The sequence below is a fragment of the Pelagicoccus enzymogenes genome, assembly GCF_014803405.1.
GTDB classification, from domain to species: Bacteria; Verrucomicrobiota; Verrucomicrobiia; order Opitutales; family Opitutaceae; genus Pelagicoccus; species Pelagicoccus enzymogenes.
In genome coordinates this window covers 1-461,373 of sequence record NZ_JACYFG010000051.1, presented here as the reverse complement: position 1 = coordinate 461,373, position 461,373 = coordinate 1, and the positions used below count along the sequence as shown (strand labels likewise).

The 461,373-nt window shown below is 56.8% G+C and carries 365 protein-coding genes, 5 tRNA genes, 1 other RNA gene and 4 pseudogenes; 188 read left to right on the top strand and 187 right to left on the bottom strand.

The annotated features are described in order from the left end of the window. Window positions 1-106: 106 nt before the first annotated feature. Window positions 107-343, bottom strand: a complete 237-nt coding sequence (locus IEN85_RS20770) for a ferredoxin (protein WP_191619021.1) — start codon at window positions 341-343, stop codon at window positions 107-109. 47 nt (window positions 344-390) lie between these two features. Then, entirely contained in the window at window positions 391-1,632 is a 1,242-nt protein-coding gene (locus IEN85_RS20765; protein ID WP_191619020.1) for a 3-deoxy-D-manno-octulosonic acid transferase, read from the bottom strand. Between the two features lie 235 nt (window positions 1,633-1,867). On the opposite strand from IEN85_RS20765, the gene IEN85_RS20760 reads away from it, so the two are divergent. Genes IEN85_RS20760 through ybeY form a run of 4 tightly spaced genes read left to right on the top strand, consistent with a single transcriptional unit; the run spans window position 1,868 to window position 6,246 of the window. Beyond that, window positions 1,868-2,359 (top strand): HIT family protein, encoded by a 492-nt coding sequence (locus tag IEN85_RS20760; RefSeq protein ID WP_191619019.1) that lies wholly within the window; start codon window positions 1,868-1,870, stop codon window positions 2,357-2,359. Window positions 2,360-2,417: 58 nt separating this feature from the next. After that, window positions 2,418-3,380, top strand: a complete 963-nt coding sequence (locus IEN85_RS20755; RefSeq protein WP_191619018.1) for a PhoH family protein — start codon at window positions 2,418-2,420, stop codon at window positions 3,378-3,380. A 57-nt stretch (window positions 3,381-3,437) separates the two neighbouring features. Next, window positions 3,438-5,810, top strand: a complete 2,373-nt coding sequence (locus IEN85_RS20750; RefSeq protein ID WP_191619017.1) for an HD family phosphohydrolase — start codon at window positions 3,438-3,440, stop codon at window positions 5,808-5,810. After that, window positions 5,767-6,246 carry an rRNA maturation RNase YbeY gene (ybeY, locus tag IEN85_RS20745; protein WP_191619016.1) on the top strand — a complete coding sequence of 160 codons (480 nt, stop codon included), beginning with the start codon at window positions 5,767-5,769 and terminating at the stop codon, window positions 6,244-6,246. Before IEN85_RS20750 ends, ybeY begins: the two co-directional genes overlap by 44 nt. A 24-nt stretch (window positions 6,247-6,270) precedes the next feature. Here the strand turns inward: ybeY and IEN85_RS20740 are convergent, their stop codons facing one another. From IEN85_RS20740 to gluQRS, 4 genes are all read right to left on the bottom strand, one after another. Further along, window positions 6,271-7,455 carry a hypothetical protein gene (locus IEN85_RS20740; RefSeq protein ID WP_224772754.1) on the bottom strand — a complete coding sequence of 395 codons (1,185 nt, stop codon included), beginning with the start codon at window positions 7,453-7,455 and terminating at the stop codon, window positions 6,271-6,273. A gap of 140 nt (window positions 7,456-7,595) precedes the next feature. Beyond that, entirely contained in the window at window positions 7,596-9,587 is a 1,992-nt protein-coding gene (locus IEN85_RS20735; protein WP_191619015.1) for a BCCT family transporter, read from the bottom strand. Window positions 9,588-9,625: 38 nt separating this feature from the next. Next, complete coding sequence (locus tag IEN85_RS20730) at window positions 9,626-10,285, bottom strand: MarC family protein (protein WP_191619014.1); 660 nt, start codon at window positions 10,283-10,285, stop codon at window positions 9,626-9,628. Between the two features lie 36 nt (window positions 10,286-10,321). Further along, window positions 10,322-11,152 (bottom strand): tRNA glutamyl-Q(34) synthetase GluQRS, encoded by an 831-nt coding sequence (gene gluQRS, locus IEN85_RS20725; protein ID WP_191619013.1) that lies wholly within the window; start codon window positions 11,150-11,152, stop codon window positions 10,322-10,324. 372 nt (window positions 11,153-11,524) lie between these two features. Here gluQRS and IEN85_RS20720 point away from each other — a divergent pair, with 372 nt between their 5' ends. After that, window positions 11,525-13,411 carry an ABC transporter ATP-binding protein gene (locus IEN85_RS20720; protein ID WP_191619012.1) on the top strand — a complete coding sequence of 629 codons (1,887 nt, stop codon included), beginning with the start codon at window positions 11,525-11,527 and terminating at the stop codon, window positions 13,409-13,411. Between the two features lie 58 nt (window positions 13,412-13,469). After that, window positions 13,470-15,320 (top strand): ABC transporter ATP-binding protein, encoded by a 1,851-nt coding sequence (locus tag IEN85_RS20715; protein WP_191619011.1) that lies wholly within the window; start codon window positions 13,470-13,472, stop codon window positions 15,318-15,320. Window positions 15,321-15,484: 164 nt separating this feature from the next. On the opposite strand, the gene IEN85_RS20710 is transcribed toward IEN85_RS20715, so the two are convergent. The 12 genes from IEN85_RS20710 to pduL all read right to left on the bottom strand — a co-directional run bounded on the left by IEN85_RS20710 (window position 15,485) and on the right by pduL (window position 24,184). Further along, window positions 15,485-16,576, bottom strand: coding sequence for a zinc-dependent alcohol dehydrogenase (locus IEN85_RS20710; RefSeq protein ID WP_309025916.1), 1,092 nt, complete (start codon window positions 16,574-16,576; stop codon window positions 15,485-15,487). 139 nt (window positions 16,577-16,715) lie between these two features. Beyond that, window positions 16,716-17,729 (bottom strand): malate dehydrogenase, encoded by a 1,014-nt coding sequence (locus tag IEN85_RS20705; protein WP_191619009.1) that lies wholly within the window; start codon window positions 17,727-17,729, stop codon window positions 16,716-16,718. Between the two features lie 55 nt (window positions 17,730-17,784). Further along, complete coding sequence (locus IEN85_RS20700; RefSeq protein ID WP_191619008.1) at window positions 17,785-18,924, bottom strand: class II aldolase/adducin family protein; 1,140 nt, start codon at window positions 18,922-18,924, stop codon at window positions 17,785-17,787. Window positions 18,925-18,960: 36 nt separating this feature from the next. Next, a complete protein-coding gene (locus IEN85_RS20695) occupies window positions 18,961-19,257 on the bottom strand; it encodes a EutN/CcmL family microcompartment protein (protein WP_191619007.1) in 297 nt (98 codons plus the stop codon). Then, a complete protein-coding gene (locus IEN85_RS20690; protein WP_191619006.1) occupies window positions 19,254-19,529 on the bottom strand; it encodes a EutN/CcmL family microcompartment protein in 276 nt (91 codons plus the stop codon). The genes IEN85_RS20695 and IEN85_RS20690 overlap by 4 nt, the downstream gene beginning before the upstream one ends. Beyond that, on the bottom strand, window positions 19,526-20,968 hold the full coding sequence (locus IEN85_RS20685) for an aldehyde dehydrogenase family protein (protein ID WP_191619005.1): 1,443 nt from the start codon (window positions 20,966-20,968) through the stop codon (window positions 19,526-19,528). Before IEN85_RS20685 ends, IEN85_RS20690 begins: the two co-directional genes overlap by 4 nt. Continuing rightward, window positions 20,968-21,282 carry a EutN/CcmL family microcompartment protein gene (locus IEN85_RS20680; protein WP_191619004.1) on the bottom strand — a complete coding sequence of 105 codons (315 nt, stop codon included), beginning with the start codon at window positions 21,280-21,282 and terminating at the stop codon, window positions 20,968-20,970. The genes IEN85_RS20685 and IEN85_RS20680 overlap by 1 nt, the downstream gene beginning before the upstream one ends. Window positions 21,283-21,294: 12 nt before the next feature. Continuing rightward, entirely contained in the window at window positions 21,295-21,597 is a 303-nt protein-coding gene (locus IEN85_RS20675; RefSeq protein WP_191619003.1) for a BMC domain-containing protein, read from the bottom strand. Window positions 21,598-21,639: 42 nt separating this feature from the next. Then, on the bottom strand, window positions 21,640-22,824 hold the full coding sequence (locus tag IEN85_RS20670; protein WP_191619002.1) for an acetate/propionate family kinase: 1,185 nt from the start codon (window positions 22,822-22,824) through the stop codon (window positions 21,640-21,642). 43 nt (window positions 22,825-22,867) lie between these two features. After that, window positions 22,868-23,146 (bottom strand): BMC domain-containing protein, encoded by a 279-nt coding sequence (locus tag IEN85_RS20665; RefSeq protein WP_191619001.1) that lies wholly within the window; start codon window positions 23,144-23,146, stop codon window positions 22,868-22,870. 52 nt (window positions 23,147-23,198) lie between these two features. Continuing rightward, entirely contained in the window at window positions 23,199-23,468 is a 270-nt protein-coding gene (locus tag IEN85_RS20660; protein ID WP_191619000.1) for a BMC domain-containing protein, read from the bottom strand. A 41-nt stretch (window positions 23,469-23,509) separates the two neighbouring features. Then, a complete protein-coding gene (pduL, locus tag IEN85_RS20655) occupies window positions 23,510-24,184 on the bottom strand; it encodes a phosphate propanoyltransferase (RefSeq protein WP_191618999.1) in 675 nt (224 codons plus the stop codon). Window positions 24,185-24,305: 121 nt separating this feature from the next. Here pduL and IEN85_RS20650 point away from each other — a divergent pair, with 121 nt between their 5' ends. The 4 genes from IEN85_RS20650 to IEN85_RS20635 are packed head-to-tail and all read left to right on the top strand — an operon-like array spanning window position 24,306 to window position 27,970. Continuing rightward, window positions 24,306-25,070 (top strand): DeoR/GlpR family DNA-binding transcription regulator, encoded by a 765-nt coding sequence (locus IEN85_RS20650; RefSeq protein WP_191618998.1) that lies wholly within the window; start codon window positions 24,306-24,308, stop codon window positions 25,068-25,070. Window positions 25,071-25,115: 45 nt separating this feature from the next. Next, window positions 25,116-25,877: a (Fe-S)-binding protein gene (locus IEN85_RS20645; protein ID WP_191618997.1), complete on the top strand. Its 762-nt coding sequence runs from the start codon at window positions 25,116-25,118 to the stop codon at window positions 25,875-25,877. A gap of 28 nt (window positions 25,878-25,905) precedes the next feature. Continuing rightward, window positions 25,906-27,315: a LutB/LldF family L-lactate oxidation iron-sulfur protein gene (locus IEN85_RS20640; protein ID WP_191618996.1), complete on the top strand. Its 1,410-nt coding sequence runs from the start codon at window positions 25,906-25,908 to the stop codon at window positions 27,313-27,315. Window positions 27,316-27,343: 28 nt separating this feature from the next. Continuing rightward, window positions 27,344-27,970, top strand: coding sequence for a LutC/YkgG family protein (locus IEN85_RS20635; protein WP_224772752.1), 627 nt, complete (start codon window positions 27,344-27,346; stop codon window positions 27,968-27,970). 229 nt (window positions 27,971-28,199) lie between these two features. Here IEN85_RS20635 and IEN85_RS20630 read toward each other — a convergent pair. Next, window positions 28,200-28,276: transfer RNA gene (locus tag IEN85_RS20630), tRNA-Asp, on the bottom strand. Between the two features lie 329 nt (window positions 28,277-28,605). Continuing rightward, window positions 28,606-28,682, bottom strand: a tRNA-Asp gene (locus IEN85_RS20625). Window positions 28,683-28,946: 264 nt separating this feature from the next. Between IEN85_RS20625 and IEN85_RS20620 the strand changes: the two genes are divergently transcribed. Continuing rightward, a complete protein-coding gene (locus tag IEN85_RS20620) occupies window positions 28,947-29,537 on the top strand; it encodes a response regulator (RefSeq protein ID WP_191618995.1) in 591 nt (196 codons plus the stop codon). 259 nt (window positions 29,538-29,796) lie between these two features. Here the strand turns inward: IEN85_RS20620 and tpiA are convergent, their stop codons facing one another. The 5 genes from tpiA to IEN85_RS20595 form a co-directional block, all read right to left on the bottom strand. Further along, the gene (gene tpiA / locus IEN85_RS20615) at window positions 29,797-30,564 is read right to left on the bottom strand and encodes a triose-phosphate isomerase (RefSeq protein WP_191618994.1); all 768 of its coding nucleotides are present in this window, start codon (window positions 30,562-30,564) and stop codon (window positions 29,797-29,799) included. Window positions 30,565-30,617: 53 nt separating this feature from the next. After that, window positions 30,618-31,820, bottom strand: a complete 1,203-nt coding sequence (locus IEN85_RS20610; protein WP_191618993.1) for a phosphoglycerate kinase — start codon at window positions 31,818-31,820, stop codon at window positions 30,618-30,620. Window positions 31,821-32,106: 286 nt separating this feature from the next. Beyond that, window positions 32,107-33,126 (bottom strand): type I glyceraldehyde-3-phosphate dehydrogenase, encoded by a 1,020-nt coding sequence (gene gap, locus IEN85_RS20605; protein WP_191618992.1) that lies wholly within the window; start codon window positions 33,124-33,126, stop codon window positions 32,107-32,109. Between the two features lie 146 nt (window positions 33,127-33,272). Next, the gene (locus tag IEN85_RS20600) at window positions 33,273-35,717 is read right to left on the bottom strand and encodes an alpha-amylase family glycosyl hydrolase (RefSeq protein ID WP_191618991.1); all 2,445 of its coding nucleotides are present in this window, start codon (window positions 35,715-35,717) and stop codon (window positions 33,273-33,275) included. 125 nt (window positions 35,718-35,842) lie between these two features. Next, window positions 35,843-36,571 (bottom strand): hypothetical protein, encoded by a 729-nt coding sequence (locus tag IEN85_RS20595; RefSeq protein WP_191618990.1) that lies wholly within the window; start codon window positions 36,569-36,571, stop codon window positions 35,843-35,845. Window positions 36,572-36,762: 191 nt separating this feature from the next. On the opposite strand from IEN85_RS20595, the gene mnmA reads away from it, so the two are divergent. Then, a complete protein-coding gene (gene mnmA / locus IEN85_RS20590) occupies window positions 36,763-37,851 on the top strand; it encodes a tRNA 2-thiouridine(34) synthase MnmA (RefSeq protein WP_191618989.1) in 1,089 nt (362 codons plus the stop codon). A 95-nt stretch (window positions 37,852-37,946) separates the two neighbouring features. Here mnmA and IEN85_RS24720 read toward each other — a convergent pair whose 3' ends face one another. Beyond that, window positions 37,947-38,216: a hypothetical protein gene (locus IEN85_RS24720; protein WP_263597562.1), complete on the bottom strand. Its 270-nt coding sequence runs from the start codon at window positions 38,214-38,216 to the stop codon at window positions 37,947-37,949. Between IEN85_RS24720 and IEN85_RS20585 the strand changes: the two genes are divergently transcribed. Both IEN85_RS20585 and IEN85_RS24825 read left to right on the top strand, forming a co-directional pair. Then, window positions 38,109-38,792: a M90 family metallopeptidase gene (locus IEN85_RS20585; protein ID WP_309026095.1), complete on the top strand. Its 684-nt coding sequence runs from the start codon at window positions 38,109-38,111 to the stop codon at window positions 38,790-38,792. The genes IEN85_RS24720 and IEN85_RS20585 overlap by 108 nt on opposite strands. 77 nt (window positions 38,793-38,869) lie before the next feature. After that, window positions 38,870-40,579, top strand: a complete 1,710-nt coding sequence (locus tag IEN85_RS24825) for a sensor histidine kinase (RefSeq protein WP_191618988.1) — start codon at window positions 38,870-38,872, stop codon at window positions 40,577-40,579. Between the two features lie 53 nt (window positions 40,580-40,632). Here IEN85_RS24825 and IEN85_RS20575 read toward each other — a convergent pair whose 3' ends face one another. The 4 genes from IEN85_RS20575 to IEN85_RS20560 are packed head-to-tail and all read right to left on the bottom strand — an operon-like array spanning window position 40,633 to window position 44,219. Further along, window positions 40,633-41,145 carry a DsrE/DsrF/DrsH-like family protein gene (locus tag IEN85_RS20575; protein ID WP_191618987.1) on the bottom strand — a complete coding sequence of 171 codons (513 nt, stop codon included), beginning with the start codon at window positions 41,143-41,145 and terminating at the stop codon, window positions 40,633-40,635. Window positions 41,146-41,173: 28 nt separating this feature from the next. Beyond that, entirely contained in the window at window positions 41,174-41,491 is a 318-nt protein-coding gene (locus IEN85_RS20570; protein WP_191618986.1) for a TusE/DsrC/DsvC family sulfur relay protein, read from the bottom strand. Window positions 41,492-41,532: 41 nt separating this feature from the next. Continuing rightward, window positions 41,533-42,798: a type III sulfide quinone reductase, selenoprotein subtype gene (gene sqr, locus IEN85_RS20565; protein ID WP_191618985.1), complete on the bottom strand. Its 1,266-nt coding sequence runs from the start codon at window positions 42,796-42,798 to the stop codon at window positions 41,533-41,535. A gap of 41 nt (window positions 42,799-42,839) precedes the next feature. Further along, window positions 42,840-44,219, bottom strand: coding sequence for an OmpP1/FadL family transporter (locus IEN85_RS20560; protein WP_191618984.1), 1,380 nt, complete (start codon window positions 44,217-44,219; stop codon window positions 42,840-42,842). 106 nt (window positions 44,220-44,325) lie between these two features. Here IEN85_RS20560 and IEN85_RS20555 point away from each other — a divergent pair, with 106 nt between their 5' ends. The 4 genes from IEN85_RS20555 (at window position 44,326) to IEN85_RS20540 (ending at window position 49,335) form a co-directional block, all read left to right on the top strand. Next, a complete protein-coding gene (locus IEN85_RS20555) occupies window positions 44,326-45,330 on the top strand; it encodes a helix-turn-helix domain-containing protein (RefSeq protein ID WP_191618983.1) in 1,005 nt (334 codons plus the stop codon). A gap of 187 nt (window positions 45,331-45,517) precedes the next feature. Beyond that, on the top strand, window positions 45,518-47,197 hold the full coding sequence (locus IEN85_RS20550; RefSeq protein WP_191618982.1) for a divalent metal cation transporter: 1,680 nt from the start codon (window positions 45,518-45,520) through the stop codon (window positions 47,195-47,197). 150 nt (window positions 47,198-47,347) lie between these two features. Next, window positions 47,348-48,421 (top strand): Gfo/Idh/MocA family protein, encoded by a 1,074-nt coding sequence (locus IEN85_RS20545; RefSeq protein WP_318186706.1) that lies wholly within the window; start codon window positions 47,348-47,350, stop codon window positions 48,419-48,421. Between the two features lie 242 nt (window positions 48,422-48,663). Continuing rightward, the gene (locus IEN85_RS20540) at window positions 48,664-49,335 is read left to right on the top strand and encodes a spermidine synthase (protein ID WP_191618981.1); all 672 of its coding nucleotides are present in this window, start codon (window positions 48,664-48,666) and stop codon (window positions 49,333-49,335) included. A 131-nt stretch (window positions 49,336-49,466) separates the two neighbouring features. On the opposite strand, the gene IEN85_RS20535 is transcribed toward IEN85_RS20540, so the two are convergent. The 3 genes from IEN85_RS20535 to IEN85_RS20525 form a co-directional block, all read right to left on the bottom strand. After that, window positions 49,467-52,916, bottom strand: a complete 3,450-nt coding sequence (locus IEN85_RS20535; RefSeq protein WP_191618980.1) for a DNA polymerase III subunit alpha — start codon at window positions 52,914-52,916, stop codon at window positions 49,467-49,469. Between the two features lie 114 nt (window positions 52,917-53,030). Then, on the bottom strand, window positions 53,031-54,551 hold the full coding sequence (locus IEN85_RS20530; RefSeq protein WP_191618979.1) for a DNA polymerase Y family protein: 1,521 nt from the start codon (window positions 54,549-54,551) through the stop codon (window positions 53,031-53,033). Between the two features lie 159 nt (window positions 54,552-54,710). Then, window positions 54,711-55,460, bottom strand: coding sequence for a RecA family protein (locus IEN85_RS20525; protein WP_191618978.1), 750 nt, complete (start codon window positions 55,458-55,460; stop codon window positions 54,711-54,713). 338 nt (window positions 55,461-55,798) lie between these two features. On the opposite strand from IEN85_RS20525, the gene IEN85_RS20520 reads away from it, so the two are divergent. The 7 genes from IEN85_RS20520 to IEN85_RS20490 all read left to right on the top strand — a co-directional run bounded on the left by IEN85_RS20520 (window position 55,799) and on the right by IEN85_RS20490 (window position 60,475). Then, entirely contained in the window at window positions 55,799-56,266 is a 468-nt protein-coding gene (locus IEN85_RS20520) for a hypothetical protein (RefSeq protein ID WP_191618977.1), read from the top strand. A gap of 69 nt (window positions 56,267-56,335) precedes the next feature. Beyond that, window positions 56,336-56,695 (top strand): hypothetical protein, encoded by a 360-nt coding sequence (locus tag IEN85_RS20515; RefSeq protein WP_191618976.1) that lies wholly within the window; start codon window positions 56,336-56,338, stop codon window positions 56,693-56,695. A gap of 112 nt (window positions 56,696-56,807) precedes the next feature. After that, window positions 56,808-57,362: a hypothetical protein gene (locus IEN85_RS20510; RefSeq protein ID WP_191618975.1), complete on the top strand. Its 555-nt coding sequence runs from the start codon at window positions 56,808-56,810 to the stop codon at window positions 57,360-57,362. A 92-nt stretch (window positions 57,363-57,454) separates the two neighbouring features. Further along, window positions 57,455-57,850, top strand: coding sequence for a hypothetical protein (locus IEN85_RS20505; RefSeq protein WP_191618974.1), 396 nt, complete (start codon window positions 57,455-57,457; stop codon window positions 57,848-57,850). Window positions 57,851-57,909: 59 nt separating this feature from the next. Continuing rightward, window positions 57,910-58,311, top strand: coding sequence for a hypothetical protein (locus tag IEN85_RS20500; RefSeq protein ID WP_191618973.1), 402 nt, complete (start codon window positions 57,910-57,912; stop codon window positions 58,309-58,311). A 164-nt stretch (window positions 58,312-58,475) separates the two neighbouring features. Next, the gene (locus tag IEN85_RS20495) at window positions 58,476-59,987 is read left to right on the top strand and encodes a hypothetical protein (protein ID WP_191618972.1); all 1,512 of its coding nucleotides are present in this window, start codon (window positions 58,476-58,478) and stop codon (window positions 59,985-59,987) included. A 182-nt stretch (window positions 59,988-60,169) separates the two neighbouring features. Beyond that, window positions 60,170-60,475, top strand: a complete 306-nt coding sequence (locus IEN85_RS20490; RefSeq protein WP_191618971.1) for a hypothetical protein — start codon at window positions 60,170-60,172, stop codon at window positions 60,473-60,475. A gap of 247 nt (window positions 60,476-60,722) precedes the next feature. Here IEN85_RS20490 and IEN85_RS20485 read toward each other — a convergent pair whose 3' ends face one another. From IEN85_RS20485 to IEN85_RS20475, 3 genes are all read right to left on the bottom strand, one after another. Further along, window positions 60,723-61,277 (bottom strand): glutathione peroxidase, encoded by a 555-nt coding sequence (locus tag IEN85_RS20485; RefSeq protein WP_191618970.1) that lies wholly within the window; start codon window positions 61,275-61,277, stop codon window positions 60,723-60,725. Between the two features lie 107 nt (window positions 61,278-61,384). Beyond that, window positions 61,385-62,929: a cryptochrome/photolyase family protein gene (locus tag IEN85_RS20480; RefSeq protein ID WP_191618969.1), complete on the bottom strand. Its 1,545-nt coding sequence runs from the start codon at window positions 62,927-62,929 to the stop codon at window positions 61,385-61,387. Between the two features lie 124 nt (window positions 62,930-63,053). Next, window positions 63,054-64,271, bottom strand: coding sequence for a methyl-accepting chemotaxis protein (locus tag IEN85_RS20475; RefSeq protein ID WP_191618968.1), 1,218 nt, complete (start codon window positions 64,269-64,271; stop codon window positions 63,054-63,056). Between the two features lie 325 nt (window positions 64,272-64,596). Between IEN85_RS20475 and IEN85_RS20470 the strand changes: the two genes are divergently transcribed. From IEN85_RS20470 to IEN85_RS20445, 6 genes and pseudogenes are all read left to right on the top strand, one after another. After that, complete coding sequence (locus tag IEN85_RS20470; RefSeq protein WP_191618967.1) at window positions 64,597-65,109, top strand: CHRD domain-containing protein; 513 nt, start codon at window positions 64,597-64,599, stop codon at window positions 65,107-65,109. A gap of 295 nt (window positions 65,110-65,404) precedes the next feature. Then, window positions 65,405-65,962, top strand: a complete 558-nt coding sequence (locus IEN85_RS20465; protein WP_191618966.1) for a peroxiredoxin-like family protein — start codon at window positions 65,405-65,407, stop codon at window positions 65,960-65,962. 78 nt (window positions 65,963-66,040) lie between these two features. Beyond that, window positions 66,041-67,219 (top strand): pyridoxal phosphate-dependent aminotransferase, encoded by a 1,179-nt coding sequence (locus IEN85_RS20460; RefSeq protein ID WP_191618965.1) that lies wholly within the window; start codon window positions 66,041-66,043, stop codon window positions 67,217-67,219. 398 nt (window positions 67,220-67,617) lie between these two features. After that, window positions 67,618-67,869: pseudogene (locus IEN85_RS25040) on the top strand (fibronectin type III domain-containing protein); the annotation flags it as partial. Between the two features lie 631 nt (window positions 67,870-68,500). Further along, window positions 68,501-70,519 carry a TonB-dependent receptor plug domain-containing protein gene (locus tag IEN85_RS20450; RefSeq protein WP_191618963.1) on the top strand — a complete coding sequence of 673 codons (2,019 nt, stop codon included), beginning with the start codon at window positions 68,501-68,503 and terminating at the stop codon, window positions 70,517-70,519. Window positions 70,520-71,172: 653 nt separating this feature from the next. Continuing rightward, window positions 71,173-71,919, top strand: a complete 747-nt coding sequence (locus IEN85_RS20445; protein WP_191618962.1) for an FkbM family methyltransferase — start codon at window positions 71,173-71,175, stop codon at window positions 71,917-71,919. A 34-nt stretch (window positions 71,920-71,953) separates the two neighbouring features. Here IEN85_RS20445 and IEN85_RS20440 read toward each other — a convergent pair whose 3' ends face one another. Then, window positions 71,954-72,430, bottom strand: a complete 477-nt coding sequence (locus IEN85_RS20440) for a NanQ anomerase/TabA/YiaL family protein (protein ID WP_191618961.1) — start codon at window positions 72,428-72,430, stop codon at window positions 71,954-71,956. 241 nt (window positions 72,431-72,671) lie between these two features. Then, a complete protein-coding gene (locus IEN85_RS20435) occupies window positions 72,672-74,024 on the bottom strand; it encodes a replication-associated recombination protein A (RefSeq protein WP_191618960.1) in 1,353 nt (450 codons plus the stop codon). 175 nt (window positions 74,025-74,199) lie between these two features. Between IEN85_RS20435 and IEN85_RS20430 the strand changes: the two genes are divergently transcribed. The 4 genes from IEN85_RS20430 to IEN85_RS20415 all read left to right on the top strand — a co-directional run bounded on the left by IEN85_RS20430 (window position 74,200) and on the right by IEN85_RS20415 (window position 78,130). Further along, on the top strand, window positions 74,200-74,574 hold the full coding sequence (locus IEN85_RS20430) for a hypothetical protein (RefSeq protein ID WP_191618959.1): 375 nt from the start codon (window positions 74,200-74,202) through the stop codon (window positions 74,572-74,574). Window positions 74,575-74,619: 45 nt separating this feature from the next. Then, on the top strand, window positions 74,620-76,158 hold the full coding sequence (locus tag IEN85_RS20425; RefSeq protein WP_318186695.1) for a Gfo/Idh/MocA family protein: 1,539 nt from the start codon (window positions 74,620-74,622) through the stop codon (window positions 76,156-76,158). Window positions 76,159-76,300: 142 nt separating this feature from the next. Then, on the top strand, window positions 76,301-77,833 hold the full coding sequence (locus IEN85_RS20420) for a YifB family Mg chelatase-like AAA ATPase (RefSeq protein ID WP_191618957.1): 1,533 nt from the start codon (window positions 76,301-76,303) through the stop codon (window positions 77,831-77,833). A gap of 63 nt (window positions 77,834-77,896) precedes the next feature. Then, entirely contained in the window at window positions 77,897-78,130 is a 234-nt protein-coding gene (locus IEN85_RS20415; protein ID WP_191618956.1) for a DUF2164 domain-containing protein, read from the top strand. 5 nt (window positions 78,131-78,135) lie between these two features. On the opposite strand, the gene IEN85_RS20410 is transcribed toward IEN85_RS20415, so the two are convergent. After that, window positions 78,136-78,375 (bottom strand): hypothetical protein, encoded by a 240-nt coding sequence (locus IEN85_RS20410; protein ID WP_191618955.1) that lies wholly within the window; start codon window positions 78,373-78,375, stop codon window positions 78,136-78,138. Between the two features lie 192 nt (window positions 78,376-78,567). Between IEN85_RS20410 and IEN85_RS20405 the strand changes: the two genes are divergently transcribed. The 4 genes from IEN85_RS20405 to IEN85_RS20390 all read left to right on the top strand — a co-directional run bounded on the left by IEN85_RS20405 (window position 78,568) and on the right by IEN85_RS20390 (window position 81,526). Beyond that, window positions 78,568-79,026 (top strand): DUF5069 domain-containing protein, encoded by a 459-nt coding sequence (locus IEN85_RS20405; protein ID WP_191618954.1) that lies wholly within the window; start codon window positions 78,568-78,570, stop codon window positions 79,024-79,026. Between the two features lie 90 nt (window positions 79,027-79,116). Next, the gene (locus IEN85_RS20400; RefSeq protein WP_191618953.1) at window positions 79,117-79,281 is read left to right on the top strand and encodes a hypothetical protein; all 165 of its coding nucleotides are present in this window, start codon (window positions 79,117-79,119) and stop codon (window positions 79,279-79,281) included. Window positions 79,282-79,364: 83 nt separating this feature from the next. Next, window positions 79,365-80,231, top strand: a complete 867-nt coding sequence (locus IEN85_RS20395; protein ID WP_191618952.1) for an NAD-dependent epimerase/dehydratase family protein — start codon at window positions 79,365-79,367, stop codon at window positions 80,229-80,231. Between the two features lie 371 nt (window positions 80,232-80,602). Further along, the gene (locus IEN85_RS20390; protein WP_191618951.1) at window positions 80,603-81,526 is read left to right on the top strand and encodes a bile acid:sodium symporter family protein; all 924 of its coding nucleotides are present in this window, start codon (window positions 80,603-80,605) and stop codon (window positions 81,524-81,526) included. Window positions 81,527-81,675: 149 nt separating this feature from the next. On the opposite strand, the gene hflC is transcribed toward IEN85_RS20390, so the two are convergent. After that, window positions 81,676-82,629 (bottom strand): protease modulator HflC, encoded by a 954-nt coding sequence (gene hflC, locus IEN85_RS20385; RefSeq protein WP_191618950.1) that lies wholly within the window; start codon window positions 82,627-82,629, stop codon window positions 81,676-81,678. A gap of 23 nt (window positions 82,630-82,652) precedes the next feature. After that, window positions 82,653-83,633, bottom strand: coding sequence for an FtsH protease activity modulator HflK (hflK, locus tag IEN85_RS20380; RefSeq protein ID WP_191618949.1), 981 nt, complete (start codon window positions 83,631-83,633; stop codon window positions 82,653-82,655). A gap of 146 nt (window positions 83,634-83,779) precedes the next feature. On the opposite strand from hflK, the gene IEN85_RS20375 reads away from it, so the two are divergent. Then, complete coding sequence (locus IEN85_RS20375; protein ID WP_191618948.1) at window positions 83,780-87,067, top strand: 3-keto-alpha-glucoside-1,2-lyase-like domain-containing protein; 3,288 nt, start codon at window positions 83,780-83,782, stop codon at window positions 87,065-87,067. A 9-nt stretch (window positions 87,068-87,076) separates the two neighbouring features. Here IEN85_RS20375 and mdoH read toward each other — a convergent pair whose 3' ends face one another. The 3 genes from mdoH to IEN85_RS20360 are packed head-to-tail and all read right to left on the bottom strand — an operon-like array spanning window position 87,077 to window position 91,261. Beyond that, window positions 87,077-89,182: a glucans biosynthesis glucosyltransferase MdoH gene (mdoH, locus tag IEN85_RS20370; protein ID WP_191618947.1), complete on the bottom strand. Its 2,106-nt coding sequence runs from the start codon at window positions 89,180-89,182 to the stop codon at window positions 87,077-87,079. Window position 89,183: 1 nt separating this feature from the next. Further along, window positions 89,184-89,756: a hypothetical protein gene (locus IEN85_RS20365; RefSeq protein ID WP_191618946.1), complete on the bottom strand. Its 573-nt coding sequence runs from the start codon at window positions 89,754-89,756 to the stop codon at window positions 89,184-89,186. Then, window positions 89,744-91,261: a glucan biosynthesis protein G gene (locus IEN85_RS20360; RefSeq protein ID WP_191618945.1), complete on the bottom strand. Its 1,518-nt coding sequence runs from the start codon at window positions 91,259-91,261 to the stop codon at window positions 89,744-89,746. The genes IEN85_RS20365 and IEN85_RS20360 overlap by 13 nt, the downstream gene beginning before the upstream one ends. A 391-nt stretch (window positions 91,262-91,652) precedes the next feature. Between IEN85_RS20360 and IEN85_RS20355 the strand changes: the two genes are divergently transcribed. Continuing rightward, window positions 91,653-91,729, top strand: a tRNA-Pro gene (locus IEN85_RS20355). Between the two features lie 361 nt (window positions 91,730-92,090). Then, the gene (locus tag IEN85_RS20350; protein ID WP_191618944.1) at window positions 92,091-94,694 is read left to right on the top strand and encodes a U32 family peptidase; all 2,604 of its coding nucleotides are present in this window, start codon (window positions 92,091-92,093) and stop codon (window positions 94,692-94,694) included. Between the two features lie 71 nt (window positions 94,695-94,765). Here IEN85_RS20350 and IEN85_RS20345 read toward each other — a convergent pair whose 3' ends face one another. After that, complete coding sequence (locus IEN85_RS20345) at window positions 94,766-95,434, bottom strand: hypothetical protein (RefSeq protein WP_191618943.1); 669 nt, start codon at window positions 95,432-95,434, stop codon at window positions 94,766-94,768. 145 nt (window positions 95,435-95,579) lie between these two features. Next, window positions 95,580-96,764: a XylR family transcriptional regulator gene (locus IEN85_RS20340; RefSeq protein ID WP_191618942.1), complete on the bottom strand. Its 1,185-nt coding sequence runs from the start codon at window positions 96,762-96,764 to the stop codon at window positions 95,580-95,582. A 181-nt stretch (window positions 96,765-96,945) separates the two neighbouring features. Here IEN85_RS20340 and IEN85_RS20335 point away from each other — a divergent pair, with 181 nt between their 5' ends. The 3 genes from IEN85_RS20335 to IEN85_RS20325 all read left to right on the top strand — a co-directional run bounded on the left by IEN85_RS20335 (window position 96,946) and on the right by IEN85_RS20325 (window position 101,358). After that, complete coding sequence (locus IEN85_RS20335) at window positions 96,946-98,151, top strand: AGE family epimerase/isomerase (protein ID WP_191618941.1); 1,206 nt, start codon at window positions 96,946-96,948, stop codon at window positions 98,149-98,151. A gap of 76 nt (window positions 98,152-98,227) precedes the next feature. Further along, the gene (locus tag IEN85_RS20330; protein WP_191618940.1) at window positions 98,228-99,451 is read left to right on the top strand and encodes a glycoside hydrolase family 130 protein; all 1,224 of its coding nucleotides are present in this window, start codon (window positions 98,228-98,230) and stop codon (window positions 99,449-99,451) included. A gap of 506 nt (window positions 99,452-99,957) precedes the next feature. Continuing rightward, complete coding sequence (locus tag IEN85_RS20325; RefSeq protein ID WP_191618939.1) at window positions 99,958-101,358, top strand: MFS transporter; 1,401 nt, start codon at window positions 99,958-99,960, stop codon at window positions 101,356-101,358. Window positions 101,359-101,718: 360 nt separating this feature from the next. On the opposite strand, the gene IEN85_RS20320 is transcribed toward IEN85_RS20325, so the two are convergent. The 4 genes from IEN85_RS20320 to IEN85_RS20305 form a co-directional block, all read right to left on the bottom strand. Further along, complete coding sequence (locus tag IEN85_RS20320) at window positions 101,719-103,164, bottom strand: MFS transporter (RefSeq protein ID WP_191618938.1); 1,446 nt, start codon at window positions 103,162-103,164, stop codon at window positions 101,719-101,721. Window positions 103,165-103,357: 193 nt separating this feature from the next. Then, complete coding sequence (locus tag IEN85_RS20315; RefSeq protein WP_191618937.1) at window positions 103,358-105,748, bottom strand: hypothetical protein; 2,391 nt, start codon at window positions 105,746-105,748, stop codon at window positions 103,358-103,360. Between the two features lie 253 nt (window positions 105,749-106,001). Beyond that, entirely contained in the window at window positions 106,002-109,451 is a 3,450-nt protein-coding gene (locus IEN85_RS20310) for a TonB-dependent receptor plug domain-containing protein (RefSeq protein WP_191618936.1), read from the bottom strand. 389 nt (window positions 109,452-109,840) lie between these two features. Beyond that, window positions 109,841-114,115, bottom strand: a complete 4,275-nt coding sequence (locus tag IEN85_RS20305; RefSeq protein WP_191618935.1) for an FG-GAP-like repeat-containing protein — start codon at window positions 114,113-114,115, stop codon at window positions 109,841-109,843. A gap of 166 nt (window positions 114,116-114,281) precedes the next feature. Between IEN85_RS20305 and modA the strand changes: the two genes are divergently transcribed. From modA to IEN85_RS20275, 6 genes are all read left to right on the top strand, one after another. Next, the gene (gene modA / locus IEN85_RS20300) at window positions 114,282-114,995 is read left to right on the top strand and encodes a molybdate ABC transporter substrate-binding protein (RefSeq protein ID WP_191618934.1); all 714 of its coding nucleotides are present in this window, start codon (window positions 114,282-114,284) and stop codon (window positions 114,993-114,995) included. Beyond that, window positions 114,992-115,672 (top strand): molybdate ABC transporter permease subunit, encoded by a 681-nt coding sequence (gene modB / locus IEN85_RS20295; RefSeq protein WP_191618933.1) that lies wholly within the window; start codon window positions 114,992-114,994, stop codon window positions 115,670-115,672. The genes modA and modB overlap by 4 nt, the downstream gene beginning before the upstream one ends. Beyond that, window positions 115,669-116,733 (top strand): molybdenum ABC transporter ATP-binding protein, encoded by a 1,065-nt coding sequence (modC, locus tag IEN85_RS20290; RefSeq protein ID WP_191618932.1) that lies wholly within the window; start codon window positions 115,669-115,671, stop codon window positions 116,731-116,733. The genes modB and modC overlap by 4 nt, the downstream gene beginning before the upstream one ends. 139 nt (window positions 116,734-116,872) lie before the next feature. Continuing rightward, window positions 116,873-117,547, top strand: a complete 675-nt coding sequence (locus IEN85_RS20285; protein ID WP_191618931.1) for a hypothetical protein — start codon at window positions 116,873-116,875, stop codon at window positions 117,545-117,547. A 72-nt stretch (window positions 117,548-117,619) separates the two neighbouring features. Continuing rightward, window positions 117,620-118,390, top strand: coding sequence for a CPBP family intramembrane glutamic endopeptidase (locus tag IEN85_RS20280; protein WP_191618930.1), 771 nt, complete (start codon window positions 117,620-117,622; stop codon window positions 118,388-118,390). An 89-nt stretch (window positions 118,391-118,479) separates the two neighbouring features. Continuing rightward, a complete protein-coding gene (locus IEN85_RS20275) occupies window positions 118,480-119,232 on the top strand; it encodes a hypothetical protein (RefSeq protein ID WP_191618929.1) in 753 nt (250 codons plus the stop codon). A gap of 53 nt (window positions 119,233-119,285) precedes the next feature. Here the strand turns inward: IEN85_RS20275 and IEN85_RS24820 are convergent, their stop codons facing one another. Next, window positions 119,286-120,038 (bottom strand): class I SAM-dependent methyltransferase, encoded by a 753-nt coding sequence (locus IEN85_RS24820; RefSeq protein ID WP_191618928.1) that lies wholly within the window; start codon window positions 120,036-120,038, stop codon window positions 119,286-119,288. Window positions 120,039-120,054: 16 nt separating this feature from the next. Further along, a complete protein-coding gene (locus tag IEN85_RS20265; protein ID WP_191618927.1) occupies window positions 120,055-121,008 on the bottom strand; it encodes a TrmH family RNA methyltransferase in 954 nt (317 codons plus the stop codon). A 199-nt stretch (window positions 121,009-121,207) separates the two neighbouring features. Here IEN85_RS20265 and IEN85_RS20260 point away from each other — a divergent pair, with 199 nt between their 5' ends. The 7 genes from IEN85_RS20260 (at window position 121,208) to IEN85_RS20230 (ending at window position 128,774) form a co-directional block, all read left to right on the top strand. Then, window positions 121,208-121,939 carry a BON domain-containing protein gene (locus tag IEN85_RS20260; protein ID WP_191618926.1) on the top strand — a complete coding sequence of 244 codons (732 nt, stop codon included), beginning with the start codon at window positions 121,208-121,210 and terminating at the stop codon, window positions 121,937-121,939. Between the two features lie 9 nt (window positions 121,940-121,948). After that, on the top strand, window positions 121,949-123,154 hold the full coding sequence (locus IEN85_RS20255) for a glycerate kinase family protein (RefSeq protein ID WP_191618925.1): 1,206 nt from the start codon (window positions 121,949-121,951) through the stop codon (window positions 123,152-123,154). Between the two features lie 143 nt (window positions 123,155-123,297). Further along, window positions 123,298-123,906, top strand: coding sequence for a DUF2062 domain-containing protein (locus tag IEN85_RS20250; RefSeq protein WP_191618924.1), 609 nt, complete (start codon window positions 123,298-123,300; stop codon window positions 123,904-123,906). A gap of 2 nt (window positions 123,907-123,908) precedes the next feature. Beyond that, window positions 123,909-125,243 carry a DUF1343 domain-containing protein gene (locus IEN85_RS20245; protein ID WP_191618923.1) on the top strand — a complete coding sequence of 445 codons (1,335 nt, stop codon included), beginning with the start codon at window positions 123,909-123,911 and terminating at the stop codon, window positions 125,241-125,243. Window positions 125,244-125,357: 114 nt separating this feature from the next. Further along, window positions 125,358-126,401 (top strand): sugar phosphate isomerase/epimerase family protein, encoded by a 1,044-nt coding sequence (locus tag IEN85_RS20240; RefSeq protein ID WP_191618922.1) that lies wholly within the window; start codon window positions 125,358-125,360, stop codon window positions 126,399-126,401. Between the two features lie 105 nt (window positions 126,402-126,506). After that, the gene (locus tag IEN85_RS20235; RefSeq protein ID WP_191618921.1) at window positions 126,507-127,586 is read left to right on the top strand and encodes a Gfo/Idh/MocA family protein; all 1,080 of its coding nucleotides are present in this window, start codon (window positions 126,507-126,509) and stop codon (window positions 127,584-127,586) included. Window positions 127,587-127,613: 27 nt separating this feature from the next. After that, entirely contained in the window at window positions 127,614-128,774 is a 1,161-nt protein-coding gene (locus IEN85_RS20230; RefSeq protein WP_224772750.1) for a Gfo/Idh/MocA family protein, read from the top strand. Between the two features lie 116 nt (window positions 128,775-128,890). Here the strand turns inward: IEN85_RS20230 and IEN85_RS20225 are convergent, their stop codons facing one another. Beyond that, complete coding sequence (locus IEN85_RS20225; RefSeq protein WP_191618920.1) at window positions 128,891-129,790, bottom strand: LysR family transcriptional regulator; 900 nt, start codon at window positions 129,788-129,790, stop codon at window positions 128,891-128,893. Window positions 129,791-129,883: 93 nt separating this feature from the next. Here IEN85_RS20225 and IEN85_RS20220 point away from each other — a divergent pair, with 93 nt between their 5' ends. Together IEN85_RS20220 and IEN85_RS20215 are read left to right on the top strand one after the other, a co-directional pair. Next, the gene (locus IEN85_RS20220; RefSeq protein ID WP_191618919.1) at window positions 129,884-130,096 is read left to right on the top strand and encodes a hypothetical protein; all 213 of its coding nucleotides are present in this window, start codon (window positions 129,884-129,886) and stop codon (window positions 130,094-130,096) included. A 184-nt stretch (window positions 130,097-130,280) separates the two neighbouring features. Continuing rightward, on the top strand, window positions 130,281-130,997 hold the full coding sequence (locus IEN85_RS20215) for a putative metalloprotease CJM1_0395 family protein (RefSeq protein WP_191618918.1): 717 nt from the start codon (window positions 130,281-130,283) through the stop codon (window positions 130,995-130,997). Window positions 130,998-131,089: 92 nt separating this feature from the next. On the opposite strand, the gene IEN85_RS20210 is transcribed toward IEN85_RS20215, so the two are convergent. From IEN85_RS20210 to rapA, 4 genes are all read right to left on the bottom strand, one after another. Then, complete coding sequence (locus IEN85_RS20210) at window positions 131,090-132,307, bottom strand: hypothetical protein (RefSeq protein WP_191618917.1); 1,218 nt, start codon at window positions 132,305-132,307, stop codon at window positions 131,090-131,092. Window positions 132,308-132,358: 51 nt separating this feature from the next. Next, a complete protein-coding gene (locus IEN85_RS20205; protein ID WP_191618916.1) occupies window positions 132,359-132,625 on the bottom strand; it encodes a hypothetical protein in 267 nt (88 codons plus the stop codon). 231 nt (window positions 132,626-132,856) lie between these two features. After that, on the bottom strand, window positions 132,857-133,438 hold the full coding sequence (locus IEN85_RS20200; RefSeq protein ID WP_191618915.1) for an SGNH/GDSL hydrolase family protein: 582 nt from the start codon (window positions 133,436-133,438) through the stop codon (window positions 132,857-132,859). A 54-nt stretch (window positions 133,439-133,492) separates the two neighbouring features. Then, on the bottom strand, window positions 133,493-136,354 hold the full coding sequence (rapA, locus tag IEN85_RS20195) for an RNA polymerase-associated protein RapA (protein ID WP_191618914.1): 2,862 nt from the start codon (window positions 136,352-136,354) through the stop codon (window positions 133,493-133,495). Between the two features lie 226 nt (window positions 136,355-136,580). Between rapA and IEN85_RS20190 the strand changes: the two genes are divergently transcribed. After that, window positions 136,581-137,546, top strand: a complete 966-nt coding sequence (locus IEN85_RS20190) for a chemotaxis protein CheV (protein WP_191618913.1) — start codon at window positions 136,581-136,583, stop codon at window positions 137,544-137,546. Between the two features lie 100 nt (window positions 137,547-137,646). Here IEN85_RS20190 and IEN85_RS20185 read toward each other — a convergent pair whose 3' ends face one another. Both IEN85_RS20185 and IEN85_RS20180 read right to left on the bottom strand, forming a co-directional pair. Next, window positions 137,647-138,639 (bottom strand): hypothetical protein, encoded by a 993-nt coding sequence (locus tag IEN85_RS20185; protein ID WP_191618912.1) that lies wholly within the window; start codon window positions 138,637-138,639, stop codon window positions 137,647-137,649. A 119-nt stretch (window positions 138,640-138,758) separates the two neighbouring features. Further along, window positions 138,759-139,280 carry a chemotaxis protein CheX gene (locus tag IEN85_RS20180; RefSeq protein ID WP_191618911.1) on the bottom strand — a complete coding sequence of 174 codons (522 nt, stop codon included), beginning with the start codon at window positions 139,278-139,280 and terminating at the stop codon, window positions 138,759-138,761. A gap of 299 nt (window positions 139,281-139,579) precedes the next feature. Between IEN85_RS20180 and IEN85_RS20175 the strand changes: the two genes are divergently transcribed. The 3 genes from IEN85_RS20175 (at window position 139,580) to IEN85_RS20165 (ending at window position 142,712) form a co-directional block, all read left to right on the top strand. Next, on the top strand, window positions 139,580-140,440 hold the full coding sequence (locus IEN85_RS20175; RefSeq protein ID WP_191618910.1) for an HDOD domain-containing protein: 861 nt from the start codon (window positions 139,580-139,582) through the stop codon (window positions 140,438-140,440). Further along, on the top strand, window positions 140,437-141,891 hold the full coding sequence (sthA, locus tag IEN85_RS20170; RefSeq protein ID WP_191618909.1) for a Si-specific NAD(P)(+) transhydrogenase: 1,455 nt from the start codon (window positions 140,437-140,439) through the stop codon (window positions 141,889-141,891). Before IEN85_RS20175 ends, sthA begins: the two co-directional genes overlap by 4 nt. 86 nt (window positions 141,892-141,977) lie before the next feature. Continuing rightward, the gene (locus IEN85_RS20165) at window positions 141,978-142,712 is read left to right on the top strand and encodes an SOS response-associated peptidase (protein WP_224772749.1); all 735 of its coding nucleotides are present in this window, start codon (window positions 141,978-141,980) and stop codon (window positions 142,710-142,712) included. 60 nt (window positions 142,713-142,772) lie between these two features. On the opposite strand, the gene IEN85_RS20160 is transcribed toward IEN85_RS20165, so the two are convergent. Continuing rightward, window positions 142,773-143,744: a YheT family hydrolase gene (locus IEN85_RS20160; protein ID WP_191618907.1), complete on the bottom strand. Its 972-nt coding sequence runs from the start codon at window positions 143,742-143,744 to the stop codon at window positions 142,773-142,775. 127 nt (window positions 143,745-143,871) lie between these two features. Between IEN85_RS20160 and mgtE the strand changes: the two genes are divergently transcribed. Together mgtE and IEN85_RS20150 are read left to right on the top strand one after the other, a co-directional pair. After that, the gene (mgtE, locus tag IEN85_RS20155) at window positions 143,872-145,212 is read left to right on the top strand and encodes a magnesium transporter (protein ID WP_191618906.1); all 1,341 of its coding nucleotides are present in this window, start codon (window positions 143,872-143,874) and stop codon (window positions 145,210-145,212) included. Window positions 145,213-145,425: 213 nt separating this feature from the next. Further along, complete coding sequence (locus tag IEN85_RS20150; RefSeq protein ID WP_191618905.1) at window positions 145,426-145,947, top strand: chemotaxis protein CheX; 522 nt, start codon at window positions 145,426-145,428, stop codon at window positions 145,945-145,947. A 10-nt stretch (window positions 145,948-145,957) separates the two neighbouring features. Here the strand turns inward: IEN85_RS20150 and IEN85_RS20145 are convergent, their stop codons facing one another. Further along, entirely contained in the window at window positions 145,958-146,623 is a 666-nt protein-coding gene (locus tag IEN85_RS20145; RefSeq protein WP_191618904.1) for a helix-turn-helix transcriptional regulator, read from the bottom strand. A gap of 185 nt (window positions 146,624-146,808) precedes the next feature. On the opposite strand from IEN85_RS20145, the gene IEN85_RS20140 reads away from it, so the two are divergent. After that, window positions 146,809-147,120, top strand: coding sequence for a hypothetical protein (locus IEN85_RS20140; RefSeq protein WP_191618903.1), 312 nt, complete (start codon window positions 146,809-146,811; stop codon window positions 147,118-147,120). Between the two features lie 8 nt (window positions 147,121-147,128). On the opposite strand, the gene IEN85_RS20135 is transcribed toward IEN85_RS20140, so the two are convergent. Next, window positions 147,129-147,884: an exodeoxyribonuclease III gene (locus tag IEN85_RS20135; RefSeq protein WP_191618902.1), complete on the bottom strand. Its 756-nt coding sequence runs from the start codon at window positions 147,882-147,884 to the stop codon at window positions 147,129-147,131. 118 nt (window positions 147,885-148,002) lie between these two features. On the opposite strand from IEN85_RS20135, the gene IEN85_RS20130 reads away from it, so the two are divergent. The 5 genes from IEN85_RS20130 to IEN85_RS20110 all read left to right on the top strand — a co-directional run bounded on the left by IEN85_RS20130 (window position 148,003) and on the right by IEN85_RS20110 (window position 152,659). Next, a complete protein-coding gene (locus IEN85_RS20130) occupies window positions 148,003-149,505 on the top strand; it encodes an aminotransferase class I/II-fold pyridoxal phosphate-dependent enzyme (RefSeq protein WP_191618901.1) in 1,503 nt (500 codons plus the stop codon). A 23-nt stretch (window positions 149,506-149,528) separates the two neighbouring features. Then, window positions 149,529-149,969, top strand: a complete 441-nt coding sequence (locus tag IEN85_RS20125) for a DUF5069 domain-containing protein (RefSeq protein ID WP_191618900.1) — start codon at window positions 149,529-149,531, stop codon at window positions 149,967-149,969. Window positions 149,970-150,030: 61 nt separating this feature from the next. Further along, entirely contained in the window at window positions 150,031-151,602 is a 1,572-nt protein-coding gene (locus IEN85_RS20120; RefSeq protein WP_191618899.1) for a DUF4038 domain-containing protein, read from the top strand. Between the two features lie 92 nt (window positions 151,603-151,694). Then, a complete protein-coding gene (locus IEN85_RS20115) occupies window positions 151,695-152,162 on the top strand; it encodes a YiiD C-terminal domain-containing protein (RefSeq protein WP_191618898.1) in 468 nt (155 codons plus the stop codon). Between the two features lie 41 nt (window positions 152,163-152,203). Continuing rightward, window positions 152,204-152,659, top strand: a complete 456-nt coding sequence (locus IEN85_RS20110; RefSeq protein WP_191618897.1) for a transcription elongation factor GreAB — start codon at window positions 152,204-152,206, stop codon at window positions 152,657-152,659. Between the two features lie 33 nt (window positions 152,660-152,692). Here IEN85_RS20110 and IEN85_RS20105 read toward each other — a convergent pair whose 3' ends face one another. Further along, window positions 152,693-153,463, bottom strand: a complete 771-nt coding sequence (locus IEN85_RS20105) for a LysM peptidoglycan-binding domain-containing protein (protein ID WP_191618896.1) — start codon at window positions 153,461-153,463, stop codon at window positions 152,693-152,695. 125 nt (window positions 153,464-153,588) lie between these two features. Between IEN85_RS20105 and IEN85_RS20100 the strand changes: the two genes are divergently transcribed. The 6 genes from IEN85_RS20100 (at window position 153,589) to IEN85_RS20075 (ending at window position 158,437) form a co-directional block, all read left to right on the top strand. Beyond that, window positions 153,589-154,569 (top strand): KpsF/GutQ family sugar-phosphate isomerase, encoded by a 981-nt coding sequence (locus IEN85_RS20100; RefSeq protein WP_191618895.1) that lies wholly within the window; start codon window positions 153,589-153,591, stop codon window positions 154,567-154,569. Between the two features lie 111 nt (window positions 154,570-154,680). Further along, entirely contained in the window at window positions 154,681-155,697 is a 1,017-nt protein-coding gene (locus IEN85_RS20095; RefSeq protein WP_224772748.1) for a polyprenyl synthetase family protein, read from the top strand. A 95-nt stretch (window positions 155,698-155,792) separates the two neighbouring features. Beyond that, on the top strand, window positions 155,793-156,422 hold the full coding sequence (locus tag IEN85_RS20090; protein WP_191618894.1) for a sigma-70 family RNA polymerase sigma factor: 630 nt from the start codon (window positions 155,793-155,795) through the stop codon (window positions 156,420-156,422). A gap of 10 nt (window positions 156,423-156,432) precedes the next feature. Further along, window positions 156,433-156,993, top strand: coding sequence for a hypothetical protein (locus tag IEN85_RS20085; protein WP_191618893.1), 561 nt, complete (start codon window positions 156,433-156,435; stop codon window positions 156,991-156,993). A gap of 4 nt (window positions 156,994-156,997) precedes the next feature. Continuing rightward, complete coding sequence (locus IEN85_RS20080; protein WP_191618892.1) at window positions 156,998-157,999, top strand: S1C family serine protease; 1,002 nt, start codon at window positions 156,998-157,000, stop codon at window positions 157,997-157,999. 18 nt (window positions 158,000-158,017) lie between these two features. After that, a complete protein-coding gene (locus IEN85_RS20075) occupies window positions 158,018-158,437 on the top strand; it encodes a secondary thiamine-phosphate synthase enzyme YjbQ (RefSeq protein WP_191618891.1) in 420 nt (139 codons plus the stop codon). Window positions 158,438-158,512: 75 nt separating this feature from the next. Here the strand turns inward: IEN85_RS20075 and IEN85_RS20070 are convergent, their stop codons facing one another. The 14 genes from IEN85_RS20070 to IEN85_RS20005 all read right to left on the bottom strand — a co-directional run bounded on the left by IEN85_RS20070 (window position 158,513) and on the right by IEN85_RS20005 (window position 169,061). Further along, a complete protein-coding gene (locus tag IEN85_RS20070; RefSeq protein ID WP_191618890.1) occupies window positions 158,513-160,249 on the bottom strand; it encodes a type II secretion system protein GspD in 1,737 nt (578 codons plus the stop codon). A gap of 9 nt (window positions 160,250-160,258) precedes the next feature. Beyond that, window positions 160,259-160,648, bottom strand: coding sequence for a hypothetical protein (locus IEN85_RS20065; protein ID WP_191618889.1), 390 nt, complete (start codon window positions 160,646-160,648; stop codon window positions 160,259-160,261). Window positions 160,649-160,722: 74 nt separating this feature from the next. After that, window positions 160,723-161,313 (bottom strand): hypothetical protein, encoded by a 591-nt coding sequence (locus IEN85_RS20060; protein ID WP_191618888.1) that lies wholly within the window; start codon window positions 161,311-161,313, stop codon window positions 160,723-160,725. Continuing rightward, complete coding sequence (locus IEN85_RS20055; protein ID WP_191618887.1) at window positions 161,310-161,918, bottom strand: hypothetical protein; 609 nt, start codon at window positions 161,916-161,918, stop codon at window positions 161,310-161,312. The genes IEN85_RS20060 and IEN85_RS20055 overlap by 4 nt, the downstream gene beginning before the upstream one ends. Beyond that, the gene (locus IEN85_RS20050; protein ID WP_191618886.1) at window positions 161,915-162,943 is read right to left on the bottom strand and encodes a hypothetical protein; all 1,029 of its coding nucleotides are present in this window, start codon (window positions 162,941-162,943) and stop codon (window positions 161,915-161,917) included. Before IEN85_RS20050 ends, IEN85_RS20055 begins: the two co-directional genes overlap by 4 nt. Before the next feature lie 472 nt (window positions 162,944-163,415). Further along, entirely contained in the window at window positions 163,416-163,511 is a 96-nt protein-coding gene (locus IEN85_RS24920) for an AURKAIP1/COX24 domain-containing protein (RefSeq protein ID WP_191618885.1), read from the bottom strand. A gap of 88 nt (window positions 163,512-163,599) precedes the next feature. Then, on the bottom strand, window positions 163,600-164,412 hold the full coding sequence (locus IEN85_RS20040; RefSeq protein ID WP_191618884.1) for a pseudouridine synthase: 813 nt from the start codon (window positions 164,410-164,412) through the stop codon (window positions 163,600-163,602). An 82-nt stretch (window positions 164,413-164,494) separates the two neighbouring features. Continuing rightward, a complete protein-coding gene (gene rpsT, locus IEN85_RS20035) occupies window positions 164,495-164,755 on the bottom strand; it encodes a 30S ribosomal protein S20 (RefSeq protein WP_191618883.1) in 261 nt (86 codons plus the stop codon). A gap of 80 nt (window positions 164,756-164,835) precedes the next feature. Further along, on the bottom strand, window positions 164,836-166,224 hold the full coding sequence (locus IEN85_RS20030) for a pilus assembly PilX N-terminal domain-containing protein (RefSeq protein WP_191618882.1): 1,389 nt from the start codon (window positions 166,222-166,224) through the stop codon (window positions 164,836-164,838). Window positions 166,225-166,226: 2 nt separating this feature from the next. Continuing rightward, entirely contained in the window at window positions 166,227-166,826 is a 600-nt protein-coding gene (locus IEN85_RS20025; RefSeq protein ID WP_191618881.1) for a prepilin-type N-terminal cleavage/methylation domain-containing protein, read from the bottom strand. Beyond that, entirely contained in the window at window positions 166,801-167,265 is a 465-nt protein-coding gene (locus IEN85_RS20020) for a type IV pilus modification PilV family protein (protein WP_191618880.1), read from the bottom strand. Before IEN85_RS20020 ends, IEN85_RS20025 begins: the two co-directional genes overlap by 26 nt. A gap of 179 nt (window positions 167,266-167,444) precedes the next feature. Continuing rightward, an RNA gene (gene rnpB / locus IEN85_RS20015) (RNase P RNA component class A) lies at window positions 167,445-167,842 on the bottom strand. After that, window positions 167,843-168,550, bottom strand: coding sequence for a zinc ribbon domain-containing protein (locus IEN85_RS20010; protein ID WP_191618879.1), 708 nt, complete (start codon window positions 168,548-168,550; stop codon window positions 167,843-167,845). A gap of 97 nt (window positions 168,551-168,647) precedes the next feature. Continuing rightward, on the bottom strand, window positions 168,648-169,061 hold the full coding sequence (locus IEN85_RS20005) for an RrF2 family transcriptional regulator (protein ID WP_191618878.1): 414 nt from the start codon (window positions 169,059-169,061) through the stop codon (window positions 168,648-168,650). 231 nt (window positions 169,062-169,292) lie between these two features. On the opposite strand from IEN85_RS20005, the gene gyrB reads away from it, so the two are divergent. The 4 genes from gyrB to IEN85_RS19985 all read left to right on the top strand — a co-directional run bounded on the left by gyrB (window position 169,293) and on the right by IEN85_RS19985 (window position 177,099). Beyond that, window positions 169,293-171,812 carry a DNA topoisomerase (ATP-hydrolyzing) subunit B gene (gyrB, locus tag IEN85_RS20000; RefSeq protein WP_191618877.1) on the top strand — a complete coding sequence of 840 codons (2,520 nt, stop codon included), beginning with the start codon at window positions 169,293-169,295 and terminating at the stop codon, window positions 171,810-171,812. 66 nt (window positions 171,813-171,878) lie between these two features. Then, entirely contained in the window at window positions 171,879-174,389 is a 2,511-nt protein-coding gene (gyrA, locus tag IEN85_RS19995) for a DNA gyrase subunit A (RefSeq protein ID WP_191618876.1), read from the top strand. Between the two features lie 334 nt (window positions 174,390-174,723). Next, window positions 174,724-175,701 (top strand): porin, encoded by a 978-nt coding sequence (locus IEN85_RS19990; RefSeq protein WP_191618875.1) that lies wholly within the window; start codon window positions 174,724-174,726, stop codon window positions 175,699-175,701. A 453-nt stretch (window positions 175,702-176,154) separates the two neighbouring features. Beyond that, complete coding sequence (locus IEN85_RS19985; protein WP_191618874.1) at window positions 176,155-177,099, top strand: outer membrane beta-barrel protein; 945 nt, start codon at window positions 176,155-176,157, stop codon at window positions 177,097-177,099. A 149-nt stretch (window positions 177,100-177,248) separates the two neighbouring features. Here IEN85_RS19985 and IEN85_RS19980 read toward each other — a convergent pair whose 3' ends face one another. From IEN85_RS19980 to IEN85_RS19960, 5 genes are all read right to left on the bottom strand, one after another. Next, complete coding sequence (locus IEN85_RS19980; RefSeq protein ID WP_191618873.1) at window positions 177,249-178,304, bottom strand: hypothetical protein; 1,056 nt, start codon at window positions 178,302-178,304, stop codon at window positions 177,249-177,251. A 66-nt stretch (window positions 178,305-178,370) separates the two neighbouring features. Next, the gene (locus IEN85_RS19975; RefSeq protein WP_191618872.1) at window positions 178,371-179,813 is read right to left on the bottom strand and encodes a PP2C family protein-serine/threonine phosphatase; all 1,443 of its coding nucleotides are present in this window, start codon (window positions 179,811-179,813) and stop codon (window positions 178,371-178,373) included. Between the two features lie 121 nt (window positions 179,814-179,934). Continuing rightward, window positions 179,935-180,447 (bottom strand): STAS domain-containing protein, encoded by a 513-nt coding sequence (locus IEN85_RS19970; protein WP_191618871.1) that lies wholly within the window; start codon window positions 180,445-180,447, stop codon window positions 179,935-179,937. Between the two features lie 50 nt (window positions 180,448-180,497). Then, a complete protein-coding gene (gene acnA / locus IEN85_RS19965) occupies window positions 180,498-183,224 on the bottom strand; it encodes an aconitate hydratase AcnA (RefSeq protein WP_191618870.1) in 2,727 nt (908 codons plus the stop codon). Window positions 183,225-183,332: 108 nt separating this feature from the next. Continuing rightward, window positions 183,333-183,803 carry a redoxin domain-containing protein gene (locus tag IEN85_RS19960; RefSeq protein ID WP_191618869.1) on the bottom strand — a complete coding sequence of 157 codons (471 nt, stop codon included), beginning with the start codon at window positions 183,801-183,803 and terminating at the stop codon, window positions 183,333-183,335. Between the two features lie 407 nt (window positions 183,804-184,210). Between IEN85_RS19960 and IEN85_RS25035 the strand changes: the two are divergent. From IEN85_RS25035 to IEN85_RS19895, 14 genes and pseudogenes are all read left to right on the top strand, one after another. Further along, window positions 184,211-184,480, top strand: a pseudogene (locus IEN85_RS25035) (alpha/beta hydrolase); the annotation flags it as partial. 27 nt (window positions 184,481-184,507) lie between these two features. Then, window positions 184,508-184,675 (top strand): hypothetical protein, encoded by a 168-nt coding sequence (locus IEN85_RS24710; protein ID WP_263597557.1) that lies wholly within the window; start codon window positions 184,508-184,510, stop codon window positions 184,673-184,675. A gap of 169 nt (window positions 184,676-184,844) precedes the next feature. Then, window positions 184,845-187,001, top strand: a complete 2,157-nt coding sequence (locus IEN85_RS19950) for a TonB-dependent receptor plug domain-containing protein (protein ID WP_191618868.1) — start codon at window positions 184,845-184,847, stop codon at window positions 186,999-187,001. A gap of 161 nt (window positions 187,002-187,162) precedes the next feature. Then, window positions 187,163-189,313: a TonB-dependent receptor gene (locus IEN85_RS19945; RefSeq protein WP_191618867.1), complete on the top strand. Its 2,151-nt coding sequence runs from the start codon at window positions 187,163-187,165 to the stop codon at window positions 189,311-189,313. Window positions 189,314-189,410: 97 nt separating this feature from the next. Next, window positions 189,411-190,091 carry a Fe2+-dependent dioxygenase gene (locus tag IEN85_RS19940; protein ID WP_191618866.1) on the top strand — a complete coding sequence of 227 codons (681 nt, stop codon included), beginning with the start codon at window positions 189,411-189,413 and terminating at the stop codon, window positions 190,089-190,091. After that, window positions 190,076-191,017 carry a tetratricopeptide repeat protein gene (locus IEN85_RS19935; RefSeq protein ID WP_191618865.1) on the top strand — a complete coding sequence of 314 codons (942 nt, stop codon included), beginning with the start codon at window positions 190,076-190,078 and terminating at the stop codon, window positions 191,015-191,017. Before IEN85_RS19940 ends, IEN85_RS19935 begins: the two co-directional genes overlap by 16 nt. A 224-nt stretch (window positions 191,018-191,241) precedes the next feature. After that, entirely contained in the window at window positions 191,242-193,404 is a 2,163-nt protein-coding gene (locus IEN85_RS19930; RefSeq protein ID WP_191618864.1) for a TonB-dependent siderophore receptor, read from the top strand. Between the two features lie 128 nt (window positions 193,405-193,532). Further along, on the top strand, window positions 193,533-194,663 hold the full coding sequence (locus tag IEN85_RS19925) for a PepSY-associated TM helix domain-containing protein (protein WP_191618863.1): 1,131 nt from the start codon (window positions 193,533-193,535) through the stop codon (window positions 194,661-194,663). A gap of 263 nt (window positions 194,664-194,926) precedes the next feature. Further along, entirely contained in the window at window positions 194,927-195,559 is a 633-nt protein-coding gene (locus IEN85_RS19920; protein WP_191618862.1) for a hypothetical protein, read from the top strand. Then, entirely contained in the window at window positions 195,560-198,328 is a 2,769-nt protein-coding gene (locus IEN85_RS19915) for a hybrid sensor histidine kinase/response regulator (RefSeq protein ID WP_191618861.1), read from the top strand. A gap of 80 nt (window positions 198,329-198,408) precedes the next feature. Continuing rightward, window positions 198,409-198,729: a hypothetical protein gene (locus tag IEN85_RS19910; protein WP_191618860.1), complete on the top strand. Its 321-nt coding sequence runs from the start codon at window positions 198,409-198,411 to the stop codon at window positions 198,727-198,729. A 167-nt stretch (window positions 198,730-198,896) separates the two neighbouring features. Continuing rightward, complete coding sequence (locus IEN85_RS19905; RefSeq protein WP_191618859.1) at window positions 198,897-199,547, top strand: nitroreductase family protein; 651 nt, start codon at window positions 198,897-198,899, stop codon at window positions 199,545-199,547. 132 nt (window positions 199,548-199,679) lie between these two features. Beyond that, complete coding sequence (locus IEN85_RS19900) at window positions 199,680-201,698, top strand: TonB-dependent receptor domain-containing protein (protein WP_191618858.1); 2,019 nt, start codon at window positions 199,680-199,682, stop codon at window positions 201,696-201,698. A 107-nt stretch (window positions 201,699-201,805) separates the two neighbouring features. Beyond that, the gene (locus IEN85_RS19895) at window positions 201,806-202,942 is read left to right on the top strand and encodes a PepSY-associated TM helix domain-containing protein (RefSeq protein ID WP_191618857.1); all 1,137 of its coding nucleotides are present in this window, start codon (window positions 201,806-201,808) and stop codon (window positions 202,940-202,942) included. A gap of 54 nt (window positions 202,943-202,996) precedes the next feature. On the opposite strand, the gene metE is transcribed toward IEN85_RS19895, so the two are convergent. Beyond that, window positions 202,997-205,318: a 5-methyltetrahydropteroyltriglutamate--homocysteine S-methyltransferase gene (metE, locus tag IEN85_RS19890; protein ID WP_191618856.1), complete on the bottom strand. Its 2,322-nt coding sequence runs from the start codon at window positions 205,316-205,318 to the stop codon at window positions 202,997-202,999. A 99-nt stretch (window positions 205,319-205,417) separates the two neighbouring features. Between metE and IEN85_RS19885 the strand changes: the two genes are divergently transcribed. The 5 genes from IEN85_RS19885 (at window position 205,418) to IEN85_RS19865 (ending at window position 213,423) form a co-directional block, all read left to right on the top strand. Beyond that, window positions 205,418-206,329 (top strand): LysR family transcriptional regulator, encoded by a 912-nt coding sequence (locus IEN85_RS19885; protein WP_191618855.1) that lies wholly within the window; start codon window positions 205,418-205,420, stop codon window positions 206,327-206,329. A gap of 260 nt (window positions 206,330-206,589) precedes the next feature. Further along, window positions 206,590-208,647 carry a TonB-dependent receptor domain-containing protein gene (locus tag IEN85_RS19880; protein ID WP_191618854.1) on the top strand — a complete coding sequence of 686 codons (2,058 nt, stop codon included), beginning with the start codon at window positions 206,590-206,592 and terminating at the stop codon, window positions 208,645-208,647. Between the two features lie 77 nt (window positions 208,648-208,724). After that, window positions 208,725-210,062 carry a PepSY-associated TM helix domain-containing protein gene (locus IEN85_RS19875; protein ID WP_191618853.1) on the top strand — a complete coding sequence of 446 codons (1,338 nt, stop codon included), beginning with the start codon at window positions 208,725-208,727 and terminating at the stop codon, window positions 210,060-210,062. A 76-nt stretch (window positions 210,063-210,138) separates the two neighbouring features. Further along, window positions 210,139-212,166, top strand: coding sequence for a TonB-dependent receptor domain-containing protein (locus IEN85_RS19870; RefSeq protein ID WP_191618852.1), 2,028 nt, complete (start codon window positions 210,139-210,141; stop codon window positions 212,164-212,166). Window positions 212,167-212,283: 117 nt separating this feature from the next. After that, complete coding sequence (locus tag IEN85_RS19865; protein WP_191618851.1) at window positions 212,284-213,423, top strand: PepSY-associated TM helix domain-containing protein; 1,140 nt, start codon at window positions 212,284-212,286, stop codon at window positions 213,421-213,423. A gap of 208 nt (window positions 213,424-213,631) precedes the next feature. Here the strand turns inward: IEN85_RS19865 and IEN85_RS19860 are convergent, their stop codons facing one another. Next, a complete protein-coding gene (locus IEN85_RS19860; protein ID WP_191618850.1) occupies window positions 213,632-216,400 on the bottom strand; it encodes a bifunctional aconitate hydratase 2/2-methylisocitrate dehydratase in 2,769 nt (922 codons plus the stop codon). 296 nt (window positions 216,401-216,696) lie between these two features. On the opposite strand from IEN85_RS19860, the gene IEN85_RS19855 reads away from it, so the two are divergent. The 3 genes from IEN85_RS19855 to IEN85_RS19845 all read left to right on the top strand — a co-directional run bounded on the left by IEN85_RS19855 (window position 216,697) and on the right by IEN85_RS19845 (window position 218,531). Next, complete coding sequence (locus IEN85_RS19855; protein WP_191618849.1) at window positions 216,697-217,629, top strand: AraC family transcriptional regulator; 933 nt, start codon at window positions 216,697-216,699, stop codon at window positions 217,627-217,629. Between the two features lie 170 nt (window positions 217,630-217,799). Further along, entirely contained in the window at window positions 217,800-217,967 is a 168-nt protein-coding gene (locus IEN85_RS19850; protein WP_191618848.1) for a hypothetical protein, read from the top strand. A 60-nt stretch (window positions 217,968-218,027) separates the two neighbouring features. Then, the gene (locus IEN85_RS19845) at window positions 218,028-218,531 is read left to right on the top strand and encodes a ferritin (RefSeq protein WP_191618847.1); all 504 of its coding nucleotides are present in this window, start codon (window positions 218,028-218,030) and stop codon (window positions 218,529-218,531) included. A gap of 24 nt (window positions 218,532-218,555) precedes the next feature. On the opposite strand, the gene IEN85_RS19840 is transcribed toward IEN85_RS19845, so the two are convergent. The 3 genes from IEN85_RS19840 to IEN85_RS19830 form a co-directional block, all read right to left on the bottom strand. Next, window positions 218,556-219,362, bottom strand: coding sequence for a hypothetical protein (locus tag IEN85_RS19840; RefSeq protein WP_191618846.1), 807 nt, complete (start codon window positions 219,360-219,362; stop codon window positions 218,556-218,558). A 74-nt stretch (window positions 219,363-219,436) separates the two neighbouring features. After that, window positions 219,437-220,594, bottom strand: coding sequence for an HD domain-containing phosphohydrolase (locus tag IEN85_RS19835; RefSeq protein ID WP_191618845.1), 1,158 nt, complete (start codon window positions 220,592-220,594; stop codon window positions 219,437-219,439). Between the two features lie 24 nt (window positions 220,595-220,618). After that, the gene (locus tag IEN85_RS19830; RefSeq protein WP_191618844.1) at window positions 220,619-222,316 is read right to left on the bottom strand and encodes a PAS domain-containing sensor histidine kinase; all 1,698 of its coding nucleotides are present in this window, start codon (window positions 222,314-222,316) and stop codon (window positions 220,619-220,621) included. Window positions 222,317-222,578: 262 nt separating this feature from the next. Here IEN85_RS19830 and dmeF point away from each other — a divergent pair, with 262 nt between their 5' ends. Both dmeF and IEN85_RS19820 read left to right on the top strand, forming a co-directional pair. After that, a complete protein-coding gene (dmeF, locus tag IEN85_RS19825; protein WP_191618843.1) occupies window positions 222,579-223,529 on the top strand; it encodes a CDF family Co(II)/Ni(II) efflux transporter DmeF in 951 nt (316 codons plus the stop codon). Window positions 223,530-223,654: 125 nt separating this feature from the next. After that, on the top strand, window positions 223,655-224,989 hold the full coding sequence (locus IEN85_RS19820) for a tetratricopeptide repeat protein (protein WP_191618842.1): 1,335 nt from the start codon (window positions 223,655-223,657) through the stop codon (window positions 224,987-224,989). A gap of 103 nt (window positions 224,990-225,092) precedes the next feature. Here IEN85_RS19820 and IEN85_RS19815 read toward each other — a convergent pair whose 3' ends face one another. Continuing rightward, window positions 225,093-226,256, bottom strand: a complete 1,164-nt coding sequence (locus tag IEN85_RS19815) for an MFS transporter (protein ID WP_191618841.1) — start codon at window positions 226,254-226,256, stop codon at window positions 225,093-225,095. Window positions 226,257-226,502: 246 nt separating this feature from the next. Next, window positions 226,503-227,324 (bottom strand): sugar phosphate isomerase/epimerase family protein, encoded by an 822-nt coding sequence (locus tag IEN85_RS19810; RefSeq protein ID WP_191618840.1) that lies wholly within the window; start codon window positions 227,322-227,324, stop codon window positions 226,503-226,505. 297 nt (window positions 227,325-227,621) lie between these two features. On the opposite strand from IEN85_RS19810, the gene IEN85_RS19805 reads away from it, so the two are divergent. From IEN85_RS19805 to IEN85_RS19795, 3 genes are all read left to right on the top strand, one after another. Further along, window positions 227,622-228,992, top strand: a complete 1,371-nt coding sequence (locus IEN85_RS19805; protein ID WP_191618839.1) for a sigma-54-dependent transcriptional regulator — start codon at window positions 227,622-227,624, stop codon at window positions 228,990-228,992. Between the two features lie 91 nt (window positions 228,993-229,083). Continuing rightward, entirely contained in the window at window positions 229,084-230,451 is a 1,368-nt protein-coding gene (locus IEN85_RS19800; protein WP_191618838.1) for a sensor histidine kinase, read from the top strand. Between the two features lie 254 nt (window positions 230,452-230,705). Continuing rightward, a complete protein-coding gene (locus IEN85_RS19795; protein ID WP_191618837.1) occupies window positions 230,706-233,099 on the top strand; it encodes an ABC transporter permease in 2,394 nt (797 codons plus the stop codon). A 158-nt stretch (window positions 233,100-233,257) separates the two neighbouring features. Here IEN85_RS19795 and IEN85_RS19790 read toward each other — a convergent pair whose 3' ends face one another. Continuing rightward, window positions 233,258-233,830, bottom strand: a complete 573-nt coding sequence (locus IEN85_RS19790; RefSeq protein WP_191618836.1) for an OmpW/AlkL family protein — start codon at window positions 233,828-233,830, stop codon at window positions 233,258-233,260. A 365-nt stretch (window positions 233,831-234,195) separates the two neighbouring features. Between IEN85_RS19790 and IEN85_RS19785 the strand changes: the two genes are divergently transcribed. The 4 genes from IEN85_RS19785 to IEN85_RS19770 all read left to right on the top strand — a co-directional run bounded on the left by IEN85_RS19785 (window position 234,196) and on the right by IEN85_RS19770 (window position 240,476). After that, window positions 234,196-235,449, top strand: a complete 1,254-nt coding sequence (locus tag IEN85_RS19785) for an HlyD family secretion protein (RefSeq protein ID WP_191618835.1) — start codon at window positions 234,196-234,198, stop codon at window positions 235,447-235,449. A 181-nt stretch (window positions 235,450-235,630) separates the two neighbouring features. Continuing rightward, complete coding sequence (locus tag IEN85_RS19780) at window positions 235,631-236,338, top strand: ABC transporter ATP-binding protein (protein WP_191618834.1); 708 nt, start codon at window positions 235,631-235,633, stop codon at window positions 236,336-236,338. A gap of 110 nt (window positions 236,339-236,448) precedes the next feature. Beyond that, entirely contained in the window at window positions 236,449-238,905 is a 2,457-nt protein-coding gene (locus IEN85_RS19775) for an ABC transporter permease (RefSeq protein ID WP_191618833.1), read from the top strand. A 107-nt stretch (window positions 238,906-239,012) separates the two neighbouring features. Next, window positions 239,013-240,476 (top strand): TolC family protein, encoded by a 1,464-nt coding sequence (locus IEN85_RS19770; RefSeq protein WP_191618832.1) that lies wholly within the window; start codon window positions 239,013-239,015, stop codon window positions 240,474-240,476. Between the two features lie 103 nt (window positions 240,477-240,579). Here the strand turns inward: IEN85_RS19770 and urtE are convergent, their stop codons facing one another. The 5 genes from urtE to urtA all read right to left on the bottom strand — a co-directional run bounded on the left by urtE (window position 240,580) and on the right by urtA (window position 246,280). Further along, on the bottom strand, window positions 240,580-241,335 hold the full coding sequence (urtE, locus tag IEN85_RS19765; protein ID WP_224772747.1) for an urea ABC transporter ATP-binding subunit UrtE: 756 nt from the start codon (window positions 241,333-241,335) through the stop codon (window positions 240,580-240,582). A 12-nt stretch (window positions 241,336-241,347) separates the two neighbouring features. Next, window positions 241,348-242,139 (bottom strand): urea ABC transporter ATP-binding protein UrtD, encoded by a 792-nt coding sequence (urtD, locus tag IEN85_RS19760; protein ID WP_191618831.1) that lies wholly within the window; start codon window positions 242,137-242,139, stop codon window positions 241,348-241,350. Beyond that, window positions 242,139-243,284 (bottom strand): urea ABC transporter permease subunit UrtC, encoded by a 1,146-nt coding sequence (urtC, locus tag IEN85_RS19755; RefSeq protein WP_191618830.1) that lies wholly within the window; start codon window positions 243,282-243,284, stop codon window positions 242,139-242,141. Before urtC ends, urtD begins: the two co-directional genes overlap by 1 nt. A 13-nt stretch (window positions 243,285-243,297) precedes the next feature. Further along, window positions 243,298-244,929 carry an urea ABC transporter permease subunit UrtB gene (gene urtB / locus IEN85_RS19750; RefSeq protein ID WP_191618829.1) on the bottom strand — a complete coding sequence of 544 codons (1,632 nt, stop codon included), beginning with the start codon at window positions 244,927-244,929 and terminating at the stop codon, window positions 243,298-243,300. 100 nt (window positions 244,930-245,029) lie between these two features. Beyond that, window positions 245,030-246,280, bottom strand: coding sequence for an urea ABC transporter substrate-binding protein (gene urtA / locus IEN85_RS19745; RefSeq protein WP_191618828.1), 1,251 nt, complete (start codon window positions 246,278-246,280; stop codon window positions 245,030-245,032). Window positions 246,281-246,617: 337 nt separating this feature from the next. On the opposite strand from urtA, the gene IEN85_RS19740 reads away from it, so the two are divergent. The 5 genes from IEN85_RS19740 (at window position 246,618) to IEN85_RS19720 (ending at window position 250,027) form a co-directional block, all read left to right on the top strand. Then, window positions 246,618-246,920 carry an urease subunit gamma gene (locus IEN85_RS19740; protein WP_191618827.1) on the top strand — a complete coding sequence of 101 codons (303 nt, stop codon included), beginning with the start codon at window positions 246,618-246,620 and terminating at the stop codon, window positions 246,918-246,920. Continuing rightward, window positions 246,917-247,225 (top strand): urease subunit beta, encoded by a 309-nt coding sequence (locus IEN85_RS19735; protein WP_191618826.1) that lies wholly within the window; start codon window positions 246,917-246,919, stop codon window positions 247,223-247,225. The genes IEN85_RS19740 and IEN85_RS19735 overlap by 4 nt, the downstream gene beginning before the upstream one ends. Window positions 247,226-247,236: 11 nt before the next feature. Continuing rightward, window positions 247,237-247,728, top strand: a complete 492-nt coding sequence (locus IEN85_RS19730; protein WP_191618825.1) for a GAF domain-containing protein — start codon at window positions 247,237-247,239, stop codon at window positions 247,726-247,728. A 60-nt stretch (window positions 247,729-247,788) separates the two neighbouring features. Next, on the top strand, window positions 247,789-249,522 hold the full coding sequence (gene ureC, locus IEN85_RS19725) for an urease subunit alpha (protein ID WP_191618824.1): 1,734 nt from the start codon (window positions 247,789-247,791) through the stop codon (window positions 249,520-249,522). Between the two features lie 73 nt (window positions 249,523-249,595). Then, window positions 249,596-250,027, top strand: coding sequence for an urease accessory protein UreE (locus IEN85_RS19720; protein ID WP_191618823.1), 432 nt, complete (start codon window positions 249,596-249,598; stop codon window positions 250,025-250,027). 153 nt (window positions 250,028-250,180) lie between these two features. Here IEN85_RS19720 and IEN85_RS19715 read toward each other — a convergent pair whose 3' ends face one another. Next, window positions 250,181-251,878: a PQQ-dependent sugar dehydrogenase gene (locus IEN85_RS19715; RefSeq protein WP_191618822.1), complete on the bottom strand. Its 1,698-nt coding sequence runs from the start codon at window positions 251,876-251,878 to the stop codon at window positions 250,181-250,183. A gap of 185 nt (window positions 251,879-252,063) precedes the next feature. Between IEN85_RS19715 and IEN85_RS19710 the strand changes: the two genes are divergently transcribed. The 5 genes from IEN85_RS19710 (at window position 252,064) to IEN85_RS19690 (ending at window position 255,974) form a co-directional block, all read left to right on the top strand. Beyond that, a complete protein-coding gene (locus IEN85_RS19710) occupies window positions 252,064-252,753 on the top strand; it encodes an urease accessory protein UreF (RefSeq protein ID WP_191618821.1) in 690 nt (229 codons plus the stop codon). Window positions 252,754-252,786: 33 nt separating this feature from the next. Beyond that, entirely contained in the window at window positions 252,787-253,395 is a 609-nt protein-coding gene (ureG, locus tag IEN85_RS19705; RefSeq protein ID WP_191618820.1) for an urease accessory protein UreG, read from the top strand. A 51-nt stretch (window positions 253,396-253,446) separates the two neighbouring features. Beyond that, window positions 253,447-254,277: an urease accessory protein UreD gene (locus IEN85_RS19700; RefSeq protein ID WP_191618819.1), complete on the top strand. Its 831-nt coding sequence runs from the start codon at window positions 253,447-253,449 to the stop codon at window positions 254,275-254,277. 103 nt (window positions 254,278-254,380) lie between these two features. Beyond that, window positions 254,381-255,319 (top strand): hypothetical protein, encoded by a 939-nt coding sequence (locus IEN85_RS19695; RefSeq protein WP_191618818.1) that lies wholly within the window; start codon window positions 254,381-254,383, stop codon window positions 255,317-255,319. Window positions 255,320-255,437: 118 nt separating this feature from the next. Further along, complete coding sequence (locus IEN85_RS19690) at window positions 255,438-255,974, top strand: response regulator (RefSeq protein WP_191618817.1); 537 nt, start codon at window positions 255,438-255,440, stop codon at window positions 255,972-255,974. Window positions 255,975-256,024: 50 nt separating this feature from the next. Here IEN85_RS19690 and IEN85_RS19685 read toward each other — a convergent pair whose 3' ends face one another. Beyond that, on the bottom strand, window positions 256,025-257,224 hold the full coding sequence (locus IEN85_RS19685) for a DEAD/DEAH box helicase (protein ID WP_191618816.1): 1,200 nt from the start codon (window positions 257,222-257,224) through the stop codon (window positions 256,025-256,027). A gap of 117 nt (window positions 257,225-257,341) precedes the next feature. Between IEN85_RS19685 and IEN85_RS19680 the strand changes: the two genes are divergently transcribed. From IEN85_RS19680 to IEN85_RS19670, 3 genes are all read left to right on the top strand, one after another. Further along, complete coding sequence (locus IEN85_RS19680; RefSeq protein WP_191618815.1) at window positions 257,342-258,598, top strand: cysteine desulfurase; 1,257 nt, start codon at window positions 257,342-257,344, stop codon at window positions 258,596-258,598. Between the two features lie 86 nt (window positions 258,599-258,684). Next, on the top strand, window positions 258,685-259,167 hold the full coding sequence (gene sufU / locus IEN85_RS19675; protein ID WP_191618814.1) for a Fe-S cluster assembly sulfur transfer protein SufU: 483 nt from the start codon (window positions 258,685-258,687) through the stop codon (window positions 259,165-259,167). Next, window positions 259,164-261,107 (top strand): ABC-F family ATP-binding cassette domain-containing protein, encoded by a 1,944-nt coding sequence (locus IEN85_RS19670; protein WP_191618813.1) that lies wholly within the window; start codon window positions 259,164-259,166, stop codon window positions 261,105-261,107. The genes sufU and IEN85_RS19670 overlap by 4 nt, the downstream gene beginning before the upstream one ends. 88 nt (window positions 261,108-261,195) lie before the next feature. Here the strand turns inward: IEN85_RS19670 and IEN85_RS19665 are convergent, their stop codons facing one another. The 11 genes from IEN85_RS19665 to IEN85_RS19615 all read right to left on the bottom strand — a co-directional run bounded on the left by IEN85_RS19665 (window position 261,196) and on the right by IEN85_RS19615 (window position 278,429). Continuing rightward, entirely contained in the window at window positions 261,196-261,642 is a 447-nt protein-coding gene (locus tag IEN85_RS19665; RefSeq protein WP_191618812.1) for a DUF2383 domain-containing protein, read from the bottom strand. A gap of 226 nt (window positions 261,643-261,868) precedes the next feature. Beyond that, window positions 261,869-262,270, bottom strand: a complete 402-nt coding sequence (locus IEN85_RS19660; RefSeq protein ID WP_191618811.1) for a hypothetical protein — start codon at window positions 262,268-262,270, stop codon at window positions 261,869-261,871. A gap of 57 nt (window positions 262,271-262,327) precedes the next feature. Then, window positions 262,328-265,828: an adenosylcobalamin-dependent ribonucleoside-diphosphate reductase gene (locus IEN85_RS19655; RefSeq protein ID WP_191618810.1), complete on the bottom strand. Its 3,501-nt coding sequence runs from the start codon at window positions 265,826-265,828 to the stop codon at window positions 262,328-262,330. A 506-nt stretch (window positions 265,829-266,334) separates the two neighbouring features. Next, window positions 266,335-268,317 carry an NAD-dependent DNA ligase LigA gene (ligA, locus tag IEN85_RS19650; RefSeq protein ID WP_224772746.1) on the bottom strand — a complete coding sequence of 661 codons (1,983 nt, stop codon included), beginning with the start codon at window positions 268,315-268,317 and terminating at the stop codon, window positions 266,335-266,337. A gap of 174 nt (window positions 268,318-268,491) precedes the next feature. Beyond that, window positions 268,492-270,030, bottom strand: coding sequence for an outer membrane protein assembly factor BamB (locus IEN85_RS19645; protein WP_191618808.1), 1,539 nt, complete (start codon window positions 270,028-270,030; stop codon window positions 268,492-268,494). 15 nt (window positions 270,031-270,045) lie between these two features. Further along, window positions 270,046-271,464, bottom strand: coding sequence for a sensor histidine kinase (locus IEN85_RS19640; protein WP_191618807.1), 1,419 nt, complete (start codon window positions 271,462-271,464; stop codon window positions 270,046-270,048). Window positions 271,465-271,483: 19 nt separating this feature from the next. Continuing rightward, window positions 271,484-272,749, bottom strand: coding sequence for a hypothetical protein (locus IEN85_RS19635; protein ID WP_191618806.1), 1,266 nt, complete (start codon window positions 272,747-272,749; stop codon window positions 271,484-271,486). Between the two features lie 134 nt (window positions 272,750-272,883). After that, entirely contained in the window at window positions 272,884-273,825 is a 942-nt protein-coding gene (locus tag IEN85_RS19630) for a coiled-coil domain-containing protein (RefSeq protein ID WP_191618805.1), read from the bottom strand. A gap of 203 nt (window positions 273,826-274,028) precedes the next feature. Continuing rightward, window positions 274,029-275,444 carry a sigma-54-dependent transcriptional regulator gene (locus IEN85_RS19625; protein ID WP_191618804.1) on the bottom strand — a complete coding sequence of 472 codons (1,416 nt, stop codon included), beginning with the start codon at window positions 275,442-275,444 and terminating at the stop codon, window positions 274,029-274,031. Window positions 275,445-275,514: 70 nt separating this feature from the next. Continuing rightward, window positions 275,515-276,639, bottom strand: coding sequence for a ribosome small subunit-dependent GTPase A (gene rsgA / locus IEN85_RS19620; RefSeq protein ID WP_191618803.1), 1,125 nt, complete (start codon window positions 276,637-276,639; stop codon window positions 275,515-275,517). Between the two features lie 98 nt (window positions 276,640-276,737). Beyond that, a complete protein-coding gene (locus tag IEN85_RS19615; protein ID WP_191618802.1) occupies window positions 276,738-278,429 on the bottom strand; it encodes a sodium:solute symporter in 1,692 nt (563 codons plus the stop codon). Between the two features lie 236 nt (window positions 278,430-278,665). Here IEN85_RS19615 and IEN85_RS24815 point away from each other — a divergent pair, with 236 nt between their 5' ends. Both IEN85_RS24815 and IEN85_RS19605 read left to right on the top strand, forming a co-directional pair. Beyond that, window positions 278,666-279,400 (top strand): DUF2293 domain-containing protein, encoded by a 735-nt coding sequence (locus tag IEN85_RS24815; protein WP_191618801.1) that lies wholly within the window; start codon window positions 278,666-278,668, stop codon window positions 279,398-279,400. A gap of 12 nt (window positions 279,401-279,412) precedes the next feature. Then, window positions 279,413-279,985, top strand: a complete 573-nt coding sequence (locus IEN85_RS19605) for a P-loop NTPase family protein (RefSeq protein WP_191618800.1) — start codon at window positions 279,413-279,415, stop codon at window positions 279,983-279,985. A 29-nt stretch (window positions 279,986-280,014) separates the two neighbouring features. Here the strand turns inward: IEN85_RS19605 and IEN85_RS19600 are convergent, their stop codons facing one another. After that, complete coding sequence (locus IEN85_RS19600; protein ID WP_191618799.1) at window positions 280,015-281,346, bottom strand: hemolysin family protein; 1,332 nt, start codon at window positions 281,344-281,346, stop codon at window positions 280,015-280,017. A 91-nt stretch (window positions 281,347-281,437) separates the two neighbouring features. After that, complete coding sequence (gene hisC / locus IEN85_RS19595) at window positions 281,438-282,538, bottom strand: histidinol-phosphate transaminase (RefSeq protein ID WP_191618798.1); 1,101 nt, start codon at window positions 282,536-282,538, stop codon at window positions 281,438-281,440. Between the two features lie 417 nt (window positions 282,539-282,955). On the opposite strand from hisC, the gene IEN85_RS19590 reads away from it, so the two are divergent. Continuing rightward, the gene (locus IEN85_RS19590; RefSeq protein WP_224772745.1) at window positions 282,956-284,011 is read left to right on the top strand and encodes an AI-2E family transporter; all 1,056 of its coding nucleotides are present in this window, start codon (window positions 282,956-282,958) and stop codon (window positions 284,009-284,011) included. A 47-nt stretch (window positions 284,012-284,058) separates the two neighbouring features. Here IEN85_RS19590 and IEN85_RS19585 read toward each other — a convergent pair whose 3' ends face one another. Beyond that, window positions 284,059-284,757, bottom strand: a complete 699-nt coding sequence (locus IEN85_RS19585; RefSeq protein WP_191618797.1) for a hypothetical protein — start codon at window positions 284,755-284,757, stop codon at window positions 284,059-284,061. Window positions 284,758-285,148: 391 nt separating this feature from the next. Here IEN85_RS19585 and IEN85_RS19580 point away from each other — a divergent pair, with 391 nt between their 5' ends. Next, a complete protein-coding gene (locus IEN85_RS19580) occupies window positions 285,149-286,060 on the top strand; it encodes a porin family protein (protein WP_191618796.1) in 912 nt (303 codons plus the stop codon). On the opposite strand, the gene IEN85_RS19575 is transcribed toward IEN85_RS19580, so the two are convergent. The 8 genes from IEN85_RS19575 to priA form a co-directional block, all read right to left on the bottom strand. After that, complete coding sequence (locus IEN85_RS19575) at window positions 286,057-286,587, bottom strand: FmdB family zinc ribbon protein (RefSeq protein WP_191618795.1); 531 nt, start codon at window positions 286,585-286,587, stop codon at window positions 286,057-286,059. The two genes, IEN85_RS19580 and IEN85_RS19575, sit on opposite strands and share 4 nt — an antisense overlap. A gap of 96 nt (window positions 286,588-286,683) precedes the next feature. After that, window positions 286,684-288,300 carry an aspartate:alanine exchanger family transporter gene (locus IEN85_RS19570; protein ID WP_191618794.1) on the bottom strand — a complete coding sequence of 539 codons (1,617 nt, stop codon included), beginning with the start codon at window positions 288,298-288,300 and terminating at the stop codon, window positions 286,684-286,686. 143 nt (window positions 288,301-288,443) lie between these two features. Then, window positions 288,444-289,883: an ATP-binding protein gene (locus IEN85_RS19565; protein WP_191618793.1), complete on the bottom strand. Its 1,440-nt coding sequence runs from the start codon at window positions 289,881-289,883 to the stop codon at window positions 288,444-288,446. Window positions 289,884-289,893: 10 nt separating this feature from the next. Beyond that, complete coding sequence (locus IEN85_RS19560; RefSeq protein ID WP_191618792.1) at window positions 289,894-290,391, bottom strand: response regulator; 498 nt, start codon at window positions 290,389-290,391, stop codon at window positions 289,894-289,896. A 21-nt stretch (window positions 290,392-290,412) separates the two neighbouring features. Beyond that, a complete protein-coding gene (locus tag IEN85_RS19555) occupies window positions 290,413-292,026 on the bottom strand; it encodes an SLC13 family permease (protein ID WP_191618791.1) in 1,614 nt (537 codons plus the stop codon). Window positions 292,027-292,290: 264 nt separating this feature from the next. Further along, window positions 292,291-293,934 (bottom strand): fumarate hydratase, encoded by a 1,644-nt coding sequence (locus IEN85_RS19550; RefSeq protein WP_191618790.1) that lies wholly within the window; start codon window positions 293,932-293,934, stop codon window positions 292,291-292,293. A 135-nt stretch (window positions 293,935-294,069) separates the two neighbouring features. Continuing rightward, window positions 294,070-295,476, bottom strand: a complete 1,407-nt coding sequence (locus tag IEN85_RS19545; RefSeq protein ID WP_191618789.1) for a UDP-N-acetylmuramate--L-alanine ligase — start codon at window positions 295,474-295,476, stop codon at window positions 294,070-294,072. 359 nt (window positions 295,477-295,835) lie between these two features. Beyond that, window positions 295,836-298,085 (bottom strand): replication restart helicase PriA, encoded by a 2,250-nt coding sequence (gene priA / locus IEN85_RS19540; protein WP_191618788.1) that lies wholly within the window; start codon window positions 298,083-298,085, stop codon window positions 295,836-295,838. A 50-nt stretch (window positions 298,086-298,135) separates the two neighbouring features. Between priA and IEN85_RS19535 the strand changes: the two genes are divergently transcribed. Both IEN85_RS19535 and IEN85_RS19530 read left to right on the top strand, forming a co-directional pair. Beyond that, window positions 298,136-298,627, top strand: a complete 492-nt coding sequence (locus IEN85_RS19535) for a Fur family transcriptional regulator (RefSeq protein WP_224772744.1) — start codon at window positions 298,136-298,138, stop codon at window positions 298,625-298,627. Window positions 298,628-298,758: 131 nt separating this feature from the next. Beyond that, window positions 298,759-299,709, top strand: a complete 951-nt coding sequence (locus tag IEN85_RS19530) for a hypothetical protein (protein WP_191618787.1) — start codon at window positions 298,759-298,761, stop codon at window positions 299,707-299,709. Between the two features lie 139 nt (window positions 299,710-299,848). Here IEN85_RS19530 and IEN85_RS19525 read toward each other — a convergent pair whose 3' ends face one another. Beyond that, window positions 299,849-301,204, bottom strand: coding sequence for a tetratricopeptide repeat protein (locus IEN85_RS19525; RefSeq protein WP_191618786.1), 1,356 nt, complete (start codon window positions 301,202-301,204; stop codon window positions 299,849-299,851). A gap of 335 nt (window positions 301,205-301,539) precedes the next feature. On the opposite strand from IEN85_RS19525, the gene IEN85_RS19520 reads away from it, so the two are divergent. Both IEN85_RS19520 and IEN85_RS19515 read left to right on the top strand, forming a co-directional pair. Beyond that, complete coding sequence (locus IEN85_RS19520) at window positions 301,540-302,916, top strand: glutamate--tRNA ligase (protein WP_191618785.1); 1,377 nt, start codon at window positions 301,540-301,542, stop codon at window positions 302,914-302,916. A 21-nt stretch (window positions 302,917-302,937) separates the two neighbouring features. Continuing rightward, complete coding sequence (locus tag IEN85_RS19515; protein WP_191618784.1) at window positions 302,938-304,605, top strand: glutamine--tRNA ligase/YqeY domain fusion protein; 1,668 nt, start codon at window positions 302,938-302,940, stop codon at window positions 304,603-304,605. A 180-nt stretch (window positions 304,606-304,785) separates the two neighbouring features. Here the strand turns inward: IEN85_RS19515 and IEN85_RS19510 are convergent, their stop codons facing one another. From IEN85_RS19510 to IEN85_RS24810, 3 genes are all read right to left on the bottom strand, one after another. After that, window positions 304,786-305,907 carry a response regulator gene (locus tag IEN85_RS19510; protein ID WP_191618783.1) on the bottom strand — a complete coding sequence of 374 codons (1,122 nt, stop codon included), beginning with the start codon at window positions 305,905-305,907 and terminating at the stop codon, window positions 304,786-304,788. 9 nt (window positions 305,908-305,916) lie between these two features. Continuing rightward, a complete protein-coding gene (locus IEN85_RS19505) occupies window positions 305,917-306,450 on the bottom strand; it encodes a chemotaxis protein CheX (RefSeq protein ID WP_191618782.1) in 534 nt (177 codons plus the stop codon). A gap of 370 nt (window positions 306,451-306,820) precedes the next feature. After that, complete coding sequence (locus IEN85_RS24810; protein WP_191618781.1) at window positions 306,821-308,383, bottom strand: sigma-54-dependent transcriptional regulator; 1,563 nt, start codon at window positions 308,381-308,383, stop codon at window positions 306,821-306,823. 220 nt (window positions 308,384-308,603) lie between these two features. Between IEN85_RS24810 and pseB the strand changes: the two genes are divergently transcribed. After that, complete coding sequence (pseB, locus tag IEN85_RS19495; protein ID WP_191618780.1) at window positions 308,604-309,602, top strand: UDP-N-acetylglucosamine 4,6-dehydratase (inverting); 999 nt, start codon at window positions 308,604-308,606, stop codon at window positions 309,600-309,602. 4 nt (window positions 309,603-309,606) lie between these two features. Further along, window positions 309,607-310,644: a pseudaminic acid synthase gene (gene pseI / locus IEN85_RS19490; protein WP_191618779.1), complete on the top strand. Its 1,038-nt coding sequence runs from the start codon at window positions 309,607-309,609 to the stop codon at window positions 310,642-310,644. Here pseI and IEN85_RS19485 read toward each other — a convergent pair. The 11 genes from IEN85_RS19485 to IEN85_RS19435 form a co-directional block, all read right to left on the bottom strand. Beyond that, window positions 310,609-311,589 carry a hypothetical protein gene (locus tag IEN85_RS19485; RefSeq protein ID WP_191618778.1) on the bottom strand — a complete coding sequence of 327 codons (981 nt, stop codon included), beginning with the start codon at window positions 311,587-311,589 and terminating at the stop codon, window positions 310,609-310,611. The genes pseI and IEN85_RS19485 overlap by 36 nt on opposite strands. Then, window positions 311,586-312,722 (bottom strand): UDP-4-amino-4,6-dideoxy-N-acetyl-beta-L-altrosamine transaminase, encoded by a 1,137-nt coding sequence (gene pseC / locus IEN85_RS19480; RefSeq protein WP_191618777.1) that lies wholly within the window; start codon window positions 312,720-312,722, stop codon window positions 311,586-311,588. Before pseC ends, IEN85_RS19485 begins: the two co-directional genes overlap by 4 nt. Before the next feature lie 23 nt (window positions 312,723-312,745). Next, on the bottom strand, window positions 312,746-313,126 hold the full coding sequence (locus tag IEN85_RS19475) for a flagellar protein FliT (protein ID WP_191618776.1): 381 nt from the start codon (window positions 313,124-313,126) through the stop codon (window positions 312,746-312,748). A gap of 192 nt (window positions 313,127-313,318) precedes the next feature. Then, on the bottom strand, window positions 313,319-313,771 hold the full coding sequence (gene fliS / locus IEN85_RS19470; RefSeq protein ID WP_191618775.1) for a flagellar export chaperone FliS: 453 nt from the start codon (window positions 313,769-313,771) through the stop codon (window positions 313,319-313,321). Between the two features lie 70 nt (window positions 313,772-313,841). Beyond that, the gene (locus IEN85_RS19465; RefSeq protein ID WP_191618774.1) at window positions 313,842-314,129 is read right to left on the bottom strand and encodes a hypothetical protein; all 288 of its coding nucleotides are present in this window, start codon (window positions 314,127-314,129) and stop codon (window positions 313,842-313,844) included. A 110-nt stretch (window positions 314,130-314,239) separates the two neighbouring features. Then, on the bottom strand, window positions 314,240-314,917 hold the full coding sequence (locus tag IEN85_RS19460) for a hypothetical protein (RefSeq protein ID WP_191618773.1): 678 nt from the start codon (window positions 314,915-314,917) through the stop codon (window positions 314,240-314,242). A gap of 46 nt (window positions 314,918-314,963) precedes the next feature. Further along, entirely contained in the window at window positions 314,964-316,670 is a 1,707-nt protein-coding gene (gene fliD, locus IEN85_RS19455) for a flagellar filament capping protein FliD (RefSeq protein ID WP_191618772.1), read from the bottom strand. A gap of 176 nt (window positions 316,671-316,846) precedes the next feature. Continuing rightward, complete coding sequence (gene mobA, locus IEN85_RS19450) at window positions 316,847-317,476, bottom strand: molybdenum cofactor guanylyltransferase (RefSeq protein WP_191618771.1); 630 nt, start codon at window positions 317,474-317,476, stop codon at window positions 316,847-316,849. A 14-nt stretch (window positions 317,477-317,490) separates the two neighbouring features. Beyond that, on the bottom strand, window positions 317,491-319,278 hold the full coding sequence (locus IEN85_RS19445) for a motility associated factor glycosyltransferase family protein (RefSeq protein ID WP_191618770.1): 1,788 nt from the start codon (window positions 319,276-319,278) through the stop codon (window positions 317,491-317,493). Continuing rightward, the gene (locus IEN85_RS19440; protein WP_191618769.1) at window positions 319,275-319,883 is read right to left on the bottom strand and encodes a hypothetical protein; all 609 of its coding nucleotides are present in this window, start codon (window positions 319,881-319,883) and stop codon (window positions 319,275-319,277) included. The genes IEN85_RS19445 and IEN85_RS19440 overlap by 4 nt, the downstream gene beginning before the upstream one ends. A gap of 2 nt (window positions 319,884-319,885) precedes the next feature. Continuing rightward, window positions 319,886-320,380, bottom strand: coding sequence for an MOSC domain-containing protein (locus tag IEN85_RS19435; RefSeq protein WP_191618768.1), 495 nt, complete (start codon window positions 320,378-320,380; stop codon window positions 319,886-319,888). Window positions 320,381-320,682: 302 nt separating this feature from the next. Here IEN85_RS19435 and IEN85_RS19430 point away from each other — a divergent pair, with 302 nt between their 5' ends. The 6 genes from IEN85_RS19430 to dcd all read left to right on the top strand — a co-directional run bounded on the left by IEN85_RS19430 (window position 320,683) and on the right by dcd (window position 328,478). Then, entirely contained in the window at window positions 320,683-321,498 is an 816-nt protein-coding gene (locus IEN85_RS19430) for a flagellin (RefSeq protein WP_191618767.1), read from the top strand. Between the two features lie 845 nt (window positions 321,499-322,343). Continuing rightward, window positions 322,344-323,171 carry a flagellin gene (locus tag IEN85_RS19425; protein WP_191618766.1) on the top strand — a complete coding sequence of 276 codons (828 nt, stop codon included), beginning with the start codon at window positions 322,344-322,346 and terminating at the stop codon, window positions 323,169-323,171. Window positions 323,172-323,360: 189 nt separating this feature from the next. Beyond that, window positions 323,361-324,368: an ATP-grasp domain-containing protein gene (locus tag IEN85_RS19420; protein WP_191618765.1), complete on the top strand. Its 1,008-nt coding sequence runs from the start codon at window positions 323,361-323,363 to the stop codon at window positions 324,366-324,368. A gap of 80 nt (window positions 324,369-324,448) precedes the next feature. After that, entirely contained in the window at window positions 324,449-326,287 is a 1,839-nt protein-coding gene (locus IEN85_RS19415; RefSeq protein ID WP_191618764.1) for an ATP-binding protein, read from the top strand. Window positions 326,288-326,332: 45 nt separating this feature from the next. After that, window positions 326,333-327,898, top strand: a complete 1,566-nt coding sequence (locus IEN85_RS19410; protein WP_191618763.1) for a bifunctional GNAT family N-acetyltransferase/carbon-nitrogen hydrolase family protein — start codon at window positions 326,333-326,335, stop codon at window positions 327,896-327,898. 43 nt (window positions 327,899-327,941) lie between these two features. Continuing rightward, window positions 327,942-328,478 carry a dCTP deaminase gene (gene dcd, locus IEN85_RS19405; protein ID WP_191618762.1) on the top strand — a complete coding sequence of 179 codons (537 nt, stop codon included), beginning with the start codon at window positions 327,942-327,944 and terminating at the stop codon, window positions 328,476-328,478. 33 nt (window positions 328,479-328,511) lie between these two features. Here the strand turns inward: dcd and yidD are convergent, their stop codons facing one another. The 3 genes from yidD to IEN85_RS19390 all read right to left on the bottom strand — a co-directional run bounded on the left by yidD (window position 328,512) and on the right by IEN85_RS19390 (window position 329,825). Further along, window positions 328,512-328,844, bottom strand: coding sequence for a membrane protein insertion efficiency factor YidD (gene yidD / locus IEN85_RS19400; protein ID WP_191618761.1), 333 nt, complete (start codon window positions 328,842-328,844; stop codon window positions 328,512-328,514). A gap of 3 nt (window positions 328,845-328,847) precedes the next feature. Continuing rightward, window positions 328,848-329,330, bottom strand: coding sequence for a bifunctional diaminohydroxyphosphoribosylaminopyrimidine deaminase/5-amino-6-(5-phosphoribosylamino)uracil reductase RibD (locus IEN85_RS19395; RefSeq protein ID WP_191618760.1), 483 nt, complete (start codon window positions 329,328-329,330; stop codon window positions 328,848-328,850). A gap of 66 nt (window positions 329,331-329,396) precedes the next feature. Beyond that, complete coding sequence (locus IEN85_RS19390; protein ID WP_191618759.1) at window positions 329,397-329,825, bottom strand: SufE family protein; 429 nt, start codon at window positions 329,823-329,825, stop codon at window positions 329,397-329,399. Window positions 329,826-329,949: 124 nt separating this feature from the next. Here IEN85_RS19390 and IEN85_RS19385 point away from each other — a divergent pair, with 124 nt between their 5' ends. Further along, complete coding sequence (locus tag IEN85_RS19385; protein ID WP_191618758.1) at window positions 329,950-331,194, top strand: class I SAM-dependent RNA methyltransferase; 1,245 nt, start codon at window positions 329,950-329,952, stop codon at window positions 331,192-331,194. Window positions 331,195-331,284: 90 nt separating this feature from the next. Here IEN85_RS19385 and IEN85_RS19380 read toward each other — a convergent pair whose 3' ends face one another. Beyond that, window positions 331,285-331,680 (bottom strand): response regulator, encoded by a 396-nt coding sequence (locus IEN85_RS19380; protein ID WP_191618757.1) that lies wholly within the window; start codon window positions 331,678-331,680, stop codon window positions 331,285-331,287. A 119-nt stretch (window positions 331,681-331,799) separates the two neighbouring features. Then, entirely contained in the window at window positions 331,800-332,285 is a 486-nt protein-coding gene (locus IEN85_RS19375) for a UvrB/UvrC motif-containing protein (protein WP_191618756.1), read from the bottom strand. A gap of 111 nt (window positions 332,286-332,396) precedes the next feature. Here IEN85_RS19375 and IEN85_RS19370 point away from each other — a divergent pair, with 111 nt between their 5' ends. Both IEN85_RS19370 and IEN85_RS19365 read left to right on the top strand, forming a co-directional pair. After that, window positions 332,397-332,852, top strand: coding sequence for an OsmC family protein (locus IEN85_RS19370; RefSeq protein ID WP_191618755.1), 456 nt, complete (start codon window positions 332,397-332,399; stop codon window positions 332,850-332,852). A gap of 47 nt (window positions 332,853-332,899) precedes the next feature. Further along, a complete protein-coding gene (locus IEN85_RS19365; protein WP_191618754.1) occupies window positions 332,900-334,327 on the top strand; it encodes an alanine/glycine:cation symporter family protein in 1,428 nt (475 codons plus the stop codon). A 177-nt stretch (window positions 334,328-334,504) separates the two neighbouring features. On the opposite strand, the gene IEN85_RS19360 is transcribed toward IEN85_RS19365, so the two are convergent. Further along, window positions 334,505-334,786, bottom strand: a complete 282-nt coding sequence (locus tag IEN85_RS19360; RefSeq protein WP_191618753.1) for a hypothetical protein — start codon at window positions 334,784-334,786, stop codon at window positions 334,505-334,507. A gap of 67 nt (window positions 334,787-334,853) precedes the next feature. Continuing rightward, window positions 334,854-335,825: an aldo/keto reductase gene (locus IEN85_RS19355; RefSeq protein ID WP_191618752.1), complete on the bottom strand. Its 972-nt coding sequence runs from the start codon at window positions 335,823-335,825 to the stop codon at window positions 334,854-334,856. Between the two features lie 182 nt (window positions 335,826-336,007). Between IEN85_RS19355 and IEN85_RS19350 the strand changes: the two genes are divergently transcribed. Next, window positions 336,008-337,060, top strand: coding sequence for a lipid A deacylase LpxR family protein (locus IEN85_RS19350; RefSeq protein ID WP_191618751.1), 1,053 nt, complete (start codon window positions 336,008-336,010; stop codon window positions 337,058-337,060). Window positions 337,061-337,392: 332 nt separating this feature from the next. Next, window positions 337,393-338,385 carry a transglutaminase-like domain-containing protein gene (locus IEN85_RS19345; RefSeq protein WP_191618750.1) on the top strand — a complete coding sequence of 331 codons (993 nt, stop codon included), beginning with the start codon at window positions 337,393-337,395 and terminating at the stop codon, window positions 338,383-338,385. 119 nt (window positions 338,386-338,504) lie between these two features. Here IEN85_RS19345 and IEN85_RS19340 read toward each other — a convergent pair whose 3' ends face one another. Continuing rightward, window positions 338,505-338,915, bottom strand: coding sequence for an ACT domain-containing protein (locus tag IEN85_RS19340; RefSeq protein WP_191618749.1), 411 nt, complete (start codon window positions 338,913-338,915; stop codon window positions 338,505-338,507). Between the two features lie 290 nt (window positions 338,916-339,205). On the opposite strand from IEN85_RS19340, the gene IEN85_RS19335 reads away from it, so the two are divergent. Next, window positions 339,206-339,282 (top strand) — tRNA-Ile (locus IEN85_RS19335). 412 nt (window positions 339,283-339,694) lie between these two features. Here IEN85_RS19335 and IEN85_RS19330 read toward each other — a convergent pair. Then, window positions 339,695-340,510: a hypothetical protein gene (locus IEN85_RS19330; protein ID WP_191618748.1), complete on the bottom strand. Its 816-nt coding sequence runs from the start codon at window positions 340,508-340,510 to the stop codon at window positions 339,695-339,697. Between the two features lie 1,112 nt (window positions 340,511-341,622). Between IEN85_RS19330 and IEN85_RS19325 the strand changes: the two genes are divergently transcribed. Beyond that, entirely contained in the window at window positions 341,623-341,973 is a 351-nt protein-coding gene (locus IEN85_RS19325; protein ID WP_191618747.1) for a hypothetical protein, read from the top strand. Between the two features lie 84 nt (window positions 341,974-342,057). After that, window positions 342,058-342,864 (top strand): hypothetical protein, encoded by an 807-nt coding sequence (locus tag IEN85_RS19320; RefSeq protein WP_191618746.1) that lies wholly within the window; start codon window positions 342,058-342,060, stop codon window positions 342,862-342,864. Between the two features lie 190 nt (window positions 342,865-343,054). Here IEN85_RS19320 and IEN85_RS19315 read toward each other — a convergent pair whose 3' ends face one another. From IEN85_RS19315 to IEN85_RS19305, 3 genes are all read right to left on the bottom strand, one after another. Next, window positions 343,055-344,089, bottom strand: a complete 1,035-nt coding sequence (locus tag IEN85_RS19315; protein WP_191618745.1) for a LysR family transcriptional regulator — start codon at window positions 344,087-344,089, stop codon at window positions 343,055-343,057. Window positions 344,090-344,835: 746 nt separating this feature from the next. Then, the gene (locus tag IEN85_RS19310) at window positions 344,836-346,341 is read right to left on the bottom strand and encodes a relaxase/mobilization nuclease domain-containing protein (protein ID WP_191618744.1); all 1,506 of its coding nucleotides are present in this window, start codon (window positions 346,339-346,341) and stop codon (window positions 344,836-344,838) included. Further along, on the bottom strand, window positions 346,338-346,643 hold the full coding sequence (locus IEN85_RS19305) for a hypothetical protein (RefSeq protein ID WP_191618743.1): 306 nt from the start codon (window positions 346,641-346,643) through the stop codon (window positions 346,338-346,340). The genes IEN85_RS19310 and IEN85_RS19305 overlap by 4 nt, the downstream gene beginning before the upstream one ends. 607 nt (window positions 346,644-347,250) lie before the next feature. Between IEN85_RS19305 and IEN85_RS19300 the strand changes: the two genes are divergently transcribed. The 7 genes from IEN85_RS19300 (at window position 347,251) to IEN85_RS25030 (ending at window position 356,700) form a co-directional block, all read left to right on the top strand. After that, complete coding sequence (locus IEN85_RS19300; RefSeq protein ID WP_191618742.1) at window positions 347,251-347,979, top strand: ion transporter; 729 nt, start codon at window positions 347,251-347,253, stop codon at window positions 347,977-347,979. A 15-nt stretch (window positions 347,980-347,994) separates the two neighbouring features. Continuing rightward, a complete protein-coding gene (locus IEN85_RS19295) occupies window positions 347,995-349,530 on the top strand; it encodes a hypothetical protein (RefSeq protein WP_191618741.1) in 1,536 nt (511 codons plus the stop codon). A gap of 64 nt (window positions 349,531-349,594) precedes the next feature. Beyond that, window positions 349,595-350,710: a metallophosphoesterase family protein gene (locus IEN85_RS19290; RefSeq protein WP_191618740.1), complete on the top strand. Its 1,116-nt coding sequence runs from the start codon at window positions 349,595-349,597 to the stop codon at window positions 350,708-350,710. Then, window positions 350,707-353,397: an AAA family ATPase gene (locus tag IEN85_RS19285; protein WP_191618739.1), complete on the top strand. Its 2,691-nt coding sequence runs from the start codon at window positions 350,707-350,709 to the stop codon at window positions 353,395-353,397. Before IEN85_RS19290 ends, IEN85_RS19285 begins: the two co-directional genes overlap by 4 nt. A 130-nt stretch (window positions 353,398-353,527) precedes the next feature. After that, window positions 353,528-354,721: a DUF4297 family anti-phage-associated protein gene (locus tag IEN85_RS19280; protein WP_191618738.1), complete on the top strand. Its 1,194-nt coding sequence runs from the start codon at window positions 353,528-353,530 to the stop codon at window positions 354,719-354,721. Window positions 354,722-354,728: 7 nt separating this feature from the next. Continuing rightward, window positions 354,729-356,441 carry an anti-phage-associated helicase HerA gene (herA, locus tag IEN85_RS19275; RefSeq protein WP_191618737.1) on the top strand — a complete coding sequence of 571 codons (1,713 nt, stop codon included), beginning with the start codon at window positions 354,729-354,731 and terminating at the stop codon, window positions 356,439-356,441. 1 nt (window position 356,442) lies between these two features. After that, window positions 356,443-356,700, top strand: a complete 258-nt coding sequence (locus IEN85_RS25030) for a DUF4365 domain-containing protein (RefSeq protein WP_191618736.1) — start codon at window positions 356,443-356,445, stop codon at window positions 356,698-356,700. A gap of 147 nt (window positions 356,701-356,847) precedes the next feature. On the opposite strand, the gene IEN85_RS19265 is transcribed toward IEN85_RS25030, so the two are convergent. From IEN85_RS19265 to IEN85_RS19255, 3 genes are all read right to left on the bottom strand, one after another. Then, a complete protein-coding gene (locus IEN85_RS19265) occupies window positions 356,848-357,798 on the bottom strand; it encodes a hypothetical protein (protein WP_191618735.1) in 951 nt (316 codons plus the stop codon). A gap of 66 nt (window positions 357,799-357,864) precedes the next feature. After that, window positions 357,865-358,764 (bottom strand): three-Cys-motif partner protein TcmP, encoded by a 900-nt coding sequence (gene tcmP / locus IEN85_RS19260; RefSeq protein ID WP_191618734.1) that lies wholly within the window; start codon window positions 358,762-358,764, stop codon window positions 357,865-357,867. A gap of 4 nt (window positions 358,765-358,768) precedes the next feature. Then, complete coding sequence (locus IEN85_RS19255) at window positions 358,769-359,605, bottom strand: DUF5131 family protein (RefSeq protein WP_191618733.1); 837 nt, start codon at window positions 359,603-359,605, stop codon at window positions 358,769-358,771. A gap of 401 nt (window positions 359,606-360,006) precedes the next feature. Between IEN85_RS19255 and IEN85_RS19250 the strand changes: the two genes are divergently transcribed. The 3 genes from IEN85_RS19250 to IEN85_RS19240 are packed head-to-tail and all read left to right on the top strand — an operon-like array spanning window position 360,007 to window position 361,458. Next, entirely contained in the window at window positions 360,007-360,627 is a 621-nt protein-coding gene (locus IEN85_RS19250; protein WP_191618732.1) for a type IV toxin-antitoxin system AbiEi family antitoxin domain-containing protein, read from the top strand. Next, window positions 360,624-360,764 carry a hypothetical protein gene (locus tag IEN85_RS19245; RefSeq protein ID WP_191618731.1) on the top strand — a complete coding sequence of 47 codons (141 nt, stop codon included), beginning with the start codon at window positions 360,624-360,626 and terminating at the stop codon, window positions 360,762-360,764. Before IEN85_RS19250 ends, IEN85_RS19245 begins: the two co-directional genes overlap by 4 nt. A gap of 22 nt (window positions 360,765-360,786) precedes the next feature. Continuing rightward, on the top strand, window positions 360,787-361,458 hold the full coding sequence (locus tag IEN85_RS19240; RefSeq protein ID WP_224772743.1) for a nucleotidyl transferase AbiEii/AbiGii toxin family protein: 672 nt from the start codon (window positions 360,787-360,789) through the stop codon (window positions 361,456-361,458). A 129-nt stretch (window positions 361,459-361,587) separates the two neighbouring features. On the opposite strand, the gene IEN85_RS19235 is transcribed toward IEN85_RS19240, so the two are convergent. The 3 genes from IEN85_RS19235 to IEN85_RS19225 all read right to left on the bottom strand — a co-directional run bounded on the left by IEN85_RS19235 (window position 361,588) and on the right by IEN85_RS19225 (window position 363,057). Next, window positions 361,588-361,905, bottom strand: coding sequence for a hypothetical protein (locus IEN85_RS19235; protein WP_191618730.1), 318 nt, complete (start codon window positions 361,903-361,905; stop codon window positions 361,588-361,590). A 390-nt stretch (window positions 361,906-362,295) separates the two neighbouring features. Further along, window positions 362,296-362,559, bottom strand: a complete 264-nt coding sequence (locus IEN85_RS19230; RefSeq protein ID WP_191618729.1) for a hypothetical protein — start codon at window positions 362,557-362,559, stop codon at window positions 362,296-362,298. 93 nt (window positions 362,560-362,652) lie between these two features. Further along, entirely contained in the window at window positions 362,653-363,057 is a 405-nt protein-coding gene (locus tag IEN85_RS19225) for a CHC2 zinc finger domain-containing protein (protein WP_191618728.1), read from the bottom strand. Window positions 363,058-363,262: 205 nt separating this feature from the next. On the opposite strand from IEN85_RS19225, the gene IEN85_RS19220 reads away from it, so the two are divergent. Then, window positions 363,263-363,802, top strand: coding sequence for a hypothetical protein (locus IEN85_RS19220; protein ID WP_191618727.1), 540 nt, complete (start codon window positions 363,263-363,265; stop codon window positions 363,800-363,802). On the opposite strand, the gene IEN85_RS19215 is transcribed toward IEN85_RS19220, so the two are convergent. The 6 genes from IEN85_RS19215 to IEN85_RS19195 all read right to left on the bottom strand — a co-directional run bounded on the left by IEN85_RS19215 (window position 363,799) and on the right by IEN85_RS19195 (window position 375,229). Further along, window positions 363,799-364,092: a hypothetical protein gene (locus tag IEN85_RS19215; RefSeq protein WP_191618726.1), complete on the bottom strand. Its 294-nt coding sequence runs from the start codon at window positions 364,090-364,092 to the stop codon at window positions 363,799-363,801. The genes IEN85_RS19220 and IEN85_RS19215 overlap by 4 nt on opposite strands. 545 nt (window positions 364,093-364,637) lie before the next feature. Beyond that, entirely contained in the window at window positions 364,638-364,766 is a 129-nt protein-coding gene (locus IEN85_RS24705; protein WP_263597556.1) for a hypothetical protein, read from the bottom strand. Between the two features lie 834 nt (window positions 364,767-365,600). Further along, the gene (locus IEN85_RS19210) at window positions 365,601-369,050 is read right to left on the bottom strand and encodes a DUF5722 domain-containing protein (protein WP_191618725.1); all 3,450 of its coding nucleotides are present in this window, start codon (window positions 369,048-369,050) and stop codon (window positions 365,601-365,603) included. Between the two features lie 286 nt (window positions 369,051-369,336). Then, on the bottom strand, window positions 369,337-372,357 hold the full coding sequence (locus IEN85_RS19205; RefSeq protein WP_191618724.1) for a TonB-dependent receptor plug domain-containing protein: 3,021 nt from the start codon (window positions 372,355-372,357) through the stop codon (window positions 369,337-369,339). 152 nt (window positions 372,358-372,509) lie between these two features. After that, window positions 372,510-373,154, bottom strand: coding sequence for a response regulator (locus IEN85_RS19200; protein WP_191618723.1), 645 nt, complete (start codon window positions 373,152-373,154; stop codon window positions 372,510-372,512). After that, window positions 373,139-375,229, bottom strand: coding sequence for a sensor histidine kinase (locus IEN85_RS19195; RefSeq protein ID WP_191618722.1), 2,091 nt, complete (start codon window positions 375,227-375,229; stop codon window positions 373,139-373,141). The genes IEN85_RS19200 and IEN85_RS19195 overlap by 16 nt, the downstream gene beginning before the upstream one ends. Window positions 375,230-375,411: 182 nt before the next feature. Between IEN85_RS19195 and IEN85_RS19190 the strand changes: the two genes are divergently transcribed. From IEN85_RS19190 to IEN85_RS19150, 9 genes are all read left to right on the top strand, one after another. Then, the gene (locus tag IEN85_RS19190) at window positions 375,412-377,232 is read left to right on the top strand and encodes a sulfatase (protein ID WP_191618721.1); all 1,821 of its coding nucleotides are present in this window, start codon (window positions 375,412-375,414) and stop codon (window positions 377,230-377,232) included. A gap of 39 nt (window positions 377,233-377,271) precedes the next feature. Further along, a complete protein-coding gene (locus IEN85_RS19185) occupies window positions 377,272-378,831 on the top strand; it encodes a sulfatase-like hydrolase/transferase (protein WP_191618720.1) in 1,560 nt (519 codons plus the stop codon). Between the two features lie 52 nt (window positions 378,832-378,883). Continuing rightward, entirely contained in the window at window positions 378,884-380,443 is a 1,560-nt protein-coding gene (locus IEN85_RS19180; RefSeq protein ID WP_191618719.1) for an arylsulfatase, read from the top strand. A gap of 8 nt (window positions 380,444-380,451) precedes the next feature. Next, window positions 380,452-382,056: an arylsulfatase gene (locus tag IEN85_RS19175; protein WP_191618718.1), complete on the top strand. Its 1,605-nt coding sequence runs from the start codon at window positions 380,452-380,454 to the stop codon at window positions 382,054-382,056. A 33-nt stretch (window positions 382,057-382,089) separates the two neighbouring features. Continuing rightward, window positions 382,090-384,795, top strand: a complete 2,706-nt coding sequence (locus tag IEN85_RS19170) for an alpha-L-rhamnosidase (RefSeq protein WP_191618717.1) — start codon at window positions 382,090-382,092, stop codon at window positions 384,793-384,795. Between the two features lie 11 nt (window positions 384,796-384,806). Further along, window positions 384,807-386,240: an MFS transporter gene (locus IEN85_RS19165; RefSeq protein ID WP_191618716.1), complete on the top strand. Its 1,434-nt coding sequence runs from the start codon at window positions 384,807-384,809 to the stop codon at window positions 386,238-386,240. After that, entirely contained in the window at window positions 386,237-388,285 is a 2,049-nt protein-coding gene (locus tag IEN85_RS19160; protein WP_191618715.1) for a DUF5722 domain-containing protein, read from the top strand. Before IEN85_RS19165 ends, IEN85_RS19160 begins: the two co-directional genes overlap by 4 nt. A 1,000-nt stretch (window positions 388,286-389,285) precedes the next feature. Continuing rightward, window positions 389,286-389,867: a nuclear transport factor 2 family protein gene (locus IEN85_RS19155; RefSeq protein ID WP_191618714.1), complete on the top strand. Its 582-nt coding sequence runs from the start codon at window positions 389,286-389,288 to the stop codon at window positions 389,865-389,867. Beyond that, window positions 389,864-390,853 carry a hypothetical protein gene (locus IEN85_RS19150; RefSeq protein ID WP_224772742.1) on the top strand — a complete coding sequence of 330 codons (990 nt, stop codon included), beginning with the start codon at window positions 389,864-389,866 and terminating at the stop codon, window positions 390,851-390,853. The genes IEN85_RS19155 and IEN85_RS19150 overlap by 4 nt, the downstream gene beginning before the upstream one ends. Window positions 390,854-390,931: 78 nt before the next feature. On the opposite strand, the gene IEN85_RS19145 is transcribed toward IEN85_RS19150, so the two are convergent. Further along, entirely contained in the window at window positions 390,932-391,972 is a 1,041-nt protein-coding gene (locus IEN85_RS19145; protein ID WP_191618713.1) for a LacI family DNA-binding transcriptional regulator, read from the bottom strand. Window positions 391,973-392,148: 176 nt separating this feature from the next. Here IEN85_RS19145 and IEN85_RS19140 point away from each other — a divergent pair, with 176 nt between their 5' ends. The 6 genes from IEN85_RS19140 (at window position 392,149) to IEN85_RS19115 (ending at window position 400,245) form a co-directional block, all read left to right on the top strand. Beyond that, window positions 392,149-393,930 (top strand): sulfatase, encoded by a 1,782-nt coding sequence (locus IEN85_RS19140; protein ID WP_191618712.1) that lies wholly within the window; start codon window positions 392,149-392,151, stop codon window positions 393,928-393,930. An 86-nt stretch (window positions 393,931-394,016) separates the two neighbouring features. Further along, on the top strand, window positions 394,017-396,548 hold the full coding sequence (locus IEN85_RS19135; protein WP_191618711.1) for an extracellular solute-binding protein: 2,532 nt from the start codon (window positions 394,017-394,019) through the stop codon (window positions 396,546-396,548). A gap of 59 nt (window positions 396,549-396,607) precedes the next feature. Then, a complete protein-coding gene (locus tag IEN85_RS19130; RefSeq protein ID WP_191618710.1) occupies window positions 396,608-397,414 on the top strand; it encodes a carbohydrate ABC transporter permease in 807 nt (268 codons plus the stop codon). Window positions 397,415-397,544: 130 nt separating this feature from the next. Then, entirely contained in the window at window positions 397,545-398,942 is a 1,398-nt protein-coding gene (locus IEN85_RS19125; protein ID WP_191618709.1) for a purine-cytosine permease family protein, read from the top strand. 11 nt (window positions 398,943-398,953) lie between these two features. Next, window positions 398,954-399,145: a hypothetical protein gene (locus IEN85_RS19120; protein ID WP_191618708.1), complete on the top strand. Its 192-nt coding sequence runs from the start codon at window positions 398,954-398,956 to the stop codon at window positions 399,143-399,145. Window positions 399,146-399,150: 5 nt separating this feature from the next. Beyond that, window positions 399,151-400,245, top strand: a complete 1,095-nt coding sequence (locus IEN85_RS19115; protein ID WP_191618707.1) for a PKD domain-containing protein — start codon at window positions 399,151-399,153, stop codon at window positions 400,243-400,245. Between the two features lie 18 nt (window positions 400,246-400,263). Here the strand turns inward: IEN85_RS19115 and IEN85_RS19110 are convergent, their stop codons facing one another. The 9 genes from IEN85_RS19110 to IEN85_RS19070 form a co-directional block, all read right to left on the bottom strand. Continuing rightward, window positions 400,264-402,822 carry a DUF6797 domain-containing protein gene (locus IEN85_RS19110; RefSeq protein ID WP_191618706.1) on the bottom strand — a complete coding sequence of 853 codons (2,559 nt, stop codon included), beginning with the start codon at window positions 402,820-402,822 and terminating at the stop codon, window positions 400,264-400,266. Window positions 402,823-402,869: 47 nt separating this feature from the next. After that, complete coding sequence (locus tag IEN85_RS19105; protein WP_191618705.1) at window positions 402,870-405,770, bottom strand: glycoside hydrolase family 78 protein; 2,901 nt, start codon at window positions 405,768-405,770, stop codon at window positions 402,870-402,872. A gap of 386 nt (window positions 405,771-406,156) precedes the next feature. After that, window positions 406,157-409,567: a TonB-dependent receptor plug domain-containing protein gene (locus tag IEN85_RS19100; RefSeq protein WP_191618704.1), complete on the bottom strand. Its 3,411-nt coding sequence runs from the start codon at window positions 409,565-409,567 to the stop codon at window positions 406,157-406,159. Window positions 409,568-410,239: 672 nt separating this feature from the next. Beyond that, complete coding sequence (locus tag IEN85_RS19095) at window positions 410,240-411,337, bottom strand: FecR family protein (protein ID WP_191618703.1); 1,098 nt, start codon at window positions 411,335-411,337, stop codon at window positions 410,240-410,242. Beyond that, window positions 411,337-411,876 (bottom strand): RNA polymerase sigma factor, encoded by a 540-nt coding sequence (locus IEN85_RS19090; protein WP_191618702.1) that lies wholly within the window; start codon window positions 411,874-411,876, stop codon window positions 411,337-411,339. Before IEN85_RS19090 ends, IEN85_RS19095 begins: the two co-directional genes overlap by 1 nt. Before the next feature lie 341 nt (window positions 411,877-412,217). Beyond that, the gene (locus tag IEN85_RS19085) at window positions 412,218-413,366 is read right to left on the bottom strand and encodes a hypothetical protein (RefSeq protein WP_191618701.1); all 1,149 of its coding nucleotides are present in this window, start codon (window positions 413,364-413,366) and stop codon (window positions 412,218-412,220) included. A gap of 227 nt (window positions 413,367-413,593) precedes the next feature. Further along, window positions 413,594-414,736 (bottom strand): hypothetical protein, encoded by a 1,143-nt coding sequence (locus IEN85_RS19080; RefSeq protein WP_191618700.1) that lies wholly within the window; start codon window positions 414,734-414,736, stop codon window positions 413,594-413,596. Between the two features lie 291 nt (window positions 414,737-415,027). Beyond that, on the bottom strand, window positions 415,028-418,000 hold the full coding sequence (locus IEN85_RS19075; protein ID WP_191618699.1) for a TonB-dependent receptor: 2,973 nt from the start codon (window positions 417,998-418,000) through the stop codon (window positions 415,028-415,030). 359 nt (window positions 418,001-418,359) lie between these two features. After that, window positions 418,360-421,233: a hypothetical protein gene (locus IEN85_RS19070; protein WP_191618698.1), complete on the bottom strand. Its 2,874-nt coding sequence runs from the start codon at window positions 421,231-421,233 to the stop codon at window positions 418,360-418,362. 695 nt (window positions 421,234-421,928) lie between these two features. Here IEN85_RS19070 and IEN85_RS19065 point away from each other — a divergent pair. Beyond that, entirely contained in the window at window positions 421,929-424,205 is a 2,277-nt protein-coding gene (locus IEN85_RS19065; protein WP_191618697.1) for a glycoside hydrolase family 88 protein, read from the top strand. 24 nt (window positions 424,206-424,229) lie between these two features. Continuing rightward, complete coding sequence (locus tag IEN85_RS19060; RefSeq protein WP_191618696.1) at window positions 424,230-427,025, top strand: family 78 glycoside hydrolase catalytic domain; 2,796 nt, start codon at window positions 424,230-424,232, stop codon at window positions 427,023-427,025. A 315-nt stretch (window positions 427,026-427,340) separates the two neighbouring features. On the opposite strand, the gene IEN85_RS19055 is transcribed toward IEN85_RS19060, so the two are convergent. The 7 genes from IEN85_RS19055 to IEN85_RS19025 form a co-directional block, all read right to left on the bottom strand. Further along, the gene (locus tag IEN85_RS19055) at window positions 427,341-430,682 is read right to left on the bottom strand and encodes a hypothetical protein (protein WP_191618695.1); all 3,342 of its coding nucleotides are present in this window, start codon (window positions 430,680-430,682) and stop codon (window positions 427,341-427,343) included. 407 nt (window positions 430,683-431,089) lie between these two features. Continuing rightward, the gene (locus tag IEN85_RS19050) at window positions 431,090-432,622 is read right to left on the bottom strand and encodes a sulfatase (RefSeq protein ID WP_191618694.1); all 1,533 of its coding nucleotides are present in this window, start codon (window positions 432,620-432,622) and stop codon (window positions 431,090-431,092) included. A gap of 12 nt (window positions 432,623-432,634) precedes the next feature. After that, complete coding sequence (locus tag IEN85_RS19045) at window positions 432,635-435,655, bottom strand: alpha-L-rhamnosidase (protein ID WP_191618693.1); 3,021 nt, start codon at window positions 435,653-435,655, stop codon at window positions 432,635-432,637. Window positions 435,656-435,685: 30 nt separating this feature from the next. Continuing rightward, window positions 435,686-437,074 carry a sulfatase family protein gene (locus IEN85_RS19040; protein ID WP_191618692.1) on the bottom strand — a complete coding sequence of 463 codons (1,389 nt, stop codon included), beginning with the start codon at window positions 437,072-437,074 and terminating at the stop codon, window positions 435,686-435,688. A gap of 26 nt (window positions 437,075-437,100) precedes the next feature. Further along, a complete protein-coding gene (locus IEN85_RS19035; RefSeq protein ID WP_224772741.1) occupies window positions 437,101-438,546 on the bottom strand; it encodes a sulfatase in 1,446 nt (481 codons plus the stop codon). Window positions 438,547-438,621: 75 nt separating this feature from the next. Further along, window positions 438,622-440,361: a sulfatase gene (locus IEN85_RS19030; RefSeq protein ID WP_191618690.1), complete on the bottom strand. Its 1,740-nt coding sequence runs from the start codon at window positions 440,359-440,361 to the stop codon at window positions 438,622-438,624. Between the two features lie 729 nt (window positions 440,362-441,090). Continuing rightward, complete coding sequence (locus IEN85_RS19025) at window positions 441,091-442,326, bottom strand: tyrosine-type recombinase/integrase (RefSeq protein ID WP_191618689.1); 1,236 nt, start codon at window positions 442,324-442,326, stop codon at window positions 441,091-441,093. Window positions 442,327-442,534: 208 nt separating this feature from the next. Here IEN85_RS19025 and IEN85_RS19020 point away from each other — a divergent pair. Then, a tRNA-Ile gene (locus IEN85_RS19020) sits at window positions 442,535-442,622 on the top strand. 180 nt (window positions 442,623-442,802) lie between these two features. On the opposite strand, the gene IEN85_RS19015 is transcribed toward IEN85_RS19020, so the two are convergent. The 3 genes and pseudogenes from IEN85_RS19015 to IEN85_RS19005 all read right to left on the bottom strand — a co-directional run bounded on the left by IEN85_RS19015 (window position 442,803) and on the right by IEN85_RS19005 (window position 444,972). Continuing rightward, complete coding sequence (locus IEN85_RS19015; RefSeq protein ID WP_191618688.1) at window positions 442,803-443,144, bottom strand: hypothetical protein; 342 nt, start codon at window positions 443,142-443,144, stop codon at window positions 442,803-442,805. Window positions 443,145-443,425: 281 nt separating this feature from the next. Continuing rightward, a pseudogene (locus IEN85_RS19010) lies at window positions 443,426-444,175 on the bottom strand (SMP-30/gluconolactonase/LRE family protein); the annotation flags it as partial. Window positions 444,176-444,282: 107 nt separating this feature from the next. Further along, window positions 444,283-444,972, bottom strand: a complete 690-nt coding sequence (locus tag IEN85_RS19005) for a 3'-5' exonuclease (RefSeq protein WP_191618686.1) — start codon at window positions 444,970-444,972, stop codon at window positions 444,283-444,285. 96 nt (window positions 444,973-445,068) lie between these two features. On the opposite strand from IEN85_RS19005, the gene IEN85_RS19000 reads away from it, so the two are divergent. Then, window positions 445,069-445,833, top strand: a complete 765-nt coding sequence (locus IEN85_RS19000; protein WP_191618685.1) for an inositol monophosphatase family protein — start codon at window positions 445,069-445,071, stop codon at window positions 445,831-445,833. A gap of 9 nt (window positions 445,834-445,842) precedes the next feature. Next, window positions 445,843-446,271, top strand: a complete 429-nt coding sequence (locus IEN85_RS18995; RefSeq protein ID WP_191618684.1) for a hypothetical protein — start codon at window positions 445,843-445,845, stop codon at window positions 446,269-446,271. A 51-nt stretch (window positions 446,272-446,322) separates the two neighbouring features. Here the strand turns inward: IEN85_RS18995 and rny are convergent, their stop codons facing one another. Beyond that, complete coding sequence (rny, locus tag IEN85_RS18990; protein ID WP_191618683.1) at window positions 446,323-447,858, bottom strand: ribonuclease Y; 1,536 nt, start codon at window positions 447,856-447,858, stop codon at window positions 446,323-446,325. A gap of 252 nt (window positions 447,859-448,110) precedes the next feature. Here rny and IEN85_RS18985 point away from each other — a divergent pair, with 252 nt between their 5' ends. Both IEN85_RS18985 and IEN85_RS18980 read left to right on the top strand, forming a co-directional pair. Then, window positions 448,111-449,682: an HDOD domain-containing protein gene (locus IEN85_RS18985; protein WP_191618682.1), complete on the top strand. Its 1,572-nt coding sequence runs from the start codon at window positions 448,111-448,113 to the stop codon at window positions 449,680-449,682. Window positions 449,683-449,866: 184 nt separating this feature from the next. Next, a complete protein-coding gene (locus IEN85_RS18980; RefSeq protein WP_191618681.1) occupies window positions 449,867-450,685 on the top strand; it encodes an HDOD domain-containing protein in 819 nt (272 codons plus the stop codon). A 43-nt stretch (window positions 450,686-450,728) separates the two neighbouring features. Here the strand turns inward: IEN85_RS18980 and IEN85_RS18975 are convergent, their stop codons facing one another. Further along, the gene (locus tag IEN85_RS18975) at window positions 450,729-451,223 is read right to left on the bottom strand and encodes a hypothetical protein (RefSeq protein WP_191618680.1); all 495 of its coding nucleotides are present in this window, start codon (window positions 451,221-451,223) and stop codon (window positions 450,729-450,731) included. A gap of 74 nt (window positions 451,224-451,297) precedes the next feature. On the opposite strand from IEN85_RS18975, the gene IEN85_RS18970 reads away from it, so the two are divergent. Genes IEN85_RS18970 through IEN85_RS18960 form a run of 3 tightly spaced genes read left to right on the top strand, consistent with a single transcriptional unit; the run spans window position 451,298 to window position 453,266 of the window. Continuing rightward, window positions 451,298-451,582, top strand: a complete 285-nt coding sequence (locus IEN85_RS18970) for a DUF167 domain-containing protein (protein WP_191618679.1) — start codon at window positions 451,298-451,300, stop codon at window positions 451,580-451,582. A 20-nt stretch (window positions 451,583-451,602) separates the two neighbouring features. After that, on the top strand, window positions 451,603-452,178 hold the full coding sequence (locus IEN85_RS18965; protein WP_191618678.1) for an SET domain-containing protein: 576 nt from the start codon (window positions 451,603-451,605) through the stop codon (window positions 452,176-452,178). A gap of 11 nt (window positions 452,179-452,189) precedes the next feature. Next, window positions 452,190-453,266, top strand: coding sequence for a LysM peptidoglycan-binding domain-containing protein (locus IEN85_RS18960; protein WP_191618677.1), 1,077 nt, complete (start codon window positions 452,190-452,192; stop codon window positions 453,264-453,266). Between the two features lie 103 nt (window positions 453,267-453,369). Here the strand turns inward: IEN85_RS18960 and IEN85_RS18955 are convergent, their stop codons facing one another. Continuing rightward, window positions 453,370-453,864, bottom strand: coding sequence for a hypothetical protein (locus tag IEN85_RS18955; protein WP_191618676.1), 495 nt, complete (start codon window positions 453,862-453,864; stop codon window positions 453,370-453,372). Window positions 453,865-454,011: 147 nt separating this feature from the next. On the opposite strand from IEN85_RS18955, the gene IEN85_RS18950 reads away from it, so the two are divergent. Next, window positions 454,012-454,941: a bile acid:sodium symporter family protein gene (locus IEN85_RS18950; RefSeq protein ID WP_191618675.1), complete on the top strand. Its 930-nt coding sequence runs from the start codon at window positions 454,012-454,014 to the stop codon at window positions 454,939-454,941. A 102-nt stretch (window positions 454,942-455,043) separates the two neighbouring features. Next, window positions 455,044-455,511, top strand: coding sequence for a DoxX family membrane protein (locus IEN85_RS18945; RefSeq protein ID WP_191618674.1), 468 nt, complete (start codon window positions 455,044-455,046; stop codon window positions 455,509-455,511). Window positions 455,512-455,694: 183 nt separating this feature from the next. On the opposite strand, the gene IEN85_RS18940 is transcribed toward IEN85_RS18945, so the two are convergent. From IEN85_RS18940 to IEN85_RS18915, 6 genes and pseudogenes are all read right to left on the bottom strand, one after another. Then, window positions 455,695-456,414, bottom strand: a complete 720-nt coding sequence (locus tag IEN85_RS18940) for a glycosyltransferase (protein ID WP_224772740.1) — start codon at window positions 456,412-456,414, stop codon at window positions 455,695-455,697. Between the two features lies 1 nt (window position 456,415). After that, complete coding sequence (locus tag IEN85_RS18935; protein ID WP_191618672.1) at window positions 456,416-457,300, bottom strand: FAD:protein FMN transferase; 885 nt, start codon at window positions 457,298-457,300, stop codon at window positions 456,416-456,418. Continuing rightward, a complete protein-coding gene (locus IEN85_RS18930) occupies window positions 457,287-458,822 on the bottom strand; it encodes a flippase activity-associated protein Agl23 (RefSeq protein WP_191618671.1) in 1,536 nt (511 codons plus the stop codon). The genes IEN85_RS18935 and IEN85_RS18930 overlap by 14 nt, the downstream gene beginning before the upstream one ends. Next, window positions 458,809-459,564, bottom strand: a complete 756-nt coding sequence (locus tag IEN85_RS18925; protein ID WP_224772724.1) for a discoidin domain-containing protein — start codon at window positions 459,562-459,564, stop codon at window positions 458,809-458,811. Before IEN85_RS18925 ends, IEN85_RS18930 begins: the two co-directional genes overlap by 14 nt. Window positions 459,565-459,572: 8 nt before the next feature. Further along, window positions 459,573-460,916, bottom strand: a complete 1,344-nt coding sequence (locus IEN85_RS18920; protein ID WP_191618541.1) for a Gfo/Idh/MocA family protein — start codon at window positions 460,914-460,916, stop codon at window positions 459,573-459,575. 22 nt (window positions 460,917-460,938) lie between these two features. Continuing rightward, window positions 460,939-461,373 (bottom strand): annotated as a pseudogene (locus IEN85_RS18915) (hypothetical protein); the annotation flags it as partial.

The window sequence follows — 461,373 nt, the reverse complement described above, 5'->3', positions numbered from 1 at the left end:
TTCACATAATACAAAACATTCCGGTTGTGCACCCATTTTGGGCACAAAAAAACGCGCTCCCTTGCGGGAACGCGTTCTGGAAAGTCTTGGCGTATCAGCAGGCGGACTACTCGTCGCCGTCGTCACCGATCGCTTCTACGGGACAGCCTTCGAGCGCTTCCATGCAGAGGTCGATGCCATCCTGGTCTTCCGGCTGCTTGTAGACGAAGGAGTAGGCCTCGTCGTCGTTGCGGGTAAAGAAGTCTGGGGCGGTTTCACGGCAGAGGTCGCAGTCGATGCACTGCTCATCTACGTAAAACTTGCCGGCTGCGTTGTCTGACCACTTATCGGATTTGTCTGCCATATCTGCGTTTAAACCTAAATTTCCCCCGCCCTGTCAAGATACGAGCGCTAACGATCCAACCAGCTAAGCACCCCCTTGGCAGTACGCTCCACCGCCCCGCGGCTCCCGGCATGCCAAGCCAATCCTCCGGCGCTCATTTTAGCTCGCGCTTCCAGGTCTTGGCTTAGGCTTACAATCGTCTGGATGGCCTCGCCCTCGTCCCTCACTTCCCGGGCCGCCCCGCGCTGCAGCAGCCCCTCCCGGATGCTGCGGAAGTTGGACATACCCGTACCAAAAACCATAGGTTTTCCCAATACGCCGCACTCCACCGGCGTTTGCCCCTCAGTATGAGGCGGCAAGGACTTGCCCACGAAAGCCAAGTCGGACAACTGGGTGAGAGCTCTCAACTCCCCATGCGTATCGGCCACCAGAATATCGAGTTCATCCTCCGGCGCTCCACGGCTCTTGAAATGAAAACGAAGGTCGCTGGCGCGCTGGCGCAGCATGGCTTCGATCTCGTGACGACGCTCCGCGTGGCGCGGCACGATCAATAGACGCGCCTTGGAATCGCGCTCGCGAATCGCCCGCAAGGCATCGACCAGCATCTCTTCCTCCCCGGGCCAGGTGGACGAGCCCAAAAGCAAGAACCCATCGCTCAAGCCCATCTCCGCCCGCATCGAGGCGCAGGTGACCGCGTCGAGGATGGGCTCGATGGTCACGTCCACCTTGATGTTCCCCGTCGTCGTCACCCGATCCTCTGGAGCCCCGAGGGCGAGGTAACGCTCTCGATCCAAGTCCGAACAAGCGAAAACTTGGCTTGTATTCGAAAGTACAGTACGAAAAAAGCCACGCAACTTCATGGCTCGCTTGAAGGAGCGATCCGAGAGGCGGCCATTGACCAGAAGAAATGGCACCCCTCGCTTCACGGCTTGATGCGTGTGCTCTGGCCAGAGCTCCGTCTCCGCGCAGATAGCCAAATCTGGATCAATCTGATCCCAAACGCAGGAGCTGAACGGACAAAAGTCGATCGGGAAGTAAGAGATCCCCACCGCTAACTCGCTGTATTTTTCCAGCGCCAAGGCGTAGCCGGTACTCGTCGTAACCGTAAGATAAATCTCGATACGCTCGTCAGCGGCCAAAGCCTTCAGCAAGGGCTCGATCGCCAGCATCTCCCCTAGGCTCACCGCCTGTATCCAAATGCGCTTGGAACCGGCTTTCTTTTGCGGGACCTGTAAACCGAGACCAAAACGCGTTCCAAAGCGCTCCCGATACCCGCCCCGCTTGCGGATATGCAGCAGATACCCCGGCAAGGTCAGCAGCCAAAGCGGCAGAAAAAGGACTCTATAAATCCAAATAAACACCCGCCCTCAAAACCAAGTCTACCGACGCAAGGCAAGCCTCCCTCTCGCCATAATCACAATCCGAACCACTGCCGCCACCTCTCGCCCGCCCCAGCTTTCCAGCCCTGTCCGGGGCCCCTTCACCCCCAGAAGCCCTCATTGACAAGCCACCCCTCGAACCTATTCTGCGCCTTTCTAAATCAAGATGGATCACCTTCACGCATACTGGAGAATGGAATACGTGAAGCAGGAAAAGACACCTGCTCAACGGCGCCCCTTTGTCGACTTGCCCAAGATGGACAACGACAAGGAAACCCTGATCCTCTCTCGCGAGGAGCACAGCTTCATCCTCATGAACCGCTACCCCTACAACGCCGGGCACCTACTGATTCTCCCTTACCGAGAAGTGCCTGACCTAGAGGATCTTAGCGACGAGGAGCTGCTCTGCTTCACCAAGACCACCCTCAAGGCCAAGAACCTGCTAGCCAAGGCCCTCAATCCCAACGGCTTCAATATCGGAATCAACCTCGGCGAGGCTGCCGGAGCCGGAGTGCCCAAGCACCTGCACCAACACGTCGTCCCCCGCTGGAGCGGCGACACCAACTTCATGCCGGTCCTCGGTTCTACACGAGTCCTCCCCCAGTCGCTGGAAGCCATGTGGGAGCACCTCAAGGAAGTGCTGAAGAAAGAGTTCTAGACGGAAGCGCCCTGCCCGACGCCTCCAAAAACTCACTCCTCGTCACTCACTATTTGAAATGCCCAACCGCAAGATTCACTTCCAAAGCCCGCGACAGCTGAGCGAGCTCTACTGCGGCGACCAGGACAACCTGGATTTGCTGGAGTCCACCTTCCACGCCACCGTCGTCTCTCGCGACAACTGGGTCCAAATCGACGCCGTCAAGGAGTCCTCTATCGACGCCGTAGCCGACGTTTTCGAGCTGCTGCTGGAAGGGCGCGAGCAAGGGCTATCCGTCAAGAAGGCAGACTTCCAGAAGACCGTAGCCGGCGTCTCCGCAGGCAAGCAAGACGAGCTGCGCTCCCTTTTCGAACGTGGCACCGTCATCAAGACCAAACGCAAGAGCATCGTTCCCAAGACCTTAGGCCAAAAGCAATACCTGAGGTCCGTTTTTGAAAACGACATCGTATTCGGCATAGGACCTGCAGGTACGGGTAAAACGTATCTCGCTATGGCCGCCGCCGTCTCCCTGCTCATCGAAGGCAAAGTCGAACGCATCGTCCTCAGCCGCCCCGCGGTCGAGGCGGGCGAGACCTTGGGCTTCCTCCCCGGAGACCTCCAGGAAAAGATCCTGCCCTACCTTCGCCCGCTCTACGATGCCCTCAACGACATGCTCAGCCCGTCCGACATCGAAAAGCTCACCGAACGCGGCATCATCGAAATCGCCCCGCTCGCCTACATGCGCGGCCGTACCCTAAGCAATTCCTTCGTAATTCTCGACGAAGCCCAGAACACCACCTCCGAGCAAATGATGATGTTTCTTACCCGCCTGGGCGAAGGCAGCCGCATGGTCATTACAGGCGACCTCACTCAGGTCGATATTCCTAAGCATCGCTCCTCCGGTCTCCTCGAGGTCAAAAACATACTCAAAGGCTTGAAAGGCATAAACTTCCACTTTTTCGAAGCAGGCGACGTCGTGCGCCACCACCTGGTGCAGAAGATCATCCAAGCCTACGATCGCTACCGCGACACGCACCAGTGAGGGGGGCAAAGCTTGCCCGAATTTGAATCATTTGATCACTAGAGAGTCTCTCATCGTATGCCCGTTTCCGAGCAACTAAAGGCATGGTTCCAGAAGACGTTCCCCAAGAAGAGGAAACGGCGCACTGAGACGCCTTCGACCCTGCCTCGTTTCCTTGAGGAAAGCTCCCTCGTGGGCGCCTTGGTCTTTCTGACGACCGTGGCCCTCATCGTGGTGACCAGCTTCGTCGGCATCAAGCCCAGCGGATTCCAAATCCTGCCCAACCAGGTCGCGTCCATCCGCATCGTCGCAGCGGACTCCTTCTCCTACAGCTCGCCCATCCTGACCGAGCGCCGACGCCAGCAACTGCTCAAGGAGGCCCCCCACGTCTACCGCATAGACATGGCGCCCTACAACGCCTTCAAGACGCACGTTAAGCAGCTCGTGAGAGACATCGCGGCGTTCCGCGAAATCAAGGACGACCTGATTGTCGGCCAAGCGAAAAACCGCATCGCGGCCATCACCAGCGACTTCAACGCCAAGGGAAACTACCGCCTCACCCCCGAGAGCCTGTCCCAAATCGTCGAAAACACCGACCAAAAGACCTTCGAAAACCTCATCGAGACCGGACTGATCAGCATTGAGGAAAGCTTCAAGCTCGGCATCTACGACGAAAACGATCCCACCTTCAAGTTCAGCAAGGGGGCCGTCGCCATCTTCCACATCGCCAATCAAGACAGCAACATTGGGCAAAAGCGGGTCGAATCCATCGAGGACGCCCTGCGCTCCGTGCGCATCAATTTGCGCGCCTCCAACGTCCAACCGCAGACGGCCGACGCCGTCATCCGCATTTTCCGCGACGCCATCAAGCCCAACCTCCGCAAAAGCGAGGCCGAGATGGAAATCCGCCGGCAGGAACTGCTGGCTTCCCTGAAGCCGGTCATCGTCAACGTGCAAGAGGGCGCCTCCATCATCGAGCCGGGGCAACCGGTCACCCAGGAGCAACACGAACAGCTCAAGGAATACCAACGCCATATCGCCGACAAGAACGCGGGGACCGTAGACAACCAGCTCATGGGCCGCATCCTCCTGGTGCTCGCCATGGTGATCGCCGCCACCTTCTACATCCGCCTCGAGCACCGGCGCACTTTCCAGTCAAACGGACGACTCGCCCTCCTCTCCTTGGTCGTTTTCGTGAACCTGCTGCTGGTGCGCACCTGCTTCGAGCTCGGAAACATCGAAACCTTCCTCTACGACAACCAGCTCTCGGCCATCCTGCCCTACATCACGCCGACCGTGCTCGCGCCCATGCTGGTCGCCATCCTTATCGGCACCGGCCCCGGCCTGCTCATGGCCCTCATGATCAGCCTTTTCACCGCGGTCATGTTCGGTAACCGACTCGACCTGCTGGTCATGTCTTTCCTCGCCTCCACCGTGGCCATCTACGTTTCCCGCAACCTGCGCAAGCGCGGGCGCGTGGTCACCGCCGGCTTCTTCGCCGGAGCCAGCGTCGCCGCCTTCACCCTGCTTTTCAACTGGGTGGACGGCATGCCTTGGTCCACCTTGATCTACCAAATGGTAGGCGGCCTAGCCACCGGCCTCGTCGAAGGCGTCGTAGTGGTCGGCGTGCTCCCCATCCTAGAAGGGCTCTTCAAGCGTACCACGGACATTACCTTGCTGGAGCTCTCCGACTACAATCACCCCTTGCTGCGCCGCATGCAACTGGAGGCCCCCGGCACCTGGCACCACTCCCTCATGGTCGCCAACCTCGCCGAAAACGCTTCCAACGCCATCGAAGCAAACGGACTGCTCGCCCGCGTAGCCTGCATGTTCCACGATATCGGAAAGCTCGTAAAACCGGAGTATTTCACCGAAAACCAGCTCGACGGATATAACCCGCACAACGAAAAGACTCCCTCCTTCTCCGCCCTCGTCATCAAGTCCCACGTCAAGGAAGGCGTCGACCTCGGTCTTACCTACAAGCTGCCGCGGCCCATCATCGACGTAATCCGCCAACACCACGGCACCAACCTGATCCGCTTCTTTCACCATAAGGCGAAACAGCAGGCCGAAGACCCTTCGCACGTGCAGGAGTCGACCTATCGCTACGACGGTCCCAAGCCACAGTTCAAGGAAAGCGCCGTCATCCTCCTAGCCGACTCCGTTGAAGCCGCTTCCCGCTCTCTCGCCAAGGTGACTCCCCAGAACGTGGAGGAACTGGTCGACCGTATTTTTGCCGCAAACATCGAGGACGGGCAGTTGAATAACTGCCCTATCACTATCGCCGAAGTTGCCAAGGTCCGCGAATCGTTCATCTTCACCTTGCTCAATTCGCTCCACACCCGCATCGCCTACCCCGGACAAGCGAGCGGCGAAAAAGCTTCCAAGAAAACCTCGACCAAGTCGGATGACCGAAAAACAGAACGCGCCAGCGCGAGTACAAGTAAATAGTCTGTGCCCAAGACTCGAATACGAAGAGTCCGAAATAGAACGCCTCATCAACGTCCTCGATAAAGCAGGAGCATTCGACGCCCCTCCCGGCGAACTGTCTATCGCCTTCGTCGAAAAAGACTACATCGCCCAACTGCACGACCAGTTCATGGGCGACCCCTCGCCCACGGACGTCATCACCTTTCCGCCCGATCCCGACACCGACCAAGCAGGCGAGATAATCGTCTGCCCCCAAGTCGCCCGCGAATTCGCGAAAAAGGAAAACCTCTCTTTCAGCGACGAACTCTCCCTCTACCTCATCCATGGCTACCTGCACCTCTGCGGCTTCGACGACATCGACGACGCAGACCGCGCCCTCATGCGCCGCGCCGAGCAACAAGCCCTCGAAGTTGTCCGCAAAGCCAAAGCCATGCCTTCCTTCAATCTCGCTCCCTAAAGATTAACCTCCCACCGGTAAGGCTCAGTAGTAGAGCCCGAAGTTCAGATTGATCCGCTGCTGCCAATCGTCGAACGGATTTCTCCCCATGCGTTGCCCGTAAGGAACCTCTCCTCCCACAAATTCGTTTCCATTGGAGAAGACCCAGTCCAAATAAACATACCACGGGCCGCGGGCGAAGGCCGTTCCAAAGGTAACGAACTCGCTGTCGTTTAGCCCATCGTCAGGCTTAACGACCGAGCTGTATTCAAAATACGGGCGCAGCGAATCGAGCCATTCCAGGTTCTGAGTATCGACAAGATAACTCACCGATACGGCAGGTACATAGGCCCGAGCGGCCGTCTCGACTGGAAAATCATAAGCGCCGAAAGTCGTGACGTCACCCACCCCGTCCAGCTCGTAGTAACTCAACTGAGTACCCAACTTCCAGTTCCCGATATCGGTGACCGCATGAGCAGATGCAGCCCAATGGCTACCGTCTTCCAAGCCTCCCATTCCATCGAGCTCGCCCAATTGTAGCGACACGCCATAGGTACCAGACATACCCTCGTTTGACTCCCACGCACGCAGAGCCCTGAAGTTAACTTGGTTGCGCTCCTCGAAGCCAACTCCCCCCTCCGCGACGACATCATAGGAATAGCGAGCGCTCCGTCGGGTCGCTCCCCGCCAATTTCCTTCTGCTCGAGCGAAATAAGCGAAGTCGTAAGTCCAGTCTCCGCGCCGCGTGTGATACTTGACGCCGAGATCCATATCGTCGGCCAAGCCAACATAATAATGCTGGTCGAAAAACCAACTTTGAGAAACGCCATACGGGCCAGCGCCAAACGGCGCCCGCGTCATGCCCACTTCGATATGGCTCGTGTCGTCGGTGCGATACCCCAGCCAGCCGGTATGCAAAAAATTGTATCCGCTGTAGAAGCGATACTCTCCCTTCGCCAGCCACGGCCCGTTCTCATAGTCTACGTTGAAGCGAAACGTATCCAGCTCAGCGACACCTCCGTGCCCTCCACGCGAGGGAGCATCGCCCCCGCCAGGGTAATCTCCTAAAACGAAGTTTACCCGAACCGCTCCGCCGATCTGCAGCACACCTCCGCTCGCATCTTCGACTGTTATCCCGCTCCCTAATCCTTCGGTTCCCGAAGAATCCTCAGCCGCTCGCTCATCCACAGCCGCTAGAGCAGCCTTCGCTTCCGCTAGTTCAGTTTCCAATTGAGCGATCCGCTGCTCCAGCTCAACACGGGATTGAGCGCTTGATGTCGCATGCAATGCGACAACCACGCAACCCAGTATCAGCTTTCTCGATACCGTACAAAAACCCTTAACTCTCATAATGACTTCTCCTTTGCGGGCTAGCGAATCGCCTCCATGAAATTCAAGTGACGCTCATACTGGTCAAGTACGTCATGTATAATTTCATCCTTGCTCCAATTCATCACTTGGTAGCCCTGCCCTCCCTCGATCAGATAAACCTCGGGCCGACAGTACCGAAGTTCCTCGAGGCGTTTACCTTTTGTATCCACCATAGCAAACGCAGGAGCTTCATAGGGCACGACACGTATGCTGTAATAAAAGTCGGGTTCCTCGCCATGCCCGACCTCAAACCAACAACGCCCGTCTTCTCCACGAGCCACCCGGCCCTCCACCGACTTCTCCGCAAACGCCCTCTTTACATCTTCGAACGCCGGCTCCACCACTTGGTCGATGAAACGCAGAACCTCCTGCTCTTTCGGATGAAAAAGCAACTGCCCCAATCGGTGCTGCCAAGCGACCCCTTTACCTTCACCCGACAAGATCGGTCGTCCCACTGGCCGAGCCCCCATCTTAGCAGACTCAACTCGCAGGGAACGCATCAGTCCCCAACACATGAATACCATAACCAAGGCGAAAGGTAAGGCGCTCGCAATGGTCGCTGCTTGCAAAGCGCCCAAGCCGCCCGCCAGCAGCAAAGTGATCGCCACCACGCCCTCGGCCGAGGCCCAGAAGAGCCGCTGCCAAAGAGGCGACTCCGCCTTGCCACCCGAAGTCAACATATCGACCACCAAGGAACCGGAGTCCGAAGAAGTGACGAAGAAGGTGATCACCAGCAGAGTTGCGACAAAAGACGTTATACTCGAAAATGGCAGGTGTTCGAAAAACTTGAACAAGGCGACCGAGGTGTCGGCCGACACTGCCGTCGCCAGCTCCGCGATTCCCTGTTCCAGAATCATGTGCAAGGCCGTATCTCCAAACACGGTCAGCCAAAGAAAGGTAAAGCCCACCGGCACGAACAAAACGCCAATCACGAACTGCCGGATCGTCCGCCCGCGCGAAACCCGAGCGATGAACATGCCCACAAACGGCGACCACGCGATCCACCAGCCCCAGTAGAATAATGTCCAACCGCCAATCCAGCCGCGGGGCTCATACGCATACAAGTTGAAGGTACTCTCGAAGAGGTTCGAAAGGTAGTTGCCCGTGTTCTGAACAAAGGTCTCCGCGATAAAAAATGTCGGTCCCGTAACCAGGACAAACAACAGCAGAGAAAGGGCGAGCACCACGTTCAGCTCAGATATGCGACGAATTCCAGAGTCCAGGCCCAAGCCCACCGACAACGAAGCAAAGCCAGTGATGACCACGATCAGCACGACCTGCATTGTCGGCGAAACCGGCATGCCAAACAAGTAGTTCAACCCGGAATTCACTTGGATCACGCCGAAACCAAGGGAAGTCGCCACGCCAAACAAAGTACCCAAGACCGCGAAGATGTCAGCTGCGTGGCCAATCGGTCCATAGATTCGATCCCCAATCAACGGATAGAATGCCGACCTTATAGTCAGAGGCAAATTGTGGCGGAACGCGAAATACGCCAATGACAAGGCCACCACCGCATAGATCGCCCAAGCATGCATGCCCCAGTGGAAAAACGTGATTCGCATCGCATCGCGAGCCGCTTCCACCGTTTCTGCCGAAGCCTCCGGCGGAGCCGCAAAGTGCATCACCGGCTCTGCCACTCCGAAAAACATAAGCCCGATTCCCATGCCCGCCGAGAATAGCATCGCGAACCAAGAGGTATAGCTGTAGTCAGGCTCGCTGTGATCCGGCCCTAGCTTAATATCTCCATATCGAGAGACGGCGACCAGAAGCACAAAAACGAGGAAGCCCGCCACCGCCAAAACATAGAACCAGCCAAACTTCTCCGTGACCAGATCCTGCATACCGCCAAAAACGGATTGGGCCTGCTCCGGTAAAACTGCCCCAAAAAGTACGAAGACCAGGATGAGCAGAGCCGATCCATAAAACACCGGCGGGTTGATTTCCATGCGGAAAAACCGCTTTTGTTGTCCCTTTTCATTCTCTTCCATAAGCCGGTCGTTCCTCTAGAGGATTCAACGAAATGCGGTCATCCACTCGGCGCCGCGGTCGAGAGCGCTTTCAACAGAGGAAGCTTCTCAACACCGTTCACAACAAACTGAACCGCGATCACCGCAAAAAGCAACCCCATCACCCGACGCAAAATCCGCAGCAAAATCGGATTAAGCCAGTTTCCCCCTTGAGCAGAGGCGCTGAGCACCAGGTAGCTCACGAAATAAACTGCAGGAATACTCAGCAAAAGCATCCCGCTGTCCCAAAATGACGTCGCTTGGCTCTTGAGGATAATCACCGTGGACACCGCCCCAGGCCCGCAAAGCAAGGGCACCGCAAGCGGCGTCACCCCCACATCCTCCTTGTCGCGAGCGACCGCACGCTCCTTCTCATTCAAACGCTTCGGAGCATCCGGAGCCCTCACCATCTCAAAGCCGATAGAAAACAAGATGATTCCCCCCGCGATCTGCAGAGCGGGCAAGGTGATCCCCAACAGACTGAAGACGAACTCGCCCGCCAGAGCGGTCAGGATCAACAAGCAGGTGCCGATCGTGCACGCCATTCGAGCCGCCGCGCGACGCTCCTGCAGAGTATCTCCCGGAGTGATCGCCAAAAAAGCAGGCACTACCGAAAAAGGGTTCACGATCGTGAACAAGGAGACCGCAGACAGGAGCAGGAACTCGATGGAAAACGCCATCCACCAATCCTCACCCCTCCCCCCGGAAAAAATCAACTAAGTTCTGCCCGCAAGCGAAAGCAAGTCCTCTGGCTTCGTCCCTCGAGCCCTCAATTCACGCAACCCCAGCGAGCCAGCCCGCTTAGCAAGGCGCCTTCCCTCTGTATCCAATATTAAAGGACAATGAAAAAAGTCCGGTGCCTTTTCTCCTAATGCGCGGTATAACAAAAGCTGCCGCGCCGTGGACGCCAGCAAGTCCTCGCCTCGCACCACCTCCGTGACGCCTTGCGCCAAGTCGTCCGCCACCACCGCCAGCTCGTAGGACGGGAAGCCATCCTTTCGCCATACGAGGAAATCGCCAAAGTCCTCCCCCGCCACGAAACGCTGCTCTCCCATACGCCCGTCCACGAAGGCGATCGCCTCGCCATCCGGCACCCGAAAGCGCCAGTTGATAGCCAAGGCGTCCGCTTCAGTCCCGAAGACGAAGCGACGCTCCCGACAGGTTCCCGGGTAGACAGGCTCCTGCCCTTCCACATGGGGAGCCCGAATCGCCTCCGCTACGTCCTTACGCGAGCAGGAACAAGGATACACTGCCCCCGCCTCGCGCAAGCGACCGAGCGCCTCCCGAAACCAAGACAAGCGCTCGCTCTGGCGCAGCACCTCGGGCTCCCAACGCAACCCCGCCCAGGCCAAGTCCTCCTCCAAGGCGTCCACGAACTCCGCCTTGCAACGAGCCTGATCCAAATCCTCGATACGCAAGAGCAACTTGCCCCCCGCTGCCCGAGCCCGCCGTTGAGCCTCCAAGAAAGTACAAGCATGCCCCAAATGCATATAACCCGTCGGAGTCGGCGCTACCCTTCCCACATATTGTCCAAACTCACTCTTCATTTTCCTTCAACCATTCACCATTCGTCCACCTGTCATACCCTGAGCACTACAAGTGTAGTTTAAACAAACTTTTTCTTGCCTGAACAGATTCACGTAGCTTTATTCGCCTAACTTAACTTTTTCAGACACCTGATCAAACTTAAGACTATGAAGCTCACGGTAATTATTAACAACCCACTCCTCTCCATGAGGAACGAGCGCTTCTAGGACTTAGCAGATCAGAAGGCTCGTCACAAAATTCGCGGGCCAAGCATACAATTTCCCTCCCATCCCCTTGGCCCGCCTCACGGCGGGCCTCTTTTTTTGTCCGCGTTTGAAGCCGGAGGACACCGTTCCTCGTTCAAAACAACTCTTCCAACTCCTCGCGGACACATGACTCTAAAACTTCACGACGCCTCCGGCAAAACCTTGTCTGGCCCCAAGCTCGTCTGGACCCTCATCTCCGGGTTCCGCAGCATGTACCTCTGGGCAGCCCTCGCCCTGTTCGTAGCCACCGCCTTCCAGTTCGTCATCCCCCTCATCGGCAGCGCCACCATCGACTACGTCCTGATGGACCAACCCAAGCATGACGAGCCGCTGCTCCAATCCGTCATCACCCTCATCGGCGGTCCCCAACGCGTCGGGCAAAACCTCTGGATCCCCGCCGTGGCTATGCTGGCCTTAGCAGCTCTCGGCGGTCTCTTCAACTACTACCAAAAGCTGGCCGCCGCCAAGGCCTCCGACGGCATTTGCAAACGCCTCAAGGATCAGCTCTACGACCACATCCAACGCATGAGCAACCGCCACCTTGACCAGACCCAGACCGGCGACCTCGTGCAACGCTGCACCTCCGACGTGGAGACGACCCGCATCTTCCTAGCGGCTCACATCGTGGAAATCGGCCGCGGGCTCATCCTCATCGCCACCGTGCTGCCCATCATGCTCTCCATGCACGTCGGCCTTACCATCGCATCGATGGCCCTCATCCCGGTCATCATCCTCTACAGCTACCTCTACATCAAGAAGGTGAAACACCTCTTCACCGAGGTGGACGAAGCGGAAGGGCGCCTCACTTCCGTGGTGCAGGAAAACATAACCGGCATCCGCGTCGTACGGGCGTTCGGGCGACACGACTTCGAGATCGCGAAATTCGAAAAGCCCAACGCCGAATACCGCGACTCTAGCATCAAGCTCATCAACATCATGTCTTGGTTCTGGTCGGTCGCCGACATCGCCAGCCTCACACAAATCGGTATCGCCCTCATCGCCAGCAGCTACCTCGCCATGCAAGGCAGCGTAACGATCGGAACGATCTTCGCCTTCCTCGCCTTGCTCAATATGGTGCTCTGGCCCGTGCGCATGATCGGCCGTATCCTTACCGACTTCGGAAAAACCGCCGTCGCCCTGCAACGCATCAACGAAATCCTCACCCAGCCCTTCGAAACAGAGGGCGACCAAGTCACGCTCACTCCCGATCGCCCCGTGAGCGGGCGCATCGAATTTGACAAGGTCACCTTCGCCCACAACGAAACCGAGCCCACCGTGCAAGACATCAGCCTGCAGGTCGAGCCCGGCGAAACGCTGGCCATCCTCGGCCCCTCCGGTTCGGGCAAGACCACCCTCATGCACTTGCTGCTTCGCTTCTACGACTGCGACAGCGGAAGCATCAAACTTGACGGCATGGACGTGAAGGAGCTCGACCGAGCCTATCTTCGAGCCCAATTCGGAGTCGTGCTGCAAGAGCCCTTCCTCTATTCGCGCAGCATTCGCAACAACATCCAATTCGGCGTCAGCGATGCCCAGCAATCCGACATCGAAGCCGCTGCAAATATGGCCTGTATCCACGAAACCATACAAAATTTTTCCGATGGATACGATACTGAGATCGGCGAAAAGGGAATCACCCTCTCCGGTGGACAACGCCAGCGAGTCGCCCTCTCCCGAGCCATATTGAGGAACCCGCCCATCCTTCTGCTCGACGACGCCCTCAGCGCCGTCGACAACGAAACCGAGTCCTCCATCATCGACGCCCTGCAAAACCGCCACGGTAAGCAAACCACGGTCGTCATCGCCCATCGCCTCTCCACCCTTGCCCACGCCGACAAAATCGTGGTGCTCGAAAACGGCAAGATCACCCAATTCGGCACCCACCAAAGTCTCACCGCAGAGGACGGCCTCTACCGTCGCCTTTGGGCTATTCAAACCCAACTCGAAGCCACCCTAGCAAAAGAAACGGAAGGCAGGGGCGACCATGGTCGCGAAACCACAACCTCCGCCTAGCACCAACCCATCGTGGGAAGCGGCCTTGTGCCGCGATCTCCTCGGAACCTAACAAACCATGACTCACCCACCCGACAACGAAGCCATTGCCACCAAGATCGATATCGATCTCTGGAAACGCATCTTCCGCTTCGCCCTCAACCACAAGCGGCTCCTCTATCCACTTATGGCCAGCGCCTTCGTGCTCAGCCTCATCGACGCCGCCTATCCCATCGTCACCATGAAAGCGATCGACATCGTACAAGGAGGAGGCGTAGCCAAAGACTTGATACCGGTTGCGGCTTGGTATCTCGGACTCTCCCTAACCCTTGCGACCCTAGTCTACGTCTTCATTCGCTGCGCTGGCAGCATCTCCCATCATATCGCCTTCGACATCAAGCGTGACTGCTTCAAACGGCTGCAAGAGCTCGAATTCTCGTTCTACGACAAGCAACCCACCGGCTGGCTCATCTCGCGCCTCACCGCAGATTGCGACCGCCTCTCCCGCATCCTAGCGTGGGGCTTTCTCGACGTGCTTTGGGGCAGCTTCTTCGTGGCTGCCATGTCGATCATGATGTTCATCTACCACTGGAAGCTCGCCTTGGTCGTGCTCGCCACCCTGCCGCCCCTCATCGTCCTCAGCATCTACTTCCAAAAGAAGATGCTCGTCGCTTCGCGTCAGATCCGAAAGCACAACGCCCGCATCACCGCCTCCTACAACGAAGGCATCGCCGGCGTGAAAACGACCAAGACCCTTGGCCGCGAAACGGAAAACCTCAACGAGTTCGAAGGCATGTCTACCGACATGTACTCCGCTTCGGTGCGTCGCGCCTTCTTCAGCGCCATCTACCTGCCGCTCGTCATGCTCATCGGCAGCCTCGGTTCCGGCCTCGCGCTCTGGTACGGCGGCCTCAACGTCCTTAGTGGAAGCATCACCCTCGGCATCCTCGTCGCCTTCATCAGCTACGCCGGCAACTTCTTTCACCCAATCAACCAAGTGGCTCAAATCCTGGCTGAAATCCAAGGAGCCCAAGCCGCCGGCGAGCGGGTCATGGGTCTGCTCTCTACCGAGCCAAAAATCAAAGACTCCGAGGAAGTCCTGCAAAAAATAGCAGGCAGGAACGACCTTGGCCACGATCCCCTCCTCGCCATCGACGGCCACCCCAAGCACATCGACGAGATCCAGTTCGCCGACGTGTCTTTCTCCTATAACGAGAAGGAGCAAGTGCTCAAACGCTTCAACCTCACCGTGAAGCGCGGTCAAACCATCGCCCTTGTCGGACCTTCGGGCGGAGGCAAGAGTACCATCGTCAGTCTCGTATCCAGATTCTACGAACCGACATCCGGGGAAATCCGCTTTAACGGGATCGACTACCGGCAGCGCAGCCTCGACTGGCTGCAAGGCCAGCTGGGCATCGTGCTGCAGACGCCTCACCTCTTCAACGGTAGCGTCATCGAGAACATCCGCTACGGACGCCTCGACGCCACCGACAAAGAAATCCGGGAAGCAGCCACTCTGGTTAATGCTCACGACTTCATCATGAAGTTGGAAAACGGATACGATACTGTAATCGGCGAAGGCGGAGCTCGGCTCTCCACCGGGGAGCGACAACTCATATCCTTCGCCCGAGCCCTGCTGGCGGATCCGCAAATATTCGTGATGGACGAGGCCACCTCGTCCATAGATACCGAAACGGAAAAGCTCATCCAAGACGGCATGCAACGCGTCTTCGACGGTCGCATCAGCTTCGTAATCGCCCATCGGCTCTCCACTATTCGTTCAGCCGACCAGATCCTAGTTATTCAGAAAGGCGAAATCGAAGAGCAAGGCACCCACGAAGAGCTGCTCGCCCAACGCGGTCACTACTACGAACTCTACGTCAACCAGTTCCGCCGCGAGGGCGAAGAACAAGCCCTGGAGGCCGGATGAAAATCGTAGCGCTGCCGCTTGCGGCAAGCCGCATTGACTTAATCATCTGCAATGCGGCGTGGCGCAAGCGCCAGCCCTACAATCCAAAAACGAAAGGGTGCCTGGACGACCCACATCCAAGCACCCCCATATCGCAATGTACGACCTAAACAAATTCTAGAAAGTCACACCTCTACCAAGACTTTGACGCCTTCCTGACGAAGGTTTACCTGAAACGCTTCCTCAATGCGTTCGAGGGGAAACTTATGCGTAATCAACGAAGTCACCGGCAGGCCGATACGCTCCGCTCGTTGCAAGAAATGGTAAGCGTTCGGGTATTCAAAACTGTTATACACCCAACTCCCGACGAGCGTTATTTCCTTGGCGCAAATATCGCGGTGAGGATTGATCGCGCACTCACCGCCATCCACAAAGTGCCCTACCTCGCAAATACCGCCGCCACGACGAATCAACTTGTACAAATTAGCGTGAGCTACCGGGACGCCCGTAACCTGAAAGCCCCAATGAGCGCCCAAGCCTTTCGTTAAGAGCTTCACCTTGTCGGCAATCTCGTCGATCCCAGAATACTCCTTGTAGTTGATCAACTCGTCCGCCCCTAGAGAGCGAGCCAGCTCAAGGCGATCTGAATTCCCATCGAGCGCGATGATGTTGTTCACCCCTTGGGTTCTCAACACGGCAATCATGAGCAGACCGATTGGACCGCAGCCCTGAACCACGACTCGGGAACGGAAGTTCAACTTGTTCCCACCGCAACTCTTGGCCCGCTCCAAGGCATGGCAAACCACCGCAGCAGGTTCGATCAAGCAGCGCAGCTCCACGCTCATGTCGTTCACTACGAAAAACGAAGATCCCGGACGAATGATGAGGTACTCGCCAAAATAGCCATTGAAGTGGTTGTTCGGCTCGTCAGGAAGTAAGCCATAAACCTTCAAATCGTCGCTCAAGTTCGCCTTGGCCGGGTTGTACTTGGCAATCAGGCAATCTGGCGAGGTTTCCATCAAACTGGTAACGACCTTGTCGCCTACCTTCACAGGCTTCCCCACGCTGTCCATCTTCACCTCGGCGCCCACTTGCAGCACCTCGCCGGTGCCCTCATGGCCGAGCACATTCGGGGTCAGCCCAAACGGATCCGACTTGTAGCAGTGCACATCGGTGCCGCAAACACCGCAGGCTTCCACTCTCACGAGAATTTCCTTGGGACCGATCTCGCGCAGCGGAAACTCTCGAATCTCTAGCTTCCTCGGTTCAGCGAGCACAGCTGCTCGCCCCGTTTTTCCGGAGACGTGAGCAACCTCCGCAGAAGGAATCGCTGGAGCCGAGCCCACAAGGCCCCTGCTGGCCAGTACCTCGTGAACGATACGAGATATTTCAGAAGACTCCACCGCAGCCAACTCCCTAGGAGATGCTCAGACCTAGCTGACCAAAGGCAACTTCACGCTCTTCGAGAAGCTCCTTGTTCGAAGCAGCAATCTTTTCCTTCGCGTATTCAGAAAGCTTTACACCTTCCATCACGCGCCACTGCCCCGCGCCATCTACGCGGATGGGAAGCGAAGTGATGATGCCCTCCGGCGTTCCGTATTCGCCGCGAGAGACAACGCACACGCTGTGGATCTCGCCATGGCTTGGAGAAGAAAGATCGCGAACCGTGTCCACCACCGCATTTGCTGCAGAGGCCGCGGAAGAAGCGCCACGGGCGTCGATAATCGCCTTGCCGCGCTGGCCGACAACCGGGACGAAGGTGTCGCGAAGCCACGCTTGATCTTGAATCACATCCGTAACTTTCTGGCGGCCAATCTTCGCGTTCTCGAAATCTGGATACATGGAAGGACTATGATTACCCCATACGCAAAGCTGGGAAACTTCCTTCACTGGCACGCCCGCCTTCTGAGCAAGTTGAGTCTTGGCACGGTTTTCATCGAGACGCGTCATCGCAAAGAATTGCTCGTTCGGGATATCCGGAGCGCTCTTCATCGCGATCAAGGCATTCGTATTACACGGATTTCCGACCACGAGTACGCGCACGCTGGGCTTGGCGTTGTCGTTGATCGCCTTGCCCTGACCTACGAAGACCTTGCCGTTGATTCCCAGCAAATCCGCACGCTCCATCCCCGCCTTGCGAGGTACGGAACCGACCAAAAGAGCCCAATCGACATCCTTGAATCCGACGCTCAAGTCGTCGGTTTGCACGATTTCAGTAACAAGAGGAAACGCGCAGTCGTCCAATTCCATGGCAACCCCAGCCAGAGCCTTCATGCCAGGCTCGATTTCGATGAGGTTCAAAGCGACAGGCTGGTCCGGACCGAACATAGCTCCCGAAGCGATTCGGAAGAGCAATGCGTATCCAATATTTCCTGCGGCTCCGGTAACAGCTACACGGATCGGTTCTTTCTTAGAAGAGAAGGTATTCATCGTTTCAATCTGTTTTGATTCTAGGGGGCGCGGCTCCTCCTGAGTCGCTCTTTTCTTACCGTCCCAGCTGGCTTTGGATCTCAGCTGTAATCGTCTTCACCAGCTCTTCCGCATCAGCGATGCTAGCGCCAGATTTGCTATCGCCATTGCAACCGCAGGCGATTTCGCAAGCGCCACCGTCACGATCCGTGAAAAAGCCCGGGCGGAAGTCCGAGTTGTCGCAAAGCTCACATTCCTTCCAACCTTCACGCTTGTCATCCATACCAAGGGACTTGCGGAGCTCGATCAGCGTCTTGGCTTCGGAAGCCTTGATCGGATCGAGCTTCTTGCCGAGCATCGAGGCCACCCAAACCGTCTTACAATACGACTCGGTGTTTTCCATCTTCCAGTAAGCGTCTTCGATGTCCTTGCCCCAAGTGATCACACCGTGGTTGATCATGAGAACGGACATGTGATCGATAGCGACAGTACCAACTTCTTCCGCGTTCTCAGGAGAACCGGGCGTGCGGTATTCGGCAACACCGATCTGGCCGAGGAACACCTCCGCTTCTGGAATCAAGCATGTAGGCGGCTGGACCTTGGCCACCGCATATGCAGTCGCGTGAGGCGGGTGAGCGTGGCAGCAAGCCTTGGCCTTGGGCTGGCGCTTCATGATCGCAAGGTGCGTCATGGCTTCGCTGGTACGCTTGAGACGACCGGCGATCTGGTTGCCGTCGAGGTCGATCAAGGCCATATCGTCCGCCTTCATGAAGCCCTTGCAAATCAAGGTTGGCGTACAGAGAGCGAGGTTGTCGCCGACGCGAACGGTCAGGTTACCACCGTTTCCGTCGGTGTACTCACGATCCCACATGCGCTTGCCCATGTCAGCCATACGCTGGCGAATGGCAGTGATCTCAGGCGAAAAATAGAAAGCGCGAATCTCGTCGCGGCTTTGCGGATCCTTGCCAGGCGTCCACTTGAATTCGTAGTCCGGCACCACAGGAACTCCGAAGAGTTCGTGGTCGGTCATAGTCACGTTACCCGCGGGAGCAGCCGACGACTTCGAAGCGATTGAGCGAGGCTTGGCCGAACCACCGGCTTGCTTGAGGCGATCCTTAGCGGTAGGGGTAAGAATGGTGCCAGCTGGGATTGAGTCCGCACCTTTGCCTTGAGCCAAAAGAGCTTCGATATCGCTTTCTGTGAGTACTTTTTTCATGACAGATTCGTGTGAAATGTTCGTTTTTCTTTAATTCTATTTCGTACCAAAAAAATTGATACGATCGACGATGAGAGCGCAGTAGGCATCGACAGGGGTGCCCCTAGGAAGGGGAAGCATCGCCTCTCCCCCTTCTGTAAATCCAACAACATCTCCTAGTCCAGCGCCTAGCTTGTCGTAAACGACCAGCGATGGCTCTGTGGAGGATTCCTTGCTTTCCGTATCCTTGAACTGGGCACGGCTCAACGGCTTCACCATAAGCCAACGCGCCCCAGCCAAAGACTGCAGTGTTTGCCCAAGCACTACGCGACCAATCACCTTGCCAAACCTCATGCTCCTTTTTCCTCCAAGTCGTCCACAATCCCCATCACGACATTGCGCAATGGAGCCTGCGGATCTTTTGCATAGGTTTGCACGGCATCGCCGTCCGCGTTGATCAAGACAGTATCTCCGTCGCCAGCGCCAATCCAGTCGGCCGAACCAATGATACGCCCAGAGCCCTCGCCTTGGGGATCCAAGACTTCGCACAGGAGCATACGGATGCCATCCAAACCTGGGTGGCATACCGCAGAGGTTACGTTTCCGACTACTTTGGCGAGGATCACCGGATGATATTGAGGCTATCAACCATCACGCAACGACGCTTGCGGGTGAAGGTTTGAGTCGTGACAATCCCTTCGCCGGTAGTCGTAGCGATAGAGAAGTTCGCGTATCCATGGCCGCCCATTCCGAGACCGGCGATGCTGGCGCCGTTCTTCACGAAAAGCGTACAGTCCATCTTCTGCCCCATCTTGGTCAGGTTGTCCAAGTTCTTGGAGTGCATGATAGCGGAGTGGCGGTAACCGTGCTCGGACTGGTAGGCGAGCTCGATTGCTTCGTCTACATTCTTGGCACGTACAACCGGGATGACCGGCATCATCTGCTCTTCCTCAACAAAAGGACAGTCGCCTGGACAATCGCCGAACAGAACCTCCGTACCAGCAGGCGCGCTGGTACCCGCTACTTGAGCAAGCTTGGTCGCGTCCGCGCCCACGTAGTCGCGATTCAATACAGGATGCGAACAACCACCGCCGTCTTCCTTGTAAGTGAAAACTTCGCCAGCCAGCTTCTTCATGTTTTCGCGAGGCAAGAAATGAGCGCCTGCTCGCTTGAAAGCGTCCATGAATTGACTGTGCACCGAGTCGACCACAAAAACTTGCTTCTCGCCGATGCAAAGCAGGTTGTTGTCGAAACCGCCGCCCAAGATGATGGAGCGAGCTGCGTGGTCGAGATCCGCCGTTTCGTCGACAACCACAGGAGGGTTGCCCGGTCCGGCGCAAATCGCGCGCTTGCCGCTTTGCATCGCTGCATTCACAACCGCAGGTCCACCGGTAACGCACATCAAGTCGACATAGGACGACTTGCAGAGGTCGTTGAAGGAATCGAGGGATGGCTTCTCGATGATCGTCACCAAATTCTCGATACCTGTCTTGTTGTAGATGGCTTGGTTAAAGAATGCGATTGCGTCCGCAGCGCATCCGGCTCCGCCCGGGTGAGCATTGAAGACGACGCCGTTCCCGGCCGCCACCATGCTCACGATATTGCCGGAGATGGTTGGGACAGAGTGCGTCACCGGGGTGATGGCAGCGATCACTCCGAAAGGAGCATACTCTTCCATCATGATTCCGTTGTCGCCGCTCAGGCTATACGGATTGAGCCACTCGATTCCGGGAATGTCCTTGATGCCGGTAAGCTTGGCAATCTTGTGGTCGAGGCGGCCGATCTTGGTTTCCGCAAACTCGAGCTTGCCCCACTCTTCCGCCTTCTCGGTACAGATGCTCTTAACCAAGTTGATGATTTCGACGCGGGTCGCGATGCCCTTCTTGCGAAGTTGCTCCTGTCCCTTGCGGGCCGCTTGAGCTGCCGCTTCGGCCGTATCGAAAACGCCCATACGCTTGGACGGACGCGAGACAACTGCCGGGGCAGCAACGCTTCCACCGAGGTTCTCTTGCTTGATCTTGGCAAGCACTTCGCTCACCACTGCTGAAATAATTTGCTGATTCATTACTTACTTCCGCTTTGGTAGGTTGCTTCGCCCAGCACGCTGACCGAATCTACAATGCCCACGATCGAGGCATCCACGGGGGCCGACTTCAGGCCATCCACTTGCCTGGCAGAGCTGCCCTGCACGAAGAGGACAACCTCTCCGGTACCCGCCCCTAGCGTGTCGATCGCCACAATCGTATTACTCCCCTCGAGGAATTTCTTCGGATTGTCGGGATCCGCTAGCAAAGGGCGGAGCATGGCGAGCCGGCGACCACGAAGGGTTTCCTCCTTCTTGGTCGAAACGACTTGGCCTATAACCTTGGCAACAAACATGGCCCGAGGTCCCTATTTAGAGGCGCGGCTTTTTGCTGCTGGAGCCTGTGGAATAACGGAAGCGAGGCTTTCGCTAGGACGAGCGATGACGTGGGCGCTCAACACTTCGCCTACGGCTTGAGCGGCTTCTACGCCAGACTCGATGGCTGCCTTAACAGCTGCCACATTACCTTCAACGGTGACGCTTACCATGGCGCTACCAACATTCTTTACAGGACCCGTGATCTGCACGTCTGCGGACTTGAGCATGGCGTCAGTGCCAGTGATGAGAGCGGTGAGACCTTTGGTTTCGAGAATTCCGATTGCCTGTTTCATACTAATAATAGATTTGTTTTTAGAGTTTTTCGTGAGTTTTGATCACTTGTTGTGAGATAGAAAACGACTGGTCTCGCGAGCGATCACGAGTTCCTCGTTGGCGGGGATCACAAAGATTTTGATCCGGCTGTTCGCGGCGCTGATGCAAGTTTCCTCGCCTCGCGTAACCGCATTCTTATCGAGATCGAGCTCTAGACCGAGATCCTCGAGCCCTTGGCAAACACGTTCGCGGACGCGCGTGTCATTTTCGCCGATGCCTGCTGTGAAGACGAGAGCGTCGAGGCCACCAAGCTGCAGCATGTACGAACCGACGTATTGACGGATAGAATACACGAGCGAATCGATTGCGAGCTTCGCGTCATCGTCGCCAGCATCCACAGCCGCCCAAATATCGCGAACGTCGTTGCTCTTGCCTGAGAGACCGAGAAGACCGGACTCCTTGGTGAGCTGACGCTCCACTTCCTCGATGCTCAGGCCGAGCTTTTTCATGACGTAAGTCACGGCCATGGAGTCGAGGTCGCCGACGCGATTGTTTTGCGGAAGACCGCTTTGCGGGCTGAGCCCCATACTGGTATCGATGGCGACGCCGTTGCGAATACCTGTTACCGAACTGCTTCCGCCGAGGTGGCAGGAGACAACCCGGAGCGGCTTGCCTGGGAGCTCGGATTGATCCTTCTGGTAGAGAAAACGGACTTGCTGAGCCACGTCCTCTCGCCCGAGCAATTCAGCCGAACGCTCGGCTACGAACTTGTGGCTCGCACCGTGGAAACCGTTGCGACGCACTCCCGCTTCGTACCAAGCCTTGGGCACCGCGTATCGGCGACTCGGCTTGGAGGCCCACTGGTAGAAAGCCGTTTCGTAGAGGGCAACCAACTGAGCGTTGGGCATCTCCTTGGCAAACTGCTCGATACCGTTGGCGTAAGCTGGATTGTGGGCTGGCGCCAGTTCCGCTGAAGCGCGAAGGTCGGCGACCACCGAATCGTCAGCAGCAACGCATCCCGTCTTTTCGAAACCGAGCACGGTCTTGAAACCAACCGCATCGATCGAGTCTACCGAATCGATATGCCCGTCCTTCTTCATGGAAGAAATGGCATCGCGAATGGTTTCCCCATAGTCGCTCACGCGTTCGTAACCGCCGCGGGCCAAAAGCGTCAGAGCAGAGTCATCTCCCTCGTACAATGAGTACTTGAAGGATGTCGAACCGAGGTTGGCTACCAGAATTTTCACGCTGCGTTCGCTGTGAAGCTTTCGTATCTACCGATTGGGTACATTACCCGATAAAGCTGCCAAGCTTGCTGAGGTCGTCATGCGGACGAGCAATCACTTGGACCGCTGTCACTTCGCCAACGCGAGAAGCCGCTTCCGCACCCGCGTCAACGGCTGCCTTGATGGATGCGACGTCGCCGGTGAAGATAGCGCATACCAGACCGCTACCTACCTTTTCCCAACCCGTCATAGTTACGTCGGCCGACTTGAGAGCAGCGTCGCTCGCTTCGATGAGAGCTACGAGGCCCTTCGTTTCGATCATTCCTAATGCTTGTGAAGCCATGTGTATAATTCTCTTTTAAAGTGTTCTAGATAAAGCGTGCCGGTCCCTTGGACTAGAAGCCGAACTGCTTGAGCAGATCGCTGTGCGGACGCGCGATAATGTTGGAGCTGACGAGCTCGCCGACTCGGTTGGCCGCTTCCGCGCCCGCCTCTACCGCAGCCTTAACGCTGCCGACATCGCCCTTGACGATGACCGTTAGGAAACCGCCGCCGATCTGGACTTGCTTAACGATTTCCACGCCAGCCGCCTTGCTCATTGCGTCACTTGCTTCGACGCTACCGACGAAGCCCTTGGTTTCGATTGTTCCGATTGATTCACTCATGACTTATATGGGTTAATTTTGTACTTAAATTTTGGTTACGGTTATTTAATTTTCTTCAACTCGCAGACAGTGTTTTCTCCGAGGCCACATGCATTGCCTTCGTCCGTGTCAAGGTGCACCTCCAGCTTGAAGTCTGGATTTACACGCACGAACACCTTGTCGAAAGTCAGGCCACACTCGCCGTGCACCTTGAGCTGCATGAAATCCTTGTCCTTCACCCCGTAGTGTGCGGCGTCTTCCGGCGACATGTGCACGTGGATGGCGGCCCGAATCACTCCCTTGTCCATCTTGAAGTAGCCCTTGGGCCCCATCAGCATGCAACCGGGCGTGCCTTCGATGTCGCCAGACTGGCGAACAGGGACGTCAAAGCCCAAAGCCCGAGCGTCCGTATAAGCGATCTCAACCTGATTGATGTCGCGGCAAGGACCGAGAATACGGAGGTTAGAAATGATGCGACTGCGCGGACCAATCAGAGTGACCGCCTCTTCGGCGGCATATTGGCCATCCTGGTAAAGCCACTTCTTGGGCGTTAGCTGATGCCCCTCGCCAAACAGGATCTCAACGGCTTCTTGCGTGAGGTGACAGTGACGGGCGCTGATGTTTACCAAAAGCTTGTTCGGAGCAGTCGCAGCGGTCGATTTGTCCAAACCAAGCTGGCGATAGACGCTTTGGCGAACGAGCTCCTCGAGTGCGTTTAAGTTTTGAGTACCTTGCATACCGGAAAAGTTGGGGAAAGAGAGAGACCAAATGTGGTTTAATTTTGGTTTTGTTGCTTTTTCTTTGACCTATCAACCCTAAAATCCAAAATTCCCAACATAATCACAGATTTTCCCACAAATGATCGCGGCTAATAGACACCAAGTAATCATCGATCTTCTAGAAAAGGAGGGCAGCGTCCGCACCGTTGACCTCGCCCAGCAACTGGACGTCACCGATGAAACCATCCGCCGAGACTTGGAGAAACTGGAGAAGGAGGACCGCCTGCAACGCACCCATGGCGGGGCGGTAGCAAGCCAGCATCTGAACAAGGACCGCTCCTTCGAGGAACGCAGCATCCAGAACATAGAGCCCAAGCGTCGCATCTCCAAGGCAGCCTCCGAACTCATCCAAGCGGGCGATCGCATATTCATAGACGCGAGCTCGACCGCCCTCCAACTCACCAGCCACCCCAGCAAGTTCGCTGGCACCACCGTCATCACCAACTCCGCCCTCGTGCTTGCGGAGCTCGCCCCCTACCCCGAAATCGAAGTCATCATCGCGGGCGGCGTGCTCGATCGCCAATCCCACTCCTTCATCGGACCCGCCACCATCGCCACCCTTCGACGCTACCGAGTTGATAAAGCCTTCTTTTCCGGCAATGGTGTCGACGAGATCCGAGGCATCAGCGAAGTGAACGAGGCCCAAGCCCACATCAAAGACTTCGTCATCCCCCGCTGCGCCAACGCCATCCTACTGGCAGACCCCACCAAACTCGGAGCGTCTTCCACCTACTTCTTCGCCCAGTGCGAGCAGATCAACACCTTCGTCACCACACGCGACGCCACGCATCCGCTGCTGTCTACCCTCGAACAAAGCGGAACCCAAATCGTTTACGCGGACTGACCTCGCAAACCTAAACCCTTTCCAGCAAAGCAAACATTTCCCAACATGTCCCAGACCGAACGAACCACCGGCACTCAAGTGCAGCTCATGATGACCTGCCTTTGCGACACTTTCTTCGACAGCGTTGCCCAAGCCACCGTAGAGGTGCTCGAGCACGTTGGCTGCAACGTAGAAGTTCCCGAAGCCCAAACCTGCTGCGGCCAACCTGCCTTCAACTCAGGCGACTGGGATTCTACCCGCAAGGTCGTTCGCCACACCTGCAAGACCTTTGACGCTCGCAAGCCCACCATCCTTCCTTCCGGCTCCTGCGCTCACATGGTCGCCCACGGCTACGACCTCGCCTTCGAAAAGGAGGACGACCTCGGCGAAGTGCAAACCTTCAGCAAGAGTGTCTGGGAACTCTGCGACTTCCTCGTCAACGGCCTTGGCGTAGAGCGCTGGCCCGGACGCTTCGACGCAAAGATATCGCTGCACCGCTCCTGCCATACACGCGGCACCCAAACCTACCAATCCGCCGTAAAGCTCCTCTCCTCCATAGAAGGAGTCGAGCTGGTCGAATTCGACGAGAGCGAACAATGCTGCGGCTTCGGAGGCACCTTTTCCGTGGCTTACCCAAATACCTCCGTCTCTATGGGCAAGCTGAAGATCGAAATGCTCACCGCCAGCAAGCCCGACATCGTCGGCGCCGTCGACATGGCCTGCATGATGCATCTTTCCGGCATCGCCCAGAAACAAGGACGCCCCCTCAACAAGCTTCACGTTGCCGAGATCCTAATGAAAGCCCTGCGTAACGGGCAAAAGCAGTAACCCTGGACCCCGCCACCAAATTTCGACCATGAAGACGAAACAACCTATCGACGCCTTCGCCCGCGACCTGCCCCGCGAGGTTCGCGAATCAGTCTACGTTTCCAGCAAGGCCAAGTACGACAAGCGCCTGGACTCACTCAACCAGAGCTACACCGCGCCCGACTCCATTCGCAAGCTGGCCGGCCAAATCAAGCAACACACCCTCGAAAACCTGCCGACCTATCTCGGCAGCGCCGTAGAACAGCTCGAGAAAAACGGAGCCAAAGTTCACTTCGCCAAGGACGGCCAAGAAGCCAACGAAACCATTCTCGAAATCATGCGCGGAGTAGGCGCCACCAAGCTCATCAAGTCCAAGAGCATGGTCAGCGAGGAAATCCACCTCAACCCCTTCCTGGAAAAGCATGGCTGCGAAAGCATAGAAAGCGACCTCGGCGAATTCATCGTCCAGCTCGACAACGATATGCCCTCGCACATCGTCACTCCGATCGTCCACAAAAACCGTAAGCAAATCGCCACTACATTCCAGAAGGCCGGCATTGGCGAGGATTACAACGACGATCCGCAAACCATCACCCGCCGAGCCCGCTCCTTCTTGCGCCAGAAATACATCGAGGCCGAGGTCGGACTCACCGGCGGCAACTTCGTATCCGCCGAGTCAGGACGCATCGCTCTTGTAACCAACGAAGGCAACGCGCGATTCTCCATTTCCGCCAACAAGACCCACATCGCCCTGATAGGGATCGAAAAAGTCGTTCCGAGCGACAAGGACATGGCAGTTCTGCTCAACCTGCTCGCACGCTCCGCCACCGGACAGCAACTGACCGTCTACACGCAGTTCATCAACGGCCCCAAGGCAGCCAAGCAGCCAGACGGTCCCGAGAACATGCACGTCATCTTCCTGGACAACGAGCGCAGCAACATCCTCGGCAGCGAGTTCAAGGAAATCCTCCGCTGCATCCGCTGCGGCGCCTGCCTCAACGTTTGCCCCATCTACCGCCAGTCCAGCGGACACGCCTACCGAGCCGTCTACCCCGGTCCCGTGGGAGCCGTGCTTAGCCCGCTACTTGCCGGCAAAAAGTATCCAGATTATGCGGACCTGCCCAAAGCCTCCAGCCTGTGCGGAGCTTGCAACGAAGTCTGTCCGGTCGACATTCCCCTTCCCGAACTCCTCCTTCGCCACCGCAACAAGGCCAAGCAGGAAGGCATCAAAAAAGCCAGTGCCGGCACCCCATCTATGGCTGGCTGGTCCGTACTCTGCAGTTCGCCCGCCATGTGGAAAACCTCGCTGAGAGCCGGCAAGGCCATGGACTACATCTCGCTCAACCTCATCCCCGTGCCTGCCGTGCAAGCCTGGGCCAAGGAACGCACCCTACCGCCCTTCCGCGGAGGGAAGTTCCGCCAATGGTTCAAGGAGCACAAACGAAACAAGGAAGCGTAATCCCGAAAGCTGCAACGCACCTCCACAGATGAAAAAAGAAGACTTTTTCAAGCCCATCGAAGACGCGGTCAACCTGATCGACGACGCCAAGCGCACGCCGCTTCCCGACTGGGACTTGTCCACCATCCGCTCCAGCCAAATGCCCAGCGACACTTCGCCCGAAGGACTCTGGAACGCCTTTAAAACCCGCTTCGACCTCGTGCACGGGACTTGCGCCGAAGGAGCGTCCGAACTGCTGGCAGCCCTGAAAAGCCAGTCGGTAAAAGCTGGATACGTCGATCCCGAGCTCAAATCCAAGCTTCGCCCTTGGCTGCAAGAGGCCGGCATAGAAATTCACACCGAAATCGACGCATCCCAGATAGACACCTACCAATTCGGCATCACTCAAGCAGCTGGAATCATAGCCGAGACAGGCACCATAATCCTCTCCGACAAATCGACATCCAGTCGCCTCGGAGCCCTTTCGCCATGGCTGCACATCGCGGTCCTTCCTGAGCAGGCTCCCATCTATCCTACCCTCTACGACGCCATGCTAGACCTTGGCGACGATCCCTACATCGTCTTCGTAACAGGACCTTCCAAGACCGCAGACGTCGAGGGCATCCTCATCGAAGGCGTCCACGGCCCCGGCATCCAAATCTGCTGCAAGCTGTAAGCAGCCCCAAAGGTAGGGTCCGCTGTCCCAGCGGACCGCTCTTAGCTCCTTCCAAACACAAAAAAGCCGTCCACGAAGGGACGGCTTTTTTCACAGCGGTGGGATAGATACGTCTTCGCAATGCGGCAGCACGCGCAGCGAGCGAAAGCCGAGGGTCCGAGGCCCGAACAAGAAGAGCATTCAAACACAAAAAAACCGTCCCCCGAAGGAACGGTCTTTTTTATCACGGTGGCGGGATAGACGGGACTCGAACCCGCGGCCTCCTGCGTGACAGGCAGGCGCTCTAACCAACTGAGCTACTACCCCGTAGCGTGAAAGAGACGGCGAAGCTAGGTTTCCACTTAGGCAAGTCAAGCTCCACGCGCAAGTTGCGCAAAATTTATGGTGCAACTCCACACCACATCAAACCTGCGAGAAGCCGCTGCCACCCAAACACAAAAAAGCCGCCCCAAATGGAACGGCTTTTTTACCACAGTGGCGGGATAGACGGGACTCGTTCAGGGCGAAGCCCGGCGCAACGCGACCACCTGCGGCAGCACGCGCAGCGAGCGAAAGCCGCGGGTCCGAGGCCCGATCAAGAAAGGCATTCGAACACAAAAAAACCGTCCCCGGAGGAACGGTCTTTTTTATCACAGTGGCGGGATAGACGGGACTCGAACCCGCGGCCTCCTGCGTGACAGGCAGGCGCTCTAACCAACTGAGCTACTACCCCGTGGTGTGAAAGAGACGCTGAAAGTAGGAACCCGACTTTCCAAGTCAAGTGCGGTTTCGAACTTTTTTCGGGCTCATTTTCGAGCCCTCGAAACCGCCCTAAATCCTCCCATTCCCGGGAAAACCAGCCGCGATCCACCGCTCCCTTTCGAAAAAACCTCGGGGCGAACCAGCCTGACGGCAAAAACTCCTGATCCTTAAGCTCGCGTCAGTAAAACTTGCAAAAAAAAGTTTTTTTGACACCTTTCGTTGCTTGAACACCCGAATGCGCAAACGCACCACGCCAGGACAGCTCGAATTTTGGACCAGTGCACCTCCCGCGACGACCACCACGCAGGAGCTTCTATTCACTGGCGACCAACTCGAAGCCCTCTCCTCCCAGCGCCCACGGATGAACACGAGCAGCCCGCGAACTCCTGCTCCCGCCAGCAAAACGCTTGACGAAAATTTCGCGGAGCGACGCCCCTTGAAAATCCTTGTCGCCGACGACAACGAGATCAACCGGAAGATCATCCGCATCATCCTGCAAAAGCTCGGTTACTCCTGCGTGGAAGCGGAAAACGGAGAAGACGCCTTGAAGATGTATCAGGGCGGCGACTACGATTACATCTTCATGGATCTCGACATGCCCTATATGGACGGAATCGAGGCGACCCAAGCGATTCGCGAGGCGGAAACAGACAGTGAACGAAAGACGGAAATCATCGCCGTCACCGCTAACGTTTCCCCAGAGACCCGTCTCAAGTGCCGCCGCGTCGGCATGAACGGCTACTTGGAAAAACCGATCACCGCTTCCATCATCAAGGACCAGCTCCTGCGCAGCTGGCCACGCGTTCGTACGCGACGCCAAGGCTAGAGCATTCCAAACGAATTCATCGGCCACGAACTAAGACAGCTCGTGGCCTTTTTGTCTCTCAGGTAGATCAGACGCTCCGCGTGCGACAATTCGTTATATCAATCGAACATACGCCCGCGGAGCGACCGTAGCAACTTCCGCCTCGCCCCGCAGTGTATCCAAAATCGCGGCACAAGGCCGCATCCCACAAGCAAAAAAAACGCTCCCGGCCAGCGACCGAGAGCGTTTCCACCAAATATTTCCGTTAATCCGAAATCGACTAGTCTGCCTTGCGGGCGGACTCGATGAGGTCGGAGAAAGACTTTGCGTCGAGAGCAGCGCCACCGATGAGGCCACCGTCGATGTCCTTCTGAGCCAGTAGCTCGTCAGCATTGGCTGGCTTCATGGAACCTCCGTAAAGGATGCGAACCTTTTCCGCAACCGCTTGGCCGTACTTGGCCGCGAGCTCGGAACGAATCGCCGCGTGAACTTCCTGAGCCATTTCCGGAGTGGCAGTCTTGCCAGTTCCGATCGCCCAAACGGGTTCGTAGGCGATCACAACCTTTGGCATATCTTCGGCGGATACGCCTTCGAGGCCGCCGAGCAACTGGGTCTTGTTCACTTCAAGAGTCTCGTCCGCTTCGCGCTGCTCCAGCGTTTCGCCGATGCAAAGGATTGGGTTGAGGTTGTTCTCGAGGGAGAACTTCACCTTCTCGTTAACGAAAGCGTCCGTCTCCTTGAAGTACTCGCGACGTTCGCTGTGACCGAGGATGACGTACTTGCCAAAAACGGCGCGGATCATCTCGGCCGAGATTTCGCCGGTGTAAGCGCCACTTGCTTTTGGATACAAATTCTGGGCGCCGAGCTTTACAGCAGAACCTTCGATTACAGAGGAAACGCGGTCGAGAGCGACTGCCGTCGGGCAGATTACGACTTCAACAGACTCGTCCTTGGAAACGAATGCCGCGATTTCCTTCGCGAGATCCGCGCCATCGGCCGGCGTCTTGTTCATTTTCCAGTTACCTGCGATGAGATATTTGCGGGACATGATAATTTTAGATCTTAAATTTTATTACTTTCAATCGGAGCGAAGCCACTCGACTACTTCTTGTCGAGCGCGTCAACGCCAGGGAGGATCTTGCCTTCAAGGAACTCGAGGCTCGCGCCTCCGCCGGTGCTCTTGAAGGAAACCTTGTCGCCGTAGCCGGACATGTTGATCGCGGTTACGGAATCGCCACCACCGATGATGGTCGTCGCCTCTTGGTTGTCGGCGATCGCCTTGGCGACGGCGAAAGTACCCTTGTTGCAGTCGTCGCTCTCGAAGATGCCCATCGGACCGTTCCAGAGAACGGTCTTGGACTTGGCAACTTCCGCGCAGTAGAGCTCGACGGTCTTGGGACCGATGTCGACGCCTTCCCAACCGTCTGGGATGTTGCCTTCCGCGTCCGAAGTTCCGAGGTTCCCCGCCTTCATGGCACCGAAGTCAAAGGAATCGACCGTGATGTTGTCGACAGGCAGCAAGAGCTTCACGCCCTTGGCCGCGGCCTTCTTCTGCAGTTCGGCAGTCATTTCGACCATGGAGTCTTCCTTCAAGCTGTCACCCACGGTCTTGCCGTTGGCGAGAGCGAAGGTGTAGGCCATGGCGCCACCAATGAGGATGGTGTCCGCCTTTTCGAGCAGGGCGTCGATGACCTTCAACTTGTCGGAAACCTTGGCTCCGCCGAGGATAACGGTGAAGGGACGCTCCGCGTTGGCCGTCTTGTCGCCGAGGAACTCGAGCTCCTTCTGGATGAGGAAACCGCAAACCGCTGGCTTGAGGAACTCCGCGATTCCAGCCGTGGAGGAGTGAGCGCGGTGAGCGGTGCCAAAGGCGTCGTTGATGTAGACGTCGCCAAGCTTGGCGAAAGCCTTGGAAAGCTCAGGGTCGTTCTTCTCTTCGCCCGCGTGGAATCGGACGTTTTCCAGCAGGGCTACGGAGCCAGGCTCGAGAGCGGCCACTGCCTTTTCTGCGACTTCACCGATGGACTCGGGAACGAACACGACTGCTTGGCCGAGCTCTGCGGAAAGGGCCTTGGCGACCGGCTCAAGGGAGAACTTTGGATTTACCTCACCCTTGGGGCGACCCAGGTGGCTGAGAAGCACAGCGGTACCGCCGTTGGCGATCACGTGCTTGATAGTCGGCAAGGCGCCGAGGATACGGGTCTTGTCGGTTACTTCGCCGTCCTTGAGCGGTACGTTGAAGTCCACGCGGATGAGCGCTTTCTTACCCTTGAGGTCAATGTCTTCGATGGTCTTTGTAGCCATAGCTTTTAATAAAAAGGAGGTGGGACGACTTCGGGCGCTTCGCCTTGTGTCAAGTTCGGCGCCGAAGGCGTCCATTGTTTGTATTGTAGGGCTGGCGCTTGCGCCACGCCGATATTCCAAAAAACAAGGCTCGGCTGAGGCCGCTGCGGCATGCCGCAAGCGGCAGCCCTACGCTCTGAAAATGGGAGTTGTTGGCAATCGCGATCGCCACAAACTCGCATAAAAAAGCCCTTTGCCCGCGCAAACGGGCGCAAGCAAAGGGCTGAAAAACTAAACCTTCACTCGATTAGAGAGCAGCAACCTTCTTGAGAAGGTCTACGACGCGATTGGAGTAACCCCATTCGTTGTCGTACCAGCTAACGAGCTTGAAGAAAGTGTCCGTCAGACCCATACCGGAACCTGCGTCGAAGATAGAGGACGCTGGGCAGTGGATGAAGTCAGAAGAAGCAACTTCGTCTTCGGTGTACTCGAGGATACCCTTGAGCGGACCTTCGGCAGCTTCCTTCATCTTTTGGCAGATTTCTGCGTAAGAAGTTGGCTTGCTGACCTTAACGGTGAGGTCGACTACGGAAACGGTTGGAGTCGGTACGCGGAAAGCCATACCAGTGAGCTTGCCGTTTACTTCTGGGAGCACGAGGCCAACAGCCTTGGCAGCGCCAGTAGTCGATGGGATGATGTTCATCGCGGCAGCGCGTCCACCCTTCATGTCCTTAGGCGATGGGCCATCAACAGTCTTCTGCGTAGCAGTGTAGCTGTGGACAGTTGTCATCAGACCTTCTTCGATGCCGAAGTTGTCGAGGACGACCTTGGTGATCGGAGCCAAGCAGTTAGTGGTGCAAGACGCGTTGGAGATCAGCGTGTCCTCAGCAGTGAGGGTGTCGTCGTTGACGCCGAGTACGACGGTCTTGACGTTGCCCTTGCCTGGAGCGGAGATGATAACCTTCTTGGCGCCGGCGTCGATGTGGCCTTGAGCCTTTTCGTCCTGTACCCAGAGACCAGTGGACTCGATAACAATGTCGATGTTGTTCTCTGCCCAAGGGAGGTTGGCTGGGATTTCGCGAAGTGCGAGACACTTGATCTTGTGGCCGTTAACGACGAGCGTGTCTTCACCTTCCGCTTCAACCGTACCGTTGAAACGACCTTGGGTGGAGTCGTACTTGAGCAGGTACGCGAGGTTGGACGCAGGAACGAGGTCGTTTACAGCGACGACGTCGACTTCAGTGCCAAGAAGGCCCTGGTCCACGAGCGCGCGGAATACTAGGCGGCCGATGCGGCCGAAACCATTGATAGCTACTTTTACAGCCATGGTAATCTATGTGTTGCGATATTGACGTATTGAGTGATTTCACGCGGCAAAACTGCCACGCGAGGCGGGAGTACATGACACCCCTATGAGAAAATCAAGAAGTTATGGTATCTGATTTTAGGTCGCGCTATCAGAGGCGCTGATCGTTAAGTAAGCTCCCACAGGCCGCAGGCCAAGCGAGGCAAAAAGAGGGACTTATCCGGTTGATTAGCCCAAGCGCGGTCCTTCGGATCGAGAAAGCGTTCGTGGTCGGCCAATTGCCGCCAAGCCTTTTCGCCCCACTCGCCGAGCGGTATGCGGACCGGCCCCAGTCCGGGGTTGGCCCCGAACAGCAGCTTGCGGCTGCCCCACTCGCCAGACGCGTTGTAAACGCAGGCGAAGGCGTTGCCGCTCTCTGCTGGCAAAAAGTGGAAAAACCCCTCTGGAGCCCGATTGTAGTGACGGAGAATGCCGCCTTTCTCCGAAAGACGAAAGGCAATCCACTCGGAGAAGTACTTCGAGCAAGCGGAGTACTCGAGAGCGCGGTCGTAGTTGAGAGCGTTGCGCGGCCCGTCTTGGTAGGTGTTGCGGACTCCGTTCTTGCTGCCGAGAAAATCCATCCCGGCATGCAGCATGGGCATGCCAACCGACATCATCAGCATCGCCACCATCATGCGGGTCCGGGCAATGTCCCTTTGCGTGGGAACGGTCCCGTCGAAGTTCCCGTTCTCCGTGATGTCGTCTATCCAAACCCGGTCGTCGTGCGACTCCACGTAATTGACGGTCTGGGCAGGCCAGGTCGCATAATGCCCAACTGATCCTTGCATGAAGTACCGGGCCGTATCCACACTGGCCTCACAACGGACGTAGCCCTTCAAGAATTCCCTGTACCCATCATTCCATGACGCGTAACCTGTGTCCCTCAGTTCCGGGCCGATGTGACCGCGGAAACTCCAAGGCTCCGCGATGAGGATGACATCCGAACGCACTTTCTTGAGCTCTCTCTCCACTTCCTTGAGCACTGGCTTCCCCACCAAGTCAGCAAGGTCGAAACGGAAGCCATCGACTCCATAGAATTCCATCAAGTGCTTCAGGCTTTCGATGATCAGCCGCTTGGCCATCGGAGCCTCGCAGCGCAGGTCGTTGCCGCAACCGCTCCAATTGGTGAGCTCTCCCTCAGCCGACATGTGGAAGTAGTAGCGCTTGTCGACGAACATCAAGTGGGCCGGCTCGCCCACGTGGTTGTAGACCACGTCAAGTATGACCGCGAAGCCTTCCTCGTGCAGCGTATCGACCAGCTCGCGAAATTCCTCAACCTGCGAACCTTTGGTCGGATCGCTCGCGTATCCAGAATGCGGAGCGAAATAATTAGCCGTCATGTACCCCCAATGGTACTCGCCATAGCTACGGCTGTCGTTTTCCTGGATTGGCTGCAGCTCGATCGCGTTAACCCCCAGACGCTTCGGGTAAAAATCCTTTCGACGAGCGTACTTTGCCAAGTCCGAGAACCCGAGCGGACGATCCCCTTCGCGTGGCAGGCCGGGAAGCTTCTGCACAAAATCTCGCACGTGCCCCTCCAGCACCACCAAGTTTTGCCACTGCGGCGGAGTGAAGGTTCGAACGGGCCTCTTGTAGGCATCGAGATCGACGATGATCCCCGGTCCTTCGCGACCAACCGTCGCCTTGGCGTAAGGGTCAAGCACATTGAAATCCGGATCGAACAAGCTGTCGTGCTCGTCCGGCCCGTCGATACGGAACCAATAGTAGTAACCGACCAGGTCCTCGTCTACCGTAGCTTCCCAGACGAAGTCCTTGTCCCGCTTCATGAGCAACCAATTTGCCTTCTTGGGATCCTTCAGGTCATTGAAGAAGCCGACCTTGACCCACTTCGCTCTCGGGGCAAACAAGCGGAAGGTCACCGACCCCTCGCCCACGACCGCACCCAACTCCTTGTCGGACTTAAGATTGAGGAAAAAGCTCCCGAGGCTTAGCTCGGTGCGCTCCACTCCCTTGCGAGTGTGGTAGAGCAACACGTTGCAATTGGAAAACTCGATCGGCTTCTTCAGCTTGAATCCCAAACGGTGCCGCCCCGAGCGCTTGGGCTGGTAAACGTAATTCGCGTTGCCCATCCCGTCCCAGGCAAGGTTCGGAGCCTCCTCGTCCGGCACGAACCAGTGGTGCTTGTCGGTGACGAACTTGAACTGGTAGGCTTGATCGCTGCTGAAGATCTCCAACTCCTTGCGCAAGATCAGCACTCGCTTCCCTCCGATACTTTCGGGCTTCAACTCCCAGTCCTCGTCGCCGATGGCCTCCTGCCAGCCATTAAAGCTACCCGCAACGTATACCGATACGCCCGTGTACTCGATTTTCGAATACTTCTGTGGAACGAAAACAAAAACGACCTTGCCGCTCTTGCTCACGTAGTAGCCACTGCGCTTGGCGTAGTCGATCGGCGGCAGGGCGTGCAAAGCCATATGGGCATGGACCTGCCCCTCCAAGCTGATTGGCGGCAGGCGCAGCGCCCGCCAATCCCGGTTCAGCTCAACGACCCCCTCCGTAAGCGAGGTCAGGTAAGCTTTGCGTATGTGTCTACTTTCTAGAGTCGGTGACATTCCAATAGGTGACGTGACAATCAACCAATCACGATCCGTGCCAAAGCAAGAAAATCGCGGCCTGTAGCTCGAGTTTTAACCGATTTGCAATATCAAGCCACCCAAACGACCGAAAAGAAGCGATCCTAATCTCGCCGACTCAGAGCCGCGATCAAGTCCGCCGAACGTTCAATCGCCTCCAAGTACCTCTCGAACAAATCCTTAGCCGCCTCCCGGCTAAATGGCGGCAAGGCAGTACCGTCCTTGATACCCTGCAGCTCCTCGAACACCGAAAGGTCGTACATCACGTGTCGCGACAGTTCGCTCACCGCCTCCCGCTTCTTCGCCGGCACGCTTACCGAATAGAACCTCAGGGCCGCCTTGAGCATGATCTGAAAATTGGAAAGCGATCGCAGCATGAGGTTGACCAGCGTCTCGCCATCCTCCACCGCCAGCATGTAGCCTTCGCGCAGCTGGATAAGCTTCCCTTTCAATTCGTGCTCCAGCTGGAACCGCAGGTTCGCCTGGCTGATCGGCAAGTCCCGCAACACGTCGCGACCATGAAGCACCCGGTGGTTCTCCTTGATATCCAGCAGCTCGATCGGGAAAACGTGCGACGAATTCATCAAACGCTCCAAAGCGAACATCAGGGGCGGCGGATTTCCCAACTTGTTCCAGTCCCGCGAGAGGCGAGCAATCGCGTCCAGCTCCTCAATGCCCAGCTGGGTGCACACGACCATGATGTTCACGTCCGAATAACGCTCCGCCGTGTCGCCCACGGCCGCCGACCCAAAAAGGGCCACCATCGTCAAACGGTCGCCCAATGCCTCTTTCAGTCCGTCCGTAAATGCCTCTGGAGTCATCAAGCTCTTCATAGAGAATAGATTGGGAAAACCCTTACTCGCGCTTTCACGCGCAAAACGCCAGCCCGAAATAGCCCGTCCCCGCCAATCGACCATTCTCACTTCACTTTTCAATATTCAATCTTCACTTTCCCCCTCGCCTGCCTATCGGCAGCCTCCGCCCTCCCGGCGGACAAGCGCACCGCAACTTTCAAATCAAGCAAATGAAAAAGATCCTAGTCGCCATGTCCGGAGGCGTCGACTCCGCCGTCGCCGCCCTGCGCCTCAAGCAGCAAGGTTACGCCATCGAAGGCGCCTACATGAAAAACTGGATCAACGAAGACGAAATCCTCGGCGACTGCCCCTGGCAACAGGACATCGAGGACGCATCCGCTGTGGCCGACTCCCTCGGCATCCCCTTTCGCGTGGTCAACCTCATGCACGAGTACCGCACCCGCATCGTCGACTACCTGCTCTCTGGATACCAAAGCGGCATCACCCCCAACCCCGACGTCATGTGTAACCGCGAAATCAAGTTCGGAGTCTTCCTCGACTACGCGCTCGAGAACGGATTCGACGAGGTCGCCACCGGACACTACGCCCAACTTCGCGAAGCCACCGACGACGCCCCCCGCGCCATCATCGAAGGAGCCGACCCCAACAAGGACCAAACCTACTTCCTCGCCATGATGCGCCCCGAGCAAGTCGCCCGTGCCCGCTTCCCCGTCGGGCACCTCCTCAAGCCCCAGCTCCGCGAGCTCGCCCAAAAGCACGCCCTTCCCAACGCCACCAAAAAGGACAGCCAAGGCATCTGCTTCATCGGCAACATCAAGATGTCCGACTTCCTCCGCGAATACGTGCCCGACCGCCCTGGCCCCATCCTGCGGGCCGAAGACGACAAGCCGCTCGGCGAGCACCGCGGCCTCCACTACTTCACCATCGGCCAACGCCGCGGCATCGGCGTCCCCTCAAACTCCGACAACGACTTCTACGTCGTAGTCGGAAAAGACATACAACGCAACGCCCTGCTCGTATCCTTCGAAGCCCCCACCGCTCCCGGCCTCTACTCCAGTCGCTGCGAGGTATCCGAGCTCAGCTTCACCGGCGAGGCCCCCGCCGACGACTGCCGCCTCGAGGTCAAAGTCCGCTACCGAGACCCCCGGGTCCCCGTCCGCTACAAACGCCTCAACGACAAGACCGTCGAAATCACATTCGACCAGCCCCAGCGCGCCCTCGCCCTCGGACAAATCATCGCCCTCTACGACGGCCCCCAGCTCCTCGGCGGCGGCATCTACACCAAAATCGAAACGTAATCTCCTTCTTGATCTCCTTCTTCATCTCCTTCTTCTTCTTCATCCAAAATTATAGAAGCAGATAAAGATGAAGAAGCAGAGGAAGATCTCTTAAGTCACCTCAAGCCTTCACCGCCATTAACCCCATCCACATCCTCCTCTTCGTCTTCCTCGGTATCCCCGTCCTCCTCTTTGGCGGACAGTTCCTCTTCGCCCGCCACTACCGAGCCAAGAAACAAAAGGTCATTTCCGCCGACTTCCCCGAAGCTTGGAACGCTATCCTTCTCAAGAACGTTCCCCTCGTATCCAAACTTCCGGCGCGCTTCCGCGAGCGGCTCGAAACCAATATCAAGCTCTTCATAGCGGAAGTGGGCTTCGAAGGACAAGGCGGCGTTCAAGTCACCGACGAAATCCGCGTCACCGTAGCCGCCCAAGCCTGCCTGCTCACCGTGGGTCGCGAGAACAAACGATACCCACGCCTGAAAAACGTCATCATCTACCCCAGCGCCTTCACCGACTCCCAGCGCTCGCCCCACTACAATTCCGAAAAGCCCATCTATCGTCTCGGCGAGTCCTGGACCACCGGCACCGTCATCCTCGCCTGGGACTCCACTCGACGCGGGGCCCTCAACATGCACGACGGCCAAAACGTAGCCCTGCACGAATTCGCCCATCAGCTCGACCAAGAAGACGGAGTTGGCGACGGCGTACCCATCTTCGAAACCCAATCTGCGTTCGCCGCCTGGGCGGCCGTATTCACAAAAGAGTACGAGATCCAAGTAAAGAAAGCCACCAAGGGACACCGCAGCGTGCTCGATCATTACGGAGCGACCAACTACGCCGAGTTCTTCGCCGTCTCTACCGAAGCCTTCTTCGAAAAACCCAAGCAACTCAAACGCAAGCGTCCCGAAATCTACAAGATCCTCAAGAACTACTACCACCTCGACCCAATCACCTGGTAGGAGCGAGCTTGCTCGCGAATCCCATATTCCTATTCCCAGTGCCGATCTCTTTCACCATTTAATCGTCTCCAGCCGCCGTGACACCGCTTACCGAACAACCCGAAACCCTCCTTTCCCTCTACCGCATCAGCCAGGCAGCTAGCTCGGCCGATTCGCCACGCGACGCTTATATCGTAGTGATCGGAGAACTACAACGTCTTTACGCTCCACGAGCTGCAGCCATTAGCCTCATCAATCCCAACACGTCGCTGCTGGAAATCGAATACTCGCTTGGCTACCCCACCGAAACCAAAGACCTCTCGATCCACCCAGGCAAAGGGCTCGTTGGCCGAGTCGCCTTCAACGGCGAACCCCTTCTGTCCAACGACGTGGAAGCCGACCCCCGCTACGTCAAGCTTATCGAAGGCGTGCGTTCCCAAATAATCGCTCCCATGGTATCCGGTGGACATATCATCGGCGTGCTGAGCGTGTCGCGGGAGGAAAAAGACGCTTTCGAGCAGGCCGACTTGGACAAGCTCATCCTGCTCGCCAACGAATCCTCCGAAGTGCTGCAGTCCGTTTGGCATCGCCGCCAACTCGCCAACCAATCGGAGCAACTAAAGGCCCTCATCGAAGTCGGCCAAAACATCGTATCCAACTTCGAAACACATTCGCTCTGGGAAACCGTTACCGAAGCCGCGATGGAGCTCACCCGAGCCCGACTCTGCACCCTCCAGCTCTTCGACTCCAAAACCAAAAAGGTCAAGCTACTCACCGCCCGCCCCCTCAACAGCGAATACACCCAGCAAGTAGGAGAGCTCGCACTATCCGAAAGCCTCGCAGGTTCCGCGATCCGTACCAAAAGACAGGTCGAGTTCTCCAACATTACGACACCTGACTACCTCGACCTCAAGGACGTACCTGTCGACTCCGAGGTCACCTCCTGCCTTTCCACTCCCATGATCTACGAAGGCAAGGTAACAGGCATTCTCAACGTATTCACAAAAGTGCGACACCGCTTCCCCAACAGCGAACGCCGCCTCTTGCAGGCCTTCGCCGACCTCGCCGCCGTCGCCGCCCAAAACGCCGAACTCTACACCCGCGTCTTCAATTCCGAGGAACGCCTGCGCAAGTCCGAGCGCCTCACCACCCTCGGCCTGCTCTCAGCCGAGATCGCCCACGAGATACGCAATCCGCTCACCGTGATAAAACTCCTCTTCGGCTCCCTAGGACTCGATTACCCAGAGAGCGATCCGCGCCACAAAGACAAGCAGGTCATCAAGGAAAAGTTCAACCAGCTCGAGGAGATCGTTTCCAAGGTGCTCTCCTTCGGCAAAGCCCCCGAGGGCATCTTTACCATTTGGGACATCGACGAGCTCGTATCCGACACCTGCCTGCTGGTCCGCCACAAGATGCGACAGCTAAAGATCGAGCTCGAGCACCAAAACGCCGACCAACGGCTCAAAGTAAACGGCAACAAAGGCCAGCTCCAGCAAGTGTTGCTCAATCTCATCATCAACGCCTCCGACGCCATGCCGGACGGCGGACGGCTCACCATTTCGACCCGCTGCGAAACCAACGAAAAAGGCAAGCAAGCCGTCCTCTACATCGAGGACACCGGCTCTGGAATTCCCGAAAACCTGGTGGAGCGCGTCTTCGACTCCTTCCTGACCGACAAACCCGAAGGCACCGGACTCGGCCTCTCTATCGTGAAGCGCATCCTGCGCAGCCACCACGGCGACATCTCGGTTTCCAAAACCGGCCCCACCGGCACCACCATGCGCATCGAGCTGCCGGTGCACCGGTAAACGCAGCAGGGCTGGCGCAAACGAAAGCGCTGAGCGCCACAAGCTGAAAAACGTCAGGTGAAAATGATCTGCGAGCCAGCGCTCTTCTCGTAGAAGTCTCCCACCGTGATGATCTCCTTTACCTGCGGGCAAAGGTCCTCCTCCTTCAGGTGGAACATTTCGAAGGCTGCCTTGCAGGCATAGATCTCTCCCCCCGCGTCCTCGATCATTTCTAGGAATTCACTGACGGGCGGGATATCCAGCTTGTCCATTTCCTTCTTCATCATGTGAGAGGCAAAGGAAGACATGCCGGGAATCGCTCCCAGCAAGGTAGGCATCCCCATTGCCGGGTTCCCCACCGTTGCCACCTTGAGCTTGTCCATCTTCTTCTTCAGTATGGCGTTCATGCCGAAGAACGTGAAAAAGAGGGTTGCCTCAATACCTTCCATGCGGGCGCCATTGGCCATGATCAATCCTGGATAAACGCCATCGAGCGTTCCCTTGGATACGATTATGGATACACGCTTGATTGGCTCTGGAGCCTTGACGGTCTCCACTTTTTCTTCCTCGAGAATTGCTGTGCTCATCAATCTAATCTCCGATTGCTTGTTAACGCTATATGCATCCCTTGGGCTTGGGAATCCCTGCTATACGAGCTGCCTTCTTCGCGGGAGCTCCCGGGAAGAGGGCATAGAGTTCCTTGGTCGGAACGCCACTTTCCTTGGTTAAGCGACGAATCGTCGGGCCGGTCCCCTTCTCCTCGTAAGTCTTGCGCAAGAACTCCAAAACGGTCAGGTGCCTGTCGTTGAGAGATGGCAAGCCCTCTTCCTGAGCCAAAGCTGTCGCCACATCGAGGTCCCAGTCCTTGTAGTTTACCATGAAGTTTTCATCGTCGAAGGAGACGATCTTACCTGCTACTTCTCTATCTTTCATTGTCATTCCTTGTTTGTAATTAGATATTAAATACATAAAAATCATCCGACCTGAACCACAGCGGGCTGCCTTATCAGGTCCGTTCGCTTTCCTTTCAGCGACATGGCTGGCCCAATGCCCAAAGGCCATCCCTTGAGCAGCGCATTCCAATAAACGTGGCGGAACATGAGCTTGCCCCAGTGATTCACGCGCGACTCCTCGAGCAGCGGCATCGGCCCCAGTTTAGCGAAAGGAAAAGTGCCGGGAAGCGGTTCGGTCTCGTAGTTGAAATCGATTAACATCCCCTTGCCGTAGCCCGTCTCCACAAAACAGTTCGAGTGACCGTCGAACTTGGCTTCGAGCTCTTTGCCTGCGGCCGCGGAAAGCAGGTTCTCCTCCAATATTTCCGCTTCAAAATGGGCTACCGATCCTGCCTTGGAAGCTGGCACATCGGTTGCGTCGCCGATCACGAAGATGTTCTCATACCCGTCCGCCTGCAGGGTTTCCTTGTTGGTAGGAACGAAATTTAGCTCGTCGCCGAGCCCTGATCTCTCGATCGCATCGCTTCCCATGTTGGTGGGGACCGTGACCAGCAAGTCATAGTCCACGGTCCGCTCGTCCCAAGAGACGATCTGCTTCTTGGAATTGTCGACGGAACCAATCGCAAAATCCGTTTCCACGTGAATGCGACGGTCTGACAACATATGCTGTAGTCGTTCGGTGGCGACAGGTTTGGTAAATGCTCCAGACAGAGGCGTGACGTACTGGATCTCCGTCTTGTCTCTCAACCCGTTCTTCGTCAGCCACCAGTCTGCCAGGAATGCGAACTCGAGGGGAGCCACTGGACACTTGATCGGCATCTCCGCTACGTTGATGACCAAGCGCCCCCCTTGCCAGTCCTTCAAGCGCCGGGCCAGCTTGCCCGCGCCTTCAAAGGTGTAGAACTCGTGAACGTTACGCCCCCAATCGTCCCCCTCCATGCCTTCCGTCTCTTCAGGCCGAGGTGTGGTACCGGTGGCGACTACCAGCAAGTCGTAGTCGAGCTTAGTTCCGTCCTCCAAAAGCACGCGCTTGGAGTCTGGCTCGATTCGGTCGATAGCGCCCATCACCAAGTCGACTCTCTTCGACAGAAACCTGGACTTCGGCTTGACCACATCCTTTTCCCCATAGACCCCAAAAGGCATAAAGAGAAAACCTGGTTGGTAGTAGTGAAGCGGATCTTGATCCACAATCTGAATACTCCAATCCCTAGCAGGCAACTTGCGGATCATCTTGTTCGCCACAATCGTGCCCGCTGTGCCAGCGCCCAGTATTAAAAGCTTTTTCATCTAGAATTCTCCTCCTATTCAAATTTCAGATAAACGCCTCACTACTCGCCCCAAAACCGCGAGTACATGATTTGAAAGTTCAGTTGCTTGTGCCGCGATTCCACTCCGAACGCTTCATTTCGCACCGTATTCTCGAGCCCCAACGCAGCAGACCAGCTAACGGTCCCCTTGCGACCCGCCTTATGCTCAGCGCCAAATGTAAAGTGGTCTTCGACCGTTGCGGGAAAGAGAGGATTAAGGTAGCGGGTCGGAATCGGGCTGCTCGCATGGTTGAAGCCGATCCGGTAGGCTCCATACTCTTTCGGGGCGTATTCCAATCCGATGGAGAAAACCGTTTGGTCATGCCAATCCTGATACAACTCCGCTCGCAAATCCATGCCTCCCATGGACCCGTTGCTTGCGGCATCGCTCGCCACGAAACGCATGCGGAAGGAATCCATCACCTCCGACCATTCCACCTGCTTCACATCGGCAACCACTCGCCAACTGCTAGCCGGTCGATACATCATGCCTAGCGCATAGGTAGCTGGCCATTGAAAGTCGTTGACCGCGACGTCACCCACCAAGCCCATCTCCATGTATCCCATGGGACTCGTCGCTCCTACCGTTACCCTCGCATCGCTCGACATGAGGTCGCTCAACTTCGTCGCGGAGTGGTAAACCGCTCCAAACCTTAGCTCCGGATTCACCTCGTACAAGACTCCTAGGTTTGCAGCGTATCCCTCTCCCTTCGCTTCGCCGAAATAGGGATTTCCGTTGGCAAAGTCGAAGTAGGCAAATTCTGGGACGGCGCCGTCCAAGGCCTGCAGCAAAGAACCGGACGCCTTGCCCGACACTTGGCTCATCGGGTTCGCTAAATCCATCAGCTGCTGGCCCGACATCGCCATGCAGAGGTCCATGCCGCCCCACACATAGTCCACCGAGCCTCCAACGCCCCAATGCTCGTTGAGCTGATAGGCGTAGGGGAGCATAAGACGCCCGACGGACACTTCCGTCATGTTTCCCAAGCCACGCCCCAAGCCCATGAACGAGTTGCCCGAATACTCGGTCCCCATTCCTCCTTGGCCGAACAACGCTACCCCATACACCTGCTTTCCACTACGACGCGTATAGCCGAAGGCCGGCATGTAGAACGCATCCGCAGCCGAATCCACCGATCCGAAGCCGGGCACTTCCGCCGATACGTCCGGCCCAAGCCTACCCAATGCAAAATCCATGCGAGCATCTCGCTTCTGCAACAGCAGAGTCGCCGGATTGTTCACCGGAGCCGCGGTCCCCGTATCGATTGCCGTACCCGCCCCTCCTAAGGCAGTGGCTCTCGAGCCATACCCTTCCATGTTCATGCCGTTCGTGCCGAAAAGGGTTCCCGCCGAAGCAAATAGCCCTAAGGTAAGTAAGATGAGGTATGGGGACGTTTTCATAACGCTTGCTAATATATAAACTTTCTAACATAAGTTCTCCTCGATCATTGCGAAGTCCCTCTCACTAATTGCGAAACGCCTCGTTTTCCCTAATCCTTTCGCTCGAATGCCCCTCGCCCACGACAAAGCAGCCTACTTCGACAACCTGATCGCCAAGCTGCAGGCCACCGATGACTATCAGGAGTACGAGAGCGCTTTCCGCGACGCTACGGGATTGCCCCTTACGCTCGAACCTGCCAGCCGCCTCACCCTCGCCCTCTGCTCCAAGCATCAGAGCCGCACCAGCTTTTGCTCGCTCATGAATCAGGCAGGACACAGCTGCAAAACCTGCCAAGCCCTGCACCGCGGCATCGAAAAGGAAATGGGCATCGAAAAATCCGACTCCCATGAGCAGAGCGCCGCCGCAGGAACGACCTTTACCGAAAAGTCGCCGCAAAGCGTCGATGCGGTCAATACCGCCTTCGGCGACGCCCCACGTACCTTCGAATGCTTCGCGGGCTTGTGCGAGACCATGGTTCCCGTGAAAGCGGGCAAACAGCTCTTCGCTTTCCTCAAGACCGGACAAGTCATGGTGAAGGAACCCACGCGCGACGCCTTCCGCAGCGCCATGGGAAAGCTGGAAAGGAAACTGAGTGACCAAGAGGTGAAAACCCTGGAAAAAGCCTATTTCGCTACACCTATCGTGCCGCCCGCCAAATACCGGGCCATGACCACCTTGCTCAAAACCTACGCTCGCCAACTATCCCTCGCCAGCCAGCGCATCCTCACCGAGCTCGACAACCAAGAGCCAAACTCCATTCGCAAAGCCAAGGCTTACCTGGCGAAAAATTACCGCAATCCCCTCACTCTCAGCGAGGTCGCCAACGCTGCCGGAATCAGCCCCTTTCACTTCAGCAAGCGCTTCAAGGAAACCGTCGGTATCGGATTCGCGGAATACTTGTCTCGCCTGCGCGTGCAAGAATGCAAGAAGCTCCTCTGGAACCCCAACCTCTCCATCACCGAGGCCGCCTTCGAGTGCGGCTTCCAGTCCATGGCCTCCTTCAGTCGCGCCTGGAACCGGCTCGAAGAGCAATCCCCCAAGCAATACCGCAAATCCCTCACTCCCCAATAGCCCTGCCCCCCTCCGCCAAGCGACTCCAGAACCCGCAAGGCCAACCTCCTGAACATAATAAGTATAGAAACTAAACAAACAGTTGCCAAGCGCTGGAGCATTCCCTTTTTTTAACCCCACCTGACACCAAGACCTGGACCGTCCCTCAAAGTCTGAGCGAACGGTCGAACCCCTGTACCGAGTCCCCATGTCCCTAGATCCTGACAATACCGCCCAACGCATCACCGAAGCCCAAGCCCAAGGCACCGCCGCCACCCTCAAAACCTACGTCAGCCTCTCCGGCCCGGGTTGGCTGCAAAGCGCCATCACCCTAGGCGGCGGCTCCCTCGCCGGCGCCCTCTTCCTCGGCGTCGTCGGCGGCTACTCCATGCTCTGGGTGCAAATGTGCGCCCTCTTCATGGGCGTCATCATGCTCGCCGCCATCAGCTACGTGTCCCTCTCCATCAAGGAAAGCGTCTTCCACGGCATGCGCACCCAGATCAACCCCGTGCTCGCCTGGGGCTGGATCCTCGCCACCCTCGCCGCCAACATGACCTGGGCCCTGCCCCAATTCTCCCTCGCCTACGGAGCCATCACCGAAAACATCGCCCCCGGCCTCATCGGCAACGCCGACGCCACCAGCACCAAGCTCATCACCTCCATCGCCATCCTCATACCCGTGGTCGGCATCACCTTCCTCTACGGCGGAAAAGGCATCGGAATCCGCATCTACGAGACCATCCTGAAAATCATCGTCGGCGTCATCGTCTTCTCCTTCATCGGCGTCGCCATCAAGCTCGCCCTCACAGACTCCGGCCTCCCCTTCGGCGAAATCCTCGTCGGTTTCATCCCCAACCCCTCCCTCATCTTCAAGCCCAGCGCCGGCTACCGCGAATTCCTCGACAGCATCAACAACCCCGCCGCCCAGCAATTCTGGACCGACACCGTACTCTCCAAGCAACGCGACGTCATCGTGGCCGCCGCCTCCGCCGCCGTCGGCATCAACATGACCTTCCTCCTGCCCTTCTCCATGCGAGCCAAGGGCTGGGGCAAGACCCACCGTGGCCTCGCCATCTTCGACCTCTCCACCGGCATGGTGGTCCCCTTCCTCATCGCCACCGCCTGTATCGTCATCGCCTCCGGCTACCTCTTCCACGCTCAACCCTACGACGGCGTGCTCGTCGAAGAAAACGGCCAGCTCGCCATCACCCAAGACGCGTCCCTCTCCGCCCAAGCCGGCCAGATCCAAGGCATGCTCGCCGCCCGCTCCACCGGAGAGCTCGCCGCCGCCCCCGTCGAAAACGGCGAGCTGCAAGTCGCCGCCATGCTGCTCAACCGCAGCAACATGCAATTCGCCACCTCCCTCGAGCCCCTCGTCGGCCCCACCATGGCCCACATCGTCTTCGGCTTCGGCGTCTTCGCCATGGCCCTCTCCACCATCTCCATCCTCATGCTCATCTCCGGCTTCGTGATCTGCGAGATGTTCAAGTTCCCCCACGGCGGCATCCACCACAAGCTCGGCACCCTCGCCGGCGCCGTCGGCATCCTCTGGCCCTTCCTCTGGAGCGGCTCCTCAAAAGCCTACCTCGCGGTGCCGACCTCAGTCTTTGGATACACCCTGCTCCCCGTCGCCTTCCTTGCCTTCTTCCTCATGATGAACTCCAAGAAGCTGCTCGGCGACGCCCGTCCCACCGGCCGCGCCCGCGTCATCTGGAACGTCCTCATGGGCACCAGCCTCCTCATCACCGGCGCCGCCTCCGTGGCCACCGCCTGGAGCAAAACCATCGGCGACTTCGCCATCGGCAAAACCTTCCTCATCACCTTCGGCATCGCCATCGTCATCGGCCACTTCTACCTAAAAAGCAAAAACGCCAAACTCGAAAGGTAGCGTCCGCTGTCCCAGCGGACACCACAACCCGATCCGTAGGGCTGGCGCTCGCGCCACGCCGCATCAACCAAATCACAACCAGATCCCGTAGCGCTGAGCTTCAGCCAGCGACCACACAACCCGATCAAAACCTCAAAACCCGAGCAACCCGTGGCCAAGCAAAACGCATCCAAACCCTACGGAATAGGAATCGTCGGACTCGGCATGATCGCCCAGTTCCACGCCAAAGCCATCGCCGACATGGCCGACGCCAAACTCGTCGCCTGCTACAGCCGCTCCCAAGAAAAAGCCGACAAATTCGCCTCCCAGCACCCCTGCAAGGCGTATTCAGATTACAACGACTTTCTCGCCGACCCCGAGCTCGACATCGTCGCCATCGCCACCCCCAGCGGCTACCACCTCGAACCCATCGAAGCCGCCGCTGCCGCCGGCAAGCACATCCTCTGCGAGAAACCCATCGAGGCCACCGTCGCTCGCACCGACGCCGCCCTCGCCGCCTGCCAAAAGCACGGCGTCAAGATCTGCGGCATCTTCCCCCGCCGCTTCACGCCGGCAGTTGAAGAAACCAAAAAAGCCGTCGACGCCGGACGCCTCGGCCAGCTCACCCTCGCCTCCGCCTACATCAAATGGTTCCGTACCCAAGAGTATTACGACGCCGACATCTGGCGACGCATCTGGTCCCTCTCCGGCGGCGGCGCCCTCATGAACCAGTCGATCCACACCATCGACATGCTGCTCCATTTCGCCGGCGACGTCGAATCCGTCTCCGCCTACATGAAGACCGCCACCCATGAAGGCATCGAAGTCGAAGACCTCGCCGTCGCCACCCTCAAATTCAAGAACGGAGCCCTCGGTACCATCGAAGGCACAACCACCGCGTATTCAAAAACCGGACACCCCGCCCAAGTGCAGCTCTGCGGCTCCACCGGATCCATCTTCCTCACCGACGAAACCCTCTCCGTCTGGGACTTCCAAACAGAACAACCCGAAGACCAAGCGATCCTCGCCAAATACGGAGCCAACGCCCCCAAAGGCGGAGCCGGCGCCGCCGACCCCGGCTCCATCGACTACCGCCAACACCTCAGAAATTTCCAAGAGTTCACCACAGCCCTCACAGAGGGACGCGAACCCACCCTCGACGGCCCCGAATCCCGCCGCGCCATCGCCCTGATAGAGGCCATCTACACCTCCGCCCGCCAAGACGGCCACCCCGTCACCCTATAAACAGGAGGGACGGGTTCCACCCCGTCCGCACAACACCACCCACCGGAATCCGGTCCGCCCCCAGGTAGGGTCCGCTGTCCCAGCGGACCGAACAACCGCCACTAGGGCTGGCGTCGCGACCTCGCCACCTTGTGCGCCCCCCATCATCCCCAAAACAAACCCTCGCCAAATCCCCCCTCATCTGCGTCCATCCCGGTTTCAAACCTACAGCCTAAACAGCTAGCACCTAACCAAGCTTCTCCTTGAAACCACGCATCAAACTCGCCGAAACCCGTCCCGCCACCGGAGGCGTGCTCGCCCTTTACGAGCAAGACGGAGCCTATTCCATCAACTTCAGCGGCCAAGAGCTCATGCACTCCAAGGCCGCCGCTTCCGAAAAGCTGCTCGGCAAGCTCGGCGGCGAATCGCTCCCCAAAGACCAGCCCAGCCGCCTGCTCATCGGCGGACTCGGACTCGGCTTCACCCTCGCCACCGCCCTCGAAGCCGCAGGCCCCGACGCCAGCATCGAAGTCCTCGAGCTCGCCCCCGAAGTCATCGACTGGAACCGCGAGCACCTACGAGAGCTCAACGGCAAATGCCTCGACGACCCCCGCGTGCAACTCCAAGTCGCCGACGCCACCGCCGTTATCCGCAAAGCCGAACCCGAAAGCTACGACTGCCTCCTGCTCGACATCGACAACGGCCCCGTCGCCATGGTGCAAAAAGGCAATGCCAACCTGTATTCAAAATCCGGAGTCCGCACCATCAAGTCCGTGCTCAAGCCCGGTGGCTGCGCCATCTTCTGGTCCGCCGGTCCCGACGAAAAATTCGCCGCCCGCCTCAAGCAAGCCGGTTTCCAAGTCAAAGCCATCCCCGCCAAAGTCCACGAAGGAGCCAAACGCGCCGCCTACCTCCTCTACCAAGCCACCAAGTAGCACATTGTAGGAGCGACCTTGGTCGCGATCACGTGGGAAGCGGCCTTATGCCGCGATAAACGCAATCCCACCCGTGGGAGCGTGCTTGTCACGCGATAAGCAACCGGATCCACCTTCATCTCTTCGTCCCCTCAGTGAAAATCATAACTCCGCGCCGCCGGCACGCCCCCCGTCACCAAGGCCTCGATACGATCCGCCTTCACATGCGTCACCCCCTTCTGACGCTGTAGCACGCCAGAGATCACTAGAAACTTCTCCTGCGTAATCGTCAGCCGACACTTCTCGAAAAGCTGCGGCAAAACAATCGTATTGGAAATTCCCGTCTCGTCCTCCATCGAGATGAACACAAAGCCCTTCGCCGTGCCCGGCCGCTGACGGCAAATCACCTGCCCCGCAATCTTCACCCGAGCCCCATTCGGCGTCGTATCCAAATCGCACGCGCGCCAAACGCCTCCTAACTCGCTTCGCAGCGACGCCATCGGATGCGTGCCCACCGTCACGCCCACCCCCGCGTAGTCCGCCTGCAAACGCTCCAGGTGTGTCATCACCTCCAAGGGGCTCAAGCCCTCCCCCTCCGGCTCCTCCACCCGAGCAAACAAGTCATCCTCGTCCAACAGCGACTCCACCTCCCAAAGCGCCCTGCGCCGATCCCCGCAAAAGCAATTCAAGGCCCCGATCGAAGCCAGCTGCCGCAGCTCCTCCTTATTGAACCGCGTGCGAAAGCGAAAATCCTTCAACGAACGAAACGTCAAGCGATCCCGCTCCGCCACCATCGCCTTCCCCTTCTCCCGCGAAAGCCCCTTCACCATCACCAAACCCAAACGAATCTCCCCAGGTAGGAGCGACCTTGGTCGCGATCCCTCAACCAAAGCACCAACCCCATCCCCGTAGGGCTGGCGCTCGCGCCACGCCGCATCATCCCGACCCCGTGGGAAGCGGCCTTGTGCCGCGATCTCTTCCACATCCCGATCCTGTGGGAGCGTGCTTGTCACGCGATCTCCCCGAGCATCCCGATCCCCATCCGCGCCCATCCGCGTCCATCCGTGGTTCCCCTCACTCTCAACCCTTACACCTTCACCCTTCCACTGCGCAACACACTCCCACCGCGACTCCATCACGCAAACCGCTCTCACCCGGATCCCCCGCCGCTTCGCGTCCTGGATCAAAGTCGCCGGCGAATAAAAGCCCATCGGCTGATTGTTCAGCAGCCCCACAAAAAACTCCTCCGGGTAGTGACACTTCAAATACGTGCTCACATAAGCCAACAAGCCAAACGAGATCGCATGGCTCTCCGGAAAGCCGTAATGCGCAAAACTCGAGACCGACTGCACCACGCTCTTCACCTTCTCCTCTTCTACGCCCCGATCCCGCATCGCCTTCACCAGCTTGCCCAGCACCTTGTTCATCCGCTTCTCGTTGGTACTAAAGGTGCTAACCGCCCGCCGCAGCTCCTCCGCTTCCCCGCCGCTAAAGTCCGCCATCACCATGGCCACCTTCAAGATCTGCTCCTGAAACAAAGCCACCCCCAGCGTCCGCTCCAGCACCTCCACCAAGCGCTCGTCAATATACTCAATCTTGCTCGGATCCTCCCGCCGCTCCAGATACGGATGCACCATCTTACCCTGGATCGGCCCCGGCCGAATAATCCCCACTTCCACCACCACGTCATAAAAACACTTCGGCTTCATGCGCGGCAAAGTCGCAATCTGAGCCCGGCTCTCGATCTGGAAGACACCCACCGTGTCCGCCCGCTGCATCATCTCGAACGTCGCCGTATCATCCTTCGGGATACGAGCCATATCGATATCCACGCCCTTACGATTCAGCGTCTCAATCGTGTCCTGCATCACCGCCATCATCCCCAAACCCAGCAAGTCCACCTTCACGATTCCCAAATCCTCGCAGTCATTCTTGTCCCACTGGCACACGGAACGCCCCGGCATCGACGCCGGCTCCAAAGGCACCACCGTATCCAAAGCCCCCTGACAAATCACCATCCCGCCGGAATGCTGCCCCAAGTGCCGCGGCAAGCCCAGCACCTGCACGCACAAGGCCGACAATGCCTTCGCTCGCGGATGCTCCTTCGCGATACCCGACTTCTCCAGCTGCTCCTCGAAACCCACCCCATGCTCGTAGTTGTGGCTGCCAAAAAGCGACGAAAACCGCCCCAAAAACTCCTCCTCGAAGCCCAACACCTTGCCCACCTCACGCGTCGCGCTCTTGCGCCGATACGTGATCACGTTCGCCGTCATCGCCGCCCCATGGCGCCCATACCTCCGATACACCTCCTGGATCACCTGTTCGCGCCGCTCCCCGCTCGGCAAGTCGATATCAATATCCGGCCAGCTCCGCCGTTCCTCATTCAAAAAACGCTCAAACAACAAGCCCGCCCCCACCGGATCCACCGGCGTGATCTCCAAGCAAAAGCACACCACGCTATTCGCCGCACTGCCCCGCCCCTGAGCCATGATGCCATTGTCCCGACAAAAGTTCACCAAATCCCAAACGATCAAAAAATAGCCCGAAAACCCCAGCTTCGCGATCACCGCCAACTCATGCTCCATCTGCCGCCGCGTCTTCTCGTTCGGCTCCCCGCGAAACCGCTTCCGCGCCCCCGCAAACACCACCTTGCGCAAAAACGTATCCATCGACTCACCACGCGGCACCTCATAGCTCGGAAACTGATAGCCCAAATTCTCCAAGCCAAATTCCACCCGCTCCGCAATGCGCAAGGTATTCTCCACCGCCTCCGGAATATCGCGAAACAGATAACGCATCGCCTCCGGAGCCTTCACGAACCGCTGCCCGTTCCGGCTCAACAAGCCCCCTGCCTCGTCCAACTTCACCTTCTCCCGCAAACAGGTAAACACATCCATCAAAGCCCGTCCCTGCGGCCGCGCATAGCTCACCCCATTCGTCGCCACCAGCGGCAAGCCCTCCGCCGCCGCCAAGTCACGTAGCCCCGACACCAGTCGCTCCTCGCCCCTCTCATGCCGCCGCTGCAACTCCACAAAAACATTTCCCTCGCCAAACACATCCCGCAAAGAACTCACCCGCTCCCGCATCCCATCCTTGTCACCACGCTCCCAATACGGACGCAACACCCCCTCCTCGTCCCCCGTCAAAGCCAACAGCCCCTCGACCCGCCCCGCCAAGTCCTCCCAAGCCACACGCCCCTCCCCCTTCTTCAACTCCTTGTGGGAAGCGGCCTTGTGCCGCGATAGTCCAACCCGATCCGTAGGAGCGACCTTGGTCGCGAAACCACCACCCCGATCATCCCCCAAACCCAAGTGCGTATCCGTCAGCAAACGACAAAGATTCTGATACCCCACCCGCGACTTAACGATAACCGGCAGCGCCGTACCATCCGCCATCGGCAGCTCGCAGCCCACGATCCCCTTCAGTCCCAACTCGCGGCACGCCGTATGAAAGCGAGCCGAACCATAAACGCCGCCCCGATCGCAAAGAGCCATCGCCCCCACGCCCCGATCCGCGCAAGCCTCCGCCAACTCGTCCGGCTGCGACGCCCCCCGCAAAAACGAAAACGCCGACCGCCCATGCAACTCAACATAACTACCCAATCTTCTTCTCCTTCTTCATCTTAATCTTCATCTCCACAACCCTCTCCTACTCGCTTCCCATCTCTTCCGTTCCATTTTAGAAGGAGATTAAGATGAAGAAGCAGAAGAAGAGTTTTAATAATTCCCCTCCACCTTCCACCCATCCGCGTCCTTGCAAATCCGATACACGCCCCCCTTATTCAGCTCCACATCCCACTCCACGCAGTTCCAGCTCCCCGTTTCTTCCCACCAATGCCCCGAATTCAGCCACGGGCCACGCACCGCCTTCACGAAGCCGGAAACCGTTTCGCACTGTATCCAAATCGGCTGACGCCCCTGGAACTCCACCGACGCCGCCAAGCCCGGCCGATACCGCCGCAGCGGCATGCCAAACATCCGCCCCAAATCCAGCTCGCCCACCGGCGGCACCGCAGCCGGCAGCTCCTCCATCCTCACCCCATCCGGACGTCCATCCTCTTCCAACACCGGACGCCCCACTCGATCCTCACCCACGATCCCCGCCACCCGAGACAAGGTCTGCGTGAAGCGATACGGATTCTTCAAGCTACTCTCGAACAAGCCCAACTGCCGCTGCTTGAAGTCAACAACCTCCAGCCAAAGAGAAATCCTCGCCACCGGCGAATCCGTCTCCACCTCCTCCAGCCGAGCCGCCAGCAGCGAAAACAAAGCCCCCTCGTCCGCCGTGGCCTCCGGCAACTTCTGCTCCACCACGAGCGGCTCCCCATACGCCAAGCCCAGCTCCACCCGAGCAAAGGCCGCCACCTTGTGAGCCACCCGCATCCGCAGGCACAGCGTGTCCAAAAAGCGCCTCAGCAAAAACAAAAGCGGATCCACCGAATCCACGTCGTATTCAAATTCCCACGACTCCTCAAACTCCGCCGGCAGCTCCGCCACCGCCACCACCCGCTGTTCCTTGCCCGTCACCCGATCCCAAAGCCGCAGCCCCTCCACGCCCAGCCGCGCCCCCACCGCCGCCCGCTTCAACTTCGCAAAAGCCGACACCGTACGCACCCCCCACTTGCTCAATACATCCAACAATCGAGCCCGCGACGCGGGATCCGCTCCAAACGGCACATCCCCAATCGGCAAACCCTCCACAAACTCCGCCAAGCCCACATAGTGGATCGGCCGCTCCGCGGGCGATTTGTCTTTCTGTAGGAGCGTGCTCGTCACGCGATTCTCCCCTCCCACCAACAACACTCTGCCCGCAAGGGCATCCTGAGCCCAGTCGAAGGACTTCGCCGCCAACGCCGCCACCACGCAACTCTCCGCCACGCCAATCCCCACGCAAATGCCCATTGCCGACAGCTCCGCCACGATCTGCCCGCAACGCTGCAGCGCCTCCTCCAGCTTTGCCCCCTTCAGGTCCACCAGCACTTCCCCCGCGCCATCCCGTTCCACCCGCGGCGACAAAGAATAGGCCAAGGCAAACAACAGCTCCTCCAGCGAGGCTTCCGCCTGCCGCGAGCGATGCCGCACCACCAGCTCCGGACAACGGGCCAAAGCCTGCGGCACCGAAAGCCCCGCATGCACGCCCTCCCGCTCCGCCTCCGCCGTCGCCTCTAGCACTACCGGCTTCCGCGCCTCCGCATCCACCACCACAACAGGTAGGAGCGACCTTGGTCGCGATCCCACAACCCGATCCGTAGGAAGCGGCCTCGCGCCGCGACTCCCAGCAACCCGATCCACGTCCCCTCTCAAAACCGATTGCAAGGCCAGCCTAGGAATCTGCAATACAGCGAACACCTTGCATCCTCCTCGTATCCAAATTCAAAACACACAAATAGAAAAGCTTCATCCCACAGCCCTTCTCACCAACTGAGCAAACCCGCCCCGTTCCCGCGTCCGCTTGCGCAAAACCTCGAACTCCAACTCACAACCCAGCTCCCGCACACTCATATCCATATTTCCGATACACAACCGCCCATCCAAACGCACCCGAACCTGAGCGCTCGGGATCATCGCCTGCGGCGTAAACACGCATACGAAGGCCCCCGACCGTTCCGCTAGGCGCTGCAGGCGGTACCAGTCCGCCGCCTTCACCCGTCGCAGCTCCCGCTCCCCGCAGCCCCGCAGGTCCACCAGCACCATACCTAGGTTCTCGTCCCGCAGCAAAGCGTCCGCCACCTTCATGGTCTCCCCCGCGCTGCGACAGCGAGCCCACAGCAAATGCTCCAGCAACTCCGGCGGCGACGACTGCGGATCGAAGCCATCCGCCCCATCCACCAAAGCCACAAAACGCTGAGCCCGCCGCATGGCCGCCAACAAGTGCAGCAAGAGCACCTGCCCGCCCGAGCTGGCCCCGCTCTCCGCCAGCTCCGTGAGCAGCCCCGAGCGCAAGCCCCCTTCCAGGGCTTCGTCCAACGAGTCGACACCAGTCCCTAGAGTTTCCGATTCAGCCGGCGCCACGCGCTCAACTCCCAGCCCATCAAAGGCTTGCTCCAGACTGGCCGACTCAGCATCTGCACGAGCGGTCGCCATGCCATCATTCCACTGCATTCCCGCAGCCGCGTCAACGCCGCCAAAGGCCTGCGAATCCGCCAAATTCCTAGGCTCTTCATCCCCAAGAATTTGCCCCTCAAAAAAACTTACCTCGCCCGCTTCGACCGTCACCCACCCAAGCTACACCACCCCCTCGGACATCCGCCGTCCAAGGCCTTTTTAGCGAGTCGCAAAAGGTGGCGCGGGTTCTCCGAAGACGCCTCTCCCGTGCGCCGCAGAACAAGGCTCAACCCGACGCGGACGGCAACAAGCGCCGCCCCTGGCCTTTAAACCGTTCCGATCATCTAACAAAGGAGGGCTAAACCCTAAGAAGAAAGACTCACTTGCCAACTCCCACCGCTTTCCTAACCTTCAGCTCAAAGGATCCAAATACTCTCCCAATGACCCTCCATAACCCTATTACCGGATTCCTCGGGACTTCCGCGACCAAGGCCATCATCCCCGGCCTTGCTCTCTCCATCCCTTTTTTCCTCGCTTCCATCGTCTTCCTCCAGCTCAGCCCCTACGCCCAGCTTGCCAACGGTGCAGCCTTCAAGGGCATCGTCTTCGGAGCCATCCTGCTCGGTTTGCTCACAGCATACCTTTTCGTATTCACGAAAAGCCTACTAAGCTATCCGAGCACCATCCACTTCAATGGCCAAACAATTCGCATAAGCTACCGATTCGCTCCAAAAGTTGAATACGCAAGCCAAGATATAGTAGGCGTCAGCCGCGATGCAACCCCTGGGCGGCATGTCACCCTCCGCTTCGAGATGCGAAATGGAAAATCGTTTCCCGCGATGATAAACCTCTACCAGTCAAAAGCCCTTTACTCCTATCTCAGCAATCTTGGCCTGACCGTCTTCTGAACGAATTTCCTAGGAAACCAAAATAGGGAGGCCTCACGTATCATACGACGGCAAAGCAACCCACACCCCATGAAAATCCAACTCCTGCTGACAGCGCTGCTCTGCGCAATCTCTGCAACCACCAGCAGAGCTGCTCCCACCACCCCTCAATTCAAAGTACCGCCACCCCGGACAGGATACAGCCAACTTGAAACAGGAGTCTACCACATCGAGGTCGATTCACGCTCAACAAACACCTCTGACGACAGGGACGCGAAGCTACTCTGCGAAGCGCTGGTTGCTCAAATAGCCAAAGAGGGCGACTACGAAGTTTTGGCTTGGCGAGAGGCCCAATACGAAGCCGCCGAAGGAAGCCATTTCACTGGAACGTCCCACTCTATCGTCATCTGGACTTCAGGGAGCAAAAAACCTACGAAGAAGCCTTCTTAAAATATACTGGCAGGGCTGCACCGGACCGACCCCGCAAATAATACGGTAGCTTTTCATCAAAGCGAAAAACAGTACAGCTTCCCTCCTCCAACCAATATCCCCTAAAAAAGCCATGCCTCGGATCCTCCTCATCCTCGCATTCCTCGCAATCCCCATCGCCCAAGGAATTGAACTTCCGAATCCACCCGATGGATACAGGTGGAAACAAATTCTCGACGAGCAATCCGCCCTCCTCGTCCCCATCGGATGGCATTTCAAATCCCAACACGGGAAGAACACAGACGGATTCTTCGTATCCAAAGAAAACATTGAAGCAGAGGGCAAGTTCGACACCGGCCTTTCCTTGAACGTCATCAAGCAGGTCAAGCAGAGCACCGGACTCGCCCCCAGCAAGTACTCCCTGGCCATGATCGAGCAGATGCAAAAGAGCAAAAAGGTGCTGCTCGCCGATTCCCGCAACGCCGGTGCCTTCAAAGCCTTCACCCTCAGGTTCCTAGATAGCCAGCCAAACGTCCCTGACGTCGTCGTGCACAACCTCTTCATCGCCAACGACGAAACCGGTACCCTCTGGTACTACATCTTCGAAGCTCCCCAGAGCGAATGGGAATCCGCTTGGCAAACGGGCGACACCCTCCTCAGCCACCTTCTGCTGGAAACGGAAATCTAGCTCCCAGGCGGCGCGGCTTCTCCGAAGTCGCTTCAAGTGGAACCAACAACACGAACGCCAAACCTCTTCTCACTCAATCTCACCTACAACCCATGCCCTCCACCCTTCTCGCAATCGCCCTCCTCGCCGTCACCTTCACCCAAGGCGGAATCCTCGATCCCTCCAAGCTCCACGGGGAATGGTACCACGCCTACGAACTTCCCGACGGCAGGACTTACGAAGGCTATACCATCTACCGAGAGGACGGCACCTTCTCCGACAATTCCACCATCTTCTACGACGGAGAGGCGATCGACAGCATCAGGATCGAGGGCACCTGGAAGTTGGAAGGCCGGCAAATGACCTATAAAGGAAAAGTCATCGGACACCCCAGCATCCCGGAAGAGCAGCCCGACGTCACCTGCGAGATCACCGAAATCACCGACGAACGCTACTCCTTCAAATCCCCCATCGACGGCAGCATCCAACACGAAACAAGGGTGAAGTAAAAGCGCAGGCCCTGGTGGCACAGAAATAGCATATCCGTTTCCAACAGATTCCACTACCCATGGGCAGACTCACCGACAAAAATCAGCGGAGACGACTGGGCAAGCTGCACAGCGAAAGCAAGTCTTCCGCCTTCGACTCCAAGGGGTTCGCGGCAGGGATCTTCTTTGGCGTCGCCCTGCTATTCGCAGTTTCCAGTCAATACGCCCCCATGGACATCTTCATCAGGTTCATGTTAGGCGCCCTCGTTATTCTCTTCGTTGCCGTATCCGTGATGATTGTCCTAGAAAAGCGAAACGCCACCAAGACCGGACTTGTCGCCATTGGACTCTTTTGCGTCCTGTTCATCTATAATCTCGTCACCACCGGGCGAGTGGGCTTCGGCTTCCTCTGGCTCGTGGCCGTGCTTTTCGCCACGAAGAAGCTCCTTGAATTCGATGCCTACCTCCGCGCTAAGAAGTAGCCCACACGCAGCGGTTCAACCATCAACGAGCCTCTTGACCCATTCTCAGGAGCACCTAGCCTGCTCCCAGAATCTCGACCCTCGTAGCTTCGAAGCGTTGCCATAGTCTGCCCGTCCAGAACTCGCTCGAGCAAGAGTGATCAACATCCACCGGAATCCCCCCAATGAAATCCACTTTTGGTTACCTCGCTGCCGTCCTTATCATCGGCCTCCTCAGCGCCTTGCCCTACGTTTACAAGCGTGGCTTTGCCGCTGGAGCGGAGAGCGCGCAAGCGTCACTGCCACACGAAGAAAAGCCTCTCGCAGGGTCTTCCGCTCCCGACAGCTTTGCCGACCTCAGCATCCCGCACCCCGAGCGCAACACCTCGGCGTCTCAGCCTACGCCAACCCCAGACAGGTCTCCGGAGTCGCTAGCAATCGACCGCAAGATCGCCCAGTTCGCTCCCTCCACTCCAATCGACCAAGCCTTGCTGCTTTGGACCGAAATCGAAGCCCTGCCCGATGGACCAGCCAAGCGGGAACAACGCGAGACCTTCCTCAAGGCCTTCGGAGAATACCACGGAGAAGCTGGCTTCATCGCCCTGCTCTCCGACGAAGGTCCCAATGCCTTGCGAAGCCTCGGCCCTCTCGCCGCCGGCTGGGCCAGGAACGAACCCGACGCCGCCTGGGCCGCCCTGCTCGCAGCTTCCAACAAGGGAGCCATCCGTGGCATCGACCTCCGCTCCGTCATCGCCGAGGTTTCCCAAACCGATCTCGGAAGCGCCCTTGACATGATCAACGACCTGCAAGGCAACCGCCGCGACCGGGAATTCCGCAGCCTTGCCAACAGCCAGCAGTCCACCGAAGCCTTCCAAGCCATGCTGGAAATGTCGCTGCAGATTCCCGACGACACGTTCCGCGAACGCAGCATGGCTTCCCTCTTCGACGCCTGGTCCGACTTCGACTTCAACAGCTCGCTCGACGCCATCAACACCCTACCCGATCCCAGTCTCGCCAAAAGCTCCATGCACGGCCTGCTGCGCAGCTGGGCCCAACGAGACGGAGCCGAAGCCTTCGCCTATGCTCTCGAAAACCAAGGCGACCCCAACGTAGAAGGCTCCCTTACCAGCGTCGCCAGAAGTTGGTTACGCTCGTCTTCAGCTTTCGAAGTCGACGAAGTCTTCGATGCCTTGGCCTACGCTCCTGAAAGAGACAAGACCCTCTTCGACCTCACCGCCGACCTGATCGCCGCTGATCCAGAGACCACCATGGCCATGGTGCAAGAAATGGAAGATTCCTCCCTTCGCCAACGCACCTTCTCCAAGGCCATCCACTACTGGAGCCGCAATGACCTCGATGGAGCGGAAACCTTCGCCTTTAGCCAAGGGGACCCAACCGCTCAGGCCTCCATGATCTCAACCCTTTCCCGCAGCCGCATGCAAGAGGGCGGCAGCCTCGATCCCTACGCCCAAGCCATCGGAGCGCTCGAGGAGCAAAAGGATCGGCGACGCGCCTTGATCGGACTTAAACGCAACCTCGACAGCCTCGGCACCCAAGCTAGCCAGGAACAAGCCGCTGCCGTCGACCACATCCTCTCCCAATACGCCGCCGACATGGAAGGCGTCACCTTCATGCCAGATGGCCGGGTCCGTATCCGCAATCCACGTACGGAACGCATCAAGGTCAAGACCCCCTAGCCCTGCCTCGGCAAGACTGTCGCAATCGCTGCGATCTCCATGCGAACATCAGCAGTGGGAGAGCGCTTGTCACACGAGGGCGAAGCAACTTCGCGCCTCCTTTTTCGCGTGACAAGCAGGCTCCCACAACCTCCGATACAATCTCAGTCTCCTATCCGCCTCGTCATCCAACTATCCAACTCATGAGCAAGAAGATCGTTTCCATCACCCAAGCCGACAACTGGTTCTTTTGCCAAGAAAGCAAAAGCCGAGATACGCCTCACAGCTACACCCGCCTCAGCGTCTGGGTCGCGTACGAAGATGGCAGCGCAAGCGGACTCCTCTCGAGCCATAGCGGTCAGAGCTTCGAGCTTTCCCATCCCCCTGCCCAAGGCGATGGATTCTACATCCACTGGGACGAACTCAATCCCGAGCAACGGAACGAAGCGCTCATGCAAGGCAAAATCCCGGGTTCTGCTCACCCAGGATTCCAACAAAGCGAAAGCTGAACGAAAGGCGGGCCTAGTGAATTTTTCGCTTATCCCGTCGCATACTCGTCACAACAAGCTCATGTGGGAGCATGCTTGTCACGCGATTTTCCGCTTCAAATCATACGAAAAACGCTCGAGTGTCCTGTCACGGATCGAATGTCGCCTGCAACGTAGCGCTGTGATTCAGCCAGGGGCCGCAGAGAGTAGATCCTTCTATGCGGTCGCCGGCTGAATCTCGGCGCTACGTTTGACACATGACATGTCACTAGCCTTCCGACTCCGCCAGCGACTTCTCGATGGCCGCAACCAGCTTGTCTGACTTGGGAGCAACAGCGGAGCTGAATCGATTGATGATCTCCCCTTCGCCGTTCACGAGAAACTTGCTGAAGTTCCAACCGATGCGACCTGGAAATGGCGACGTCTCCCCTGCCAGCTTTTCGTAGAGCGGGTGACGGTCGGGCCCATTCACCTCGATCTTGGAAAACATGGGAAAACTGACCCCGTAGGTCAGCGAGCAAAACTCCTTGATGTCCTCTTCCGTTCCCGGCTCCTGCCCGCCGAACTGGTTGCAAGGAAAGCCGAGCACCACCAAACCTTTGTCTGCGTATTTGGCGTTGAGCGCCTCCAGCCCCTTGTACTGCTTGGTGTAACCACATTTGGAGGCGACATTCACGATTAACAGCGTCTTCCCCTTATACTTCGCCAGCGTGGTCTCGTTCCCGTCGATGTCGACCAAGGGAATATCGTAAATCGAAGGAGCGGCATACAAATGGGCAGTCATAGCGAAAAAGACGGCAAGGAAGACAGGTGCAAGTTTCATAAAAAAGCAGAACAATGGTTTGAATTGGCTCTACCTTGAGAACGGTCGCATCCGCGTACGATTGCGAACAAGAAACGGGAAATGCGTGCGACCCCTAAACCGAGCCCTCAACTTCCGCCCGCAGCCCGGTTCGCCTCCCTGATACCCTTGGCGGCCTTGCGAATCTCGTTTACATCATCGGTCGACAAACGCTTCAAGTTGCGAAGCTGCATGCTCATGCGCGGATTGCCGCTCAAGCTTTCTTCATGGCGAGCGAGAAAGTCCCAATACAAGACCGTAAACGGGCAAGCACCTTCCCCGCTCCGCTTGTCCGGATCGAAGCGACACTTTTCGCAGTAGTTGCTCATCCTTTTGATGTACTTTCCCGACGCCACGTATGGCTTGGACCCCATCACCCCGCCATCCGCGTACTGCGACATTCCTAGGGTGTTCGGCAACTCCACCCATTCAACCGCGTCCACATAAACGGAAAGGTACCAATCATGCATTGCCTTGGGATCCACTCCGAGCAGCAATCCATAAAGGCCCGTGACCATCAGCCGCTGGATGTGGTGAGCATATCCGTGCTTCATCGTTTGCGTAACCACGTCCCGGATACATGACATCTCCGTGTCTCCGCTCCAATAAAACTCCGGCAAAGGCTCCTGGGCCTCCAGCTCGTTGCGCTGCAAATAGCCTGGCATGTACTCCCAGTAGATTCCGCGCACGTACTCCCTCCAGCCGAGTATTTGTCGGATGAATCCCTCCGCCGACTCGATCGGAACCTTGCCGTCTCGATAGGCTTGCTCGGCCGCCGCTACCACTTCCTTGGGGTCGAGCAGCTTCAGGTTGATCGACGAAGACAGCAAAGAGTGGTTCAAGTAAGGCTCTCCCATCCACATCGCGTCTTGGTGAGCCCCAAACTGAGCCAACTCGCCCTGGATGAAGCTCTCGAGTGCCCGCAGGGCGTCAGCTCGCGTCACCGGCCAGTCGAAGTGTTCAAGATCTCCGGGATGCTCGGAAAATTTCGTATCCACCATTTGGATCACCTCGCGCGTGATCTCGCCTGGCTCGAAACGCTGCCGCGGAAAAAGTCGCTCCGGTCCCTCCTTTCCAAAGGCCTTGCGATTGCTGGCATCGAAATTCCACTTTCCTCCAACCGGCTCTCCATCCTCCATCAACACCCCATGCGTCTTTCGCATCTCGCGATAGAAGTACTCCATGCGCAACTGCTTGCGGCCCTCCGCATGCTGGGAAAATTCCTCGAGAGTCGCGTAGAAGGAATCGTCCTCAACCACCTCCAAGTCTCGCCCCGCCGCCTCGCATGCCGCCTTCAGCTCTTCCAGCACCCGCCAATCCCCCGGTTGCGTCACGCGGACCGACTCAAAGTCGCTCTCTTCGAGAAAAGCCTGCAAGGCTTCCCCCAGGGTTTCGCAGCGCGGCTCGTCGTCGAGGCGACGATAGTGGAGCTCCACCTTCCGCTTCCTCAGGTCTTCTGCGAAGTGGCGCATGGCCGATAAGAACAGGGCGATGCGAATCTTGGAGGACCAGACATGGGTGGACTCAGCCGTGACCTCAGCCATCCATATGGCGTCGAAGGATGAGAAGGCTTTCAAGCGATCAGAGAGCTGATCGCCCAAGACAACGAGGAGGCTCCGTTTTTTCGAGGACATCGGAAAAGGCGAACGAGCCGCGTCGCCTAACAAATGCAGGCTGCAGCCGGATCGATTCCAACCTCAGCGTCTCCTCGATGAAGCGCTCCAACCCTCTCGGCTAAGGCCTTTCGCAAATGCGCCCTTAAGCCAGCTGCACGAGGCTGGAGAGCTCGCCCGTAAACGCCGAGCGGCTGGAACGGGAACGAGTGCTTGTCTTGGACTTTGCGTTGTTTCGCTCCGGCCGCTCCTGGATAATGATCGAGTGCCACCCGGTGCTATAGGTCTCGTAACCGGGGGCCGCAGCATGGGCCACAACCGAAGCTTTTCCGCTGGTATTGATCATCGAGTAGTTTCGCTCTTCGGAAAACAGAGAAGTTATTTCCGTATCCAATGTTTCGTTACCATTCGAGTTCTTCGTATCCGCAAGAACCTTACCGCTTTGATCAACGATGCAAACGCGGGAACGGCTCCACTCCTCTTGCGGAAGCGGCGTACGCTCCACGATGACCTGAGCCAGCTCGTCCCAATTGAACAATATTCCCAATACGCCCAAGGGTCGCCCGGTCGATTCTCCTCCCTCACGCACCACGCACGAGTAGGCCAGGACTCGCTCGCCGTTGACAAGGGAAGAGCGGTGACAGGTCTCGAAGCCGTATTCGTCCCCGTTGGACGTCGCTCTGGCCGAGCGGAACCATTGGCTCTCGGACACGTCAGCCCCGACGCTTCGGTAGCGATCTGGCCTTCCGTTGGCTACCACCTTCCCGTCCAAATCAGTGAGAACGAGATCGTAGTAGACAGTGTAGGCAGAAAGGATGATTCCCATACGCCGCGAGGCGAAGTCCATGCCCTCTCGACTCCGATGGCTAAGAGCGTCCACCAGAGAAGAGTCAGTGGCCCACCAACGCACGTCGCAGGTACGCTCGTATAGGTTGCGGTCGATCAAGTCTATGTTGTTGAGAGCCAAGTCCCGCAGGCGAGTACCCAACATCCGGTAAGCCATCACTTCCGAAATATGATCCACTTCCTTGATAGTGCCCTGCGTCTCCTCGTTCATGTCCTTCGCGACTTTGGATGTACGGTCGGAGAGCTCTTGTATTGCTTGGGCAACTACAGCGAAAGCAGCTCCCGAGGAACCTCCTGCTCGAGCCGCTTCTATCTGAGCGTTAAAGGACAGCAGACGCGTTTGCACGTTCACGTTGGTGATCAAATCGATCGCCTGGCCGATGCTGCTGTTCAAGTCTCGGGCGAGGTCCGAAATACGGTCCAAACTCATGTCCGAGTCGTTCTGGTCTGGAGACAGCCCATGGGCGGGACCAACTGTATCCAAAGAATGGCTTTCTGCGATTTTGTAAGAATCCATAACTACGCCTGAAAGCTACGTCAGACGAATAGGCAGCTTTAAGCGTTTTTCATGGTTTTCCACGATTGTGTAAATTTGAACGCTAACTGCTTAAGATAGTGCACTTTACAGATTCTAATCTGCTCATCTTTGAGCGCTAAAAGGGGCATCCAATGAATATTATTCATAGAAACACACAGATCCCATCAGTCATGCGAATAAAGGCGGAACCAGAGCTCCTGGAGGTAAAAAGATTCTGAAAAGCTGGGATCCACTTCCCTTGCTCGTGCGAAGGTCCCTGTAAGTCGCCCAAGTGGCATAAACGACAACGACAACCAACGCAGACATGAAAAAGTACATCACAACCCTTCTCGCCCTGGCAGCTTTCACTGTTGCCCAAACCGCAAGCGCCCTACACTACACCGAATTCTACGTGGAGCTCGATGGAGCCAGCGAAGTTGGAAGCCCGGGCGACCCAGACGGCACCGCCTGGGGCACCTTGAAGATAGACCAAGCCACCAACGAGATCGTCTGGAGCTTCTGGGCCGACAACATTCTGGTGCCCATCATCGGCTTCCACATCCACAACGCGCCCGCCGGCCAAAACGGCCCCGTCGTATTCAACTTCGACGGCATGCTCTGGGGCAGCGCCATCGATCCCGTGGCTGCCAACATCCTAGCGGCCCCGCAAGACTATTACCTGAATATCCACACCCAAGAATACCCCGCTGGCGCCGTCCGCGGTCAGGTAGCCAATGCGGTTCCCGACACCTCCGCCGCAGCGGTCGGCGGTCTCGCTATCGGCCTCTGCATGATTGCCGCCCGTCGCCTCCGCAAAAAGGAGGCCGAAGCAGCTTAGTACCAACCGATATCCGCCTCCGGTCCGCAGCAATGGCTCGGGCCGGAGGAGACTTTTTTTTGGAATGAAGATCGTCGGAGCAAGCTCTCGACTTCGTCGACTGCCGGAGCGGCTGCGAGGTGTTTAAAAACAGGTGGCGCGGCTTCCCCGAAGACGCCAACGCTAAATCGTCTTCGGTACCGAGGCTTGCCGACAAAGCGAAGCGCCCAAAGCCGATCCACCTCAAAAGTCGAAGCAAGATTCGAAGTATTAAACCCAAAGGGAATAAAAGGGATACCGGTCTGCTCTCGCAGGCATGCCCAAGTTTGCCCCCGGTACCCAACTCAAAAACCTGCAACTCGAAACCATTGACGGCGCAACAACCCACGTTCCCTCGCCGCACCATCGCTTCACCCACTTGCAGTTCCGACGTTTCGCAGGCTGCCCTATCTGCAACCTCCATCTCCAAAGCTTCGCCTCAGCGAACGATCGCCTGCAACGATCAGGCATCCAGGAAATCGTCTTCTTCCACTCGAGCGTAGAATCCCTCCTAAAATTCAATTCCCAGCTACCCTTTCCCGTAATCGCCGACCCCAGCAAGAAACGCTACCGCGACTTCGGCGTGGAGAGCTCACTTCTCAGCGTGCTCCACCCCCAAGCCATGCTCCAAGGGATTCGCGGCGTTCTCCGTCAAGGACTCGGCTTTTCATTGCGAAACGGCCCCCTTGGATTGCCGGCCGACTTCCTGATCGACCGCTCGGGAATCCTCCTTGCCGCCAAGTACGGTACCCACGCCTACGACCAGTGGAGCCTCGAGGAACTCCTCGCTATCGCCCAGGGGGTGGACGCGGCAAGCGTCCAGGAACGCGGATGACCTCGGGCTAGCCTGTCCTCCCGAAAGAGGAAACTTATCCCTTCCCTCGAAAGGAGCGACTCCCTATATCCCTCCTTCATGCCATCTCCCGCCGACCGCCTCTCCCAGTTTTCCGAATCCGTCATCCGCGGAATGACCCGCCTCGCCAACAGCTGCGGCGCCATCAATCTCTCACAAGGCTTTCCCGATTTCGACCCACCCGAGGAAGTGCTCTGCGCCCTCGAGCAAGCCACCCGCGGGCCCTACCACCAATACGCCGTCACCTGGGGCGCTCCACGATTCCGGCAAGCGCTTGCTCAAAAGATCACCCGCAACACGGGCCTTGAGGTAGATCCCGACCAGCATTTGGTCGTCACCTGCGGCAGCACCGAGGCCATGATGGTCGCCATGATGACCGCCTGCAACCCGGGCGACAAGGTCATCGTCTTTTCTCCCTTCTACGAAAACTACGCCGCCGACGCGATCCTCTCCGGGGCGGAGCCGATCTACGTCACCCTGAATGCTCCGGATTTTGGATACCTTCGCGACGAACTTGTCGCAGCCTTCGAGCAAAAACCCAAGGCCATCATCGTCTGCAACCCATCCAACCCCACCGGCAAAGTCTTCACCCGCGAAGAACTCTCCGAAATCCTCGACCTCGCCACCCAGCACGACGCCTACGTCATCACCGACGAACCTTACGAGCACATCGTCTACGAACCTCACGTCCACACCTACGCCTGCTCGCTGCCCGGAGCCTTCGAACGCGTCATCACTTGCAACTCCCTATCCAAGACCTACTCCATCACCGGCTGGCGGCTCGGCTACGTGCTAGCCTCCCCGGAGGTCATCGCCCAAGCGAGAAAAGTGCACGACTTCCTAACCGTTGGAGCGGCCGCGCCCCTACAGGAAGCAGCCGTTGCTGGACTCGAGTTGCCCGACTCCTACTACGAGGAGCTCCAAGCCCTCTACGCTCGCAAGAAAGAGCTTTTCCTCAGCTACCTCCGAAGAACCGGCCTTCCCTTTACCGAGCCACAAGGAGCCTACTACGTCATGGTCGATATCTCTTCTCTCGGTTTTCCTAACGACACAGAAGCTGCAAAGTGGTTCGCAAGAGAGCTAGGCGTAGCCGGAGTTCCCGGTTCCAGCTTTTTTCGGGAGCCTGAACATCGCTTCATACGCTTCCACTTCGCCAAAAAGGAGGAAACCCTCATCGCTGCTGGCGAACGGCTCCTCCGACTCGCAGACTCCGATTGGATGCAGCGGTCAAAGCGCTGAAGCACCAAAATCCGGATACAAATCCTTGAAACCGATCCTGAGCCTTTCGAGCGGGAAGCGAGAAGAGGCAGCTTCGTACCCATTCTCCAATTACAGCGCCGCGACTCAGCTCAACGAAAAAAGTTCCCAAAAAAATAACTACAGAAACCTCTCGCTCTGGATAGTAAAACCGCTGCTGTCAAAATCTCCTAGGGCCCTACACGTAGTTAAAAATAAATTACAAATAATCCGCGAATCTGGACACTTTGAGATGGACCTGAGCAGCCGTAGCAATACCCCTCCTCCAGCCTGCAACCTCAGGCATTCCACTACGTTACTAGATCCTCCAGTTTACCAGATCGCCGATAAAGACGATATCCTCAAGTCCCTGCCGCATTCGCTGCGGCAAAGACATCGTGATGCTGTTGCTCCTCCTGGGAGCTCTAACCGCTATCACCACTCCGAGCTGGGCCAGCGCCAGCTTGAGTTGGAAAGACAACTCGGACAACGAGGATGGCTTCCACATCGAACGTTCGGAAAACGGATCTCCATTCCGCCGTATCGCATCGCTCCCCCGCGATACCACCTCCTTCAAGGACACGGATACCGTCTCGGGAGTGGAATACCGCTACCGCGTCCAAGCCTATAACGCTTTCGGCGTTTCGGGCTACACCAACACCTCGCGATTCGAGTTGCCTGTCCTCATCAGCTACGAGGAATGGATCTCCAGCTTCCTCGCCAACCAAACGGCCTCCTCCTCACCGCCTCCCCCCGAGCCCCAAATGAGCGCGGAAATCCGCGTCACCGGTACGACCTCTGCCCTTTTGTCCAGCATCGAAGGGGAGCCTAGCAGTTCACTCAACGGCGCCCAAATTTCCAACCTTCTCTGCTACGTCCACGGAATCAACCCCTACTCACCGGACTTTACCCTCCTTGCCACCCCCTCCACGAGACTCCTCGACGGAATCGAGACCCACACTATAGAGCGAGCGGTCTTCAAATATTCCACCGGCATCGAGACCGTTCTCCAAGGCTCTGCCGACATGCAACACTGGTTCGACCTACCGCTGCGCAAAAGGATCACGAGCGAAACCGACCTGCACCGCTGGGAGAGCATCCAGCTCCCACGCGACGAAGGAATTCGCTTCTTCCGACTGAAACTCTCGCTGGCCAGCAGACATAGCTTCTAGCCGCCCCGCAGCAACACTTCACTCCGGGCATTGAAATAATCAACAGCGTACGTATTCTTTTCCGAGAGACGTTACCCCTTTGCCTTGCTTTCGCCTAAACTCACAAACGCCTGTGCTGAAACGCTTTCTAATCCTAGCGCTTTTATCACTCTCCCCCGCCGCGAGCCAGGGCGAGGAATCGACCGACCTCATGGAGCTCTCCTTGGAGGAGCTCTTGGACATGGAAGTCGTCTCCGCTACGATTTCGCCCAAGAAACTGAATACCGTCCCTGCTTCCGTCACCATCTTCAACTCCCAAGAAATCAACAACATGGGCCTGAGCACCCTCGAGGAGTTGCTCAACTTCGCCCCCGGCTACCAATCCGCCAAGCGCGGAGACAGCTCCCTCGCCACCCCCTACTCGGCCCGAGGACGCGCCATCGGCACCTCCACCTCCGAGGTCATCGTCCTGCTCGACGGGCGCCGCATCGACAACGCAACCTCTGGCGGCCAGTCTAGCAGCATCCCCGGCCTCTCCCTCGCCAATATCGAGACAGTCGAATTCCTGCGTGGCCCTGCCTCCTCCCTCTACGGCTCCAACGCCTTCCTCGGAGTCATCAACCTGACCAGCAGCCGCGAGCGGAACGATCTCAGCGTTTCCATCGGCTCTCACCGGACCGTCAGCGCCCAAGCTAACTTTTCCCAAAGCAACGCCCAAGGGCTCACCGTCAGCTTGCACGCCAACCTGTCCGACAGCGACGGCGAATCCTTCCGCCTCTTCAACAACTTCACCGGCCAGCAGCAGCTCGCGCGGACTCCCCACCAGACAGTCGACGTAGACCTGCACTTCTCCCTGGGGGCCACCTCCCTCTCCCTGCTGCACGCCGAGCGTAAAAACGACTCCTTCCTCATCGCCGGAAACCTCAGCCCTGAGATCAACCGCAACAGTCGAGACTTTTCCATGCTCTCCTTCGAGCACGCCCTCGCCAGCGAGCTCTTCGACTCCCTCAAGCTCTCGGCCGGCTTAAAGGCACAAGAAACCTTCACCCAAACCCAGACCACTCCCTTCGGCGCCCTCGCCTCGATTAGCCAGCCCAGCAGCGATCAACCCGTCATACTGAAGGCCAAAGTCGAGGAGTACGAACCCTGGTTCCGGCTCGACGGCAGCTACGCTTCAAACTCGAACCAAAGCATCGTATTCGGAATCGAGTACCGAAACCCTCAGCTGGAACCCAACGGCATCCTCGGGAACTACGACATCGCCGCCCTCTCCCAATCCGATTTCCCGGTCGACTACTACCAAGGGGAGTTCCTCTCCATCTCCGATAGCGACAAGCGCAGCGACGACATCTTCGGCACTTACTTCCAGTTCGAGAACACCTTCGCCAACTCCAACACCCTCACCCTCGGATTTCGCTACGACGACTTCTCCTACGCCTCCGCCCGACTCAGCCCCCGCGTCGCATACGTCCATCCCTTCCTCGACAGCGCCTTCCTGAAGCTCGTTTGGGGCGAAGCCTACCGAACCCCAAAACTTTCGGAACGAGTGGAGTCGACCAACAACGTGCAAACCGGAAACAGCGCCCTCAAGCCCGAGACCGTCACCACCACCGAGCTCATCCTCGGCGGCAACTGGAGAAACGCTTACGCGAGCGTCAGCCTCTTTGAAAACACCTTTCGGGACGCCATCGTGCAAACCTTCGTCGACGACATCCGCACCTTTCGCAACGCCCACCAGGAAGGCAGCAGCGGGATCGAGGCAGAGACCTTTCTTCAGCTCGGCGAACACTCCACCCTCCGCCTGAGCGCCACCCACTTCTTCGACCTTCCCCAAAGCAGCTTCCGCGATTCCCGAAACCTGGCGTCCCTTTCCTACAACCGAAGCGCCGAAAACTGGAACATCAACCTCGGAGCCGTCTACCACTCCAGCCAACGCAACCCCAGCCCAGTCGCAGGCCAACACGAGAAGCTGCCCGGATACGCCACCGTCAACGCCACATTCAGCTATCGTATCCGCAACAGCGATACGATCAGCCTCAAAGCGCACAACGCCTTCGACAAGACCTACTACACCGCCAGCCAATCAATCCTGCCCGGAGGAGCCCCCAACCCCGGACGCTCCATCACCGCCACCTACACAATCCGCTGGTAGCAGGCAATTCCTCAGGACGCTCGGAAAAGAACAAGGTACGCGCCTCCGCGTCGTTCATCTTGCGACGCGCTTGGCTCGCCTGGATTACCCGCTCGGGCCTTTAGTCCACTCCAATGACATGCGCCCCGACAAGTCCACTCGCCCGCATGCGATATCCGTCAAATGGGATTGCTCGGAACGAGGGAAAAAACTCAACGGAGACCCTGGAAGCCTGAGGTGAGCCGCGAACGGCATAGGAGCTGAAAATTTCGTATTCATAAGTCAGTTACAAAAGAGAATTTTTAAGGTCCGATTTGGAGTAGCCCTACCCTAGCAAAGCCAACCTTAAGCCAGCCTTAAGATGGCCGCTTACACAGTTTTTTACAATGTTCGGACCCGCTGCCATGCCCGCGTCCCCCCAAAAACGCAAAGAACCCGCAGCCTCTCGGCTGCGGGTCCCACTGTTGCTTGGAGAAATTTTCTTCTTCGAAAGAACAGCGACGAAGTCCTGCGTCACTGTGCCGCGAAGATTAGCGCAATCGGGCCTCCCTGTAAATCGGGCGTAAACGCGATCCACCCCTGCTCCATTCCCCTAGAGCGCAGATCCTAGCGAAAAAACCTCCCGATAGGCGCTTTTCCTCGAATCCGGCTTAACCAATGCTGCATTCAGTCGAATGACCAATCAAGCGTACAACTCAACCGTGGCAACTCAGCAACAGACTCAGAAAAAAGGATTTCTCGCCCGCGCCTATCACAAGGCGTTCACTTTGGGAGCCCTGCGTCCTCACGCCCACAGCATCCTGCCTCACCTCGACTCGCCCGGCGGCAAATTTGTCGAGGTCGGAGCTCGGGACGGCTTAAAAGGCTCGCTCACGCCCTACCTCGAGAAAGCGCTCGGTTGGAAAGGCCTGCTCATCGAACCTTGGCCGCACCTCTTCCAGCGTTGCCGCAAGAACCGCAAAAGCTCCGTCACCCTAAATGTGGCAGCCTCCGAATCGCTGCTGCGAGACTCCTACATCGAGATCGTCGGCAAACCGCCCGCCACTTCCGTACGCAGAAAGCTGATCGAGGAGGCGCAAGCCCGCATTCAAGGACGCCCCATCGAACCGCCCATCCCCGGACAAGCCAAGCCGAAAAGAGTGCAGTACGTCAGCACCAACTCCATCGCTGGAATCCTTGACCGGGCCAACTTCGACAAGGAATTCGAGCTGATCATCTTTAACCTCACCGGCTACGAGGACCGAGCTCTCGATGGCATGGACTTCGATCGCTACAAACCCACCTTCCTGCTCGTACGCACCCAATCGACCAACGTCAACTTGCCCGGCCTGCCGCACTACTACCAAAAGATCTGCTCCAGCAAGCACGACGCGCGGTCCCACCTTCACCTCTTCCGCTACTCCGACTTCGGAGTGAACTAAAGGTGGGAAGCGGCCTTGTGCCGCGATGTATCAGCTACAGCTTCAAACGCTCCAGCAAGATCTTCACCACGACCTTTTTCACCTTCGCCCCCTCCGCTTCAGTGAACAGGCCCGGCATGTGGGCATCCTGCGGCAAAAGCAAAGCGAAGGTTCCCGGCGTCATCGACAGCTGCAGCTTAGCCGGGGCCTTGTATTCGAAAAACTCCACGTCACGATCCTCCGCATACGGACCTTTGCTTGCCAACGAATGGGTGGGATAAACCGCGATCCGTTCGGAATCGATCAAGGCCATCTGGATATCCGCATACTTCCGATGTGCTTCCAAGATCTTGCCCGGCTTGGTTTCCCGCTCCGTCTGGTAGCTCATCACGCGAGCAAAAATCGCGTCACCATCAATTGGATACTCCTTTTCCTCCGCCTCAGGACTTAGGTCCTGCAAAAAACGGAAAGCCTTTTCCCAAGCTTCACCCAACGAGTACTGATTCCAATTCTGAATGTGGTCTACGATCATGGCCGCACAAGCTCTCCCATCCCCGCCCAAATTCCAATCCCGAAATCTCGCGCAACCTTCATTGTGGGAAGCGGCCTTGTGCCGCGATCAAACACCTCTTTTGTGGGAACGTGCTTGTCACGCGATTCCCCCAACCCCCAATCTCGACCCCTCTCACAATTAAACAAAAAAAACCACTTGGTGAATCTTCGTGTCCTTCGTGGGCAAAAAAGAACAACATCGGCTGTTACTCGTTCGACGATTACTCCCCCTTCTTCTGCCGCTCCGCCTTCAGCTTCTCCCAACGAGCCAGCCGCTTGGCGATCTCCGTCTCCGCTCCCACATGCTTGAACTCCAAGAAGCGCAATGGCTTCTCCATGAACTCCTGCCCGGAAATGTTCTCCGGAAAGCTGTGACTGTATTCGTAGTCCTGGGAATTGCCCAGCTGCTTGGAAGCCTTCCCTCCGCTGTCTCGCAGCCATAGCGGCACCTCCTGCAGCGGCCCTTGCTTGATCGACGCCAGAGCCGCATTGATCGCCGCGTAAGCCGAATTGCTCTTGGGCGCCGCGGCCATGTAGCTGACGCAATGTCCGAGATTGATGCGACACTCCGGCATCCCCACAAACTCGCACGCTTGCTGAGTCGCCACCGCTAGAGGCAACGCCTGCGAATCGGCCAAGCCCACGTCCTCCGAAGCGAAAATGACCAGACGCCGGGCAATAAACCGCGGGTCTTCGCCCCCCGCCAGCATCTTGGCCAGCCAGTAAAGCGCCGCGTCGGGATTCCCTCCCCGCATGCTCTTGATGAAGGCGGAAATCGTGTCGTAATGCTCGTCCTCGTCCGCGTCGTAGCGGATCTGGCGCTCCGCAGCGAACACGCTCACCGCTTCCTCCGTGATCGCTCCCCCCTCGTCCAAGCCCATGGCAATCACTTCCAAGGCGTTCAAGGCCCGCCTCAAGTCACCGTCGCACAACTTGGCCAACCCACGCAACACACTCTCCTCCGCCACGTGCTTGCGTTCCCCCAAGCCCCGTTCCTCGTCCGCCAAAGCCCGAGACAAAGTCGCCGCGACCGTATCCACAGTATGGGGATTCAGTCGAAACAAATGGCTGCGGCTCAACAGCGGAGCATTCACGTAAAAGCCCGGATTGTGAGTGGTGGCCCCGATCAAACGGATATTACCCGCCTCTACGTCAGGCAAAAGCAAGTCCTGCTGCGACTTGTTGAAGCGATGGATCTCGTCGATGAAAAGCACCGTATCCTTATCCTCCATACGGCGAGCGATGGACAAAATCTCGCGCAGTTCCGCTACGTTGGACATCACCGCGTTGATACGCACGAAACGGCTCTTCGTCTCCCCCGCGATCGCCTCCGCCATGCTCGTCTTCCCGCAGCCCGGCGGACCATAAAACAGCAAGCTGCCAAAAGTGTTCGACTCCACCAGGCGCGGCAGCAGCTTGCCCGGAGCCAAGATATGCTCCTGCCCGACGACCTCCTTCAAGGAGCGGGGGCGCAAACGCGCCGCTAAAGGCTGACGCTTGCCCGCTGGAGCCTCCCGGTCTTCACGCAGCGCCACCTCTTCCTCCGCCCCAAACAAACTCGCCTGATCGTCCATCCCCGAACGTTGAGCGACGCCTCCCCGCTCGTCAAAACCAAGATCGCAGGAGGGACAGCTTCTTGCTCAAGGATGAGCAGGTCCAATCCCACGCCGTCCGCATCGCAAGACGCCTCCACGAAAAGACGTTGCCCCCCACGCCTATTCGAACAAGGTCCTTTCCATCCTCCTCTCAGTGAACCCGGTACCCCGACATGCTCTCCTCAATCCGGTCGCTTGGCTATTCGGCCTGGCCGCCATCGGACTCTTATTCGATCTCATCCTCGTTTCGACAACCGGCTCTCCCTACACCCCCGGCTTTTACGCTTTCAATTCAGTGGTCGGCTACATCGCGGTCTGCTGGCTCTCCAGAGATTCCTATCGCCGAAAGATCTACTTCCCCGCCGACATCGCCCTGCTCGTTTTCTGGATCGGCTTTCCCGCCTACCTCTACGAGGCAAGAGGCTTCAAGGGACTTTTCCTTTTTGTGGGAGCTATCGTTCTGTATCTGGCTTTCGTCTACTTGCATCTGGCATTCACCGACATGGTTTATCTGTCACAATTCGATTAACTCGCAGTTTCCGAGGCGCCACACTCACAAGAAACAATCGACCCGATGACATTTCGAAACGCGGCAGCCAAACCGGTCGTTCGAAAAAAAGACCTCGAAGCAAGGAGCGATAAGATTCATAGTAGAGGAATGCATACCCCAGCCCCCTATTCTCGCAGAACGTTCATTCAAAGCTCAGCGCTGCTCGCTGGGGCCTTCGCAATCGGCTCCGCCCTTGGACAGAGTCCAAACGGCGATGTCAGACTCGCTATTGTGGGCATACGGTCTCGCGGGATGCAGCTAGCCAGGGACGCGCACAGGACCAAAGGCTGCGTTATCGTCGCCATCTGCGACGCTGATACGGCGATTTTGGAAAGACGAGCAGCCGAGATAGAATCGGAGCTCGGCGTCGCTCCCGAGAAGGTATCGAACTACCGCAAGCTGCTGGAACGCCCCGACATCGACGCCGTCGTACTTGCCACCCCAAACCATTTGCACGCGATCCAAACCATCTGGGCATGCCAAGCCGGGAAAGACGTCTATGTAGAAAAGCCCGTTTGCCACAACGTTTGGGAAGGCCAGCAGATGGTCGCCGCCGCTCGAGAGTACAATCGGATCGTACAGCCCGGTCTTCAAAACCGCTCCGACGTTGGCCTTAAGGAGGCTTTCGCATGGATCAAGCAAGGCAATATCGGAAAGATAAAACAAGTTCGGGGCCTCTGCTACCGAAATCGTGCCAGTATCGGTAAATCCGATACACCAATCAAACCTCCCTCGACGCTCGATTACGACGAGTGGCTCGGTCCCGCTGCGGACCTCCCCATGTTCCGCGAACGGGTTCACTACGACTGGCACTGGGTATGGAACACCGGAAACGGCGATTTCGGCAACCAAGGCCCACACGAGTTGGACCTTATGCGCTGGATTCTTGACGACCCTGATCACCCTAAGGCCATCGAAAGCTACGGCGGGCGATTCGCTTGGGGCGACGGAGGAGAGACTCCCAACATGCAGATAACAAAGCTAGACTGGGGTACCGTTCCGGCCTATTTCGAGGTGCGTAACCTTTGGGTGACACCGGAGACCAACGCGGCTCCTAATTTCAAGGGATACCGTGTCGGCGTCGTCGTGACCTGCGAAGGTGGAGAGTTCCGCGGTGGCCGGGGTGGAGGCATTGTCTATCACGAAGGCAACAAGAAGGGCGAACGCTTCCAAGGAAAGGGCGGGTTCGATCACTTCCCCTCTTTCATTCGCGCCATAAACAGTCGAAAGGAGTCGGATCTCGCTTGTACGCTCGAAACTGGATACAAGTCGGCTTGCTTGTCTCACTTCGGGAATATCTCGATACAGGTGGGCAAGGAAGCGGCTACGCGCAAGACAACCCAGGCCATGTCCCGCGATAGCCAGCTCAAAGAAGCCTACGACCGCTTCTCCGAACAGCTCGACGCTTGGAAAATCGATCGCAGCACCGACCGCTGGACCATTGGCCGCCCACTCAAGATAGATACAGCCAAGGAACGTTTCGTCGGTTCCGGTTCAGGCCCTGCCAACAAATTGATCAAGCGCGAGGACCGCAAAGGGTTCGAAGTTCCGAAATACGCCTGACCTTCGGCAATCCGGAGAAAGGCCCATTTCTTCCCCCACGGGATCGCTTCCAGCCTCCAATTGTCACTTGCCCTTGCCGCTCCTCGCAGCAAGCTGGCCTCTTTCACTGTTACCCAAACTCTTAACCCCTCTTCCCAACTCTATGCTAGCCATCGTTTCTAGCGCGGCCCTGCAAGGAATCCAGGCCGTGCCCGTACTCGTGGAAGTCAACTCCGGCGAGAGCGGCGACCCGCGCCTCGTTTTGGTCGGCTTGCCCGATGCCGCCGTGAAGGAATCCGACGACCGCGTCTTCTCCGCCCTTGCCAACTCTGGCTTCCGCAAGCCGCAAACCCGCACCACCATCAACCTGGCACCGGGCGACCTCCGCAAAGAAGGCCCCATGTACGACCTGCCCATCGCCCTCGGGATCCTAGCCGCCACCAACCAGCTCTCCGGGGAGCAACGCCTCAAGGACTTCCTCATCGGCGGCGAGCTATCCCTCTCCGGCGCGACTCGCCCGATCCGTGGTGGATTGGCCTTCGCCCTCCTGGCAAAGGCCACCGAAAAGCGAGGCGTCATCCTGCCCCTCGCCTCCGCCCGCGAAGCCGCCTTGGTCGAGGGCATCGAAGTCTACGGAGTGGAGTCGCTCAGCCAAGCCCGCCGCTTCATCGAAGGCGAACTGGAGCTGTCCAACCTCTCCGGCAAAACCGTATTCGACCCTCAACTACAAGACAGCGACCTCGATTTCGCAGAGGTCAAAGGCCAAGCCACCGTCAAGCGGGCCATCGAGATCGCCGTTAGCGGCGCCCATAACATACTTTTGCTCGGCCCACCTGGCTCCGGAAAGTCCATGATCGCCAAGCGTGTTCCGAGCGTCATGCCCGAGCCGAGCCTCGAAGAGTTTCTGGAAATCTTGCAAATCGAGTCCGCCGCTGGCATCACCCGCACCAAACAAATAGCCAAACACCGTCCCTTTCGGGCGCCCCATCATACCATCTCGGACGTCGGCCTCATCGGAGGCGGCAGCGTTCCGGGTCCTGGCGAAATTTCCCTCGCCCACAACGGCGTGCTTTTCATGGACGAATTTCCAGAGTTCAAGCGCTCCGCCTTGGAGGTCATGCGTCAGCCCTTGGAGGACGCCCAGGTCACCATCTCCCGCTCCGCAGGCAAGGTTACGCTACCCTGCAACTTCATGCTGGTGGCGGCGATGAACCCCTGCCCTTGCGGATACCTCGGCTCCCAGCAAAAGGAGTGCATCTGCTCGCCCCATCAAGTGCAAAAGTACCGCCAACGCATCAGCGGTCCCTTGCTCGACCGTATCGATCTGCACGTGGAAGCCCCCGCCCTCTCGATCGGGCAACTCCGCCAGGCGAAGCCGGGAGAAAGCTCCCAAGCCATACGCGAACGGGTCGAAAAAGCCCGAAAGGTGCAGCGTAGTCGTTTTAAGAATACCGCTATTCGCTCGAACGCCGACATGGGACACAAGTCCATCCAAGAACACTGCGCCATCGCATCCGAGCTGGGAGACCTCCTCCAACAAGCCATGGAGCGGCTCTCCCTTTCGGCCCGCGCCTACGATCGCATCCTTAAAGTGAGCCGCACCATCGCGGACCTCGCAGACTCAGAAGAGATCCAAATGCCTCACCTCATGGAAGCCATCCAGTTTCGTTCCCTCGACCGCATGGCCAGCAGCTAGGCCTTCCTCGCCCGGCTCCTTTCAAGAAAACGCGAGCCTGAGCCTTCAACATCCCCCGAGCCTATGCCCATTACCCTAAGCAAAGAGCAACTGACCGAAGCCATTCTCGCCACCCAGCAATACATGGAAGACGAGTTCGACCTGGAAATCGGCGAACTCAAGGCACGCTTCCTCATAGAATTCTTGCTCAAGGAAATCGGTCCCCACGCCTACAACCAAGGCGTCGACGACGCCGATGCCTACTTCCGGGCCAAGCTGGAGGACCTCAAAGGAAGCTGCTTCGAACCGAGGAGCTAAATGATTCAGTTCGACTCCGGCCCGCGGGAGTAAAAAGGGACGAGCTCGTTGAGATGCCCTTGAACGATCTTGGCGATGTGAGCCGGAGCCAGCTCCCGTTTGTGCAGCTCGAAGAGGGCAACCAAAAGGGCCAGCTCGATATCCGTCTTCTTGGCCGAGGTCGCCTGCATGTCCTTCACGATCTGCAGCGCCTTCGCCTCTGCACGCTTGTAGTCTTCGAAATTCTTCTCGCTTGGTGTCGCCATGGTTTCGCAAACAGCCAAGCCTCCGCAGGGAGGTCAAACAACAAAATCCAGTCCCACCGCTTGCCCACCCTTCAGGCTAGCACGCGGCAACTCCAAGCCAAGTGCATCGGTGCAGCGAACACCCGCGCCTGTCATCACGTAACTTTACGCCGCGCCTCAATCAGAAGCCTTCCCTTTTCGTACCCTCATACCATGAGCAAGCAAAGCAACACCCTGCAACTTTCAGCCAAAAACTTGGAAACCGAGTTTCCACGCAGCCCCCGGGAGACCCTCGGTGGCTTCGTCGTCGCCGCCCGCGCCCTCGACAAGTGTCGCGCCGTGCTGGCAGGAACCAATGGCGAGTACCACTTCAACTGTCCGCTCGACAACACCTTCTTCGACTTTGTCGGAATCTCAGGCGACGCCTTCAAAGACTTCGTCGCCACCGGAGCGGATGACGAAGCCGTAGGAAAGTGGATACAGGAAAACTCTCAGGTTAAGGAAAAGCGCGAGATTATCGCCTGGAACAACAAGATGCGCTACATGCGACCGGTCGACATGCCGATCGAACTCCAGGAATTCCTCGAAGGCTACATTCCCGAATACTTGCCCAGCAACAAGATCGTACGCGTCTGGTTCGACGTATACGACATCGAAGAAGGACGTATCTAGAACGGCCGGTGAGTAGCGTCCGCTGCCCCCCACCGGACGCATCACCTCAAAAAACTTTACTCGCCGCGGAGCGAGGACGAATGCAGAGCAATGCAAAAGCTCTGCATTTTCGTTTCCATGACTCTCTTCAGCTACCTCGGTTGGTACTTGGGAAGCCTAGTCGGCGAGTTCATGACGGCATTCCTCGTAAGTGGCACCTTTTCCCTGCTTGGAGTCTGGGTTGGCTGGAAGGTCCATCACAGCTACCTAACCTGAACCAAGCTCAGGCTACATTGTAAGAGCGCCACAAAGTAAGCAGTCCGCTTGAATCCACCCTCAGCGAGGGCATTAGTGACTGCATGCCCAAAAAAAGAATCATCGTCACCGGAGGATCCGGTAAAGCCGGACACTGGATCGTTAAGCACCTCCTCGAAGAGGGATACGACGTCGTGAACGTCGACACGAGAGCTCCAGCCGCAGCGCTCTGCCACACAATCAACGCCGACCTCACCGACCTCGGCCAAGTGGTCAACGCCTTCTCGCCCTACAATACGGGTTCCCGAAATCCCTACGTCGGAGTCATCCACATGGCTGCCATTCCCCGCGCCCACGAGTTTCCCAACGAAGAAGTCTTCCGCGTCAACACGCTCTCCACTTACAACGTGCTGGAAGCCTGTTCCTTGCTCGGTATCCAAAAAGTGGTGATCGCATCTTCCGAATCCTCCTACGGCATCTGCTTCGCGACCGACTTCTTCGAGCCGCAGTACCTTCCGGTAGACGAAGCGCACCCGCAACTCCCGGAAGATTCCTACGGATTGTCCAAAATCGTAAACGAAGCCTGCGCGGACACCTTCCATCGGAGAACGGGGATGCAAATTATCTCTCTGCGACTCGGCAACGTGCTCTGCCCGGAAGACCATGCTCCCACGATCGCCCGCTTCGACCATCCCGAAGACCGCCAACGGATTCTCTGGTCCTACATCGACTCCCGCGACATCGCCATCGCCTGCCAGTTGGCCATCGAAAAAGACGGCCTCGGGTGCGAGGCAATCAACCTCGCCGCTGACGACGTCTCCTCGAACCTCGATGCCATGCAGCTGGCCAAACGCTTTCTTCCCGGAGTGACCGAATTCAAGAAGGAACTGCCAGGCCGCACCAGCCTCATGGACAGCTCCCGAGCCAAAGAACTCCTGGGCTGGCAGCAAAAGTACTACCTGGAATTCTAGAGTATTAGTCCGTCGGGTGGGACGGCTGCTCCGCGGGCGTCTTCCAAACTCCTGAATCAAGCAACCTCCGTATCCAAACTTTTGGACACATAAAAGCCGCGGCACGAGTGCCGCGGCTTCGTCATTGCTGAAATCAATACTAATCAGCTACGCGCCTCCGCCTTTACAACATCTGACGCATAAAAGTAATGAGAGTCGCAAGGAATAGCTACGCCTCTGAAAGGCCCTTTCTTAAGCCATACCCCAGAAGTCGAGTTAATCACCTCATGACCCATGAACTCTCGACTCTAAGCGCCTCCTGCAAGCGAGGCCCGCATTAGCCTTGCCCTTTTGCTGGCGAATGGGAAAACCTCCTGCAACCCCTCCCCTCCATGTCCCGTTTCTTCAATATCCTTTCCAATCTCTTCCCCCTATGGGTCGCGGCCGCTTGCGTCTGGTCCTTGCTCGCCCCCCAAACCTTCACTTGGTTCATTCCCTACATCATTCCCGGCCTCTCCGTCATCATGCTGGGCATGGGAATCACGCTCAGCGTGGAAGACTTCAAGCGAGTCGCTACCATGCCCAAGGCCGTTGCTGCAGGGGTTGTCGCCCAGTTCGTCTTGATGCCTTTCTGGGGCTGGGCTATCGGCAAAGCCTTAAACCTGCCCACCGACTTCGCAGTCGGACTGATCCTCGTCGCCTGCTGTCCGGGAGGCACCGCGTCCAACGTGGTCGTGTTCATCGCTCGGGCGAACGTCGCCCTGTCCGTGCTCATGACGATGTGCTCGACCGCCGTCGCTATTGGCTTAACCCCTCTTTTCACTTCGTATTTGGCAGGCCAATACGTACCGGTTGATGCAGCTGGCCTCTTCATTAGCATGGTCAAGATCGTGCTCGCCCCCGTCGCGATCGGAGTCCTGCTGCATCACGCTTTCCCCAAGCTGGCCAAAGCAGTGCTGCCCGTCGGCCCCCTCGTATCCGTTATCGTCATCGCTCTCATTTGCGCTGCGATCCTTGGAGCCCGAGCCGAAGCGGTGATGGAGTCAGGACTTTCACTCCTCGGAGCAGTCATCCTGCTGCATTCCGCAGCGTTTGCCTCAGGCTACTTTTTCGCTCGTATCCTCGGATACGATACACTGGTTCGCCGGACGATTTCAATCGAAGTCGGCATGCAAAACTCGGGACTCGCCACCGCTCTTGCCACGAAACACTTCGCAGCGACACCGCTTACCGCTGTGCCCGGCGCTATCTCAGCTGTCATGCACTCCGTCATCGGCAGCGCCTTGGCCGGCTATTGGCGCCTCAAAGGAAAGTAGCATTATTCTGGAAGGACGGGTGCCACCCCGTCCGCGTTGCAAGATCCGTTTTCCGCGGCCGCTGCTAAATCCCAGCACGACAAACAAAAAAAGGAGCCCGCCTTACAGCGAGCTCCAGTAAACTTCAGTATCCGTTATCCGATTACCGACTAGTCAATATTCTTCAGGTACTTGAACAGTTCGCTCTCGGTAGTAAGGATCAAGGTAGTATCTCCTTTGAGGACCGACTCGTAAGCTTCGAGCGACTTGATGAACTCGTAGAATTTGATAGCTTCCTGAGATTGGTTGTAGGCATCCGCGTAGATTTGCGTCGCCTTTGCATCCGCATCACCCCGGATTTCCAGCACCCGGCGATAGGCCACCGACTCGATCTCCTGTAGGTCGCGTCCCCGCTTACCATTGATCTTGGCCGCCTCCCCCGCGCCCTCGGAACGGAATCGCTCCGCGATCTGCTGGCGCTCTGAAATCATGCGCTGGTAGATGCTTCGTTCGACGCTGTCGTGGTAGTTCACCCGCTTGAATCGCACATCCAAAAGCTCGATTCCCAGCTCCGTCAGCTTTTTGGCTGCCTCCTGGAAAATCTCCTCTTCGACCGCTACACGGCCCTTCACGATATCTGGCAAAACGCCAAGGCTGCTCGACTCCGCGTTCAAGCTGGCATCCACCTGTGGCTCGCGGCCCTTTGTGGACCGTACGACCTCCACCAACTCGTGCTTGGCGATCGCTTCCTTCGTTGCGGAACCAAGAATGCCGTCCAGTCGGGAAATCGCGCTACGCTCGTCACGGAGACGAAGGAAAAACTGCTTCGGATCGACGATCCGCCAACGACCAAAGGTATCCACCTCGATGAAAGTCTTATCCTTGGTGGTCATTTCTGTCGTGCGACCATCCCAGTCCAGAATTCGCTTCTCCATGTAATTTGGCTTTTGCACAAAAGGCATCTTGAAGTGCAAGCCGGACTCCAGCACGGGGTCGCCCACCACCTCACCAAATTGGGTCAATATCACCTGCTCGGTCTCGCGAACGGTGTAGATGGAATTGTAGCCCACGATGACGAGAGCCAACACTAGGATAATCGAGAAAAACTGCGCTATCTGCTTCATGCTAATAGTCTCCGTGTCTGGGTTTAGTTTTGGTTCAGCTGCAAGAGCGGCAGCACGGAGCTGGCTTCGTCGTCCAGCACGATCTTCTTGTCGATTTGGGAGACCACTTGCTGCATGGTTTCCAAATAGATGCGTCGCTTGGTCACCTCGGGCGCCTTGACGTACTCCGTGAGCATTGCCTCGAAGCGAGCCACGTCACCTTCCGCCTCGTTCACGCGCTTGAGGGCATAGCCTTCGGCTTCTTGGATGGACTGATTCGCCAATCCCCGAGCGCGCGGGATCACCTTGTTGTATTCGCCGTTGGCGACATTGATCATGCTTTCACGCTCCTGCTGAGCCTGGTTGACCTCGTTGAAGGAAGGTCGCACCTGCTCGGGCGGATTTACGTTTTGCAGCTCCACCAAATCGATCCGAAGGCCGAGCTCGTACTTGTCGACCAGTGCTTGCATCTGCTCCAGCGCGACAACCGAGATCTCCTGACGACCGATGGTGATCACTTCATCCACCGTGCGATCCCCCACTACCGTACGCATCACTGACTCCGAGATGTCGCGCAACGTCTCCTCGGGATCCCGCACCTTGAACAGGAAGAGCTTCGGTTCCTCGATACGGTACTGCAAATTCCATTCGACCGAGGCAGCGTTCAGATCGCCTGTCACCATGCTACGTTCCGCCATCTGCTCGGCTCGATTAGCCGAGTACTGGGTACGGTTCGTCGCACCGGAGGTGCCGAAGCCAAACTCCTGCTTCATTTGGCGCTGCACCGCAACGATCTCGACCTGGTCTATGTTGAAAGGAAACTTGAACTGCAGCCCTGGGTCCACCGTGTCCTTGTACTTGCCAAAGCGCAAAACCACGCCCTGCGATTCCGCAGGCACTGTGTACACGCTGGAGAAGCCAGCCCAGATCAACACCACGATGATCACGAGACCGAAGATACCTCCAAACTGGCCCTTTAAATTCCTAAAACCGTCTGGTACGTTGATTTCTATTCTATCCGCCATCCCCCCATACTCGGACAGACCCCAGCCGGCGCAACGTATTTCGGATACTCTTATGAATGTCCTTTTTTCACCCTGCCGCCTCGCTACTTGCATTTGAAGAATTCGCCCGCCCCAACAACGTACCCCATAATTCACTACACACACCAATGAATCGCTATCGCTTCCCTCTCCTGATGGCAGCCTGCTTAACCGCAGCCCTGAGCCCTCTCATTTCTCAACCGCTGGATACCTTCTTCAATCCCTCGGACGCTTGGCAACGAGCCGATTCCGTAAGCCTCTCCAACGCCCCAGACCGACTCGAGGCCAGCCCTGCCGCCGACGGCCAAATCCTCTACACCAACGGCAGCGAAAACGGCGACGGCTACCTGCTGACCCGGACGAACTACTCCGACCAAATCGTCTCCTTCGAATACTTGGTGCCGCCAGCTTCCCAAGCTGGCGTCTACCTGCAGGGGCGGTACGAGGTGAAGCTCGGTTCCGACTCCGCTGGCACGCTCGCCGGCGGCTACAACGCTGAAAGCGGAGACAGCTTCCCCGCAACCCCACCGCTCGCCAACGCCAGCAAGCCCGCCGGCGAATGGAATCAAGTCTCCATCCGCTTCCGCACCTTCCGGCGGGACGAGACCTTCAACAAGCTCGCCAACTCCACCTTCCTGGAAATCACCCTGAACGGCGAAACGGTACAGAGCGACGCCCAGATCCTCTACTTCACTCCCGGCTCCATAAAGCAGTGGGAACAGTACGACGGCCCACTTGCCTTCCGAGCTGCCAACGGCCCCATCGCCATACGCAACTTCCAGATCGACCACGCCGACTACGATGGCGTCAACGTGCCTGCTCCTGGACAAAAAACCGACGCCGCCGAGCTCGTAGACCAAGTCGCCCTCGGCAAAGAGACCTTCACCGCCCTCGGTTGCATCGAGTGCCATACCACCAAGAAAGGCGACACCTCCTTCAAGACTGGCCCCAACTTGTACGGGCTCTTTCAACGCGTTCCCAAGCAGCACGAGATCTTTGAGCCCGCCTCCGACGCGCGCTTCTCCATAGAAGCCGACCTCTCCTACGCCAAGCGAGCCATCCGCAACCCAGCAGCCGAGTTGGCCATCGCGACTTCCGGCCCCACCGCTGGCCAAGCATACCTGCCCGTGATGGTTCCCTACAGCGAGGAAATCCTGCCCAACGCCAAAGTAGACGCCATCTACCGCTATCTCGCCACCCTCAACGACCACCCGCAACGCGGTCCCATCGAGGTACTGGTCACCAAGAACGGCCCCACCGAATACGATCCTCTACAGGACAAAAACGAGATCCTCGTTAGCGATCGTACCCGCGTTCAACGCGGTTCGATGAAAGGCGTATCCGGACGTTCTATACACGTTGGACTCCCCATTGGTCTCAACTACAGCTTTGACCCGAGAACCCTCGCCATCGAAAAGATTTGGCAAGGCGGCTTCATAAACGCTGCCGGCGAGTGGGAAAACCGCGGCGGCAACGGCTTCGCCCCTGGATATGACAACAAGGAAATCAAACTCGCGGGCGGCGGACTGTTAGCGCCTCTTGACGCCAAGGGAGAAGGTATCGACTTTTCGTTCAAGGAGGCGATTTTTCGCGAATTCGATACCATCAACGCCTCACTCCACAGCGAAAAAGATCATCTCGAGATGCTCGACGAAGTCGACGCTCAGTTCCTCGGCTACACTCTCGCGTCCTCCCCTCAAGACGCGTCTCCAATCTTCCACTACCGCGTCGGAGAAAACGAGATTTCAGTTCACACTGCAATCGCAGCCGACGGGACCACTCAAATCAAGATCACCGGATCGCTCAGTACCCAACAAGCGTTTACCCTTGATACTGGGGCGCTCAAATCGGCTGCCGTCGACTACGGCTCGCTCGACGCCTCCGGACACTGGAATCTACCTGCGACCAAAGACTTAAATGCGACCCTGACCGGACAACTCGGCCTCGCCGCAAACGTTTGGCGTCCCGAACCTACGGATACGCCCTATTTGCAACAACCGCTCGAAAAGCAAGCGACTGAGGCTGTGCTTCCGGCGGGTTATCGCTCCGAACAATACCTGCCACCTCACGACAACTTCGGACGAGACCTGCTCTTCGAAGCCACAGCCATCGACGTGGCTTCGGACGGCACTATCGTGGTCGGCACGCGAACCTCCGGCATCTGGCGCATCGTCGACGGAGAGTGGAAGCTCTTTGCCGAGGGGCTTTTCGATTGCCTCGGCCTCGTTGTGGAAGACGAAAAGGGCCTTCGCATCGTCGCCGGCCAAAAGCCGGAGCTCACCCGTATCTCTGACACCGACGGAGACGGCATCGCCGACTCCTTCCAAACCCTTTCCGACCAATTCAGCTTCCACAGCAACTACCACTCCTACCTACACGGTCCGGTACGCGACAAAGAGGGCAACTACTACTACAACCTAAACTTGCTGCACACAGACAAGGCCATCTTCAAAGGCGAGGGCCTCTACATGGGCACCTCCGGCGGCTTCAGCGGCTGGACCATAAAAGTCCCGCCCGAGGGCGGCTTCACCCCTTGGGCCTACGGTCTCCGCAGCCCCGCCAGCCTGGGAATCGATCCACAAGGCACCTTGTGGTACGCCGACAATCAAGGCGAATACGTCAGCACCTCCAAACTCTTCATCCTCGAAGAAAACAAATACTACGGACACCCTTCAGGCCTCGTCGACCTACCGGGCGTTAGCCCCGAAAATCCAGAACTGAAGTGGCCCGCCGCCGGCGCCAACCGCGAAACCGCCGTCGCCCTCTTCCCTCATAACAAGGTTGCGAACTCCCCCGGGCACATGACCTGGGATACTACGGGAGGCGCCTTCGGCCCCTACAGTGGACAAATGTTCATCGGCGACCAAACCCAGTCCAAGCTCCTTCGCGTATCCACATATAGCATACAAGGTGAGACGCGAGCTGCCGTTATTCCCTTCGGCGAGAAACTGCAGTCAGGGATCATGCGTCCCGTTTTCCTCGCGGACGGCAGCTTGCTGCTCGGCCAAACCGGTCGCGGCTGGCAAGCCCATGGCGGGAAACTCGCGAGCCTGCAACGCATCGTCTGGGATGGCAAAACAGAGGAGCAAGCCATTCACTCCGCTCGACTGGAAACCGATCGAAGCCTAGTCGTCAGCCTCACCCAGCCACTTCCGAACGACCTGAGGGCAGAGCAACTCAAGACCATTGCACGCCTCGCATCCTGGACGTACCGCGATGCGCCCGACTACGGCTCCCCCGAATTGGATACCATCCAGCACAGCATCCTCGCTGCCGAGATCTCCCCCGACCGCAAAGAGCTGACTCTCAAAATAGCGCCGGAGACCTTCGCAACCGAGGCCTTCCAAACCAGCAGAGTCTACCACCTAAAGCTCCAGCTCGGGGCATCCCACGAAGCCTACATCACTGGCAAGTAGACTCGCAGCTCAGCCAACCCGCTGCAGCTGCACCCAGCTGTAGCGGCGAAACAACGGCCCCCAAGACGGATGCAAATCCTCGGGGTCTAAGGTCCAGACTTGGCGATGCAAAGAGCTCATCAATTCCGCATCGCCCAGCACCAGCTTGCATTCGGAAGAACTCAGCCCATTCACGCCCCGATAAAGCAAGGCCTTGCCCATGCGCTCGGCGCTCCCAGCATCTAAGCTCGACTTCGATTCGCCCGCCAGCGTCACTCGGATCGCATTAAGATAGGGGTCGACCACCGCATTCATCAATCCAGCGACGGAGTCCGTGTCTTCAAAGATCCAGTTCTTGCGCTTCCACTCAGACTCGTTTTCACGGACCGCGACCAACTCCTCCTCGACCTTGTGCTCTACAGGAGTCACCAAAATCCCGATACGCTTCAACCACCCTCCAATCGAGGGCTTGCTTAAAATCCAGGAAACGAATGGCGCCAGCACCATCGCCCCGCTCACCGGCAGCGTCCAGTAAAGGAACGATTCGCTGACTTGGCGGGCGAGCAAGGTGAAAGCCACGCCGACTATCGCATGTCCGCGGTGAGACACGAAAGCATCGTAGAGGCTCAAGCCATCTCCCGCCAAACGATTTTGCGTGCTCCAGCCAACCCCTTTACCCAGCGCCGTGAAGACGACAAATTGCCCATGGTAGAGCATCATTATGGGAGCGACCAAAGCGGAGCTTACGATTTCGAACAATACGCTTAGGGTGCAACGTATTCCACCTCCGAATACACGCGTTCTCCCTTCGCTCAAGAATGCATCGAGAAGGGCAAGCAGCTTCGGCAGGAAGAGAAGGCTGAAAGTGACGCCCGCCACCAGCAGCCCATGGTCCGAAAGCGGGATCTGAAACCAGTCCCCCACCCCCGAAGTCGGCAACAACGACAAGTTGCTGCGCACTCGGTTGTACATGAGGATTCCACTCAAAACGAGGAAGAGCGCCCACAAAAGCGATGACGCGTATCCCATGATGCCGTTGGCTAGATGCAAGCGGCTCGCAAAGGTCAGTCCACGGGAAAACAATAGCCAGAAATGCTGCATATTTCCCTGACACCAACGGCGATCGCGCTTGGCGTGCTCGACCATGTCCTGAGGGCACTCTTCGTAGCTTTGCTCCAAATCCTCCGCCAAGCGCACTTCGAATCCAGCCCGCTGCATCAAAGCTGCTTCCACGAAGTCGTGACTCAAAATCTTTCCGCCAAAAGGTTCCCGTCCCGGCAAGTCCGGAAGAGCGCAGTGTTCCATAAAAGGTGCCATTCGGATGATCGCGTTGTGGCCCCAATAGTTCCCTTGCCCACCTTGCCAGAAGTTCAATCCCGCGATGAATACCGGACCGTAGAAATGATTCGAAAATTGCTGCAAGCGGCCCCAGAAGCTCTCGGAATAAACGATCTTCGGGGCTGTCTGCAAAATCCCGATACGCGTGTCCGCCTCCATCCTGCGGTAGAGTGTCATCAATGTCTCGCCACTCATCACGCTGTCCGCATCGAGCGTCACCATGTAGCGATAACGCATCCCCCAACTTTCGCAGAACTCCAGCAAGTTGCCCGCCTTCTTGTCCGTATTCACGGAACGGCGACGGTAGTTGATTCGCCCAAACGCCTTGAGATCGCGACACAAGGTCGCCCAGCTCTGCTCCTCCTCCAACCAGCGCTCCGGCTTCGTAGAGTCGCTGAGGATGTAGAAGTCGAAAACCTCCGCCCCTTCTTGCTTTTGCAGCGACTCGTACATCGCCTTGAGGCCCGCGAACACGCGGCGCGGATCCTCGTTGTAAACCGGCAGCACCACCGCCACGCTGCCGGGGTGCTCTTGCTCCAGCGAAACGTCAACCGGACGTCTCAACGGACGACGGCGTTTGAAGAAACCGACCAAGGAGTGGGTGGCTCCCCAAGAAATATTCCAGGTTAGGATGGCGAACAGCAAGCTGACTGGCCATAAGCCCTCTTCAATCCCTACCCGCCAGAGCAAGTTTCCAAACAATACCGTAGGAAACACGGTGAACAGCAAGGCCGTCACAAAGAAAAACAACCGTTGCCAGTCAAAAAACTGCCCGATGCTTACGATTCCGCGTTTCATATCAATGCAGCAAATACACGAGTAAGCCGACGCCACCCAAATAGAGCGTCCACACGAAGAGGGCTCCGAGAATAGGCCAGCGGTCGATCACCCGCCAAGTCTCGTCCGCCACGGCTGAAACGGGTCCTAGGTCGATCTCGCGAGGCGTCATGCGTGCCTTGCTGAACTCCGGTCCGGTGCTCAAGTAGGTCGCTTTCATCGCTTCCAAAAATTCCGCAGGCCAAGGGCCAGGATGCAAAAACTCCCCCTGCCAACGCGCAGGCATGTCCGCCAAGAACAAGGCGAGGCGTCCTTGAGGTCCTAGCTTCCCGTGGTCCACTCCCGCAGCATCTAGGACTTGAGCAAACCAAGTCCCCACCACTTCCTTCGCTTCCTCCATCGCCAGCTCCGAAGCCGATTTCGAGCTTCCCTCGAAACGCTCGGAAGCGCGGGACAAGATCTGCGCGACCAGTTGACTCAACAACAAGCGGTCACGGATCTGCAGGGCGCAAAAGTAGCTTTCCACGCGCTCGTACGCTTCGCTCCAATCGACGAAGGTTTCGCCGCGCGGAACGATCTTCTTCAACGAGTCCATTGATACGCCCAGACTTCGGAATTGCTGCCGTCCGGAAAGAGTAGCTGGCAGCGAGCCTCGGCGGTACCGCCCTCTCCCAATCCTTCCATTCTCATCAGCACGCGCCAAGAATTTGAATACGGATTCCAAACCACTTGCTTGTCCACCATGCGAGCAGCGCCCTCCACCACCGCAACAAGTTCCGGTAGCTCCGCGCCCTCTATTCCGGAGAAGTCAACGACGAAGACCTCGGTTCCCGGGTAGGAAGGGTCTTCCCCGGTTCGCGTAGCGGTGACAACCGAACTCGGGTAGCGAGCAGGCACCCCATTCGGTGTCCAGTGAATCGTGTATTCGAAGTCCAATACGGCTCCCTTCTCTGGAAGTACAGCCGGTTCCCAGAACGCGATAACGTTGTCCTCGAATTCCGTCTTGGTTGGCAGCTCCACCAACTTGATGAAGCCTTTGCCCCAATCGCCGCGAGGCTCCACCCAAACGGAAGGACGTTTATGGTATTCAGCTTCCAAATCCTGGTAGCTCGAAAAGTTACGGTCGCGCTGCATCAAGCCAAAGCCTTCGACCTGATTCACGCTAAAATAGGAAAGCCGCGTCTTGTCCGCCAGATCCAAAGCGCGCCAGATCGGCTCGTTCTCCTTCTCCACAACGATCAACCCATCCGCATCATGCACCTCAGGCCGATAGTCCCGCTCGCTTCCGCTACGGTTCTCGCCTCGCCAATACATGCTGGTTAAAGGAGCGATGCCCAAGCTATCCACCGTATCCCTGAAGAAGAGCTTCGCCTTCACGTCCATCACCGTGCTCTCGCCGGGGCGGATCACAAACTCGTAAGCGCCCGTCACGCTCGGACCGTCAAGCAAGGCATACATCACGACCGCATCCGAATCCAACTTTGGCTTGCCCAGCCAAACCTCCGTGAACTTGGGAAACTCCTCCGGCTGCCCGAGGCCGGAATCGATGGCGATCCCTCTTGCTGAAGTCCCGTAGCGTGTATCCAAACCAGTACCACGAAAGTAGCTGGCGCCGAGAAAAGAGGTTACCTCGCGGTAATCGTTTTTTCCATCCACCGCATAGGACAGGCGTATTCCCGCATAATCGAGCGAAGATGGAATGGCCTCCTTCAAGCTCTGGTCCTCAAACTCGAAAAACTCGTTTAGATAGCGAATGTGCTGCTCGTGGGTGGGGGTGAATTCATGCACCTTCATCCGATCCTTGTGCAAGAATCCCGGATGAAAAAATCCGAGGCTGAAGGGCAAGCCCTCCGTCTTCCACATGTACTTGTCCGCATTGTAACGAATCTTTCGATACGCGTCGTAGTCCAGCTCCGCCAAAACCTTGGGAAGCGGAGCGGGAGCTTCGTACTCCTCTTCCGCCAAATCCGCAGCCAAGTCCGCCACGTAGGTGAAATCCACTTCGACTCGCCGCATAGCATCGAGGGAAGCGCAACCGGATAGGAGGACAGCCATCGCTGCGACCAGAGGAGTACGTCCTAAATAGTCAGGTAAAACCATGATAGAAAAGGTCTTCGAGGAAGGAATGAGTTGGATCAAGGAATGGAAAATACTACGCCCCCAATAACCGGATCGAGCCTGAAATGTTCCCGCTAGAAGGAGAGCCAAGGCAGGAGCCTGGTTGACTGGAGCGTTCCGCATACATGCCGCGCCCCTTCGCAAATCCTGAACCAATTGACTGGGTTCAGCTGAAAAACTCCTAGAAAACGACCGCCCCCTCAGAAAAAGTTCGGGCCGAGATAAACGGTCGCCTTCCCAGGACAGGCAAAACGCCCGTCCCGCCAATGCAAAACGCATCACGCCCTTTCGCCACCCGAATTCAGATTCCGTGGAAATTTCGATTGATTCCGACGTAAAAAAGTAGATTCAATCCGAGTAAGTCCACTCAAGTCGGGGCGTAGCTTAGTCTGGTAAAGCGCTACGTTCGGGACGTAGAGACCGGAGGTTCGAATCCTCTCGCCCCGACCACTTTTGAACAGGGAAATAACCGAACATGACGAACACCGATTCCCGCGCGCTCACGCCACGTGCGAGAGAACGAGAACCGAAGGGGGTTCGACGGAGCGAAGCGTAGAATGGACATGCGCAGCATGGGTCCAACGGACTTCGAGTGAAACGAGAACCAATCCTCTCGCCCCGACCACTTTTGAACAGGGCAAACCCGCATTCCCAGCGCCAGCACCTAACGTAGCGCTGAGCTTCAGCCAGCGACAGCGCTGCAGGATCCCACCACCCCACGTAGGACCAGCGCTCGCGACGCTCCGCAATTCCCTCTCGCCGCCAACGCTTGCCATTCAGAGCCTTTGACGCGTAATTGCCGCTCCGAACCATGCCGAAACTCATTCCCAAGCGCCTATCTTCCCACGAGGAAAACACCCGCCAAGTCGCCAAACCCGAACTGCTCTCCCCTGCAGGGACTTGGGACTGCGCCCGCGCCGCCGTGGAAAACGGAGCCGATGCCATCTTCTTCGGCCTCGAACGCTTCAACGCTCGCATGCGCGGCAAAAACTTCACCGTCGCCGACCTGCCAGAACTGATGGCCTACCTCCACAGCCGCGGAGTAAAAGGCTACGTCACCTTCAACATCCTCGTCTTCTCCGACGAGATGGCGGACGCCGAAGACTTCCTCCGCTCCATAATCGCCGCTGGAGTCGACGCCGCCATCGTGCAGGACGTCGGCATCTGCCGCCTCATTCGCCGCATCTCGCCGGACTTCCCCATCCACGCCTCCACTCAAATGTCCGTTACCTCCGAGGCGGGAATCGAGTTCGCCCGCGAACTCGGGTCCTCCGTCGTCGTGCTCGCCCGCGAAACTTCCCTCAAGGAAGTCGGCGCCATCCGCGAAAAAACCATCGCCGCCGGTACCGAAGTCCCCATCGAGCTCTTCGTGCACGGAGCCCTCTGCGTCGCCTACTCCGGCCAATGCCTCACCTCCGAGTCCCTCGGCGGCCGCTCCGCCAACCGCGGCGAATGCGCCCAAGCCTGTCGCCTTCCCTACGAGCTCTATTCCAACGGCAAGCAAGTCGACCTCGGCGACCGACGCTACCTGCTCAGCCCCCAAGACCTTTCCGGGCTCGACGCTATGCCTGAGATCATCAAAAACGGGGTCGCTACCCTCAAGATAGAAGGCCGCCTCAAAGCTCCCGAATACGTCGCCGCCGTCACTCAAGTCTACCGCAAAGCTCTCGACGACGCCTGGAACGAATATGTAGGAGCGACTTCGGACGCGACTGCCCAATCCTCCTCTGTTGGAGGGACGAGTTCCACCTCGTCCGCCACGCATCCAGACCCCAAATACCAGCTGGAAATGACTTTCAGCCGCGGCCTCTCCGACGGTTGGCTAAACGGCATAGACAACCAAAAACTTGTGCATGCCCGCTTCGGAAAAAAGCGGGGACTGCGCCTTGGAATCGTCAAATCCATCGAGAAAGACGGAGTCCTCCTCGAGCTTGAAGCCCCTCTCAAAGCCGGCGACGGCGTAGTCTTCGATCGCGGGCGTCCCGACGAGCAGGAGGAAGGAGGACGTATCACTTCCGTCGATACAAGAGGACGCGACAGTTTCGTTCGCTTTCTAAACGATTCCATAAACTGGAAACGCGTAAACGTGGGCGATACGCTGTTCAAAACCTCCGACCCCGCCCTCGACAAGGCGCTTCGCCAATCCTACGAAGTCGAGCAACCAAACTACACGCGGCCCATCACCGCCACCGTGCATGGCGAACCGGGCAAGCTCTTAACGCTCGAGCTCCGCGACGAAGTAGGCCGCGTCGCCCGCTCCGAATCCACGGAACCGCTGCAAGAAGCTGCGAAACGAGCTCTCGACGACGAGACCCTGACCAAGCAACTGTCCCGCCTCGGAGCGACCCCTTTTCACCTGGCCTCGCTCGACAATCGACTCGTCGGCAACTGTCACTTCCCCGTTTCCCAAATCAACCAGCTTCGTCGCGACGCCGTGGATACGCTCACCGCTCTCCGCCGCGAGCCGCTCCGCTGGACCCTCAATCATCCTCGCTCATCTTCATCTACTTCTTCATCTTCATCTGCTTCTACTTCTTCATCTGCGTACCCATCGTCCACCCTCGACTCCAAAGCATCCACCATCATTCCCTACCTCCGCTCCTTCGAGCAACTCGAGGCCGCCCTCACGCTCCCTTATCGAGAACTCTACCTCGAACTAGAAAACCCGAAACACTACAAGAAAGCCGTCGAGCTCGTGCATGCCGCACCCGGCGACAAGAAGATTTGGGTCGCCCCGCCGCGCATGTTCAAAACGGGCGAAGACTGGGTCGTCAAGCAGCTCACCGAATGCGGCGCAGACGGATTCCTCGCCCGCAACCACGAACACCTAAAGTCCTTATCCAAATTTCCACTACGCGGCGACTTTTCCCTCAACGTAGCCAACCACCTCACCGCCGAATACCTCATGGAGCGCTACCAGCTCCAGCGGCTCACCGCGTCCTACGACCTGAACGCCACCCAACTGGCAGCCCTCTTGGAAAACGCGCCCGCCAACTGGTTCGAAATTACGCTGCACCAGCACATGCCCATGTTTCACATGGAGCACTGCGTCTTTTGCGCCTTCCTCTCCGACGGGAAAGATTTCCGCGATTGCGGACGGCCCTGCGACAAGCACTCCGTATCCATAAAGGACCGCACAGGAATGCTGCATCCACTGAAAGCCGACGCCGGATGCCGCAACACGGTATTCAACGCCAAAGCCCAAACCGGCGCCGAGTTCGCTCAAGACCTCCTGAATTTCGGCGTCCGCCACTTCCGCGTCGAATTTCTCAACGAAAGCCCGGAGGAAGTTCGCGATACCCTCGACCGCTATGAACGACTCCTCGCCGGCAAGCTAAGCGGCCAATCCCTCTGGCGAGAGCTCAAGCTCATCAATCAACTCGGCGTAACACGCGGCACCCTGCGCGAGAAGTAGAATCTGGCTCAACCGCAGCGCTGTGCTTGTCACGCGATTAGGCATCAAGGTAGCAGTCGTTCTCCCGGCGGTCACGAACGCCGCTTCATCCTCGTCACCTCAGGCCGCTTTGGCTGGTAAGGCAGCGTCGCCTTCTCAGCGTCCTCCACTGCCAGATATCCCTTGAGCGAGGCGATCAAAACCGGAATCACCCTGTCTAGCCTTTCATTCGGCACATGGCTTGTAATCCCAGCTGACCAGACCGGCATCACCTGAGCCTGTGCCTCCCATTCTTCACTTCCGAAAGCCACCACACGAAGTCTCACGACGTAATAACGCAGTTCCCAGTCCAGCTGAACGTTGCGATCCATCACTTTCCCGCCAATTTGCTCGCCCGTTACTGGGTCAAACACCGGTTGAAATTCCCCAGCGACTCTCTGCTCGATGCTCTCGTGGTGCTTCTTTAATGGCCCCGCATCGTACCCCATCTGGATTACATAGTCGGCTCGCTCCCCTCGCTCGGCGAGATACAAGCCCTTGTCCGATAGCATATAGGCCAGATAACGCTTGTACTCTTCCCAGTCAGGATCCGCCTCCGCATAGCTCCCTTTAATCGGCTCCACCCGAAAAGAACCAGCACTGTGCGGCAATTTCGACTCCGCATTCATCTCGAGTCGATAGAACGAAGGAAGCGTGCTTTCGCAAGAGGCCAGCAAGCCCAAACTCAAAATGCTCGCCGCAATCGATAGTAGCTTAATCATAAGGGTAACCCCCTCTGCATAGGACTCGCAACAACACGTACAAGCCCAAAACTTCGCGTTTACGGGCGTAGAGTCGACTTAGCATTGCTGATAGCAAAGACGGCGAAAATACCGATCCCCTAAAAATTCGATTCAACCCGATAGTTCACAGCCCCACTGAGGCCAGCTCCTTGCTCTTCCTTCGGTAGGCGCTCGGCGTCGTGTGTGTCAGCCTTTTGAATACGACGCTCATGTACTCGGGATGTTCGAACCCTGCCATCTCGGCGATATGGGCCAGCGAGTATTCAGTCTCCACCAGCATCTGCTTGATCTGGATCACCTGAGCTTGGCGAATCTCCACCTGCGGAGAACGGCCCACGTACTGGCGAAAGCGTTTTTCCAACAAGCTGCGCGAAATGTGAACCGCCTTCGCCACCTCCTCAACGGTGATCCCCTTGCAAGCCCGCTCCCGAATCAAGTTCAAGGCTTGGGCCACCGCCTGGTCCTCCACCGCCATGATGCTGGTGGAACGGCGCGTCACCACCTCCAACGGATCGATCAAGGTGAGTTCCTTGAAGTCTTTTGGCTCCGCACCCTTCATGAGAGCCTCCAAAGTGGCCCCGGCCGCTCGGGCGTATTCGGAAACGTCCACCGGAATGCTGGACACAGACGGAGCGCTGAGCTCACAACGGGCGCTGTCATTGTTGACGCCCAAAATCGCCACTTCCTCCGGCACGCGAAAGTCCGCTTGCTGGCAAGCGTTCACCACATGCACCGCGCGCAGGTCGTTGCAGGCAAAAACCGCCACTGGCTTCGGCAAGGTTTTCAGCCAGCGGGCCATCTCGTCCTCTTCCGCGAATTCCCAGGCAGGTTGGCTCACTCCAGGGTAAACCGTCTCGAAAGTGGTGCACTTCTTGCCCGCTAAGGCCAAGCCTTCCACGAAACCGTCGCGCCGCTCTTCAGACCAAAGGTCCCCCTTGAAGCCGCAAAAGGCGAAGTGCCGAAAGCCTTTCTCCACGAAGTGCTCCGCTCCGAGATGCCCAGCCGCCACATTGTTGGGACGAAACTTGGGGCAGTCCGCTCGCAAGACGCCCGAGTCGGACAGGTCCACGCAAGCGATGCCACGCTCGCGGGCCTTGCGAAAGAGCTCGTCCGAATTCTCCTTGCAGATGATGCCGTCCCAGCCTTGGTCCAGCAACCAGTCGGGATCCTCCGCTCCACGGGCCAGATCGTCCACGAAGACGTGCCAATTCGCGTTGAAGCGTTTGAATTTGGCGAGGCTGTGCAGAAGGTTGAGGTTTTCCTCCAGCCAACCCCTTAAAACGATAGCCACACGGGGACGGTCGATCATAGTTACAGCAGGTTCAGTTTGTTACAGAGCACCCCTATTCCATAAATGGGTGAATTGAGCAAAGGAATTTTACTCTATTTCTCATTACAATTTAGATTAATTACGGCTATAACCATGAGACGGATTCACTCCATTTCTCCGAATCGCCACATTTATCAGCTCAGAACCCCACTCTCCCCACGTGAAAACCCAATCCCTGCCGCCGCTCAGAACCTTCCGCCAGGAGCTGAAGACAGAATTGTTCGAAAACATACTTCCCTACTGGGACCGCCTGCGCACGACCCACAGTTTCATTTCCGCCCTCGATTCCGCCAACCAGCCGATGCCTGAAACGCCACTTGGCCTGATCATGGTCTCCCGCCTGCTCTGGACCTACAGCCGAGCCTACTCGCTGCACGGAAAAAGGCAGTATCGGGAGCTCGCCGACCACGCCAAGCACGTGCTTCGCATGCGCTTCTGCGATACGGAAAACGGCGGTTACTACTGGAGCCTCCAGCACGACGGACAGCCCTGGGAGAGCAAAAAGCAATGCTACGGACAAGCCTTCTGCATCTACGCTTTCTCCGAACACTTCGCGGCCACCGGCGACGTGGACAGTCTCGATCGAGCTCGCTCGCTCTTTGCCCTGCTCGAGACCAAAGCTTGGGACAGCAAGGAAGGCGGCTACCTCGAAACCTTCGAGCCCGACTGGACGCCCATGCAGAAGATGCGGCTGGGCGACGGCGACTTGGAAGCGCCCAAGACGATGAACAACCACCTGCACATCATCGAAGCCTTCGCCAACCTGCAAAAGATTTCGCCCTCGCCCGAGGTCGAGGCCGCCCTCCGGAGCGTGCTCAGGCTTACCGCCGATCGTATCATCCTTCCGGATACTGCACGCTTCGGACTCTTCTACGACATGGATTGGAAGCTTCTCGATTCGGTCATCTCCCCTGGACACGACATCGAAGGAAGCTGGCTTCTCTTCGAAGCGGCCGAGATCCTAGGCGACTCGGAGCTGGAAAAGGAGTTCAAACAACGAGCCCTCGACATGGCAGATTGCGTTTTGCAGACAGGGATCGACCCTGACGATCATGCAGTCCGCGACGAGTTTCACGAGGGGCAAGGCTACGCAGACACCAAGTGCTGGTGGCCTCAAGCCGAAGGGATGGTCGGCTTCTTCAACGCGTATCAACTTTCCGGAGACGTCCGCTACCTCGAGGCTAGCCAAAAGATTTGGGACTACATCAAAGGCAATCTGATCGACCGAGTGAACGGCGAGTGGCTCTGGGGCCGCCATGCCGACGGTCGCCCCATGAACAACGAAAAAGCGGGTCCTTGGAAATCCTCTTACCACAATGCTCGGGCCTGTTTCGAGCTAATGGAGCGGATTCAACGGGTTAAATAGGAAGCGCGCTGCCGCACCTTGCGAACCGGCCTAGGCTAAGCGTCCCTTTTTCAAATTCTCCCCTCTACACTTAACCATGAGCACATACGAAACCCGCCTCACTCAACTCATAGAAGCCCAGGAAGCTCTCCTCGCCCAGCCAAACGCTCCAGTCGAGCCGGGCAACGGCATCTTCCATCGCTACCAAAATCCGGTCCTCACCGAGAAGCATGCTCCGCTCTTCTGGTCCTACGACCTCGATCCAGAGAGCAATCCCCACTTGATGGAGCGCATCGGCGTACACTGCGCCTTCAACGCTGGAGCCATCCAGCTCGACGGCAAATTCTACGTCGTCGCCCGCGTCGAAGGCAACGACCGCAAGTCCTTCTTCGCCATCGCCGAAAGCCCCAACGGAGTCGATAACTTCCGCTTCTGGGACCACCCCGTCACCATGCCAGAGACGGAAGTGCCCGACACCAACGTCTACGACATGCGCCTCACCCAGCACGAAGACGGCTGGATCTACGGCCTCTTCTGCACCGAACGCAAGGACCCCAACGCCAAACCCTTCGACCTCTCATCCGCCGTCGCCCAATGCGGCATCGCCCGCACCAAGGACCTTAAGACTTGGGAGCGCCTACCGGACCTCAAGACCCCCTCCGCCCAGCAACGAAACGTCGTGCTGCATCCTGAATTCGTAGGCGGAAAATACGCCCTCTACACCCGACCCCAAGACGGCTTCATCGACGCCGGATCCGGCGGCGGCATCGGCTGGGGCTTGTGCGACGACATGACAAACGCGGTCGTCGAGAAGGAGTCCATCATCGATTCCCGCGCTTACCACACCATCAAGGAGGTCAAAAACGGCCAAGGCGACGCCCCCATCAAAACGCCTCAAGGCTGGCTGCACATCGCCCATGGAGTGCGCGGCTGCGCCAGCGGCCTGCGCTACGTCATCTACGCCTTCATGACCTCGCTGGAAGACCCCAGCAAGCTTACCCACTCACCTGGCGGCTTCCTCATCGCCCCGGAAGGCGACGAGCTGGTGGGCGACGTCATGAACGTTGCCTTCACCAACGGCACCATCGTGACCGAGTCCGGAGAAGTGTTTATCTACTATGCCTCCAGCGATACACGGTTGCACGTAGCCACCTCCACCATCGAAAAACTCGTCGACTACGTCACCCACACGCCCGCAGACCCGCTTTTCAGCGCCAAGTGCGTTGCCCAGCGCAACGAGCTCATCGACAAGAACCTCGCCTACATGGCTAAGACTCAGGGACCGCTGATCGACCGCATTAACTCCCTCCGCGTCAAGTAGGGCGGAACCGGATTACTCTGACGAGTAAGCGTCCGCAGTTGGCGGACGCTCACCCGTTTCGGCTCTCCCAAGGCAAGGACTCCTTTTTTGAAGGGATACCCGCCGCAGGCTTGTTCTCCTAGCGCGGCGACCCACGGCGGATCTCGCCTAGCCACTTCCGCGCCCTCCTGCACCATGGAACAAAACTTTCAACGATTCCCCTCTTTATCGCCGTTCATGACCTCACCATGATCTTCAGCCAAGTTATGGCAATTAGCGGCAAACGCCCCGTTTTAAGCTTACACGCGTCGCAGAGTCCGCTTAATCAGCGAGAATTCCCGCGTAGCTGTCATGACTTTTCGAATACTATTTTCCAAAGAACCCCCACAGCTAGCACGATACGCTCAACTTTTACCGTCCCACCCCGGCGCCACGCACTTTCCCGTTGAAGTTTAACCTTAAACCTAGAAGCTCACAGCGACGCACCAAGCCCCTTTCCCCTTCCCCATCCCTTACGACAAAAGACTATGCAGACCACCCCTGAAACGAAACACGCGACTCCGCCCCTGAAGATGTCGGAGAAACTGGGCTACGCCGCCGGAGACTTGGCTTCCTGTCTCTATTTCGGCGTGTTCATGAACTACCTCGCCATTTTCTATACCGACGTATTCGGCATATCGGCCGGCGCCCTCGCTTTCATGATTTTGGTCACCCGCACCTGGGACTGGATCAACGACCCGATCATGGGAATCGTGGCCGACCGCACCAAAAGCAAGTTCGGCAAATTCCGCCCCTGGCTCATCTGGATTCTTCCCTTCTGGGTCGTGCTAGGCGTCCTGACCTTCACCACCTTCGACCTCGGCGAATCGCACAAGCTGATCTACGCCTACGTCACCTACACCTTCCTCATGATGGCCTACACCGCCATCAACGTTCCGTACTCTGCCTTGATGGGTGTCATGACGCCGCGTTCCGACCAGAGAACGCTCCTCAATTCCTTCCGCTTTCTCGGGGCTTTCCTCGGCACCACTACAGTCAGCTTCAGCATGCTGTATTTGGTCAAATTCTTCGGCAACGGCAACGACCAGACCGGCTACGCCATGACCATGGGACTCTTCGGCGTCATTTCCGCCGGCCTCTTCCTCACCACCTTTTTCACCACCAAGGAACGCATCGAGCCACCTAAGGGCCAGAAGACAGATATCGGCAAAGACCTGGCCATGGCCGCCAAGAACGGGCCCTGGAGAGCGATCATCTTCATCAGCATTCTCACCATACTCTGGATTTCCATCCGCTCGGGAACCACTGCTCACTTCTTCAAATACGTTTCCGGCAACGAACTGTGGGCCGGTACCTACCTCGGCGTCGGCGGAGCCATCCAGGCCGGCGGCGTGTTGCTGACCAAGCAAATCACCCAAATTTTCGGCGGAAAAAAGAACGCCTACTTCGCCCTCACCGCTATCAACGTCGCCTTGCTTGTAGTCTTCTATTGGCTGCCCTACGACAACCTGACCATTTTGCTGGTACACCAAATCATCAGCTCCTTCCTCACGGCTCCGCTGATGGCTCTCTTCTGGTCCATGCTCGCCGACACCGCTGACTACGGACAGTGGAAGCTCGGCCACCGCGCCACTGGCCTTCTTCTCTCCACCGGCACTTCCTCCATGAAGATCGGCTGGTCCCTCGGCCCCGCCATCGCGTTCTGGATGCTCGAGTACACTTTCGGATTCGTGGCCAACCAAGCTCAAACGCCCGCAACCATCGAAGGCATGAGACTGCTCATGAGCTTGATCCCAGCCGGCGTCGGCGTACTAGCTGCCGCTGCCGTCTTCCTCTATCGCATCGACAGCAAAACGGAACTCGAGATGGAAGCCGCGATTGCGAAGCAAAGAGACGACGAGGAGAAGCTCGCTTCCACCTGCCCGTAAGCGAACAGACAGCAGCGACTCTTTGAGCAAATTTTAAGGGCCCTCTCCTAAGGCGAGAGGGTCTTTTTGTATCCAAAAATCCAATCGCAGCGATATTCACTGCAGCACGGGGCCTCCTAAACAAAAAGCTTCATCCGCAAATCCAGAGGGATTCCGGGGGCATTCTTCGAAAAGGCTCCTGCAGCGCTGACGGCGCGGAGGTCGTCCCTCCAATACGATTGTTCTGGAGGGACCGGTTCCACCCGGTCCGCAGTACAGGAGAGAGCTCTTCGCTAGCGAATGCCTCGCTCGATCGGATCCGCACATCAAAAAGGCGTCCGCACGATGCGAACGCCTTTGAAATATCCCCAATGAGCTCTCCTAGCTCTCCACCGTTCCTTCCGCTTCCTTACGGGCGAGCAGCTCTTCTTCCATCTGGACTTCCATCTTCCGATTGATGCCGTAGCTGAGCACCACGACTGCGGCGATTGCCGCCAGAGCAGCCGGGAAGAACGACATCATCAAGCGGAGGCCTTCGATGGTACGCGCCGACTGCAGGACATTGTCCTCGTAGCCGTAGTAGCTTAGCGAATACGCGGCCAAAGCTGGTCCCACTGCCCAACCTAGCTTCATGGAGAAGGTGCCGGCCGAAAAGGTCAGCCCCGTGAAGCGGCGACCGAACTTCCACTCGGAGTAGTCAGCCGTATCCGCAATCATTGACCAGAACAGGGGCATCAAGGGACCCGTGATAATCGAGAGGCCTATGCCAATCGTGAACATCAGCAAGATGTCTCCAGGGCCGCAAAGGAAGAAGCCCGTGCCTAAAATCGCGCTCAAAACCGTCAACGAGAAAAAGGCGTTCTTCTTGCCTCGGAACAAGTCCGTGAAGTGCTTCGTGAAATAAACACCTGCGATCGTTCCCAGCGACCCCAGCACGTTGTACCACGTCATCAACTTGGTGAAACGAGCAGCGCTTTCCATGTCCGCCACCACGTAGTACTTGAAGTAATACAGCTGGGCCGCGTCGCGCATGGCGATCCACATCACCGTGCCGATGCCCACAAAAATGAGCGAAACCCAAGGCTTGTTCTTGAACAGCTGAGCCAAGTCCTTCTTGACGTTCATTTCCTGCCCCTTCGGAGGCTGCACGCGCTCCTTGGTTCCGTAAAAAGTACCCAAGAACAGGAACCCCGCGCAGATTCCATAGATGCTCATGGTCAAGATATATCCTTGCTGCGTGTAGGAACCGTCTTCGGCGCCCCCGAGCCCGGCAACCATGTAGAGGATCGTGGCTTGCACCACCAAGTTTGCCGAAAACGATCCATAGAAACGGAAGGAGGAAAGCACTGTGCGTTCCGCCGAGTGAGGCGTCATCACACCCATCAAAGCACCATAGGGAATGTTGATCGCCGTGTAGGCCAGCATCGCAAGCGAGTAAGTCGCATAGACGTAAACGATGGTCCAAGTGTCGTCCAACTCCGGAACCGTGAAAATCAGTACCCCACTCACCGCAAAAGGCAGGATCATCCAGCGCAGCCAGGGGCGGAACTTGCCCTCCGGCGTATCCGTGCGGTCGCAAATGACCCCCATCATGGGATCGGTGAAGGCGTCAAACACGCGGGTGACCCAAAGCATGGTCCCGATGATCGCCGCCTCGATTCCGATGATGTCCGTGTAAAAGAACATCAGGAACGAGGAAAACACCTTGAAGTAGAAAACCGACGCCATGTCCCCCGCCGCGTAGGCAAAGTTCTCCTTCATGGTGATGATCTTGTCAGGGACATGCACCGTTCCTGCCTTGTCGGCAGCAGTTTCGTTCGAGCTCATAGTGGTATCAAAAGCAGTCGCAGCCGCCAAGGGCTGCGTACTCTAAGTAGGGTAAGTTTTGGGTTAGAGACAGAGAGAAAAGGGGCTATCGTCCCGCTGAAATTCCCGCGCACCCTCTCAGAGCAAGAGCTGCAAGGCAAGACAGCTTCGCTGACAGTATTCGAAAAACGGCTACAATTATATAAGAGTAGGCCTATTTTCCCGCTTGGCGAAGGCGGCTGGGCAGCAAAGCGATCGAATAAGTCCTCAAATCTGCCTCGTAAGCGTCCAGTTCCAAAGCATCGGCCAAATCCCACAAGTGGCGGATTGTCTCCGCATTGAGCTCCCGCAAAGCCTCACGATCGAGGCGCGATAAGGCATGCTCTAGGTGCCTCTTTGCCTCAGCCGCTCGAGACGCGATCAACAGCACTCCCGCCAAGCGAATTTCATCCTCCAACAGCAAGTCCGCCTCCGGCTGAACAACCGCTTCACGCAGCTTGTCTAAGCGCACCCTGAACTCGTTCCCTCGCTGCTGCAGGGCCAAGAGCCTGCAGAGGGAAACTTGAGCCGAGAGATCATCCTGGTCTTTCAAGCTTGCTTCGAGGGCGTGGGCCGCCCTCCCCAGCCCCATCTCCAGCAAGTACTCGAAGCGACGCGACGCTAACTGCCCCGGCGACATCTCGGGCACAACTTGATAGATCACCGCCATTCCTTTCGCCTCTTTGGGCAACTGAAACGGTATGGGCCGCAACCATTGCGGGATCTCTTGGTCCTCCATTAGCCTCATCAAAAAAGCTTTCCCGTCCACAGCTTCCTCGGAGAAGTCTCGATGGAGATCGAGATACTCCTTCTCGAATCCACCCCAAGAATAGACAAGCAAGTGTGTCACGCCAGCCGCCGACAAGCGCTCCCTCGCGATCTCCAAACTGGGAGCCGCAAACATGGACGCAGCCCGCTTCAAGCCCTCGTTGTTCTCCCAGTAAAACGTACCGATCCCCTTGGCTCCCCCATAGTAGATCAAGTTGGTGGTGGCATCGGGCGAGGCGAGAGCAACGATCTCCTCGTCTGCTGCCCGCGCCCTCAAATAGTGGGCAATGCTTCTCTCGTAAACGCGAGCATCCTCTCGCGGCGTGGGTGTCCCGTAGGTAAACGCTCCCATGCCAAAAACGATCAGCCCCGGCAACAGACACGCTCCCGCAAAGAGTTGAATCGAACGATTCGTGTAACGCTTCGCTCCCCCCGCAAAAGCCAAGGCCAAGGGAAGCATCGTCAAAGCTGCCAGAGCGGACCACCATCGAGCTTGAAACAAGGTAAGGACGAAAAGGATACAAGCTGGCCCCATCGCTAGTAGCATTCCTGCAAATTCGGGCGAAGCGCGCTTCATCCTAAAGAGAAGCCAAGTCAGAGCCGGCAGCAGCAAGAGCGGCAACACCATTGCGAGCAGGCGCAACTTCGACCCCATGACTAGGACGTTTGCCCAGAGCCCCTGAAACTCCATGATGTAGCGCTCATGCACCGCCATCAAAAATGGATCAGCCACTTGAAAGACCGTACCGCGAAACAAGACAATCGCCAGCGGCAGCTGCAGCGCTAGCACGCACGCGAACGCCCCTCGAATCCATCGCCTCCGCGTTTTTGGCTTCGAAGCGAAGAGCAGTCCCAGCAACTCGCCCGTTCCAAGCAACGCCAAACTGTACAAAGGGTGATTCACCTCTAGCCGCCACGCAAACTTCGAAGGGGCGTATTCGATTAAATAAGCAAGCAGCGAAAGCCCCGCTGTGCAGCGGCACCAAAGCCGAAAGTAATTCCCCAGACCTACACTGTCACTTGAACGTACCCAAATCCTGATACAAATAGCAGCGACTCCGATCCCCAGAAACACAGGCAGTACGCTCACCACATTGATCCACATCGCCAAGGCTCCGAAAGCAGCTGAGGCGCCCGCAAGCAAACGAGCGTCACGCCCCTCCACTGCCCTCGTCAGCCCCACGAGCAGAAAGGATACCATGAGCATAACCGCGAAGATTGCGGCAGCATGATGATCTCCCATTCCCACCTTGAAAACGTCACGCAGAGGAATGAACCCAGAGAAACAAAGGCAAACCACAACTCCTGAACTCCCTCCAAAATTCCGTTGAAAAAGCAGCGCCACAACCACGAGAGCCAGCGCCCCGAGCAAGGCGTTGGCAACGAGCATGCTCCACTCCATGCGAGACGGCTCTCCCCAGGCAAGTAGCCGTATCCACCAAGAATATACAGATGACCAGTGCGACTCCCGCCCATCCGGAGCATTGTCATAGTCTACCTCTCGCAATCGAAAGTCGTTTCGTTCTGCAGCCTGTTGGGAATTTATCACCCAATGCAGGTCGTCATTGCGGTCGGATCCGATCAGGTTGCGAACACCGTGAGCGTATCCAGTTCTTGAACTTTTATCGGGGGTCACGAAGCTGAAACCTCCCTCTCGGGAACTGAGCGCCTCGATGCGCTTCACATTCTGCAGACTCTCGAGAGCGAACAACCCGAGCGCTGCGGCGAGCGCTAAGAGGCATTGGTATCGAGAAAGGAAGGACATGGAATCGAAAAAGTCGTGGGTGGCTGGAAACATAGAGGAAGCGACCCGGCTTTCGAGCGTAATTCTCAACAAGTATGAGGGATCTCCAAGCTCTGTATCAAAGCCCTTCGATACTCCCGATTTACGGAGGGACGGCTTCCACCCTGTCCGCGCTGCAGGATATTCGATCCACTACTCGCCTTCCATCGAACAACAGCCCTCATTCTATGACATTGGCAACGAACAAAAAAACGCCCCCGACGCGAATCGGGGACGTTGAGAATCCGGTAATCAAATCTAGATTACGCTAGAACATGAAGGAGTTCGATATTGACCAAACTTGACCTTCCGCGATACGCGATGTCGCCGCGTCGCCGTTAGGCTGCGTCGTGATTCCAATCAAACGTTCATCCTCGAAGGCGTTCCGTACGTTAACTTGGATACGCCAGGTCACGTTGTCGTTAAGCTCCTTAGTGTAACCAGCCCACAGGTCGATGTTCGACTCGGAACCACCCTTGTAAGGATTCGCCACATCGAAGGTATAACCGTATTGGTTGCTGTTGTCGGCCAGCACGGGGTAACCGACAACCACTTCGTCCTGCCAACGCCACGCTCCGCCAATATTCAAGCCAGCGAGCTTGCCATCGCGGAATTGGTAGTTGGATACGACGTTCCAGCGCCAGGGGCGAAGCTCAGCTACGTTGGAGTTGTTGAGCAGACGGAAAAGCGTGTAGTTGGAGAAGAACTCCGAGTTCCACTTGCCGCGAAGGGTTTCCGTGCTGTTGCTTGGACCCCAGAGGCGAACGTCGCCGTACGCTGTATCGTAGAGAACCTTGCGGTCCTCTACGAAGGACGCGTAGGAGTCTGCGATATTGAGTCGCTTGGCTTCGGTCTTGGAGGCGTTGACCGTGATGTTCCAGTTGTCGGTGGGCTGGAAGAATAGTTCGTATTCATATCCCTCTGACACGGTATCACCCGTAACTGCGAACTGACCTGGCTCGCCTGCCCAAGCAGCGCCGCCGCCGGCCCAGCCTGGAGTCGCCGCAACCGCATCCCAGTCTTGGTTCCAGAAGTTGAGGAACTGCTGAAACTTCGGATCGTCAAGGTTGTTGGCGGTATTGAAGAGAGCGGAAAGCGCTGCTTCCTGCTCAGCCAAGGCGTCAGCTATGGACTGGCCTTCCTTGGGCTGGTAGCGCAAGTCGCCGATGTTTGGATCGATGCGGGCGCTGTCCGGATCCTCCGGATCTACCAGAGCGTAGTTGAAGCGGAAATCTTCGATTCCCGCCTGGGCCATGTGACCGAAGAGGTAAGCCCAACCTTCACCGGCCCCAATCATGTAGGAGTTGCCGATCGACGAACCGCTGAGGGTGTCTTGGTAGACCTTGGTATCGAACTTATTGACCTTGAAGATAAAGCGATCGTCAGGGCTGCTGATCACGATACCCTTTTCGGTTGTCTCACCCGTGGTAGGGGCGATCGGATCGCCGATCAAGTCGCGGCGACTCGCGTCGGGGCGGAAGTTTTCCGAGTCCGAGTACGTCAGGCTAACGTTCCATCCCCCGAGGGCATCCTTGACGGCTTGCGGCGAGTGGATGACCAAACCTTCAGTACGGTTGATACCGGATGCGGTGGTGTAGGTCTTGTTGTTGGCAGGATCCGCATCGCTTGGGCTGCTAGGCAACTGCCAGCTGGAGTCGAAGGGTAGGCGAGCTCCAGAGATGGATGGATGGGCTGGCACGTTCCCCGCATTCGTAGCGACGTCCGTGTCTTCGCGGTATCCAAACATTGGAACAACGACACCGTCGAACATCTTGCCTTGCCAGACAACCGCCTTGGATTCGGTCTTGTTGCGAGCGAGGTTACCATTTCGGTAGAGGTTGTCGATGTCGCCACCGGGTACGCTCCAAACGCGAACAGGAGTATTGCCGTCGTTCAGGTCGAACTCGCCATCGGTCGGAATCAATTCCGTCTGCAAGGCATTCAAGTTCGCGCCGGACGCGGAGCTGGCGTTGAGCAAGCTTGGCCCGATGTAGACGAGGTTCGCGATGTAACGGTTCGCCTGGGTAATGGAAGAGCCGCTGTTGATGTTCTCGGAAGCTGCCCGTATCCAGCTAGCGGAGCGTTGCGTGTACTTGGAATCGCTGAACACCGCGGTGAAGTTGTGCTGGCCCAAGATATTCCCCAACTGCTCGTTGCCGGACTCCTTGAAGTCATGGCTGTAGTACGCGGTCACGCGAAAGTTTTCGCGCTCGCGGAAGTGCTGGTTGTTGTTCTGAGCATCTCCTCCGATGAAGGGGCGTCCGAAGTTCGGGTTGGGCTGGCCAACATCCGTGCCATTCGGCAGGGTCTGCATGATATCCACGGTGATCGACTGGCCAGCGTTGTCCAGAACGTTGGTCTGTCCGTCTTCGTAGTCCTGCTTGTCGAGGTCCACTTTGAAGCCGAGCTTGTTGTCGAACATGTTGTGGGAAATGGATACATTGTAAGCATCCCACTTTTGCCATTCGCTCTTGTTCGGCCCGTCGATCAACTTGCCGTAGAAGTCGAAAATGGTCGGATCTTCGATCGTAGTCGTCTTGTAGACACCGATTCCTGACGCGGGAAGGCCTGCTCCGTCGTTCGCTCGCTTCGCATACGCGTCGTAAGACGTTACCCCCTGGTACGCGCCTGTGGTAAGCGTACCTGAGGGCATGAAGTAGTAAGACTGCGTCTGGTGGTTCACGTTGTCGAACACAGCGACCGGTCCGTCGAAGATACGGCCAAGCGCCGGCGTGATCCAGGGCGAGTAGCTGCCGGATCCTACGGTGAGAGCCGTGTCCTGCAGGGTGATCGCGTCGTAGCCCGCCTTGCCCATCTCGTCGAACCAAGGCGTAATGCGGTCGATGGGAGGGATGATGCGAGGACGATTAGCTTCGATGTCGCCAGACTCGTAGCTCGCTTCGAATGTGGTATTCGAGCTTTCGGTCTGCAGGCCCTTGGGCTGGTACTTGAGGGCGAAGAAGTAACGTTCATCGTCTTCGAACGCCCCGTCTTGCTTAAAGTTTTGGCTGTCGTTGAGAGCGGATACGCGAACCGCCAACTCGTCTTCCAAAATCACCTTGTTGTAATCGACCGAGAGGCGAAGGCTATCGTACTCGTCGATTCGAATCTCAGCGCGACCGCCGTCTTCGTAGTTGGCTGAATTCGTGGTCGCTTCGATGACACCGGCCGGAGATCCAAGACCAAATAGAATGGAGTTCGGACCGCGCTGAATGTCGATGCGGTTGACGTTGTAGGAATCCCAAGGGATATCCGTCACGAAGAAGTTGCGAGTGTTGTCCGCCGCCGCCAAGCCACGCACGCGTGTGGAAGCGTTAGGACGAAGACGTTGCGAATCGGAATCGACACGGCCACCATCACCGCCGCCGGCGAAGTTACCACCTACGCCCGCTACTTCCGTGCTAGGGGTGTAGACGAGGAGCGATTCGTTGTCGGTGGCTCCCGTGTCGCGAAGGAACTCTTCCGTAACAACGGAGATGGCCGAGCCGACGTCCTTGAGGTCAGTACGGATGCGAGTACCGGCCAAGGTCGAGGTCGCGCGGTAGCCAGAATTCGTCTCGCCCTCGACCGTGAAGGGAGAGAGCTCATAGACGTCTTCGTCCTCGGCATCCTGGGCGAATCCGAGAGGGGCAACTAGAAGCGCAGCACCGAGAGCGAGGGCTCCAGATGCGGATCTAGGGCATGCATATCTGCTTATTAGTTTGATCGATTTATTCATTGGGTAGCGTGAATACCAATTCACGATTTGGGTTTTGTTCGTTGGCCCCAAACAGGGGCCTACAAAGTTTCAAAGTCCGATGCTTTGTCGTTTTGTATCCGGGCAATCGCTACGGCGATCGTTCCGGTTGGGTTCGTCAAAAAGCGTTCGACTGGGCAATCGATCGCCGTGGGGTATATTACAAGAGCCAATCGCTGGGCTCGGAGAAAGTCACAGGGGCGTTGATAAGTGATTCAGTCTGCAAAGTTGAATAGAAACAAGAACGGCTTCGAACAGCCGTACTGGGAGGGCAATAGTGAGGGTTCGACAGAGGAGGACCCCACTCCCCCATTTCCCCCTTCACATTTTTTTCATCTAATCTCTACCGGTAAAAAGTCGGGGAAATATTCTCAAAACGGATGACGCCAAGCTTGGCCCCGCACCCCTAATACAACGGTTCCTTCGCCCGAAACGGCCTCCAGCACAAACCGATATAATCCCGCCTCCAGAGCAACTGAAGTCGCCGCATCCTTTTCGTGTAGTCCCTTATCCGAAGACTCCCTGAGCAACAGCACCTCCGCCTGCGATGATGTATCATTAAATCTCCAATTATCATTCGATGCGACTTTCGTAGCGACACCATCGGCAGCGATAGAGAACACGGTGACGCGGGTATCCAATATTCCAGCACCCAAGCCGGCTCCTTCAGCGTAGGCCAACACCAATTCCGGTTCAAGAGCTTCGATCTCCACGTCCACTGCAAGGCTCTCCCCTTCTTTTAGCTGAGCCTCGAAATCCGCGCCTTTCAAGGGGCCAATTCCAGAGATCGCCATCGTGCCCGCTTCGAAGCCTTCTGCTCCTGGGTCGCCGGAAAACCTAAAGTAGATTCCGTCTCGATCCCGAAAGCTCTGGTCGCTCAAGCTGAACACTGACCTCTGAGGCAAACGCGTACCCTCAGAGTCGATACGCACCAAAGGACTTGTCTCTCCTAGACCGAGCTTTCCGACGTGGTGAATTTCTTTAATCAGCCCCGTTGCCTTCTGATTCGCGTTCCTCTGCTCATGGGCCCGCAAAAAGGATTCCACCCCAACGCGAGCCCCTAGAGTGCGACCAATGAAATCGTCCGCCCGCACGTGGATTCCCCCATACAACCTAGAAATGCCCGCTTGATCAGCAGCGTCGTAATAAGTCGCCCACTGCAAAGTCACATCTTCACTGGGCCCGTATTCAAATTCCAAGAACTCGCCCTGCGGGAAATGAAACTCGCCGATCCCCCCCGGAAAGAAGGGGCTGCCGGTCAAGAGTGTCATCACTTCCGCTCCGCTGCGGCTAAAGGTGCTGTGCCCTGATACGTAGGCGGCAAAGGCAGGCGTCACGAAGGTGCTGCGTTGGTAGGGAAACCAATCTGCTGCCAGAATCCAATCAACGCCGCCCACTTCGCTGTGGGAATCCTCCGGCTCTCCCGCCCAAGCGAGGATCGCAATCTCTCCCACATGATCGGCCAGGCGCTCGTGCCTCTGGTCCGCCGCAGCGGTATCAGCAGTGACCAACTCGATCAAGCCGGGCACCAGCTTGATCCCTTGCGAATGGTAGCGCGGAGCATCTGGATCGGAAGCCTGCCCCAAACCGGCAAGCCCGCGAATCATGGAAATGGGGCGCGAATAGTCGTACTGAGCCTTCAAGCCCCAAGCGCCCACCGCAGCGTCGTGCATGCCTCCGTTGAGAGCGAGGTAAGCCCGCACGTCCCACTCCAAGGCGGAAAGCTCCTCCCCTTGTCCCATGTAACGACGTTCAAAGTCAGGAAAGTCGCTTATCTCGTTGTGCAAAGTATTCCAATGCCCTGGCGGAGTTTCAGACGCAGGTCCATCCGCCCAGTACTCGGCTAAGATACGACCGTAGTCAGCACGCTTCACCGAATTGCTAGCGTAGGCTTCGCCCGTCACGGGATTGATCGGTCGCCCGACTCCCTCGTTCGTTGCCAGAGGATTGTTCAGGCGCGCCCCAGGGGAGATGTCGATTCGCGTGCTGTCATGAGGATCCAAATACGAAGAAAAGCGGATCACCTCGATCGCCGCATCCACAAAATCCTCGTGCGTATCCGTTCCCCAAAGCGGAGGAGGACCGGGATCGAACGCAATGGTATTGTGAGTCGGCTTGCCCATGGCAAAGGTTGCCACCTCTCGCCAGTTCACCCCCAGAAACGTTTGTACCAAGGCTCCGAGCGGAATTCCGTTTTGCGAAACCGCGTAGTCAAACGCGAGCGGTTGCCAGCGGTTCAAATCGTTCATGTCAGTCCCCGAGAGCTCCAAGACGAGCGATCCGTTGACGGGCTTGTATCCACTCGTATCTGCGTAACCATTCAGTTCATTGGAGCCATCATCGTAGTTGCCCTCCAATACACCGGCTCCAATCCGATTGCCTACCGCCGCCGGCGACATGCCTTCCATCGAATCATCTTCCGGATCGAACCCGTATTGCTCCATCAACCAACGAAATCCTGCCAACGAACGCTCCGAACCGGGGCTGTTCTGGTAGCGATGGCGAAGCACCGCGTAGGCCGCATGGCTGATCGCCTCCCGTTGGGCGGACAATCGATCCGCGCCCCACTCAGATTGATCCACGTCCTCTTGATGAAACATCGGCACCGCTCGCGACCAGGCCTCTTCCTCGTACGCCCAATAGGCATCCCACATGGCAGCCGAAACATGATACAAGTTGCGGCTGTGCTTGGTCGGATCCGGGAAGTCCTTGCGGATCGCTTCCAGCATGAATTCGTTCCACCAGCGGGCAACCGAGTGAGAGGACAGGTCAATATCTAGCCGCACCTCTACCTCCGCGCTGTAAACGCTGCCGCCGGCATTGATCGCCTTCACTCGATAGGTCCCCGCATCGAACGGCGCCAAGCGCTTGAGACGCAGACGCGAAGCGCTCTCACCCTCTATCGTTTCCCCGTCTTTCTCCCAGACGAACAAGGGAGTCGGCGAACCGGTAGCCTCCACTGACAAGTCCAACGGCGAGCCGAAGCGGTAGCTGTCCTCCGCTACCGGCTGACTACTAATGCGTGGAGGCAAAGGAGCGTTCGACGGCTCCACCAATTCCAGTACTTGATTAGCGGATACGTTCTCGATCGTCTGCCTCAAGCCCGTCGGCCAGCTGATCGTGATCGAATCGACCACCCCGTCGCTCGCCCCTAGACCAAAATGCAATGCCGCTTCGCGTTGGCCAATATAGGCATTGCTCGGATTGTAGCTAAGGGTGCGGGACATGCCTCCATCCGTCACGACGACCGTTGCCCCAATCGCGTCGGCATTCGAGACCTGTCCTTTCAAGGTTAGCCGTATCCAGTCGTTGCCGTTTTCGGAGGCGTCGCTTTCGTAGAACACGGGGTCGGAGTGGGAATTCACTACGACCAAATCCTCGTCTCCATCCGAGTCCCAATCCAGCACCAGCAGGGCCTTCCCGTAGCGCTTGTCCGCAATGCCGGAAGGAACTGTCGCGTTCTGAAAAGTGCCGTCCCCGAGATTGCGAAACAGGGTCGTCGGGTCGTCGTCCGCATCCGCGTAAGGAGTGGTGTTGCGGTCGGCGCCCTCCGCGATCGGCATACCATTGGTCACCACCAAATCGAACCACCCGTCGTTATCGTATTCGAAAAACGCCGCTCCCCAGCCCCAACCCGTGCGGCTCACGCCCGCAGGCACCGAAACCTCTTGGAAGTTCCGCCCGCCCATGTTCTTGTAGAGCTTGTTCCCCGTATGGCTTCCCTTTTTCTCGTTGGAAAACTCGTCGTAGATGGAGCTCACATAAAAATCGAGCAAGCCGTCCCCATCGTAGTCCGCCACCGCAACGCCCATTCCGTTCTCGTCGAAGCCCACTCCCGAAGACTTCGTGCTCTGAGTGAAGGTTCCGTCTCCATCGTTCCAATACATTTGACTCTTGCCGTAGTCGGCGACCAACGCCAAGTCCGGCCAACCGTCCCCGTCGAAGTCAGACCACGCGGTAGAAAAACCGTTTTGCCGCGTCGTCTTCACAGGTTGCAGGAGACCTGCTTGTTCGGTGACGACTTCGAAATGGCCAGGCGCCTCCGTTCCCCGATTCCGCAGCAAGGCAGAGTGCAGGGCGCGCTCCCCGTCGACCTCGATTCCCCATTCGCTCACGTAGAGGTCAAGAAAACCGTCCAAATCGTAGTCGACGAGTCCAACGCTGTAAGCCTGGTGATCGCTCTCGCTGACTGCGAGGTCGGCTCCGCGAGCGACTGCTTCTTCGGTGAAATTCCCGGTTCCGTCATTGATATAGAGGAAGAATCGACTGCCCCGGTGCACCGAAAGGTAGAGATCCTGATCCCCGTCATTATCGAAATCTCCCGCTCCAAAACCTGCTGCATCCAGAGCGCCGCCCAGACCGCGAGCCGCCGCTTCCTCCGAAAAGCTTCCCGTCCCGTCGTTAACGTAGAGAAGCGGAGCCTTGCCATAACGGGCAAATATCAAGTCCGAGTGCCCGTCCCCATTCACGTCGACCACCGCGGCGCCCCCATGATTGTTGACCGGATCGGTTTTGCGGGAATGCAAATACGAAATCCCCATCTGTCCGCTCACGTCGGAGAAAGCGCTAAACGCATCGCGGGATGCAAGAGCGAGAAAGGAAACGGCGAGCGAGATGCAGCCGCACGATCGGAAAAAAGAGAACATCAGGGAACGGGTCTCGTTGAAGGCAGGGGGATGGATGGACAAAACAGAAGCGACTGGCGCTCCAGAAGGGCTCCCAGCTCAACACCAATAGCTCGGCATTCCCTGAACAAAAATCGCCTCGATCTTAAACTTGCCCAAGCCCCTACCCCACAACAGCCTAGCTAGCATGACCCGCCACCTTCTCGCCATCGCCGCCGCACTGGCGATCAGCGCACCGCTGATCGGAGAAGCGTCGCTGCGAATCGCGGTCGCCTCAAATTTCCACCAAACGCTGTCGAAAATCGCCGCTGCCTACCAAGGCGAGCACCCCGAGGCCGAGCTCGTCCTCATCCCCGGATCTAGCGGCAAGCTCTATGCCCAGATCGCCAAGGGAGCTGCCTTCGACGCCTTTTTCTCCGCCGACGTCGAACGCCCCAAAAAGTTGGAGGAATTGAAAATCGCCCCTCCTGAAACCCGTTTCACCTTCGCCCTCGGCGTCCTCGCCTTTTGGCAGCCTGGATCCCAAGCAGCCGCCTTCTCCCAAACCCAGACCCTCGCCCGAGCCAATGCTCAACTTGCCCCCTTCGGAGCCGCGGCTGCTGAAGCCACCGAGCGCCTTCCCTTCCCTCCTCACCGCACCGTTACCGCTGTCAGCGTTGCCCAAGCCTTCACCTTCGCGCAAAGCGGCGCGGCCGACTCCGCCTTCGTATCCTACTCCCAACTACGACAGCTTGGGATCGCCGAAAGGGAATACATCCTCGTAGCCCCCGACTTGCACGCTCCTATCGCCCAGCAAGCGATTGCCCTGAACACGCGAGCGGAAACCCTGGCCTTTCTGAAATTCTGCCAAAGCCCACACGCCCAGGCTATCATTGTCGCCGACGGCTATCGCACCCCATGAACGTATCCGAAATCTGGATTCCGCTAGCCCTCACCCTCAAGCTAGCCGCCGTCACCACCGCTCTGCTGCTTTTACTCTGCGCCCCGCTTGCATGGTGGCTGGCCCACACCCGCTCTCGCTTCAAACCCTTCCTGGAAGCGATCGTCGCCCTCCCTCTCGTGCTACCTCCCAGCGTGCTGGGCTTCTACCTGCTGGTCTGCCTGGCTCCTAGCGGCCCCATCGGGCAGCTCTCGGCCGCCTTGGGGGGCCCCGCCCTCGTCTTCTCCTTTCCCGGCCTCGTCATCGGTTCCTTACTCTACTCCCTTCCCTTCGTGGCTCAACCCCTGCAAAACGCCTTCGCGTCCCTCAGTTCCGAGCAGCGAGAGGCCGCAGCCACCCTCGGAGCCTCACCGCTGGACCGCTTTTTCAGCATAGCCCTTCCCCAAGCCAAGGGCGGCATCCTGACCGCGACCGTCCTCGGCTTCGCCCACACCCTCGGAGAATTTGGAGTCGTGCTCATGATCGGCGGCAGCATCCCCGGCGAAACCCGAACCCTCTCCATCGCTATCTACGAAAGCGTGGAAATGCTGGAGTACGGGAAAGCCCACCTCCTCGCTGGCACCGTACTGGCCCTCAGCTTCCTCCTGCTCGTTCCCATCTACGCCCTCAACCGAAGCAACCGCTTCTTCCAACGATGAAGATCAGCTTCGACCTCCAGTTGAGAAAAGGGGACTTCTACCTCGCTGCCAAGGCCGACCTCCCTGCCGACTCGGTCACCGCCATCGTGGGACACTCGGGAGCCGGCAAATCCACCTTGCTCCGTTGCTTGGCCGGTCTGGAGAAGACGGCCCTCGGCTCCATCCAAGTCGGCGAAGAGGCATGGCTCAAGGAGGGTCACAGCCTCGCCCCTCACTTCCGCCGCATTGGCTACGTTTTTCAGCATGCCGCCCTCTTCCACCACCTCAGCGTAGCCCAAAACCTCAACTACGCTCGCAAGCGATCCCTCGACGGAGAACTCTTCCCGCTCGAGGAAATCGCCCAAGTCACCCGCATCCAGCACCTGCTGGAACGCAATCCGCAAAGCCTCTCCGGCGGCGAGCGCCAACGGGTAGCCATCGCTCGGGCCATCGCCTCCAACCCTCAAATCCTCTTCCTCGACGAGCCGCTGTCCGCCGTCGACGAAACCGCTCGTTCCCAATTGCTCGACGAGCTGGAACGCATCTTTCGCAGTTTCCAAATCCCCGCCCTCTACGTCACCCACAACCTCGTGGAAGCAGCCCGCCTGAGCAGCCACGCGCTCCGCTTGGAAAACGGACGCATCACCTCCAATGCCGTAACCCGCCAGGTCCTCACACCTACCCAGATCGCCGACGGCAGCGACCCCTTCTCCATCGTAGAGATTCGCTCTCGTCGCGACTTGCCGGAAGAGGGTTTGGCCGAGCTTGATACCGCGATCGGCCCGCTACTCGTATCAGCCGCCAACCTGCCGCGCGAGCTTCCAAAATGCATCCTCATCCGCGGAAGGGATGTCGGCCTTAGCCTCTCGCTCCTCCCTGAGACCAGCATCCTGAACCAGATTTCCGCCACCGTGCGATCCGTGCACGAGCACTCGGCCAGCCAGGTTCTGGTCCAGCTTTCATGCCAAGGCGGAACCCTCTACGCCCTCGTCACCCGCCGTTCCGCCCAAAGGCTCCTGCTCGCTCCCCAGCGTCCCGTTTACGCCCTCGTCAAAAGCGTGACCCTGCAAGCAGAAGCTTGAAGCGTCCTCCTCTATTTGCAAAAGTCGCCGATTCAGGGAACCATTCCCCCAAGCGTCGCACTTCTAAATGCAGAAGCGCTATCGACTTTTTGAATCCTCCCCCCACACTCACACCTAAATCACACCCAGTAACAAGGTTATGAAACTAAGTATCACTCTCGCTACACTCTCAATCGCCGGAATTTTGGCGCTCGGCGGCTGTTCGAAAGGCCCCGATCCTGAAATGCTCGCGGAATTGGAAGCCGCCAAAGCCGCAGCTGCAGAAAGCCAAGCCCGCGCCGAAGCCGAAGCAAAGCGCGCCGCCGAGCTCGCCGAAGCCAACGCCCTCGCCAAGCAAGCCGCCGAGAAAGCGGCCGAGGCCGAAGCCGCTCGCCGAGCCGAACTGGCCGCCCAAGTCGAGCGCGACAAGGCAGAGAAGGCTCGTCTGACCGGACTCGTCGAAAACCTGAATTCCCAAACGGAAGCCATCTCTAAAACCAAGGCTGAGCTCGAGGCCGAACTCGCCAAGGCCCGCATGGAGCGGGAAGCCGCCGCCAAGGCTGCCGAAGCGAAGGTCAAGGCCGCCCAAGCTAAAGTCGCGGCCGTGGAAGCTCAAAAGGCCGCGGAAATCCAAGCTGCCCGCGAGGCGGCAATCGCCGAAGCCACCGCTCAAATGGAAGCGCGCGCCCAAGCGAGCGGACGCACCGCTCCAACCGAGCTGGTCACCGACCGCCGCACGGAAAGCATCAGTGCCTTCATTGCGGTCGACATTCCAGAGCGCAACTTCCGCAACAACACTCGCCGCGCCACCCAACGTCGCGAAGCGGGCGAATAGCCTTCCTCCAAATCCTAACTTTCCTTGATACGCGGGCTGCGGCCCGCGTATTTTTTGCTCAATTTGCAACCGATGAAAGAGCCGCTCGAACTGAGCCGACCCTGGCGTCGCCTTTTCCCCTCTCCCCTCGTCCTCGTCCTCCTGTTGTTCGTCGCTCTCACCGCCTTAAGGGCCTACGGCTACTTCGGCAGCGACATTCTCCATGGCCCGCCCATCATGCTCGGATTCGTGCTCATGTGGTTCGTGCCCCTCGTTTTCCTCACGCGCTACGGACGCAAGCAGATCGGCTTCGGCCGCAAGCTATCTTGGAAGTGGAACGCCATCGGCATATTGCTAGGAGCGGCGGCAGCCGGCTTCTGCTACCTGCTAGGGCTCTTGCTCTACGGAAAAAGCGACCAAAACTGGTTCGTCAGCGTGGCCTACGCGTTCCAGACCGACGAACGAATCGCCCTGCTCCCCCGCCACATCGCCTACATCGCCTTCACCGTACCCGCCATCGTGGCCAGTCCGGTAGGGGAAGAAATCTTCTTTCGCGGCGTCACCGAGCAAGCCAACCGCGACCGCATGAGCCCGCGAGCCGCCGCCTGCTTCGCCGCCGCCCTCTTCGCCCTCGCCCACCTCATCCACCACGGAATCTACCGCGGATTCGAAGGGATCGAGGTCATGCCCGTTTCCGGGGCGATTTGGTTCGTCCTGATGTTCGCCACCAGTCTCGTATTCAGTTTCGTGAGACAAAAAGGCAGCTCGATCTGGACGGCGATCTTCGCCCACGCAGCCTTCAATCTGGTCATGAACACCACCATCTTCTACTCCCTGATGGTCACCCATCCACAAACCAGCTAAGGGCCAGCCTTTTCCCGTTCGCCAAGCTGTTTGATTGAAAAAAGGGCGTTCATACGTACACTCTCCAGAACCTAACGGAAAGGAACGCCATGAATAAACAAATACCCTTAATCGGTTTGATCCTGTGTCTCGCCGCCACCCTCGCGGCCGCCCCAGTTTCCAAAAGGTTTCAAACCAAGATCGTCGTCAATGCCATCGCCGCCGACAGATACGTCACCAACGCTCCCGCAATCGTCATTTATCCAGAGGGAGAAGGCCTAGAAACCCTGAGGGAGTCGGGAGCGATCGAAAAACTGGAAAGATCCTTGAAGAAAATGGGCTACTCCTTGGTCGAGAAGGAGTCCGAAGCCGCCGTCTACATCAGAGTCGCCTTCGAGGAGTTCGAACCCTACGCGACCGATATCGAGTACCGTAACCGCCCTCAGATCGACTATTCGAATTCTCCCTCCGCCACGAACTACGCCGCCATTATAAATGGAGGGCGCTACAAGAAATTGGCCAATCCCAGACAGAACCGCGAACAAAACAACGCGGAGTCCATCCTCGGTCCCACCGGAGAAATCATAAACTTGGGAGAACAAAAAGATCGGGAAACCCAGATCATCCAAGCCGAGGAGAAAACGCTGGCAGCTACCATTTATCCGATCTCTCTGGAGGTCTCTGCTTGGGTGTTCGACCAGGACAAGCGGGATGCGCCCCCCAGCCAGCTATGGGCCGTGCTGGCCTTTTACAACAATCTGCGGGACGAAGAAACCCAACCCCAGCTGCTCGACCTAAGCGAAACCGCCAGCCGCTTTCTCGGAAAGAATCTCAAAAAAGAGAAGCTCGTCAGCCGCAAATAGGGGCTGACGCCAAAGAAAGGGTAATTCACCTGCAGGACTTCTCCGAGGACGCCCTAACCCAAGCGAAGGCTCATGCTGATCCCACCTCGCAGCCCTGCAGGCAGATAGCGGGAGATCCGGTCGCAAACCCGGTCGAATCGCTTGCCGTCCACAAGCTTGCTGTCCATCCAAACGCCCTCCACCTGCAAGCCGCAGCGCTTCGCGTAGCCACGCAAGTCCGCCACGGTGAGCTCCCGAAAATGCCCGGGATTGCCGCGATCCAAGCGAATCAGCTCGTAGGGATTTTTTCCACACAACAACCGCAAGCGCTTCTTCAAGGCAGCCGCGTTCGGCGTCTGGACTAAGATTCGTCCCGACGGACGCAGCAGCGTCTTCAGGAAGTGGAACACCTGCTCTGGCGAGGTGTAGAGGTGCTCGATGACCTCCGCGAACACGATCAAGTCGTAAGCGGCATCCTCGCTCTCCAAACGCGGCCACTTTTCCTCCAAGTACGCGTCGTTGAGATCCATCTCGAAATGGCGCGAGCCTTCGCCCGCCGAAAAACGGTAATCGTAAAACCCCAATGTATCCACTTGTGAATACGGGAGCGCGGCCTTCAGCAAAACGGTTTGAAAGGAGTTCCCCACGTCAAGCAAACGGTAGTCGCCGCTCTCCGGAGCATGGTGGCAAGCGAAATCCGCGACCCATTCGAAACGCTTGCGATGCAGCATCCAATATCGTTTGGCCTCCGCGTCCATGGTCGCGGCAAAGCGGTCGACTTCGGCTAACGCCTCGCCCAAACCGCCCTCTCCTCGCCGCCCGCTCACCGTATTCCCATTTCTGCTACGCTTCCACCAAATACTTCTGCAAAAGCAAAGCCGCTTCCGTAGCCACGTCCAGCCGGTCGATCGCGCCGCTGCCCGGAATGCCAACCAAAACCGAACACTCCTGCTTGGTGGAATCCAGCAAACCTGACTCCTCATTGCCGATGACGATAGCGACTGGCTTGTCGATTTCCTCCTCCGGACAAATGGCCAGGTGCTCGGGCAAGCCGGGCCCTTCCAAATCGACTCCGATCACGAAGTGCGTCTTGCGAACGCCTTTGAGGAAGCTCGGCACATTGTCCACCAGACGCAGGTCCACCATGTCCAGTCCGCCACGAGCCGCCCGATAGGCCACTTCGTTCGGTCGGGCCTGCTTGCGCGAGTCGGCGATCAAAAATTTCTCCACCCCAAAGTAGGCGGAAGTGCGGGCCAGGCGTCCCAGGTTCTCCGGATTGCTCACGCCATCAAGAATCAACAGCGGCATGCCTTCCTTCGCCCAAAACTCCGCCGCCTTGGTCGTCGCCATCTCTGGCTGGCGACGCCGGACGATCGCAACCACCCCGCCGTGATGCGGCGTTCCCGCTTGGCGAGCGAGCTCGTCGAACTCGACTTGGTTGTAAGGCTTCTTCTCCTTGGCCAAGAACTTGCAGATTTCGCCAAACATCGGAGCCAGCTCCGCGTCGAAATAGAGACGCTCCACGATGAACGGCTTGCAGTGGAAGACGCTGCCAACCGCGTGCACGCCGCAAACCGGTTCCAGCCATTGCTCGCCCTGGGCCGTGCGAATCACCTCCGGCTTGACCCCGTCACGCTTGGCAGGAGGCCGGCCTCCGCGCTGCGGGCGGTCCTTGAAACGCCCTCCGGCACGCCCGTCCGGACGACGGCTTTTCTTGAAGTCGCGACGCTCCTGCGGCTCTCGCTTTTCGCTCGAACGCTTACGTCCCCATGGTGAATCTGACTGCTCGTTTTTCAACGGGCTAAAAACACACGAGCCCGCCGCCTCTTAGCAAGGCGAAAGAAAGGCCTCGACCGTACTCAATCCGTGCCGGCTGCCCCGATTTCCCACAGGGAACCGCCCCACAAATATCGGGACTCACACAGGTAGGGATTGAAACGAGAAGCCCGGCGCCCGATTCTATCCTAAAAGCGTTGGCCCAACCGCGTTACCTTTAATGAAAACTTTCTTCCTCGCTCTCATCCTCGGCATCTTCATCGGCTCCATCGTGACCCACTACTTCGCCGACCCGCAAGCCTACCAAAACCTGCAGGAGGCCAAAGCGAGCCTCTTCGGTGAAGAACCGGAGGAAACCGAAACCAGCGAGCCTAGCGCATCCAACGACGAATCAGAACCTGCCCGCTTCGAAGTCGGCAGCGGGGATCTCCAAGACGAGCAAGGCCCCACGGACTCCAGCCCTCACCCCATTCCCCTTCCCAAACCGGCGACAAAACCGGAGGCGGCCGCTCCTTCCGAGAACGAGCCCCCCGCTCCCTCCGAGGAAACAGAGCCGAGCCCCACGCCGGACGCAGCGGAGGCGGTTGCTCCCGAAGCGGAGAACAAGGCGCCAGAAAAGCCCAAGTCACGCTCCGAGGAGCTGATCGAGGAAGGCGTCAAGAAGACCGAGGAGATCGCCAAAACCGTCAGCGAAAAAGCCAAGGAAGTCGCCGAAGAAGCCAAGCCGCTCATCGAGGACGGCATCGACCTGACTATCGCCGCGGGGATCCGAGCCCAGTACAAGCTGGAGCGACGCCTCGACTCCGACGCCATCAAGATTTCCGTGAAGGACCAGATCGTGACCCTGTCCGGAAACGTCAAATCGGAGGACGCCAAAAAGTTGGCCATCGAGATCGCCGTCTTCACCAAAGGGGTGAACGGAGTGGAGGAGACTTTGAGCATCGTGGAGTAATTTCGGAACTTGGAACGCGCCCTGCTCGCCAAGCTCGCTCCCGTTTCCATGAAAAACGCCCTCATCGCCTTCGACAAATTTAAAGACGCCCTCACTGCCCACCAGGCCTGCCAAGCCGCGGCGGAGGCCTTGGCAGCAAGCCAGCCAAGCTGGAACATCGACATCTCTCCGTTGGCCGACGGAGGCGACGGTTTTTGCGACACCCTCACCCGCATTTCCCAAGGTCGCTTTCTGGAGTGCCAAGTCACCGGTCCCCTCGGCTCCGAAACCACCGCCCGCTACGGGCTGGTCCAGACCGCCAAGATTTCGGCAGCCGCAAGGGACCGCCTCGCCCTTCCCGCCGACGTGGAAACCTTGGCCATCGTGGAATTCGCCCAGTCCAGCGGCATCGCCCTCGTCACCCAAGAGCAGCGCTCCCCCTGGACCACCACCAGCTACGGACTCGGCCAGACCATCGCCCACGCCCAATCCCGCGGCGCCGACGCCATCCTCATCGGACTCGGAGGCTCCGCCACCAACGACCTCGCTCTCGGCGCCCTGCAAGCCCTCGGCTACCAATTTTTTGCAGGCCAAAGCCAAAGGCTCGAGACCCTAGCCACTCCCCAACATTGGAGACGGGTCACCGAAATACGTTCGCCAAAAGAAAAACTTCAACTACCGATCCGCATCGCCTGCGACGTGGAAAACCCGCTTCTCGGGAAAAACGGGGCCACCGCCGTGTTCGGACCGCAAAAAGGGCTGCAGCCCGAAGACTTCGAAGCCTTGGAGGGCGAAATGAAACGCCTCGCCACCCTGCTTTGCCAGGCAAGCGCCGCTGAGGCTTCCCTCATGGACGTTCCGGGCAGTGGGGCTGCTGGAGGCGCCGCCTTCGGCTTGATGCTGGGCCTTGGCGGAAAGCTGGTCCAGGGGGCCGAATTGGTTTTCGATTGGTCGAATCTACGGGCAAAGTTGGAAAGAGCCGATCTCGTGATAACTGGCGAAGGCCGCTTCGACGCCTCTTCCCTGCAGGGAAAAGGCCCGGGCTCCCTCGCAAGCCTCTGCCTGGGCCAAAACAAGGAACTCCTCGTGCTCGCCGGCAGTCTAGGGGAACTGGGCGATCCGATTCTCTCGTCAAAAGCCAAGGCGATTTCCCCGCCCGAACTCCCCTTGCCGGAAGCGCTCGCGCGAACCGATCGCAATATCCGAGCAACGATAGAGAGAGAATTCGCTCGGTAGAATGCCAGAAAAGCGTCAATATTCAGCAAAAGCGTTATCCCCCAATCAAGGCCCTTTCCCAAACGTCGAATCTACTAGTGGGTAACCTGCGGATCCGGCTTTGTCGGCCTCCGGTAAATTCCGGGAAACAATCGCAGATTTCCTTGAACGAACCCCGAGCCTCCCGCATTACCATCCCCTCCCACATGAAGAACAACGTCGAGACCGAGACACGCCAAGATGAAGAGCATCGCTCTCGCGTGCACTCTCGCATTCGACGCACCAAGAGGTTTCTGCGTCCCCTGCCGCGCCGGGCCAACCTGCACCGCTGGCCGGTAATCAAGTGGTTCGCCAAGGCAGCTCGCAAGACCCCTCACCTTTGGAGGTTCGGAGAACGGGAAGTTCGCATGGCGATCTACATGGGGAGCATCATTGCCTTCCTGCCGATTTTCGGTGCCCAGTTCGCAGTCGCTTTCCTTGTCGCCCTTGCCCTACGAGCCAACTTGCTCGTCATCATGTCCGTGCAACTAGTGACGAATCCCATCACTTTCGCTCCCATTTACCTGCTCACAAAAATGTTCGGAGCCTGGCTGGTCGACATCTGGGGGCTGCCCTCCTTGCATTCCGGCATTTCCAAGGGAGCCTACGAAATGATTATCGGCGGACTGGTAGTCGGCATCATCTTCGGATTCATCGTCGACCTCGTCTTCCGCTTCTTCGTGTTCCGACGCCTAAATAAGAGCGTAAACGTTAAGCGGATGCTTAAAAGTTAGGTTTGCCCAAACCGCAACGGCGCTACAATTTCGCCACCTTCATGCGGAGCGAACCAACGAACAAACTGGGAGCCGCGCCTCTCCCCCACGCCCTTCTCGCCATGCTGGCACTGCTTTTCCTGCCTTTCGCAGCGACTGCCCAGCATATCCAACATTCCAATACCGGAACCAAAACGCAGCTTGGGATCGACGTCTTGGAGGCGAATCGATTCGCCGAGCTGAGAGGAAAACGTGTCGGACTGCTCACCCATCCGGCCGGCGTGAATCAAAACGGGATCAGCACCATCCACATTCTCCACTCCGCCCGCTCCGTCAACCTGACCACTCTCTTCGGCCCCGAGCACGGCATCTACGGCGACGAAAAAGCGGACGTGCCCGTACTCGACAAAGTCGACGCTCGCACCGGTCTGCCCGTCTACTCGCTCTACGGCAAGTACCGCAAGCCCACCCCCGAAATGCTCGCCGGCATCGACACCCTCGTCATCGACCTGCAAGACGTAGGCACCCGCAGCTACACCTTCGTCAGCTGCATGAAACTTGCCCTGGAAGCCTGCTTTCAAAACGGCAAGGAAGTCATTATCCTCGACCGTCCCAACCCACTCGGAGGCCTCAAGGTCGACGGCCCCCCGCTCGAGCAGCAATGGCAAAGCTACGTCGGAGCCTTCCAAGTCCCCTATGTGCACGGCCTGACGATCGGCGAACTCGCCCGCATGGCTGTATCCAAACCAGGAATACTCAATATCACCGACACCCAGCGGCTTTCCGGCACCCTCAAGGTCATCACGATGGAAAACTGGAACCGCTATATGAGCTGGCCGCAGACCGGGCTCAAGTGGGTGCCAACCTCTCCCTACATTCCCGACTTCGAGTCCGTGGTCGGCTACCCCATGACCGGACTCGGAGCCCAACTCGGCGGGTTTAAGCACGGCATCGGCTCCGAATACCCATTTCGCTGCCTGCGCTACGAAGGCGTCGACATCGACACCCTGCTCGCCGAGCTCGAAGCCTGCCGCATCCCAGGCATCGCTTTCAGCAAAAAGAAGACCAACCAAGGCACCGGACTCTACGTGCGCGTGACCGACTGGCAAAAGTGGCGTCCCACCGAATTGAGCTTCTACATGATGCAGCTCACCTCCAAGTTCGAAAGCAGCAACCCCTTCGCCTCGGCCACCGAATCCCAAGCCAGCCTCTTCAACAAGCACACCGGCTCCACCAGTTGGTGGAACGAACTCGCCGCCAAAGGCGAGCGAGCCAACGTCAGCGGATACATCACCCTTTGGCAACGGCAAGCCAAGCAATTCCAAATCGAAAGCCGTCGCTTCTGGCTCTACGACTAGTCGATCTGCTAGGTGACACGTATCCGTTTTTCGGATAAGCTACACCTCCCGCCGACAAAAGTCCCCCCTCTCAACTTACTCCAAAATTCAGAACCCAAAAAAACAAAACAAGAGATGCCAAGACCCGTTACACTCTTCACCGGCCAGTGGGCCGACCTTTCACTAGCGGAACTCGCCCCGCTCGCAAAAAAAATGGGCTACGACGGCCTCGAGCTCGCCTGCTGGGGCGACCACTTCGACGTGGGAGAAGCCGTCAAGAGCAAGAAGTACTGCCAGGACAAGTGGGCGCTGCTGGAGGAAAACGGGCTCACTTGCTTCTCCATCTCCAACCACCTCGTCGGCCAAGCCGTTTGCGACAATATCGACGAACGCCACAAGGCCATCCTCTCACCCGAAATCTGGGGCGACGGGAAACCGGAAGGCGTACGCAAGCGCGCCGCCAAGGAAATGATCCGCACCGCCAAGGCCGCCCGCAAGTTTTTCGACTGCAAGCCAGGTCGCGGCAAGACCGACGACTTCCCCGTCTGCGTCAACGGCTTCACCGGCTCCTCCATCTGGCACGCCCTCTACGCTTTCCCACCCACTGACCAAGCCTTCCTCGACAAGGGCTTCGACGACTTTGCCAAGCGCTGGATCCCCATCCTCAACGCCTTCGACAAGGTCAACGTCAACTTCGGCCTCGAAGTGCACCCCACCGAAATCGCCTTCGACACCGCTTCAGCCCGCCGCGCCATCAAAGCCGTCAAGGGACACAAGCGCTTCGGCTTCAACTACGACCCCTCCCACCTCGGCTACCAAGGCGTAGACTACGTCCGCTTCATCCGCGAGTTCTCCGACCGCATCTACCACGTCCATATGAAGGACGCTTGGTGGGGACACGGCGACGGCTCCGTAGGCGTCTTCGGCGGACACACCAACTTCGGCGACCCCAAACGCTACTGGGATTTCCGTTCCCTTGGCCACGGCGACATCAACTTCGAGGAAATCATCGTCGCCCTCAACGACATCGGCTACGCCGGCCCGCTCTCCGTAGAATGGGAAGACATCCGCATGGACCGCGTGCACGGCGGCTCGGAAGCCTCCGACTTCGTCCGCGCCGTCGACTTCCCTCCCAGCAACGTCGCCTTCGACGCTGCCTTCGACAAGGAGAAGCAGTAGTAGCTTAAATCCGAAGCCCGTCGCGAATCCGGCGGGCTTTCGCATCCCCCCACCTTTTTTTCTTTCAACCACCGGAAGCTGAACCCCGGAACCCAAAAAACGAGAATGTCTATTAAAGTAGGAGTCATCGGAGCGGGCGGCATGGCCCAATACCACATCGCAGGATTCAAGCAGGCGGGCGCGCAAATCGTCGCCATCGCCGACCTCAACGAAGCCGCTGCCCAAGCCGCCGCCCAAAAGTACGGCGTAGCAAAGGCGTACGGCAGCATCGAAACCATGTTCGCGGAGCTGCCAGACCTCGACGCCGTCACCATCATCGTGCCCAACAAATTCCACGCGCCCCTCGCCATCCAGGCGCTGGAGGCCGGCAAGCACGTCTTTTGCGAAAAGCCGCCAGCGATCGACGCCGCCGGCGTGCAGCAAATGAAGGACGCCGCCGAAAAAGCGGGCAAGACGCTGATGTTCAACTTCAACAACCGCGCACGTCCCGAATCCTTCGCCATGAAGGCTTACGCCGAAGACGGCACCATCGGCCGCATCAATTCCGCCCAAGCAAAATGGATACGCCGTACCGGCATCCCCGGCTTCGGCGGCTGGTTCACCAACAAGGACCTAGCCGGCGGCGGCCCGCTCATCGACCTGCTCCACATGGTCGACCTCGCCATGTACCTGATGGACTACCCGGAGCCGGCATACGTTCTTGGACAAACCTTCTCCGACTTCATCGACGACAAAAACTTCAAAGGCCCCTGGGGCATCCCCGACGCAGGAGGGCCTACCAACGTAGAAGCCGCCGCCCACGGATTCGTCACCTTCAAGTCCGGCCAAACGCTCAACCTCCAAGTCTCCTGGGCAGAGCTGGTGAAGCGCGAGGAAGTCTCCGTGGTCTTCCAAGGCACCGGCGCCGGCGGAAAAATCGAACGCCTCTTCGGCACCGACGGTCTCGACGAAACCTCCATCGACAGCTGCGAACTGTATACTCAGGAAGGCGGAAACTCCGTCAACCGCAGCATCGTCACCGAACCGTGCGAAGACATGGGACGCTCCCGCTCCGCCGCTAACTTTATCTATACCATCACAGGCGAGGAGAAACCGCTCAATACCCCCGACCAAGCGCTTTCGCTCATGAAGGTAATCGACGCCCTCTACGAATCCGCCAAGTCCGGCAAGCCTGTCGCCTGCTAACCCCAACCACAAAACAGAATCAAACTTATGAAACGAAAACTCAGAATGGGAATGGTCGGCGGCGGCCGCGGCGCGTTTATCGGCGCCGTTCACCGCATGGCTGCCAACCTGGACGGAAAAATCGAACTGGTCGCCGGAGCCTTCTCCGCAGATCCCAAGAAGTCCAAGCTCTCTGGCCAAGACTTCCACCTCGACCCCAACCGCGTCTACGCCTCCTACGAGGAAATGGCAAAGGCCGAAGCGGCCCTGCCCGCCGACGAACGCATCGACTTCGTCAGTATCGTCGTTCGCAACAACATGCACTACGCCGTCGCCAAGTGCTTCCTCGAACACGGCTTCAACGTAATCTGCGACAAGCCCATGACCTTCACCCTCAAGGAAGGCAAGCAACTCAAGAAGATCGTGGAAAAGTCCGGAAAAGTGTTCGCCCTCACGCACAACTACACCGGCTATCCCATGGTTAAGGAAGCCCGCGACATGGTCCAGAAAGGCAAGCTCGGGCGTATCCTTAAAATCGTTACAGAGTACCCTCAAGGTTACGCAGTGGGCGATATCACCGCCAAGGCGAGCGGAGCAATTGACTCGTGGCGGGCCGACCCCGCAGTCGCTGGCATCTCCAACTGTATCGGAGATATCGGTACACACGCCGAAAACCTCGGACGCTACATCACGGGACTGGAAATCGAGGAGCTCTGCGCAGAGCTCACCGCATTTATTCCGGGTCGTGAGCTCGACGACGACGGCAACGTACTCATCCGCTACAAGGGCGGAGCCAAGGGCATCCTCTACGCTTCCCAGATATCCGGAGGCGACGAGAACAACCTCAATATCCGCATCTACGGAGAAAAGGCGTCACTCGAGTGGCATCAGGAGCATCCCAACGAGCTCATCGTCAAGTACGCCGACAAGCCACGCCAAATCTATCGCCGCGGTAACGACTACCTCTGCAAGGCTGCCCAAGAAAACACCCGTACGCCCTTCGGCCACCCGGAAGCCTTTATCGAAGCCTTCGCCAACGTCTACCTCGCAGCCGCCAAGGCGATCGCCGCCGAAGTCGAAGGCAAGAAGATGCCAAAGAACTTGGACTTCCCCAACGTAGACGACGGCCTCGAAGGCATGGCCTTCATCGAAAGCGTGGTCAAGTCCTCCAAGGCCAAGGCCAAGTGGACCAAGTTCATTAAAGCGTAGAAGCGACCTTGCTCGCGATATCAACTTCCCAAACTCAAAAGGACGCCTCCAAGAGGCGTCCTTTTTCGTAGCGCAAATAGCGAGGGACGAGTTTCAACTCGTCCGCAGCGCCGATTCTACTTCGAGTCAATCGAGTAGGCCACCTCGCGTATCAGATCCACAAATACGCGGGCTCCCGGCGACAGGTAACGACGCGAATGCGTCAAGGCAAAGAGCAAGCGCGTCATCCGCTCCGAGACGAGCGAACGGTACACGATGTCGAACGGCAGGTGCTCCTCCTTAGCCATGGCCGGCAAGATCGCCACCCCCATGCCCAAGTTCACCATCTCCTTCACCGAACGCACCTGCGAGCACAAGCCCACCACCTTGGGCTGGATGTTCATGCGATCGAAAAAATCGAAAACCTTGTCACCCAAGGTCGCCGACTCCCCCAGCATCACCAAAGGCTCGTCCTTGAAATCGTCTATCGAAACCTTCGACTGCTGCGTGGCCAAACGATGCTTCTTGGAAACCGCCAACACCAGGTCCTCCCGCAAAATCGGCTCCGCATCAATCGTTGGCGTATCCCCCGTGTAAGACGATATCGCCACCTCGATCAAGCCACCCGAAACATCGTCGATCAAACGTCGACGCAAACTCTCCTGCACATGCACCTCCAAGTTCGGGTAACGCTCGCGGCACATCCGAATCAAAGGCGGAATAAAATAGGGAGTCACCGAGGGCGTCACTCCGACTTTTACCACGCCAGAAATATCCTCTTCGTTCTCCTTGATCTGACGCTCGGCGTTTTCCACCTCCATCAAGATGTTGCGAGCCCGCGTCTCGAGAAACTCGCCCGCCCGCGTCAGTTCGGCTCGTCGCCCCAAGCGATTGAAGAGCTTTTGACCGAGTTCTCCCTCCAACTTGATGATCTGAGCGCTCAGCGACGGCTGAGACACGAAGCATTTCTCCGCCGCTCGCGTGAAGTTCCCCTCCTCCGCTACCGCCAAAAAGTACCTGAGCTGATGCAATTCCATAGTCGAATCCTATGGATTGCATAATTTATTAGTATTTCAACTTATAAATGAAATCCGATATAGTACCCACGCTGGCAACACCAGCATCCAACAATGAACACACACTACACCAGACACATAATCGTAGCTTCCCTGATCGCCTTTGTGGCAGGTCTGGGGATTCTGAACCTCTACCGAGGAGCAGAAATGCTAACTGCGAGTACTGCGGTCATCGTAGCACTCGGATTCCTAGGAGCGCTCGAGCTGCGCCGGGGGACTGGCTCCCGTTTGAAGACACGCCAGATGAAGAAACGCTCGCACGCCTAAGATAGCCTGTCTCGAATTAAATAAAAAAAAGGGACCACAATCCCGACAAAGAACCAAAGCCCTCAGCCTCAACAGCTGGGGGCTTTGCAATTCCAGCCAAAGCCATCGCCCGGCTTTGAGCTAAAATTCTCATTCCATAGGTCGATTTATCCCCCCAAGGCCACGCGCCTTACCTATTTTGCAAATGATCGGCCCCGTCAGCAGCGCCAGCTTCGCCTCCTACGGCACCCAACGCCACCACTCTCACGGTGAGCGCCCACCCTCCGCGACCGACTTACAAGAGGACGCTTTCGATCCCCAGAACACCCTGCGGAGCAACGAATCGAAAGAGCAGGAGGGGAAAAAAACCTCCAATCCTCAAGAGCTCGACGCCGCGGAAAAAGAACAGGTCGAAAAGCTTAAGCAACGCGACGCCGAGGTTCGGGCCCACGAGCAAGCTCACATGGCCGCCGCCGGAAGCCTCGCCATGGGTGGTCCCAACTACGTGTACCAAACCGGTCCGGACGGACGCCAATACGCCATCGGCGGCAACGTCAAAATCGACACTTCCCCGGGGCGTACCCCCGAGGAAACCGAACGCAAGGCCCAACAAATCCGGGCCGCCGCCCTCGCCCCTTCCGACCCTTCGCCCCAAGACCTGAAGGTCGCCGCAGCCGCTTCCAGCATGGAAATGGAAGCCGCCGCCAAGGAAGCCGGAAAAACCGAAAAGGAGGCTGGACGATTCGCTTCGAAAGCAGACGCGTCGAACGACAGCGACAGAGGCGAAATCACCTCTTCCCGCCAAGTCTTCGCCGCTTCACCCAGCGACAGCGAAGAAGACGCATCCGGCGAGGAAAACTCCGAGCCGCGCCCCAATCCCTACCTCGCCCTAGCCAGCCAGATCTACGGCAAGCAACAGTGAGGTGGGTCGGTCGCTCCGCGGGCGACAAAACAGCTTGGCATGCGAGTCGCGCCCGCGGAGCGGCCGCGCCACCTAGGAAAAGCTGACTCCCCCTAGATCAGCCCCTTCTTCTTCAGGCCCGACCGAAATGCGTTACGGTACATCCAATGGTTTATCAATGCCATGAGAGGGACCGCGAAGATACCGAAGCCCACGATTTGCAGGGCTGCCAGCAACAGCAGCACCAAGCGAACCAGCCACTTGGTCAAAAACCCTTTGCTCCACGGCAAATAGCGACGGTATGGGGCCACCAGCTGAAGGCGGTAATAGATCACACCCGCGATCAAACCAAGAATCGGTACGAAACCAAGCGCGGCCGAGACGATCAGCACCTTGGGCAAGCGAGCGTCGACCGTCTTGAAATACTGCTCGTTAACTTCCTTGTCGCCGAACACCGCGACACTGTCTTCTTGGCAGGTGATGTCCGCGCCACGCCCCTTCACTTTCTCGCCGGATTTCGGCGAACGCTTCAGCTCGATCAGGCGTACCTTCTGAGCCATCACGTCGCGCTGCTTTTCCTCCAGCATCCCACCTAAGAAGCCGAGCGCCACCGGATTTTCGTTGGGAGTGTCGCAGCTCAAGCAAGCGGTAGCGAAACAGTGAATCTTGGTCTGGCACTTCGGGCATTCGATGCGGGCCGCTTCCATCTTGCCCTCGTGCCGCTTGCGGATCAGGTAGAGCACGCCAAACACGATCCCGTTGAGCAACAGCACCGCCGCCGGAATCGCCAAAAGCACCCAAACCCCAAAGGTCGCCCAAATCTCCTCGCACCAGCTGATGAACTTGCGCATGCCCAAGGAGTCGTCCTCGTCCGCCTCGCTCAAAATTCCCACCACCCCATTGCGGGTCATGGTGAGGAAAAAAGTCAGCCCCCCAGAGATGGCTGCCGGAATGGAATCGAGAAAACCGGCCTGCGAGACGAGATCTCCCACGACTTCCGCGTCCGCAGCGCTCAGCAGACCGTAGCTGGTCGCCGCCGACAAACCGGTCTTGGCATAGACCAAGCCCTCGTCCAGCAGCTCCCGAATTTCAGGAGAGCGCTCGGCCAGCATTTCCGCGACCGCCAAGGCCCCAAGCCCCCAGACCACCGCAGGATGCGTAAACCAAGTCGGGGCGTCCGCCATCTTCTGCACGAACTCGATGCTGCCAAGCCAAGGCACCAAATGCCCGTACTTCATGGCAAAGGCAGCGGCAAATGCGGGCAGAAACGCTCGGGATGCGAAGAACCCAGAAAGTCCAGTCGCGTAGAGGAGGCTGTTGATAAATTCCATCGAGGCAAAAGCTGTCCGCTTCGAAGGCTTTTGCCAATGCGAATTTACTCGCTAAGCCTTGGTAGACAAGAGGCTGCCGACGGTTGGCTCTCCAGCGAGCAAGCCGTGCTGGTTGTAGCCGCGACGCGCGTCCACCATGCGCCCCAGCTTGGCCCGAGCCACCTTCAGTAAAGTGTCTTGGGAAATGTTCACAGTCTGTCGACTGCCTGAGCGCTCCTCCTTAGACTCGTAAGCGCTGCGCCCACGGGACTCATGGCCGAAACTCTCGTTTCGCCCATAGGCAATGCGGTTCACAGGTATGGCGCTATCGAATGACATTTACCCATTTGTTTTAGCAGATCCGCTCAGCAAAACAATAGAGTATAGCGCTCAATTTACTCAATTTTCTTAGGTTCCGCCCACTAGGAGGGCAAAAAACCTAAGGAAAACCCTGAGCGAAGCGGGACCAAATCAGCAATGTACCGAATTGGAGGCACGCCCCGCTCTCGCTCGCTAGATTACAAGGCCGGCGCTCGCAGTCTCTAAGAATTGGCTTAACAAAGACGAGATTTACGCCTTGGCGCAAATCTCGCGGAGGCGTACCGCGATGGCGTTGGCGTTGTAGTCGCTGCCCCGGCCATCGAATCGAACTCCCTCCGGTCGGTAGGAATCCGCCCGCGAGGCCGCTTTCACGATACCGTAGAGATCGATCACCGCAACTCCTAGCATGCGAGCCACCGCTTTGGCCTCCTCGTTGTAGAGGGATATGGTCTCGTTGTCGTAGCCAAACTCCGACTCGCTCTTCACATGCCGGACGTCTACCGGAGGCATGGTAATCCAAACCGGTGTCGAGGTGCTCTGCTCCAGGACCATCTTGAGAATGCAGCGAACGTTGCGAGCGAAGGCGGTCAAGGGAACCAAACGCTCGTTTTCGCCAAAGCATATTTTTCGGGTGTCCAAGATTCCGGAAGCGAATACCGCGACCTCCGGTTGACGCGGCAACACCCATTCGCCAACACCCACAAGGTGATCCACCGAGGTGGCGACCGGCTTAGGAGCGAGCCACAGCTCAGCGTCCTCTTTGAGAAGAGCGGCCAGCACCGGACAGTAGTCGGAGCAAACCTCGTCACCCATCATCACAATTCTTTTCATGAAGTATCGATTAGAAAGAAAACGCTAGCGCGGCGGCAGCAAACTCGCAACTCATCAGGTGGGCTGCAAGCCGTCGACTTCGCCCTCGACCACGAGACGAAGCGAGTCCAATCGCAAGCGAGCCTCATCAATCGCCTCCCGCACGCCCGACAACTCTGCCTTGGCGATGGCGATCTCTTCTTCGCTCACATTGTCGTTGATCTTCTGCAGGTCCAACAGGCGCTCGATTTCCGCTTCCAGCACTTTCTTGGCTTTCGACTTGGCAGCAGTCTTCACGCTCTTGGCTCGCTTGCTAGCAAGCTCTTCCGCGCCGCCAATCATGGCATCGAGAAACTCCCGATTGAATCCTGGACGCTCGAGGAAACGGTTGATGTCTCCCGGCTCCAGGTTTTCCGCCGCCCACTCCAAAGGACGTTCCTCCGAGAGATCGCTCCCGCGAATATCCACCACCACTCGAATGGGCGTAGGCGAAAGGAAACGATCCACGTGCAGGTGAGAAAGCGCCACCGTCTCTAGCACGAAAACCACTTCCACGCTCAAGCCCGGGTCATCGCTCTCATGTAACGAAAAGGCGGATACGCCCTTCTCGGAATTGACGAGCAGGTCGATCGAATCGCCTACCAAGGAATGGTCGGGCGTAACGAACATCATGTCCTCGCGCGTTATCGCTCGCTGGCGTTCAAAGGTAGCCAAGGCTCCTTCCGGCGGAAGCGAGGGGAAGGACTCCACGTACGCATGCGAGGGATCCAATATCACGTCGCCGTCCTCCTGCTCGTCGACTCGCACTCCGTAGAAGTCCAAAAGATCGTACAAGAAAGCCTTCAAGTTAGAGTCTTTCTCCGCAGCTCGCACCTTGCGAACGACTTCGTCAGCCACCGCTGCGTCAAAAGAATTCAGCTCCAACAAACGGTCGCGCCCCTTGGCGAGGCGAGCCGATATTTCCTCGCGGAAGGCTTGGGTCTCTTCGATGAAAGCCTCCAGCTTGTCGCGATTCGTCTTCTTGCTCGAACCGTATTCAACTGCCAAGGACACCAGCGATTCCCCAAATTTCGCCAAGTACTCCGCTCCTCCATGTACGCAGCTTTCGAAACCGTCGATTCCCTGGTGGCACCATTCGGCGATGCACTCCTGCGGCGAGCCCACCACATAAGGAACGTGAATCTGAATCGTACTTGTTTGACCAATACGATCGAGACGGCCGATACGCTGCTCCAGCAGTCCTGGGTTGATCGGCAAATCGAAGAGCACCAAATGATGGGCGAACTGGAAGTTACGCCCTTCGCTGCCAATCTCCGAGCAAATGAGCAGCTGGGCGCCCTCTTCTTCCGCGAACCAAGCGGCATTGCGGTCACGCTGCACCAGCTGCAATTCCTCGTGGAAGAGCCCCACGTTGATGTTGAGCACTTCCTTCAAGGCCGCGTCGAGGGCGATCGCCTTCTGGCGAGACTTGCAGATAAGCAACGTCTTGGCTCCCTTGCGGGCCTTGAGGAAAGAGACGAGCCAATCCAAACGCGGGTCGCCTTTGAAATTGTAGCGGATATCGGACTCGCTGTCGGAAGACTCCGCCTGAAGTTCGCGAACCAACTTGGCCAACAGAACCTTGTCCCCTCCGCTCTTGAGCGGGGCGGGACAATACATGCGCTTGGGAAAACCCTTCATGTTCGCTCGCGTATTGCGGAAAACCACGCGTCCCGTTCCATGCTCGTCGAGCAGAGCTTTGAGCAATGACTCCCGAGCTCCCTTCTTCTTCTTTGCGAGATCTTGGAGACGCTTTTTGAGCCCGGCTTGGTCTCGATGGAAGATCTCTTGCAAGGCCTTTTCGTCGGAAGCTTCCAGCGTTTCCTGGTCAATGATCTTGCCCGCGATTTCCGCCACGCGACCGAAGTCCGCCATCTCCTCTTGGAACGTATCCAAATCTGAATACCGGTCAGGGTCGAGCAAACGCAAGCGAGCGAAGTGACCGGCTAAACCGAGTTGGGTCGGTGTCGCCGTGAGCAAAAGCAGTCCCGGACTCTTTTGCCCGAGCGCTTCAACCAACTGGTATTCGTCGCTGGCTTCCTCCGGCGACCACTCCAAGTGGTGGGCCTCGTCTACGATTACGATGTCCCAGCCTGCATCGATGGCCTGAGCCCGCCTCACTTCGCTATGGGCCAAGTAGTCCACGCTGCAAAGCACCAGCTGCTCGTCCAAGAAGGGATTCTCCCCACCGTTACTTGCCTCCAAGGCTCGGCAACGAGCTTCGTCGAATATCCCAAACCACAAGCCGAAGCGCCGCAGCAGTTCCACGAACCACTGGTGCACCAGCGGTTCCGGCACCAAGATGAGGGCTCGTTCCGCGCGGCCGACCGCGCGCAATCGCTGCAGGATCAAACAAGCCTCGATGGTCTTCCCCAAGCCGACCTCGTCGGACAGCAAGACGCGCGGCAGCTGACGCGAAGAAACTTCCTTCAGGATGTAGTATTGATGAGGGATCAGGTCGAGACGCCCCCCGAAGAATCCCCGCAGCTCCGAGCTGCGCAGCTCGTTCTGCAGCAGCAATGCCCGCTGTCGCAGGTCGAAGACTTCGTTGTCGTCCACCTGGCCCGCCATCAAACGATCCTGCGGGTGATTGAAGCTGCCCGCAGCAACCAGCTCCGCTTCGCAGAGCGTTTGGCCCTCGCCTTGGTAGGTGATCAAGCCGTCCACGTCGACTAGCGCTTCCACGGTGAAGGACACGCCCGACTTGGAATTGACCCGCTCCCCTTCCCGAAAAAGCACGCGTTTGAGCACGCTCGCGCCGGCAGCATAAATGCGGCGTTCGCCCGAGGCGGGAAATCCCAAGGTGACGCGAAAACCGTCGACCTCCTCTACTATTCCCAAACCGAGCTCCGGCTCCGGTTCGCTCACAAATCGCTGACCTACTACGTACTTGTTCATTCGGCGGGGTAGCTTGCGTGAAACATCGCAAAAATCTACGAGAAATCCTACAAGTTTCGAATTCTTCGTGCTCCATGGCCGCAAATACGCAAGACGAGCAGGGACATCACCCTAGATTGGGGATTTTATCGCTTAAAACTGCCCGCCGAAAGTCGATTACCCAAGGGAGGTTTCCCAACTCGCCCCACCTTACACGACCTCAAAACCTCCCCAAAGGCTCTCTTAAATGGCAACTCTCAACAGCTCACGCGATTCGATACTCCTCGAATCTGGCACCAACGAGGTCGAATTCATCGAGTTTTACCTCGGTTCGGTCAGCTACGGCATCAACGTTTCCAAGGTGCAGAGAGTTCTCGCACGCTCCAGCGTATCGGTCACTGGGGTCGCTCAAGCCCCCTACGGCGCGGTCGGTATGATCCATATCCAGGAGCAGCCCATCATGCTTATGGACCTCAAGATGTCGCTGGGCATCCCCTTCGATCCCGAGTCCATAGATCTCGAGCGCCAGCTCATCCTCGTAACCACCTTCAACAAGCAAACCACCGCCTTCCTTATCGACGGCATCTCCAAGATCCACCGCACTTCCTGGGAAAACTTCGAGCCGCTCAACGAAAACGTCACCAGCGAGGGCGCGGGCGGCTACTCGACAGGGACCGTCACTTTCGACGAGAACATCATCGTCATCTTGGATCTCGAGCGCCTCATGCTCGCCCTCTTCCCTTCGTCACATGGAAACCTCGGCGTGCTCGAGTCCGTAGAATGCCGGCCCGAACGCGAAGCGGTTCGCATCCTCTACGCCGAAGACTCCAAGATGGTGCGGGGCATCACCGAGGACATCCTGCACAGCTCCGGCTACGTGCAAGTCGACGCCTTCGAAAATGGCGAGGACGCCTACAACTTCCTGCAAAAGCGGATCCGCGAGAAGGATTTCGACGGGCTCGGTCCCTACGACTTGGTTCTCACCGATATCGAAATGCCCAAAATGGACGGGCTCACCCTTTGCCGACGCGTCAAGACGGAAGCCTGCTCCGCGAATCCTCCCAAGGTTATCGTCTACTCCTCGCTGATCAACAAGGAGATGGCCCTCAAGTGCGTCTCCGTGGGAGCAGACGCTCAACTTGCCAAGCCCGACGTGAGACAAATCGTCGACCTGATCGACTCGCTCTGCCTGGAGGCCGTTCGCAATTCCTGACGCGGCCGCTCGGCCTACAGGTGGAGACAAAGTGGATTTCGGCTTAGCTGGAGCGCCCGTCTCCCCCCAGTCCGCCTCGCAAGAGCGGTCAGCCAGACGCTCAAACGCGAGCTGCGCCCACGATTTTGCGGGACGCGTAGTCCCAAAAGACGCCCGATTCCGCGTCGATCTTGAAGCCGCCCAGCCAACGCTCGGGGAAGGAGCTGCCCAAGTAATTGCCCCGACCAGCAAGAAGGGCTTCGCCGCGCTCCGTCAGTTCTAGATTTTGAGCGTCAAAGGCTTCGAAGGCGAGATCTCGGGGAGGACACAAAAAGGGGTCGCCCGATGCCGTCCTCAAGAGCGGATCGCTGCCCGAACAAAGTCCGTCGACCACCGCCCAAAATTCCCAGTTGATGCGAAACGGAGTCGCCTCGGTCGCTTGCACCGCAGCGAACAAATCGCGCGGAGACCTGATCCCCAGACGCACCGCGTCTAAGGTTTGAAGCTGCGTGATGGAGAGCCCGTTTTCCTGGCTCGGCAGCTCCTGCAGCCAGCGGGCAAGTCCCGCCGCCAAGGAGGCAAGCCCTTCGCTGGCCGCCCGCTCCATCGCCGCTTCGACCGCGAACGGATCGGCGCCGGAAACAGCGTCCCAAGCGATCGCGTAGATCGCGTGGATTCCCGCGGGGATGGTTTCGGCAACCTTCGCTATTTCAAGCAAGGCGCCGTCGCCAAAAACGGAGAGCGGACCGTCGACCTGCATGAGCTTGGCCTTGGCTTGCTCGGGAATCGGACGCTCGCTCAACCAGCCGAGGATTTGGGAAAGCTGCAGCTGGTCAGTCAGGCTGCCGCCAAAGAGCAGGCACACGTCTTCACCGGACTCGAAAGCGGAGGTCAGCTCCATGTTGCGAAGCTTGAAGTCCTCCTCAACCACGTTGTCTTCGTCCCAGTGAGCCCCAGCGTAGGCGAACGAGCGGGCATTGGCAAAAGCTTCCAAATCGTTGCCGGCAACCAAGCGGCCGAAAGCCAAGGGGTCCTGCCAGGCAAAGGCGTCAATCCGGCTGTCCGCCCGTTCCAAGGCATTCACCGTGGCCACTTCATTTGTAAAAATCCGCATCGATCACGAAATAGGTGTGCCGAATTTCGCCCATCGTCAAATCCGATTTCCTTTCGGGCGCTAGAGCTTCCGCCGACGCTGGAGCCCTAGTTCCGCTCAACCGAGAGCGCGGATGCAGCTCACTCGCAGCAAAAGTCGATCATCAGCTCGCTTCCAAAGCCCTCGAAGGTATATTGGCGACGGAAGCTCATGGCTGCGGTATCCACCTTCATGCGACGGTTCTTCAGCACCTTGGGGGTGGTCAACGCCAGGTTCGGGTACCACTTGGTGAGCCCGCCTTTGACGAGCCCCACCATCATGTTTCCCAACTCGCCCAAAGTGTCTTGCAAGGCTTCCTCGCTGTCCCCTTCCAGCCAGTCTAGGCTGGGCAGGTCGAAGAGCTTCAGGGCGAAGCGCTCAGCCGCTGCTTTGGGGAGCACCAGCATGACCTTGCCATTCGCGTCCCCCACCCAACTCACTACGATCGCGTAGAGACCTTCCGCGATCGGCAGCTTGGTCAGCAGGTCGCCTGCCGCGTTTTCGATCAAGCAGGAGCTGTCTTTCCAAGTCACGGTCTCGCCAACCATCGAATCGAAAACGGTCACGACCGCCTCCCTCGCTAAATTGTCCAAACGCTCGGTCGGTATGTTCTGAGTAGGCATGATTTGATTCATTGATGGGGTGCTTTGCTCGTTGGATTGAGGCGGTTGAGGGCGAGTAAGCTCTAATCGGCCTCTGTAGAAAGTTCTGAACATTTTCACCGAACATGCTGCGTAAAAGCACTCAAGCGGCAGATAAACACCCGACAAACTAGAACATTCACCCCAGCTCCCAATCGTGCGCTTCATGGAGGGGAAAAGAGGATTTTACTTAATAAGCCCCTTGGTTGCGCCGAAAAGAAAGGGAGGTCTATTCACTAAATCCCCAACCGCTTTCACCAAACGCAGCAGCAGCTCCGCAAATGCCGAACCAGCCAGACACAACTTCCCCCGTGCAGACAGTGGCCAGCGCCATCGTGCAAGGAATCAAGTCCGGAAAGCTCGAACTCCCCGTAATGCCGGCGGTAGCCAGCAAGATTCTAGCCCTCACCAACGACCCAAACGCGGATATGGCAGAGCTCTCCAAGCTCATCCATAGCGACCAGTCTATCGCGTCCCAAACCCTCCGCATCGCCAACTCCGCGGGCTACGCCAGCGGCGAGCCCATCGTATCCCTCCAGCAAGCCGTCACCCGGCTCGGCATGAAACTGCTCGGAGAAATCGCGATCGCCGTCTCTATCCAAAGCGACATCTTCAAGGCCCCAGGCTTCGAGAAACAGATCAGAAGTCTCCTGCGCCACGCTCTCGCAGCCGGAGCCTACGGAAGGGAAATCGCCCGCAAACGGCGCCGCAACGTCGAGGGCCAATTCCTCTGCGGATTGCTCCACTCCGTCGGTCGCCCCATCGCCCTGCAACTGGTAGCGAAAGTTCAAGACCGGCTCGGGATCACGCTCGAAGACCAGGAGCTCAAGCAAATCGTCGCCGGGCTCAGCCCCAAGGTCGCCACCAAGGTCGCCATCGACTGGAAGTTGCCCAAGCAGCTCCAAATCACCACCGTCTACTACAACAACTACGCCGCCGCGCCCACCTTCAAAGACGAGTGCGCCGCTACCTACCTCTCCCAACGGTTCGCCAATTGGATCGTGAATCCGGTCGGCACCAATATCATCGAACTCGGACGGGACCCCGTCGTCGAATACCTCAACTTCTACCAAGACGACTTCCAGGAACTCCTCACTAAAAAAGAAGATGTCAAAGCGGTGGTGTCCGCCATGGAACTATGACCCCTGACGAAACCTTCGACCTCATCGTCATCGGCTCCGGCCCCGGCGGCCAAAAAGCCGCCGACCAAGCCACAAAGTCCGGCCTGAAAGTCGCCATCGTCGAGCGGGAGCGAGCCGTGGGCGGAACCTGCGTGCACCTCGGTACCATTCCCAGCAAGACCCTGAGAGAAGCCGCCCTCACCATCACGACGCTCAAGCGAAACGCCGACGTCTTCGACTTCAAGCTCAAGGACGACATGGAAGTTTCGACCTTGATGAAGCGCCTGGACTCCGTCCTGCAATCCTACACCTCCTTCATCTCCAGCCACATCGGCTCCACCGGCGGAAAAGTCTTCCTCGGCCGCGCCAGTTTCGTGGACTCCCATACCGTGCTTGTCACCTCCGTGAAGGGGACTAAGACTGTGCTTCGCGGAGAAAACATCGTCATCGCCTCCGGGTCCCGCCCTCGTACGCCTCCCGAAATACCAGTCGACCACGAACATATCCTCGATAGCGATTCCATACTCAGCATGATCTACCTTCCCCGGTCGCTCACCGTGATCGGCGCCGGGGTCATCGCCTCCGAGTACGCATCCATTTTTTCACTACTCGGCGTCGAAGTCACCATGATCGATCGCACCCCGCGGCCTCTGATGTTCATGGAGCCCGAGCTCACCGCCAAGTTCCTCGACAACTTTACCCGCAACGGAGGCAACTACATCGGCAACGTCAAAGCCACGAGCGTCGAGTGGAACGGCATGCAAGTGCGCACCGTTCTGGACAACGGACAAGAGCTCCTCAGCGACAAGATGCTCGTAGCGCAAGGCAGACTCGCTAACGTCGAACCGCTCAACCTGGGCGCCATTCAGCTCGCCCAAGGCCGCAACAACGTTATCTCCGTCGACGAAAACTACCAAACGTCCGTACCCAACATTTATGCGGTGGGTGACGTGATCGGCCCTCCGTCTCTCGCCTCCGTATCCATGGAGCAAGGACGTCGCGCCGTGCACCACATCCTCGGCAAAGACTCCCACCACGCCATCGAACTCGTGCCTATCGGCATCTATTCCGTTCCGGAGCTTTCCTCGGTCGGACTTTCCGAAGAGCAGGCCCGGGAAAAATACGGCGACCACATCATTATCGGCAGAGCCAACTTCGAAGAAGTCGCCCGCGGCCAGATCGCCGGCATCCAAGACGGCATGCTCAAGATGATCGCCGATCCGCAGGGCAAGAAACTGCTCGGCGTGCACATCGTCGCCGAGGGAGCCACCGATCTCGTGCATGTTGGCGAGATGGCAATCCTCAACGGCAACGACATCGATATCTTCCTGGAGAACATCCTCAACTTCCCCACCCTCGGCGAGGCCTACCGCATCGCCGCCCTCGATATCGCGGCCAAACGCAGCAAGCGCCACAGCAAACGCCACCAGCCACGCATCCAAAAGCTGATCGACGAAGCGGAACTCAACTAAGGCCACGGAGCGTCGACATTTTTTACAGATATTGGCTAATTACGCATTGTAAACGACTTGCGTAAGCTGCACTCTGTTTTCCGAACATGTGCGGTCGTTACACTCTGAGAAAAGGTTTGAGCAATGTTGCCGAAAAGTTGGGCGACTACCTGCTCGAGGCTGCTCCGGAGTCAGTCAGCAGCATCGGTCCGCGCTACAACATCGCCCCCACTCAGAACAACTTGGTGCTGCGCCAGTCCTTCGACAATCCCGATCGCTTGCAGGCAGCTTACCTGCGCTGGGGTCTCGTGCCCAGCTGGTCCAAAACCCCGCAAACGCAGGCTCCCATGATCAATGCCAGATCCGAGACGGTAGCCGAAAAGCCCTCTTTCCGGGCAGCCTTCCAAAGGCGCCGCTGCCTAGTGCCGGCCGACGGGTTCTACGAATGGAAAAAGACCAAAGGCCTCAACCAGCCCTACTTTTTCAGCATGGCCGACGATTCGGTCTTTCTCATGGCCGGCATTTGGGAAACCTGGCAAGGCGACCACAACCAACGCTTCGACAGCTACACCATTCTCACCACCCACGCCAATTCGCTCATGGCCAAGTACCACGAGCGCATGCCCGTGATCCTTTCCGGAGAAAGCCTAAAAACATGGCTGGAGCCCAGCGTCACCCAGCTGGGAGCCACCGAGCGCCACGAGCTCTTCGCCCCTATCGACGCCGCTCTCATGAGCTGCCGACCAGCAAATCCAGCCGTGAACAACAATCGCAGCGAGGGTCCCAAATGCCTCGAAGCGCCCGAGGAAAAACCCATTCCACAGCTCGACTTGGATATTTGACCGGCTTCCGCCCGAAAGCGGAGCACCAGATCGCCAGATCCAATCTTCCGTGGCCCATCGCTAAAGTCCTGCCAAAAATTCCAGAGCCACCTCCTCATGCCAGGCGCAGCCTAGCCTTCGCTTCCCCGGAAAGCCGAGATGCCCGCCCCTGTCGGGAAATACCGAATACAAAGCTGGGCTTGTCCGAGCGATTTCCTTCGGGAAGCAGGCATCCGACAAAAACGGGTCATTGCGTGCATTGATCAACAATGAAGGAACCGCAATGTCTTGCAGCCAGTTCAAGGCGCTGCACTTCCGCCAGTAATCTTGGGCGCTGGCGAAGCCGTTGAGAGGAGCCGTGTAGCGCCCGTCAAATTCTTGAAAGCTCTTCAATTCACGTACGCCCGTCGCGTCCAATTCTTCTGGATACACCTGAGCCTTCGCTTCCACTTTCTGACTTAGCAAGCGGATAAACCGCTTCATGTAAAAACGGTTCCCAGGTCCGCCAATTTGCAAAGCAGACCCCTGAAGCTCCACCGGAGCCGATACCGCGACCGCCCCTGCCACCGCGGAGCTAACAGCCCCTAGGTTCTCCCCCATATACTTGAGGACCACGTTCCCTCCCAAGCTGAAGCCAAAGAGAAAGATGCGCCGATACCGCGTCGCCAAAAACAGCAGGACCTCACGCAAATCTCCCGTCTCGCCACTGTGATAAAAACGCAAAGCCCGATTCAGCTCGTGGCTGCAGCCCCTCATGTTCATCGCCACAAAATCCCATTCCCTCCGCCGCAATGCTTTCGCCAAGCTCTTCACGTACGGCGCCGTGGAAGATCCCTCCAAGCCGTGCAAGGCCAATAGGCATGTATCGAAACTTTCCTTACCCTCGTAAATCGCAGTATCTAAGTCGACGAAATCGCCATCCGCCAACTCCACGCGTTCCCGGCGATAAGGAACCGAAAACCGGCGGCGACTCAGGTTTGGCACGATGGTTTCCATGTGCTCGCCTCTCAGCAGGACGGGGCAACGGTAGGGACGGCAATCAAGCAATGGCATGCGATTTCGGATACAATCCCACTGGGCCCGCCACTCAAGGCTACAACGCCCCACGTCACCGCTTTTTTGCGCCGCCACGCTATAGCGTACTTGCTGACCGCCCTACTATTTGTCTTAACAAGCAGCCATGGAGGAACGGGACGAACAGACTCAGCCTGTTAGCAGCGCCTTCGACCGCGACATCAGCCGGTTGAAGGAAATGCACCCGAGCGATATCGCAGAGGCGATCGAAGACCGCGAGCTGAGCGAAATTCGTAGCGTCCTGCGCGAATTCAGCGACGAGTACGTCGCGGAGATCCTGACCGAACTGCCACAGGAGATACAAACCGACCTCATGGAAAATATGAGGCTCGATCGCGTGTCAGAGATCATCCCGGAGATGTATTCCGACGACGCGGCCGACGCACTCGGACAAGTCTCTCCCGAGCGACTGAAATCCATCATGGACCAGCTTCCCGACGCGGACGTCGAGGAGATCACCACCTTGCTGGAATACCCCGAGGATACCGCTGGCGGTATCATGAGAAAGGAGGTGCACACCGTGCTCACCTCCATGGCCCTTTCCGAAGCCCGCGAAGCCATTCGCCGCGGTGAGGAGGAAGATCAAGATAATGCCCTCTACGTGTACGCCGTAGACGAAAACGGGCGTCTGCAAGGCGTGCTTCGTTTGCGCGACCTCCTTTTCCGCGACCTGCGGCTGAAGGTCTCTTCAGTTATGATCACCGACGTGCGATCCATCAGCGTCAACGCCGACCAGGAGGAGATCGCCAACATTTTCCAGAAGTACAACTACCTCGCCCTCCCCGTCGTCGACGACTTCGGCAAATTGGTCGGGCTCGTGACCTCGGACGACGTCATCGACGTAATCCAAGAAGAAGCCACCGAAGACATGCAGCGCATGGTCGGTTTGAGCGGCGAGGAAATGGTCACCACCCACTGGAGCCGCTCCGCCAAAAACCGCATTCCCTGGCTGCTGGTGAACCTCGGAACCGCCTTTCTGGCCGCTTGGGTGGTTTCCATGTTCGAGGATACCCTCGTCAAGTACGCCATGCTCGCCGCATTCCTGCCCATCGTCGGCGGCATGGGAGGGAACGCCGGAGCCCAAACCCTCACTATCGTCGTCCGCTCCCTTGCCCTCGGCGAAATCGAGGACAACGAATGGCGACGCGTTCTCATCAAAGAAATCCTAATCGGCTCAGTGTCCGGCGTGGTCATCGGGGCGACCGTGGGCCTCATCTCTTGGCTTTGGATGGGGAGCTGGGTACTCGGAGGCGTCGTCTGCCTCGCGATGCAGCTCAACCTGCTTGCCGCCGCCCTTGCGGGCGTTATGGTTCCCATCGGCCTAAGAGCCGTGAAAGTCGATCCCGCGCTCGCATCCTCCATCATGGTCACCACCGTGACGGACGTGATGGGCTTCTTCCTCTTCCTTAGCCTCGCGAGCATTGCCCTAAAATTTCTCGCCCTGTAAAGCGGCGAATTCCGCCTCGCTGAGCGACCCAGTAAATTTCCCGCTAATCAGACTCGCAAATGGCTCAGTTACAGCGAATTGTTCCGATTAACCGAAAGGCGACACTTCGCCGTAACGCACACTCCTCACACGCTTAGCTCCTGGTAAACTCCAAGACCACACCCAAACACCCAGTAGGAGCAACGAGCCGCCCGCATCAAGAATCCCACAAAAATGTCCGTTTCTGTACCCGTCGGAAAAATCCACGAATTCCTAAGTTCATCACTGATCAAGGTGATCGGTACCATGGCCAGCATGGAGTGCAGCTGCCTCGGCCATGAATCGTATTCCGGCAAACAAGCTTTCAGCCCGAAAATCGACCCCGCGAGGGACGACTCGAAGAGAATGTTCGCGTCCTCCGTCGGGTTCGCAGGCGAAATCAACGGCGTCTGCTACCTCTTCATGACGGAGAATTTCGCCTACGGAGCCGGAGCGAAGATCACCGGGCTGGACCGCGAGGACCTCGACGACGATGTCGTGCGCGACGTCTGCGGCGAGCTGACCAACATGTTCGCTGGCACCTTCAAGAACAAGCTGGCCGACCTCGGACTCCCTTCCACCTTGACCCTCCCAACCGTCGTGCAAGGCAAGCGCATGGCCATCAGCACTGCCGGCACTGCCGAACAGTACCGCTTCACCTTCGAGGTCAACGGGCTGAACATCTACGCCGACCTGCTCCTGCGCAACCGCACCTGAACGCGCACGGTTAATCCTGTCCGTTTTTCGGACGAATCTGGTAAGCGCAACGCCTCGCCCCCGACAGCAGGTGCTCCACGCGCTCAACCGTGCAACCCGGCCCCAGCACCCTCTCGAACACCGAAAGCTCCCGATCGCACAAGCCCTTGCAAGCGCTGGCCGCCGCGCAAATGGGGCAGTGGTTTTCCACCAGCGTAAAGACGCCATCCTGCTCGCTCGCCTCCGCCATGTAGCCTTCCTCGCTCCGCAAACGAGCCAAGGCCTGCACCCGCGCGCTCAGCGACTCGCAGTCGGCGACCTGCCGACCGTAGTTGCGAGCTTGCTCGTCGCCCCGCTCATCAAGCAAGCGATCCATCGCATCGTCACCCAATACGTTTTGCACATTGCTCAGCAGGTCCAGCATCAAGTCCCGGTGCCGGTCCGGAAAGTGACGAGCCGCTGCCGGAGCGAGCGACCAAAACTTGCTGGGGCGCCCCTTTCCTCTAGCCCGATCGATCGAATTTACGTCGCCGGCCGCCTCAAGCTCCTGCATGTGCTGGCGAATCGCCATCGGCGAGACTCCCAGAGCCTCCGCCATCTGCAAGCTGGTGAGTTCGCCCTGCAGCTTGAGCATGTCTAGCAAGGCGCGGCGGGTCGCCCAAGTGGCCCCTTTGTAACTCCCATTCTTCAAAGGCATGCCATTAACCAAGCTTATTCTTTCTTAAAGATCGAGCCCAAAGCTGACTGCCGGGAGCAGACGCGGATAAGCCCTTTCCTCCAACTAGTTTCCCTGAGCCAGCGATAATCGTCCGCCCTATCGACAAACGCATGCCAAGCGCTATAGTAAAAAAACGGTAAACGCCGTTTTCACTGTAAGATAGCATGGACGACCTACTGATAGTCAGAGCCTCGGATCGCGTAAGAGTTCGCCCGAGCCGCCGCCGGGCCCAAACACCCATGGGAGCGAATCTCGGCCTAGTACTGGGCGCCTCCTTCGCCGCTATCGGGGCAACTGGCTTCGCCCAAAATCCAGCCATCGGCGGAGCCTTCGGCCTCGCGGTGGGCCTCGCCTTAGGAGGCATCCTCGGAAACCTGCTGAAGCCGCGTTCCCGCAGATCAAGCGTTTACCCGAAATCGCATTACAATGGATTCCCTTCCACCGACGTGGAAGAGGAAAATGGCAAGGACGCTTAGCGCCGCGGCTAGGCCAACGTCATCTCCACCGGGCAATGGTCCGAGCCCATGACATCCGGCAGGATCCGGGCCGCTTTCAGTTGCGGGCGAAGCGCCTGCGAAATCAAGAAGTAGTCGATGCGCCACCCCACGTTCCGAGCCCGAGCTCCTGCCCGGTAGCTCCACCATGAATAGTGCCCCTTCCCCTGAGTGAACTCACGGAAGGTGTCCACAAATCCGGCAGCTACGATGTTGTCGAACCCGGCCCGTTCCTCGTCGCTGAATCCTGCGTTCTTGCGATTCGTCTTGGGATTCGCCAGGTCGTCCTCCGTATGGGCTACGTTTAGGTCTCCGCAGAAAATCACCGGCTTGTTCGCTTCTAGATTTTTCACGTACGCAAGGAAGTCGCGGTCCCACTCCATGCGATAGTCGAGACGCTTCAGCTCGTTTTGGGCGTTCGGGGTGTAGACCGTCACCAAATAAAAGTCCGGATACTCGGCCGTCACCACGCGACCTTCGCCATCGTGCTGCTCCAACCCCATCCCATAGAAAACTGACTCAGGTTCCTCGCGAGCGATGATCGCCGTGCCGGAGTACCCCTTCTTCTCCGCTTCGTTCGCCAGCACCGTCACGCCGCTTCCCCAGTCGAAATCCTTCACGATATCGGCCGTCGCCTTCGTTTCCTGCAGGCAGATAAAGTCAGCCCCGCTTGCCTCAAAAAAATCCATCGCGCCCTTCTTTACCGCGGCGCGGATACCATTCACATTCCAAGAAACGAACTTCATTCGCTTGGTCATACCCCCGAACCGACTCGCTTCAAACCGAAAGAAAGAGAAAACCGGCGACGGCATCTAGCGCTGGACAAGCAAAGGCCTCCCCCTAAAGTGCCAGCCTACCTATCCAATGAGCGCCGGACAACACATCCCTTTGGGGCAAGCCATTCCCGACTCCCTGCACGCCGTGTCAGTGAGCATTCCCACCATGGCTGACGTGATCGGCTACGAGGAAAAACGCCCTGCGACCATCCAGAAGCTCAAGGCGGGCTACCCTCGCTTCGTTTTGCACACTTGCCTGCGCGAAATCGAGGCCCACTGGAAACGGCTCTTCGATACACCCGAGCATTCCATCTGGCTCACCTCCTCGGAAAGCATGGCCAAGCGCCTGCAGAACCACCTAGCCCCGGCCCCTAGCAAGCTTGTCAAACATAGAGGCGTATCCGGCTTGCGAATACCTACCGACGCCGATCTCGACCAGAAGGCGAAAAGCTACCTGCAGCACGTCGGCGGCTTCCTCTCTGGGCGCCAAGCCGAGGACTACCTAGTCGCCGAAGGCCTACGAGACGCGGCGGAACCAGAGCCCTTGTTCGCCGGGGAAGATGCTGCTGCCGCGATCCTAGAAACGCTCTCCCCGCTTCTGGGCACCGAAACAAGCTCCATCGTTCTTTCCAATACCGGCATGAACGCGTTCTTCGCTGCCTTCGAAGCGGTGCGCTCCATCCAGTCCCCTAGAGGCCGCTCCTCTTGGATCAAGATCGGCTGGCTCTACACCGATACCATGCACATCCTCGACAAGCTTAGCGGACACGATGCAGCGAATGTTGAGCTACTCGATATTTTCGACCTCGACCAGCTCGAGCAAGCGCTTCTCGAGCGAGGAGACCGCATCGCCGGCATCGTTACGGAAGCGCCCACCAATCCCCTGATTCAAACCATGGATTTGGAGCGTATCCGCAAATTGGCGACCCAACACGGAGTCTACCTCCTGGTCGATCCCACGGTTGCCTCTCCCGCGAACGTCAATGTGGAGCCTTACTCCGACATCATAATCAACAGCCTCACCAAGTACGCCGGCAACGAAGGCGACGTCATGCTGGGGGCCGTCGCGGTCACCGACCAGTGCCCCGACAAAGACGCCATCCTCGACTTCATAAAAAATGACGTCGAGCCCCCCTACGCGCGCGACCTCGCCCGCATCGCCTATCAACTGCCCGCCTATGCGGAGCTCGTCGGAACAGTAAACCAAAACACGGCCGAAGTAGTCGCGTTTCTCAAATCACATCCGAAAGTCAAAGCCGTTCACTGGGCTAAGGAGAAACGTTCGCGCTCGAACTTCCAAAAAATCGCGCGCCACCCGGACGCCATCGGCGGGCTCATCTCCTTCGAAGTGAAAGCCGACTTCGGCGCGTTCTACGACGCGACTCCACTTCCCAAAGGGCCCAGCTTCGGCATGAAGTCCACCTTGCTCTGCCCGTACATCTTTCTCGCCCACTACTCCTTGGTCAACACGGAAGAGGGTCTAAAAACACTCGAGAAAGCAGGCATCACTCCAGAGCTCATGCGACTCGCGGTCGGAGACGAGCCCGTTTCAGAAATTATTTCCGCCCTCAAACAGGGGCTAGATTCGTAAGCCTTCCACCCATCGAAAATCGCATGTCACGACCAGATACCGGCGTCGTCCACTACGACCTCCCATCTCCCTACATCCCTCACCCGTGCGGCCTGCTGCACCTTCCTCGCTTCATCGCCAAGGCCAAGAAGGCCGTCAAAGGCGAACTCGGGAAGTCCTACCAACGCAACTACAAGAAAGGCTTCGACCGCTTTCTTTGCCTCCACCTCGGCATCGATCCTGACGATGTGGAAAACATTGTCCGCGAGAGCGCCGACGACGAGGAAATCGAACGCCGCCTTGCAGCAATCCTTCCCGAGGACCTCAAAGTCGCCAAATGGAACCGTGAAGTCGTGCAAAAAGGACTCAGCCCCATGGGCCGCGAAGCCCTCGACGCCGCGAAAAAGAAAATGGGAATCGAGGACCGCGAAGACCTCATGACCTTCGCCGACATGATCGAGTTTGACGAGGAGAGGATCCCCTAGCATACACAACAAACGGGAGCGACTCTCCAACCAACTCCTCCACCCCTCGCCTCTTGTATTCATGCCAGCAAACTCCGAAAAGGACCTACTAAGCATCGGCAGCCAAAACGCAAAACGCGGAGGCTGCCACCAACTGGAATTCGCAGGAGATCACGTGGTCACCGCCCGCGTTCCCGTCCTCCCTCTCCACCTCACCTTCACCCTTCCGTCCGGGGCCCGCATCTCCGCAAAAGCCTTCGCCACAAGCGACGGCAAAGCCGTGGCTCGCTGCTACCTGCCCGAGGCCGGCGAATGGAAATGGGAGGCCAAGAGCTCCGCAGGCAAAGGCGTCGCCAGCGGACACATACAAGTCGACGAAACCGACCTGCCAGGCAAGCTCCGCGCTTCCCAACAAGACCCGCGCCAATTCGTCTACGACAACGGCAGCTACTTTCTCCACAGCGGCGACATCGCGGAAACGCTCCTCCAAGCCGGCGAAGAAAATTGGCGAGCCTACATCGACCAAGCCGCTCAAGCCGGCTTTACCAAGCTGCGTGTCCGGCTCGCAGCAGCCGCGGACTCAGCCGCAAACTTCTACGACACTCATCGCAAACAGCTGAACCTGCCCTTCTGGGACGAGGTCGAAAAGAGACTGCTCTACGCCCTCAACCGCTACCCACGCATGCAGTTCCAGCTCGACCTCTTCGCCGAGGATCGCGACGAGCTGGACCGCTTCGAGGAGGGCGACCCGCTCACGCATCTCGCCGTGAGCTACATCACCGAACGTTACAGTTCGCTGGCAAACGTCCACTGGAACTTGGCCTCGAAAATCGACCCCGCGAAGGACAGCGCCGTCACCCTGCAAGCCCTCTCCCGCTTGGGCAAAACGATCTACGAGCAATCGCCTTGGCACTCGCTCATCACCTGCGGACAACCTCGGTACGCCAACTTCCTCTTCGACAGGGAAAAGTGGTGCGCCTACGCCTCCCTTTCCTCTCTGGGACAAGTGGATGGCTCCTACGTCGCCCAAAACGCCAGCCTCACCCGCAAGCCACTCGTCCTCGACCAGGACAGAGCCGAGTACCAGCTCGCCCCACTGCAACCACGCTACTACTTTCGCCGCCTATTCTGGGGCGTGCTGCTTTCCGGCGGACACCCCACCTACCAAGGTCTCGACACCAGCGGCCAAGGGCGCGGCCACCACGCCGGCATCGTCGGCTACTACGACGCCTGCCACTCCGCTCGCCTCAAATCCGGAGCGCACGACCTCCTGCACATCCAAACTTTCATCCGCGAAACCTGCGGCTCCCTCGTCGGCTGGATCCCCGACGATGCCCTCGGCGGCAACAAGCCCCTGCTCGCCAAAGGCATGCGCTCGCCCAACAGCGACCAGTGCATCATATACATCTCCAACCCCGACGCCCACGAGGGGCACTCCGGCAAAAAGGGCGAAGGCTTCTATTCCGACCAAAATGCGGGCGCCAGCGACATCTTCACCACGTTCAATTTGGAGCTCCCCTTCGCAAACGGAACCGCTCGCTGGTTCTCGCCCACGACAGGCGAATGGAACGGACAGGTGGAGATCACCAAGGCGTCCACCATATTTCTCACGCCCGAGCCGGGTGACTGGGTTCTGTGGATACAACGCGATTAGCGCATAAAGCTCCGGCTGACTGGCATTTCCATCAGCAAATATCGCTTTAGCCATTCGACAACTTACGCAGCCTGCGCCATTATTTACCTTCAATGGAACTGCCTTTAAAACGCGTCGAAGAATTTCTCCATACCCGAGTCCCACTCTCCAAAGCGATCAATTGCCAAGTCGTCGAAGCTACCGACAAAGCGCTAAAACTATCCGCACCCAAATTCGTAAACACCGTCACCGACGACGGATTCTCGGACACTAGCGTGCTCAACCTTTGCAATCTCGCCAGCTGGGCTTTCCTGCAAATCTCCCTGCAACGACTCAACTACAAGCCCTTCACCAGCCTGACCCAAGCCAATCTCTCCAAAAACCGGGAAATCGACTCGAACTCAGGAAACATATACGCCACCTGCACCTTGCCCGGAGACAAGGAATGGCAGCAGTTCCTTCGCATGCTCTCCCGCAAGGCGCGAGCAAAGGTCAGTCTCGTCACCACCCTAAGCGACGAACTAGGCGAGACCTCGAAGTTGACTTGCGAATACGACACGCGCGACTTGGATCCCGCATAGCTCCCAGCTCCACGCTCGGACTCCCCACCCAAACTGCGTCCATGCAAAAGCAAGAAATAGTCGACCTCATTATCAAGACCATCGCGCAAGAGCTCGATTCCGCCTCCAAAGCAGCTCTCGAAAGCGCCCACGAAGCGACCGACGAAGAATCGCGCCCAGAAAACAAATACGATACCCGAGCCCTCGAAACGTCCTATGTCGCCAGCGCTCAAGCCGGATACGCCAAGGACCTCAAGGCCGCTCTCCAAGCCTACCGAAACCTCAGCCTTCCCAAGGAACCCCACAGCGGACCCGCCGCGATCGGTTCGCTGGTTACCACGCTGGGCAACGCCGGCCGCGAGCAGTTCTTCATTGGCCCCGCTCGCGGCGGACTCGAAATCGCGACCGAGGCCGGCTCCATCACCGTACTGACGCCCAAGTCGCCGCTCGGCCATCAGCTCATCGGCAAGTCACTGGGCGGCAGCGCCGGGGACCGACGCATCCTGCGCGTCGAATAAACGGACGGGCTTCCAAGAAGCGCTCGCCAATCCCTACGGAATACGGATTGTCGCGCCCACCCGCAAGCTGCTCTCGTCGGGGATCACGTCCCGATTCGCGTTCAGTATCTCCCGCCAACGGCTTCCATCCCCGTAAACGAGACGGGAAATCTTGTACAAGGAATCACCCGCTTGGATCGTGTAACGACGCTGAGAGTCCTCAACCTGACTCACCGGCTCGGAACGCGGCGTTTCCATCCGCGGCGACGTATCCGCTCTCAGGGTACGGACAGGCACCGACTCCGCAGGCGGCTCGTAAGCCACTTGCTCGCTCGCGCCATCGTTCAAACGATTGCGCGCGGACACCAATTGCCGCTTGAGCACCTCGTTCTCCGATCGCAGCGCCTCAATCGTATCCAAAAGCTTGAGACGCTCAAGAGGATCCTTGTAGACCTTGGCGTCGAAAGTCATGGCGAATTCTTTCTTGGCCGCCTTGATCCTCTCTTGCACGAGCTCGATTCGCTCGGAAGCATCCTCGCGATCGCTTCGCTTAAGCAAAGCCTCGTAGTGCTTGAAATGGTAGATTGCGGAAACCGGGTCGCGCAGGTGCTTCAGGTAAATGTTGCCCGCATCCAAATGCGACTCGGGAGCATTGCCGTTGCGACGTTGGATCAATTTCAGAAAATTCTCCAAGGCTTCGTTCTCCATGCCACGAGCGTACAAGTCGCGAGCGCGGCGAAAGATCGGATCTTCGTCCTCATTCAACACTTCGAGCGAACTCTGCTGGGAACAGCCCGCCGCAAAGAGGAAGCCCACGAGGGTCATCAAAAAAAATCTGGAAGCCTTTGCCCTTAGCGTCATTTAGTATCGTCTCTCCGTGCATAAGACAGCAACCCGCCGCCCGTTTCCAAGTCCTAAATAACGAATACACAGAATTGAGCCCCCTCCTCATGGAAACAACTGAAATCATCGCCAAAGGCCAACGCTGCCTCGATATCGAAATCGCCGCCCTGCAAGCCACCCGCGACGCCCTCGGGGTCGGATTCGCCGAAGTCGTTTCCATCCTCCACCGGACCCTCGCCCGCGGGAACAAGCTCATCCTCAGCGGCGTCGGCAAGAATGCCCACATCTGCCAAAAGCTAGTCGGCACCCTGAACTCTACCGGAGCCCCTTCCACTTTCCTCGACCCCGTGCAAGCCCTGCACGGCGACCTCGGCCTCTGCCGCCAAGGCGACACCGTGATCGCATTCAGCAACAGCGGCGAAACCGCCGAACTCCTGCGCTTCCTTCCCATGGTACAGCGCTTCGACGTGCAAACCATCGCCGTCACTGCCAAGACCGAATCCAGCCTATCCCAACTCTGCGACGCCACCCTCGCCTACATCGCCGATCGCGAGGCCTGCCCCCTCGAGCTCGCCCCCACCGCCAGCACCAGCGCCGCCATGGCCATCGGCGACGCCGTCGCCATGGTGCTTCTGGAACTCAATTCCATTTCCCGCGAAGATTTCGCCAAGTTCCACCCTGGCGGCGCCCTAGGCCGCGTGCTCTCCCCCAAGGTCGACGAAATAATGCGTCCGACCCATCGACTCGCCGCCCTCCCCAAGACCGCCACCTGCAAGGAGTGCCTCGCGGAAATGTCCGCCAAGAGCTCCGGCTGCGTCGCCTTGATGGAGCAGGACGGCACCCTCGCCGGCATCATGACCGACGGAGACATCCGTCGCTACATCCTCAGCCACCCCAATTTCCTAGAGAGTCCCGCGAGCACCGTGATGACTTCCAAGCCCATCACCATCGCCAGCGGATCCTACGCCGCACAAGCACTCAAAACCTTCGAAAAGCACAGCATCGACGATTTGATCGTTGTGGACGATGCCAACCGCCCGATCGGCATCATAGACGGGCAGGACCTTACCAAGGTCCGCGTCGTTTAGGCCTTCGCTCCCACGGCTCGCACTCCGCCCGAACCCAAGAGAGCTCGCAAACGCATTCGGGTTTGCAATGGACACGTCGTATGCGATGCATACTGACTCCCATTTCGATCGATGCAAAACACGACTCAGACCCAAGGCTCGGATACCTCAAAGCAACTGCCCGAGCTCTTCCAGCTACTCCAGCCGCACTTGAAGGCGCTGGACGCTTTCCTCGAGCAGCAGATCGCCGCTTTCGAGCCTGAGATTCGCGAGCACGTCGCCTACAGCATGGACACCGGAGGCAAGCGCATCCGCCCCTCCCTCATCTTCTTCAGCGGCTGGAACAAAAATTCGGAAGTCGACGAAAAGCTCGTCCGCCTCGCAGCGGTCGTGGAAACCATCCACCTCGCCACCCTCGTGCACGACGACATCATGGACGAAGCGGAGATCCGCCGCAACCGAGCCACCGTCGCCAAGAAATACAACAACGCCACGGCCGTTCTCCTGGGCGACGCCCTCTTTTCCCATGCGGTCTACCTCGCCACCCAGTTCCCCACCACGGAAGTCTGCCGCGACATCGCTGTTTCCATGCGCCAAGTCTGCACCGGCGAAATCCTGCAAACCATGCAGCGAGGCGACCCGAACCTCGACATGGAAACCTACTTCCGCGTCATCGATCTCAAAACCGCAGAGCTCTTTCGCGTCTCCTGTCACCTCGGAGCCCGACTCGCTGGTTTCAGCGACGAATACGTGAAGGCAGCCGGTTCCTTCGGACGCCACCTCGGCATCGCCTACCAGATCTACGACGACATGACCGACCTTTTCGGATCGCAAGAAAAGATAGGCAAGACGCTCGGAACGGACATCGCCACCGGCAAACCCACCATGCCGCTCATCCTCATGCGAGACCGGCTGCCAGCCGAGGAATCCCAAGCCCTCCGCGACGCGCTGGCCGGAAAAACCGAGGCCGACGTTCCCTACTGGCTCGCCAAGCTCCGCGAGATGGGAATCTTCGAGGAGGTTCGCCAAGCCATTTTCGACGAGATCGCCAAAGGCCGCGCCGCCATCCAATCGTTCGAGGACAACCCCTCCGCCGCCCATCTGCGAACCATCAGCGAACTCCTATGGAACCAAGTGGACGCCCTCTAGGTCGCCCAAAACTTCGTAAAAGTAAAAAAGCGGCTTCAAATTCACGCCAGTTTCCCTATAACTTCAGGATACTAACTTATCCCTGCAACCCCTAGATGAGCATCAGCAAGGCCATAAAACAGACCTTGGTTTCCACGCCGGAAAGGCGTCAGGAGGCCGACGAGGACCTTGCTATCGTGCACAAGGTTCAGGCCGGCGACGTCGACGCCTTCGACGAGCTTGTCACGAAATACCGCGAACGCATCTACTCTGTCGTCTACAACCTCACCTCCAATCGCGAAGACGCCTCGGACCTCACCCAAGACGCGTTCATCAAGGCCTTCCAATCGATCGGCAGGTTCAAAGGCAAATCCAGTTTCTTCACCTGGCTCTACCGCATCGCCCTGAACACAACCCTTACCCATCTTCGCAAAAACAAGCTGCGCCGCTTCTTCAGCTTCGAGAAGATGAACGAAGAGGACCACTCCGCAGGCTTCATCGAGCAATTGAAGACCGACTCCGACTCGGATAAGAATACGCTGATGAACGAGCTTCAAGAAAAGCTCAACGACGCCTTCCAAAAGCTCTCCGTCAAGCACCGAACCGTCATCACCCTCTACGAAATCGACGGACTCAGCCACAAGGAAATCGCCGAAATCGTCGGCACCTCTGTCGGGACCGTCCGCTCCCGCCTCCACTACGCCAAACAATTTTTGCAAGCCGAACTGAAAGACTACGTGCAGTAGCCCGACATCGATGAGCGCCCACCCACAAACCGCTTCCGCAACCAACGCCGACCAACGCCTGAGCCAACTCATAAAGCTCAAGCAGCTGGAGCGTCCGGACGCAGCCTACTGGCAACGCTTCGACCAAGAGTTTCGCAGCCGGCAGCTCACCACCTTCGTGCAAATCCAACCCGTCAGCACGCGCCTCCGCCGCGCCTGCATGATCTTGGCCCGCAAGGCAGCTCCCCCGGTGGCGGCCGCCGGCGCTGTAGCGATCACCTTTTTCGCAGTCACGAATTCGCCCTACCTGGCAGATTCGACTGAGGCAGAGCTCAAACCAGAGCGCATCCCCTTGGCGTCGGCCGAAAAGAACGAGACGCCCCCCGCCTACTTCGTCGTAAACACAGAAGTCGCCGTCCCCGCGCAGGACGAAGCGCCTAACCGCAATACGATCTACCAAGTCAACGCTCTCAGCAGCCTCGGCAGCAAAGACGAAGGGTACTTGCTCAACGCGACGCCAGTCACTTACTCCCGCGACTCCGTCGGGCTCACGAACGGGGCAAACGTCCTACGCCAGCAGCCAAACTACTAGCAGAATGCTTCGCCGCGTCGGACTAATCGCTTTGACGAGCGTCACGCTCGTCGCGGCTGCGAGTGGTGCACCGCCCAATCCAGCCCTAGCCAGCCAAGAGCTCGTCCCCGGCGAAAACCGCCTCATCCAACTCTACCGCGACTATCGCCCGACGGTCGTAAAGGTTAAGTTCGCCACTCAAACGACAGACGAGAACGGCAAGGAAAAGATAGCTCTCACCGTCCAATCCGGATTTTACATCGACGCCAAAGGCACCGTTCTCACCAATGCGGTACCCACCCAAAAAGGGCCTCGCCTGAGAGTGGAGAAGGACGGCTTGCAGATGCTGGCCGTTCCCATCGCTTCGGACGCGCGAAGCAACATCGCTTTGCTTCAGGTCGCAAAACCACCCGCTGGCATACAATACGTCGATCTAGCCAACGCCCTTCCGCCACCCGCCATCGGCTCCCTCGCCTACGCGATCACAAGCCCGCTTGACCTCGCGCCCACGCCAAAACTCGGAATCGTCACCGGCAGAGAAAGCAGCTTCAGCCAGATTGACTTCCCCTGCTCCTACCTTCGCATCGGAATCTCATCCGGACCTGCAGAGGGAGGTTCGCCCGTCTTCGCCAGCGACGGATCCCTCATGGGAATGAGCGTCGCATCGCTGCCAGACGTGAATTCAAGCTACATTGTCCCGAACGCCTCGCTGAAACACATAGTGGACCAGCTCCTGGCAAAGGGGAAAGTCTTTCACCCAAGTCTTGATGCCAAGATCATCGAGAGAATCGACCCAATCACACTGGAGCGCAGCTTGGTGGTCTCCGAGATCGAGACAGGCAGCGCGGCTAAAAAGAGCGGCTTAAAACGAGGCGATCAGATCCTAAGTTTCGAAAGCAAGCCCATTTCCAGCATCAACGAATGGCGAGACGCCCTATTCTCCAGCCAAGCCGAACAGTTCGTCAGCATTACGGTTCAAAGGGGCGAGACAGAATCGGAAATCGCGTTGTTGCTCACGGACGGATAAGCGGCAAGCATTCCGCCTATGGCAGTTTACCACTCCGAGATCAATGTCCGTACCCAAGGTCAGGGAACCTTGGAGATCACCGACCAAGCTCGTAATGCGATTCGCGAGAGCGGCCTCAAAAACGGTACCGTCACCGTCTTTTGCCGACACACAAGCTGCAGCCTCGTGCTCATGGAGAACGCCGATCCGAGCGCCAGACATGACCTGGAAGGCTTCATGAGTCGGCTCGTTCCGGAAAACGACCGGCACTTCACCCATACCTACGAGGGTCCAGACGACATGCCAAGCCACATAAAAATGGCACTAACACGCAGCGCAGAGGTCGTGCCCTTCGCCGAAGGCCGCCTCCTCCTTGGCACCTGGCAAGGAATCTTCCTCTGGGAACATCGTACCGCTCCCCACTCCCGCTCCTTGATCGTGACCGTGATCGGCGAGTAGGACAAAAACAGAAAACGCTCCCCGAAAACCGAGGAGCGTCCAACTGAAGTAAATTTGCGTTTCTGTTGCTGGGTACTAGCGGTTCCTCAAGGCAACCGGGTCGACTCCAGACGCTTCCATCATTTCCTGCGAGAATACGTCCTCAAAGTCAGCTTCCTCGCTTGGAAGGATTTTTGCAGTGATGAAGATGAGTAGATTGCGCTTCGTCTCACGCTTGGACTCATGCTTGAACAAACGTCCCAGACCGGGAACCTTGCCCAGAACCGGCACTTGGCTGTCATCCGAGTTGTCAGAGCTCTCCATCAAGCCTCCAATACCCATCGTAAAGCCATCCTTCAGGGCAATTTGCGTCTCCGTCTTGCGGGTAGAGATCAGCGGAATGGAAGCGCCGCCTGAGCCGCCGAAACTCACGACCCCCGTACGGCTGCTAACTTCCGGCACAACCTTGAGGTTGATGAGGCCAGCATTGTTCACAGAGGGAGTAACCTTGAGGTTCACACCAATCTGCTTGTATTCAAAATTGCTTACTTCGAAACCACCTGTTTCTTCGTTGTATTGGTAGTTTGGTATCGGAAACTCTTCACCCACGTTAATGGTCGCCTCTTGGTTGTTGAGCGTTACGACCGTTGGGTTAGATACCAGCTTGCTGCCACCCTGCTCCTTCAACGCGCTGAGAACGAATCCGAATTGATCCGCTGAGAATACAGCAGACGCAGAACGAGTAACTCCCTTCGTATCCACAAGGGAATACAGGTTATTAACAGCATGCGTCATCAGAGTGCTTTCCCCAGTAGAGGTCATATCGATCAAGGTTTCTCCTGACAAGTTATTGGTCAGAGTACCACGATTCACGCCCATACCGCTCGTCTCCGCACCTCCGCTCGTAAAAGCAACATCACCCAAGTTACGTTGATTTGAGATCTCGCTATCTCCGCCTTCACTGCGAGCCCTGTCGAAAGAGCTCCCCCACTGCTTGTTAATGTTGCCAACGCCCACACCGTAGTTTCGCAAGGTAGACCAGTTCACACCGATATTCTTTACGTCCGTGTCAGTTACTTCGATAAAGCGGGTTTCGATAAAAACCTGCTGAGTAGGCTTATCCAAGCGCTCAACCACAGCACGAATGTTGTCCATTTTGGAAGCGCGCTCCGAGACGATCAGGGCGTTGCTGCGCTGATCCACTTGTACCGCGCCGCCCTTGCTCGAATCGACAAGATTGCGAAGAGTGACAGCGATCGAGTCTGCCTCAGCGTAATTAACCATGAAGATCTCAGTGATCGGCGGCTCGATGTTCAAAGAGTCGCGACTAACGACCTTGATGATAGAGCCCTCCTCGATAAACGAATACCCGACAGGCTCCAAAACAACAGAATAGATCTGACGCCAAGTGACGTCACGCAGCTTAATGGACGTAGTTCCAACAAGGGTGTCTGGCACCACGATATTCAACATATAGAGATCCGCAACATTCCGAAGAACAGTACGAATCTCCTCGTTGGGATAATCCACCGATATCAAATCCGACGCGTCCAAAACCATCTCATTTCCAATAGGAGAGGCAAAGGAATCATCAATCGTTGAAACGCCGTTCCCCTCTTCCGCAGACTCTACCTGGTTGTCAGCTGGATTGTCGAACAAACGGTCAATATCGGTTATCTTGGGTCCGGAAGGTTCCTGTTCCTTGACCACCGACGCCGACTTTTCCAGACCGTCACGAACGGTCCCAGCTGGCGGAGCTTCCTGACCATGCAGAAGCGGAATACCCAGAGCGATCGAGGTCGCTGCAATTGATTTTATAATGTTGGACTTCATATAACGCATTTACTTAAGTTTTAGTTGTAGTTCCGAATCACCACGGCTGATTTTGTATGTAGATCCTGTGATTTCTGTTATAACGACACTGTAATTCGCGCCGTTGTACGTGATTCCCAATTCGGAACCGACCTTTAGCTTCTTCTCCTTGAAGATCAGATAAAATTCTCCACCGAACATGAATATGCCAGTGGGGTTTACGTAGTTAGCTAATTCCTTGAGAAGTTCTTCATCGGTTAGAACGACTTCGACCTCCTCCTCTACGACAACCTTCTTTCCGCTATCTGGAACAAATGGACTTGGCGCGACTGCGATCAGCTCCTCCTCTATCGGAAGAACCTTATTATTCAGCGTTTCTTGGATATCATCCAAAGCTTTCATACGGGCTTCGGCTGACATGATGGCTGACTGCAAGCCCCCCAAGAAACAGGAAAGGGCAATTGCGACTAACGACAATTTTCGAACCAATTGCATTATGACTTCCTCCCCAGAACGTTAACTGAGAGACGTATGTCGACCTCAGGGTCAGCTTCCTTGCTTTTGGAATCCATTATGGTGAAACCATCTAGTACCGCGAACGCTTCACCGCCTTCTATTTCTCGCAGGAATGACAAAACCTCAGTGTACGTACCTTGAACACTCATATCATATATAATCTCCTGATAGGGAGACCTCTCAGCTTTCATACGCGCCTGCTTGTTGTTTTTCCCTTCTGGAAGCGGCTTAATGATCTGCTGAATACTCGCCATCTCCACCCCCGTGGCAGATTCGATCTGATAGAAATATCGTTGATTCGTAGCGAGGTCTTCAGGCGAAAACAAACGCGCTTCAATCTCCTCGCTCATCGTTTTCAATCGGTCCAGATCCGCTTCGATATCTGATCCGAACTTCAAGTTTTTGAGAATGCGCGAGTGCCTCACCGACAAGTCATCGTAATCAGCGGCGAGCCGTGTAATCTGGTCGCTACGAACGAGGTACACACCGAGGCACACAATCGCGACCAAAGAGCAGATCGAAACAATGTAGTTCTTTTTCAAATACGAAAAGAGCGATAAAAAGGTCATTTCTTTTCCTCCTTCTTGGTGACCTCGATCCGGAATACGATTCCATTCCCTGCGCCAGCTCGCTCAAGGGAGGTCAGTTTGTACTCATCCAACAAGCCCTGCATCACATCCGCTTCTTCGATGGACTTTAAATACTCGTTAACGAGGCGAGAGGCTTCCTCAGCTGAAACGAGAACGTTGCCTTGGATGTTCGCCCTACCCTCCATGTAGTCCACCTGCTCCAGGTACATTCCATCCAGCAAGCGGGAAGACAGGCTTAGGAGCAGGTCGCTCGCGACAAGCCGTCCTTGCTTGAACTCCACGACCTCGCTCAGCCTCCGGCTGATTTCCATGAATTCAGCATTGTACTTCACCTTTTCGTCATGGCGCTCCTCGTAGGTGGCGATTTCCGCCTCGAGCACCTTGATGTCCTCGCCGATTCGCATGGCACGGTACTCCTGGAAAAGAATGTAGGCTGAAAATAGCGATGCCACGACCACCGCGAAAGTGGGAAGGAAAAAGCGTGTGCGTACGACTCGAGACTCAGGAAGGCTTTCAAGGTCCCGAAAATTCGGACGCCAATTGTAGCTCCTAGCCGAACCGGATTTCTTGGGCAGCTTGATCATGACTCACCTCCCTTTCCAAGCTCCAAGACAAGCGAGAAGAGGCTGATCCAAGTGTTGTCCACCTGGCTTTTCGTTTCCTCGGAAGCAAAGGTCACCCCCTTGCTTTCCAGCCAAACGCCCAAATCCAACGGAAAGGGCACCAAGTTGAGCAAATCGCAGATACTCGCCTCCAACCATGGCAAAAAGCGACCGTCCTTTAAGCAGTAGAGCTCGGAGACGGAACTCCCCGTCTGGACCTCGAAGAATCCAATCGAGCTTTGCAGCTCACGAAGCAACTTGCGCAACAGCTTCGGAGCGATCGGTCCCAAATCGAAGTCTTTCGACTGCAGGATTTTTTCCGCAGCGGCTTCGTCCTTCAAACTCATCTCCTCCTTGAGCGCTTGAGCGATATGGTTCGCTCCGCAATCGATGCGACGCGCCATCTCGACCCCTCTCGGCCCCACGATGACAGCGTTGGTGGATTGCTTGTCGATCTCTAGAAACAGCACTGGCGAGCGACCCGCATCCGTTCCAATCGCATCCTTCAGCGCCCCGATCGTTCCCAAGGTCCCAAGTTCGAGACGGCGAGGATAAATCCCATGCTCCAACAAAAGGCTTTGAGTGTCGGACACGCTTTGCTTCGAAACTCCGCAGACCAAAATGTCCTTCTTGTTGTAGGCAGCCAGATCGATCTCGCTTCCATCGGCAGCGGACAGGCAATACGCAGAGAAAGTCTCGGGATTGACGCCGCCCGATTTGCGGAGGAAATCCATTACGAAATCGACCTCCTTTCCCCTCTGGGCATCAAGCATCACCTGGCGCACAAGCCGATCTTCCGGGTAGATCGAACTGGAGGCATGCATGTGGGCGTTCGCCTTAGCCCGAGCGAACTTGCGAATCGTTTCGGCCGGGGAATCGTCCTTCGCGAGGTCGATCTCCACGACCTCCTCGACGACCGTGGGGGCGGTCTCCGAGCTGATGCGGGCAGCCCGAATCGCAGAAGGACGGTATTCTACGATGAAATTGTTCTTTTTAGCTGAGATCATTGTCGTTTCGCCTCCCCTAGGCGCTGTCCGCCTAGAGGTGCATATGACGCTATCGGACGCGCCCAGCTGGTATTGAGGCGAATAGAGTGATCTAATGCGGAACCGCCGGCATCCACTATCGGGCGATGCGCACTTTCCACCCTAAGAGAAACTTGACGGGTAGGCGCTCTCCCCCACGGGAAGAGCTAGCCGGAGCTCAATCGTTCCTCGGTTCGTCCCCCTAAGAGGGCAGCTTCGCGGCTCGCGGAAAAGTTTTCGAACAAAGCTTCCCTTATGGTAAACTTGCAAAAAACCACGTAGGGGCAGGCTTGAGGTTTCCAGACACGAAAAAGCCCGAACTCCTGGAGTTCGGGCTCGAAAAGCGATTCAGTCGGGCGCCAGCCGGATTGGGGACAAGTCGACGGTTTTCAGCTTTGGAGCTTATCGCAGGCCGCAGCCTGGACGAATTGGCGCCCCGAGTCGAAAACTCAGCCTACCAAACCTTCTTCTTGTGGCGGTTCGACTTCAAGCGCTTGCGACGCTTGTGCTTTGACATCTTAAGTCTGCGTTTCTTTTTGAGATTACCCATTGTTTTTGTCCCTTGAAATTTTGGAAAAGCCCGAGAACGTGGGCCTTCGCCCGATTCCTGTAAAGCAGAAATTGCAGAAATTCAACCGCTAGCCCCGTCCGCCCCGGTATTCGTCCAACCGTTTAAGCAAGGTCTCGAATCGGCTCGGCAAGGGAGCGAGAACAGGCTCGAGCTGGACCTCGGGGATCTGGAACTCAACTTCGACCAAATGCACGCAGAGACGGTCGTAAAGCGGCTTCTCCCTCCCTTTGCTGGGCAAGTAGCCTCGCTTGATGCGAGAGAGGTAGACGAGGTCTCCCTCGCTGTAGAAATCCTCGCCCACGATAGTGAGGCCTCGCTCGGCAGCGTGCACTCGCACCTGATGAGCCCGCAAGTAGTTCGTCTCCGCCTCCCAAAGCTGGTACTGACCGAAACTCCTCAAAAAGCGAAAGCGCGTTTCGCTCTTTTTTCCCGTGCGATGGGACACCACCATGCACTTCGAGTGGAAATGCTTGGCCAGAGGCAAATCGCAAACGAACTCCCGGTCCTCCGTTTCCGCCTTCACCAACAAATGGAAGCGAAAGACGAGCTGCGAGGAGCCGACAGCGTTCTTCAGCAAGGCTTCGCTCTCCTCGTTCTTGGCGAAAACGAGAGCGCCGCTCAGCTCCGGGTCGAGGTTGTAAGCACGAAAGAGCCCCTCCACGCCGAGCTTCTTGAGCTGGGGCTTCTCGTTGAGCAGCTCGCGGCGCAAGGCCATGGAAAGGTCCGGCTTCCCCAGCGTCCACTCATGCTGGAAACAGGCCAGCCCGGACGGCTTGTTCACCGCGAAATAGCGATCGTTGTTGGCGATCAAGGGAAACTTCTCCGGTCGGCTGCCCAAATAGCCAGGAGGGAAGGAAATGAACTCTTTCTTGCTGCTCATGTTTTCGGCTCAGTTCGGAAAAGAAAGAACCCCCATCGTCGGAAACGCATGGGGGTTCATGATGGGAGGAGGAAAAAATGGATTAACCGGCGATGTACTTCGCAACGGAAGCCTTCGCGCGGCTTGCCTTGTTGTTGTGTACGAGGTTGGTTTTCGCAGCCTTGTCCATTGCGGAAACGTAATCGATCGCGGCGGCCTTGAGCGCTTCTTTGTCAGAACCGTCGGCAGCGAGAGCTGCTACCTTCTTGGCCAGCGTCTTGATACGAGTCTTGCGAGAACGATTGTGCAGTGTGCGAGCGATCGTCTTGCGGTTGTTCTTAATTGCTGACTTGGTATTTGCCATAAGGGGAGCGGATATTCCCGCCGACAAAGCCATTGTCAAGGCTTTAGGCTGCGAGATAAGAAGATAAATGGATTGGTCCCCTAAAAATGGCTCGGAAGGTCCGCAGGCGTGTGGAAAGGCAACAGCTCGCCGACCCCCTTCAGCTCTCTCCACGACTCGATCGTGAAGTTATCGCCCATCTTGAGATCGGAAAGAGCTTCGTCGTAATGGAACTGGGCGCCGCCATTCATCGTAATGCGGTACCCTACGATCGCTCCATGGATATGGCCATCCGCACCTCCTCCGTTCACCGTAAAATCGTAGGCCGGAGCATAGACCGCCGCGTGCAGCACCGCGTTTCCGCCGAGGGTTATGGACTTATTCCCGTCGGTCGAGTCCATGCCGAAGATCAAAGCGTTTTCAGCTTTTCCAGTGCCGTTCGCCATACCGTTGCCGGCGATCTTCACGTTCCCGTCCACGTACATCTCCATCGAGGCCGTATTGTCGATGTCTATCTTGCCCGTGCCCGTGACCGCGACATCCCCGGTGACAATGAGCTTAACATCGCCTGCAATGGTTAGAGTCGCGCCCCCGCTAAGAGTGATATTGTCGATAATGTAGCCTTGAGTTCCCGCGCCTCCAATCGTCGTCGTCCCCGTTATGCTCCCCAAATTCGTGTAACCCGTGGAGCTAGGAGCTGAAATGTCCGGCAGGTCGGCATAAAAGTCGTTCGTCACGCGCGACATGTCCTTGTACTTGGCCGGATACGGACCTCCTAGGTAATCATGAATCGTCCCCTGGGAACCGATATCGACCGTTCCGCCAGCGGTCGCGATATAGCCGCGCACTGCACCGTTTCCGATATCTAGCAAATCGTTTAGCACGGCTAGGGTTGCCACGGTTCCGTTCGCAAAGCGGTTCACATAGGAGGATTCGGTGTAGCCCCCCAGACGGGAATCGTAGCTATCAACCAAAACGTTCCCCCCCTTGAAAGTCGTGCTCTCGCGGGAAACGACCCCATTCTCGAAAAGCGAGCCCGATTCCATATCGACTCGAATCTGGCGGCTGATAGTGCTTCCCGCTCCTCGATTGAAGATGCTCGCTTCCGCCGCAATCACCGGATCCGAAGGGTCCGCATGCACGTAGACCTTGATTTCTCCCGTTCGCCCACGACCTCCGAGGCCGAGGCTGAAATTTCCAGATATGCCGCTGAGGACGACATTGCTCACCGAAGTAATATTTTTGTAGTATCCATATGTCCCATACGATGTCCATCCAGTCCAATCGCCAGCGATCATGGCTCGAACCCCCTCCTCCAGACCGGCTTCCGCCAGCGTCACCGCATGCTGCTGCTCCATGTGACGGCGAGACATCTTCATCTCCGTAAACGCAGAGTCCAAGATCGAAGCGCCGATTGCTCCCGCCAATATGGCGATTATGAGGGCCCCGATCATAGCGGACCCTCTTTTGGAAGTGGTTTTCTGCCTCATAATCAAGTGCTCACTTTCTTGTTACGCATCATGTATCTCGCCGAAATGATTTGGTTGGTATTGAGCGTATTCAAAGCACTCATCTCCATCAAAGCTTCCAATTGGATCTCCTTGATTTCTAGGAGGTTCGTAGTCTCCTCCAGCTCTCCGGTCGAGCTGTCGTATATCATGTTGAAATAGGTAAAAGTCAGAGCTTCCACATTCTCCAAAATAACGTCCGATACGCCTGCTGCCATGTCCTGGTCAGGGTATACGATTCTCGAAAACAGCAGAGCATCGGGGTCATAGCTGTAAACAATCGTATCCAGTCCTCCAGTACTGTTGTAGACATCCAACGAAACAGCGGTCGAGCTGGCAGAATTGACATCCACAGTCATGCGGGCGTCTGACGCAAACTTGTCCAACATGAAACGACTGCGCATGTTCATGTCATGGTAGTTCCCCAAGCCCGCAGCTCCTCGGGAAATAAAAAGCAGGCTTCCAGTGCTCGCAGCCAGTACAAGGCCTCCGAGGACGAGGCCCACCATCACCTCGACGAGCGTAAAGCCCGAACGGGCACGCAGACTCTTGGCCTTCCTAGAAAGATCGGTAGTAATAGTCATTGAATCCTCCTTTCGTGTAGAGGGTCATAAAGTTATCGAGCTTGGTGTGCCCATCGCTGTTGGTCCACTTGACCCAAACCCTCATCACAAACTGATCGCCCGTGCCTCTGGCGAAAATTTGTCGGTAGCAGCTGTAGCGCGTTCCAAACTCGGAAGCGAAGCTTGAGCTCGGCGTGAACCAGCCCGAATTCTCCGGCAGCGCCGCAACCTCCGACCAGCTCAAGGTCCTCAAGTCTTCCAGCTCGCTCTGGATGATCTGGGCTACGCGGGTGCTGTCTCGAGACTCTTCGATCAACTCGAAACTACGCCCTAGCCCACCGAAAACACCGACCAGCGCGACGGAGGCGATCACCATCGCCACCATCGCCTCGACCAAGGTGAAGCCAGACTGCTTTGACGGTTTCTTTCTGCCGATTCGGTTTGGATGGGAAGGTTTCATGCGGAGTTGTGGTACGCCCGGCGGATGCGCGCAGGCCACCCTCCACAACGGCAGGCCTTTCTCGACTTTCATCAATGTGAGAACAGACCTCACCCCCAGCGCCGAAACATGGCCGTGCCCCGCAACCCTAATGAGTGATGAAACCTAAGCTCCCATTAGGAAAAACTCCTTTGAAGCAACTAGTTTCGGAGCCTGTAAGCCGGATCCTGTACCTTGGCCGAAACCAAGGTCGCGTTCATTTATCTGCATCCCGCCGAAGCGGGAGCCCCTTCTTGCGAAGTAGCGCGGTTTACCCGGAACCCTTGATGGACGAGCAGCCCAGGTCCCCTATTTAACCTTGCGCCGGAATGGGTTTACCCTGCCGGTCCGATTGCTCGAACCGCGGTGGGCTCTTACCCCACCTTTTCACCCTTACCCCAACCGAAGCCGAGGCGGTATATTCTCTGTGGCACTGGCCGTCGAACCGCCTTGAAGCGGCCCTCCCCCGCTTTCGCGAGGAATCCTGCCCTACGGCGTCCGGACTTTCCTCCCCGGAGATTCTCAAAAAGAACAACGGAGCGAACGCGCGGCTCCGAAACTAGTCCGCGTAATAGAGGATGCGACCGCAGTTGTCGCAAGTCGTAATTTCCTTGGCTGCCTTTACCTCCGACAAAATCGCGTTGGAAACCTTCATGTGACAGCCTTTGCAGGAACTGCCGGAGAGCTCGACGATCACCGGAAACTTCAAGCCGCGAGCCACTTGCGTGTACTTGGAGCGGCTCGGATTGTCCAAAGCAGCGTCCGCCTTCTCCTTCGCCTCGCGAGCCGCGTCCAGCTCGCCCTTCACCTCTTCCTCTCGCTCGTTGAGCCGAGCGATCGTTTTTTCCTCCAAGGCGATTTCCTCCTTGGACTTAGCCTCCGACTCAGCGAACCGCTTTCGCTCCTCGTCCAATTCGTAGAGGACTTCCAACTCGTCGGACTCCAAGTCCGAAATCTTTTGCCCAGCGTTGTCGATCTCGTGGATCAGGGCCTGGTACTCCTCGTTTTTCTTAACCTGCAACTGCTGGTTCTTGTACTTGACGATTTGCGCTTCGATGGAGGCCATCTCCGTCTCGATGGTTTTTCCCTTCGTCTCCAACTCCTTGATACGCTGCCGGGCCGCCTCGATACCAGCGTTGATCGAGGCGATCTTCGCCTCCGCCGCCTTCCGCTCCTGCGGGATCGTTTGCAACGCATCCTCGACTTGCTGCAATTTCATGTCGCGATCCTGCAGGATCAGCATCTTGGTCAGGGCATCGGAAACCATAAGGGAACTGCATTCAGCTTCTCCACAGGCCCAGCGTCAAACCCAGATTCCACGCGCCACGCGATTCTTGCGCCAGCGGCAGTCTCGCCGAATCCCCTTATATATAATACATCTCCTCAGGCGAGGCCGGCATCAGGTCCTTCACCGTAAGCTCCGCCGCCTTGGACTCGAAACAATCCTGCAACGTTTTCCACGTGTTCGCGACCGCTTCGCCCGAAGCTCCCGCCGCATTCGCAACCGAACCGAAGACATCGCCCTGCACCAAAGAAATAACCTCCCGCAGCGAAATGTCCTCCGGCTGACGTGCCAGCAAGTAGCCGCCCTGCTTGCCGCGACGGCTCTCGATCAAGCCCCCGTTCCGCAGCTCGCCTAAAATCTGCACCAAGTAGTTGGCCGGAATAGCCTCCAGCTCGGCCAACTCCTCGATGCGCGAGAGTTCGCCAGACGGTAGACGGACAGCCATTCGGGCTAAGGCGCGGCACGCGTAGTCGAGCTTTACGGATAACTTCATAGGCAAAAATCGCAGGCATTCGACATCCGTTTGCGCCAGAAAGTCAATACACCTCCCTACCTTGGACCAAGAACGGCCCTTGTAAGCCCCCTAGAACGCCTCATTCGCAGGAAATCCGACAAAGGCCTTGCACGCGCACGCGCGGGCGTTTTCATTTGCTGTTTTCACAGATCGAACGTGCCTCCCGGACGGGGGCGCAAACAGCCTTACAGAAAACCCTGTTCCACCTTTATGGATTCCCAAAACGAATCTGAAAACGAACCCGTCAACTACGACGGGGATTCAGACTACAACGCTTCCAACATCCAGAAGCTCGAAGGCCTCGAGGGCGTGCGCAAGCGCCCCGACATGTACATCGGAGACACCAACGAGCGCGGCCTCCACCACTGCGTGTTCGAAGTCGTTGACAATTCCATCGATGAAGCCCTCGCCGGCTACTGTAAGTCCATTAAGGTTTCCATCCACCTCGACGGCTCCTGCTCCATCGAGGACGACGGGCGCGGCATCCCAGTCGACATCCACCCGACCTACAACATTCCCGCCCTCGAGCTGGTACTCACGAACCTCCACGCTGGCGGAAAGTTCGGCAAAGGCGCCTACCAAGTTTCCGGCGGTCTCCATGGCGTCGGAGCCAAGTGCGTGAACGCCGTTTCCGAATGGTTCGAAGCCGAGGTCCGCCGCGAGGGCAAGATCCACCAGATGCAGTTCAGCCAAGGCAAGACCACCAAGGAGCTGACCATCATCGGCGACACCCAAAAGACCGGCACCAAGATCTCCTTCAAGCCAGACCCAGAGATCTTCCAAACTACCCTAACCTTCCAGTACGAGATCCTCGGCAAGCGCCTGCGCGAGCTGGCGTTCCTCAACCCCGGAATCTCCATCACCCTCATCGACGAGCGTTCCAACAAGGAGGAAAACTTCCTCTTCAAGGACGGTATCGCCGAGTACATCCGCTTCCTCAACCGCTCCAAGACTGTGCTGCACGAAGAGCCCATCTCCTTCGGCGACGCCGTGAAGGAAAAGGAAGACTCACCCGCCATCCAGGTCGACGTCGCCCTGCAGTACAACGACTCCTACAACGACCAGATCTTCGCCTACGCAAACTCCATCTTCAATATCGAGGGTGGCACCCACCTCACCGGCTTCCGCACCGCCCTCACCCGCGTGGTCAACCAATTCGCCCGCGCCAACAACCTGCTCAAGGACAAGGACCCCGCCATCACCGGCGACGACGCTCGCGAAGGCCTCGTAGCCGTCATCTCCGTCAAGGTCCCCGAGCCGCGCTTCGAAGGCCAGACCAAGACCAAGCTCTCCAACGGCGAGGTCGACGGCATCGTGCAAAAGATCGTGGGCGAACGCCTCAAGTACCATTTCGAGACCGACCCCAAGCTCGCCAAGCGCCTGATCGACAAGTGCCTCAACGCGGCCCGCGCTCGCGAGGCCGCTCGCAAGGCTCGCGAAACGGTTCGTAAGTCCGCCCTCTCCGGCGGCGGCCTGCCCGGCAAGCTGGCCGACTGCTCTTCCCGCAAGCCGGAAGAATCCGAGCTCTACATTGTGGAGGGCGACTCCGCGGGCGGTTCCGCCAAGCAAGGCCGCGACCGTCGCACCCAAGCCATCCTGCCTCTGCGCGGCAAGTTGATCAACTCCGAGAAAGCCCGCATCGACAAGGTACTCTCCAACAACGAAATCCGTACCATGATCACCGCCATCGGCACGGGAATTGGCGAGTCGGAAGACGGCGGCGGCTTCAACATCGAAAAAGCCCGCTACCACAAGATCATCATCATGACCGACGCGGACGTCGACGGCTCCCACATCTCGACCCTCCTCTTGACCTTCCTCTATCGCCACATGAAGGGGCTCATCGAGCGCGGCTACGTCTACATGGCCCAACCTCCGCTCTACAAGATCAAGCGCAAGCGCCGCGAGCAATACGTCGACAACGACGAGCAGCTCAACCGCATCCTGCTCGAGCTCGGCGGAGATGAAGCCGTACTCACGCGCCTCGACGACGGTCACAAGTTCGAAGGCGAGCAACTCGACAAGATCGTGGAAATCTTCGCCCAGCTCGAACGTATCGGCGGATCCATTACACGCCACGGAGGATCACTTGCAGAATATTTGGAGAAGTATTCGAAAGAAGACCACAGCCTTCCCCGCTACCTTGCCCGCGTTCGCGAAGGAAACGAGGAAACCTACCACTTCCTTCGCGAGGAGTCCGACCGGGCCGCCTTCGTGCAGAACCAAGGCATGGGTGCCGAGAGCCTCAACGAAGAAAACGCAACCGCTACGATCTTCGACGAGGCAGCAGGCATCTCCAAGCGCATCTCCATCTTCGAAATCTTCGAATCCAACGAGATGTCCAAGCTCCTGCACGAAATCGAGAACATCGGCCTGAACCTCGACCAATTCGTCACTTCGGAAGAGCCTGTCTACACCTTCACGGAAAACGTCGGCTCAAAGAGCGAGAACACCATCGAGATCTTCTCCAACATGGCCATCCTCGACGAAATACGGAAGTCCGGACGCAAAGGCCTCAGCATCCAACGATACAAGGGTCTCGGTGAAATGAACCCCAAGCAGCTCTACGAAACCACCATGGACGTATCCAAGCGTAGACTACTGAAGGTTAACATCAACGACGCCGCCAAGGCCGACGAGCTCTTCACCATCCTCATGGGAGAAGAAGTCGCCCCACGCCGCCTGTTCATCGAAGACAACGCCCTCAACGTCTCCTACCTCGACGTGTAAACCTTGTGGGATGCGGCCTTGCGCCGCGATTAACCCAAAACCGTATCCACTTTATAATCACTCTCCATGGAAAACATTTCCAACGAAAGAATCTCATCCACTAGCATCACGGACATCATGCAGACCGCCTACATCGACTACTCGATGTCGGTCATCGTCAGCCGCGCTCTCCCCGATGCCCGGGACGGCCTCAAGCCCGTACAGCGCCGCATCCTCTACGCTATGCTTCGCGAAGGCTTGCTCCACAATCGTGCCTTCGACAAGTGCGCCGGTGTAGTCGGTGAAGTTCTGAAGAACTACCACCCGCACGGCGACTCCTCCGTGTACGACACCCTCGTCCGCATGGCTCAAAATTGGGTCATGCGCTACCCGCTCATCGATCCGCAAGGCAACTTCGGGTCTGTCGACGGCGACTCCCCAGCGGCTTACCGTTACACCGAAGCTCGCCTCACCGCGATCGCCGAGGACCTCCTCCGCAACATCGACGAAGACACCGTCGACTTCGTGCCCAACTACAAGGAGTCCACCACTGAACCCTCTGTATTGCCCGCAGGACTACCGAACCTTCTCATGAACGGTTCCACCGGTATCGCGGTCGGCATGGCGACCAACATTCCGCCGCATAACCTCGACGAGCTCATCGACGGCATCTGCGCCCAGATCGACAACCCGAACATCACCATTGGCGAACTCGGCGAGCTCATCCAAGGCCCCGACTTCCCGACCGGCGGCCGCATTATTGGACGCAAGGGCATCGACGAATACATGCACACCGGCCGCGGTATCGTGCGTATGCGCGGAGCGGTTACATCCGAGCCAATGGATAGTGGTGATCGCGAGCGAATCATCATCTCGACGATCCCCTACAACGTAAACCGAGCCTCCCTCGTCACCAAGATCGCCGAACTCGTATCCACCAAGGAAATCGAAGGCATCTCCGACCTGCGCGACGAGTCCGACGAAAACACCCGCATCGTCATCGAGCTCAAGCGTGGCGAATTCCCCGAGGTCATCATCTCCAAGCTGTACAAGAAGACCGCCCTCGAGTCTTCCTTCGGCGTCAACATGCTGGCCCTCGACAACAAGCGGCCCAAGCAGATGAACATGAAGGAGATGATCAACTGCTACATCGATCATCGCCGCGACGTCATCTATCGCCGCACCGCCTTCCGTCTCAAGAAGGCCGAAGACCGCGCCCACATCCTCGAAGGCTACAAGATCGCCCTCGATAACCTGGACGATTTCATCAAGATCATCCGTTCGTCCGCCAACCGCGACGAAGCCAAGACTCGCCTCCAAGAAAAGTACCCGCTCTCCGACCGCCAGGTAACGGCCATCCTCGACCTGCGCCTCTACCAGCTCACCGGCATGGAACGAGACAAGATCGAGGAAGAGTACGCCGAACTCCTCAAGCTCATCGAAGAGCTCCGTTCCATATTGGAAAATGAATACAAGCTCCTCTCCATCATCAAGGATGAGCTGCTCGAGCTGAAGGAGAAGTACACCAGCCCTCGCAAGTGCGAAATCGTCCCCTACGAAGGTGACATCTCCAAGGCGGACATGACGCCCAAGGAAGGGTGCTTCATCACCATCTCCCACAAGGGCTTCATCAAGCGCGTCTCCGACTCCGAGTTCCGCACCCAGAAACGTGGCGGCAAGGGCGTACAAGGCGGCAACACCTACGACGAAGACTTCATCGAGCATATCTTCACCGCTAACACGCACGACACCATCATGTTCTTCATGAACAACGGCCGCGTGTATGTGGAAAAAGTATACGAGCTCCCCGAAGGCTCCCGCACCTCCAAGGGCCGCAGCATCAACAACGTGCTACAGTTGCAGAAGGACGAGCAGATCGCCGCCATGATCTGCGTGAAGGAGATCTCAGAGGACTTTAACTTGGTCATGTGCACCAAGCACGGCACGGTTAAGAAAACCAATCTAGCGGCCTACAAGAACTTCCGCAAGGGCGGCATCATCGGCATCAACATCGACGAGGGCGATTCCCTCATCACAGTTAAGCTGACCAATCGCGACAGCGAGCTCGTCATCGTCACCCACCTCGGAAAGTCCATCCGCTTCCACGAGTCGGACCTGCGCGAGCAAGGCCGCGCCACCCGCGGCGTTCGCGGCGTAAAGCTGTCCGACAAGGACTACGCTCAAGCGATGGAAGTGGTCGACAACGAATCCGCCCTGCTCATCTGCGGCATCAACGGCCAAGGCAAGCGCACCGTGTTCGACGAGTTCCCGCTCCAGAAACGCGGCGGCAGCGGCGTGATCGCCGCCAAGACTTCCGGTGTCGCTGGAGCCCTCGCCGTCCGCGAAAACGACGAGATCATGATGCTTACCAAAAACGGGCAAGCTGTCCGCACTCGCGTTGCCGACATCAACCTGATTGGCCGCATCACCAAGGGCGTACGTTGCATCAACCTCAACGAAGGTGACAAGCTGCTCGGAATTGCTCGAATCGTCGAAGACGAAGAGGAAAACGCCGAGGAGGCAGCCGACCCAAACGCGACGACAGAGGGCGAAACCACCCCTGAAGCGACCGGGGACACTGCCGCAAGCGAAGAATAATCGATCCCCGATAAGCTTACTCAACTGTAAGTTAGGGGCACCGTCCCGAACCCCTTAGATGATCAAGCGTTAATGCTTGATCATCTAGTGCTTTGTACCTAACTTCCGCGTCCCAGAGGCAAGTTGTATGACAAATACCCTTTATCTTCTGCATGAAATTGAGCAGAAATTTTCATGACCTCCTTATCTTTCTGATTTTTTTATCAAACACCCTTATTGGCAATTAATTTGCTGATACCGAACAGCCCGACATACGGTCACAAGCACCTACCTTCACCCAATCTCCTCGCGAGTAGCCTAGCTGCGAGCGTCACTACCTAAAAAACTCAGATCAATGAACAAACTACTAAGTGTAACTGCGGCCGGCGCACTGCTCTCCAGCTCCGCTCTCTACGGCCAAATCGAAATCAACGACAACCTGTCGGTGACAGGCTTCCTAGACATGTCGCTCTTCCACGCTGACAACAATGACGGCGATTCCACATCGTTCGACCTTGACCAGATGGAACTCGACTTCCTCTTCTCCTTCGACGAGATCACAGGACAAGTCGACCTCGACTACCAGCGCGGCGACGCCAACGAGATCGACCTCGAGCAAGCCTTCATCACCTACGACCTCGGCGAAGGCACATCCATCACCGCTGGCAAGTTCCTCAGCTATATGGGCTGGGAAACGGCGGAGCCAACTGGCCTCTACCAGTACTCCTACGCCTACGGCACAACTATCCCAGGTTACCACAATGGCGTTAGCATCGATTTCAGCGATGACTGGGGATCCCTCGGACTCGCTCTCGTAGACTCCGTCTACGACGACGACGGTTCCATCAACAACGACGACGACGACTTCGACATGGGCATCGAGACCAAGCTCGTTCTCACTCCCGCGGACGGCTGGACCTTCTTCCTCGGCTACGGCATCGACTCCGCAAACGCTGGCGTTGAGGACCGCGAGCTCATCAACTTCTGGGGATCCTACGAAGTTGGAGCTTCCACCTTCGCAGCTGAATACAACAACTACTCCGACGGTTACCGCGATATCGACCAGTGGCTCCTGATGTACTCCGTTGCAGTTGGCGACAAGGGTACCTTCACCGCTCGTATCAGCAATGACAAGCGCGACTACACCAGCCTCGCCGCTTCCGCAATGGTCGGTTCCGGCCAACGCGAAGACGAGGACACCAAGTACACCGCAGCCTACATCCACGCGGTTAACGACAACCTCGCCATCGTCTCCGAAGTGAGCCAAGTCGATATGGGCACTTGGAGAGGCGACTCCACTGAGTTCGCTCTCGAAGCTCTCTTCACCTTCTAGTCCTCGCAACTAGCACGAGTTTCAAAATTGGCCTTCACCGCTGTCGGTGGAGGCCTTTTGCTTGCCGGAAAAGCCCCCTGCCTCGCTAGCGATTCGCATCCCGACGCAAACGAGAGAAAGCAAAGCATCCAGCCAAGGGCAGATAACTCAACTCGCTGACATGCAAAAAGATACCAGGGGAATACATAACTTCATTTGATTGCTTTCATTAGGCTTTCTAATTCCTGCTCTCTATCGCCAGAATGTGAAAAATATCCTTTATGCTCTGCATGAATTTGAGCAGAAATTTTCATATCTAAAATTTTTAGGAGAAATTTTATCAAACCCTTGGGTTGGCAATCAATTTGCTTGAACGGCGACTCGTTCGGAAACGAGCACTTACAAACTGTTAATTCTACGACCTCTTCGCGAGTAGCCCAGCTACAAGCGTCACTACCTAAAAAACTCAGATCAATGAACAAACTACTAAGTGTAACTGCGGCCGGCGCGCTGCTATCTAGCTCTGCCCTTTACGGCCAGATCGAAATCAACGACAACCTGTCCGTGACAGGTTTCCTAGACATGTCGCTCTTCCACGCTGACACGGACGACGGTGATTCCACATCGTTCGACCTTGACCAGATGGAACTCGACTTCCTCTTCTCCTTCGACGAGATCACAGGACAAGTCGACCTCGACTACCAGCGCGGCGACGCCAACGAGATCGACCTCGAGCAAGCCTTCATCACCTACGACCTCGGCGAAGGCACATCCATCACCGCTGGTAAGTTCCTCAGCTATATGGGCTGGGAAACGGCGGAGCCAACTGGCCTCTACCAGTACTCCTACGCCTACGGCACAACCATCCCAGGTTACCACAACGGTGTGACCATCGACTTCAGCGACGACTGGGGATCCCTCGGACTCGCCCTCGTCGACTCTGTCTACGACGACGACGGTTCCATCAACAACGACGCCGACGACTTCGACATGGGCATCGAGACCAAGCTCGTTCTCACTCCTGCCGATGGTTGGACTTTCTTCCTCGGCTACGCGATTGACTCCGCCAACGCTGGCATGGAAGACCGCGAGCTCATCAACTTCTGGAGCTCCTACGAAGTTGGTTCCTCCACTTTCGCGTTCGAGTACAACGACTACTCCGACGGTTGGACAGAAATCGACCAGTGGCTCCTGATGTACTCGGTTGCAGTTGGCGACAAGGGTACCTTCACCGCTCGCGCCAGCGCAAACGACGTTCGCGAAGGCACTAGCTTGGATAACCAAGACTTCAAGAAGTACACCGCCGCTTACATCCACGCCGTTAACGATAACCTCGCTATCGTCTCTGAAGTGAGCCAAGTCGACTACTGGAGTGGCGACGCTACCGAGTTCGCGCTCGAAGCGCTCTTCACTTTCTAGTCCTCGCAACTAGCAAAGCTTTTTCAAAGAAGCCTCCACCTCGCGGTGGGGGCTTTTTTATTGTCCCGCCACCCAACATAAATGACAGCTTGGCCCCTCAGCAAAAAGGACTCTGATTGCCGGCCAAGAGCAACTCCAGCCTGACGCCCTCAAAAGGAGCGTATCTTAATCGCCACTCCCCAAGAGCTGTCCTTGCGATAGTAATCGACGAGATCGCTGTTGTATCCGTAACGATACCACAAGGAGGTATATTTAAAACCAAGTTCAATCCGCGCTGTGACCCGCTCGAAGGGATCGTTGTAACCCGTCCTCAATTCGAGCATGATCTCGTTGGCATCGAAAAACCAATCCAAGCTCTTCGACTGGTAACGAATGCTAGCCCTCAGGCCGTCCACCTTGTTACGCCGAATCTCCCCATCGTACCGAGCCAACCAATCGCTATCGTTTTCCCACAGGTTGTATTCTTCCGTACCGTCCTGCAGCAGCCCGTCTTTCAAGTAGTAGCGGCCGTCGAGCAGGAGAAAGAAGCGTCCCGTATCAACCTTCCAACTACTCGCCCAACGGGCTCCCAAATAATCCCATCCTCGGCTGAGCTCATCTCGAGCAATGCTGGCATCTCCGTCAACCAGCAGATACTCCTGCTGCAAAGCCTCAAAACGCTCCCGCCCCATGGCAGCTTCCTCCGGAGTCTGCGGGTCAACGAGGTCGCCGATGCGCTGACCATTGGACTCGTGCCCGTAAGACAACTCAAAATAGTCATGCAAGCCGTAGCCAGCGTCCTCCGTAGAAGTCAAATCGCCCCGCTTCTGCCACCAGCGAGCGCTCAGCAGAGGATTGAAGCGCTTTCCCACAACAGGCGAAGATTCACGCGTTCCAATGTACTGCCCCGCCCTCCCGCTAAACGCTAGATAGAGTCTCGGCTGATACGGGAACAGGTCGGGTTTGTCATAATCCTGCCCTTCAACGGGGAACTTGTTGCTAGGATTCCACGACTCCCACGGAAACACGATGGAAGCTGGAGTGATGACGGAGAGAGAGAAGTCCAAGAACGCCTGGTCGTCCTCGTCAAAGGTGTATCCAACATACAAAGGCTCATAGGTCCTAACCACGTCTTTCCAAGAGGGTGGATCATCGTCCATCTCACCGGACTCGCTCACTGACTGGGAACGGACCTGGGAGACGCAGGCGATTACAGAGGAAAGCATACATATCGCGGCTTTTTTCATAAAGATCAGCTGGAGTATTCAGGCTACGGGTACAACAAAAGAAAACTAAAGTCGCTTGACGGTAACCAGCGTGAGGTCGTCATCGTAACTTCCCTTTCCGCTGAACCCCCTCAACGACTCCAACAACTTTCGGCTCACCTCCGAGGCGGCTTCCCTACGATTCGACTTAACGGAGTCAGCCAAGCGAGCAGCAGAGAACTCCTTGCCACTCGCGTTGGAAGTTTCGATCACCCCGTCAGTGAATGCCATAAAGATGTCCCCCTCACTGAACGGAAGCGTTTTCTCTTCGATGAAATCCCGAAAAGCGTCGCTAGAGACCATCCCGACCGGAAACCCCTCGCTATCAGGAAATACCGCGTTAGATAGGCCTCGAGCCTTATCGTGGGAGCAGAGCAAAGGACGCTCATGGCCCGCTCGAGCGTAGGTGATCATTCCGACCTCGAGATCCACCACAGCATAAAGAACGGTCACATAGACGTCCCCTTTAATCTCCTCCACCATCACATCATTGAGAAGTCCCAAAACCTTCTTTGGAGATTCTTCCATTTGGGCGATGCGGTGCAAATTGGTACGGCAAATCGCCATGACGATGGAAGCCGGTATCCCCTTTCCAGATACATCGGCCACTGCAACAGCGAACCTACGCTGTCCCAACGAGATCACATCATACAAGTCGCCTCCGATTGTATGGGAGGATACGTACTGAGCATCGATTTGCACCCCCTCGATCTCCGGCAGCTCTTGAGGCAAAAGCATCAGCTGGATACTTCTCGCCAAGCCTAGGTCGATATCGATCTGCTTGCGCTCCATCATCAGCCTGAGGAAGGTGTTGTTGCGAATAGCGATGCCGGCCTGCTCCCCAAGCGATTGAACAACGGATTGGTCGGTGGGGGTAAACGGAGCCCCGTCAGCAGAATTGCAAACGGCGAGCACCCCCAGAACTTCGTCGCGAAAGACGATGGGAGCGCAAATGGCTGTCGTGACGCGTAGCGACGAATCGCTGTGCCGCACCACCCGCTCGTCCGTCCTCCCGTCCTTGACCAAAACCGTTGTCCGCGTTCGGAAGACCTCCCCAGCCACGCCTTCTGTGACCGGAAATTCCTCCGTTTTCAGCACGCTTTCGATGAACTTGGCCCGCGTGGCGATCTTGTCTCGCACATGTGGAGGCAAGGGGCGATGCGGCGGAAACAAGCCTTCTACCGCTACGCTGCGGAGCGTTCCCCGGTCCGTTTTCTCGAAAACGCATGCGCTCAATGCTCCCGTGCCCACCACGGCCGCGTGCACGATTCGCTGAAACAGCTCTTCTTTCGTAAGCTCGTCACCTAGGGCCTGCACCATGTCGTGCATGAAATCCGCCACGATCAGCTTCTCCTGCTGAGCAAGCTGAGCACGCTCCAAATATTCGGAACTCCGTTTGACCTCGCGAAAGTAGAGCCAGCCAAACAGGCAACCGACGACAAGCAAAACGAAGGGAAACAGCAGGCTCATTGGGGTGCAATTGACAGCCTGCGAGCGTGACAGCCGATCGCATGAGGTCGAGAGAAAGCGAAACTGAATTGCGCGCCACCGCGGATGAGCCCGCAGCCCCGCAAACAGTGGAAAAGCCTCTTTAGGCTTCGTCTTCGACCCGGTTCTTCAAATAGGCGATGACGTCCTGGAATTTCTCCTGATTCTCCGAATCCGCAGCGATCAAGTTCTCGTGAGCCTCGAGGCAGAGGCGAGCGTTTTCCAACTCGTTGAGCTGCTTCGCGCTGAGAGCGGTCGTAGCGCCAACTCCCGTCGCAAGCCCCTCCTCACCCGCATCGACTGTGGCAATCCGATGCAGGCCAAGATTCTTCACCAGCTCGAGATTCCTATCGTTGAGCCGAGAAAGCACCAGCGACCCCTTCGGCTCCAAACGTCGCAGCTCCAAAGCGCAACCCGCCAATACGCCAAGAACGGTACTGTCCATTCCCGTACACTGACTGAAATCGAAGACGAAGTCCCTCTTGCCAGCCGCGTAGGAGTTCTTGAGGAATTCCTTGAGAGGAACTACGTTCTGGAAAGAGGCACGACCAGCGATCCGTACGGCGACGGGGGATGAATAAGGATCGACTAGAAAAACAGGATTGTCTTCAGGCATGACTTCAAACGCGCAATATGGGTAACGCAGGTGACGACTCTATGTGATGTTTAGTTGGCCGCTTTGATGATGTCCCGCAAAACATACGGGAGAATACCACCGTTGCGAATATATTCTACCTCAATATCTGTATCCACTCGCACCTTCATTTCAACTTCTTCGACGTCGCCGTTGGCGCGTTCGATAACTGCGGTGAGAGACTGCCCTGGCTTGAGGTCGTCGCCGAGGCCCGGAAGGGAAACGATTTCGCTGCCGTCCAGCCCCAATGACTGGGCGCTTTGCCCGTCGAAAAACTCGAGCGGGAGCACTCCCATGCCAATCAGGTTCGAGCGGTGGATACGCTCGTAGCTACGGGCCACGACCGCTTTGACGCCTAGCAGGTTCGTCCCTTTCGCCGCCCAGTCGCGCGAACTGCCCATGCCGTAGTCGATTCCGGCGAATACAATCAAGGGCGTGCCCCGTTCCTGGTAAACCTTGCTGGCGTCGAAAATGGTGGCCGGCTCGCCTTCCGGCATGACTTTGGTGAATCCGCCTTCCTTGCCGTCCGCCATGAGGTTCTTGACGCGAACGTTTGCGAACGTTCCCCGAGTCATGATCAAGTCGTTGCCGCGACGGCTGCCGTAGGAATTGAAATCCTTGGGCTCCACGCCACGCGACTGCAGGAACTGGCCGGCCGGCGTTTCTGCCTTGAAGGCGCCCGCCGGAGAAATGTGGTCGGTCGTGACCGAATCGCCTAGGATTGCAAGTGGCCTCATGCCCTTGATCGGCTGGATGGAGCCCACTTCCATGGAAAATCCATCGAAGAACGGCGGGCGATGGATATAGGTGGAGCTGTCGTCCCAATCGTAAAGGTCTCCAGTGGAGGACTCGATCTTCAGCCACTCGGGATTGGCGCTTGCCACGTCCGAGTACTGTCGCTGGAACATCTCCGGCTTCAGCCCCTTGGCAACTTCGGCCTCGATTTCAGCATTGGTCGGCCAAATCTCTTTCAAGTAGACGGGCTTGCCATCCTTGTCCTCACCAAGGGGGTCTTCGAAGAGATCGATGTCCACCCGCCCCGCTAGGGCGTAGGCCACTACCAGAGGGGGCGACATGAGGAAGTTCGACTTGATGGAACCGTGCACGCGAGCCTCGAAGTTGCGATTACCCGAGAGAACGGATGCCGCCACCAGCTCGCCCTTGGCGATCGCCGTCTCGATGGGATCGGCCAGCGGTCCGGAATTGCCGATACAAGTCGTGCAACCGTAGCCCACCAGGTTAAATCCGAGCGCGTCCAGCGAGGATTGAAGGTCAGTCTCCGCCAAGTAATCGGTCACCACGCGCGACCCCGGGGCCAAGGAGGTCTTCACCGTGGGAGCGACGGAAAGCCCTTTTTCAACAGCCTTCTTCGCCAGCAGGCCCGCAGCCAACATGACGCTTGGGTTCGAAGTATTAGTACAAGAAGTGATCGCCGCGATCAACACGGACCCATGTCCGATCTGATGACCGTTCATCGCGTCGTCAGATTCGACAGTCACTTTCACGTCGCGATCCGCAGCATCGCGACCGAAACCTCCGTCGCTCGCGCTTTGGGTAAAGAGACGTTCGAAGGCTCCCTTGAGATCCTTGACGTCGATCCGGTCTTGCGGACGCTTCGGGCCCGCCACGCTTGGCTCGATGGAGGACATATCGATATCGACCACCTGCGTGTAGTCGAGCTCGCCCGCAGCCGGAATGCCAAACAAATCCTGGGCTTCGAGGTAAGCCTTCACCGAAGCGACGTGCCGAGGGTCTCGCCCGGTGGATTCCAAGTATTGCAAGGACTTCTCGTCTACCGGGAAATACCCCATGGTTGCCCCATACTCGGGAGCCATGTTGGCGATGGTGGCCCGGTCGGCCAGCGATAGGTTGCGAGCCCCAGCTCCGTGAAACTCTACAAACTTGCCGACCACCTTTTGCTCGCGCAGCACCTGGGTGATACGCAGCGTCAGGTCGGTCGCGGTGACGCCTTCCTTCAGCTCGCCACTGAGATTCACCCCAATCACCTCCGGAGTTAGGAAGTAGACCGGCTGCCCGAGCATGCCGGACTCAGCCTCGATACCGCCAACGCCCCAGCCGACGACCCCTAGTCCATTGATCATGGTCGTGTGCGAATCGGTTCCCACAAGGGTGTCAGGGAAGAAGACCTGCCCTCCCTCCACTTCCTTGGCGTGAACAACCTTCGCAAGGTACTCGAGATTGACTTGGTGGACGATGCCAATCCCCGGCGGAACGACTTGGAAGGTCTCAAACGCTTGCTGGCCCCACTTCAGGAACTCGTAGCGCTCCATGTTGCGCTGAAACTCGATGGCCATGTTTTGCAGGAACGAGTCCGCCGTGCCGGACTTGTCCACCTGCACGGAGTGGTCAACCACGAGATCGACTGGCACGAGCGGTTCGATCATCGACGAGTCCTTGCCGAGATCCGCCACCGCGGAGCGCATGGCAGCCAAGTCCACCAAAAGCGGCACTCCCGTGAAGTCCTGCAGGACAATGCGAGAAAGCACGAATGGAATTTCAACCTTGGCAGGATCTGCGGCGTTCCAGTTAGCCAAGGTCTTGACGTCCTCCTCCTTGACCCGCTTGCCGTCGCAATTGCGAAGCACCGATTCAAGTACGACCCGGATGGATACCGGCAGCTTGGAAATCGGGCCGATTCCGCTCTCCTCCAGAGACGGAAGCGAGTAGTAGTACGACTTGCCGTCGAGGCCAGAGTCAAAAGATTTCAGGGAGTTCAGCGGGTTCGGAAGTTCGCTCATTTGAATCGCGTCGGTCTTTTTATTTCGGAATGGAATTGTGGAAATGCGTGCCTACAAAAACAGGACGGCCCAGTGGAGAGCCGCCCCGGTCAAAGCGTAATCCGCGCCTTAGGCGAGGGCTGCCTTAATTGCGGCAAAGTCAGGAAGCTTCTTGGGATCGTCGCTCGACTCGGAGTAGACGACCTCCCCTTCCTTGTTGATCACAAAGGCGGAACGCTTCGAAACGCCCTTGAAACCGAGAAGGTCTTCGAAAAGCACGTCGTAAGCCTTGGAAACCTCCTTGTTGAAGTCGCTCAAGAGCGGGAAGTTCAAGCCATTCGCCTTCGCAAAAGCTTCCTGGGAGAAAGGACTGTCCACGCTGATGCCGTAAACCTTGGCATCGAGGCTGGAATAGTCCGCCAATGAATCGCGGATGTCGCAAAGCTCAGCTTCGCATACGCTGGTGAAGGCAAGCGGGAAAAACAAAAGTACGGTCGCGGACGAACCGTAGTTTGCGCTCAGCGTGACGTCGGCCAGGCCTTCGTCATTTTTGCTCTTCAAAGTGAAATCCGGTGCCTTAGTTCCTGTCGCTATAGCCATAGTCTTGATGTGTTGTCGTTGGATGATGTTAACGAGGAACCGAAAAGCATTGAGCAATCCCTATGCGGGGCAAATCGAAAGTGAGCCCCAGACCCCGAAAAGCTCGGGAAATTCGACCAACTTCCCTAATTGGGGCTTCACATCGCTGCCCGCCATCCAAGTGCCGCATATCCGCAACCCTTGCCAACGAGCCGCGATCTAACAGCGCCCCTTCCGTGCTCCTCGCCGCCCGCAGCTCCCAAAAACAACCAGAGCCGCTGCAAGCCAAGCCGCAGTCCGCTCCCACGTGCTCTCCCCCGAAGAACGCGGATACCATGAGGTAGAGGTCTTCCATGGCGCCACCCGCGCCCTCAGACTGGAGCAAGCTCAGCCAATAGATCGACGGCCCCCTCTAGCAATCCGAGGGAATCAACGCTTTCGTATTCGTTCATGGATACAACGTAAGCTTCAAAGATGCCGCCCGACGCACCGCCCTAACCCACCACGACCTCAACTTCGACGGAGGTCCCATCTTCTTCAGCCGGCCTTCCCAAGGCGAAATCCCCCTCACTTCCTACCCCCACGACGAAACCAACGCCAACTGGACCTACTCGCACCTCAAGGAGTTCCTCCTCCAAGTTGCCGATGACACCGAAGCTGAAAAGCTCTCCCTCATCGCGCACTCCACGGGCACTCGAGGCCTCTCAAATGCAGTCGCCTCCGCCATGCAAGAACGGCCCGACCCGATAAAACGCTTCGTCGAAACCGCCAGCATCGTGGACGACATCCGAGAACTGCTCACCCACTCCCTACCTGCTCGCTCCCGCTCCTCCCTCAAAGCCATTCGCAACGAGCGTCAGAATCTCGACTACTTCGTAATCCAAGCGGAATAGAGCCGCGATCCAGCCCAAGCCCCTCGCAGGTCGCCCCCTCCCAGCCCCCCCAAAAAAAGCCTCCCTGCAAGGGAATCGAAGCACGCCCCTTCGAGGAACCGCATGAAAGACGCTTGACCTCCAAATATTAATTTTGATTACTCAAAGTATATTGCTTGATTTTGCTAAAATGAAAATTCGACTACTCGCTTCAGCCATCATACTCCTCGCCTTGTCGCAAAGCGCCCTCCCTCGGTCCGGGCAGGAGCACGAACACCGATCCCCGGTCATCGAGCTGGACGCCTTCCAAGTCGTGTCCACGGGTACCCGCAGCGAACGGATGGCCCGCGAACTACCCATCCGCACCGAGCTGCTGGGCGCCGACCTCTTCCTCGCCTCCGGCTCCCGCGATCTGGCTTCCGCCCTCGAGTACATGTCGGGCATCCGCACGGAGGCCAATTGCCAGAACTGCGGCACCGCCGAAATCAAGATGCTCGGGCTCGGCTCGGGCTACAACCGCCTGCTCTTCGACGGCCAACCGCTCTTCTCCGGACTCGCCTCCGTCTACGGCATCGAACACGTGCCCACCGCCTTCATCTCCCGCGTCGAAGTCGTCAAGGGCGGAGCCTCCAGCCTCTACGGCCCCGGAGCCGTAGCGGGTGTGATCAACATCCTGCCCAAGGAGCCCGTAACCAACAAGCAACGCTACGACACCTCTATCGAAAGCGTGGACGGCGAACAGTTCCGCAGCGCCTCCCTCCTGCGCGACTGGTCCTCCGAAGACGGAGACCTGGCTCTATCTCTGTATGGACAATTCAACGACAACGACGCAGTAGACATCAACGGCGACGGCTTCAGCGAGATCACGCAAAAACGCTTCCATACCCTGGGCGCCAACGGTTGGCTCTACCCGACCGAAACAGGCAAACTCAGCCTCAACTACTCCTACAGCTGGGAAGAACGACGCGGCGGCAACGCTCTCGACCTCCTCCCCCACGAAGCCCAAACCACCGAGCAGCTCGAGCACCGCTGGCACCGCGGCGGCATCGCATGGGACAGCTCCTTCAACGAAATCGACTACCGCCTCAGCGCCTCCGCCTCCTACGTGACCCGCAACAGCTACTACGGCGGCGTCGGCTCCGTCGCCCTGCCTGGCCAATCCGACTTCGATGACGAAGCCTACCAAGAAGCCCTCGCTGACTCCAAGTTGCTGTATGGATATTCCGATACGATGCGCTACTACCTCGACACGCTCTTTTCCCAAAGCTTCGGCGAGCACCACTTCTCTTGGGGAGCCCAGTATCAGCTCGACCATGTCTTCGACGAAAAGCGAAACGAACGCGGCAAAGCCCTCCGCTCCAACGGAGAGCTCGCCGACTTCAGCGGCCAAGACCCCATCGCCGACGGATCTTTCGACAACCTTGGTTTCTTCGTACAAGACGAGTGGATACACAAGCAAGACACTACCCTCATCACCGGCCTCCGGCTAGACAAGCATTCCGAAATTGAGAATTGGGTACTCTCGCCCCGTATCGCCCTTCGCCACAGCTCCAGCCCGGACTGGACCTGGCGCGCCTCGATCGCCACCGGCTTTCGAGCTCCCGAAATCTTCGACGAAGACTTTCACATCGAAATCCTCGACGACCCCACCCGCACCCGCAACGCCCACGGTCTCAAAGAAGAAAAGTCGATCTCCTACTCCGCCGGATTCGTCTGGACGCCAAGCTTCGCGGACGACCAATTCCAGTTGGAGGGTGAACTCTACCGCACCGAACTGCGCGACACCTTCAACGTATCCGATATCGTATACACCGCGAGTGACGGCACTGCCTACAAGGAACGCATAAACGCCGGCGGCTCCACCGTGCAAGGCTTCGAGCTCAACGCCGCCTACCGCCTCAGCGAACGCTGGAAAGCCGACCTAGGCCTTACCCACGTCGACGCTACCTTCGACGAAGCCCCAGAAGTCCTCCCCGGCATCTTCGAGAGACGCTACCTCGAAACGCCTCAGTGGAGCGGCGTCGCCAAACTCAAATACGAAAACGAAGAGCTCTTCGACCTCTTCCTCGGCCTCGTCTACACCGGCCCTATGATCGCCGCCCGCGAAGTCGAAGGTACCCTCAACGAATCCACTGAGTCATTCTTCGTCGTCGACCTCACCGCCACCAAGCACATCCACCTCGATGTATTCGGAAAAGAACGACACATCGATCTCATGGCAGGCGTCAAAAACATCTTCGACGAGCGTCAACAAGACATCACCTCCGGCCCCGACCGCGACACCACCTACTTCTATGGTCCCCGTTTTCCCCGCAGCGTCATCCTCCGGGCGGGTTTGAGCTGGTAGCCACAGCAACGCTGTCCAAGCCCTTCTTCCAAATCCAAAAAATCCCGCTCGGGGCGCCCCTAATCCCTATCGGGGCAGACTCTCCATCCTATTCCGACTATAGTCTCGGCTCCTAATCCAATGGGAAGCCTTCCTTCAGAAGGCCCCAACTGAAACGAGCCATGACCTCCCACCTGACCACCTCTCCTTCTCAAAACTTCGGACTCCGCGCCACCGCGATCGCCCAGACCTTCCTCGTCGCCGGAGCCGCAAACGCGCAAACGAACGCTGCCGTCGAAGACACCGACGCCGTAGAGCTCGACCCATTCGCGGTAAAAGGCGACAACTTCGCTCTCTCTTCGCCCAAGTTCACCGTCGCCCTCCGCGACACTCCCCAGACCATCAACGTCATCCCAGAGGAAATCCTCGAAGCGCAAGGAGCTACAAGCCTCCAGGACGTCTTGCGCAATTCCCCGGGCATCACCTTCCGGGCCGGCGAAGGCGGAGCGGCCCCAGGCGACAACCTCTTCGTGCGCGGATTCTCCGCCGCCAATGATATCTTCGTAAACGGCGTACGCGATCGCGGCGAGTATTCACGCGACGCATACAACCTCGAACAAGTCGAAGTCTCAAAAGGCCCAGCCTCTGCCACCTACGGCCGCGGCAGCACCGGCGGATCCGTCAACCTCGTAACGAAACAGGCCAACCTCAGCGAATCCGACAGCCTCTCGCTCTCGCTCGGCACCCACAACCATAAGCGACTCGTATTCGACACAAACTCCGTACTCGACAAGGAAAACGGCATCGCCTTCCGCCTCACCGGCATGGCTACCGACGAGGACGTTCCCGGCCGCGACTTCGTTTACAAGAGAGCTTGGGCCCTCAACCCCAGCCTTTCCTTCGGCCTCGGTAAAGACACCCAAGTTACCCTCAGCTACGAAAAGCTAAAGCAAGATGACATGGCTGACTTCGGCATGTGGACCGGCTTGTTCGGCAACCCTCAAGTCTCGTATTCAAATTTCTATGGCTATCCTGATCGCGACTTTTCAGAAGTAGACAACGACCGTGCCACCCTATCCATCGGACACAACTTCGCCAACGGCCTTACCCTGCGTAACGTGTCTTCCCACTACACCTCGAAGACGGACGCAATCTATACCGCGCCCGCAGGGCCCAACGACAGCACCACCGAAGGCTACATCCGCACCAGCGACAAGGCGAAGGACAAATACAACGAAAACCTCGCCAACCACACCACCCTTTCAGGATCCTTCCGCGTCGGAGAGCTCACCCACTCCTTCTCCACTGGCATCGAGCTCAACAGAGAAACCGCCGACAATTTCTCGCATCACTCCATTTCGCCCGACCCCGAACGCAATGCCATCGATCCCTACTCCGACGGCCCCTTCACCTTCACTCCCAACGAGCGTAGCGGACGCGTCCGTAGCGGAACATCGGATACAATTTCCCTCTACGCCTTCGACACCCTCTCCATCGGAGAAAAATGGCAAGCCAACGCCGGCTTGCGTTGGGAGAGCTTCGACTCCGACTACCTCGACTCCACCAACGGCGTCGCCACCTCCGAGCTCTCCCAAAAAGAAGAGATGACCAGCTACCGCTTCGGACTCGTCTACAAGCCCCTTCGCGAAGGCAGCCTCTACTTCGGTGCCGGAAATTCCTTCAACCCTACCGCCGAAAACTTCTCGCTTAGCGACTCCGAAACTTCCAGCTCCAACGTGAACCTAGATCCGGAGGAAACCAAAACCCTCGAGCTCGGCACCAAATGGGACCTCTTCGAAAGCCGAGCTTCTTTCGCTGCTGCCGTCTTCCAGTCCGAAAAGCACAACGCCCGGGCCAGCCTCGGCGGTCGTGGCACCGAGTACACCAACCTTGGCAAACAAAGTGTCGAAGGCTTTGAGCTCGGCCTATCCGGCAAAATCACCGACCGCCTGTCCGTATTCGGTGGATACAGCCAGCTCGACACCGAGATTACCGACTCACCAAACCTCGACGAAATCGGAACCGAACTCTCCTACTCGCCCTCCGAATCCTTCAATCTCTGGCTCGACTATCAGGCCACCCCAAAACTCAGCTTCGGCGGCGGCGCCACCTACTCCGGCTCACAAGCATACAGCTCCAGCGTCGAAGCCCCTGACGACGCCTCCTACTGGCTCATGGACCTGACCGCAAGCTACGTCCTCAACGACCGCCTTTCCTTCCGCCTCAACGTCGACAACGCCGCCGACGAGCGATACATCGAACGCGGCAGCTCCAACCGCTCCGTCCCCGGCGCCTCCCGCTCCGCCAAGCTCTCCGCCTACTACAAATTCTAGGCCCAGAAACACTCACATCTCAGAAAGCACACGGGCGCCCTGGTCACTCAGGGCGCCCCCTTTCGTTCTTCCCCTCTCCCTCCAACGCCCGAAGCACATGCTCATCTCCATCCCAAATCTACTCAGTCTCGCACAAATCGCCACCTCCCGCCGGCTCCTCGAAACCGCCAATTGGGTCGACGGAAAAGCATCCGCCGGCCACCAAGGGGCCAAGGTCAAAGACAACGCCCAACTCCTCCCCGAAGACCCAGCCGCCCAGCAAGTCGGCGACCTCATCCTCCATGCCCTCGGCAGCAATCCCCTCTTCATGGCAGCCGCCCTGCCCCTGCATATCCTGCCTCCCATGTTCAACAGCTACTCCGGCGGCCAAACCTTCGGCACTCACGTGGACGGCTCCATACGCGTCATCCCCGGAACCCAAAAACAAATCCGCACCGACCTCTCCTGCACCGTATTCTTCGCCGACCCCAACGAATACGCAGGCGGCGAGCTCTGCATCGAAGACACCTACGGCACCCAACGCGTCAAGCTCCCCGCCGGGCACGCGATCCTCTACCCTTCCACCAGCCTGCACCACGTCACTCCCGTCACCGAAGGCACCCGCCTCTGTTCCTTTTTCTGGATACAAAGCATGGTCCGCGACAACAGCCAACGTTCCATGCTTTTCGACATGGACATGGCAATCCAACGCCTCGGAGCCGACCACCCCGAGCATCCCTCCAACGTCCAGCTCACCGGTGTCTACCACAACCTCCTCCGCCAATGGGCCGAGATGTAGAGCAACCAACGGGAGGGAAGCAGCCTTCGCAAGTCCGCCATAGTTCAAGGAGCGACGCGATTTCTTCCAACTACCAAGAGGCAAAAGCCGCCATGAACCGCGGCCACTCCCTCGCAACATCCTCTGCCCTCGCCGAAGCAATAGACGCCTACTCAGAAGCTATCCGAATTCTCGATACGCTCCCCCCTTCTCAGGAAACGAGCAATTCCCTCGGAGCCGCCCTTATGAACCGTGGGCAATTGCTGCACCAATGCCACGGTCTCGAACAAGCCGAACGCGCCCTGCAAGACTTCCAACGAGCCGCCCGTCTGCTCACCCCGCTAAAACGAGCCACCTGGCCCCGCCGCAACCTAAACGGCGTCCTTCTCAACCAAGCCAATCTGCTGCTTGACCTCCAACTCCCCAGCGACGCCCTCCATGTTGCCAACACCGCCATCGAAACCGTTCGCTTCGAGCGCCACGCCGACCCGACCGACACCGAACTCGCGGTCCTAGCCGCCCGTTCCTACTGCGACGCGGTCGGTCAACTCCTTCCCACACTCCCTCCACCCGAACAAGACAGGCTCGCCCAACAAGCGAATAAGCATTCGCAAAGCGCCCTCGCCCACATCCGCGCTCTACGTCCCTACCTCCCCCACGAACCCTTCGCCCAAGCCAGCCAACGCCTATTCCACTTCGGCTGCCTTCTCCTCGCTACTCTCCTCCCGGCTGAACTCCCCCACCTCATCGCCCACCACTTCCAAGATCTTCAAGATGAGAGAACGCGTACCCAACTCATCAATACATCGCGAGAAGCCATCCAGCTGGCTCTGCAAGAGATCAGCAAAACCGCCAAATCCCCGCACACCAGCCCCCAGGATCAAGACAGCCTTGCCCAACTCTCCCAACGCCTCGGCGAGCTCCACCAGCAACTCCCCTTTCTTTAGTTGGACGACAGACAAAGCCGGCACCGGCCGCCACTCGAAGGATAGGAGCAGTCTAGCCCTGGCCTTCACTTGATTTGCGAACGAACCAAAAAAATCCCTCTTGGAGCATTCAGAATCCCTGACGGAGCGGCGGGCGAGCCACCCCTTGCGCTATTCTCCGGCCTCTTGTCCCGCTGCGCACGCCAGCGCCGCCGTACACAAGCAAGCACAAACTGGATTCAAAAATGAACTACCTGAAAACTCTCCTCGCAGGAAGCGCCCTCGGCCTCGCCGCCACAGCCAGCGCCCAAAACAGCGTCGACGCGCCCGTCACCGGCGACCAAGCCTTCGAGCTCAGCGGCTTCACCGTCTTCGGCGACCACTACGACACCATCGGAGCCGCCACCCGCCTCCCGCTCTCCGACCGCGAGACGCCGCAAACGATCAGCCTGATCGACAGCTCCCGCCTCGAAGCGGAATCCATGTACAACATGGACGACGTCATGCGCAACGTCACCGGCGTCAACGTCTCCATGTACGACACGCAACGCCCGCTCTACTTCTCCCGCGGCTTCCAGATCACCGACTTCCAAGTCGACGGCATCCCCACCTACAGCGGCGACACCAACCAAGAGTTCGACACCGCCCTCTACCAACGCGTGGAAATCCTCCGCGGCGCCAACGGGCTTTTCAGCGGCTCCGGCAAGCCCTCCGGCACCGTTAACCTCCACCGCAAGCAAGCAGGCAAAACCTTCGCCGCCTCCGTCACGCAAACCGTCGGCTCCTGGGATTACTTCCGCACTCAAGTCGACGTGAACACCCCCATCACCGCTGACGGCAAATTCCGCAGCCGCTTCGTCGCCGCCCTAACAGACCGCGACAGCTTCCGCGACCGCTACCACGAGGACAAGCTCGCCTACCTCGCCACCTTCTCCGCCGACCTCGCACAAAACTCCACCCTCACCTTCGGCTTCCAACGCCAAGACAACGAGCCCACCGCCTCCGTCTGGGGCACCATTCCGCCGCTGGCGGCCGACGGCACGCCCTCCGAGCTTCCGCACACCACCAACTTCGCCACCGACTGGGCCTACTGGCACCGTCACTCCAGCACCGCCTTCGTCAACCTCGAGCACCAGCTCAACAACCGCTGGCAGCTCAAGGCCGCCCTCAACCACACCACTGGCGACGAAGAAAGCCTCAGCACCTACGCCAACGCCTACGCTGAAACCTGGCTCAACAAGGAAGACGGCTCCGGCGTCATCATCACCGGCTACTCCTGGGACAGCTCCGACGAGCGCAACAGCATCGACCTCTACCTAAACGGCAAATTCGACCTCTTCGAGCGCGAGCACGACATCGTCTTCGGCACCAGCCACGCCGAGTACGAAAGCATCGCCCTCAACACCGCCTCCGGCTTCGCAGGCACTCCCTGGAACTACGCCATAGACAACTTCTACACCTGGGACGGCAGCGCCGAGCCCGCCATGGAACTCGCCTACCTTCCCGGCCAAGGCGTCGTCCGCACCAAGCAAACCGGTATCTACTCCTCCACTCGCCTCCGCCTCACCGACGCCTTCTCCGCAGTCCTCGGCGGCCGTATCACGAAATGGGATACCATCGACTACGGACGAGACGACGCAGGAGCAACCGCCTTCGTAAACAGCCAATACGAGATTGACAACGAGTTCACTCCCTACGTCGGCTTCACCTACGACCTGAATCAAAACTTCACCTTTTACGGCAGCTACACCACCATCTTCGAGCCGCAGGATAGCGTCGACGCGTCCGGAAACATCCTCGGCCCCGTCGAAGGCAACAACTACGAGATCGGCCTCAAGTCCAGCTTCGCCGAAGGTCGCGCCACCTTCACCGCCGCCCTCTTCCAAACCGAGCAAGACAACTTCGCCGTCGCCGACCCGCTCAACCCGGATCCCCTCGAGAGCGGCAAGTTCCCCAGCATCGGAGTCGACGGCACCAAAGCCGAAGGCCTCGAACTGCAGCTCAGCGGCAAGGTCACCGACGACTGGTCCATGATTTTTGGATACACCCACAACAACACCAATCGCCATGCAGGCGACCCCATATGGACCAACCTCCCCGAAGACCTCGTGCAGCTCTCCACCCACTACCAGTTCCCTGGAGAGTGGAGCCGCCTCGCCATCGGCGGCGGAGCCACCTGGCAAAGCGAGATCATCGGCAGCCAATTCATCCCCGGCCAAGGAAACGTAGAAATCAGCCAAGGCGCCTACACCCTCGTGAACCTCCACGTGAACTACGCCATCAACGAGCGCTTCTCCGCCACCCTCAGCGCCAAGAACGCCCTCGACGAGATCTACCTCGCCAACCTCGACTACCCGCAATTCGGCGAGCCGCAAAACTTCCTGCTCTCCTTCAAGTGGAAGTACTAGCTCCCAAGTAATCTCAACCAAGGTGGCGCGGCTTCTCCGAAGACGCCCTTCTCAGAACCACGCTCAACAACTTCTCCCCCGTCCACCCGCGTCCTCCGCGGGTGGACTCTTCTGTTTTCCGAAAACACATGAAAAAAAGAATCTGGAAACTCCACTCCTGGATCGGCCTCTTTTGCGCCCTCGCCCTCACGGTCATCGGACTCACCGGCAGCGTTCTCGTCTTCCACCAGGAAATCTCCGACGCCCTCGCTCCCGAGACCACCCTCAACCAAAACTACAACCCGGACGCCCAACGCCTCCCCGTCACCCAGCTCACCCAAACCGTCGAGTCCAAGTTCCCCAATTTCTGGATACGCGGCTGGCTCTTCAACCACCAGTCCCCCCACCGCGACAAAGCCTACGTTATGGAACGCGGCGGAGACGAGTGGCACATCCTCTACGTCGATCCCTACACCGGCGAAACCGCGGAGCGCCCCTACGGCTACAACGAGACCCTCTACGGCTGGTTCATCAACCTGCACTACACCTTCTTCGCCGACCACGTCGGCATGGCAATCGCCGGCATCTTTGCCCTCGGCTTCCTCTTTTTAGCGATCACCGGCATCTACCTGCACCGCCCCTTCTTCAAAACCCTCTTCAAGCTCCGCTGGGGAGCCAGCGCCCGCATCTTCTGCTCCGACCTGCATAAAGCCATCGGCATCGCCACCATCCCCATGAACCTCATCTTCGGGATCACCGGCGCCTACTGGAACATCAGCCACGTGCTGCACGAGCTCATCGAGCACGCCCACGAAGAGGAGCACGCCATCGCCGTCGAGTACCCAGGCCGAGCCGACCAGCTCGAGTCCCTCGCAACTATCGCCGACAACAGCATCCCCGGCTACTCCCTCAACTACATCTACTTCCCCACCGAAGAAGATCCCACCTTCTATCTCTACGGCCAACACCCCGGAGCCGGCGTCCTCAACAGCCCCTACGGCAGCTCCGTTTGGGTCAAAGCGGAAAGCGGCGAAGTCACCCACTCCTCCGACCTCAGCCAAGCCGGATTCTGGGCCCAAGTCCTCGACTCCTTCGAGCCCCTGCACTTCGGCAGCTTCGCCGGCCTCGGCTCGCAAATCGTCTGGTGCCTCGCCGGACTCAGCCCCGCTGCCCTCTCCCTCACCGGCACCATCATGTTCTTCAAGCGCGGCCGCCGCAAAAAGAAGAAACGCTCGCTCGAAGAAACGCGGCCGGAAAGAGCGAAAGCGCTCGTTTCCTGAACAGCTTGCCAAGGCGTCCCACACGACGGGACGCCTTTTTTATACGCGAAAAACGACAACCAGCCCGCGCTATTACCTCCGTACAAACACCCGAATTCTAATTCGCGCATCTCGAATCCGAAGCGCTTCAGAGGAATTCACCCTATTGCCTAAAAATATCGCTAAATCTAGGGCAGGCAGCACCGATCACTGAATGTCCACCCTTATGAGCAGCGTGGAACCGCCAACCTACACGAATATCCTGACACCGCAATCCCACGAGCATGACCGCAAAAAACAAGAAGCGAACCCCCGCGACCCTGCTTCTCGTCGCAAGCCTTTGGGTTGGGGGCATCGCCGCCGGATCGATTGCGATGTGGAATCATGAATACTCTTCTGCGGAGCCCAACGACGCCCCCCTTTCCCTCCCTCCGCAGCTTCAAACCTTCGCCTCCGCGGAGAAGCCGATCACCCTCTTCATGGCCGTGCATCCCGACTGCCCTTGCACAGGGGCCAGCCTCGAGCAAGTCGACCGCCTCATCGCCCGCAATCCAGACTCCATTCGCCTTGTCGGCTTGGTCCGGGGTGGCGAAGAATCCGCAGCCCATTCCAAGCACGACTTCCAAACCGGCACCTACTGGAAGCGCTTGTCGGCTATGCCAAACGCCCAACCAGTGGCCGACGCAAACGGAACTCTCGCTCGCCTGCTTGGTACCCATGCGTCGGGCGCCACCATTGCCTACGATCAATCGGGCAACCTTCGCTTTCAGGGCGGATTGACGGCTTCCCGAGGCCACGCCGGGCCTAGCCACGCCCTCACCGAGCTGGAATCCATCGCCCGACAATCCGCTCCGCTGGAACTCTGCACAACGCCTACCTTCGGCTGCGCTCTCGAAAACGACTCTATCCCTTTCTAAATGCCTACAACCAAAGCCCTAGAAAAACGGATCGACGACCAGGCTCACGGGATCTTCCAGAAAAACCATCTGGCCATCCTCAAGCGAACCGACCGGCTGTTCGCCAAGCTCATGATAGCCCAGTGGGTCGGCGGCGTCATCGCAGCCCTCATCTTTACGCCACTCGAATGGACGGGAGACGCGAGCGCCATCCACATCAACGTCTGGGCTGCCATATTCCTAGGCGGAGCCATCGCCAGCCTCCCCGTCTACCTCAGCTACTCTCGCCCCGGCGAAACTTCCACTCGGCACGTCATCGCCGTATCGCAAGCCCTCTTCTCCGCCTTGCTCATCCACCTCACCGGTGGGCGCCTGGAAACCCATTTTCACGTTTTCGGTTCCCTCGCCTTCCTCAGCTTTTACCGCGATTGGCGCGTCATCGTTTCCGCCACCCTCGTTATCGCCGTCGACCACTTCGTGCGCGGCGTCTGGTGGCCCAGTTCCGTTTTCGGCATCCTCACCTCCTCGCCCTGGCGTTGGGTCGAGCACGCCGCATGGGTAATCTTCGAGGACATCTTCATCCTTCGCAATTGCATCGAAAGCATCCGCGAGATGAAAATCCAAGCCCACCAGCAAGCTGAATTGGAAAACGCTCACGAGCGCACCGAACGCATCGTACTCGAACGCACCACCCAACTTCGCCAAAGCGAAAAACGATTCTCCGACATCGTCAACCACATCAACGGTATCGTATGGGAGGCAGATCCACACACCTTCCAGTTCAGCTTCGTCAGCATGCAAGCCGAACGCATAGCGGGATACCCCATCAACGACTGGACCGAGAGTCCCACTTTCTGGCAAGACCACCTCCATCCAGAGGACAGGGAGAAGATCGTCGACCTTTGCCGCAAGCACACCGAAAACGGCGAGTCGCACGATTTCGAATACAGGCTGCTGACCAAGAATGGAAACTACGTTTGGTTGCAGGACCTCGTCACCGTCGAAACCGACGACGCGGGCAAGCCCGTATTGCTCCGCGGCGTGATGTTCGATATCGACGACCGCAAGAAAGGCGAAGCCGAACTGCGGGCCGCCAAGGAAGCCGTCGAGGAAGCCAACGAGCTTCTCGTGGAGTCTCTCAACGAATCCAAACGACTCGAAAAGGAAGCCCAATCCGCCAACATCGCCAAAAGCAAATTCCTGGCAACCATGAGCCACGAAATTCGCACCCCCATGAACGGTGTGATCGGCTTCACCAACCTCCTCCTGGAGTCTTCCCTCGACAGCGAGCAGGAAGAATTCGCCACCTCGATCCAAAACTCGAGCAACGTTCTCCTCAATATCATCAACGACATTCTCGACATCTCGAAGATCGAGGCAGGCAAGCTGGTCGTAGAAAACATCGACTACGACCTACGCCAGGCCATAGACGACGTCGCAATCCTCCTCTCGCCAGCAGCCGAGGACAAGGGAGTGGAACTGGCCGTCAAATTCGAAAAGGACTTCTGTCCCGCTGTGGTTGGTGACCCCAGTCGTATTCGACAAGTCATTACGAACATCGCGAACAACGCGGTCAAGTTCACCGAAAAAGGCCACGTCTTCATCAGGATTGGAACCGATACGGGAGACGAAAAGAAAATACGCATCGAAATTGAAGATACCGGAATCGGAATTTCCCAGGAGCAGCAAAAACAGCTCTTCACCAGCTTCACCCAAGCTGACTCCTCCACGACGCGGCGCTACGGGGGGACAGGCCTCGGACTCGCCATCTCCAAACACCTTGTCAAGCTCATGGGAGGAGACATCGGCATCGTCAGTACCGAAGGGGAAGGCTCGACCTTCTGGTTCACCATCCCAAAAAACGCAGCCCCTCAGGAGCAAGCTCCCATCGAACTTCCTGCAAAGCTACGAGATCTTCGAGTGCTCGTGGTCGACGACCATGAGATCAACTGCAAGCTGCTCCAAGATCAACTCACAGACTGGTCGATCGAATCCGTCACCGCCGCGAACGGAGAGGAAGCATTGGACGCCTTGCGAAAGGCAGCTGACCAAGGCAAAGCCTTCGACATCGCGATCCTGGACTATCTCCTTCCAGACATAAACAGCAACGAGCTTAAGGAGCGTATCCATACAGAAGAGACAATCCCAAACCCGCTCTTCATCGCGCTCGGATCCACCGCCTATCGAATGCAGATCAAGAGCATGTTGGAGAACGGATTCCAATCACACCTCTTCAAACCGCTCATCCGTCCGCACCTTCTGGCCCAAGCGCTCACCCAAGCCCTCGCCTCCGACGCGAAGCCCCTCGGAAAAGTCACCAAGACCACATCGCGAAAGGCGAACCCCAAGCCCAGCCAGCCGCTAGCCGAAGAGACCGCCAAAAAATTCAAGGTCCTACTCGCGGAGGACCATCCGGTGAACCAAAAGCTGGCCAAGCGCCTCCTCAACAAAATCGATTGCGATATCGAAATCGCCAACAACGGCATCGAAGCCGTCGAACTCGCCACCCGCAATCGCTACGACGCCATCTTCATGGATTGCCAAATGCCGGAAATGGGCGGTCTGGAAGCGACCCGCAAGATCCGCGAAATCGAATCCGAACAGGGACTGCCCGGCAGCGGGGAAAAGAAACGTATCCCCATCATCGCCATCACAGCCGGTGCGATGGAAGGCGATCGAGAAATTTGCGTGCAAGCAGGCATGGACGACTATTTGACCAAGCCCCTCAAGACCACCGCCCTCAAAGGCGCCGTAGATCGCTGGTGCCTTGCCTACTCCGGAAAGAATTAGATCCCAATAATCCTTCTCGGGGTCGGCTGAATCCTGCGCAGGGTAGCCGCTCCTGAATGCTTCGCGCTAAGATCACCCTCATGATCCAGCCAAGCCAGCAGAATACCGTACCCAAATCTAGAATACACTGCACTATCCAGTCAGCAAAGCGCTCGCTTGCTCGCGACATCGGCAAGATCGCCAAGAACTGCGCCATCGACCTGAAGTTGCCCAATCCTCTGAGCATACGGGAAACCGTCGGACGAAGCCCTCACGTTACCCTCACCGTGGATATCGAATTCGCCCTTTCCCAACATACGATCTGGAAACTCGCCAGCCGTATCGCCTCGTTTTGTCCTCAAGCCGGGGTGAGCACTCACATTGTTCCCAAAGACCAACTTCCATCGGCGCTAAACGCATGAACACCCCGCCCGACCGCTACGAAACCTTGGGAAGAACTGCCCTTTGCTACCTAGGCCCGCTATGCCTATTGTTCATTTTTATGGCGCTCCTGCATGTCTAAGGGGTTTCAATCGAATTGACTCATCGGACAACCTTCGTCCTTCAATGAGTCTAAAAGCCATCCGACATGCCTACAAACACCAGACTCAAGAACCTAAACGAAATCCTCTGCCAACGGGTAACAACCAAAGCGATGGACGAGCAAGCCTGGCCAGTTCCCCCGCAGGATCCGCAGCTTCTGGATCGGATCATCGCCGCTGCAGGGGAGGCTCCTTTCCACAAACCTGCCTCAAGGGACCTTCGTAAAATCGATTTGCCGGGTATCCAGCCATGGCGTTGCTACACCCTCGACGCCCGACAATGCCGCAAGCTGCGCCAACATCTGTTGGATGCGGGCGACACCACAAAGATCCCCAAGCTCCTCGCCGTAGCCGACTACTTGATACAAGCGACATGGCTTCCCAACCCCAAGGAATCTCCCGAGGAAACCCTTTTCGAACCTAGTATCCAAAACATGGAGCACATCGCCGGAGCTTCCGCAGCCATCCAAAATATGCTTCTGGCAGCCACCGCATTGGAGATCCCAAACTACTGGTCTAGCGGAGGGGCTCTCCGTAGCCCAGAAGTGTTCGAGTTGATGGGAATTCCCAGCTCTCAAGTTCTGCTCGGTTCACTCTTCCTTTTCCCTAAAGAGCTTTCGAACGCCACCCTCAAGAGCGGTTCGCTTCGCCCTTCACGCAGCCCGCAAACCGACTGGGCGCGTTCGATAGAGCTCTAAAGGCCTCCGCGCCAACGCCTAGTCCAAGCCAGCAAAAGATCCCGTTTGGAGCGCTGATATTCCCTCTCGGAGCTGAACTGCTTCATCCTTTAGCCCATAATGGTGGACTTGAAAACCCACATGGCTAAAATCATGACTACCAAACTCGCATTCAACTCTCTCGCGACCGCTTGCGGATTCCTCGGCGCTGCGACCCTCAGCTTCGCCCAAAGCGGCTCCGAAGAGGTCATCGACCTTGCCCCCTTCGTCGTTTCCGGCGAAACCTACGCCTTCGGAGCCCAGAAGATCGTACACGTCACCGATAAGGACCTCGAGCGCCTGCAGGCCGTCGACCTCGCCGACATCTTCTCCCAAGACCCCTCCATCATGGTGGGCGGAGGCATCTCCGCCGCCGAAAAAATTTACGTGCGCGGCATCGAAGACAAGATGCTCAACGTCTCCATCGACGGAGCCACCCAAGCGGGCTACCTCTCCCACCACCAGGGACAGTACTCCATCGAGCCCGAGCTCCTGAAGTTCGCCGAAGCCGAGCCGGGCGCCGGAGCCGCTTCCGCCGGACCAGGCGCCCTCGCTGGCGTGATCCGCTTCGAAAACAAGGGCGCCGCCGACTTCCTCGAAGGCGACGACACCTTCGGCTCCTTCGCCAAAGCCAGCTACGGCAGCAACGGCGACCAGATCAAGCTCACCGGCGCCCTCTACGGAAACCTCAGCTCCACGATCTCCGGAGTCTTCGCCTACACGTATTCAGGATCCAACGACTACAAGGACGGCAACGGCGACACCGTAGAGCTCACCAGCAGCGACACTAACCGCGCCTTCCTCAAGCTCGACTCCCAGATCGACGCCAACCAGACGCTCGACTTCAGCTTCGAAGACCGCAGTAACGAAGGTACTTTCCGACACCGCCCTAACTTCTACGGCGACTTCAACCACCCGCGCGCCCCGAACGACCCGGTCTACATGGCTTTCGACCGCCAAACCGCCACCCTCGGCTACGGCTACGTCGCCAGCGACCGCAACGTCGACCTCAACGCCAAGCTCTACCACACCGACAACAGCATCGACCGCACCGGCCAATACGAGATGGGCTACGAGAGCCTCGGCTTCGACCTCTCCAACTCCTCCGCCTACGGCGACCACACCGTAAACTACGGCCTCAACTACCGCGACGACACCGCCTACTTCACCGGCAAGGGCCAAACCACCCTGCGCCCGCCCTTCTCCAACTTCCTCCCACCTCTCGTGTACAACACCATCCCTGACGAAACCATCGAGATCTTCGGCTTCTTCGCCCAAGACGAGTGGCAAGTCACCAACCAAGTCCAAGCCTCCTTCGGTATCCGCTGGGACGAATACAAGTACAACGACAAGGACGGCCAAAGCTTCAAGGACTCCGGCTTCTCGCCCAACCTCGGCATCAGCTTCGCCGCCACCGAAGAGCTCGACCTCAACGTAAGCTACGGCACCGCCTTCCGCGGCGTCACGCCCATCGACCTCATCACCGCCAACGAAGGCGGCGTCACCAACCACGACTCCATGGATCCCGAGTGGGCCCAAAACGCCGAAATCGGCTTCCAGTACGACAACGGCACCTACTTCGCCAACGGTACCCTCTACAAGCAGCGCATCGAAGACGTCATCCTCACCGGCCTGCCCCGCGGCAGCGCCACCTTCCGCGACAACGGCGGCGACCTCGAAGTCGACGGCTACGACTTCACCTTGGGCCTCCGCCAAGGCGAGCTCACCTCCAGCCTCGGCGTCTCCCACTCCAACCCCGAGCTCAACGGGCAAGCCCTCGTCGACACCGACTTCGGACTCGGCAGCTCCTACGGCCGTACTTGGAACGTCAATACAGCCTACGCCTTCCCGGACCTTAAGCTCAACCTCGGTTGGTCCCTCAACCTCGTCGAGAAGTACGACGAATCCCCCGAGCCCCTCGCCCACAAGCCCTCCTACTCCGTGCACGACTTCTACGCCCAGTGGGTCACCGGCGAGGACGAGAACATAGCCATCACCCTCACCATCGACAACGCCTTCGACAAGTACTACGTCGACCAAGCCACCGCCGGCTACAACGGTCAGCTCGCCCGAGTCGCCGGACTCGCCGCCCCCGGCCGCGACATCCGCCTCTCCACCTCCATCAAGTTCTAAACAGACACAATTTTTCATTGATCTTCGAAGCCGCCTCGCCCTCCGAGGCGGCTTTTCCATCAAACATCAGCTTCGCGTCCCTTAGTGCCCTTCGTGGGTAAAATGACATGCTCCGCAAAACCATTTTCTGGATACACCTCCTCTCCGGCCTGATCGCAGGCGCCGTTATAGCGATCATGTCCGCCACCGGCATCGCCATCGCCTTCGAGACAGAAATCCTCGACTGGGTCGACCGCGACCTCAGCAAGGTCGAAGTCCCAGCCGACGCCTCCACCAAACTCACCATCGACGAGCTACTCGCTCGCATCCCCGAGGCCTACCCAGATTTCAAGACCACCGCTTTCCAAACCTACCCCGCGGAAGACCAAGCCTACAGGTTCCTCCAAGGCCGCGACCGCATACTCTACGCCAACCCCTACACCGGTGAGTTCTCCGAGTCCCAAGCTGGGCCCGCCCACCACGTTCTCCACAGGCTCGAAGACTGGCATCGTTGGCTGGGAGCGAGCGAGGGTACGAACTCCACAGGACGCCTCATCACCGGCATCTCCAACTTCGCCTTCCTCATCCTTTGCCTCACCGGCCTCTACCTTTGGTTCCCCCGAGTCCTCAAGAGCCGTCTCTTCAAAAAGGCTCTCTTCTTCAACAAAAAGGCCCGAGGCAAAGCCCGTGACTTCAATTGGCACAACGTATTCGGAATCTGGAACCTGCCTGTGTTGATCGTTCTCGTCGCCACCGGGGTCGTCATTTCCTTCAACTGGGGCCACAAGCTCGTCTTCCAGGTCTTCGGCGAAGAACCGCCCCAATTCCGCGACTTCCGCATGCTCATGGTCAAAGCCCCCGCCATGCCCGAGCACCCCGCCGACGCCCAACCGCTTCCGTATCAGGAAATCGCTGACAAAGCGATTGCGGCCTTTCCCGATTACCAGTTGCTCTGGGTCAATTTCCCTCGTCCGCTACAGCCGGGCCAAGCAGTTCAGCCGCTCAACGTCGGTCTCTACCTGCCCGGTTTCTTCGAGCGCGAACGCTACACCCCCGTTTCCGTCGACCCCTTCACCGGAGAAGTCCTGCAAGCCACCCGCTTCGAAGACCGCTCCCCTGGCATGAAAGCCCGCGTCTGGGTCCGCTTCCTGCACACCGGCGAAGCCTTCGGCCTCTTCGGCAAGATCGTTGCAACCCTAGCAACCGCCGCGTCATTGATTCTTGTATACACGGGCTTCGCCCTCAGCTACCGCCGCTTCTTCTGAAACCGAAAAACCACTCCTAAACGCCCCGCCTAAAGTTCAAAGATTTCGCGACCGCTAAACGGATACAGCGACCTCGGCCCGCAATTGCTTGGCGGCTTCAACCATATTTTCGAGGGCCAAATCCACTTCCCTCCACCCGCGCGTCTTGAGCCCACAGTCTGGATTCACCCAAAGTCGCTCCTTCGGAATCCGTTCAGCCGCTTTCCTCATTAGACTCACCATGTGCTCAACGGTCGGGATATTCGGCGAATGGATGTCGTAGACTCCTGGTCCGATTTCGTTGGGATAGCGGAAGCGGTCAAATACATCCAACAGCTCCATGTCGGAACGCGAAGTCTCGATCGTGATGACGTCCGCATCCATCGCCGCTATCGACTCGATGATGTCGTTGAACTCAGAATAGCACATGTGAGTGTGAATCTGCGTTTCGTCACGCACGCCATTGGCCGCGATGCGAAACGATTCTACCGCCCAGTCGAGATACTCCCCCCACTGCGAACGCCGCAACGGCAGTCCTTCGCGCAACGCCGCTTCGTCAATTTGGATCACCTGGGCACCCGCCCGCTCCAAATCGAGAACCTCTTCCCGGATCGCCAAGGCCAACTGGTAGCAAGAAACGGAACGCGGCTGGTCGTCGCGCACAAAAGACCAATTCAAAATCGTCACCGGCCCCGTCAACATCCCCTTCATCGGTTTCTCGGTCAGGGACTGGGCGTAGCTGATCCACTCGACCGTCATCGCCTTGGGACGAGCGATGTCACCGAAGAGCAACGGTGGCTTCACGCAACGCGAACCGTAAGACTGCACCCAGCCAAAATCCGTGAACGCATAACCGTCGAGCTGCTCCCCAAAGTACTCCACCATATCGTTGCGTTCCGGCTCCCCGTGCACCAACACATCCAAGCCGAGCTCCTCTTGCTGCCGCACGCAACTCGCAATCTCCTCTCGCATCGTATTCAGATATACATCACGGCCAATCTTGCCCTTTTTGAACTGGCTGCGAGCCCGTCGAATTTCCTTAGTCTGCGGAAAGGACCCAATCGTCGTGGTAGGAAACTCCGGCAATTTCAAGATCTTCGCCTGTCGCGGAGCACGTTCCATAAAGGGACGCTTGCGACGACCCAGCTCGGGTGAGATTCCCTGCAACGCGTCTTGCACCTTCGGATTGTGAACTCGCTCGGAGCTACGCCGCGATTCAATCGCCTTCCTATTGTCCTCCAGCTCCTCACGCACCGCGTCTCGCCCCTCGTTCAAAGCAAGAGCGAGCACCCGCAACTCCTTCAGCTTCTGCTTGGCAAAAGCCAACCAGGAACGAATCTCCGCATCCAACCTATCCTCCGAATCCAGATCGACCGGTACATGCAAGAGCGAGCAGGACGGTGCTAACCAAAGCCGTCCCGCTAGCCTAGCCTTCAACGGTTCCAACCACTCCAAAGTCGCCTGAAGATCCGTCTTCCAAACGTTTCGGCCATTGATCACTCCCAGAGATACCACGCTCTCCTCGGGCATGGCCTCGATCAATGTATTCACTTCTTCGCGACCATTGATTGCATCCAGATGCACCCCCTCCACTGGAAGGTCCGCGAGCAAGGACAAATTTTCCTTCAAGCGCCCAAAGTAGGTCGCCAACAACAGTTTTACAGGACGAGCTCTCAGAGCCGCATAAGCCACCCGAAACGCCTCTTGCCATCTCTCGTCGAGATCCGTCACCAAAATCGGTTCGTCAACCTGTACCCACTCCGCTCCCCTCCTCGCAAGTGCGTCAAGCAATTCTGAATACACCGGCAACAAGCGGGACAAAAGCCCCAGCTTATCCGAACCGTCTTTCGACTTGCCCAGGGCCAGATAGCTCAGCGGCCCAATGATCACTGGTTTCGCAGACACTCTCGCCTCCGTCGCTTCCGCCAGCTGTGCGATCAGTCGACTCGCATCGAGTTCGAAACGAGTGTTCTCGGCGAACTCCGGCACGATGTAATGGTAGTTCGTATCGAACCACTTCGTCATCTCGCCCGCAGCCACGCCACCTCCGCAGCCACATTCCTCGGGTGCTCCCGCCCCCTGCGCCGCACGCCCGCGTGCCACCCGAAAGTAATTATCGAGCGGATCTCCACCCAAGCCCTGCACGCGCTGCGGCAGATTCCCCAGAGTGGCACTCATGTCCAAAACTTGGTCGTACAAAGAAAAGTCGCCCACCGGAACCAATCCGAGGCTCTCTTGCTCCCCCCAATGCCTCCGCCGGAGCTCGCCAGCGGTCGCCTGCAAATCTTCAAGCGAAGATGAGCCCCTCCAATAAGCCTCGAGGGCAAACTTCAATTCCCGCTTCTTCCCGATGCGAGGGTATCCAAGACTATGCGTCAAAATCCTATCCTGTGACATGCCAATATACTATCGCGAAATCCCTCATGCGCAAAATCGTTTGTTTCTATGTTCCTCATGCGCTAAGCGCATGTTAATAGAATCCAATCGCCTCCTCCCATGCTCGAAATCCGACACTTTCACCTCCTCACCAAACTCGCCGACGCCGGCAATCTCGCCCGAGCCGGACGCGAACTGCACCTCTCGCAACCTGCCGTCTCCCGCCAGATGGCCGACATCGAGGAACACGCCGGCGGACTCGTCTTCGAACGCAAAACAAAGCCCATCCGCTTCACCCCGCTCGGCTTCCGCCTGCTCGAAACCGCCTACAACGTCCTCTCGGCGCTCGACCGAAACGAACGGGACCTCGCCCGCCTGCGCGACGGCCAAGCCGGGCAACTCCGCATTGCGGTGGAGTGCCACTCCTGCTTCGACTGGCTCATGCCTTCCATGGACGCCTTCCGCCACGACTGGCCCGAAGTGGAGATGGACCTCATCGGCGGCTTCCACGAAGACCCCGTCGATCTCATCGACGCCGACAAGGCCGACCTCGCCATAGTCTCCCACGCCAAGCCCCGCAAAGGCATCGCCTACCATCCCCTTTTCCGCTACGAGGTGCGGGCCCTCCTTCCCCACCAACACCCGCTTTTGCAAAAGGACTACCTCACAGCCCAAGACTTCCGCAACGAAACCCTCATCACCTACCCCATCGACTGCGAACGCCTCGACATCCTTCGCGAGGTTCTCGGTCCCGCTGGCGTCACTCCCAAACGCCGCACCACCGAACTCACCGTCGCCATCCTGCAGCTAGTGGCCAGCGGACGCGGCATCGCCGCCATGGCCACTTGGGCCGTACAACCGTATTTGGACAGCAACTACATTGCCCAACTCCCAATCCGCCGCAACGGCCTCTTCGCCAACCTCTACATGGCTACCGACAAATCCCGCGGACAACTCGCCTACATGGAAGCCTTCCTCAAGCTCAACCGCGACACCTGCTTCACCACCCTACGCGGCATCGAGAAGATTTAAGCCCCGCTCCGCTCCTCAGCCGAATCTGTACCGTGGAGCAGTCTACCCTCCATAGCCGAAGGCAACGGACGGGCCTGCTCCAAGCCCTTCTCAAACAGCGGAACAGGCGATTCACTCTAGCTCCCTACTAGCGGCGAAGCCGCCTCTCTTTTTCGCTGAGCGAAAACGATAATCCTGTTCGGGGCGCCAAAAATCCCGCTCGGGGCAGAACTCTCGCCATATTTCATACATGATGTGACGCTCATTTCCATCCGCAAAACATGAGCTACCGTTCCTACATCAAACAAACGAGTTTCGCAGCTGCCCTCCTCCTCGCGCCTCTGGCCTTTTCTCAAGAGAATGATGTCGTCGAGCTCGATCCCTACCAAGTTGTAGCCGACCAGAATCCAGGCTTGGCTGATACCGACGCCCTCACTCATCTCGACCAAGAGCTCATCCAGAGCCAACAAGGCACCACTGCTGTCGACCTTTTCAACTACACCGCCGGTGTCACCGGGCTAAACGAAGGGGGACGCCAAGCCTTCCGTATCAACGTGCGCGGACTCGAAGGTTCCGGCCGCGTCGCCATCGACGTCGACGGCGCCCTGCAGAACCAGATCGACCATAACCATGGCTCCGCCACCACCCGCGTCATGGTCGACGGAGCCCTGCTCAAGTCCGCCTCCGTCATCCGCGGCCCCGCTTCCTCCAAAAAAGGGGGCGGCTCCCTCGCCGGCTCCGTCTCCTTCCGCACCATCGATCCCAGCGACTTGCTTCGCGGTCGCGCTACCGGCGGCCTCCTTTCAGGCGGCTACGAGCAAAACGGAGATGGTAAGCACGGCACTATCGCATCCGCCATCCAAGCCAACGAAAAATGGTCCTTCCTCGCAGCACTTTCCGCCCGCGAATTCGGTAACTACGAGAACGGCGAAGGCGAAGAGGTGCTCGCCTCCGGATCGAAATCCAACAGCCTGCTCCTCAAGTCAGAGTTCGAGTCAAACGATCAACAGAGCCTCAAACTCAGCTTCCAAAACAACGAAGCAGAGTACGAAGGCAGCGGAGCCTACGCCCGCGGCCAACTGCGTTATGGAAACACCAGCGCTGAAGACGTATCCACAAAAACATTAACCGCGAACTATTCCGCCACCAGCGACGCCATCGAGTGGCTCGACCTCAACGCCAACGCCTACCACACCACCAACGAGCGGATGGAAGAGCGCCTCGACACTGGAGCCCTAACCTTCCACGACATCGAAACCTACGGCTTCAGCCTACACAACTCTTCCCGCCTCCAACCAGGCCAAGTCTCGCACAACCTGAACTATGGCTTCGACCTTTTCCACGACGATCTCGTATCGCTCGAAGGCGAGGAATCCCTAAACTCCGAGGCCAGCAGGGATCCTGGCGGAACTCGCCAGCAAGCGGGGCTATTTCTCAATACCAGCCATATCGTCAATCCGAGCCTATCCCTATTCTCAGGGCTCCGCTACGACGATTTCGAAATGTCGGACAACAGCGGAGTCGAACTCTCTGGGGGAAACCTCTCCGGGCGTTTCGGAGTCGAATACTCGCCATTCTCCCGCCGCGATAAACTCAAGGACCTGACACTCTTCTCCAGCTACGGAACCGGTTTCCGCATCCCTACCCTCCGCGAAGCCTTTCTGTCCTCCGAGCCAAGCACGCGTCGCGGACAACTATCGCCCGGCACCAAGCCCAATCCCAATCTTGATCCCGAAACTTCCGAAACCTGGGAACTCGGCATCCAACGCCTCGTGCGTGGACTGTTCACCAACGAGGACATGCTGCGAGCCCGTATCGCCTACTACCAGCAAGACATCCTCGATCTCATCGGTAGCGTCGCTACGGACGACCCCGAGTACAATACCTTGTCCAACGTTGGCTCAGACTCTCTGGAAGGAATCGAGTTCGAGCTACGCTATTCCACTCCTCGCTACTTCCTCGGAGCCACCTACGACAAGCGCGACCGTGAAAAGGTCGGCACTGGCCTACCCGGCGACCCCATCCAAAACCAACCTTGGTCCGCCTTCCTCTTCGCCGGACTGCGACTCGCCGAAAACAAGCTCACCATCGGCGCCGAAACGAAATTCTCCGGAGCTTTCGAGCAAGACATGACAGACCAGACGAATCCAACCGTCGTCGAGCGCATGGTCCGCGACTCCTACCAGCTCGTTAACTTGTTCGCCAGCTACCAGCTCAACGAAACCACCAAGGTCAGCGCTCGCGTCGATAATCTCGCCGATAAGTCCTACCAAGTGTACCAAACCTTGGATACCGCTATGGGACGAAACGCCAAGATCGCCTTCGAATACAAGTTCTAAGTCGGTCCGCCAATCTCACTGAAGGCAGGAGCAACGTTTCTGCCTTTTCTCTCTTTCCGAACAACTAACGCAATTCCGTGAACTTCCGAAAAATAATTTTCTGGATACACCTAGCATTCGGCATCGTATCCGGCCTCATCATCGGCGCCCTCTGCGCCACTGGAGCCGCTCTCGCCTTCGAACACGAAGTCATCGCATGGGCAGAGCGGGACGTCACCCGCATCGCTCCCCCACAGCCCGACAGCCAGCCACTCGAGATCGACGAACTTCTATCTCGCGCTAAAGAGCAGCTCGCCCCCGAGTTAGCCGCAAGCCTCTCCGCAATCGTCGCCCAAAAGGATCCCAACACCGTCTGGAAGATCCAGCTCGGACGCCGTGACTTCCGCTACCTCAACCCCTACACTGGAGAGCTTTTCGAATCGCCCGCCACCGGAACACGACAGTTTTTCCGAACCATGTTCGCATGGCACCGCTGGCTCACCTCCAGCCAAGAGCACCGCTCCACCGGCAAGGCCATCACCGGCATCGCCAACCTCTCCTTCATCGGACTTGGCCTCACAGGACTCTACCTTTGGTTCCCCAAAGTTTGGAAATGGCGAATTTTTCGCTCCGTACTCCTGCTCAAGACTTCCGCCAAAGGCAAGGCACGTGATTTCAATTGGCACAACGTATTCGGATTCTGGGCACTCATTCCCATTCTGATCATGGCCATCACCGGCACCGTTTTTTCATACGGTTGGGCCCGCGATCTAGCAACCGATCTGCTTGGCCCCTCACGATCAAGAGCCCCGGTGGAACAAACATCGGAAACGGACGCGCCCCAGAGAGGGCGTCCACTCTCGCTTGAGAGTCGCTACCAGATCGCCCAGTCTTGGAATCAAAACTGGGAGAGCATCACCCTTCCCACTTCCTCGAGTCGACAAGGCAGAGGGGGAGAAGGTCAAGGCGGAGCTGCAGGCGGCCAAGATCGCCGCGGCGGTCAAGGAGCGGGTGAAGGCGGCCATTCTCACGGAGGTGGCGGAGGTCACTCTCATAGAAGCGTTGAAGACCAAAACCGCGGCGGCGGTGGCGGAGGAGCCTCCGGCCAAACGATCTCCATTGACCTAGCAGGCGATTGGTTCCCCCTCAGTCCTTCGCGCATCCTCATCGACCCGCGTTCTGGAGAAATCCTCGGTGAAGATCGCGCCTCCGAGTGGCCATTGAGCGCCAAACTACGGTCATCCATCCGGGCCATACACACTGGCGAAGCCGGACTTCTACCCGGCAAAACAATCGCCTTTCTCGGTTGCCTCGCCGGGATCGTACTTGTCTACACGGGCTTAGCCCTCAGCTGGAGACGCTTTTTTCCAAAACGAAAGAAGCTTAAAACTGAAGCCAGGAAAACCGCAGCAGAAAAGATCCCGATCGGAGTGTAGTTCATCCCGCTCGGGGTAGCGAAAGCGCACAAGATAGTTCAGTCTAGTGGGATACCAATCCCACATGACTGAACAGATGTCACCAAACTATAAATACAATTCAATTCTCGTAGCGGCTACCTTGCTCGGCTTCTCGAATCTTCTTTCCGCTCAGAGCGACGAGGTCTTCGACCTAGCTCCTTTCACCGTCCAGGCCGATGGCGTGCAAAAGATTCTCCAGATCACCGAGCGCGACCTCTCCCAGCGCCAGGCCACCGACCTGGAAGACGCCCTCTCGCTCGACCCGAGCATCACCGTCGGCGGCTCCACTGCCGTCGCCCAGAAAATCTACGTGCGCAGCATCGGCGAAGCCATGCTCAACGTCAGCGTGGACGGCGCGTCCCAATCCGGAGCCCTCTTCCACCACCTCGGACGCAACGTGCTCGAGCCCGAGCTGCTCAAGCGCGTCGAAATCCAGTCCGGCATCGGTAACGCCACCGACGGCCCCGGCGCCCTCGGCGGAGCCATCCGCTTCGTCACCAAGGACCCGTCCGACCTCCTCCGCGACGACCAGCAGTTCGGCGGCCTCTTCAAGTACGGCTATTTCGACAACACCGACGGCTTCAAAGCCAGCGGCACCGTGTATGGACAATTTAACGACGCTTGGAGCGGACTCGCCAGCTACGTCACCTCCGAGCACGAAGACCTCGAAGACGCCGACGGCAACGCCTCCCCCGGTTCCAACTCCGAGCAGGAAGTCCTCTTCGGCAAGATCGTAGGCGAGCTCAGCAACGGCCAGCGCCTCGAGTTCAGCTACGAAAACATCCTCGAGTCCGGCGACCACCTCCGCCGCCCCGAATGGTCCTTCGTCGGCCCAGGAAATCCACTCCTCTACCTCGAATCCGAGCGCAACACCGCCGTGCTCAGCTACACGCTCGACTCCGAGCAAAACGAATGGCTCAACCTCGACACCCGCCTCAGCTTCACCGAAGGCGAAATCCGTCAAGGTGCCGAGGACCCCTACCACGGCAACATCGAGAGCAAGCAGCTCTACCTCGCCAACTCCCAAAACGCCGGCATCCACGAGTTCACCTACGGCCTCGACTACCGTGAGGACAAGATCGTATCCGGCACCCTCGGAGCAGGCTTCGACGGCCAAGAGGACGCCGACGTGAAAGGCCTCTTCATCCAAGACCGCATCCAAGCCTCGGAAAACCTCGTCGTCACCCTCGGAGCCCGCTTCGACGACTACGAGCTCAACGACCTGCAAGGCCAGAAGATCAGCAACGACGACTTCAGCCCGAACCTCGGCGTCGTCTACACCGTCTCGCCCGAAGTCACCATCACCGCCGGCTCAGCCAGCGCTTTCCGCGGTCCAGAAATCAACGACGCCTTCAAGCTCTGGGAATGGAACGGCCGCTACGGTTCCAACAACGACCCCGACCTGAAAGGCGAGTCGGCCCGCAACAACGAAGTCGCCATCAACTACGCCAAGGACGGATTCTCCTTCGAGTTCGGACTCTTCAAGAACAAGATCGACGACATCATCGTAAACACCGAAGAAGCCGACAAGGACGCGCTCCGCTCCGTCCCCTGGGGCACCTTCTACACCAACCTCGGACAACTCGAGACCGAAGGCTTCTACGCCCGCACCAGCTACAGCGCCGACAACTACAACATAAGCCTCCTGTATGACAATGCGGATACAACCGTCAACGGACACCAAGCCACCCGCTACCAGTACGGCTCCATCGCCGCCACCATGGGCAGCACCTGGGTCCTCGACGCTTTCTACAAAGCCAGCCCGCAGCTCGACCTCGGCTGGAACGTACGCCTCGTGGAAGGAGTCGACGACATCCAAGTCCTGATCCCCTCCACCGCCTACGGCGACACCACCGGCAGCATCGACAAGCCCGGCTACAGCACCCACGACTTCTACCTCGGCTGGACGCCAAGCTTCGTCGAAAACGTGACGCTCAACCTCACCGTGAAGAACGTCTTCGACAAGCTCTACCGCAGCCACGGCAGCATGGAAGACTTCTCCCACATCCCCGACTACGAGTCCATCATCGGAGCCTACGAACCCGGCCGCGACATCCGCCTCTCGGCCTCCTACAAGTTCTAGTGAGAAACAGATTAGGCTGTATTCATTGATCCCAAGCCGCCTCGACTTAGAGGCGGCTTTTTCAACCCCTTGTAGGAGCGTGCTTGCCACGCGATATCCTCTGTCCAAGTAACCTCCATGTTCCGAAAAACCATATTCTGGATACACCTCGTATCCGCCTTGATCTCCGGCATCGTTATCGCCGTCATGTCCATCACCGGCATCGGCATCGCCTTCGAGGAGGAGATCTTCGCTTGGATCGACCGCGACATCTCCCAAGTCGAAGCGCCTGCCAACGCTCAGGCCAAGCCTCTCGAAGATCTTCTGCAAATCGTCGCCGAAAAAGAGCCCGACTTTAAAACAGGTTACATCCGCGTGCCCAGCGCCTCGGACGCCGCCTACCAATTCATGGTCAGCTACGGCGACCCGCTCTACGTCAACCAATACACCGGAGAGCTCGCCTACACCAAAACCGAGACGGCACACGAGATCATCCAAGTCATGGAAGTCCTCCACCGATTCTTCGGATTCCACGGCGAAGAAACGTGGATCATCGGCCGCCACATCAACGGAGCCGCCAACCTCGCCTTTCTTCTCCTCTGCCTCACTGGCCTCTACCTCTGGACGCCCCGCGTCCTGAAGTGGCGCCTTTTCAAAAACGGACTCTTTCTCAAAAAGAAGTCCTCCGGAAAAGCCCGCGACTGGAACTGGCACAACGTATTCGGGTTTTGGAGCCTGCCTGGACTTGTCGTCCTCTCCGCCACCGCCGTCGTCATTTCCTACGAATGGGGCCATAAAATCCCCTTCGCCCTCTTCGGCGAAGAAGCCACCGAAGGCCGCGCCTTCAACATGATGAAAGCCGAACCCGCCCAAACCCCAACGCCTCCCGAAGGAGCGCAGCCCATCCCACTCGACCAGCTCATCCAATCCACCAAAGACGCCTACCCCGAGTGGACCAGCATCGGTTTCGCCCTCCCAAAGCCCGCTGCAGATGGCGAAGTCTCCCGCCCCGTCACCCTCAATCTCGTCGAGCCCGACTACATGCCCAACCGAGCGTGGACTCCTGTGGAGGTTGATCCCTACACCGGCAAGATTCTCAAAGCCATTGACTTCTACGAACGCAGCCCCGGCTTGCGAGCACGCGTCTGGGTACGCTTCATCCACACCGGCGCCGGTTTCGGCTTCTGGGGCAAAGTTATCGCCAGCCTCTTCACCGCCGCGTCATTGGTTCTCGTATACACCGGATTCGCCCTCAGCTACCGCCGCTTCTTCCGCTAGTCAGTCCCGTGGAAAGCGTCGAATGTCGCATGCGACGTAGCGCTGAGCTTCAGCCAGCGACCGCAGTGGTCGGATCATTCAGCGCGAAACGCCGGCTAAAGCGCGGCGCTACCTTTGCCACTTCCCACAACCCACCCTACTTCCCAAACAAAAAAAAGAGGATGGCGAACCAACGCCATCCTCCGTTTCGAAATCGATTTTCGATCGCTTAGCTGATCAAAGCTTCCCGCGGGGGAGCGAACTTCGTCAGCTTGATGCCTTCAACGGCCACCTTGTACTCATCCATATTGGGAATACGTCCAAGTATCGCGGAAAGCACTACAACCGGGGTCGACGCCAGCAGCGACTCGCCCTTCTTGCGCTCGGAGTCCTCCACCACGCGGCCTTGGAAAAGGCGAGTGGAGGTAGCCAACACGGTGTCGCCCTTGGCCGCCTTCTCCTGGTTGCCCATGCAGAGGTTACAACCGGGACGTTCCAAGTACATCATGTTTTCGTATTCGGTACGAGCGCTGCCCTTGGGAGCGTCGTCGTTGAATTCGAATCCTGAATACTTCTGCAAGATATCCCAGTCGCCTTCCGCCTTGAGCTCGTCGATAATGTTGTAAGTCGGAGCCGCTACTACGAGAGGAGCGTTGAAGGTAACCTTGCCCTGTTCCGCTTCCAAGTTTTTGAGCATCTGAGCGACAATCTTGAGGTCGCCCTTGTGCACCATGCAGGAGCCGACAAATCCAAGGTCCACCTTCTTTTCGCCACCGTAGTAGGAAACGCCGCGAATCGTGTCGTGCGTGTAACGCTTGGATACGTCTTCGTTGTTCACGTCCGGGTCCGCGATCATTGGCTCCTCGATCAAGTCGAGATCCACCACGAATTCCGCGGAGTACTTGGCATCGGCATCCGGCGTCAAAGCGGGCTTGATACCGGTCTTGATTTCCTTGATTCGCTCGTTCGCCTTGTCGACCAAACCTTGCAGGACCTGGTTGTCGTTATCCATGCCCTTTTCGATCATGATCTGGATACGGCTCTTGGCGATTTCCAGCGACTCGATCAATGTATCATCCTGGGAAATACAGATCGATGCCTTGGCCTTCATTTCCGCTGTCCAGTCCGTAAAGGTAAAGGCCTGGTCCGCTGGCAATGTGCCGATGTGCACCTCGATCACGCGACCTTGGAAAACGTTTTCCCCGAACTTCTTGAGCATCTGGGCCTGGGTCGCATGAACCACGTCACGGAAGTCCATGTGGTCCTTCAAGTCGCCCTTGAAGGTAACCTTGACCGACTCGGGAATCGGCATTGTCGCCTCGCCCGTGGCCAGGGCAAGCGCCACCGTGCCGGAGTCCGCTCCGAAGGCCACGCCCTTGGACATGCGGGTGTGGGAATCGCCACCAATGATGATCGCCCAGTCGTCCACCGTCAGGTCGTTCAAGACCTTGTGGATCACGTCGGTCATGGCATGGTACTGCCCCTTCGGGTCGCGGGCCGTGATCAATCCAAATCCGTGCATGAACTTCATCAAGCGCGGAATGTTGGCCTGAGCCTTCTTGTCCCAAACCGATGCGGTGTGGCAACCCGACTGGTAAGCCCCGTCCACTGTCGGCGAAATAACCGTCGCCGCCATGGCTTCGAGCTCCTGGGAAGTCATGAGGCCCGTGGTGTCTTGCGAGCCAACGATGTTCACCTTTACACGAACGTCGGAACCGGCGTGCAAAACAGCGCCCTTGGTCACGCCGACCGCGTTCTTGTTGAAGATCTTCTCTACCGCGGTGAGGCCTTGGCCCTCGTGGGAGATTTCCTTCGAGGGAGCGAAGACCGGCTCTGGCTTAACGCCTAAGGTCGACGCGGCAAAGCTCTGTAGTTTCTTACCGAATACAACAGAGTACGAGCCGCCTGCCTTGATAAACTCGAGCTTCTGGGGAGTAAGAGCAGAAGAAATGTCCACCAGCTCCTGGTCGCCGTTGTAGAGCTTCTTCTTCTTGGTGTTGATAGTGAGAACGGTTCCGGTCGCTACGGAGTACGCTTGCTCGAGAACGGGGTCGCCCGCCTCGTTGAGGACTGGCTTGCCATTCGCGTCGAGCTTCTTGACCCAATTCTTGAGATCGAGGCCGATACCGCCGGTCACGTCGACCGTCGTCAAGAAGATCGGCGAGATGCCATTCGTGCCCGCCACGATCGGGGCGATGTTCACGAAGGGAACGTACGGGCTGGCTTGCTTGCCGGTCCAGAGCGCCACGTTGTTGACGCCAGACATGCGCGAGGAACCGACCCCCATGGTTCCCTTTTCCGCGATGAGCATCACGCGCTTTCCCGGATGCGCCTTCTGCAGCTCTTGAATCTCCGCCTGGGCTTCCGGAGAAATCATGCACTTGCCGTGCAGCTCCCGGTCCGAGCGGGAGTGGGCTTGGTTGCCGGGAGAGAGCAAGTCGGTGGAAATATCGCCTTCCGCCGCGATGTAGGTGACGACCTTGATTTCTTCCTCCACGTCAGGGAGCTTGGTGAAGAATTCCGCCTTGGCGTAGCTGGCAAGGATGTCAGCCGCCACTGGGTTGCCCTGCTGATAGGCTGCCTTCAATCGATCCGTGTCGGCCTCGTAGAGAAACACTTGAGTCTTGAGAACCGCAGCCGCCTCCTGAGCGATCGCTTCGTCGCTGCCCAAGGCAAGATCGAGCAAAACCTCCACCGAAGGCCCACCCTTCATGTGCGAGAGCAACTCGAAAGCGAAGGCAGGCGTGATTTCCGCGACCTCCACCTCACCGAGGATGATTTCCTTCAAAAACTTCGCCTTCACGCCCGCAGCGCTCGTTGTTCCAGGCAAAGTGTTATAAATGAGAAACTTGAGAGAATCCTCCCTCGCTTCGTGACCGGAGTCCTTGATCTGCGAGATGATCTCAGCAAGCAATTCCCCACCGTCAATCGGCTTGGGGCTCAAGCCTTGTTCCTTACGCTCTTCGATCTCCTTTAGGTAGTCTGTATACGAGTCCATTTGCGCTATGCCAAATGCCTATCCACCGAGATATGTTCAAGCAGAATTTGCCTACACCCGGAGCGTAGCGAGGACAGGGCAGACGAAAACGCCAGGCCCCCATCCACCCACGCAACACCCATACCTCCCACCAACTGTTCCCAGCGATTGGCGAGGAGCAAGCATCCTAACCTCGCCACCTCCCCCTTCCCGCACGCGGAGCTCAGACCAGAACGGCGTCCTATTTGCGAACGTGTCTCATTTGCATTTGACAGTAATTTCGGCTCAAGCTACATCGGCTTTTTCGCTAAATTGAGATGGAGGAACCGATTCAGAGCGCCTTGACCAAAGAGACGACCTATTGCCCGTTCAAGGCTCCGTCGCGCTCCCTCGCCCCTTCGAGCGGTTCGCCCGTAGAGCTCAAGCGCTTCGAGCAACGGCCCGGCATGAGCTTCGTGCGGGCCACCGTCTCCGACGCGCTCGCCACCGCCATCGACTGGCCCGCCCGCTCCTTCCTGCAGATCGCCTTCGTGGCGCGAGGTTCGCTCCTTGTCCTCCAAGGAGGCGAGGACGAAAAGAGCTGCCAGGCAGGCGACTGGCTACTCATCAAGCCAGCGCAGGTCCCCTTGACGTTCCGCCCCCTCGAGCCCACTCAGCTGCTCTGGATCGGCTTCGACCAGCAAGCCAGCCAAGGGCTCACCGGCTTTTCCGACACGCTTTCACCCAAGCTGATAGACTCCAGCACCCCACACCTCAGCAACCACCCCAGCACCGGGCGACTCCTCTCCATCGCCCTGGAGCTCGCCGCCCTCGAAGGCGACAATACCCGCGAACGCCTCCTCATCGAGTCCAAGTCGCTGGAATGGCTAGCCCTCATTCTCGACCAACCTGTCTTCTCCCCTTGCCGGGCCATCGCTCCCTTGCGCGACGCCCGCGAGGCAAACGCCCTCGCCGCCGCCGCTCGCCTCATGGAGCAACGCTACTCCGAGGAACATTCCATCGCCAATCTCAGCCGCGCCGTGCACCTCAACGAGTTCAAGCTCAAGCGCGGCTTCAAGGAACACTACGGCACCACCATCTTCGGCTACCTTCGCAAAGTCCGCATGGAAAAAGCCCGCGAGATGCTGCGATCCCCCAACGCCTCCGTGATCGAAACCGCCAACGCCGTCGGCTACTCCAACCCCAGCCACTTTGCCCGCGCTTTCAAGCAAGCCTTCGGCATCAACCCCAGCGAAGCCATCGCTAGCTAATCCCATGACCCCGACTTTATTTGCCCAAAATCCCGCTCGGAGCTGCCCAAATCCCGCTCGGGGTGGCGAGACCCAAAAAAATCAGGCATACTGCACTCACATTTTTCGGAAACACTATGTCATTAGAGGGGACGGTTCGTTGGCGCGAACCGTCCATTCTAGCATCTGAGATGAAGCTAAAAATCAAGTCACTCTGCGGCCTCAAAAAAGCCGCCATCAAAGAACACTTCGAAGAAATCCAGCTTCTGGTCGCCCGTCCGCGCTACGTCTGCAGCAAGTGCGCCCGCGTCGCCGGATGCGGCAGCCACCTCTGCAAGGCCCGCAAGCTCAGCGCCTAGCCGCGCAAGATTCACTTCCGAGCACTCGACAAGCCGCCCGGCTCGTTGCACCCTGAGAACATGAATCTTTCCAAAGAACTTACCGACGCCCTCAACGAACAGATCGGCATGGAATTCCAGGCCTTCTATTCCTATCTTTCCATGGCCTCCTACTTCGAAGCCAACGCCTGGGACGGTTTCGCTAGCTGGATGTCCACCCAGAGCGACGAGGAGCGCGTGCACGCCATGAAGTTCTACGCTTACCTGCTCGACCGCGGAGCCACCGTCTCCTTGCCCGCCATCGAAGCGCCAAAGAAGGACTTCGACACTCCCCTCTCCGTTTTCGAGGCCAGCCTCGCCCAGGAGAAGAAAGTCACTGCCTCCATCAACAAGCTCTACAAGATCGCCCACAGCTGCGACGACTACGCCACCGTCTCCTTCCTGAAGTGGTTCATCGACGAACAGGTCGAAGAGGAAAAGAGCGTCGGCGACATGATCGACAAGCTGAAGCGAGCCGAGGGCAATACGGAGGCCATGTTCATGCTGGACCGCCTCGCCGGCGAACGCACCCCCGAAGCCGAATAAGCGCAGCGACCGAACTCAAAGCATTTAATTCAAAGCGCCGCCCGCCAGCGGCGCTTTTTCTTTACATCGGAGGCGGACCGCCCCCGGTCCACCACGACTGCCGCCGCCACCTGGCCTACGCCCGCCACCCATGCCGCCTCCCATAGGACGCCCGCCCGCCTCCTGCTTGTAAGCACCTGGCAAGGTCAAAAACGACACCTCTAGCTCCAAGGCTTCCACCTTGCTGGCAACGATCGAAAAAGCGTTCTTGCCTTTCCCTTTCGGAACTTCGATCGAGAGCGGGATTCCTCCCTCCCGCCTCCGGAAGTAAAGGGCCAACAACTGCTCCTTGCCCTCAAAACCACGCAATCGAGGCAACGCCTCAAACGGAATCTCCCCCAACTCATCCGTCCAAGCGAAAAGCAGCTTCTTGCCGGGTCCCCGCAATTCCTCCACCGCCAGCTCGAAGGCGAGCAAAGTCACCGGCTCCTCATCTCGCGAAAGCGCTTTGCCAAGATCCAAACCCTTCTCCCCCTTCTTCTTCATGCCCCCCGGCGGCGGACCTCCCGGCCCCATCCGTCGCATCCCGCCCAAGCGACGATAGCTCTCTCCGCCCTCGTTCACCAAATAGGCCTCGCCCGTCTCGAGATTTCCCATGCGCAACTCGTATAATTGAGGCCCGCTCCGCAGCTCCGACCGCCAAGACTGCCCCTTCAGCCAAATCGTGTAGGTCATATCCATGCCAGCACTGTTCACCGCATAATCGATACGGCCCACAAACGGCTCGTCCGCCCGCGCGAACAAAGCCCCAGACAAAAAAACGAAACAGAGAAAGACGAGAGGAGATTTCATCCCCCACCCGACCCGATTCAACTCAAGCCGTTGCAAGCAAAAGCCAACATTACAAAAATGTAATCCCTAGCCTCTCAGGATTCCTCCTCGACCTGCACGTAAAACGGACCGGACACCTGCTCGAGAACCGCGTAGTTGCGAATACGTTGGATCGTCGCTGCCGTGAGCCAATTCCCCGCTTCCACCAGGAGCACGCCGTTCACCGTGTAGATGTCCGAAAGCACCACATGCCCCGGCTTCAAACTGTCCAGCTCCAGCGAATGAACTGGCTTCTCCTTGGAGATCGAAGTCGAGAGATAGTCGGGATAATACTTGAAACAAAGCTCCAGAACCTGCGGGTCGTAATGCCCCGTCCGCGAACGCATCTTTTCATGTGCCGCGGCACCTGAAACGCCTTCCCGCTCCAGCTCCATCCGATCCTCGAATACCCGCAGCAAACGAGCCCCCAAAGGAATCGACTGCCCCGCGACCTCGTCTTTCGGAAAGCCTGTCCCGTCGAAGTTCTTCCGCTGGTACTTGATCATGTTGGCGATCTTCCCAAGCTTCGGCACTCCCGAAACCAAATCGTATCCAATAACTGGAACACCTCGAACCACACTAGACTCGTGTCCCGTCAGGCTCTCGCCCGACTCCAGTTTCGAAATTAGCTCTGAGGGCAAAGAAGTGTATCCAATCGAAGACAACAACGCCGCGACTTCGTACTGCCACGGACTCTTCATCTTCAAGACTTCCATAAACGGAATCAAACTCGCCTTCAGCCTCTGCCCCCGCCCCAAGGCAAACGGAGCCACCATCCCCAAAACGTCCGTCAACACCTTCACGCAGCCCGCCACCGTGCGCTGCAGGTCATTGTGCTCGAGCTTCATCAACTCGTAGTGATGCCCCGCATCGTTGATCGCACCGATCAAATCCTCAACCGAGCAAGGCTTGTTCAAGAACCGATACACGTGCCCACGGTTCACCGCCTCCGTCGCCGTCTCCTGGTCCGCATTGCCCGTCAACATGATGCGAGCCGAATCCGGCGACATCTCGATCGCCTTCTCCAAAAATTCGATACCGTTCATCCCCGGCATCTTCATGTCGGAAACGATCACCCCAAAGGGTCCTTCCTTCTCCAAAATCTTCAAGGCCGCCTTGGCCGAGTCAGCCATCGACAGATCAAATCGCTTGCGCAAGTTCCTGCGAAAGGCCGCCAGGACACTCGCGTTGTCGTCTACAAAAAGCACTTTCATAAAGCTACCTCTCCAAATAACAAATCAGACTGCGCTCGAATCCACGTCCTCGATCGGCAAGAACACCCGAAAGGTGGAACCTTTGCCCACTTCGCTTTCGCAATCGATCCTTCCCCCATGCGTATTCACTACGATATTACGTACCATCGCAAGCCCTTGCCCTGTCCCCTTGCCCACGTCCTTCGTAGTGAAAAACGGCTCAAAGATGCGTGACTTCACCTCTTCCGCCATCCCGATCCCCGTATCGCTCACTTCAATACAAACGCAGGTTCCCTCCACCCGCGTCTTTAGACCAATAGCGCCCACCCGCGAATCCGTCGCCGCGATAGCGTGGGCCGCGTTCACCAGCAAGTTCAACACCACTTGATTAACCTGGTCTACAATGCACGAAACCTCCGGCAAATCCGCATCCAACTGCAGATCGATCTCCGCCACTCCTTTCCACTCATTCCGCGAAACGTTCAAGGTGTTTTCGATCGCCCGATTCAAGTCCGACTTAGTCTTTTCCGGAGAGGACGGATACGAGAATTCCTTCATCGATCCAACAATTTTCGCGATCTGCCCCAGTCCAGCTAAGCTTTGCTCGATCGTTTGTGGAATTTCCTCCTTTAGGAATCCCATGTCGGCCAATTCCATTGCCTCCTCCAGAGCCACCCTCTCTGCATCCACCTCCTGGATACCCTTCACGCGATTCAGCAAACTATCTACACAACTGAACACGTTCCCGATGTCCGCAAATGCGTCGCCCAGAAACTTCACGTTATCGGCAACGAACTGCGTCGGGGTGTTAATCTCGTGGGCGACACCCGCCGCCAAAGACCCGATAGCCTCTAATCGCTGGGCCAGCTGTAATCGAAGTTCCAAGTCCTTTCGTACCTCCTCCTCGCACTTCTTGCGCGTGATGTCCCGCGAAATGCCAAAGGTCCCCACTAGATTTCCTTCCGCATCGTAAAACGGGAGCTTCGTGGTAGAAGCCCAAGTGACCGACTGGTCCCCCCAGACTTCCTTCTCCTCCTTGTCCAGTATCGGCTCACCCGTTTCGAGGATCCTCTGCTCGTCCTCGTAGGAAGCGGACGCATGGGCCACCCCAAAAAAATGGAAGTCAGTCTTGCCAATCACCTCGTGCGGATACTTCAGCCCGAAGCGCCGGATCAGGCTATCGCTCGCCCGCAGGAAGCGGCTCTCCTTGTCCTTGAAGTAAATGGCGTCCTTCGTGTGCCCCAGCAGAGCGAACAAGAGCTCTCTCTCCTTCCACCCTCTCATCGTCTTGAAAGTCGAATGCGTCAGCGGCTCTCCCTGCAGGAAAAGGTATCGCCCCTCCAGCCCGTCATCCGGCGAATTCCGCCAAAAAGTAACCTCCGCCGGAATGTCCCCGCCCCACAAATCCCGCAAGGTAAGCGTTCCGCTCCAAGCTCCCGAAACCTGCAGCATCGGAAAAACCTGCGAGTCGAAGATCCGCCGCGACTGTAAGGAAACCACATCCGACAAAACGAAATCCTCCGACAAGCTACCGCCCTCGAAAACCGGGCTCAAAATCTTCTGCCCGATCGCGTTCACGAAGGCGACCCTCAGGTCCGGATAAGAAAAAACTAGCCCCAAGGAACTGTCTCCTAATACGCCCCGCCCTTCCAAGAGCGAACTCATACACTGCACCAAGCGAGCATCCGCCGTACCGCACACACCCCCGTCGGGAGCTCCGTAATCCTTTCCGTTATCAATCATCTCTGGGGTAAAAAAACAGGGCATGCCTCCCGAATGGTCCCAACAAAGACCGCCCGAGCACATTCCACCATTCGACAAACGAAAGCCCGAAATCAAACCGCCACCACCCCTCAAGCAATCGATTAACAAGCTCTTATCGAATAAATCGCCCCGACTAAGGAACTCTCCCCAGCCCCAGATAGCCAAGCCGAGCAAGGCCAGAGCAAACCTTGCCAATCCGAACTCCCGCGCCATACCGTCTACCAAAGACTCGACCCAAGCCATGGCCAACCACGTCCCATCACTCACCCACACCCACACCTTCGGACAAGACAAGCAAAAGTCCGGCGAGAAACGCACCCTGGTCGTCATCGCCATCACCTTGGTGATGATGGTTGTCGAAATCACCGCCGGCACCGTTTTCGGCTCCATGGCCCTGCTCGCCGACGGCCTGCACATGGCCTCCCACAGCGCCGCCCTCGCCATCACTGCCTTCGCCTACATCTACGCTCGCAAGAACGCCGCCAATCCAAAGTTCAGCTTCGGCACCGGCAAAGTGAACTCCTTAGGCGGCTTCACCGGCGCCCTGCTGCTCGCAGGCTTCGCCCTCATGATGGCATGGGAGAGCGTCGACCGACTCCTCAACCCAGTAGAAATCCAATTCAACTGGGCCATCGGCGTCGCCATCATCGGTCTTGTCGTCAACGGAGCCAGCATGTTCATCCTCGGCGACCATCACCACCACCACGGGCATGGGCACGACCATCATCACCACGGGCACCATCACCACGACCACCATCACGAAGGCCACGAGCACGATCAAAACCTGCGCTCCGCTTACTTGCACGTCATGGCCGACGCCTTGACCTCCGTTACCGCCATATTCGCCCTCCTCGCAGCCAAATACTTCGGCTGGATATGGATGGACCCCGTCATGGGCATCATCGGCTCCGCTCTCGTTGCCAACTGGTCAATCGGGCTCATCCGCAGCTCCAGCCGTACCTTGCTTGACTACCAGGCCCCGCAAGAGGCGATCGACGCCGTGAGTCAAGCGATCGAAACCGAAACCGAAAAAGTAACCGACCTCCACCTGTGGTCCATCGGTCCAGGGATCTACAGCGCCATGCTCACCATCGTAGCCGAGCGCCCCGCCACGCCCAACATCTACAAAGCCCGCATTCCGCAAGACCTCGGCATCGTGCACGTAACCATCGAGGTCCACCCGAAAGACTAGCGCGCCAGTCCCCATTGCCCCAAAGCAAACCAGCCGGGGCGACCGCGCCAACTTTCACCCTTCACTTTTCAATCTTTCCGCCCCAGCCTCTGCGACTTTCGAAAACCGAACCCTTTTAGAAAGCCGTGGAAACTCCCGAAAACCCAAACACCAACGAATCTCCCAAGCACCCACTGGCAGCAGTGCAGGAGGCCATCGCCAAGGCCGACGCCATCGCCCAGCGCGACCGCAACGCCTACGCAGAAGCCGTCAAAGGTTTCGACCACGCCCTCGAGCTCCTCGCCGCCCCCGAGGTAGAGGAGTCCGACGCCAAACGCCACCTATCCGGATGGGCTGAGATGGGCAAAGCCAACGCCTACTCGAATTCCGACACCCAAGAAGGTATCGAGAAGGCCATCGCAGGCTACCAAGTCGCCCTCAAGCACTTCGAGTCCATCGAGGACCAAAAGGACTCCCACAAGGCCGACATCGCCGCCGTCTGGGGAAACATCGGGCACACCCAATCCCGCGTCCCCGCAAAGGAAACGCTCGAACAGGCAACCAACTGCTTTCGCCAATCCGCAGTCATCCTCGAGGAACTCCCCTGGAAGGAAACCCCACGCTACCGCCACCAGCTCGCCGCTACCTACCTCAACCTCGGCAACGTCTACGCCCGACAGAGCAATCCCCAAAAACCGGAGCAACGCACTGTAGACGCCTACGAAAAAGCCCTCGAGGTCATTGGCGACCTCCCCGTCGAAGAAGCTCCCATCGGGGCCCTCGTGGCCAGCGTGCGCGCCAGCCTCGGCCGCGCTCTCATGTGGAGCGCCGACGCTTCCAACCTCAAGCTCGCCATCGCCTCCTTCGACGAAACCATCAAAGTGCTCGCCGGCATCAAGGAAAAGAAAGACCCGCGCCTCGTCATCGAGATGGGATCCGCCCACGCCAACCGAGCCAACCTTTTCAGCAGGGCCCAACCGACGAACGAAACCGTTCAGGAAACCATCAAGTCCTCCGAGTTCGCCCTCAAGATCGCCGAACCAAACGAGAAGACCCATCTCGGCGCCGCGGAAATTTCCCTCAGCGCTCGCCGCTCCTATTGCCACGCCTTCGGCATGCTCATCGGCAACCAGCCGCCGGAAGCCCAAGCGGAGATCCACGACAAAGCCTCCGACCTCCTCGAAGACGGCCTCAAGCTCGTCGCATTCTGGGAAGAAAAAGGCGCCCAAGGCCTTCGCCAAGCCGCCCAACACCTCTTCCACCTCGGCTGCGCCTTCTACTGCACCCAACAACCTCACTTCTTGCCCGAGTTCATCAAAGAGAACCTCGACGCCGAAAATCCGGACCCCGTCATGCGCCAGTCCGCCGAGAAGACAGTGGCCGAAGCCATCGACCGTATCCAAAAATCCGATGCGAAAGACAGCGAGGTCGCAGACGCCCTGAGAAGCACTCTCGACTCCCTCAAGGCACAAGCCTCCTAAATCGATCCAAGGTGGGTCGGCCGCTCCGCGGGCGACAAGCAAGCCGCAGCCCCCAAAAGGCAGCGGCTTTTTAACAGCCTCCCCCCCTTCGGATTTGCCCGGCTCACGCCGCCTGCGGCCGAAACCCTTTCCATAGCAAAGCGAAGGCAGCTACAGCCAAACCAGCGCACATGAGATAGATCAGGCGTTGATCGACGCCGGCCACATGGCCAGAAATCGCCGTACCCACAAAACGACTACTGCCCACCACCAGCATCGTATAAACGCCTTGAATCGAATTCCGGTTCGATTCGTTCGCGAGCCCGTTCACAACGTTTGGCGGAATCACCATCATCGAGCAGATCATGGCCCCGTGAAAAACCTGGGCGCCAATCGCCACCCACAAAACCGGGAAAGCGTACATCAACGAAAAACGAACGACCGTGAACGCGACCCCTCCCAACATGACCGCTCGCAAGCCCCAACGTTTTTCCAGACGAGTGAGGGCCAGGATGCAAAACACTTCGATCAATGCGCCCGACAAAATGACGATGCCCAGCCAATGCCGGGCAAGCCCCAGGTCCTCCACTAAAAAAACGGGATACATCGTATGATAGCCCGCGGAAGCGCAGAGCAGCAAAAACATTGCGACCGTGAACGACGCGGAACGCTTGCTGAACAATGCCTTCAACGCCTCTCCCGTGGGAAGCCCCTTCGAACGCTTCGCCAATTCCCGTTTCCCCCGCTGAGGCAAAAACCACGTATTCACAAAAAGGATGCCAAAGCAAAAAACGCCCGCCCAAATCGGCAAGCTAACATCTCCCGTCATGCGGATCGGAAAAAACAGCAAGGCAAGTATCCCTACGTATCCATAAGTTCCCCACACCCGCACTTGACTGTATTCCAATGGCTTCTCACCCAGTTCCCTTTGCAGTTTCTGAATGCCGAAGGTCACTCCGTCGAGCAAGGGCATCATGGCCGTAACACAAAGAGTCATCGCAAAGTAACAAGCCGCCAGCATCCAATAGCTTGTCGACAACAGCATCGCGACCACCGTGCCCGCCGTCAAAAGGCTCAAGCCTGCTAGAAGCCGCCCCGGCGATACGCGAGTGTCCGCGATCAAGGTTACCAAAGCTGGACTCAACATAATCGCCCAGCCGGAAATCCCCAGAGCATAGCCAATCTGCTCCTCGTGCAACCCGCGCTCCTTGAACAGCAAAGCGATATACGGCTGAACCGCCGCAAAGGAGCCGAACAAAAGAAAAAACTGAGCGTTAAGAGAGCGCATCCGAACTGCTTAGAACTCCCATTCAGCTTTGATAGCAACCCCAGATGTCATCCCTTCTCTCACACAATAGAATCGCAACGCAGATTTCCGGAAGGCTGCCCTCTAAACAGTAACAGTACAGCAACGCGGCTTCGGTGGGACGGACGCTCCGCGGGCGTCATGTATCACTCCCACTTCTCGCCCCCCAAAAAACGGCGTGCTCCCCACTGGAAGCACGCCGCCAAATGTTTCCTGTCCTCAAGGCTCCTAGTGCGCGTGCTCGTGCACGTGAGACTCGAAGAAGAGCTTGGCCGCCTTCACGAATTCAGTCGGGTCTTCGGCAAACTCCTTGCTGTCCGTTTCGATCGCCATCACGCCTGACCAGCCATCCTCCAAGATCTCCTCGAAAAGCTCGTCGTAGTTGCTGTTGCCCAAGCCAATGAATGTATCGGTCAACTTCAGTTCTCCTTCTGGATAGTCCAAACGCTTGTCCTTCAAGTGCATGTCGTAGATCCTGTCCCCATAATTCCGATACGTCGCGGCCGCGTCGAAGCCTGCAGCCGTAACCCAGCCGATATCCATGCACACTCCTATCCGGTGATCCCGCTCCGCTAAAATATGCTTCACCGTGGAAGGGTTTCCATAGGTCGAACCACGGCCATGATTGTGTACCACGACCTTGATGTCGTACTCGATCGCCAATTCCTCAAGGTTTCCCCAGATCATCTGGTCGCCAGGTTCTACCACGATCAGCTCCATGCCGAAAAGCTTGGCCAACTCGAAAAGCTTGCGGTTGTCTTCCTTCTCCAAAGTCGTGCGGCTCACTCCAATGGTGTAAGCCTTCACGCCATGCTTGTTGAGGAATGCCAGCTTCTTGAGGTTCGCCTCCTCCGAATCGTTGGGATCCAAATGACGGCTGAAAAACTGTACGTACTCGATGCCGTTCGCTGCCGCGAACTCCACCGTTTCCTCGAAGCTCATGTTCCTGCAAGTCCAGGACTGCAATCCAAGCTTCGGCGCAGCCGACAGGCTGCCAACTAAAATCGAGAGTGACGCAAGCGCCAAGGGGAGTGACTTGATCGTGGGCATATGGGCTGAATACGATCCCATTTCTGCTGCCCGTTCAAGTCCGCACTTGGCTTACGCAGTTAAGCGGAACGCGGCGCCTTTGTCCCAAAACTGGGATCAGCGACGTGCCGTTTTCGGTACGCCTTCCCGGGCAAAACAAGGACGCGCTGCCAATCGAAAACATAAACAATTGAACTTCAGTAATTTACTCGTAAGCAAAATACAATTGGCGCGTGAAATGATAGCAGCTTCTATCACAGCAGCTCAGAGCCCCTTTATTTCAACCTTCCTCCTCGCCCCCATCCCCCGGTTATCCAAATGCCAAATACAGCGACTCAGCGAATCCTCATCGCGGACGACAACAAGGACGTGCTCCAGGCCATCCGCCTCGCCCTGAAATCCGAGGGCTATCAGGCCGACTGCGTGAGCAACCCCGCCGACGCCCTCAAGCGCATCGAGCAAAACGAATACGCCACCGCTCTCATCGACCTCAACTACCACCTGGATACCACCTCCGGCAAGGAAGGCATCGAACTCCTCGGCAAGATTCGCGAGAAAGAACCCGACCTGCCTGTCGTCGTGATGACCGCTTGGGCCAGTATCGACGTCGCTGTAGAGTGCATGAGAAACGGGGCCAACGACTTCCTACAAAAGCCTTGGGACGACGAGCGCCTGCTCGCCATCGTGCGCACGCAGCTACGCCTCAACCAAGCCCAGCTCCAATCCCAGAGGCTCAAAGAAGAAAACCGTACCCTCCGTCCCAACAAGGCTTCCGGCTTCATCGCCCAGTCACGGGCCATGCGCCCCGTTCTCGAACTCATCGAATCCGTGGCCGACTCCGACGCGTCCATTCTCATCACCGGCGAAAACGGCACCGGCAAAGGCGTCATTGCAAACCTAATACACCAGCAGTCCGGCAAAGCGGACCACCCCTTTATCTCAGTCAATATGGGAGGCATACCGGATGGAGTCTTCGAATCCGAACTTTTCGGGCATGTCAAAGGGGCCTTCACCGACGCTAAGGAGAACCGTATCGGCCGTTTCGAGCTCGCCGCCTCCGGGACCCTATTCCTAGACGAGGTCGCCAACATGCCCGTCGCCCAACAGCAAAAGCTGCTCCGCGCCCTAGAGACTCGAGAGTTCGAACGCGTAGGTTCATCCCGTACCCAGAAATTCGATGCGCGGCTCGTGGTCGCCACCAACGCCGACCTGCAAGCCGAAGTCGACGCCGGTCGCTTCCGCATGGACCTGCTCTACCGCCTCAACACCATTACCATCCACCTCCCGCCTCTGCGCGAACGCGTGGAAGACATCGAGCCCCTCGCCAACTCCTTCCTCAAGAAATACTCGAAGAAATACCGCAAGTCCGGCCTCGCGTTTTCCGCCACCGCCCTCGACACCATGAAAAGCTACGAGTGGCCCGGCAACATCCGCGAGCTCGACCACTGCCTCGAACGGGCCGTCCTCACCAGCCGCAAAGAGGAGATCGGCGTCCCCGAACTGGGACTGCGCGCCAATACCGCCAGTCCCGCCAGCAGCAACCTGGACGACATGAGTCTCGAGGAGGTCGAAGCCTACCTCATCCGCCGTACCCTTTCCCGCTGCGGCGGCAAAGCCAACGATGCAGCCAAAGAGCTCGGCCTCAGCCGTTCCGCCTTCTACCGTCGCATGCAACGCTACGGCTTATAGGCAAACCTGGAGCGACAGGTGAACGTGTCGCTCCGCTCGGCACCACCCCGTCCGCATCAACTCGAGCAAATCTTCCACCTTTCACCATCCCTTGACCCAACCTCCCCGCACCCCCTCCCGTTTCTCCTACGAGGCGACCATCGTCATCCGGGCCGCCCTCTGCGCCCTGCCCGCCACGGTCATCGCCGTGGCGCTGCTCATCCACTCCGACGCCAACTGGGAGCTTTGGGTCACTTGCCTCACCCTCATCCTCCTGCCCTTTCCCTTCATGGCATGGAGCCTGCAAAACTGGATCAGCAGCCCCCTCCGCGTCGCCGCCAACGTCATTAGCTCCATCCGAGAGGGCGACTTTACCCTTCGGTCCCGCCGCATCTCCGAGGCCTCCGGCACCATCGTCGAGCTGTATGAAGAAATCAACGCCATCGCCGCGCTCATGGAGAAGTCGCGACTCACCAGCATCGAAACCCAAAAAGTAATCGACAAGATTACCGCCAATATCGATGTCGCCACTCTCATCGTGCGCTCAGATCGGGTCGTATCACAGGCCAACGAAGCCGCCAGAAGGCTCATCTCCTCCATTAACCATTGGGATTCCATTCCCGAGCTTAAAACCGTCGACGAGCTCAACATCTCCTTCGTGCTCGACCAGTCCTCCCAGGATTTTTCACGCTTCTCCTTCGTCGACCAAAACCGTCGTTTCGAGGGCCGCCGTGGCATCTTCATCCTCGATGGAGAACGCTTCGACCTCATCCTCCTCACCGACATCACCCGAGCCGCCTCCGAGCAAGAGCGCGACTCCTGGAAACGCCTCCTGCGCGTGCTCGGTCACGAGCTCAACAACTCCATCGCCCCCATTTCGTCCCTCTCCTCCACCCTCTCCAAAATCACCAAGACCGCCGAGATCGACGAGGAAACCAAGACCGACCTGCTCGACGGACTCGAAACCATCACCAACCGTTCCCAAAACATCATCCGCTTCATGGGCGACTACACCCGGCTCGCCAAACTTCCGGAGCCCGAAACCGTTTCCGTCGCCCTCTCGCCTCTCTTCCAAAAAGCCTGCCAGCTCTTCGGCGAAACGGTCCATTTCGCTCCCTCGTCCTCCAACCCCACCGTATCCATCGATCCAGCGCAATTCGAGCAAGCCCTCATCAACCTGCTCAAGAACGCCACCGAAGCCTCCAGCGGCGCCCCCGGCAGCGTCACCTGCTCCATCGAAGCCATCGCCGGCATCTCCTTGCTGCGCATCGAAGATGACGGCCCCGGCATCTCCAATCCGGACAACCTCTTCGTCCCCTTCTACACCACCAAGGCACAAGGAAGCGGTATCGGCCTCGCCCTCAGCAAGCAAATCATCGAAGCCGTCGGAGGTACTCTCACCCTCGCAAACCGCCAAGACCGCTCCGGCTGTCGCGTGACCATCCAACTGGGAATCGCACCTCAAGCCAAGGCTCAGTAAGCCCTCACGCGGAGGCCCTGTTCCGACCAGCAGAAGCGCCCTCTCCACGGGCCTCCCATCCCACCAGCGTCCCAATTTTGGGATCCGCTGCATCCCAAACTTGAGAACATCGAACCGGGCTTGGTGACCTCGAAATTCCCCGATCTTTTATCAGTCTGACAAACAAAAGCTTACACCGCCCCAGCGACCACTGGCGCAATACCTGATAATCTCTTCCACTCTCGTCCTTCGTCCAATAATCCAACCAAGCTCCCATGCTTAACGACCTCCGCTTCTCCTTCCGACAAATCGTCCGCTCGCCCGGCTTCACCCTGCTCGCAGCCATCACCCTCGCCCTCGGCATCGGAGCCAATACCGCCATCTTCTCCCTCATCAACGCCCTCCTGCTCAAGCCCCTGCCCTACGAGCAATCCGACCAGATCGTACAACTCAATCTCGACACCGGCCAAGGCCCCAACGCGTTCGCCCCCATGAGCGGAGGCATCTTCCTCGATATCGAAAACGCCAGCGAGCAATTCGAAAGCCTCAGCGTCCTCCGCAACCTCAGCCTCAATCTCACCGGAATCGAAGAACCTGTTCGCCTCAATGGCTACGAAGTATCCGCCTCCTACCTACAAATATTCGGACTTTCCGTCGCCCTCGGCCAAGATATAACGCCCGAAAACGATAGCGCTGGAGGCAACAATCGCGTCGTGCTGCTTTCGGATTCAGCCTGGAAGACGCAATTCGGCGAGGACCCAACCATCGTCGGAAGCAACATCACTCTCGATTACCAGAGCTACACCATTTCCGGTATTCTGAAGCCGAATACGTTCATGACGACTGGCGTCGACTTCCTCGTGCCCGCCGCCATCGCGGCCAACGAATGGAAGCAGCTGCGAAAGTACGACTACGTTTGCTCCATCGTCGGCCGACTGAAAGAGGGAGCGACCCCCGCCACTGCGACCGCAGAGCTGCAAGCCATCAAAGCCAGCCTCAACGAGCAATACCCTGACATGATGAAGGAGTGGACCATCGCCGTGCGCACCCTGCAAGACGCCTACTTCGGTTCCTCCACCCCCTACATCGTCATCCTTCTCGTCGCAGTCGCCATGGTGCTCCTCGTGGCCTGCGCCAACGTAGCGAACCTCTTGCTCGCCCGCGCGACCGCCCGTCAAGGCGAGATCGCTGTGCGCACCTCCGTGGGAGCTTCCGGTTGGCAAATCGTGCGCCAGCTCCTCGTCGAGAGCACCATGCTTTCCCTCGTCGGAGCCGCCATAGGCCTGCTCATCGGCATCGTTTCCCTCAGACCACTCGCCAAGCTCGTCGGATTCGCAGAGCTGCCAAACATCGACCTGTCCATCGACCTGCGAGTGCTCCTCTTCACCCTAGCAATCAGCATCTTTACCGGCATCCTCTTCGGAATCTTTCCCGCGCTCAAAACCCTCAACACCGCCGCCGCCCTGCGGGACTCGACCCGTTCCGCAACCAGCGCCAAAGGCAACAAGCTACAGTCCACCCTCATCGTCGCCGAGATCGCCCTATCCGTGGTGCTACTCGTATCCATAGGACTACTACTGAAAAGCTCGCTCAAGGCGTTCGAAACCGACCCTGGCTTCAGCGACGAAAACGTACTCACATTCGAGATCGAACGCAGCGGCACTCGCTCTCCCACTCCCGAGGACAGAACCCGTTTCTCCAGCGCCGTCATCGAAAGAATCGGAGAGCTGCCCGGGGTCGAAAGCGTCGCGATGGTATCTTCCACCCCCATGAACGGCAACCAGTTCTTCGGCGCCCCTTTCTGGAGAGACGACCAACCTGACACGGCGAACTCCTACTTCACCGGTTTCGATTCCGTCAACGGAAACCTCTTCAAGACGCTGGGCATCCCGCTGCTACAAGGCCGTATCTTCGACGAACGCGACCAGCAACCGGATTCGCCCAAGGTCGTCGTCATCAATCAAAAGGTGGTGGAGGACAAGTTTCAGGACGGGCTCGACCCGCTCGGGCAAATGATTCACCACGACAACGAGATATGGCAGGTCGTAGGAGTCGTCGGAAACATCAGCCGATTCAGCCTCGACAGCGGCGAACAACCCATGGTCTACAAGCCGATGATTCAGTGGCCTTGGCATACGAGCTATGTAGTCAAAACGCAACTACCTCCCCTTCAGCTCACGGACCAGATAAAGGAAGCCGTCCTTGCCGTCGATTCCGAGCAACCGATCGACCGCGTAAGAACCCTGGAACAAGCAGTCAAACAGTCCCTGCAAGGCCGCACCATCATGGTCACCCTTATCGGCATCTTCGGAGGCATCGCCATCATCCTCGCCGCCACCGGCATCTATGGCCTAATGTCCTACCTCGTCGAGCAGAGGAACCGAGAGATCGGAATCCGCCTCGCGATCGGCGCCCTGCCCAACGAAATCGTGGGCATGATCTTCAAACGCGGGCTCAAGTTAACTGCGATTGGCTTAGTCATCGGCATCGTAGCCGTAATTGGAATCGGTCGCTACCTCGCTTTCATCCTGTATCAAGTGGAGCCCTACGACCCCATCGTCCTTGCAGTAGTCAGCTTGCTAACCCTGCTCATCACCCTCGCCGCCTGCTGGAGGCCCGCCACCACCGCCAGCAAGATCCTTCCTTCCGTCGCCCTTCGTTTAGAGTGACGGACCGATAGCGGCGAAGCCGAAAAAGGCTGCCTTCCGAAGAAGGCAGCCCGTCTGGAATATAAAACGAAGGGGAATTCTTTTTCGTACTGCTAGAATCGATACGAAGCGCCAAAGCTCCAAAGAAGCGGATCTAGCTTAGCCGTGGTCAAACGAGCTCACCCAGCCATCACATCCGATTCTAGGTCAATCCACTTAACGCTCGCATCCAAGTCCCACTTCTCGTTGACTTCGTACTTGAAGCCAGTCCCCAGAGCCAAGCCGACGCTGTAGTCTTCAAGGTCGAGCTCCACGCCTGCAACGGCGAGACGCTTGTTGGTGATCCAAGTGAAATTCAGACCTCCCGAAACGTACGGGACAAAACCGCTCTCGTTCTGGAACTCGTAGATGAGGCTCAGGGTTGGAGGAAGGTGCTCCAAGCTGCCAAGTTTACCCACTCCCGCTAAATACACGTCGTGCTTTTGCGGAACGGTCAAAACCAATTCTCCAACGAGGTTCTCGGTGAAATGATAAGCAATGTCCAACTCGGGAATCCACTTGCTTTCTACCGTTACCGCATCCGACGCAAAATCGATTCCGAGAGCGGAGAAAGCGTCCGATTCATTGGCCGTATCCAAGTAGGCCATACGATATTTCACTTCGATTGTTCCAGCAGGCGCTGCCCAAACGATCGGGGAAACAAGACTCGCAGCAGCCATCGCCGCCGCCATCAAAGTTATTGGTTTAGTCATGATAAGCAATCTTTAGATTATTAAATTACCTTTTATTCTTCATTAGATCTCGGTCAAGGAGCGAGGACGATTCCTTCTCTGCTATTCGCAGCTCTAATCGCAAGCATCACGCCACCTCATGCCGCACTCCTTGCCCTTTCGTTCCCCACTCCCGCCAATCCCAAAACTGGGATTCCCCCCGTCTCGCCTTCGGGACAGATAAAAGAGCGCGCCTTTCCCACCGAAACGGGTTAACATTTTTTACAACTGATAATCAACGACTTAAAACACTATGTAACCAATATGGCACGCCACGTGTTACCACAACGGAAACGACTGACCGCAACTATCATCCCTCACCCTCTATCCTCCCCAGCTTCCCTCCCATGGACATCGTACGCTCCGACATCAAAAAGAAGAAACGCCGCAACCGCATCCTGTTCGGCTCAAGCGCTGCTCTCGTGGTAGCCGTTGCCGTTTGGTGGCTCATGGGGCTCGACGTCTCCACTCCAACTGTCGAAGAGGAGCGAGTCTGGCTCGGAGACGTCGAACAGGGCGAAATGATGCGCGAAGCTCGCGGAATCGGCACCCTCGTTCCTGAAGACCTCCGTTGGATCGCCTCCGAAACCGCCGGTCGCGTGGAGCGTATCATCGTGCGTCCTGGAGCGTGGGTCGAGCCCGACACCCCTATCATGGAGCTCAGCAATCCCACCTTGGAGCAACAAGCGCTCGACGCCCGCCTCGCCTTCGAAGCCGCTGAGGCCGATTACCTCACCTACGACGTCCAGCTGCAAAACAACATCCTGCAGCTCAAAGCCAATCTCGCCCAGCTCGAGGCTCAGCAAAAGGAAGCCGCCCTCGACGCCGAAATCGACACCGAGCTCAACAAGGAAGGACTCGTTTCGGACCTGCAAATGCGACGCTCCTTGCTGCGACACGAGCAGCTCACCACCCGACTCGACATCGAGCGCCAACGCCTCGAGTTCAGTCAGAAAAATTTGGATACTCAGTTGTCTGCGCGAAAAGCCTCGGTTAACCAGGCCAAAGCCCGATTCGACCTTCTGCAAGACCAATACGACGGCCTAACCGTGGTAGCCGGAGTGGCTGGCGTGTTGCAAAAGCAGACGGTCGAAGAGGGTATGCAGGTGGGCATAGGACAAAACCTCTCCCAAGTCGCCGACCCGAAAAACCTCAAAGCCGTAGTCCGAATCGCAGAGATAAACGCCAAGGACCTCATCATCGGGCTCCCCGCCGTAGTTGATACCCGCAACGGAAAAGTCCGCGGCCAAATCTCCCGCGTCGATCCCAACGTCGAAAACGGCACCGTAGCCGTCGACATCAAATTCAGCGAAAAGCTTCCCGACGGGGCTCGCCCAGACCTCACCGTCGAGGGCGTCGTCGAGTTCGAACGCCTCGCCAACGTCGTCAAAGTCAAACGCCCCGCCTCCAGCCGCCCCGAAGCGCAGATGACTATCTTCAAGCTCGCTCCCGATTCCGACATCGCCCTGCGCGTCCCCATCACCTACGGCAAAGCCTCCGTCAGCCAAATCGAAGTCGTGCAAGGACTTCAGCCCGGCGACCGCGTCATCCTTTCAGACATGTCCGATTGGGACGACTACGACAAAATCCGTATCCAATAATTTCTTACAATAAAATCCGCGGGAACGTGCTTGTCTCGCGATTGCCAATACACCCCTCCAACCAACGCCACCTTGCTCATCAGAGCAATCCAGCAAAACCAACCCCCTCAAAAACCCAAAAAACACATCCGCGTCCATCTGCGGTTCCAAATCGATTTCCAATAAACTCAACATCCACGAAATGAACACCGAAGCCCTCATCCACCTCTCTGACATCTCAAAAGTTTTCCTGACCGACGAGATCGAAACCCACGCCCTTTCAGGCATCAACCTCGACATCATGGAGGGCGAGTTCCTCTCCATCTCCGGCCCCTCCGGCTGCGGCAAGTCCACCCTGCTCTCCATTCTCGGCCTGCTCGACTCGCCCTCTTCCGGTTCCTACTCACTCGCCGGCAAGGAAGTCGCCACCCTCAACAACAACGAGCGTTCCCGTATCCGAAACCTGGATGTCGGCTTCATTTTCCAGTCCTTCAACCTCATCGGCGACCTCACCGTCTACGAAAACGTCGAGCTTCCCCTCGTCTACCGCGGCCTTAAGGCCTCCGAACGCAAAACCCGCGTGGTCGAAGCCCTCGAAAAGGTGCAGATGTCGCACCGACAAAACCACTACCCGCACCAGCTGTCCGGCGGACAGCAGCAACGCGTCGCAGTCGCCCGCGCCCTTGGCGGCACCCCACGCATCCTGCTCGCGGATGAGCCCACCGGCAACCTCGACTCCAAAAACGGCACCAAGGTCATGGAAATGCTCCAGGAGCTCAACAAGGAGGGCGCCACCATCTGCATGGTCACCCACGACGAGCGCTACAACGAGATAGCATCCCGCACCGTGCACCTCTTCGACGGCAAGGTCGTGGACGAGACCGTCGCCACCGCTCCCGCCGTCCACTAAGCTCGAGTCCACAAAAGCTCCCCTCAGAGGGACGGCTGAATGTGCCATTTCGTTCGGTACCACGCCGTCCGCCGACTTCCTGTATCCCCAAAAAACAAGCTCCCAGAAATATGTCCTTTACCAACGATCTCAAAGTCGGCGTCCGCCAATTCGGCCGCAACCCCGGCAGCATGCTGCTCGCCATCATGGCCTTCTCCCTCGGACTAGGACTCGTCGGCCTCATGCTCACCCTCGTTTTCGGCGTGATCAAGGGACATCCGGAAGACATCGACTTCGACAAAGTCTACGCCATCCAGTGGGACCCCAGCACCGAGCACCTCTGGGAGTCCGGCGCTCAGTTTGGATTCATTCGCCACAAGGACTTCCGGGAACTGCAAGAGCGGCAGGACGTCTTCGAGCACTTCGCCTTCATGCGGCCCAACACCACCATCAGCGTGGTCATCAAGAAGTACGCGGAACGCTTCGACGGCAGCTACGTCTCCGCAACACTCTTCCAAACCCTCGGCCTCACACCCCACATCGGAACCTTCTTCCAAGAGGGTGACGACCTGCCCGATGCCGAAAAGAAAGCCGTCATCAGCTACAAGCTCTGGAAGAACCATTTCGATAGCCGCGAGTCCGTTATCGGCCAATCGTTCAACATGAACGGCATCCCCACTACCATCGTTGCCGTTGCCCCCGAGGGAGTCGACTTCCCCTCACGCCACGACGTCTGGCTCAACGATACCACCAACCACGTCGAAATGTCCCGCGCCGACGGCGATGGTCTCTTCGTGCTCGCCACCTTGAAAGATGGGCAAACCCTCGGCTCCGCTATCCCAGCCATGAACACGATCGCGAAAACCATGGCCGATGCGTATCCAAAAACAAATACAGGGTACATAGCCTTGCAGATCGAAACCCTCGGCGAGAATTTCATGGGTGACGAATTTCCCCGCATGGTCTACCTCTTGCTCGCCTGCTCTCTCATGGTCCTGCTCATCGCTTGCACCAACGTGGCGAACCTCACCCTATCCCGTGCCACCACCCGCGTCAAAGAGCTCGCCATCCGGGCTTCCCTCGGCGGCAAGCGCCAGCGCCTTATCATGCAGATGGTCGTGGAAGGCTTCGCCATCGCCTTCTTCGGCGGCCTCGGCGGACTCATCATCGCCATCTGGACCAGCCGGGCTATCTGGGCCTCCGTGCTCGCCTCCGCACAAGCCAATCCGCCCATCTGGATGAACATGGACGTGGACCTGCAAACGGTCGGCTACCTCGCGCTCATCACCCTCATGGCTAGCATCATCGCCAGCATCGTGCCCGCGATTCGCGCCTCCAAGACGGATGTCAACGAAATCCTCAAGGACAACTCGCGCGGAGCCTCCAGCCTCAAGATGGGCATCTTCTCAAAGCTGCTCGTGCTCGCCCAGCTCTCCGTTTCCTGCGCCCTGCTCATCGCCACCTCCGCCATGGTCAGCGGCGCCAAGGACGCCGCCGTGTTCGAGCCGCCCTACGACCCTTCCAAAGTCATGACCGCTCGCTTCGACCTGCCCGAAAACTACTACCCGGGCGACCAACGCGCCGCCGGACTCGATCGACTGCAAACGCTCATGGAAAACAATCCCGCCCTCGAAGGCGTCGGATTCACCAGCTCCGTCGACATGCTCTACAACTGGAACTCCCGCTGGCAAGTCCGCGGACGGGCCGTGCCCGAAGGCGAAGAGCTCCGCGCCCGCAACGAGATCGTCTCCGACAACTACTTCGAACTGCTCGACATCCCCATCCTCTACGGTCGCGGCTTCGAACGTCTCGACCAAGGTCCCAACGCCGAAAAGGTATGCGTCATCAACGAGCTCCTCGCCAAACGCCTTTGGCCCGACAACATCCAGGACGCCATCGGCCAGCAACTGCGCGACGAGTACTCCGACAGCACCCCCTGGTTCACCATCATCGGCATCGTGCCCGACACCAAGATGGCTGGCCCCGGAGCCAACCAGACTGACGAGCAGCTCGGCGGCGTCTACCGCCCCATGAGCGGCGACCCTCAAGCCAATGTAACCGTATTCGCCAAGACCAACGGCAATCCCACCGAGCAAGCCAGCCACATCCGTTCCATCTTGCACGAGGAGGACCAGAGCTTCGCCCTCTACCGCGTCAAAACCGTAGAGACCGCCGTCAAAGAAAACCAGTTTGGCCCCATCTTCTTTCGCAACCTCTTCGGCATGTTCGGCATCGCCGCCTTCATCCTCGCCTCCATTGGAATCTACGGCGTCATGGATTTCTCGATACGCCAACGCTTCCAAGAATTCAGCATTCGCCAGGCCCTTGGAGCTGGGCCCGCCACCATCTTCCGCCATATCTTCAAGATGAGCAGCTGGCAAATCGCCCTCGGGCTCGGACTGGGATGCGCCCTCGGCTACGCCATACTCGGCATCATGGCCGAAAACCAGATGGCACGGCCCACTGCCGATCCCCTCATCTTCCTCCTCCCGATCGCCCTCATTCTTGCCGTCTCTGCAGCGGCCATCTACACCCCGGCCCGCTACGTCGTAAACACCAACCTCAGCGAAACCCTCCGCGGCGACTAGCTCAAATGGAGGGACGGCTTCCACGCCGTCCGCATCAACCCGATCACATTTCCCAAGCCGATCCACTCATCGATTTCCGCAAAATCCCGGTACCTGGGACCCATAAAATGACACGCAATTTTACCTTTCGTCCTTCAACCCTCTTGCTTTCTCTCATCCTCGCCCTGCCCCCCCTGCGGGCCGCCGACAACGTGCCCGAGGAGATCGATTTGCCGGACCTCATCGCCCTCGCTCTCCAGCGAGACTTCCAGATCCGCATCGTGCAGCTCGACAAGGATGTGTCCGCTCAAAACCTGAGGAGCACCCGCGGCTACTGGGATCCCGCAATCGGTGCCACTCATTCCGACGGAGCCCTAGGCGGCGGCGGGGGAGCCTCCTCGTCCTTCAACTCCCAGGAAGGCGAGGTCAGCTCCGCCTCCATCTCCCAAAATATTCCCACCGGTGGACGCCTCACCCTCGACGCTGCCACCGGTCGCTTCGAGAACAACTTCGGCGGCCCCGATACTCACGCGGCCAACGCCGGCATCGCCCTCTACCAACCGCTGCTAAAAAACTTCGGAGCCAACTCCCGCAGCTTCATTAAGATCGCCCAACGCAGCTACCAGCAGTCCGAGCAAAGCTTCCGCCTGCAAGCCATCACCACCGTCACCAACGCCATCACCCTCTATAACCAAACCGCCCTGCGCAAGGACTCACTACGCGTCGCAGAGCAATCCCGCCAGCTCGCCAGCCAACTGGTAGCCGACACCCGCAAACGAGCCGAGCTTGGAACAATCGAAGCCCGAGGCGTAGAAGTCGCCGAGACCCGCCTCGCCCAACGCGAAGCCAACGTCGTGCTGCAGCGACGCCTCTATCTCGACACCCTCAACGAACTAAAACGTTTCGTATCCAACGAAGCGCTACCCTTGCTCGACTGGCAGGTAGAGATCGGCGCCATGCCCGCTCCCCAAGATTGGAGCGGAAACCTGAGCCAAGATTTTGAATACGCCCTGCAGAACCGTCCTGACTACCAACAAGCCCTGCTCGAGATCGAAAAAGCGGTCATCAACGAGCAAACGGCCAACAGCGGGGCGCTTCCTTCCCTCGACCTCAACGCCCGCTACTTCCGCACCAGTTTCGGCGACTCCTTCACCTCCAGCTACAAAGGACTCAGCTCCGCCGAAACCGACCTTTTCGTAGGCGTCACTTTCAGCCGCCCCTTGCTCAACCGCAGCGCCGGAGCAGACCGAGCTGCAGCCCGCCTCCTCAAAGACAGAGCCCACCTCGTGCGCCAGCAGCTCCAGCAAGCCATCGCGATCCAGCTCGACAACGCCGCCCGCCGCATCGAGTCCGAGGCCCAAAGCCGCGAGCTTGCCCGCCAAGGTCGCGAGTTCGCCGAACGCTCCCTCGAAGCCGAAGAACGCAAGCTCAACCTCGGGCAAAGCACCACCTTCTTCGTGCTTGAAGCCCAAGAGGACCTTACCGCCGCCCAAGTGAGCGAGCTCGAATCGATCGCCAACTACAACATCGCCGTAGCCCGTTACCACCAAGTCAAAGGCAGCACCCTCCAGAGCCAAGGCATCGACCTCTAGAGGAATCCGGAACTCAGCAGCTGCAGCCTCCTGCCATGGGGCTGCAACGGTTCGAGCCTAGGCAAAGGCTATCAATTCACTTCGTACCAATATCTGGATACGCTTAGACTGTGAGGTACTTTGCGACCATGTCGTCGTCTAGCTTCGCAATCTCACCTTTCTGCACCACGGAACCGCGCTCCAATATGTAGAAGCTTTCACAAGCGTTGCGGGCAAAGTCGATGTACTGTTCGACCAAGATCACGCTCATCTCGCCTTTCTTGCGAATCGCATAGATCGCGTCCTCGATCTGGTCGATAATGGAGGGTTGGATACCCTCCGTCGGCTCGTCCAGAATGAGGAGCTTTGGCTTCAGCAGCAGAGCGCGGCCAATTGCAAGCTGCTGTTGCTGGCCGCCGCTGAGAACCCCGCCCTTGCGCTTGAGCATGTCCTTGAGAACAGGAAAAAGCTCGTATACCGACTCCAAGCGAGCCTCCGCGTCCTTGCCCGCATTGGCGACCCGCAAACTGACGTTGAGATTTTCCCATACCGTCAGCCCCGGGAAGATGTCGCGCCCCTGCGGCACGTATCCAATCCCCAGACGAGCCCGCACATCAGGAGCCATCTTCTCGATGGAACGGTCCGTGAACTCGATCGAGCCAGCCTTAGTCGCCACAATGCCAAGAATCGTGTTGAGCAAGGTAGTCTTTCCCACCCCATTACGTCCCAGCAAGGCAACCGCCTTCTTTTCCGGCACGTCGATCGACACGCCCTTTAAAATCATCGATTCGTCGTAACCAGCGTAAACGTCCTTGACGGACAGGAGCATCGAATCGCTCGCCGGCGCGGCAGGCGCCGCCTCTTGAACTTGTGTATCCATCTTTTGAATCTCCTAGTGTTTGCGGGTTTGGCGGCCGAGGTAAACTTCGATCACCTGAGGGTCGCTCTTGACGAAATCAAAGCTGCCTTCCTTCAGAACGTGACCTTGATGCAGCACCGTTACACGGCTTGCGATCTGCCGAACGAACTCCATGTCGTGCTCGATCACGATTAAGCTGTGCTTGCCCTGCAGGCTCAGCAACAGCTCACCCGTTCGCTCCGTTTCCTCGTCGCTCATGCCGGCAGCAGGTTCGTCCACCAGCATGATCTTGGGATCCTGAGCCAGCAGCATGCCAATCTCCAGCCACTGCTTTTGACCGTGCGACAAAGCACCCGCCAAATAATCTGCATGCTTGTCCAAACGAATCGTTTCCAGGACGCTAAAAATCTTGTCCCGATCCGCGGCTGTCTCTCGAGAGAAGAGCGAGTGAAAGATTCCACGCTCGCCAGCTAGCGACAGCTTCAGGTTGTCGTACACCGTGTGAGACCCGTACACGGTCGGATTCTGGAACTTGCGTCCGATACCCAACTGGCTCACGTCGTGCTCGCGAACGCGCGTCAAATCCACGTCTCGGCCATTGTCCAAGTGAAACTGGATCTTGCCCGCGTCCGGTTTGGTGCGGGCCGTGATTAAATCCATGAAGGTGCTTTTGCCCGCGCCATTCGGTCCGATCACCGTGCGCAATTCACCTTCTTCGAGATAGAAGTTCAGGTCGTTGATTGCCTTGAAACCGTCGAAAGACTTGTCGACACCTTCAACGCTGAGAATAAGTGGAGTGTGCTTTTCCGGAGGGATGTGAGCCATTAGGAAACAGGGGTTGCCGAGGTTGAAGCGTTGCCGCGGATACGGGCCCAGAGCGGAGCCAATTGCTTGGGCAATCCGGCGAGGCCGTTCGGCATGAACAGCACGACGAACATGAAGATCGCCCCGAGTATGATCAGCCAAGAGTTGGGAAACTCGACTTGGGCATAGCTCTTTATCACGCTCACTACAATAGCGCCGATCACTGGGCCGAACTTGGTTCCGCGACCGCCGAGGGCCACCCAAACCACGACGTCAAGGGACTTGGCAGGGACCATTTCATTCGCGTTGATACCCCCAACCTGCGGCACGTAGAACGCTCCCGCAATGCCGGCGATCATCGCGCTCCCCACAAAAATGAGAAGCTTGTAGTTCGTTGTCGAATACCCGGAAAACCGTACGCGGTTCTCGCTATCGCGAATCGCCTGCTGGACCATGCCAAACTTCGTCTTGATCAACCAAGCGATCAGCAAATAAACGACCAACAGCAACAAGGCGCTTCCAACAAACACCGTGCGCTTGGTGGACGCCTCGTTTACGCCGAAGCCAAAGATCTCCCCGAAGTTGTTCAGCCCGTTATTTCCTCCGAAAAGGATGAAGCTCTTTCCGAAGATCGTAGCTGTATTCATAAAGAAGAACAGCGACAGCGCATACGTCAAAGCTTGGGTCAGGATCGAGAAATAGACGCCTTTTATTCGCGAACTGAACGCAAGGTATCCAAAAACCAAAGCAAGCAATCCCGGGATGACCATAGAGGCGACAATAGCGAACGCTCCACTGCCAAAAGGCTTCCAGTACCACGGGAGCGAGGTATAGCCCTGAAAGTCCATGAAGTCCGGCAAAGCCGTATTATAAACCGGATCCACTCCAGCGTGCAGCATCAGGTACATGCCAAAGGCGTAAGCGCCCAAAGCGAAAAACAATGCCTGACAGAGGCAGAGCAGCCCGGTGTAGCCCCAAAGCAAGTTCAGGCTCATCGCCAAGATCGCCCAGGTAATATACTTTCCCCAAAGACCGATGTGATACTCGGAGAAATGTAACGCGCTTCCCTCCGGCACGTAGGCGTTCAGGAGAGGCAGCACGAAAACAAGGACTAGCCCTGCCATCAAGAAGCCACCGAATTCTATCTTATTATCGAAAAGTTTCATGGTACGCTCCTTTCTAGTCTTCCATGCTGCGAGACTTCGTCGGGAAAAGCCCGCCGGGCTTCCGCTGAAGAAACAGGATAATGATAAACAGTACCGCGATCGTTCCCATAATCGGACCGATCAAAGGCTGCAGGATCTGGTCGACGACGCCAATGCCCAAGGCCGATAGTCCTGCTCCCAGCAGGTTGCCAACGCCTCCGACGACCACCACCATGAAGCTTTGCACGATGTACGCTTGCCCCATTTCAGGGCCAACGTTTCCGATCTGCGACAAGACCGCGCCGGCCATCGCCGCTAAGCCGCAGCCAAATGCGAAGGTGAGCGAATTCACTCGCTTGACGGGGATACCAAGGCTGGAAGCCATGTTGCGGTTTTGCATCACCGCCCGGATGAAAAGTCCTAGATTCGTCTTGGTGAGCAAGGCCCAGGTCAGCAGGGCCACGAAACCGGCGAAACCGATGGCGAAGATACGCGCCTCGCTCATGGCCAAGCCCCAGAACTCGACGTTGCCAGATAGCACTTCCGGATTTCCAACCTGAACGTTGGCCGCTCCGAAGATGAGTCGGAACATCTGGCGCATGACCATTGAGAGGCCCCAAGTCGCTAGCAGCGACTCGAGCGGTCGTTTGTAGAGAAAGCGGAAAAAGCTGATCTCAAGCAGCCAGCCTAGCGTTCCCGCAACCAGAAAACTAAGCGGAATCGAACACCAGAAAAACCATTGATACGCGTCCGATTGAGTCCCGTAGGCTTCGGAAAAGAACTGGTTCATCACGTAGCAGGTGTATCCACCGATCGCTACAAACTCGCCATGAGCCATGTTGATGATCCCCATCAAGCCAAAGGTGATGGCCAGACCAAACGCTACGATTAGCAATATACTACCTGTGCTAATCCCTCGGAAGATACTGCCCGCGTGCCGCAGTATCGCTTCGTGGTCTTCGATATACTTCACGGATTGGGTAGCGATCGCCGCAAGGTCCTCATCCCCTTCTTCCAGGGCTTTGTCGCGAATGGTTTCTATTTTGCTTTTCGCCCCGATAGAGCGGAACTCGCCGAGCGCCGCAATCGCTTCCTTCAGCTCTTCCGGACTGGAATAGTTTGCCAGCAAGCTGATGGCGATCGCTTCTCGCAAGGCTTCGGCAGCAGAGCTGTTTTCCTCTTTCTCGAGACGAGCCCTGAGAATTTCTAAATACTCTTGGTTCTGGCTCTGACCCAACTTCAACGCGGCAGCTTTTCGCGTTCCGACATCCTTGGAGGCCAAATCCACTGTATCCGTGACGCGGGAAAGGGTGCGACGCAAACGGCGAGACGGACGGCTCTTGTTGTCCTCGATCTCCTCGATTTGACTGGGCGTTAACTCGAGCTCTTCCCAAGTCGAAAGCTGTATGTAAGCTTCGGATACCTTAATAACGATGATAGGGTCGCTCCCATCTGGAGCGTATTGATAAACTTCGCCAGTGCGCCAGGCATCGACAAAGCTGGTAACAAACGAATCCCCCGAATTAGCGAGTTCATCCAGCAGCGCGTCTTGGTCATCCGCTCGTTCAAGAGCAAGATCCTCAAGAAGCTGCCGTACTCTGGGGTCGTCTTGTCCCCAAAGATTGGCGACAAGGGTAAATAGGAGGACGAAAAGAGACTTCTTCATAATCGAAGTTCAGATCAACTGAATAATAGGAGGGCAGAGGAAAGGCCCGCCTTGGAACGAGGAGTACCAAAGCGAGCCCGAGAGAGTGCGAAAATGGAGCTTACTCGAAAGTGCCCTTCAAGAATGGCTCGCCGTAGACGTTGTCGAAAGACTCAAGGATTTCGAACTGGCCGTTTTCGAGCGTCTCGCCGATGTAGACGTTCTTGGTGAGGTGATGGTTCGGTTGGGTAGTAACCGTCCCGCCTGGGCCGTCGAAGGAAACGCCGGACCAAAGCGCGTCACGAACTTCCGCATAATCGAAAGTTCCAGCCTTTTCTACGGCGGCCTTCCAGAGGTACACGCCGTTGTAGGAGAGAACCATTGGCGAGCAGGTCACGCGGTTTTCCTTCTCGACGCTGCTGGGAGCCTTTTCCTTCAACCACTTCTGGAAGTTCGCAACGAACTTCTTGTTCGCAGGCGTGTCGAGAGACATGAAGTAAGTCCAGCAACCGAGGTGACCAACGAGGTCGTCGGTTGGGAGGGCGCGGAACTCGTCTTCCGAGAGGCTGAAAGAAACGATCGGCGTAGTGTCGGAGGTGATACCGGAAGCGGCAATCTCCTTGAAGAAGGATACGTTCGAGTCGCCATTGATCGTGTTGATCACCGCTGCCCCGCCACCAGCGGAGAAGTTTTTGATTTCAGCAACGATCTGCTGGTAGTCGGTGTGGCTGAATGGCGTGTACTTGCCAGCCGAGATCACTTCGCCGTTTTCCTTACGAAGTCCGCCACCGATGTTTTCTTCAGGGATGCCCTTCGACTTCAAGTACTCGAAGAGCACCAAGTTGGTAGTCTGCGGATAAACGTAGTCCGTGCCTACCAAGTAGAACTTTTCGTAGCCTTCCTCGAGAAGGAAGTCCACCGCGGGGATCGCCTGCTGGTTAACCGCCTCAGCCGTGTAGAAGATGTTGGGAGACATTTCCTCGCCCTCGTACTGAACGGGATAGAAAAGCAGACCGTCGTACTTTTCGTAGACAGGAAGCACGAACTTACGGCTCACGGAAGTCCAGCAACCAAAAGTAACCGCTACCTCGTCTTGAGCGAGCAGCTGTTCCGCCTTTTCGGCGAAGGTTGGCCAGTCGGATGCGCCATCCACTACGACCGGCTCGATCTTCTTGCCGAGAACGCCGCCAGAGGCATTGATTTCGTCAAACGCAAAAAGCAAGATGTCGCGCAGCGAGGTTTCGCTGATTGCCATAGTACCGCTGAGCGAATGGAGGACACCGACCTTAACGGTGTCTTGAGCTAGAAGCGAGGAGGAGAACAAGGCGGCCGCTGAGGCGAGGCCAAGGGTTAGTTTTTTAACATCCTTCATTTGATAATCTAATAGGAGGGTTAGGTGTTACTTTTGAACAAGGCTCTGCAATCGCCGCGAACAGCGCTGCAAGTTCCACCCTATGAGCAACTGCTGGGCCAACCTTTCAAAATTTGTGAAAATCCTCCAACTCCATGAATTTCACGCATCCAAAGAATGAAAAGAGATCAATATTGAGCATACCTTTCGCTCGAAAAGTATTACCCTTAAATTGAGCTGGCCGATTCCTCAGTGGCTTGAGAATTGCTGATGCTCTCAAAAAAGCGCCTACCGCTCTTGAAGCCTCGCAAACTTCCCTACAGCTTAGGCTGCAAAACCTTACCACAACCCAGCCTCTATGCACCTCACCCCTCGCGAACAAGAAAAGCTCATGGTCGTCGTCGCCGCCGACTTGGCCCGCCGCCGTCAAGCGCGCGGCTTGAAGCTCAACTATCCGGAAGCGGTTTCCATCATCACCTACGAGATCTTCGAGGGAGCCCGCGACGGAAGATCCGTCTCCGAACTCATGAGCTATGGCGCGACCTTGCTCAAGCGCTCCGACGTCATGGACGGCGTGCCCGAAATGATACACGAGGTGCAAGTGGAAGCCACCTTCCCCGACGGAACCAAACTCGTAACCGTTCACAACCCGATCCAATGATACCAGGTGAAATCATACCCGCCGAGGCGGAGCCGCTCGAAGCGAATACCGGACTTGCCACCGTCACGCTTCCCGTCACCAACACCGGCGACCGCCCCATACAAATCGGCAGCCACTTCCATTTCTTCGAGGTCAACTCCGCTCTCGATTTCGATCGGGCAGCCGCTCGCGGCTTTCGCCTGAACATTCCCGCCGGAACCGCGGTTCGCTTCGAACCCGGCGACTCCAAGGAAGTCGAACTCGTCGCTTTGGCCGGGAAAAGAGAAGTTTACGGACTTAACAACAAAATCGACGGACACCTCTAACAAACACCCCAATGCCCCACTCCTCCATGCTGCGCACCAAGGGCCTCATCGCCCAACGGGCAAGTGCCGACCGATACGACATCTTCAAGGCCGTCTGCCAGGACAGCGCCGAAGGCGTCGATGCGGACCGCACCAGCGTTTGGACCTTCGACAGCGAACTCTCGCAAATCGAATGCCAGTGCTGCTACGACGCGCTGGACAAATCCTTCACCAAGGGCTTCGTCCTCAAGCGCGAAGACTTTCCAGTCTACTTCAAGGCTATCGTGGAGGACAACATCGTCAATGCTCCTCACGCCCGCACCCAACAGGCAACCCGCGAGTTCACGGAACCTTACTTCATCCCCAATGGGATTCACTCCCTCCTAGACTTCATCATTCAGAAAGACCTCGTCCCCATCGGTATCATCTGTTGCGAAAATCGCCGCGGCATACGCCAGTGGGACAAGGCCAACGAGGACTACCTCCGCACCATCGCCACCCTCACCTCCTTCCTCTTCAACTAGACCCCCTCCCGCGCAACCAAGCCGCGATCCGACCCGCTTCCCGATTCCAAAAGAACTGCCATGAGCCTTAAAATCGACAGACGCCAGTACGCCGAAATGTTCGGCCCCACCGTCGGCGACAAAGTTCGCCTCGGTGACACCGAAATCCTGATACAAGTCGAGCGCGACCTGATCGCTCAAAACGGCGGCTACGGCAACGAAGTGAAGTTCGGCGGCGGCAAGGTCATTCGCGACGGCATGGGCCAGTCCCCCAAAGCCCTTGCCGAAGATTCCCTCGATCTCGTCATCACCAACGCCACCATTCTCGACGCCGTGCAAGGCGTCATCAAAGCGGACATCGGCATCAAAAACGGCCGCATTTCCGGAATCGGACACGCCGGTAACCCCCTCATCCAAGACGGTATCAGCGAAGGCATGACAGTAGGTGCCTCCACCGAGGTCATCGCAGGAGAAGGCCACATCATCACCGCCGGCGGCTTCGACTCCCATATCCATTTCATCTGCCCCCAGCAGATCGACGAAGCGCTCGCTTCCGGCGTCACCTCCATGACAGGCGGCGGCACAGGACCTGCCACTGGAACGAACGCGACCACCTGCACCCCGGGTCCATGGAATATCCATCGCATGCTGGAAGCGGCCGAAGAGTATCCCATGAACCTTGGCTTCATGGGCAAAGGCAACTCCTCCAACCCACACGCCCTCCGCGAACAAGTGGCTGCAGGTGCCATGGGCCTGAAACTGCACGAAGACTGGGGCACCCATCCCGCCGCCATCGATACCTGCCTCGGCGTAGCCGACGAGATGGACGTGCAAGTTGCCATCCATACCGACACCCTCAACGAATCCGGATTCGTGGAAGACACGATCGCGGCCTTCAAAAACCGCGTCATCCACACCTTCCACTCCGAAGGCGCAGGCGGAGGACACGCCCCGGACATCATCAAGGTTTGCGGCGAGCTCAACGTGCTCCCTTCCTCCACCAATCCAACGCGTCCTTACACGGTGAATACAATCGACGAGCACCTCGACATGCTCATGGTCTGCCACCACCTAGATTCCAAGATTCCCGAGGACGTCGCTTTCGCAGAATCGCGTATCCGACCTTCCACCATCGCGGCGGAAGATATCCTCCACGACATCGGCGCCTTCTCGATTATGTCCTCCGACTCCCAAGCCATGGGACGCGTGGGAGAGGTTATTTCCCGCACTTGGCAAACCGCGCACAAGATGAAAGTCCAACGCGGTAAGTTAGATTCGGATACACATCCCGATGCGGACAACTTCCGAGCCCTTCGCTACATTGCGAAATACACGCTCAACCCCGCCATCGCCTGTGGCGTGGCCCACGAGGTCGGCTCTATCGAAGTCGGTAAGCTCGCCGACATTGTCGTCTGGAAACCTGCCTTCTTCGGCGTAAAGCCGGAACTCGTGCTCAAGGGCGGTCTCATAGCCCTCGCCAATATGGGCGATCCAAACGCTTCCATCCCCACCCCTCAGCCAACCTTCTACCGCAAACAGTTCGCCGCTCACGGCAGCGCCAAGTACCAGACTTGCCTCACCTACGTCAGCCAGGCTTTCCTCGACAGCGGAAAGGCGGAAGAGCTCGGCCTGAAAAAACGCCTCGTCGCCACCAAGAACACTCGCAACATCAGCAAGAAAGACCTGCTGCACAACGACGCGACCCCCAAGATCGAGGTCGATCCCGAAACTTATGAAGTCAAAGCGGACGGAACCTTGCTGACCTGCGAACCCGCGACCGAAGTCCCCCTAGCCCAACGCTACTTCCTGTTCTAATTCCATTGGTAGGAGCGAGCTTGCTCGCGAAAGCCCAACGCTTCGCGAGCAAGCTCGCTCCTACTTTCTTCGCATGCAACTCATCACCACCCACTTTCACAACATTCCCGAATCCAAAAGCCGGATACACCTAAAAATCGACCGCCGCAAACTCGCGAAACGCCGCTTCCGCGCCACCGCTGACGATGGAACAGACTTCGGCTTCGACTTGCCTCACCCCCTCAAGCACGAGACTCCATTCTACGAAACAGACGACTCGGTCTACCTCATAGAACAAGCTCCCGAACCCGTTCTGCGGATTCCCATTGAGGACGCTGAGCAAGCTGCCCTCTACGGATGGATGGTTGGCAACATGCACTTTCCCGCCGCCTTCGAAGCAGGAGCCATTCTCGCGGAGGACGATCCCGCAGTGCGGCAAATGCTCGAACGCTCCAACATCGCGTTTGAGGAGGCTACAGCGGTTTTCCAGCCTCCTTCCAACGCAGCCGCCCACCATCATCATTAGGACTACTGTCCGATTATTCGCTTTGGAGCGGGCAATAGGCAAATCGAGCTCAGAATCTCAGCTATCGCCTTGATATATACCCAAGGGGAATATCGACGCAGCGAAAAGAAAGCGCCCGAAGCCACGAACGAGTTGGGCTGATTGGGCAGGCCTCTAAGGTCTGCTGGCACCGACGACCTTCCAAATCGTTCCGCTCGTCTTGCTCAAAAAGTAGGGCTCGCCTGCAGCGTCCCTGCCCACTCTCAAGTCACCCCGCTCGTTACCTGCAAGCTCCGTCAAAGAAGTGATATTTCCAGCAATCGAAAGCTTAACGTCCTCGGCTTTCGCTTTCGCTCGATTCAAGTCGCTGGCGACCAACACTCGCCCCGTGGCGATATCGCCAAACAAATAAGTTCCCTTCAGCAGCGGCAGTTGCGAGCCTTCATAAACAAATCCCCCGGCGATAGCCATCATTTCGTCGTGGTCGACCTGCAGCAAGGGGTCGACGACATCGCCGTAATCTCCATTTCTTGGATACACCTGGGACTGGTCGTTCAACAGGTCGATCTCGAACGTTCCCTCTAACCTCGGCCACCCATAATCTTTTCCTGCCTCCACGCGGTTTAGCTCCTCGATCTGCCAATGTCCAATGTCCGCGACGTAAAAACTCCCGTCCGAGCTCCAGCTCAACGCATTCGGGTTCCGGAATCCGTGGGCAAACACTTCAGGCAAGCCACCCGCCCCATCCGCAAACGGATTATCGCCTGGAATCCCATACTTACCATTGCCGCTATTTGTACCCTGAGGAGCAATGCGCAAAACCGTTCCCCAAACAAGGCCAGCACCCTCGATCAGATCCGGTCGACCGATGTAGCTAGCCCCGCCATCTCCCACTCCAATGTAAAGCAAACCGAAGTTACGATCTCCTCTTCTAGAATATGGGTCGAACGCAAGCTCCTGCATTCCGTGCGACGTATCCACCATTTCGATGCGCAGCAACTCGCGCCCTTCGCCTTCGATGGATGCCCTGGTTCCAGCCTCAACTTGCCATTCCGTAACAACATACTGCAATTTAGCCTTTCTTCCTGGCGGCAATTGAATATCGGCAACTGCAGCGTCTCCGGACTCCGCATGCTGCGTGTAAAACAGGCCGTCGCTTTCGAACTCGGGACTGAACGCGAAACTTGAAAAGCCGGTCGCCAAACCGGGTGTATGCACAAACTCCGGACGCCTCTTTGCTAGATCCAGAAAAACCCGAGCCTCGCCTTGCACGATCTCGTACAGCACGCCTCTCTGGTCATTGACGAATATCCGCTCCTCGCCCTTGTCATGCACGCCCGCCAGCTTATTGATGCGAGCCACCGGCAAGGTTTCAGAACTCGGCGGGATCGCGCAAAACGCCTCCAATTCAAGCACGATTCCCGAGTCTGCAATTTTTTCAGGAATCGGATCCTCCAGCCCCTTTCCCTTCGAAGTCTCCTTCAACTCCTTGTTCCGAAGCTTTCTACGGTTCGCATACATATAAGCCAAAACCGCCTCGATGTCGGCATCGCTCAAACCGAAGCTGGGCATGACGCTGCTGTACTTCTCTTGCAGCTCTCGAGCGCGAGCATCGCCGCTATCGATTACCGCTTGCGGGTCCTTGATGAAATTGAAGATCCATTGCTTTTCGGCGCGAAAGAACACCCGACTCAACTCGGGACCGATCGCATTCCGCTCAAACGTATGGCAGGACGCGCAGAGCGATTGGAAAACGACTTCTCCACGCTGCACCAACTCTGGCTCCTGGCTGTAGCCAGCTGAAGCCTGCGCAAACGCATCGAAGCTCGAGATCGAAACGACGAAAAAGCAAAATAAGGCAAAACGAAACATTTGGGGCGAACGAATCAAGTGGACGGGATTTATTAACGGCACCTTCTCGGAGTATTGCCATCCTCAAAAGATTCCAATTTCCCCCTGGCAAAACAAGTGCGGAAATTAACTCGGGCCCAAGGTAAGAAGAAGCTGGTCTGATCCACCAGATTTTTGCAAAACCCCTAAGCCTAACCTTAGTCACCATGAATCTCCCTTGGCTCCCCAGCATGCTGCAAACTACCGATCCGCTATTCCCTATCGGGTCGTACGCGCACTCCTATGGACTCGAAGAGCTTTGCGCGACAGGTGAGGTGCGCGATGGCGAATCACTCCTGCGCTACCTAAAAACGGTCGTCTACCTTAACCTTCAGGAATTCGAACTCCCGTATTTGAGGTTCCTATACGAATCGGCATCGAAGCCTGATCCCGAGATCATCTGCGAGCTGGACGCTGAAATCGGCGCATCCAAGCCCTCAAAGGAACTCAGGAACGCCAGCTCCGCCCAAGGCCAGCAGCGCCTACGGCTGATCAGCAAGCTGCGACCGACTCCTCTCTTCGAAACCCTGCAGGAACTGAAAAACGTAAAGCGGCTCACCCCCCACCACCTCACCGTATTCGCCGCCGAAAACGTCGACCTCGGCACCCCGCTCGAGCCCACCTTGGCGGCTTGGGCCTACCAGACGCTGGCCGCTCCTTGCGCCGCTTCGCTGAAGTTGATCCGTATCGGACAGGAAGGAGCCCAAAGCGTACTCACTTCCGCACTACAAGACATCGAGATGCTCGTTTCCAAATCGCTCCCAGTCGAACGCGACTTCGCAGGCGCCTTCCTTCCAAACCTTGACATCGCCTCCCAACGCCACGAGCAAGCTTTCTCGCGCCTATTCATTTCCTAAGGCCCAAATAACTAAAAACCACTTTACCAGAAAATGAACAACTCCCGTCCAGTCCGTATCGGAATCGGTGGCCCCGTTGGCTCCGGTAAGACAATGCTGCTCCTCCGCCTCTGCGAAGCATTGAAATCTGAATACAACCTCGTAGCCATCACCAACGATATCTATACCCGCGAAGATGCGGAGTTCCTCGTTCGCAACAAAGCCCTCGAAGCAGACCGCGTCATGGGAGTCGAAACAGGAGGCTGCCCGCACACTGCCATCCGCGACGACACCAGCATGAACATGGCAGCCATCGACGAACTGCTCGAGCGCCATCCCGACACTCAAGCCGTGCTTATCGAATCGGGCGGCGACAACCTTTCCGCAACCTTCTCACCTGAATTGGTCGACGCCTTCATCTATGTCATCGACGTCGCGGAAGGCGATAAGATCCCACGCAAAGGGGGACCCGCTATCCAGTACTCTGACCTGATGATCATCAACAAGATCGAGATCGCCCAATACGTCGGAGCCGATCTCGACGTTATGGACCGCGACAGCAAAAAGATGCGCGGAGAGCGACCCTTCCTTTTCTGCGACCTCAAGTCTCACAAAGGCCTCGACGACGTCATCGCTTGGTTGAAAAAGGAGTATCTCTTCTAGCGCTTCCATCGCGGAACTCCCTGCTTAGTGGAAACTCAAGAGCCACCCTCCATGCTACGGCCGCACGTCGCCGGACACCTCTACGCGACCTGCTCGCGCGACCAAACCGGCAAATGCATCCTTAGCCGCAAGGAGTTCAAGACTCCCGTGCACATCTCCAAGCCCTACTGGAACGGGCAGAGCCTCTTGCTCAACCTCATGTGTCCAACCGCAGGGATGCTCGCGGGCGATTCAGCGGACCTGGAGATTATCGTAGAAGCGGAGGCATCGCTAACCCTCTCCAATCCATCCTCGCTTCGTATCCATAAAATGGATCGAGATAGCGACGCGAAATGGATCCAATCCTTTCGCGTCGAGAAAAACGCCTTTCTCGAGAGCAATCCCGAGTGGCTCATTCTCCAAGGCGAAAGCGCCTTCACTCAACGCACGACCATCGAGCTCGCCAAGGGGGCGGAACTCTTTTTCATCGAAGCCATCGCTCCCGGTCGCATCGCCCACAACGAGGCCTTCTCGTTTCGCCAATTTCGCAACCGCCTTTCCCTTCGCTACGACGGAAAGCTGGCTTTGCTGGAGAAGCACTGCGTTGAACCGTCCCAAGGAACGGCTACTGCCTGGACCAATGAGCTGGGAGCTCCTTTCCCGTTCTACATTTCGATCTTGCTCGTCTCCGAGAAGCTGGAGGACAACAAAGCCTTTTGGCAGGCGATACATGAGCTGCAAGACACAGGGTTTCGCATCGGATCCAGCCAGCTCGCCCAATCCTCCTGCTGGTGCGTGAAGATCCTCGCTCAAGACCCCATCGCCGCTCGAAAGGCGTGCTCAGCCGTGCGCAGCCAATACTATCGGGCAATCCAACGCGAAGCAGCCGCCTTGCGACGATAAAGAAAGGAAAAGAAACCAGTGAACAAATTCAGCTGCCGTTTTTCTATGGCCTGATCCGTTTCCCAGTAGGTAGCTCTCCTCCCCCTCTTAGACTAGCAGTGCAGTGATTCCTCGATCCCAACCCATCCGCAGCCTCAGCCGTTTCCTCGGCGCAGTCTGCTGCCTCATGGCGCTAGCCGGACTGCTCACTTCCTGCACTCAAGTAAACGTCGTAAATCCGCAAACCAACCTCGAGCTTGCACCAGCGCCCTACTTCGACGACACCACGGGCATCTACTTTCCCGGGGCCCTGGGCCCGCTCTTTCGTCGCCCGGTCATCGAACTCGAAGAGAAGTCACCTGGACTGGGACTCGCCATAAGCTACCGCAATCCTGAGGCCCGCATCGATGTATTCGTCTACGACCTACAAGCAAGCGTCATCCCTTCCGGCACCGATTCCGAAGTGATCCGCAAGAGCTTCCAAGATGCCCTCGCAGACCTCCAACTCGCAACTTCCAAGCGCATCTACAGCCAGCTAGAAGTCGCCCCTCCGACAATTCACAAAATCGGAGGCACCGCGTTCAACCACGCCACTTTCCAGTACACCGAGGGGCTTGTTCCCAAACAAGGCGAACTCTACGTCGCCGGAGTAAACAGCCAGATCCTCAAGATACGCACCGCGAAGCGACTCGGCAGCTCCATCGACATCCCTCGCTTGCTCGCCTACCTGGGCCAAACCATCGAACAAAGCCGGCTCGCCGGGTTCGGGGGTATTTCCAACGAGGACTTCAAGCGGATCTCGGCGGAACTCGGCCAGATCAACCTGGATGACGGGCTCTCCGCCAATGAAGCCATATCCATCGCCCAAATCGAACTCGTCGGGAACAAGCTCCACAATCGCTATGACGTGACCCGCCATCGCATTATCGACCCTGGCGCCCTGCCAGATTCCGCGACGGTTATCTTTTCGCCCTACCCTTCCAATGCCACCAAGCCCCTCCCCCCCGCGCTCGTCTCCGTGCGCAAAACCGGACGGGCCGAGCTGCTCGACACCCAGTTCTAGAAAGCGTTAGCAAACTCCCGTATTTTCCGTAAACGAGGCATAAAAAAGCTGTCAGTTCATTGCAAATCAAGACGGCCTGCCCCAAGGTGGGCAGCACCGCTCTTGTGTCAGCATGCCCATGTCCTCGAAGTACAGCCATATCGACTTGTCCAAGCTGGAGAACCGATCGTTGCTCATAGTCGACGACAATCATTCCCTGCACCGTGACTACAACGCAGTGCTTCGTCCGGACCAACGGGATGATGGAGAGGCCAAGCTCGACGAACTCGAAAACCTCTTGCTCGGCAACAGCGGAACAGATGCCGCGAAACGCCGCGAACGGAATTTCCAAATCCAGTCCACCTACCAAGGAGAGGAGGCCTACGAGCTAGTGAAACGCCACCACTCCAAGGGCATCAAGTATCCCCTCGCATTGGTCGACATGAGAATGCCTCCGGGCTGGGACGGCCTGGAAACGATCAAGAAGCTGCGCGAAATCGACAGCTCCATGCGTTTCATTATCGTGACCGCCTACTCTGACTACTCCGAGGAGGAGATCGAACAGGAGCTCGGAGCGCGGACGCCCGTGACCATGGTCTACAAGCCCTTCGAGCCTACCGAATTATACGAGCTGGCCTACGATCTCGTCAGCAGCTGGAACAACCGGTACGCTTGAAGCGTAAGACATTAAACCGGGGCGATCCTTAGGCAGTCGCCCACAGCAAACTAGCGTCCGGAACGCCCAAACAAGCGGGAACGAGGTCCAGCCGCCGCCGACTTCTCCTGAGCGTTGAAAAGCGCCGAATACATGTAGTTGAAGCCATCGAGCTTCTTGCGCTCTATCTTCTTGCCGATGAAGTGCTCGATAGCTGCCGCGTTCTTTACCTCGTCTTCGGTCAAAAGCGTGAAGGCGTCGCCTTCGCGGGAAGCGCGTCCCGTACGGCCGATGCGGTGCACGTAGTCCTCCGCGTGCAGCGGCACGTCGTAGTTGATCACGTGGGTTACGCCAGCAATGTCCAAACCGCGCGCCGCGATGTCGGTCGCTACCAGCACCTCGTACTTGCCGTCCTTGAAGCCCTTCAGCGCCTCGGTGCGCTCCGACTGGGAACGATCGGAATGCAAGGCCGCGACCTTGTGGTTCAAGCGCTCGAGGCGACGCGTGATCATGTCCGCGTTGAACTTCGTTCTGGTGAAGATTAAGACGCTCTCGTAGTGAGTGCGCTCCAGCAGCTCCAGCAGCAGCTTGTACTTCTGTCGCTCCACCACCGGATAGAAGGCGTGGCTCACCGTTTCCGCTGCAGAGCGGTTCTTGCCGATCTCCACGATCGCAGGATCGTTCAGCACCCAACCGGTCAAAGTCTTGATGGCCGGCGGCATGGTCGCGGTGAAGAGCAAGGTCTGGCGCTCCTTGGAGCAGTAGTTCTGCACGATCCGCTTCACGTCGGGCAAGAATCCCATGTCCAGCATGCGATCCACCTCGTCGAGCACCAGGAAGTCCATCTCCTTCAGGGAAAGGTTACCCTGGTTCAAATGGTCAAGCAGACGCCCTGGAGTCGCGACGATGATTTCCGCTCCGCTCTCGATCATCTTCATCTGGCCGCCGTACTTGACGCCGCCGTAAATGAGGCCGATCTGTATACCGAGGTTCTTGGCAAAAACCTTGAGAGCTTCCTCGACCTGAGCCGCCAACTCGCGGGTCGGCTCAAGAATGAGGCACTGGAAAGGCTTGCCAGGAACGATGCGCTGCAAAATCGGCAGGCCAAAAGCGGCAGTCTTGCCGGTCCCGGTTTGGGCTGATCCTATCAAGTCCTTGCCTTGCAATACGATAGGAATCGACTGTTCCTGAATTGGGGTTGGCTTCTCAAAGCCGAGATCGGCGAGAGCCTTGTTGATGGGTTCCGATAACCCAAGTCCTGAAAATGGCATTCAGCGTATATGGGAATCCCCACACGGGGAAGCAAGCTAACAAATCCCAGACACGAACACCTAAAACCCGCCATTCGCTCTTCACAATTCACTTTTCACTCTCCAGCCTCCCTCATCATGTCGCAAACCACCAGCCAGCCTACACCGCCAGCGATCCCCCCAGCCCTCGCCCACGCGCGAGCCGATTTCCCCATCCTGCAACGCAGCGTGCACGGCAAGCCCCTCGTCTACCTCGACAACGCCGCCTCCACCCAGAAGCCGCAAGTGGTCATCGACGCCGTGACCCGCTACTACGCCAACGAAAACGCCAACATCCACCGCGGCGTTCACCTGCTCTCCACCGAAGCCACCGGAGCCTACGAAACCGCTCGCGGCAAAATCGCCACCTTCATCAACGCAGCTGACGACTCCGAAATCGTCTACACCCGCGGAGCCACCGAATCCGTCAACCTCGTCGCCCACTCCTTCGTCGAGCCCAAGCTCCAAGCCGGCGACGAAATTCTCATCTCCGCCATGGAGCACCATGCCAACATCGTACCTTGGCAACTGCTCTGCGAACGTGTCGGCGCGAAGCTCAAGGTCATCCCGGTCACCGACGACTGCGACCTCGACCTCACCCATTTCGACGAGCTCCTCAACGAGAAGACCAAGCTCCTTTCCCTCGTCTACGTCTCCAACGCGATCGGTACCGTAAACGACATCGCGCCCCTCCTCGCCAAGGCCAAGGCCAAAGGCATCCCCACCCTCGTCGACGCCGCCCAAGCCATCCAACACATGCCGATCGACGTCCAACAGCTCGGCTGCGACTTCCTCGTCGCCTCCGGCCATAAAATCTACGGCCCCACCGGCATCGGCATCCTCTACGGACGCCGCTCCCTGCTGGACGGCATGCGCCCCTACCAGGGAGGCGGCGACATGATCGCCCACGTCGCTTTCGAAGGCTCCACCTTCAAGGAGCCACCCTCCCGCTTCGAAGCCGGCACGCCCCACATCGAGGGAGCCATCGGACTCGGCGCCGCCGTCGACTACCTCAGCGGAATCGGCCTGCAGGCCATCCACGACTACGAGTCGGACCTCATCGCCTACGCCGTCGCCAAGCTTCAGCAAATCGAAGGACTCACTATCGTCGGCAATCCACGCCTCCGATCCGGAGCCATCTCCTTCACCATGGGCGACGCCCATCCCCACGACATCGGCACCGTACTCGATACCGAAGGCGTTGCTATCCGCTCCGGCCATCACTGCTGCGAACCCCTCATGAAGCGCCTTGGCGTGCCCGCCACCGCCAGAGCCTCCTTCTCGCTCTACAACACGCCCGCCGACGTCGACGCTCTCGCCGCCGCTCTGAAGAAAACCGCCATCCTCTTCATGTAGGAGCGATCTGTGGGAGCGTGCTTGTCACGCGATCGCAAACCGAAGCGGGAAGCGGCCTTGTGCCGCGATTACAACCAGATCCCCCCTTGAATTCAGACCTAAAAAAGCTCTACCAGCAAACGCTGCTCCAACATAGCAAGCAGCCGCACAACAACGGCGAACTGCCCGACGCCGCGTCTGCGACCGTGCGTAACCCGCTCTGCGGCGACGAGATCACAGTGTATCATAAAACCAACGACGGCGAAAAAAGCCAGATCGCCTTCACCGCCCAGGCCTGCACTATCTGCCTCGCTTCCGCCAGCATGATGACCCAGCACCTAGCGACGCTTCCCACTCCTGAAGCCGTCTCATTTTCCCAAGTCTTCGTATCCAAATTCCAGTCGAAACCAGATTCCATAGAGCTTCCCGGCGAACTCGCCGCCCTCAGCGGCGTCCTCTCCTTTCCCAGCCGCATCCGCTGCGCCACGCTGCCTTTCGAAGCCTACCTGGCAGCCTTCAAATCTGGAGGGACGAGTGAAAGTGTCGCTTCGCTCGACGCCACCTCGCCCGCAACGCAAGAGCCCAAGTGATCACTCTCCGCAACATCTGCCTTCAATACGGCGAACGTTACCTATTCCGCGATGCCACCGCAACGATCGGTGCCAAAGACCGCATCGGACTCGTCGGAGCCAATGGAGCCGGCAAAACGACCCTTCTCAAGCTCATCGCCGGAGTAGAAGCCTACGACTCCGGCGGTATCGATAAAGCCAACTACGTATCCATCGGATACCTACCTCAGGACGGTATCGCTGCCCACGGAAAGACGCTTTTTGACGAGGTTCATACCGCCTTCTCAAACGTCATCGAGCTCAAGCAAAAGATTGATGCGGCAAACATCCGTCTCAACGAACTGGATACCGCCTCCGAAGAATACGCCGAAACCCTCGAGCTCCTCGGCGAGATGGAACTCCAGCTGGAAGACCTTGACGTCGCCCGCATTCCCTCCCGCATCGAATCCATACTCCTCGGCCTCGGCTTCAAGTCCACCGACATGCATCGCATGACCGACGAGTTCTCCGGAGGGTGGCAAATGCGCATCGCCCTCGCCAAGCTCCTGCTCGCCCAGCCATCGCTACTGCTTCTCGACGAACCGACCAACCATCTCGACGTAGAGTCCCAAGCTTGGCTGGAAGACTTTCTCAGACGCTACCACGGCTCTCTCCTCATGGTCTCGCACGACCGAGCGTTCCTAGACTCCCTCATCACCCGCACCTTCGAAGTCTACCAAGGCGCCCTCACCGTCTACACAGGCAACTACTCAAAGTACGAGACGCAGTCGGTCGAACGACGCGCCCAGCTCGAAAAAGCGTACGCCAAGCAACAACGCGAACTCGCCAAAACCCAGCAGTTCATCGACCGCTTCCGGGCCAAAGCCACCAAAGCGCGTCAGGTCCAGTCCCGCATCAAGGCGCTAGAAAAAGTAGATCGCATCGAGATCGAGCAGGAAGCCGACCAAGTGGCATTTTCATTCCCCGAGCCTCCGCGCTCCGGACAAAACGTCATCGAAGTCAAAAACCTGCGCAAGTGCTACGGCGACCTCGAAGTCATCCACTCCGCAAATATTCGCATTGAACGCGGCGACCGCATCGCAGTCGTCGGCGTCAACGGGGCCGGCAAGACGACCCTCGCCAAAATCCTGGCCGGAGTCGAACCCTTCCAATCCGGAGAACGTATCGTCGGTGGCAATACAAGCATCTCCTACTTCGCCCAACATCAGGCCGACGAGCTCGATCCCGAACTGGATATATTCGAGACGATAGAACGCGTCGCCGAGGTCGGCAACAATACCAGCCTGCGGACCATTCTCGGCTCTTTCCTCTTTCAAGGCGACGACGTCTTCAAGAAAGTGAAAGTCCTTTCCGGCGGCGAACGCAACCGTGTCGCCCTTGCCAAGATGCTCGTCCAACCCGCGAATTTCCTAATCCTCGACGAGCCCACGAACCACCTCGACATCCGCTCTCAAGACGTGCTGCGCGGCGCCCTCGACGAATTCCCCGGCACCTTCCTGATCGTCTCGCACAACCGCGACTTCCTCGACTCCATCGTCACCAAAGTCCTCGAAGTCCGCAAAGACGGACTCTCCCTCCACCCCGGAAACGTATCCGATTACCTAACACGACTTGCAAGTAGGAGCGCCCCTAGTCGCGAAGCCACAACCCGACCACAAAAGCCCGCACCCCAGACTCCAAGCACCAATACCCAGAACCCCAAGGAGCTGCGACGACTCAAAGCCCAGAAGCAAGCCCAGCTCAAGCCGCTCACAGACAAGCTCAAGAAAGTCGAAGCTCTCATCGCCGAACTAGAGTCGCAGCAATCTGAATACGAAAATCTGATGGCTGATCCCGACTTCTACAAGGACGCCAACAAGTCGCAGAAAGTACTCACGACCTACGACTCCAACAAGTCAAAGGTCGAAACCGCTTACGAAGAGTGGTCCGACCTCACCGACCAAATCGCCGCGGCCGAGTAGAGTTTTGTGGCGAGCGACCTTGTCGACGACCTCGAGATTGCCGAGACGGTGCCGCGATAAGCCCCGCCTGCCCGAGCGAAAAAAAACTCTAGCTGTCGTCCAGTTGGTCCAATGCCACGATGTTCTCGCGGCAGCGCGGCAGCAAGACGTCGCGGATCAGCTTCGAGGATGCTTCGTCTAGGTCGCTCTTGCCCAAGGCTTCCTCGTAATCCCTCATCCCATAGACTTCCCCACGCTTGAGCACTTCGAGCGCGGAGCCTTTTCCCATCACGTTCGCGGTAGCCTGCACCGCGTTGACGAGCATTCCCCACGATCCGGAGGAATCGCTAGGAACTCCCGACATCAGCTCGACTTGGCTTCGTAGCTGCTCGACGCTGCGTTCATGGAGGTCTCGAATTTGGATGAAGACCGTCGCCTCCGGCTCGCGAGCAAACTTCTCGATCGCCTTGCCATAGGTTTCCACTGCTGACAACTCCCCCCTGAGCAGCTGGTTGCAAATGTCCACGGGTGTTTGATTGATCTCTGTCGTTTTCATGCCTTCCAACTTGCAATTCATGTGCCAGCCGCCCCACACGGGGCGACAGGCTTCCTATCTTGCAAGTTGCACCCTCGAGCCTTCGCGACTCGATTCTTGCCGTTGAATTTTGCAGGACGCGGCACTCTAAAAAGCCCGTAACCGCGTGAAAGCGAAAAGGGTGCGCCCGTCGACAGCGGATCGGTCCAACCAGCGCAGGACGACAGCGAGAGGCCTACCCTATCCCCTAGTCGTCCGCGCTGATCACAAAGTCCGCGATGTAGTGAAGCAGCAAGTCTCGCTCGTCGTCCGATTGCAAATTGCCGAAAAAGGGGAACATCGTGCCCTCGAACTTCCCCAGCGAGCGCACCTCGGCAAAGATATACGCCGCATCGCGAATCTCCGCTATCTTGATATCTAAACAAGCCGGCTGGCCGCGGTACTTCCGTACGATGCTAATCGCGGCGTAGCCATAATGGTTTTCCTCTTCGCAAGAAGAGTAGCTGAAAGTCACACCCGCTCCCTTTAGGGCAGCTTTCAGCCATTGAGCCGATTTCGATACGACTTCCAAGGTACGAGACGGCGAGCTCTGCTTCGCCGCCATCACGAGCAACAGATCATCTATAGGTTCAGGATCTCCACTTTTCATAAGGTTCTTTAAGGTTTATTTTTGGGTGAAAATTAATGCTTGAAAGGCTTCGACTTACTACTCGCCGCAGCCGCCATCCTTGAATCCGCAGTCTCTGCAAGAACGACATTTCCCGTCGTGCACGTAGGCCATCGATCCACACTTGGGACAAGACTCTGCGCTTTTATTTTGGATACTCTTAAAAAGCGACGACTTGATTCCGTCTGGATCTGCGGGCTTGATCGTCACCGCCCCGTTCTGAGCAGCCACCGCCGGAGCCGGAGCTCCCGCAAAATCAATTAGCTTTTCACCGTTGGACTCCGGGAAGAGCCACTGCAAAATCTGCATCATCGCATCGACGACGCTCTTGCAGGTCTTGATTTGGTCAGCCACTCCATCCTGGTCGCCCACCTTAGTGAAGCCGCTTGGGTCAAACGCCGTGTAGCGGAAGGATTCGATCAAACTGGAAAGCGGCACGCCATACTGCAGCGAAATTGAAAACGCCTTGCAGAAGCTCTCGAACATGCCGTTAGCGAAAGAGCCGGCTTGGCCCACCCGCCCGAAAACTTCGCCACAACTTCCGTCTGGATAAATCCCGACCGTGAGGAAGCCTTCCATCAATCCTCCCCCCACTTCAAACTTCAAGGTCTGGGAAATACGGCGACCGGGCAAGCGGACACGACGCGGCTTGCTGGCTTCCTTGACGATCTCGCCCACCTGTTCTCGCACGCCCTCCACGAGCTTGTTCCAAACGTATTCAGGATTCCACTTCCGGCCTTCCGGCGTATCGACGTTGAAAACAGAAATACCCTTCGAGTCCGCCCGGTAAAGCGCCACGCACTTAACTCCCATCTCGTGGCAGTCTACGAGGCACTGCTTGATGTCCTCCCGCGTCGCAGAGTAAGGCAAGTTAACCGTTTTCGACGTAGCTCCCGAGAGAAAAGGCTGTATCGCTCCAAGCATACGCATGTGGCCCTTCGCCAAAATTGAACGAGTGCCGCTTCCTGAAGTTGCCGAGCAGTCGAAGGCGGCAACGTGTTCGGGCTTCAACCAGGGAATGTCCTCCACGTGGCTGGCTCCTGCCAACACGACTGCTTCTTCTGGTTCCGCCGAGCCGTTCTGCCCTTTCTCCCTCAGTTCCGTGAGATAGGCTTCCAGCTTCGAAATGTCTCCCATTTTGAAGCCGATAAGCTCGTTGAGTTGATGCCGGATCGGTCCGATTTGGCTCTCGTCGATGAATTGCCTGAGGTGCTTCACAACTCTGGCCATACTTGCGCCACAGGCGGTATAAAGCCCGTCCAAACCTGCCACCTCTAACGCTGCCTCGCAAACTTGCTGCGTAGTGTAACCTTGGGTACGAAGCCCCTCAAGCGCCAGCGTGTTGAACATCTTGAGCATGCCTCCTCCCGACAAGTTCTTGTACTTGACCAAGGTATAGTCTGGTTCGGCTGAGGTAGTGCCTTCGTCGTAGACACCCATGGGAGCTGAGATCGTACCCGTCGGCGCCATCACGGTTGTGAAGCTGTTGCGGAATCGCTTGGCAGCGACAACCTCGCTCCAAGTCGCCGCGTTCACATCCTGCAGTTGCTGGGCAATGACTGGAGCATCTACGGAGTGATTCTCAAAACTTTTGGCATAACCTCTAAGCACATCGAGAGCGGTCAAACCTTGAGCGATCGGCAGCCGCGAACCGGATCTCTTGAAGATGGATTCCGCTTCCTTTTCGATGTCCTTACCTGCGCTGAACGCACCCGAAAGGTCTTGCACGGCTTTGTGAAGCTCGAGTACTTCGCGCAAATCGGATTCGGTAGATTCAAATCTTGGATACGCGCCTAGCTCCTGCCCCATCTCAGCGCTAGCTTTCCAGCAAGTCGAAGTCAGCAAGCTCACGAGCTGGCTGGCAATCAAGCGCCCCTCGTCACTGTCGTAGGGGATACCCAAGGCCATGAGCAAACCGCCGACGTTCGCATAGCCAATTCCCGTGGTGCGGTAGCGATAGGTTCCGGCCGCAATTTCCGGAATGGGGAAACCTCCTTCCTCCACGTTCAGGTCCGCAGCGATCATGGCGAGCCGGATCGCCTTCTGTAGCTCCTCAACCTTCATCTGCTTCGCGTCACGATCGTAGAACCTGAATACATTGAAGCTGGATAGATTGCATGAGGTGAAGTTGAGGTGCAGGTACTCCGAACAAGGATTGCTGGTAGAGATATCCCCATCCGACTTCACCGGATTCCAAATGTTGATGAAATCGTTGTTGTGGGTGCCGGGCTCCGCATTGTGCCAAACGCATTCCGCAATCGCATCGAGTATACTCTCCGCCTTGAAGGTATCCTCCACCTTGGTAGGATCGCTCACCCAACGCGTCGCGTACTCCCCCTTCGTTTGGTAAGCCTTCCAGAAGTCCCCTTTGAGCGAAACCGAATGGTTCGCGTTTTGGTGCCCCAAGGTCTCTCCGTAGAGCAGATCGTCCATCCCTGCATCGTATTGACGATCCGTCACCATCGGCATGTCGAGCACGATACGAGCCGCCATGCGCTCCGCGGGCGAGCCCTTCACCGCATACTCTTCCGCCTTCTTCTTCAGGGCTACCGACACGTTGTGCTCACGTAGCACGATCTTACCGATGTCTTCCTGCTGGTTCTTGGTGGAGATGAATTCGAAAATGTCAGGATGATCGGCGAAGAGCAGAACCATACGCGCCGCACGTCGCGTCTTACCCCCCGACTTGATGGCACCCGCCATGCGATCAAAGCCCTTGTCGAAAGAGATCGGCCCGGAGGCAAATCCCTTGCCAGCGATCGGTTCCTTGGAGGAGCGAATCGACGAGAGGTTTACTCCTATTCCCGAACCGCTGGAAAAAACTCCGCCTTCCGCGATTTGATGGCTGAGAATCTTCTCCATGGAGTCTTCAATCCCCATCAGAAAACAGGCCGACGCCTGAGGGTGTATGTACGCGTTGGATACCTCTCTCACCTCCAAATTCGTATCGTCAACAGCATCCTCCGGCAGGATCGCCTTGAACGCTCGGTTCCCGCGATTCTCCATCGACTTTCGCAGGTCAGGCCGGCCCCAGCGCCATTGCTCCCAATGACCGATATTGAACCAAACCGGCGAATTCGGCGCCCACATCTGGAAGGCCAGCAAGTACTTGAGCTCGTGATTGTAGGCCAAGGCATCCGCCTCGGTTGCGAAATACCCGTGCCTCCATCCCCAAACCGTGTAAGTATTGGAGATGCGGTCGAAAGCGTGTCGCAAGGAATCCTCATACTCCGGTGTCTCCGGATCTCGACCGAACAGGTACTTGCTCGCCGTAATCTTAAGGGCGTTCTCTGCCCAAAAGGATGGCACCTCGACTCCTTTGCGCTCGTAGCTGGGCTTGCCGGTCTTCCAATCCATGATCACCACGTCGCGCCGCTCCCATGTGATCGTTTCGTACGGATTCCTGCCGTCAGTGGTGAACACGCGCTCTATCGTCAATCCCCCCAACAGATCCTCCCGCGGATCAAGTAGAAGGGTCTGGCCAAACCCGACATCGAGACAGGTTTCGGAGCGAGGATCAGTGACGTCTAAAGAATTCATAGTGTAGGGAAGATATCAATTTAGGTCGCGCAAGCCCAGTGCGATTTTCTCGAGCGCTGGCACGATCGGGTTAAACGGATGACGCTTAGCAGCTTAGTGAAGATCCGAATTCCTTGCCCGGAAGGCAAAGGACCTCGAAGCGTTCAACTGGGGGCCGAAAACGTAATTATTAAAAGGATACAAATTAAAAAACGCGATTCCCGAATTCCTTCGAACCAGCGTCCGAGAGAACGGCAAACACGTCGACTGTTCGATTTAGCGATAGGGCTCGCGCACGCAAGGGAAGATGCCAGCGCCTCCTTTTCCCAAGCGGCTACTTCCCCGTGCCGCAGAGGAAACCGCATCCGGTGCGAGCCGGCAAACGTCTGATAATCAGCAACCTTCTAAAATCTAATTTTCCCCATAAGATCAGGTAAAAAAGGACCGTAACAATTCCAGCGTATCTGGAGGGACCGGTTCCACTCGGTACGCATGGCGAGATAAATCCCCGCCCCCCTCTCACCGACTCAAGGTCTCACCAGAGCAAGGAACTCACCTTCACTCAAAATAGAGACTCCCCGACTCTCCGCATCTTGCAGCTTTTGTCCCGGCGAGCTCCCGACCACAAGATAGTCGCTCAGTTCCGTTACCGACTTTCGCACCCTTCCACCCACAGATTCAATCAAACGCGTAGCCTCCGCCCGCGTGCAGGAGTCCAGCCGCCCGGTGAAGACAAATACCTTTCCCACTAGGGGCAACTCTCCCCGTTCTCCTGTAACGTTTTCTCGAATACACGCCCCCACTGCCACCAACGCTTCCAGTTCCCTTCGCCTTCCGGACTCGCCGAAATAGGCTTCCAGCGCCTTGCGTTCATGAGGCATCCAATCGATCCCATCGGATTCGAGCAAATCACTCGCCTCGCTGATCCGAGCCGCGAGACTCTGGGCTCTGACCTCTCCAATTCCCGGTATGCCTATCCCAAAGACGAAACGCCACAACTCCCTGCGCTTGCTCGCCTCTCTTGCCTCGATCAATGCAGCAGCGGACTCTTCGCCTAAGTGCTCGAACTCCCCTAGCATCGAGCGGCTCACACCATAGAGGTCAGCGATGTCGCGAACGTAGCCACGGTCCACCAAGCAAGAAATCGTTACAGGTCCCCATCCCTCAAAGTCCATTGCTGCAGAAGACACATAGTGCTCCAAGCGCCGCTTGTTTCGCTCCGGACAAGCGCTCGCTCGGCAAAAGGCCTTGGCTTGGCCCTCCTCGTATTCCAGCCGCGTCGCGCACGAGGGACAACGAAGCGGAGCTTCAATCGGCAGCGAGGAGGGATTGCGTTTCGCATAGTTGACAGCCACTATTTGCGGGATGATTTCGCCTGCCTTCTTGAGAAAAACGGAATCGCCCACGCGGAGGTCCAAGCGCCTGATTTCGGGAAGGCTATGAAGGCTCGCTCTCGACACCCTAGAGCCTGAAATGAGAACTTCCTCCAATTCCGCCACCGGAGTCAGCGCTCCGCTGCGCCCGACTTGGAAGGTCACAGACAAAAGGCGTGATTCGACTTGAGTTCCGTTCGACTTGTAAGCCAAGGCCCAGTGCGGAGCATCTCGGCTCTCTCCCAACCGCGATTGCAAGGCGAAGGAATCGACCTTAACAACTGTTCCATCCGTTGGATACGCATAGTTCAAACGTTCGTCTTGCATCGCTTCTGCCGACTGCAGCAACTCCAACTTCCCCCTAACTTCCATTCGTTCCTCCAAAACCGGCAAGCCCCAAGCCCTGGCCTGCTCGAAGAAGTCAGCCTGTCGGGCCGGAGCGTCCTCATTCGGTTCGCAAGCGCCCATGGCAAAAAAGACGATCGACAAGCCTCTGTCCGCAAACACGGCAGGATCGCTCAACTTCACGGATCCCGCTGCCACGCTTCGTGGATGGGCAAAAGCCTCCTCCCCTCTGGCTAATCGCCTCTCGTTGATTCGCACGAAGTCTTCGAAACGCACAAAGACTTCTCCTCGTAACTCCATCCGCCGCGGATGGGAATCCCCCAGCAACTGAGTTCTAAATCCATCGATTCGCTTCACATTTTCGGAAACGATAACTCCCGATTCGCCATCTCCTCGCGTCACCGCCCGTACAAATTTCCCATCCTCGAACAACACGCTCACCGCCATCCCATCGACCTTGGGTTCAATCGAATAAGAAATGTCCTCTCGGCCCGCCAAAGCGGCAACCTGATGGTGAAAGCGTTCCAATTCAGATTTTGAATACGCTTTATCCAGACTCAACATCGGGGACAAATGGACAGCTGTCCCCTGTCCATTGCCTCGATCGTCTCCCACTCGGCGATGCCCCTCTTCTGCTCCGAAAAGGGCGTCCAAACGGAGAAACTCCTGCTTCAAGGCATCGTAGGCAGCATCGCTAATTTCCGGAGCGGCCTTCTGGTAATAGAGTTCGTCGTGGTATGCGATTTCCGCTTTGAGCTGCATCCAGCGATCCCTCAACTCCGCCTCAGCCAAAACCGGCTCCCGTGAAGCCGCTTGCGCAAGAAAGGCAAGGGAGAAGGATGAAATTAGGGTACAGGCCAGCGCAGCAAGCAGCCGGCTACGGCAAATGGGGTAACAGTCCACAGAAACGACATGCAGCGAGCGGGCTCGAACTGCAAACTTAAAGGCCAGATCGTTGCGGCAGCCCTAAAAAACCCGCAACCGATAGAAAGCGCTCCCCGAGGCACCTTGGGGCAGGACCAGCTGGACCTTGTCGTAGCGGGATTCACCTGCGACGCTTTCCTCCAGCATCACCTCGGTCACCGCTTCGACCGGCATCCATGCCTTCAAGTCACTGGAAATTTCCAGATGAAAAACGTAAGGGCTCACCGCTTGGTCCAGCCGAACGAACTGCAGCTGCAAGTCCGCGCCCGTCCACTGGAAGGCGAGCAGGCTTGCGTCCGGCAGAGATGGATTGCCCCCAAAATAGTACTCTTCAAAGAGAGTGAAACCATCTCCATCCAGATCGGAATAGGGATTCGCCTTGTAGGATTCCAAGCCCTCTTCGGCCAGCCACGCTTCAAAATCCTGGCTCAGCAGAAAATCGATGAAGAGGGATTGGTTTGCCCGTCCGGCCCCGAATCGGTTCCAAACGGATATCGCTGGCTGAACGTCTGCTTCGATCGCCCTGAAGGCGCCGTCATAGGAACCATAGTACAAGCGGCCCTCCCCACTGAGCAGGGGAGAAGAGTCGATGTATCCAAGAACCAATGACTCCCATACCAGCTCACCACTTTCCGAGAGAGCGCTGATCCCGCTCACTCCATTTCCAACGTAGGATCCCACGTAAATACCGCCTTCCCGGTCCACCGCAGGCGTGGAATAAAAGATGTCTCCCACATAGCTCTCCCAAAGGTAGACCCCGTTTTCGTCGAGAGCGTAAACGAAGCCATCGCGACTTCCGAAAACCAGGCTTCCGTCCTCCCGGACCGCAATCCCGGTGTCCACCTTCTCCGGAGCCTGAAACTGCCATAGCAACTGCCCGTCAAGCGTCAGCGCATACAGCCGTCCGTCCCCGCCTCCTACATAGACAGCTTCGTTCTCGCCAATGGTAGGAGGAGACTTGATACGTCGGTCCCCTTCCTCCACATCCAACCCGGTGGCGTAGCTCCAGCGCAATTCTCCCGTGTTGGAGAACGAGTACAGTTGCCCGTCGAAGGCTCCGACGTAGACGTTGCCCGATCCATCAATCGCAGGAGACGAATCCATTTCCTCTCCCACAAAGTAGAACCAGCGCAGTTCGCCTTGCGCGGTCAGCGAATAGAAAAAACCGTCCGAGGCCCCAAAAAACAAATTCCCCTGCGCGTCCAAGGACGGAGAGGCCACGATCAGGTTCTTGGCCTCGAAAGACCACTGCAGGGCGCCCGACTCCGCGGACACGGCATACATCTTGTTGTCCCAGGATCCGAAGTAGAGCGTCTTCTCGTCAAAGCTCAAGGTCGGCGAAGAGTCGACCCAATCCCCTGCCTCGAAGCTCCAACGGAGCTCCCCCTCTCCCGTCAAGGCGTATACAAAGTTGTCACGGCTTCCGAAATAGACATTGCCGTTCCGGTCTAGGGTCGGCGACCCAAAAATCTGGTCGCCCGTCTCGAAGCTCCAAAGCTCATCGCCTGAAGCTGCAAAAATCGAATTCGCCAACAAAACAAACGCAGCCGCAAGCCATCCCAACTTCTTTGCCCAAACCATACTAAACTCTCCTCATTACCCTTCCCACGGAACGAACAATTTAAAGGCAGCTCCGACCGAATCGCGATTGCGACAAGTCAAGCGACCCTTCAGGTAGCGCGCCATTTGCGAGCTGATCGGCAGCCCGATGCCTGCGCCGCCTTCCTTGGCGCTGACCTTGGGCATGAAGATCTCTTCCATGGCATCCGCGGCGATTCCATTGCCCTCGTCCTTGACCGTGACTTCGAGGCCTTTTTCTTCGCCCACTAAAGTAACCTGCACCAAACCGTCCTCTGGCGAAGCATCGATTGCGTTCTGTATCAAGTTTGTCGCGACAAGCATTACAACCCTCGCTCGATACGAATCCAGTTCACCTTCGCCAGCCGCGTTCCAATCGAAGCGCACTTTGCCTTTTTCCGAAACATTTGCGAACTTAGCTTTCAGGTCGTCCGCGATTTCCGAAACGGTCAGATCAAAATCGTCCACTCCCCCTTCCGCTCCTTGCAGCAGAGAAACCACCTCGTCTACCATGCCTTGCATGCGACTCGAGGCCTCCCGAATTTCTCGCAACTCATCGTTTTCCGCAGCCCCTTCACTCCCCAAGCCACCGCCACGTACCGCCTGCTGCACTCCAGCCAAGGGGTTACGCAGTCCGTGTATCAGGTGAGCGGTTACAGATCCAAGCGCAGAAGTGCGAGCTAGCATCGCCAGTTCAGCATTCGCTTTGCGGAGCCTTCGAGCCTGCCGGGCAACTGCCTCCTTCGCACGATTCAGGCTGGTCCAAGCAACGAAGAACAGCAACACCAGCAAAAGGCTTCCCAGTCCACCAGCCACCAAGGCCTGCGTCACGATTCGCTGGTTGAGCAGCTCGAACGAGCTACGCAAGGCCGATCCTTCGATCAACACTCGACCGATCCCCAAGAACTCACCTTGCGAGGAGTGCAGGGGCAGGTACACCGTCTGCACCGGAATCAGCTGATCCTGACGGTAGCCAAGGTCCATGATTTCCGACAAGGCAACCGAATCGCTGAACTCTGTCCACCCATCCCCTAAAATCGCGGAGACCAATCCCTCCTCCGCGATCGCCACCGGTTTCAAGGCTTCAGATGTGGATCGCAGAAGCGTTCCTTCCTCGTCGTAGAGCTGCGCTGCGAAAACACCTTCCGCGGAAGCCACTTCCAGCAAGGAAGTCCAGAGGTCTTCCTCCGCCAAGACTTCGAACGAGAAGAGCAAGGTGCTAGCCTCCTTCTGCTTGATCTGATGCGAGAGCAACATGCCCAGCACCGATTCGTCTCTCGAGGTCAATTGCTCTCTCAGGTCATCCCGCAGAGTCAGGGAAACCCAAAAAACGATCCCGACGAAAACGCAGAGCATCGTCGCGAGGGAAACGCCTCCTAGGAGCGAGGCCAAAACGCGGCCTCGCTTGAGAGTTAGTTTTCTAGAGGAAGTAAACATGGCCTAGCGACTATTCGCGTTACCGACTCAAAAAGTTCCAATTAAGCCCAATATAGGTCGAGGCCGCATCATATTCGTAAAGAGCGTCCGACGAATCCTTGAAGGAGTTTTCATGGCGAACAAAGGCTTTCCAGTCCTCTCCCATTTTACGGGACAACTCCACATCCCAGCGCCAAGAGTCGTCTGAACGCAATACGCTGGGATCGTCGGAGGAGGCGCGAAAATCGTAGTCGAGCTGATCCATGGATACACCCGTATCCAGTTCCCAAGGACCGAAGCTCCACTCGAACCCCTGCCGCAATCTCATTTTCGAGCGCGCATAGTAGTTTCCGTAGCGATCCTCTTCGCGTTCGTAGTCAGCAGTGAAGCGGGATCGGCGAAGCGCCCCTTCTCGATTCGACCAGAGCCATTCGAACTCGTAGCGATTCCCCGACAGCTCAAGCAAAGGCGCGTCTTCCCATGCCTCGCCAACTCTGCGGGAGAGCTTGCGGTCATAGTCTTCACTGTAGCGCTCCCAGCCAAGCGTCAGCTGCGATCGATCGCTGATCCGTTTCTCCCACTCTAATCCATAGAACGTGGAGTCAAAGTCTTCGCTATCCTCGCTGTATTTGGAATTGCGATACCCATAAGTGAGTTGAAAGGCGCCGAGTCCATCAAAGGCACGCTCAAGCCCCAATACCACGCCGGGCCGGAAAACGGATACCGCAAGCGCCTCCGTCTCGAAATCGTCTACCGATGCGTCGATCGCCTGCTCGGAATGCATCGCTTCCAGTTGAAGGATTCCCCGATAGTCGCCGAGGAAGTCCATGCCAATACGGGTGTTCATAGCCAGGAGATGCTCGGAAGACAAACCGGGAACCGAGTCGTAGTTCCGCAGCTCGCCAAAGAAAACAGTGGCAATGTCCCCACGACCCTCTTGGAAGGAGCGCATGGCGAAGTAGTCGAAATCGACCTGCTGGAAGCTGGAATCAACTTGCTTGTTGTCAGCTCCGAACAGCACGTTTTCGCGATAGCCGAATCCGCCCCCGACACTGGACTCCATACTCCATGGACTCAGGGCTTGGGGCGCGGGAGCCACCGCCGCCTCCGCTCCGCTCGAGCTCGCATCGCTCGCCCAAAGAGAGTCGTCCAGCAGGAAGTCATCCACTACCACTTCGTCGTCTTCTTCCGTAAGCAAGCTACCCAGCCAAGCCTGGTCGTTGCCAAAGGTTTGTGAAGCGAGGGCATAGGTCAGGGCCGACAATAGGGCCGCAATCAGCAAAAAAATATTTCTTCGATTTTTCATCAGGATACACGTTTGTGGGCTTTGCATTTTCAGCTTGTTTCAGCATCGCTGGACCCAAGACGCAGGCGGCGCTTTCGACGGCGCCGCCCGCGCCAGATCCAACGAATCCGTCAATAGGAGATCCGCGTCGCTAACTAGTCCTCTTGACGACGGTCGCCATCCTGTTCGTCCTTCAGATCATCGATCAGCTGACGGCGCTTCTCCTTGATTTCATCGAATGAAGCTTGAAGTTCCAAAGCGATTTCCTGGCGCAATTCCGCCTGGGCTTCGCCGGAAAGATTCGACATCTCCTCGCGGACCTCGTCCTTGCGTTCGCTCATGGTTCCGCGAGCGAGCTGGATGTCAGCCCGCAGCTCGGCGATGGCTTCCGGAAGCGCCTCGCGGTCGATCTGCGGACGTTCCTCTGCCATTTCGGATCGCACCAAGGCGCGGAGCTCAGCCGCCAGGGCTTTCTGCTGGGCTATCAATTCCGCGTTGGCTTCCAAGAAGGCCTCCTTGGCGGCTGCAATCTCCGAACGCGTGGCATCCTCTCCCAATTCCGCCTTGGCCTCTACCCATGAGCTGCCGATCTGCGCCTTGATCTCGCCGTAAGCCTGAAACTTTGCCCGAGCTTCGCCGCTCCAGTCGCGGGATCCCACCTGAGCCCGCAAATCCTCTCGCAGCCCTGCAACCAAGCTCTTTCTCAGCTCCAAGGCTGCGTCGATTTGAGTTTTCATCTCCGCCTCGAAGGCGGCCCTCGCCTCTAGGATCTGCTCCTGGGTCGCGTCGACCGCCGGCTTGTACTCGCTCTCCCAAGTGGCCACGATTTCGGCTTGGGCCTCTTCCAAGGCGGTCAAGTTGGCCTGCATTTCCTCAGAAAGACGGTCACGGTTCACAGACGCCCGGGCGATCAGCTTCTCGGAAGCGTTGAGGTTCAAGTTAGAGTTGAGCAGCGAGGACTCGAGATTCAACGAGGTCTGCACGTCGACGTTGGCTTCGACTCCGGCTTCGGCCTCTTGCCCGTACGCCGTGCTGGAGCTCAATGCTCCCAAAACAAGTCCTGTCGCGCAGATCAAAATTCTCTTAGTCTTATTCATTTCTATAGTCTCCTTGTATTTGTTATCGGTTTTGGCGACCGACATCCCTATCGCAAGGCTCGCGCCAGCATTCGCATTAAGCACTTATTCTATTACTATTCAATGACTTACAATTATTAAGCTTTTTCTGTAATCAGCCAATAGCTGCCTGAGGGCACGCACTATTCCGCGGTTTCGCCGCCTGCGCAAGGAGCGACCGTGCACTATTCCGCGCCCTTGTCCTTGCGGGTCAAACGGTAGCGAATGTAGTCGCGGTTCACTCCGAGGAGCTTGGCCGCCTGGGTGCGATTTCCACCAGTCTGGGCGAGGGCGAGCTCGATAAACTCGATAACTGCCGTTTCCACCGAAAAGCCTTCCTGCGGGATGCTCCAACCGGGCTTGAGCCAGACCGGCCCTTCACCCTGCGCTTGGCTTGGCTGGTCCCCTAGCCGTTCTCCGATGCCCACGAATTCCAAGGCTTCCGCATCGCCGAGGATCATGGCGCGCTCTATCTCGTGCTGCAGCTCCCGCACGTTGCCCGGCCATTCGTACCGCTCGATCCACTTGATGCAGCGCGGCGAGAATGCCGCGTTCTTCATGCGATACTTGAGGCACAACTGGGCAAGCAAGTGTTGGGCAAGCCTAACCGCATCGCCCCCACGCTCGCGCAAGGGCGGAATTTCGAACTTCAAAAGGTTCAGGCGATGATAGAGATCCTCGCGAAAAGATCCCTCTTTCACCATCTGCTCGAGCGGACGGTTGGAGGCGGTGATCAAGCGCACGTTCACCGATATGTCCTTGGTGCTGCCCACCTTGCGAATCCGAGATTCCTCGATGGCGGTGAGCACCTTCGCCTGCAGCGACTCCGAAAGGCTGGCGATCTCATCGAGAAAAAGGGTCCCCCCGTCTGCAGCCTCGAACAAGCCGATGCGGGCCTGCTTGGCGTCGGTAAAGGCGCCCTTCTCGTGTCCGAAGAGCTCCGCCTCCGCCAACTGCTCCGGCAGGGCCGCGCAATTGACCACGACCAGCTCCTTGTTCGCTCGGGCTCCGTTGGCGTGCAGCCAGCGGGCCACTGTCGTCTTGCCCGTTCCGGTTTCTCCCTCGATCAGGATCGGCGGCAGCTGCGACTTCAAACGCCCTTCCACCGCCAAGACCTTGTCCAGCTGAGAGCGAAATCCCTCCAAGGCCGAGCCGAAAAACAGGCCCGCGTCGTCCGAGGACACGTTGTTGCTCTTGCGAGCATGGCTTTGCAAACGCGAACTGCGGCGTCCCGCTTCCACGCGAGCCAGTACCAGCGGCGCCTCCCGCGGATCGAAGGGCTTCGTCAGGTAATCCGCCGCCCCCAAGCGCATCGCATCGACCGCCATCTCCACGCCGCCCGCCGCCGTCATGATGACTACCGGTATGTCGCCGTTGGCCTTTGCCACTTCCAGCAAATCCAAGCCCAAGCCATCCGGCAGGTGCACATCCACCCAGGCGTAGTCGAAATCGAGATTCGCAAGCGCGTTCTTTCCCTCCTCGAAAGTCGCCACTCCGGTACAGCTCGCCCCCGCGTTCTCAAAGAACTTTACGAGGTGCTTCCGCACCATGTGCTCATCCTCGACGATCAAGATTTCGCGCCCCTGCAGCAATTCGCTCATGTAGCTAGCAAGGCAAGGGTCGCAACAAACTCAAGAACAACTCCACGTAAGGGAGGAGCAGAGGCAACCTTCAGTCGTTGGCTCCGTCAATCAAGTCCCGGGAACGGTTCGCGTTCTTTTGGCGACGCGTCTTGCCCTTTTTGGCAACGCCTTCCTTGACGTTCACTTGGCGACGTCGGGCAGCGATCGCCTTGTCCCTCGCCTCCCGACGGGCCTTGGCTATCGCGTGCTCCTGGCTGAGCTTGAGGAACTGCTCATAGCGGCTGGCGGCCAAGCGGCCGTCCTTGATCGCCGCATCGATCGCGCAACCGGGCTCCCCTTCGTGGCGACAGTTGCGAAACTTGCACTCCAGCATGAGCGCTTCCACGTCTTCGAAGGTCTTGTCGACTCCGTCGCCCTCTCCCGTCAACTGCAACTCCCGCATGCCAGGCAAGTCGATGAGCACCCCGCCGGTGGGAATCGCCTGCAACTCGCGCCACGTCGTCGTGTGCCGCCCCCGTCCGTCAGCCGCCCGATTTTGCTGGGTCAGCAACTTGTCCTCACCCAAGAAGGCGTTGACCAAGGAAGACTTTCCCACGCCCGAGGAACCGAGCAGGGCCACGGTCTTCCCCTTGCCCAGATACTCAAATAGGCAGTCCAAGGTCGAGCGGTCATGAGCGCTGACCGCGTGCACCGGAACCTCGCCCGCCACCTCACGCACCGCTTCTAGAATCTCCGGCAAATCATCCCTGAGGTCCGCCTTGTTCAGCACGATCACGAGCTCCCTGCGACTGTTCCAAGCCAAGCTCAGGTAACGCTGAATACGGGCCGTGTTGAAGTCCAAATCCAAGCCCGTCACCAGGAAGAGCGAATCGAAATTGGCGACGATGGACTGGTGCCGCGTGGCATCGCCTACCACCTTCCGCTCGAACAAGCTGTAGCGGGCGAGGAAGCTGCGCACCAAAAAGTCCTCCCCGTTCTCGACTTTCTCCAAAGCCAACCAGTCCCCAACGGTTGGATACGCCGCCGAGTCCATCTTGCCCAGACGCTCCACGCCCGGCAGACGAGCGATCGCCGTCGCGTCGCCCGTGCTGACCACATACTCGCCGCGGTTCTCGCGAATCACCCGCGCAGGCGTCAGCGTGCCGTCGTCGACAGCGTCAAACTCCTTCTGGAACCACTCGTTCCAACCTAAACCTTCCAAGCCGATGTTCATTGCTCAGCCCCCAATAAAAGCGAGCCGAGGTATCGAACCAACAACAAAGAATCCACAAAAGGCACCTTGGTCGCAGCGCGAGCGCCGCCCCAACCCCCTCAGTTCAGCCAGAAGCTGAAGTAGAGGTAAATCACCGCCACCAAGCCAAGCACCACCGCGGAACCGATGTAGTCGATCGCGCCCTTGCCGTCCTTGGTCTCCTTTTTGCTGTCCTTGCTCAGGGTGTGGTAAGTCAAGTTCTCCAAGCTCGCCGCGCTCGGAGCCGGGCTGGTCAAGGAGAACACCACGACCACAATGGCGCTGATAGCGAACAGCCAGCCGGTGGCGAAAAGGAAATTGTATTCGCCAATCGCGACCAAAAAAGCTGAACCCTGCAGCATTCCCGCCCCTACGAGGCCCTGGATGGTGAGCTTCAACATCCCCAGCAAGAAACCGATGCTCAAACCAGCAACCGCTCCGCGGCCGTTGATCCGGGTGAAGAAAAGCCCGAGCAAGAAGACGGCGGTGATCGGAGGAGCCAGGTAACCTTGCACGCTTTGCAGGTAGACGTACAGACCGCCGCCAGAGATCATCGGCATGATGGGAATCCAAAGCACGCCAAGCACCACAACGATGCCGGTGGCGATACGGCCAACGTTGACCAGCTTCCGTTCCGAGCTGTTGGGACGAATCTTCTCGTAGATGTCGATGGTGAAGAGCGAGGCGCAGGAATTGAAGAGCGAGGAGAGCGAACTCATCAAAGCCGCCAACAAGCCGCCTACCACCAAGCCTCGCAAACCAGGAGGCAACAAACTCGTTACCATGGTCGCGAAAACGCCGTCGCCGTCGACCACTTGCGAACCGTCAGCCCCTTCCTTCATCGGCAAGTCGATAAGCCCTTTCTGGAAGAGAGCGTAGCCAATCAATCCAGGTAGGAGAAAAATGAATACCGGCCAAACCTTGAGGAAACCGCCGAAGATGGCTCCGCGACGCGCCTGTTGCAAGTTCTTGGCCGCCAGGGTGCGCTGCACGATGTATTGGTCCGTGCACCAGTACCAAATGCCGATGATTGGCGAGGCGATCAAAACGCCCAGCCAAGGAAAGTCAGCATCCGTGTTCGGGCGCCACAGCGAAAAGCTTTCCGCGTTAGTCGCCGCCACTGCCTGCAGTTCAGACCAGCCACCTAGCTTCGACAAGCCGATCCAAGTGATAAACGCCGAACCGATCAGCAAGGTCAGAGCCTGCATGGCGTCCGTGTAGACGACCGCTCGGAAACCGCCGATCACGGTGTACAGGCCCGTCAGCGCCACAGTGGTAAGAGCCCCCACCCAAAAGGCGTTTTCCGGGCTGCCAAATGTGTCCGGCAAAATCACCCCGAATACCATGCCGCCCGCATAGACCGTGACCGAAACCTTCGTGAAAACGTAAGCTACCAGCGAAACGATGGAGAGGATCCAACGCGCCGTCGCGTTGAAGCGCTTTTCCAAAAACTCCGGCATCGTAAAGACCCCGGAACGGTAGTAGAAGGGGACGAACACCCAGCCCAGCATCACCATTAGCCAAGCGTGCAATTCCCAGTGGGCCATCGCCATGCCGCTGGTAGCTCCGTTGCCAGCCAAGCCCACGATGTGCTCGGATCCGATGTTCGAGGCGAACAAGGAGGCGCCCACCGCGAACCAGCCGATGTTGCGGCCCGCCAAGAAATAGTCGGCAGAAGTTTCCTGCTTGCGCGAGGCACGCCAAACAATGACGGCGATCACGATGAAATACAGGGCGACAATCGCCCAGTCGAGGGTGCTCAGGGTACTCATAGAAACAATTTGAGAAGGGGATTTGGTACGACCAGCTGCGAGGGTAGCAGCCAACAAGGACCAGTTAGGCTGACCGCACCCCATGCAATGGAAAGGCAGCGTGGACTCAACTGTTAAAGAAGTCGGCAAGGAGAAAAGATTGCGCTCGTTCTATATACTGCATGAGCGCTACGACCTCCTCCAAAGGTTGACGTAGCCTGCCGGCTTTTTCATTCACGGTTCCAATCCATCCGCCCGTGCCTGAACAAAACCGAGAAGTCCGCCCCCATCCCCACCCACGCAAGGTCATTTCCCACGATGGACACATCCTTACGCTCCCTGATACTTGGGAGCTGCTGGAACCGGGCGATGCCGCCCTCACCCGCCGCGTCAAAGCAGCCGGCCCCACTTGGACCGTAAAGGAAAAGCGAGGGCGCCGCGTCATCTCGCTGGGCATCTGGGCCGCCAAGGAGAGCATCGAGACCAATCGACTGAAACTCCTCATCGAGAGACAAGACCCATCCTACAAAAAGCGACTGCAGGCAGGCCGGGAACGACGGGCCAAGCAAGAGGCAAACTACGCGATCGACTTCCGCCAAGAGATCCTCGCTTACCTCAACTTCCACTCCCGCTACCAGGCCCTCGCCGAGGAGATGGCAACGCGTATCGCCGAACACGCAACTCCCGTGGGCAGCGGTACCGTCGCTCGCACCAAGCGCATCCCCATCGAAAAGCGGGCCGAAGCAGCCACCATCGCATGGATGCGCCACCAGACCACCGCTTACGACCACATGCATATCGCTCGCGTCAAAGGCGAACGGCGCGAGGTGCGGCGCCGCCTTGCCGCCCAATCGAAAGCCCTGCTGGAAAGCTATCGTCGCGGACGCGATAGTAACGCCCAAAGCTGCCCCTTGCAAAACGCTCTTTCCAACAGCCGTCCCCATTCCGCGGATACCCCCGCATCCCCCACCCAAGCAGAATTTTCGCTCTAGCCCCCTGGCCCCTTGCAGCCTCGCTTATCCAACTCCCCGCCAAAACGCATCAACGTCATCGGCTGCAGCGGCAGCGGCAAGTCCACCTTTGCCCGCAAACTCGCCCGGAGAATCGAGGCAAGGTACGTGGAGCTCGACTCCGTCTACTGGGGACCGAACTGGACCGAGCCAAGCGACGAAGAATTGTTTCAAAATTTGAATACAGAGCTCTTGGGCGAGAGCTGGGTACTCGACGGCAACTACTCCCGTACCGTTCCAGTCAAATGGAAGCGCGTGCAATCCGTGATCTGGCTGGATACGCCTTTCCTCACGACCCTTGCTCAAGCCTTCAGAAGAGCGATCGAACGAGCGTGGACAAAAGAGGAAATTTGGCCGGGAACCGGGAATCGCGAGAGCTTCCGCAAAAGCTTTTTCAGCCGCGACTCCGTCTTGCTCTGGACCCTGACTAGCTACCGCCCCCTACGAAAACGTTATCTGGGCATCATGAAGGATCCTAGCTACGCCCACATCGAATTCGTGCAGTTGCGAGGCCATGCAAAAGCAAACGCCTACCTGGAACGCATTCGTAGCAGCGCTGAGCTTTAGCCAGCGCTACGTTTCAAACGCTAAAATCCCTAGGAGGAGGGCGACTCCGACGGTTCCACCGGAATCTCTACGATAGCGGAAGCCACCTTGACTTCAGCCTTCAAGACACGTCGCTCGTCGACCGCAAGCACCTTGATTTCCAGATCTTTGATGCGGAACTCCTCCCCTTGCTTCGGCATGCGGCCCAGCTCGTAGGTGATGTATCCACCAAATGTAGACACCTCGTCAGCCGAAAGCTCGATACCGATTTCGTCCGCCAAATCGTGCAAGGCAGTGAGGCCGTCCACTTCGAAGGTACCGCCTTCCGTTGCCATCACCAGCTTCTCTTCCTTATCGAACTCGTCCTGAATCTCACCGACGAGCTCTTCGAGCACGTCCTCCAAAGTGACTGCCCCCACCGTGCCGCCAAACTCGTCTTTCAACAAGGCGAAGTGCTTGCGCGTCTTGAGGAAGCGTTGCAGCACGCTCTCCAAAGGCTCGTCCATGGAGAAAGTGATCATCGGGCGCTTTAGCTTGTCCCAATTGATCTTCATGCTTTCCTGACCGCTGCGGAAAACGTCCTTGATGTGCACGATTCCCACGCAGTTGTCCAAATCGCCGGTACAGATCGGGAAGCGCGTGTGACCGGTCTTGCGGGCAGTCTCAAACTGTTCCGCCGCCGTGTCCTCCAGGTCGATGTACTGGAGCTGGTTGCGCGGGATCATGATGTCGTGGGCCACTCGCTTGCGCAGCTCCAGGGCGTTGCTCACGATGCTCTCCGAGAGGGCAGGCAACTCGTCCCCTTCCACAACCAAAGAACGGATCTGGGCCTGCACATCCAGGAGGTCCAAGTCCAAGTTCGGGTCCAAGCGAAAGACCTTCAGGACGATCCCGGACAAGAAATTCATCACGATCGAGAGCGGACGGCTCAGTACCCGGAAGACCAGCACGAACGGCAAGGCCCAGCGAATCATGTTGACCGGATGCTGCAAGGCCACCGCTCGCGGCACCAGCTCTCCCAGGACAAAGTGGGCCACCACCGCGAAAAGCAGGCTGATGCCGATGGAAACGCGCAGCTCGTAGCCGGCCGCCCAACCCATGCGGGTCGTCAGCGTGTAGGCCAGCGGCAAAATGAGGAACGCCGCTCCGATCGAGAACATCGAGATGCCGAGGCGCAGCATCTTGATGCTGGCACTCATGTCCTCCAGCAAACCGGCAATGCGCTCCGATTCGCGAGCTTCCTTCATGCGACCGGAGCCGAATCGGGTGAAGCGAAGTTTAACGAGGCTGAATTCGGCCCCGACAAAGATGGCATTCAAGGCCAAGAGGATCGCGGCGCCGACGCCGCAAGTGGTGAGTTCCGAAGCTGTATATGTGTACACTGCTGTATCTAGAGAAACGCTGCCGCGAAAACTTCGCTAATGGGAGCGGCAAGCGCATCCCGGCAGGAACTCTAAGATGCTGCCCCTGCCCCTAAGATTTCAAGAACGAAGTGAGGGCCTGCAGGGCCACCTGGTTCTGCTCGGGCAGGCCAATCGTCACCCGCACCCACTCGGGCATCCCGTAAGGGGCGAGCGGACGCACGATCACTCCCGCCTTCTGCAGCTCCTCGAAACAACGCACCCCGTCTCCCACCTTCACGGTCACGAAGTTGGCGAAACTGCGGATGTATTCACAGCCCAGCGACATGAAACCAGTCTCCAACTGCAAGCGTCCGACCTCGTTGGCAGCTTGGCAATCCGCCACAAACTCCTGATCACCAAGGGCTGCAATCGCTGCGGCTTGGGCGATCGAATTTACGTTGAAGGGCTCGCGAGCTCGATTGAGCAAGGAAACCAGCTCCGGCGAACCGTAGCCGTAGCCCACTCGCAATCCAGCAAGGCCATAGATCTTGGAAAAGGTGCGGGTACAGAAAACTTTCTTCCCGGCCGCGATCAGGTCGCGCAAATCCGGAGCATTTTCCACGTATTCCGCATAGGCTTCGTCCAAGACGAAAAGCACGTGCTCGGGAAGTTTTTCCACAAAGGCGCGGATCTCCGCCTCCGTGTTGGCCGTTCCGCTCGGATTGTCGGGACTGGGCAAAAAGACGACCTTGGTCTTATCCGTAACCGCTGCAGCCATGGCCTCGAGGTCGTGGGTGAAATTTTGCATCGGAACTTCCACTGGAGTCGCCCCGAAAAGCAAGGTAACCAACTTGTATACAATGAAAGCGCCCTTCCCCATAACCGCTTCGTCTCCAGGACCTAGCAAGGCGTGACCGATGATTTCCAGAACCTCGTTGGAGCCGTTGCCGATGATGAACTGCTCAGGAGCCAAGCCACGGTGCTCCGCCAGAGCCCGCTTCAGTTCGAAGCATCCACCGTCTGGATACATCTCCACTTCCTCAAGGGCGGCCTTGCCCGCCTCGATCGCCGCCTCGGAGGCGCCGAGCGGATTTTCGTTGGAAGCAAGCTTGACGATGCCGCGGGGATCGAGCCCCAGCTCGCGGGCAACTTCCTCGATCGGTTTGCCGGGCTGGTAAATCGGCTGGGAGTGCAATTCTGGTTTAACGAGATCGGAATAGCGGATCGTCATGGCCCGCATTCAGGCAATTTCCCGCTGGAGATCGAGCGAAATTACCCGCGAAATCGACTGACCGGGAGCCAAACATCAGCGAAGAACGCATGTCCTTCGCCTTCGCAGTTCACCCCTGACACAGAAAAACCCGGGCGAATCCCCATCCGCCCGGGCCCTCCTCTAGTTTTCTGGGGTTCCTCAAATCCACACCAGAAAAATTTGTTCTATCCACTTGGATCTGTGGGGTAGAACGAACAACTGCTATAACTGAATGTGACCCGGAAACATTTTTTCTGTTTCCATTTTTCGAAGGAAAATTTCCCGTCCTCAGTAACTCGTCGAGTCACGCGCGGGTAAGCTCCAATAGGCTCTTCGTTCTGGAACTCCACCTGCCCAAGGCCCAAGCTGCCACCCGATCCTTCACCTCTTTCGACCATGAGTCCCCTGCTCCGCACCTTCCTCATCCTCGCCATCACCCTCCTGTCCTTCTGGCTCCTCACGATCGGCAAGGAGCTGATCATCCCCTTCGTCCTCGCCGTCTTCATTTGGTACCTGATCAACGTGCTCTCCACCGCGATCATGAAACTCAACATACGTGGACGCACCCTCCCTGCCGGTTTCCGCTACATCGCTTCCGCCATCGTCATCGCCGGAGCCCTCGGCGTCCTCTTCAACTTCATCACGCAGAACGTGAGCGAGGTCATCACCGTCGCCCCCGAATACCAGGCCCGCCTTCAACCCATGATCGACAAAGTCATCGGCTGGCTCCCCATCGAAGAGCCCCCCAGCCTGCGAGAATTCGTCGGGCAGTTCAACTTCAGCAGGCTCATCTCCCGTCTCGCGTCCTCCCTCGCCTCAATCGCCGGAAACGCCAGCATCATTAGCATCTACGTGATCTTCCTCTTTCTGGAGCAGCGCAGCTTCGGCCCTAAAATCAAAGCCATGACCCGCGGCAACGCCAGCGCCTCTTCCCAAGACATTTTCGACATCATCACGGAAATCGACCAGGACACTCGCAAGTACATCGGCATCAAAACCCTCACCAGTTCCATCACCGGCCTAGTCAGCTACGCCATCATGGCCTCCATCGGACTCGACTTCGCCGCCTTCTGGGGAGTGCTCATCTTTTTCCTCAACTTCATCCCCACCGTCGGCTCCATCCTCGCCACCCTCTTCCCCTCGCTCCTATCGCTGCTGGCCTTCGAAACGCCTCTTCCCGTCATCGGCATTATCGGCGGCGTAACCGCCACCCAAATCCTGGTCGGCAACGTGCTCGAGCCACGCCTCATGGGCAACTCCCTCAACCTCAGCCCGCTCGTCATCCTGCTTTCACTCAGCCTTTGGGGCGCCCTCTGGGGAGTCACCGGCATGTTCCTCTGCGTGCCCATCACCGTCATCACCATGATCGTCTGCTCACACTTTCCCCAGACTCGGCCCTTCGCCGTCCTCCTCTCCGCCAACGGCCGCATCCGCGGAAAGAAGAAGGAGTAGGCGTTTCTGTAGGAGCGTGCTTGTCACGCGAAAACATTGCAGGAGAATCACCTCCTTTCCAGCACCAGAGTCCGGTTCGTGCCCGCAAAAAACTCGTGATCCACATCTTGGATACGCGAATCGAATCCTAGCTCATCCGCTTGCTCCAGCAAGGCGTCCAAGTGCGGATACCGTTCGCTACCGTTGTCCACGATCGGATGAATTCGTACTTCACGGTTCGCCACGCGACACAGCTCGCGAATCGCCGCTCGGTGAAAGTCCAGATCCAGCGAGTCCGCGTAGATGAATAGCAAGTGCCCGCACAAAACGACCTCGAAGGACCTGTCATCAAATTCCAAATACGGCAAGGCCCCTTCCCGGTATCGTCCGAGCGCTTTGCCAATGGAGTAGTCCTGCAAGAAGCGCAGCAAGCCTCTCCTGCGTACCTCCTCGGCCTCTTCCACGCTGTTGTACGTTCGCTTCACGAACTTGCCCGAAGCCGCTCTAACGCGATCGAACATCACGCGAAAATCCGCCAGCGCCAGATCACGGATCGCTTGCGGACTTCGATAAAAAAGCGGGTCCACTCCGACCGCATCGATTCCCCTCGCGTTAGCCTCGACCACGAAAGAGGAAGGACCTGATGGACACTCCAATACGGACTTTCCTAGGAGGGCGCTTTCCTCGATTCCAAAGCACTTGAGGAGCTCGGCGTACGGACGCCCGAAGAAGTAGATAGACTTAAGTTCAAAGAGATTCTGAGACATGATAAAAACGGTTCGAAATATTAGGTGGGTCGGTTTCTCCAAGGGTGGGACGGCCGCTCCGCGGGCGTCATTGGTCAAAACAACCCAAATTCTGGATACAAAAAAACCTGCTTCCATTCAGCGGGAAACAGGTTCAGCGACATAAATGATAGGGCTAAGCTCTCAGCTTCGCCATCGCCAAACCTTCGAACAACGCCACCAAGACCCCTTTCCGAGAAGGGCTCCTGTTTCGAGTGAACTGGCGGCTGCGTTTTTCATTACTGCAACAGCAAGGCAGCAAAGCAGCTCGCTTGACAAGCACGAAACGCAACTAAGTACACTCCGCAACTTGACTATCAAGCCGCGAGGATCATCAAAGCAATCACTTACTGAATACAAACAGTCACCCTTCATGCAAACCAAGCTACCATCTACGCTCGCGGCAACGCTCGCCCTACTCTCCCTCGCCCAAATAGCGAATGCCTACGACTGGGAAGCAGACTTTATCTTTGCCGACGCAGACTCGTCTTCGGATCCGGTATTTGGAGCCAGCCTAAGCTATTACTTAGCTCCCATCACCCATGGAAGCACTACCCCGTGGAGCGAAATTCCGTTTACAGAACGCGTTTCCGAACTTTCAGCGAGTGTCCTTTATTCGGATCAAGAGTACCCATACGGATACGAGTCCGAAATCCAGATGTACGGACTCGGCTACAAACACAGAGATCCAGACTCGCCACACACCTTTTCCTTGGCACTGGGCTACCAAACCGACGAGATATCATTTCCAAGACTCACTTACGGATACCCCAACGGAACCCCGAGACAGGAGATCGAGCGATTCGACCTGAAGTCCTACAACTACGGGATCGGCTATTCCTATTACCTCCAAGATGCATGGACTATCGGCTCTGCGCTGACTCTCGACGAATCAAGCCAAGCCGATCAGTACAGCGTCAAGGCCTCAACCAAACGCATTTGGGATCTCGGAAACCAAAGATGGTTCGGACTCCAGGCCTCAGTCGCGCACAACACCCTAAAGAGGGTCAACTTCCAGGAAGACAACCTGACCTTCGGGCTCCAGGGCAGCTACTACCTTTCTCCCAGGACCGAGTTGTCTGCAGAAGTAAATTTTCCTGACGACGGCAAACCCCGGAACGTCAGACTCAGCGCCCAACACTTCCTCACTGACTCGACCTTCGTTGCGATCGCCTACTCCCACACCGAGCTAGCCTTCGAACGCACATCAATCGGCCCCAACGGCCAAATAGAAAGCGACGGCGACAGCTCAAACGTCCAAGCCAAGCTTGGCCTGCGCTTCTAGTCGCAGTATTCAGACATATCATACAAGTTCGGGTCCCGCTTGCTGCCCAGCAAGCGGCGACGCAACTGGCGCAGCTTCCCGGCCGCCGTGTCTTCCGAACCGAAGTCGTCCATGCCATCGAGAGCGTCGCCGAACTCTTCTTCCAAAGCTTCCGGGTCTTCCCCCGCTTCCAGACGCCCGATCATCTCGTTCATCTCCTCGGGCATCTTTTCGCCGGTGAGCGCCGTCATCTTACGCATGAGGTGAGCCATTTGCTTCGGGTCGGGATTTTCCTCGTCCATGCCCGCCATGTCTCGCTCCAGCTCGGCCATGACCTTTTCCATCTTGGCGTCGTCGATATCGTCCAACGCATCGGCATCGGCTGGATCCTTGGCATTCCCTACGAAAGCGAAGTTGCTCACTTTCTTCTGCATGGTGAAGCTAGCGTCCTCCGGGCAGCGCGGCGTCTTGTCGCCATAGGAGAGCGACTTGGCGAGGAAGGAGTAAGTCGTGTTGTTCTCTGGGCAATAAAACTCGTAGATCGGCATGCCCAATCTTCGAAAGATTTCAACCAGAGTTTGGCAAGCGAATTTGCGTCTCGTGGGAAGCGGCCTTGTGCCGCAATTCCCCCAAGAAGTTCCAAACTACATTCCAGCCCCTCCGCCGGCGCCCATCACTTGTATCAAGACCTTCGCCAGCACCGTCATCATGATCAAGGCCACCGGATAGGCCGTGGCGTAGGAAACGATCGGCTGCTGGGAGTTGCTCGAGGCGGTCAAAGCTCCCAGGGCTGGCGTGCTGGTCATGCCCCCGCAAATCCCTCCCAAAGTCTGGGGTTGGGTCAAGCCTAAGCCCTTGCGAGCGAAAACGTAGGCAACCAACAATGGCAAAAGCGTAATCATGCCTCCCGTCACAAAAACGGTCGCCCCATATTTGGAAACGGTCTCCCCCAAGCTGGCGCCACCCACGATGCCCGCATTCGCCAAGAAAAGCACCAACCCCAACTCCTGCAGCAGCAGACGCGTCGGCCTCGGGATATAGCCAACCACACGACCGATCCGGCCAAAGTATCCAAGAACCAGCGACACGAACAAAGGACCACCCGCCAACCCTAAGGTCATCGGGTCTCCCCCTGGCAACGCGATCGGAACCATTCCACAAAATATCCCTAAGCTGAGCCCCACCGCCAGAGAGATCATGTCGGTCTGGTCGAACGCCTGCGGGCGATGCCCGATCAACTCGCCAAAACGTTTCAATCCGTCCGTCTGCCCTACCGAAGTAAGAACGTCGTTCACTTCGATTCGCGTGGCAGGCGTCGGAACGAAGGTCTGCCCCAGTCGCTCCACTCGCGTGACCACGACTCCAAAGTTCCGCAGGGCTCCGATTTCCTGCAAGGCCTTACCTCCCACTTCCTTCGACAAAACCACCAAACGATCCCGCTCGCTCTCGGTATCCATCACGTAGCTCGCTTCGCTCTTCTTGCCGATAAAATCCGTAGCCAACTTGATGTCCCGAGAGCGTCCAACCAACATCAAGTTCTGCCCCAAGAAGAACTCGTCCTCGCTGTTCAAGGGCACCAGACGACCTTCCTTCATCACCCGCGAAACCTGACAACCGAAGCGGGACAGGTTTTCGTCCCCGATCTTCAGCCCCACCAAGTTCGAGTTAGAGACTTCCACCAGCAAGTGCTGAACCTCCTTTTCGGCACGGTCCGCCTCGGTCTCCTCTTCCGGCTCCTTGGACTTGATCAGCTTCGGCAGCAACTGCACGAACAACACGACGCCGATCACACCAAATGGATAAGCGATGCCGTAACCGATTGCGACCCCCTCAGCCGACACTTTCGTACCTTCAGATGCAGCGGCCAAGGCCGGCGTGCTGGTCAAGGCCCCCGCGAAGAGCCCTGCCGTGAGATCGGTGGGCAACTCGAAGAATCGCCCCAAGCCCCAGGCCGTGAGAGCTCCCACCGATACGATGATCAAGCTTAGCTTGGCAAGTCCTCCCCCTTCTCTTGCCAAGGCGGGAAAGAATCGCGGCCCCGCCCCTATGCCTACGCAATAAACGAACAGCACCAATCCGAAGCTTCCCACTCCGGCTGGAATTTCCAGACCCAAATGCCCCGCGAGCAAGGCGACAAAAAGCACGCCTGAGCTACCGAGCCCGATGCCTTTGATCGTCAGGTTCCCTAGCAGCAAGCCTAGCCCTACGACAAAGAAGAGCACGATCAAGGCGTTCCCAAATATGATTTCTAGCGTATTCATTTTCCGGACATTCTCCGCAAAAAATTAGCGTCACAAAAGAGTGGTGGCCCTCGCCACCCGCTCGCGAATCAAAGGACAAAAAGCACAGATCGCGCTACAAGTCGCCACCGCGAAGAATAAGCCTATCGAAAGTCCACCCACCGTTACCTACCAAGCGGGAAACGAGCCTCGAAACGAGCCCCACCTCCGCTGCGATTGCTCGCCCGCAAGGTTCCACCGTGCTTTTCCACTATGTCCCGCGAAATGGACAAGCCAAGCCCCAAGCCGAAGCTGCCGCTCGAGTTTTTCGTCGTGAAGTTTGCCTCGAAAACCTTTTCTAGCTTCGAGGGGTCGATACCTGTACCTGAATCTTCGATACAAACGAGAATATCGTCGCCCTCCACAGATGCAGACACGCAAATCTCGCCGCCTTCCTCCGTGGCATCCATGGCATTCGCCAACAGGTTCGTCCAAACTTGGTTGATCTCCCCAAGGTTGCAAGAAAGCGGCGGCAGTTGAGCGAGGTCCAGCTTCAGTTCATAGCGTTTCAAGCGGTTGTTCAGCACTGTTAGCGTATCTCGAATCCCTTCCGATAGATCGCACTCTTCAGATTCGGAGCCGCCCTGCTTTCCATAATTTCTCAAACTCGTAATGATCTTTCCGATACGGCCGCCCGAGAGGCGAACCGCTCGAAAACAGACCCCGAGTTCGTAAACCGACAACAAGCGGTCTAGCTCCTTGGCGTTTTTCTTGATGGGCTTGCGAAGCAGGTTGTAGGCGGCATCGGTCAGCTGAGCGACCCTCCGCGCCAAGGGGCGGCCGAGTTGAGGGAAGTCTGACAGAGCCGAGCTCATGCGTGCGCGTTTCTCTTCCGGACTCCAATAAGGGCAATTCCACCCTTCGCTCAGCAAAGTGTACTCCAGCGAATCCTTCCCGTTCGCATCGAAGGCATGCTCCAGCGCTTCCTTCGCGGACTCGATTCCCCGCAAAAGAGCGCCCACCGGGTTGTTGATCTCGTGGGCGATGCCCGCTAGAAGCTGCCCCATCGTAGCCAGCTTCTCTTGGTTCACCATGCGGTTCGTCGTCTCTTCCAATCGCTTCAAGGCGTCACGCAGGTGGTTCCTCTCCTGCTCCAGCTGAGCCGAGAGCTTTTCCCGAGCCACCTGAGCCCGCACCATGTTGCGATAACGGTCCGACAGATTCCGCACGAACAAGCCCTGCACCGCTCGCACGAAGTCCGGATTCTCCGAGGTAAGGGAATCAAACAAGACGCGGTCAATCGAAACGCAAACGAGATCCGTATCGGCCTGCACGCTAGCGAAAACCTCCGTTTTCCCCCAAAAACTGGTCAATCCCAACAGGGCCCCAGGACCGAAGGTATCCACCACGAGGGGACGTCCCTTTTCGTCGTCCTTGATTAGCCGAGCCCTGCCTTCCATCAAAATGACGAGGCAATCGTTGAGCTCGCCTTCCTGCAGAATCGTTTCGTTTGCCGCATAGTCCCGCCGCGAAGCGTCAAGCTGAGGCAAGGCTTCGACTAAAGTGCGAATTCCGGAAGCCGAAAGTGTCGATTCGGAAAAGACGCTTTTGAGCGAATCGTCCATATTCAAAACCTCAGGTATCCGAGAGAAGGCCCTTTTTGTAGGCGTGAGCCGAGAGGCGCTCGGCGTCCAAGGTCGCCATGTACGGAAGAGGGTTCAGGTCTCTCTCGATCACATAGTCGGTGAGCAATCGCTTGGCAGCCTGCACCAACCCTTCGCGCGTCCAAGGTTTGGATACGTAGAAATCCAAGCCCGCGTTGTTGATAGCCGAGACGGTCGCCTCCAGTCCCGCTTGGCCTGTCAACAGCGCCTTGCGGGTCTTTTTCCAGTAAGGCGTTGCCTCCATCCAGCTCAAAAACTCGCCGCCCGTTTCCTTGGGCATGACATGGTCGCAAAAAGCGATTCCCACCTCGTCGCCCTGCTGCTTTATTCTTTCCAGCAAACCGCGAGCCTCGTCCGCAGAAGAGGCTGTCTCCAACGGAAACACGTTTTCTAAAGTCGCGAGGTCACGCTCAACCGCTTCCAGGACATCGGCTTCGTCATCGATACAGAGTATGTAGATCTGGTTCATTTTGGTATCCAGAGTTCAGGGTTAACGAACAATCAAGGGCCAGTAAACGAGCCCGAAAACGATGGCGAGAGCCACTCCGGCCACGCCGACGACTACGCCGACCTTGGCCATGTCCTTGGTTTCGATGATACCCGTTGCCATCGCAATGGCGTTGGGCGGAGTCGAAATAGGCAGCACCATCGCGATACTGATGATCGCGGTGATGGAAACGATGGACGCGGCGAGATTGAAACCTCCAACGCTTGCCAAGGCAGCTCCCACTGTGATCGCCAATGGCATGATCATGGTGGCGGAAACGGTGTGGGAGATCAGATTCGCCACCAAGTAGCCAACCACGCCAAAGACGATTACCACCCCTAGCGCCCCCAGCGAACTCCAGGAAACCAAGCCAATCAGCCAAACCGCCAATCCGGTGGACTTGAGGGAAAGCCCCAGCGAAATACCACCTGCGACCAGCCAAAGGACCTCCCAGGAGAAGCCACGAATGTCCTTCTTGTCCAATACGCCCAGAGCCGGGAGGATCGCGATCGGGAGAAAGGCAACCATGGTCGTGGAAATCCCATGCAGCTTTTCCGTTACCCATAGCAAAACCGTGGCCGCGAAGATGAGGTAGGCTGCGATCGCCTTGGCCGACTTGTCGAAACTGCCGCTCAGCTTTACCTCTAGCTGCTCCGCTTCCGGCTTGAAAAGAACAAGCAGCATCCACCAAGCGAACACCAGCAAGGCGATCGTGAACGGAACCGCCATCACCATCCAAGTCGAAAAGGAGATGTTGATGCCGCTTTCCTTCAAGGCCGCTAGGGCGATCGCGTTAGGCGGCGTACCGATAGGAGTGGCGATGCCGCCAATGTTGGCGGCTACCGGAATCGCCAAGGCCACGCACTTGCGGAAGGGATCTCCGGGAGCAATGCTGCCCACGATCGGAAGCACCACCGTCATCATCATGGCGGTGGTAGCCGTATTGCTCATGAAAGCGGAAAGCGTTGCCGTGCAAATCATCAAACCGAGGCAAACCATAGCGGGACGCTTCCCGAACGGCGAAAGCAGCACCCGAGTCAAACTCCGGTCCAGACCGAATTTCACCGCCGCCGCCGCCAAAGCGAAGCCTCCCAAGAAAAGCATGATGATCGGGCTGGCTAAGGTACCATAGAAATCTGAATACGAGTTCGCGCCCGCCGATATCGAACGGTGCTGCGGATCCGCGATTACGAGAGCCTCGCCGTCCAAGCCCTTGCCCCTCAAGGCAACCTTTCCTTCCCCCACCGCTTCAACCGATGTCGGCACCACCTTCGCCAGCGACTTGTTGGACTTGTTGAGATAGACTTCGCCCCCCTCGCCCAACGCCGACGCCGGAACCACGAGAGCTCCGTTTTCAGCCACTCTCGTTTCCGCCAGCGGAGCGGTGCGGACCGAAAAAATGAAGCCTTGGCTGCTCAGCAGCATCACCTGCAGCAAGATTACCAGCATCGAAGTCGCGTAGATCGGAATCGGCTCCATGATCCAGAAAACCGCCGCAAAAATAAAAATGCCGAGAGTGATCTGCGCCGGCAGCCCCAAGCCTTCGATGGGGACAAATATGCCGGCCGCCAGGCCGAGGATTCCTAAGGCAAGACCGAGGATAGTCTTCAAATTCATTCCAGTGTATATGCGTGTAAACGGCTTGCGGGCCGCGTTTAGAAGAACCGCTTAAGCTGCGGCGCTTTTCAATTAAAGAGTTCCTATTCTTTAATTCTCTATAATCAACCCTAAAGACGGGCAGAAGCTGAAATAAGCTTAGAATTTACGCCGTCGTCACCCGCCCGAGCTGGAAGTCTCGCGACATCCGCTGCTCCCTCGAAGCAGCGGATTGTCCCGTCGACACGCTCCTCGAATCGACGGTAAGCGAGAGACCGGAAGCCCCTACTTGGCGCACTTGACGTTCTGCTTGCGGATCAGCTTGAAGAAGTCGTTGCCCTTGTCGTCGACCAGGATGAAAGCGGGGAAGTTCTCCACCTCGATCTTCCAAATCGCCTCCATGCCCAGCTCCTCGTACTCCACCAGCTCCACCTTCTTGATGCTTTCCTTGGCCAGGATGGCCGCCGGTCCGCCGATGGATCCGAGATAGAAACCGCCATGCTTCGCGCAAGCGTCGGTCACCTGCTGGCTGCGGTTCCCCTTCGCCAACATGATCATGCTGCCGCCCGCCGCCTGGAACTGCTCCACGTAGGAGTCCATGCGACCCGCCGTGGTGGGACCGAAGCTACCGGAGGGCAAGCCCTTGGGCGTCTTGGCCGGGCCTGCGTAATAAATCGGGTGGTCCTTCACGTACTGCGGCAAGCCTTCCCCGCGATCGAGCCGCTCCTTGAGTTTCGCATGGGCGATGTCGCGCGCCACGATGATGGTGCCCTTGAGCGAGAGCCGCGTCTGCACAGGGTACTGGGTGAGCTCCGCCAAGATTTCCTTCATGGGACGATTCAGGTCGAGCTCGATGACTTTCGCTTCCGCCTTGTTCTTGAAGGCGTCCGGAATGAAACGGGCCGGATCGCCTTCGAGCTGCTCCACCCAAAGGCCGTCCTTGTTGATCTTGGCCTTGATGTTGCGGTCGGCCGAACAGGAAACGCCGATCCCCACCGGACAGCTCGCCCCGTGGCGAGGCAAGCGGATGATGCGCACGTCGAGAGCGAAGTACTTGCCGCCAAACTGGGCCCCGATGCCGCACTCCTTGGCTCGCTCGAGAATCTTCTCTTCCAGCTCGATGTCGCGGAAACCGCGGCCCAGCGCGTTGCCAGAGGTCGGCATCTTGTCGAGGTACTTGGTGGAAGCGAGCTTCACGTACTTGAGGTTGGCTTCCGCCGAGGTGCCGCCGATCACGAAACACAAGTGGTAAGGCGGGCACGCCGCGGTGCCGAGGCTCATCATCTTTTCCACCAAAAACGCTTCCAAACGCTCCGGATTGAGCAGCGCCTTGGTCTCCTGGAAAAGGTAAGTCTTGTTGGCGGAGCCTCCGCCCTTGCAGAGGAACTGAAACTTGTACTCGGCCCCTTCCGTCGCGTAGAGGTCGATCTGGGCCGGCAAGTTGGTGCCCGTGTTCTTCTCCTCGTACATGGAGAGCGGAGCCGTCTGCGAGTAGCGAAGGTTTTCCTTGGCGTAAGTCTCGTAAATCCCCTTGGAGAGCGCTTCCTCGTCGTTCCCGCCGGTCCAAACCTGCTGCCCCTTCTTGCCCATCACGATAGCCGTGCCCGTGTCTTGGCAAAAAGGAAGCACGCCTTGGGCCGACACCTCCGCGTTGCGCAGGAGCGTGAGTGCCACGTGCTTGTCGTTCTCCGATGACTCCGGATCCTCGAGGATGGCCGCCACTTGCTTCAAGTGGGCGGGACGAAGCATGAAGGAAACGTCGCGAATCGCCGTCTTGGCGAGGTAAGTGAGCGCCTCCGGCTCGACCTTGAGGATTTCCTTGCCGTCAAACTCCGACACGGAAACGAATTCGCTGGTAAGGTGACGATACTCGGTGTCGTCAGGGCCTAGCTCGATGATCGGCTGGTACTTGAATTCTGGAGAAGCCATGCCGCGAACCGTAAGTGTCGCTCAGAATACCGCAAGCGCAGGATAATTAGATCCGCTTATCATTAACGAAACTGATGACAGGTAGGAGCGAGCTTGCTCGCGAATGCAACGACCAGAACGCGACCAAGCTCGCTCCTACCCGCACTCCGCCACGAAGCGCTCGATCACTCCGCCAAACGATCCATTGGTGAAGAAAATGACCAAGGTCTTCCGATCCTGCCGCGAGCTCAACGGCTGCAAGGCTGCGAACAACTCCTCGTTGCTCTCGAAGGCCCGCGCCTCCGTACCGGCCGCTTGCAAATCCGCCGCCAAGGACCGCGTATCCATCAGCTCCACTCCAGCGCTGTTGCGGCTCTTGACCGCGCCGATATACGCTATGTCCGCCAACTCGAGGGCCGCAATCGTAGGCGCCCGCATCATCTCCAAACGGGAAGTATTGCTGCGCGGCTCGAAACAGGCCACAATTCGCGTATCCTTAAAACGGCTACGCAAGGCCGACAGCGTATCTCGCACGGCCGTGGCATGGTGCCCGAAATCCTCGACCACCGTCAAATCGTCACGCTCCACACGCAGCTGCTGGCGACGCTTAACACCGCGGAAACGCGACAAAGCGCCCGCATCGAAATCGACAACGCTGCCGCTCGTCAACGCCGCCGCCAGACTCGCCATGGCCGCGTTGCGTGCATTAAAAAGCCCCGTCATCCCCCACTCCACCGAAGCCCATTTCTGTCCTTGCCAGATCAAATCGAAGCGAGAGCCCTCAGCCGTCGTCTCGTAATTCTCGATACGTAGATCAGCGTCGTGGGCGGTTCCCACCCGATATACCGTCGTAAAGTCCAAGCCGGTAAGCGAAAGTGCATTTTCGTCGTCCGCGTTCAACAGCACGTATCCACTTTTCGGAACCAGACGCAGCAAATGCGAGAAGGTCCGCTTCACGTCCTGCAAGTCGCGAAAAATGTCCGCGTGATCGAATTCCAGGTTGTTGAGAATTACGATCCGAGGCTGGTAGTGGATGAACTTGCTGCGCTTGTCGAAAAAAGCGCTGTCATACTCGTCGCCCTCGATCACGAACGGTCCGCCTTCGTAGCCAACCCGCCAACCGCGAGCCGGATCGATAGGCGCCCCACCGATCATGTAGCCCGGATCCTGGCTCGCTTGCTCCAGCAAAAAGGAAGTGATCGCAGTGGTTGTGGTCTTCCCATGCGTGCCTGTCACCACAATGTTGTTACGCTTGCTCAGCACGAAACGACGCAGCACCTCCGGCAAAGACGTGTATTCGATGGAGCGGTTTTCCAGCAAAAATTCCACCTCCTCGTTGCCCCGAGAATAAGCATTGCCCACCACCACCAAGTCCGGAGCCAACTCCTGTAGACGCTCAACGCTGTAGCCCTGCATGATCTCGATGCCCGCGTCTTCCAGCAAGGTGCTCATCGGCGGGTAGATCGCTTGGTCGCAGCCCAGCACCTCATGCCCCATGGCCCGCAAAAGCAGGGCCGCGTTGCCCATCGCTGTTCCCGCTATGCCCAAAAAATAGATCCGCATGGCCGCGATGTGAAAAGATGCCCGCCCGAAATGCGACGTTAAAAACGTCCCGTAGCGCTGAGCTTTAGCCAGCGTCAACACTGCAAGATCCAATCTCCAACGTCGCGGGCTGAATCTCCGCGTTACGTTCGAAAAAACAGAAGCCCCGAGACCAACCAAAGTCTCGGGGCTACGTGGGAGAGAGTCGTTTAGAAGAGCCATAAGCTCGTCTGCCTAATATAAACGGCCCGCCGCTGAGTTCCTTAACTCAATTCGCGCGAAAACTTTGTAAACGAATCTTGTGGGAGCGTGCTTGTCACGCGAAAGCACCGGTTAGTTCCTGCATGGAAATCGTGTGACAAGCACGCTCCCACCTAAATCTAGCTCACCGACATCGGATCCACGTCGAAGATCTGCATCACGTCCTTGGGCAGGGGCACCTCCGCCTCCACTTCCTTGAGCACCCGCATCAGGCCGCTCACGTTTTGCGTGAAGTACCAGATGTGGAAACGGTAGTGATCTTTCATCTTCTCGATGGAGCAAGGCGTCGGCCCACGCATCTCGATCTTGTTGCCCATGCGAGCTTCCACTTTACGAGCGAACTGCTCGGCGAAGAACATGGCCTTGTCCCCGTTACGACTACGGAAAACCTGCCGTACGAGATGCCGGAACGGCGGATACTGGAACTGCTCCCGCGACTGGATTTCCACTTCCAAAAACTCGTCCACCTCCCCGCGGCGGGCAAACTGGATCGGCTCCGCGTGCGGCGTGAAGGTCTGCACCACCACCTCGCCCGCCAAGTCGCCGCGACCCGCCCGCCCCGAGACTTGAACCAGCAACTGAAAGGTCCGCTCGTTGGCCCGGAAGTCCGGCACATGCAGAGACAAGTCCGCATCCACCATCCCCACCAGCGTGACGTTCGGAAAGTCCAAGCCTTTGGCGATCATCTGGGTCCCCACCAGCAAGTCGATCTTGCCCTTGCGAAAGTCTCCCAGGATCTCGCGAAAGAGGTGCTTCTTACCCATGGTATCGGTGTCGATCCGCACCACGCTGGCCCGCGGCAAGATGCTCTTCACCACGTCCTCGATCCGCTGGGTGCCGCTCCCCTTGCCGCGAATCGAATCGCTCTTGCACTCCGGACAACGCCAGGGCGGCTCCGCTTCGTGTCCGCAAAGGTGACACTTCAAGGTGTTGTCGCTACGATGGAAGGTCATGGGAATGCTGCAGTGCTTGCACTCCTCCACATGCCCGCACTCGTTGCAGAGCATGCTCGCGTTGTAGCCGCGACGGTTGATGAAGAGGATGCTCTGCTCCCCCTTTTCCCAGCGGTCCCGCAGTTTTTCTGCCAGCAGATTTGATATCGTAACCGGTTTTCGGGTACGCATCATTTCGATGCGCATGTCGACTACATGCATCATGGGCAGCTGCCGGTCGTCGATGCGCTTGGTCAAGCGGTCCTCCTTGTACTTGCCGAGCTTTACGTTGCGGTAGCTCTCCAGCGAAGGGGTGGCGCTGCCGAGCACGCAAACCACGTTCTCCAAAAAAGACCGGTAGACCGCTACGTCGCGTCCGTGGTATCGCGGCGTCTCGTCCTGCTTGAAAGCCGGCTCGTGCTCCTCGTCCACGATGACCAGACCGAGATTCGGCAGCGGAGCGAACACCGCCGAGCGTGCCCCCACCACTACGCGAGCCGTTCCCGTGGCCAAAGCCATCCACGCGTCCAAACGCTCCCCGTCCGACAAACTGCTGTGCCACACCACCGCGTGCGCGTCCTTGTGCTCAGTGAAACGCGAGCGCAGCCGCCCCACCGTCTGCGGGGTGAGCGCCACTTCCGGCACCAGAAAGAGCACGCTCTTGCCGGCCTTGAGGGCTTCCTCCATGGCCGCGATGTAGACTTCCGTCTTGCCCGATCCCGTCACCCCGTAAAGCAAGTGCGTAGTGAATTTTCCAGCACGCACGCTCTCGGCAATGCTGCGGTAGCAAGCGTCCTGCTCGTCGTTGAGCACGATTTCCTGCTTGCTCGCGTACTCCACGTCGCCCAGCTCGTCGTCGTAGGCCACCCGCTCCACCTTGCGAGCCTCCTCCTTGATAAGCCCTTTTTTCAAGAGTCCCGTGTAAGCTGCCGGCGAGGCATCAAGCCGGCTCAGCACCAAACTCTTCTTTTGCGGGCGAAACTGTTGGGCCAAGAACTGGTAGAGCTCCGCCTGCTTGGGAGCCCTCTTCTCCAAAGCGGCCAAGGTTTCCGCATCCGCTTCCTTCACGGCGGAGACGTACTTTTCCTCCTTAGCCCTCATCCCCTGCCGTACAGGGCCCGGTATCATGGTTTCCAATACGTTTTGGATGGAGGCTCCGTAGTACTGGCGAAGCCACGCTCCCAGCTTGAGCAAGGCGGGCGTCATCACGGGCACTGGATAGACAAGGTTCAAAACCAGCTTGAGCTGCATCAGCGGCAAGTCCGGCTGGCAGTCCTTCTCCACGATCAGCCCGATGGTTTGGCGACGCCCCAAAGGCACGTTCACCAGCGAGCCCGGTTCGGCGTTTTCCACCATGGAATCCGGCAAACGGTAATGCAGCGGCCGGTCAAATCCGGACATCAACCACACGCAAACCACTGTGGCGTCGAGACTCATAGCAGCTCGATTTTGCGGCTCCTTCGCGGTTGACAGTTATTGAGAATGTATTGAGATTCGGCCACGTGACGATCGACGACTGCAGAGAAAAGTTCAAAAGCTACTTGGTAAAGCACAACTTGCGCATGACTGGCCAGCGCATGGCAATCTTCGAAGCCGTCTTCAAGGAGACCTCACACTTCACGGCCGAGGAGCTACTGGACAAAGCTCGCGAAATCGACCGCACCGTTTCCCGCGCCACCGTCTACCGCTCGCTCCCCATCCTCGTCGAGGGCAACCTCGTGCGCGAGGTCGACATCGGCTCCAGCACGATGTATTACATGCCCAACACGGAGGAGGATCCGCACAAGGCCCAGGTAATCTGCAACGACTGCCAGAAAATTTTCGAAATCAGCGCCCCCTTCCTGCAGTGGTACGGCAATAGCGTATCCGGAAAATTGGGACTCACCCCCATCAGCCAACGCCTGCAAGTGACCGCTTCCTGCGAGGAGCTGAAAGCCAACGGCGTTTGCAAGAAGGGCAACGAAGTTCCCGAGCAGTAGGCTGAGCGTCTGCCTGCCCTTGCAAAATGCACTCGAAGAGAGGTCGTGCCTTAGGGCGTGTTCACCCCAACGTGTACCCGCGTAGGCAGAGCAAGGAACATCGTTGTTGGGGAACGCTCTAAGTGCATGTCATGTGCCTTTCCTCTTCGTTTCGCCTTCCCCAACCCAATCTGGATTCGTATCGCATCCTAACTGGAGCAATCGCTTGCAGCATCGCCACTTCAATCAGCTGGCAAGGCCGCGCCGAATCATGGCCAGAAGAGAAAAAATTCGGACACAGCTTCGTCGACTCCATCTCACGAGCTCCGCTCCCGTTTACCGGGCAAGATTCCGACTTCAGCATCGACATAAAGCCTAAGCTCGGCGACGTGGTCCACGAGCGCTACATCCGGCTCCCCATGGAGCTCGAGTACAGCTTCACCAACAAACGCGAGGGCAAGATCGGCCTCACCCCCTATTTTTCCAATCCCTTCGACAGTGATCCCGTCAGCAGCGACGGCTACCTCACATTCGGACTGAAGCAAAGGTTGGACGACATGCTTGACGGGCGGCTTTTCCTCGCCGGAGGCTTCAACGCAAGAATTCCACTCGAAGAAATCCCCTCCCCCCTGCTCCGGAGCAGCTACGACCAATACATGCCTTATATCACAGCCGCCTACCGGCTGGACGAGGAGGCTCGCTGGCTCGCGTATTCAACAGTCCAATACCAATGGGTTGGCAGCGATCGCCGCGACAACAAACTTCCGGTGGAAGCTCCCAACTCCCTCGCCGTCTTCCAGCCCGGCATCATCTACCAACCCTTGGGAGAGTTTCGCTACGGCTTGAGCTTGGAGTACAAGACAGATCGTTTCGACGGCGGAAGCGACGACGGCCTGAAGATCATTCCCAGCATCACTTGGTTTCCTCCCGAGGACACTCCTTACTTTCGACGACTCGTCGGGCACTTTGAGCTCTCGCTCGATCTCGAATACGCCCTTTCCGAAATCGAGGAGGAGGAATACGGCAGCGATTTCGGCGTGGGCCTGCGAGTACGTTGGCGCTTCCTAAAATCCAAGCCGCATCCCGAGGAAAGCGTGCTCTAAGCGAGACTTCGCTCCCGAGCGACCGCCCAACTTACAACGCTAAAAGGGAGCCGGTTCCCACAAACCGACTCCCCTATGTTAGATAGAGATCCTGTATCTCTATGAGGCGAGGTACCAGCTCGCCAAAAGTTTTATTCGCTTACCAGTCAGCCTTGAGCTTGACGAGGCGCTTCTGTGATTCGCTGTGTCCCTGGCGGGCCGCTTGGCGGTACCAGTTGATCGCTGAGTCCTTGTCGCGCTTGATGCCATCTCCGTTCTCAAACATGGAACCGAGGCTGAACTGAGCGACCGCGTCGCCCTTGGACGCAGCCTTCTTGTACCAAGCGGCAGCGAGGTCGAATTCGCCGTTCTTGGAATCGCCACGAGCGTAGTAGTAAGAGGCGATCGCGCTCATCGCTTGGGCGTGCCCCGCGTCCGCAGCCTTGGTCAACCACTCGATGCCGTACTCTTCGCTGTGCACAACGCCCTTGCCGGCGAGGAAAGCTTGGCCGACTCGGAACTGAGACTCGACGTCGTCCTTTTCAGCGGCGCGAGAGTACCAGTCGAAAGCCTTGCGATCATTGGCAGTCACGCCGATTCCCTTTTGGAAAACGCGACCGAGGTTACGGTAGGCAGGCACGTATCCGAGCTCTGCCGAGCTGCGATACCACAAGAGAGCCTTGCTGATGTCCTGGTCGATGCCCCAGCCATTTTCAAAACACTCGGCCAGAGCATTCTGGGAAAAAGAGTTACCTTGCTCGGCCGCAACGGAAAACCAATTGACCGCGGCAGCGAAGTCTCGTTCGCCACCCATCGCGTCACGCATCATGGTGCCGATTACGGGAAGGGAGGCGGCAAAACCGAGTTCCGCAGCCTTGTTGAAGTGCTTGCGGGCAACATCGAAGTCGCGGAGCTCTTCCGGACCGTAAAAACGGAGCTTGGCGAGATTGTGCAAAGCGACCGGATAGTCGGGACGAAGCTCTATCGCCTTCTCGTACTGGAGAATCGCGCTGGCTGGCTTGCCATCTACTTGGAGAGCACGGCCGAGCTGAGCGTAGAAGCGGGACTCCTCTGGATATTCCGCGATCGCGTCGCGGCAGGCCTTGGCGGCGGCAGGAGCATCGAGCTCCTCATCCGGTACGGCTTTGACGACCGCGTAAGTGTCGTCAGGGATAGCTGACATGTGGTCGGCTTCGTGCTCGGGAGCGAACTGCTTGACGAGAGCAGCCATGCCGACCGCGACGTCCTCCGAATCGAAAATTGCGGTGATAGATCCATCGGCTACGGCCGTGACTTCACCGGTTCCAATTTCAACCTTCTTGCCCTCCACTTCACTAAGGGCAACGATCAGCTCGCCGACCGCAACTTCCGCCTTGGCATCGACCGTCACCGTAAAGGCGCCGGTCTCCAGGTTGTTTTCAGTGATTTCGCCATTCACATCGGCGAATGACGACTGCAGCGTCGCGACCGACGCTACTGCGAGAAAAGTGCTAACTTTGCTAACGACGTTTTTCATATGGATAAGGTAGATGAATGCAGTCCGCGCAAACAGCTGAGTCGGCGAACAATGGTATAAGGTATGCCCCTTTTATCGGCGTGCAGGACGGCTGCATTGCCACGGATTGACCGAAAAGTCTTATTTTCTAAGGCAATCAGAGCCTCTTCTTCAGGGGTCGCTAAGTAGTGCTACCCGCTGTTTGAGCGCTGAAAACGAGAGGCCTAGGCCCTCCGCGCCACCAAGCCCACTCTCCATTTCCTAGGGCATGGGCACAAATCGCAAACGCCCTTGGGGCATCCGGCACAAGCGCGAGCTTGATTCGCGACTCCTTTCAGCTAACTGTACCGCGCTTTATGTCACAGGTACGCGTAAGATTCGCTCCCAGCCCTACTGGGTCCACCCATATCGGCACCGCCCGCACGGCTCTCTTCAACTGGCTGTACGCTCGCAAGACCGGCGGCAAGCTGGTGCTCCGCATCGAGGACACCGACAAGGAACGCAATACCGACGCAGCCCTCGAAGAGCTGCTAAACGGCTTGAAGTGGTTGGGTATCAACTGGGACGAGGGCCCGGAAGTCGGCGGCGAATCAGGCCCCTACTTCCAAAGCCAGCGCGGCGATCTCTATAAAGAATACCTGCAGAAGCTTCTCGACGCCGACCGTGCCTACGAGAAGGACGGGGCCATCTTCTTTAAGCTAGAGGGCGAGCGCTACACCGAGTACGACGACTACCACAAGGCGGAAGTCGAAAAGGTTCGCACCGAGCCGGTGGTCATCGAAGACGTCATCCGCGGCAACGTCACCCGCCGCGAAGAGCGCGACTTCGTTATCGTGCGCTCCAACGGCGACCCTTCCTTCCACTTTGTCAACGTGGTCGACGACATCGCCATGGGCATCACCCACGTGCTGCGCGGCGAAGACCACTTGCCGAACACCTCCAAGCACGTGGAGCTCTTCAAGGCCTTCGGCGTGAAGCCACCCGTCTACGCCCACATGCCCATGATCTTAAAGGATCCCGCCCAGGGTAAGGGCAAGATGTCCAAGCGCGACCGCGGGGCCCTCATCGAAGAGTACCAGCAACGTGACTTCCTTCCCGAAGCAGTGGTCAACTTCATCGCCCTGCTCGGCTGGTCCCCCAAGGACGACCAGGAGGTGCTCTCCATCGACGAGCTGATCGAACGCTTCGACATCAAGGACCTGCAAAAAGCTGGCGCCCGCTTCGACGAGAAGAAGATGTCCCACATCAACTTCGAACACATGAAGCGCCTACCTATCGATCGCTATCTGCCACCCGCCGTCAGCGCCCTCGGCAAGGCTGGATTAGTCGATGCCGACACCGACGCGGACTACCTCAAAAGCGTGCTTCAGCTTTGCCAACAGAAGATAAATAGCTTCGAGGATCTTCCCAGCTTCGCCGCCTACTTTTTCACCGACGACTACACCGTCGATCCTAAAACCGAGAAGAAGCTGCTCAAAAAAGCAGACGCGGCCGAGCGTATCCAAGAAGTCATACCCGTTTTGGAAGGCCTCGATTCCTTCGACGCCATCACGCTTGAGCGCGGCATCCAAGCGCTAGCGGACGAAAAGGAGCTGAAGATCTTCGCCTACTTCCCCCTCCTGCGCTTCGCGGTCAGCGGAGTCGGCGGCGGCCCCGACCTGCTTCCCATGCTCGAAACCCTCGGCCGCGAAAAAGTGGTCGCCCGCCTCAAGAAGCTCTCGGCGAACCTCTAAACCTCACGTACCCACTTTCCAATGACAGACGAAAAGCCATCGAACTTCATCCGCGACATCATCGACGAGGAGCTTGCCGCCGGCAAGCACAGCCAGGTTGTCACTCGCTTCCCGCCCGAACCTAACGGCTTCCTGCACATCGGGCACGCCTTCGCGATCGGAGTTTCCTACGGCATCGCCCAAGACTACAAGGGTCGCTTCCACCTGCGTTTCGACGATACCAACCCCGCCAAGGAGGAGACTAAGTACGTCGAGGCAATCAAGGAAGACCTCAAGTGGCTAGGCGCCGACTGGGGAGAAAACCTCTTCTTCACTTCCGACTATTTCCAGCAGCTCTTCGATTGGGCCTGCCTGCTCATCGAGGAAGGCAAAGCCTACGTGGACGACCTGACTCCCGAGCAAATGCGCGAGTACCGCGGTAGCTTGACCGAGCCCGGAAAGAATTCTCCCTTCCGCGATCGCTCAGCAGAGGAGAACCTGGAGCTCTTCAAGCAGATGGCGAACGGCGATTTCGACGAAGGACAAAAGGTGTTGCGAGCAAAGATCGACATGGCTCATCCCAACATGAACATGCGCGACCCCGTCCTCTACCGCATCCTCAAGGCCCACCACCACCGCACCGGCGACAAGTGGAAGATCTACCCGTCTTACGACTTTGCCCACGGCCAAGGCGACGCCATCGAAGGCATCACCCATTCGCTTTGTTCGTTGGAGTTCGAATACCATCGTCCGCTCTACAACTGGTTCATCGAAAACCTGCCCGTACCGCACACGCCTCGCCAAATCGAGTTCGCGCGCTTGAACGTTGAATACATCGTAACCAGCAAGCGAAAACTGCTGCAGCTGGTGAACGAAAACCACGTGCACGGCTGGGACGATCCTCGCATGCCCACCGTGGCGGGCCTGCGCCGTCGCGGCTACACGCCAGACGCCATCAAGGAATTTTGCGAGCGGGCAGGCGTAGCCAAGCGCGAACGCGTCAACGAGTATGCGCTGCTCGAATACTGTCTTCGCCAAGACCTCGAGGACAAAGCGATCCGCCGCATGGCGGTGCTCGATCCCCTGAAGGTCGTCATCGAAAACTTCCCAGAAGAAACCGAATACTACGAGGGCCCGAACCACCCAGCCGACGAAGGACGCGGCGTTCGCAAAGTACCTCTAACAAGGGAAATCTACATCGAGCGAGACGACTTCATGGAAGATCCGCCAAAGAAGTTTTTCAGGCTCGGGCCGGGCCGCGAAGTGCGGTTGCGCTACGCTTGCTACATCACTTGCACCGACGTCATCAAGGACGCGGACGGCAACATCTTGGAATTGAGGGCGACTTTCGATCCCGAATCCCGGGGCGGCTCCACGCCGGATGGACGTAAAGTCAAGGGCACTATCCACTGGGTCAGCGCCACGGACAACGTCGAAATCGAAGCGCGCCACTACGAACAGCTTTTCACCAAAGCGGATCCCGACGACATCGAAGAAGGCCAAACCTTCCTCGACAACCTGAACCCGGAATCGGAAACCACCTTGCGTTGCTTCGGCGAACCTGAGCTCGCCAACGCGCAAGCCGAGGAACCGATCCAGTTCGAACGCAAAGGCTACTACGTTTTGGATACGGACAGCAAAGACGGGAACCTCGTCTTCAACCGCTCCGTCGGCCTGCGCGACAGCTGGGGCAAGAAGCAAGGCAAGTAGCCGTAGGGCTGGCGCTCGCGCCACGTCGCAAAGTACGAGATCTGGCAATGTGGTACGCCGCAAGCGGCGACCCTACTATTCAGCGCTACGTTCTTCAAATACAAGAAACCCGCGACCTTCCGGTCGCGGGTTTCGAGTGAAAGAAAACTAGTCTCCTAGCTTTGAAAACTGATCTGGGCGCTAGATGGAAGCCTTGGCGGTCTCGAGAGAGTCGCAGAACTTCCAGTCCTTCGACTCTTCGAACTTCTTGCTCTCTTCGATCACCACGTCGTTGCCGGTGAGGGCATAACGGAGGCTCAGGTCGCGGCAAGTCTTCATCGAGTGGAGAAGGAGCTTGATCACGTCCATGTTCAGAGAGGCGACGTTCTGGGCGTCGAAGATGATCTTGGCGATTCCCGCGTTCACGGCTTCGCTGGTCTTCACCTTGAGGTAAGTGCTGATTTCGTTGACCACCGCCGCGTTGCAGCTCTTTGGTAGCTTCACGGTCATATAGCCTTCGCCCATCTGGAAGTACTTTCCGGAAGCGTCCAAATTGACAGCCTTGCCTATCTTCGCTTCCAGCTCCTCGAAATCGATCGGCTTGTGGATAATGGTGCTGAAGCCCGCTTGCTGAGCTCGGGCCTGCTCCTCTACCGCAGTCTTTACCGACAGGCCAAATAGCGGAACGTACTTGGTCTTGGCGTTGGAACGAATGATACGGAACAGAGTGATCGCTGCGTCTTCCGCCAAAGAAAGGCTGATGATGATACAGTCAGGAAGCTTCTTTTGGCAGAAGTCGATCGCTTCGCCAGTGGAAGAGACGCCCTTGACGTTCCATGGCGTATGACTGAAGCCTTCGGTGATCTGGCTGATGATCGCTGGCTTGTCGTCCACCACAAGAATATCGATCGGGTCGTCGATCTTCTTCTGAACAGGAGCGGCTTCGCCGGCTGGACGGAGGTCTACCACACGGCTCACCTTATCGACGAGCACGTCCTCCTTGAAAGGTTTTACGATGTAGTCGCGCACCCCGATCTTGGCGATCTTCATGACGTTTTCACGCCCCGCTTCCGCAGTGAGCATGATGACTGGGATCGACTTGAGGGTCGGGTCGGACTTGAGCTTGGTGAGCATTTCGACGCCATCCATGACCGGCATGGTGATGTCGAGGAGGATGATGTCTGGGTTAACCTTCGCCGCCATAGCGAGGCCTTCGACACCATTCTGCGCTTCTGTTATTTCACAGTCGAAGCCCTTGAAGGACTTTTTGACGATGATACGGACTGTCTTGGAATCGTCTACAGTTAGGATTTTTAGTCGCATTGTGGGAGATCAGTTTTCTTCTTTCATGAGGACGTCGATGACGAAGGATCGGCCGTCGCAATCGAACTTAAAGATGCGCCTGAGGGCAACTTCCGCGGGTTCGATCGAAAAGTTCGAACCACGTAGAATGGAGGGGATCGTCATGCGGCACTCGTAACCCTTGTTGCTCAGGTCGTTCTTGAAGGTGCCAACGATCATGTTGGTTAGCTCGCCGATAGCGTCGTTCACCAGCTCGTGGTCTTCCGCGCCGATATCGCTCTCCTCCATGTCGAGGAGCTTGCAAGTTGCTTCCATCGCGAGAGGAAGCTCCATAAAAATGTAGATGATGCCAGTGAGGTTGCCGAGGAAGCCAACGGTTCCTGCGATCATCGGGGTGTTGGCGTCCATCGGGAGCTGCATTCCTTCCGAATGGCTCGTCTCGTCAACTTTGATGACCTCTTTAACAACGGCGGAACGATCGAGCATAGTGCTGAAGACGCTGTCGATCGAATTTTTGGCTAGAGCTTCTAGCTCCTCGTCTGAAATGGGGAATGTCTGCTGCATGGGAAATGGGTCTGGTTTGCTCCTGACTATATATCGTTCTCACCCTCGAAAGGTTTAGGAACAATTTGAGCCCCATTTCGTCAAAAACACGTAATTGCCCCCATCTGATTTCCGAACGGACGCCAGCTGCCCGCAGGTACTGCCAACTATGCCCTTCACGAGGGAACTCCCAAGCGAGAAGCAGCCCGCCAAGCTCGCCGGCGTTTGCGGAGCCGATTCCAGAACAGAACGCCGCCATTGCGCGGAGGCGAGGGCGCGAGGGCGCCGCCTCAAATGTCGGATCTCTGGCAAGATCCGCTGGATCGCTCGCCGTAGCGAAGGACACGAACTCTTCGAAAGGAAACTCTTTGGATCACGGCCCCCGCAAGCACTACTCGCCGGGAATGAATTCGCCGTCTTCCCGGTAGGCCGAGATCTTGTTACGCAGAGTGCGAATGCTGATGCCGAGTAGCTTGGCAGCCTGCGTGCGATTGCCCTCGGTCCCCTCTAACGTGGACAAAATGTGCTGCTTCTCGATTTCGTCCAAAGGCAGCGGGGCCGCGTTCGACTTCGGAGCCGTTTCCGCAGCCGGTTCCGAGGCCACAGGAGCCGCGGGCGGCATGGGCGGGGGCGGCGCGGGTTGAGAGTAGCTCGGCGGAGCCGCGTCGTAGTAGCCACCGTTACCTTGCGGAGCTTGAGGCGCAGCAGGATAGCCCCCGCCATAAGCCGGTCCCGACATTTCGCCGTGGCCATAGGCATGGGCGACTTGCGGCGCCGCCACATTAGTCGGCATCGAAAAGAGACCGAGGTGCCCTCGGGCGATCGGTTGACCAGACTCCGCTAGGATGACCGCTCGTTCAATCGTGTTTTGCAGCTCCCGCACATTGCCCGGCCAAGGGTGACGTTCGAGCGCGACGATGGCATCGTCCGTAAAGCCCTTGATCTGCTTGCCGTGCTTGCGACCGAAGCTCTGCGAAAAATTCTTGGCGAGCAAGACCACGTCCCCTTCCCGATCCCGCAACGGCGGCACCTGGATGGGGAAAACGTTCAAACGGTAGTAAAGGTCCTGGCGAAATTGCCCGCGCTCCACGCTCTGGGCGAGGTTTCGGTTGGTAGTGGCGATAACCCTCACGTCGACCTTGATGGTCTTGTTGCCGCCCACTCTCTCGAATTCCCTCTCCTGCAAAACGCGCAGCAGCTTGGCTTGGACCTTGGGCGAAATCTCGCTGATCTCGTCGAGCAAGATCGTCCCTCCATCTGCTAACTCGAAACGCCCTTCCCGACGCTGGGTCGCACCCGTGTAGGCCCCTTTTTCGTGACCAAAGAACTCGCTTTCGATCAATGACTCGGAAATCGCCGCGCAATTGACCCGTATAAAGGGAGCGCTCTTGCGAGCGCTGCAACGGTATAGCTCGTTGGCCACCAGCTCCTTGCCGGTTCCGTTTTCGCCACAGATCAAAACGGTCGCCTCGGTGGGGGCCACCTTGCGGATCACGTCCTTGAGCTGATTGATGAAACCGCTCTTGCCGATCAACTCGCCGCTAACCGTCGACTCGCTGGCCAGAAACTGGTTCACCTTCACCAGCTGGCGATAGTCCCTCGCCTTCTTGATGAGAACATCGATCTGAGAGGAGGAGAAGGGCTTGATGATGTAGTCGAAGGCTCCCGCCTGCATACACTTGACCGCAGATTCCACCGTTCCGTAGCCCGTGATGATAACTACCAAAGGAGGATTGCTCATGCTGGAGACCCGCTCCAGAAGCTCCGTGCCGTTTCCGTCCGGGAGGTGCACGTCCACGAAAAGCAAGTCGTACTCATCCTTGGACAAATGCTCGTCCGCTTCCCCCAGGGTCCCCACACTGCAAACAGAAAACCGCTTGCGGCGGAGCTGTTCTTCTAAGGCTTTGCGAATCACGAGCTCATCATCGAGGATGAGTATTCTTTCCAAAGACATATAGTGTGTACGAGCGAAGTTGGTTGGGATTGCTTGGGGCGACTCAGCAGCCACTAGCCCCGATGACTTATTAAGGTAGCTATTTAGAAGAGGATTGAAACAAATACGAAAGCATAAATTGTAAAACGAAATTCAAAGAGCCTCCCTCCTCCTCGCTCCTTAAGGGAAATGCCCAATATTTCATCGAATCGTCCCCTCCTCTGATTTCCATCCCCGTAGCATGCTCGAAGGCAAAACAATCCTCATCACTGGCGGCACAGGCTCCTTCGGGAAACGCTGCTGCCACGAACTGCTCAAGTACGGCACTCCCGCCAAAATCATCATCCTCTCGCGGGACGAGCTGAAGCAGTACGACATGGCCACCAATCCGGCCTTTTCCGGCAAGAACATCCGCTACTTCATCGGCGACGTGCGCGACAAGGAACGACTCGCCCGCGCCATGACGGACGTCGACTACGTCATCCACGCCGCAGCCCTCAAGCAAGTGCCCGCAGCGGAGTACAACCCTCACGAGTTCATCAAGACCAACATCAATGGGGCGATGAACGTGGTGGACGCCGCCATCGCTACCGGCGTCAAGAAGGTCATCGCCCTTTCCACCGACAAAGCCGTAAACCCCATCAACCTCTACGGGGCCACCAAGCTTTGCTCCGACAAGGTCTTCATCTCCGCCAACAACTACTCCGGCAAAGGCGGAACTCGCTTCTCCGTGGTCCGCTACGGAAATGTCATCGGTAGTCGCGGTTCCGTGATTCCCCTCTTCCTCAAGCAAAAGGAAGAAGGTACCCTGACCATCACCAAGCCCGAAATGACCCGCTTCGTCATCACCGTGGGAGCAGGAGTCAACTTTGCCCTGCGATCACTGAACGACATGGTCGGCGGGGAAATCTTTATCCCAAAAATCCCAAGCTGCTCCCTCGGCGACCTCGCAAAGGCAGTGGCCCCAGAAGCCAAGATCAACGTCATCGGCCTGCGTCCCGGCGAGAAATTGCACGAAGCCATGGTGCCCGAAGACGAAGCCAGACAAACCACCGAGCAAAAGGACCGCTTCATCATACACCCTTCCCAACCCTATTGGAACTACACCGGCGACAAAGTTCACCAAGGCAAGCAATGCCCGACAGGTTTCAGCTATTCCAGCGAGACCAATCCCGATCAGCTAAGTATCGAACAAATCAAAGATCTGGTGCGGCGATACCAAGAGCAAACATTGGACTAGGCCTATGTCCCTGATCGACCGTATCCGCGATCCAGAGACGCCGCCTCTCATCGTCGCCGAACTGTCCGGCAACCACGGACAAGACATCGAAACCGCAAAACGAATAATCGCTGCCGCCGCAAAAGCGGGAGCCGATGCCGTCAAGCTGCAGACCTACACGCCCGACAGCATCACGCTCGACAGCGATAGCGAGGAGTTCACCGTGCAGGGAGGACTCTGGCATGGCCGTCGCCTCTACGAACTCTACGGAGAAGCCTGCACGCCCTACGAATGGCACGCTCCCCTAGCCGATTTCGCGCGCCAGCTCGGTATCGAAATTTTCAGTACTCCCTTCGACGAGTCAGCCGTCGATTTCCTGGAGAGCGCGATCCAACCCGAACTCTACAAGATCTCATCCTTCGAGCTCACCCATATTCCGCTGCTGAAACGTACCGCCCAAACCGGCAAACCCGTCGTCCTCAGCACCGGCATGGCCACTGAGACGGAAATCGAAGAAGCCGTATCCACCTTGCGGAACAACGGAGCCGCCGAGGTCGTTCTCCTTAAATGCGTCTCCGCCTACCCCAGCGAACCGGAGGGCTTCAATCTTCGCTCCATGCAAAGCATCGCCCAGCGGTTCGATTGCTCGACCGGCTTGTCGGATCACACGCTTACCAACGAGATCGCCATCGCATCCGTAGCCCTAGGAGCCCGCTTGATCGAGAAACACGTCACCGATTCCAGAGCCGCTGGCGGGATCGACGCTGGCTTCTCCCTCGAGCCTCCGGAGCTCGCCTCGCTCGTGACCCAAACACGCCGCGCCCACGCCGCCCTCGGATCCCCAACGATCGGTTGCAGCATCCAAGACCAGAAGCAGACCCACTTCCGGCGCTCGATCTATGCCAGCGCCGACATCCAGGCAGGAGAGGTTTTCAGCGTTGAGAACCTCCGCATCGTTCGACCCTCCACCGGACTTGCCCCTAAGTTTTGGGAGCAGCTCATTGGACAAAAAGCCAAACGCTCCCTTTCAGCGGGAACTCCGCTTGGCGAGCAGGACCTCTAGGGCGTCGACGACGCGGCTCGCTCCCTTCGTATCCACCTTTGAATACGGAACTCGGTCCCGAACAAGCAAAGCTTGGACAGAGCCAGCCAGCGCCTGCAGATCCCCGGCCTCGCTTTCCTCAAAATGAAAGACCGGCATCCCCCAGAGCGACTGCACTTTGCGAGCGGTTGCCGTTTGATTGTCGACGATGCTGAGCCCAACGAAAGGCAATTCCATCGCCGCAGCTTCGTACAAGCTTGATCCGCAACCAATAATCCCCAAGGAGCAAAAACGCATCCAAGCCGCCATCTCGGCCGAGCTGATCCGTCGCAAGACACGCCCTGCTCCAAACGCCTGCAAATCGACCTCATGCGGGGAAACGACGACTGGGGCGATCGAAGTCGAACCGATATCCGACAACGCCTCCAAGACTCTCGGCAGAAAGCCAAAAGCATCCGTTCCGCCGATCATGACAAGCACCGGAGCGTGACCTGCGAATTCGTGCGTGGCCGTCAACTCCGCCGGCTTCCTGAAGCCAGACCGCAGCAAGGCAAAACTCTCGCCTAACAGTGAAACATCAACCTGGTATGCCCCTGCGGCCAATCCGATCTCCGTATTCAGCACCAAGTCGAAACCCGCCATGCTGCGGCGCTGCATATCGTCCACGCCAGCTACGATTCCCCTTCGATTAAAGCCTCGCCACTCTTCTACGACTGCCTCCAAGCGCTCTTGAGGCGTGTACATCTCGTCCACTACGAGGATGTCAGACTCGACTTTGGCATGCTCCTGCACTCCCGTAAACGCTTTAGCGATCTCTTCCGGAAGGGAGAGCAGGTTCCCCTCGCTCCAAAGAAACGTCTCCCAACTTCGATCCAGAAACTCCTGCGCCAGCGCAGAGCATCGAACCACGTGCCCCCAACCGTCACGCTCTCCGAAGCTGCACCTGAAAACGACACGCTTGCTCATGACTCAAGAAACGCCTTCAAGCACCGAATCACAAACGCCTGCTCTTCGTCACGAAGCAGCGGATACAGTGGCAAACTCAAGCAGGTCGCATAAAAAGCCTCCGCTCCTGGGCACTCGGCGGCAACGTTTTCGTAATACGAATGCTGATACACTGGCATGTAGTGAACTTGCACCCTCACATTGTGCCGATGAAAAAAAGCGTAGGCAGCTCGACGCTCCGCCTCATCCGCAAAATGGATCACGAACAAATGATGAGACGATTGAGGATCCGTCGTGGCCACTTCGATACGTGATCGAAAAGGAGCTTCTTTAAATGCAGACAGGTAGCGTTCGACCAAAGTCCGCCGACGCGCAATGAATTCGCCCAAACAAGACAGCTGACTCAATCCCAGAGCGGCCTGCAAGTCCGTCATGCGGTAGTGGTACCCCAACTCAACTTGATCGTAAGCCCACAGCTCTCCTCTTTCGATCCCATGGGTACGAAGCCGGCGCACGCGCCGCGCCAAGGTTTCGTCGTTCGTAAGCACCGCCCCACCCTCTCCTGCGCAAACATGCTTCACAGGGTGAAAGCTCAAAATAGCGGCATCCGAATGCGCGCAGGAAGCGCTGCGACTCCCATCGCCATAGCTGGCGCCAATGCTGTGAGCTGCATCCTCTACTACAAAAGCCCCTGCTTTCGTCGCGAGCTCCGAAAGCGACGCGAGGTCGGGAACCGAACCTGAATAGGAAACGGGCATCAGGACCTTGGCAGCAGGCTTAGATTCGAGATGCTGCGATACGCTGGTTGGAGATACCAATCCGCTGCGAGGGTCAACGTCGCAAAACGACACTTCCGCACCGACGTAGCGCAAGCAATTAGCGGTGGCAGCAAAGGTGATGGCCGGCACCAGCCCACAGTCCTTGGGACCCACCCCCAATCCTAGACAACTCAGATGCAAAGCGGCGGTGCCGCTGGAAACCGCGATAGCGTGACGCGCTCCGGTCAGTTCGCAGAGGGCAGCTTCAAACGCGTCGACCTTCGGACCTTGAGCCACGAAATCCGAACGGAGAGTGGCAACCACCGCAGCAATATCGGCATCGTCTATCCACTGTCGGCCATAGGGGATTACGCTAGGATAAGGATCGAGTTTCACGTATCGAAAATTTGATGACTCGGCTAAGCTCGCCCCTTGAGATTCTTCGGCAAGGGCGGCCTATCCGAGGGAGCTGCATACGCGCGGCGCAGCTTGTTGGCCGATACCGCGTTTTGGGAAAGCTTGCGCAGCTCCTGCCGATTCACCGCCATCTTATCCTGCAGCAGCTTGGAGTTGGCCTCCTCTTGTTCGAGGAGTTTAGCGACGCGAGCATTGAAGTCAGCCGCCTCCGCCCCATCTGGCTGCTCAGGCAGGGCACGCAGTTGAGCGATCACTTTAGCCTTCTTGTCCTGCAACTTGGCCAAGAGTTCGAAATTCTCGTCGCGCAGGCTCACACTTTCGCGACGAGTAAAGTCCTCGTAAGCAGCGAGCAAAACCATGCGGCGGGATAGTCGTTCAGCCATACTGCAAAAATGTGTAAGCCCTCCGGCCTGCAAGCAAAGCGAAAATCAGGCAAAGAGAACGGGCGTCCGCAAAGGCCTTCGCATGCCCCACCCCCACAAAATGCCTTTTTTCTCGCTCTCCTCGAGCAGCAAAAAAGCCCAGCTAAAATATATAGCAGGGCTTTGCTTACGAATAGATGTGAAATTTGGATACTAGGCGCGAAGCGACAAACCTCCGCCGATTCCAGCGGAGAGGTTCGCCGGCGCAGCGGTCTGGTGCTTGGAAGCCTGCTTCGAGAGCATCTCCGCCCAAGCGTCTCGCACTTCCGTGAAGAGGCGGATCACGAGATCGATCGGCTCTTGCGTCTTCTTGAAGTTCGCTTCGTTGAGCTTGGTATTGTAGAAATCGTAGAGGTTGAACATGCGGTCCCCGAAATCCCCTCCCTTGTCCATGCGAAGGGAACGCTGCAGCTCGCCGAAGATGTTCTGGGCCTTGATCAGGTTGTTGCTGATGGTTTCGTTGCGATCGCGGACATTCTCCAGAGCGAAGCCCTCCTTGGCTCGATTCATGGCGGACAAGGCGCCGTCGAAGAGCATAAGGATCAGACGTTCGGGACTTGCGGACATGATGGCCGCTCGCTTGTAAGACGCTGCGCTAGATTTCATTTAGTCGGTCGATGAATGGGAATTAACTTCGATGTGGGAACCATCCTACGTATGGTACCCAGTTAGCTACCTATTCATCATCGGCAAAGGGCACGATTAGTTTAGCAATGTCGTGCATCATTTCCTTGGAAGGGAAATTCGGGTCGTTGAGCAGCTCCTTGCCCTTGGCGACTACCTCTGGACGAACTTCCGGCTGGGAACGGAGCGAGTCGAGAGCGTTGAGCTCGAGCTTGTCTCCCGCAGCGGCGGCCGCCTTGCTGCCCGACTCTTCTGCAGCCTTGGCCTGAGGGTTCTGGCCGGCCTTGCCGAGGTTCTGAGCGTAGATGTTAGAGGCGTTGTTCTGTGGATTTATGTTCATGATAATCAGTCGTTTTGTCTGTCTTCGGACGTTTGTTAATCTTTTGTTAAGTTAATAAACGGCTCTCTCCCGAAGAACTTTAAAAATTATTTAAAGAAAAGTTTAAGTACTCACTGGATCGTGTCGAACAGCGCGTGGGCCACGTATTTGGAAAAACGAGCGGTGCTGTGCAGCACGGTTTGCGTACGATGCAGCGGGTATTCTGTGGTTGATTGGGTTTGGAAATACTTGCGGGCCGCGTTGGAGACGGCCGGGCTGGCGCCGTCGAAGGTCTCGTCCGCCGCCCAGACGAGTTCTCCGGTATGGCCGTCGAGCAACTTCGCCCTCACTCCCATGCCGACCGGCTGGTAAGCATTGTAGTAGGTAAGGTCGACCAGCATGACTCCGTCGATGGCGTAAATTTCGTGCAGCTTGGAGAGCAGTTTGGTGGGAAGCACCTCTACCGAAGAGTAGCGTTCCACTCCGAAGAGTTCCTCCATTTTTTCAGGCTCAACCGTTATCAGCTCGAATACGTTCAACTTGCTGAGCTCTTGAGCGAAGTTCTGCTCGATCACCGTCATGTCGATGTGGTCGTAGCGCCCCTTGTAAAGCGGAAGCAGGGCTACCCGACGCAGGTGAGCGGGCAAGGATTTCACCTCGTGCACGTTGGTGACCTTGTGCTTCTTGCCGACCGTCGTATCGAGCTTGCTGTTGAGGGCGTTGGCCGTCTTGCAACCGCTCAATGCGAGAGCCAGGAGACAGCCAAGCGCTGCCAAAAGCTGGTAGATTGCTTTAGCCGAGATATTCATGCCTGTGGGAGCGTGCTTTCATAATCTAGATACGAACCAAGGACCGCTAGGGGAGACTGAGTCCGGCAAGGGCCGATGCCTGGTTCTGTGTTTTAGACTGTGCCGCTTCCATGGCAATGAAACTACTCTCTAGAGTGTCTCGTTTGAATTCCAAACGTCGCTCCATCTCCTTGATCTGCTCATCGATATCGGAGTTACGTTCGGTGTAAGATGACTGGATCGTGTCCATGACCCCGTCAGATTTGAGGAAGTTCTCGAGAAAAGAGTCGAGACGTCCTGAAAAATTGTTTTCCGCTCCCACAAAGAATTGCTCGAGCGTGTCGAGATCGTTGACCAAGGCCTCGTCGAGCTTCGACGAATCCTTGATTTCCAATTTCGAGGTGCCGGTGATGAAATCGATCCCCATGTGCTCGAGGCGGAACAAGGTACCGCTCGTCAACTCGTCAACCTGGCCAAAGGCAAAGGTGCGCAGCTTGGAGTCGAGGGAGCTCAGCTCCCGGTTTCCGGCGAGGATCGCAGCTTCCACTTCGTCCCCGTCCACCGTTATCTTCGTCTTCTCCTGGATGTAGTCCTGCACATCGTTGAAGGCGGAGATGAACGAATTGACCTTCTTCTTCAGCTCTTCGGTATCACTGTCGATCGTGATCGTCTGGGTGCCGGTTTCCGAAGCGGTGATCGTCACCCCTGTCAAGCCATGCGACTCGGTGGTGATGGTGTTGCTACGGCTCTTTTTCGTCGCGCCGCCATCCATCGAAAACTCTAGGTCCTTGCCGACATCGGCCGAACCGGTAAGCCCTAGGGCAGCGAGAAATCCATTTCCGCTATCGGAGACGTTCATGGCGTACGCGCCAGTCTCGTTGTTGATGATGCGGAACTGGTCAGCCGCCGAGTCGAAAGACATGGTGACCCCCGCTTCCGATTCATTTACACGCGCCAAGATGGCAGAAATGCTCTCGTTGTCCGCATCGAAAGCGATGGCGACCCCGTTGATGTGAAAGGTGCCAGAACCAGTAATCGGTCCGCCGATGCCACTGTTTGCAACGGTGTCATCCACATCCACGACGCCCAATGCGCTGCGACTGGTGACGGTCGCTGTGCCGCTTCCGCCATCCACCACCTCAAGCTGGTGCAGCTTCATGGCCTTGAGAAAATTGCTGGAGTCCTCCTCCCCTCCGAGCTCCAACTGCCCGGAGGCGCTTTCCAGGGAAATAGTGTCGGTAACGCTATCGTAGGTCCCCGTTACCACCCCTGCGGTGGCGATCGAAATCGCGTCGAAAACATCCTGCAGCGAATCCGTCTCGGCAATGGTCACTTCCTGTCCATTGACCGAAAAAGTGCCCTCCGTGATCTCGGTCGAAGTGCGAAGGGCCGAAATGAGGGTATTCTCGTCACCCATCTGAGACACCACGTCCGCAGTGCCGATACGACGGGTCGCGGTGGCGAGCTGGCTGACCGTTATTTCGAAGTTTCCTTTGGAGGCATTAGTCCCTGCCTTCGCAGAAATATTCAAGGTCTCGTCCGACGCGCCTGCAGACTTGCTGTTGTACAAGCTGGAACTTTTCAGGTCGACAGTGCTCGACTTCAGCTTGTCCAGCTTCGTCTTGAGCGTTTTGAGAGCGTCGACCTTGTCGTCGTTCTCCCCTTTCTCTGCACGCAGACGCTGTTGCGGAATCCGCTCGATAGCCATCAGCTGGTCTACCATCGAATTCCAGTCAAAGCCACTGGCCAAGCCTGCTACATTGAAATTTTCCATCGTCGAGTGAAGGGCGACGTCTGGACGACGCCTTGTTTAAGTTATCGGTCGCTTGCGGAATACCTTTAGAAAAAAAGCGATTCCTAGGAGCTTTTCTCCATAATCTTGCGGCAATCCTCTATCCTAAAACGACTTGCAGGGCACAAAGCGGTCGATTTTTACAGGATTTTTCCCGCCTAATCTCCCTTTTTGGCCGAAAATTCCTGCGAATCCGCCAAGCCTCCCAGACGACGACGCGCTTCCTCCAGCTCCCGAGGGTCGTTTACGCTGGCCAGAAACTGCGGATTTTCGACCTCCACCCGTTCGACTCGCCGATCCTGCAGAAAACGACGCAAGCTCGACTTGCCCGCTCCGCCCAAAGATTCCAATTCCGGTAAGCACCGCGGCTCGTAAATGGCACACATCGGATCTGGCATGCCGTCGCAAGCGACGAACGCCGTCGCCAAGGCCTCCGGATCTCGCCGATTGACCAGCTGAAACAGATGGCTCGCATCCAAGAAAGGCATGTCGCAAGCCAAGGCCAACACAGGAATCCCCCTCGCAAAACGAAGCGCCGCGACGATTCCAGCCATCGGGCCGCCCAAGCCCTCGACGTCTAGTATCGCTTCCACGCCCGTGGGCAGAACCCGCTGGCTGCGGTCGGACGGCCCCACGCTGGCGGCCAACTTTCCGCAATAGAGAGCGAGCAATCGGAGCTGCCGTTCCAGCTGCTCCTCCCCAGGCCTCACTTCCAAGCTTGCCTTGTCGCGACCCATGCGGGCACTGGCGCCCCCGCACATCACCACTCCTAAAATCTCTCGCTTCATGGACGGGCCACTGGCTATACCTTCTGAGCCTGCCTTGCTGCATCGATCGCCGCAAGCACCTGGTAGCTTCCCTCCGCCACCGCCCAGAAATACTCTTTCACCTTTTCCGCTCGCGACTTCTCGGATTGCATGTCGACGACCCGGGATTGCTTGGCAATCGCCCGAGCGTGCACGTACAGCTCCATCTTCAACTGACCGTCTCGAAGAATTTCCTCGAAGTCAGGCTTGGAAGCAATGAAAGCGTCGACCTTGGCCTTTTCCGCTTCCGCCACCTCCAAAGGCAAGTCCCCTTGCTCCAAGGCCAGAGCATGCTTCAAGGAATGGGAACAGATTTCTTCGACGTAGGCACGAAATTCCCGCAAGGCCTTTCCGACTCTACCCCAACCGGCTCGGCTTTCAGCGAGCTTCGCTTGAGTGGCCTTCCATCCCGCAGCGACGCCCCCAACTCCAAGCGGCTCGATTAAAGTTTTCGCCGCCTCGAAGTCACGGTAAGGCATGTGCTCGATGCGCGCTCCGAGACGGGACAAGTTGTAGATGCGCAGGGTTTCGCGGTTTTTAATCTGCAACTCCTTGCCGTAAATCCTGCTGAGCTGCTCGAACGTTTTCAGGTATACGAAAAGCTTTTCCTCTACCGGCACCTTCTCGATCGTGTTGCCCGGCATCCAGCGACATTTTTCCAAGGCAATCCGATCCGCCGCGCCCTTGTCAGTGTAGAACGAATCAGCTGCATGCATCGCCCCGTCCAAACGAGCCGCCAAGTCCTGCCCCACGAAGAACAGGCTGGAGCAGCCGAGAATCATCGCGATATCGAAAGCGCAGGCGGAGATCGTTCCCTGCTCCGTCACGTGCGCGATACGATCCCGCCCCGCGACCCTCCGGAAATAGGTCGCCACCTTATTATTGTAGGCCCACGCGGCGATGCGATCGCCAAAGCGCTGCACCACCGCTGGGTAAACCATGAAGGAACAGAGCAAGACGGTTTCGCCCAGGTCTACCCCCTCGAAACCGCTGTCCGTCGTGGGGTATGGATCTGCCGCCAGAACAAAGTGCGGCCTCACCCCGGCATTGACCAAGGCCCTAATGGACGAGTTGCCGGCCACGATGACCGCCCGATCCTGCGCCCAGCGCAAGAAGTCCAAGGACTCGTCCAAGGAAGGCCCAGCTCCAGCCATGATCATGGGCAGCCCTTTGAACGCGTCTCCAAACTCGATCGGGTCCGGGGCTCGCATCAGCGAGTGGAAGTTGCGGAACGAATTCCCCTGCCAAAGCCCTGACTTGGTCAAGTTCGTCCCGAAGAGCTTGCGCCACATTTCGAGCTGCCGCACGAACTGCAGGAAGAACTGCTCGTAGTACGACTCGTTCAGATTGAACAAGGGAGCAAATATCAAGGGTTCCGCGTTCGTGAAGTCGACAACCCTCTCGGTCGCGAGAGCGTTGAAGAAAGAATCGTCCAAGGCGCCCACGCCGAACACCATCCGCGGATCTTTCAAGAGCGCTTCCGCCGAGGGCATGCCCAAAAACGACTTGAATCGTTCAGGGTCCGCCTCCGCGCAAAACACCAAAGCCTCCGCCGGCAAGAGTTCCAGCAAAGCCTCCAGATGCGAACCGTCCCCCACCCCGCTCACCGCAATGGCGGAATCATGAGGGAATCTCTTTCCGCTCAACCAACGCGCGAGCACGGCGGCGACATCGGCCGTCGACTCCTTCCAAGCCGCAACCGGCTCTTCGCTCGCAGGGACCGCCTTCACCCGACTCGCGAGCAAGGGAAATCTCTCGCAAAACGCACTCAGGGCCTGGCTCATGTGGCAAACTCCTTCTCGAGGCTCGGAATCACCGCTTCGTCTAAACAACGAATGACCTGACGCCAACTCGCCGCCAGATCGCCGGCAAGCCCATCAGAGAGAGCGACGCAGTCCCGGGCTTCCACGGAACCCACGACGCGATCAATTCCCTCCAAGGCTCGCTCGAAAGAAACATTCACTTCGCCTCCCCACGCCGCTTCCGACTCCGCCCCAAAACGCTGCAAGACTCCGATCCCCTCGACCACTGGACGAACCGCGTCGAGCAAAGCCACAACCGACTGGTGACTCTCCGACCACGAGCAACGCAGCACCGCAACCGAAAGCTCATCCATTTTCGCGACCAGCTCGGCCGCCCCGTCCTTCCAGGTTCGGCACATCGCCAAAAGCTGCACCTGCGGGCTGACGGATGTGAAAGCAAGCGTCTGATAAGCGCCCCGATCCAAGGCCTCTTCCAGCGAAAGGGCCGCCCCGTCCACCTTGATCTCCCCGATCGACAAGCCCTGTCCGGACAAGAATCCGTCGATCAGCTTGCAAGCTTCCCCGCAGGTCTGCGGGGCAGGCCCGTCAAATTCGACAATCTCACCGTTGAGCGAAACCTGACCCATTCCTAACGCGCTAGGGTTTGGATTGTCGTTTCGCCCTTGCGCAAAACGCCGCTTTTCAAAATCCGGCAACGCAATCCTCCCCGGCCTTCCAAAGCCGCGTAAGCCCCTTCGCCAATCGCCTCGTCCATCCAAAAGCAAGGCCTGCACTGCTCTACTCCGCGGAGCTCCACCTCGCCAATGCGAAAGTCGATCCCCACGAGGGCGTTTAGATCTGCTCCGCTGACGATGACGTTTCTCCGAAAGTCACTGCGGTCCGCCACCTTCAAGTTCAAGTCGCTTTCCATCGCCTCGATCGCTTCCGCAGACATCAGGCTCACCTGCCCCTTGTAGTCTTCCTTGAAGTCAAAGTAGCGATCTCCAACCAAGCCTCGCCCTTCCACGCACTCCACCGAGTCCACTCGCTGGACCCCATTGTTGAGGCGGCCCTTGTTGAAACGCCCTTTAAAGTCATGCCCGCTGGAAAGGTAGATTTGGTGAATGGTGATAGCTTCGTCCATAGAAGTGGTAGCCACATTGAAAGCCTGACCTAAGAGCGGACCGACAGCCAGCGCAATAGCGAAGCGAGGTATTCATCATACCATACGCCAAAGAAGCCACCTCGCGCCGTAGCTCAGCAAGCCGCTGAGTAAATTCCGCAAGCGCCTGAGCGCCTTTCTCCAAAAAGATAGAGTTTTTCCTAAAGTGCCGGCGTGAGCTCCCGATACTATGAGGCGTAACGCAAGTTACAGGTGCAGCGGACACCTTAACCCCGCAACGCGACAAGGACGTCGCAAGTCGTAACCTTAACAAGGAAGTTAAAATGTCAGTAGTAATAAACACCAATAGCTCAGCGATAGCTGCGTCTAACAATCTAGCATCCAGCAATGCGATGCTCCAGCGATCCCTAAACCGTTTGTCGAGCGGCTCTGCCATCACGCAGCCCTCCGACGACGCCGGCGGACTCGCTGTATCCATGAAACTCTCCGCTACCATCAAGCGTACGGCAGCAGTTAACACCAACATCCAAAACGCCCAGTCGTTCTTGCAGACTCAGGACGGCGCGCTCGGAGCTGTATCCAAGGTGCTCGACCGTATGTCCGAGCTCAAGGTACTGTCCGAAGACGTCACCAAGAACAGCGCCGACAAGGCGAACTACAACACGGAATTCCAGCAGCTCCAGAAGCAGCTCTCCGCTCTCGCAGACGAGACCTTCAACGGAGTCAGCCTGTTCACAGGCGCTGGCACAAACCTCGCGGTAGCCACGACCGAGTCCGGAGACGGATCCGTAAACGTGAAGCAGCACGACCTCGAAGGCACTCTCGGTACCGACCTCCTGGACGGCGGAGTCAGCCTCGGCCATGCAAACATCACCATCGATAGCATCAAGTCCGCCATCGAAAGCGTCGCAACCCTCAGAGCCGAGAACGGAGCATCGTCAAACCGTCTCACATTCGCCTCTGACATGCTTACGGTCAACAAGGCAAACCTCGAGGCCGCGAACAGCCGCATCATCGACGTCGACGTCGCCGAGGAGTCTACCCAGCTAGCGAAGTACAACGTTCTGGTCCAAGCCGGATCGAGCATGCTCCAGCAAGCTAACTCCTCCACCCAGGTTGCGCTCAAACTTTTAGGTTAAGTTACTACTACGACATAGGTTCCCCGCCGACGGGCGGGGCGCCTAAACCGTAGAGGAATCTAAAAGCCCAAAGCACACGCAACACCTCGGCAAGCAAGCCAAGGCACCGCGAACATCCGTCCGCGCAGCCCCCCTTTGCTCAGCCAACAGGACAAAAGTCGTCCGAAGCCACGATAGCTTCGTATCTGTCGAACAACTACGATTGCGAACAAGTTCGCTTGGCGGAATAGCACTATGCCCAGACTGAGTATTTCAACTCAAAAGGCTAAACGATACGCTACCTCCAACGATAATCGAACCCAACACAAGGACGTGTTTACCCGAACAATCCACCCCGGAGGTGGGAAAACAACCATGACTAGCAACATCAAGGACGATAAAGCCAGTCGCTTCGAAGCCAGCAGCCTTACCGGCCGCTCCCACTGTCGAAGCGAGACGGACGCGCAGCGACTTAGCTTCCGCGCCCCGCCCATCGCGCCACGAAACGCTAGCGCCCTCGGGCAGCACGCCAACTCCACCGCAACGCTGGAGCCCCCAAGGAAGCGGACCCCCGGCCACTCGCCAAGCCATTCGCGAGCGCATCCGACTTCCAGAGCAGCCATGGCCCTGACTTCGAGGCCAAGCTCCCAACCATTTTCACCAACACCAACCAACCATCAAAGCGCGGGCGATCCCCGTCGCTCCCAAACATGAAACATGAGCAACACCTTTCCAGGACAGCCTACTTCCTAGAGTAGCCGCTTCCTAAACTTTCAGCCACCTAGGCAGAAAAGCGGACGCCTGACGCTTTCTTTCAGGCACGCGACAGCAAGGACGCTGCCGCACAAATCAAGGATGATATAAACATGTCAGTTGTAATCAATACAAACACCTCGGCTATCGCCGCGAAGAACAACCTCAACAAGAGCAACGCTATGCTGCAAAACAGCTTGGCACGTCTCTCTAGCGGTTCGAAAATCGTAAACCCATCAGACGACGCTGGTGGACTCGCGGTTTCCATGAAGATGTCGGCTGCTATCAAGCGGACCGAAGCAACTAGCAACAACATCGCGAACGCTCAGTCCTTCCTGCAAACTCAGGACGGTGCCCTCGCAACTGCCGGCAAGATCCTCGATCGCATGTCCGAGCTCAAGACCTTGAGCGAAGACGTGACCAAGAACACTACCGACAAAGCGAACTACAACACTGAGTTCGAAGCCCTCAAGGCGCAGCTCGGAGCTGTCGCTGCCGAATCGTTCAACGGAGTTTCTCTCATGAACAGCAGCAGCATGACTGTTAAGACTTCCGAAGACGGATCTCAAACAGTCGCCATCGCAGCAACGGACTTCTCCGACGACACAGACGGTATCCACACCGACCTTATCGCAACGAGCTCTGGCACGACTTCACTCGGCGCCTCCGGTATCACGCTCGATAAGATCAAGACCTCCATCGAGAACGTGGCTACCCTCCGTGCAACCAACGGTGCGCAGTCCAGCCGACTGAGCTTCGCTTCGGACATGCTCGCAACAAACAAGCAGAACCTCGAAGCTGCAAACAGCCGTATCATCGACGTCGACGTAGCAACGGAATCAACACAGCTCGCCCGTGCCAACATCTTGGTACAAGCTGGTTCTTCCATGCTCTCTCAGGCAAACGCCTCGAGCCAGACCGCTCTTCGTCTCATCGGATAACTTCGATAACCGATACAAACTCTCAAGGTGGCTCTCGCAAGAGGGCCACCTTTTTTTGTTTCAATACCGATGTGCTGGGAAATAGGTTTTCCTGTATTTGCGGGGTAAAGCTGGCGCTTGCCGCCCTGAAATAAGGTGATTTCCCATGTTTTGGGCGAGTAAGCTTTTTCGAGTTCCAAGCCAGCCGAAATGAAGTTGCTCCTCAAGCTGCAAAACGCCATCAAAGAAATGATGCTAGACTCACGCTCAAAGCAGAGAAACCTGCTCCTCCTCTCCGGCGGCAGTAAAGTCGCAATCGCGAGAATCGCCAAAAAGGCGGCAAGAAAACGCGGCATCGAACTCCATATTTCGGATACGAGCCCCCAAGTTCCTACATCGGCCATCGCCGATCACTTTACCACACTCCCCAGCCACACGAGCTCAGGCTGGATCGAAGCGCTCCTGCAATTTTGCGAGGGAGCGAAAATCGGACTGATCATTCCAAGTCGACATAGCGAGCTTACCGTCTTGGAACAAGCAAGGCCCCAACTACGAAAGATTGGCACTCAAGTCGCCATCTCCGACGCGAGTACCCTGAAAACCTGCATTCATAAACTCGATACATATCGCTTTCTGAAAAACCATGGCATCCCCACCCCTCGCACGTGCCTAAAAAACGAATACGACCAACAATTCCCCTTTCCCATCGTGGCAAAGCCGGAACGTGGTTTCTCCTCATCAGGCGCCCAAACGATCGAAAGCGCAGAAGGCTTAGACCACGTACCCCCCGAATGGATACTGCAAGAAAAAGCCACAGGCATTGAACACACCGTCAATCTCTACCTCTCCAAATCCGGAGAAGTCCGCTGCTGTATCCCCCACGAGCGCCTTGCCGTGGAAGCGGGAGAGGTCGTGCAAGCCCAAACTCGCCGCCACGCCAGCTTGATCAAGACCTGCCAAGAGATCGCCCATAAACTCCCGGGGGCGAGAGGCATCATTAATATTCAAGGCTTCGTCGATCCTGCTAGCGACACGCTCAAAGTCATCGAAATAAACCCACGCATCGGAGGAGGTTACCCGCTCTGCGATGCCGCGAAGGGACACTACATCGAGTGGCTCTGCCGCGAATACCTGGACGGCGAAGAAATCGCTCCCTTCGATCAATGGACAGAAAACCTGCTCATGATGCGCTACCGTGATGCCCTATTCAGTCTCTAGCCCCGCCCATTCCCGCTAAAATTTATTCCTTTGCCGTTTGTGTTAGCCGCAGCTTAAAACTAACACTTCGAATCTAGAAAATGTCGTCAGAACCATCAACTCCACACGAAGACGCCAAGCCTCACTTCATTCCGCGAAGCGCGGAATTGGACGAGCTCGCCAGCCTCCTTCCTTTGCTCGGAGTCGAGTTGGGCGACAATCGAGTCTTCAACGTTTGGGGCGAAAAAGGAGTCGGCAAGTCCTCCTTCATTTCCGAGTTCCGCGAAAGCGAGCGCATGAGAAAAGAGAAGGTTCTTTGGATACAGCCCACGCGCGACGAACCGCTGGACGATATCCCGGAGTTCATCCGAGCCTGCGCCAAAACCATCCGCTATCCTTCCAATCCCGACAAAGAGAAGAAAATCTCCGAGCAACTCGAGAGCGTGCAACGCGGCAAGGTAAACCCCATCGTTTCAGACGACTCCATCCTCATTACTCGCAGCAGCATCGCTAAGCAGAAAAAAGCCTACATCAACCAAGCCGCTGCCTCTTCCGTCGGCCGAACGGAAAACGTGCGCGACGATTTCGAGATCAACGTCGGATTAGGTGAAAGCAAGGCCAACAACCACGCCGAAGGCTTCCTCGACGCCCTTCCCCTCAAATCCCTAGGGACCGATCTCACCATCATCTACATCGAGCACTACGACCGCCTTTCCGTCACCGTCATGGACTGGCTGCGCGACTACGTTTTTCCCGCGGCGACCAACGGAGCCTACCGCCGCAGCCTCGTATTCCTGCTCGAGTCCCAAGATCCGCTTCGCTTCGCGTATCCACTGGAAAACTGGGGAGATTGGTCTAACCTCACCGAAGACTTCCAACTGCCCCCTCTCAACGTAAGCGATACCCTCAAAACCGCTCGCGCCCTCGTGACCGACCCAGCGCGCGCCAGCTTCCTCGCTCACGGTAGCCTCGGATACCCCGCTGACTTGCAGGCATCCGCCAAGCAGGTGGCAGCGCTCGACCTCAAACCCGCAAGAGCCTTCCTCGAAACGCTCGACAAGGTCGACCAACTCAAGATCGCAGCGCTCAGCCTCCCCAAAATCGTGCAAGCCGACGAAATCTCCTCACTGTTCGGCCAGGAGGCTTCATCGATCTTCGACTGGGCAAAAGAGCTGCCTACGGATTTGATCGCTCGCTCCTCCAACGGAAAAGCCCTCAACTTTGATGAGGGATTGCGCTGCGAAGCGATCTCTCGCTTTGCCGACATTCCGAAATTCCAATCCTACGCAAAAGCCTGGCGACCAGCAGGGCGACTCTCGCGGAACGTTCCCTCCCGAAACGAGCGCTCCAAGCTCCTCTTGCTCGCCGGCCTGCTCTGGATCGATACGCAACTTTGCAACGCGCTCTTCAAGGACCAAGCCAATAAAATACTCCCCTTCGTCACCGACTCGAAATCCATTTTCAAGCGAAAGCAAAACCGCTACTGCATTTCCAGCCACCTCCGTGACGACCTGCTGAAAACCGCCCTCTCGATGGAACATCCCGGCGTTGGCATCGTATTCAAAAAAGCCAGCAAACTGTGGGAAGAACGAAAAACGGAGATCGAAAGTCAAATTTCCCAAATCGAATCTCAAATCGAAGACCGGGAACAAGAACTTAAAGAACTATCCCACAAGCAAACCGAGACAATCGCCCAAATCCGTATTCAGGATCGCGCGACAAATGAATCCGACACACCAAACAAAGGCCCAGGCCTGCTCTCGAAGATCCTGCACCGCGGCGAGGGCGACTCCCATTCGCCAGATTCGCTACGCAAGCTAAACAAGTCACTCTCCGCCCAAATCCAAGCGAAAGAAGGCGAAGTCGACACCCTAAAGGCCGAGCTTCACTCCGCCCAGGACGCATTGAAGCATCCCTACGTGCCAGCAACCCTCCAATAAGAGATCTCTTGCAAAGGCCTAAGCTCCTGAGCAGACTTTGGCCGCATGGTAACCGTTCGTGAAGCAAACACCGAAGACCTCGCGACCCTAGTCGAGCTGAACAAGCTCTGTTTTCCCGCAATGGCAGAGGAGAACGTGGTCTGGACTATCTCTCAACTCTCTAACCATCTGCGGCTCTTTCCCCAAGGCCAGCTCGTCGCGGTCGAGGACGACAAGATCCTAGGCGCCGTGTCCAGCCTCATCGTCGACCTCGGCGTCGACGCCTACCGCGACCACACTTACGCTGGCATCACCGATGGCGGCTACTTTCACAACCACAACCCAGAGGGCGACAGCCTTTACGGAGCCGACGTCTACGTGCATCCGGACGCCCGCGGACGCGGCGTCGGCCACCTGCTCTACCAAGCCCGGCGCGACCTTTGCAAACGCCTCAATCTTCGACGTATCGTCGCTGGCGGCCGTATTCACGGCTACCACGAACACGCGGACTCCATGAGTCCCGAGAACTACGTCGCCGAAGTGGAAAACGGCAGAATCGACGACCTTGTACTCAACTTCCAACTACGGGAGGGGTTCATCGTCCGAGGCGTTATCAAGAACTACATTCAAGATCCCCTCAGCAAAAACTACGCGACCTTCCTCGAGTGGATCAACCCCGACTACCAACCTGTCGAAAAAGATGGCCGCAAAGTACGTGTATCCTGCGTGCAATATCAGGTCCGCGGCATTGCCAGCTTCGAGGACTTCGCCGACCAAGTAGAATACTTCGTCGAAACCGCTGCCGACTACCGCTCCGACTTCGTGGTCTTTCCCGAATTCTTTTCCGTGCAGCTGCTCTCCCAGAAGAAGCTTCGCAAGCTCCCTTCCGTGGAAGGAATTCGAAAGCTTTCAGAGATGACCAAGCCTTTCATGGAGCTCATGAGTCGCCTCGCCAAAGAGTACGGACTCTACATCGTCGCCGGCAGCCATCCGATGGAAGTCGACGGCAGCCTGCAAAACGTCTGCCCCATCTTCGCTCCAGACGGCTCCCACACCCTTCAGCCCAAGCTTCACATCACTCCCTCGGAGAAAAAATACTGGGGCATCAGCGGAGGAAACGACCTACGCGTCATTAGCACTCCCAAAGCCCGCATCGGCATCCTCATCTGTTACGACTCGGAATTCCCCGAAGCAGCCCGCTACCTTGCCGACCAAGGCGCCGAGATCATCTTCGTCCCCTACTGCACCGACACCCGCCAAGGTTTCCTCCGCGTGCGCTACTGCAGCCAGGCCCGAGCCATCGAAAACCAAGTCTACGTCGTCACCGCTGGCATCATCGGCAACCTACCCAGCGTCCCCGCCATGGACATCCACTACGGTAAGGCCGCCGTCTTCAGCCCTAGCGACCACGAGTTCGCTCGCGACGGCATCCAGGCCGAAGCTGACTCCAACGTAGAGATGATGCTCGTATCCGACCTCGACATCAACGACCTCTACCGCAGCCGCGCCTCCGGCAGCGTGACTCCCATGCTAGACCGCCGCAAGGACCTCTTCCAGTTCATCAGCAACCTTCCCGGCGACCAACACAAGTCCACGCCCTCTGAAAACGGTCCCATGGGACTACCTGTTTAAGATTGCCACACCCGCAAAAATCCGGACTGGTATCACCCCCACTATGATACTCTCAGACAAAGCCATTCTGGAAGGCATGGAAAAAGGCGAGATCGTCGTCGAACCCTTCGACCGCGCGGCCCTCGGCACCAACAGCTACGACGTGCACCTCAGCAAGCACCTCGCGACCTATACCGACGAAGTGCTCGACGCCCGCTCCCACAACAAGATCTCCCACTTCGAAATACCAGAAGAGGGCTATGTCCTAAAGCCCGGCACCGTCTACCTCGGCTCCACCTTCGAGTACACCGAAACCCATGCCCACGTCCCCTTCCTCGAAGGCAAGTCGAGCGTGGGCCGACTCGGCATCGACATCCACGCCACCGCCGGCAAGGGAGATGTCGGCTTCTGCAATCATTGGACCCTCGAGATTTCCGTGGCCCAGCCCGTACGCGTCTACGCCGGCATGCCCATCGGCCAGCTAATCTACTTCTACGTCGAAGGCGACATCGAGAACTACTACAACAAGAAGGCCTCCGCCAAATACAACCAGCGCACTCCACTCCCCATGGAATCCATGATGTGGAAGAACAAGTTCTAGCGCGCCCGTAGGAGCGAGCTTGGTCGCGATCCCCTACAACATATCCCTCAAACTCTTCACCGGCTTCCCGTCGGGCCCCTCGCGGTAAACCATCTTCGGCACCGGATCCCAGCCTTGCCCGCCCCATGGGTTGCAACGCAAAATCCGCCACGTCGCCAGGCGCAACGCCTTGACCAACGGCAGCGTACGCAGGCACTCGATCGCGTAGTGCGAGCACGTCGGACGAAACCGGCAAGCAGCACCAGCCCCGAAAATCGCATTCTTCAGGGGTGACAACGTCCACTGGTATACTCGTACCAAAAATATGAATACATCAGCGACAATACGGCCAACCAAGCCACGGCCCTGCCCCAACTCACCCTTCATCCCTCAAGCGTCACCCTTGCCGGACTTCGCGCTTTTGTCAGTCGAATGCCCTCGGTAGCCAGGATTGAGCGCCGCGCACTCCGCCTCCAGAACACCTGCCAACACTTCGACCCCTGCGTCCCGCAAGACCCGAGTCGCGTTGCCCCGATGCTCGGGAGTCGGGTCCGAAGCCCCCACCACCACACGCTTGATGCCTGACTCGAGAATCGCATCGGTGCAGGCCCCCGTCCTTCCCTTCGTTGAACAGGGTTCCAAGGTTACGTAAATCACCGCACCCTCCGCCGGTTTACGGCCCAGCGCCGCGAAAGCCTGTCGCTCGGCGTGAGGGCCGCCATCTTTCTCGAAGTGCCCTTTCGCCACGATCTCGCCATTTTCCACGATCACAGCTCCTACTCGCGGATTCGGGCTCGTCTTCACCGGGTCTCCCCGCACCGCCTCGCAAACCGCCGCCCGCATGAAACTTTCGTCTCTCTGAATCTGCTCCATAATCAACGCAGCCGCAGGCTCTGGACGAAACCGACGTCCCAAAACTCTCGCTGGCCTATATGCAACTTACTGGTTTTCAGCGTTTTTCAAGCAAAGCTCGGCATATGCCTTGATCCGCTTGCGCACGTTGGTCAGCCCGTTGCGGCGATTGGGAGAGAGATGCTGCGTGATTCCGACCTCCGCAAGGAAGTCCGGCTCCAAAGCGATGATCGCCTCCGGCGACTCCTCACTGTAGAGGTCGCACAAAAGCGTCGACGTTCCTTTGGTGATCGCCGCATCCGAATCCGTATGAAAATAGCATTTGCCGTCCTTGAACTCCGGGTAAACCCAAAGTCGAGACAGGCATCCCTCGATCAGAAAGGCATCGATCTTGTACTCTTCCGGCAGCGGAGCATTCGACTTGGCTCGGTCGACGATGTAAGCAAATCGCTCGAAATGGTCCTCGAACGGAGCCAACTCTTCCACTAACGCATCCCTTTTCGCTTCAATACTCATTTCTCCTAGCAACACACCAACTCCCCACTGCATGTCCAGCGCCGATTCCAGGCCGCCCCGCGAATTAAAATCTCGAAATCCTCGCCAATCTCCCTCTCCTGCCCCCTGCACCACTTCCCGAACCATGAGCGAAAAAGACACTCCTTCCCCGCGGCCGCCCCGCAAATTCAAGCCCGAACCCTTCCAGTACCACGAGGAAATCGAGCTAGAAATCACCACCCTCACCAATATGGGACAAGGCCTCGGGCGCATCAACGACTGGGTCGTCATGGTTCGCTTCGCTCTGCCCGGGGAACGCGTTCGAGCCCGCGTCTACCGCAACGACAAAAATTTCTCGGAAGCCGACCTCGTCGAGGTCCTGACCCCATCCCCGCACCGCATCGAAGCGCCCTGCCCCGTCTTCAGCGAATGCGGAGGCTGCCAGTATCAGCATTTCGAATACTCAGCCCAGCTCGAGTGGAAGACCAAGCAAGTCAAGGAACTGCTCTGGCACATGGCGCGCGTGGACCATCCCGTGCTCCCCGCCATCGCCTCCCCCAAGCTGTACGGCTATCGCTCCAAGCTAACGCCTCACTTCAACGTGCCACGCGGCGACCGCCCCATGACCATCGGCTTCCTCAAAGCCGGAACTCGCAGCCAATACGTCGAGGTTGAACACTGCCCGCTCATCAGCGACGAGATGAACGCAACCCTCGCTCGCGTTCGGGCCAAAACCAAGGCTCGCCACCTGGAGAAGCCTTTCAAGAAAGGCGGCACCCTGCTCATCCGGGAGCACCTCGATGGCGTTTCCACCGACCCCAAGCAAACGATCCGCGAAAAGGTCGGCGACATCACCTTCTCCTTCATTGCCGGCGAGTTCTTTCAAAACAACCCCTCCATCCTCCCAGCCTTCACCGGCTACGTGCGAGACAAGGCTCGCGCCGCGGGAGCGAAGTACCTCGTCGATGCCTACTGCGGTTCCGGCCTCTTCACCCTGACGGCCGCCCAAGACTTCGAGCAAGTTGTGGGCGTCGAAGTGTCCGAGCAATCCATCGAGTATGCCCGGCGCAACGCCGAGAGCAACCAAATCGAAAACGCCAGCTTCGTGCTGGGCGATGCCGCCTCCATCTTCGAAAACATCCAGTTCGCCGGAGAGGACTCCGCTGTCGTGATCGATCCGCCACGCAAGGGTTCCAGCGAAGCGTTCCTCAATCAGCTCATCGCTTTCGGTCCCCGCTCCGTGGTCTACGTCTCCTGCAATCCCGCCACCCAAATGCGTGACTTGCAAACCCTGCTGAGCGGAGGCTACCAGATCGAGGAGATCCAGCCTTTCGACCTCTTTCCCCAGACCCGCCACCTCGAGTGCGTGGTCGTCCTGAAGAAGGCCTAAGCCAGAGGAGAGAATCCAATAAAAAACGCGGCCGCTCCCCTTAAAACGACCGCGTTTTCGAAAATCAATGCTTCCGCGGGGGAAGCGAAACTAGTTGTCGCCCGCCAACATCTCGGCAACGACCTTTTCCAAACTCGCTGGCTTGAACGGCTTCGACAACGCAGGGTACTCCTTGCCCCCGACCTTCAAACGAGTCACCTTGCCAGCTTCCGTCGACTTGCTGAGCAGCGAGGTCAGAAACAGCACCTTGAGATCGTGCATGCGATCCGTAGCGGTAAGTTTCTTGACCGCTTCCGAACCGTGCATGTCCGGCAGCAGCACGTCCACGATCATCAGATCGGGCGTGTCCCTGAGCGCCATTTCGATCGCGAATCGTCCTTCGCGGCTCTCTTGCACCTCGTAGCCTTTCGACTCCAAAAACATAGAGAGCAAACGGGACGAAGCCTTGTCGTCTTCCAGTAGGATAATCTTCTTTGAGTCGGGCATGGGATTCTGTTTTGGTTCAACCTAAGCAATCGGCCAGAATCCCCTCAAGTGGAGGGCCTATTCCGATATTTTCGCGTTTCCCCCTGTTTTCGGGCCCTCGCGGCTGGGAGGAGTCTCCCTCAAGCCCCGAGTTCCTTGATCTGGTCCCGCACCACCGCAGCCATTTCATACTCCTCGCGACTCACGTGTTCGTCGAGGCGTCGCTTCAAGTCCGCGATCTCGGCAGGCGAAACCACGCGCTTTTTCCCGCCCGGCACCTTGCCTAGGTGGTAACCCCCTCGATGCAGCTTGTTGATCACTGGCTCGAGCTTGGCTTCAAAAGTCTCGTAACAGCGAGAGCAGCCGAGCCGGCCATGCTCCTTGAAGTCCGACGGCGTAAGCCCGCAGCCGGGGCACGTGCGCTCGTTGTCCTTAGGCAACTTCGGTTGCTGCCCTCCGTTTTCTTCATCGATGAGATCCCATGCCATTCCCTCTTGGTAAGCTTTCGCTTTGGGGCACTGGGAGCAGACTCCCATCTTTACCGCCTCCCCATCAACGACCTTGGTCAAATGTATCGAAGTGGGAGCGTTGCAATGTGAGCAATTTTTGGGTCGGGATTCACTCATTTAATCAAATTAGCCTTCCCCTATACTTCGGCCTGAAACCTGCAGAGCCGCAGCGAAAAGATAGATTTTTTCGACCTTCACACTTTCCAGAGCGACCTTCACAGTCCCTGCATGTCCGAACACATTGCCACCCTTACCTGGAATCGCGGGGACGCCGCATTCGACTACAAAAGCTACTCCCGCAACCACAGCTGGGACTTCGGCAACGGCGCCATCATCACCGCATCCGCTGCCAGCGACTTTCTGGGCGACCCCGACAAGGTTGACCCCGAGCAAGCCTTCGTCGCATCCCTCTCCAGCTGCCACATGCTTACCTTTCTCGCAATCGCGGCCATGAGCAAGATCACCGTGGAGAGCTACACCGACCGAGCCGTCGGCCACCTAGAAAAGAACGAATCGGGCAAGCCTGTCATCACCCGCGTCGACCTCTATCCCAAGATCGAATTCGCCGAGGGATCCGCTCCCAGCGACAAAATGCTGGAGCGGCTCCACCACAAGGCCCACCAAGAGTGCTTCCTCGCCAACTCAGTCACCTGCGAAATCGTCACCCACCTCCCGCCCTCCTGATCAACACCTTCTCCCTTCCTCCCTCAACCTTCATCCTTCCTCCCACCGTGTCCAAAATCGTAGACTTCCTCAACAACGTCATCTGGTCCAACTGGCTGGTCGGCCTCTGCCTCATCGCGGGGCTCTACTTTACGGTGGCGACCCGCTTCCTGCAGCTCAGGCAGATTCCCGCCATGCTGCGCTACCTGTTCTCCGGCAAGGAATCAGCCGCAGGCCTCTCGTCCTTCCAAGCCTTCGCCCTAGCGGTTTCCGGCCGGGTGGGTACAGGCAACATCGTCGGCGTCGCCACCGCCATCGCCATGGGCGGCCCGGGCGCCGTCTTCTGGATGTGGGTCATCGCCTTCCTCGGAGCCGGATCCGCCTTCGCGGAAGCCGCCCTCGCCCAAATGTACAAGAAGGAAATCGACGGCGAATACCGCGGCGGCCCTGCCTATTACATCGAACAGGGCCTCGGCGTAAAATGGTACGCCGTCGTCTTCGCCCTCTCAACCATACTCGCCACCGGCCTGCTCCTCCCCAGCGTCCAGTCCAACTCTATCGGAGCCGCCGTAAACAACGCCTTTGGACTCTCCCCTTACATCACCGGCCTCGTCATCGTCGGCCTCCTCGCCGTCATCATCTTCGGCGGCGTGCACCGCATCGGCCACGTCGCCCAGGTCGCCGTCCCCTTCATGGCCCTCGGCTACATCATCATCGCCCTCGTCGTCATCGTCGCCAACGCTTCCGAAATCCCCGCCGTCTTCGGCACCATTTTCCGCAACGCTTTCGGGCTCGATCCCGCCCTCGGCGGTCTGCTCGGCGCCGCTATCCAATGGGGCGTCAAACGCGGCATCTACTCCAACGAGGCCGGACAAGGTACCGCCCCTATCGCTGCCGCCACCGCCGAAGTCGACCACCCCGCCAAGCAAGGCCTCGTGCAAGCCTTCTCCGTTTACGTGGACACCTGGTTCGTCTGCACCGCGACCGCGATCATGATCCTCATTACCGACTCCTTCAACGTCTTCGACGCCGACGGAAAACCGATCATCGAGAACCTCGAAGGCTTCCCGGCCGGCCCCATCTACACCCAAAACGCCGTCGACAGCCTGCTCCCGGGCTTCGGCTCGGCCTTCATCGCCATCGCCCTGCTCTTCTTCGCCTTCACCACCTTGCTGGCTTACTACTACTACACCGAGTCCAACCTCGTTTACCTGCTCAAGTCTGGACCCGCTCGCCAACGCGCCACCCAGATCGTGCGCGTTCTCTTCCTCGGCCTCATCTACTACGGATCCATCAAGTCCGCCTCTCTCGCCTGGGCTATGGGCGACGTCGGCGTCGGGCTCATGGCCTGGGTCAACATCATCGCCATCCTCCTGCTCAGTCCCCAAGTCTTCCGCTGCTTAAAAGACTTCGAGGCCCAGCAAAAAGCCGGCAAGGACCCCAGCTTCGACCCCGAAGCCGCCAATCTACGCAAGGCCACCTTCTGGAAAAAGTAGGGCGCGTTTGCCAAGCAAACGACGTAGTCAGCGACCGCGCTGCAGGATACGACTCTAATGGTAGGGCTGTCGCTCGCGACACGCCGCGTCGGCATGACCCTACAGAACGGTACTCAACGGTCGCCGGCTAGATCTCGGCGCTACGCGAAGCAATGGGCTCGCCGGAGCGACTCCCTTTTAAATGTTCCAGCGCGTCTTCGCCTTCTGGGTGGGCTTGTGGATCTTGAAGAGCTTGGGATCGTGCACGCGGTTGGCCTTCTCCGCCGTGTCTTCGTCCAACTCCTTCAGAAGCTCCATTATCTCCACCAAGGCATGCGACTTGGGAATGTCGCGAGCGTTGCTGTGGGCGTAGTGACCTTCGCAATACACGTGGATCGCCTTGCCAATCGACTTGGCGGCCTCCCGCACGTGGTCGTTGATGTAGCCATCGTCATTCGGTTCGTAACGTCCTTTTTCCATAGCCGCCCAAAGCACCCCAGCTCCGCCCCGCTGTAAACGATTTTTGCCCGCCGGAACGGGACGCCGCTCACGCCAAGGGGTAACCATGCGCGGCCTGCCAGCGCGAATCGCTCTCGATCAGCTCTTTTCCGCGGCGAGCCACTTCCATAAATTCCGCGTCGCTCAAGGGCTTCACGCTGCGGAAGGTCCGCAAGGCCCGGTCCAAATGCTCCATCGCCCCCAAGCCAATGACCGCGGTCGACAAATCCGGTAAGCTCAGCGTGTAGCTCATGGCGATTTCATAGTCCTCTTCGGGAATCTTGAAGCGGCGCGAACCACCGCCAAACATCTTCATCGATACCAGACCGATGTCCTCCTCAGCCGCCCGGTTCCACACCTTGTGCTCGAAGTCGTAGGTGTGCTGGTTGATGTAGTTCACCGCAACCATCAACGCATCCACCTCCCCCGAATCGATGGCTCGCTGAAACCGGCTCGGATGCAGGTGCCCGCTGGCTCCCACGAAACGCAGCATCCCTTTTCGCTTCGCCTCCCGCAGAGCGCCCATGGCACCGTCTTCGCCGAAGAGAAAATCCAAGTCGGGAAAACGCCCCTCGTCCCCAAAATTATGCAAGTGCACAAGGTCCACCGCATCCATCTGCAAACGGCCGAGACTCTCCTCCAGCAAACGCATCGTCCCCCGGTAGCTGGGATCTTGAATCTTTGTCACCACGAAGGCCTCGTCGCGTCTGCCTTTCAATGCCTTGCCCAAGCGCCGTTCCGACTCGCCGTCTTGGTAGATTGGAGCCGTATCAAAATAATTGATACCCTCATCGAGAGCTTTGTGAACCATTTGGATTGCCTCCGCTTCGGGCACCCAGCCTCGACCGATCGGAGCCGTGCCGAAACCAAAGCGAGACACTCTCGCCCCCGTGCGCCCCAATGTCCCATAGGCCATTCCATCGGACGCGACATCCGCCGCCCAGGCGCTCGACAGTCGACCCAGCGCCCAAAATCCGCCACTCGCCAAAGCCGCGCGTTTGATAAAGTCTCGTCTCTCCATTTTCGTAGGGGTTAATTTGAACAGCCGGATCCCCTCTAACGTGCCTCCAAGCGACGAACTGTCAAACGGCAGAGCCACTGCATTTTGCAATATCCGTAATGCAAACGGCTGCGGAAAGCAGAGACGCCAGCCTTCCTCCCCTCCGGACCCTCAGATGGCGCGAATTGTGAATAAGGACCTGCATGAACATCAAGCCTCGCGCCCTTGGAGCCCTCAGCGGCCTCACTCTTCTTCCGTTCCTAGCCTTCGCCCCGCAAGGCTTGGCTGACAGCAACGACGCCATCACCTTCGGAATCGCCATCGAAAACGACGTCTTCTCCGGCACCGACCAGAATTACACCAACGGCACCCAACTGTCATGGGACTACGCCAACGCCGAGGCCTACTCCGAAATTCCCCGCCTTCCCCAATGGGCCAAGCAAGTGGCCAAGCTGAAAGGAGCCCAGAAAGCCCCCGATTCCTTCGGAGCCACCATCTCGCTCGGACAAAAGATCTTCACGCCCGAGAACAAGGAAGCGACCGAACTCGTAGCCGACGATCGCCCTTACGCGGGCTGGACTTACCTCAGCCTTGCCCTGCGCGAGAGTCGGCAGAACCACACCGACACCTTGGAGCTCACCGCCGGCGTGGTCGGACCCGACTCCTACGCCGAGGACATACAAAATTGGGTGCACGAGAAGATCGGCTCCCAGATCGCGAACGGCTGGGACAACCAGCTTAAAAACGAGGTGGGAGGCATCCTCTCCTGGCAAAGGGACACGCGGCTTTTCGCATTCCCCGACAATTCGACCGGTTGGGGAGCAGATCTCAACAGCTCCTACGGCCTCAGTCTCGGCAACGTGTACACCCACGCCCTCGTCGGAGCCAGCCTGCGTTTCGGCTACAACCGCCACCTCTCCGCCAACACGCCGCGTATCCGCCCGGCCAATACATCCGCATTCCCTTCCAATCCAGACGACCCGCGACTGTCTTCTGAGGCTGGGCAGATAGGCCTATTCCTAACCTTGGGCGCGGAAGGGCGCTACGTGGAACGAAACCTATTCATCGAAGGCAACACCTGGGCCGACAGCCATGGACTCGAACTCGAGCAACGCGTGGGCGACTACTACGCAGGCCTCAGCTTCATCGCCAACCGCTGGTCCATCAACTACCTCTATACCGTTCGTTCCGAAGAATTCCCCGGCCAAGAGAGGCCCCACGAGTTCGGCGGCCTGACCCTCACGCGGAGCTTCTGAGGGCCCCTTTCCCATGGGGCATTTGCACGATCTTCAAGCAAAGGCAGAAGAGAGTAAGAGAGCGTTTGAAATCGATCGTGTTGCTCAAACGATTCGGAAGCAGCTCCTCCAATCCTTGGCTGTTATGGAGGGACCGGTTCCACCCGGCACGCTAGGCAGGAACCGACCTCCAACAAGGGTTTAGTCCGGGAGAAATCCGTCTCCGACTTCGGCGGAAGCCCCCTTCTTTTTCCGGTAACCAACGTGGCGCCGGCGAGTATTACAAAGGAGAAACTCACCTGATCTTTCGGCGGTCCCAAGTTGGCCAACGCTCACCTCTTTCGCCCTTCGCCATGAAACTTCGCTCGACTCTCACTCTCCTTGCATCGCTTGCCCTTCCACTCCTCGCCATCGCCCAGGCCCCACCCTCGCAGCTAGCCGCACCCAGTCTCGAGGCGACGGAGGAAATGAAGGTATTCCTTACCCAAAACAATATCCATTCCGGGCAAAGTCCGCTGCTGAAAATGCAACGCATTCTCGACGCCCTCTACGCGGACGACAATGCCTTCACCTACTCTGCCTCCGAGACCTTAAACGCAGAGCAAGCATTCCAAGAGCGCCGCGGGAACTGCGTATCCTTTGCCATGCTCTTCGTCACCCTTGCCCGCGAAGTCGGACTCGAGGCCCGCTTCAACCAAATCGACTACTCTCCAACTTGGGAGGAGATCAACGGCATCTTCATCGAAACCTCCCACATCAACGCCATTGTCACCGTTGGCGGCAACCAGTACGTCGTAGAAGGTTTGCCGGAGTACGCAGAGGTCGCCTCCCGCAGCCGCAATCCCGTAAGCGACCAAAGGGTGCTTTCCCACTACTACAACAACTCCGGATTGCTCGCCCTCGCTCGCGACAATATCGAATCTGCCAAAGCCTTCATCGACCGCGCCATCGAAATCGACCCCAGCAACAGCATCGCCTGGCAAAACCTTGGGCTCTACCATTTCCGCCAAGGCAACCGCAAGGACGGCGAAACCGCTCGGCTCAATGCCGCCAACCGCTCTAGCCAGTCCGCTTCCGTTTGTTACCTGCTTTCCCAGTACTACGAACAGACAGGCGACCACGCGAAAGCAGAACGCTTCGCAAAGCTCGGCGCCAAACGTTCCAAGAAAAATCCATTTTTCCACTACAAGCAGTCCCGGGATGCCCTCGCCGCAGGCGACCTCAAGAAGTCGATCAAGCATCTCGAGAAAGCCCTCCAACTCTTGCCTCAATACACCCGCTTCCAACTCGAGCTGGCCAACCTCAAGGCCGACCTAGCGAGCGAAGACTCATTGGCAAGACGCTGAAAGCACCATCCAGCCCGCCCCTCGGGACCTCGGCTGAAAACAGCATAGAAAGAGCAAGCCCCGGAAGGACCGGTGCCACCCGGTCCGCATTGCAAGATCCAGGCCCCTGGCGGGGACACTCAGCCCAACCGCGAGCGTGAAAGCGAGGCTATCGCGGCCAACGCCTCTTCCGACCTATCGACCGGCACGAAAACATGATCGTGAAAGAAACCCGCCACCACATTGGCGCTGATCCCCCTATCCGCCAAGGCCCGAGCCACCACCGCTGTCAAGCCAACCGCCTGCAAACTCGAATGTACGTTTAAGGTGATCGCCCTGAAAACGCTCTCGTAAGCCAAGCCCTCCTCATCGGCTCTCGCCCTCGGAACCACCAAGCTCAAGCCCTCCGATTCCCTGACGGATACGATCGGCCGTAAATGGGATCGTTCACCATAGGAACCATCCGCGAAAGTCAAAAACACGAACTCCTCCCGCAGCAAAACAGGCTGCAGCGTCACCAAAAGTTTCCCTAACTCAGTTTCACCAGACATAAGCGATCGTTTCAGAAGAAAAGAGCCTACCCTGCACGCAAGAAACACCAAGCAGAGAAGCAGAACTTGCAACAAACGCTCCCCTTCGAATTGCTCGGGGTTGACAAGCGACATCCCAAGAAGCAAAACACCGAAACCACAAAGCAGTGGGCCTGTAGCTCAGTTGGTTAGTTCCGAGGCGTCAGCCGACATCTCATTGCCGAAGGCAATTACACAGTGGATCCGTCCACTGCTCGAGATTGACAAAGGAACCACGAACAAGCAAACACGGCAACCACCACTTCAAGAGTGGGCCTGTAGCTCAGTTGGTTAGAGCAGTGGACTCATAATCCATTGGTCCTCGGTTCGAGTCCGAGCGGGCCTACCAATAAGTCGTTAATCATTAACGACTTACAAGAGACGCCAAAACCGCATGTAAAGCGTTTTCCGATTCTGTACTAGTTCTGTACTAGATTCGCCTTTCGACGGAAAAGCTGCCTCTTCGAAAGGCTGGCGGCAAGGAGAATTCGACAAGAAATACGGCTCGAGCTTTCCGGAAAAATTCCCAGCCGGTTCAGCTAATCCCCAATCGCGTCGACTAGACCCGAGCCTCAACTCCAGGAGTTCTAAATTCGACTGCCACCAGCCCTAAGCCAGCGGTACCCCGAAAGCGACGGCTAGCCGGTTCCAGACGGTCACCACGTAAATAAACCGAGTGGCCAAACAACAAAAATCCCCAGCCTCGCGCGCGTAAGCAACGCAAGACTGGGGTTATGGTCAGCTCGGCTTGCCGAAAGATCCTAGAAGCTCAGCGTAGTGCTATAGCTCGTGTCGACTTCCGAGTAAAACTCGATGGTCGTTTGAATCTGCGAGTGCCGCAAGAAGCACTTAGCCGCGAAAATGTCGTTGTCGATACGAACTTGATTTCCGCCTGCCCCTCTCAGGTATTGTATCGGCTTTGCACATACAACGCCATGAGAGCGGAGCCAGGCTGCGAGGCGGTCACTCGTGGGTTCGCAGCGATAGTAGCTGTAGTTTTTGTCTTCGCCAGTAGGTCGATCCGAATTCAAGACAAAATCGCTAGTGCGATTTTCATAACGTGAACGGAAGTGCCCCAGAACCTTGTCACTGTAAATTTTGACCTCCCCTTCCGAGTCATAGGTCTTGTATCCATAAAGAGTGCTCGCCTTGAGATCAAGAATTTCGCGATCGAAACAAAACGCCGACCACAACAACATTTCAGCCTCCTTGCGCCGGAGTCCAAGAGCAACAGCGAGCAGGAACAAGTCGTAACAATCCGGATCGAGTTCCTTGAGCTCTAGGTTGGCTTTATCGATGAGCTTCTGCAAAGGTACCAAGACTCTGAATCTAACTTTCTTCGTTGGCAGCTTTCGCAGATCCAAGCCCGGGAACCAAGTCAAACCAAACTGGCTCCAGAGCGACGATTTCCCAAAAACAGCCCACCAGGCAGCGATCGAGCCGTTTGCTGTACGTGGGCTCAGCCGATCCTTCGAGTCGCGACGGCAAAGCTCAACTTGACGTTCCCGCCACGCCATGAGGTCTTGTTCCTGAATCGCGGAAAGCCTTACGGCTCCCGCCTCTTGCTCATAAGCCATACGCTTAGGCCCTGTAGTTGCAACTGGAACTTCAATTCCCTCAATCCATGCTGCGATTCTCAAGACCTTGTTACGGTAGCCACTCTCCGTACCGCGCGACACGGTACCGAGAGCCTCATAGGCAGCAAGGAACTGTCCGATTGTAGCCGCCGTAGGGGCGGCCTCCGATTCATCGACTGGCGGTTGGCCTCTTGCCTTCGAAAACGTCGCCCCAGCAGGATCTATCTCTGGGCTTTTGCCCGATCGCAAATCGCTGATCTTTTTAATGGCACGACCGACAGCCAGTTCCGGATCGCGAGTTTTCAGGTTAGCCCACTGTTGCTTTCCTCTAAACGAAAACCGAGCGTACAAAGTCGAGGAGAGCTTTCGCTTTCCGCCTTTTCCGTAGTGGGTTCTTTGGTCGATCCTAAACGAGAGACCTCCGATATTCTGTTTGAGGGGAGTCTCAAGAATTCGAGATTCCGCGCTAGCATTGGATTGTTTGGGAATGTTGGGATTCATCTTCATGATGAGTCCTGATATTCCGCGTTTCGATTTGAAATCCAGTGATGCGGCAGAATTTCTGAAAAAAGTTTCAGCCCGAAACAAACCGCACCTTATAGTGCTGCATCGTGGCCAAAGCCTTGGCGTCTACACGCAACAAGGTTGCTTCAACAACGCTCAATATCCCTCCCAAAACCATTATCCTCAGGGATATTTCAAGGGGTGAGCCCCAGCGATTCGGAAATCCTTGGAATCGAAATCCAGAGGATTTTTCGCTCCATGTATTGATCCCAATCTGAAGCCCAAACTCAGCTAGAGATCTCCCTTAATTGCATATTTTTGTAAATTTTTCGTAAAACACATGAGATCCATTTGGTGACCAAACCATTTAGTCCATACAAAAAAGGTTACCCTCAAACCTAGGGACAAAACGCGATACCGCCCTATAATCCTCGGCAGATCCCTCGTTTTTGCTGCATCAGGGAAGTGCGGCATAACAAGGATACGTGAACGTATCAAAATATACACGTACAGACGCGAGCAAGCTACTTGGCTTGTCTCGGCCAACTCTAAACAGCATCGACAAAGTCGATCCCAAACTAGCTCCGGAAAAGCTAGCCCGTACCAAGGTGAGGTACTCCCTTGAGCAGCTCGCTGGGATATCTCATCTCTATCAGGTGGAGCCCAATCTTGAGGTCGCCGCTAGCCTCGACATCTCCGGAGAGGATTTGATGGGGTTTTACTTCGAGCTACCCAAACCTTCAAAAGAGCTGGTCTCGACCTCCGGCCTCGCTACTTGCGGCAACCATGCCCTTTCGCTCTGCGAGCAGCTCAAAATGTTAGCGGACGGCACCTGTCGAGAGTTTCCGCGAAACCTCCGAAAGGTACTTTTGGCAGGTCTCTCGCGGCACAAGCACAAGATGCTGATGATCGCTTGCATTCTGGCGGAGATCGATTCCGAGGATCAAGGAAGCCAATAATGAATGGCCTCCAGCCAAGAAACGCCACCCGAAAAACAAGAAACAAAATTTCCGTTTTAACCAAACATAAGAATAAGAATTAAAATGAAAAACCACAATATGACTACATTCGCCCCGGCAGTCGACCAGCTCGACACTCGCGGTCGGGACATCGTAAACAACACCTACAAGGTTCTGAACATACTCACGTCAGAAGAGGCAGTAGAGTTAATGAGACTCGCGGAATTGTTCGAAAATAGCTCACTTGTTACGTACTCCAGTCTTGTTCTGTTTCAGTACGTTCATCCCGATCCCGCGGGTGAAATCCTACGCCTCTCTCGTTATATCAAGGAGAACGGAGCTGACATCCTGACCGGAACCCATCTGAAAATTCCCGCTTCCGTAGCCAAAACAGGGAAAGAGCGACACTACCCCATCACCGGGCCGTACAAGCGTTTCGCTAGTACTTACCCTATTGAGCTATATCCAATGATTCCGTTTCCCCGCGACGACGCAGAAGCGGCACGCTCACCGGAAACGAACCTAAAAAACGCGTTGGCGCGCTTTCGAAGGTACTACCTAAAGCAAACAGGTAGGCCTTGGATCAGAGATGGACTTCGGCGTACGTTTAAAGCTCAACTCCCGATTTTTGACGGCTACGATTACAATATGTATGTCCACTTGAGAGAAACGCGATCTGACTATTTTTATTATCCAGCGACCGACAATGAAAATCCTTACTACGAATTCGCTAGCGATAAGGCAAAGTTTTGGAGCATTGCTCCCACGAGTTGGCCTAAAGGCCAAATCGTGCTTGAAGAGATCAAGGTCAAGCATTTCCGCGATATCTTTACCCGCGAAGATAGGTGCGAATTCTATAGACATTTCGACGAGCCGCTATTCTGCGACTAATGGGAATAGAGTCCTTTCGTCGAACATGAGAAAATTTCGCCGAAAAACTCAATAAATATAAAAACCTGCCATCGGCAAACGACCATCAACCTCTAAACGTATATTAATCTTAATTGTGGATATATTCAAAAGCCAAGCGGGCCATCGGGATCGCTTGGCTTTTCATTTCACGCCTCCTCCAAGCAAGCACTCAAGAAAATTTATTGGCGAAATGGTCTGACACATAAACTTCATTTCGAGATCCACCATAAAGCGTTATTGCAAAATTCTTGGAGGGCCGGCGCCTGCCAGGTTTCCGCTGTTGTACAGACACTGCACAGAGCTCCTTTAAAGTCTCCGCAACCGAGGCAACCTCGGTGCAATCGCCAGCACGGCATACAAGCGAAACCTCCTCACCCTCGCTCAGCACACCTTCAGGTTCGACGACTTTAGCTTCGCATAGCTCGGGATAATACCTCCCCTTCAGATCACTCAACGCGACACCCGGTAGATAAGCGGCGCCCTTCACCAGCATCAACAGTACCGAAGCCTCGGAAAAACTGTTGCAACTCAAGATGTGCGGCGCCGACGTTCCAACAGTCATCTCCGATTCAAGCCATCCTTCACAATAGCTCGAATCTCCCCCAACCTGGATCAACCTACCAGATTTCAAAACATCAGCTTCATCCGGATCCGAGCCTTCGACCAGATCAGGATGACAACACAGGAAATAGTTTAATCTTCCAAGCGAGCAAGAATCTAGCCCAAGTCCGGCGGCCTTGCTCGCAACCAACCCCAACTCTAGCTCTCCAGAAGCAATTCTCGCAGAGATCTCCTCGCTCGAGAGACAATGCACCTCGATTTGCACACAAGGATGGGCAGCTTCGATCTCTTCCAAATGCGGAGCAAGCAAGCAACGGAGTGCAGACTCAACCACCCCGATCCGGACTACACCGGCCTCTCGCTCGAGTTCTTCCGCTCGTTCCACTTCACGAGCAAATCTCGAAAACGCTGCCGCAACCCTAGTCGCATATGCCGTTGGAACCTTGTTTCTCCCCCTTTTGACGAATAGCTGCTGCCCCAAGGTCGTCGCCAACTCCCGCATTTGACGCGAGACCTGAGCCTCTCCAACCCCTCGTGCCTTCGAGTAGGCTGAGGCGCTCCCAAACTCCACAATCCTCGTCAGAGCCGAGAGTTTCGCCAACGACACTCCCCACTGTTCTAAAATACCCTTTTCCATTTTCATTCGAGGATACAGGCCTTTCTGCAATTCGCTCCTGCTCTCCTAACACTTGACTGCATACCCAAGTATCGTCCTGCCAGCGTTTCACTTGAATCGTTTACCATGACTGAAAAAGACGAGTGAACCCTTGTGCTCGGAAGGTTCCGCAAGCCGGATGGGAGCCATTTGCTTTTCCCGAATTACCCTTGCAAGTGTCGCTTTCGAGGAATTCCAGCTGAACCTCAGCTAGGAAGGAAGCGTGACGTCCATTAAGCCCATCGAGTTTCTCCCCTTACAGGCTCGACCTCTCCACTAGCTCGCGACTTACAAGTTTCTCAGCAAAATCCGGCAAAGGCCATCAGCTCCCCCACAACATGCAGGCTTCGATTCGCGACAGAGCCTCCACGACGGTCTTTTTTTCGCCTCGCAAATCAACATGGACCGGAGAACGCAAACTGCCCTCCTAGCTCCCCGCAAAGGAGGGACCAAAACCAATGGTCAATATCGCCCCCCCAAAAAAAGGTTCATCACCATTTTGCGGGGAGATGCTCTCGAGTGTAGGGCTGGCACTCGCGCCACCCCGCGATGCAAGATATTTAGAGCGGGGATCTGCGGTACGTCGCAAGCGACAGCCCTGCAGGTAAGCGGCTATTCCCCTACTTTTGGTGATGAGCCAAAAAAAAGTTCAAACTCCCTGTCACTCGCTTCCGCTGCGGATGAGTCGCTCAAGCGGTCCAAGGTCCTCGGATTGTTCTCGTATCGCCAGCTCCTTATATTCCCGGAAAAGTTTCGGCTTCATTCGCATCTCGAGTTGAGCGACGATCATTTCGTTTTCGCTTTTTGCCTGCATCGCGCCCCAGATTTGAATCATCAACAACCCGCAAAGGAGGGAGAGTAGCACGTTCCCGCAAATCCTCGTCCAGCTTCTCGGAGGCTTTTTTTCGATCAGACTCTGCATCTGCAACAACCGCTCGTCGTATGCCAAGCAAACCTTGGTCCAGCGACTCTCGGTTTGATCCAGTCTCGTCTTGATCGTCGATGTCACCGCTTCCAATTTCTGCTCGTACTTCCATAGGAGGTTCGAGTTCTTCGCGTCGGCGATTTTCACTTGGTCCAACCTCTCGACCCACAACTTTTCGATCCCTTTCGACGCCCCCAGAACCTCGGACTTCATCGTCTCGAATTCCTTCTCCAGCTGTTTGTTCATCAGCGTCGAAACCTTGAAGTGTGTTTTCAGCAGCTCCTGATTGCCCTTCTCGAACTCGTTCGAAATCTCCTGAATCGTCCTCTTCAAAGAATCGATTTCCTTCATCACCGAGACCGAAGATTTTCTCGAGCACTCTGTGGCTGTCTTCAGCATACTCGCCGAATCGACCATCTGATCGACTGTTCGTTTCAGTTTTTGGTCCAACTTCTCCGGAATCACTTCGAGCGCGGACTGCAATTCCTTCGTCGCATTCACCAGCTTCAATAGGCCCTTCGAATTGTTCGTCGCCTGTTCTAGCGCCGAATTGTTCAAGGATTCGATCATGCTTTTCTTTGTCATAATTCAGTATTTTGGAAATTTTGGCCCAAGGAAGACCTAGCTCGCTTCCCTTGGCGCAATAGTCGTCCAGCCGAAATGAGAGCCCGCGAACGAGGCCGTTCGGCTGAATGTTAGCTCGGGAATGAATCCCGTAAAACGATAGGGCATCAGCGAATTCCTCGAAGTCGTCGCTTGAGTCTAGGCAAGCGTTGACCAACGCTCGCAGCTTGAGTCGAGGGGTGTACTCCCCTCGTTTTTGCGAAAGCTCAAACTCGCCTCGCTTCGGAGCTTTTTTGGCCTCGAACCGAACAACAACTAATCCGAATTCAGCGGCGACCGTGGCCGCAGCTTCGATTCCCCGATAAGCCTCAAATTGTCCGTCCCACAAAGCTCCATCAGCCATCACCCTGCACAGCGCGATGTGCACATGGTCACCGTCGCCATCCTTGGTACGCGGATGTCTCCACGCTGCATACAGCGGATCTTTGAGGTCCATCAGGGCCAAATACCGAGCGACGATCAGCACCCACTTCCATGTCGGCAGATCCCCCTCCTCCTTGCCTAAGCGTAGGGAGAAGTGATCGAACGGCCGCTCTACGTCAGGACGCAGGCTGGCTCGAATTTCAAGCTCCGAGGTAAAATCAGCATCGGATACCGAACCACAAACAAACTCAGCCTCTTTCATTTTGGCCGTGATGTACTTTTTGAGCCCTTTCGCGGATCGCCTTCGGCCGCAATTCTTGGAGATCATTTGCGGTCCTTTCTCACCCGCTCGCTGATCAGCAACAGGGTATCCACTAATTCCGCCAGCGTCGCATCTGACACATCCCTTTTACTAGCGGCAAGCTGCCCTAGATTTTCCAATGCGCCTTGTAGATCACGGGTCACATCAGCGGGGACCTCACTTTTGGAGCGTTTTCGCGAGCGTGCAGGATAAAGGGCCAGGTTACGAAGCTTCGTCCCCAAACACTTTGCTCCAGCCTTCGCCACAAGCTCTTCGAGCTCGCCTTCGGTCAATCGAACCGACACGCAAAAGCGCCGCCTGTCTTTCAAGGGTTTTGGTTTCCTTCCGCGTTTTGATCGGGCCATCCAAAATTATATGACAAGGTTGGTCCTAGGTGCAAATCGGCAAAAAACGCTTCGCTTTTTACCGCTTGCACCCTGCCAAATCCTTCTAGCAGGAGCAATCCGCTGATAGAAACACCCCAAGGATTCGGAATCCAGAATGGAGAAATCAGTTACAGCATGAGCGTCTCGGAAAAGGATCTGGCTATGCGAACTGGCAAGCGATTTGATAAACATGATCGAGCAGGATTCAGCCGACGATCTGTCGTTCGAATCGATACGCCAAACCTCTCCTAAGAATCAAATCTCAGCCTTGCTCCCTAGAAGCAGGCCGGAAACGGACTCAAGAGCTTTACAGCTCGGGCCATCGAGAGAGGCGAAAACTTCAGTGGTAAAACCAAGTGAGTTGAGCTGAGCTCGATCGATTTTCCTGATGGATCGATCGAGTTCACAACCCCTCAGCCAGTTCGGCAAGAGGAGCAGAGGACGAGCAATAAGGAGATTACCATAGCACGTCACTTCAACGAAAAGAGGAATTTCCTACTGGCATCCTTACGCGCCACAACTTAGTAGTCTCTCCAATCCTCCTCTTTCAATGCCCTTCCGATTCCTGCAACAGCTGGTCGACGATCCCGACCGCGGCCCAGGTCGCGTTTTCGCCTGGTTCATCCAGATCGTAATCATAGTTTCGATACTCGATTTCACCATCGAAACGATTCCCCAGCTTTCGACGGAACAGAGGTCAGTCCTTCGCATTGTAGAGACCGCCTCCATCGCAATCTTCACAGTCGAGTTCCTGCTCCGCATCGTCTTCTCGAAGAAAGGATTCCGCTACGCGTTCACCTTCTTTGGCCTCATCGACATCTTCGCCATTCTGCCCTTCTACCTCGCCCTCGGCATCGACCTGAGAGGCATCCGGGCCTTCCGACTGCTACGGCTTTTTCGCCTCTTCAAGCTCGCCCGCTACAGTACGGTGATTCGCCGCTACCATATCGCGTTTCGGAACGCTCGAGAAGAGCTGCTCCTTTTCGGAGCGACCGCTCTGATCATTATCTACATCGCAGCCGTGGGGATCCATTACTTCGAAGGCGCCGCCCAGCCAGAGCTTTTCGACTCCGTCCCCAAATGCCTTTGGTGGGCCACCACGACCCTGACGACCGTCGGCTACGGCGACGCCTTCCCCATCACCGCAGGCGGCAAGCTGTTTACCTTCCTCATCCTCGCGGTCGGCCTCGCCGCCGTAGCCGTCCCCTCCGGCATCATGGCCAACGCCCTCTCCCAGGCCCGAGAGGAGATGAAAAGCGAAGCAAACTCTCAAAACTGAACTGAATCCCTCTGTATGAAACTCGCAAAAGCTGTCCCCAACATTCCCACCCAAATAGAGCTAAAGCGCATCGCCAGCGCCTACGTCATCGACTACAAGAACCTCGACGAAGCCGAGATCCGAGCGGCTCTCATCAAAACGGGCCCCCAATACTACTATGACTCCAACGTCGAGAAAGCGCTGCATGGCCTCTTCATGCACCCAGATCGCAACCTGCGCGTGCTCTCTCGGATCCTGATCAAGGAAGTCCTGCTGAACCAGGACAACTTCCTGCAGCCGAAGAAGGAAACGGAAGACGAGGTCATCGAATACCAGCAGTCCATCATCGACCGCTCAAACATCGACCTATTCCAAAAGCACAACCCTCGCTGCAAGGATCTCGAGCTTTTCCATTTTCTCGTGGAAACGGCATGGGAAAACGACGACCTCCTTTCCGTGGACGAACAGCGGCTCATCGAAAAGGTTCGCGAGCGCATGAAGATCACCGAGACCGAATTCGGCATCATCGAGGCCAAGCTCGCCCGCTATCCCAAAGCCGGAAACGAGCTGCACACTCGCGGCGACATCGAGGATGCACGTCGTGCCCTGCAAGCGGCAGGACTCCTGTTTTCGCTTCGCAACGACGACGGCACGGACTTCGACGTCATTCCTGACGAAGTCGCCCTCTCCATTCGCCGCGTTCTCGGCATCGAGATCAAGCGCCACGGCTATCGCGAACTCCTCTCCCATAAATGCGTTCGTTCAAAAGCCTACTACCTCGACATACTGGGCAAGTGCGAGATCGAGGCCGACAAGCGCATGACCGTCGAAGAACTGCAAAACGTAATCATTGAGCAACTGCAGCCCACCAAGTTCCTCGGCGGGCTCACCCCACGCGACGGAGTCGAAATGGCGACTTTCCGCAAATGGTGCGAAGATCTGAAGCTGCCTGTCTCCGGAACGAAGTCCGACTACATCGAACGCATCACAAGCTTCTACGACAACCTATTCGAAAAGGCCGAGGACATTGCTGATCCAAGAGAGCTGCTCTACCAGCACTACGAACGCTTCGCGACCCGCGATCTTGCCTTCTGCCGCGGCCAGCAGCTCATCGACAAGGATATCGACTGCGAACGCAAGTTCGAGGAGGCCACCAACTACCTCTTCCAGCATCGCCTCCACCACAAGCCGCTAAAGCTCATCGGCTCCGCCCATGCAGATGGTATCCTTTCCTATCAAGACAAGGTCATCCTCTGGGACAACAAGTCCAAGGAGAGCCCGGTCCACCTGAAGGACCACATCAAACAGTTCCAAGGCTACATCCAAACATCGGAACGTCCCGTCGCGGGCTTCTGGGTCATCGGACCCGACTTCACCCCCGAGTCCATCGCCCAAGCCATGCAGCTCACCGTGGAGAGCGGAACGCCCGTTACTCTGATCAGAGCCGCAGATCTCAAAGATATCGCCGAACGCTGGGAAAAGAAGAGCGCCGGCAAAACCGACGACCCCTTCCCCCTCGGCTACCTCATCCAACCTGGAATTTTGAATACAGCGCTGGTGGCAGCGATTTGATAAAAGCTAGAAAAACGCAGATCCAGATGTCGACCCGCTAGAGGTAAGCAATTAACCACGGAATATGATCCGATTCATCCACACCGCAGATTGGCAAATGGGCATGAAGGCCAGCGGGCTCGGCGCTGCTTCTCAAGCCGTACGCGACGCACGCTTAGACTCCCTCAAAAGCCTCGTCGATATCGGCCACGACAAAAACGCTGAGCTCCTGCTTGTCACCGGAGACTTGTTCGAGGACAACGCGGTCGACCGCCTCCTAGTCCGCCGCGTGGGCGACCTGCTAGCGACGTTCAACGGAAAGGTTTTCATCACACCCGGCAACCACGACCCGCTCGTGCCCGGCAGCGTCTGGGATCATCCCGTCTGGCAGGAATCGAAAAACGTCACCGTAATCCGCGAGGCGAACCCGATCGAGCTCGACGACTGCACGCTCTACCCCTGCCCGCTGAAAGAAAAGTACTCTACCCGCAACCCGACCTCCTGGATCGATGCTGCCCATTCAGACCGAATCGCCATCGGCATGGCTCACGGAACCGTCGAAGGCATGCCGGGCATGGAGCCGGACTACCCGATTCCCCGCGACGCTGCCACCCGTGCCGGATTGGACTATCTGGGCATCGGCCATTGGCACTCCTTCGCGACCTACCCCGATTCGAAAGGCGAGACGCGCATGGCCTACTCGGGAACCCACGAAACGACGAAATTCGGTGAACGCGACAGCGGAAATGTCCTGCTCGTCGAGATCGAATCACGCGGAGCCCGGCCCAAAATCGAATCCATTCCTTGCGGCCAACTGAGCTGGCATTCCCTAGACATCGCGCTCGATCGTGAAGGAGCTGTCGAAGATGCCATCGAAACTCTCGACAAGATCGACGCGCCGGCCAAGGCCCTAGTGCGACTACGCCTCGACGGAATGCTTTACGCCTCCGATCGAGCCAAACTCGCCGTCGTTGAGGAACTCCTCGCCAGCCGCTTCCTCTACGGCTCACTCTCTATCGAAAAGCTGGTCCCCGCTCCCGAGGACGATTCCTGGATCGAATCACTTCCCGCAGGCCCCATCCGCGAAGCGGCGGAGAAGATTCGCCACCAAGCGCTCAATGCCAGCGACGACTTCCAAAAGTCGATCGCCACCCAAGCCCTCATCGAACTCTTCGAGCTGAAGGAGCAAGCCGCCCTATGATTCTCCACAAAATCGGCGTCTCCCATTGGCGAAGCCTCCTGGACGAGGTCACGCTCGGCCCCTTCTCGGAACAACTAAACGTCATCCACGCGCCCAACGGCACCGGCAAGTCTTCCCTCTTCGAAGCCATGCGCCGCGCCCTCTTCGACGCCCACAACGTTTCCGGCACCGACATCGCAGCCGTCCGCCCTTGGGGACGCGACCTCTCTCCCTCCGTATTCGTCGAGTTCTCGGAAAACGGCGCCACCTACCGCGTCGAGAAAACCTTTCTCAGCGGTGCTTCCGCCAAGCTGCTCCAACTGGAGAACGGCAAGTTCCAACCCCTCGCCGACAGTCGCAATGCAGACTCCCGCATCCGCGAAATCCTCTCCGCCGATGCACCCGGTCGTGGCCTCTCCAAACAGGAGCACTGGGGACTCGCCCAAATTCTCTGGGCGCCTCAAGGCGACCTCCAACTGCAAAGCATCTCCGGATCTGCTGCGGAACGCCTTCGCTCCGCCCTCGGCGTACAGATTTCCGGCGACTCGGGCGGACGCCTAGAAGACCTGATCAAAGAGCGCTTCCAAACCTACTTCACCCCAAGCGGAACCGGCTACCGCAAAGGGAAAAACGCCGCGCCTATAATTTCCCTCCAAGAGCGCCGCGACGCCGCCCAATCCGCCCTCGCCACCCTTCGCGAAAAACAGGAAGCCTTCGAGGAAGCCTCCCATCGCGTGGAAGACGCCCGCCACCGCCGCAGCCAAGCCAAGAACGAAGCGGAAGCCCTGCGCGATACCGTGAAGCGCTCTCGCGCCGAAGCCGAACGCTTCGAAAAACTTCAATCCGAGAAGAAGCTAAAACGCGAAGCGGAGGCCCTCGCCAAACAACGCTACGAAACCATCTCGGAAACCATCGAGCAGATCGCCAAGGCGCGTGAAGAAATCGCCTCCCTCACCCAAGCCATCGAAAAGGCCAGCCAACGCCAGAACGAGCTCGAAGAGGAAGTCGCGAACGCCAAAAAGAAGCTGGAGACCTGCCGCAGCTCCCGCGAAACCGCCCGGGGTAAACGCAGCCGCAGCGCCGAACTGCAAAAGAAGATCGAAGCCGCTCGCGACTACCTTTCCTGCCGCAGCAATTCCGACGACCTCGCCAAGCGACTCGACAAGCTCGGCGAGCTTCAGAAAAACCTGGCAGCCCTGAAAAAGCAGCGTAGCGAGATAGTCGCTCCCGACGCCGAGACAATCAGCGACCTGCGCAAATGGCTCGGTAAACGCGACGCCGCTAAGGCCGCCTTGGCCGCTTCCCAAATCCATCTCACCCTCACGCCGGAGCAGCCTATCGAAGTTCGCAACCTTACCGACGATTCGAAGGCCCGGGCCGACTCCGTCAAACCGCTCACCCTTTCCGGCGACGAATTGGTGGAGATCGAAGTCACCGGCTTTGGCCGCATCCGCGCCTCCGGCCCCGAGGGCGGGGCCGAGGAACACCGGCAAGCCATCGCCAAAGCCGAAGCTAGTATCGACAAACTCTCCCAGCCCTTCGGTCAATCTGATCCCGACGCCCTGCAGCTTCTCCGCGAAAAAGCAGAGCAATCGAATCGGGATATCAAAAACCTAAATACGCAGATTTTCGATATTCTCGGCGCCGACACCGCCGACCAACTCGCCCAAAAACAAAACGAACTCTCGGCTCGGCTAAGCGGATTCGAGACCACCTATCCCGACTGGAAAAACCAGTCGCCTGTCGTATCCGAACTGCAAACACGCTTCGAAACGCTCAACGACGAGATCACCTCAGAAATCCAAAAAGCGGAAGACGCCTTCGACACTCAGCAAACCGCCCTCGCAACCGCGGAAAAACAGCTCGGCGAACTCTCCGCCCAGCTAAAAGCAGACCAACGCTCCCACCAGTCCGCCGAAGAAAGGCTTCAAGCGCTCAGCAAAGACAAGCTTACCGACCCCGAGCGCGAAAAAGCCAAGTCCGACGCCCTCATGGAGTGGCAAGCCGCCAAGCAAAAAGCAGACGAAGCCGAAACCGAGCTGGCCTCCATACCCGGCGACCCCAGCAAAGATCTCGAAAAACTGGAAAAGCAACGCACCGCTCTCGAAGAATCGGAGGAAAAAGCCCGCGACGAAGAAAAGACCGCCGAAGGCCAGCTCCAAGTCCTCGCCGCTGAAGGTACCTATTCGAAGCTCACCCAATGCGAAGAAGAGCTGGCCGATCTAGAAGAGCGCATCCTGCGGGAGAACGTCCGCACCGAAGCCGTACGTCTCCTACACGACACCCTCGCTGCCTGCAAAAGCGCCGTCATCGCCAGCATCGCCGCCCCTGTGGAACGTGCCGCCAGCCGCATGCTCTCCCGCGTCGTCGGCCCTCGCCTCGGCAATCTCCGCCTGACCCAAGACTTCGTCCCCGAAGCCGTCGCCCCCGAACGCTCCGAAAGTCCCGTCGCCATCACCAACCTATCCGGCGGCGAACAAGAGCAGCTCTTCCTCGCCGCCCGCCTCGCCCTCGCCACCGTCCTCGCCAAAGACCAACGCCAGCTTGTGGTACTAGACGACGTCCTAAACGCCACCGACTCCGGCCGCCACGCCCGCATCCTCAACCTCCTGGAAGAATCCTCCGATCACCTCCAAATCATAATTCTAACCTGCCACCCCGAACGCTATAGAGCTTTGGATACAGCAGAGTACTTTGAACTGCGGTAAGTAGTAGGAAAACACTACGATTCAATGGATTTTCAGCCTGCCAAAAATATCTAGACCAATGCAGTAGTTATAACATTAGGCCTAACCTGTCCTACCCGTACACCGAATTCAGCAGAACAATCGCCCAAAAATGAGTAGATCACGAACAGCAGATGCGACAATCAGAGGCTTCAACTATCAATTTGATGCTTCGATTCGGCTAATTTTAGCAGCTGACGACAACAGTATGATTACAGTAGAAGACATCGAAGATGTTGATGTTTCCGATGGCAAATCGATAAATGCCATTCAGTGCAAGTACTACGAGGGTACTAAACTCACGAACAGCGTTCTTCGGGAAATCGTCAAACCAATGCTCGAAGATCACCAACGGAGGGTATCAAAAATCAACTACTACATATATGGCTACTTCAAGGACAAAGTTGATCTGCCATTGCAAGACAGCATCAAGTTCAAGGATGAAGTTCTAACCTATACGAAAGACAAGATTGCAAAGAATATCGCTAATGATCTCGGGCTTTCGCTAAAAGAAATTGAGAGTTTCCTTAGTTGCTTAAAATTCGAGTACACTAAGAAATACGGTCCCCATAAGGAAGCCGCGATCGACGACCTAAAACAGGCAAAGAAGTGCTCTATCGACGAGGCTAAAAGTCACTACTATCCAAATGCTTTCACTTTGATTTCTGACCTTGCGACGAAGTCGTCTAAGGCGGAAAGGACGATCAGAAAGGCAGACTTCCTATCGAGAATTGATTCGAAGCAAATCCTCTTTCATCACTGGTTGCTGAGAGAGAAAGAAGAGTCCATCTATTGCCGTATGATCCGACAGAGCTTTTTCACTCAGAACAATGTCTCTCCTTACGCTCGCTTTTTCTCCATTGAGTGTTCAGGCACAGAACTAATCCACGAACTTAAAGACCTCCTCGTCCATCTCGGCAACAAGTGGAGCAGTAGTCGCAGGGTTCGATTAGAACCTAGACAGCGATACGCGCCGTATGTCCTGCTTCGTAACTGCCCCGCCTCCAAACTCTCAGATTTGAAGGCTGAACTTTATCACGAGGCATATTCGTTCGTTGACGGATTTCCTTTTAACGGTGCAAGTTTTACCGTTGAGCACATCCACTCGGATCAAACGAATGAAAATCGGATATTAGTGCGAATCCTTGCCAATGAGTCTGAGTTAGAAACAGCACTAGCGTCGATGACGAATCGAACAAAGCAGCTCTATGAGTTTTTTAATGCTTCGCAGCTACCTATCGAAGTTAATTTCAGACACGTTCGTATCCCGATCACCTCTATCTCGATGGTTTCTAACATAATATAATTTTGTCATGTCAAAAGAAGAGCACAATATCGCTGCAGAAGTAATCGCTGTCTTTCCTAACAAGGTCCGCATCCAAGTTGATGATCTTGAAGATTTCCAACTTGCTGAAACTTCGCTTAGGATCGGTTCATATCTAGAAATTTCGGACAACGAGAACGCGAAGCTTCTCGCGGTCATTGAGAACTTTGCAATCGAGGTGTCCGATCAAGGCAAAAAAAGACATCTTCTCGAAGCGAAACCTCTCGGCACACTGAAAGGCGTAGAGTTCTTTCGCGGTGGCGATGAACTCGCGATCCCACCCAAAGGTGTCAAGCCAGCCAAAACTGAAGACATCCGAGCAATATACACTAGTAGTACGGAACCGAAAAAAGCTTTCATATTTTGTAGGCTTTCAAGACGCGAAGAAATCGAGGTACCGGTCGACGGCGACCGATTCTTCAACAAGCATATAGCAATAGTTGGTTCTACTGGATCAGGGAAGTCACACACCGTGACTGCACTAACCCAACGAGCGTCATCAGAAAAAGAAGGTCAATATGATGGTTTAAATAATTCCCACATAGTCATCTTCGATATCCACTCTGAATATCGCTCAGCATTCCCTAGTGCTAATTTAATCGGAATTGATGATCTAAAGCTCCCCTATTGGCTTTTGAATAGTGAAGAACTTGAAGAGTTATTTTTGGATACTGAGGCGCACGACCATAGCCAAAGAAATGTACTTAAGGAATCAATTGTTGCAAATAAACGGATGCACGCTGAAGGGGAAATGAAAGACCGAGTACACTTCGACCACCCATCCTATTTTGACATTAACGAGGTACTCACTTACATTCGAAATCGAAACAACGAGAAAAAGGATAAGGCAAATGCGCTGCGATGGGAGGACGCCCAAGGAGAAGAGTTTGAGTTCAACGAAGACACTCGAGAGCGCTTATTCCAATCTGGACTCACAACCAAGGGATCTTCCGGATCCGGGACACTGAATGGGAACCTCGGAAACTTCATCAATCGATTAGAGAATAAACTCGCGGACAAGCGCCTAAAATTTCTCGTTGGCGAAGAGAGCAAAGGATGTGGGTTTGAGGAAGCAATCCGAACATTTGTTGGGTATAAAGCAGAGAGCCAGTCGAATGTCACGATCATCGATTTGAGCGGGGTCCCGTTCGAGGTTCTTAGCATTACCGTATCGTTGATTTCCCGTCTGCTTTTCGAGTTTTCATATCACCTTAAGAATTCCGCAGAAACGAGGACGAATAAAACACCACTACTTTTGGTATACGAAGAAGCACATAAGTATGCTCCCAAGAGCGAACTCGCCCGCTATCGAAGCTCGAGGAACTCCATTGAGCGAATTGCGAAGGAGGGACGTAAGTACGGAGTAACTCTATTAATCGCGAGTCAGCGTCCCTCCGAAATATCAGAGACCATCTTTTCACAATGTAATAATTTCATAGCGATGCGCCTGACTAACCCCGATGATCAAAGTTACGTCAAACGTCTACTTCCCGACTCACTAGGCGCCATGACAGATACCCTGCCGACACTCAAATCAGGTGAAGCATTGCTAATCGGGGACTCGATCGTAATGCCTTCCCTCGTTCAAATCCATCGCTGCGACCCAGAGCCATCGTCAACCGATATTCCATACTACCAGCTTTGGAAAGATGCATGGAAAGACGTAGATATGGCAGATCTTATAGAACGCTGGAAAAGATAATATGGATCTACCCAAGCAGACTATCCAAAAACGTAAAGAATCTGAATCTTACGCCATAGTTCTGTATCCTTTGAGGAAGCTTGGCATTTTTCGCAATGTAACAGAGAATGACTACGGAATCGACTTTGAGATTGAGCTTATCCAAAACGGCAAAGTCACTGGGCGTAACCTGAAGGCACAGATTAAGGCATCAGACAATCTCTCAGTACGGAAGTCCGAAAGGACGGAAAAGGGATCGTACCAATACCTTTGCGTATGACTTCGTTCGGTGATGTATTTATCCGAAGGGCCAGGAATGGGGCATTCCAATACCTTTGCACTCTAACTTTATATGCTCCACTCCTTTCCAATCTCCGAAATTACCTCATTGCCCCTCCCCCCTTCACCATCAGGCGGACCCTATTCCTCAAGTATCTCTATCAGACATGTGCTGGCAATAGCCGCATAGACTTCCATCGCTGAGCTCGGAGACAGGGATCGGATTGCTACATCGAGCGCATTGACGATGTGCGTACTCTTCGCAAAGAGCACAGCGGCCCTCTTCGATGACGTAGCCAAATTCCCCGCAGAATGGGCAATCTACAATCTCGGGATCTCCGCCATCGGTCATCGCGAGGTATGCCACGGGCTCGTGAAGCTTGTTCAGCGCTACGCTCGCGTATTCGTGAAACGAGAAGACGTTCCCACACGATCCGCATTTCAGGTTCGTCTCGTGGAAGCTGACGTTGGTTTCTGTAGGCTTAAGCAAGTTGGAGCCGCATACGTCGCATGAGTGTTCCTTGACGGCCTCCTCGAGCATGGCCGATTCCCAATCGACCATCTCGATCGCGCTGACGCATTCGTCCCTCTCCTGGTCGTAGACTTCCTCGCTTTCCAGCAGGAATTGCCAGATCTCCTCGCCAAGCTCTTCTTGAGGCGTCTTTCCAAGATGATTCCTCAATAGGTCGCTGATGACGATAAAGGTCTTCGCCAGCGCTTCTTGAATCGTCTTGGGCGGGACTGTCGTGAAGTAGTGCTCCGAATCGTTACGGAGCTTCGTTATCTTGTCTATGGGTTTCCAATTTATGGATACGTTGAGGCTTTCGCAGCGCTCTTTCATCTGGAAGATATCGACGGTCTTCCTTCCCTGGCCTGTGAAGCAAACATTGCCGTCCTTATCCTTGGTGGGGAGGATTTTCTGCTTTATGAGGACTTCGTCGCTTCCTTCCCCGGAAAGGCTGGACAGCTTCGCCTTGATCAGAAGCAAGATCCCCGCGTGGATGTTGCGCAGTCCGGAGATGACGCGGCCGGCTTCATTGGATTGCATGTCCTCCACGCCGACCTTGATGGAATCGATACCGTTCTTGTAGATGCTCATGAGAATGGATAGCGAATCAAGTATAGGGGCAGATTTGAAGCTGATGCATCCGAAATCTGGAATGATTCAGGATTCGAATACGAGCCCGTCTAGCTCCGTCTGTTCGATGGGGTCGTTCAATCCGCCTCCCGCTCCGATGTGCCTGTACGCCTGCCACATAAGGTCCGTCGCTCTTGGATGGTCGCTAGCGTGTATCATCCAGAACATGACGCGGCCGCTTTCACCTTCCTTCTGAATCGGGTAAGGATAGGAATACTTGTAGCCTAGCTCCTCCTTGAACCTTGCCGCCATAGCGATCCCTCTTTCCTGGCAGTTCAGTCTCAGGAAGCGGTCCAGCCCGTCCTTCCCCCAGAACTTGAGGCGCTTCTCTTCGGCTGTTGAACGCCAGCTCTTTATGCCTCGGTCGATCCACCCTTGGGCCAGGAAATAGAATATCTCGATCTTCATCCCTCCGTTTCGACCCTTGTGTCCGGCAACGGCCTTTACCGTGGCCCAGTCGCATTCGGTCGATCTCTGGTCGAGCAGACAGAACGTAGCCTCGTTCTCCTTGATTGGGTTCTCCTCCAGGAACCGGGGCAGGGTAGCGTTGCAATCGCCCCTGGTTATCTCGACGCGTTTGGACTTCGGCCTCTCCACCGTCTCCAGATATTTAGTACGAAGGCCTTTCAGATGCCCTATCTGCTTCGGCCCCTTGTCGAAGAGGTAAAAGTTTCTCAAGCGCGAGGGCGTGTTCTCCATGACGAGCTTCGCCGCCCAGCTCTCCTCCGAGGTCTCCTCGTGTTGGGGACCGGCAAAGGCGTCGATGTAGGTCCCGTGCTTGGTGACGTAGGTGAAGGTCTTGAGGTAACGAGCGATGAATCTGGCCTTGTTCCTGGTCCAGAGAGGGTTGTCCGCCGAAATGAACTTCTTGGGGACTTCCCCACCGAGGTAGGGGCCGATGTCGAAGAGGTAGGATTCCTTTTTCATGCCGTTAGGCGAGCGCCGCAATCGGAAGTTCGTCCCAGGTCCTGCCATCGAGCTCGCGACCGGCCGCCTTCTTGCCGGCCGACGCCATCACGTTCGCACCGATCGTCACAACCTTCCTCTGCTTGTCGGTCAGCAGCTCCTTCGGAGCCCAGTGGCCCCATTGCTTGAAGTGGAACGCCACTCCCTCGGCGCGGGCCTGGTCGCGAAGGGATCGAGCCCATTCTGGATTCATCGGCCGGGAGCTGGCACCGCTTTCCCCACCGGCTATCACCCAGTCTATCTTGTGGAGCGACTGGTCCCTGGCCCACCTGGTCAGGTCTATTTCTCCAAGCAGCGGCTCGCAGCTGAGGAACCTGACCTTGGCTCCGTGTTTGAGCAGGTGGGGAAGCCTGACCTCCGCCCAATGCTGATTCTCCACGGTCGTTCCCAGCCATACGTTCTCGGGCCACAGCCCGCCAGCCCATGGAGCCATCCGCTCGATGTTCTGCGGCCGCTTCGTCAGTAGAAGCCAGTCCAGGTAAGGGGTCTTCTCGATAAGGGCCCAGAGTCTCTCCCGCCATCGTTCCAGCCCGGCCTTACGTTCGAACACGTCGGCCATCGACGCGCAGAAAACCCTCCTACGCTCGCCGCAGGACTCTGCTTCGCGATTCCACTTGATCGGCTCGCTCCAGTGTTTGTCCGTGAAGAACCGTCGATCTGAGTCCTTTCCCCAGATGTCGTTGCCGACCCGTTTCGCCCACGCTTCTGCATAGCAGTTCCTGCATGCGGGCGACACCTTGGCACACCCCCACCATGGATTGAAGGTGTGATGCGTCCACTCTATCTTGGAATCCTTGGCCATTTCCTCAAAATGGGCCCTGTCAGGCTTCGAGGCAAGATACTCATGAGGCCATTTTGAATTCCCAAACCGGAATGACCCGACGATATAGGTAACGGCTTTGCCAAGGAACAGCCAGTGGGATCATTGGAAAGAGCTGCCTAAAAGAAGAACCACAATTGTGCATATCCGATACCCTTATTCACTTCTTCCCCAGCTCCGAACCGACAAATGCACCAATAACACCTCCAATCGGTCCACCAATTCCCAAGCCAACACCTCCGAAGACTACCCCCAACCCCCAACGCCAATTGGATTCCCGTTCCAAATCTTTCGTCTTCGAAAGCGGAGCGACTGTGTGACCGTTCTTGCGACGATGAGTTTTAGCTTGGCTAATGTTAGCTTTTCACACCAGTTAGGAATTAGTGGGTGCACATAGTCACATAAACGCCAAGATCGAACGGGCAACCGAAGCCGCGCGGCGCCTCGGGCTTTTTCGGGCAGAGGAATTCGTAACGGCTGGATTTCCGCATGAATACATCCGCCGCCTCCTCAAGCGGGGAACGATCCATCAGGTGTCCAGGGGACTTTATGCCTCGGACTCCTTCGAGGGCGATCAGAACCGATCGCTCGTCGAAGCCACCAAGCGCTTTCCCAAAGGGGTGGTCTGCCTCATATCCGCTCTCCGCTTTCACGAAATCGGAACGCAATCCCCATTTCAAGTCTGGCTCGCCCTCCCCTCCGACGCGAGCCAACCCCGCACCGCCGAGGAACTGCCTATCCGCTTCTGCAAATTCTCGACAGCAACGCACAACTTCGGGGTCGAGAGCCACCACCTGCCCGGCGGCCGCATTCACGTCTTCACCCCTGCCAAGACTGTCGCCGACTGCTTCAAGTACCGGAACAAGTTCGGCGTCGATGTCGCCGTGGAAGCGATGAAAGACGGCTGGAAGCAGCGGAAATTCACCTTGGCCGACCTAGCTGATGCCGCTGCCATATGCCGCGTGAGAAAGGTCGTACAGCCCTACCTGGAGATGCTCGCATGACGGCCAATCTCTCCGCATCCGTTAAGGATCGCCTGCAGAGGTTTGCCAAGGAAACGAAGCAGGACTTCAACCTCACTCTCACCCGCTATGGGATAGAACGGCTTCTGTATCGAATCTCCGTATCCACAATTCTCTGACAGATTCCTTCTCAAAGGAGCGATGCTATTCGCCCTGTGGGACGCCATCCCCAATCGCCCGACCCGCGACCTAGACCTGCTCGGTTTTCTGCCAAGCGAGGCGGACGCGCTCGTGAATGCGTTTCAGGTGATCGTCCAAACGGATGTCGAGCCGGACGGACTAGCCTTCGACCCAGCTTCGATCACCGCCAGCGAGATTCGCGAAGGCAACACCTTTGGCGGCATCCGGATGAAGCTCATAGCTAAGCTCGGATCGGCAAGGATCTCGATTCAAATCGATGTCGGGGCGGGAGATGCAGTACCCCCTGAGCCGGCCGCCGCGACCTATCCGGCGCTACTCGACTTCCCCGCTCCGCAACTCAGAGCCGATCCCGTCTACACCGTGATCGCCGAAAAGCTCGAGGCGGCCATGACGCTCAAGGAAGCGAATACTCGGATGAAAGACTTCTTCGACCTTTGGTTCCTATTTCGGCGATTCGATCTCGATACCCCAATCCTGCAAGAAGCCGATCAAGGCGACATTCGCCAGACGGCAAACGCCCCTTCCGCTTCCACCCGAGCCGTTCTCAGACAGACTGGCGACCGATCCGATCAAGCAAACCCAGTGGGCAGCTTTCCTGCGCCGAAACAATTTGGTCGAGGCGCCTTCCAAATTCCGGCTAGTTGTGAACGAGCTTGGCGAAAGACTGGCTAAAATCGCTGGCGAAAAAGCGAGAAAGCGCCAGCGAAGCTGGAGCACCTGATCGAGCAGGACAGCTTCTACCCCAAGAACGAGTGCTAGAAACGACTCGCTAGGTGGAAATCAAAGAAATAGCCCCCTGCCCTAACGCAGCTTAACAAGCTCCTCGTCTTGTTCGACCTTTCCTGCATTCCTCAACAATCCCAACGCTTCGTCCAGGCGGCTGGTAACGTTTTTCCCTAGCCTTGAAATCCCGAATTGCTTGGCAACTTCACGCTTCAGCTCGTCGTGTGGAAAACTGATATACTTTTCGAGTGTATCCAAGGTCGCATTCTGCAGTTCTTCGAGAGGAATCTCATCGATTGCGCGATGCGTCTGAGGCGCCGAGGTCGGAATGCGAAACGCGCTGTATGCGGCAGGCGATACCGATTCTGGCCAAAAGACAATTTCTTCGCCATTCATGGACTTTGCCAACCGCGTCGGGAGGAAGCGCTTAAGGATCCGACGAATCTTGGCTCATGCTTTTCAAAATCCCCACTCCATTTGAAAACCACCGCACAGTAGATTTGACGGTAAGCGCTCGGTCCAACGCCAAATCGATGCCGAGGCACTTGAATCCGGAAAAGCAGCTTCCGAAAAGAGTCAGAATGAAGTTCGTAGATCGACGGGGATGCGGCGGCCGTTGCTACTTTCGAAAGCAAATTGGCAACCTCTGGAGCCACTCAGGCCGAGCGCCGGGACAGTAAGCCCTCTTGTCCTATTGCCCGACACTGAAAAGATGGGAATGGAGCATGGAAATAGCTCCCATGCTTCACTCCCATCCACAGAGAGGATTTTGCAGCAAGGTACTGCTCAATCCCAGGTCGAGTCGCCTTGCTTTTCGTCCATTCCTTCGTCGATCCAACGCCGGAGGTCCCACGCAAATACGCGGCAGTGCCCCTCGTCGTCGACAAGTACCGTTTGACGATCGATCCATTTCTCGAATCGCTTCCAATCCGCCTCCGGAAGGACTTCCTCCAGGTCTTGAAGACGAAAATGGGGCTCCCCCTTCGACTTGTACTTCAAACGCTGAAACCAATCAGGAAAGCGGTTTCTTCCATCTTTGTTCTCTTTCATTTTATTCGATATACTTTCTATAGAAAGGTTACAGGACTAACCCCGGGAGCTTACATAGGCTCCCGGGCTAAGCTCGCTTGCTCATCAACTGCCTTACGCAGAGCGGCGGTTCAACCTGGACCGGTAGCCCGACTCGACGAACGACATCGGAAGCTCGAACTGCGGAATAGGCTCCAGCGCTTTCTTCTCATTTTCGTAGTGGATTTCGATCTCGTAACGCTCCGCCAGAGCTTCGACCGCCTCGACAAAGCCCATGCGGAAGCGAAGCCTCATGTAGTCGATGCTGTCCCCGCGCTTTCCGGTAGCGACGCAGCGAAAACGGCCGGCTTCCGCGTTCACGCAAAGCGACCTGCTCATCGAGGGCAGAAAAGGGCTTGGTCCGGCAAAATAGCCACCGACGTCGTCGAGGCCAACGTCGCTGTCGATAAGGTCGACAATCGGCGCCTGCTTCTTCACGTCTGCTATACTTTCTTTGGTGATGACTTTTGTGTTTTTCATAATATCTTTTCATTGATAGTTCCCAATAAAAAAGGCCCCACCGACTTGGTGGGACCTTCAACGCAGCGGGGAACATTCACCGCGTAATTAAATCAGTTATTTTTTTTAGCCTGCGCTCCAACCGACACGGAATGTAAATTTTTCGTATCCATAATTCGGAACATTTAAGATTGTAAGCCTTGTTCGGAGCATCTAATTTTGGGACATGCCCAAGCTATTCGAAGAATCCCTAGCGAAATCTTTCCGCGACACGAAATCCGTCCCACTCGAGCAAGCCTTCGCGAAGCTCTTCCCAGGATTCCTTACCTATTCCCAAAGCGGTAAGGAGCTCGACCTGCTTGGAAGCGACGTCCGAATCCACCTGCGAGATCGAGATATCCATGTAGACTTAAAGTTTCGCGATACCGACCCTCGCCAATGGGGCATGGACGATCTGACGATAGAACTTCTAAGCGTAGCGGAACGCGGAATACGAGGATACGAAAACCAAAGAACCGACTACCTCGTCTGGGTATTCAAGACCACAGGGAGAGTGGTCGCGATTCCCTTCCCCGCCTTCAAGCGCTTCTATCAGGCTAACTGGAACTTTTGGTACTTCTGGCGCGCCGAGAAACCCCAGAGGACGATCATGCCGAACGGCCAGGCCTTCCACAGCGTCCACTGCCATGTTCCCTTCAGGCTCTTCAAAAGCTTCGCACTCGAAGCACGATTCGATTCTCGCCAAGGCCCTGACGGGTTAAACTAATTGCTAGTGCCGCCCGAGGCATTCGCGGCGTGCACGAGCCTCGGATCGTTCGGCCAGTAGCTCAAGGTTTCCCAGAAGACTGCATCCGCTTCTTCTTCCTTGCCGCCCCCTTGCAGGGCCGCGATCAGGGCAATCCAAGGAGCTTGAAAAATGTGACCGTGCTTCTCGATCAAGGCCCTCGCGAGCCTATCGACTTCTCCGTGGCGTTTCAGGCAGACAAGGCAGGAAAGCTCCAACCTGTGGAATTCTTCGCAGCTTCGGTAGGATTCCCCTTCGACGAGATTGAGCATGGACAGAGCCTCTTCCGCTAGACCTGAAGCAAAAAGGCTATGAGCAGTTTTTAGTCGGTTCGAGTCGGTGACACGCGGGTGCTTATTTTCATTCGTTTCGTAATGCATTCTATTGGATGGATCTCATGTGGATTATTGTCCCCCCGTTCAGGATAAACGAAAGGCAGGCAACCGAAGAGAGGCCTGCCAAACGTATTTGCGTTCTGGCTACAACCCGATCTCCAGTTTCCCTTAGATTCGGATTAAAGGCGTCAAGGATTGGTCGACCGCCGGCAAAGCCGGCAGTCGATCAAACGTTGAGGAATAGCTGCCCATCCCTTTTGCTGACCGACTAGGCGTCCAGCCTAGTCAAACTTCGAAACTAAGTCTTAGATTGAGGGACGAACGCAGAGTCATGAGCGACAGTGCATCAGGGAATTCTCTAACTCCGCCTACAAATTAGCTCCACCACAAATTGAATGATTAAGCAGATCCGTTTTAAGCCAATTTGCTTTAAGCGGATTTGCTGAACGTGCAATCCAAGGAACTCGGAAGATGAGAGCGCGCTATTCGATCAAGCTCCTAGCGAGCAGGTCGACTTCGCCGTGCCGTTTCAGATGAACGAGGCAGGAAAGCTCGAGTCTGAGGTATTCCTCGCAGTTTCGGTATGATTCGTCTTCGACGAGATTGAGCATGGACAATGCTTGCCTCGGCAAATTCGGACATGAAAAAGCTGTGGGCGGCTTTCAGCCGGCTAGAGTCAGTTAAAGTAGGTTCGTTCGCTTCATTGCGCATGATTTTGAACAGGTTCCTTTAGGTTGTTTGCCCCTCCCGTTCAGGATGAACGAATGGTAGGCGAACGAAAAGAGGCATACCAAACGTATTTTCGATTTGGCTACAACCCGTTCTCCAGTTTCCCTTAGATTCGGATTGGAGGAGTCAAGGATTGCTCGACCGCCGCCAAAGCCGGCAGTCGATCAATCGGCACCCCACCGCTACCCAGTCACAGCTTCGTCGCAATCGAGATATCTCAGGTTCCCTAGCCTCGGGATATTAGGTTCGGATCCTTTCACCCCGTCTATCCACAAGCGGACAGAGAACCTCAAGCCACAGACTTGAGGCTTAATTGATACCCAAAAGCATTTTAGATGCACCACACAGCCCCGCCCTTTTTCAAAAGACCGCTAAATGGTTTGGAGCCATGGCGAGAAACAATCCACCCATGAGGCGAACAATGCATGTTGTTTACCCACTCCGCTCCCCCTGGAGCAATACGGCTCAACTTAGATCAACACAGTATTTGGTTCACAAGCCCCAAGAGCTCTCTCAGCGAAGCAATCGCCTTAAATTATACCCGTTATCCCAAACACATAACAGGAACAAGCTACCCTTCATTGAGTTCGTGGTTTTCAATGGATTCATGTTTTGATTCCTCTGGATCGTCGGCCACATAAGCATCGCCGATGCGATTTAGAAAGTAGAAGGCGCTTCAAAACGAAGCGCCTCCCGTATTATTCACTGAATGACAGCTAAAGAGGCTCATACCCCCATACCAGCACGCCATTCCAATATACGCCAAGATTTGCATTGAGCTCCAAGGTGGACGAAGGACGCCAAGAGTAGTCGTTTCGTTCGTCCAACGAGCGACCGCTCAAGTTCAGCACCTTGGTGTAGATTTCAGGGGAGCTCCCACCATTGGCAGGCACTATTCCGACACACTCCCCGAAACCGATCTCCAAGTAGTGGCTAGAGCCTTCCCGATCGGCATCTAGTTCCACGACAGAGGTGAGGATCTTCTCGCTGGAAATGCGGCGGGCGAGGCCAAAGCTCTTCATAGAGTCGATGATGGCCCCTTCGGGGCTGAACCAATAACGCAAGCTAAGCTCCTCAAGCGGAATGTCGAAATCGGCGAAGTTGGTGAGAACGAACTTAGTCCGTATCCTGTTATTGGTTAAACTAAAGCGACCTCTGTCGTCGTTTCCGCTTTCAGCTACGATGAAGGAAGCAACCGCCCCCGCGATCTCGGAACGGCAAGCCACAAGACCACCAGCCGTTGGAGCGACACGATAAGAGTACTCCCTTCCCGGCTCCACACCTTCGTGAACAAACTCCTCAGTGTCAGCTGGCAAGACGGCAAGAACTTCGAACTCGCCAGAATCGCCGAGCGTTTCAACCACGTATCCATCCTCGAAGTCGCTGGCATCGACCCAAAACAACTCGTTCGTACCTATCCCAGTGCCCTCAACGACAAGTCCGTAAGGCGCTTGCAAATCGAACTCTAGAGACCGGTAAGAGTCGATCGCTAGGGAATCCGAATGTACGACGACTCCATTCACTTCGATTTCGTAGGGTTGTTCGATGTGAGAGGCTACGTTGAAAAAGACCAAACTACCGTCAGGCTGCGGTCGCTTACGCTCACCGTTAAAGCGAACCCAAACGCGGTCCAGATCCGTCGGGCATCCACTCAACTTGAAATCGACTTGATAGGGAGTCACCTCAGTTGGCATATCGAAATGCACTTCGCTCCAGTCCTCGATTCCTATCAGGTCCAAATACGGATCGAAAACCGTATCCTCATCTTCAGTACCGGCCGCTTTCCAAACATACCAAGCTTCCTTCTTTTCCCCGAAACTCTGCGGTCCAGAGTCACCCGTAGTCCAGAGGCCAAACGACAACCCTCCCTCGCTCGGGCTGTCCACCCAACGGTGATAATGAATCGTCTCGATCGCCGGAAGCCGCCGGTTCGCCTTTTTCCAAAAGTAGGCGACCCCCGCCGCCTGTGTTGTTTCGTTGGCGTTAGGATTCTTGTCGGTGTTGGAGCTCATTCCGTTCTCCGACAAGATTACGGTACGCACTTTCTTCCCGTTGTAGAGGACGGACTCCTGCCGAACATAGGCATCGATCACTTCCAAATTCCTCGGGCTAATAACCGGAGCCTCGAAACTAAGCGGCGTCTTGGCAGTCGCGTCATTCCAGACCTTGGGATTGGCCAAGCCGACTGGATAGGAATGCCACGCGATCCCCCATTCGAAATCTCCTTGCCGATCGCTGAACAGGTTTAGGAAAGCTAGGATTTCAGTGGAGAGGAATTCGCTCTCCTTTCCATTCCCTGGCTTCTCGTTCCAATCGTTCGTGAAAGTCGCAAAAACCTTTGCGGTGGGATCATATTTGCGAGCCGTGTAGTAAACCATCCGCATCGACTTTTGGTATATATCGGTATATAGTGCAGCCGGCTTCAGACCAGCGTGAGTCCAAGAGCTGTGGGCATTGACCTCATTGTGAACAATCCAATACGCGACTCGTCCATTCGCCGCATCCGGCCTCAAGTAACGTTGAGCAAGAAAGTCGATGATCGCCGCATAATGCTCTACCCCGTCCTCGGTCGCCATGTTTGCCATAGAGTACAAACCGAGCGACGCATCAGGGTGCACCAACACTTCTCGCAGCTCTTCGTCTCCAATCCCCAACGGTACCAACAGAACGAAACCGACTGTCTGATCGCTTTCATAACAGGCACGGACACTTCGATCCAAATTTTCCACGGACCCGCGCTTCATGTAATACTCCTTCCCATTGAACTCGTGTACGAGATCTGTCGGAGCTAAACTAAGCACTCCGTTTAACAGCACGTTGATTTTCATGCTATGCGACCCCAGCTCCGTCAGATCTCCGAAGTTGCCGAAGGTAGCGGATGTCAAGCCATCCATGCCTTTCAGACTGATCGCTTTCTCCTCTTCCAAATTCCATTGAGCCGCTGCAGAAACGTCGCTAGCCCAAAACGGATCAGAGACGATTGTTAACCCTTCCTCCGGGTCACCGGAAGCGATCGCCCAACGGGAGTAGATACGATCGAGATACCGATCCTCAGCAGCAACAAACCGCGGTAAGGATATGTCGAACATGCTGTCGCCTGGCTCGATAGTGGCGACTACATCAAATAATCCGCCGTCGTAGAACGAGCTCTCGACGGGCACTTCTACCAGCTTCAGATCTCCACCGTTATTCGGAACAACGCCTTCGATCCTGACCGAATCAGAGTCCACTGATACGGAGTCAATCGCGTTCTCGAAGGTATTTCCCACGAAGTCGAGCAGCGCTTGGTTGAGCTCGCGACTGCGAATCTTGTCGCTCGAAAGCTCTATCTGCTTCTCTTCTTCGGTAGGTTTTCGTATTCGGATGTTCCTTACAAATACGGTTTTCGCGCCATCATCACCTTCCTGTTTTCCAAAATCGAAGCGAAAGCTCCTCCAATCGTTTTCAGCGAACCCATCCGTGAACAATCGCGTGTTGATTGCATAGGACGTCCATTCGAAGCTCGGTTCAAATCCAGGCGCGTCGAAGCGGCGTGCAGGGTTAACCGGCCCGTAGAAAACTTCGAGCTGGTTGTAGGCGAAATCTGTCTTGTACTCAAACTCGATGATATAGCTAACTTCCGGATCATAGCTGTCCGAAACAGGTACGCTACCGACCCAAGGGTCGTTTCCTTCTGTATCCAATCGATAGCTACCGTCGGCGAGAACGGATGCAGTGAGTCCCCCGCTTGTGGAACCAGCATTCAACTCAATCGCCACCGTCTCCTTCGGCAGTCGAGCCGCTTGCTCTTCTGGTGTCAAGGAGCGAAGCACAATGTTCCTGACCGTAATCGATCGCCCGGGCAAGCGCCCAAAATCGAAGCGAAACTTGTTGTACACAGCATCCCATACCGGTGCCTGCACATCCATTTCCACCGCGTACTTCCGAAACTCGCTGGAAGCCGGAAGCGGGCCAAGAAGCGCTCGTCGCGCAGGAGAGAATCCCGTATTCGCTGTCTTGTAGAAGATCTGAAGATCATCTAGCCCCGTCACGCAAATGTATTCAAATTCTAGAACGAAAACGACTCCGGGATCATAAATAGCATCAAGATCGCGCGAGCCGATCCATGGGTCGAGTCCTTCGGTCTGAATATCGTAGCTGCCATCCGGATTCGCAGCTATCGACAATTGATTTCCGCTTGGGTTCAACTGGACCGGATAGGTCTGAGCTGCTCCTAGCGTAGTTAGTACACACAGTAATGGAAGCAGGGGTGTTAGCAATTTTCTTGAATAGAGGTACATAAGAATCTTTGGGGATAAAATAAAAGGCGGAGCGCCCTGGCTCCGTGCACAGAGAGGTACGCAGCCCCTGCGGGGTGCGTGAGTAATAGAAAGCAGCAGCGTCTTTCGACTACGTTGACGCTGCTGCTAAGTTAGAGAATCAAAGGAGGACACTTACGGTCGCGACCAGTCCTTAGAAAGTCAGGGTGTTTGACAGGATAAAGGTTCTGCCACGCGGGAGCGACCAACGCGAAATAAACTCGCCATTGCCATTGTCCACCGCTTCGAACGGGATCAAGTCGTCATCATCAAGCACGTTGTTGATGTTCAGCTGGATCACCCAACTTGCCTTGTCGTTGAACACCTTCGTCGCATAGCGGCCGAAAACGCCCACGTTGGTGCTGTCCTCGCCCATAAAAGGCTGCTCCACTAGGAATTGACCGAAGTCACCGACTGGATAACCGATCACCGCCGCGTCACGCCAGCGAGCGTTACCTCCTAGCGTGAAGCCTTTCAGGCGTCCATCCGTGAATCGATACGCGGTGGACATGTTGAAGGACCACTCGGGGCGACGTCCATCCTGAGCACCTTCCAAGGAGTCGAGACGGGAACGAGCGTCCTTAAGCTCTTGAAGCATTTCGCCGAAGGTGGATTGGGTCGTGGTATCAGCTGCATCCGGATCACGGACGAGCTCCTTCCAATCATCGTTACTATCCCAAAATGGGATAAACTCGTCGAGGTAGGCCTGTGCTTGAGTTCCGAATACAGATCGGTAATTCTCTTGACGGCTGAGATTGAAGTGCAGTCTCCACTCTTTAGTTGGATTCGCGGTGAAGCTTATCTCCACGCCTTCGGATGCGGTATCCGCGTAGTCGGCCCAGTTTCCTTGCGAGCGGTAAGGAGCTGCTAGATAGTCTGGATCGTTCGGTCCCGCAACCTGCTCGGCCAGGATTGTCCATAGAGAGTCCACTCGACCACGTATTCCAATGCCAGTGGCGCCGCTCACCTGTCCGGTACGCTCTCCCTCTAGCTCGGTCTCGAACCAGTTGATGTTCAGGTGAGCCTTGCCGTCGAGCATGGTCCAACGCACACCGTAGTCCTGACCTTTACCGGATTCATTCTCCAAACGGTTTCCACGAATATCGACGAATCCTGCCGTGACCGGACGGAAGCTGCTAGAGTCGTTGAAATACAATGACACGTCGCGATGCGGACGGAAGACGAGGCCTCGAGTACGAGTGCTGCCGTCAATATCAGCAGCGAATTCGGACCAACGTTCCTTTGGATCGAAGGTACTTATGTCTGCGAAGAACTTGTTGACGCGTTCATATTCGCTAGCTGGTCCGTCCCACAGACGGAGCGTGTCATCACGCCAGCCGAAGATCCCGATCAAACGATCTTTCCAGAAATAGCTCTGCATGGCGATCATGTTGGAAGTGAGTCGCTCGTTGGTGTGCAGCTGAGGCAAATCTTGAGCGGGCATCCAAGCGAGCCCGAGGCCGTTTTCAGCTGGAGTCGGATAGTTCGAGGCCATGTCTTCCGCGCCCCACACGATAGGATAGTTATCCGCAAATTTGGGAGCGCCGTAGACGCCATTTTCTGGATCAATGTAGAAGCGATGCTTCACGCGATTAAATCCGGCGAACGGGTCCGCGTTAAAGGTACCGCTCGTATCGTGTAATCGGAAGATCGGACGGTAGCCTTGCGTTTCGCGTTCCTCCCACAAGCCAGCCATACGCGTCTTGCCAAGGAAACGCTCGCCGAAGTTACCAAACTGTTCGGACAGATCGAACTCGTAAGAGGTCGTAGCGCGCATGGTCTCCACACCCCAATCCACTAGGAACCGGGTCGATGCAACCGCCTCTACATATTTCTCGCCGAAGTTCGGATTCGGATCTCCGTTCGGCAGCACTTCATTCGGATCGACGAAGACTTTGTCGAAGTTCGCTCCCAACGTGTTCCATACATTACGCGTTACGTTCTGCTTGTTATAAACGAGCTCAAGGTGCCAGTTTTTGGCGAGCTTCTGCTCGAAGAAGAAAGCTGTATTGCTGAAGTCGATATCCACCGACTGGCCTCCTCCAACAGGATTGATATAAAGAGGCAGCTCACTGTCAGCTGTGATAGAAGCGAGCCCTTGCGCATTACGGAACTCACGATCTGGCAATTGGCTGCGCCCCATGCGACGCCAGTTCATCGGATCGATGCCGTCTATGACGAGCGCATAATTGCCATTCGTCAAACGGTCTAGTCCAGGCTCGGGATTGGGAGTCGCCACAGACGCAGGTTCAGTCACCGAAGGCTGGCCAGCCTCTTCCCAAAGCGAGAAGTAGTCGGTAGTGGTCCATGGACGCACATTCATCTGGTCAATCTCACCGGTCTCCCACAAGGCACGCATCGTTGTCTTCTCGAAGGGCTTGTAGACTGCGTTCAAGTAGTAGCGATACTGCTCTCGCCCACTTGGTTTGCGATGGGTGAAAGATTCCTCCACGACCGTGGCTGCACGAATGGCAAGCTTCTTGTCAATGAGCACGCGGTTCACGTCAAGCACGCCTCGACGGCTGTTGTCACTGTCGAAACGAACTTGGATGGAAGAGCGGTCGTCGAACATCGCACGCTTGCTCACTTGGTTCGAATTGCCGCCAGGGCTTCCAAGCCCGAATAGAATGGAGTTTGGACCGCGCGACATAGAAATGCGCTGCACGTTATAGACGTCACCTGGAATCGCCGAAAACAGAAAATCCGTGGTCAATCCTTCGTCGAGTCTGAATCCACGAACTCGATACGAGTTGAAGAAAAGGCCACGGTTTCCTAACGGATCGTCCGAGATACCTCCTGTATCAGAACCAGTGTTGGGCGCGAACTTCATGGCGTCCTCGAAACTGGTGGCAGCGATATCGTCCAAGAACTCTTTGGTCAGCACGGACTGAGCCGAGGCCAAGTCATTCACCGAACTGCTCAAGCGAGTACCGGAAAGCGTGCTCTCGGCGTAGTAGCCGGAATCGTTCTTAGCGTCGATTACGAAGGGGGATAGCTCGAATACTTCTGTCTCTTCGCTTCCCCCTGTATTCTCCGATTGAGAGAAAAGGCTGGGGGAAAAAGCGAAGACGGAGCTCGCGCAAGCCAGCTTCATTACAGCAGGCAGCTTTGATTGGCGACGGTCCGTCGCGTTGGGGACGTTCACAAGTCCGCGCAAGTTTGTAGGGCTTATCATAGTGAGTGATGGGGGGTTGGGGTGGTAGAGCATCAAAGAAATCGCTCTCGAACGCCAACACTCTACATCCAATTCCCCCTTTCTAACAATATGCCAAAATGAGTATAGACCGGAGCAATCGCTCGCTTTGCCGAAAACTGCATCGCTGTGACTCAGATAAAATTACGCCGGATCGCGGTCGCTATAGCTGCGGCAATGTTAGGCGTACCGAGCTTTTTGAAGATGTTGCGCACGTAAAGGGCAACCGCATGGTAGCTCAGACCTAGCGAATCCGCGACCTCCTTCTTCGCGTATCCTTGGGCCAGGAGGGCAAGCACCTCCATCTCCCTCGGACTGAGCGGATTGTCTTCCGATTTCTCGCCGGAACTAAGGCTGTTCAAGACAATGCGCGAGAGCTGAGCGTCTATCACGCTGGCTCCTGCCGCGACCTCACGAATCGTATTGCGTATTCCCGCGATGGTTCCGCCTTTCAGCAGATAGCCGCTGGCTCCGAGGCGAATCGCTTCCAAAACGAGGTGATAGTCGTCATTCTGCGTCAGAATGATCACTTCCGTATCTGGGGAAGCCATGAGAAGCTGAGGAAGCATGGTCAATCCGTTTTGCCCCGGAAGGTTCAGATCCAGCAACAGGATGCTCGGTTTCTGGCCTTTATCCTTTTCGAGTTCCCTCAAGCAGGACTCGGCCGTATTGTAATTTCCGATGCATACCATGCCTTCACTCAATTCAATAGTGTCGAGCAGGGTTTTACTGTACGCCTCGTTGTCCTCTATAACGACAATGCTTATTTCAGTATCCATAAAAATTGTTTCTTCCTCGGAATCGTCAATCGCACTTCCGTCCCCCCACCCTTTCGGCTGGAAATAGAAAGCAGCGCCCGCAAGCGTTTGGAGCGCTCCTTCAGATGACGCGGCATTCGCCCTCCGGAAATTCCTTTTCCGTCGTCCACCACCCTCAAGAGCAAGCCGGCCTTGCCGAGGTCTTTGATTTCAATACTTACCGATCGCGCCGCGGAGTGCTTGACGATGTTATGCAGCACTTCCTTGAAGAACAACAGCAGGTCCCACTTGCGCCGCTGCGGCCAAGATTCGAATGCCTCCCATTCTCCCTCCTCGAATCGGTAGTCGATTCCCTTGAGCATCGTCCGGGCAGCCTGCCGCAAGTGCTCCTCGACACTGCCTTCCAGTTCTCGCCTTTCGAGAAAGCCTATCAATCGTCGCGTTTCCTGCGCCGTCTTTCGGGCCGTGCGCCGAATGTCGGCCATCAACTCCCGTTGCTTGGGAGACGAGTCTCCAGTCATTTCCTCCAAAAGCTCGGAGGTACCTGCAATGCTGCTCAAGTTCGCCCCCACTTCGTCGTGCAAATCGTTCGCAATCCGGTGGCGGAGATCGCTAAGCATCGTTTTTTGGATACGACGATAGCGAATAGGCAGCACAATAAGAAAAACGAGAGCAATAACGCCGAACCCACTAACTGAATACAGGACAACAGCTTCCCAGCGATGCTCCATGGCACCCATGCGCAGTTCCAAGTAACGCATGCGGGTTTCCACTTCGTTGCGTCGTTGCAAAAGCTCCAGCCATTCTCGACGAGCGACTAAAGCACCGCTCGGGCCGGCCCCATTGGTCAGTCCCCTCGGACTCCAGAACAAATTGCCTACCGAAGCGAGTTCCGTCTCTCCATCCGAGGTTCGAACCTTCGCTCCCTTGCTCAGACAGGTCTCTCCCTCCAGCAACTGCACTTCGCTGAAAGCAATAAAGGCTGGATAGTGCGGGTATCGCTTCCAAATCTTGACACACTCCAAGCGAAATTTCGAAGCGCGCACCGACGGGAAACGATAGGTCACCGGGTTTTGCCCAGGGTTGGAGGCATCCGTGCTCGTGCGATCCAAAACCCGAACTTCCTTTCCATTCTCGTCTATCGCCGACATATAAAAGCGCTGGGGCAACGCAAACCCGGGAATCACCTCCCCCGCAGGGCGACGCGCCGGAAAAAGCCTAAGCCCATTCACTTGCTTCGCCTCCGGCAGCTCCAGAGTTACGAATATCGAGTCGTCCTCGCTGTGGCGAGCCTGAGAGAGCCACCCCACATGCCGCAGATTCTTCGATGGGATCTCCGGCAACCCCAATGGAGTCTGACTGTCGACCAAGTATTGATCATTCCAATACCATGTCTCGTAGGTGGGACGATCCTCAACCAACTCAACCGTTGCCCCTTCAGCAACATTATATTCTCCCGCAAAAGCAAACAGCTCCGCCCAGGCTAGATAGAATCGGGTTTCACCGGCTACCATTCGCCTTGAAATACCCCGACTGCGAACCAATGCTCCATGGGCTTTCACAGGCGCGTCCAGTGAATAGGTGAAAGGGAATCCGCGCCGCACTAGCCTGCGATTCGCGCCTTCTTCCTGCGCGATCGTTGCAATCGCGTCCCCATTTCGGTCCAGCAACTCGATTTCGAAGGACTCGGGAACCCCATACTCCCATTCACCCCCTTGCGAGGCTGCGCTTCGGGCGGGCACCAGCGAGACAAAATCGATCCACTCTGCCTCGTCCCACATGACGCGAATACTGAGAGACTTCAAAGGTTTGTTCTCAGTATCCACGTACCACATACCAAACATTCCTCCAGATCCGCCCTGATAGGCAGTCGGTACTTCAGGCAGACCGACCAGCTCACCGGGCAAACTTTCCCGTTCCGAACTCAATTCGTTCCAATCGCTGGAAAAACTTCGCAACAAGCGCTGGGCCCAAGTTGTGCCCTCGAGCTCCACTTGCCCCTTCGCCAAGGGAGTTAGGCCAATAAAGCTCCAGATGAGCAAAGCCCAAAAAGCGGCAGGAGCGAGGCCAATCGTATTGGATGGAGAGTGGGGCATGCGGTGAACCTAACTGGGAAACGATCACAGTCTACACAAAGTAGCGGAGTTGTAGATATCCCAAATTGAGCATATTGCGCGTCGAACCGGTACAAGATAGGATAGGCTCGATTCTGGTTCCCTGAGGCACGCGGCAGAAACGCCGACGAAGTTCGTACCCACGGAGCCCACCCCCGATACCTATGAAATTCCCCCAGTACATTTGCATCGCCATGATCGCTGTCGCATGCGGCTTGATTTCCCACGCCAAGGAAGACAAGAAGCCGAATGTCATTCTAATCGTTGCCGACGATCTCGGCTGGCGAGACCTTGGGACCTACGGCAGCGAGCTCTACCAAACGCCGCACATCGACGAACTCGCCGCCTCGGGGATGAGGTTTTCGAACGCCTATGCGGCTAGTCCGCTCTGCAGCCCCACTCGAGCATCCCTGCTCACAGGGCAAACGCCCGCACGGCTACGCTTCACCACTCCGGTCGGCCACCTACCCCAGGTCATACTCGACCCTCAGGAAAACACCACGGCCCCACCTGGGCTTCCTGCCGCAACCCCGCAAACGCGAAGCCGCCTTCCCCTCGACACTCCAACCATCGCCCGCACCCTTAAGCAAGCCGGCTACAAGAACGCCTTCATGGGAAAATGGCACCTGGGCTTCGAACCTTACATCCCTGAAAATTTCGGATTCGACGAAGTCGTCTGCGGACGCGGCTTCCCCGGACCGCCGCCTCCCGGTTTTTTTGGTCCCTGGGACACCGAAAAAACCAACATGCCACTGGTAGACGGAAACGCTCACGCCGACGACGTTCTCGGGGATGAAGCGGTCCGCTTTATAAGCGAGAACAAGGAGACCCCCTTCTTCCTCGCCCTCTGGTTTTTCGGAGTGCACGCCCCTTTCCAGGTCAAACCCGAACTCATCGAAAAGTACCGGCCGCTCGCGGAGAAAACTGAGTTCCAAAAGTCCGCAATCATGGGTGGCATGATCGAGACCGTCGACGACAACGTAGGTAAAGTCATCGCCCAACTCGAAGCCCTCAATCTCCACGAAAACACGCTAGTCATCTTTACCTCCGATAATGGCGGCAACATGTACGACCGGCCCGAAGGAGTAAATCCGACCAGCAACCACCCCCTCCAGGGTGGCAAAGGCAACAATTATGAAGGTGGCTCGCGAGTCCCTTTCATCGCCTCGTGGCCGACGCGTATCGCCCCTTCCACTACAAACGAGACAATCGCCATCAGCTACGACATATTCCCAACCCTTACATCACTGCTCGGCCTAAGCAACCCCGAGGGCCACCACTTAGACGGGGTCGATCTTTCATCATCCTTCTTGGAAGGCCTAGAACTGCAACGCCCTCCCATATACAGCCTTTTCGCTCACACCGTGCTCGCCACTGGCAACATTGCCAACGCTTGGATACGCGACGGCGATTGGAAGCTCCTCCGTTTCTTCAACTCGACTGCAGACCAAAGCGATTATTTCGAACTCTACAATCTCGCATCAGACATCGGAGAGACCACCAACCTCGCCTCTTCCCAGCCCGAAACGACACAACGCCTAGCCGAACAGCTGGACGCCTACCTGCAAGACTCTGGTGCCTTGCTAGCGCGTCCGAACGAAAGCTTCGACCCTGATTTCTCGGTCAACGGCTTCAAGGTGCTCAGCGGCGGATATCCAATCGGCGGCCCGAAAGACCCACAACATAGCATCACCGCAATAGCCTCCAGCCTAGTCGCATCCTATTCGCCTCCACAAGGCTTAGAAACAGCCGAAGGTCTGCGCCTTACCGTACGGACCAACTGCGCCACCCAAGTCTTGGCAGCCGCCGAGAACCTCTACGGCTCCCCTATAAAAATTCGCCCGAACTGGGAGGAGCAGCAAATCACGATCCCATTTACCACCTTTCGACCGACGGAATCTGTAATCCTCAGCTTCAAGCTCGAACAGCCTGGTCGCATCTTCGTTTCGAACATCGAGCTCATCCAAGCCTCCCACGGGAATTAACAAAACCATCCACTCTTCCACTTCAGTCATTCTCAATCGATGAAGAAAATATTGTCAGCTCTTGCACTATCCGCCCTCGCCATCAGCGCTCTCGCTGCAGCGGAGAGCCCCAACATCCTAATCTTCGTTACCGATGACCAACGCTGGGATACCGTCAGCGTAAACAACCCCGAGGTCGCGCTGTCCACTCCCAATATCGACCGTCTCGCCGAGGAAGGAATCAACTTCCACAACGGCTTCGTAACCACCCCAATTTGTGCCGTATCCAGAGCAAGCATACTCAGCGGAAAATATTCCCGCAACAACGACATTCATGAATTTCTCATTCCGATGTCCGAGCCGGTTTTCAAAGCGAGCTACCCCGCCCTGCTGAAGGAAGCGGGCTACTACCTCGGACAACTCGGCAAGTACGGAGTCGGTGCCACCGACGAGCAAATCGCGACTTTCGATGTCTTTCACGCGGACGTCGATCAAGGTCCCGCTTTCAACACCTACCGGGGCAAGAAGGTACACGACTCCGAATGGCTGACCCTAGAGACACGAGACTTCCTAGCAAGCGTGCCCGCCGACCAGCCCTTCTGTCTGCAAGTGAACTACAAAGCGCCCCATCCCTCATCCAAGGTAGCCCCAGAGGATGAAGGCAAGCTCGCCCATCACACCTTCGAACGCGTCCCCACGCAACGTCCCGAATATTTCGCCCCCCTCCCTCCTTCAGTCAAATCCGCTCTCGGTGCCCTTGTATTCCACGATACAATACGTCCCGAGAAAAACTACCAACGCTACAGGCGGGAAGTGCTGGAGAAAATAGCCAGCGTCGATCGTTCCATCGGAAGGATTCGTCAAGAGCTCCAACAACGCGGCTTGGACGACAACACCGTCATACTCTTCATATCAGACCATGGAACGCACTTTGGCGAAAAACAGTTGGGCGGGAAATGGACCCCCTATGAGCAAAGCCTGCGCGTCCCTTTCTTTCTCTACGATCCAAGACCCGGAGCCCTCAAGGCGGCACGCCTCCCTCAGATCGCTCTCAACATCGACATCGCTCCCACAGTCCTGCATCTCGCAGGCTTAACGCCTCCAGAAGAAATGGACGGACTGAGCCTCGTCCCGCTAGCGCGCGGCGAGGCTACCGCATGGCGCGACCACTTTTTCTACGAACATCAAACTTCGCCCGTCGGCGTTCCTCGCCCGGTAGCCCGCTTCATGGGGGTCAGAAGCTTGACTGAAAACTACGTTCGCTGGACCGACGAACATCCCATCTCGGAGGAGCTCTACCACTTGGAAGCCGATCCTTGGGAGGTTAACAACCTCGCGAACGACCCCCTTTGGGCGAGTAAACTCCAATACTGGAGCGAACGCTTCGATCAGTGGCAGACCGAAAACCCGGACACCTATCCGAAGCACTACAACCCCTACGGACCGCGGCCTCAAACCAACGCCCCAGGAATCGACTGGAAAAAATACAAAAAGTATTGGCCGGACCAATACAAGCAAATCGCCGCTGAGGTCGAACGGCTGGGTGTAACTTGGGAACAAGCGCTCGAAGATCCTAATATCCGTCAGCAAATAGGTAAAAAACTTCGCTGGTACTACTGATCGAACTCCACACCTAATCCCCTTCACTTTTCGTATCCCAAAATAACATACAATGTCACTCTCCCGCTTCATTGCCTTCAACGCCTGCGTCCTTACCTTAGCAGCCCACGCCTATACCGCCCCCCGACCCAACATTATTCATATCATCGTTGACGACATGGGCTATAGCGATCTCGGCTGCACAGGTTCCGAAATCCGAACTCCGCACCTAGACCGCCTTGCCAACGAGGGCATCCTCTTCACCCACTTCTACAACGCCGGCAAATGCGAGGTGACCAGAGCCTCCTTGATGAGCGGTCGTTGGTGGATGGATACAGGTATTGGAGTCAAGAAAGGTCCTACCATCGGCCAAGAGCTCCAAGCCGCAGACTACCGCACCTACGCGGTCGGAAAATGGCATCTGGATGGTAATCCCGTCGATCGCGGTTTCGACCGCTTCTTCGGACACCTCAGCGGAGCATCCGACTACTTCGTCGGCAACAAAACCTGGCGTCTCGACCATTCTCCCTTCACCGCTTTCTCAGAAGAATTCTACGCGACCGATGCAAACACCGACTACACCATCGAGTTTATCGAAGAAGGAAGACAAGAGGAACCAGAAAAGCCCTTCTACGTCTACCTCGCCTACAACGCTCCCCACAATCCACTTCAAGTCCCCGAGGAAGACTTCGAAAAGTACCGGGGTCGCTACCTTGCAGGATGGGACTCCATCAGAGAATCACGATTCAAAAAGCAAAAACAGCTAGGCATTGTCCCGCCACACGCGGCTCTGCCTGAGCGACCGCTCAACCTTCCGAATTGGGAAGGTCTAAGCGATGAGCAAAAGGACTTGGAAGATCAACGCATGGCCATCTACGCATCCATGGTGGAACGCATCGACCACAACGTCGGTCGACTGGTAAACTACCTTTCAGAGAGCGGACAACTCGAGAACACCCTGCTGCTCTTCCACAGCGACAACGGGGCAAATCCCTTTTCGCGAACCGACGCCGCGATGTTAAATATGGGAAAACGCCCAGGCGACCGAGATTCCAACTGGGAGCCAGGCAACGGTTGGGCCTACGCCTGCGTGACTCCGTTCCGGATGTACAAACGGCATCAACACGAGGGAGGCATCCGCTCGCCACTCATTGCTTGGTGGCCAAAAATGAACGAAGGGAAACGGATCATCAACGATACCCCGCTCCACATCGTCGATATTCTGCCGACCCTGACCGAACTCGCAGGCAGCCAGAAAGAGTCGGACTCGCGCCCCGGAAAGAGCATGGCTCCCCTCTTCTCAAAATCACCGTATCAACCACACAAATACATTTACTTTCAACTAATGGACCATCGAGCTCTCCGCTTCGGAGAGTGGAAACTCTCCGCCCACGATTCCGGGCCTTGGGAACTCTATAATCTCGCTGAAGATCCCACAGAGAGTAAGAACCTCTTCTCAAGCAACCGCGCCTTGGCCAAATCGCTAGCGAAAGAATGGAACGCTTGGTGGGGCCAATACAACAACGAGCCCTACAGCCCGCGGCGCACCCCCGAGGAACTACGCGTCGGCGACGACAAGAACGGGGTCCCTTACCTTCCTTTCCCGCGGAAATCGGTTAGCAGTCAGAACTAGAAACGGATATGAAAACCGTTTTTCGAGCGACTCAGGTACTGGCGCTAGCATCCACATGCCTAGCCCTAGCGTCCACAGCCCTAGCAAAAACAGAAGCTCCAAACGTCTTGCTAATCGTCGCCGACGACATGGGCTACTCGGATGCAGGTTGCTTCGGCGGGGAAATCGATACGCCGAACTTGGATAAACTAGCCAAGGAAGGAATCCGTTTCGAACGATTCTACAACGGTGGGATGTGCGTAGCCTCGCGCACCTCCCTGCTGAGCGGACGCTGGTACACCGACGTCGGCCTCGGTATTCAGAAAGGAACGACACTTCCAGAAGTCCTGCGAATGGGCGGTTATCGCAACTATGCCATAGGCAAATGGCACTTGAAAGGAAACCCCGTCGATCGTGGCTTCCATCGGTTCTTCGGTTTCCTCGACGGTTTCTCCAGCTACTACGTTCCAAGCCCATACTACCGCCTAGATCACGACCCTATTCCGCAAAGCGACGGCCGGTTCTACTCCACCGAAGTATTCGCTAACTACGCCATCAACTTCATCACTCTACATCAGGAATCCACACCAAACGCCCCCTTCTTCGCTTATCTCGCATTTAACGCTCCCCATAATCCTCTCCAAGCTCCTCCCGAGGCTATCGCCAAGTACCGAGGCCGCTACCTTGAAGGATGGGAGGCAATCCGCAAACAACGCCACCAAAGACAAAAGCAACTTGGCTTAGTCCCACCCCATCAAGAGCTGCCTCCCTACCCTAGCAATTTGCCTCAATGGAGCGATTTGAGCGACGCCCAAAAGGACTTGGAGGACCTGCGCATGGCAACCTACGCCGCCATGATCGACATCATGGACCAAAACATTGGTCGCGTCCTGCAAACGCTCGACCACTTAGGCATCGACGACAATACCCTGGTGCTCTTCTCCAGTGACAATGGAGCCGATCCATTCGCCTTACTCGACGAGATGCTGCTCTCTCAAGGACTGCTTCCTGGCGACAAGGGCAGTAACTTCCAGCCGGGATTTGGTTGGGCCTGGGCCGCCAACACTCCCCTTCGCCATTATAAGATCAGCCAACACGAAGGCGGCGTCGCCAGTGGACTCATTGCTCGATGGCCAGCGATGATTCGCTCCCAAGGACGTATTGAAAGAAACTATACACACATGGTCGATCTCATGCCGACCTTGCTCGAGCTGGCAGAGATTCCTCGCGAAACAGTCCCCTCCCCCATGGCGGGACATAGTTTCTCCGCCCTCCTCCACTCGGAGCAAGAGTCAACGGAGCGAGTTCACTTTTTCCAATTCCTAGACAATCGAGGCATCCGCAAAGGCCCATGGCGACTTTCCGAAGTGGATGGAAACGGTTGGGAACTTCACAACCTGATTACGGACCCGAATCAAGCTTACGACATCTCGGAAGAGAATCCCCACATCGTAGCAGAACTAGACCGACTTTGGGTGCAGTGGTGGAAACATTACCACGACGGAGCCGGCTACGTGCCTACGAGCAGCCAAAGCACTCCCCACTATCACCCTCAGGGAGATCGAGGAAGCGGGAAAGAGTACGTGCCGGCCGCTATGCCCGAATCACTTAAACATCGTTATCCAATTAACTGATACAACTTCCAAAAACCCTTTTTTCTAGACACCATGCCCGACCCGCAAAGCATCGCCCTTCCCATAAACCTCAAGGCCAACAGCCGCATAAACCCCATCGGTTTGGACGACTCGACGCCTCGTCTTTCCTGGCAGCTTGCCGACAAACGCTATGGAGCCGCCCAAAGTTCATACCAGATCCAAGCCAGCTCTCGGAAGGACGCATGGGACGCTTCGGACCTCCTCTGGGATACCGGACGCGTCCAAAGCGACCGGTCATTGCACCTTCCCTACGGGGGGCCGAACCTTCAGTCCGGACAACAAGTATTCTGGCGAACCCGCATCTGGGACGCCTGGAAAAAGGTCGGTCCTTGGAGCGAGGTCGCCTCCTTCGAAACGGGACTGCTTCACGCGGAAGATTGGAAAGCAAAGTGGATCGGCCTGAAAGACGAGGGAGCGAAAGAAAGCGTCCCTTGCCCGCACCTGCGCAAGGAATTCAGCTTAGACACCCCCATCGCTAGCGGCCGCCTCTACGTTTCCGCCAGAGGCGTCTGCCAACTTTTCGTCAACGGCAAACCGGTCACCGCAGATCGCTTCGCCCCTGGATGGACCGAGTACGACAAGACCTTGCACACATTCTCCTACGATGTGACGGAGCTCTTGGAAACAGGAGCGAATGCGATCGGCATCATACTCGCCGACGGCTGGTTTCGAGGAAATCTCTTCCACCCTACAATCCGCGCCAACTACGGCGATCAGCTCAGCGCCCTTGCTCAACTGGAGATCGTCGACGCCCAAGGAAAAACGCATTCCGTCGTCACCGATGAAAGCTGGAAAAGCGCCACCGGCCCTTATCTCGCCGCTGACATCTACGATGGCGAGACTTACGACGCCCGAAAACAAATGCCAGGGTGGAGCTCACCCGGCTTCAAAGCTTCAGGATGGAAAAAAGCGACCTGTTACCCAGCTCCCGAAGCAACGCTCAAGCCGCGCATCGGACCGCCGGTGCGAGTCCAGGAGACGCTCAAACCACAGAGCACCAAACGCAGCGGTCCCAACTCCTACATTGCCGACTTCGGGCAAGTGATTACAGGCGTGGCTCGCATAAAGGTCAGGGAAGGCAAAGGGAAGAAGATTACCCTTCAATTCGCCGAAATGCTCAACCCCGACGGTTCTCTCTACCGAGAAAACCTTCGCTATGCCAAAGCGACCGACCACTACGTTTGCCGAGGCGAAGGGACCGAGACCTACGAGCCGCTCTTCACGTATCACGGATTTCGCTACATGGAAATCTCCGGTGTCAGCTCCAAGCCGACACCTGCATCCCTGCAGGCTCTGGTCCTGCACAGCGACATGGAAGCCACCGGATCTTTCCAATGCTCGCATCCAGACATAAACCAGCTGCAGAGCAACATAGTCTGGGGGCAAAAAGGAAACTTCCTCGAACTCCCCACCGACTGCCCACAACGCGATGAACGCTTAGGTTGGACGGGCGACGCCCAGGTATTCGCCCCCACCGCCAACTTCAACTTCGACACCTCAACCTTTTTCCGCGAATGGATTCGCACCCTCGTCGACAGCCAAGCCCCAGACGGATCCTTCCCCGACATCTCGCCAGACCTTTTCGCCAGCAATACCAAGCGCCCCTTTTCCATTCCCTTGGTTTCAGAACATTTCGGAAACGCAGGCTGGGCTGACGCCGGCGTCATCTGTCCATGGGAAACCTATTTGTCCTTTGGTGACAAATCGATACTGGAAGACAACTACGACGCAATGAGCGCCTGGATAGACTACCAGGAATCGACTTCGCACGAGCTAATTCGTCCGGTCACAGTCTACGGCGACTGGCTCGCCCCAGATGCCCCTCGCCCCGAGTGGGCTCCTACACCTTCCGATTTGATCGGAACCGCCTACTTCGCTCGCACCACAGAGATCATGATCGATGTTGCGAAGCTCCTAGGACGCCCCGACGACCAGAGCCGCTTCGAAAAGCTCCACCAAAATATCAAGCTCGCTTTCCGCAACGCTTTCACGGCACCGTCGGGCCTGCTAGTGGGCGACACCCAAACCGCCTACCTAATGGCCCTAGCCTTCGACTTGCTCGAAGGGGAGCAACGCAGTCGCGCAATCGAGCGTCTCCTACACACCATTGAGCGACGCGGCAACCACCTTTCAACCGGATTCCTCGGTACGCCACTTCTTTGTCCCACACTCAGCAAGGTCGGACACTCGGACATGGCCTACCGCGTGCTGATGCAAAAAACCTATCCCGGCTGGCTATTCCCTGTCAGCAACGGAGCGACAACTATGTGGGAGCGCTGGGACAGCTGGACTCCCGAAAAAGGTTTCGGAGACACCGGCATGAATTCATTCAACCACTACGCCTACGGGGCGATCGGCCAGTGGTTGTACAATACAGTAGGAGGCATATCCCAAGAATCCGGTAGCAGCGCCTACAAGCGTATCCTCTTCACCCCTACCCCCGGCAACGGAATAAACTGGGCCAAGACCTCGCTCAAGTCTCCCTACGGACTGATCCGTTGCGAGTGGAAACAAAGCGAAGGATATTTCGCGATGGAGGTGGAAATTCCCCCAAACTCGGTTGGAGAAGTACACATTCCGGCCCGCGATCACAGTGCCGTCGAATACCTGTCGGAAGAAACCTGGGATCGTGTCCATACCCGTCCCTACCGATACGAGAAACAACACGGAATCTACGCCCTCCCCGCCGGCGTCTACAAGTTTAAGTCGCAACTCTAACCCCTTCGTTCGTGCCCAATACCTCAATACCTAAGAACGAACGCGTATCGCTCGGCACCAAGATATTCTGGGGCTTTGGCGGCCTCGCCGACAACTTCATGTTCAATACCCTCAACGCCCTCGGCTTACTCATTTACGTGAAGTTCTTCGAGATGCCAAACCTTCTGGCCGGCGTAGCGCTCGCGGTGCCCCGCTTCATGGACGCCATAACCGATCCACTTATCGGCAACTGGTCCGACAACTGCCGCAGTCCCAAAGGGCGCCGGATCCCCTTCATGCTCTGGGGCGTGATCTCTTGCGCCCTGATCCTGCCTTTTCTTTGGACGCCTCCTTACCTGGAGACCATAGACAATCCATGGTACAGCAACGCTCCCTTCTGGTACCTCACCCTCGTAGGCAGCGCCCTCGCCTTTTTCTATACCCTGTTTGTGGTACCCTACACAGCGTTAGGCTTCGAGCTCACGCCCAACTACGACGAACGCACTCGGGTCGTGGCATGGCGCATGTACATCGGGCTGGCCGGGAGCTTGGGCTCGTTCTCCCTCTACAAGCTCATCAACCTCGATGTATTCAACAATCAGGGACAGGGTGCCTTCTGGGTCAGCATCGGAATAAGCGTGATCGTACTCGCGTCTGGGATGATTCCAGTGGCTTTCGTTAAGGAGAATCAAAAGGTGAGGATTCCCGACCCCATCAAAATCGGTCCCGCCTTCGCCACCGCTCTCAAAAACAAGAACTTTCTCATCCTCTTCTTCGCATACGTCATCATCGTAGTAGCCACGATATCCGGCGGATCTGTTCTGCCTTTCCTCATGATCCCATATGTGCTCGACGGTAGCGACAAGGCTTGGGGAGACCTTTCGCTCGTGCTAGGATTCCTATCGGTCGGTATGTCGTACGTCAGCCTTTTCCTCATCGGATGGATTTCGAGAAAATGGAGCAAGAGCATCGCCATGAGCGTCGGCATCGCTTTCGCCTTAGTGGGAACAGCCCTGCTCTGGCCTGCCATCGATCCAAGGTGGCCCTGGGCCCTCTACATAACCTCCATCATCGCATTCCTCGGCTTTCAAGGTTGCTGGCTCATGGTCGACACGATCACCGCCGATATCTGCGACGAGGACGAGCTCATAACCGGTCGACGTCGCGAAGGCATGTTTAGCGCTGTCAAGGGCTTCACCTTGAAACTAGCCATCACCATTACCTCCCTAGTGGGCGGAGGCATCCTCCAGATCTCCGGATACGACGCAAAGGACATTAAGGAAAACGGCATCACACCAGATGTCGTATTCGACATGAAACTACTGATCGTTGGAACCCAATGCGCCGGACTGCTCGCCGCCCTTATCATAATGATCTACTATCCACTCACCCGAAAACAAGCGGAACGAAACCGCGAACTGCTCAAGATACGTCACACTAACAAACAACTCGCCCACACCCAATGATTCCGCTCAAAGCTTACCTACGCAGCGCCTACCTTTTTCTCTCCATCTTCGCACACTTCCACGCAAATGCCGCCTCCCCAGTGATCTCCGCGAGAGCAGATCAAATCGAAATCAGCCTTCCGTTGGAACTGCAAGGACAGGGCATCGAGGTCACCGTTCGCCTGCCCTACCAAACAGAAGAACAAACGTTCACGGTCTGGAAGGGACAAGCGTCTCCATCCGTAACATTCAATCGAATACAAGAAGGATACGACCTTTACTACGGACGCTTCAATATAGTCGTCGCTAATAGTCGCGAAACGCTGGACGCAAATCGCTGGGTGACCGACACGTCCCTACTCGGGGCGGCGACCTTTGCGATTCCCCACCCCAGCAACAAGAAAGGACTCAACAGCGCCGTAGGGCTGGAAGACCCGATTGCCCTAGGAGCCAGCCATATCGTCGAAAACATATCCATCGATCAACTCATTGACCTAGAATCGAAAAACAGTCCCTATCAAGTCACGGTCGACGCTAAGACCGTTCACTTCCGAGCATCCTATGTTGAAAACTTGGATACGCGGCTCAAAGCCTTTCATCAGGCCGGCATCCGCACCTTGGGAATCCTTCTCAAAACCATTAAATGGCAAGGCTCCCGCAACGACAGCCCTCTCACCCACCCACGCTCCGAGATCAACAACCCCCACGCCCTTATCGGAGCCTTCAACCTAACGAACGAAGAGGGCTACTTGTACTATCGGGCCGCACTCGAGTTCCTCGCATCGCGCTACACCCGCGAAGATGCCAAGTTCGGAATTCTCGCCGGCATGATCGTTGGAAACGAAGTGCAGAGTCACTCCGTTTGGTACAACATGGGCCCCGCCTCCATCGAGGAAGTTACCGACAACTACCACCGAGCCGTACGCATCGCCGAACTCGCAGGCAAACAGGCTCACTCGGATTGGCGCGTCTTCGTTTCCCTAACACACCACTGGCATGCCATGGCAACTCCCGGATCCCCCGAACGCGGCTTTAGCGGCCGCGGCTTCATCGACGCCTTTGGCAAACTCTCCAAGAAGTCCGGCGACTTCCCCTGGGGAGTCGCTTGGCACCCGTACCCAGAAGACCTCTTCGAGCCCGCCTTCTGGCTTAATTTTTCGGCAACGCCCTACTTCGACAGTCCGCTCGTCACCATGAAGAACTTGGAGGTACTCGTCGCTTACCTGAAGCAACCACACCTCCGCTTCGGCCACCAAACCCGCGAAATCGTTCTGAGCGAGCAAGGATTCCACGGCCCCGCTGGAGCGGAGCCAGAACTCAAGCAAGCCGTCGCCCTCGCCTACGCACTCGAGCTCGTTCAACAGATTCCTGAAATAACCGCCTTTCACTTGCATCGCCACGTGGACCATCCGCACGAAGGCGGTCTCATGCTCGGCCTGCGGCGTCACGGGCCCAAAGGAGCCGAGGACATCGGCCCCAAGAAACCCTCCTACAGCGTTTTCAAAGCCTTTGGCGAAAAGAACTGGTTAGAGGAAACTCAGTTCGCCCTCGACTACCTCGATCGCGATTCCTGGGAAAAGCTCTACCCTGGCCCCGAAAGCGTAGGCCTCGCTCAACCTAACTCCAACGAAAGCGGCATCATCGACCTGTATCGACTTTTCGTGGACGCAAATGTGGCAAATGCGCTAGACGCGAAATCCGCCTCCTTCCTCAAATCCGCCGGCTGGCTCGCGCCCTCTATCTTCGTCCATCCGAAAGATGGAGTCCCAGCCTCCATCAGCTGGCAGATTGAACTCCCAGAAATCGACGAAAATCAAAGCTTAGCCCTGACCTTCGGTACCGGAATCGCCCACGAAAGCTCAAACGGAGTAACCTTCTCGGTTCAACTTGATGGCAGGGAAGTTTACCGTCAGGAAAAGACAGACGGAACCTATACGTCCCACCTTGTTGACCTCACAGGCAAAGCCGGCAGCAGTCGCGAACTCAGCCTCATCATTGACCCCGGTGCAGACATCGAATACGATTGGGCCCACTGGGTCGAACCCATCATTCGCATCCAGAACTAACTGTATTGTTTTCTAATTGAAAGCATAGTTGCACATACTTCGTTCAGGCTAAACACATTAACTATACTCGTTTCGAGTCTTACAATTTAACTCAAATCCTTTCACATCCACTATTTGGAAATGGTAGAAAAACCGCAGCGTGAACGTTGCGGTTTTTTTATGTACAACCCCGTCGCCTAAAAGGATGAAACCCGATAAGGTACGACAGCCTCCACGGAATGGCGGGAAAGCGAAGCCGGACTCGCTCCCAAATCTAAACCTAGTTTATAGAGACCTTTTCAGCAAATTCGGAGTTCAGCGAAGAGTTACCAACAAGGAGCGAAAAATAACCCGGCTCTACCTGCCAAGATCCACTAGATACATCTCGGAAAGCAAACCCTCTCTAATTCAGTTCAAAGGTGACCGTCGCCGACCCACCTGCCTAGAGATGAACCTTCTCAACCCCCTTTAGGTCTCTTTCAGGTCGCTCGACCGCAGACTCGTTATTGTGGACGTGGAACCGTTGCCCTCCAGAAGTCGTGAGCTTTTGCGGCCGGATCTCTACGGACTTTCATGCACACCGATAATAAGGTGCGCATCCGCTAAGATTCCTCTCACAAGGTTCGAGATTGCCTGCCAGAACAGCTCGGGACTAGGGAAAATCGAATACGAGAAGGTCCTCGATTAGCGGTACGAAAAGACTTCAGGCGACTCCGATTTTTATCCTATACGGTTGGCCCATTACTACCCTCATCGGGCACGACGGCTGGGCAAACCACCCACGCGACAAAGCCGATAAAAGTCCCGGCGGACCAATCGACTTCCGACTGGTCGAACACTTGAAGGAGCTCAGCAAAGGAAGCTCGCCGAGAGCGGCGAGCAGGCTGCCAAGCAAAGGTATTCGAGGTCATGTAATTCGGATAAGGACAGTCAGGCGCTAACCGCCTAGCAAAGAACCAATTCTAGACCAAATCTGGAGAGCTCAAATGCTCCGAACCAAACTGCCCGAAGGCTTCTCCCTATGAAGTTATCCCATTTGCTTGCTTTGCTATTGCCTGCAGTCTCCGCGGTGCCCTGTCCAGCGAGCCCGCTCGACAATCCCCACCCTTCCAGGATAGATGCAAGCGAGCGCTTGCAAATTCGCCAATCGATTCGCGCCGCCGACTTGGAGACAAAAATCAACTACCTCGTCGATCGTAGCGAATTGTTAGACCTGATCATGGCATACGGATACAGCGTGGACCTGCGAGACTGGGAGCTGCACCGATCCCTTTTTCTCGACAATTACCACGACGGTTCATCCGGAACTTTCAAATCCGCGTCCGCAAATCGTCGGATCGAATTGCTGGAAACCTTCTTTGAAACCTTCGAAGGAACCCAGCACCTAAGCGTCCCAATATTCATTCGGATCGACGGAGACGAGGCATTCGTTATCACCACTCTCAACACTCGCCACTTCCACTCGGATGGTACTCCGGAAAAGAATACGCTTCTCACCGGACAATACGAATTTACGTGCAAACGCACCGAATACGGCTGGAGAATTTCCCACATCAACCTGGTCAACCGAAAGAAGCTTTCCCAGCCCGCCTATCAACCATGACTCGAAGAACCTCAATCGAAACGAATTTCATTCCCTTAAAGCGACTGGTACTGGCTACCATCGCGCTGACGATAGTGGCGAAGCTCCCCGCCATCCCCGAGCGGAAAGAGGATCTCCTCACCATCGCGAACGGGCAGGTAAAAATCGGGATCGATCGCGAAAAAGGAGGCTCCATCACCTACATTTCATCGGCCGGGTATTCGCGGAACATCGTCAACTACCGCGACCCGGGGCGCCTGATCCAACAGTCCTACTACGCTGGCATTCGTCGCGACCGGCGGCAGGAGGGACAAGGCAAACACTGGTCCCCGTGGTCTTGGAATCCCATACAAGGAGGTGGCATCGGCTCCTGGGCCGAGGTGACGGCATTCGAGCGCCTGAACGAACACACTCTCTACAGCGAGACGATCCCAAACCTTTGGGACATGCCCAACGAACCCGCCGCGGCTCTCATGAAGCAATGGACGCGATTCGAAGAAGGTTTGCCCAACACTATCGTAGTGCAGTGCGAACTACAGTGCGATCGTGATGAGAATGACCCTTGGGGCCCAGCTGTGGCCAATCCTCAAGAAGTTCCCGCCTGCTACTTCACCCGAAACTTTCACATCGCCAAGTCTTACCTCGGCGACGGCGAATGGCAGCTCGAAACCGATCCTCCAGGCTTGCCCTGGACCAAGGCAAGCCCCCCACTGCAAGCGATGGCCTTCTTCGAAGAAAGCGGCCAAGGAATTGCGGTCTTCAGCCCAACCGCGGGCAAGTCATGGAATTTCGGCTCCAGCGGCGGACCTAACAATATAGAAGACCCAACTTCAACTTACACGATGCATGTCGCGCCAGTCGTGCGCGTAAACCTCGGTCCTAAGTCCAACTTCAATTATCGCTACTGGCTTGTCCTTGGCACAGAAACGGAAATAGCAGCGAGTCTCGACGTATTGATAGAAAAATACGAAAACGAAGAATATGAGCTAACAAACAGCTCTAACTGAAGATTCGCGGATCATCTCCAGCGCTCATTCAAGAAATACCAAGAGCTCTGCCTTAGCGACTCACCCCGGCAGTGACTCTCAATCCCTACCGATAAACGGCAGGGTCTTGCCGTCATGCCATTCGCATTTGACGATGACTGTTTCCGGGTTATCCGGCAGTCCTTGCTGGTTTTTCCGGAATTGCTCCGAGAGCAGGTCAACAGCGGCCGCCGCGATCCCCTCCGGCTTGATATCCACACCTGCCACCTCCGAGTTTGGATCGTGCATTTCCAAAGCGATGAATGCGACGTCATCCGGAACACTGATATTGTATTTGTTCAACAACTTCAACCCAGGCGGTTCATGGCCGATGATAACATCTGGCTTGTATTCATCGAACCAGACACGAATTGCGTCCGTGTCCTCGAAACCAAACTTGCAAACTGGAATCCGCTCCGCGAGATCCAAGCGGCTTTGGGCAAGGTAGTAGGCCGCCTCCCAACTGTGCTCTGCGCGCTTTGAGGAGGATTCACGCAGCATCAACCCGGGGCGTTTGTATCCATAATTCCTAGCTTGATCCATAGCCATCAACATTCCCTGGTGCAAGTCGCCCTCAGCCGAATACAGATGCGGCCACTCCAGCGACTTGCCGATGACCGATACCGCGAACTGACTGAAGTCGAAGTCGATACGCGTAGGATCCTTGCCATAATCGAGCATCAGCACGATACCATCGATGCCTCTCGAGTAGATGATTTCCGCTAGACGCCGGCTCGACATGCCCGGCTCCGCCATCCAAAACGCTTCGAAGCCGCAACCCAAGCTCTCGGCTTGGGACTTCACTCCATTGTAGAAGCGATTCATGAGCCCGTTCGCCTTCCACGGCGGAGGTCCGTTGACCTCCGGCGCGCTGACCATGGCGATGCGCCTGAGATGTCCATCCGTTCCCGACTTGGCGATGTGTGACATGACCTGGGCCACCTTCATGTCCCTCACATACCCCATCTCCTTGGCTGCCGCTTGGATCTTATCGCGTTGAGCTTTCGAAACGCCTGCGGCGTTGCGTAGAGCGGCGGAGACCGTTGTTCGCGACACGCCGCAAACTTTAGCAATATCTCTGATCGTAACTTTGGAGGGCATCGTTCGGGGGTATCAAAAAGCCTAGAAAAGCCTAGAAAATTGTAGCGATCCAGCTCCAGCCCAAGGCGACCTGACAGTCAAGCTCTCCTTAGGTCGCCGCCGACATGAAGCTGAGCCTAATATTGAGCCAACCTTACGATTAATAATTCTGCGGTGCCTCGAGGCATTCGTACTCTATGAAGCAAGCCCCTACCCCCAAAAACCTGGTCTTCATCCTCGCGGACGACCTCGGCTGGATGGACACCGAACCTTACGGCAGCACTTTCTACCAGACGCCCAACATCAACCGTATCGCCGCCAAGGGCATGAAGTTCACCGACGCCTACTCGGCCAGTCCGCTCTGCTCTCCGACCCGAGCCAGCATTCTTACGGGTCGCAATCCAGGACGCCTGCACTTCACGATGCCCACTGGGCACGAGATTCCAGAGATTCTGGAAGGACGAGAGCACAAGACCGCCCCGGCCGACCAGCGCGCTGCCGCTCCCACCCCCATCAACCGTCTCAGCCTCGACTACCGCACCATCGGAGCAGACCTCAAAAAGGCCGGCTACCACAATGCCCTTATGGGCAAGTGGCACCTTGGGCACGCTCCCCATATTCCGGAAAATTTCGGCTTCGATACCGTAGTCGGCGGGCGCCACCATTCCGGGCCACCTACCCCAGGCAACTTTTTCGCCCCCTGGGATTGCGACACCCTGCCCGAGGTCGAAGAAGGGACCCATATCACCGACGTGCTCGGAGACCAAGCAGTCAAATTTATCGAGGACAAGCGCTCCGACCCGTTCTTCCTCTGCCTCTGGCTCTACGACGTTCACGCCCCCTTTCAATCCAAGCCGGATCTCAAAGCCAAATACGAGAAAAGAGTGGACGACGCAGAACGCCAACGAAACCCCAACATGGGAGCAATGGTCGACATTCTCGACCAAAACGTAGGCAAAGTGCTGGACGCCCTGGAACGGCTCGGACTGCAAGAGGACACCATAGTCGTCTTCACCTCGGACAACGGAGGCAATATGTACGACGTGGTCGAAGGCACCTACCCCACCAGCAATTTCCCGCTGCGCTCGGGCAAAGGCAACAACTACGAAGGCGGGGTGCGTATCCCGCTAATCGTGCATTGGCCTGGCGTAGCAGAAAGGCCTACAGTCAACGATTCCGTCGTTTCTACCACCGACTTCTATCCCACATTTCTCGAAATGCTCGGGCAAGCGCCAGCGCCCGAAGCTCACTTGGACGGAGTTAGCTTCGTTCCCGCCTTGCGGTCGCAACCCCACGACCGAGGGCCGCTCTTCTCCCATTTCCCCCACTTCGTGCCCGCGACTATGAACCTCCCCAACACTTCCGTCCGGAAAGGTTCTTGGAAACTGTATCGATTCTACCACGACACAAGCGACCAAAAGCATCGCTACGAGCTCTACAATCTCGCGGAGGACATCGGGGAGCAAAACGATTTGTCCGGCCAACGTAACGACATCGTGGAAGAGCTGGACGCTTTAATCGAACAAAACCTACAAGCCAGCCAATGCTTGCTGCCCCACCCCAACGCTGACTACAAAGGCAACGTCGCCGGAGTTTGGATCGGCAGTGAAAGCGCCAAAGTCCAGTCCCAAAAGGGCGGTATGCAAGTCGACTACAACGGAGAGGATCCTAGCGTCACTACCAGAGTGACCCCTTCCCTCTTCGAGCCGGGAATACTGCGCTTCTCCTGCGAGACTACGGAAGAAATCTCCATCGCCGTCTCCTTCACCGACGGGCAAGAGCGCGTCAGGCTCCAGCCCATCGAACTGAGCTCGCCCTGCCTCAGGCAGCATTGCGAGATAGACCTTCCGGTGGAGACCGCTCTCTCGAAGCTCTCGCTGCACCTCTCCCCGGGCAATGGCCGCGTACGATTCGAGTCCATCGAGCTGTGGACCCCAAAACAAGAACTGCTGACCAAATACGAATTCCCTTCCAGTTGATAGCGGACGCATAAAGACAAAACTGTCCTCGAAAATACAATCGAGGCTCCCCACCTTCGGCCCTGTTCTTGAGAAAATGCACCCCGATGGTTTCCATACTCCAGCTATCCCTATCAAGAGTAGTTCTCGTCTTCACGATGCTTGCCTGCTGGCTGCCCGCTACGCTAGCAGGGCGAAGCGCCTCACTTCTGCCCGCTAAAAAAGAGACCATCCGCTTCGCCACGGACCGTACAAACTACAAAGCCGCGTTCGAGGAGATAGCCCGACGATACGAGGCGCTCCATCCGAACGTTGAGATCGAACTAACCTTCACCACCGGCAACCAGCTCGCAACGTACGTCCGCACGCGCGAGGCCGCCGGCCTCGAGCTGATGCCGGACATCTACAATGGGAACATGACCAAGGGCTACGACGCCCTCGGAAAATGGGTAGCCCTCACTCCCTACCTCGAGCAAACCAATCCCTACACCGGGAAAAAGTTCATCGATTCCTTTCGCGAGCTGAACGTGTATGAATTCGATAACTACGGCGGCGAGCTCTACATGCTCCCTTTGGACCTCATCTCCGTAGGGATCTACTACAACAAGGACATATTCGAAGAGCTGGAGTTACGCGAACCGCAAAGCTGGAATGAACTGCTGGATACCTGCCGCGCCATCAAGGCAGCAGGATACACTCCCTTTTCGATGCCGGGCGATTTCAGCTCCATCTGGGCAGGAAACATCGGATGGCTGGTGAGGGCCTTGAACGACGCCTACCTCCGGGACAAGATTCCACTACTCGCAGCGCAGCCTGGGGACTGGGACTTCGATCCCATCGCTCATTCAGATTTTACCTATGACCCCGCCAATCCCTTCTTCGACCGACAAATTCCCCTCAACGCCGAGAGAGTGATCAACGGGATAGAAAGCGGTAAAATCGATTTTAGATCAGAAGCATTCCGCCGCATTTACCTGAGACTGCAAGAGCTCTCCCAATTCTTTCAGAAAGGGTACATCGGATCTGACATCGCATCCGCTCAGAACGCCTTCATGAGACAGGAAGCAGCAATGATGCTAGCGGGTAGCCAATTCATTTTCACCCACGACCAGTACCAAAAAAACTCGGCCCCGGACCGCCGGTTCAAAACCGGAGTCATGTGGCTACCCCCCATTCAAGACGACCCTCTGGTAAGCGGGCCCATTCGCGGGTTCTTCAATGGCGGCACCCTACTCTCGGTAACGAAGAAGCCAGACCCTGAACACGAAAGACGGGTAATGGACTTTCTAATGTTCATCGCGACTCCCGAGTCCGGGCAACTCCTTCACGATCTGACTTTAGAAAACGGATACAATCTAAGCGGACCTCTCACGATCAAAGGAGTAACGATGCTCCCTGGCCTCGAAGAACAGTACCAAGCCTTCGGCGGAAACGGCGTTGTAAAACTGGAGTTTCGCGGACTCTTCGACGAACAAAAAAGCGTGGGCGACTTCGTCGTTCACCTCCAGGACTACTTGGGAGGACGCACCGACCTTGATCGTTTCCTCGAAGCTTACGATCGTTCCATGAAAGAAGCAGTACTGCGTCTGCGGGCGAACTATCAATACGACCTCGACCCCACCACTCGCGACTTCTTACCCGTCAGGGAACGGAAAACCGACGCATGGAACCCCTTCGACAATGGACTGCTAGCGATTGCGATACTCCTATCCGCCTACTGCGTATTCGCGCTTGCCAACATACTTAAGGCAAAATCCGAACATCGCCCCAAGGCCACAATCGGCTTTATGCTCCTCACCCCAACAATCCTGCTCCTTCTCGTATTCAACTACTGGCCGGCGATCTCCAGTATCTACTTTTCACTTACAGATTGGTCCAGCTGGCGATATCCCAACTTCATAGGACTAAAAAACTTTTCACGAGTGCTACAGGACGACCAATTCCTTTTTGGCTTGCTGAACATGCTAATACTCCTGATCGCGAGCGTGATCAAAGCAACCGTGTTCCCCTTTTTTGCTGCCCAGCTGCTACTATGCGTTTCCAACACGAGGGTTCAGCGTATTTTCCGCGGGATCTTGCTCTTTCCCACGCTCGTTCCCGCCATCGTCATCGTGCTCATCTGGAAAAACCTCTACAATCCTACCAGCGGCTTGATTAACCAAACGCTCGTCGCCATCGGAGCAGAAACTTTTGCCAGCAGCTGGCTAGGAGAACACTCGCTCGCGCTCGCCTCAATCATCTTCATGGGATTCCCATGGGTCGGAGCGATCGGACTACTCATCTACCTAGCCTCCTTGATGAATATTTCAGACGACATAAAGGATGCCTATGCCTTGGAATCGGACAGCACCCTCGCCCGAATCCGAAATATAGACATTCCCCTGGTCAGAAGCGAAACACGACTCTTAATTATCCTAGCCGTGATCGGCTCCATCCAAGAAATCCAAGCAATCTTGTTGATGACAGGAGGCGGCCCCGGGCTCTCCACTCACGTCCCTGCCTACTCAATGTACAAAGAGGCCTTCCTGTACGGAAACTTCGGATACGGTGCAGCCATAGGAACAGTCCTGTTCCTTTTTATTCTTTGCGTCACCCTCTTGAACTTGAAATTCCTGAAAAAGTCGGAGGGATACTCATGAAAGCATCAAGGGAAAAGGGGATTTCACCTGCAACGGCCATTGTCCTTTCCGCTATGGCCATGATAACCATAGCGCCCTTCCTGATGACAATCCTGCTTTCCGTCAAAAGCTCGGACGAGGTGATCCACGACTTTTGGGCGCCGCCCGAGGAAATCCGCTGGGACTTCTTCGCCCAAGCACTCGGTTTTATTCAGCACTCGATTTTCAACAGCGCCATTACCGCTAGCGTTAGCGTCATCCTACTAGCGTTCCTGTCCAGTCTTAGCGGATACGTTTTCGCCCGTATTCAGTTCCCCGGGAAAGAACTCATCTACCTGCTCATACTCGCCCTTATGATGGTACCCGGAATCTTAACGCTGATACCTATGTTCCTGTGGTACAAGCAATTCCCATTCGTGGGCGGAAACGATTGGCTTGGGCAAGGTGGTCATGGGTTTCTCAATACACCCTGGGTGCTGCTGGTACACTACATAGCAGGAGGTCAAGTCCTAGGGATAATCCTCTGCCGCACCTATATCGAGAACTTGCCCCAATCCCTTTTCGACTCCGCTCGGATCGATGGAGCGAGCGAGCTGCAAATTTACCGCAGCATAGCCCTCCCTCTCTGCCTCCCCGTGATTGCAACCGTGAGCATCCTGAGCTTCGTCGGAATCTACAACGACTATATGTGGCCACTCATCACCATCGACGCCCCCAACTTGCAAACCTTCACTCTCCGTGTAACTCAATACAGTTCCGAACACGCCCAGGAACACGGCCCCGAATTCGCTAGCTATATCATCGGCTCAATTCCGCTCATCATCGTGTTCGCCTTTGGCATGAAGTATTACGTAAACGGGATTACCAAAGGCTCCATCAAGGGATAAGCCTCCCCTTCCTCGATTTACCTGACAGTCTCGTTAGGGCGAGTTTGTCGTTAGATCCCTTCCTTGGTCTTTAGTCCAATCGCCTTCGCTCCTGCGAACCGCCACACAATAAATATCAATCCAGCCCCTCATGGAAGCAACCGCCATCGCACCCCCAAAAAATAGACCCGCAAGCGACGAATACGAACGCGAGCCCGTCCCCCAACGCGCGCTTAAAGGCCCCGGCAAGTTCTGGGGCATGTATGCTGGAGAGCATGCCGCGGGAACCGAATTCATGATCGGACCGCTCTTCCTGCTCGCAGGCGTATCGCTACAGAACATTTTTTTCGGCCTCCTTTTCGGCAATCTCATGGCTGTGCTGAGCTGGCGCTACGTCTGCGCTCCCATTGCCATTAAAGCCCGCTTCACCCTTTACCAGCACCTCGAGAAAATCGCCGGGAAATGGCTCGTGCTCGTCTACAACCTGGCGAACGGACTCCTCTTTTGCTTCCTCGCCGGGGCCATGATCACCGTGTCGGCAACTGCCGTCGGGATTCCCTTCGACATGCCGATGCCGACCACCAGCGACCTCTTTCCCAACAGCGCCTTGTTCGTCATCATCGTCATCGCCGTTGGTCTCGTCATCGCGCTCGTCGCCTCGCTTGGATACGACACTGTCGCAAAGTTCGCCAACATTGCCTCCCCTTGGATGGTGCTAGTATTTCTAGCGTGCGGAATCGTAGCCTTCAAACAGCTCGGAGCGGGAAGCTGGGAGGAGCTCAATTCTATCTGGAGCGAATCGATCCTATTCGCCCAAGAAGGAGAAAACCAATCTACCATGGGATTCTGGAGCGTTTTCATCTTCGCTTGGTTCTGCAATGCGGCAATGCACGTCGGCATGGCTGACCTTTCCGTCTTTCGTTTCGCGAGAAAGGCATCGTCCGGCTGGGCCACCACCGCCGGCATGTATGTCGGCCACTACATGGCTTGGGTCGCTGCCGCCTTCATGCTCGCCGCCCAAATAAAACTCAACCAGGACGCAAACCCTGTCCCCGGCCCCATGGCCAGCAACGTAGCCGGATTGGCCGGCATCGTCTGCGTCATCGTGGCCGGATGGACCACCGCAAATCCAACCATCTACCGGGCCGGACTCGCCTTTCAAGCGATGGTCCAAACCGTATTTCCTAATGTATCCAGATTTTGGACTACCTTCGCCGCAGGCTTGATCGCTACTGCAGCGGGCGCTTTTCCAGCTTTCGCCTGGCAACTGCTCGGATTTGTCGGACTCTACGGCACCATCCTAGCCCCCATGGGCGGCGTCATCTTATTCGACTGGTACTTCCGCAAACGCGACGCCACCACCTTCCAATCACTGGTACCCGAAAGCTCGTTCAACCTCGCCGTATTGCTCGCCTGGCTCATTCCTGTCGCCCCTTCCTTCTACCTGATCGTCTACCGGGGCTACACCGCAGTCAACTTCGTGCTTCCTTGCTGGCTCATCACCGGGCTGCTTTACCTGGCCTTCTCAAAACAAACCAAAACCGCCTAACCTCGGCCCTCATGATCACTGCCTTTCGACTCGTATCCCTCCTGGGCCTAGCCCTAACCCTAATCCCCTCCATCCTTTTCGCCATAGACTCCTTGTCCCTGGAAAACGTGAAGACCAGTATGACCATCGGAATGCTCCTTTGGCTCGTCTCCGCTCCGGTCGTGCAAGGGCTGAAACAAAAACTGCCAGACGCCAGCCACTGATTCAAATGAGCGACTCGAGCACCCGCCTTGCCCTCGCCGTTTTGCTAGGCTGCGGCTGCGCTCACTCGACTCAGGCCGCCAGCCGCCCGGATCAACAATTCGAGGTCTTCCAGTTTCCGAAAGACCAAATCCCACGTATCGACGGTTCCTTCGCAGACTGGAATCTCGTCCCGGAGCGATACGCGATCGGACTCGACCAGCTAATGGATACGGAACGCGGTCGCGGTATAGACCTCGATCCAGCCGATTTCGACCTATCGGTAAAAGTCGCTTGGGTCGAGGGACTCAATCGCCTCTACTTTTACTATGACGCAAGCGACGACGATTGGGACTTCGCCCGCTCAGGCCTGAAAAACGACATTTTCGAGGTCGTCGTCGATGGCAACCTCTCGGGCGGCTCTTTCATCAACACTGTCCACCCCCATAAAGACGCTTTTAAGAAAAGCGACCTCCACTTCATGGGCCATGGAGAGCACGCTCAAAATTATCACGTATTCACGCCTTCCTTACGCAAGGAATGGGCAATGGTTTGGGGCAACGCTCCTTGGATTAAGGATTTTCCACACGCCAACGCAGCACAATCCTACTCCTTCCAGCACGGAGAAGGCGGACGCTATCAGCTTGAATTTTACATCACCGCTTTCGACCACGCAGACCTGCGAGGCCCCGCCTACTCGACCGAATCCGATTTTCGAGAGAACGGCTTGATCGGACTCTCCTGGTGCATTCTAGAGTACGACGACGAAGGCAACACCTTCGAAGCGTTCATGAACCTGGCTCATGACACGGAGATGGTACGCGATGCTTCCTCCCTCTGCCTTTTCAAGCTCATGCCAATCGAGCCAGAACTACAGCCCGCAATCCAAGCTAATTGGAGCGTTACGAACATCGGTACGGACCGCCGATCTTTCAAATTCGAAGATCGCTCCCACGGAGAGATCCAGAGCTGGCATTGGGATTTTGGCGATGGGAACAGCTCCAACGAGCCGTCCCCAATCCACCACTACACGCGGCCCGGGCAATGGGTGGTGCGCCTAAGCGTCCGAGGCCCGGCCGGCGAAGACAGTCTAGAAAAAATCTGGGACGTCGTAACTCCCTAGCGTCGACGATTCGACCTATTAGAGCGACTCCAAGAACAACAAAATCGATTCGATCTCATCCTCCTTAAGTATTCCCGCATAGGAGGGCATGCCGACATCGCCATCATCGTAGCCCTTCGCCTTCTTTTCGGAGGGCGCAAGAATCGACTCTTTCAAATAAGATCTTGTCGCCTTCACAACGCTTCCATCGGTCAAATGTCGACGACTGTTGTACAAATCCAAAAAGCTAGGTCCGCTCCGTCCTTCCGTCGAACCATCGGTGGAGTGACAACCAATACAGCCGAAATTCGAATAGATCTCCTGGCCCCGCGCTGCGGAAACGACCGCTCGCTTGCCCGCCTCCGCTCGCGGCGCTGGTTCCAGCTTGAACAAACGCTCTGGATCGAGCATCCCAAAGCCCAAGGCTTCAAGGGGCGTGTTGTTACTGCCATCAACAGTCAAGTAGGTAGGCAGCCACTTCCCGTCGGATTCGACCATAACCTCCACCTGCATCGCCGGACGCATCGCCTCAATCGCGAGATACACCCGGCACCGATCCTGAGACAAATGCACGGAATGGACATACAAGCTGTCGATTCCCGGTTCTCCCTTCTGGTTGTATTGGGCGGAACCATACTGGGCCGTGCGACGGTAATCCCAAGCGCTCACCTGGTAGCGATTCGGATCCAAGGCAACCTTCGGTTCCACCGGGGTGCGATAGCTGAGAACGACGCCATTCGCTACCGGCTCCATCGATTCGAGAGAGCGAATTCCCCCCTCGACTTCCCGGATCCTGCCAATCCCCTCCAAACGCGGAGCAGAGGAATCCCAGATCTGGAAACCTGCCACGTATGCCATGCCATCAGTCGGGTTCACCGAACCATTGAGCAAGGGGATCTCTAAACTCAGAGGCAACTGCGAGGCGCTTGCTTTACGTAGGTTTCCTTCCGCAAAACTTACTCTGTGGATCGACGGCCGATGGTACTCCAGGTACAGGACACTATTTCGGAACGAGATAGAGCGTTCGTCGAAGCCGTGCACCTGCCCAACTCCCGAGGGAGCCACGCGATGCGGAAACCAAAGCAACGGAGGCGAGACCGGCATCTCCGTTGCTGCCGGTGACTTCTCATACCCGTAGAACAAGCCTTCCTCGATTTCCAACAATGGCGTAGAGGGAATCCATTCGCCCTGCTGATCGCTGGCCGTCACCAAATCCCGAGACGGATCGTAAGCAAGAAACGCGTTCCTTAAGCCGCTTGCATAGACCGAGACCTTCTCTCCATCCGCTGAGATCTTAAGAACCCGGCCGCTGTGCGGGTTTCTTGACGCAACTTGCTGTCCGCACTTCGAAATTAAAAATGAACCGTCCCGCATCGCTACAATGCTACTCGGAAAGTCTCTCGTATCCGGACTCTGCACGAAGCGATTGCAGAACATCTCGTAACGATCGATCTCATGGTCTCCGTCCAAGTCCCACAGCCTACTGACCCCACCTCTTGAATACACGAAAATATCGTCTCCTCTTAGAGCGAGCGTCTGAGGTTCGTTAAAGCCGGCCCCAATTCTCTGCCATACGATTCTGGAATCCGCTGATTCAAATCCCGTCAGTCGATAAAGGTCGCCGTCAAAAGTGAGCAAAACCGCGCTGCCATCCTTCCTAAACTTTATATCCACCGGGCGAATACGACGTTTCCAGGGATTCGGATACGGCAAGTCCAAGAGGTCGAATACGTACCCTCGATTTTCCTTTCCGAAAGAAAAGCTTGTCACAGCCTTCTCCGGCCAAAGCTGCTCCTTAGCGGTGCTGAACCCTTTATCCGTTTTCACCTCCTCAATAGAAACATCGCCATCCAATGAATAACGTACCACCCACTCGCAGCTAGTCTCCGAAGTTGGGCCGATATCGATACTTCGGACATCGTCCCCTGGACCGGGAAGCAGCAAAGTCGCCTTCGAGTCCAAATTCTCTACACGTATCCGTCGTTCAACGACAATATCGCCATCCAAATCCAAGACCTGAAAACGCTCAAACGCGTTCGCCCCAAACAAAAGGTAGCTCAGCAAAGCGCCATCGTCCGTGACCCGAACCCCCTTCCACGACGCAAGCTCCGGATCCATCGGCCCCCGGCCAGGTTCACGCTCGTCTATGTAAGCCTCTCTGAAGTCGAACAACCTGACATCGCCAGAGCGTTGCCACCCTGGGTAAACTCCGCTGCGAGAGACAATCTTCCCGGCTGGACTCGGAAGCCTGCGGAAGCCTCCCTCTATTTTATTTAGCGGAAGGGCATAAGAAGCGAAGGACACGCCAAGAGGCTCGCTGAATGCCCCTTTCCAAATAGCCGCCACCCGCATCAGTTCCGTATCGTAAGCGACGTAGACGTCCTCCGCCAAGGGGACGATAAGGGCCCGCGGCACTATCTCACGATCCGGCTCGCCCCGTCCCCCAATAGCGATTGTTAGCTCCTTGAAAGGAAATCCCTTGTCGAGAAACTCTGTGTAAGGCGGCGTGCCGCCCTTCAGAGGATAGACAAGACCCTCATCCGCCTTGGCAACGGAACAAACACTGAAAATCAGCAAGTATGTACAAAGTAGCTTCATCGATGCGAATCACAGAAACCCGAAATCCCTGTCGTTACGAACTTTCACTAGCGCGTAAAAGGCAATTCGAACACGTACGTTCCGGCTCCCACGAGCAAGCGCGTTACGTCGCCTTCGGAATCGATAGAGTGAAAGTGCTCACCTAAGCGAACCAGAGCCCCCCCTTCCTTTATTTGGGACACGTCCTTCGAAGGAAGGACGATCGTGGCTTTCGTATTCGCCGGAATTTCTACGTTCATCCTGAGCATGCCGTCTTCCACCTTCCAATCGCTTCGAATCGGCCCATTGATCGAATCGTAGCGAGCCTTGACCCAGTCGACAACCTCGTTGTCGGGGTTGCTCTCCGAGCCGGGAATACGGGGATGGATCAAGACATGACGGTAGCCAGGTCCGATGGTATCGATGCCCGCCAACGTCCGATAGGCCCATTCCATCACCGCGCCGAAGGCATAGTGGCTGAAACTGTTCATCCCGGCGTTTTGTTTCCCATTGGCTCCGTTAAAGCCAAATTCCTTGGTGTAGCTGTCCCAGCGCTCCCAAACGGAAGTAGCTCCGTTTACCACCTCGTATCCCCAGCTCGGATACTCCCGGCTTTGAAAGAGACGAGTCGCCAACTCATGCTGCCCATGCTCGCTCAATGCAGGCAGCAGGGAGCGGGTTCCTAAGAATCCGGTCGCCATTCGGAAACCGTTCTTTTCGATTTTCCCCGCAAGGTGCATTGCCGCCTCGGAACGAAGGTCCTCCAGAATCAGGCCTACCGACAAGCCCAGCACGTAAGCAGTTTGCGTATCCACTTTCAACGTTCCATCCTCGTTAAGGTAAGCAGCTTCAAACGCCTTCGCCACCTTCTCGCCGCGCTCACGATAGGTCTCGGCCTCCAAACGGCGACCAAGGGCCAGCGACATCTCCTCCATCATATCCAGCACCATCGCATGGTAGCAGGTGTCGATGAACTCGATTGGCGTCTTCTCGCCTACATTGAGCCAATCACCCCAAGGATTGCCAAGGCTGGTTCCGAGACCGTTCACCGCAGTGGAGGCGTAGCGCCACTCCATGAATCGCGTCATGGAGTCCCAATGTTCCTCCAGCATGCGCGTATCGCCATAGACTTTCCATATCGTCCACGGGCAGATGATCCCCGCGTCCGTCCATCCCGAGCCAAAGGACTTACCGCTTCCACCGTGGGCCATCGGGTACGGAGCGTAGTCTGGATACGCTCCGAAGCTCAACTGCGACTCCTCCACATCGTCGATCCATTTGGTAAAAAAGGACGCCACATCCGCATTGTAGCTCGCGGTCCGAATATAGGCCTGAGCGTCGCCCATCCAGCCCAGCCGCTCGTCGCGCTGCGGACAATCGGTCGGAACCTCCAAGAAATTAGCCCGCTGGGTCCATTGGGCATTTTTCCCGAACTGGGTCAGCACGGGATCGCTGCACTCAAATTCGCCGGTCAATGGAGTATCGTTGTGCAAGACAATGCCTGTGATCGCATCGAGCTCAGGTTTGACGTCCAGTCCTGTGAGCTCAACGTATTGGAATCCGTGATACGTGAAGCGAGGAGACCACACTTCACCTTCGGGATCTCCCTTTAGCGTGTAGAAATCCGTGACTCGGGCACGCCTCAAATTCTCAGTCATGACCATCCCGTTCTCCTTGAGCATTTCGCCGAAGCGCAAACGGATTCTGGTTCCGCGCTCCCCCTTCACCTTCAGGCGCACGATTCCCGCAAAGTTCTGTCCGAGATCGAATACAAAAACGCCCTTCTCCGGCTCGGAAACGGATCTAGCAGGGAGCTCCTCAGTCGCCACGATTGGCGGTGCCATGTAAGACTGCATCACCGGGGGTTTTTCGAAACCAAGATTCACTGGCTTACGTCCTGCTCGATCCGTATACACCGTGTCGATGCGCGGATTTCTCGACGCCAAGACCGCACGCTCCCAATCCTTGGCCTTGTAGCCCGGCAACGCCCACTCTCCCAACTCCATGCGCGCATCATAGGCTTCGCCCATAATGATGTCCGATTCTCGTGTCGGCCCCCCATCCGTGACTCGCCAAGACTCGTCTGTCACGACGAGCTCTCGCGAACCATCTGTGTATTCGATTTCCAATTGCGCTAGAAACGCTGGAGTTTTCCCATAGAAATAGCGCCCCACCTTGTCGGGACCGTATCCGACTAGAAGCCCGTAGCCCACGTATCCAGAATACCATCCATCAGCCACAACGGCTCCAATGGCATTTTTCCCCTTGGATCGCACCCATTCGGTCACCTCGTGCGTGCGGTAGTAGGCTCGCTTCTTGTAGTCCGACCAGCCCGGCTGCAAATACGCGTCACCCACGCGTTCGCCATTCAGATACAAATCGTATACACCAAGAGCCGAAGCATAAACGACTGCCCGCTTGACCTCTCTCTTAGTGGTAAAGTCTTTCCGATAGTGGCGGGGAGCTGGCAGGTGCAGTTTCGATCGGTCCTTGTGATAGGAGGCATCATCTTCGCAGGAAATCCACTGAGCTTTCCAATCCTGTTCGTTCAACAACCCCATCGCCCAACGGGCAGGCTCGCTCCACTTTGAAACATTGCCCTTTTCATCCCAAACCCGAACCTGCCAAAAACACTCCATGCCAGACTTCAGCGCCATTCCCTGGTATTCGATTTGGTTGGTATCGTTTCCCGCGGTGCGGCCGCTATCCCAAAGCTCAGCCTTTCCGCGACGCAATGCTTCGCTCGAGCGAGCAACCCGAACCTGCCAAGCGCTCTGAGACGCTCCGCGACGGTGAGATTCGACTCTCCAAGAGAATCGCGGCAATCGAGAGTCTACCCCCACCGGCTCCTCGAGGTACTCGCAGCGCAAGGCGGTAGGATCTAGTGAATCGTTATCTTGCACCGCGTGGGCGGAAGCGCAGCAGGCTACAATAGCACCAATCAAAAGTAGGATGAAATGAGTTTTCATGGATGTTAAATTTGGCGAATAAGGGGCAGTTGGTCGAAGCGGTTTCCCGAGGAGTCTTCCATCTTGAATCGACGAAAGCCCTCCTCCAGTGGCATTCGTTCGCAAAGTACACTGAGCGCCCATCAGGAAAGCGATAGACCCCCTAGTTGACTGTCAGGAAGCCTTCGCTCGCGAGCCTGACGCGACTGGCTGCCGTCCACGCAACCAATGAGAACATGAGCACAGAAACAGTCCCCCTTAAACAATCTCCTCCACTAACAGCCTCCCTCGAGCTATTACCGCTAAAAAAAAATAATCCCATCCCTCTCACGGAGAGGGACGGGACCCAAACAGTTTACAGGCAAAGGAAGCAGCCCTACACTGTCGACGTAATCAGTTTACAACTACTAAAAGCGAAAGGTGTTCGTCAGGAACATTTCCGTTGGGTTCGGGTTGCGGAACACCACATCACGCCCATCCGGGTTCGTGATCATCGGAATGAAGTCCGAATTGCTCCTGTAGAAGTTGCGAACGTTAATCTGCACATGCCAGTCAATCCGGTCTTTGAAGATTGGCTTGCCATACTTCACCCATACATCGCCATTCAACTCGTCGTCCCCGTAAAATGGCTGATCGAGAAGTGGCGTAACGCGACCATCCTCGACTGCGATCCTGTACCCCGTGGCAATGCGGTCCTGCCATCTGAGAGCGCCGCCAACCTGGAAGTCCTTGAGGAAACCATCGCTGAAGCTGTAGTTGGTCACAAGGTTCGCACGCCACTTACGCTGCTCTGGCGAAACTTTACCTTCGCTCGCCAAGGCTGCGAGAATCGAGTTCACGCGATTGGAGGTCCAACGTTCGGTCCAAGTCATGTCTTCCGCCAAATTCGGCGAGTCGATCATCGACCCCAGCGGAGACGCCGCCAAGTTGTCAGCAATCGACAAGATCGCTGCCGCCCCAACCGGGGCCACATTCGAAATCACCGTTTCTTGCTTCGCCAAGTTGAAGGCCATTGTCCAGTTGTCCGTCAGCTGCCCAGCAACATCGACCTCGAAGCCCTTCGACACGAAGTCTTGCGACGAACTTTGCCCAGGATTGGGCGTCCAAACGCCATACTTGCCTGCTCCATTCTCGTTCCAACCCTGGAAACGGTTTCTTATTTTCAAAGGAAGCATGCTTAGAGCTTCGTCGTAGACGTCCTGGTATCCGCTGAACTGGTCGCTCACGTCGATTCCCGTGAGTTGAGTATTCATCGCCATCGCATCCGCGAAACTCATTCCCTGCGTTTCAGCATCTCTCCAGCGGTCCATACTATGCTGGATCCAACCGGGGGTGTCGGTACTCGGTCCATCTGAATACTTGTTAGATGTCTCGAACCAGTTGAACTTTACAGACAGCCTATCCTCCAAGGCGCTAACCGAAAATCCATACTCTTCAGTCGTACCGGTAGGAGATGGTATAATTTCCCCTAAAACGTTTCGGCGAACACCGGAAGCGGAGAAGTTTTCCGACTCGTTGTAGTGGAGACTCAGCTGCGAACTGTAAGGTAGCTTGAGCCACTCTTTAGGAACGTGAGCCACAATGCTCGCAGTGAAGGTATCCCCAGATTGCGTCGAAATATCGTCAGGATTCTGACTGAGGATCAATGACCCCTCATCCATCACGCCGTCTTGGAAATGATAGTTGTTCGTCTGCGGATTGATCAGGTTGTAGTCCTCCCTGCGAACCCGGGTTGTGTCGGTCATCTCATCCGTTCTCCAGCCCAGAACGCTAATGACATGACCAGCGAGCCAGTCACTTTGCACGCTGAAGACTTCGGAGTCGATTTCGCGTCGAGAGCGAGCGCCCTCCCTCAAGAACTCACCCACTCGGTAGTCCGCTTGCAGAAAGAGGTCATCAGTGAATTCATCGCCCTTCCAGGTCGGAACCCAAGTTTGGTATTGCTGCGTCAAAATATCGCCAGGCTCAGGAATTGCTCCCTTCCAGTAGCCATCCAGCTTAACATCGTCGAGCGATTGGATACTAGGGTCCAACATAGAAGGCCCCACATATACCACAATCGGATTTCTACGGCGCCAGCTATCAATCTTATCCTTAAGATCCGACTCGATGTTAGTTTCGTCGCTCAGGTCCAACAAGACGTTGCGAAATTCGCGGCGGGTGAGATCGATCTCCTGCGATCCGACAAACCCCGTAAAGGTATGATTCCCGAGGAAGCGCTTGATACCGTCTCCTTCGAGTTCGAGCTTATAGAAGGCGGTCGCTTGATAGGCCCGTCGAGCGGTGTGATCCACATTGCGGTCATCACTTCCCAAGTCCATGATGAGTGGGCGGCCGACGTTCGGATTTGGCTTACCATTGCTGAGAGTCTCCATTACATCCGCGATCAAAGGACGGTTGTAGAATGGCACGTGCTCGTTCTTCGAATAGTTTTCCGCATTGTAGGCAATTTCGATACCAGCCTTGTTTTCGAGAAAAGCCTGCTCCAAGCGGACGTTCACGACATCGAACTCTTGCCTAACCCACTGACTATTTCCCGCGATGAGCGTACGACGGTTGTCGTAGATATTGGGATTTATGATATTCGGGCTTTGGAACCCTGGAGTCGTAGCGCCACCATAGTAGCTCCATGTGTAGTAGTTGTCGGAACGACCATAGCCCGGATCGCCATCGGAAAGCCCCCACTGCACACGAGCGAGCACGCCGTCTACTTCCGGGGCATCGGGAAAGCCAACGCCTGGCTCCGTCGCATTCACGCTATTGTAGACAACTGGATACTGCTCCCAAAAGCCTCCAGTGCTCGGACCTGGTTGGGACGTCACCGCGCCCGTGTGATTCTGCACCGTCCATTTCGGCTGATAATTCGCCACATAAGGTCGAGGAGCAGCCCCTGTCATCTCCAAGATGTCATCCAAGTTATCCGGAAGCCCGAACCAACTTGAGACACCATCCAACATGGGAATGTTGTCAGGAGGGGTTCCCATGATCAGGCCGTCTTCCACGCTGGCACGGAGGTTGATCGCGCCAAGCCAAGCGACACCCTCGTTTTTCGCTAGCGTCGCATTCAATGCGACAAATCGGCGAGATACCTCTTCGTAAGCGGGTCTTTGCTGGAATTGAGTATCTCCTTCCAGAAGCGAAACTCTCACTGCGAGTCGGTCCTCCAACAGAGTCTTGTTATAGTCGATCGTGGTACGATAGCTGCCTCGCTCGCCCAAACGAATGCCTAATTCTCCAAAATCGCTTCCGATGGAAGCGCTTTTGATGGCATTGTTGATAACACCTCCTGGACTGCCGATCCCGAACAACAGGGAATTAGGGCCCCTGCTTATCGTAACCGATTCCGTGTTGTATCCGTCAAATGGTATGTCCGTGAGGAAATAGTCGCGGGTCAACGTCGCTTCAGCCAATCCTCGAATTCTTTGACCGCTCTGTGGGTTACGCCTTGTCTCCTGGGAGGAGTAGGAGCCGTTTGACCTGATGGAATTGGAAAAGTTACCTTGATCTCCCGATGCAACTTCGGTGTTCAGTCCGTAGGATAATAGCGTACCGGCATCCGTCGCTCCCACATCATTCATGAGCTCCTTCGTCATGACCGAGATCGCGGACCCTACATCCTTCAACCTCATGTTCAGGCGAGAACCAGCAAGGGTGGAGGTCGCTCGGTATCCCGCCTCGTCACCTGCATCCACGGTGAACGGCGAAAGTTCAAATACATCTGAGTCTTCATTATCCTGAGCAACCAACGAGGAGGCTGCGACAAAGGGGGGTAATATGTATTTTCCTAGTTTTCTTAGTTTGGTTTTTAAAGTCATCATATCTTTAGTTTGTATTGTGTTCATCCCTCCTTCCCTCCCCTTCGGAGAACCTTCATTAGCTAAGATCTCCGCTGTCCTTTTGCGTATGTAGTACGCCCCCGTTACACTATCCCGGACGGCCTCTATTTGGGTGTCCTCCAACATCCGATCCAGAACTTCTCGCAGTGAATAGTGCCCATGCACCTTCTTGGTACGCACCCTTTCCAACATTCTCTCTATGTACAGAAACTGAGACTCCCCCTGTTCCGAAACCTCCTTGAGCGTGTCGACCGCCCACCCCGCAGGCACATTGAAATACCTCATATCTTCCGCCCCTAGAGTCGGAGCAATACCGAGGAATAGCGCCAACGCCCAAAGCGATGCGCCGCCTAAAACTCTCTTCAGAACGCGGGGTAAGCGGGGTGAGAAATACTTTTCCAAAAATACGAGATATGGTCATCAGCGCATACTTGTCTCGCTCCAAGACGGGACTCGCGGCACTTTACACCAATAATTTTTTCTACTTTTTAATATTAGATCCTAAACCACTGACTCACAGGTCATCACTAAAAAATTGAACCATCTTTTTTCAGTTTTTCGAAGCGCCTTCAGCTATCGACCTTTTAGATACAACTTCAACAAACACGACAGCACACAGATTCTTCGAACGACTGGTCTTTTGAGAAAATGTAGTCATTTTTCCCGTAGCCATATCGAACCGTTACTTTTGCGCTCCACTTCAATGTTCAACGAAAGGTCAAGCAACCGCACGAGGCTTTCGACTTCGTTGGAGCGGATCGACGCGACGATCGGCAAATGCGCAAGCGAACCATCCGCCAGATGCAGCTTGGTTTCGTTGCGCTGGTTGAAGCGCGCCACGATCTCCGCGAGCGGAACCCCATCGAATTTCCAAAGCTCATGCTTCCAGTCTAAGATGGAAGCTATCTCGACTGCTTCGAGGTTTTGCAGAATGGGCTTCTCATCGCGGTCAGACTTGAGTGATACGGTAGATTTTTGGCCGTAGCTCATGTAGGCCAACACACTGCCTTTCGCCCCTTTTCTCGGAGCATCCTCAACCACACCCTTTTCAGGTGCTGATACGAATGGCAACGATTCTGGTTCCACCGCCACGTTCTCCAAGCTAATCTTGCCTTCCGTGACGAGCACCTCGAGTTGCCCGCTATCGATCTTCAAGTTGAATGCGGTACCAATTGCCCTCACCTCCCTATCTCCTACTCCAACGATAAAAGGCCAGTCAGGATCCTTGGAGACGGTGAAATGCACTTCCCCCTCCAATAATCGCACAAAACGGGCAGCGTCACCGAACTCGATAGACACTGCCGCCCCTTCACGCATGTCAATTTCACTGCCATCGCTCAAAACCTGATGAACGTAATCCTGAGCCACAATGTGGAGCTCTTCCACCCCCCTCGCAGGCCCCTTAGCAGGCGAGTTATAAGTGGAAACCAAGATGAACAACGCCAACGCCGCAGCCACGGCCACCGCACCGGCAGACAGCGGAATCCACCACCGACGCGGGGATACAGAATCGAGAAGATCCGGATTCGGATCCGAGCTGTGCTCAGGTCGCCACTCTGACAATAGATCAAAAGCTTTCCAACCCTTCTTGTAGTGGGCGTAGCGTTCGCCATGCCTGCGATCCTCCGCCAGCCACTGGAAAAACGCATCCTGCTCCTCGGCCGAGAATCCTTTCTGCTCTTTCGCGACCCAAGACGCAGCCACGTCCGATATCCGGTCTAAATCCTCTGAGTCGGAGTCTTTCTCATTCATCAAATACAACCTTTCCCTCCGCGGTAGACGACCGCGAAGTCCACGCACTTCCGCACACCAATCGTCAGTTGGTTCGAGACAGTGTTCTCAGAAATACCGAGCTTACGAGCCACCTCCCTCTGCGACAATCCATAGATCTTAGCCAGAGTGACAACTTGACGGCATCGCTTTGGCAAGGATTGCACCGCCCGAGTAAGAATCTCCAGCTCTTGGTTGCGCGACACTGTCTCCGGAACGCTCAAGCTATTGTCCTCAAATTCCAGATACTCCTCTCGGTCCATGTGTTCTGTCCTCGCAAGCCTCGGATGGCGCACATGGTCCAAGGCCAGGTTCCTGGCAGTCGCGAACCAAAAGGCTTTCGGGTTTTCCATAACGACTCCCTCCTTCGCCCGCAGCACCTTTAGATATGACTCCTGAATAATGTCGTCCACGTCGAGCTCGGATGGGAAACGGCTCCGGAGCCAAGCTCGCAACTTGCTCTCGTGGGGCTCAAGCTGCTCCCTAAACCAACGTTGCTGCTCCGAAGAGTCATCTGTCATGTGTATTGTATGAGATAAGCGGGGTTGAAACTGGGAAATCTGAAAAATACGCCCGCACGAACTCCGCCGCCCATCAAGGGACTTACCAGCGGACTTACTGAGGCGTAGGGGTGAGAAAGAACTGCACATCCTAGCCGACAAGTTTTCAAGCTTCACGAACTGCATACACCAAATGCACATGCATTTCCGGAATGCGACATCCTCACCGATTTGCTTAAACAGCCCAAAGATTGAGGAGGCATACCGGCAAAACGAAAAAACGCCGCCTCTTGCCTGAGGCGACGTTAAACCGAAATTGAATCCGATCACTAGCCCCATGGGGCCCGCTAGGAATACAAGGCTCAAAGGCCCTCTAGATTCTGCTCTACAACTTCTCGAATCTGCTTGGGATTCCCTACCAAAAGATACGTCTCGTGACGCACCGATTCGTAAGCGTTTAGAGCGATAAGCTGACCAGGATTCATCACGCCCAAGGACGCAATATTCACGCCCGCCTTTTCGAGGCTAGCCGTTCTCGTCTCGTCCGCGAGGTCCATTCCGTAAACGCGGCGGTCCCTGTAGAGCAGCTTGCCAGTACCGCGATCCCGGCCGATTACGTTGAGTTTGTTTTTGCCTGAATCAGGAGTGTAAATTCCAAGAGCTTTCAGAGGCCCACCGATCAATGCACTCTGCGCCAAAACGATAAGTCGCTTGCCATCAAAGTTGTGGGGACTGGAGGTATCGCGATCCCCGCCGTCCCAAGGCACTGTGGAGCGGCTACGTACATCTTCGTTGTTCTCAATATTTACGCGCCATTCAAATCCCCCGGTACGATGTCTCACCATCCAGTCACCATTTTCGTTGATCCAGCGGGTATGGGTAAACGGCGATCGGTCACGGTCGAAGCGCATAGCAAAGATACTAACTTGGTTCGCTAGGTCGTATCGATGATCTGGATGCACGCCATCTGGTTTGTGATTCGACATATCGGTGATATTTCCGATGTGCGGGCTGTAAACCTTATTGAACTGCCTTATGCAATGTATAGGATCCCGCACGTAACTGAATCTCGTGGAACAGCGGAAAACCGCAAGATCATGGACCCAATCCTCTGTATCCATTAGCTTATACTCGGCCCAAAAGTTGAATTCGCTTTTGACTTCAGTGTTCTGCTTTCCCTCGAGGTTCTCCTCGTCGATTCCGTCGACGTCGCTATCGCCGCCATCGTTTCCATAGGGGTCGGCTCCAATATTTTCCCAGCGAATATAGTCAAATCGACCATCGCCATGCCAAAGAGCGCAGGGCCGATCGTTTACGGTCAGTCGCGTGCCGCCCTGACTCACTGTAATGTCAGAGGGGGTGCCAAGGTATTCGTGAAATCCAGCTTGCGTGGGGTTGTAGCGAAGCCGGTGTAGCTTGTCTCTCGTTGCGATCTGACCACCGCGACCCGCACGATCCACTTCAGGACCCATGAGATCGATGCTGCCGTCGATACGAAATCGGTTGATCATCCCTCCAGCGTTTTCCGCAATACCGAGTACTGAACCTTTATAACTGAGAGTGTGACTTGTTATAGATGGGTCAGCGGGCGCAATTACGTCACGGGCGTACGATAGCTGAAAGGCTAGCGCAGTGAAGCCAAGCAAGGCTGTATTCCTAATGATTTTCATAGTTTTGGGTATTTTCGTATGTTACTAACAGAAGAGGCATTCCTAGCCGAAAGCGGGCTCCACAACGCTTAGCGATCTGGTTCTTCGAGTACTGCGGGGTCCTGAATCCGGTCCCGCCAAACCTGAGCAAGTTGAGGATGTCTCTGCTTGAGCTGATGCATAATCCCAAAACGGGTCGCGTCATCCATCAGACCATCAGCCTCCAGCTCCTCCGCCCAACTGAGAGCGGATGACTCGTCATTTGATAACATCTGCTGAAACATCAGCTGGACGAAGGCTCCGATTTCAGCAGGAGGAAATTTGAACTTAGAAAAGTAGTGCTCGATGAGCCCCGGTTCCGATTCGATCAGCTTTTGCAGTCCTACGGCTGCCAATTGCTCCCTCAAGGGGTCAGAAGTCTGCTCCAGCTCCAGCAATAAGTCCAAGGCTTCAACGGGACTCTCTTCCATCAGCAGCGAAGCAACCTGCAGCGAGACACTGTTGCGGTCATCTGACCGCTCCAACCGTCCGCGCCACCGCTCAGCCTCCGATCGATCCATGTTGTATGCGATTGCGGCTACGGATCTGCTTCGAAGTTCCGGGTCCTCTATAAGCGAAAGTGTCTCCGTCGCAAAGGACAGATCATGAGGGGCCATCCCAATCGTAGCCTGGCTGGCGTACTTGGCGAAGCGGCTTACTACGAGTGGATCGGAGGACCGCTTCAACCAAGCAATAGATTCTCTTGGGGAAAGCTCAGCATAGCGCCTCACAAGAACATCGAACCACGTATCCGCAATTTCATGGTCCCACGTTTCTAGCGCGTGCTGAAGAGACTCATCTGGATCCCACTCAAGCCAACGGTAGTGCAAGGCAATTTCCGCCCTCGTTCGATAAGATTCGACCTTAATCCGCCTGATCGCCTCAAGGTAGGCCTCCAACTCGGAGGGGGTCATCTCCTGAATCAATAAATGCAAGTCGTATTCGCTATGTTCGTCGTCACGATCAATCAAAACGGCAAAGGCGGCCTCTAGGTCCGAAATAAAGGCAGGGTCCAATTCGCGCCTCTGAGTATCAGCAGGGAGGGAGGTACCTGGTTTTACTTCACCACTTATCTTCTCTTCGTACGACAATAGGCTTTCTTCGCTTTTTCCCAGATATTGATACCCGACAGTGAACGCTACCACAGCGGCCAGCAATAATACGATGATTCTTGTTTCTTTCAGAAGGGTCATAACATTAACTCGCAGCGGCGACAATTGCTGCACTTTGAAGATATTGTTGGAACTAAACCCAAGATTCACGCATCGACGTTCGAGCGAGCGCAACGGTCTGGGCACAGCGGAATTCTCGAATCAGCCGAGAGAGGGGGGGGGGGCAAAAACAAGGTCCCAAACTTGGGTCAATAAAGAAAGGCCGCCCAACGCGGACAGTCAGTCTCCTTAAGTGCGTCACCGTACTTCGAATACAAAAAAGCAGCGGCCACCAGGACCGCTGCTTCAAAAAAACAGAAGCCTAGATTTCTGCTAGAAAGAAAAGGTGTTTGTTATCCGAACCGTCCTAGGCTCACGCAAGGTATACAAGGCGACGCTTGGCGTGTTGTTTCCATCTTGCGTATCGATGGAACGAAGCGGGTGAACCGTATAGTTGTCGAAAAGGTTAATGACATTCACCTGAAACTTCCACTTTACCTTGTCGTTGAGGATCTTCCGATCGTATCCAAACCAAGTGCCGAAGATCTCGTAACCGGGAGCGTAAAAGGGCTTGTCGGGCAACACGTCTCCGTTCGAGTCCACCCCAAAGCCGTTGATGGTCTTGCCGCGCATGTTCATGCTACCGCCGATGGAAAATCCCTTAAAACGGGATTCCTTATTGAAGCGGTAAGAGGTGATCAAGTTCGCCGTCCAGTTCGGCGCGAAGACGTCAGCTGGAAGATCCTTGATGCGATCGAAATTTCGCAGCGTCTCCTCAAGCTCAGCAACGATTTCGGAAACAAGACGACCTTGACCGTCTTCCGACACGTAATTCATCCACGTACTGTTGGCTTTGATAATCGGCAGATATTCATTCATGTACTGCCGCGTTACCACGCCACGTTCGGTAGTGGTACTATTGCCACGTTTACTGCCGTTTAGTTGAACGTTCCAGCCTTTGACCGGCTTCGCCGTCATCGAGAACTCCCAGCCTTTAGCAGTAGTGCTCGCGCGGTCACGCCAGACCGATCCGATGGTCGCGTAAGGAGGCGATTGGAACTTAACGTCGCCCGTTTCATTGAAAAGAGTGTTCCAAATATCGCGAACTTGCAGGAAGCTGCCCGCTGGGGTTTCACGAATGTCGTCGAGCTTGTCTACCGTGGAATTCGTGTAGTAGGTGAAATCCAGATACATCTTCCTATCTAAAATGTCGAACTTGACGCTGAAATCCTCTCCATCTCCCTGCGTGTTGGGAAGGAGGTTCCCATAGAGGTCGTAGGTGTTCGCGGTGATCGACAGGTTGTTCGACGTATTGTAGCTCAAGCTCATGAACGGAGTCGCGTGAAAGACCACTCCTTGGCTCGCGGTACTGCCGCCGCGTTTGATCTGCTTGTCCGGTTCGCCCGCAAAGAGCTCGCGTGGATTAAGCGTTCTCGGATTGACGTTGTTCAAATCCGCATCTCGCAGATCCGTAAAATCTCCTGGCACACCAGCCCAAGAGGTCTGCGTGTCTTCGCGGAAGCCGTTGGTGACGACGAGACGTCGATTCAAAAAGAAACTTTGAACGGCAAGGGCCTCCGTTTTCACTTCTACATCTCTGACGCTAGGCCCTTGCTGGGCAACAAAACCGGGGGTGATGCCGCTGGGATGCGCCTCGGGTATCGGATCTCCGGCGTAGATGACGGGCGCCTCCAAAATTTGGCGACCTGCTGCAGTGCTGAGCTTACCCGTTTCAGGTTCGAAGTAGAAACGGTAGGAGAGTTGGTTCCATCCATGGGTGATACGGCTCTGCGGCACGTTTGGAAAGGTCGGCGTGATATTGCGATGCACGTTGTTGCTCGACCAGGACTGCTCGTTGCCGTCCTCAAAGAAGACTGCCATTTGGTGACGGCCCAGATGCTGGGCCCAGCCGTCTCGCTGGGTGAAGTCGAGGTCGTAGGAGACCATAGCCCGCATGTCTTCTCGCTCGTTGTCCCCATCGATAAGCGTCGGACGAGCTTGCACATAGGGAAGTCCCACGTTCGGGTTGGGGCTACCGTCCGGCAATTGCTCGTTCACGTCGAAGTGGAGCATCGCATCGCCGCCGCGCATACCGTTGAAGGAGCGGTAGTCGTTCTCGACAGTGTTGTAAGCGAGCTCGACGAACATCCTATCGGTGATCTGCTGTTCGATGAAAAACGACTTAGTATTGTAGTCATGCAAGCGAGCCGCGAGCCCCGCAAAAGTGGTATGGAAGATCGGGAAGATGTCCTCATCGATAGATGAAAGCTTGTTCCCGGAAGGAAAGAATCCCGTCGCTAGGCTCGGGGTCTCACTGCGGGCCTGATTTAGCAGTGACTGAGTCGGAATCTGCGTTCCGCCAGGACTGAAAGCCGTGGAGATGATATCGCGAGCTCCATCGTTTACCATTCCAGCAACCCTCGGGGTGGTTGGAGTGGCGCGAGTAGGACGGCCTTCCTTGATCCATGGACCGTAGCCGTCGAAGATCGGCCAAGGGCGTACTGCTGGCTTGTCGATAGTCCCCTGCTCGTAGTTCGCGCGAAGCACAGTCTTCTCGAAGGGCTTGAAGCGTAGGGTCACGAAATGACGCTTGCTGAGACCTTCCGCGTCAGGCAGGTAATGGTTGCTGGCGTCGTGTAGCCCCGAGTAACGTATCGCAAGCCGGTCCTCTACCAGGACCTGATTGTGGTCGAAATTGATGCGGAAAGAACCGCGGTCATCGATCTGGGTAACAATGCTGGTCGTGGTCTTGTCGCCTGCTTGCTTAGTGCTGGAAACGAAGGCGCCCGATGGATTGCCCAGACCGAAGAGCACGGCGTTGGGTCCTCGCGTAAACGTTAGCCTCTCTGTGTTGAAACGGTCATTCGGAATACCCGTCTGGAAGAAGTTCTGTCCCACGATAGTGGTGGCTCCCCCTCGGGTTACGTACTTGACGTCCTGGTTGAGAAAGTCGTTTCCGAACCCTTGCGTGTCTGTGAGCTCGTTTACGAATACGTCCGTATTCGGAGCATAGTTCAGCAAATCCTCGATGCTGTTCGCAGCGAGATCGTTCATGATCTCTTCGGTGAAGATAGTCAGAGAGGATCCGACATCCTTCAAGTCGCTCTTGAGCCGTGTACCACTGAGCGTTTGGGTGGCTCGATAGCCGTCTTCAGAACCGGCATCGACAGTGAATGGAGAGAGCTCAAAGACCTCTGGCTCCTCCCCTTGGGCTAGAAGCCTAGGGGCTTGGATCGCGCCAATTGCAAGAACTCCGCAAACAACGTTCCTAAAGGGGAACGCGACATGTATGGGGTATTTTTTCATAATTTGCCATCAATTGATTCTAGATGAACAGGGAAAACAGGTAGCCGCCACGGCTCCCTTAACTATAACCTAAACAAGCGAGCACCCCACGCTTCACAAAACAGAGAGACTCTCATTATCTTATGAAGATGGGGGCGGGCAGGCTATTTTACATGATTCAAACAAGCGAACAATCAACGGCCAAGCAACCTGACTGTCCGCCGCCACCCCAGATACCTTGAAAAATCGATACGCCCCTGAGGAAAACCTAAGGCTACCCCTCATTAGAAGAGGGTTCCGGCAACACTAACCGAATCGACAAAAAGAGAGGCAACGGCTAATAGCCGCTGCCTCCGAAAAGCTCACTCAATCTATGTAGGCTAGAACGTAAACGTGTTTGTTATACGAATGGTCCTCGGCTCACGCAACATGTACAAAGCAGTGCTCGAGGTGTTGTTTCCGTCTCTGGTGTCAACCGACCGTAGCGGGTGTACCGTGTAATCGTCGAATACGTTGCGAATATTGACCTGAAACTTCCAATTTACTTTATCGTTTAAGATTTTTCTGTCGTATCCAAACCACGCCCCAAATATTTCGTATCCTGGCGAGTAGAACGGAACATCGGGCAATACCGTATCAGAATCGTCAACACCGAAACCGTTGATAGTCTTCCCACGCATATTCATGCTACCCCCGATCGAGAAGCCCTTGAGGCTCGAGTCACCTGCGAATCGATAGGAAGTGATTAGGTTGGCCGTCCAGTTCGGGGCGAACACATCGGCTGGTAGATCCTTGATGCGCTCGAAGTTGCGAAGGGTTTCCTCTAGATCTGCTACGATTTCGGATACCGCTCGCCCTTCCCCGTCGCCGGAAACATATCCCATCCAAGTCTCGTTGGCTTTGATGATAGGGAGGTACTCGTTCATGTACTGGCGGGTAACGACACCACGTTCGGTGGTAGTACTGTTGCCGCGCTTGCTGCCGTTCAATCGGATATTCCAGCCCTTAACAGGTTTAGCCGTCATTGAAAACTCCCATCCCTTTGCGGTCGTAGTCGTACGATCCTTCCAGATCGATCCAAGCGTAGCGTACGGAGGCGATTGAAACTTCGGATCTCCCGTTTCATTATAGATCGTATTCCATATGTCTCGCACCTGCAGAAAATCGCCTGCAGGGGTTCTTCTTATATCATCAAGCTTATCAACCGTGGAATTGGTATAATACGTAAAGTCCAAGAACATCTTCCGATCCATAAGATCGAATTTCACGCTAATATCTTCGCCATCGCCCTGCGGATTCGGCAATAGGTTTCCGTACAGGTCGCGCGTGGTCGCGTTTACCGAGAAGTTGTTCGACGTATTGTAGCTCAAGCTCATGAACTTGGTAGCGTGAAAGACAACACCTTGGCTTTTAGTGCTACCGCCCCGAGATTCGGGACTATCCGCAAAGAGCTCGCGGGGGCTCAACGTGCGTGGGTTCACGTTGTTCAGGTCATCATCGCGGAAATCCCTGAAGTCTGCAGGCAAACCGGCGAATGAAGTTTGCGTATCTTCACGAAAACCATTCGTGACCACTAACCGGCGGTTGAAGAAGAAGCTTTGGATCGCGAGCGCCTCGGTCTCGACGTCTACGTCTCGTACGTTAGGCCCTTGCTGGGCCACAAAGGCCGGCGTGATCCCATTCGGGCCCGGCTCCGGAATGGGATCTCCTGAATAAATGACCGGTGCCTCAAGAATCCGCCTGCCCTCGGCAGTACTGAGCTTGCCGTTTTCCGGATCGAAATAGAATCGATACGAAAGCTGGTTCCATGGGTGCGTTATGCGCGTCTGCGGTGAAGTAGTGAAGAGCGGCGTTACATTGCGATGTACATTGTTGCTCGCCCACGACTCGACCCTAGAGTCCTCCAAAAAAACTGCCATTTGGTGCCTTCCGAGGTGCTTCACCCAATCGTCCCTATCGGTAAAGTCCAAATCGTAGGACAACATGGCTCGCTTGTTAATTCTCTCGCTGTCCGCATCGATAAGGGTTGGCCTAGCCTGAACGTACGGCAGGCCTACATTGGGGTTGGGACTACCGTCAGGAAGCTGCTCGTTGACGTCGAAATGCAACATCGCGTCCCCTCCCCGCATGCCATTGAAAGAACGGTAATCGTTTTCAACAGTATTGTATGCGAGCTCCAAATACATCTTGTCGGTGATCTTCTGTTCCAAAAAGAAACTGTTGGTCTCGTAGTCGTGCAATCGCGCCGCCAATCCCGCGAACGTGGTATGAAAGATAGGAAACACGGATTCGTCTATAGAAGACAATTTATTGCCCGAGGGAGCGAATCCCGCAGCGAAGCTAGGCTTGGCGCTTCGAGCTTGGTTTCGCAAAGTCATAGTAGGGATCTGCGTACCAGCTGGACTGAACTCCGTAGAGATCAAGTCACGAGCGCCATCGTTCTCCATACCTTCGACACGAGGCGTACTGGGAGTCGCTCGCAACGGAGACCCTTCCTGCATCCAAGCGCTGTAGGCGTCGAAGATAGGCCACGGTCGAACCGCCGGCTTGTCTATGGTCCCTCGCTCGTAGTTCGCTCTCAACACCGTCCCTTTCAGGGGCTGGTAACGAACGGTGAAGAAGTGCCGCTTGCTCAGGCCCTCAGCGTCAGGCAGGTAGTGATTGCTCGCATCGTAAAGCCCCGAATAGCGAACCGCCAGCTTGTCTTCGACGATCGGTTGGTTATGGTCTAGATTAATACGGAAGGACCCTCTATCGTCGATTTGAGTCGAGATCGAAGTCTTCTTCTTGCTGTGAGCTTGCTTCGTACTCGAGACGAAAGCTCCAGCGGGGTTTCCCAGGCCGAATAGCACCGCGTTCGGCCCGCGCGTAAAGGTCAGACGCTCCGTGCTGAAACGATCGTTCGGAATGCCGGTCTGGAAGAAATTCTGTCCTACAATCGTGGTGGAACCACCGCGCGTAACATACTTTACGTCATTGTTTATGAAGTCGTTTCCAAATCCTTGAGAATCGTTAAGATCGTTTACGAAAACGTCTGTATTCGGGGCGAAGTTCAGAATGTCTTCTATACTATTCGCCGCAAGATCGTTCATGATCTCTTCCGTAAAGATCGTCATCGAGGCACCAACATCTTTCAGGTCACTTTTGAGGCGAGTGCCACTAAGCGTTTGCGTCGCGCGATAGCCATCTTCGGACCCCGCATCGATCGTAAAAGGAGAGAGTTCATACACATCAACATCCTCCTCTTGAGCCATTAAGGCGGGAGAATAGGCAGCGCTCAATACAAGAGCTCCGTAAATAAGTTTCCACGTGGGGATTTCTTTTAGTGGGGGGTATATCATCATCGTTTGTATGTTGAATATCTCCACAGAGGAGAGCTTCACTGGAACCGAGCCGGTCCCTAAGGGTTAGGTAGGGGAAGGAATAGCCGAGAAAACCTCGCCCACCGGCAAGGGGCGGCAACTGCTCACTTAAAGCGAGCGAGATTCAGGCAGACTATCCAAGGTGGAAATAATACAGTTCGCTAACCCAACAAAGACAATTGCGGGACAACCTGACTGTACGGTGCAGCGGCCCGAACAGATCGTCTTCCTCCTCTAAGAAAAGGGCCTCCCGAAGCCTATCCCTAGCAAGGTTCGCTCTCCCTAAAGAGAACCTAACAGTCAGGCAAAGCCTCTCCGAGATCCCGTTGCATCGCGATGAAATCAATCATTGGTTAATTCCTTGGCCGCGCCCCCAGGGAAACCTGCCTTCGGAGCAGGAAAAGGCCAAAGATCAAAAAGAACCGCTCCCCTCTTCCGCTTCACTGAACTCAAATAGGATGCTCAGCAACAACGCCTTACAAAAACTACTCGCTCCGCTCGCCTGTCTTATAGGCGCCTATCTAGCGCCAGCTCAGACGCGGGCGGAGACCTCGTTCCACAGAATCTCGACTGTCAGCACGCGCGCTATGCCCAAAGATATTGTGGAGAGGCCGGCCAAGTGGAATTTCGGCCCCGGAGCCCTACAAAGCCATGCTGGCTGGCAATACGCTGCCTTCTGGGACGACCAGCGCCAAGTTACCGTTGCAAGACGGAGGCTGCCTGGAGGCTCCTGGCACGCGGTATCGCTTACCGGATACCAACGAACCGAAAACGGCGACCGAGGAAAAGTCGGCCCCATCGCCCGCGGTTTTGGCGACGGTCATGAGAAAGTAGCGCTGGGCATCTCAGCGGACGGCTACCTACACCTAAGCTTCGACCACCATGGTTCCACCCTTCGGTACCGAAAAAGTCTACACCCCGTTGCCCGAAGCCCAGAAAACTACTCATGGAACGACAAGCTCTTCGGCCCGGTACAGGACAATCTAGGCGGTCCGAAGATTGAAGGCGTCACCTACCCAAGCTTCGCCAACCACGGAAAAAACCTATCTCTCTACCTACGCCTCAACGGCGGCTCGGGCAGCGCCGATTCCTGCCTTTTTGAATACAGCAACGGCAAGTGGTTCCTCAACGATCCCGCACAGGCAAAGATCATCGACAAGAGTTGGTCCCGCGGAAATAAAACCGTGAACGCCTACCCTCACTCCTTGGCAACCCACAACGGCCGTCGACACTTGACCTGGTGCTGGCGCGACTCGCCCAAGGCCGACACGACTCACGACCTCTGCTATGCCTACAGCGACGACCAAGGCAACACCTGGAAAGACAACGAGGGCAACACCATCGGTATTAGAGGCAACGCCTTTATTACTGCCGACACCCAAAGCGCCGTAGTCTGGTCGATCCCATCTGGAACGAAATTCGTAAACGGGGGCTCCATGACGGTCGATGCCAGCGGTCGCGTCCACGTATTGATGAAAGGCGAGGACGGCTCTCCAGCTTACTTTCAGCGCAATCCGACGACTGGCCAATGGAGTCGCCAATCTTCGCCGTCCCTCGGAAGCCTGGCGGCCCATGACGATCGCGTTTATCTCGTAACTCCAGAGGGCATCGAGAGCGCAGCTGCTGACAGCTTCGCCAAACGAGACAAGCTCGCTTCGGGTCCAGCAACGCTGTTTGAGGACAGCAAAATACAAGTGGACCGCAGCCGGGCGGATGGCTGGATTTCCGTCATCGGACAAACCGGGAAAACCGTTTCTGTAGTTGATTACTGGATCGGTCGCTCAGATCCCCCGGAAGAACGCCCCTCCCTTGCTTCGGTACGCAATGAGCTTAGCCGCGTCGCAGACTGGCAAATCGAGCACTTCGGCGAGGTCTTCGACAACAAGCACCGCAAACGCCCCTACACCGCCAATGAATGGCCGGCCGCCACCCTAATGGTCGGGATGGAAAAGTGGGCTGAGATCTCAGAGGACCCCCGCTACTACCGATGGTTGATAGATCTTTCAGAAAACATGCATTGGAAACTCCGACCCGCTCGCTTCTACCACGCGGACGACCACTGCATCGGGCAGCTATACCTCAGCTTGTACCAGAAATTTGGAGACAAATCTAAGTACAAAAATATAGTCGACCAGTTCGACAAAATCATAGCCAAGCCATCGACCGTTCCCCTCACCTGGAACCATCGAATCGGAGAAGATCGTTGGAGCTGGTGCGATTCGCTCTTCATGGCCCCACCCGTCTGGGCCAAACTCTCCTCCGTCACGGGCAATCCAAAGTACCGCGACTGGATGTTCGACGAATACAAGGCAATCACCGAACTTCTCTTCGATCCGACCGAAGACCTCTACTTCCGCGACACCCGTTTCATCGAACAAAGACACAATGGCAGCAAAATATTTTGGGCTCGCGGCAACGGTTGGGTGTTCGGCGGCCTCGCAGAGCTTATCCCCGAACTGCCTAAAAACTCCGAACAGCACCGGTACTTCGTAGATATCTACAAAAAGATGGCCCGCCGCATTGCCTACCTGCAAACCCCAAACGGCCATTGGGCCATGAGCCTTCTCGAGGCCGATACCTACCCTACTCCAGAAACCAGCGGCACCGGGTTCTACTGTTTCGGCCTAGCTTGGGGCATCAACGCCGGCATCCTTGACCGCGATACCTACGAACCGGTTGTCCTGAAGGCCTGGGGAGCGCTCGCGCGCTCCATCACCCCCGAGGGAATGCTAGGCTACGTCCAGCCGATTGGCGCCGAACCGGGCTCGGCATGGCCCGACCGCACTGAAGTCTATGGAACCGGTGCCTTCCTCGCAGCTGGAGCCGAACTCACCCGACTTCTGAAATCGATACCCGAGCGCTGAACCTTCGCCTCCACACCCAAGACAATGCCATCGAAATATCGCCTTCTCTCTCTACTCGCCAGCCTGCTCCTTGTGGCTCAAAGCTACGCAGCTAGCGTGGTCAACCTGACCTGCGAATACAAAAGGGACCCACTCGGGATCGACGAGACAAGCCCACGTTTGAGCTGGCAAATCGAGTCACAGGAACATGCGGTCCAGCAAACCGCCTACCGCATTCTCGTCTCAACTACGCCAGAAGGAATCAAGTCCCGCCAAGCCGACCTTTGGGACAGCGGAAAAGTAGAATCTAATCAAAGTCTCCACCTTCGCTATGCAGGCCTCCCCCTTTCGTCGCGCCAGACTTGCTACTGGAGCGTCCAGTTCTGGGACCAGAATAACAGGAAGAGCGAGTGGTCAACCATCGGAAGCTGGGAAATCGGACTTCCTTCGCAGTCGGATTGGGACGGCGCCAACTGGATACAAATGGAGGGCGACAACCGAAGCTCTCCCCTTACCAAAAGGTCACTCAAAACCAAGTTCATTAACGAGGCCAAGGAAGTCCAATCCTACCCCTCGCCTCTGTTCAGGAAAACCTTCACGGTCCGCCCCGGAATCAAGCGAGCCCGCGCCTACCTATGCGGTCTCGGATACAGCGAAATGCAAATCAACGGGATCCCTTGCAGCGACGCCGTTCTCGACCCCGCCAACGTCACTTACGATCGACGAGCTCTTTACGTCACCCATGACATCACCGCCGCTCTCCACCCCGGTGAAAACGTCGCCACAGTGCAGCTGGGCAGTGGTTTCTATGGTCAGAACCATGCCTTCAATGCCCCCGGCCTCAACTACGGCAGGCCAGGGCTTATCGCCAAAATCCTCGTGGACTACGCAGACGGCTCCACTCAAACCATTAATTCAGACTCTTCATGGAAAGCATCCAGCGGCCCTATACTCTACGACAACGTCTACGGAGGGGAGAGCTATGACGCTCGACTGGAAATGGACGGCTGGCAGCTTCCAGGATTCGACGACTCAAGCTGGTCGCACGCAACGCGATGCGAAGCCCTCGCTCCAAAGCTACAAGCGCAAATGATCGACCCCATCAGGAGGATAAAATCCCTCGCCCCAGTATCCATAATCCGAGGACATGACGGAAAATGGATCTTTGACCTCGGTCAAAATATAGCTGGTTGGGCAAAGATCCGGGTTCAAGAGCCGGCAGGCACGCAACTCACCCTGCGCTACTCTGAAATCCTGACCGACGATCGAAGAGAGCTCGACATGATTACTACCGGGGTTCACGCCACTGGACTCGAGCAAATGGACATCTACATCTGCAAAGGTGACGGAATCGAAACATGGGAACCTCGTTTTACGTATCACGGTTTCAGATACATAGAAATCGAGGGACTCAGTTCACCCCCTGACAGCGATACGCTCCAAGGCGTATTCGTACGCACCGCCGTCGCCCGACGAGGCTACTTCCTAAGTTCGGACGAGGTATTGAATAGAATCTACGACGCGTCAATGTGGACCATCGAAGACAACCTCCACTCCATTCTGGAAGATTGTCCGCATCGCGAAAAATGCGCCTGGCTAGGCGATACGCACGCTGTCGGAGAAACGGCCATTTTCAACTACGACATGGCCCAGTTCTGGACAAAATTCGCGGACGACATCGAGACGAACCTCGGTCGCGGAGGCGTCACCTACTGGGGCCAAAAGGCAACCCCTGGCATTCCCACGAACGTCGCCACCGGCCGACGCGTCTGCCAGGAAGCTCGCCCTGACTGGGGATCCGCCTACATTCTCCTTCCTTGGTATCAATACCTTTACTACGGTGACACCGACGTGTTCACACGTCACTACCCTCACCTCAAACGCTGGATCCAATATGTCGAATCTCTCACCGAGAATGGCATTGTGATCCGTGGCTATGGAGATTGGTGCCCTCCCGGCGGCAACAAGCACATGGAATGTCCGGTCGAACTGAGCTCAACTGCGTTTTATTACGGCACGCTACGCGTCATGCAGCGTTTTGCGGAATATCTCGGCAAGCAAGATGACGTAGAACAGTTCAAAGAACTCGCGCGAAGAACGAAGGATGCCTTCAACAAAACCTATTTCGACGAATCCATAGGCGGATACGGATCGCAGACCGCAAATGCGATTTCCTTGCGGTTCGAATTGTTTCCCGAACGCCAACGGGAACGCGTCTCCAACTCGCTAGTACACGATGTCACCGCAAACCACCTAGGTCACGTAGCCGTAGGCATCCATGGAGGACGGCCCATCTACAGCCTGCTCAGCGAAAGCGGGTCAAGCGATGCCGCCATCGCAGCCCTAAAAAAGCCCACCTGGCCAAGCTACAGCTACGCTCTGTCGCAAGGCCTGACAACTTGGCCCGAAATTTTCGACGAATTTCCACGTGGGCGGAGCACTTCGGGACGATCCCTCAATCACCCTATGCAAAGCGGCTTTGCAGCGTGGTTTCACGAAAGCCTCGGGGGCATCCGCCCAGGAGCGCCCGGCTTCAAGGTGGTCCATTTGAAGCCATACGGTTTCGATCAACTCGATTGGGTAAAAACGAGCCACGATTCACCGTACGGAACAATCAAAAGCGAGTGGTCAAAAAATGGCGAACGATTCCAGTGGGAGGTATCCATTCCAGCCAACACCACCGCTAGGATTTCCATTCCAAGCAAGGCTGCCGATCTCATCACCATGGGAGGTAACGCCTTGTTGGAATGCTCCGACGTTAAACTCGAAGGAATCTGCGATGGGTACGCTACCTTTACGCTCGATTCAGGCAGTTATTCGATCGACTCCGAGCTTCCTTGAAACTGTCCAAAGGGAACGACACCAGAGAACGCCTAGCGTACCCGACTTTCGACGTTTCCCCCATTTTCCTAGAGGATCCTGCCGGAAGGGAATTCTGCTAGCGTAGTCCCAGTACGCGGCTTTTCGCCGCAATAAGCTAGCCGGACTGAGTGAAACAAGATCCGCTTCACAAGGCAGTCGAGTTGAAGGCTCAGCACGACACGACGACAGTTTTGAACAATCCCCCGATCAGCTTTCGATCGCCCCAAAGTCCAAACCCAAAAAATTGGCGATGCCCCGATCGGGCATCGCCAAGTATAAAGCGAAGCGGAAAAACTAGAACGATAGGGTGTTACGGAAGTCTATGGTCCTAGGAGCCTGGTACTTGTATCGAATAACTTCCCCAGTTCCCGCCTTATCCGTTCCAAACGGCACCAATTCCGTATCACTGAACAAGTTGGTGATCTGAATCTGCCCCGTATAGTTCACGTTTCCGAACTTCTTCTTGAAACGGATGAAACCACCTGTCGAAAGCGTGTCTCCGCCCGTATAGGGGTTGGCTGCATCAAGACGAGCTCCAGGGCCCGGCTTAACAGGATAACCCAAGGTACGTACATCCCTCCAACGAGCGTTTACGCCGAATGCCCACCCCTTCAAGTTAGAGTCGTTACCGAAGGTGTAGGTGCCCACGAAGTTAGCCGACGACTTTGGCTGGCTGGAATCCGAAAAGCCGATAAGGTCGCTTAAGCGAAGCACGTCATCTTGAGCACCACGAATCAGCTCAGGAATCGTAAGGGCACGATCAATCAGCTTTCCGTTATCGTCGCGGCGGCCATGGTAGGTAAGAAACTTCAATTTGGCGCCCGTTAGGTTCATGTAGGTTTGGCCTTCTGGGTTATCCGCCAAGTACTCCGGATGCTCAGCGAAGACGCTCGGCACGAAATCCATCCAGTAAGTGTAAAGATCTGGCCCAACCTCGTTAATCTGACTATCTTGGGTCGAGAAGTTAAACATCATTCTCAATTGTCTGGTTGGGTTCACAGTCATGCGCAGCTCTACACCTTCCGATTGAACGGACTGGCGGCCCACCCAGTTAATTTCCCTATCATGTCGGTAAGGAGAAGTCAGGTAGTCAGTCGTATCGTCGGTAACGAAACCCTCTACGTCGTTTTGCAGCCGGCTGACATTTTTCCACAGCGTTTCGGAAACAAAGTCCTGGTTGAAAATCGGGAATCGCGTTCCAGTCCTGATCTTCGCTTGCCGCTCGTCTTTGGAAGTGGTGCGAAAAGCAGAGAGCGATAGGTTGAACTTTGGCCCAAAATTGAGCCGAACTCCCGCATCTTCGCCTAGACCGGACGGATTCGGCAGCTCCTCGCCGTAGATATTATTTCCACTCCCGACCGGGTTGAAATTATCAGCCTGCGAATAGAAAAAGGAAACGAACTGATTTGGCTTTACCACTATACTTTTCGTAGTCGGATCTCCCGCCTTGAAGACATAATTATCGGTAGTAGATCGTGGATCGAACTGGCGAGCATCTCCGTAGAAATAGTAATCGTTATCGAAGCGGTAGTCTCTCATCTGCTCGCTGATTCCCCAGTTGTCTACGTCGTCGCTTCGCCAACCCAAGGTCGTTACAATCCGTCCTCCAAACAAGTAGTGCTGCATGGTGTACGTTTGAGACACCCGCTTCTCGTATCCCTTTCCGCCAGCAATATCGGGGGCCAGACCAAGGGTTATGCCATTCTCATCAGTCCGAAGATTCGGATACCCTTCCACCGTATATCCATCCGCAATCAGCACATCTCCGTAAATGGGCTGCTCGTAACCTGGGAGAGTTGGGATAGCTCCACCCGTTGCGTACAGTCCCTTCTCAGGGTCAATGTAGCTTCTGAAAATAGGGGAGTTCTTCGCATTTGTTCCATTACCGGCTATCGGAAAGCTGAGTCGCTCACCCGTTTCCGGATCTACGATGTACCCTCTCCCTGCAGCCGGCTGATAGCCACCTCCACCCACAACGTTCGTTTGAACGTAATAGTCCTCTTCCGGATTGTAAATAATCCCTGTATTACGAATCTCCCGACTGATGCTTCTGTCCGGAACGAATCCGCGTCTCGGTCCCGTGTAGCTCGGAGACAGTCCAGATCCAGGTTGCCGCACCAGCAACTCGTTCGTCAGGTCCGGCGTGAGGTTATAAAGTCGAGAAAACTGCCGAAACCTCTCCGTTCTCGATTCTTCCTGCATTGCAGCGAAACGGAATTTCCCTAGATGGCGCAGGATATCATCTCGACCCTGAAAATCTAAATCGTAAGAGGCCGAAAACCGGACAGTCTCCGCATCGCGATCATGTATAGGTTGGTGCCGCACCCAGCTTCCCTGAATAAAATACTTACCCGCATACGGATTGGGAATGAGGTTATCGGGAGTACTGTTTGGCAAATACATATTCGGATCCGCCTGAAGTTTGAACCCACGCAATTCGTCCTGAGCATTCCGACCATGCTCCTGCGAATTGTAAGCAAGGTCCAAATACAGTTTACCAAATTTCTTGTTCACGAAGATCTGCGTAGTCTGGAAATCCTCGTATTTAACAGCAGCGCTACCTAGATAGTTAACGTCTTTCGGTATTATGGAAGTATCCAGCAGGGATCGGGTCTCGCTCGGCGAGGATCCCACATAAGTATTCGACCAATCCAAGGTCGGAACTTCCGGTCCTCCAGGCACCCCTTTGATCATGAACAGAGCGCGGGAACTGTCAGTGTACTTCTGCACTCCCTCTGGAATTTCGTCTTCAGGGGTGTTTATGTTATCGAAAACAGGTTTGCCTGCTGCAATCCACTCGCTTATACCATCCCCAATTGGCTCGCTGCGCCCCAAGATCTGGGACTTCGACCGCCCTTTCTCGTGTGACAAGTTGATCTCGAGGTCCTCCATTATTCCCTCAGATCCAGAAAATGGCCTGTATTTCAAGGCCGCATGAAATCGCTTGTCTCGGGAAAACACACCATCAATCCAGCTGCTCTTGTACTTGTACAGAGTATTCGCTACGATCGCTAGCTTATCATCGATCAGGACCCGATTAAAACTGGTAGTAGCGCGGTGGCCGCCATTGGTATCGTAGTTCGCTGTGAACTTAGTGGTATTCCGAAAATTTGCGCGCATCGTCATGGAATTCGCGATACCACCAGGCTGGGCAATTCCATACAAGATGGAGTTCGGCCCCCGGGAAAAGGTAAGTCGTTGCGTATTGTATCCATCCGCTCCGTAGAGCGACTTAAAAAAGTCTCGACTCAAGGAGGTCACCTTGAACCCCCGAACTGTGTAACTTACATCATCCCGAGCGTTCGCCGCCTCAGGGTTGGAAACGAGGTCAGGATCCCACGAACCCGTGTTGGTGGCAAATTCGAGAGCCGAAGAGAAGTCGTCAGCCCCGATATCTTCGAGGAAATCTTTGGTGAAGATGTCCATGGCGCCGCCAATATCACCGACATTCGTCCTCAACCTCGAGCCCGCAAGCGTTTCAGTGGCATGGTATCCACTATCCGAACTCCCATCGACAATAAAGGGAGAAAGTTCAAAGGTGTCTTCTTCGATATCATTATCATCCGCAAAAGACAACGTAGCCACAGTGGCCACGGCAAGAAGAGCAGATCCGTGACACGGTCGCAGGGCTTTCATGAGGTATGGTTTACTTGATAACATTTTTCGTTTTCAGGGGGCTTTGGTAGTTTCACTGTTATTGAGTGCCCGACAAGGGCCTGCTACCCGATCCTCGTCTCTCAACAAACGAAAGAACACATAACGGAATCGGACCCACGGATGAGGAATATCAAACCTCAACGCAAGCTTCCTAGCGCTACGTTTACTAGCGTCAGTGTATAGGGGGGCAGGTAACAATCAGTATAAGAAACCGATCTTCCCCGTTTTGTCCGCTGAAGTGATTACGGACTGTCAGTCGAGCGAACGTCAAACCTATCAACGACACCCGATATCCCGAGCTCGACCGCCACTCTATATAAACCGGAAGACGGAGGCTGCCCTGTTCCCAAGGGCGCGGTTTGAGAGCAGACGATAAGATCGGAAGGCTACTCGTCTCTCCCCTTAGCGACCTTCAGCCCTCCGACCTGGACCCCGTAAAGGTCCGGACGGTGCTTCGCGGGATCGAAGTTTTCATTTCGCTTGGGCTGCAGACCGCCAGACGCCACGAGCCTATCTTCCATCAGCCTATCCAAACGCGCAACAATCTCGGGATGCTTCTCGGAAAGGTCTGTTGTCTCGCCTAGGTCTTCAGCCAGATTGAACAAGCGATAGGCATGGCCACCGTTCTTGCCTTCGTGAAAGATTCGAATCAGCTTCCAATCCCCCACGTGCACGGACATGCAGGGAGGCAACCACTCAGGCACCTTTGGCATGACCGGGAAATAGGTAAAGATCGCCTCGCGCTCCAATTCCCCACCTTTCAATGCTGGGGTTATGTCGATCCCGTCCACCACGTGTCCCTGCGGCAGCTCGATACCAAGCTGAGCGTGCAGCGTCGGATAAAAGTCAGAGGTTTGTATTGGCTCATCGCTGACCGAACCTGGTTCTACCATCCCCGGCCAAACCACAATGCAAGGCGTGCGGATGCCTCCTTCGTAAATACTGGCCTTACCTCCCCGCAACGGTCCTCCATCGGTCGGAGCGCTGACGTATTCCTTGCCCTCCATATCTGTTTCCGGAATACCGTTGTATTCGTTCCCTCCGTTATCGGACGCAAAGATGATGACGGTATCATCCGCGATATCAGCCGCATCTACGTAGTCGAGCAATGTACCAATGGCATCATCTAGCGAGTGGACCATCGCGGCGTAAGTGGGAGAGGTCTGCTTGCTATTGAAATCGATCTTAGGACGATAGCAATCCACGAGACCTTGCTTCGCGTCGAAAGGAGCATGAACCGAGAACTGCCAGTAATTCAAGTAGAACGGCTTGCCCACCGCCTGCTGCTTCATCCAGGCAATCGCCTCTTCCGCCATGCGGTCCTCGATGTGCTCCTTGGGCAAGTTCTCCTTGAACTCCGGATACTTCCAAGGAGCAACAAACCAACCTCCTGGGCCCGGACCTGGCCAATGCGGGATGTCGACGTCGAAACCGTGCTCCAATGGGCTGTAAGGCTCTCGACCGAGGTGCCACTTGCCAAAATGGCCCGTCGCGTACCCCGCGCCTTGCATCTGCTTGCCCAGCGTGGGCCAAGCGGTATCAAGCCGAGTGAGAGACTTGATAGGCACCGCTTGGAAGGCGGCATTACCTGTGGAATCCGCTATCGACTCAAGCCGAACGGGCATCTGGTGATGCGTGGGCGCCACCGAGCCGTGTCGGTCCGGCAGTTGCCCTGTAAGCGCGCTCGCCCGCGTGGGTGAACAGAGCGGGCTGTTTGAATACGCTCGGTTAAAAAGCATGCCACGGCTCGCCAAGCGCTGCAAATTAGGAGTCTGAAAGAGTTCAGTATGGCCGTAGAGAGTTGTATCGGCCCAGCCGAGATCGTCCGCCAAAATGAAAATGACGTTCTTTCGTTCTTCGGTAGCAGCGAACTTACAAAAGCAGATCGCCGCGAATATCAGGGTAAGTCTAAGTTTCATTTCAATCTGTTTCTAGGGAAGGAGCAGTATGTCGTAGGCTCCAGCCACGATTTCCGACACTGCGATTCCATCATTTTTGGTAAATTTGAGTTTTGCCCCATGTGGGGCATTTGCCCAGCGAACTTGCTTAGACAGTTTTTCAGGAATGCGGATCGTCGCAGAACTGTTAGGCGGAACGATGACCCGCATGCGGATGCCCCCCGAAACCTTTTCCCAACGAGTTCGAGCTTCGCCGTAGCGAGTCTCAAGGCGGGCTTCCGCGAACTCCAACGGCGACTCGAAAATCGGAGCTACGATAAAGTGCTTGTAGCCAGGGTTGCTTTCGTCCGGAGCCAAGCCAGCCAGTCGCTCGTACATCCAACGACCGATCGCTCCGTAGGCGTAGTGGTTAAATGAATTCATTTTCGCGTCGCCAAACCCAGTCTCGTGGTTGTAGCTGTTCCACCGCTCCCAAATCGTAGTGGCTCCCTGATCGATAGAGTAGAACCATGACGGGTACTCGCTGGTAAAAAGTACCGCAAGCGCTTCGTCGATATTTCCAGTGCTGTCCAGAACCCGAGTTAAGTAGGAACAACCGACAAAACCTGTATTCAATCGATTGTTCTCAGCTCTCACCAATGCTGCGAGATGCTCTCCCAACTTCGGTTTCAAATCTTCCTCAACTAAATCGAAGGCAATCAGTAGAGCGTAGCCAGTCTGCGTTTCCACCGGCGTCGTCAAGCGACCGTCCGCGTCCAGAAACTCTCGCCGAATCGCGCTTCTTATTTTCTCCAACTCGCTCCAATGACGTTTCGCCTCTTCTTCCTTCCCCAAGAGTTCAGAAACCTTGGCGCAAATAGTTGTAGTGTATCCAAAAAATGCTGTCGTTATAAGTGGACGAGGAGTGGATCCATAACGAGGCTCCTTAGGGTCGATAACCCCTCTCTCAGTCAACGGCTGCAGCCAATCGCCGAATCCAGTATCCGGAGCTATGTGGTTCGGGCTGCGTCTACGGTAGAGATCCGCGTACTTATTCATCGCCTCGTAATTCTCCTCTAACACAGTAACGTCGCCAGTTTGCAGATACACTTCCCAAGGAACAATGGCGATCGCGTCGCCCCAGGCCGGCGAAAGTCGAGGCCCTCCCCAAAACGTTCCCACGTTGGGAGCGACGACAGGTAAGCGGCCATCCTCGCTCTGGTGCTCACGAAAGGTCTTCAGCCAGCTTTTCCAAAAGGCATGCACATCAAAATTGAAAAGCGATGTCGCCGAAAAAGTCTGGGCATCGCCCGCCCAACCAAGACGCTCGTTGCGCTGCGGGCAATCAGTCGGAATATCGAGAAAGTTGCCTCTTTGTCCCCACTCAATATTGCTTTGCAGCTGGTTCAGCTTGGCATGCGACGAAGTGAAGCTTCCAGTCTGTTCAAAGCTGGTGTGCAACACCTCTCCAGCTACCCAACCTAGACTCGGGACTTCATTCGTATCATACCCAGAAACCTCTACGAACCTGTATCCAAAAAACGAGAAGGTGGGTCGCCACCGAACTTTTCCGTCTTCCGCAGGAACGTAGGTTGCCTGCGAACGGGAGTTCCGATAGTTTTCTATGTAGAGCGAACCGTCCTGCTCCAGCATCTCTGCCACCCGTATCCGAATTTTCTTATCTTTGAGCCCAGGCAAGTCGATGGCAGGCCAGCCCACCATGTTTTGTCCCATATCGAAAACGACAGTCCCCTCGCCCGCCGACACGATCTCAGTAGGCGTCAGCACCTTCCGTACAGTAACGGTTTGGAAGGTCTTCGGCAGGAGAGAAACCCCATCCAAGGAAGCCGCTTCAACTCGTTTCCAACCTGCCGCATCGTATCCCACCGAGCTCCAACCTGGAATCTCGTTCCGGGCATCATAGTCCTCGCCCCAGTAGATTTCCGATTTCACGACCGGCCCCTGATCGAAATACGTCCAAGAGTCATCGGTCGCAACCACTACTTCGCTCCCACCCGCACCCGCAATCTCAAGCTGACACAAAAATTCCTGAACCTGTCCACCGAGCCCCCGGTTCACATCGCTCGGACCTAACTTGCCGATTCCCTCTCCCTCCTCGCCCGCGTACCACCCCTTGGCCACTCGCGCGCCAATCACGTTCCTTCCCTCGACCAGGTAGTCGGTTACATCGTAGGTGAGCGTTTCTATACGCTGAAAATAGTCGGTCCAACCTGGAGCGAAGGCGTCTCGTCCCACCCGCTTCCCATTGATTTCGACCTCGAAAATTCCACGCGCCGTAACGTAGAGTCGAGCCGTTCCCTCAAGCTCATCCAGCTCGAACTCCTTGCGAAAGTAGGGCACGTTACAAGCATCGGGGGGTGGAATTTCAATCAGTTGTCCATCCCACCTGAGACACTGCTTGTCTTCGCCGTTTTCTCGGTAATCGATCGTCAGTGCCATCGGACTTCCGGTACGCTCCTCTCGCTCGAAGAGCTCTCCTTCCCCTACCCGAATGCTAAAGATCCGATCGGGATCATCCTTCACCGAGTTCAGGATCGCATCCGTTACATCGATCCTGTATCGATGTCTTCCATACGTTAGTTTAGTGATCTCGATCCCTTCCAGGCTCCTCACCTTTGGCTGGTATATCCATTTAGCGGACCAATCGTAGCTGGCAAGCAATCCGTACTCGATTTTTGCCCACTGACTCCATGGGGACACATCGCCTTCCTGATCCCAGTACCTGACTTTCCAATACACCTTCTCCCTCGAGGTGAATGGCTCACCCGCATACTGCACGTAAACCGACTGCCCCGACTCTACCTTGCCGCTATCCCAGAGCGTGGCATCTTCAGTAGAGCTTACGACCCGAACTTGGTAAGCAAGCTGCGCGGCGCCAAATCGCTCGTCTGCCAGCTTCCACGAAAAGCGCGGTCTCGTATCGTGGTATCCCAATGGATCAACGATACCGTCGCCCACTCTCAAATCATAAGGAGCCTTATCCGCCGCCCATAGGGAACAGCAGAACAAAGACAGTATTATCAGGAAACAGGAAAAGTTCTTAAAGCGGGGCATCAGGAGCATAATTTCGTGGAGATTGAAACACTAGTTGCGAGAAACGAGCTTTCGCTGCGTCAATGGATACCAGTTCTCGATTTCATCCTTCAGCTCGGAAACGACCTCTGGATGACGCTTCGCCAGATTCTCCTCCTCAAAAGGATCTGCAAGGATATCGAACAATTGGATCGCCTCATCCCTCGGGTGCACCACGGCATAGCGGTTAACTTCACCGTCGTAACTTAGAATCAGCTTCCACCGATCGCGGATACACCAGAGATACATCAATGAAGCCTCAGGATTATCCAAATCCACGATATCATGGGCATAAGAATCACCGAAGATGATATCCCGACCGATTCGCTTCGCTTCCCTAGCATTCGGCAAAAGGTCTATGCCAGGAAGCCCATCGGGTGTTTCCACGCCCGCAGCACTCAAAACGGTAGGGAAAAGATCGATACTGCTCACGAGCTCATCGCGAACGCCAGGCTTCAATTGGTTCGGCCAAGACAGGATAATCGGCTGCCGGGCGCCTCCGTCGTAAACGCTTTGCTTCGACTTCGGAGCAAACTGGGTAAACCAACCTTCAGGGACAACCGTATCTTCGGTCTTCTGTATCCAACCATTGTCACACACATAATAGATCAGGGTGTTATCACGCAGCCCCCTCTCCTCCAAATGATCGATCAGCTCGCCGCAAGTCTCGTCGAACCATTCGCACATGGCATAGTACTTGGCCAAAGCCGGATCGAGACCGAGGGTCTCGTAGCGCTTCAGTATCCGCTCTGGCGGGTTGTGCGGAGTATGCGGCAGGAAAGGAGCATACCAGATATAGAATGGCTTATTGTCGCTTTCCGCGCGTTCGATAAAATCAAAAATCGGCTCCATCCCCTCTCGGCCAATTTCCAGGCCCTTGTCCCCGTGCCGCAAAAGACCTCCTGTATCGCCTCCAGTCATCCCATGAGTGAAGCCGCCTCGCTGGTAGCTGCCTTCCCACCATTTTCCACTTTGGTGCGTTAGGTAGCCATTTCGCGACAGGATTTTCGGCAACGTATCCAACCTGTCGATATTCTCCAGCATCTGGCGGCTTAGTTCTATGTGCTCCGGACTCCTCACCGCCGCCAGTTTCGGCGACGGGTCATTTCCCGTTATCTTGTGATCTTTGGAGTAGTGCCCTGTCGCCAAAGTCATCAGGGAGGGACGACACAATGGGGTCGGTACATAAGCTCGCCGGTATACAACCCCCGACTCGGCTAACCGGTCGAGATTCGGGGTACGAATATGCTCGTGTCCCATGAATCCGTAATCCGTCCACGTTTGGTCGTCTGACAAAATCATTACGATATTCGGCTTTTCAGCAAACGCAGATATGGCTGCCGAAACGCCAATGGCAAGAGCGAGACAAGGCTTCGCTAGGGATGGTAGGCTAATGTTCATAGTAACATTTGATGGGATAGTAACTATTAATTCGCTCGCCGCAGCTCCAAGGCTGCTAATGCCGCCTCATAAGCGGCGTGCCCGGTGGAACCTTCGCCCAATATCTCATGTTCGGATGAAGCAGGCGGGATCCACTTAGCGAGGTCTTCCTTTGTGTTCTTAAATGCAGAATTCCCAGCTAGATTTCGCCACTCGTGCGGATCGTCATAGTGGTCGTAGAGCTCTTCAGATCCGTCCTTGTATCTGATATATCGATACCTCTCGGACCGAACGCTATGATTACCCGGACCGTAGGTGGACAAAATAGGCCTGTCCCACAGGGCTCTCGAATCAGCGAGAATCGGAACCAGCGAATCCCCATCGAGGGAATCGTCCGAGTCGAAACCGCATAGGTCCAGCAGCGTCGGGTAGATATCTATCAGCCCTACCGGTTGATTCGCACGGGCCGCCTTTCGGGATTGAGGAGTCGATACAATCAACGGAACCCGCAGGCCGTCCTCCCATAAAGTGCGCTTCGCCCAGCGTTCCTTTTCGCCTAGATGAAATCCATGATCTCCAAAGAGCACGATGATGGTGTTCTCGTAATGTTCGCTGGCCTCCAAGGCGCCTAGGACCCGTCCCACGCAATCATCCACGTAAGCGATCGATGCCAAATAGGCCTGCACCGCGTGCTGCCATTCGCCATTGTCCTCCATCCATTGGTGCGTCGGGGCGATATGTTTCAAGGTTGTCAGGTTCTTCGCGTATTCAGAAAGGTCCGACCGATCATCGGCCACAACCTGCGGCAATAAGACTTCCTCGCTTGGGAACAGGTCAAACCACTTCTGCGGAGCATACATCGGCACGTGGGGACGATAGAAACCAACCGCTAGAAAAAAGGGATCCTCCCTCTCGCGCTGCAATTCGTCGACTGCCCAGCGAGCAAGCCTATCGTCGGTCATGTCCTCCCCATTTGCGGGAAAAGCTCCCCAATCCCATAGCTTCATGCTGAATGGGTCGCTAATCTTTTCCTCCGGAAATGGGCCGAAGCCCCCGTTTTCATCGAGATAGGTGCCAATCGTTTCGAATATTCGACGATTGTCCCGGTTGTGAAACAGCTTTCCCCCAGCCAAGACCTCGTAGCCTTCACTGGCAAAGCGCTCGGGCAAGGTAACGACACCCTCCAATGCAGGAGAACCGTCGATGTCCGGATTCAAAAAGTAGATACCTGTCCGATGAGGGAACCGGGAGGTCATCAGGCTGGACCGCGACGATTGGCAAACCGGGGACTGGCAGTGCGCGTTCTCAAACAAAGTTCCCTTGCTGGCCAAGCGGTCGATATGAGGGGTCTGCGCTTGAGGATGCCCGCCCAGCGTGCCCACCCAGTCGTTCAAGTCGTCGACAGCAATAAACAGCACGTTCGGCTTCTGATCGCCGCTCGCAGACGCTGCCAGACACCCGGCCACGAGAACAGCCAGCGACTTCGAACGCATTGAACAACGCATTAAATGGCCCATCCCGAGCATTCTCGAACAAGCAGTGATTCGCATCAGCCGAGGAAACATAGCTCAATCAGCCTTTACCAAGTGGCTCTTGCTTTCAGGGGGCTTAGGGCGGATCGCGAAATCTCGTCCTAAGATCGACGCCCGCAAATCGACAAACGGATAATCGCGGGTGTCATTGTCAGCATCATAGGACGGGTTCAAAGTCGGATAATACTTTTCTTCCACGTTTTGAGCCAACCATTCATTCAACTCCACAAACAGCTCGCGGGCGAGCTGAGGCTTGGCGTCAACCAAGTTGTTCGATTCGGAAAGGTCTCTTTCAATATCGTAGAGCCACAGGCGTCCGGACCAGTCGAAGATCAACTTGTAATCTCCCTTTCGAATCGCCGAATGCGGCGTGAGGGGCATGTCGTCCACAGGGTTGTGGACGATCACGTTGAACGGGTAGTGCCAGTAAAACGTCTCGCGGTCATACCCCTCGCTCTGTGCCACGCCCCCTTCGATCACGCCAGCGAGGCTTCTCCCATCGATCTCTTGATAATGAGGTTCAACATCGACCCCTGACATCTCCAAAACAGTAGGGAAAATATCATTACAATCAACAGGGCGGTCAATCCATGCGGAACGATCGATCTTACCCTTCCAGTAAAAGAAGAGCGGAACGCGGATGCCTCCTTCGTAAACCATTGCTTTCCCGCCTTTCAGCGGAGCGTTGCTCGTCGGTCGCGTGTCGTCGGAGCGGGTGGACTGGTTGAGCGGCCAAGAAACGCCGCCATTGTCGCTCATAAAAACAATCAATGTGTTATCCAATTGATTCGTCTCGCGGAGCGTATCCAACAGTGCTCCTACCGATTCATCGAGGCTGCGAACCATAGCGGCATAAGTCGCATTGTCGTGACCATTCCACCCACGGTTCCCCTTCGCTTCGAAGTAATCGACGTCCTCCGCCTTCGCCTGAAGCGGTGCGTGCAGGGAAAAGTGGCAAAAGTACAAAAAGAAGGGATCATCTCTCCTCGACTCAACATGAGTGCGGATAAACGAGGTAGCTTGCGCGGTTAGCTCATCCGTAAGGTAACGCTGGCCCGTGTCGATGCCCAACTTGGATCCAAAAAGTTGCTCCTGGGGCATTTCGCTATGATGCGGCTTGTTCGAAGCCCACTCCTTCCGCCAACCAAAGTAGGGAGAGCCTCCCGCATCGTAATAAGCCAACTCCTCGAAACCTTGATCGTGAGGCTCATAGCCCTTCGACCCATGTCCGCCAAGATGCCATTTGCCAACAAAGGCGGATCGATACCCCTGCTCGTTGAGCACTTCCGCCAAGGTCTTCTCATCACGTCCGCGATCTGTAACTTGCCCCGAAGGCAAAGCCAGCAAAGTACCTCCATTCCACAAAGCCTGTTCCTCTTTAATCGGATCTCCCCAATAGATTGCGTCCTGCGCCATGTATCCACTTGGCGGAACTTTTCCGGAGTTGTACCAACTCCGCACCGAGGGAGGCGTCGCCGTGGTGAATCCCAACTTGCTGGCGTACTTCCCCGTTAAGACACTTGCACGCGTCGGCGCGCAAAGCGGGCAAGCGTAGGCTTGGGAAAAGGAGACCCCGCTCTGAGCGAGCGAATCAAGATTCGGCGTTTCGAAAAACTGCTGAGCTACCGGCACACCAGTAGCACGCTCGGCGAACGCCCCAATGTCCGTGTAGCCGAGGTCGTCTGCTAAAATGAGGACAACATTAGGCCTCTTCTCAGCAGAGGCAAAGAGTGAGCATCCCACAATCGAAACAAACGCTAACAAAAGATATTTCATGGATTTTGGAAAAGGGTCGCTAGAAACGAAGCCCCGAATCATTCATCAAGAATCGTAATCGGCGCATGTTTCTAGCTTCGAACTTTGGTAATATAATAGTGAATACATAAGGCCTTCAATCGGAGCCGCGCTTGCCAAAGCGAGGGAACCCCGCCACAAGAAACGCCAAACCAGAGCGGAACCTAGACGCTCAAGCATCCAAAACAACCAGGCGTTGTCACCGCAGCTTCACACTGACTGTCAAGCCCCTCCATTTTCCTTTGGCAAACACCCCCTTGACTCCCTCACTCCGCCAAACAAAACCTTGTTCGCGAGCCACTTACGAAACGTAAGACAGGGACGACTTGCCGAGCGAAAAACTCTACTACCACCCTCACCCCATGCGGTCAGCTCCAGAACTCACTCTTCGTTGTTCCTACTTCATGGAGACTGTACTTCAGCGAAAAGGTCGAACGGGAACCACCAATACGTTTTCGAGCCTAGCAAGAATGGGTAGAATGTGACTCTGAAGATCACTCGACTCATCCACAACGATGACGTTATTTGACGAGATGACCGCACTGGTTGATACAAAATAGCCAAGTGTACCTCCGATTGTTGGATCCAACGATTAGTCACTCTTTGCCATTTTGCTGAGCAAGTTTCTTCCTTTGGCCCGATCCCACGAACTAGATTGAGGACATCGAAAATGAAGGACAGGAATTTTACGCTCAAACTTGATCAGCGAAATTACCTTTGGATTTCCAGACCCGCGACTGGCTTTACTTTAGTGCAAATGTAGTGGCTCTCTGTAACGGTTACGGTGCTATGCCTCAACGCAGATGAAGCAGTGTGAATACCGTAGCTCTGATTTATCAGACTACCAAACTCCTTGCGAAGCGAGTGGATCGGACTCCGAGACTTCACTCCATTTGACCTTAGCCAGACGATCAACTCCCTGTAAGTCTTCTCCGCTCGGTGATATTGGTAGGTCACCTTGTGCCTGAGAGGCGGACGCTTCGACTCCAAAACGAACTCTCCAGTCCTCCTGTCGTAGCAGTACCGAAGGAAACGGCATACATCATCCGAGAAATAGGTAACGCCCTCGGAAGACTTCGACTTCAACTCGTAATACTCTGTCGCCGTAACATGGATACAGTTTTGATAAAAATCGACCGAGCTCCAAAGAAGCAAATCGGCCTCCGTTCTTCTCAGACCACAGACGAGCGTCAGAAGAAGAACCTTGTAGGCCTCGACATTTTCTTTCCGAAGCTCGGAGTCCGCCTTGTCCAAGAGAGCTTGAGCGTCGATCCCTCCCTTGTATCGGTACGAAGGCTCGCGAAGCAGCCTTAATGTAGTACCGGGGATCTTTTCGGGAAGATCAAGATAAGCGAACTTCTCCAACTGCTCCGCTCGGAACACAGCCTTGTAGGCTCTGATCAACCCATTAATCGTAGATGCGGATCGACGGCGCTTGATTTGGCCGCAAACCTCGCCTCTCTCCAAGGCCATGCGGCACGATTCCCGCCATTTCATAAACTGCCTGTCCGAAAGCGAACAAATCCTAACCTTCTCCACTTTCCGCCGCCATTTCTCCAATTCCTTCCGAGGCGCCTTGACGGACGGCGAACGCTTGATGCCCACTACCTCCGCAATAAGAGTAATGACCTTCTTCCTATACTCTTCCGCCGTCATCAAAGCCACGCCCGGCATCTTCAGAAACTCGCCCAAATAGTCTCCGAAGGTCAAGGCGTCCCCCTTGGACTTGACCCCAAGCCCCATCAACGTCCGGTCCCAGCCGTTAGCGACCACCGACTCCCAAATCGACTTCGCCTTGGAAGCGGCCTTGTCTCGATCGGAGATCTTCAGGGGAATGTCGTGCTGCTCTCCGTCGTGGGCGATCCGGACCGAGTAGTCGGCACACTTCCGCAGCTCTCCCTTGTGCCGGTACTTTCGCTGCCGAACAGCGGACTTCCAGTATGCCAAAGTCGACTTGGACCTGGCGGATTCAGCAGTGGCGGATCTGGTCGGTTTCTTCGATTTTCCCGATTTTCTCGGCTCTTTCGTCGAAAAATTCTGTACTAGTTCTGTACTAGAATTTCCGAAATTAACCTGAATAAGATTGTTTTGGATTTTTTCGATATTCGCGGCCATCGTCTCCTAAGTTTTTGATTTACAGTCATTTCACTTGGAAAGGCTTGTAAACCTAGAGACGGAACTTGTAACGAATCGGCCAACTCATAATCCATTGGTCCTCGGTTCGAGTCCGAGCGGGCCTACCATTTTTCTGGGTAGGAGCAAGCATGCGCGAGATCAGCAAAAGCTGATGCCAAGACCGAACGAGTGGCAGCGCCTTCTAGGTACAAGGCGATTCCCCACGGTCGCGACCGAACTGAGGCAGCCCCTTACCTCACAGACGAAGATTGAGTAACGAGCTAGGCCATCCGTGTCTAAGCGAAGCCCTATTTGTCGCAGGGAGAGGCGAACCCTGCCTTTCGCAGCAAGAGGGCGAAGGCCCGAGGTGCGTTGTCGCGGAGAAATTCCAACTGGCTCATCAGCCCTTGGGAAATTACCTCCCGCGAGGCGACGTAGAAATTCGCATGCGTTTCGTCGTCGAAGCATTCCCCAGAAATGGAATCCGAAACGGAAGCGAGGTCCGAGAAGTACAATTCCACGTTTTCCTCCACTTCGCGAGCCATCGGAACAAAGGCTTTCACGAAGCTTTCTTCGTCGTCGAAGTCAGTCTCATCCCCAGCTGGCGACGAGGCGATCTTCTGCGGGTATTCTGGGTCTGGAAGGCACATGTTGGATTGGTTTGGATTTCGGTCAGGAACCCCCAAAGTTTACGCGAAAATAGCAATTCAGACTACCTGAAAGCCATCTAGTCTTTCGGAATGGAGTCTGGACCGCTGGCCTGCGCGTAGCGGCCCCTACGAAGTTCGCTAAAAGACCCTAGCCCTCACCCTAGGGCTTTGAACAGGAAACTTGGCACTCCCTTCACTCCCGGCTCCACGGAGAAAAGTCCGCCCGCTTGGGGTTCGCGTTTCCAATCCGCATCCTCAAAGCCAATGCTCGCAGTTGTAATGTAGAGCGTATCCAAATCTTTACCACCAAAGGCGCAGCTTGTAACGCGAGCGACCGGCAACTTGATTTCCTGAAGCAACGTTCCCGTATCCGGATCGTAACGACGCACCCCCCAACCTTCCCAGAAGGCAACCCAAAGCTTTCCCTCAGAGTCGATGGTCATCCCATCTGGAACGCAGTCCTCTCCCCTCACATCCACGACCACGCGACGATTCGAGATCGTTCCTGCTTCCCTGTCGAAGTCGTAGGCCCAGACTAACCTTTGCGGGCTATCGATATAGTAGAGGGTACCTTGATCCAGACTCCACGCCAAGCCATTGGAGCAAGTAACCTGATCTTCAAGAGTCCTAATGCTAGTAGTGTCATTATCGATACAGAAGAGCGACTGCTTACCTTCCGGCCCCATCGAGCCAACGTAGAAACGACCATCAGGACCTGCCTTTCCGTCGTTGAGACGATTGTCACGACATCCGTTCATCGGATCGCACCATTTGTGGAGAGCCCCCGTTTCGAACTCGAGAGCATAGACGCCATCTTTCAATCCCACCACAAGTCCGCCAGCCGCATTTTCGACCACCGTGCCCACTTGCTGGCCCACGAAAACCGATTCGTTTTCACCTGACTCCGGATCAAAGCGGCAAACACGCTGCCCCTCGATATCGATCCAAAAGACCTTTTGCTCGTTTTGGCTCCAAAATACGCCTTCACCTAGTTGAGCCCGGTCGTGGTAGACACACTGTAAATCACACATGGCTGGCGATCTTCCAAGACCCGGCAAACTTGGCCAAGCAATAATCGCTCATCCCTACGAGATCGAGGCGATGGCAATGCGAAACGCCACTCGCGTAAAAGCGAAGCCTAGAACAATTGCTGCTGCTCGGCAGCCTGCTTGCGGGCGGCGCTGCCTTGGCTCTCAATCAGAAGCTGAGGGATCGTAGCCTTCTCTTCCCGCAGCTCGCTGCAGTAGAGCAAAAGCAGCAGAGCGCTCGCCAGCGTATCGTAGAGAGCGCAATGGTAATGGCGACGATCCACTGGACAGTACTTGGCCGCCAATTCGTCGAGCTCGCTCTGCAGCTCCCAACGTAAGACGAGATCCTCTAGCTTGAGCGTAGACCCGTCGTCCCCATAGTTCCGATACAGATAGCCAGTATCGATCCAAGGCCCCCAGTCGTTGCTCTTGGTCCCCGGGTTCATCCAGTTCTCGCTGCGCCGCGCGTAGGGAAAGACGGCCTTGAGCATGGAGTTTTCCGCCGAGGCGAAGTGCGCCGCCAGCGGGCCCGTTTCTCGCAGATGAGCGAAACGATCCCATTCCTGGGCAAAGGGAAGCAAGCCGCTTACCGCCTCGTTGCTGATCCCGTGCGTCGCCTGCTCCTTGCGCGAGATCTTAGCCTTGGGCTGGCATAGGCGGGTGGAGGCTTCCTCGATGCGAGATCCTCTCAAAGTGACAACGCCAAACTCCACGATACCGCAGTGCGGACCGCCTTCGAAATCGATGACGTGGATTGGCATGTCGTCCCAATAAGGATCCATTACCCGCAGGAAATTCATTTTGGCGCTCTTTGCAAGGGACTAGATGTACGCGGGAATCCTTAGGAAACTTTTTATGTTTAACACTGGGCCACAGCCCAGCAATCTGCCTGCCCTATGCAATTCGAAGAATTCGACGCTTTCACCGGAAAACTCTGCAAAGAGACCGAACGCATTATCCTCGAGTACTTCGAGTCCCCCCACCTCGAGGTCCTTTCCAAGGGCGACAACACCCCCGTAACCGAGGCCGACCGCAAGACCGAGCAGATGATACGCGACGCGATCGAAACCCTCTATCCAGACCACGGCATCATGGGAGAGGAATTCGGAAACATAAACGAATCCGCTGACTACCAATGGGTTGTCGATCCGATCGACGGCACCAAGACCTTCACTGCTGGAACCCCGCTCTTCGGCACCATGATTGCCCTGCTCAAGGACGGGGAACCCATCTTCGGCACCATCAACTATCCGGTCATCCACAGGCGCATCTCCGGAGACAACCAACGGGCCTTCTGCAATTCCAAGCCCATCAAGGCTCGCACAGGAGTGCCGCTATCCGAAGCCATCGTGCTCACCACCGACGTGCAATCCATCCCCCACTACCAGAACGGTCCTAACTTCGAGGAGCTGCTGGGGAAAACCAAGTTCTGCCGCACCTGGGGAGACTGCTTCGGCTACTTCCTCGTCGCCACCGGCAAAGCCGATATCATGCTCGATCCCATCCTCAATCCCTGGGACATCATGGCCCTCGTACCGGTACTCAGAGGATCCGGAGCAGTCATAACCGACTGGTTCGGGGGAAATCCCGCCAAAGGAGAATCTTGCATCGCCAGCAATTCAGACCTCCACGAAACCGTTGTGCAGACACTCAACCAATAAAAGCGAACCATGACCCATCAATTTCTTGCCACTAGTTTCCTGACCGCTGGCCTGCTTCTGGCAGGCTGCGCCGATTCGCCATACGACGACGTGCACGATGCGCCGCGTGAAACCCAAGCCTGGGAAAACGTCGACCTGAGCGGCTACGAACAATCCCAACTGCTCGCCCATCTGAACATGCTGGCAAGCGAGACCGTCTCAGCGGCATCTGCCGGCGAATACGTGGAGTTCCACCACCTAGAAGTAGCCCTCACTCCGACCCTAGACGCCCTCGCGATCAAGGCTGCGGGCAACGAACAAGCGCTCAAAACCATCGCTACCATCAAAGATCTGGCCGTGAAACTGCACGTCGCCGGCCACGACGGAAACGTGGGCGCAGGCGTCAAGCTGGGAGCCGCCATCACTGACCTCAGCGCCCGATTGACTACCGAACTCTAGCGCGCGTCGTGAACCGGAAGGACTCCCGCTTCGCTGGCCAAAGAGAAGTCCCTACTTGGCCGTCTCGATATAGCGTTGCTCGCGCACGACCGTGACGCGGATGGAACTCGGAAACTCGAGGGTCTGCTCGATCTTGTCCCGGATGTCGCGAGCCAATGTCTGGGCTTGCTCATCGGAAGTGCGCTCGGGATCCACGATCACTCGCACCTCACGTCCAGCCTGGATGGCGTAGGCGCTCCGGATTCCCTCGAAGGACAAGGCGACGTCCTCCAGATCCCGCAAGCGATCGATGTAGGAAGTCAGCGTCTCCGCTCGAGCCCCTGGGCGAACCGCTGAAATGGTGTCCGCTAGGATCACCACTGCGGCATAGAGCGACTCAGGCGGCACTTCCTCGTGGTGAGCAGCCACCGCGTTGACCACGATATCGTCCTCCCCCCGCGCTTTCACGAATTCGGCTCCCACTATCGCGTGGCTGCCTTCGTATTCGCCGTCGATCGCCTTGCCGATGTCGTGCAGCAAAGCCGCCCTTTTGGCAATATTCGGATCCAAACCGAGCTCCGATGCGATGATGGAAGCCAGAAAGCCGACTTCCACCGAGTGCTCGAGCACGTTCTGGGAATAGGAGGTACGGAATTTCAGCTTGCCAAGCAAGGTGATGATTTCCGGATGCAGGCGAGAGATCTTCAAGTGCTCGACCGCGGCGTCTCCGGCGTTCTCCACGATCTGGTCCACGTCATTGCGGGCTTCGCCCACGAACTCCTCGATGGTAGCCGGATGGATACGTCCGTCCTTCACGAGACGCTCCAAGGCCGTCTTGGCGATCTCCCGGCGAACTGGATCAAAGGAGGAAACCATCACCATGCTGGGCGACTCGTCGATAAGCAAGGTGGTCCCAGTCGCCGTTTCGAAGCACTTGATGTTACGCCCTTCCCGACCGATGATCCGCCCCTTCATCTCGTCGTTCGGCAACTGCACGATGGCCGCCGTGATGTCGTTGTTCGGCTTGCTGGCAATGCGCTGCATGGCTGCCAGCAAGGTACGGCGAGCCTCGCGGTGGATTTCCGCCTCCGAGCGTTCTAGGACCTCCTTCCGCAGCTTCTTGAGCTCGTCCCGGCAATCGAGGCGCACCTGTTCGCGCAGCGACTCCTTGATCTCCGATACGTCCATGGACGCCAGGTTGGCCATGGTTCGCTGCATGTTGGCCGACATTTGGGAAAGGCTGTCGCGATTTTGCTTCAGCTCCTCGAGTTCCTTTTCGATCTGCCTTTGCCTGAGCTCCAGCTGGTGGTCCAACAAGCCGATGGACTCTTCGTGGGAGCGGATCTCCTTCAGCTTGTTTTCGATTTCCAGCTCGGAACGCTGCTCCGCTCGCTCGAAATCGCTGCGTAGCCCCTCGATCTCGCGTTCCACTTTGGCCCGAGCCTCCAAGGTCTCGATTTCGGCCTTGCGGCGGGCGAGATCCAACACCGATTCCGCCTCGGCCTGAGCCTGGAGCCGAGTACGACGCATTGACCAACGAAGGGTGAAGTACGCGGCAACGAAACCAGCTCCTAGAGCCGCCAACCCTATCCAAATGCTACTGCTCATCTCGTGAAAAAAAAGAGAGACGCCCAAGCAGGGGTCTCTTGAATCCCCGAAGCCAAATAACTTTTAAGCACAAGGCAACAAACAAGTTCCCTGCCATCACCTCCAATGCGATTTCTGGCAAACGCTTGCAAATCAGCTGTAAAAGGCGCCCTTACCCCCCCTTCTACCGTCAGACACGGGTTGCTATTCCATTGGAGCTGGACTGTTTTTTCCATGCAGCCAGACCTCCAACGACTCACGCAACGCCCACAAATGCCTCCCTCTCTCGCACGCAAGACGATCATCGAGATCGAATCGGCTTTGGCTGACAACAAGACGACGGCGATCAGCGAAATCATCCAGATCATCCAACAGCTCGCCTCCAAAGCCTTCAGCATCTCCATCGGAGAATTGTCAGAGCTGATCGGCCGCGACCCTACAGTGACCGCCAAAGTCATCAGCGCCGCCAATACCCTCGGCTACAATCCGAGCGCCCAACCGGTCAGCACCATATCGGACGCAATCCATACCGTCGGCTTCGAAAAGATCCGCAACCTCGCCATCTCCCTCATGCTCGCCGAAAACGCCAGCTACGGAGGCAATTCCTACGAGCAACGTCAAGCAGCCGCCCTCTGCGTCTGCAGCGGCATGCTCGCGAAGCAGCTCGCCAAGCGCCCGGGACGAGAAGAGGAGACCGAGCTCTTTTTCGTCTGCGCCTCTCTGCGAAACTACGGACACCTGCTGCTCTCCACCTTCAAGGTCGAGGACTATCGCCTCGCTCGCTCTCACGCTTTGGACATGCCCGAGGAAGAAGCCTTCAAACTCGTCTTCGGCCTCACTCCCCTCGCTCTCGGGGAGGCCATTCTCAAACAAAGCAACTTGCCGCGCGACATCCAGCACTCGCTCCGCAAACTCAGGCAAGAAACGCTTTCCCGAGCCTGCTACTCGCCACAAGACGAGACACTTCTGGTCTCGGAGCTCGCCGTCTCGCTAAGCAATGTCGTCTTTGACGAAAATGTCGGCCCGAGCGACTTCAACCACGCCCTCAACCAAGTCCTAGCGCGTTTTGCGTCCAGCTATCCGCTCAGCATCGAAACCGTCAACGAAGCCCTCCTGGCCGTCGACGAGAGCATCAGCGCCCTGAATCGCTCCGTGGGAATTGCCGAAAGACACTCCCCAGCTTCCGCAAAGCTCCAGGCCCGCCTCAACTCCGTCCACTTGCCCTCGCCCCCCAAGCACGCCAGGATAAAGGCCCAGCTTGCAAGCAAGCCCATTTCCGAAATGAGCGCCGACGAGCGGCTGAGCTTTTCGAGACAGAATTTCGAGCGAACCGTCACAAGCATCGAGAACGCGCTCGTGCCCGGAAGCAAAGTCCGACTGGCCTCAATCTTCGATGAGGTCTGCAGGTCTTTCAGGGCCGCCGCCGACTTGGACAGCTGCCTCATATTCGCTCCAGAGGAATACAGTCCGCAAAACTTCTCCGCCCGCTACGGTTCCGGATCCCTCTTCGCCAAGGTCAAGAACCGCCCCATCGTCAGCCCCGAAAAGCGAGACGTGTTCTCCATCTGCCTCACCCGCAAGGAAGACATTCTCATCCAAGACACCCAAACCGGCAAAATCAGCAAGGTCGTGCCCGAATGGATCCACTCCGCAGGCGACACCAGCTCCTTCATCATCTTGCCCGTGACCTTCGACCAACAGCTACGCTACCTCATCGTCGGCACCGCGTCCGAGGGACGGAAAATCGACCTCAGCCCCACCGACCTCAAATACCTGCGATCTATCCGCGCCTCCATCTCGCTGCTGTACGGCTTGATCGATTCCCAAGCTGTGGTCGCAGTATAAGCCCTGCGGCGCAATCCGTTGGACAGGCCAACGACAAACTAGGCGCCAGCCCCCGCCCACCGTAGAGGGAAGACACCATTTCCACCCAACGGGTTTTCCAGCGCTATCCGTCCACGGCTAGGCTCGATTACCAAATCTAGAACCGCCGACTAAACGCGCCACCGCGGCGGGCGAAAAACTGGGCATGGACCCAGTTAATCCTACAGTAAGCGACCTGCAGCGACAGTTCGAACTTCTTTCCCCCGCATCCCGCATTGGCAAGAGTCTCCGCAGCCTAGTAGCCGAAGGAAACGTCAACCCGGACGAAATCCTTCCCCTCATCCGCCTCGAGCCCCTCCTCGCCACCCGCATTCTCCGCGAAGCGAATCTCCTGCACGAGAGGAAGCCAGAGGGTTACCTCAGCATCGAAGAGGCCATCACGGCTATCGGCTTCCAACGCATGTACGACCTGCTTGGCCTCTACTCTTATCCGCCCAGCAGCGACGAGCTTAGCTACTCATCGGACCATTGGAAACGGGCCATCACCTGCGCGGTCTGCATGGAAACCCTCGCTGAAAAGCATCGCTTGGACAAGCAACGCGCCTACACCATCGGCCTCATCCACTCGCTCGCCGAGGCGATCAGCGAATCCACCCGCGCCCAGTCCCGCGAGCTCGGAAGCCTCAACAATCGCCTCAAGAAGTTCAACCACTCCAGCCTCTGCTTCAACCTCCTCAGCGAGTGGGGCTTGCCCAGCGCCCTCATCGACCCAATCCGCTTCCAGTACGCGCCCCTTGACTGCCAGACCACCGGCAAGATGGCCTGCTTGCTCAACCTTGCAAAATGGATCACCGGCGTCGTGCGCGAGGTCGACGAACTGCCCGACCAAGCCAGCGGCCCTGACCTGCTGGTCCTCAACCTCCTAGGCGAAGGCGAGCAGACCCTCTGGAACCTCGTCACCGACGTGAGCGACAGCCTGCACCTCGCAGACACCCTCCTCTCCGGAAACTACAGCGCCTGCTAGCAGCTCCCCCTTTCGCCGGCCGATACGCCGGTATTCTCGAAAGCTAGTCGGACGGAGTCTCTGACGGTCTCGAAGCCGCTCGGAGCTCCGTCATCGTGTTTGGCAACTCCACGTCCAAAGGCTTTACTTGCAGGTCCTGCTCCTTGGCGAAGCTCAAGTCCGGCCCCTCGATTTCCGGCTTCTTACGCCAATCGAAACCTTCCGCCTCCAGCTTCTTCCGGTATGCCTCGCGTTCCAAGGCTTCCGGATCCGGCGGAGGCCCCTCCTTCTCGACCTTCTTTTCTTCCTCCAAATTGAGGGCCATAGGGAAGCTCATGTCGTCCCCGTCCTTCATGAACTGCTCCATAATCAGCTTCAGGTAGGGCGCCGACATCATCACGAACACGCTCAGTACCAGCGTCGGCAACACCATCATCAAGGTGCGACGCGAGAGCGGTTTCTCCATCTTGCTCTTCCACTGGCGCTTCTTTTCGATGAAGTTCGGCTCCGCCCGGCGCCTTTCGATAAAATTCGGTTCTCTGTCGTTATGATTCGTCATGATCAAATCCCTCCTAGCTCTTAAGAATTGCTTCGCCGCCGAAACGCAAGCGCCCAATAACGACTGCCTCCCGCATGCCAAGTTCCTCCGCAGACCAGCATACCCTCTCCGTCAAGGTCATCCCCAACGCCTCCAAAACCGAATTCGCCGGCTGGCTCGAGGACGGCACCCTCAAAGTCCGCATCCAGTCGCCTGCCCAGGACGGCAAGGCTAACAAGGCCCTCGTCGCCTTCCTCGCCAAGCAGGTCGGCGTATCCAAAAACCAGATCAGCATCCTGCGCGGCCAAACCGGCAGACAGAAAGTGATTGCCTTCGAACGCCTCTCCTCTAGCCAGTTCGAGCAGCTTCCCCGGCCCTGAATTCCACAAATCCTGACCACATGGGCAAAGATTCCAAATCCAAGAAATCCTCCAAGAAGAAGGCGCCGAAGTACATCGGATTGGACAAGAAGGGCAATCCCCCCGAATTCCCCTACGTCCGCACCTCCACCTCTGCCATCCACAACAACGGCCTTTTCGCAGCCCAGGACATTCCCGAGGAAGAGTACGTCATCCAGTACCTCGGCGAGCTGATCAAGAAAAAGACCGCCACTGCCCGAGCGAATGACCAGCACGACCGCTCCCTCGTCGAGGACGTCGGAGCCGTCTATATCTTCGAGCTGGACGACAAGACCGATATCGACGGGAACTTCGAGTGGAACATCGCTCGACTCGCCAACCACTCCTGCTCGCCCAACTGCGAGGCCCAAAACGTCGACGGCGAAATCTGGCTCGTGGCCCTGCGCGACATCAAGGAGGGCGAGGAGATCACCTTCGACTACGGCTACGCCTTGGAACATTGGAAAGACCACCCTTGTCTGTGCGGCTCGGACAACTGCGTCGGCCACATCGTACGCAAAGAAGACTGGGACAAGCTCAAGAAGCTAAAAAAACGCCAGAAGAAAAAGAGGGCCTAAGCCTCCACCAAATGTATAAACTTTTCGCATACGCCGCACTCCTCCTCGCAACCTTTGTTTCGAGCGTCGAGGCCGCGACGGTACACAGCGTGCGAAAAGGCGAAACCCTTACCGAGATCGCTCTCGCCTACAAGGTTTCCGTACAGGCCATCAAGGACGCCAACAACCTGAGCAACGCCAACGCCATCACCGTAGGCCAGAAGCTCAACATCCCCGCCGCGGCTCCCCAGTACACCGAGTACAAGATCCGCAACGGCGACAATCTCTCGGACATCGCCAAGGAACACGGAGTCAGCCTGCGAGCCCTCACTGCCCTCAACGCCATCGGGAACGCCAACCGCATCCGCGTCGGACAAATCATTAAGATTCCCTTGGAAGGCGACGCGGCAACCACCGCAAGCAGCGCCGCCGCGGCCCCAGCTCAGACTTACATCGAGTACAAGGTGCGCTCCGGGGACAGCCTCTCCGACATCGCCACCAAGTACGGCGTCAGCCTAAACACGCTCACCAACCTCAACTCCATCCGGCGGGCCAATCGCATCAAGATCGGCCAAGTCATCAAAATCCCCGTCGCGCCCGGTACGGTGATCCCCCAAGGGCCCCAGCTGGATAGCTCCGACCTCGCAACCCTGAACCGCATCCGAGCCAAGTCCAACCAATGGAAACACATCGTGATCCACCACAGCGCCACGCGAGTCGGATCCGCCAAAGGCATGGACAACTACCACCGCAACGAGCGGCGCATGGAAAACGGCCTCGCCTACCACTTCGTCATCGGCAACGGCCGCGGCATGAAAGATGGCGAACTCTACATCGGCGACCGATGGAAAAAGCAGATTCATGGAGGGCACGTGTCCAGCTACGCCCTCAACCAAATCAGCATCGGCATCTGCCTGGTAGGCGACTTCTCCAAGACCCGCCCGACCACCAAACAGATGGAAACGCTGGAAGCCCTCGTGGAATACCTCATGGACAAGGCCCAGCTGTCCGCCTCCCGCGTGACTACCCACACCCTCATCCATCCCAAGCACACCCAGTGCCCCGGCAAGTACTTCCCGACGGAAAGCTTCAAGGCCAAGCTCGACTGACAGCAGCCAGCATGAAAAGCGCAGCGGATCGGATCGTCAGCGCCCTGCTCGAATCGATGGCACGCCAGAAATTCGCCCTGAGCCAGCGAGGGCTCCGCCCTCCTCAATTCTTTCTCGCTCGCGCGTCCTTCTTGAAGACGCGGGCCACAAAAAGCGGATCATAGTCCGCCTTGTAGAGCGGACTGCGGAACTCGCCAAACTTCCATCCCAGAATCTCCGGCTCGTTCTCGATCGTTTCGTCGATCTTCATGTAGCGCCAGGCCTGAGGGTCCACGATTCCGTAGCGGATGTGCACCGCCCAGCGAATGCGAGCCTTCTCGTGCCCGACCGCGTTGACCCACCCCTGCACCTCGTAGCGATCCCCTCCGAGCTCCTTGATGCGGGCCTCGAAGTCGCCCCACACCCCATTCGAATTGAAGCGCACCGGGTTGAACTCGCTTTCTTCGATGAGCTGCAAATTGAAGGTATCCACCACATAGTCCCGTGCCAACTGGTAGACTTCCCGACGGTGGACTGCGATCTCCAACTCGTTGGGTTCATACTCTTTGGCCGAGCACGCGCACGCCAAAGCGAGCGCTGCTATGAAAAGACGCTTCATAGCTAGGCTATCGTCGCCCGCGATCCAACGTTAAGCGATTCGCCTCAGATACCGCCAAATATCCCACGGAGCAGGGCGGCCTCGCCCTTCGTTCGTAAAAAAATTATTTTCTGGAAAACCCTGTGGCCAACAATAGCTTAGCCAACAATGATTACCCCATTGGAGAAGACGCTCCTTTCAGTGATGATCCTCGTCATCATGTTCGGCCTCGGCTGCTCCCTCTCGGGTAAGGACTTCAAGGAGTCGCTGAAAACGCCCAAGCCCGTGGTGGTGGGTTTTCTTTCCCAGTACATCATCATGCCGGTCTTGGCCTACGGCATGGCCGTGTTCTTCAAGTTGGATCCCTTCGTCGCGATCGGCATCATCATCGTCGCCTGCTGCCCTTCCGGCACCACATCCTCCCTCTTCAACTACTTCGCCAAAGGGAACCTGGCCCTTTCCATTTCGCTCAGCTCCATCACCACCGCGACCGCGCTGATCACGATGCCCTTCCTCTTGGCCTTCTACACGGGCCCCTTCCAAACCGACGAAATCAAGGTCGAAACGGCGGAAGTGATCAAATCCCTCATCGCCTGCCTCGTGCCCGTGGCAGGCGGGGTCTACCTTCGCTCCCGCAGCGAGCGATGGGCCAAGAACATGGAAGAGACCGGCGCCGCGCTCGGAATCATAGTGATTCTCTTCCTCATCGTAAGTTGGCTCCCGCGAAATTTCGGAAACCTCCTCAAAGCCGACGTTGCCATCCTCTTCTCCAGCATCGGACTGGGACTGGGCGGCTTCCTCTTCGGCTACTGGGTCAGCCGGGCGCTCGGCATGAACCGCCGTTCCTCCCGCACGGTCTCCCTCGAAACCGGTATCCAGAACGGTCCGCTAGCCTTCGCCATCATTCTCTTCACCTTCAAGGACGACGCCGTCGCCGCCGCGATCCTCTGGCCCGCCCTGCTCTACTCTTTCTTCATCGTCAACACCTCCACCGTGGTCACCTACTTCATGCGACGCATCGCCCGCAAGGAGTGGTTCCACGACGAGAACGACGAGGTAAAGGCGGAGCTCTTCACCCAAGGCTGGCTCAAGCCCTAGGGCCCGCAACCTCCACAAAGCACATTCCCCACTCGAACGCGTTCCCGCCCCACGAAGCGGAGCATTCGACCCTCAACAGAACCTCATACCCAAATATCCCATATGCCACGAAAGAATGCCCAACGAAGTGGGTCTCCTCTCTACTGGTCCGCCGAAAGCTGGGCCTTTATCTCGTTTCGACTCTTCCTCAGCCTGCTCATGCTAACCGCCGGACTCGGCAAATTCAAAAACCAAGAGGGCGACTACAGCTTCAGCGCCTACTACAACGGAGTCGTAAACTGGATCGTTTCGACGTTCGAGAAAACCGACCTTCCCGGGTTTCTGGTCTCACTCTACGCCTACAGCATCGGCTACCTTGAAATCCTGCTCGGACTTTTGCTGCTTCTAGGCGTAAAGACAAAATGGGTGCTCGCCTTGATCGCCCTAACCCTCGTATCTTTGGCTTATGGCCAAATGCTGCTCGGAACCCAAGAATCAGGAACCGCCGTCAGCCAAATATCAATTTACCTGCTCGTCACCGCAGCCGCCCTCTACTTCGTGAGGCACAACAAATTCGAGTCTCTGCGCTAACCGCGTGGGAACTAGATACAAAAAACACCCTACCCCTAAATGGACGTCCTGGCCGCAAGGCTAGGACGTTTATTTTTGAATACCCCGCGAAGGCAATACGAGATCAATGGAGGGACGGCTTCCACGCCGTCCGCGCTGCAGAAGCAACTCCTTTTACGGAAGAGCGCTACCGAGCCCCATAACTCAGGAGCCAATCCGACGCTGCAGGACCGCTTTACCCAAAGTCCAAACGTCGGCTACCCCCACCTTGCTGCCGGGTTCCTCATGCCAGGCGATCCCCACTTCCCGCAAACGGCACCCCGTAGCCTTGGCCTTCAAAATCAATTCCAGGTCCAAGCCGAAACCTTCCTCGCGAAACTCCCAGTCATGCTTGCGGAACCAAGCCGCATCCAGAAACTTGCAACCACACTGTGTATCCATCACGCCAATACCGTAGGAACGCTTCACCAAATAGGCAAACCCGGCCGCTACCCACTTCCTCAAAAGCGAGCGATGCGCCTTCGCGCCCGCAGCCCTCCGACTCGCCATGAGCAAGTACGCTCCCTCTTCACTCATCGCTTCTTTGAGCAATCGCACGGTTTCGCTCGCCGAAACCGATCCGTCCGCATCCACAAACCCCAATACCTTTGCTTCATCCGGAGCTAAAGCCCAACCGCTGCGAACCGCCGCTCCCTTGCCACGGTTCTTCTGCATGGCGTAGACTTCCGTCACGAAGCGAAAACGATCCCTACACTTGGCGACTACCTTCCGCAGCCGCTCCACTTCTTCCGCTCCCGATCCATCGTCCACCAGTTGGACGCCCACCGAAAATCCGCTGGTCTCGATCGCTTGGCAAAGCGACTGCAGAAACACCGGCACCCGCTCGCTTTCATTCAAACAGGGAATAACCAAGAAGCAGTCCATCCTATCCTTTCCAAGCGCAGAAGCGACGCGTGCCCCAGGTTCCGCTTTCGCCCGTCGCCGCCAAGACAAGCCCCGGCTCCACGGCGCAAAGCGCTTCCAATTCCGCTTCGGCCATCAGCATCGCTCCCGTCGTCAAGGCATCTGCTAAAGCCGCAGACTCGGCCCGAGCGAAGCTGCGGGTCCAAAGCAATGGATTGCCCGCCGGACTCACGATGTGCTCTCCTTGGAAGCCCGTTCCCGAGCTGGAAAACGCTCCTCTGCGAAACGGTTCAATCTCCATCCCATCGAGCTTTGCTGTCCATGGTTCCGCTTGTTCTTCCGCGCGAAAAAGCAGGGTGCTTCCGCCAAAGTTGGCCATCACCACGGGAACTTCCCAATCCTCGATCTCCAGCATGCCTTGATCCAAGGCGTAACCTTTGCCGATCCCTCCAAAATCCAAAATCGAACCTGTATCCAATTTCTTGAGATAACGACTCGAAGGGTCGATTTGCACTGACGAGTTACGACCCCCAGACGAGTCAGCCTGAACCGTCTCCTGCAAATAAGCCGGCACCTTCCCCTTCACCTTCAAGGCCTGCAAACCTAGGAACGGATGAAAACGTTCCCCCGTCAAAGCGCTCGCCCTCATGGCGAGCTCCAAGCACTCCATGCACTCTTCGGAAATTCGCGTTTCGGCACCTTTCTGCATACGGTTGATACGCGTCACGTCGCTACCTTCCTGATACAGGCTCAGCTTGCCTTCCACTTCGTCCACGCGGGCGAAAAACGCTTGCGCCGTTTGTCGCGCGTACTCCTGGTCCACTCCGCCGATGGCCACAACCAAGTCCGTAGCCATCGCCTCGTGGCGAAAGCTGAAAAGCTCGGCTCTATCGTCAATCCTTAGCATTGGCCTTTATCCATTCGGCTGCAATCCCATCGTCAGCCCGCAGCGCAAGCAAGGTATTAGGACGCAATCCGTGCAACTCCCAAAACCCTCCATCTCCAAGAAGGCCCTCTCGCCCCTCCAGCAATCGCGTATCGATCAAATCGATACCTCCTCGCTCAAACGTTTCCAAATCCGTCCAATAGCCAATCCGTTCTCGCTCGCGCAAATGCCAGGGCAACGGCCAAGCCGCGTCGGAGCTATATACGGAAACGTCGATTCCCGCTGGCACCGACTCCAAGCGTTCCAACAGCTTTGCGTAGCGCGGAGTCGTGTGCATGTACAAATAAGGATTACGTGTCGCGCTCGCATATCGAAAAATCGCCTTGTCTACATTCACTCGCAACTCAGCGCCCACCAGCAACAATACCCCACCTCCGGCCGCGAGCAGCGTCCAACGCCGCAACGGCTCCGCCTCCGTAATTCCCATGCGCAGCAGGTCAACCACTCCCAAGGCCGCCGCAAAGCAGAGCAAGCAGTATGGCCCCAGCAACAACCATGGATTCTTGTAAGGAATCAGCGAATACACTAAAAACATCAGAAGTCCGCTCAAGACTACGAAAGCTGAAAACCCTTTTTCCTTCACCCGCCAAAAGGTGCGAAAAATTCCTACTAGGACCGCTACTAAAAACGCCAACTCGCCCCAGCGAACCCCTTCCAGTCGCTGCGGCAACAGCAAGCTCAGGTAATAAAACATGGGCTTTTCATGTCCCTGTCCCTGCGAGCGATCCGCGTAGTGAAAAAAAGTGGCAAAACCATCCCAGATACCTTGCGGGTTGCGAAAAAACGAGGAGAAGAAAAGGCAATGCAAGAGCAAGGCAAAGGCGATCGCGACTGATGCGTGCTTGAGCAAGGTAAGCGGTCCTACCGAGATTTTATTCCTTCGTATCCAAGCGACCAATACGCAAGCCAAGCCGATAGCCATCACATGGATAACGGCAGTCTCCTTAGTGACATGCATGAGGCCAAGCGAGAAACCCACAACCCTCGCCCACTTCCAACAAGGCCGCTGCCAGTAGCGATAGACCGCAACCAGAAACACCACCGTGAAACAGACCAGCAAGGCCTCCTGGACGAAGTACGATCCGTAGATCACATTCAAAGGAGCCGCCGCGAAGAGCAATCCCCATAGCAGAGCCAAGCCCATTCCTTCCCCGCGAAACGCCAGCAAGCCCAAAACCAGGGTGGCAAGGCTGAAAAGGATCGGTACCCGCCGCATACCGTCATCGGATAATTGACCTGCCTCGTCCTCGAGAAACGGAGACATCCATTTGGCCAAATAGTAAAGCAGCGGTCCATGGTGCTCGCTGGGGTCGTAGCGATACTCCCCCGTCTCTATCAAACGCCAAGCCTGATAGGACTGGACGCCCTCGTCGGCATGGAAAAGACGAAGCTGCGAACTCTCGCTGCGCAGCCAAAAAGCGAGTCCCAGCAAGACGATTGCTGGGACCCAGAAAAGATACGACTTGGAGCTAGTACTCTCCAAAGACTTCCACCTCGACGTAGTGGTTCATCTCGTTGCTGGTGTTGCCGTCGGAGTACAGGCGAACGTAGCGGGCCTTCGTCTCCTTCGCGCCGATCAGCTTGCCCTTGTTGGTCTCCACGTAGGCCATGTCCCGGCCCGCCCCGAAGCCCAGCGAGTTGTCGTGGTCGTTGTTGAAGACCGTCGTCACGCCGCTCTCGAACGACTCGTCGTCGGAGAGCTGCACCACCACGTCCACGTAGGCGCGCTTCTGGGTGTGGAAGTGCCACAGGCCGAGCCCGTAGATCGTCGCTGTGCTCTCCAGGTCGATCTGCACCCATTGCGGGCCCTGGGCCAGCTCCACGAAGTAGCCTTCCTCCGACTCCTTGTCCCCGTCGGTCACCAGCTCGAGCTCGCCGATGATGGGGAAGTCGTCCGAGGAGGTGACTTCCTTGCCGAAGGCGATGTTGGAGACCCCGGCGGGGGCCAGGACGGTGGGCTGGGGGGCGTCGGGAGACTCCAGATTGGGCAGCACGATGGGCACCGGAGTGCCGGAGAGGAAGGGAGCCGGGTAGTCCAGCTCGATGGGGGCCTTGTCGGCCGCGGCCAGTATCGAGGCCGCGGATACGGCGGCCAGGGTCAGCAATGTCTTTTTCATAATTCGGTAATTTGGATTATCTGTTTCAGGTGGGTCGGCCGCTCCGCGGGCGACGGGTGGGCTGGCCGCTCCGCGGGCAGCAGGACGGCCGCGGAGCGGACGTCCCACCCTTGTTTCTACACCTCGAAGTCGCTGGGCTGGAACTCGAGCACGCGCCTCGCCGCCACCGCCTCGTTGACGCGGAAGATGCCGACCTCGCTCTTGAAGGAGTGCTCCCCGTCGGCGTTGAGCTTGGCCTCCCCCTTGATCGCGGAGAAGAAGTTCTCCAGGTGCGGCTGGTGCGGCGGCTTGTCCAGGGCCACCGGGATGTCGAACTGGGCCAGGGGCGCCGTCTCGCGCACGTCCACCTTGGCGTCCTTGGCCGGGGCCGGGGCCTCGGACTGGGTGAGGTAGTGCAGGTCGATCCACTTGTCCCAGCTGGGGGCCCGCTCCTCGCGGTAGATCTTGGAGAGGCTCGGGTTCTCCGAGAACTTGATGGAGCCCTCGTCGCCCATGAAGTACTCCCAGTAGCCGCCGCCGGCTGAGGTGGTGGTGAGCGTCTGGTAGAAGGCGCGCACCGGGCCGTAGGAAGTGTCGTACTCGTAGATCACCATCACGTTGTCGTACCACTCGCGCGAGGGGTAGTAGTCGGCCCCGCCGGAGGCGAAGACGGACTTCGGATAGGCGTCGAGGAACCAGTTGAAGATGTCGATCTGGTGGGCGCCCAGGTCGGAGATGGGCCCGCCGGAGAGGTCCTTGAACCAGCGCCAGTTGCGGAACTGGTGCATGTCGGCGTAGCCGTACCTCTTGAGCGTGGCCTCGTCGATGGCGTACTTCTTGGGCCAGCCCACGTCGGGGGTGACCGCCCGGTTCCACTGCCCGTTGAGGTTGGTGATGCGCCCGGGGATCTTGGCCTTCTTTATCAGGTTGTTGTAGCAGTGCTGGTAGCGGGGGTTGGAGCGGCGCTGGTGGCCGATCTGCAGCAGCTTGCCGGTCTCCCGGGCGGTCAGCACCATGGAGCGGGCCTCCTCCACCGTGCGGGCCATCATCTTCTCGCAGTAGACGTGCAGCCCGGCCTTCAGGCAGAGGTTGGTGTGGCGGGCGTGCCAGAGGTCGGGGGTGGCGACGATGGCCGCGTCGAGGTCCTTCTCCTTCTCCAGCATGTCCTCGATGTCCTGGTAGGCGTTCACCTCGAAGCCTTCCTTGGCCAGCTTGCGCTGGCCGTAGGTGCGGCTGTACTCCCAGATGTCGCACACGGCGCGGAAGCGCAGGCCGGGCACGTTGAGCATGGCGTCGAGCAGCACGCGGCCTTGCACGCCCAGGCCCACCAGGGCCACGTTGATCTCGCCGGCGGGCGAGGACTGGGCCCGCGCGAAGGCGGGGGCGAGCATCACGCCGCCGGCGGCGACGAGGCTGTTCTTGACGAACTCGCGGCGGGCGAGCGGGGCGCCGGGAAGGCTGGTCTTGCTGTCTTGGGTCATGGTATCGGGGGTCGGTAAGGGGTTAGAGCTTGTCGCCGGCGACGGCCCAGCGGTTGTACTTCACGAGAGCCAGGGCCAGGGCCACCAGCAGGACGTGGGTGCCCAGCCAGGCCACCCCGCCGCTCTCGTTCAGCAGCACCAGGCCGACGGAAAGGGAGACGTAGACCAGGCCGCTGGCCAGCAGGGCCAGGCGCGGCAGGGCCCCGGCCAGCAGCAGGACGCCCAGGGCCAGCAGGATCCAGCCGAGGACGCCGGAGTAGAGGTCCAGCGCCCAGGTGGGCATCAGCGGCTCGGCGGCGAACTTGTCGTAGAGCGGCTCGGGCAGGCCGTGGTAGTGCGAGAAGCCGTAGACCTTCTCCTTCACGTTGACCATGGCCCCGGAGATGTCCGGCTCGCCGAACTCGTCGAGCAGCGGGCGCTGCACCGTCTCGGTGCCGGCGAACTTCTCCAGGCCGGT

Coding starts and splice junctions, on each gene's coding strand:
- IEN85_RS20475 (WP_191618968.1), bottom strand. CDS start 64,271: ATGGATTCTTACAAAATCGCAGAAAGCCATTCTTTGGATACAGTTGGT.
- IEN85_RS19180 (WP_191618719.1), top strand. CDS start 378,884: ATGTCACTCTCCCGCTTCATTGCCTTCAACGCCTGCGTCCTTACCTTA.
- IEN85_RS20235 (WP_191618921.1), top strand. CDS start 126,507: ATGTCTATTAAAGTAGGAGTCATCGGAGCGGGCGGCATGGCCCAATAC.
- IEN85_RS19355 (WP_191618752.1), bottom strand. CDS start 335,825: ATGGAGAGACGAGACTTTATCAAACGCGCGGCTTTGGCGAGTGGCGGA.
- IEN85_RS20635 (WP_224772752.1), top strand. CDS start 27,344: ATGAAAAAAGAAGACTTTTTCAAGCCCATCGAAGACGCGGTCAACCTG.
- IEN85_RS20075 (WP_191618891.1), top strand. CDS start 158,018: ATGGCAGTTTACCACTCCGAGATCAATGTCCGTACCCAAGGTCAGGGA.
- IEN85_RS19840 (WP_191618846.1), bottom strand. CDS start 219,362: ATGAAATCTCCTCTCGTCTTTCTCTGTTTCGTTTTTTTGTCTGGGGCT.
- IEN85_RS18955 (WP_191618676.1), bottom strand. CDS start 453,864: ATGAAGCGTCTTTTCATAGCAGCGCTCGCTTTGGCGTGCGCGTGCTCG.
- IEN85_RS20190 (WP_191618913.1), top strand. CDS start 136,581: ATGGCAACTCTCAACAGCTCACGCGATTCGATACTCCTCGAATCTGGC.
- IEN85_RS19415 (WP_191618764.1), top strand. CDS start 324,449: ATGTCGTCAGAACCATCAACTCCACACGAAGACGCCAAGCCTCACTTC.
- IEN85_RS20160 (WP_191618907.1), bottom strand. CDS start 143,744: ATGCCATTGCTTGATTGCCGTCCCTACCGTTGCCCCGTCCTGCTGAGA.
- IEN85_RS19830 (WP_191618844.1), bottom strand. CDS start 222,316: ATGATTGATAACGGAAAGGATTACGGAGCTCCCGACGGGGGTGTGTGC.
- IEN85_RS19505 (WP_191618782.1), bottom strand. CDS start 306,450: ATGCAGCAGACATTCCCCATTTCAGACGAGGAGCTAGAAGCTCTAGCC.
- modB (WP_191618933.1), top strand. CDS start 114,992: ATGAACGTATCCGAAATCTGGATTCCGCTAGCCCTCACCCTCAAGCTA.
- IEN85_RS19230 (WP_191618729.1), bottom strand. CDS start 362,559: ATGAAAGAGAACAAAGATGGAAGAAACCGCTTTCCTGATTGGTTTCAG.
- urtE (WP_224772747.1), bottom strand. CDS start 241,335: ATGGATACACAAGTTCAAGAGGCGGCGCCTGCCGCGCCGGCGAGCGAT.
- IEN85_RS19390 (WP_191618759.1), bottom strand. CDS start 329,825: ATGAGTATTGAAGCGAAAAGGGATGCGTTAGTGGAAGAGTTGGCTCCG.
- IEN85_RS20515 (WP_191618976.1), top strand. CDS start 56,336: ATGAAAATCCAACTCCTGCTGACAGCGCTGCTCTGCGCAATCTCTGCA.
- IEN85_RS19220 (WP_191618727.1), top strand. CDS start 363,263: ATGCCCAAGCTATTCGAAGAATCCCTAGCGAAATCTTTCCGCGACACG.
- IEN85_RS20110 (WP_191618897.1), top strand. CDS start 152,204: ATGCAAAAGCAAGAAATAGTCGACCTCATTATCAAGACCATCGCGCAA.
- IEN85_RS20760 (WP_191619019.1), top strand. CDS start 1,868: ATGGATCACCTTCACGCATACTGGAGAATGGAATACGTGAAGCAGGAA.
- IEN85_RS20350 (WP_191618944.1), top strand. CDS start 92,091: ATGCCGAAACTCATTCCCAAGCGCCTATCTTCCCACGAGGAAAACACC.
- pduL (WP_191618999.1), bottom strand. CDS start 24,184: ATGCAAGGTACTCAAAACTTAAACGCACTCGAGGAGCTCGTTCGCCAA.
- IEN85_RS20285 (WP_191618931.1), top strand. CDS start 116,873: ATGAAACTAAGTATCACTCTCGCTACACTCTCAATCGCCGGAATTTTG.
- IEN85_RS19185 (WP_191618720.1), top strand. CDS start 377,272: ATGAAGAAAATATTGTCAGCTCTTGCACTATCCGCCCTCGCCATCAGC.
- IEN85_RS20555 (WP_191618983.1), top strand. CDS start 44,326: ATGCCCCTCGCCCACGACAAAGCAGCCTACTTCGACAACCTGATCGCC.
- IEN85_RS20735 (WP_191619015.1), bottom strand. CDS start 9,587: ATGGAAGAGAATGAAAAGGGACAACAAAAGCGGTTTTTCCGCATGGAA.
- IEN85_RS20180 (WP_191618911.1), bottom strand. CDS start 139,280: ATGCCTACTCAGAACATACCGACCGAGCGTTTGGACAATTTAGCGAGG.
- IEN85_RS20260 (WP_191618926.1), top strand. CDS start 121,208: ATGAAAACTTTCTTCCTCGCTCTCATCCTCGGCATCTTCATCGGCTCC.
- urtC (WP_191618830.1), bottom strand. CDS start 243,284: ATGAAACTTTTCGATAATAAGATAGAATTCGGTGGCTTCTTGATGGCA.
- IEN85_RS19560 (WP_191618792.1), bottom strand. CDS start 290,391: ATGAACCAGATCTACATACTCTGTATCGATGACGAAGCCGATGTCCTG.
- IEN85_RS20070 (WP_191618890.1), bottom strand. CDS start 160,249: ATGAAGTCCAACATTATAAAATCAATTGCAGCGACCTCGATCGCTCTG.
- IEN85_RS19850 (WP_191618848.1), top strand. CDS start 217,800: ATGAAGCTAAAAATCAAGTCACTCTGCGGCCTCAAAAAAGCCGCCATC.
- IEN85_RS20020 (WP_191618880.1), bottom strand. CDS start 167,265: ATGAAACCTTCCCATCCAAACCGAATCGGCAGAAAGAAACCGTCAAAG.
- yidD (WP_191618761.1), bottom strand. CDS start 328,844: ATGAAGGGTGAGTTGGGGCAGGGCCGTGGCTTGGTTGGCCGTATTGTC.
- modA (WP_191618934.1), top strand. CDS start 114,282: ATGACCCGCCACCTTCTCGCCATCGCCGCCGCACTGGCGATCAGCGCA.
- IEN85_RS19570 (WP_191618794.1), bottom strand. CDS start 288,300: ATGAATACGCTAGAAATCATATTTGGGAACGCCTTGATCGTGCTCTTC.
- IEN85_RS18980 (WP_191618681.1), top strand. CDS start 449,867: ATGGACCCAGTTAATCCTACAGTAAGCGACCTGCAGCGACAGTTCGAA.
- IEN85_RS20145 (WP_191618904.1), bottom strand. CDS start 146,623: ATGCCTTTGAAGAATGGGAGTTACAAAGGGGCCACTTGGGCGACCCGC.
- IEN85_RS20400 (WP_191618953.1), top strand. CDS start 79,117: ATGCAAAAGCTCTGCATTTTCGTTTCCATGACTCTCTTCAGCTACCTC.
- IEN85_RS19970 (WP_191618871.1), bottom strand. CDS start 180,447: ATGCCTGAAGACAATCCTGTTTTTCTAGTCGATCCTTATTCATCCCCC.
- IEN85_RS19030 (WP_191618690.1), bottom strand. CDS start 440,361: ATGAAATATCTTTTGTTAGCGTTTGTTTCGATTGTGGGATGCTCACTC.
- IEN85_RS20105 (WP_191618896.1), bottom strand. CDS start 153,463: ATGACCCTCGTGGGCTTCCTCTTTGCGGCGGGCTGTTCCCAGCAGAGT.
- IEN85_RS19855 (WP_191618849.1), top strand. CDS start 216,697: ATGGAGGAACCGATTCAGAGCGCCTTGACCAAAGAGACGACCTATTGC.
- IEN85_RS19375 (WP_191618756.1), bottom strand. CDS start 332,285: ATGAGTGAATCCCGACCCAAAAATTGCTCACATTGCAACGCTCCCACT.
- rapA (WP_191618914.1), bottom strand. CDS start 136,354: ATGAACAAGTACGTAGTAGGTCAGCGATTTGTGAGCGAACCGGAGCCG.
- IEN85_RS19845 (WP_191618847.1), top strand. CDS start 218,028: ATGAATCTTTCCAAAGAACTTACCGACGCCCTCAACGAACAGATCGGC.
- ybeY (WP_191619016.1), top strand. CDS start 5,767: ATGACCGAAAAACAGAACGCGCCAGCGCGAGTACAAGTAAATAGTCTG.
- IEN85_RS20165 (WP_224772749.1), top strand. CDS start 141,978: ATGTGCGGTCGTTACACTCTGAGAAAAGGTTTGAGCAATGTTGCCGAA.
- IEN85_RS20465 (WP_191618966.1), top strand. CDS start 65,405: ATGCCCAAGTTTGCCCCCGGTACCCAACTCAAAAACCTGCAACTCGAA.
- IEN85_RS19690 (WP_191618817.1), top strand. CDS start 255,438: ATGTCCTCGAAGTACAGCCATATCGACTTGTCCAAGCTGGAGAACCGA.
- IEN85_RS19545 (WP_191618789.1), bottom strand. CDS start 295,476: ATGCGGATCTATTTTTTGGGCATAGCGGGAACAGCGATGGGCAACGCG.
- IEN85_RS19655 (WP_191618810.1), bottom strand. CDS start 265,828: ATGAATTCTTTAGACGTCACTGATCCTCGCTCCGAAACCTGTCTCGAT.
- IEN85_RS19160 (WP_191618715.1), top strand. CDS start 386,237: ATGATTCCGCTCAAAGCTTACCTACGCAGCGCCTACCTTTTTCTCTCC.
- IEN85_RS20225 (WP_191618920.1), bottom strand. CDS start 129,790: ATGGAATTGCATCAGCTCAGGTACTTTTTGGCGGTAGCGGAGGAGGGG.
- IEN85_RS19575 (WP_191618795.1), bottom strand. CDS start 286,587: ATGCCGATCTACGAGTTTTATTGCCCAGAGAACAACACGACTTACTCC.
- IEN85_RS20340 (WP_191618942.1), bottom strand. CDS start 96,764: ATGATCGACCGTCCCCGTGTGGCTATCGTTTTAAGGGGTTGGCTGGAG.
- IEN85_RS19175 (WP_191618718.1), top strand. CDS start 380,452: ATGAAAACCGTTTTTCGAGCGACTCAGGTACTGGCGCTAGCATCCACA.
- IEN85_RS19445 (WP_191618770.1), bottom strand. CDS start 319,278: ATGAGCCAGGCCCTGAGTGCGTTTTGCGAGAGATTTCCCTTGCTCGCG.
- IEN85_RS19235 (WP_191618730.1), bottom strand. CDS start 361,905: ATGAATGGCGAAGAAATTGTCTTTTGGCCAGAATCGGTATCGCCTGCC.
- IEN85_RS20640 (WP_191618996.1), top strand. CDS start 25,906: ATGAAGACGAAACAACCTATCGACGCCTTCGCCCGCGACCTGCCCCGC.
- IEN85_RS20205 (WP_191618916.1), bottom strand. CDS start 132,625: ATGTCATTCGATAGCGCCATACCTGTGAACCGCATTGCCTATGGGCGA.
- IEN85_RS20230 (WP_224772750.1), top strand. CDS start 127,614: ATGAAACGAAAACTCAGAATGGGAATGGTCGGCGGCGGCCGCGGCGCG.
- IEN85_RS19150 (WP_224772742.1), top strand. CDS start 389,864: ATGACTCGAAGAACCTCAATCGAAACGAATTTCATTCCCTTAAAGCGA.
- IEN85_RS19105 (WP_191618705.1), bottom strand. CDS start 405,770: ATGAAAACTCATTTCATCCTACTTTTGATTGGTGCTATTGTAGCCTGC.
- IEN85_RS19380 (WP_191618757.1), bottom strand. CDS start 331,680: ATGCCCGACTCAAAGAAGATTATCCTACTGGAAGACGACAAGGCTTCG.
- IEN85_RS19870 (WP_191618852.1), top strand. CDS start 210,139: ATGTCACCAAACTATAAATACAATTCAATTCTCGTAGCGGCTACCTTG.
- hisC (WP_191618798.1), bottom strand. CDS start 282,538: ATGACGATCCGCTATTCCGATCTCGTTAAACCAGAATTGCACTCCCAG.
- IEN85_RS20575 (WP_191618987.1), bottom strand. CDS start 41,145: ATGAGCACAGCAATTCTCGAGGAAGAAAAAGTGGAGACCGTCAAGGCT.
- IEN85_RS20390 (WP_191618951.1), top strand. CDS start 80,603: ATGTCCCGTTTCTTCAATATCCTTTCCAATCTCTTCCCCCTATGGGTC.
- IEN85_RS19625 (WP_191618804.1), bottom strand. CDS start 275,444: ATGAGCGAATTGCTGCAGGGGCGCGAAATCTTGATCGTCGAGGATGAG.
- IEN85_RS19885 (WP_191618855.1), top strand. CDS start 205,418: ATGCTCGAAATCCGACACTTTCACCTCCTCACCAAACTCGCCGACGCC.
- IEN85_RS19170 (WP_191618717.1), top strand. CDS start 382,090: ATGCCCGACCCGCAAAGCATCGCCCTTCCCATAAACCTCAAGGCCAAC.
- IEN85_RS18920 (WP_191618541.1), bottom strand. CDS start 460,916: ATGACCCAAGACAGCAAGACCAGCCTTCCCGGCGCCCCGCTCGCCCGC.
- IEN85_RS19435 (WP_191618768.1), bottom strand. CDS start 320,380: ATGGACGAAGCTATCACCATTCACCAAATCTACCTTTCCAGCGGGCAT.
- IEN85_RS20570 (WP_191618986.1), bottom strand. CDS start 41,491: ATGAAAGATAGAGAAGTAGCAGGTAAGATCGTCTCCTTCGACGATGAA.
- IEN85_RS20150 (WP_191618905.1), top strand. CDS start 145,426: ATGTCCGTTTCTGTACCCGTCGGAAAAATCCACGAATTCCTAAGTTCA.
- IEN85_RS20120 (WP_191618899.1), top strand. CDS start 150,031: ATGCCAGCAAACTCCGAAAAGGACCTACTAAGCATCGGCAGCCAAAAC.
- IEN85_RS19015 (WP_191618688.1), bottom strand. CDS start 443,144: ATGTGCCTTCCAGACCCAGAATACCCGCAGAAGATCGCCTCGTCGCCA.
- IEN85_RS19205 (WP_191618724.1), bottom strand. CDS start 372,357: ATGATAAGCCCTACAAACTTGCGCGGACTTGTGAACGTCCCCAACGCG.
- IEN85_RS19135 (WP_191618711.1), top strand. CDS start 394,017: ATGGTTTCCATACTCCAGCTATCCCTATCAAGAGTAGTTCTCGTCTTC.
- IEN85_RS20140 (WP_191618903.1), top strand. CDS start 146,809: ATGGACGACCTACTGATAGTCAGAGCCTCGGATCGCGTAAGAGTTCGC.
- IEN85_RS20050 (WP_191618886.1), bottom strand. CDS start 162,943: ATGATCTCAGCTAAAAAGAACAATTTCATCGTAGAATACCGTCCTTCT.
- IEN85_RS20460 (WP_191618965.1), top strand. CDS start 66,041: ATGCCATCTCCCGCCGACCGCCTCTCCCAGTTTTCCGAATCCGTCATC.
- IEN85_RS20030 (WP_191618882.1), bottom strand. CDS start 166,224: ATGAGGCAGAAAACCACTTCCAAAAGAGGGTCCGCTATGATCGGGGCC.
- IEN85_RS20685 (WP_191619005.1), bottom strand. CDS start 20,968: ATGAATCAGCAAATTATTTCAGCAGTGGTGAGCGAAGTGCTTGCCAAG.
- urtB (WP_191618829.1), bottom strand. CDS start 244,929: ATGAAGAAGTCTCTTTTCGTCCTCCTATTTACCCTTGTCGCCAATCTT.
- IEN85_RS19055 (WP_191618695.1), bottom strand. CDS start 430,682: ATGAAAGCCCTGCGACCGTGTCACGGATCTGCTCTTCTTGCCGTGGCC.
- IEN85_RS19945 (WP_191618867.1), top strand. CDS start 187,163: ATGACCTCCCACCTGACCACCTCTCCTTCTCAAAACTTCGGACTCCGC.
- IEN85_RS19785 (WP_191618835.1), top strand. CDS start 234,196: ATGGACATCGTACGCTCCGACATCAAAAAGAAGAAACGCCGCAACCGC.
- IEN85_RS19360 (WP_191618753.1), bottom strand. CDS start 334,786: ATGGAAAAAGGACGTTACGAACCGAATGACGATGGCTACATCAACGAC.
- dmeF (WP_191618843.1), top strand. CDS start 222,579: ATGGCCAACCACGTCCCATCACTCACCCACACCCACACCTTCGGACAA.
- urtD (WP_191618831.1), bottom strand. CDS start 242,139: ATGGCTCACATCCCTCCGGAAAAGCACACTCCACTTATTCTCAGCGTT.
- IEN85_RS20680 (WP_191619004.1), bottom strand. CDS start 21,282: ATGTTTGTTGCCAAGGTTATAGGCCAAGTCGTTTCGACCAAGAAGGAG.
- IEN85_RS19525 (WP_191618786.1), bottom strand. CDS start 301,204: ATGAAAAACGTCGTTAGCAAAGTTAGCACTTTTCTCGCAGTAGCGTCG.
- IEN85_RS19110 (WP_191618706.1), bottom strand. CDS start 402,822: ATGAAGCTACTTTGTACATACTTGCTGATTTTCAGTGTTTGTTCCGTT.
- IEN85_RS19925 (WP_191618863.1), top strand. CDS start 193,533: ATGAAAAAAAGAATCTGGAAACTCCACTCCTGGATCGGCCTCTTTTGC.
- mdoH (WP_191618947.1), bottom strand. CDS start 89,182: ATGAAACGCGGAATCGTAAGCATCGGGCAGTTTTTTGACTGGCAACGG.
- IEN85_RS20395 (WP_191618952.1), top strand. CDS start 79,365: ATGCCCAAAAAAAGAATCATCGTCACCGGAGGATCCGGTAAAGCCGGA.
- IEN85_RS19485 (WP_191618778.1), bottom strand. CDS start 311,589: ATGAGCAAGCGTGTCGTTTTCAGGTGCAGCTTCGGAGAGCGTGACGGT.
- IEN85_RS20410 (WP_191618955.1), bottom strand. CDS start 78,375: ATGGCGACACCAAGCGAGAAGAATTTCGAAGACTACAAGCGTGCAGAG.
- IEN85_RS20480 (WP_191618969.1), bottom strand. CDS start 62,929: ATGTCCTCGAAAAAACGGAGCCTCCTCGTTGTCTTGGGCGATCAGCTC.
- IEN85_RS19155 (WP_191618714.1), top strand. CDS start 389,286: ATGAAGTTATCCCATTTGCTTGCTTTGCTATTGCCTGCAGTCTCCGCG.
- IEN85_RS24920 (WP_191618885.1), bottom strand. CDS start 163,511: ATGGGTAATCTCAAAAAGAAACGCAGACTTAAGATGTCAAAGCACAAG.
- IEN85_RS19410 (WP_191618763.1), top strand. CDS start 326,333: ATGGTAACCGTTCGTGAAGCAAACACCGAAGACCTCGCGACCCTAGTC.
- tcmP (WP_191618734.1), bottom strand. CDS start 358,764: ATGAAAAAGGAATCCTACCTCTTCGACATCGGCCCCTACCTCGGTGGG.
- IEN85_RS19060 (WP_191618696.1), top strand. CDS start 424,230: ATGCCATCGAAATATCGCCTTCTCTCTCTACTCGCCAGCCTGCTCCTT.
- fliS (WP_191618775.1), bottom strand. CDS start 313,771: ATGAAATCTAGCGCAGCGTCTTACAAGCGAGCGGCCATCATGTCCGCA.
- IEN85_RS19980 (WP_191618873.1), bottom strand. CDS start 178,304: ATGCTTTCCTCTGTAATCGCCTGCGTCTCCCAGGTCCGTTCCCAGTCA.
- IEN85_RS20085 (WP_191618893.1), top strand. CDS start 156,433: ATGAGCGCCCACCCACAAACCGCTTCCGCAACCAACGCCGACCAACGC.
- IEN85_RS20325 (WP_191618939.1), top strand. CDS start 99,958: ATGCAGACCACCCCTGAAACGAAACACGCGACTCCGCCCCTGAAGATG.
- IEN85_RS19905 (WP_191618859.1), top strand. CDS start 198,897: ATGCCTACAAACACCAGACTCAAGAACCTAAACGAAATCCTCTGCCAA.
- IEN85_RS20005 (WP_191618878.1), bottom strand. CDS start 169,061: ATGAAGTTATCCGTAAAGCTCGACTACGCGTGCCGCGCCTTAGCCCGA.
- IEN85_RS24705 (WP_263597556.1), bottom strand. CDS start 364,766: ATGCTCAATCTCGTCGAAGACGAATCATACCGAAACTGCGAGGAATAC.
- IEN85_RS19720 (WP_191618823.1), top strand. CDS start 249,596: ATGCAACTCATCACCACCCACTTTCACAACATTCCCGAATCCAAAAGC.
- IEN85_RS19685 (WP_191618816.1), bottom strand. CDS start 257,224: ATGCCATTTTCAGGACTTGGGTTATCGGAACCCATCAACAAGGCTCTC.
- IEN85_RS20415 (WP_191618956.1), top strand. CDS start 77,897: ATGCCCATTACCCTAAGCAAAGAGCAACTGACCGAAGCCATTCTCGCC.
- IEN85_RS19730 (WP_191618825.1), top strand. CDS start 247,237: ATGCCCCACTCCTCCATGCTGCGCACCAAGGGCCTCATCGCCCAACGG.
- IEN85_RS20510 (WP_191618975.1), top strand. CDS start 56,808: ATGCCTCGGATCCTCCTCATCCTCGCATTCCTCGCAATCCCCATCGCC.
- IEN85_RS19935 (WP_191618865.1), top strand. CDS start 190,076: ATGGGCCGAGATGTAGAGCAACCAACGGGAGGGAAGCAGCCTTCGCAA.
- rny (WP_191618683.1), bottom strand. CDS start 447,858: ATGAGCAGTAGCATTTGGATAGGGTTGGCGGCTCTAGGAGCTGGTTTC.
- IEN85_RS18995 (WP_191618684.1), top strand. CDS start 445,843: ATGACCCATCAATTTCTTGCCACTAGTTTCCTGACCGCTGGCCTGCTT.
- IEN85_RS19790 (WP_191618836.1), bottom strand. CDS start 233,830: ATGACTAAACCAATAACTTTGATGGCGGCGGCGATGGCTGCTGCGAGT.
- IEN85_RS19370 (WP_191618755.1), top strand. CDS start 332,397: ATGTCCGAACACATTGCCACCCTTACCTGGAATCGCGGGGACGCCGCA.
- IEN85_RS20770 (WP_191619021.1), bottom strand. CDS start 343: ATGGCAGACAAATCCGATAAGTGGTCAGACAACGCAGCCGGCAAGTTT.
- IEN85_RS19770 (WP_191618832.1), top strand. CDS start 239,013: ATGACACGCAATTTTACCTTTCGTCCTTCAACCCTCTTGCTTTCTCTC.
- IEN85_RS19005 (WP_191618686.1), bottom strand. CDS start 444,972: ATGAATTTCCTGCGGGTAATGGATCCTTATTGGGACGACATGCCAATC.
- IEN85_RS19775 (WP_191618833.1), top strand. CDS start 236,449: ATGTCCTTTACCAACGATCTCAAAGTCGGCGTCCGCCAATTCGGCCGC.
- IEN85_RS18985 (WP_191618682.1), top strand. CDS start 448,111: ATGCCTCCCTCTCTCGCACGCAAGACGATCATCGAGATCGAATCGGCT.
- IEN85_RS20715 (WP_191619011.1), top strand. CDS start 13,470: ATGACTCACCCACCCGACAACGAAGCCATTGCCACCAAGATCGATATC.
- IEN85_RS20115 (WP_191618898.1), top strand. CDS start 151,695: ATGGAACTGCCTTTAAAACGCGTCGAAGAATTTCTCCATACCCGAGTC.
- IEN85_RS19895 (WP_191618857.1), top strand. CDS start 201,806: ATGCTCCGCAAAACCATTTTCTGGATACACCTCCTCTCCGGCCTGATC.
- IEN85_RS19425 (WP_191618766.1), top strand. CDS start 322,344: ATGTCAGTTGTAATCAATACAAACACCTCGGCTATCGCCGCGAAGAAC.
- IEN85_RS20310 (WP_191618936.1), bottom strand. CDS start 109,451: ATGAATAAATCGATCAAACTAATAAGCAGATATGCATGCCCTAGATCC.
- IEN85_RS19255 (WP_191618733.1), bottom strand. CDS start 359,605: ATGGCCAAGGATTCCAAGATAGAGTGGACGCATCACACCTTCAATCCA.
- IEN85_RS19095 (WP_191618703.1), bottom strand. CDS start 411,337: ATGAATGAGAAAGACTCCGACTCAGAGGATTTAGACCGGATATCGGAC.
- IEN85_RS20305 (WP_191618935.1), bottom strand. CDS start 114,115: ATGTTCTCTTTTTTCCGATCGTGCGGCTGCATCTCGCTCGCCGTTTCC.
- IEN85_RS20665 (WP_191619001.1), bottom strand. CDS start 23,146: ATGGCTTCACAAGCATTAGGAATGATCGAAACGAAGGGCCTCGTAGCT.
- IEN85_RS19985 (WP_191618874.1), top strand. CDS start 176,155: ATGAACAAACTACTAAGTGTAACTGCGGCCGGCGCGCTGCTATCTAGC.
- IEN85_RS19910 (WP_191618860.1), top strand. CDS start 198,409: ATGATCCAGCCAAGCCAGCAGAATACCGTACCCAAATCTAGAATACAC.
- modC (WP_191618932.1), top strand. CDS start 115,669: ATGAAGATCAGCTTCGACCTCCAGTTGAGAAAAGGGGACTTCTACCTC.
- IEN85_RS20420 (WP_191618957.1), top strand. CDS start 76,301: ATGCTAGCCATCGTTTCTAGCGCGGCCCTGCAAGGAATCCAGGCCGTG.
- IEN85_RS20610 (WP_191618993.1), bottom strand. CDS start 31,820: ATGGCTACAAAGACCATCGAAGACATTGACCTCAAGGGTAAGAAAGCG.
- IEN85_RS19050 (WP_191618694.1), bottom strand. CDS start 432,622: ATGAAACTTAGACTTACCCTGATATTCGCGGCGATCTGCTTTTGTAAG.
- IEN85_RS19330 (WP_191618748.1), bottom strand. CDS start 340,510: ATGGCTTATGAGCAAGAGGCGGGAGCCGTAAGGCTTTCCGCGATTCAG.
- IEN85_RS20650 (WP_191618998.1), top strand. CDS start 24,306: ATGATCGCGGCTAATAGACACCAAGTAATCATCGATCTTCTAGAAAAG.
- IEN85_RS20210 (WP_191618917.1), bottom strand. CDS start 132,307: ATGGAATTTATCAACAGCCTCCTCTACGCGACTGGACTTTCTGGGTTC.
- IEN85_RS20495 (WP_191618972.1), top strand. CDS start 58,476: ATGAAATCCACTTTTGGTTACCTCGCTGCCGTCCTTATCATCGGCCTC.
- IEN85_RS19515 (WP_191618784.1), top strand. CDS start 302,938: ATGACAGACGAAAAGCCATCGAACTTCATCCGCGACATCATCGACGAG.
- IEN85_RS20405 (WP_191618954.1), top strand. CDS start 78,568: ATGAGCAAGCAAAGCAACACCCTGCAACTTTCAGCCAAAAACTTGGAA.
- hflC (WP_191618950.1), bottom strand. CDS start 82,629: ATGAAGCAGATAGCGCAGTTTTTCTCGATTATCCTAGTGTTGGCTCTC.
- gap (WP_191618992.1), bottom strand. CDS start 33,126: ATGGCTGTAAAAGTAGCTATCAATGGTTTCGGCCGCATCGGCCGCCTA.
- IEN85_RS20755 (WP_191619018.1), top strand. CDS start 2,418: ATGCCCAACCGCAAGATTCACTTCCAAAGCCCGCGACAGCTGAGCGAG.
- IEN85_RS20675 (WP_191619003.1), bottom strand. CDS start 21,597: ATGAAACAGGCAATCGGAATTCTCGAAACCAAAGGTCTCACCGCTCTC.
- IEN85_RS18970 (WP_191618679.1), top strand. CDS start 451,298: ATGCCAAGTTCCTCCGCAGACCAGCATACCCTCTCCGTCAAGGTCATC.
- IEN85_RS19460 (WP_191618773.1), bottom strand. CDS start 314,917: ATGAATATCTCGGCTAAAGCAATCTACCAGCTTTTGGCAGCGCTTGGC.
- IEN85_RS19680 (WP_191618815.1), top strand. CDS start 257,342: ATGTCGCAAACCACCAGCCAGCCTACACCGCCAGCGATCCCCCCAGCC.
- IEN85_RS20660 (WP_191619000.1), bottom strand. CDS start 23,468: ATGAGTGAATCAATCGGAACAATCGAAACCAAGGGCTTCGTCGGTAGC.
- IEN85_RS20560 (WP_191618984.1), bottom strand. CDS start 44,219: ATGAAAACGTCCCCATACCTCATCTTACTTACCTTAGGGCTATTTGCT.
- IEN85_RS19315 (WP_191618745.1), bottom strand. CDS start 344,089: ATGAAAATGGAAAAGGGTATTTTAGAACAGTGGGGAGTGTCGTTGGCG.
- IEN85_RS19195 (WP_191618722.1), bottom strand. CDS start 375,229: ATGCCCCACTCTCCATCCAATACGATTGGCCTCGCTCCTGCCGCTTTT.
- IEN85_RS19200 (WP_191618723.1), bottom strand. CDS start 373,154: ATGGATACTGAAATAAGCATTGTCGTTATAGAGGACAACGAGGCGTAC.
- IEN85_RS19960 (WP_191618869.1), bottom strand. CDS start 183,803: ATGGCTATAGCGACAGGAACTAAGGCACCGGATTTCACTTTGAAGAGC.
- IEN85_RS20490 (WP_191618971.1), top strand. CDS start 60,170: ATGAGCAAGAAGATCGTTTCCATCACCCAAGCCGACAACTGGTTCTTT.
- IEN85_RS18940 (WP_224772740.1), bottom strand. CDS start 456,414: ATGGACTGCTTCTTGGTTATTCCCTGTTTGAATGAAAGCGAGCGGGTG.
- IEN85_RS20485 (WP_191618970.1), bottom strand. CDS start 61,277: ATGAAACTTGCACCTGTCTTCCTTGCCGTCTTTTTCGCTATGACTGCC.
- IEN85_RS19035 (WP_224772741.1), bottom strand. CDS start 438,546: ATGCGTTCGAAGTCGCTGGCTGTTCTCGTGGCCGGGTGTCTGGCAGCG.
- IEN85_RS18945 (WP_191618674.1), top strand. CDS start 455,044: ATGCCACGAAAGAATGCCCAACGAAGTGGGTCTCCTCTCTACTGGTCC.
- IEN85_RS19420 (WP_191618765.1), top strand. CDS start 323,361: ATGAAGTTGCTCCTCAAGCTGCAAAACGCCATCAAAGAAATGATGCTA.
- gyrA (WP_191618876.1), top strand. CDS start 171,879: ATGGAAAACATTTCCAACGAAAGAATCTCATCCACTAGCATCACGGAC.
- IEN85_RS19395 (WP_191618760.1), bottom strand. CDS start 329,330: ATGGAGCAGATTCAGAGAGACGAAAGTTTCATGCGGGCGGCGGTTTGC.
- IEN85_RS19290 (WP_191618740.1), top strand. CDS start 349,595: ATGATCCGATTCATCCACACCGCAGATTGGCAAATGGGCATGAAGGCC.
- hflK (WP_191618949.1), bottom strand. CDS start 83,633: ATGGCGGATAGAATAGAAATCAACGTACCAGACGGTTTTAGGAATTTA.
- IEN85_RS24710 (WP_263597557.1), top strand. CDS start 184,508: ATGCAAGAACGGCCCGACCCGATAAAACGCTTCGTCGAAACCGCCAGC.
- IEN85_RS19280 (WP_191618738.1), top strand. CDS start 353,528: ATGAGTAGATCACGAACAGCAGATGCGACAATCAGAGGCTTCAACTAT.
- IEN85_RS19520 (WP_191618785.1), top strand. CDS start 301,540: ATGTCACAGGTACGCGTAAGATTCGCTCCCAGCCCTACTGGGTCCACC.
- IEN85_RS19805 (WP_191618839.1), top strand. CDS start 227,622: ATGCCAAATACAGCGACTCAGCGAATCCTCATCGCGGACGACAACAAG.
- IEN85_RS19940 (WP_191618866.1), top strand. CDS start 189,411: ATGCTCATCTCCATCCCAAATCTACTCAGTCTCGCACAAATCGCCACC.
- IEN85_RS19345 (WP_191618750.1), top strand. CDS start 337,393: ATGAAACTTCGCTCGACTCTCACTCTCCTTGCATCGCTTGCCCTTCCA.
- IEN85_RS19475 (WP_191618776.1), bottom strand. CDS start 313,126: ATGGCTGAACGACTATCCCGCCGCATGGTTTTGCTCGCTGCTTACGAG.
- IEN85_RS20095 (WP_224772748.1), top strand. CDS start 154,681: ATGCAAAACACGACTCAGACCCAAGGCTCGGATACCTCAAAGCAACTG.
- ureC (WP_191618824.1), top strand. CDS start 247,789: ATGAGCCTTAAAATCGACAGACGCCAGTACGCCGAAATGTTCGGCCCC.
- IEN85_RS20280 (WP_191618930.1), top strand. CDS start 117,620: ATGAAAGAGCCGCTCGAACTGAGCCGACCCTGGCGTCGCCTTTTCCCC.
- IEN85_RS19795 (WP_191618837.1), top strand. CDS start 230,706: ATGCTTAACGACCTCCGCTTCTCCTTCCGACAAATCGTCCGCTCGCCC.
- IEN85_RS19660 (WP_191618811.1), bottom strand. CDS start 262,270: ATGAAAAGTGGAGATCCTGAACCTATAGATGATCTGTTGCTCGTGATG.
- IEN85_RS20055 (WP_191618887.1), bottom strand. CDS start 161,918: ATGATCAAGCTGCCCAAGAAATCCGGTTCGGCTAGGAGCTACAATTGG.
- IEN85_RS19900 (WP_191618858.1), top strand. CDS start 199,680: ATGACTACCAAACTCGCATTCAACTCTCTCGCGACCGCTTGCGGATTC.
- IEN85_RS19070 (WP_191618698.1), bottom strand. CDS start 421,233: ATGGCTCAAGAGGAGGATGTTGATGTGTATGAACTCTCTCCTTTTACG.
- rsgA (WP_191618803.1), bottom strand. CDS start 276,639: ATGAACATCGGCTTGGAAGGTTTAGGTTGGAACGAGTGGTTCCAGAAG.
- IEN85_RS19045 (WP_191618693.1), bottom strand. CDS start 435,655: ATGCCCCGCTTTAAGAACTTTTCCTGTTTCCTGATAATACTGTCTTTG.
- IEN85_RS20550 (WP_191618982.1), top strand. CDS start 45,518: ATGTCCCTAGATCCTGACAATACCGCCCAACGCATCACCGAAGCCCAA.
- IEN85_RS19430 (WP_191618767.1), top strand. CDS start 320,683: ATGTCAGTAGTAATAAACACCAATAGCTCAGCGATAGCTGCGTCTAAC.
- sqr (WP_191618985.1), bottom strand. CDS start 42,798: ATGAAAAAGCTTTTAATACTGGGCGCTGGCACAGCGGGCACGATTGTG.
- IEN85_RS19700 (WP_191618819.1), top strand. CDS start 253,447: ATGCTACGGCCGCACGTCGCCGGACACCTCTACGCGACCTGCTCGCGC.
- IEN85_RS20200 (WP_191618915.1), bottom strand. CDS start 133,438: ATGAAAAGAATTGTGATGATGGGTGACGAGGTTTGCTCCGACTACTGT.
- IEN85_RS19590 (WP_224772745.1), top strand. CDS start 282,956: ATGAGTCCCCTGCTCCGCACCTTCCTCATCCTCGCCATCACCCTCCTG.
- IEN85_RS18960 (WP_191618677.1), top strand. CDS start 452,190: ATGTATAAACTTTTCGCATACGCCGCACTCCTCCTCGCAACCTTTGTT.
- IEN85_RS18975 (WP_191618680.1), bottom strand. CDS start 451,223: ATGACGAATCATAACGACAGAGAACCGAATTTTATCGAAAGGCGCCGG.
- IEN85_RS19555 (WP_191618791.1), bottom strand. CDS start 292,026: ATGAATTTGAAGACTATCCTCGGTCTTGCCTTAGGAATCCTCGGCCTG.
- IEN85_RS18935 (WP_191618672.1), bottom strand. CDS start 457,300: ATGCTAAGGATTGACGATAGAGCCGAGCTTTTCAGCTTTCGCCACGAG.
- IEN85_RS20315 (WP_191618937.1), bottom strand. CDS start 105,748: ATGTTTCCAGCCACCCACGACTTTTTCGATTCCATGTCCTTCCTTTCT.
- IEN85_RS19285 (WP_191618739.1), top strand. CDS start 350,707: ATGATTCTCCACAAAATCGGCGTCTCCCATTGGCGAAGCCTCCTGGAC.
- IEN85_RS19920 (WP_191618862.1), top strand. CDS start 194,927: ATGACCGCAAAAAACAAGAAGCGAACCCCCGCGACCCTGCTTCTCGTC.
- IEN85_RS19215 (WP_191618726.1), bottom strand. CDS start 364,092: ATGCTCAATCTCGTCGAAGGGGAATCCTACCGAAGCTGCGAAGAATTC.
- IEN85_RS20010 (WP_191618879.1), bottom strand. CDS start 168,550: ATGGTTTCCGATGCCCTGACCAAGATGCTGATCCTGCAGGATCGCGAC.
- dcd (WP_191618762.1), top strand. CDS start 327,942: ATGATACTCTCAGACAAAGCCATTCTGGAAGGCATGGAAAAAGGCGAG.
- IEN85_RS20240 (WP_191618922.1), top strand. CDS start 125,358: ATGCCAAGACCCGTTACACTCTTCACCGGCCAGTGGGCCGACCTTTCA.
- IEN85_RS25030 (WP_191618736.1), top strand. CDS start 356,443: ATGGATCTACCCAAGCAGACTATCCAAAAACGTAAAGAATCTGAATCT.
- IEN85_RS20125 (WP_191618900.1), top strand. CDS start 149,529: ATGTCACGACCAGATACCGGCGTCGTCCACTACGACCTCCCATCTCCC.
- IEN85_RS20275 (WP_191618929.1), top strand. CDS start 118,480: ATGAATAAACAAATACCCTTAATCGGTTTGATCCTGTGTCTCGCCGCC.
- IEN85_RS20645 (WP_191618997.1), top strand. CDS start 25,116: ATGTCCCAGACCGAACGAACCACCGGCACTCAAGTGCAGCTCATGATG.
- IEN85_RS19550 (WP_191618790.1), bottom strand. CDS start 293,934: ATGGCTTCTCCAGAATTCAAGTACCAGCCGATCATCGAGCTAGGCCCT.
- IEN85_RS19565 (WP_191618793.1), bottom strand. CDS start 289,883: ATGGACGATTCGCTCAAAAGCGTCTTTTCCGAATCGACACTTTCGGCT.
- IEN85_RS19120 (WP_191618708.1), top strand. CDS start 398,954: ATGATCACTGCCTTTCGACTCGTATCCCTCCTGGGCCTAGCCCTAACC.
- IEN85_RS20345 (WP_191618943.1), bottom strand. CDS start 95,434: ATGATTAAGCTACTATCGATTGCGGCGAGCATTTTGAGTTTGGGCTTG.
- IEN85_RS20470 (WP_191618967.1), top strand. CDS start 64,597: ATGAAAAAGTACATCACAACCCTTCTCGCCCTGGCAGCTTTCACTGTT.
- IEN85_RS20135 (WP_191618902.1), bottom strand. CDS start 147,884: ATGAAGTTCGTTTCTTGGAATGTGAATGGTATCCGCGCCGCGGTAAAG.
- IEN85_RS20445 (WP_191618962.1), top strand. CDS start 71,173: ATGACCAATCAAGCGTACAACTCAACCGTGGCAACTCAGCAACAGACT.
- IEN85_RS20065 (WP_191618889.1), bottom strand. CDS start 160,648: ATGTCAGCCGAAGCCCGTATGAAAGCTTTGGATGATATCCAAGAAACG.
- IEN85_RS20090 (WP_191618894.1), top strand. CDS start 155,793: ATGAGCATCAGCAAGGCCATAAAACAGACCTTGGTTTCCACGCCGGAA.
- IEN85_RS19990 (WP_191618875.1), top strand. CDS start 174,724: ATGAACAAACTACTAAGTGTAACTGCGGCCGGCGCACTGCTCTCCAGC.
- IEN85_RS20750 (WP_191619017.1), top strand. CDS start 3,438: ATGCCCGTTTCCGAGCAACTAAAGGCATGGTTCCAGAAGACGTTCCCC.
- IEN85_RS20025 (WP_191618881.1), bottom strand. CDS start 166,826: ATGACTATTACTACCGATCTTTCTAGGAAGGCCAAGAGTCTGCGTGCC.
- IEN85_RS20425 (WP_318186695.1), top strand. CDS start 74,620: ATGACATTTCGAAACGCGGCAGCCAAACCGGTCGTTCGAAAAAAAGAC.
- IEN85_RS20060 (WP_191618888.1), bottom strand. CDS start 161,313: ATGACCTTTTTATCGCTCTTTTCGTATTTGAAAAAGAACTACATTGTT.
- IEN85_RS19645 (WP_191618808.1), bottom strand. CDS start 270,030: ATGGTTTGGGCAAAGAAGTTGGGATGGCTTGCGGCTGCGTTTGTTTTG.
- IEN85_RS19350 (WP_191618751.1), top strand. CDS start 336,008: ATGAACATCAAGCCTCGCGCCCTTGGAGCCCTCAGCGGCCTCACTCTT.
- acnA (WP_191618870.1), bottom strand. CDS start 183,224: ATGAGCGAACTTCCGAACCCGCTGAACTCCCTGAAATCTTTTGACTCT.
- IEN85_RS19065 (WP_191618697.1), top strand. CDS start 421,929: ATGCCCAAAGATATTGTGGAGAGGCCGGCCAAGTGGAATTTCGGCCCC.
- IEN85_RS20375 (WP_191618948.1), top strand. CDS start 83,780: ATGAATCGCTATCGCTTCCCTCTCCTGATGGCAGCCTGCTTAACCGCA.
- IEN85_RS18950 (WP_191618675.1), top strand. CDS start 454,012: ATGATTACCCCATTGGAGAAGACGCTCCTTTCAGTGATGATCCTCGTC.
- IEN85_RS19635 (WP_191618806.1), bottom strand. CDS start 272,749: ATGAAAAATCGAAGAAATATTTTTTTGCTGATTGCGGCCCTATTGTCG.
- herA (WP_191618737.1), top strand. CDS start 354,729: ATGTCAAAAGAAGAGCACAATATCGCTGCAGAAGTAATCGCTGTCTTT.
- pseI (WP_191618779.1), top strand. CDS start 309,607: ATGTCCCTGATCGACCGTATCCGCGATCCAGAGACGCCGCCTCTCATC.
- IEN85_RS18965 (WP_191618678.1), top strand. CDS start 451,603: ATGGGCAAAGATTCCAAATCCAAGAAATCCTCCAAGAAGAAGGCGCCG.
- IEN85_RS19810 (WP_191618840.1), bottom strand. CDS start 227,324: ATGCCCACGATCAAGTCACTCCCCTTGGCGCTTGCGTCACTCTCGATT.
- IEN85_RS19950 (WP_191618868.1), top strand. CDS start 184,845: ATGAAAATTCGACTACTCGCTTCAGCCATCATACTCCTCGCCTTGTCG.
- IEN85_RS19240 (WP_224772743.1), top strand. CDS start 360,787: ATGCTATTCGCCCTGTGGGACGCCATCCCCAATCGCCCGACCCGCGAC.
- IEN85_RS20435 (WP_191618960.1), bottom strand. CDS start 74,024: ATGGACGATCAGGCGAGTTTGTTTGGGGCGGAGGAAGAGGTGGCGCTG.
- IEN85_RS19835 (WP_191618845.1), bottom strand. CDS start 220,594: ATGAAAGTGCTTTTTGTAGACGACAACGCGAGTGTCCTGGCGGCCTTT.
- IEN85_RS20520 (WP_191618977.1), top strand. CDS start 55,799: ATGACCCTCCATAACCCTATTACCGGATTCCTCGGGACTTCCGCGACC.
- IEN85_RS19040 (WP_191618692.1), bottom strand. CDS start 437,074: ATGAACATTAGCCTACCATCCCTAGCGAAGCCTTGTCTCGCTCTTGCC.
- IEN85_RS19125 (WP_191618709.1), top strand. CDS start 397,545: ATGGAAGCAACCGCCATCGCACCCCCAAAAAATAGACCCGCAAGCGAC.
- mobA (WP_191618771.1), bottom strand. CDS start 317,476: ATGAAGCGAGAGATTTTAGGAGTGGTGATGTGCGGGGGCGCCAGTGCC.
- IEN85_RS19385 (WP_191618758.1), top strand. CDS start 329,950: ATGAGCGAAAAAGACACTCCTTCCCCGCGGCCGCCCCGCAAATTCAAG.
- IEN85_RS19710 (WP_191618821.1), top strand. CDS start 252,064: ATGAATCTCCCTTGGCTCCCCAGCATGCTGCAAACTACCGATCCGCTA.
- IEN85_RS19630 (WP_191618805.1), bottom strand. CDS start 273,825: ATGAATAAGACTAAGAGAATTTTGATCTGCGCGACAGGACTTGTTTTG.
- IEN85_RS19225 (WP_191618728.1), bottom strand. CDS start 363,057: ATGAAAAACACAAAAGTCATCACCAAAGAAAGTATAGCAGACGTGAAG.
- IEN85_RS19780 (WP_191618834.1), top strand. CDS start 235,631: ATGAACACCGAAGCCCTCATCCACCTCTCTGACATCTCAAAAGTTTTC.
- IEN85_RS20130 (WP_191618901.1), top strand. CDS start 148,003: ATGAGCGCCGGACAACACATCCCTTTGGGGCAAGCCATTCCCGACTCC.
- IEN85_RS19100 (WP_191618704.1), bottom strand. CDS start 409,567: ATGATGACTTTAAAAACCAAACTAAGAAAACTAGGAAAATACATATTA.
- IEN85_RS20505 (WP_191618974.1), top strand. CDS start 57,455: ATGCCCTCCACCCTTCTCGCAATCGCCCTCCTCGCCGTCACCTTCACC.
- IEN85_RS19320 (WP_191618746.1), top strand. CDS start 342,058: ATGAAAAACCACAATATGACTACATTCGCCCCGGCAGTCGACCAGCTC.
- IEN85_RS19860 (WP_191618850.1), bottom strand. CDS start 216,400: ATGGACTCGTATACAGACTACCTAAAGGAGATCGAAGAGCGTAAGGAA.
- IEN85_RS20720 (WP_191619012.1), top strand. CDS start 11,525: ATGACTCTAAAACTTCACGACGCCTCCGGCAAAACCTTGTCTGGCCCC.
- tpiA (WP_191618994.1), bottom strand. CDS start 30,564: ATGTCCCGCAAATATCTCATCGCAGGTAACTGGAAAATGAACAAGACG.
- IEN85_RS19975 (WP_191618872.1), bottom strand. CDS start 179,813: ATGAGCCTGCTGTTTCCCTTCGTTTTGCTTGTCGTCGGTTGCCTGTTT.
- IEN85_RS19530 (WP_191618787.1), top strand. CDS start 298,759: ATGTGCCTTTCCTCTTCGTTTCGCCTTCCCCAACCCAATCTGGATTCG.
- IEN85_RS19930 (WP_191618864.1), top strand. CDS start 191,242: ATGAACTACCTGAAAACTCTCCTCGCAGGAAGCGCCCTCGGCCTCGCC.
- fliD (WP_191618772.1), bottom strand. CDS start 316,670: ATGGAAAATTTCAATGTAGCAGGCTTGGCCAGTGGCTTTGACTGGAAT.
- IEN85_RS20620 (WP_191618995.1), top strand. CDS start 28,947: ATGCGCAAACGCACCACGCCAGGACAGCTCGAATTTTGGACCAGTGCA.
- ureG (WP_191618820.1), top strand. CDS start 252,787: ATGAACAACTCCCGTCCAGTCCGTATCGGAATCGGTGGCCCCGTTGGC.
- IEN85_RS19340 (WP_191618749.1), bottom strand. CDS start 338,915: ATGTCTGGTGAAACTGAGTTAGGGAAACTTTTGGTGACGCTGCAGCCT.
- IEN85_RS20500 (WP_191618973.1), top strand. CDS start 57,910: ATGGGCAGACTCACCGACAAAAATCAGCGGAGACGACTGGGCAAGCTG.
- IEN85_RS19580 (WP_191618796.1), top strand. CDS start 285,149: ATGCAAACCAAGCTACCATCTACGCTCGCGGCAACGCTCGCCCTACTC.
- IEN85_RS19440 (WP_191618769.1), bottom strand. CDS start 319,883: ATGGGTCAGGTTTCGCTCAACGGTGAGATTGTCGAATTTGACGGGCCT.
- IEN85_RS20175 (WP_191618910.1), top strand. CDS start 139,580: ATGCCGAACCAGCCAGACACAACTTCCCCCGTGCAGACAGTGGCCAGC.
- IEN85_RS19245 (WP_191618731.1), top strand. CDS start 360,624: ATGACGGCCAATCTCTCCGCATCCGTTAAGGATCGCCTGCAGAGGTTT.
- IEN85_RS20360 (WP_191618945.1), bottom strand. CDS start 91,261: ATGGTTTTACCTGACTATTTAGGACGTACTCCTCTGGTCGCAGCGATG.
- IEN85_RS19640 (WP_191618807.1), bottom strand. CDS start 271,464: ATGTTTACTTCCTCTAGAAAACTAACTCTCAAGCGAGGCCGCGTTTTG.
- IEN85_RS19465 (WP_191618774.1), bottom strand. CDS start 314,129: ATGAACATAAATCCACAGAACAACGCCTCTAACATCTACGCTCAGAAC.
- IEN85_RS19265 (WP_191618735.1), bottom strand. CDS start 357,798: ATGAGCATCTACAAGAACGGTATCGATTCCATCAAGGTCGGCGTGGAG.
- IEN85_RS19665 (WP_191618812.1), bottom strand. CDS start 261,642: ATGAAAACGACAGAGATCAATCAAACACCCGTGGACATTTGCAACCAG.
- urtA (WP_191618828.1), bottom strand. CDS start 246,280: ATGAAGGATGTTAAAAAACTAACCCTTGGCCTCGCCTCAGCGGCCGCC.
- IEN85_RS19140 (WP_191618712.1), top strand. CDS start 392,149: ATGAAGCAAGCCCCTACCCCCAAAAACCTGGTCTTCATCCTCGCGGAC.
- IEN85_RS19615 (WP_191618802.1), bottom strand. CDS start 278,429: ATGAGTACCCTGAGCACCCTCGACTGGGCGATTGTCGCCCTGTATTTC.
- IEN85_RS19075 (WP_191618699.1), bottom strand. CDS start 418,000: ATGAAAAAATACCCCATACATGTCGCGTTCCCCTTTAGGAACGTTGTT.
- IEN85_RS19115 (WP_191618707.1), top strand. CDS start 399,151: ATGAGCGACTCGAGCACCCGCCTTGCCCTCGCCGTTTTGCTAGGCTGC.
- priA (WP_191618788.1), bottom strand. CDS start 298,085: ATGAGTCTCGACGCCACAGTGGTTTGCGTGTGGTTGATGTCCGGATTT.
- IEN85_RS19295 (WP_191618741.1), top strand. CDS start 347,995: ATGAAACTCGCAAAAGCTGTCCCCAACATTCCCACCCAAATAGAGCTA.
- IEN85_RS20320 (WP_191618938.1), bottom strand. CDS start 103,164: ATGAGCTCGAACGAAACTGCTGCCGACAAGGCAGGAACGGTGCATGTC.
- IEN85_RS19735 (WP_191618826.1), top strand. CDS start 246,917: ATGATACCAGGTGAAATCATACCCGCCGAGGCGGAGCCGCTCGAAGCG.
- IEN85_RS20730 (WP_191619014.1), bottom strand. CDS start 10,285: ATGGCGTTTTCCATCGAGTTCCTGCTCCTGTCTGCGGTCTCCTTGTTC.
- metE (WP_191618856.1), bottom strand. CDS start 205,318: ATGTCACAGGATAGGATTTTGACGCATAGTCTTGGATACCCTCGCATC.
- IEN85_RS19090 (WP_191618702.1), bottom strand. CDS start 411,876: ATGACAGATGACTCTTCGGAGCAGCAACGTTGGTTTAGGGAGCAGCTT.
- IEN85_RS19300 (WP_191618742.1), top strand. CDS start 347,251: ATGCCCTTCCGATTCCTGCAACAGCTGGTCGACGATCCCGACCGCGGC.
- IEN85_RS20220 (WP_191618919.1), top strand. CDS start 129,884: ATGAACACACACTACACCAGACACATAATCGTAGCTTCCCTGATCGCC.
- IEN85_RS19880 (WP_191618854.1), top strand. CDS start 206,590: ATGAGCTACCGTTCCTACATCAAACAAACGAGTTTCGCAGCTGCCCTC.
- IEN85_RS24810 (WP_191618781.1), bottom strand. CDS start 308,383: ATGTCTTTGGAAAGAATACTCATCCTCGATGATGAGCTCGTGATTCGC.
- IEN85_RS20365 (WP_191618946.1), bottom strand. CDS start 89,756: ATGGACTCGTTGAAGAAGATCGTTCCGCGCGGCGAAACCTTCGTCGAT.
- IEN85_RS20330 (WP_191618940.1), top strand. CDS start 98,228: ATGAGCACATACGAAACCCGCCTCACTCAACTCATAGAAGCCCAGGAA.
- IEN85_RS20595 (WP_191618990.1), bottom strand. CDS start 36,571: ATGAAGAGCTTGATGACTCCAGAGGCATTTACGGACGGACTGAAAGAG.
- mgtE (WP_191618906.1), top strand. CDS start 143,872: ATGGAGGAACGGGACGAACAGACTCAGCCTGTTAGCAGCGCCTTCGAC.
- sthA (WP_191618909.1), top strand. CDS start 140,437: ATGACCCCTGACGAAACCTTCGACCTCATCGTCATCGGCTCCGGCCCC.
- gyrB (WP_191618877.1), top strand. CDS start 169,293: ATGGATTCCCAAAACGAATCTGAAAACGAACCCGTCAACTACGACGGG.
- IEN85_RS19865 (WP_191618851.1), top strand. CDS start 212,284: ATGTTCCGAAAAACCATATTCTGGATACACCTCGTATCCGCCTTGATC.
- IEN85_RS19740 (WP_191618827.1), top strand. CDS start 246,618: ATGCACCTCACCCCTCGCGAACAAGAAAAGCTCATGGTCGTCGTCGCC.
- IEN85_RS19080 (WP_191618700.1), bottom strand. CDS start 414,736: ATGACCCTTCTGAAAGAAACAAGAATCATCGTATTATTGCTGGCCGCT.
- IEN85_RS19310 (WP_191618744.1), bottom strand. CDS start 346,341: ATGATCTCCAAGAATTGCGGCCGAAGGCGATCCGCGAAAGGGCTCAAA.
- IEN85_RS19130 (WP_191618710.1), top strand. CDS start 396,608: ATGATAACCATAGCGCCCTTCCTGATGACAATCCTGCTTTCCGTCAAA.
- IEN85_RS19000 (WP_191618685.1), top strand. CDS start 445,069: ATGCAATTCGAAGAATTCGACGCTTTCACCGGAAAACTCTGCAAAGAG.
- IEN85_RS20700 (WP_191619008.1), bottom strand. CDS start 18,924: ATGAAAAAAGTACTCACAGAAAGCGATATCGAAGCTCTTTTGGCTCAA.
- mnmA (WP_191618989.1), top strand. CDS start 36,763: ATGAAAAAGATCCTAGTCGCCATGTCCGGAGGCGTCGACTCCGCCGTC.
- IEN85_RS20185 (WP_191618912.1), bottom strand. CDS start 138,639: ATGCGGATTTTTACAAATGAAGTGGCCACGGTGAATGCCTTGGAACGG.
- IEN85_RS20040 (WP_191618884.1), bottom strand. CDS start 164,412: ATGAGCAGCAAGAAAGAGTTCATTTCCTTCCCTCCTGGCTATTTGGGC.
- IEN85_RS20080 (WP_191618892.1), top strand. CDS start 156,998: ATGCTTCGCCGCGTCGGACTAATCGCTTTGACGAGCGTCACGCTCGTC.
- IEN85_RS19190 (WP_191618721.1), top strand. CDS start 375,412: ATGAAATTCCCCCAGTACATTTGCATCGCCATGATCGCTGTCGCATGC.
- IEN85_RS20705 (WP_191619009.1), bottom strand. CDS start 17,729: ATGAATACCTTCTCTTCTAAGAAAGAACCGATCCGTGTAGCTGTTACC.
- IEN85_RS19585 (WP_191618797.1), bottom strand. CDS start 284,757: ATGTCTCAGAATCTCTTTGAACTTAAGTCTATCTACTTCTTCGGGCGT.
- IEN85_RS19510 (WP_191618783.1), bottom strand. CDS start 305,907: ATGCGACTAAAAATCCTAACTGTAGACGATTCCAAGACAGTCCGTATC.
- IEN85_RS20695 (WP_191619007.1), bottom strand. CDS start 19,257: ATGAGGTTTGGCAAGGTGATTGGTCGCGTAGTGCTTGGGCAAACACTG.
- gluQRS (WP_191619013.1), bottom strand. CDS start 11,152: ATGAAGAGTGAGTTTGGACAATATGTGGGAAGGGTAGCGCCGACTCCG.
- rpsT (WP_191618883.1), bottom strand. CDS start 164,755: ATGGCAAATACCAAGTCAGCAATTAAGAACAACCGCAAGACGATCGCT.
- IEN85_RS19715 (WP_191618822.1), bottom strand. CDS start 251,878: ATGTTTCGTTTTGCCTTATTTTGCTTTTTCGTCGTTTCGATCTCGAGC.
- IEN85_RS20215 (WP_191618918.1), top strand. CDS start 130,281: ATGATCGGCCCCGTCAGCAGCGCCAGCTTCGCCTCCTACGGCACCCAA.
- IEN85_RS19145 (WP_191618713.1), bottom strand. CDS start 391,972: ATGCCCTCCAAAGTTACGATCAGAGATATTGCTAAAGTTTGCGGCGTG.
- IEN85_RS19915 (WP_191618861.1), top strand. CDS start 195,560: ATGCCTACAACCAAAGCCCTAGAAAAACGGATCGACGACCAGGCTCAC.
- IEN85_RS20440 (WP_191618961.1), bottom strand. CDS start 72,430: ATGATCGTAGACCACATTCAGAATTGGAATCAGTACTCGTTGGGTGAA.
- IEN85_RS19085 (WP_191618701.1), bottom strand. CDS start 413,366: ATGATCAACCGATTTCGTATCGACGGCAGCATCGATCTCATGGGTCCT.
- IEN85_RS19815 (WP_191618841.1), bottom strand. CDS start 226,256: ATGCGCTCTCTTAACGCTCAGTTTTTTCTTTTGTTCGGCTCCTTTGCG.
- IEN85_RS20600 (WP_191618991.1), bottom strand. CDS start 35,717: ATGTCACCGACTCTAGAAAGTAGACACATACGCAAAGCTTACCTGACC.
- pseB (WP_191618780.1), top strand. CDS start 308,604: ATGCTCGAAGGCAAAACAATCCTCATCACTGGCGGCACAGGCTCCTTC.
- IEN85_RS20100 (WP_191618895.1), top strand. CDS start 153,589: ATGGAAACAACTGAAATCATCGCCAAAGGCCAACGCTGCCTCGATATC.